Here is a 349,063-nt window from a genome sequence, read left to right on the forward strand (position 1 = left end):
CGGTGAGAACCTGGTTGAGCAGCTCGAAATGCGTCTCGACGCTCTGCTCGTTCGTTCGGCTATCGCTCGCACGACCGCACAGGCTCGTCAGATGATCGTTCACCGCCACATCTTGGTTGACGGCCAGCTCGTCGACCGTCCCTCGTTCCGCGTCAAGCCGGGACAGCTCATGCACGTCAAGGCTCGCAGCGAAGGCATGGAAATCTTCCAGGTCGCTGCAGCTGGCGGACACGTGGATGTTCTTCCGAAGACTCCTGGTTACCTCGAAGTTGAAATCGACAAGCTGCAGGCACGTCTCGTACGTCGCCCCAAGCGCGCCGAGGTTCCGGTGACCTGTGAAGTTCAGCTCGTTGTTGAGTACTACGCAGCACGCTAACTATTGAAAGAAAGGGCCGGAGCTTTTGCTCCGGCCCTTTCTTGGTTTGCAGCGGAGTTCGACACAATTGTCGAATACCGTGTACTTGTACCTTTTCTTCAGATTGACGGGAGTAACCATGACTGGTGGAGATATCGCAGGGCTCATTGCGGCCGGAGTGTTCGCAGTGCTGGTGGCATTGCTCGCTGTTCCTCTTCTCAAGCTGGGGAAGGTCTTTGACGAAACGAGCACCGCCATCCGTGGGGTGAGCGATAATCTCGATCCCATGCTGACGGAGGCCACAACAACGATTTCGGAAACCAACCGTCAAATCGCGCGCGTGGACGCCATCACTCGCAATGTGGAAGAAACGACGGGCAACATTTCTGCCCTCGTCGCCCTTGGCGCAGCCACCGTTGGCGGCCCGTTGATTAAAATCGCAGGTTTCAGCGCCGGAGTTCGGGCCGCGGTGCTGAGCCTTCGCCCTAAGCGCCGTCGCTGAGGCATCGAAACCGCCTAAGCTAATACGGTTCGTGTTACCCCCAATCTGAAGGAGAAATCATGAAAGGCGCAGTCCTTTTCGTCGTTGGAATTGCCGTTGGGTTCGTGGCAGCACACCAAGTCGCAAAAACGCCAGAGGGAAAGCAGTTCTTCTCCGACGTTGATAGCAAAGCTCGTGAGTTCACTAGCGCTGTTGTCGATGGCTATCGCGAACGTGAAGCAGAGCTTCGCGACGCTGTAGCAGATGTCGAAGAAGCAGTAGCTGACTTCTCTCAGCGTTCTAAGTAACATCATCAGGGCCCTTGGGCCGCATCATTGAGTTCCCGGGGATCCCCATGCAAACCGCAGAAATCCAGAAACGTTGGCTGACCTATTTTGGTGAGCGTGGCCACACGATCGTTCCTTCCGCCTCGCTTGTCAGTGACGATCCGACGCTGCTCTTCACCGTCGCCGGCATGGTTCCTTTCGTTCCGTATCTGACCGGTCTGGTTCCGGCTCCGTATGACCGTGCCACAAGCGTGCAGAAGTGCATCCGTACCCTCGACATCGAAGAGGTCGGCAAGACTCCCCGTCACGGCACGTTCTTTCAGATGAACGGAAACTTCTCGTTTGGCGACTACTTTAAAAAGGAAGCCATTCAATTTGCGTGGGAATTCCTGACACTGCCAGAGGATAAGGGCGGGCTCGGCTTTCGTCCCGACGACCTGTGGGTCACCGTGTACGAAGACGATGACGACGCTGTTGCGTTCTGGAAAGAGACCGCCGGACTGCCCGACGAGCGCATCCAGCGACTCGGTATGGACAGCAACTACTGGTCGACCGGGCAGCCAGGGCCAGCAGGCCCCTGTTCGGAGATCTTCTTCGACCGTGGCCCGGCTTACGGTGCAGATGGTGGCCCCGCCACTGATGACGACCGTTATGTCGAAATCTGGAACCTCGTCTTCATGCAGTACTTGCGTGGCGAGGGTAAGGGCAAAGAGTTCTCGATCCTCGGAGAGCTTCCGAAGCAGAACATCGACACCGGCATGGGGCTCGAGCGCGTTGCGTTCCTTAAGCAGGGCGTCGAAAACATGTATGAAATCGACCAGGTTCGTCCTGTGCTCGATAAGGCAGCGGAGCTAGCCGGTCGCACTTATGGTGCCGACCATGAGGCTGACGTTCGACTGCGTGTAGTCGCTGACCACGTGCGTTCGAGCCTCATGCTCATCTCGGATGGTGTGACACCCGGCAACGAAGGCCGCGGCTATGTGCTGCGCCGCCTGCTCCGTCGTACCGTGCGCGCTATGCGACTCTTGGGCGTAGAGGGCACCACCTTTGCCGAGCTGTTTCCGGCATCCCGCGATGCTATGAAAGCTGCCTACCCCGAGGTCGAAAAAGATTACGACCGCATCTCGCGAATCGTTCTCGCTGAAGAAGACGTCTTCATGCGCACCCTCGCGAGCGGCACCACAATTCTCGACACTGCAGTGGAGAACACGAAGAAGTCCGGCGCGACTGAGCTGCCAAGCGACACCGCATTCTTGTTGCACGACACCTTCGGCTTCCCGATCGACCTGACCCTTGAGATGGCGGCCGAAGCTGGCCTGAGCGTTAACCGCGAAGCCTTCGACACTCTGATGAAGCAGCAGCGCGACCGTGCGAAGGCTGATGCCGGGTCAAAGAAGCAGTTCTTGGCAGATCTTTCTGTTTACGGTGCGTTTCGGGCTCTCGGCGAAACGACGTTCACCGGCTACGACACCCTCGAAACCGAGTCGAGCGTGATCGGCATCATTGTCGACGGCGTCTCGGTGAATCGCGCCAAGACCGGGCAAACCGCCGAAGTGATTCTCGCGGAGACCTCGCTCTATGCGGAATCCGGTGGCCAAGAAGCGGATGCCGGTGCCATCGTCGGCGCGAATTTCCACCTCGAAGTTCTTGACGTGCAGCGCCCGGTTAAAGGCCTCATCAGTCACAAGGTCACCGTCACGGCCGGCGAGGTGGGAGTCGGAGATCCTGCTTCTGCGCTTGTTGACGCTGAATGGCGTCGGGGGGCGACTCAGGCTCACTCGGCGACCCACGTCATCCACGCGGCTCTCCGCCAAATTTTGGGCAGCGATGCTCATCAGTCTGGTTCCTACAACAAGGCCGGCTACATGCGCCTCGACTTCTCGTGGTCGCAAGCGCTCTCTGCTGAGACAAAGACCGAGATCGAAGAGGTCGCGAACACTGCTGTGCGCGACAATCTCGAGGTGTCTACGCGCATCATGGCACTCGACGATGCCAAGGATCTCGGTGCGATGGCGCTTTTCGGTGAGAAGTACGGCGACACCGTGCGGGTTGTGGAGATTGGCGGCCCATGGTCGCTCGAGCTCTGTGCAGGAACCCACGTGGCACGCTCATCCGAAATCGGTTTGATCTCGCTTGTGGGGGAGTCGTCTGTTGGTTCGGCTAACCGTCGAATCGAATCCCTCGTTGGTCTCAACGCTTTCCGTAACTTTGCGACCGAGCGGTCAATCGTGTCGGAGCTGACCACCAATCTGAAAACGCCACGCGAACAGCTTCCTGACCGCATCTCTGAGTTGCTGGCAAACCTGAAGGCTGCTGAGCGCAAGATTGCGCAGCTCGAGGCCGGTCAGCTTTCACAGCGCGTTCCTGCTCTAGTGGAGACGGCTCAAGTTGTGGGATCCGTCACGGCGGTCGTCGAGAACGTTGGGGAGTTGGCTTCTACCGATGACCTCCGCGGTCTCGTTCAGTCGGTGCGTGAACGGTTGGGCGCCGAAGCCGTGGTGGTCGCTCTTGCGGCAACCATCGGCGAGAAGCCGGCCGTGATCGTCGCAACCAATGACGCCTCTCGGGCCCACGGATTCAAGGCGGGCGATCTCGCCAAGGCTGCAGCCAGCGTGCTCGGCGGTGGCGGTGGTGGAAAGCCAGACATCGCTCAAGGTGGCGGTGCGAACCCCGCTGCCATTCCCGACGCGCTCGCTCTGATTCTGTCGAGACTGTTGGCGTAACGGATGCGTTCGGGAACCCGAATCGGCGTCGATGTCGGCAAGGTGCGCGTGGGTGTCGCTCGTAGCGACCCGCACGGGATGCTAGCAACACCGGTCGAGACTGTTCAGCGCGCCCATAAAAGTGTGAAGCGCATTCTCGCGCTTGCAGAGGAGTATGACGCCGTCGAGTTCGTTGTCGGGCTGCCGATTGCGCTCTCTGGTCGGGATACCGCGTCGACGGGGGATGCGCGACAGTTTGCTCAGCAGCTCGCCGATAAGTCACCGCTGCCCGTGCGACTGGTCGATGAACGCATGACGACAATGTCGGCGCAGTCTGCTTTGCGTGCATCCGGTCGCACTACGAAGAATTCACGGTCGGTGGTCGATCAGGTTGCCGCCGTTATAATTTTGCAACATGCCCTCGACTTCGAGCGCTCCGCGGCTCGTCCGCCCGGAGAGCTCGTGGACCCGACGCAAGGATCCTAAATTATGGCTGACGAACCGAACTGGGAAGACATTTTCGGCGAGCAACCCGCCGAGAGTGCGCCCAAGTCAGCCCGCGAAGCGGCCGCACACGGCACTGATCCCTCCGCAGACTCGGCGACACCTGCTGACGGTGCTGTTCCGGTCGATCCTTCACGCTCCCCTAACGTCGGAAGCACGCCCCAGCGAAGCGGTCAGCCCATGACCCGGCGCGAAGCACGGGCGGCGCAAGATTCTGCGGCTGCCAAACGGGGCGACGGCTCGCATCTTCCCGCGGTGACTCAGGCCGCTCGAGAAGCAGATGCTTTCGCAACTTTCGAAGAACTGACCGCCGGCACGACGCAGCCGGAGAGCAACGCGAGTGCGGCCGCAGCCGCTGGCACGCCCAACAGCAGCGACAGCAGCGGAGAGCCCCCTCGTAAGAAACGCCGCTGGGGACTCATCATCGGATTGCCGCTGTTGATTATTGCGCTCCTCGGCGCTGGCGTCGCGGCATACGCCTGGGTCAACTACGAGGACAAGATCCGCGAAGTTCTAGGCTGGGAGATTCCCAACGACTTCGAAGGCTCCGGCAACGGCGAAGAAGTTGTCATCACGGTCAACTCGGGTGATATTGGCTCCGACATCGCGCGCAGCCTGAATGTCGCCGGCGTCACCATGAGTTTCGACGCGTTCTATGATCTGCTCTTGGCCCAAGAAACCGATCCGGCCTTCTTTCCCGGAAACTACTCGCTGCAAAAGGAGATGAGCGCGCAATCTGCTCTCGATGCGCTCCTTGATCCCGAAAATATCGTGACTGACAGGCTTCTCATTACCGAGGGCACGACGCTGCCGAATGCGCTTGAGATTATTTCTGAAACGACCGGTATTACCCTGGCAGATTTGCAAGCGGCATCCGAAGACCTTGAGCACTTCGGGCTTCCTGCGGAAGCCGTGAGTCTCGAGGGATACCTATTCCCCGCGACGTATGAACTCGATGGCAGCCAGGATCCGTACGCCGTACTCGACCTGATGGTCAACACGATGTATGAGAAGTTGGATGCCGCGGGTGTTGCTGTGGAGGACCGCTACCGGATTCTGACGATGGCTGCGCTGGTACAACGCGAAGCCGGACCAAACACGGACGACTTTTACAAGATCGCACGCGTCTTTTACAACCGGCTCGACCAAGACATGCTCTTGCAATCCGATGCCACCGTCGCGTATGGCACCGGCAACTTGCATACGGTGTGGACGACGGATGCCGAACGTGCGGATGCGAGCAATCCCTACAACACGTACGCGAACCCCGGCTTGCCGGTCGGCCCCATCGGCTTGCCAGGCGAGCTGGCAATTGACGCGGCGATGAACCCCGCAGACGGTGACTGGCTCTTCTTCGTGCCGATCAACCTGGCTACGGGCGAGACAGTCTTCACGACCAACGTTGACGACCACGAAGCAGCGGCACAGCAATTGCGCGACTGGTGCGCAGCGAGCGACGAAAATGGAAGCTATTGCTAGAGAATTCTGAGACGTCGAACAAAAAGGACGATCGTTTCAAGCTCGCGGTTCTCGGTTCGCCGATTACCCATTCATTGAGTCCTGCTATCCATCGCGCTGCGTACCAGACGCTCGGTTTTGACTGGGAGTACGACGCGGTTGAACTAACGGGGGAGTCGCTTCCCGCATTTCTGGGTGCTCTCGACCGTCGTTGGCGGGGACTCTCGCTCACGATGCCGCTCAAACGTGACGTCGTGCCACTTCTTGATTGGGCAGACCCCCTTGTTGAGCTCGTCGGCGGAGCGAACACCGTCGTCGTGAGCGAGGGACACCTTCGCGGGTACAACACGGATGTCGAAGGCGCGCTGCGCAGCTTTCTTGACGCGGGCCTTTCGAACTTGGACTCCGTGTGGATTCTGGGTGCGGGGGCCACTGCAGCCTCACTTCTCGTGGCATCCATTCGAATGGGTGCTCAGAGTATTGAGATTTTTGCGCGCACTCCTTCGAAGGCTGCGCCGCTGAAGGAGCTTGGTGAGTCTCTTGGCGCCACCGTCACGCTGCGGCAATGGCGCGAAGCGACGACCGCGACGACCGCGCCGACTGTCATCATCACGACGGTTCCGGGAGGCGCAATGGATCTCCGTTTCGCTGAAGCCGTGCGCACTACCTCGGTGCTTTTTGATGTCGCCTACGATCCGTGGCCGAGCGAAATCGCGGCGAGCTGGTACGACGCCGGCGGCACCGTGATCTCTGGCCATGATCTCTTGATTAATCAGGCAATCGCGCAAGTGCGGATCTTTGCCGCAGGCACTGCCGACGTGCCGCTGCCTCATGAGGCAGACGCTATCGACGCGATGCGTGCTGCGATTGAGCAACCCGAGGGCCATAACCATTCGTAGCTGACGGCGCGAAAGTGTCACGCGCGCATGTGGGAGGATTGACGCATGCTTCGATGGTTAACGGCCGGTGAATCTCACGGCCCAGAATTGGTCGCGATCCTTGAGGGGATGCCGTCGGGCGTCCCCATTTCTCCTGAGCAGATTCAGGCGGATCTTGTGCGTCGCACGCTCGGCTACGGCCGCGGCGCGCGCATGAAGTTCGAGCAGGATGAACTCACGCTGAGCGGTGGAATCCGCTTTGGTGCCACGATGGGTAGCCCAATCGCGTTGCGAATCGGCAACACGGAGTGGCCGCGCTGGGTCGATGTAATGAGCCCCGTTCCTGTCGATCCTGAAACGCTGCCGAAGGGCCGCGGTGCCGCGCTTACACGCCCTCGCCCTGGCCACGCCGACCTCGTCGGTATGCAGAAATACGACTTTGCCGAGTCCCGCAATGTTCTCGAACGGGCCAGCGCCCGCGAGACTGCAGCTCGGGTGGCGCTCGGAGCGATCGCTCGCGCCTTCTTGGGTGGGCTCGGCATCCGTTTGGTCAGTCACACCTTGTCGATCGGCACCGTTCGTTCGCCCGAGGGAAGCCCGCTCCCTGCGCCGGACGACGTGGCCACGCTCGACGCTGATCTCTTGCGCTGCTTTGACCCCGCGACCTCTGAGCTCATGGTCGCCGAAGTCGATCAGGCTCACGAAGATGGCGACACCCTCGGCGGTGTAGTCGAGGTTCTCGCTTATGGTCTTCCGCCCGGGCTCGGCTCGTACACGCACTGGGATCGCCGACTCGACGCTCAACTCTCTGCCGCGCTCATGGGCATTCAAGCCATCAAGGGTGTCGAAGTCGGGGATGGCTTTGAGACCGCTGGTCGTCGCGGTTCTGTCGCTCATGACGAACTTGTGCAGGATGACGATGGCATCTCGCGCCTCAGCGACCGCGCCGGCGGCATCGAGGGTGGCATGACCACCGGCACCGTCTTGCGGGTGCGCGCCGCCATGAAGCCCATCTCAACTGTGCCCCGGGCATTGCGTACCGTCGATATCGCCACTGGTGAGGCTGCTGTCGCGCACCACCAACGCTCCGACGTGTGTGCCGTGCCCGCCGCTGGAGTGGTTGCCGAAGCCATGGTCGCCTTGACGCTCGCGAACTCAGTGCTCGAGAAGTTCGGAGGCGATTCGCTAGGCGAGACCAAACGCAACCTCGACTCGTACCTTGCCTCGATCCCAGAGCCGCTCAACACAACACGGGCGTCACGTGCTGAATGACGGTGGTGCGCTCGTAGTCATCATCGGTGCACCAGGTGCCGGAAAGACGCGCGCTGGCAAGAAACTGGCGAAGATTCTGGATGCTCCCCTGATCGATACTGACAAAGTGGTCGTCGCATCCCACGGGCCCATCCCGGAGTTGTTCGCCGAATTTGGCGAAGAGTATTTTCGGGATCGCGAGCGCGAAGCAGTCGCTAACGCTCTACTTGAACCCGCTGTTGTCACTCTGGGCGGGGGAGCAGTGCTCAATCTCGACACCCGGGCCGACCTCGAATCACACCGCGTTGTCCAATTAACAATGTCAAAGGCTGCCGCTCGACTTCGTATCGCTGGCAGCAAACGCCCTCTGGTGAAGAACGCTGACGAGTGGGAGAAGCTTGTCGAAGCTCGTCGCCCCATTTACGACGAGTTATCGTCGCTCACGATCGATACCTCACTGAAGCCAATGGAAAAAGTCGCGCGCGAAATCGCCGACTGGTTGGGAACCCAACAACAATGACCGAAACTACGATCATCCCGGTCGCCGGGACCAATCCTTACGACGTTCTCGTCGGCCGCGGTTTGTTGCCGAAACTTGCGGAACAGCTCGGACCGCGCGTCGCGAAAGTGCTCATCATCCACCCGGCGACGCTGGGCGCGCGAGCGAATGCCCTGCGCGACTCGCTGTCGGAAAACTACGAAGTGCTTCTCGCTGAGGTTCCGGATGCCGAAGATGCGAAGCGAATCGAAGTCGCCGCATTTTGCTGGCAGATCATGGGCCAGACCGACTTCACGCGCACGGATGCCGTCATCGGCTTCGGCGGCGGGGCATCAACTGACCTTGCAGGCTTTGTCGCGGCAACGTGGTTGCGCGGCGTGAAGCTCATTCAGTGCCCGACGAGTGTTGCGGGAATGGTGGATGCTGCCGTGGGTGGCAAGACGGGGATTAACACCGCTGAGGGCAAAAACCTCGTTGGTGCCTTCTACGCGCCGAGCGCGGTCGTGGCTGACCTCGATGTGCTTGATGACCTCCCTCGTAACGAGGTTTTGGCTGGCTTCGCCGAGATCGTGAAGTGCGGTTTTATCGGTGAGCCCGAGATCCTCGACCTGATCGAAGCCGACGTGGATGCGGTGACCGATCCGCATTCCGAGTCGTTCCGTCGTGTTGTTGAGCTCTCGATCGGGCTCAAGGCCCGCGTCGTTGGCGAAGACTTTATGGAGAAGGGCCTGCGCGAGACGCTGAATTACGGCCACACTCTTGGGCACGCGATCGAACATGCTGAACGCTACCGCTGGCGCCACGGTGCCGCAGTGTCGGTCGGAATGGTGTTTGCTGCCGAGCTCGCGCATCTCGCGGGTTCTTTGAGTTCAGACGTGGTTGATCGTCACCGTAGTATCCTGCAGTCGCTGAGTCTTCCCATTGATTACCCTCTCGGCCGCTGGAATACGTTGCTTGCCACGATGCAGCGCGATAAGAAGGCCCGTGCCGGCATGATCCGATTTGTCGTGCTCGATTCTGTCGGCCACACGTCGATGCTCAATGGACCAGACGAAGCCATGCTCTACTCCGCGTACCAAGAAGTCGGGGTCTAGCGGGGCTTCCTCGCTAGAGTGGAGCGGTGACTACAGTATTCGTGCTTAACGGCCCCAATCTCGGCCGTCTCGGCAGCAGAGAACCCGATGTCTATGGCGGAGGAACTCTCGTCGACTTGAGCGCTGAGCTCGAGGCTCACGTGCAGACGTTGCCCAACGCGGCATCCATTGTTCTCGATTTTCGTCAGACCGACAGCGAGACCGAACTGGTTTCATGGCTTCATGAAGCAGTGGATGCTGGTGCTCCCGTGATCATGAACCCGGCGGCCTTCACGCACTACTCCTACGCTCTTCGGGATGCCGCGGCTCAGGTATCGGGTGCGGGGTTGCCCTTGGTCGAAGTGCACATCACCAACCCGCACGCGCGGGAAGAATTCCGCCACACCAGCGTCATCTCGGGCGTTGCCACTGGCGTCATCGCTGGCTTCGGTTTCGACTCCTATATCCTTGCCCTCGACGCGGTTGCTCGACGACTCAGTTAGACTCGAATGTTGGTTTTTGTCGCTCGTCGACTTAATCGCGCTTTTACTCGTTAACAGAAACGGATTCACGCATGGCCTCTACCGCTGACATCAGGAACGGCGTCGTTCTCAACATGGACGGTGGCTTGTGGACCGTTATCGAGTTCCAACACGTCAAGCCCGGCAAGGGCGGTGCTTTTGTTCGCACCAAGGTCAAGAACGTGCGCTCGGGCAAAACCGTAGACCGCACCTTCAACGCTGGCGCCAAAATTGAAACCGAAACCGTTGATCGCTCGGAGTTCCAGTACCTGTATAAGGATCTCGAAAACTTCGTGTTCATGAACACGAGCGATTACGACCAGATCACTCTGAGCGAGACCGCTGTTGGCGATGCTGCAAACTTCATGCTCGAAAACCAGAACGTCGTTATCGCGTTGCACAACGGCGAGCCGCTCTATGTAGAGCTTCCGGCATCCGTTGTTCTCGAAATCACGTACACCGAGCCTGGCCTTCAGGGCGACCGTTCCACCGGTGGCAGCAAGCCCGCCACCGTGGAGACCGGTTACCAGATTCAGGTTCCGCTGTTCGTTGAGCAGGGCACCCGCGTCAAGGTCGATACTCGTGATGGTAGCTACCTCGGTCGCGTGAACGACTAAATGGGGGCTCGTAGCAAGGCGCGTAAGCGCGCGCTTGACGTCATGTACGGCGCGGATGTTCGCGGCGAGAGCATCAACGCAGCTCTCGCGGCCGAATCTTCCCGCGCGATGAGTGAACCCGCTCGCGCTACGGCGTGGGCGTACGCTCAAGACATCGTGGTCGGTATCACCGAACACGGCGAAGAAATCGATGAGCTCATCGAGACCTATTCTCAGGGCTGGCCTTTGAACCGCATGCCTGCGGTCGACCGCGCTCTGCTCCGCATCGGTCTCTGGGAAATCATGTACAACGATGAGGTTCCGACCGGAGTCGCAATCTCTGAAGCAGTCGAATCTGCCAAAGTGCACTCGACCGAAGACTCCGCCGGATTCATCAATGGTTTGCTCGGTCGCATCGCGGCCAGCACCGAATAGTTCGCCTTATGTGACGTAGCGTTACGCCCGTGCGTGACGCTACGTTACGACTGCGCTGGCCACGGCATCCCCGCGGTCCTAGCGTTCAGGGATGAGTTCTTCGACCCTTCGCTCCAGCACCCCAGCCGATGCGCTGTCTGTCTCCATTCGCGAGTTGTCGCGCCGCTTTGGTGACCGCGTTGTCTTGAACGAGCTCTCACTCGAGATCGCTGCCGGCGAGATTGTTGCGCTGATTGGGCCATCCGGCTGTGGCAAGTCGACGCTGCTGCGGCACATCGGTGGCTTGGACAGCCCTACCGATGGCTCCATCGCTATCGGTGGCCTTCCCGTTACTGGACTGGATGCTCGCTCCGCAATCGCGTTCCAAGAACCTCGCCTTCTGCCGTGGCGTTCGATCACCCGTAACGTCGAAGTCGGCCTGCCACGGGGAAAGCGCACCAGCGCTGACCGAGACCGCGTCGCCGAATTGCTGGAGCTGGTGAAGCTCTCGTCATCCGCCCATCTTCGTCCGCGAGAAATTTCTGGTGGCATGGCCCAGCGTGTGTCGCTCGCGCGAGCATTGGCTCGTCGACCCGGCGTTCTCCTGCTCGACGAACCATTTGGTGCGCTCGACGCTCTTACCCGCCTCTCGATGCAGGACCTGTTGCTCGATCTCCACACTGCAGAGCCCGCGACGATCGTCATCGTCACTCACGATGTCGATGAGGCCCTGTATCTCGCCGACCGCGTGATCCTGCTCGGCGCGATTGACCCCACGGAAAGCGCTGCGCACGCCAGCATCCGTTCCACCGTCGTCGTGCCGGGCCTACGCCCTCGTGACCGGGGAAGTGGAGATCTTGCCGAACTGCGCGCTGAGCTGCTCGAAGGGCTTGGCGTTCCCACCCACCATCTGTCAGCTCGCTAGTAACACTGAACTTTCCCCGTCATCCATTCTCATTTCTCTCTCTGAAGGAAACTATGTCTCCCCGTTTTCGTATCGCTTCGGTTGCCGCTGGTGTTCTTGTTCTCGCTCTTGGCGTCTCGGGCTGCGTCGAAGGTGAAGGCTCGTCGCTCTCACCCGATGCCCCTGACACCTCCGCTGGCTGGAGCAGTGACCACCTCACGGTTGACTTCGCGACGTACAACCCACTCAGCCTCATCATCAAAGAAGAGGGCTGGCTAGAAGAGACGCTCGGTGATGACGTTGAAGTCACCTGGATTCAGTCATCCGGCTCCGCTGCCGCGAACGACGCGCTTCGCTCCGGTTCGCTTGACGTGGGCTCGACGGCAGGTTCCGCAGCGCTTCTGGCCCGTGCCAATGGTTCGCCGATCAAGACGATCGATGTTTACTCGCAGCCCAACTGGTCAGCAATCGTCGTTGCCGCCGATTCAGACATTCAGTCGGCTGATGACCTTCGCGGTAAGAACATCGCAGCCAATGCGGGCACCGACCCTTACTTCTTCCTGCTCCAGACTCTCGCGGAAGCCGGTATAGGCCTTGACGAGGTCACGATCACTCAGCTTCAGCACGCTGACGGAAAGACTGCGCTCGAAGCGGGCACGGTTGATGCGTGGGCCGGGCTCGATCCACTCATGAGTGCATCGGTCGTGAACGCAGGTTCGCGAATCGTGTACGACAATCCAGATTTCAACAGCTATGGCTTCCTCAACGCCACGGAGAGTTTCCTCGAGACATCGCCTGACCTCGCGCAGCTTGTCGTTGATGCGTATGAGAAGGCGCGTCAGTGGGCCGCCGATAGCCCGGATGACGCCGCAGCGATCTTTGCGGATGTCGCCGGCATCGATCTCCCGATTGCCAACTCTGTGCTGCTGGAACGCACCAATCTGGCCATTGACCCTGCCCCAGGCCAGAAGCAGCTCGACGTGCTCAACGTGATTGGCCCGATCTTTGTTGACTCGGGTGCCGTTGCGGAGCAGTCGCAAATCGATGACGCTCTCGCGTCATTGTTCGAGACAACGTATGTCGACGCTGCGGACCCGAGTCGTGTCGCTGAATAGCGGAACGCCGGTGCTCGAGAGGCCTCTGGTGGGCGACGTGACGGGTGCCCCGGTGCCCGTCACGTCGGAGCCTCGCCCGCGGCGACGGTGGGTGCGAGCCACAGTCCTCGGTGGCGTGATTCCGATTGCTGTGATCGTTCTCTGGCAAGCGATTGCGACATCGGGGTTGGTGCCGAGCTATCGGCTCCCAACGCCGCTGAGCGTATGGGCCGCGGGAGTCGACCTCTACGAGCGCGGAGTGCTGTACCAACACATCGCGATCTCCACGCAGCGCGTACTGCTTGGGTTCGGAATTGGGGCGATTGTCGGACTGGCGCTTGCGTCGATTGTGGGTCTCTCGGCACGGGCATCCGAACTCTTCGCCCCGACTTTGGGCGCACTGCGCGCCGTGCCGTCTTTGGCGTGGGTGCCGCTACTCGGACTCTACCTCGGTCTCAATGAAGACTCGAAAGTCGCTCTCGTCGCGATTGGAGCGTTCTTTCCGGTTTATACGACCGTTGCCCCGGCCCTTCGGCATGTGGATGCTCATCTTGTGGAGCTGGGACGTAGCTACGGCTACTCCGGTCCGGCGTTGCTGAGCCTCGTGCAATTGCCAGCGGTAGTTCCCGCCGTGATCTCGTCTCTGCGGCTTGCACTGGCTCAGGCCTGGCTCTTCTTGGTCGCGGGGGAGTTGCTTGGAGCCTCGCTCGGTCTCGGCTTCTTACTCGTCGATTCGCAACAGAACGGCCGAATAGATCGACTGTTTCTCACGATCATCCTGCTCGGAATTCTGGGTAAGGGCACGGATAGTGCGGTCGGCCTACTCGAACGTTTCTTGCTAAAACGTTGGGGGTCGTAGCGCTGCCGCGAGCGCGGTATAGTCGGTGAAACAGATTTCCTTTAAATTCCGTCCAGAGAGGCGGGGAAGGAGGTCAGAATGTCTGTACGCACTGTGTTGCAGCATGCTGATATCACCCGAGCGTTGACTCGGATTTCCCATGAAATCCTGGAGTCCAATCGCGGTTCCGACGATCTCGTCATTCTCGGTATTCCTACGCGTGGGGTGACCCTCGCCAAGCGGATTGCGGCGATCATTCAATCGGTCGACCCCACACCCGTGACATCAGGGGTGCTCGACGTCACGATGTACCGCGATGATCTGGCGCAGAACCCCACTCGAGCAACTGGCCCGACCGACATCCCGGCCGGGGGTATCGATGGCAAGACGGTCGTGCTGGTCGACGACGTGTTGTACTCCGGGCGCACCATCCGTGCCGCACTCGATGCTCTCGGCGATCTCGGGCGCCCGCGCGCTGTGCGCCTCGCGGTGCTCGTCGACCGCGGTCACCGGGAATTTCCGATTCGGGCCGACTTTGTGGGTAAGAATCTTCCCAGCTCGATGGAGGAGCGTATTAACGTGCGCCTTGAAGAAATCGACGGATCGGATGAGGTGACGATCGGATGAGGCACCTACTGAGTACTCAAGGTTTGCCCCGCGATGAGGCCATCGCGATTCTGGACGTGGCGGAAGATATGGCCGCTGTCTCTGAGCGCGAAGTGAAGAAGCTTCCGACACTGCGCGGCAAGACCGTGATCAACCTCTTCTTTGAAGATTCCACGCGCACGCGCATTTCATTCGAAGCGGCGGCGAAGCGACTGAGCGCCGATGTCATCAACTTCGCAGCCAAGGGATCGAGCGTCTCCAAGGGGGAGAACCTCAAGGACACCGCTCAGACTCTCGCTGCCATGGGAGCCGACGCGGTCGTCGTCCGACACTGGGCATCTGGTGCCCCAAAGACGCTTGCCGATGCTGGCTGGATCGATGCCGGAATTGTGAACGCCGGTGACGGCACCCACGAACATCCGACTCAAGCGCTGCTCGATGCTTTCACGATTCGTCGTCGTCTTCATGGGGCTGCTGCTCGGGGCAAAGGGTTGGACGGTGTGACCGTCACGATCGTGGGAGACATCGTTCACTCTCGAGTGGCGCGCTCGAACGTCTGGCTGCTGACGACGCTCGGCGCCCACGTGACGCTGGTTGCCCCGGCGACTCTCCTTCCCGTGAACCTCAGTGGGTGGCCAGTCGAGACCTCCTACGACCTTGATGACGCGATCGCGCAGGGCCCCGACGTCATCATGATGCTGCGGGTTCAGGCCGAGCGAATGACGGCCGCATTCTTCCCCAACGCGCGTGAGTATTCACGCCAATGGGGGCTCAATGACGAACGGATGACCGCTCTGCCAACAAGTAGCATGGTCATGCACCCCGGGCCGATGAACCGCGGCCTGGAAATCTCGGCGGGAGCCGCGGATTCACCACAATCGACAGTGCTTGAGCAAGTGGCGAATGGCGTCTCGGTCAGGATGTCGGTGCTGTATCACTTGCTGTCCGGAGCTGTGGAGCGGTGAGCGCGGGAACCATGCCCGCCGCCCCTGAATGCGTACTAACCCAGAGAAGAGGACTCTCGTGAGTATCAGAATCGTCAACGCCACTCTGCCGAATGGCGAGCGCGCCGACTTCACGATTGAGCGCGGAGTCTTCACCGACGCGACAGCGGCTGATCGCACAATTGATGCCGCGGGCCTTCAGGCGTTGCCCGGTCTCGTCGATCTTCACACTCACTTGCGTGAACCTGGCTTCGAGCAGAGCGAAACGGTGCTCTCGGGCAGTCGTGCTGCAGCGATGGGCGGATTCACTGCTGTCTTCGCCATGGCCAACACCATGCCGGTTCAAGACACCGCTGGAGTTGTTGAGCAGGTTCAGTCGCTCGGCAACGACCACGGGTACGCGACCGTGCGGCCCATCGGTGCTGTCACCGAAGGGCTTGACGGCGTCACGCTTTCCGAGATCGGTGCGATGGCCAATTCGCGAGCCGGCGTGCGCGTTTTCTCCGATGATGGCAAGTGCGTTCATAACGCGTTGCTCATGCGTCGCGCGCTCGAATACGTGAAAACTTTTGATGGTGTGGTCGCCCAGCATGCTCAGGAGCCGACGCTCACTGTCGATGCGCAGATGAACGAGGGCGCAGTATCCAGTGAGCTTGGTCTTGCGGGCTGGCCTGCCGTCGCAGAAGAGTCGATCATCGCGCGCGACGTGCTACTCGCCGAACACGTGGGGGCACGCCTTCATATTTGTCACCTGTCAACCGCCGGGTCGGTTGACGTCATCCGCTGGGCTAAGGCTCGCGGAATTGCTGTGACGGCAGAGGTGACGCCTCACCACCTGCTCCTCACGGAAGAACTTGTGCGCGGCTACGACGCGCGCTTCAAGGTGAACCCGCCTCTGCGACGTGACGAAGACGTTCACGCACTTCGCGCCGCGCTGGCTGACGGCACCATTGACATCGTCGCGACCGATCACGCACCGCACCCGCCCGAGGCGAAAGAGTGCTCGTGGGCAGAAGCTGCGTTCGGAATGATCGGTCTTGAATCCGCTCTCAACGTCGTTCAGCAGGCTGTCGTCGATTCTGGTCAGTTGAACTGGACGGATGTCGCGCGCGTCCTTTCGCAGAAGCCAGCCGAAATCGGTCGCCTCGATGGGTACGCGACACCGTTCGCTCTCGGTTCAGCCGCGAACCTCGTGCTGGTCGACCCGAGCGCGCGGTCAACATTCTCTACCGAGTCGCTGCGGGGCAAGAGCACGAACTCGCCCTACCTTGGACGCGAACTTCCCGGCCGCGTGATGACCACCATCCACAACGGTTACGAAACCGTTCGAGATGGCGACGTCGTCGATGCGGCTGAGGTTGCTCAGCAGGCCAGACTGGCTGAAAGCGAGGCAGCGAATGTCTAAAGACGTCTCAGTGCTCATCGTGATCGGCATCCTGGTTATCTTGCTGGCGCTCATGGTTGCTGGCTGGTATTCACGAAAGCGACGACAGGCTCACATCGGGCTCCCGGTTGCGCCGCCGGCTGACCTCGCCGACACTGACCTGCGCTTTAGTGGCAAGTACGTATCGACCACTGTTGCCGGCGATCAGCTCAACCGTGTAAACGTGCACGGCCTGGGATTCCGGGCGAACTGTTTGCTCGAAGTGCATCCGGAAGGCATCGTCGTCTCGCGCGCGGGATCAGACGATCTCTGGCTCGCTCGTGACACGGTGCGCGGCATTTCCCGCGCCACCTGGACCATCGACCGCGTGGTCGAAAACAACGGGCTGCAGGTGATCGAGTGGACACTCGATGGCACTGCAGTCGATAGCTATTTCCGAATGGACGACCCCGAGACGTGTGAACGCGCTCTCGATACAGTCGTCGGCAATGAAAGGCAGTCCCTGTGACTTTTGAACCTGCAGTGCTCGTCCTTGAAGATGGCACGCGCTATCTCGGTCAGGCCTACGGCGCCCGCGGTCAGCGCCTCGGCGAAGTAGTCTTCGCCACCGGTATGACGGGCTACCAAGAGACGATCACCGACCCCAGTTACGCGGGACAGATCGTCGTCATGACGGCACCGCACATCGGCAACACCGGTGTGAATGATGAAGACCCTGAATCCTCACGAATTTGGGTCTCCGGCTTCGTTGTGCGTGATGCGAGCCGCGTGGTGTCGAACTACCGCGCCGATGGGTCACTGGACGACGAACTTGTCACCCAGAACATCGTGGGAATCAGCGGGGTCGATACTCGCGCGATCACCCGTCGCTTGCGCGACTCCGGCTCCATGCGTGGCGGAATCTTCTCCGGCGCGGATGCGGAACTCAGCAATGACGAGCAGCTTGCAGCAGTCACGGCCGCAGCCCAGATGAGCGGCCAGAGTCTGTCGTCTGAAGTGTCGACATCCGAGGCTTATGTTGTTGCCGCAGTGGGGGAGAGCATCGGCCGCTTGGCTGTTCTTGACCTCGGCGTGAAGACGTCAACGCTCAACTACCTCGCTGAGCGTGGCTTTGACGTTCACGTGCTGCCGCAGACCGTCACTTTCGACGAGCTGATGGCGATTGCGCCGGTCGCCGTCTTCTACTCGAATGGTCCAGGCGACCCGTCGGCCTCCGACGCTCACGTTGCACTCCTCACCGAGGTGCTCACGAAGGGACTGCCGTTCTTCGGTATCTGTTTCGGCAACCAGCTGCTCGGTCGTGCTCTCGGCTACGGCACCTACAAGTTGCCCTTCGGCCACCGCGGAATCAACCAGCCCGTCATCGATGTGCAGACCCAGCGCACCGAGATCACCGCGCACAATCACGGTTTTGCGGTTGACGCGCCTATCGGCGAAATCAGCCAGTCACCGGCGGGCTTTGGCCGCGTCGAGGTCAGCCATGTCAACCTCAACGACAACGTTGTTGAAGGTCTCCGCGCCCTCGACATCCCCGCTTTCTCCGTGCAGTACCACCCCGAGGCGGCCTCAGGCCCCCACGATGCCAACTATCTTTTCGACAGGTTCCGCGACCTTGTTCTCGAGAACGCAAAGGACAGCAAGTAATGCCCAAGAGACAAGACATTTCCTCGGTACTGGTTATCGGTTCCGGCCCGATCGTTATCGGTCAGGCAGCAGAGTTCGACTACTCCGGAACGCAAGCCTGCCGAGTGCTGCGTGAGGAGGGCATCCGCGTCATCTTGGTGAACTCGAACCCCGCCACGATCATGACCGACCCTGATTTCGCCGACGCAACCTATATCGAGCCCATCACGTGGGAAGTCATCGAGTCGATCATCGCCAAGGAGCGTCCGGATGCGCTGCTGCCCACATTGGGCGGTCAGACCGCTCTCAATGCAGCGATCGAGCTCGACGCTCACGGCATCCTCGACAAGTACAACGTCGAGCTGATCGGCGCGAACCTCGAAGCGATCAACCGTGGTGAAGACCGCCAGATCTTCAAGCAGCTCGTGATCGATTGTGGTGCCGAGGTCGCAAAGTCGTACATCGCGCGCACGGTTCCTGAGGCGGTTGAGTTTGCCGAGGATCTCGGATATCCACTCGTGATCCGCCCCTCCTTCACGATGGGCGGCCTCGGTTCTGGCTTCGCGTATTCACGCGAAGAACTGATCCGGATGGTCACTGACGGCTTGCACCAGAGCCCCACGACCGAGGTGCTGCTTGAAGAGAGCATCCTGGGCTGGAAAGAGTACGAGCTCGAGCTCATGCGCGACACGTCAGACAACACCGTTGTGGTGTGTTCGATTGAGAATGTTGACCCGGTCGGTGTGCACACCGGTGACTCGATCACTGTCGCGCCGGCGCTCACGCTGACCGACCGCGAGTACCAGAATCTCCGCGACATCGGCATCGACATCATCCGCGCCGTTGGCGTTGACACCGGCGGCTGCAATGTTCAGTTCGCGATCGATCCCGCCACCGGCCGTGTGATCGTCATTGAGATGAACCCCCGCGTTTCGCGGTCAAGCGCTCTGGCGTCGAAGGCAACGGGCTTTCCGATCGCCAAGATTGCGGCCAAACTCGCCATCGGGTACCGGCTCGATGAGATCCCCAATGACATCACGAAGGTCACTCCGGCGAGCTTTGAACCAACCCTTGACTACGTTGTGGTGAAGGTTCCGCGCTTTGCGTTTGAGAAGTTTCCTGCGGCAGACACCCGCCTCACGACCACGATGAAATCGGTCGGTGAGGCCATGGCAATCGGTCGCAACTATTCGACTGCGTTGCAGAAGGCGCTTCGTTCACTCGAAAAGCGCGATTCGAGCTTCCACTGGAAGGGCGAAGTCGGCGACAAGGCTGCACTGTTGGCTCTGTCGTCCATCGCCACCGACGGTCGTATCGTCACGGTGCAGCAGGCGATGCGCGCGGGCGCCACGACCGAAGAGGTCTTCGAAGCCACCAAGATTGACCCGTGGTTTGTTGATCAGATCGCTCTTATCAACGAGGTTGCGGTCGACATTGCGGATGCCGCGGAGCTGTCAGCCGCATTGCTCACGCACGCCAAGAACCATGGTTTCAGCGACGTGCAAATCGCGGAGCTTCGGGGGACCACTGAGGCTGAGGTTCGCGACCTGCGTTGGGGACTCGATGTGCGCCCCGTCTTCAAGACGGTTGACACCTGTGCTGGGGAATTCCCGGCTCTCACCCCGTACCACTACTCAAGCTACGACTCCGAGACTGAAGTTGCCCCGAGCGAGAAGACGAAGGTCATCATTCTTGGGTCTGGTCCGAACCGTATCGGTCAGGGCATTGAGTTTGACTACTCGTGTGTTCATGCCTCGTTTGCTCTCTCTGATGCGGGCTACGAGACCATCATGATCAACTGCAACCCCGAGACGGTTTCGACCGACTATGACACGAGTGACCGGCTCTACTTCGAGCCCCTCACGCTCGAAGATGTGCTCGAGATCATCCATGCCGAGAGCCAGAGCGGTGAACTCCTCGGGGTGATCGTGCAGCTTGGTGGACAGACAGCACTTGGTCTTGCTCAAGGGCTCAAGGATGCCGGCATCCCGATTCTGGGAACGACGCCGGAGGCAATCGACCTTGCCGAGGAACGTGGTTTGTTCTCCAAGATTCTCGACAACGCCGGGCTTCTCGCACCCAAGAACGGCACCGCCACTAACCAGTCCGAAGCGATCGAGATTGCCGAACACATCGGGTTCCCGGTTCTCGTTCGCCCCTCGCACGTGCTTGGCGGGCGTGGCATGGAGATCATCTATGACTCCGAAGCCCTCGCCGATTACTTCGAGCGGGTTCGCGATGTCGTGATCATTTCGCCGAGCTCACCGTTGCTCGTCGATCGGTTCCTCGATGACGCGATCGAGATCGATATCGACGCCATTTATGACGGGACCGAACTCTATGTCGGCGGCATCATGGAACACATCGAAGAAGCCGGCATCCACTCCGGCGACTCTGCCTGTACCCTGCCCTCGGTGACGCTCGGGCGTGACGTGCTTAATCGAGTACGCGAGGCTACCCTCGCCATCGCTGAAGGCGTCGGCGTGCGCGGGCTCCTGAACGTGCAGTTCGCAATCGGCCAGGGCATCCTCTACGTGCTCGAAGCTAATCCTCGTGCGAGCCGCACCGTTCCGTTCGTATCGAAGGCACTCGGGATTCCGCTGGCGAAGGCTGCTGCTCTCGTCATGGCTGGTTCAAGCATCCGTCAACTCGTCGACAGCGGTCTGCTGCCGATTCTTGATGGTTCGCAAGTGCCATCGACGTCGCCGGTCTCGGTGAAAGAAGCGGTTCTGCCGTTCCGACGCTTCCGCACGGTTGAGGGCCAAGTCGTTGACTCGGTTCTCGGCCCGGAGATGCGCTCCACCGGCGAAGTGATGGGAATCGACTCGAACTTCCCGAAGGCGTTCGCTAAGAGTCAGGAAGCGGCTTACGGCGGACTGCCTGACAGCGGCTCAGTCTTCGTCTCGGTCGCTGACCGCGACAAGCGTGCCGTCATCCTGCCGGTTCTGCGTCTCAGCCAACTGGGCTTCACGATTCTCGCCACCGAAGGAACTGCCGAGATCCTCGCGCGCAACGGCATCGAAGCTCAGGTGGTGCGCAAGTACTTCATGGGCCAGGAAGCAAATGCTGCTGAACCGTCGATCGTTGAAATGATCAACGACGGCAAGGTGGATGTCGTGATCAACACGCCGAGCGGCCGCAGTGCGCGTGCCGATGGCTACGAAATCCGCACCGCGACGGTCGCGGCCGACAAGCCGATTTTCACGACTATGGCCCAGCTTGCGGCCGCTGTCGCGTCATTTGAGGCCATCCGTGATGGCTTTGATGTGCGATCGCTTCAGGATTACGCTCTGGATCGTGCCGCCGAGCTCGAGAAGGTAGCCAACAATGCCTAGTTTCTCCTCACGGCTTGCGCAGACCTTCGAAGAGTTTGGGGGAGTGTGCATGGGAGTTGACCCTCATCCGTTCCTCCTCGAAAGCTGGGGGCTTTCCAACGACGCCCACGGCGTGCGCGAATTCGCTCTCCGCGCAGTGGACGCTGCAGCAGGCAACGTGGGAATGATCAAGCCGCAGGTTGCCTTCTTCGAACGCTTCGGATCCGCGGGCTACGCGATTCTCGAGGAGTCGTTCGCCTTGGCGCGCTCCGCTGGGCTGCTCGTGATTGCCGATGTGAAGCGCGGTGACCTGTCGTCGTCTGTCGATGCCTATGGACAAGCGTGGCTGACGCCCGGCTCACCCCTCGAGGCTGACGCAATGACTGCTGTGGCCTATCAGGGAGTGTCGGAGCTGTCTGGCCCATTTGAACTTGCTCGCTCAGCGGGCAAAGGCATTTTCGTTTTGGCAGCAACCTCTAATGCTTCGGCCCACTCCATCCAGTCGGCTCGCATCACCGAAGGTGAACACGAAGGGGCGACTGTCGCCGCTAGCGTTGTGCGCGATGTGGCGGCCCTCAACACCGAAAGCGGGCTTGGGTCATTTGGCGTCGTGATCGGTGCCACCGTCGAAGTTGCCGACTACGGCATTCGCAATGGCGAACTGGTTGATCTGCCGATTCTTGCCCCGGGTTTCGGAGCCCAAGGTGCTCAGGTTGAGCAGGCGCGCGAACTCTACGGTGATGCCGTGGCGAACACGATTGTGACCGTTTCCCGCAGCGTTCTGCAAGAGGGTGCAAGTCAGATCCCGGCAGAACTTCGATCGCTTCGGTCGCAACTTCGTGAGCAGGTTCGCTAATGGGACCTCGCCCGGAGCCACCCGCCGTTGACCGTGCAGCGGCCTCCCGCGCGGCTATTGCGGCGCGACGCGCCCGGGCGTCAGTCAAACGTGAAGTTGCTGAGCGTGCTCGAACCGCTCTCAGCGTGGCGCGCACAGCGTGGGATCAGCCCGACAGTGCAGAAGCTCGATTGCTCGTGCGCGAGCTGCTGATGAGTGTCCCCTCTCTCGGACCAACCCGGGTTGAATCGATCATGGCCGATCTGGCGATCGCCGATCGCAAACGGGTCGGCGGCCTCGGGCCGAAGCAGCGCGAACGCCTTGCGGCCTACCTTTCGCAGCGCCAAGGGCCAGAGCCAACGCGGCTCGTGGTCTTGGCCGGCCCGACTGCTGTGGGCAAGGGAACCGTCTCGAGCTTCATCCGTGACAACCACCCCGATGTGCTGCTGAGTGTGTCTGCGACTACGCGCAAGCCCCGTCCGGGCGAGATCGACGGCGTTCACTATTACTTCGTGAGCGATGACGAGTTCGACGCGATGATCTCCAAGAATGAGTTATTGGAGTGGGCAGTGGTGCATAACTCGTACCGCTACGGCACGCCACGCCCGCCAATCGATGTTGCCCTTTCTGAGGGAAGGCGCGTGATGCTCGAGATCGATCTGCAGGGCGCACGTTCCGTTCGCAACGTCATGCCCGAGGCTCTCTTGATTTTTCTTCTCCCGCCAACGTGGGAAGAATTGGTGCGCCGGCTGATCGGTCGCGGCACCGAAGATTCTGCCGAACAGGCCCGCCGTTTGGAGACCGCAAAGGTCGAATTGGCGGCTCAAGAAGAGTTCGATGTGAAGGTTGTGAACACAGAAGTAAGCCAAGCGGCTCAAGAAGTCGTAGAATTGATGGATGCGCCCGCTGGCGCGACCACTTCCGACTCCAAGGAGCACCCTCATGGCTGACAAGAACTCGGGCATCATTGATCCCCCCATCGACGAACTGCTGTCGAAGGTTGACTCCAAGTACCAGCTCGTTATCTTCGCTTCGAAGCGCGCTCGCCAGATCAACGACTACTACGCTGACCTCCACGAGGGCAGCCTGTTCGACAACGTCGGGCCGCTCGTAGATTCCACGATCGACGACAAGCCGCTCTCCGTTGCTCTCCACGAGATCAACGAGAACAAGCTCGAACTCAAGCGTCTCAGCAACGAATAGAACCTTTCGGTGGCCGCGCTCAACATTGTCGTCGGGATCTCCGGCGGAATAGCTGCCTATAAGGCGGTTTCCGTTGTGCGTGAGCTGGTGCTCGCGGGCCACGACGTCCATGTCGTGGCCACGAGCAACGCCCTCAAGTTCGTAGGGCTGCCTACTCTTGAAGCAATCAGCCGCAATCCCGTCCACACTGACCTCTACGAGGGCGTGGATGAGGTGCGGCACGTCTCTGTCGGCCAAGCCGCAGACGTCATCATCGTCGCTCCCGCTACTGCGAACACGATCGCTAAGATCGCTACCGGTGACGCGAGTGACTTCCTCGGCAACACCATCCTTGCCACTCGAGCGCCCGTGATTGTGGCGCCCGCGATGCACACCGAGATGTGGCAGAACCCGGCGACGGTCGCCAACATCGAGACGCTGCGTTCGCGTGGCATCCGCATCGTTGGGCCAGAATCCGGTCAGCTGACTGGTTCCGATAGTGGGCCCGGTCGGATGTCTGAGCCAAGCGACATCGTCGCCGCGGTTCTTGAGACGGTGGTCTCGTCGCGCGACCTCGTCGGTCGTTCGGTGCTGGTTACGGCTGGCGGCACTCGGGAACCCCTCGATCCGGTGCGCTTCATTGGCAATCGTTCAAGCGGCAAACAGGGCGTTGCTCTGGCTATGGCCGCAGCGGCGCGCGGCGCTGATGTCACCCTCATCGCCGCGAATCTTGAGGTTCCGCTTCCTGGCGGGGTTCGCTGCGTTCAGGTGTCTACGACTCTGGAATTGCAGTCAGCGGTGCAGGCTGAAGCGAAGTCGGCCGACGCCATCATTATGGCCGCGGCGGTTGCCGACTACCGTCCAGCGGAGACTGCGCAATCCAAAATTAAGAAGCGCAGCGATTCGAGCACCCTCGAGTTGCGTCTTGAAGAAAACCCCGACATTTTGCGTGGTCTGGCGGCAGAGAGCCCAGAGAACCAAATCGTCGTTGGCTTCGCTGCCGAGACCGAGCCGCACGACGCTGCGCTACTTGAGCTGGGCCGCGCAAAGATCGCGCGTAAGGGCTGTGATTTCTTGGTCATCAACCGCGTCGGGTGGACTGAAGGTTTCGCCTCAGACCGTAACACCGTGATCGTCATCGATAAGGTCGGCGATAGAGTGGGTGAGGCAAGCGGAAGCAAGTTGTCGGTGGCTCACCGCATTCTGGATCTTGTGTTCGCAGCCCGCTGACATCCATTCATCACTACCGGAGACGGCTTATGACTTCGCCCCTGCGCACCTTCACCTCGGAGTCTGTTACCGAGGGACACCCCGACAAGATCTGTGATCAGATCAGTGACAGCATTCTTGACGCTTTGCTCGAAGAAGACCCGAGTGCTCGGGTCGCTGTTGAGACTCTCGTGACAACGGGGCTCGTGCATGTCGCTGGTGAAGTGACGACAACCGGCTATGCCGACATCCCCGCCATCGTGCGCGATCGCATTTCTTCCATCGGTTACAACTCGTCTGATGTTGGCTTTGATGGTCGTTCGTGCGGCGTATCCGTCTCAATCGGCGCCCAGTCTCCCGACATCGCGCAGGGTGTTGATCGTGCGCTCGAAGCGCGTGAAGGCAATTCAACAGACTCGCTGGATGTCTTGGGTGCCGGCGACCAGGGTGTCATGTTCGGATACGCCACTAACGAGACTCCGCAGCTCATGCCTGCCCCTGTGTGGTTTGCTCACCGCATGGCCGAGCGTCTCGCGGCTGTGCGCAAGGAGGGCTTGGTCGACTATTTGCGTCCGGACGGCAAGACTCAGGTCACCGTCGGCTACGAGGGATCGGTGCCGCGCAGCATTGAGACCGTCGTGTTGTCGACGCAGCATTCGCCGTCTGTTTCAACCGCCCAGTTGCGTCGTGAGATCGAAGAACTCGTCGTGCGACCGATTGCAGAAAGCGCCGGCCTCGATCTGTCGAACCTGCAATCCATTGTGAACCCAAGCGGCCGTTTCGAAATTGGTGGCCCTCAGGGTGATGCCGGGGTTACCGGTCGCAAGGTCATTGTTGATACTTACGGTGGGGCATCCCGTCACGGTGGGGGAGCATTCAGCGGCAAAGACCCCTCGAAGGTTGACCGTTCAGCGACCTATGCCATGCGCTGGGTCGCGAAGAATGCGGTTGCCGCAGGTCTTGCTGATCGTCTCGAAGTGCAAATCGCCTACGCGATTGGCCGGGCAGCACCGGTCAGCCTGTACGTCGAAACCTTTGGTACCGGTCATGTTTCTGACGAGGCCATTCTGGGCGCGATCCATGAGGTATTCGATCTGCGCCCCGGCGCGATCATCCGCGATCTCGATCTCTTGCGCCCCATTTACGCGAAGACTGCAACCTACGGTCACTTCGGTCGTGAGCTTCCTGAGTTCACGTGGGAGCGTCTTGACCGCGTTGAGGCTCTTCGCGGGGCCGCCGGGCTGTAGAGATGAGTGAAGCATCCATCGCTCGGGTGCTCATTGATTCGCCGCTGCCTCAACTCGACAGACTCTTTGACTACGCGGTTCCCGAGAAGTTTCGTGCCGAGGCGCGCGCTGGCGTTCGCGTCAAGGTTCCGCTGCGCACGCTCGGCCGGCTCGTGGAGGGCTGGATTGTTGAACTCACCGATACTGTGGCCTACGCAGGCAAGCTCAGCGAGCTCGAAGCGGTAATCTCTCCGTTCCCCGTATTGTCTCCAGAGGTGTGGACTCTGGCGCGCACGGCGGCGGATCGAGCGGCCGGCAACGCAGCCGATGTGCTGCGGTTGGGCATCCCGAAACGTCACGCTCGGGCGGAGAAGTCACTTCCCGACCCCGCGACGGTCACCTACGACCCGCCCCCTGAAGGGCATGCATTGTCGTACTTCGATGCGGGTGCCATCGGCACTCTTATCGCCGAGCACAAGCGGGCCGCGCTGGCCGCGCCGACCGGCGTAGCGGAGGTCGCTCCTGGCGTGTGGGTTGGCCGTTGGGCTGTCACGATGGCCGAACTCGCCTCGCAGGCTCTTGCTCGCGGCACGACCGCGATTCTGGCGACCCCCGACTTTCGTGATCAGGAACAACTTGAGGCAGCCGTCGGTGCTCTGCTGCCCGCTGAACGCGTGTTGAGATTGGATGCTCGCCAGAGCGTTCAGAAACGCTACGGCAACTTTTTGCGCACCCACGAAGACACCCCGTTCGTCATCATCGGCAATCGCTCTGCAGTGTATGCGCCAGCGTCTAACCTCGGGTTGATCGTAGTGTGGGACGACGGCGACCCGCTCTACAGCGAAAATCTCACGCCGTATATCCACACTAGGGATGCCGCACTGCTCCGCCAAGAACAACAGCACTGTTCGCTGGTGTTCATGAGCCATTCGCGTAGCACTGAAGTGCAACGACTCGTTGAAGTGGGGTGGCTAGCGGCCATCAGCCCCGGCGGCATTCGACCGCCGAAGGTCATCCCCACTGCAAACCAGGAGAGCCAAGACCGCCTGGCGGCCCTTGCTCGTATTCCCTCATCAGCGTGGAAGGCGGCGCGCGCCGGGCTCGACGAAGGTCCCGTGCTCGTGCAGGTGGCGCGCCCCGGCTACGCGCCCCGCTTGGCGTGCGCCGAATGCTCGCAGACTGCCCGCTGCACCACGTGCGCCGGTCCGCTTGCGCAACGGTCGGCATCGGCGACTCCCAGCTGCGTCTGGTGTGGCGCCCTTGCCGTCAAGTGGCGCTGTCGTGAATGTGACGGCACCCGACTGCGCATGGTTGGATCGGGCACCGGCCGTACCGCTGACGAACTAGGACGCGCCTTCCCTGGCTATCGAGTGATCGTCGCCGATGGCGAGCATCAGATCCTCACGGTGGCCAACGAGCCATCGCTCATCATTGCGACTCGAGGTGCTGAGCCGATCGCAGAGGGCGGCTACCGCGCCGTCATCCTGCTTGACGGCGCCGGAATGTTGGCGCGAGAGAGTTTGCGTGTTGCCGAGGACTGTCTTCGAGCGTGGTCAAACGCGATTGCTCTCGGCGCGGACGGCGCCCCCTCGGTCGTTGTTGGGGTCGGCGGCTCACTCGCGACAGCACTTGTCACGTGGCGCCAAGAAGATTTCGCTCAAGCTGAACTCGCCGATCGCCGTGAGTTGCGGTTTCCGCCGGCAGTGCGAGTCGCAACTCTCACGGGAAAAATTCCGCTCGTTTCGGATGCGATTAGCCAGCTGCCGGTCGCTGCGCTCGATGTGCTCGGCCCCGTCGATCTGCCCGATGGGCTGGTTCGCACCATCATCCGTTTCGATTACAAAGACGGAGCAGCCGTCGCTGAGCAACTCAAAGCACTCGTGGTGGCGGCCACGACGGTCTCCCGCAGCAGCCGCAAACCGGGGGCTCCACGCTCCAGCCAGCCGGCGCCCGGGCTTCGCGTTCATCTCGACGATCTGGAACCGTTTGTCGACCTGTAGCCCCAGCGTGCACCCGTTCGCGCTATTTCACGAGACAATTGGGGGATGACTTCGTTGCGACTTCTTTTTGCCGGTAGCCCCGAGGTTGCTGTTCCCAGTCTCGACGCGCTTGTGAACTCCGAGCACGAGGTGGCTGGCGTCCTCACCCGCACCGACTCACTGCAGGGTCGCCGACGCGTCATGACACCGACGCCAGTGGCCGCACGCGCTGAAGAAGCCGGAATCAGCGTGATTCGAGCCAATCGGCTCGACGCCGCTGCGGCATCCGCGATTACTGACCTCACTGTTGATCTGGGTGTGATCGTGGCCTACGGCGGGCTTGTTCCGGCTTCGGTTCTCACGATTCCGCGGCTCGGCTGGATCAACCTGCATTTCTCCCTCTTGCCGCACTGGCGCGGGGCTGCACCGGTGCAGCGCGCGATCATGGCCGGCGATGCCGTTTCAGGCGCAGCCGTCTTTCAACTCGTCGAACAGCTCGATGCTGGCGATGTTTTCGCGACGATGACTGAACCGATTGGCGCCCAGCAAACAGCAGGTTCGCTCCTGCAGCAGCTGTCCTTCTCGGGCGCTGATTTGCTCAGGGGCGTGGTCGATTCCATTGGCGCAGGCACTGCCACCGCGGTTCCGCAGACCGGCGACGTGACTCTCGCGCCCAAGTTGTCGCTCGAAGATGGGCGCATCGACTGGACAGAGCCCGCTCAGACAGTGCACAACCGCATTCGTGGCGTGACTCCCGAACCCGGTGCCTCGACGACAATCGACGGAGCACGGCTCAAGGTTCTTGAGGCCGCGATCGCTCGCGACGTCCCGACTCTCGCGCCGGGGCACTTCGATTTCGTCGGCAAGAAGGTTCTGGTCGGTACCGCAACCGAACCGCTCGAGCTTCTCCGGGTTCATCCCGAGGGACGTAAAGCAATGGATGCCGCAGCCTGGTGGCGCGGCCTTAACTCAGAATCAGAGGTGGTGGCTTCGTGAGCTACGCACAGTCAGCCCGTCGGGTCGCGCTCGACGTCATCATGGCGGTGCGCGAGTCGGATGCGTACGCGAACCTCCTGCTTCCCGTGCATCTTGAGCGCGCGAAACTGTCGAGCGCGGATGCCGGGCTTGCTACCGAACTGACCTACGGCACCTTGCGTATGCAGGGCTACTACGACGCGGTAATCGCTCAGGCGGCTGGCCGCGATGTCTCCAAGATTGACCCGCCTGTGCTCGACGTGTTGCGACTCGCCACGCATCAGTTGCTGTCGATGCGCGTTCCCTCGCACGCGGCAGTGGATGAGTCGGTGCGCCTCGCAAAGACGATTGGCTCGCGTTCCGCGGTTGGGTTTGTCAACGCGGTGCTGCGCGCGATCACTAAGCACGATGCTGATACCTGGCGCGAGCGAGTGATTGGTGCTGCTAGCTCGGGGGAGCAAGCTCTTGCGGTGACGTATTCGCATCCGTTGTGGGTGACCCGGGCCTTTCGGCAGGTGTTGGTTGCCGAGGGTCGCGAAGCTGAGCTCGAAGGGTTGCTCGCAGCAGACAACGTTCCCGCCCGGGTTTCGGTCGCGGCGCTTCCTGGTTTTTCGGAGATCGCCGACATCGATGTCACGCCGGCAGAATATTCACCGGTGGGCGGAACCTTGCGCGAAGGAGACCCGTCGAAGAACTCGGCAATTGCGGCAGGGCGGGCTCGAGTGCAAGACGAAGGATCGCAGATCGCGGCACTCGCGCTCAGCCGCGTTCGGCCCATACTGGCGGGGGAGTCGTGGCTCGATATGTGTGCCGGCCCCGGCGGTAAAGCCGCTCTGCTGGCCGCGGAAGCTCTGGAGGGTGGTGCCGTGCTCACCGCCAACGAACTGATTCCGGCCCGCGCCAAGCTCGTTCGCAACGCCCTCGCGGTCTTCGACGCTCCGCCCGAGGTCTGGGAGAAAGACGGCATCGATATCGGCGAGGAGCATCCCGAGCAGTTCGATCGTATCCTTCTCGATGCGCCATGCACCGGCCTTGGCGCGCTTCGCCGCCGCCCTGAAGCTCGCTGGCGTAAACAACCCGGCGATGTCGCTCAGCTGGGCGCGATTCAGACGGCGTTGCTGCAATCAGCGCTGAAGGCGCTGAAACCGGGTGGAGTGTTGGCATATGTCACCTGCTCGCCCCATGCCGCTGAGACCAAGGCGATTGTCGGTTCTGTGCTGCGCAAGGCCGAGGGCATCACCAAGATGGATACGCCATCCGTGGTTCAGAGTTTCTCGAAAGCAGAACTCGACCTGCCGGAGGCAACTCATGTCCAGCTCTGGCCGCACCGTCATGGCACAGATGCCATGTTCATCCAACTCCTCGCCAAAGCAGACTCCTAGATAGGCTCTCGGTATGTCAGTGCGTATTAGCCCCAGTATTCTCGCCGCCGATTTCGTCAACCTTGAGCGCGATATCGCGAAAATTTCGAATGCGGATTTCGTCCACGTTGACATCATGGACAACCATTTTGTGCCCAACCTCACGTTCGGTCTTCAAATGACGGAGCGAATTCAGCAGGTCTCAGCAATCCCGCTCGATGTGCATCTGATGATCACCGATCCCGACCGCTGGGCCCCCGAGTACGCTGACCTCGGCGCCTATGGCGTCACTTTCCACGCCGAAGCGGCGGCGGATGCGGTGGCTCTCGCCCGCACGCTGCGGGCGAAGGGTGCGCGAGCGGGCATCGCGGTCAAGCCGGGCACCGCTATCGAGCCCTACCTCGAGTTGCTCGAGGAATTCGACCAGGTTCTCGTGATGACGGTCGAACCGGGTTTTGGCGGCCAAAGCTTTATGGAAGAGACAATGCCGAAGCTGCGACAGCTGCGGGAGCTGGTCGACAAGCGCGGTCTCGACGTGTGGCTCGAAGTTGATGGCGGTGTCGATGAGCGCACGATTGAGATTGCTGCCGCCGCGGGCGCTGACACTTTTGTCGCGGGTTCTTCGGTCTATCGCGGAGATGATCCTTCGTTGCGTGTCTCTGAGCTGCGTGAGCGCGCCAGCGCGCACCGCCACTAAACAGCCGCGCGCTCTCGTCCACACCGCCGAGAGCGAACATCTGCAGACAGGGCATCCGCTAGCGCTGATTCTGTCTGCTCTTCTGGTTGACTGGTCGCATGACCGATTCAGGAAAAACTAAGCCAGAGGTCGAGTTCTACGCGGGCGATGCCCCCACCGAACTCGTCATTATTGACATTGAAGAGGGAACCGGCGCAGAAGCAACTGCTGGTTCTACCGTCGACGTGCACTACTTGGGCGTCGACTTTGAGACTCTCGAAGAGTTTGACTCTTCCTGGAGCCGGGGTGAGTCCATCAACTTCCCCCTCATGGCTCTCATTAGCGGGTGGCAAGAAGGAATCCCCGGCATGAAGGTGGGCGGCCGTCGCCAGCTCATCTGCCCGCCGCACCTTGCGTACGGGCCTGCTGGCGGAGGGCATCAGCTCTCCGGACGCACGTTGACGTTCGTCATCGACCTGCTCGGCACGAACTAGTCACCACGCGTTAGTCGTCATGCGGCAAGGGACCGCCCTCCGGGGCGGTACCCTTGACGTGTGAAAGACTTTGATGCACTTTTTGCTGAACTCAGCCGCAAAGCGGTAGAACGCCCCGCCGACTCTGGTTCGGTTGCCCTCTGGGATGCTGGCGTGCATGCGATCGGCAAGAAGGTCGTAGAAGAGGCTGCCGAAGTGTGGATGGCAGCCGAATACCAGTCTGACGAAGAAACCGCGGACGAAATCTCCCAACTGATTTATCACCTTCAGGTTCTGATGGTTGCCAAGGGGCTCAGCCCTGAGGACGTCTGGCGACATCTCTAACGCCTCGACGCCCCCTTTTCGCACCAATTGACTGAGAGCTGACATGTTAAGAATTGCAGTGCCCAATAAGGGTTCACTGAGCGAGACCGCTTCCGAAATGCTCTACGAAGCGGGCTACGTTGGCCGTCGCGACCCGCGTGCACTCAATGTGCGCGATGAACGCAACGGCGTCGAATTTTTCTACCTTCGCCCACGCGATATCGCGACCTACGTGGGCTCTGGAGCCCTCGACGTAGGAATTACCGGCCGCGACCTCCTGTTGGATTCCGGATCCACCGCGACAGAGATCGCCAGCCTCAACTTTGGCGATTCCACCTTCCGCTTTGCGGGTGAGCCTGGTCGCTTCACTGAGCTTTCGGACCTCAACGGAGTTCGCGTTGCCACCAGCTATGCCGGCCTCGTGGGCGCCTTCCTGGAGCGTCACGGTGTGACAGCCGAGCTCGTCAGTCTAGATGGTGCTGTTGAGTCAGCGATCCGACTCGGAGTTGCGGATGCTGTGGCCGACGTCGTATCGACAGGTTCGACGCTGCGGGCACAGGGTCTCGAAATCTTCGGTCCCGTCATCCTCGATTCAACCGCTGTATTGATTAGCTCAGGCAACGAAGTTGACGGCAGCGCGACACTCCAGCGTCGCCTCCAGGGCGTGCTTGTCGCTCGCCAATATGTACTCATCGACTACGACGTTCCGGTTGCGCTCCTCGAGGCCGCAACGAAGGTAACGCCCGGTATCGAGAGTCCAACCGTTTCTCCGCTCCAAGACCCTGCGTGGGTTGCGGTGCGCTCAATGGTGCGTCGCGTCGATACCAATCAGGTCATGGACGAGCTTCACGCGGTTGGGGCGCGCGCGATCTTGGTCAGCGCGATTCACGCAGCGAGGATCTAAAGTGGCGGTCGCAGTTCGGGTTATTCCCTGTCTCGATGTCGCCGACGGTCGCGTCGTCAAAGGCGTCAACTTCAAAGACTTGCGAGACGCGGGCGATCCAGTTTCTCTCGCTCGGCTGTACTACGAGCAGGGCGCCGACGAAGTGACGTTTCTCGACGTGACAGCCACGGTCGAAGGTCGCGCGACGATGTACGAAGTCGTACGCTCCGCCGCCGAGCAAATCTTTATTCCCCTGACTGTCGGCGGGGGAGTGCGTGAGCCAGATGATGTCTCCAAACTCCTCGCCCACGGCGCAGACAAAGTCGGCGTCAATAGCGCTGCGCTTGCTCGCCCGCAGCTCATTGATGACATCGCTCACCGTTTTGGGGCACAGGTCCTCGTGCTGAGCCTCGACATCAAACGCCGCGGCGATGGCTGGATCGTCACTACTCACGGTGGCCGCACTGAAACTGACCGCGATGCGCTCGAATGGGCCCGTGAAGCCATGGAACGCGGTGCAGGGGAGTTGCTCGTCAATTCGATCGATGCGGATGGCACGAAAGAGGGCTTTGACCTCGAACTTGTGTCCGCGATCAGCGAGTTTGCGACCGTCCCGGTCATCGCCAGTGGTGGAGCGGGCAAAGTCGAACACTTCGCGCCGGCCATCGATGCCGGCGCTGATGCCGTGCTCGCAGCATCCGTTTTCCACAGTCGCCAGTTGACAGTAGGAGACGTTAAAGCTTCACTCAACAGTCATGGATTGGTTACACGATGAGCGATGAACTCACTCTGGAGACCGTCAGCGATGTGCTTGAACGCGCACAGTTCGCCGCCGATGGTTTGTTGCCGGCGATCATTCAGCAGTGGGACACCAAAGAGGTACTCATGCTTGGCTACATGAACGCTGAGGCGCTGACCCGAACGCTAACCGAGGGTCGCGTGACGTTTTATAGCCGTAGCCGCCAAGAGCTATGGCGCAAGGGTGACACGAGCGGACACCGCCAATACGTGCGCACCGCTGCCCTCGACTGCGACCGCGACGCACTGTTAGTCGGCGTCGAGCAGGTCGGTCCGGCATGCCACACCGGCGCACACTCGTGCTTCGAAGTAGATCCGCTCCTGCCGCACCAAGGGTTCTCCGATGAATAGCACGACGAGTCGCGAAGAATTTGAGTCGCTGGTCGCCAGCGGTCATCGTGTTGTGCCCGTCATCCGTCAGCTTTTTGCCGACGGTGAAACCCCCGTCGGCGTCTATCGCAAGCTCGCCAAGGCAAACCCGGGAACGTTTTTGCTTGAGTCGGCAGGTCAGGGAGGCATCTGGTCGCGATTCTCGTTCGTGGGCGTCGCCAGCTTCGGTGTTCTTACCCAACACGATCACAGCGTCGAGTGGATCGATTATGGGATGCCGCGCGAGCGCATCCTCGGCGACGATTGCCCGACGGCTCCTCTCGAAGCACTCGCGCATCTCAACGAGCGTTGGAAGACGCCCCGAGTTGAGGGCCACCCACCGCTCACCGGTGGTCTTGTCGGCTTCATCGGGTGGGAAGCCGTTCGCGAGCTGGAGAACCTTCCCGATGCGCCGCCCGCTGACTTCGAAGTTCCAAGCCAGGCGCTGAGCTTCGTTTCCGATCTCGTGGTGCTCGACCACCGTTTCGGCACGGTCATGCTCATCTCGACTGCGTTGAATGACGGGCACCAAGACCCGGAGGAGATGTGGACGGAAACCCAATCTCGACTCGACGTGCTCCAGTCTGGTCTTGCTCAACCCACGGATGCCTTTCTCGCTGATGTAGATATCGAGATCGATCCGGAGCCGACTTCGCGCTCCACGCCGGCAGAGTATGCCACGGCGATCGAGAAGTCGAAGGAGTTCATCCGCGATGGGGATGTCTTCCAAGTCGTGATCTCGCAGCGCTTCGACCACGAGGTTTCGGCGACGCCGCTCGACGTCTACCGCGTCTTGCGCACTCTTAACCCGTCGCCCTATATGTACTTACTGTCGCTTGTCGACATGGATGGTCGTCCGTATTCGATCGTCGGCGCGAGTCCTGAAGCACTCGTGAAGGTTTCCCAGAAGCGGGTGCACATGCATCCGATCGCGGGTTCGCGACCGCGTGGGGCTGACACCGAGCGCGACCTCGAACTTGCCGAAGAGCTACTGGCCGACACGAAAGAACGTGCCGAACATCTGATGCTTGTCGACCTCGCGCGCAATGACCTCTTGAAGGTCTGCACGCCGGGAACCGTCGCCGTCACCGAGTTCATGCAGGTTGAGCGCTTTAGCCACATCATGCACCTCGTATCATCCGTCGAAGGCGATCTGAGGCCTGAAGCCTCCGCGGTCGATGTATTTCGCGCTACATTTCCTGCTGGCACGCTCTCGGGCGCACCCAAGCCTCGCGCCCTCGAGATTATCGATGAACTCGAACCGGCTCAGCGCGGTGTGTACGGGGGAGTCGTTGGCTACTTCGACTTCGCCGGTGATGCTGATCTCGCGATTGCTATCCGCACAGTAACGATCGTGGATGGCGTTGCTCGCGTTCAAGCCGGGGCCGGCCTTGTCGCCGATTCAGATCCGGCCGCTGAGCACCAAGAGGCTCAGAACAAGGCTGCGGCGCCCCTTCGCGCTGTCGCGGTCGCTAATGCGATGACTCACCTCAGTTCATGAACTGGAAACGCTCACGTTCGATCGTGCTGAGCAGCCTGGTGCTGCTTGGCGCAGTGGTGATGCTCTCGTGGACGCAACGCTGGTTCACGATCACCCTCCAGAATGACGTGAGCGTTGAGGTTCTCGGCAGCGACGTTGCGGGAGCGCTGGCTGCGCTCGCGCTCTCAACGTTTGCTCTCGTCGCTGCCCTCGGTATCGCGTCGGTGTTCTTGCGCCGCGTTCTCGGCGTCATCGCCGCCATCGTCGGCGGGATTGTCGTTGCAGTCAGCCAGGCAACGTTGGCTGATCCGGCGCGAGCGGCATCCGAGTTGATTACCGAAGCGACCGGCATCAGCGGTATTGAGTCGATTCGGGCCTTAGTGGTTGGCATCGACGGCAGTGTGTGGTCGGTTACGGCGCTCATCGCTGGAATCCTCATCATGGTTGTCGGTGTTGCGGCCGCTGTTTCGGCGAAGCACTGGCCTACCGCGACCAAGAAATATGATCGAACTACCGCTGTCGTTGCCGATGATCCGGCATCGCAGTGGGATGCTCAAAGTCGAGGAATAGACCCGACTAAGGGCTGATTGGCAACGCCGAGCGGGTTACTCCCGCTACAATTTAGGATCAGCAAAGAATGGAGCCTGATGAGTACTGATACTGACCCCGGCCACGGAAATTCCCCGGCGGCATGGACCGCCGTAGTGATCATGTTGGTCGCGTTCACGATCGGAACCTTCGCTTTTTGGTTCAACCTTGCGTGGCTCGTATTCGCATCGGCTGGGCTGGTCGTCGTTGGTCTCATTGTTGGCCAGGTGCTGAAGAAGCTTGGCTATGGCGTGGGTGGAGACAAGCTCACCCCCAAGCCTCACAGTTAGAGTGCTCTCCGATTTAGTTGACGGCGCGCTCGAAGATGCCGCCGTCCGCCGTGAGTCCGTCAGCCTCGCTGATGTAGAACGTGCTGCTGCTGACGCGCTTCCGGCGTTGGATGCGCTTGAGGCATTGGCTCCGCGCGAGCAGGTGCACATCATTGCGGAGATCAAACGGTCAAGCCCGTCTCGCGGAGCGTTGGCCGAAATTAGCGATCCCGCTTCTCTTGCGACGTCGTACCAAACCGGCGGAGCAAGCGCAATTAGCGTTCTGACGGAACAGCGTCGCTTTGGCGGCTCTCTTGAAGACCTCGTGACAGTGAAATCGATCGTGCGACTTCCGGTGCTTCGCAAGGACTTCATCGCGGAGCCCTATCAGGTGTTCGAGGCGCGTGCCGCTGGTGCCGACCTCGTCTTGCTGATCGTGGCCGCTCTGGAACAGGAAAAGCTTCGCAGTCTCTATGACCTCATCGTCGAGCTGGGCATGACGCCGCTCGTCGAAACACACTCCGCAGACGAGGTCTCTCGTGCTCTCGATGTTGGCGCCAGCCTTGTCGGCGTCAACGCGCGCAACTTGAGCACCTTCGAACTCGATCAGAATCTCTTTGGTGAGCTTGCCGATCAGATTCCTAGCGGAGTCATCCGTATCGCAGAGTCAGCAGTCAAGACGGCTGCTGATGTCGCGCACTACCGCAACGCGGGCGCCGATGTCGTTCTGGTTGGCGAGGCTCTCGTCACTGGCGATCCGATCGCCACGTTGCAAGACTTTTTGGACTGCTAATGCTGAAAGATGAACTAGGCCCCTACTTTGGTGAGTTCGGTGGTCGATTCGTTCCCGAGTCGCTCATTGCTGCTCTCGACGAACTAGACGCGGCCTATAACGAAGCCAAGAACGACCCGGAGTTTGCCGCTGAGCTTGCTGAGCTGCACGCAAGCTACACCGGTCGCCCGTCGATCATCACCGAGATCCCGCGGTTTGCCGAGCACGCGGGCGGAGCCCGCATCATCCTCAAGCGTGAAGACCTCAACCACACGGGTTCGCACAAGATAAACAATGTGCTCGGTCAGGCGTTGCTTGCCCGTCGCTTGGGCAAGACCCGCCTCATTGCTGAGACCGGCGCCGGACAACACGGTGTGGCGACGGCCACCGCCGCTGCGCTCTTCGGCATGTCTTGCGTCGTTTACATGGGCGAGGTCGACACTGAGCGTCAAGCGCTCAATGTTGCCCGCATGCGCCTGCTCGGTGCCGAAGTTATTCCGGTCACCGCAGGGTCTCGCACGCTCAAAGACGCTATCAACGAGGGCTTGCGCGATTGGGTCGCCAACGTCGATGACAGCCACTACCTCATGGGTACCGTTGCCGGTCCGCATCCGTTCCCGGTGATGGTTCGTGATTTCCACCGCGTTATTGGTGATGAAGCTCGCGAACAGGTCCTGAAACTGACGGGCGCGCTACCGGATGCCGTCGTGGCGTGTGTTGGCGGTGGCAGCAATGCCATGGGTATCTTCCACGCCTTCCTCGACGACGCTGACGTTGCGCTCTATGGCTACGAGGCCGCTGGAGAGGGCCACCTGACGGAACGTCACGCGGCTACGCTCACCCGCGGTCGTCCCGGTGTTCTCCACGGCGCGCGCAGCTACATGCTGCAAGACGCTGAGGGCCAAACAATCGAGTCGCACTCCATCTCTGCCGGTCTCGACTACCCCGGAGTAGGTCCCGAGCATTCGTGGCTGAAAGACATCGGTCGAGCCAACTATGAGCCGATTACCGATGCTGAAGCCATGGAGGCTCTGCGCCTGCTCAGTCGTACCGAGGGAATCATTCCTGCGATCGAGTCGGCACATGCCCTCGCCGGCGCGATCAAGCTCGGCAAGGAACTCGGCCCGGATTCGGTCATCCTCGTAAACCTCAGCGGTCGCGGCGACAAAGACATGGAAACTGCGGCGGAATACTTCGATCTGATCGATTCGGCCGAGAAAGCTGCAGCGGCCGACAAGAAGGCGTCCGATAAAAAGGCGGCCGACGAGCAGAACGCTCCGGGGGAGAAGGCATGAGTGCTGTAGAAGAAGCAATCGCTCAGGCCAATCGTGACCGTGCGGGTGCCCTCATCGGCTATTTGCCTGTCGGTTTTCCCACCGTTGCTGAGAGCATCGAAGCTGCTGTGGCACTCGCCGAGAATGGCGTAGACGTCATTGAGCTTGGCCTGCCGTACTCAGACCCCGTCATGGACGGCCCTGCTATTCAGAAGGCCACCCAGCTCGCGCTTTCCAACGGCTTCCGTTTGCAAGACGGGTTCGACGCGGTCGCCGAGATCACGTCTCGAGTGTCGACTCCGGTGGTTCTGATGAGCTATTGGAATCCGATCATGCAGTACGGTGTCGACCGTTTTGCTGACGAACTCAAGGCTGCTGGCGGAGCGGGCATCATTACGCCTGACCTCGTGAGTGATGAAGCCACTGAGTGGATTGCCGCCTCCGAGCGTACGGGTCTTGACCGCATTTTCTTGGCCGCTCCGTCATCCAGTGACGAACGTCTCGTGCGCGCTGTTGAGGCCAGCACCGGTTTTGTCTACGCCGTATCGACCATGGGCATCACTGGAGCTCGTTCCGATGTTGATATCGCCGCCAAAACGCTCGTGGCACGCCTGCGTCAGGCAGGTTCCACGAGTGCATGTGTCGGGCTTGGCATCTCGACTGCTGAGCAGGTTCGCGAAGTTCTCACCTACGCGGATGGCGCCATCGTGGGGTCCGTTTTCGTTAGTGCGTTGTCTTCCGGTGGGGTGGATGCTGTCGCTAAAACGGCCGCGTCGCTTTCGACCGGTACTCTTGCTTAGTCGCAGTTCAGAAAGGTCACCGTTTTGTCACTAGTGCCGTTGAGCATTCCCAGTCCGCCTGATTCATGGGCGACGCTCGTTACCCTCCCGTTCGGCCAGTGGTTTAGCAACCTGGGCCTTAATTTCGGCAGCACGGTCGTGATTCACACCTACGCGATCTGCATTCTGATCGGCATTGTCGCGGCAACGTGGCTGACCTCGCGTCGATTGACTCGTCACGGTGCAGAGCCCGGGATCGTCATTGACATCATCATCTGGGCTGTCCCGCTTGGCCTGGTAGGCGCTCGTTTGTACCACGTGTTCACCCATCCTGGCGATTACTTCTACGAGGGCGCAGACCCGTGGGAGATCATTCGCATCTGGAACGGTGGCAACGCCATCTTCGGATCGCTGATCGGTGGCGCTGTCGGTGCCTACATCGGTGCTCGCCTGACAGGCATCCGTTTCTGGAGCTTTGCGGATGCACTTGCTCCCGCAATTCTGCTCGCTCAGGCCATTGGCCGCCTCGGCAACTACTTCAATCACGAACTCTTTGGTCAGCCGACGGCGTTGCCGTGGGGCCTCGAGATCGAGGCAGGCAACTCTGCGATTCCCGCGGGATTGCCGGTCGATACGCTATTCCACCCGACGTTCCTCTACGAAATGATCTGGAACGTTGTCGGTATTGTCTTCTTGCTCACGATGGAGCGCCAGTATGGCTTCGTGAAAAAGCACGTTCTCGGCCTCACCGTGCCCGTCTTCACCGCAGTGGGCCCCGTTCGCTTGCAGTGGGGAAAAGTGTGGGCGCTCTACATGATTTGGTATGGCATCGGCCGCTCATGGTTCGAGTCCATCCGGATTGACCCCAGTGAGGTCTACTTCGGTTTGCGCGTGAACGTCTGGGGAGCAATCTTCACAGTCGCGCTCGGCATCGTGCTTTACATCGTTCAGTCACGTCGTCATGTCGGCCGCGAAAAGAGCGCCTACGTTGACGGTCACGTCTGGAGTGCCGATGGTGTTGTAAACTCCGATGAAAGATATTCCGAGCATGACATTGTCGTCAGCGCTGCGGAGGAGTCCGCTCCTGTCGTAGATTCGAAATAGTCCGCCACAAGCGGCCACACCCCCTCAGGCCTGAATCAGGTACTGATTTTCTTTGGGCCATAGAAGTCCCTCTCCGCACCAGTAATACGTGAGGACGGTACGGCATGGCTGTTACCCCACCCTTTGAACGCTTTGGTTCCATTCCCGCAGCACAGGGAATGTATGACCCAGCTAATGAGAAAGATGCCTGTGGCCTTGCCATGGTGGCGACGCTTCGCGGCACGCCAGGGCATGACATTATTGCGACCGCTCTCGAGGCGCTTCGCAACCTCGAACACCGCGGGGCCGTAGGGTCCGATGCGGGCACCGGTGACGGTGCCGGCATCATGACGCAGATCCCGGATGCTTTCTTCCGTGACGTGGTTGATTTCGAGCTGCCTTCTGTAGGCCGCTACGCCGTCGGCATCGCGTTTTTGCCGCTCGACAGCGTGGCTCGTGATGACGTCAAGCGTGGCATCGAAGAGCTGGCAGAAGAGGAAGACCTCACCGTGTTGGGATGGCGCACCGTGCCGACCCAGCCGGGCGAGCTTGGTTCGCTCGCACGGGGCGCTATGCCGGCATTCGAGCAGTTGTTCCTGCAGTCAAAGCGGGTCGATCTCAAGGGCACGCTTCGCGGCATCCACCTTGATCGCCAGACCTACCGCTTGCGCAAGCGCGCGGAGCGGGATCTGCACGTCTACTTCCCGTCCCTGTCGTGCCGCACCATTACCTATAAGGGGATGGTCACGACGCTGCAGCTCGAGCCGTTCTATCCTGACCTGTCAGATGAACGCTTTGCCTCGAAGCTCGCTCTCGTGCACTCGCGGTATTCCACCAACACGTTCCCGTCATGGCCGCTCGCGCAGCCGTTCCGCATGGTCGCGCATAACGGTGAGATTAACACGGTGCAGGGTAACCGCAACTGGATGCGCGCGCGCCAGTCGCAGCTTGAATCTGCCGTTTTTGGCGACATCAAGGACATTCTGCCGGTCAACACGCCTGGCGCTAGCGACTCGGCGTCGTTCGATGAAGTTGTTGAGCTTCTTAACCTCGCTGGCCGTCCGCTGCCGCACGCCATGATGATGATGGTTCCGGAAGCGTATGAGAACCAGACCGACACCGATCCTCGTCGCCGTGCATTCTACGAATACCACTCGATGCTTATGGAGCCGTGGGATGGCCCCGCCGCCCTGGTCTTCACCGACGGTTCGCTCGTAGGCGCGACTCTCGACCGCAATGGACTCCGCCCCGGTCGCTACCTTGTTACCGACGACGGCCTTGTCGTGTTGGCGAGTGAGATTGGCGTCTTCGACATCGAGCCGACGAAGGTCGTGCGCAAGGGTCGGCTTCGTCCGGGCAAGATGTTCCTTGTCGATACGGCTGCCGGTCGTCTTATTGAAGATGATGAAATCAAGGCCGAGCTTGCTGCGTCGCGTCCCTGGGCTGAGTGGCTTGAGAGCGGTCGCATCGCTCTCGAAGAACTTCCCGAACGCGAACACATCGTGCACACGCCGGCGTCAGTTACGCGCCGCCAACGTACCTTCGGCTACACCGAGGAAGAAGTTCGCATTCTCATCGAGCCGATGTCGCGACTCGGTGCCGAACCGCTGGGTGCGATGGGCTCCGATACTCCTATTGCGGTGCTGTCTCAACGACCTCGCTTGTTGTTCGACTACTTCACGCAGCAGTTCGCTCAGGTGACGAATCCGCCGCTCGACTCGATCCGAGAGGCCGTCGTTACGTCGATGCGCCTCGGTGTTGGCCCGCAGCGCAACTTGCTCAGCGCAACTCAAGACCACGCAAGGCAAGTCGCGCTAGCGTTCCCGGTGATTGACAACGATGAGCTAGCGAAAATCCAGCACATCGAGCCTCATCCGGGCAGCCGCTTGGCTACCACGATCAAGGGTCTCTATCGAGTGGACGCTGGTCCGTCTGCGATGCAAAAGCGTCTTGATGAGATGTGCGCCGAAGCTGACGCCGCTATTGCCGACGGCGCAGAGTTCATCGTGCTCTCCGACCGCGATTCCAACAAGGACTTGGCACCGATTCCCTCGTTGCTCATGCTGGCAACGGTTCACCACCACCTCATCCGCCAAGAAGAGCGCATGAAGGTCGGCATGATCGTCGAAGCTGGCGACGTGCGTGAAGTTCACCATGTTGCGCTGCTAGTGGGTTATGGCGCTTCCGCCATCAACCCCTACCTCGCTATGGAGTCAGCTGAAGAGCTCGTGCGTAATGGCACGATCACCGACATCACTCCCGACAAGGCTGTTCGCAACCTGATCACCGCTCTCGGTAAGGGCGTTCTGAAGATCATGTCCAAAATGGGCATCTCTGTTGTCAGCTCCTACGCTGGCGCTCAGGCTTTCGAAGCTGTTGGTTTGTCGCAGGCCTTTGTCGACCAGTACTTCACCGGAACCACGAGCATCTTGGGGGGAGTCGGTCTCGACGCGATTGCCCGCGAGAACGCTGCCCGCCACGTAGCGGCGTACCCCGAAGACCGCGCGCCCACGGTTCACGAACGACTCAACACGGGTGGCGAGTACCAGTGGCGTCGCGAGGGCCCGCCCCATCTCTTCAATCCAGAGACAGTTTTCAAGCTGCAGCACTCGACTCGCACGCGCCGCTATGACATCTTCCGCGAGTACACCTCGAAGGTCGATGAGCAGGCCGAAGCGCTGATGACCCTCCGCGGGCTCTTTAAGTTCAACATGACGGACCGCACGCCGGTTCCGATTGACGAGGTTGAACCGATCTCGAGCATCGTCAAGCGCTTCAGCACCGGTGCGATGAGCTACGGATCGATTAGCAAGGAAGCGCACGAAACGCTCGCTATTGCTATGAACCAGCTCGGCGCGCGCTCGAACACTGGTGAGGGCGGGGAGGATGTCGATCGACTTCTTGATCCCACTCGCCGCAGTGCAATCAAGCAGGTGGCATCCGGTCGCTTTGGCGTCACGAGCATGTACTTGACGCACGCTGACGACATCCAGATCAAGATGGCTCAGGGAGCGAAGCCTGGTGAGGGCGGCCAGCTTCCTGCGGGCAAGGTTTACCCCTGGATTGCGCGCACTCGTCATGGCACTCCTGGCGTCGGCCTCATTTCGCCGCCTCCGCATCACGACATCTATTCGATCGAAGACCTTAAGCAATTGATCTTCGATCTCAAGCGTTCGAACCCTTCGGCGCGTGTGCACGTCAAGCTCGTAAGCCAAAAGGGCATTGGTGCTGTTGCTGCCGGTGTCACCAAGGCAAAGGCTGATGTCGTGCTGGTGTCTGGCCACGACGGCGGAACGGGTGCTAGCCCGCTCAACTCGCTTAAGCACGCCGGAACGCCGTGGGAAATCGGTCTCGCTGAGACGCAGCAGACGCTCATGCTCAATGGCATGCGCGATCGCGTTGTGGTGCAGGTAGACGGTCAGATGAAGACCGGTCGTGACGTCATCATTGGTGCGCTCCTTGGAGCCGAAGAATACGGTTTCGCCACCGCACCTCTGGTCGTTTCTGGGTGCATCCTCATGCGTGTGTGTCATCTCGACACGTGCCCGGTCGGTGTTGCCACGCAAAACCCCGAGCTTCGCGAGCGTTTCACCGGCAAGCCAGAGTTCGTCGTCAACTTCTTCGAGTTCTTGGCTCAAGAAGTTCGCGAATACCTCGCTGAGCTCGGTTTCCGCACTCTTGAGGAAGCCATTGGGCACAGCGAAATTCTCGACGTCAACCGCGCTATTTCACACTGGAAGACTGACGGTCTCGACCTGTCGCCTGTGTTCGATGGTCCGGAGTTCAGCGACACTGAGCCTCGCACGCACGGCGTCGAACAAGACCACGAGCTTGCTGAGCACTTTGACCAGCAGTTGATTGCCCTGAGCGAGGCTGCTCTTGAACGCAAAGAGCCGGTCTCGATTGATCTTCGCGTTCGCAACACTGACCGAGCGGTCGGCACGATGCTCGGTCACCATGTCACGTTGCGCCACGGTGAGCACGGCTTGCCTGCCGACACGATCTCGATCACTCTGCACGGTTCCGCTGGTCAGTCGTTGGCCGCCTTCGTGCCAGCCGGTATTTCGATCAAGCTTTATGGCGACAGCAATGACTACGTCGGAAAGGGGTTGTCTGGCGGTTCTGTCGTCGTACGCCCCGACCTCACGAGCACGTTTGCTGCGGAGACCAACGTGATCGCCGGAAACGTTATCGGTTATGGCGCTACGAGCGGCAGCATCTTCATTCGCGGCAAGGTCGGCGAACGATTCATGGTGCGCAACTCGGGAGCCACGGCCGTCGCGGAGGGCGTTGGTGACCATGCTTTGGAGTACATGACCGGTGGCCTCGTGCTCATTTTGGGTGCCACAGGCCGCAACCTCGGCGCTGGAATGTCAGGCGGAACCGCCTACATCCACCAGCTGCGTGAAGAGCGCGTCAACAGTGATTCGCTGAGCTCTGGTGAACTCCAGCTGAGCGGACTTGGCGGCGCCGATATTGAGATCGTCAAGGATCTCCTCGAACGTCATCTCGAAGAGACCGGGTCAGTGGTTGCCGAAGGCATGCTGGCCGATATGGATGCCACGGCAGCCCAGTTCACGAAGGTCACCCCACGTGATTACGCGGCTGTCATCCAGACTCGAGAGACTGCATTAGCCGAGGGACTCGACCCCGACGGGGACGTTACCTGGGCTCGAATTAGGGAGGTAACCGGTGGCTGATCCCAAGGGATTCCTCAAGGTTCAAGAGCGTGAATTGCCGAAGCGGCGCCCCGTCAGCCTGCGGCTGATGGATTACAAAGAGGTCTACGAGCAACAGGAGTCGGGCCAATTGGCTCGTCAGGCCGGTCGTTGCATGGATTGTGGTGTGCCGTTCTGTCATCAGGGTTGCCCACTCGGCAACCTGATTCCAGAGTGGAACGACCTGATGCGTCGTGGGGAGAGCGCTGAAGCAATTGAGCGCCTCCACGCGACCAATAACTTCCCGGAGTTCACGGGCCGGTTGTGTCCAGCACCGTGTGAGAGCTCGTGTGTGCTGGGAATCAACCAGCCTGCCGTCACGATCAAGCAGATCGAGGTATCGATCATTGATCAGGCGTTTGCTGATGGCAACGTCACGCCGCATCCTCCTGGACGGTTGACCGGCAAGACTGTAGCGGTCGTTGGCTCAGGACCTGCTGGTCTTGCCGCAGCCCAGCAACTGACGCGTGCAGGTCACACCGTCGCCGTCTTTGAACGTGAAGACCGCATCGGCGGACTGCTGCGCTATGGCATCCCCGATTTCAAGATGGAAAAACGCCACATCGAGTTGCGGTTAGCTCAGATGCAGGCAGAAGGAACTCGTTTCCGTGCCGGCGTCAACATCGGCGTCGACATTTCGTGGAGCGATCTTCGTACGCGCTATGACGCTGTCGTAGTCGCTACTGGCTCCACCGTTCCGCGCGACCTTCCCATTCCTGGCCGTGATGCACTTGGCGTTCATTTCGCCATGGAATATCTCGTTCAGTCGAACCGTGCCGTTGCCGGTGACACCGTGAGCGAGCAGGTCACCGCAGAAGGCAAGCACGTCGTCGTGCTCGGTGGTGGAGACACCGGTGCTGATTGCATCGGCACCGCGCACCGTCAGGGTGCACTGTCTGTCACAAACCTTGCGATCGGCGTGCAGCCTCCCTCGGAGCGTCCGGAACACCAGCCGTGGCCATTGACTCCGACGCTGTTCGAGGTGTCGAGTGCCCACGAAGAGGGCGGCGAGCGTGAATACCTTGCGTCGACGGTGGAGTTCTTGACAAACTCTGTCGGCGAAGTTCGCGCGATTCGTGTCGCTGAGACCGAGTTCCTCGACGGCCGTCGAGTTCCCAAGGCTGGAACCGAGCGGGAGATTCCTGCCGACCTGGTTCTTCTCGCACTGGGCTTCACCGGTCCGGAAACAGAGACGCTTTCTCGTCAACTTCCTCTTGAGGCGGATGCGCGAGGCAACTTGACTCGCGATGAAAGCTACGAGACCGCAACCCCCGGCGTATACGTTGTCGGAGATGCTGGCCGTGGGCAGTCGCTTATCGTCTGGGCGATCGCCGAAGGCCGGGCTGCGGCATCCGCTGTAGATCGCTATCTTGAAGGGGAGACGCTGTTGCCGTTCCCCGTCCGTCCGGACGATCGCGGTATGACCCTCTAGAAGCTCCACTACTACCACCACCACCACCACCACCACCACCACCACCACCACCACCACTAACCCGTCAAAGGAAGTTATGAGACGCGCAAAAATCGTCGCGACACTCGGCCCGGCTACGTCGAGCTACGAGAACATCAGGGCAATCATCGATGCAGGTGTCGATGTTGCTCGGATGAACCTCAGCCATGGAAGCTATGCCGTCCACGAAGAGGTGTACGCGAACGTTCGTCGCGCCGCTGAGGATGCTGGCAAGCCAGTAGCGGTGATGGTTGACCTTCAGGGTCCCAAGATTCGTCTCGGCAAGTTCGAGGACGGTCCGTACGACCTCGCGGTCGGCGATATCTTCAAGATCACGATCGACGACATCGTGGGTAACCGCGAGATCTGTGGCACGACGTTCAAGGGTCTTCCTCAGGACGTCGCCCCTGGTGATTTCCTGCTGATCGATGATGGCAAGGTCAAGGTCAAGGTCGTCAGCGCTACGGATACCGTCGTCACGACTGAGGTAGTCGTTGCCGGTGCTGTGTCCAACAACAAGGGCATCAACCTTCCCGGTGTTGCGGTCAATGTTCCCGCACTCTCTGAGAAGGATGAAGACGACCTGCGCTGGGGCCTCAAGCTCGGTGCAGACCTGATTGCACTCTCGTTCGTGCGCAACGCGGAAGACATCGTTCGCGTTCACGAGATCATGGATGAAGAAGGCCGTCGCATTCCCGTCATCGCGAAGATCGAGAAGCCGCAGGCTGTCGATCACCTCGAAGCCATTATCGATGCGTTTGACGCCATCATGGTCGCCCGCGGTGACCTCGGCGTAGAGCTTCCTCTCGAGGCCGTTCCGATCGTGCAGAAGCGCACCGTCGAACTTGCACGTCGTATGGCGAAGCCGGTCATTGTTGCTACTCAGATGCTCGAGTCCATGATTTCCAGCCCAGTGCCGACGCGCGCTGAGACTTCTGACGTTGCGAACGCCATCCTCGATGGTGCAGACGCCGTCATGCTCAGTGGCGAGACCAGCGTGGGGGAGTACCCCGTCATCACGGTTCAGACCATGGCAAAGATCGTCGCCTCTACGGAAGAGCACGGTCTTGACCGTATCCCCGAACTCGGCACGAAGCCGAAGACTCAGGGTGGCGCTATCACGCTCGCCGCGGCAGAGGTTGCGACGTTCGTCGAAGCCAAGTTCGTCTGTGTCTTCACCGAGTCCGGAGACTCGGCTCGCCGGATGTCGCGCTTGCGTTTCCGTATCCCCATGAAGGCGTTCACGCCGAGTCCTGAAATTCAGCGTCGAATGTCGCTGATTTGGGGCATCGAGTCCTTCATCGTTGACCGCGTAACCCACACCGATGAGATGTACCGCCAAGTAGACGAAATTCTGCTCGGCCAAGAACTCGCTCAGGTCGGCGACAAGGTCGTAGTGATTTCAGGGTCCCCTCCCGGAATCTCGGGTTCGACCAACGATTTGCGCGTGCACATCCTCGGTGATGCGATCAACGCTAAGGCTCCTGTATGGGCAGCTAAGTAGCTTTTCAGCCAGCTAAAACAACAACACCGGCGTCGGACCTTGAGGTCCGCGCCGGTGTTGTTGTTAACACTAGGAAGTTTCAAGGGTCGCCCCATGCGCAGCGACGGCCGCTCGGTTAACTAAAGAAACCGGGAGCAACTGAGTTGCGCCCGGTTTTTTTAGCAATTCGTTGTGCCGAATGTGGGACTCGAACCCACACGTCCTTTCGAACAAAGCATTTTGAGTGCTCCGCGTCTACCATTCCGCCAATTCGGCTGACTACAACGCTGAATAGAATACCGTAGGCTTGCACTTGTGACTGACCAAAACACCAATCAAAATGCTCCCCGCCGCGTTGTCGTTGCCGAAGATGAGTCGCTCATCCGCATGGACATTGTCGAAATCCTGCGGGATGCCGGCTACGAGGTTGTCGGAGAAGCGGGTGACGGCGAGACTGCTGTTGCGCTCGCTACCGAGCTTCGCCCGGATCTGGTCATCATGGATGTCAAGATGCCTCAACTCGACGGAATCTCAGCTGCGGAGCGCCTCAGCGCCAACCACATCGCGCCTGTCGTACTGCTGACTGCCTTTAGCCAGAAAGAACTCGTAGAGCGGGCTTCTGAGGCCGGAGCGCTGGCCTACGTGGTCAAGCCCTTCACTCCGAACGATCTTCTCCCGGCCATCGAGATCGCTCTCAGCCGCTACACGCAGATCCTCACTCTCGAGGCTGAAGTGAGCGACCTGGTTGAGCGTTTCGAGACCCGCAAGCTCGTTGACCGCGCTAAGGGACTGCTGAACGAGAAGATGGGGCTCAGCGAGCCTGACGCTTTCCGCTGGATTCAGAAGGCATCCATGGACCGTCGTTTGACGATGCACGATGTGTCGCAGGCGATCATCGATCAGCTCAGCGCCAAGAAGTAGCACCCGCTTAGGCGAGGGCCCAGAGACTCAGCGCAACGCTCTAATTGCCGTTGAGAAGTCTCAGCGGCACTTCGACACGCCAGCGGCTACGTTGCCGGGCGATCTTTCAGGATGTTCGTAATCCGGATCGTCGAGAGCCGACGCTCTTGTTCGTCACGGATCACGATTTCGTGGGTGGCCAGCGTGCGCCCTAGAGCAATCGCTGTGCAGGTTGCCGTCACGATGCCGGAGCGCACCGAGCGGCTGTGAGTCGCGTTGATTTCGATCCCCATGGCTACTCGGCCAGGGCCGGCATGAATGGCCGACGAGATTGATCCGAGGGATTCTCCGAGCACAACGTGTGCGCCTCCGTGCAGGATGCCGATTACTTGCGTATTGCCTTCAACCGGCATCGTTGCCACGGATCGTTCAGCGCCAAGTTCGAGAAACTCAATACCCATTTTGCGTGTGAGCGAACCGCCTCCCGACTCGACAAGTCGTGCAAATAGTTCGGGATCGAGGTCGTCGGGGTACTTCACAGAGGGTGTCCTTCGCGTTAGGCCGTTTCCGCTGTCGGCAGCCGCGGCTAGGCTGGCTGCGTGTCGGATTCCCAAAAGCCTACTCTTATGATCATTGACGGCCACTCGCTGGCCTTCCGAGCCTTTTATGCGCTCCCCGTCGACAGTTTTCAGAACCGCGATGGGCAGCACACCAATGCCATCCACGGTTTCTTGTCGATGCTGATTTCTCTGTTACAGAACGAGAAACCTACGCATTTGGCCGTTGCCTTCGATATTTCGCGGTATTCATTCCGCACCCGGGAGTATCCCGAGTACAAGGGAACGCGCGGCGAGACTCCTGTGGAATTCGTGGGGCAGATCCCGCTGCTTGAAGAAGCGCTCAAAGCCATGGGAATCCAAACTCTGAGCAAAGAAGACTACGAGGCTGACGACATCCTCGCCACGCTGGCACACGAGGGCTCAGAGAACGGCTTCCGCGTTCTCGTGGTCTCCGGTGACCGCGATGCCATTCAGATGGTCAACGACAACGTCACCCTGCTGTATCCGAATGCTCGCGGCGTCTCCGAACTCAAACGCTACGACCGTGACGCCGTTTTCGAGCGGTATGGCATTGAGCCTCACCAGTATCCGGATGTCGCAGCACTTGTTGGCGAAACCAGCGACAACCTCATCGGCGTCGACAAGGTGGGGGAGAAGACTGCAGTCAAGTGGATCAACCTTTACGGCTCTCTCGACGAGGTGTTGGCTCACGCCGAGGAGATCAAGGGCGTTGTAGGCCAGAACCTTCGCGATCAGATCGATCGTCCCGTTCGCAACCGCAAGCTCAACCACTTGCTCACCGATGTCGAGCTTCCGGTGAATGTCGGCGATCTCGATCGCCGCGCAATCGACGAGACTGCTGTACGTGAGGTGTTCGATCGTCTTCAGTTCAAGACGCTCTTGCAGCGCGTGATGAAGATTTCTGGTGCCGAAGCGGGCAGCGATGCTCCGTCGTCGTCGACCGCTACGGTTCTTGAGGATGCCGCCGCCATTCCCGCGGTGCGCACGATGGTCGACGAAGAGCTCGCTAAGTGGATCGCCACTAACAGCAACGGCAACACGACACCGTTGGGGCTTACGATCGCCAGCGTCGATGGCGTTGTCACCGGGCTAGGCCTCGCGACAGTCGCTGAGACGGCCTTCGTGCCGTGGGCAGCCGATCGCCCCGATTATGACGCGCTTACGAAGTGGCTCGCGAGCGACGCCCCCAAGTACATGCACTCCGCCAAGGTTCAGCTTAAGATCGCCGCCAACAGTGGCCTCACTGTTGCAGGCGTTGCGTTTGACACCACGCTCGCAGCGTGGCTCCTGAAGCCGGGTGGCAAGCCTGAAGAGCTCGAGACTCAGGTCTACAACTATCTTGGCGAAACGATCGAACAGGGCGATCCGAATCAACTTGTTCCGGAGACAGAAGAACTCAGCCCTGCGACCAAGTCGTGGTACGTCGTGCGTCTTGCGGCGTATCTTGCGGGGCGCTTGGATGAGGGCTCGCTAGGAGTGCTCACCGATATTGAAATGCCTCTTGTGCCGGTGTTTGCTCAGATGGAACGCACGGGCATTGCGGTCAATCGCCAGCTGTTGGCCGATCTCAGCAGTTCGCTCAGCACCACAGCCGCCGACGTCGCCCGTAACGCGTTTGAGGTCATCGGTCGCGAAATCAATCTGGGCAGCCCGAAGCAATTGCAAGAGGTTCTCTTCACGCAGCTCGAGATGCCGAAGACTCGTGCCAACAAGACAGGCTTTTCCACGGATGCCGCGAGCCTGGCTGACCTCCAAGAGCAAGCACCGCATCCTTTCCTCGACCTGCTATTGCAGCACCGCGATGCCACCAAGCTGGTGCAGATCATCACCGGTATCGAGAAAGCGATCGACGACTCCGGCCGAGTACACACCACCTACGAGCAGGCGGGATCGAGCACCGGGCGCATCGCCTCGAACGATCCCAACCTGCAAAACGTCCCGGTCAAGACCGCTACAGGGCGCCAGATTCGTGCGGCTTTCGAGGCTGGCGAAGGATATGACACGCTCCTCACCGCGGACTATTCGCAGATCGAGATGCGCATCATGGCGCACCTCTCGGGCGATGAAGGGCTCATCCAAGCCTTCAACGAGGGGGAGGACCTTCACCGGTTCGTCGGTTCGCGCATTTTCGGCGTTGAGCCAGCCGATGTCACTCCCGAGATGCGCACCAAGGTCAAGGCGATGTCCTATGGCTTGGCCTATGGTCTGAGTGCTTTTGGCCTCAGCAAGCAACTTCGCATTGAAACGAGCGAGGCAAAAGCACTCATGACGGACTACTTCGCCCGTTTCGGGGCCGTTCGCGATTACCTGCGTAACGTTGTCGAACAGGCGCGGGTAGATGGGTACACCACTACCATTTTCGGTCGTCGTCGGCCATTTGGAGATCTCACATCGAAGAACCGTGTGCTTCGGGATAACGCGGAACGCCAAGCGCTCAACTCGCCAATTCAAGGCTCGGCCGCAGACATCCTCAAGCGCGCGATGCTCCAGATCGATGGCGACATCCGCGATGAAGGTCTGAAGTCACGCATGCTGCTTCAGGTTCACGACGAATTGGTCTTCGAAATCGCTGGAGGCGAGCTCGACCGAATGACTACTATTGTTCATGAGCGAATGTCAGGGGCTGCGACCCTGTCGGTTCCGCTTGATGTGCAGATCGGCACCGGCCACAACTGGGATTCCGCCGCACATTAGGCTCGCACCGTTCGGCATCCACTCTCAGAGCACCCCATAAAGGAGCAGCGGTGAGTAGCACAACGGTAGTGATCGGTTCACGCGTCGGGCTGCACGCGCGTCCCGCTTCGGTGTTCGCTCATGCCGTCGCAGAGTGTGGGTTCACGGTGATGCTGACGGATGCCTCGGGCTCCACGATCAACGCTGGCAGCATCCTCGGCGTGCTCGCGATGGGCATCGGCTATCAGGATGTCATCACGCTCAGCTCCGACGATGAGGGGGCCGAGACCGTGCTGGCGTCTCTCGCCGAGTTGCTCGGCCGCGAACTCGATAATCCCTAGCGCGACCCCGGGGCGAATTCCCGCCCCATCAATTCCCGACAATCAATTCCCGACGATCAATTCCCGACGATCAATCAAGGAGCCAGACAACGATGTCCGATATGACGCCCTCTACTTCAGCTGCCGCACCCTCGGGGCGCCAGGCTACTCCGCTCGATGCGATTGCTGAGGAATGGGTCACCACTCTGGTTGAACTTGATCCAACCATCGGAACTTACATCGGTTCGCCGGGACAGCACTCGGGGTATGCCGACTATTCGCCCGAAGGGCATGCTCACGTTGTGGCGTCGACCAGGGAAATTCTTGCTCGGCTAGAAGCTGCGCCAGTCATGGACGACGTCGACCTCGTCACAAAGTCGGACATGGTTTCCACTCTGAAGCTAGATCTAGAGTCCGATGCCGCGCAATTGTGGAAGCGTGATCTCAATAATTTGGCGAGTCCCGCCCAGGAGATTCGTGGCGTTCTCGATCTCATGCCGACCGCATCCAGCGAAGACTGGTCTGTGATTGCGGAGCGCCTGCACAATATTCCGGAGGCGATCAATGGCTACATCGCGACTCTTCGTCACGGTATTGATGGGGCAGTGGTGCCTGCGCAGCGTCAGGTTGCGGAAGTTGTTGCGCAAGCCCGCCAAATCTCAGCACCCGGAGGATTCTTCGAGTCATTCATTGCGCAAGCTGAGGCTGTGGGCGGCGACAGCGCTCTCCAATCAGCCTTGGCTGACGGGGCTGCTCTTGCGGCATCCAGCTATCAGAAACTTGAGCGTTTTCTGAGTGACGAGCTTGCTCCGCGGGCGACGCCTCAGGATGCTTTTGGCCGCGAACTCTACGCGTTGCAGTCTCAGCGCTTCCTCGGTGCCACGGTCGACCTCGATGAAACCTATGAGTGGGGGATTGAGGAACTGGCGCGCATGACTGCCGAGCAAAAGCAGATCGCGAACGAGATCAAGCCGGGAGCATCCATCGCCGAAGCAATCGAGCTTCTTGACTCTGACCCTTCGCGAACGCTGCACGGCACCGATGCCCTGCAGAAATGGATGCAGAAGCTCAGCGACGAAGCCATCGAAGCGTTGGCTGGCACACACTTCGACATCGCGGAGCCGATGCGCGCGTTGGAGTGCATGATCGCACCCACGCACGACGGGATCATCTACTACACGGGCCCGAGTGACGACTTTTCGCGTCCTGGTCGCATGTGGTGGTCGGTGCCCGAGTCGGTCACGGAGTTCACGACGTGGCGTGAGGCAACGACCGTTTATCACGAGGGCGTCCCCGGGCATCACCTTCAGATCGCCCAAGCTGTCTATAACCGCGATCAGCTGAATACCTACCGTCGGCAACTGTCGGGCACGTCTGGACACGCCGAGGGCTGGGCGCTTTATGCTGAGCGCCTCATGGCTGATCTTGGTTTCCTCGATGACCCGGCAAATCGCCTTGGAATGCTTGATGGTCAGCGGATGCGCGCGGCCCGCGTCGTTCTCGACATCGGTGTTCATCTCGGCAAGCCCAAACTCACCGGTTCGGGTGTCTGGGATTGGGATTACGCTCTCGACTTCATGACCAATAACGTCACGCTGGATCCCGCCAACGTTCGCTTCGAAGTGAACCGTTATTTCGGTTGGCCGGGACAGGCACCGTCGTACAAGGTGGGGCAGCGCATCTGGGAGCAGTTGCGTGACGAATGCCGCGCTATCGAGGGTGCTGACTTCTCGCTTCGGGAGTTCCACCGCCGTGCGCTGAACGTGGGTGGGGTGGGGCTAGATACCTTGCGCTCGGCTCTTCTGGCTCCCTACGCCGCGAGCTAACGTTTGACAGGTCTCTAGCGTGTGATGGCGAGAGACCTCAACCCGCCGAAATACCGCGAAACACGGCGGATTAGTGGTTGGTTTTAGTGGCGTCGAAGCGCTAGGCTGGAGTGTCGCATTCGTGACTTCTTATTCGCCTGCCTACGGCGAGCACACAGATTCATTTCGCCGTCGGCCCAATTATGCGCTTTTCGAAGCGTGACCCATACCGGAGCAACTACTACATGACAATCGCAACGACTGACAAGGCACCCAAGCAGGTCGCCATCAATGACATCGGATCTGCTGAAGATTTCCTCGCCGCAGTCGAAAAGACGCTGAAGTTCTTCAACGATGGTGACCTTATCGAAGGTACCGTCGTCAAGATCGACCGTGACGAGGTTCTCCTCGACGTCGGTTACAAGACTGAGGGTGTTATCCCCTCTCGTGAACTTTCCATCAAGCACGACGTTGACCCCACTGAGGTTGTCAACGTTGGTGACACCGTTGAGGCCCTCGTTCTCCAGAAGGAAGACAAAGAAGGCCGTCTCATCCTGTCCAAGAAGCGCGCACAGTACGAGCGTGCTTGGGGCGACGTCGAGAAGATCAAGGAATCGGATGGCGTTGTCACCGGTTCGGTCATCGAGGTTGTCAAGGGTGGACTCATCGTCGACATCGGACTTCGTGGATTCCTCCCCGCATCGCTCATCGAGCTTCGCCGCGTTCGTGACCTCACGCCGTACCTCGGCCAGGAGATCGAAGCCAAGATCCTCGAGCTCGACAAGAACCGCAACAACGTTGTTCTGTCGCGCCGCGCACTCCTCGAGGAGACGCAGTCGGCTAGCCGCACTTCGTTCCTCAACAACCTCGCCAAGGGCCAGGTTCGCAAGGGTGTCGTGTCGTCGATCGTCAACTTCGGTGCATTCGTTGACCTTGGTGGCGTAGACGGCCTCGTCCACGTTTCTGAGCTCTCGTGGAAGCACATCGAGCACGCTTCAGAAGTTGTTGAAGTTGGCCAGGAAGTTACGGTTGAAATTCTTGAGGTTGACCTCGAGCGCGAGCGCGTGTCGCTGTCGCTCAAGGCAACGCAGGAAGACCCGTGGCAGGTATTCGCCCGCACCCACGCAATCGGTCAGGTTGCTCCCGGTAAGGTCACCAAGCTCGTTCCGTTCGGTGCGTTCGTTCGCGTCGCAGACGGCATCGAGGGCCTCGTGCACATCTCCGAGCTTTCGGGTAAGCACGTTGAACTCGCCGAGCAGGTCGTTTCGGTTGGCGACGAAGTATTCGTCAAGGTCATCGACATCGACCTCGAGCGTCGTCGCATCTCGCTTAGCCTCAAGCAGGCTAACGAGGGCGTTGACCCCGAGGGTACCGAGTTCGACCCGGCGCTCTACGGAATGCTCACCGAGTACGACGACCAGGGCAACTACAAGTACCCCGATGGTTTCGACCCCGAGACCAACGAGTGGAAAGACGGCTTCGAGTCACAGCGCGAGAAGTGGGAGCAGGACTACGCTGCAGCCCAGGCGCGTTGGGAACAGCACAAGAAGCAGGTTGCTGCTGCCGCGATTCAGGAAGAGTCAATCAGCAGTGCACCCGCCGGAGCATCGTCGTTCTCCAACGATGACGCTGCAGCTAGTGCAGGCGCGGGAACGCTCGCAGACGACGAGACTCTCGCCGCCCTGCGTGAGAAGCTCTCGAGCAACAACTAGTAACACTTAGCTGAACAGTGTGGCCAGCCTCCTTCGGGAGGCTGGCCACACTCAGTTAACAAGCCACGATCGTCGGATGAATCATCGCACCGCAAGCGGACGGGGCCTATCTCTGCTCAGCTGACGAGCCGGCGCCGGCGCCGGAGCTGGGGTTCCTGGTGCGTTGTGCCTAGGCTGGGCGTTTTGTGGTGCGTCGCGCTCGTCGAACTCGCAGAACGAGCCACGCGATGAGTCCGATGAGGGCAAGCGTTCCGATGACAGGAACAATAAGCGCCATCAGGCTGAGCAGAACGCTACTGATGTCCTCTGCGGCGCTCACAACCGGGGCAGCCGCGCCGGCGGTGGCGGCGTTCAGCACGGGTCGTGCAGCCATTTTGGTGGCGTGGGTTCCGAACGCGAGAATGATTCCGATGACGACGGGCACCCACGCATCTGACGTAAAGAATGATGCTGGATCAGTGACCACTGCTGTCTCAGAGGCGGAGCCCGTGCCGAAGGCAATGCCGCCTGCTGCGGGACGCACGATGGTCTGAATCCAATCGTTGACGGAATCCACGACGGGCACTTTGTCGGCGATGACTTCAAGCACGAGCAGCACACCGAGAACGGCGATCACCCACGGGTTTTCGAGCCAGGCCCATACGGCGGGCAGTTCTACAAAGTCGAAAACGCGACCGGCAAGGCCCAGTATGAGAAGCGGAATATAGGCGTTGAGGCCAGCCGCGACGGCGAGGCCGCTGCCGGTGAGTACTTCGAACATCCGCTCTCCCTTTCGACACGCTGAGGTTAGCATTGAGGAATGCACTTGATAGCGCTCACCGGTGGGATTGCTTCGGGAAAGTCGACTGTAGCTAAGCGGTGGGCCGAACACGGGGCTGTCGTCGTCGACGCGGATGCTCTCGCCCGCGAAGTAGTGGAGCCAGCCTCCCCGGCGTTGGCCGCGATCGTCGATCGTTTTGGCGTAGACGTCCTGCACGACGATGGATCTCTCAACCGCCAAGCTCTCGGCAGTATCGTTTTTGGTGACTCGGATGCCCGTCAGGCTCTAAACAGCATCACCCATCCGGCGATCAGTCGGCTCGCCCAGCGACGTTTCGCGGCCGCCTACGATCGTGACCCTGAGGCGCTGATTGTGTACGACATCCCCTTACTGGTGGAGTCAGGGCAACCCGTTGATAAGTTCTCGGCAGTAGTGACGGTTGAGGCTGATCCAGAAACTCGCATTCAGCGTTTGATCGAGCACCGCAATATGCCGCGTAGCGAGGCAGAAGGGCGCGTCGCGTCTCAAGCGTCGAGCGCCGATCGTAGAGCGGTGGCCGACTTCGTCGTGGATTCTGGAGCTGAGTTGGCGGATACAGAACGTCACGCTGACGCCGTGTGGCAGTTGCTTCGCGACCAAGTAGTGAGTTCGCGCTAAGCGTTGGCCTAGCGACTCCGTTTTCGGGTCGTTGTCAGTGCCGGTGCCTACACTTGAGGTATGGAACCAACTCGCTCAGTACGTCCTTTTGAGGTAATTAGCGAGTATTCACCTTCCGGAGATCAGCCTCAGGCTATTCGCGAACTAGCTCAGCGAATCAATGCTGGCGAGACAGATGTTGTGCTGCTCGGTGCCACAGGCACGGGAAAGTCGGCAACAACCGCGTGGCTAATCGAGCAGGTGCAGCGTCCAACCCTGATCATGTCCCATAACAAGACTCTTGCTGCTCAACTGGCGAACGAGTTCCGGGACCTGATGCCCAACAACGCCGTGGAATATTTCGTTTCCTATTACGACTATTACCAGCCAGAGGCCTACATTCCTCAGACAGACACCTTCATTGAGAAGGACTCGTCGGTCAACGCTGAAGTCGAGCGACTGCGACACTCCACTACCAACTCCTTGCTCAGCCGCCGCGACACCGTGGTGGTGTCCACCGTCTCGAGCATTTACGGGCTTGGTGCTGCTGAGTCCTACCTCGAAGCGATGATCGCCCTGCAGGTGGGAATGCGCATCGATCGTGAGACGCTCATCCGCAAGTTCGTGGGAATGCAGTATCAGCGCAACGACTACGACTTCTCGCGGGGAAACTTCCGCGTGCGCGGCGACACCATTGAAATCATTCCAGTGTATGAAGAACTTGCTATCCGAATCGAGATGTTCGGAGACGAGATCGAAGCGCTCTACTCGCTGCATCCGTTGACCGGCGACATCGTCAAAAAGATGGATTCGGTGTCGGTGTTCCCTGGCACCCACTATTCGGCAAGCCCCGAAACAATCAAAACCGCAATCGTGTCCATTCAGGAAGAGCTCGCCGACCGGCTTGGCGTGCTGGAGCGTCAGGGAAAGCTCCTCGAAGCGCAACGCTTGCGTATGCGCACGACCTTCGACATCGAAATGATGGAGCAGATCGGTTTCTGTAACGGCATTGAGAACTATTCTCTCCACATGGATGGCCGCCAACCGGGCGAACCACCAAGCTGTTTGCTCGACTACTTTCCGGATGACTTTCTCGTGGTGCTCGATGAGTCGCACGTTACGGTGCCTCAGATCGGCGCCATGTACGAGGGAGACGCCTCTCGAAAGCGCACTCTCGTGGAACACGGGTTCCGCCTCCCTAGTGCGCTCGACAATCGCCCGTTGAAATGGGAAGAGTTTCTTGAGCGTGCAGGCCAGAAGATCTACCTTTCTGCGACTCCGGGCAAATATGAGATGGGTATTACTGACTCCGTTGTTGAGCAGGTTATTCGCCCGACAGGACTCATCGACCCGCAAATCGTGGTCAAGCCATCTCAGGGTCAGATCGACGACCTTCTCGAACAGATCAGGCTTCGCGTCGAGAAGAACGAGCGAGTGCTCGTCACCACGCTCACGAAAAAGATGGCCGAGGAACTCACCGAATTCCTTTCGGAGAATGGCGTGCGGGTTCGTTATTTGCACTCCGACGTCGATACGCTCCGTCGCGTCGAGCTACTCACGGAACTTCGCCAGGGCGTCTATGACGTGCTGGTTGGCATCAACCTCCTTCGCGAGGGCCTTGACCTTCCCGAGGTATCGCTTGTGGCAATTCTGGATGCCGACAAAGAAGGCTTCTTGCGGTCATCGACGTCGCTCATCCAAACCATCGGACGAGCCGCTCGAAACGTTTCGGGCGAGGTGCACATGTACGCCGACGTCGTCACGCGCTCGATGGCGTTCGCGATTGAGGAGACCGATCGTCGCCGGGAGAAGCAGGTCGCCTATAACACTGAGCACGGTATCGACCCGCAGCCGCTGCGTAAGAAGATCGCAGATATCACTGACGCGCTTCTCCGTGAGGGCGCCGATACTGCAGAGCTGCTCGCGACTCGCAACCGTGACGGCAAAAAACGCACTCCGACGCCCAAACTGGCGCGGGAAGGAATCGCTGCCGCCGGCGGAAATGATCTTGAAAATATCATTGGCGATCTCAACGAACAGATGCTTCAAGCGGCATCCGAGTTGAAGTTTGAGCTTGCCGCTCGATTGCGGGACGAAGTTCAGGAGCTCAAGAAGGAACTGCGTCAGATGGAGCAGGCTGGCCATTTGAAATAGTCGCCAAGGTTTCGTGCAGCGAAATCATGCGACGCTCCTGCGCGAGGGAATCATGGGGGAGTGCGGTTTTTCTCGCGGCGCTTCTGCGCTCCTCTACCGGGATGTCAACGAGAACCCGGAGAGCGTGAGCGATGTGGGTGAGATCCGGAGCTACCGTTAGCCCACCTCCGTCCACAAACGCCAGGCGTTCATTGCACGCAGTAGTGAGAATTGTGGGCGTACCAGCCGCGAGCGATTCCAACGCGCTGGCGTGTCCCCACGATCCACTCGTTGTCACGATGGCTACGTCCGCCGTTGCAAAGACTTCTGCTCTCTCGATCAAGGTGAGATCGTGGGCGCTGAGAAACTGAACCGGCATCCCGAGTGCGCTTCGTTCGAGCCGCGCACGCAGCGGTCCGTCTCCTAACACCACCAAGTGAAGGTCCTCACCTTGAGAGACTCGCTCACGCACAACCTCGATCGCGACGGAGACGGAACCAGCGGCGGTGAGTGGTGCCGCACACACGACGATCAGATCGGCTCCGCTTGAATCGCGGAGCGTGCTGTTGTGCCGCAAAGGAGAAAAGACTTCGAGGTTCACTCCGGATGGCACGCTCAGCACACGATCGACAGCCCCGCGACTGTCGGAGGCAATCGCGGGAGAGTGTGCTTCTTCGGCCCCGCACGAACCGTGACGCTCCAAGTTCGCCGCACCGGTATGAACTATCTGGTCGAAACCTAGGGGAGTACGTCCGGTGGCCCACTCCGCTGCACCGTCCTCTATGAGCAGCACTGCGGGTACACGATTGCGCTGTGCCCAGGATCCCAATTCGCGTGCACTGAGACGGTCAGCGACCTCGATCTGATCAGGAGCGAGTGTGTCCACAGCGCGGCGCACAGCTTTGGCGATCGGCACGAATCCGCGAGTAAGCGCTCGTCCGCGCGCCGGAACGGTAACGACGGTTCCGTATTCGGTCCACGTTACCGATGAATCGACTCCAGGAATGATGATCGAGAACTCATGCCCGGCAGCTTGGTAGGCCAAGCCACGAGAACGCACCACGCTGGAGGGCAGTAGCGCTGGTGACGAGTAGAAGCTGGTGACGTGCGCAATGTGCATACGCCATTATCTCGGGTGATGAGCGCTCGGCGCTGGGCGTACGTTCAGACAATGTCAGTGGCCTCCGTAGAATAGGAAGTGTGACTACAGCACAGTCGATCCCTAATTCTCACCTCAGCGTCCGTGGCGCTCGGGTTCACAATCTCAAGAACGTTGACCTCGAGATTCCGCGCGACTCTCTTGTCGTTTTCACTGGTCTCTCTGGGTCAGGCAAATCGAGCCTCGCGTTTGACACTATTTTCGCAGAGGGCCAGCGACGCTATGTCGAATCGCTTTCGGCCTATGCGCGTCAGTTCCTTGGTCAGGTCGATCGGCCAGACGTCGACTTCATTGAGGGACTCAGCCCCGCAGTCTCGATTGACCAGAAGTCCACCAACCGAAACCCGCGGTCAACAGTCGGCACGATCACTGAGATCTACGACTACATGCGACTTTTGTGGGCGCGTATCGGCGTTCCGCACTGTGCTGTGTGTGGCGAGAAAATCGAACGTCAATCAGTCCAGCAGATCGCTGACCAGCTGATGAAGCTTGAGAGCGGCACACGCTATCAGATCGTCAGTCCGGTCGTCTCGCAGAAAAAGGGTGAGTTCGTCGATTTGTTCGCGGAGCTCGCCTCGAGCGGGTATTCCCGTGCCATCGTGGATGGCGATGTCATTCAGCTCAGTGACCCTCCCAAGCTGAAGAAGCAGTACAAACATGACATTTCGGTCGTCGTCGACCGGTTGGTGGCGAGCGATGACATCCTCACTCGCCTCACCGACTCGCTCGAGACGGCGCTGCGGCTCACTGACGGCACCGTCGCGATCAATTTCGTTGACGAAGAGGGGGATGCCGCATGGCGTTCGTTCTCCGAGAAGCTGTCCTGCCCCAACAATCACCCCATTCAGCTCACTGAAATCGAGCCACGCACCTTCTCGTTCAACGCCCCTTTCGGCGCGTGTCCGGAATGTTCCGGTCTCGGCACGCGCATGTCGATCGACGCAGAGCTCCTCATCGCCGACGACTCGGTCAGTCTCTCCGAAGGCGCCATCTTGCCGTGGACGAACTCGGGCAAGGGTCTTTACAACTACTTCGAGAAGTTGCTCGGCGGGCTCGCACTCGACCTCGATTTCTCCCTCGACACGCCCTGGGGCGACTTGCCCGAAGATGTCCGCGAAGCTGTGCTTCGCGGCAACGACTTCAAGGTGTCGGTCAAGTGGAAGAACCGCTATGGGCGCGAGATGAAGTACTCGACGGGGTTCGAGGGTGTGATTCCGTACATCGAGCGCAAGTACCTCGAAGCAGAGACTGATGTGCAACGTCAGCGTTACGCTGCGTATCTCCGCGAGATTCCCTGTCCCGTGTGTGATGGAAAGCGGTTGAAGCCGGAGGTCTTGGCAGTAACCGTTGCCGATAGCAGCATTTCTGACATCTGCGAGCTCAGCCTTATTGATGCTTACGGCTTTATGAATGAGTTGGTTCTCTCTGAGCGTGACGCGCGAATTGCTGCCCAGGTGCTCCGTGAGATTCGCTTGCGACTCGAGTTTCTGGTGGAAGTAGGCCTGAGCTACCTCAACTTGGCCCGCGCTGCCGCGACATTGAGCGGTGGAGAGGCGCAGCGCATCCGTTTGGCGACCCAGATCGGCTCCGGGCTTACTGGAGTGCTTTATGTGCTCGACGAGCCCAGCATCGGGCTGCACCAGCGCGACAACCGACGATTGATCGAGACACTCGTCAAACTCAAGAACCTCGGCAACACGCTCATTGTGGTTGAGCATGACGAAGACACTATTCGCACGGCCGACTGGGTCGTCGACATCGGGCCGGGCGCCGGCGAGCACGGTGGTGAGGTCGTTCACTCTGGGTCGTATGAAGACCTTCTTACAAATACAAATTCGATTACTGCTGATTACTTGTCGGGTCGCAAAGCCATCGAAACGCCGAAGAAGCGTCGCCCGATCGATAAAGCCCGTCAGATTGTCGTCGAGGGCGCGAAGGCGAACAACCTCAAGAACCTCACCGTCAAGTTCCCGTTGGGAACGTTTACGGCCGTCACCGGTGTCAGTGGCTCCGGAAAGTCGAGCCTCGTCAACGACATTCTCTACAAGGTTCTCGCTAACGAACTGAACGGTGCTCGCCAGATTCCCGGAAAGCACACGCGAGTCACCGGTCTCGAAAACCTGGACAAGGTCGTGCACGTCGACCAGAACCCGATCGGGCGCACTCCACGATCGAACCCTGCCACGTACACGGGTGTCTTCGATAAAATTCGCACTCTCTTTTCTGAGACCGCTGACGCGAAGGCGCGAGGTTACTTTCCCGGTCGGTTCAGTTTCAATGTGAAAGGCGGTCGTTGCGAGAACTGTTCCGGTGACGGCACGATCAAGATCGAGATGAACTTTTTGCCCGACGTCTATGTCGCGTGTGAAGTGTGTGGGGGAGCGCGTTACAACCGCGACACTCTCGCGGTGAAGTACAAAGCGAAGAATATCGCCGAGGTACTCGATATGCCGATCAGCGAAGCCGCTGACTTCTTCGAGGCCATCACAAGCATTCACCGGTACTTGAAGACGCTTGAAGAAGTTGGTCTTGGCTATGTTCGTCTCGGTCAGAGCGCAACGACGCTCTCGGGCGGCGAGGCTCAGCGAGTGAAGCTTGCTACCGAGCTTCAGCGTCGTTCGATGGGGCGAAGCGTTTATGTGCTTGACGAACCGACTACAGGCTTGCACTTCGAAGATGTTCGCAAGCTTCTGCTCGTGCTCAACGGGCTCGTCGATAAGGGCAACACAGTCATCGTCATCGAGCACAACCTCGACGTCATCAAGTCCGCCGATTGGCTCATCGACTTGGGCCCCGAGGGCGGTTCTGGAGGCGGCGAGTTGCTGTCCGTCGGAACCCCGGAAAAGGTCGCCAAGGTCGCTGGAAGCCACACTGGTCAGTTCTTGGCTGAAGTGCTGAGTGGCAATCGTGTCTAGGCCGCCAGGGGCTACTCGTGGCTAACACGGTTGCGTGGCGCCCGCGCGCAGGCGACATTCCAAATCAGCCCGGCGTTTATCGGTTTACCGACGACAACAAGCGCGTGCTCTACGTGGGCAAAGCGAAAAACTTGCGGGCTCGCCTGAGCAACTATTTCGCGCCGTTGACGACGCTTCACGAGCGCACTCGACGGATGGTGCTCACCGCAACCAACGTGGAGTGGACGATAGTTGGCAACGACTTCGAAGCGCTGCAGCTGGAATACACGTGGATCAAAGAGTTTGACCCGCCGTTTAACGTTCAGTACAAAGACGACAAGTCCTATCCCTATCTGGCAATCACAATGGGAGACCCTGTTCCGCGGGTGCTAGTGACTCGCAATCGCAACCTTCCCAACGCGCGATATTTCGGCCCGTATTCTCGGGCGTGGGCCATCCGCGACACGGTCGATGTGATGCTCAAAGCATTTCCTATGCGCAGTTGCTCCACGTCTGTCTACAAGCGCGCTCAGCAAACGGGTCGCCCCTGCTTGCTCGGTGACATCGGTAAGTGCGCGGCACCCTGTGTAGGGCGTGTGACTCTTGAGGAACACAAATCGATTGCCCTCGATTTTGCGTCCTTCATGGCGGGGAACGACTCCCGCATGCTCGACTCAATCCGAGTAAAGATGGCAGATTCTGCCGCTACGCAGGATTATGAAGCTGCCGCACGCTATCGCGATCAAATCGGGGCGATGGAGACAGCTCTCGCAAAGAATCAGATTGTGCTCTCTGAAGACGTGGATGCTGACTTCTTTGGCATTGCGCATGATGAACTTGCTGCTGCAGTCCAGCAGTTCATCGTGCGTGGCGGCCGAATCAGAGGTGTGCGGGGATGGGTAGTCGACAAAGAACTCGATGTCGATCTCGGGGGACTGGTCGAGTCGGTGTTGCAGAATGCCTACGACGACACCGTCCCACCGCGCGATGTCCTCGTGCCCGCATTGCCAGAGGACAGCACCGCGCTCGAAGAGTGGCTTGCGCAACGGCGCGGGCTTGGTGCACGTGTGCGACTACGGGTCGCCCAGCGCGGCGAGAAGGCGTCACTTGCTCAGACGGTGGAGACAAACGCTAAGAACGCGCTCATGCTCTACAAATCGAAGCGCAGCGGTGACTTCGTCGCTCGGTCTCAGGCTCTCGCCGATATCCAAGAGGCGCTCGGAATGCCAGAAGCTCCTCTTCGAATGGAGTGCTTCGACGTCTCGCACCTGTCGGGCACGAACGTGGTGGCGTCGATGGTCGTGTTCGAGGATGGTTTGCCCAAAAAGCAGCATTACCGACGCTTCAATATTGCTGAGACCACCGATGACACTGATTCTATCTATCAAGTGCTCAAGCGCCGCCTTGCCTATCTGGCCGCGGGAGACGCCGTTCCCACTGCCGCTGAAGCACAGACGTCGGCCGACGAGACGCTCAATGCTGAGCATCCGGGTGCCGCAGCTTCCGACTCCGCAGAGCCTACGACTGATGTCGTCGTTCCCTCGCACAAGTTTGCCTATCCACCTCAATTGCTCATTGTCGATGGTGGGCAACCCCAGGTATCGGCAGCAAAGCGGGCTCTCGAAGAATCTGGCGTTTCCGGCATCCAACTCGCTGGAATCGCTAAGCGTCTTGAAGAGATCTGGTTACCTGACTCCGACTATCCGGTGATCCTTCCGCGCAATAGCGATGCCCTGTTTTTGATTCAACGCATCAGGGATGAGGCGCATCGCTTTGCGATCACTCACCAGCGTCAACGACGCTCGAAAGACATTTCGTCGATTCTTTCCACGGTTCCCGGTCTCGGCCCATCTCGCATCAAGGCGCTCTTGCAGCACTTCGGTTCTGTTGCGAGGCTCAAGGCCGCGACGGCGGAACAGATCGTCGAAGTGCCGGGCGTGGGGGAGTCAACAGCGGCGGCGATCATCGAGAAGCTCGGTCAGCGCTAGCTCGGGTAGTCTGAAGCCACCATGAAACCCGTGACAGAGCAGCAAGAAGTTCTTATCGTGACTGGAATGTCGGGCGCCGGTCGTTCGACGGTCGGCAACGCGCTAGAAGATCTCGGCTGGTATGTCGTCGACAATTTGCCGCCTCAGATGCTTTTGCCTCTAGTCGACCTTGCTCACCGTGCCGGAGACTCGCTCCCACGTGTTGCAGCGGTAATCGATGTGCGCGGCGGCAAGCTTTTCTCGGATGCCCAGAATGCCATAGAAGCTCTCCGCGGTTCAACGTCGCTCCGTGTTCTGTTTCTTGATGCTGAAGATGCCGCGCTCGTTCGCCGGTTCGAGCAGGTTCGCAGGCCCCATCCGCTTCAAGATGAGGGCACCCCGCTTGATGGCATTGCGGCGGAGCGCACCCGCATGGCAGAGATTCGCTCCAGTAGCGACATCATCATCGACACCACAGACCTGAACATTCACCAATTGGCGATGACAATCATCGAGAAGTTCTCTGCGGAGAGCGACGCCGGTTTACGTATTACTATTGAGAGCTTCGGATTTAAGTACGGTCTCCCAGCAGACGCCGACATGGTGGCTGACTGCAGATTCTTGCCTAATCCATTTTGGGTTCCCGAGCTCAAAGCGCTAGACGGACTCGATGAACGAGTTCGTGCGTACGTGGTCGGGGCGCCCGGAGCACAGGAATTCGTCGCGGATTATGCACGAGCCCTCGAACCTGTTTTTGCCGGGTACCAACGCGAGAATAAACGACACGCAACGATCGCGATCGGCTGCACGGGTGGCAAACACCGGTCAGTCGCCATTGCCGAAGAACTGTCAGCTATTCTTAGTGGCCTGCCAGGTGTCGCCGTAAGCATTAAACATCGGGACCGCGGACGAGAATAGATTGCTCATCCAACGGAACCGTCATCATGGAAGGAAGGCCAGTTAGTGGCATTAACTGCTGAAGTCAAAGACGAACTGGCACGAATTCAGTTGGGCAAGACGACTGAGCGCGCTGCAGAGCTCGCGACAATTTTGCGATTCTCGGGCGGTCTTCATTTGATCTCTGGCCGTATCGCGGTCGAGTCGGAACTCGAAAGTGAGTTGCTCGCGCGCCGGGTGCGTCGCGACATTGCTGAGCTCTACGGCGTTCGTTCGGAGATTTCGCGCGTCGCGTCTTCCGGCGGCCGCCGCACGAACAATCTGCTTGTTCGCGTGCTTGATGGGGGAGAAACCCTCGCGCGACAGACTGGACTCTTGGATGCCCGCCGGCGCCCCATCCGTGGTCTCCCTAACCGTGTCACGACCGGAGGCCGCGGCGAATTGGCGGCTGTCTGGCGTGGTGCTTTCCTCGCCGCCGGTTCTCTCACTGACCCCGGCCGCTCCGCTGCTCTCGAAGTAACTTGCCCCGGCAACGAAGCTGCAATGGCATTGGTTGGCGCTGCAGGTCGACTCCGTGTCGCCGCAAAGGCACGCGAGGTTCGCGGTGTTCACCGTGTCGTTGTTCGCGATGGCGAGGCGATTAGCGCCATGCTCACGATCATGGGCGCTGAGACGACTGTCGTGAGCTGGAACGAACTTCGTCAACGTCGCGAAGTTCGTGCCACCGCCAACCGTCTAGTGAACTTCGACGATGCAAACCTTCGCCGTTCGGCGCAAGCTGCTGTTGCCGCGTGTGCCCGAGTCGAACGCGCTCTTGAGATCTTGGGGGATGACGTGCCGCAGCACCTGCGCTACGCGGGCGAGCTTCGTCTCAGCCACCGAGACTCAAGCCTGGACGAATTAGGCCACCACGCGGATCCGCCGATGACGAAGGACGCTGTTGCTGGCCGCATCCGTCGGCTGCTGGCTATGGCAGACAAGCGCGCAAGCGACCTGGGTGTGGCCGGTACTGAAGCAAACCTTCCCGCTGAGTTGGACGAGGCTTAGCGTTCCCTCCATACGGCACGTGCGTCGGATGGACGTGGTTAGACTGGATGTATCTCGCCTGACCGTGCTCGCCAGCCGGCGCAGGAATCACGATCCTAGGAGGACTTCCGATGGCTGATTACACGCTTCCCGAACTTTCGTACGACTACTCCGCGCTTGAACCAAGCATCAGCGCCATGATCATGGAGTTGCACCACAGCAAGCACCACCAGGCATATGTCACTGGTGCGAATGCTGCGATCGCGGGGCTTGCTGAAGCTCGCGATTCCGGAAATCTCGCCAATGTGAACAAGCTCGAGAAGGACCTCGCGTTCAACTTGGGCGGACACATCAACCACTCCATTTTCTGGACCAACATGTCGCCGAACGGTGGCGACAAGCCCACCGGAGATCTCGAGAGTGCAATCGACGACCACTTCGGTTCGTTCGATAAGTTCACGGCACACTTCACAGCAACCGCTATGGGCGTACAAGGTTCAGGCTGGGCAGTGTTGGCGTGGGACTCCATCGGAGAGCGCCTCATCATCGTCCAGTTCTTCGATCAGCAGGGCAACTTGCCCGCGGGCATCGTTCCCCTCCTCATGCTTGATGTGTGGGAGCACGCCTACTACCTCGACTACAAGAACGTGCGTGCTGACTATGTCAAGGCGTTCTGGAACATCGTTGACTGGGCTAACGTTCAGGACCGCTTCAGCGCAGCGCGCTCGAAGACAAACGGTCTGCTGCTACTCTCGTAGCGGCATCGTGGCCGGGTTAGGCCCCGGCTTTAGCCCAGTCTCCACCACAGCAACACCCCCACCACTACAGCACGACGCGTCCTAGACGCCTGATTTTCTGGAGCAACAGTGAGCGTAAAAATCGGTATTAATGGTTTCGGTCGCATCGGTCGCAACTTCTTTCGAGCGGCGATGGCCAAGGACAGCAACATCGAAATTGTTGCGGTCAACGACCTCACAGACAACAAGACCCTCGCTCATCTCCTCAAGTACGACACCATCACTGGTCGTCTAGACGCTGAGGTTACGTTTGATGACGAGCAAATCGTCGTCGATGGCAAGGCAATCAAGGTCTTCGCTGAGCGCGATCCCTCGAACCTCCCGTGGGGTGAGCTTGGTGTTGACATCGTCATTGAGTCGACCGGTCACTTCACCAAATCGGCGGATGCCGCGAAGCACATCGCTGCAGGCGCCAAGAAGGTCATCGTTTCGGCTCCGGCTTCTGGCGACGATGTTGCAACTCTGGTGCTTGGCGTCAACGAGGGTGTCTATGACCCCGCCGTCCACAACATCATCTCCAACGCATCGTGCACGACGAACTGCCTCGCGCCGTTGGCCAAGGTCTTCATGGACAACTTCGGAATTGACACCGGGTTCATGACCACTGTCCACGCGTACACCGCTGACCAGAACCTTCAGGACGGTCCGCACGGAGACCTGCGCCGCGCTCGTGCAGCAGCACAGAACGTCATCCCGACGTCGACGGGTGCTGCAAAGGCACTCGGCTTGGTCATTCCGGAGCTCGTAGGCAAGCTCGATGGTTATGCCCTTCGCGTTCCCGTCATCACTGGTTCGATCACTGACCTCACCATCACGACGTCGTCTGACGTTACGATCGAACAGGTCAACGCTGCATACAAGGCAGCGGCTGAAGGCCCCCTCAAGGGCATCCTCAAGTACACCGAGGACCCGATCGTTTCCACCGACATCGTTGGCGACCCGCACTCGTCGATCTTTGACGCTGGTCTGACAAAGGTCATCGGCAACCAGGTCAAGGTCGCTTCGTGGTACGACAACGAGTGGGGGTACTCGAACCGTCTCGTTGACGTTGCAGAATACGTCGGCGCCCGCCTCTAACATCCAACGATTATGAGCCTCAGAACTCTTTCGACGCTTCCCGACTTGCGCGGCAAGCGGGTAATCGTCCGCTGTGATCTGAACGTACCTCTCAAGGACGGTCAGATTACGGATGACGGCCGCATCCGTGCATCATTGCCCACGCTTAATGCACTCATCAATGAGGGTGCTCGCGTTGTCATCGTGTCTCACTTGGGTCGCCCCGGTGGTGAGCCCGATGCTCAGTACAGCCTTGAGCCAGTCGCGCAGCGTCTCTCGGAGCTGTTGGGCAAAGCCGTTGTGTTTGCGAAGGACACCGTCGGGCACGCCGCTGAACAAGCGGTTGCTGAGCTCGACGATTGCGGTGTAGCGCTGTTGGAGAATCTGCGGTTCAACTCCGGTGAAACCTCAAAGTCAGAGACGGAACGTGAAGAGTTTGCTGCCAAGCTCGCTCGCTTTGGCGACGCGTTCGTCTCTGACGGTTTCGGAGTAGTTCATCGCAAGCAGGCAAGCGTGTTCGAGTTGGCGAAAGCCCTCCCTAGCGCTGCCGGTTTGCTTATCGAAACTGAACTTGGCGTCCTCGAACGCCTTACGGTCACCCCAGAGCGTCCTTACACGGTCGTGCTGGGCGGATCCAAAGTTTCCGACAAGCTCGACGTCATCGGCGCGCTTCTTCCGCGCGTCGATACGCTGCTTGTTGGTGGTGGAATGCTCTTCACCTTCCTTGCCGCGCAGGGCTACAAGGTTGGAGCTAGCCTCCTCGAGAGCGACCAGCTCGAGACGGTGCGGGGATATATCACCCAGGCTCAAGAGCTGGGCGTCGAGATTGTTCTTCCGACAGACATTGCAGTCGCCGCTTCGTTCGGACCGGATGCCGCTCACACGGTAACGCCGGCTCATGCGATTGAAGACACCGAGTTCGGCGCTGCTGGTATTGGACTCGACATCGGGCCAGACACTGCGGCACGATTCGCGGAAGTGATTCGCGCGTCCAAGACTGTTTTCTGGAACGGCCCGATGGGCGTGTTCGAGTTCCCCGCATTTGCGGCAGGAACAAAAGCAGTCGCGCAAGCGCTCACTGAGACAGATGGATTCGGCGTTGTCGGTGGTGGCGATTCTGCTGCAGCCGTTCGCGCATTAGGTTTTGACGACGACCAGTTTGGTCACATTTCTACGGGTGGCGGTGCGAGCCTCGAGTTCCTCGAAGGCAAGCAGCTCCCCGGACTGGAGGTACTCGGATGGCAAAGGTAAAGCGCGTCCCACTTATCGCGGGAAACTGGAAGATGAATCTTGACCATCTTCAGTCGATCGCTTTCGTACAGAAGCTGGCATGGACGTTGAAAGACGCGAACCATGACTTTGGTGTTGAAGGGGCAGAGGTAGCGGTATTCCCGCCCTTCACGGATCTGCGATCGGTGCAGACCCTCGTCGCCGCCGACAAGCTTGAGGTATGTTTCGGTGGCCAAGATCTTTCGGAACACGATTCAGGCGCGTATACGGGAGAAATCTCGGGCGCATTCTTGGCCTCACTCGACTGCCGCTATGTACTGGTTGGACACTCCGAGCGTCGCACGATGCATGGCGAGACTGACGAGCAACTTGCTCGGAAGGTCGCCGCAGCTGTGAAGCACGGACTGGTGCCGGTATTGTGCGTCGGCGAGACGGCCGATGATCTTGAAGCTCACGGCCCTAGCGCCGTTCCCGTCGCTCAGCTGAAAGCTGGACTCGCTGAGGTATCGGGCACGCCGGAACTCGTCATTGCGTATGAGCCCGTCTGGGCCATCGGATCGGGCAAGGCCGCGACGCCGGAACAGGCCGAGCAAGTTGCAGCGCGACTGCGCGAAACGCTCGCCGAGGTGCTTGGCGACGATGTCGCTGCGGCCACACGAATCCTCTACGGCGGTTCCGTGAAGTCTGGCAACATTGCGAGTCTCATGCGCGAACCCAATATCGACGGCGCTCTTGTGGGCGGTGCAAGCCTTGATGTGGCGGAATTCGCCAGCATCTCGCGCTTCTCCAAGCACGTCGGCACCTAGCCGTTATACTGTTCGAGGCCGGAACGGCCTGTTCGAAAGGTTCTTTGTGGAAATTCTCCAAGTTGTGCTGCAGGTATTGCTCGGCATTACGAGCTTGCTGCTCACACTTCTCATCCTTCTTCACCGCGGGCGCGGTGGAGGTCTCTCCGACATGTTCGGCGGGGGAACCACGTCCAATCTTGGCGCATCGGGTGTTGCAGAACGCAACCTGAACCGCATCACGGTGATTCTGGGCGTCGTGTGGATCAGCTGCATCGTAGTTCTTGGTCTCATCACCAAATTCGACGGCGCCTAAGAACCTCCAGTTTTAGCAAACGAAGGAACACAGTGGCAGCAGGCGGAAGTGCAATTCGTGGGTCACGCGTTGGCTCGGGCCCCATGGGCGAACAAGATCGTGGTTTCCACGCTGAACGCGTGCAAATCTCCTACTGGGACGCTCTCGGAAACGAAACCGTAAGGTCTTTCTCTGCTAACGTCCCAGACGAAGAGATTCCCGAGACGATTGATTGCCCCTCGTCGGGTCTCCCTGCGGGGCGTGACAAGGAGAATCCGCCGTCGGCTTCGAAGCTGGAGCCCTATAAGACTCACCTTGCGTACGTCAAAGAGCGCCGCAGCGATGACGAAGCGACCGAACTCCTTGATGAGGCGTTGCTGCAGTTGCGTACTCGTCGTGGCACCGCCACTGCAGAGTAGCTATCTTTTCTTCGGTTTCCGCGCCTAAGGCCGCATGCTGAATGAACACAAGCCTCACGAGTAAAGGCCCCAACCGAAACGGTTGGGGCCTTTACCCGTTAAAGCGCGTTTGAGACTCAGTGCTCGTCAGTGGAGTCGGCGCTGGTCCAAAACTGTCCTGGATCAATCAGCGATGCAGGAACTTGGGCTGCAGCATCAGAGTCGACGAAGAAGAGTGTCTTGCGGCGACCTTCAAGACCCGCCGCAGGAACTTCGTTATAGCTTGCACCGGCAAGCGTCAGCCCAAGCGCGGAGGCTTTATCGCTGCCGGCCACAACGGCCCAGATACGCACTGAAGAATTGAGCACGGGAAGCGTGAGGCTGACACGTTCGTCCGGGGGCTTAGGGGAGTTACGAACGGCAATCACCGTTCGTTCCGTCTCACGGATTCCCTCGCGCTCAGGGAAGAGCGACGCGATATGACCGTCCGGGCCGACTCCGAGAAAAACAATGTCGAAGTTCGGGTACTTTCCATTTCGAGCGGAATGAGCTGCAAGGTCGTTCGCATAAGCCTGAGCCGCGTCATCCAGGGTGAGACCTGCGTCGGATGCCGCAACAGCGTGAACGCGCCGCGGGTCGACCGGAATGTGGTCAAGCAACGCTTCACGCGCCTGCACATCGTTGCGCTCAGGATCTCCCGCGGGGAGCCAGCGTTCATCGCCCCACCAGAAGTTAACGCGTGACCAGTCGACGGCATCCCGCTTAGCTGACTTGTTGATGGCTCTAAGAACTGCTTGCCCCATGGTTCCACCGGTAAGAACAACGGTTGCTTCATCAAACTCCGCGATGATGTGCGGTACTTTCGAAAGGAATCTGGCCGCGACCGCTTTCGCCAGCTTTGCTTTGTCGGTGTGAACTATCGCACGACGTTCATTACTCATTCGCTCTTCGCCTTCGTAGAGTTGTTGATCTGAACGCCCGTGATCTCGCTGACGCCGTGACGAACCACGTCACCGAAGAGGCTGTCGGGGTCAAGCCGACGAAGTTCTTCCGCGAGGCAGTCGCGAAGACTGCGACGCGGCAACGAGATGTCGTGAACGGGCTGATCGGGTTGTGTCAACGTCGCGATGTTGGCGATGTTGCGCTCGAGCGTTATCGTTCCTGACGCTCGTTCGAAAATCACAGCGTGGATACCGGTGGGTACGGGGGAGCCCTCGGCTACGTGCAGGGTGACCTTGACCTTGAGCTGCATCTGCAACCACGCGGCAAGCAGCATCGTCGATGCGGAATCTGCGGCACCGCTGACGGTAACCGCGGTGATTGATTCGTAGGGGGGCTGGTCGAGTACGGCAGCAAGCTGCGCGCGCCAGAGTGTGAGCCGCGTCCAGGCAAAGTCAGTGTCGCCGGGCACGTAGGTCTTGCACATGCGATGCATCGCATCGAGTGGGTTAGCGCTGGCAGCAGCATCCGTAATGCGACGCTGCGCGATGCGTCCCAGTGGCGACTGGGAGGCGCTTGCGGGGCCTTCGCCGGGCCACCAGGCGACGACGGGAGCATCGGGTAGCAGTAGACCGGTAACGAGGCTTTCTTGATCGAGAGCCGCGTCCCCATGCGCGGTAACTACGATTACCTCGCTTGCGCCGGCATCTCCACCGACACGAATCTGTGCATCGACGCGAGCTTCTTCATCGCGAGCGGATGACGCGCTACTCGTCGAGACGACCAGCACGCGCATCGGGTGCTCCCGGGATGCATCGTTAGCTGCTGCGATCGCTTCTTCTTCGTTACCGAACTCGGTAGCGATGATGAGCGTGAGCACGCGGCCGAGCGCGACGGCTCCACCATCTTCACGGATCCGTACAAGCGCTTTCGAGATCTTCGCGGTAGTGGTGTTGGGCAGATCAACAATCATGGTCGTCTCCAGACTCGTCCATCGCGTTCCATGAGGTCATCCGCGGACTTCGGGCCCCAGGTGCCAGGCCGGTATTGTTCCGGGGCACCCTGCGTGGCCCAGAACTCTTCAATGGGGTCGAGAATCTTCCAGCTGAGCTCGACCTCTTCATGACGGGGGAACAGCGGCGGATCGCCAAGCAATACGTCGAGGATGAGTCGTTCGTAAGCTTCAGGGCTGGCCTCGGTGAACGCGTGGCCGTAGCCGAAGTCCATGGTGACGTCGCGCACATGCATTTCGGCGCCGGGAACTTTCGACCCGAAGCGAATCGTGACTCCCTCATCGGGCTGCACGCGAATAACGAGAGCGTTTTGCCCGAGTGCCGACGTGCGGCTCTCTTCGAAGAGGTACTGCGGAGCACGCTTGAAAACCACGGCGATTTCGGTGACGCGTCGTCCGAGGCGCTTTCCAGCGCGCAGGTAGAACGGCACCCCAGACCAGCGGCGCGTACCAATATCGAGGCGGATCGCAGCGTAGGTTTCTGTTTCGGATTCGGGGTTCATCCCGTCTTCAGCCAAGAAGCCGGTAATCTTCTCGCCACCCTGCCAACCGCCGGCGTATTGACCGCGCGCGGTGTGCTCGCCAAGGTTATCAGGCAGACGTACAGCCGAGAGAACCTTTTCCTTCTCGGCGCGCAAGTCAGCGGCATCGAAAGAAACAGGTTCTTCCATCGCGGTCAGAGCGAGGAGCTGTAACAGGTGGTTTTGGATGACGTCGCGAGCGGCACCAATGCCGTCGTAGTAGCCGGCCCGGCCGCCAACTCCAATGTCTTCCGCCATCGTGATCTGAACATGATCAACGTGGTTGGAGTTCCAGATCGGCTCAAAAAGCTGATTCGCGAACCGCAACGCAAGAATGTTCTGAACAGTCTCTTTGCCCAAGTAGTGGTCGATACGGAACACGCTATCGGGCGGGAACACTGACTCCACCACGTCATTGAGCTCACGAGCAGTGGTGAGATCGCTACCGAATGGTTTTTCGATAACCACGCGGCTCCACTGGCCATCACGCTGTTCTGCGAGGCCTGAGTTGCGGAGTTGCTCCGTCACCTGTGGAAACGACTTCGGAGGAATCGAGAGGTAGAACGCATGATTTCCCATGGTTCCACGCTCACTGTCCAGGTCAGACAGGGTTGCCTTCAGCCGTTCAAAGGCCGCAGCATCGTCAAATTCGCCCTGCACAAAACGGATGCCTTGAGCGAGTTGTTTCCAGACGTCTTCATCAAAAGGAGTGCGCGCGTACTGCTTTACAGCATCGTGGACGACCTTTTCGAAGTCTTGATCTTCCCAATCTCGGCGGGCAAACCCGACAAGGGCGAAGCCTGGGGGAAGTAGCCCCCGATTGGCGAGGTCGTAGACAGCCGGCATCAATTTCTTGCGCGACAAATCGCCGGTTACGCCAAAAATGACCAAAGCGCTCGGACCAGCAATGCGATTGAGCCTGCGGTCAGAACTCAACCGCAGGGGATTGAACTCAGCACTGATGTCAACGGGGGACATACTTCTCCTCTATGTGCGGCACGTACGTGCTGCAGCTAGCCGATCGCGTCGAGAACCTGCGGCAACGACATCTTCGGGTTCGACACCGTGAGACTCAGGACAGGGCGGCCATGTTCGGCCAGAACGCTGGCGTCGCCGGCTGCCTGTGCCCGGATGAGCTGCCCAAACGTAAACGGACGGTCAGGGATCTGCAAATCAGTTTCTTCGACCACAATGATCTGAAGGAACACTCCGATTGCCGGGCCACCCTTGTGGAACTGGCCAGTGGAGTGCAGGAACCGTGGTCCCCAACCGAATGTCACCGGGCGCTTTGCGCGGGCTGCTGCCCGCTCACGAAGCTCGGCGAGTTCCGGGTAACCAGTGCGGTCGGCGTAGACCTGAATCGCGACATAACCGTCGTCATCCAGATACGACAGTAGCGACGAAACAACTCCAGCGAGGTCACTGCTGTCAGCCACCACGCCGTCCGTGCCGCGAACCTCAATATCGCCGACCGAGAAGGCCGGGGCCTGCGGGGGAGTCGGGTTATCAATGAGCTCGCGTGCGGCGTTTTTTGCAGCTTCAACGTCTGGCTGATCGAACGGGTTAATCCCGAGGATTCGACCAGCAACGACCGTGGCGTACTCCCAGAGCAACAACTGTCCGCCGAGCGAACCAGCAATTTCAATCTCGCCCTCTGCTACCTCTTTGGTGTCATCCCAATCGCCAACGAGACGAACGATCTGGAGGTCGTCCAAACCTTCCGCGAGCTCGGGGGAGTCGGTCTGCAGCACGACCGGAAGAAGTCCCTTGCCGAGCTTTCCCGTGGATTCAGCGATGAGCTGTTCTGCCCAGTCTCCGAAACCAAGGATGTGGGTGCCATCGGTCACAATGCCGAGTTTGTCCTTGAGGGGATCGGTTCCGGCAATCGCAGCGCCAAGCACGAGACCCGGGTTGCTCTCGTTGTCGACAGCAAGCTCGACCATTACAGCCTCGGCCTCGTCGAGAAGCTCGGCGAGGTCAACGCCGGCAAGTCCAGACGGAACGAGTCCGAAGGCGGTGAGCGCCGAGTAACGGCCGCCGACGTTGGGGTCAGCGTTGAACACGCGGTATCCCGCAGCGCGAGCCGCGACATCCATCGGCGAACCGGGATCAGTGACGATCACGATACGTTCCCGAGGGTCGATTCCGGCATCCGTGAAGAATTTTTCGTAAATGCGCTTCTGCGAATCGGTTTCGAGCGTCGAGCCCGATTTGGAGGAGATAACAACCGCGGTCGACTGAAGACGATCCGCGAGGGCAGCCTGCACCTGTGCGGGGTCTGTCGAGTCAAGTACTGTGAGCTCAACTCCGTACGTGCGAGTGATGACCTCAGGGGCAAGCGACGAACCGCCCATGCCGCCCAAGACAAAGTGATTCACGCCGTCGGCGCGCAGCTTGTCGCGCAGGGCGTAGATGTCTTCGATCATCGGACGACCGACCGAAACAGCCTCAACCCAGCCCAAGCGCTTGGCCGACTCTTCTTCAGCGGCGGGGCCCCAGAGCGTCGCGTCGCCGCCGGTGATGCGACTGGCAACGAGATCGTTGACCAGTTGCGGAACGATGCGGTCGACGGCCTCCGCCGCCGCGCCCGATACTGCGAGTTTTACACTCATTTTGCGGCCTCAAGAGCGGCTGACACGGTGTCGAGCAGCTCGTTCCAGGAGACGATGAACTTCTCAACGCCCTCTTTTTCGAGAAGCGCGGTCACCTCGTCGTAGGAAATACCCAGCGCCGTAAGCGCATCGAGGGTGAAGTTGGCTGCATCGTAGTTAGCGGTGACCTGCTCGCCTTCGATAACGCCGTGGTCGAAAGTCGCTTCGAGCGTCTTCTCGGGCATCGTGTTCACGGTCTCGCCAACGGCAAGCTCGGTGACGTACAGCGTGTCAGGCAAGGTCGGGTCCTTCACGCCGGTGGAAGCCCAGAGCGGACGCTGCTTGTTCGCACCAGCGGCGATGAGAGCCTGAGCGCGATCGGTAGCAAAAGCGTTCTCGTAAACCTCGTAGGCAAGTCGTGCGTTTGCGACGCCAGCTTTGCTCTTGAGAGCCTTGGCTTCATCCGTGCCGATCGCGTCAAGACGCTTGTCGATCTCGGTGTCCACTCGGGAGACGAAGAACGATGCGACCGAGTGAATCTTTGAAAGGTCATGGCCGGCAGCCTTAGCCTTCTCCAAGCCAGTGAGGTAGGCCTCGATAACTTCGCGGTGACGCGCCAAGCTGAAGATCAAGGTGACGTTGACGCTGATTCCGGCTGCGATCGTCGCAGTGATGGCCTCAAGGCCCTCAACGGTCGCGGGAATCTTGATCATCGCGTTCTCGCGAGCAACCTTCGCCCAGAGCTGCTGAGCCTGCGCAATCGTGCCGGCGGCATCATGGGCCAGTCCAGGTTCGACCTCGATAGAGACCCGGCCATCGCGGCCCTCAGTGGCGTCATAGACGGGGCGGAAAATATCGCTGGCAGCAGCAACATCGTCAGTCGTGATCTCGAACACAGCATCAGTGACGCTCGTGCCCTTGGCAGCCAAAGCTGCAACCTGCTCGTCATAGGCCTCACCCTTTGCCAAAGCGGTAGCAAAAATCGTGGGGTTGGTCGTGACGCCAACAACGTTGCGTGATGCAATGAGCGACTGGAGTCCGCCCGAGTTGATTCGCTCACGTGAGAGGTCATCAAGCCAGATGCTTACGCCGAGGCCCGAGAGCGCTGCGGTAGGTGTTTCGTTAGTCATTTCTTGTCTCCTTATCTGGGGCGCCTAGACGGCGTCCAGAGAATCGCGTGCAGCGGCCACAACGGCCTCGGTGGTGATTCCAAACTCACGGAACAGAGTCTTGTAGTCGGCGGATGCTCCGAAGTGATCGATCGAGATGCTGCGACCTGCGTCGCCAACGTACTCGCGCCATCCGGTGGATACTCCTGCTTCCACCGATACGCGTGCACGCACTGTAGAAGGCAAAACGGACTCGCGGTATTCCGCGGTCTGCTCTGCGAACCATTCAAGGCTAGGAGCGGATACGACGCGCGCGTTGATTCCGTCAGCCTTGAGCGTCTCGCGGGCTTCCACAGCGAGCTGCACTTCAGAACCGGTGGCAATCAGGATGACGTCCGGAGTCCCGTTCGGCGCTTCAGCGAGCACGTAGGCTCCCTTGGCTACATTCGCCGCGGAAGCGAAGGTCTCACCGGACGCGTCTGCATCCCCACGATCGAATGTGGGCACGTTTTGGCGGGTGAGGGCGATACCCGCTGGGCCGTTACGACGCTCAAGGATGGTCTTCCACGCCCACGCGGTCTCGTTGGCGTCGGCTGGCCGAACAACATCCATGCCAGGAATCATTCGCAAGCTGGCAAGCTGCTCGATCGGCTGGTGAGTAGGACCGTCTTCGCCGAGGGCGATCGAGTCGTGAGTCCATACGAAGATCGACGGCACACCCATGAGAGCGGCCAGTCGAACGGCAGGACGCATGTAGTCGCTGAAGATCAGGAACGTTCCGCCGAAAGCGCGAGTGTTTCCGTGAAGAACAATGCCATTGATGATTGCACCCATGGCGTGCTCACGGATACCGAAGTGAAGTACGCGACCGTACTCGTTTCCGCTCCATTCGCCGGTGGAGTGTTCGCTCGGAACGAACGACTTCGCTCCGGCAATGGTGGTGAGGTTCGACTCGGCGAGGTCAGCAGAACCGCCCCACAGCTCGGGCATGATGGCGCCGATTGCGCCGAGTACCTTGCCGCTTGCTGCACGAGTCGAGACATCTTTGCCTGCTTCGAACTGGGGGAGTGCTTCTTCGACGCCCTCAGGCAATGCACCAGAGAGGACACGGTCGAGCAGAGTCTTGCGCTCGGGGTTTGCCGCAGCCCACTTGTCGAAGGATTCTGTCCACTCAGCGCGCTGTTGCTTTCCACGGTCAATAGCTTGACGCGTGTGAGAGATAACGTCGTCGTCGACGACGAAGCTCTGCTCGGGGTCGAAGCCGAGAGCCTTCTTTGTGCCAGCAAGTTCTTCAGCGCCTAGGGCGGATCCGTGGATCTTTCCGGTGTTCTGCTTGCTGGGGGCTGGCCAACCGATGATGGTGCGGAGAATAATGAGCGACGGCTGGTCGGTGACGGCCTTGGCGTCTTCGATCGCGGCGTTGAGCGCCTCGACGTCTTCGACGTACTCGCCAGTCTTCTTCCAGTCAACGACCTGAACGTGCCAGTTGTAGGCCTCGTAGCGCATCTGCACATTTTCGGTGAAAGCGATGTTGGTGTCGTCTTCAATAGAGATCTGGTTGCTGTCGTAGATAGCAATGAGGTTGCCGAGCTTCTGGTGACCGGCAAGCGAGGAAGCTTCTGCCGACACGCCTTCTTGAAGGTCGCCATCGCCCGCGATGACATAGACGAAGTGGTCGAAGGGGCTCGTGCCTGCTTCGGCCTCGGGATCAAACAATCCACGCTCGTAGCGTGCCGCGTAAGCGAAGCCGACAGACGAGGCGATGCCTTGACCGAGAGGGCCGGTGGTGATTTCTACGCCCTTGGTGTGGCCGTACTCGGGGTGTCCCGGAGTGAGCGAACCCCACGTGCGTAGAGCCTTGAGGTCATCGAGTTCAAGCCCGTAACCGGCAAGGTACAACTGAACGTACTGAGTGAGCGAGCTGTGGCCCACCGAGAGGATGAACCGGTCACGGCCAATCCACTGATCGTCGCTTGGATCGCGACGCATCACCTTCTGAAAGAGCAAGTACGCTGCAGGCGCCAAACTCATCGCGGTACCGGGGTGACCGTTACCTACCTTCTCAACAGCATCTGCCGCCAGAATTCGAGCGGTGTCTACCGCTTTGTTGTCGATGTGATCCCATTGAAAAGCTGCCATGAGAATAATGACCCTTCTGCAAGCGAAGTGCCTAGCCAGAAATGGCTAGGGCACGTGAACGACCCGCCACACACCATCATTGGCTCGGTCAGTGGTTTTGCCGTAGTGCACTGGTGGTGCGCGCGAGCATGCCACCGACAGGCGGGCACCCCAAGTATAGGGAACCCGGTACATGATCGCTTCCTTACTACGGTGACGGTCAGCACATTTTGATATGCGGTTTAGAATCGTAGATATGGATGTCACTTTAGAAGCCCCCACGCAGCAGCAACGCATTGGCATCCTTCGCAAGATTCGCGCCTACGTTGCGCTCACGAAACCTCGGGTTATTGAGCTTCTGCTCGTCACCACGGTGCCTGTCATGGTGCTTGCCGCTGGCGGCATCCCTAATCTGTGGCTGGTATTGGCCACGTTGGTTGGCGGAATTCTCAGCGCATCCTCGGCTAATGCGTTCAACTGCTACATCGACCGCGACATCGATCGCATCATGGCCCGCACCAAGAACCGACCGCTCGTGACGGGCGAACTCAGCGACCGCGAAGCTCTTCTCTTTGCGTGGATCAGCGGGGTGGGCTCGGTTGTATGGCTTGGTGTGCTCACCAACTGGCTTGCAGCCGCACTGTCGCTGTTCGCGATCCTTTTCTACGTTTTCGTTTACACGCTCCTCTTGAAGCGTCGCACTCCACAGAACATCATCTGGGGCGGCATCGCTGGCTGCATGCCCGTACTTATCGGCTGGGCAGCCGTCACCAACGATCTTTCTTGGGCAGCCTGGATCTTGTTTGCTGTGGTCTTCTTGTGGACGCCGCCGCACTACTGGCCGCTGTCAATGAAATACCGTGCTGAATACCAATCGGTTGGCGTTCCCATGCTTGCCGTTGTTCGTGGCCGTGCGGCCGTCGGCCTTCAGGTAATCCTCTACGCGTGGGCAACCGTCGCGTGTTCACTGCTGCTGGTACCTGTCGCTGACATGGGTATCGTTTACACGCTCGTTGCGACCCTGAGCGGTGCGTGGTTCATCATCGAATCGCACCGGTTGTACTCGACGGCGATCCGCCACGGTGAGGTCAAGGCCATGCGTGTATTCCACAGTTCGATCAGCTACCTGACGTTGGTATTCCTTGCCGTCGGCATCGACCCCCTGCTGCCGTTCTAACGAACTCAGCACCAGCGAGTCACGCGCGACGAACTAGCGCGCGGCCACTGTTTTCTCTTCGGCGGCTGCCCGTTGATTGACGCTCGGGCGAAGCGAGAGCACTACTGCCGTCATAGCGGCAGCAATGGCACAGGCAAGAACCATGTGGCTGCCAACCAATAGGATCGGCAGCCCACTGCGCGACTGGATGATTCCGATCGTCGCTTGAATAACTTCAAGCACGAGCAGAATGAGAGCGAAGTCCATGATGCGGCGGTGGCCTGATCTGGCAAGCAGAATTACAAGCGCGAGGGTCGCAGCGAGTAGCGCGTAGCCAGGCCAGCTGTGTACATGCTGCAGGATGCCCGCATCCAAACCATTGCGCGCTGTGCCGTCGTCACCCGCGTGCGGTCCAGCACCGGTCGTCAGGATGCCGGCGATGATCGTGAGCGCAACAAACAGGCTGGTCACATGGGTCAGGATCATGATGGGGCGCGACACTTCAAGCGTGCTTCCGCGCAATCCGGTCCAGACTCGGTACACAAGTGCAGCACTCACCGCGACCAGGATTGCTGAGATGGCGTAATGCACGCCCACGATGCTGGGATCGAGCTGAACTCGCACGGAAAGGCCGCCGATGAGGCCCTGCAACACTGTGCCGCCGAGAATCACGAGCGCAAGCGCCATCAGGTCGCGACGTTCACGGCGGATTCGCAGCAGCATCAGAACCATGAGAATCGCGACGAATCCGACGATTATCGACAACAGCCGATTGCCAAACTCGATGGCGCCGTGCACCCCCATCTCCGGGGTTGCGATAAGAGAGGCGTCGGTGCAGAGCGGCCAGGTGGGGCATCCGAGCCCCGAACCGGTCAATCGAACGGCGCCGCCCGTCGCCACGATCAGTATTTGAATGACGAGCGTAGCCACCGCAAAAAATTTCACTCGAGCGTCTACAGATTGGGGCAATCGTGCGATGACGGCATTCACGGCCGTACCTCCTGTTATTTCGGGCTTCTGCCTGTAGAATGGATTGCGTTCAGGAACACAGCCCACGCCGGGAAGTCAATGTTGACAGCGGGATAATCTCTCGCTTGTCCTGTTTCAGTCTAAGTTCGCCCGCGCAGTGTTGTGACACAGCGCACGCGGCCCCACTAAATATTCCCGGCAAAGTGCTGTGCGAAGGAATGCCAACGCAGCCACCTTGGTTGATAGGGGCAGGAAAAGAGGTACCAATGTCCGACGTGCTGATCGATCGTCCGGAACTCAATGGCATGGGCCAGTATGAGTTTGGCTGGGCTGACTCCGACGTTGCGGGAGCCTCTGCGCGACGGGGCATCAACGAAGAGGTCGTTCGCGACATCTCTACGCTTAAGAATGAGCCCGAATCTATGCTCAAATTGCGTCTCAAGGGCCTCGAGCTCTTCGGTCGCAAACCGATGCCGAAGTGGGGCGCCGACTTGTCGGGCATCGACTTCGACAACATCAAATACTTTGTGCGCTCCACTGAAAAGCAGGCGCAGACGTGGGAAGACCTTCCCGCCGATATTCGCGATACTTACGAGAAGCTGGGTATTCCGGAGGCTGAGCGTAACCGTCTAGTTTCCGGCGTTGCTGCACAGTATGAGTCGGAGGTTGTTTTCCACTCGATCAACGCCGAGCTCGAAGCCAAGGGCGTCATCTTCATGGACACCGACACGGCGCTGCGCGAGCACCCCGAGTTCTTTGAGGAGTACTTCGGCACTGTGATTCCCGCCGGCGACAACAAGTTCGCTGCGCTGAACACCGCCGTGTGGTCGGGTGGTTCCTTCGTTTACGTGCCCAAGGGCGTCCACGTTGAGATCCCGCTTCAGGCCTACTTCCGTATCAACACGGAGAACATGGGCCAATTTGAACGCACTCTGATCATCGCTGATGAAGGTTCGTACGTTCACTACATCGAGGGCTGCACCGCTCCGATCTACAAGTCTGACTCCCTGCACTCTGCGGTTGTCGAAATTATCGTGAAGAAGGACGCTCGAGTTCGCTACACGACGATTCAAAACTGGTCGAACAACGTATACAACCTCGTCACCAAGCGTGCGATCGCTCACGAGGGCGCAACCATGGAGTGGATCGACGGAAACATCGGTTCCAAGGTCACGATGAAGTACCCGTCTATCTACCTCGTGGGGGAGCATGCCAAGGGCGAAACCCTTTCGGTTGCCTTCGCGGGCCCCGGTCAGCACCAAGACGCCGGAGCCAAGATGATCCACATGGCGCCATACACGACCTCATCGATCGTCTCGAAGTCTGTCGCCCGTGGTGGCGGGCGCGCTGGCTACCGTGGAGAAGTCCGCGTTGACGAGAAGGCCCATCACTCAGCAAACACTGTTCGCTGTGATGCTCTCTTGGTTGACACGATTTCGCGCTCTGATACGTATCCGTCGATCGACATCCGAGTGGATGACGTTCAGCTTGGTCACGAAGCAACTGTTTCCAAGGTCAGCGCTGAACAACTCTTCTACCTTCAGTCGCGCGGCATGGAAGAAGATGAGGCGATGGCGATGATCGTGCGTGGCTTCATCGAACCCATCGCGCGCGAACTGCCCATGGAGTACGCCTTCGAACTCAATAAGCTCATTGAACTGAGCATGGAAGGATCCGTCGGCTAAATGACCGTCGTTACACCAGAACAGCACGGACTCAAGGCTCATAGCGACGGCGGATGGGACGCAAGCGAAAAAGGCTTCGTTCCCGTTCAGACTCGCTCAGCACGCCCTCGGTCTTTCGAACACACCGATTTCGCTCCCGTCAATGGACTAGAAGCTGAGTGGAAGCTCACGCCAGTGAAGCTCATCAAACCGCTTCTTGACGACGCTCTTGACGGCGCTCCCTACGCGATCGACACCGATGCCCCTGAGGGCACCAGTGTGGAGTGGGTAGCGCGTGACGACGCGCGCATTGCGTCGGCAGGCGCGCCAGAAGAGCGTGCCTCCGCCAATGCTTGGACCAACTTCGAGCAGGCCCTCGCCATCACCATTTCGGGCGAAGAGCACTCAACAGTGCGAATCTCTCGCTCAGAGTTGGGCAACACAGCACGTGCCGGCCACATTGTGATTACCGCGCGCGCACATAGCAACGGCACCGTCATTGTGGAGTCATCTGGCTCCGCACTTCTTAGCGAGAACGTTGAGGTTGTTGTTGAAGAAGGCGCGACGCTGAATTTTGTCAGTGTTCAGGACTGGGCAGACGACGCCATCCACCTCGCGAGTCATTTCGTACAGGTCGGCCGCTCAGCCACCCTCAAGCACACGGTTGTGTCGCTTGGCGGCAAGGTTGTTCGCGTCAATCCATCTGTGCACTTGTCGGGTGAAGGCGCCGACGGCGAACTCTACGGTCTCTATTTTGCGGATGCGGGACAACACCTCGAGCAGCGTGTGTACCTTCACCACGAAGCAGCGCAGACTCGCGGTCGCGTGAACTACAAGGGTGCCCTTCAGGGTGGCGGAGCGCGCACGGTTTGGGTCGGAGATGTCCTGATCGGCCCGAACGCAGCCGGCACCGATAGCTACGAACAGAACCGTAACCTCGTCTTGACCGAGGGAACTCGCGCAGACTCGATCCCGAACCTTGAGATTGAGACTGGCGATATTCAGGGTGCTGGCCACGCGAGCGCTACTGGTCGCTTCGACGACGAGCAGCTGTTCTACCTGCAGGCTCGCGGTATTTCCGAAGCAGAAGCTCGACGTCTTGTCGTCATCGGCTTCCTCTCTGAGATTGTGCAGAAGGTCGGCGATGAGCAGCTCGAAGCTCGTCTCCACACCGCTATTGAAGCGGAGCTGGAAGGAACCATCTCGTGACCGCTCAGCGCGTCTGCGGTATCGATGAACTCGAGACCAACAAGGCATACCGGGTGGAATTAGGCGGCACCGCAATCTGTGTCGTCAAAGATTCTGCTGGCGATGTCCACGCAATCGGCGACACGTGCACGCACGGTGATATTTCGCTTGCGGAGGGTTTCGTTGAAGACGGCGCTATTGAGTGTTGGGCCCACGGCTCACTCTTCTCGCTCGACACCGGTAAGCCCTTAAGCTTGCCCGCCTATGAACCTGTACCGGTCTTTGTAGTGAAGATCGACGACGACGGAGGGGTTCACATCGACCCCGAGGACACCGTCGCCATCGAGAGCTAATCGCTCTCCATACGAGACCATTAAGGAAAGAAATAATGTCAGTACTGTCAGTCAAAGACCTGCACGTCAGCGTCGAAACCGAGCAGGGCACGAAGCAGATCCTCAAGGGAGTGGACCTTGAGATCAAGCAGGGTGAAACCCACGCCATCATGGGCCCCAATGGTTCGGGCAAGTCGACCCTTGCCTACACAATCGCGGGTCACCCCAAGTACCACGTCGAAAGCGGTTCGATCACGCTTGATGGCGCAGAAGTACTCGACATGAGCATCGACGAGCGCGCTCGCGCAGGTCTCTTCCTTGCCATGCAATACCCGGTTGAGATTCCCGGCGTTAAGGTTGCTGACTTCTTGCGCACCGCGAAGACCGCTCTGGCAGGAGAGGCCCCCGCGCTTCGTCCCTGGATCAAAGAGGTTAACGGTGCGATGAAGGCTCTTCGCATGGACAAGACTTTCTCCGACCGCAACGTCAACGAAGGTTTCTCCGGCGGAGAGAAGAAGCGCAACGAGATCCTTCAGCTGGAACTCCTCAAGCCTCGATTCGCAATTCTTGATGAGACCGACTCCGGCCTTGACGTCGATGCACTCAAGATCGTGTCAGAGGGTGTCAACCGTGCACAGGAATCGACAGGCCTCGGTCTGCTGCTGATCACCCACTACACGCGCATTCTTCGCTACATCACACCGGACTTCGTCCACGTCTTCGTTGACGGCCGCGTTGCAGAAGAGGGTGGCCCCGAGCTCGCAGATCGGCTTGAAAACGAAGGTTACGATCGATTTTTGACCGACACGAGCGTAGCGTAGGCGTATGTCTACCGTTTTGGCGCCCGCCCTTTTCGACGAGGTCGAAGAGGCTCTCAAAGATGTCGTTGACCCGGAGCTAGGGGTCAACATTGTTGACCTCGGGCTCATCTATGACCTCAGCTGGGATCCAGAGAACAACGCACTCATTATTAGCATGACGCTGACCTCAGCTGGTTGCCCGCTGACGGACGTTATCGAGGAGCAAATTGCTCAGTCTCTCGATAACGTCGTAGAAGCGTTCCGCATCAACTGGGTGTGGATGCCACCATGGGGTCCTGAGAAGATTACTGACGACGGTCGCGACATGATGCGGGCTCTCGGCTTCTCGATCTAGTCGGCTTCTCGATCTAGTCGGGGCCTGCGTCCCAGGTTGTCGGCTGTGGCTTAGCGCTGCTCTGCAGCCTGAGGATCGTGCTGTGCTGCCTTTTTCCAGGCGTAGGAAAGCAAAGTTGCGGCAACGATCACTTTGACTGCAGCGCCGACCAGAAACGGTGTAACGCCGATGTCGAGGAGACTCGTAGTGGTGTAGTCACGCCCCATCGAGGTTAGCGCTCGCGCCAGTCCAATCAGGCCCGCTGCGTAGATTGCCGCGGTTCCGATTGCTGCGGCCGCTACCGCTTTCCAGAATCTGCGATCCCAGTGTCGTTCGGCTAGCGCACCCATGATCCAAGCGCCGAGAATGTATCCGACGATGTACCCGCCTCCGGTTCCGGTCAGCACCTCTAGGCCACCACTGGAGTCGCTGAACACGGGGAGTCCGACTACGCCGAGGAGCGCGTAAAGCGTCATCGCCAGGGCGGCGCGCGTTGCGCCCAAAGACAGACCAACGATCATGACGGCCAGCGTTTGTCCAGTGATGGGCACCGGATAGAGCGGCACGACGAATTGCGCTGCGAGGGCAGTGAACCCTGCACCGGCGGCAACAAAGATCACGCTCGCAGCCCAACTTGGCCCAAAGATGAGATCAACAATCGTTGGTTTGATCAATCGAGTAGCGATGCTCACGGTGACAGCCTCTCGCTTCCCTATTCTCGGAACTGCACTGCGCAGTCGACGGTAGGAAGTAGACTAGTTGGTTGGTGCTGTCGCCCACTAACCCCAACCCCCAAGATTTGGATGTTTTGCCGTGCTTGCTGTGCATGATCTCGAGTTGCGCGTTGGCGCACGCATGCTGATGCAGGGCGTCAACTTCCGTGTCGATCGCGGAGACAAAATTGGGCTGGTTGGCCGCAACGGCGCTGGCAAGACCACGCTTACTAAGACGCTCGCCGGGGAACTCGAATCCACAGGCGGCAAGATTGAGCGCACCGGTGAGATCGGATATCTCCCGCAAGACCCCCGCTCTGGCAACCCCGAAGACCTTGCCCGGACGCGGATCCTCGATGCTCGCGGCCTCGGCAGCATCGTATTGAAGATGCGTCAGGCGCAGGATGAGATGGGCAGCAGCGATGCAGCGGTGAGCACCGCTGCCATGGATCGTTACGGCAAGCTCGACGATCAGTTCATGGCACTGGGCGGATACGCCGCCGAAGCTGAGGCAGCTTCCATCGCGAGCAATCTGAGCCTTCCCGACCGCATTCTCGACCAGCAGCTCTCGACGCTCTCCGGTGGTCAACGCCGCCGCATCGAACTTGCTCGAATCTTGTTCTCGGGAGCAGACACCATGCTCCTCGACGAGCCCACTAACCACCTCGATGCCGACTCTGTTGTCTGGCTGCGAGAATTTCTGAAGAACTTCAGCGGCGGCCTGATCGTGATTAGCCACGATGTTGAGCTAGTCGAAGACACTGTTAACAAGGTCTTCTACCTCGACGCGAACCGTCAGCTTATCGATCAGTACAACATGGGTTGGAAGCATTATTTGCGCCAGCGCCAATCGGATGAGGAACGCCGCAAGAAGGAACGTGCCAACGCCGAGAAGAAGGCATCGACCCTTCAGGCTCAAGCAGCTCGCTTCGGTGCCAAGGCATCCAAGGCGGCGTCTGCCCACCAGATGGTGGCTCGAGCCGAGAAACTGCTTGCTGGTCTTGACGACGTGCGGACCGCCGATCGCGTTGCCGCTCTGCGCTTCCCGGATCCTGCGCCCTGTGGTCGTACGCCGTTGATGGGCCACAACCTCAGCAAGAGCTACGGCTCGCTCGAAATCTTTGCGTCCGTCGACCTCGCGATCGACCGCGGTTCGAAGGTTGTCATCCTCGGCTTCAACGGTGCGGGAAAGACAACCCTGCTCCGAATGCTTGCCGGCGTCGATAAGCCAGACACCGGTGAAGTCGAAGCTGGTCACGGCCTGCGCATCGGTTACTACGCTCAAGAGCACGAAACCATCGACGTCAAGCGCTCTGTTCTTGAAAACATGGTCTCATCGTCGCCTAACATCACCGAGATGGAAGCGCGTCGGGTTCTCGGCTCGTTCCTTTTCAGCGGGGATGACGCGACGAAGCAAGCCGGCGTGCTTTCGGGTGGAGAGAAGACTCGTCTTGCTCTCGCAATGATCGTCGTGAGTGGCGCCAACGTGCTCCTCCTCGATGAGCCCACTAACAACCTTGACCCGGCCAGCCGTGAAGAGATTCTTGGTGCTCTCGCGAGCTACACGGGCGCTGTTGTACTTGTAAGCCACGATGAGGGCGCTGTCGAAGCTTTGAACCCTGAACGAGTTCTGATCTTGCCTGACGGCATCGAGGACCACTGGAACAAGGACTACGCCGACCTCATCAGCCTCGCGTAGCTAGGAGAGCGCGGCAACGACGCCGCATCCGGCTTATTTCGCGAGCGGAAGCGTTGGGCGCTGGTTAAGAATCGAGGAGTGCGTCTTCGATTTCTGCGTCAGTAGGACCGCGTTTCACTGCCTTGTCGCGACGCTTCTTAGCGCGCTCCCGTTCAGCCGGATCCTCTTCGTTGACGAGACGATACTCCTGACGCACAGCCCAGGCGAGCCCGATGAAAGCAAGCACGCCAAAAGCGACCCACTGGAAGGCGTAGGAGAGATGTGCGCCTTCATCGAGTAGCGGTTTCGGGTAAGCCAGCGGCATATCGGCGACCGCGGGGGACTCAGACGCCAACAGGCCATACGCGCCAACGTAGGTTGGTTCGCCCACAAGTTCCGCAACGGTCGGCAAGTGAATGGTTGCGATCTGTCCCTCGGGTGCTGAGCGGTTGTAGACCGTTGGTTCACTCGGCTTGAGTCGTAGAACGAGCTCGACCTGCCCCGTGGGAGCAGCGGGCACAAAATCGGGTTCATCTTGGCTGTTTCCCGAGGGAACCCATCCACGGTCAACAGCAATAATCTCGCCGCTGTCGAGCTTGAAAGGTACAAGCACTTCGAAGCCTGGCTGACCACCGTACGGCCGCCCGCGCACAAGGAGTTGCTCAGCAGTCAGGTACTCCCCGGTAACGGCCACAGACATCCACTTGTTGTCGACATCGAACTCGTCGAGCTCGGGCATCACACTCTCGAGGTCTTGGGGGGCTGCATCCCAGTTATCGCTAACGCGAGCGACCTCCGCGGCCGCTTCCGCGCGCCGGTCAAACTGCCAATGCGAGAGAAAAACGCAGCCAATTGCGAAGGCGATGACCAAGGCCAAATACCCAAACCACCGACGAGAAAATGCGAAACGCCACCGGTTCACGCGCCGCTCCCATCAGGAACCACTGAAACGTCATCCGCGAGGTCGCTGACCAGGACAGGGAAGTTGCGGGTCGTCAAGTATTCGCGCAAGTAGTCGACGTGGTCTGCGCAGGCCAACCACACCTTCACCCGCTCGAGCCCGTGGATACGCGGGTTTCGCCAGTTGACGTTCCACTGCGCGCGCGCTGTGCACCCTGCGCGCGAGCACTGTTGTGTGCTCGGGCCACTCTCACCGATCACCGAGCCGCCTCGTCCGTTCCGCGTGAAGCGAAGGAGTCACCCGATTTCAACGCGAATTGACCAGGCGTGGACACAACGCCGGCCCGCTGGATACTGACGTTGGCCAGCACGACGGCAACGTAAGGCAACACGACGGCGCCAAGCACGGGCAACACAAGCCACCACCCCCGCACGAAGACGCACAGCAACACGCACACAATTCGTATCCCCATAGCTATGGAGTAGTTGATGACGCGGCGACGGCGTTCAGCATCGGGCCGCTCAGGGAGCGACGTGATCGACTCAGGAGTGTTCATGGGCTTTCTTAGGTTGCCGAGGTGACTACACCTAAGCCTACGCCCGTGCTGGCGACTATATGCTGGGAACCATGAGCAGCACAGCAACTGAATCACGAATCGTTCTTGTCACCGGCGGCAATCGCGGCATTGGCCGGGCAATTGCCGAAGAGTTTGTGGCTCAGGGCTACCGAGTCGCCGTTACCGCCCGCTCGGGCACCGGCCCAGAAGGCACCCTCACGGTGACCGCGGACGTCACCGATCCCGCAAGTATCGACGCTGCGTTCAGCGAGGTAGAGTCCAAACTCGGTCCTGTCGAAATCGTTGTAGCGAACGCGGGAATCACCCGGGACATGCTCCTCATGCGTATGAGTGATGACGACTTCACCGATGTCATTGACACCAACCTCTCCGGAGCCTTCCGCGTCGTGAAGCGCGCCTCCAAAGGCATGATGAAGGCCCGTTTTGGCCGTGTCATCCTCGTTTCGAGTGTTGTTGGCCTTCTCGGTTCGGCTGGCCAGGTCAACTATTCCGCTTCCAAGAGCGGACTCATTGGACTCGCACGGTCTCTCACCCGCGAGCTCGGCAGCCGCGGAATCACCGCCAACGTAGTAGCTCCAGGGTTCATCGAGACCGATATGACCGCAGCGCTGCCAGTCGAGCAACAGGACGCGTATCTCAAGCAGATTCCTGCCAACCGTTTCGCACACCCGGCCGAGGTCGCGAAAGCGATCGCGTGGCTTGCGAGCGACGATGCGGGCTACATCTCAGGCGCGGTCATCCCGGTCGATGGTGGACTCGGAATGGGCCACTAGCAAGCTCGCGTTTGTGCGATTAGCCCCGAAGCCCCAGCAGCGCAAGCACCGAGCTGAGGTCACGGCTGTCGATGTGTACGTCAGCATTGGCGCGCACAATCGGCTTGGCTGTGATACCGATCGACAGTGCTGCGGCATCCATCATCAATAGATCGTTGGCGCCGTCACCAACCGCAATGGTGCGAGACAGGGGAGTGTCGGAGTCGGCCGCCCACTCCCGCAATGAGTCTGCTTTGGCTTGAGCGTCGATCACCGGGCCGAGGACGGCCCCCGTGACCACACGGTTCTTCACTTCAAGGCGGTTTGCTCGGGCGTAGCGCAAGCCGAGACGTGCCGCAAGAGGATCAAGAAGCTCATGGAAACCACCAGAAACTGCTGCCACGTGCCCGCCGGCTGCTTTAACACCAGCGATGAGCTCCTCAGCGCCGTTCGTGACGCGGATGTCGCGAGCACACTCGGCAATCACTGACTCGGGCAGCCCAGCCAGGGTTGCTACTCGCGCCCGAAGGCTCTCTTCGAAGTCGAGTTCCCCGTTCATCGCACGCGTAGTGATCTCTGTCACCTCTGGCTCGGAGCCTGCACGCGCAGCGAGTAATTCGATTACCTCGTTCTCAATCAACGTGGAGTCGACGTCAAAAACTACGAGAAATTGTGCCAAGGCGAGGACCCTTCAATCGACGGTTCACGTCGTCGGTCTCGAGAACCGCACGACTTCACTCGTCAGACTATCGGGATCACCCTCGTTGCCTCGCCCACGGGAGCCAGCAAGGCAATAGGATGATGACATCATGGCTAGCGTTCTCACCTTCTCCGACGTCACCGTCACTCGTAGTGGCAATACGATCCTCGACTCTGTTTCTTGGAGTGTGGAAGCTTCCGATCGGTGGGTGATTCTCGGCCCCAATGGGGCAGGCAAGACCACACTGTTGCAGCTGGCCGCGGCTCAGATTCATCCGAGCTCAGGCGAAGTCACCGTGCTCGACAGCACTCTTGGCGCGTCCGATGTTTTCGATGTGCGCCCGCGCATTGGTTTTGCCTCGACCGCTCTTGCCCGCCGGGTCCCCGGCAACGAGAGTGTTCTTGACGTTGTCTTGACCGCTGCGTACTCCGTAACGGGTCGCTGGAATGAAGAGTATGAGAATGTCGATGTGCGTCGTGCACGTCGTGTCCTCGCCGAGTGGAGTCTCTCGCACTTAGAGGAACGTCGCTTCGGCGATCTGAGCGATGGCGAACAAAAGCGCGTGCAGATTGCGCGCTCCGTGATGACCGACCCAGAACTGCTCTTGCTCGACGAACCTGCAGCGAGCCTCGACCTCGGCTCACGGGAAGAACTGGTTCAACTGCTGAGTGGATACGCTCAGGCAGATACCGCGCCAGCAATCGTAATGGTGACGCACCACGTGGAAGAGATTCCGCGAGGATTTACCCACGCGCTGGTTTTGTCCAAGGGTTCCGTGCACAGCGCGGGTAAGATCGATGACGTTGTTACGTCAGAGAACTTGAGTGCCGCTTTCGGTCTCGAACTCATCATCACAAAAGACTCCGGCCGCTACACCGCGCGTGCTGCCTAATCCTCTGATAGGCTTGTGTGTCGGTCCGCGTGACCGCCTACGTCTTTTATTTATTCAAGAACCCAGGGAAATCCAATGAAGTCCGAGACCCACCCCACATACATGCCCATCGTCTTTCGCGACCTCGCGTCTGGCTCCACGTTCCTCACTCGTTCAACTGTGACGAGCGAGAAGACGATCGAGTGGGAAGACGGAAACACCTACCCGGTCATCGACGTCGAAATCTCCTCCGAGTCGCACCCCTTCTACACGGGTAAGCAGCGCATCATGGACTCCGCAGGACGCGTTGAGAAGTTCAAGAACCGTTACAAGGGCTTCGGCAACTAGTAACACCCAGTTTTTTCTGAAGGCGACCGGTTATCCGGTCGCCTTCAGTCGTTAACGGCACGATCGCATTAATGCACCGTCGCCCTGCAACGTCACCATCACTGTGCACCGGTGTCGGCAACGGCACCGGCACCGGCAACAACAGAAAATGCGCAACGTTCCGTGGAACGTCGCGCATGCTGATCGAGGCTAGGGGGAGCGCTACTGCGGGAACGAGCGTACTGGCCACTCCAAGTTCGCCACGAAGCTCTCGTCGCCCTTAGACCTGCGAATGAACTCCTGAAAGCTTGCCGACTGCTCGGCGTACCAGCGCTGTTGCATCGCGTGCAATTCGCCAAAGGGAATGCTGAGCTGTTCCGTGTACTTCAGCAGGAGCGCTTGCGCGACTCGGGCAGCGGCGATCGCGTCGGCACCAGCATCATGGGCATCGTCTAAAGCGACACCGTACAGCGCCGAAGTCGCTTCAAGGGTGCGCTTGCCGCGGCGGTAACGATCAACGCCTTTGTCGATAACGAGGGGGTCGATGACGATGTAGGGCTCTGCGAGACCATCGACCGAGTGCCGGCGGCACTCACGGTCTAGCAGCGAGAGATCGTAGGGAGCGTTATAGACAACGAGAGGGATACCACGGGCACAGGTGTCTCTGAGCGTGTTGACAATTTCTGACACGACAAGGGCCGCGTCGCGCCCCTCAGCCCGTGCACGCTCGGTAGTAATTCCGTGAATCGCGGCAGCGCCATCCGGAATCTCAACCCCGGGGTCTGCAAGCCAATCCCACCGAGAAGTCACCGCTCCCGACCCGTCGATGAGGGCGATACAGGCGGAAACGATGCGACTAGTCTCTACGTCGACGCCGGTGGTTTCAAGATCGAAGGTGGCTAGGGTGCCGGAATTGCTCATGAACTCAGCGTAGGGCGAGACACTGACACCGGGAACTCGGCTCGCGGAGTTACGGCGTCGAACTGGAGCGGCAACGCATGTGAAACCAGAATGTCAGCAACGAGCGGCGCACTGCATAAGATTGTTCGAATGAGACCTGCATCGCCATATGGAGCACTGCTCGACGCCACCCCGGCGAGGCACTCCGTTGTCGATGTACTCGGCGCTGCAACCCACTACTGGGAATACGGCCCCGATGACGCCGAGACCGTTCTGGTTCTCGTGCATGGCTTTCGGGGCGACCATCACGGCCTCGAGGCCGTCTGCGCTCACCTTCGCGGCATCCGAATCATCAGTCCCGACATTCCGGGTTTTGGCGCCTCCGAGCCGCTCAACGGTCGGGCACACGACATCGAGGGGTATGCGCTCTGGCTTCAGAGCTTCGTCGAAGCACTCGGCCTCGACGGGCGCGCAATTATTCTCGGGCATTCCTTCGGATCGATTGTCGTCTCTGCCGCACTTGCCCGTGGCCTTGTCACGCCGCGGCTCATTCTCGTCAATCCCATCGCGGCGCCGGCGCTCTCGGGCCCGAATGGCGTGCTCAGCAAGATCACGCTCTGGTTTTACCAACTCGCCCGGGCTCTGCCGCATGCGATCGGTGCGCCGATGCTCAGCAACTGGCTCGTCGTGCGGGTGATGAGTCTTGCCATGGTGAAGACTCACGACCCCGAACTTCGGCGCTGGGTTCACCAACAGCACCATGCGCACTTCAGTAGTTATGCCAATCGCGACAGCCTCCTTGAAGCCTTCGAGGCATCGATCGGGTCGGATGTCAGCATGTTCGCGCCGCAGATAACCATTCCCACGCTCTTGATCGGGGCTCGCAATGACCCCATCAGCCCGGTTCCAGCACAGGAGCGACTGCACACCCTCTTCGCCGACTCACAGCTCGAAATTTTCGACGACGTTGGCCATCTCATCCACTATGAACGGCCGCGCGAAGCCGCCGAACTGATTGTTAGGTTCCTGAACGCGGGAACAGTTGCGGAGCCCCTCTCATGAAGATCGTTTTCGATTGTCGCTATACGCGCATCGGCCGCCACGATGGAATCAGTCGCTATGGCTCTCGCCTCGTCGAGGAGTTGAGCAAACTACACCCCGTGACCATGCTGGTTTCCGATAAGCGCCAGCTCGAGCTTTTGCCAGACCTGCCTTGGGAAATGGCGTCGTCACCCACCGGCATCCTGGAGCCCTTAGTTGCTCTTCAGGTCAACAAGCTGAAGCCGGATGTCGTGTTCACTCCCATGCAAACAATGGGCCCGTTCGGTCGCAAGTACGCTCTCGTCACGACAGTGCACGATCTCATCTACTACAAGCACCCCACTCCGCCTCACAACCTGCCGTGGGCAGTGCGTGTGATGTGGCGTGCGTATCATCTGACCTGGGCGTTCCAACGGGCACTTCTGAACAGGGCAGATGCCCACGTCTCCGATTCCCAGACGACGCGTGATCAGATGGTGGAGCACAACCTCACGCGCAATCCCATTGCCGTCGTAACGCTGGGAACCGATAGTCCAGCCGATTACGTGCCCCGGGCGGCACCGACGACACAGGAGCTCGTCTACATGGGCTCCTACATGCCCTACAAGAATGTGGGGCTCATTGCTCGGGCGCTCCACGATTTGCCCGGCTACACCCTTCATCTCATGAGCCGAGTCGACGAGAGGTCGAAGGCGGAGCTGACGGCACTCGCACCAGAGTCGAGCCTCATCTTCCACAACGGAGCAAGCGACGAGGTCTATTCGGAGACTCTGTCGCGGGCAACCGCTCTCGTAAGCGCATCCCGTGATGAAGGCTTCGGCCTACCTCAGGTTGAGGCGATGGTGCTCGGCACGCCGGTGCTCGTCAGCGATACTGCGATCTTCCGTGAGATTTCCGGCCCCGCTGGCGGATTCTTCAACCCAGACAAGCCTGCCGAGCTGGTTCGCGAAGTACACGCGCTCGAGGACCCCGCAACGTGGCAGGCGCGTTCGACTGCCGCTCGCGCGCGGTCGGCAGAGTTCACCTGGGAGAAGGGTGCCGCGACGCTCTACCAAGTGCTTCAGGATGCCGTTGCGGCCCGCCAAGCGAAGAAGAATCGCTAGCGGCGACCTACGCGCCGCTCTCGCGTCGGGCTAACGCGTTTTGCTCGTCGAAGTCGTCGCCGCCGTGGCGTTCTGATTCTTCTTCGATGGGATCATCGAAATCGATGAGTGTCAGGGTGCCTTCGTCATGACGGAAGCTATGAACGGAGCCGTTGGCGATTCGTCCGTGCGGATGCCCCGGAGCGACTGTCGCAAGCACGGTTGCAATGACGCCGCCGTGGGCCACCACAATGATCGACTCACCGTGATGCTGCTCGGCAAGGCTCACGAGGGCAGGAACGACACGCTGTGCGACAGCCTCGCGCGGTTCCCGGCCGGGAACGTCAACGTCAGCCGGATACAGCGCATCAATTTCGCTATCGGTGCAGCCTTCGGCGACGCCATAGTTTCGCTCCACAATCGCCGCTACGGGTTCAGGGGCGGCAAGCCCGACAATGCCCGCGATAATTTCTGCGGTTTCCATCGCCCGGGAGAGAGGGCTGGCAAAGATTCCGTTCCACTGCCGGCGGGCTAAGAGTTCTCCCGTGGTGCGTGCCTGCGCGCGACCGGTCTCGTTGAGGGGAATGTCAGTACTGCCCTGAATGCGACGTTCGAGATTCCAGTCAGTCTCTCCATGGCGCACGAGATAAATGAACACAACGCTCCGTTCACAACACAATGACCAGCACAGAACACTCGGGCGATCTGCGCTGCTAAGCAGCTAGGCGTTCGACAAGTTCACTAAGAACTGCGGAAGCGCCCCCATCGATCTTAACGTCGGCGCGTTTATCGGCTTTGGTCGTTCCACGATTAATGATGACGAGCGGGATCTGCTTGCGCATCGCTCGTTCAACAAGGCGGATGCCGGAATTGACGACGAGAGACGAACCGGCGACGATCATGGCATCCGACTGGTCAACGAGCGACGCGCCAAGTTGAAACTTTCGGGTCGGAACGAACTCGCCGAAGAACACGACATCCGGTTTCAGAACGCCACCGCAGACAGTGCAGTCGGGAATCACGAAGTCCTCAACGTTGTGCACGTCAGCATCGCCGTCGGGGTTGAGCGTGTGGGAGTCATCTGCTTCGAGCCACGGGTTCAGCGCAGAGATGCGGGCGGCTAGGGGAGTGCGAGCAAAGTACTGTCCGCACCGCAGGCACCGCGCACGGTCGATGCTGCCGTGGACGTCAACAACCCGTGTGGAGCCGGCGCGCAAGTGCAAGCCGTCGACGTTCTGAGTCACGATGCCGTTGCTGATGCCGCGGCGTTCGAACTCCGCGAGAGCGTCATGACCCTGGTTGGGAGTCGACGCGGCAAAACGTTTCCAGCCGAGATGGCTGCCTGCCCAATAGCGCTGACGAAATTCGGGCGAGCTTTGGAACTGTTGGAAGGTCATCGGATTGCGCACCGCGGCGCCTTCACCGCGATAATCGGGTATGCCTGAATCGGTGCTAATCCCAGCGCCGGTGAGTACGCTAATGAGCTTGCCCTGAAGAAGCTCGGCAGCACGATCAATGTCGTTGCTGATCGGGAGTGTGTTCACTCTCCAAGCGTAAGCACTTCGGGCTCATCCACTGCCATCTCAGATTCACCTGATGGCGAAACCGCACAGTTGGGAACACACCGTGAACGTCATCCGGGTCACCGATCTCTCCGATCCTCGCCTCAGCGACTTCGCCAACCTCACGGATGTCGCTCTGCGCCGCCGCACAGAACCAGCCGGCGGCCTCTACATTGCCGAATCATCCAAAGTGATTGCGCGCGCGCTGAGAGCCGGACACCAGCCGCGCGCAGTACTCGTGCTAGAACAGTGGCTCGATGACGTGGCGGAACTACTCGGGGATTCCCCAGTTCCTGTCTACGTGGGGGAGCCAGCGCTACTAGAACAACTCACCGGGTTCAATCTGCACCGCGGGGCTCTGGCATCCATCCACCGCCCGGTGCTTCCCAGCGTTGCTGAGCTGGTGGCGGATGCACGCCGCATCGTCATCTTGGAAGACATCGTTGATCACACTAACGTCGGTGCCATTTTTCGCTCGGCTGCAGCGCTCGGAGCGGATGCTGTGCTCATCACGCCACGCTGCGCCGACCCGCTCTACCGCCGCAGTGTGCGCGTCAGCATGGGAACAGTGCTGCAAGTGCCGTGGACCCGCCTCGAGAATTGGCCTGCCGACGCCGCGGATCTGAAGGCGGCGGGATTCCACTTGGCCGCTCTCGCTCTCAACGACGACTCGGTCGACCTCGATACCTTTGCGGCTAACGCCCCCGAGAAGGTCGCCCTGATCTTGGGAACTGAAGGAGATGGCCTCTCGCGCAGCACGATCGAGGCCGCCGACACCGTGGTCAAGATTCCGATGATGCACGGCGTTGATTCGCTCAATGTTGCTGCCGCTAGCGCGGTGGGGATGTACATGCTTCGAGCACGCTAGCCGCCACCATAGATTCACCTGTTAGCGTTATCCGGTGCCGCTGACTCAACGCCAAATTTTTCGCCGTCGCCGTATCGTCGTCTTCTCTGTTGCCGGTGTCGTGCTTGCGACAGCGTTCTACTTGCCACTGACACTTCTCGCGCCCCTTGACGAAGTTTCGGCCCAGGTTCTCGCGGTCGAAACCCCGGTAGCGGCTGAGCCCGAACTGACCTTGCCGAGCTACGGTGCGTCCGCGATTGGTGCACTCGACCGCCCCGGAGTGCTCGCGCAAGCCGGCAGCACTGACCCGATTCCCATCGCGTCGATCACGAAAATTATTACAGCCCTTGTCGTGCTCGACGCCAAACCGCTTGAGGTGGACGAAGCGGGCCCGACGATTACCTTCGGGCAAACAGACGTGGACTTCTACAACGCTCAGGTAGCGCAGTATGGGTCAGTGTCACCGGTGTATGACGGTCTCCAGCTCTCCCAACGCGATGCTATGACGGTTGTGCTGCTTCCTTCCGCAAATAACTACGCGCAATCTCTAGCGAACTGGGCTTTTGGCTCTGAAGACGCTTTTGTCGCGGCCGCTGCGGTGTGGCTTCAAGAACAGGGACTCGAGAACACGACTCTCACCGAGCCTTCCGGAATCCAAGATACGAATCGAAGCACGGCTGCCGACCTCACTGAACTGGCCAGACTGGCTATCGGAAACCCTGTCATCGCAGACATCGTTTCCACGTCGTCCGCAGAGATTCCGGGCATCGGAGCAGTGAGTAACAGCAACGCACTCCTCGGAATCGATGGCGTCGATGGGATCAAGACAGGAACCCTCGTCGTCGGCTGGTCGTGCCTGCTGTTCTCCGCTGACGTAACCGTCGGCGACGAAGTCATCACCCTCGTAGGCGCGGTCGTGGGTGGGCCAGACCATCCCACGATTAATGCCGCGATCCGCGAGCTGATTGCGGATGCCACTGCCGGGTTCTCCGAGGTAGAGGTTGCAACAGACGGCGAGGAGTTCGCTGACTATGACACGCCGTGGGGCGATGAGTCTGCCGCGGTGGCCGCCTCGACCGTCAAGATGGTCGTGTGGGGCGAAGATGAGATCTCTGTAACGGTCGAGGCTGTCCCTGTGCGCCTTGCGGAATCCGGGGAAAATGCGGGCGCGCTCCACGTGCAGATCGGGTCAGACACTTTCGAAATTCCTCTGGTATTCAGCGAGGAGATCGATGACCCGGGGGCGTGGTGGAGGCTCACCAACCCACAAAGTTTGTTTTAGTTATCGAATAGACACGGCACTCACAGGAGGCCGCGATAAGGTGGAGTGCATCTGGAGCACCTGCTCGATTGACAAATGGCTGGGAAGTCATTCAAAACATCTGAGGTCACGTGAGTAGTTCTCTCTCAGCCGATCCCACACGAATCATCAAGACTGGGCCCCGCGGAGTCGGTAGCCCGATGAGCGAATTCGCAGCATTGTTGCGCACCGTTCGCGAAGCAGGGTTGTTGCGCCGCAACAGACGCTTCTACATCATCACTTTTGCCGTGATTACCGTCGCTATGGCCGCCGCTTGGGTTGGTTTCGCGATGCTTGCCGGCACGTGGTACATCTTGTTGATCGCCGCGGCGATGGGCATCATCTTTACGCAATACGCATTTCTTACGCACGAACTGGCGCATCGCCAAGTTTTTCAGTCCAGCAAGCTCAATGACACGCTGGGGCGGCTCATGTCCGACCTCATCGTCGGAATTAGCTACGCCTGGTGGATGAACAAGCACTCGCGTCACCACGCGAACCCCAACACGGTCGACAAAGACCCTGATATCGAGACTGACTTCATTATTTTCCAGAAGGAAAAGACTGTCGGCCTCAAGGGGATTACTAAGTTCATGGCGAAACGCCAGGGCTACCTGTTCTTTCCCGCGCTCTTGCTTGAGGGCTTCAACCTTCATTCGCACGCCTTCCAAGAGGTCTTCAACTTCAAGAAGAAGGTCGACAAGCGCTGGCTCGAGATCACGCTTCTGCTCGTACGCAACATCGGCTACCTTGCCGTCGTGTTCAGCTTTCTCCCACTCGGCATGGCATTTGCCTTCTTGGGCGTTCAAATGGGAATCTTCGGGCTCTACATGGGCGCATCATTCGCTCCCAATCACAAGGGGATGCCAATCTTGCCTAAGGGCTCGAAGGTTGACTTCCTGCGCCGTCAAGTGCTGACAAGCCGCAACATTCGTAGTGGTGTCTTCATGAACCACTTCATGGGCGGTCTCAACTTCCAAATCGAGCACCACCTTTTCCCCACTATGCCGCGGCCGCATTTGCCTCTCGCTGCAGAAATGGTGAAGGAGTACTGCAAGACGAAGGACATCAAGTACACCGAGGTCGGACTCGTCACGTCGTACGGCATCGTGATTCGCCACCTCAACGAAGTCGGCCTCAGTGCCGATGGAGATCCTTTTGACTGCCCCGCAGCCGGTCGCACCGGTTACACCGGATAGTCAGCCGAGAAACGCGCGAAGAGGGCCCCTGCCGCATTGGCAGGGGCCCTCTTCGCGTATGTGAGCTGTGTCTAGCCTCAGCGCGGCCATGGTGCCACTGAGAGCGTTAGAAGCCGGGCCGTTTGGCTGTGACGTTGTCTCCGGACGACTGGTGGCGAACTCGACGCAAGACCCATGGCACCAAGTGCTCGCGAGCCCAGCCAATGTCTTCGACGCGCGCCTCGCGCCAGCGACGTGGAGGAAGCGGCTCAGGATTGAACGGCTCAAGTTCATTCGCCACGTTCAGGGACTCGAGCACCATGCGAGCGACTGTATGGTGACCGACAGGGGAGAAGTGAAGACGATCTCGCGACCACATCCGCGGGTCTGACAACTCGCGTAGGGACCACATGTCAGCGACAACAGCATCATGGCGCTGTGCGACAGCACGAATGTTCTCGTTGTAGATCGCCACCTTGCCACGCATGCGATTGAGCACGGGAGTCATTCCGATATCGGGTCCAGTGAAAAGCACCACGGTTGCGCCATCTCGTCGCAGTTGTGCCACGAGCGCGTCGACACGCTGGGCGACTTCGTCGGGATCAGAACCAGGCCGGATGATGTCGTTACCGCCGGCTGAGACAGTAATGAGATCTGCTTTGAGTTCCATCGCGGGCTCAAGCTGTTCATTCGATATTTGGTCAAGCAGTCGGCCTCGGATGGCTAAGTTCGCGTAGGCAAAGTCCGGTTTACGGTCTCCCAACACTTCCGCGACTCGGTCGGCCCAGCCTCGATTGCCGCCGGGGGAGTTGGGTTCGGGGTCGCCGATGCCCTCTGTGAAGGAATCACCGATAGCGACATATCTGCTCCACGGGTGTTGTTCTTGCATACGTCTAGCCTGTCTCACAATTTGCCTGTGCGATACCCGGGTGATTCCTGAGAGTGAACTGAATTGCTTTGACCCTCGGATAGGGCACGTGGTTATCTCTTCTCTGTTGGTTTTCACACCGAAGACCACTTAACCACCGTTTGGAGAACACACAATGGGAATCATCGGCTGGATCGTACTGGGACTCATCGCCGGAGCTATCGCTAAGGCAATCTTGCCCGGACGCCAAGGCGGCGGTTGGCTCGCAACACTCCTTCTCGGTGTTGTTGGAGCACTCGTCGGAGGATTCGTGGGAGGCGCCATCTTTGGCATTGGCCTCGAAGAGTTCTTCTCCATCGAAACGTGGCTGGTCGCCATTGGCGGCTCAGTGCTCGTGCTCTTCCTTTACGGGTTGATTACGCGCGGCTCACGTCGCTAAACACTCTTGGGTAAAAGGGGCGGTGCACTGCGGTGCACCGCCCCTTTTCTGTGTCCGGGGCTCTCTGCCGATCCCGCGTCCCGCGAGCGAGCGTCAGAGGCACCTGAGAGAATGGCACTATGGGCAAGCAAGACGGTCGAACGCGGCATGTAACCGCACCGGGCGTCGATGACAGCACCGCAACCATCCTGCACGTTGACATGGATGCCTTCTTCGCCTCCGTCGAACTCCTCGATCATCCTGAGCTCATTGGTAAGCCGGTCATCGTCGGGCACAATTCCGTTCGTTCCGTGGTCACCGCGGCTACCTACGAGGCCCGCAAGTATGGCGTGAACTCAGCGATGCCCATGGCCCTCGCCCTGCGCCGGTGTCCCAACGCCATTGTGCTTGAGCCACATTTCGAGCGCTATCAACACTTTTCTTCCATCGTTTTCGATATCTGCGACCAACTCACCCCCAAGGTAGAACGACTCGGCATTGACGAAGCGTTTCTGGATGTTGCAGGAGCGCGGGCCATCTACGGGTCACCCCTCGAGGTGGCGGCACTGCTGCGTCGTCGAGTCTTCGCCGAAACAGGGCTCGTCTGTTCTGTCGGCGCCGCGGCCTCGAAGTACGTGGCGAAAGTCGCATCGGGCCTCTCTAAGCCCGATGGACTGCTCGTCATCCCGGCCGACAAGACAATCGAATTCCTGCATCCGCTGCCCATCACCGCCCTCTGGGGCGTCGGTGGCAAGACGGCGGAATCACTGCAGCACCGCGGTTTCAGTACTATTGCCGATATTGCTCACGCAGATCGGGAAACCCTCACGCGCGCGGTCGGCGAAGCTGGCGCAGTAAAGCTGCACAACCTCTCCTGGGGCAACGATCCCCGCAACGTCGTCGAACGGGCCGCCGAGAAGAGCATCGGCCACGAGACCACCTTTGAATACAACGTGTTGGATGCCAACGAGATTCGCCGCGAATTGCTCCGGCTCTCCGGAAAGGTCGCCGCACGCTTGCGTGGCGCTGGTATGGAAGCGAGCACCGTGGTGCTGAAACTCCGGTTCGAAGACTTCAGCACCATTACTCGCTCGCGTAAGCTGCCCGACCCCACCGACCTCGGCCGCACCATCTACGAGACCGTCAGAGATGTCTATGCCGACTTTGCTCGCGAAGGTCGGCCGGTGCGCCTCGTTGGCGTGCGCGGAGAGCAACTCGTCGAGCCGGGCGGCGGGCAGCTGAGTTTGTGGGACACCACCGACGGCTGGCGCGACGCGGAACAAGCTATGGAGGCGGCATCCGCTCGCTTTGGAACCGGCGCGATAGGGCCAGCGCGCCTCTTGGGATCACAGCGCTCGGAACGGCCGCGCCTCGGTCAACGTGACTAGTCGTTCGCAAACTTTTTGCCCACACGACCAAAAAACAGCAGTCACGAACTCGGTTGTCAGTAGAGAACGGTAAAGTCTTATCAAGTGAGCACTCCATTGCCTGGCCCCACCGTGGGCACCTTCGCTGCGGAACATCTCTCACCGTCGTACCCCGAACGCGCCGCCCGAGGCACCGCATCCAAACTGCGTGCCTGGCAGGCAGAAGCCCTCGATCTTTACTTCGAAAGAGAACCTCGCGACTTTCTTGCCGCTGCCACACCTGGCGCCGGCAAAACCACCTTCGCTCTCCGTCTCGCTGTTGAGCTTTTTGCGCGCCGGGAGATCGATCGCGTCACCGTCGTTGCGCCAACCGATCACCTCAAACGCCAATGGGCGGATGCCGCCAACCGTGTCGGAATCCGGCTCAATCCGTCGTTCTCCAACGGCGATGCCTGGGGCGGACGACGTTTCCACGGTGTTGCTGTGACCTATGCGCAAGTGGCCATGAAGGCCTCGTTTCATCAAGAGATCACCGACTCTGCCCGCACGCTCGTGATTCTTGACGAAGTGCACCACGGCGGCGACGCTCTCAGCTGGGGCGACGCCATCCACACGGCTTTCGGTCGTGCCACTCGGCGACTCTCACTCACGGGTACACCGTTCCGCAGCGATACCGCCCCCATTCCCTTCGTGACCTATGCACCCAACCATGAAGGCATCCGCACTTCGGTCACCGACTACAGCTATGGCTATGGTCGTGCGCTCGAAGACGGGGTTGTCCGACCGGTTATCTTCATGGCCTACGCCGGCAAGATGCGCTGGCGCACCCGCATGGGCGATGAGATGGAGGCGCGCCTCGGTGAAGGCGACACCAAAGACGTCACCGCGCAGGCGTGGCGCACCGCTCTAGATCCCAAAGGCGAATGGATGCCGGCTGTGCTGCGGGCGGCGGATCGTCGCCTCAGCGAGGTGCGACATTCGGTTCCCGATGCCGGAGGACTCGTCATCGCGACCGATCAGCTCGCGGCTCGGGCCTACGCCAAGCTCATCAAGGACATCACAGGGGAGTCCGCCACGATCGTTCTCTCCGACGAGAAAGAGTCATCGTCGCGCATCGGAAAGTTTGCCGAAAGTGATAGTCGCTGGATGGTGGCTGTGCGCATGGTGTCTGAAGGTGTCGACGTTCCGCGACTTGCCGTCGGCGTGTATGCGACCTCGGCATCCACCCCCTTATATTTCGCCCAAGCAGTCGGTCGTTTCGTGCGCACTCGTCGCCGTGGCGAAACGGCATCAATTTTTTTGCCGAGCGTTCCCAACCTCATGAACCTCGCGGGAAAGCTCGAGAAGGAGCGTGACCACGCGCTCGATCGCAAAGAATCGCCTGATGATCTGCTCGATGACAGCCTCCTCGATGCGGAGAACCGTGAAGAGAAGACGAGCGATGAACTTGCTGATGAGTTCACGTGGGAAGCCATCGAGTCTGAAGCGAACTTCGATCGTGTGCTGTTTGACGGCGCAGAGTTTGGTTTCGCTGCCGAACCGGGCAGTGACGAAGAGCTCGACTTCATTGGGCTTCCCGGCATCTTGGAGCCAGAGCAAGTACGAGAACTATTGCTGCAGCGCCAAAAACGCCAGTCAAAGCGCGCAGAGAGTCGTCCCAAAGAAGAACAGCCGCCGCCGCTGTATCGCACGCTCAAAGAGCAGCGGACCCTGCTCAACAACCTCGTGGGCCGTAGAGCCAAGCTTTCTAATGAACCGCACGGATTGATCCACGCGGAGTTGCGTCGCGTCTGTGGCGGCCCTGCGGTCGCTCAGGCTACGGTGACGCAATTGCAGACCCGCATCGATTACTTGCGCAAGGGCATGCACTAGTCGCCAACAGCTGGGCCGTGCGCGCTTCATGATTCACCGTGCGAGGCACACAGCCTGACGGGTGCTGCACGCACGCATACCCCTAAGAGCGCAGCCGTGCATCCGTCTTTTAACAAGAAAACGCCCCCGGTATAGGACCGGGGGCGTTCTCATTACTGAACTATCAAGATCAGAGGGGGCGGATGTTCTCCGCCTGGGGACCCTTGGGTCCCTGTGTGATGTCAAACTCAACCTTTTGGTTCTCGTCGAGCGACTTGTAGCCATTTGTTGCGATGGCCGAGTAGTGGGCGAACACATCAGGACTTCCGTCCTCGGGGGCGATGAAGCCAAAGCCCTTTTCTGCGTTGAACCACTTGACGGTACCTAGTGCCATTTAAAACTCCTCCAGGAGCGTTCCTCAGGCCCCGACAGTCGAGGCCGCATTCATGCCTTTGTCTAGAACATGAACGATGGGATAAGGCTATAGCAGGAAAGCCCTGCATGTGTCATCTATTTCGAAAAAGACACATAACGGTAATGAAGTCGTCATTAGCGGAAATCTCGAGATCGGGTGCGGGGGAGCCCCGAAAGCGGTTCAAAGCGGTCTGCAACAACATTAATCACACCATCAACGGAGCGTTCAAGAACACCACGAACGATGAGCGCTGCACTGTCACGAGCCACTCGGCGGTAGCGCCCCCACACTCCAACACTGCAAATCACGTTGATGAGACCTGTCTCATCTTCAATGTTCATGAAGGTGATTCCACTGGCCGTTGCGGGACGTTGACGATGCGTCACAACACCCCCAATTTCGATACGACGCCCGGATTCAGCGGTCATCAGGTCGGTTGCGCTCAGGATTCCCCGCTTGCTCAGAGTCTCCCTGAGGTGGGCGACCGGGTGGCTTGCCGGCGAAATTCCCGTTGACCAGAGGTCGGCCATCAGATCATCCACCGGGCTCGACATTGAAAAGAGCGGCGGCTGAACGGTGACCACACTGTGGGGGAGATACTCCTCGCGATCCTGTGCCGCGTTACCCGCATTCCACATCGCTTCGCGACGAGTGAGTTCGAGAGAGTCGAAAGTTCCCGCTGCTGCCAGAGCCTCCAATTGTTTCGTCGTGAGACCTACCCGCCGCACCAGATCATTCATCGACACGAACTCGCCGGACTCCCGTGCGGCCACAATTTTCTCGGCAACCACTGTTCCGACGCCTTTTACTTCATCAAAACCCAGGCGCACGGCAAAGGCTCCATCGCGGCGGTGGTCGTCGGTATCGAAGGGTGCTGAACGATCGAACGGCCCTACAGGAGGCTGTTCAGCATCGAGGCAACGATCAGTGCCCGTAGCCGCGATTCCATCGCCCAATGCTTCCAATCCGGCGAAGACCCCCGAACGTTGGATGTCGGGACCAAGCACGACCACACCGTGACGGCGGGCATCCGCCACCAATGATTGCGGCGAATAGAAACCCATCGGTTGCGCCCGCATGAGCGCAGCCAAGAACGCCGCGGGGTAGTGGAGCCGAACCCACGCGCTGGCATACACGAGCAGCCCGAAGCTCAAGGCGTGGCTCTCAGCAAAGCCGAACCCGGCAAAGGCTTGGATACTTTCGTAAATTCGGTCGGCATCCGCGTCAACGATGCCGTTGCTGGCCATTCCCGCATAGAGCTTGGTGCGCAACTTGTCGATGCGTTCAATTCCTCGCTTCGAGCCCATTGCGCGCCGTAGAAGATCGGCGTCGTCAGCCGAACATCCGCCAACCGCAACCGCAATTTGCATGAGTTGCTCTTGAAAAATGGGAACGCCGAGGGTGCGCTCGAGAGGCTCCTTGAGATTGGGGTGCAGATAGGTGATCGGTTCGGCACCCATTTTGCGACGAACGTAGGGGTGCACGGCACCGCCCTGAATCGGGCCGGGGCGCACGAGCGCAATCTCGACAACGAGATGGTAAAACTCGCGTGGCTGAAGGCGCGGCAGCAACCCCATCTGAGCACGGCTCTCGACTTGGAAGACGCCGATGGCATCCGCTCGACACAGTTGGTCATAGACGCCCTGCTCTTCGGCAGGGATGGTCGCAAGATCCCACCGTTCGCCGAGGGCCTCATCAACGAGATCGAAACTGTATTGCATCGCCGACAGGATGCCGAGGCCCAACAGGTCGAACTTGACCAGCCCCATCCAGGCGCAGTCGTCTTTATCCCACTGCACCACAGTGCGTTTATCTTTGCGTGCGTGCTCAATCGGCACGACCTCGCCGACCGGCCGCTGGGTGAGCACCATGCCACCCGAGTGGATACCGAGGTGCCGCGGAAATTTCATCACCTGTTGGGCCAGATCCAACACAGAATCGGGGATGTCATGGTCAACTCCCGAAACGTCGGAACCCCAGCGCTCCATCTGTTTCGACCACGCATCTTGCTGCCCTGGGCTATGCCCGAGAGCTTTCGCCATATCGCGCACGGCAAACCGGGGACGGTACTGAATCACGTTCGCGACCTGCGCCGCATTCTCGCGCCCATACCGTTCGAATACGTATTGGATAACTTCTTCACGACGCTCGGAGTCGAAGTCGACATCGATGTCTGGCTCCTCTTCTCGCATCGCTGAGATGAAGCGCTCGAAAGGGAGCTTGTAACGCAGAGGGTCAACCGCCGTGATCTTGAGCAGGTAACAGACCACAGAGCTGGCGGCCGACCCGCGCCCTTGACAGAGAATGCCGCGCCCGCGCGCAAAGGCCACAATGTCGTGCACGATCAGAAAGTAGCCAGCAAAGTTTTTCTCTTCGATGACATCGAGTTCTCGCTGAATGCGCGCCCGGTTGGCTTCTGACAGTTCAATAGAGCGATCTTTCACTCCTGCCCACGTCAGCTCTCGCAACCAGCTCGCCGGGGTGTGCCCTTCGGGGACAGCCTGATCGGGAAGTGCCGGCTTCGCCTGCCTCAACTCGAACGCAGCCTCGTCCGCGATCTCGACGGTGTTAGCAACTGCTGCGGGATAGCGCGCAAAAAGCACAGCCATCTCAGCCCCCGAACGCAAATGGGCTGTGCCCGCAGCCGGAAGCCACCCGTCCATCTCGTCGAGACTGCGACGAGCACGCACCGCTGAGATCGCTGAATGCAAGTGATGCTGGCGAGGGGTCGCATAGTGAGCGTTGGACGTCGCGACCACCCGCAATCCGCGTTCGGCGGCAAGCAAGACAAGAGCATCGTTGAGAGCAGAGTCGAGCGGGTAACCATGGTCGAAGAGTTCAACGATCACCGCTTCCGCCCCGAACAGTTCACTGAGCCGATCAAGCTCTGCCCCTGCCGCACGCATGGATTCCGTCGTGGGAGCGCCATTACCCTCGGAGCCGCTGAGGGCGCGACGAACCGCTCCCTTGCGGCAGCCCGTGAGCACAAACCAGTGTCCGGAGGCCAGCTCAGCGAGTTCATCAAGGTCGTAACGCGGGCGACCTTTTTCGCCACCGGCTAATTGGGCTCGCGTAATAGCCAAGGCAAGACGGTGGTAGCCCTCCTCTTTTCGAGCAAGCACGAGAAGATGATCGCCTTCGGGATCGGCTATGCCGTTTTGCGGCCCGCTCAATCCGAGCGAGAGCTCGGCGCCAAACAGGGTGCGTAATCCCAACTCGGCGGCTGCTTCGGCCATGCGCACAATGCCATAGAGCCCGTCGTGATCGGTGAGGGCGAGGGCGCTCAGCCCCAGCCGCGCTGCTTCTTCTGCGAGCTTTTCGGGCATGCTCGCGCCATCGAGAAAGCTGAAACTCGAATGGGCGTGCAGCTCTGCATACGGCACGACCGTGGCGGCCAGGCTCGCTTCTGACGCCACGTCATTCGGCGGCGCGCTGGGAGCGATGTAGGGGGCGCGCTTGCTGGAGACGAGCGACATGGCTCGACCGTCACCGGCTTCACCAATCGGCGTGACGGTACCAAAACCCGACAGCGTACGCTCCAACTGCCGCCACGGGATGGGAGGGTTAGACCACGCCATTAGTCATACCTCGCTTCAGCCCACCAACCGCCGTCATCGAGCACCAACAGCCACGCGCATCCGGTGTCGTCAACAGCCTGAAAGCGCCACGAACGCCCGGGGGATTCTGCCTCCCACCATCGTTCGGCAAGTGGCCAAGGCCCTGCCCACGCAGTGAGAGTGCGTGAACGTGAATCGCTTGTCGAAAACTGGGCAGGCGGTGCAGCAACGTGGCCACGCGCATCCACCGACACTGTGGTGCCGTCCTCGGCAAACACGTGCACGGCGTGACGGCTGGAGAAGACTGTTCCCGGCAGCGGAGCGGGGAGAACGCCCGGCCAGGGGCGTTGTGGCGATCGCTCAGTGACGCTGCGGTCGCCCCACGCGGTGAACCGTTGACGGGACTGCAGAGTGCGCCCGCCCTCGATCGTCGGCACAAGAACACCACCGTGGCCAAGCATGCTTTGCACTCGAGAAAGCCCGTGATGGATGCGCGGCTCTAGCCCTGACCCCCAGAGCCCGGTTTCGTGATGGCCAATTTCGTCGACTGTTTCGGGCACAATGCGTACCCGAGAGATACCCGAGCTGAGCCCCGCATCGATGAGGTTAGAGCCCTGCACTTGCCAGCGCACGCGATCGACAACATCGCTGGCGCTAAACGACCGGGGATGCAGCCACACCCGTTCGGCAACCTCACCCGATTCCGAATCAAGTTCGATTCGAATCGCGGTCGCCACCAGTTGAGCCTGCACAAGACCGGCCACAAAATCGTCGGCCCGGCTGCGGATGCCGAAAGCAACCTGATCTACTCGATCAAGGGCGGGCTCAAAGTCGATCACGACGTCAAGGTCGAGCGGGGGAGTGCGCGCGACGAAAGCCTGCGGATCCCGACCGCTGGCGAGAGCGTGCAATCGGCCGCCGAGTTCCCCAAAACGAGTGCGGACATCGAGGCGGTCGAGGTGGGCAAACTCGCCAAGAGTGGAGATGCCGAGCTTCATCAGCAGAGTCACGATAGGCGGTTCCTCTAACACAGCGATCGGCAGTGGTGCCAGAAATTCGGCAGAGCTGCCAGCGGGCACCATCCGCACTCTTCCCCCTCGCGAACGAGGGTCTGCGGCACTAGTGCTGCGTGCAGCATGAACCGCAGTGAAGAGAGCATCAGCGATACCTACCCGAGCATCGGATGCCGCAATCTCGTTGACGCGATCAATAACAGTCAACGCTGCCGCTTTTTCTCCGCCGTAATACAGGGCAGCACCTCGCACACGAACGGCACACATGCCGGGTCGCAACACTTGCACTCCGGGAATCAATTCTTCGATCCCCGCGAGCACCGGTTCGAATGCTCGGCTGTCGAGGGCAGGATCGTAAGGTCGGTCGATGATCCCGGGGAACCGCGACTGCGCCTCCCGCAGCCGTAACCCGCGAGTGACGCCCTCAGCGCGAGCGGACGCTGCTGCCGCAAAGACAAGCCCTTTCTCCACGAGGACAAGCGGGGCATCCGCTGGAAGCTTTTCGTGTTGTCGCGCAGCAACCACGGGCCAATCTGGGGCCCAAAGGACCAGAACTCGGGGGAGTGACTCGGGAAGCGCTCCTGCATCTGCCCGTGACCCCTGCGACGACTCGGCTTTCATGCCGAGACCTTGTGAGGCAAAGCCGTCAGCGGCGCAGGAGCCATCTCCGCCGCACCATGAGCACGTATTTGTTCAGAAGAATCGGGTAGCCAGATGCGTGCACTGCGTGGTCGCCCCGCATTTTTGCTCGTCACCGTGACGGTCACTTCACGCGCAGCCAAATGCCCATGACCGTTGCCAATACCGTGCCACTGGCTCTCGCCCAGTGACACCATCGCTTCGCTCTGCGGCCACGACCCCACCATGAGCAGTGTTGATTTGCGTTGCCGGAGCCGCGACGCCAATCTGGCCACTGCAGAATCGGATGCCCGCGTGGGCGGGCGGGCGACGACAACATCTACGACATCAGCAATCGCTGCCGTCACCGCGAGCCATTGATCGCCCGGATGCGGCACCAGCACGAGTCGTTCAAGATCGACCCCGAACCGCTGGGCGGCTTCAATCCCGAACTCGGGCACTCCTACGACAGCGCACCACGATCCTGCCGCGGAGGGAGCAGCGAGGAGCGTCATAAGGAGCATCGCCGAGCTGTCAACCGAATAAACGCTGCCCTGCTGCAAACCGCCGCCCGGGAGCAATGAGGCAATGGCCGGATGTGTGGGGATGAGCGTAGAACTTAACGTGCGGGACTGCATTTGGCTGATGCGGGACTGCAGTTCAGCGACGCGTTCTGCAGCCGTCAGCGTTGCACCGCTAGAGGCCTCACGCCCAGCCGAAAACTCTTCAGCGGTCGCTGAAGCGGCAGAGGCAGATACAGGGGACACCTGTTCATATTCGAACATATGTTCGAGTGTGTCAATTGCGTACGACATCCATCGGCGTGTCTTTGCGATGTCGTTGCCATGTTCTAGCGTTACCCCGTGAGTTATATCGAAGCAGTAGATCTCAAGAAGACGTATACGCCTAAGGGTGCAGCCCCCGTGCATGCCCTCGACGGTCTCAATCTGGAGGTTCCGCAGGGCACAGTAACGGCTCTGCTTGGCCCGAATGGTGCGGGCAAGACGACCACTGTCAAGGTGCTGACTACCCTCATCCGCCCCGATTCAGGTTCAGCGACTATCAACGGTGTCGATGTCATCGCTTCCCCCGAGCGCATCCGCCCCATGATTGGTGTCTCCGGGCAGTATGCCGCTGTCGATGAGAACCTCACTGGTTTTGAGAATCTCGACATGGTCGGTCGGCTCTATCACCTCGGTGCCAAGCAATCTCGCGAGCGGGCACGCGAACTCATCACCCTCTTCGACCTCACCGAAGCGCAAAACCGTCCCGTCAAAGGGTTCTCCGGCGGCATGCGTCGCCGCATTGACCTTGCCGGTGCCCTTGTTATGCGCCCACCGGTGCTCTTTCTCGACGAGCCAACCACCGGTCTCGACCCGCGCAGCCGCATTGGCATGTGGGATGTCATTACAACGCTCGTGGGGGAGGGCACCACTGTGCTTCTCACCACCCAGTACCTCGAAGAGGCCGACCAGCTTGCCGACAGCATTTCGGTCATCGACGACGGCAAAGTCATTGCCCAGGGCACCTCCGATGAGCTCAAAGCATCCATCGGCGGTCAGCGAGTTGAAGTGAGCCTCGTGTCGAAGGATGATGCGGCCGCCGCCCACGAGATCCTCACTCGTTTCGGCAGCACCGAACCTGCCGTGAGTCTCGACGGCCGCGGCCTAACCGTAAACGCGGAAGATGCTCCCGCCGCGCTGCAGCTGATTCTCACGGAGTTCGCGAGCCGCGGCATCCAGCTCTACGACGCCGGAATGCGTCGTCCCACTCTCGATGACGTGTTCTTGAAGCTCACCGGCCACACGGCAAGCGCCGACGAAACCGACACTGATACGACGGATGCAGCACCAGCACAGAAGGCACAGAAATGACCGCCACAGCACCCACGACAGCCCCAACCCCGACCGCCACGTCATCGGTCATGAACTGGTTGAATGACGGTTGGATCACCACCCGTCGCAACCTCATCAAGATCAAACGCGTGCCCGACATCTTGGTCTTCACGACATTGCAGCCGATCATGTTTGTGCTGCTCTTCACCTATGTCTACGCCGGCGTGATCGATATTCCCGGCAGCACGTACAAAGAGTTCATCATGGCCGGCATTTTTGCTCAGACGGTGGTGTTCGGGTCAACCTATTCGGGCTCGGCGATGGCTCAAGACCTCAAAGACGGCATCATCGATCGCTTCCGCACTTTGCCGATGAGCCCCTCCGCGGTCTTAGTCGGTCGCACCAACGGTGATCTACTCATCAACTCGCTTTCGATGATCGTCATGATGGCAACAGGCCTGATCGTCGGATGGCGCATCAAGTCAAGTCCATTCGAAGCGATCGCTGCGATCGCTCTGCTCCTGCTCTTTGCTTACGCACTCTCCTGGGTGATGGCGTTTATTGGAATGAGCGTGCGCAGCCCAGAGGTCATTAACAACGTCTCGTTCTTGGTGCTCTTTCCACTGACATTCATCTCCAACGCCTTCGTCCCCGCCGAAACCCTTCCCGGACCACTGCGCACCTTCGCTGAGTTGAATCCCGTGTCAGCCCTCGTGCAGGCCGCCCGCGAGTTGTTCGGCAACACCCCCGCTGGGGCCGTGCAGTCCGATGTGTGGTCGCAGCAGCACCCCGTTCTTACGGTGCTGATCGGCATAGTGGTGATGCTCGCCATCTTCGTTCCGCTGGCGATACGCAAGTTCGCGAGCATCAGCACGCGCTGAGCGTGAGAGCGCGACCACTCGCGAATAACCTAGGAAGTGCGCTTCAACGGTGCTAAAGTGCCGATACCTAGAGAGGCCCCACCGCCGGGGTATTTGCGCCACGATTAACCTCCGGGGCGCACTCCGACATCGCCCGAAACGGAGTTCGAGATGTTCGCCAGCCTTGGACATGTCGTGATGAAATTTTTCATGCTCACGTGGGTCTACACGTCTCCTCATTCGTGGCGCGGACTGCCGAAACCTGAGGCGGGCCCACCCGTGCTCGCCGACGGTCCCGATGTCCAGAAGGCTCTGCTGTGCGGCTCGGGAATTGTCGTGGGGTACGGAGTTGCCTCCCACGAACTCGCGCTGGGTGGATCGCTCGCCCGCTCACTCGCCGCCCTGACAGGTCGCGGCATCGAAGTTGCGACGGTCACGGGTGCTCGACTGACAACACGCGAGGTGCAAGCAAAGATCGCAGTGAGCGACCTCGCCGACGTTAAAGCGGTCGTGTTGTCTTTCGGTGTCTTTGAGGCGCTTACTTTTACCCCGGCTCGCACGTGGGGACGCGACCTAGCACGGCTCGTCGATTTTCTATTAGAGAACTCCGCACCCGATGTTGGAGTGTTCATCTTGGGATGCGTGCCGCCCAAGATGTCACGCTTTCCCGCTAGCTATCAACGCCACATCCTTACGATGACCGAGCGCTACAACACCGAAATCGAGCGGACGGTGGCACACCGCGCGCATACCCACTATGTGCACTTCTCGCCACCCATCGATGACCCCGAGGCAATCGACGGTCGTCAAAGCTATCGGGCCTGGGCCGACGCTATGGCCCCGGACATCGCAGAATTCATTCTGCGCGACTCGATCAGCGAATAGCCGTTAGCCCTTGCGCGGTTGGGGACGGAAACTCTTCGCGCGTGCGGGGCGTTTCGCCGCACTCTTTCCGTTATGCGTGCGCCCCGATGAACGAGCACCGGAACCCTTCTTGTTTCCGCTTCCCGATTTTTGGGCTGTGCGGCTCGGGGGAGTGTCCTCGGCAGCATCGTTGGCGGCGGCGGTTCCGCGTGAGCTGCGGGCGGTGCGTCCTCGCACGATTCCGATGAACTCTTCTACGAGAGGGTCGACAGAACCATCGCGCCAGACCACCGCAACGCGCCATTCTGGGCCGTCATCGAGCATCCGAGCAACAACGTCTTTGCGCGTGAGCGCTCGAGCCACCGCTTGAGGCAATACAGCAACTCCCACATTGGCAGCGACGAGCTCAACCGCATCGCGCCAGTCACCGCGAATAACGTTCTCGGCTTCCAACCCTGAGAGAGCGAGCGAATCAAGCGCTTCGATGGCATGCCCCTTGGGAACAACAACGACGGCGCGCTCTGTATAGAGCGGAATAGCGGCGAGTGGCCGGTCGCTGTTCTCAGCGCGATCGACAGGAAGGCGCAGCAAGGCGACATCAGCGGTGCCCGCCCGCAGCATGTCGAGGGCGGCGTCCTGCTCGGCGGCAACAAGATCAAGCGACGTCTCGGGCAGGCGTTCATTCCAGACGCGAGCCCACTTACCGGGAGTCGCGCCGAGCACAAAAGCGACTGTGAATGGTGAAGACATGTCTTCAGGTTAGTCTTGGGGGGTGCCAGTCCAGACCATGAAGCCCGCAACCGTCGCCAAAAAGCTGGGGATTTACCTCCCCGCCGCCCCGGAAGAGTTCCGCGATTCCGAGATCAGCCGCGAACAGTTCGCAGAATTGCTTGCCACTCCGCCCGAGTGGCTAACGCAGTTGCGTGCAGAAGGACCGCACCCTCGCCAAGTAGTGGCGCAAAAGCTCGGCGTTTCGACCTCGGGACTTGCCCGCGCTGGCGCGCCCGATGTGATGACCTCGGAAGAGATCAAGGCGCTTCTTGTCGAAATGCCTGCGTGGCTCGTTGAGGAACGTGCGGTTCACGCCGCTGTCAACAACGAGAACGCGCGGATCAAGACGGAACGCGCGGCTAAGGCAGCTCGTAAATAATTTCTAGTTTTCCTCATTCCCGCTGGTATTGAATAGTTTTCAGATCTATACTCGGAAACTTGAGGGTGCCCGTGTCTGGGCGTTCGGGTGGGGAATTGATTGCTACGTAGCTATGCTGCGCTATTGGCGTGGCCAATAATCACACTGTGGCTTGCGGTGAAGCCACAACGCTGGCGTGCGCTCACTCTGCCCGTTGATGACCCCCGCGTCGAAGCGATTGGGCCCGATCCTGATCGCGTACTCCTTCTCGGTCCCGGCAAATCGTCGGGCTATGGCGTGCATACGCATGAGCTCGGACTCGGCGGTCATCTCGCTCGAGAACTGTCAGCCCTGACCCAGCGCGGCTGCAGCGTCGACATTGTTTCTGACCCCTCGATGTCTGCCGCTGATACCGGAGTCGTCATCCGTTGGGCAAACCTTGAACGATATGACGCCCTTGTGCTCACGCTCGGCGGGGGCGATGCCCTGCGTTTCCGGTCCCTTTTCGCTTGGCGAAGGGACATCACTGACCTGATGAACACGATCGAAGAGTGCGGTGGCGGCGCCATGCACACGTTCATTGTTGGCGTAGCTCCGCTCGATGAATTCGTGTCGCTTCCCGCTCCATTACTCCGCATCGTCAATCACAACGTCGCCAACCTCAACGCGATTAGCGAGCAGTTGTGCTCTACTCGCCCAGGAGCAACCTTCGTGCCTGCCACGGCATCCGCGGGAAACACTCGGGTGTTACTCGATAGCCCCACCTACGAGCACTGGGCACGCACGCTTGCCCCCGCCGTTGCGCGTTCTCTCACTGCCGTGGCTGTGCCTCCTGCTGAACGCCCCGGTTCGATCGTCGCTCCGGCAGCATTTGAGAGTTCAACACTCACCCGCAAGACGGTGTCGACATCGTTGGCCACAATCATGCATTCTGCGCGAGTTCTCTTTGGAACCGCCGGCGCCGCCATCACCTTCCATGATCAAGACGCCCACTGGTTCACGTCGATATCAGGCGTTGGCTCTATGCAACGCGATGAAGCGGGAGCATTCTGCAGTGCAGCTTTCACTGATCGTGGTCTTGTCGTTTTGGAAGACACCCTGAACGACGAACGATTTGCCGACCATCCATGGGTTGTTGAAGGTCCACGCATCAGGTTTTACGCTGGCTACCCGGTCGCAGCCCCCAACGGCGACATCGTCGGCGCCGTGTGTATCTTCGATACCGGACCGCGCCGCTTCGATCCCAGCTACGAAACACTGCTTCGCGAACTCGCTCATCGTGCAGAGACGGCGATACGCAGCCGATAATTGCCGTACCTTGGATACGGAGGTCATTTCTGAACTCCGAGAAAGGCTCCAATGTCTGGCACTGAGTGCATCCACGGCTTCGAAAACGGTCTCTGCGATTCCTGCTTTCCTAAGGCTGTCCCTGTCAAGCCGGTAACGCGTGCCACTACCTCTTCTCGCACTAAGCGAGTTCCCGGCACTCCGCGCGCGTCGAGCGCGAAGGTCCCGTCGTTGTCGGACCAACGTGTCTATCACGTCACGCACATCAGCAACTTGGAGAGCATCCTCCGCGAGGGTCAGCTTGTCGCTGCTGCGTCAATTGAGGATGCGATTCTCGACATCAGTTCGCCCTTGACCCGCGAGCTTCGCGGCGCAGCATCGCTCAGCACCGGCGAGCCCGTTGACCGCTACGTTCCGTTCAGCTTGGTGCCAGAGTCCGCAGCCTGGCGTGAACTGCGTGCCGGAGCATCGGAACCGCGCTGGTCAGACGCGGCCCGCACTGCAACACCCACAGATTTCGTGTTCCTCGTCAGCACCGTTCGCGCTCTCGGCGAGGATGCCGTTCTGGCCGATGGCGATGCCGCAGCAAGTCTGACTCGCTTTGCCACAGACGAAAAAGCCATCACTCGGATGCTCGGCAACCTGCGTGCCGATGAGCTCACCGACGACGCTGAGGTTCTTATTCACGGCTCCTTCGCTTTCGATGATGTGCAACTCGTCGGAGTCGCGAGCGATAAAGCTCGCGAGCGTGTGAAGTCGCTCCTCGATGGCGCCTCGTTTAAGACGAAGGTGGCTGTGTATCCACCATGGTTCATTCAGTAAAGTTCGCGGTACCGTTGGTGCATGACCAACGACTTTTCGCTTCACCCTGTTGATCCCACGTCGGCTGCTGCCCTCGCTGCAAGTGGATTGCGCTACGACTTAGTCGATACGTCGAACCGTGCTGCATTCGAGGCCTGGTTTCAAGCGGATTCCCGTGGTTTTCACGGTCCGGCCATGTCAAAAGAACAGGTCGATTCTAATTTTGCCGGCGTGACGTATCGCCGCACGATCGGTGTGTGGGATGACCACTTGGTCGCCCCGGAAATTCCTGTAGCGACAACAAGCTCCTGGACCGAGCAACTCACCGTTCCGGGCGGTCAGAGCATTGATGCGTGGGCTATCAGCTCCGTCACTGTCTCGCCGACGCATCGTCGCCGTGGCATCGCGCGTTCGCTTCTCGAAGGGGAATTGCGCTCGGCGGCTGCGATGGGGCTGCCGATGGCGATGCTCACCGTGTCGGAGTCGACGATCTACGGCCGTTTCGGATTCGGTCAAGCCGTGTTCGCTGCTGATCTTACGATCGATACGACTCGGGCTTCGCTCGTGGCTCATGAGCGCCGTGGCACTCTGCAGCACGTGGCACCCTCCGTCTTCGTCAGCGAAGCACCTGCGGTGTTTGAACGTGTCCGGCTGGCCACTCCAGGACAAATCGCCGTGTGGCCGCTGCGCTGGGAGCAGATCGCCGGCACTGCGCCCGGCGATGAGGAGTACACCAAGAACACCCGCGTGGTGCGATTCGATGACGAGAGCGGAACGCCGCGCGGATTCGTGGTATATCGCGTGAAGGATGGCGGAGCCGACTTCACTCACCACAAGCTCACGGTCGACTACCTGCTGGCTGAGACCCCCGAGGCCTACGAGGCCTTGTGGCGTTTTGTGCTTGAGGTCGACCTCGTGCGTGAGGTGAAAGCCGAGCTACGCTCCGTCGATGAACCGTTGCTGTGGCTTCTGTCCGACATGCGTGCCGCTCAGGTTTCCCCGATTGATCACTTGTGGTTGCGCATCCTTGATGTGCCCGCGTCGCTCACCGCCCGGACGTATTCGGGTGCCGCCGAGCTCGGTTTTGATGTCAACGATGACCTCGGCTTCGCCCACGGCCGCTTTGTGCTTTCGACAGATGAGGGTGGGATGCCGCAGGTGCGCGCGGTAGAAGAGCTTCCCGCCACGATTGCTTCAGTTTCGCTGTCGGTCAATGAACTCAGCTCGCTGTATCTCGGTGGAGTCACCGTGTCAGCGCTGGTTGCTGCCGGCCGCATTACGGAATTGACCGAAGGCGCTGCGGCGGTGGTGGAGCGTGTATTCCACGCGCCGACCACGCCGTGGTTGAGCATCTGGTTCTAGCCATCACTCGTGCGCTGCTGGGCGCTGCTCACGGCGAACAGTGCGAGAATGATTCCATGACTGCTGCTTTGAATCATGTCCACGATCTTGCCTCTTTTGTTTCCGCATCACCGTCGTCTTTTCACGCCGTAGCGGAGGCTGCGCGCCGCTTACGTGACGCCGGTTTCAGCGAATTGCACGAGGCTGATGACTGGAATGGGGCGCGCACTCGCAAGGCAGCGAAGTACTTCGTGATCCGCGACGGTGCGATTGCGGCATGGATTCAGCCAACGAAGGCTACCGGCACGACGCCGTTCCGCATCCTTGGGGCCCACACTGATTCGCCAAGCTTCAAGCTCAAGCCGAAGCCGACCACCGGCTCCGAAGGTGTTCTTCAAGCCGGTGTTGAGGTTTATGGTGGCCCGCTGCTCAACTCATGGCTCGACCGTGAGCTCGAGTTCGCTGGACGAGTGACCTTCCGTGATGGCAGCACCGAACTCGTGCGCACCGGCCCATTGCTGCGTTTTCCGCAGCTCGCCATCCACCTTGATCGCGGCGTCAACGACAAGCTCACTCTCAAGCGCCAAGCGCACATGAACCCGATGTTCGGCTTGGGCGAGCGCGATGATGCCGATGTTCTCGGTCATCTCGCCTCAATTCTGTCGTCGAAGGCAAAAGACCGTTCTGCGGAAGACATCGACGGGTATGACATCGTGGTCGCCGACACCGCGGCACCAGCGGTCTTCGGGCTCGACGACGCTCTCTTCGCCTCCGGTCGTCTCGACAATCTGTCGTCGGTGCACGCCGGTCTCGTCGCTCTGCTCGGGCTCGACACCAAGCTCGATCACATTCCGTTGTTTGTCGCGTTCGACCATGAAGAAATTGGTTCGGCATCCCGCTCTGGTGCTGGCGGGCCGTTCCTCGCCGACCTCATTGCCCGCATCAGCGCAGGTTTGGGCGGTACAGAAACAGACCGAATGCGCGCCGTCGCTGAATCCTGGTGCCTTTCCTCGGATGCCGGCCACGCCGCACACCCGAACTACCCTGAGCGTCACGATCCCGCTAACCGTCCGCGCCTTGGTGGGGGACCGTTGCTCAAGATCAACGCCAACCAGCGCTATGCCACCGATGCGCTTGGCGCTGCGGAGTGGGCTCGCGCGTGCCGTCAGGCTGGCGTTGAGTACCAAGAGTTCGTGTCGAACAACGACATGCCGTGTGGCTCCACCATCGGGCCCATTACGGCAACCCGCTTGGGTATCCGAACTATTGACGTTGGGCTGCCATTGCTTTCGATGCATTCCGCTCGCGAATTGTGCGGCGTCGCTGACCCGCTCGCGTTGAGCTCAGCAATCGCAGCGTTCTTCTCACCCGAGTAGTGCGCGCTGGGCGCCCCCAGCTCGACGGCACCGGCGCTAATCGCCAAGCTACTCAAGCGGCAGCCTGTTAGAACAGGGGAGCGATCTCGTCGCTTGCGCCCGGCAGGCTGGCGTCACTCGCGGTCGCTCCGGGGTAACCCGGGCCCGCGGGGCAGATCGAGCGACGCTGGAACGCCTCGGCGGCACCACGCGCTCGGACGTCCGCAGCTTCATTCAGCGGATGCCCCACGTGACCTCGAACCCATTCGAAGCGGTAGCGGCGGCCGGTGATGGCATCGTCGATCTGCTTGATGAGGTCGACGTTCATGACGGGCTTGCCGTCGCCTTTGCGCCAGCCCTTTTTCTTCCAGCCGGGCATCCATTTGGTGATGGAGTTGATGACGTATTGGCTGTCGCACAAAATCAACAGATCCTCGTCGACATGGGCCGTCGCGCGGAACAACTGCAGCACCGCCATGAGCTCGCCCTGGTTGTTGGTGGCGTGATCCCAGCCGCCAGCTGCCCAGGTGTTGTCGTCGACGTACCACGCCCATCCGGCTGGCCCTGGGTTGCCGAGCGCCGATCCGTCAGCAGCAGCAGTAATCGTCATAACAACCTTTCGAAGAACTCGCGGAGTGAGAGAACTGCCGCGTCCTATCGACTCTAGTAGCTGGTTATCACCACAGATTCTGCGGCGCACACCTCTCTGAGGACGAATCGGTTTTAGGGTAGTACCGTGCCCGAAAACCCCACTCTCGTTCCTGCGCTTGAAATAAGCGGACTTACCAAGCGTTTTGGTGAGAAACTCGCCGTCAATGCTGTCAATCTCACTGTTCCTCGTGGATCTTTTTTCGGCCTTGTCGGTCCCAACGGTGCTGGCAAGACCACGACGCTTTCGATGGCCACGGGCCTTCTCCGGCCCGATGCTGGCACGGTTTCGGTGCACGGGCTTGATGTGTGGAGCAACCTCGTCGAGGCGAAGAAACGCATCGGCGTCTTGAGCGATGGTGTTCGCCTCTTTGACCGGCTAACGGGCCTTCAACTGGTCACCTACGCGGGCCTCTTGAGTGGCATGGACCGTGCCGTGGTCGCCGAACGCGCCGCTGATCTTCTCGAGCTGTTCGACCTCGATGCCGTGAGCGGCACTCTCGTCGTCGATTACTCCGCCGGCATGACCAAGAAGATCGCTCTCGCCTGCGCACTGATCCACGCTCCGCAGTTGCTCGTACTCGATGAACCGTTTGAATCGGTTGACCCGGTTTCTGGTGCCAACATCCGAGATATCCTGCACGGCTTCGTCGAATCTGGTGGAACCGTCATCGTCTCCAGCCATGCCATGGATTTGGTCCAACGCATGTGCGACCATGTCGCCGTAATTGCCGATGGCCGGGTATTGGCATCCGGAACAACGGATGAAGTGCGGGGCTCCTCGACGCTCGAGGACCGCTTTGTGGAGCTCGTCGGCGGACGTCGTCATGGAAAGGGCCCCGAGTGGTTGCGCATCTCGTAAGGCTGCGATTCAGGCTGCTTGCCAACGCCCTCACGCGTAGTCCCTGGCAGGCGGTTGCCGTAGTGCTCGGCACGGTCTACGGCATGTTCATGCTGTTCCTCGTGGTCGTCGGCCTCCTCTTTCTCAGTTCTGCTCCCGACAGCCTTGGCCGCACTGTCAGCGTCGTTGGCGGCGCCATCCTGGTGTTGGGATGGACATTTCTTCCGCTGCTGAGTTCGGGCATCGACGAAACGGTAGACCCGGCACGGCTTGCGACTTTCCCTATCCCCATCACTACGTTGCTGCTGGCTCTCGCCGTCAGCGGTGTTCTTGGGGTCCCCGGAATCATCACCACCCTGGCCGCTCTTGCAACGAGTCTGGTGTGGTGGCAAACGCCCCTCGTCGCGATCGTCGCGCTGCTCTGTGCCGCCATCGGCGCCCTCACCTGCGTCGTAGGGTCACGGATGCTTGCCGCCCTGACGGTGCGAATCTCCTCGGGGCGTCGAGCTCGCGAAGCAAAAACAGTGCTTGTGTTGATCCCGCTCTTGCTGCTCGGCCCGGCGATTCTCGCGCTGTCCACACTTTTTCGTGAGCTTCGAACGGTGCTTCCTATCATCGCCGACGTGGTGGCATGGACGCCATTCGGGGCTATTTGGGCTGTTCCTGGCGATCTGGCTATCGGGCGGCCGGGCACAGCAGTGCTGCACGCCCTCATCGGCATCGGCACGCTCATCGCAGCGACCGCGGTGTGGCGCTGGGCGCTGGATCGCGCCCTCGAGCGCCCCGCAACCTCGACGTCCTTCAGTCACACCCAACGCGGACTCGGCTGGTTCGCCATCTTCTCCGGCACGCCAACGGGCGCGGTGGCCGCTCGCGCCCTCACCTATTGGGCGCGCGACCCGCGCTATGCCCAATCGCTCATTAGCGTGCCGCTGGTTCCCGCAATTGTCTTCTTTTATAGCGGCGCAAGCGGAGATCTCAGCGGTTTGCTCTTCGTCGGCCCTATCGTCGCGGTGCTGCTCGGGATGTCCATCTACACCGATGTCTCCTACGACAACACGGCATTCAGCCTCCACTTACAATCTGGTGTCAGCGGCCGCGCCGATCGATGGGGGAGAGTCATTGCCGTGAGCGTTTTCGCTCTGCCCACAACCATCATCCTGACGGTTGCGAGTGTGTGGGTCAGTGATAGTTGGGAACGATTGGTAGGGATGCTCGGCATCTCCCTCGGCCTCTTCATCACCGGCCTGGCACTGTCGTCACTTGTTTCCGGACGGTTCGCGTTCGCTGTGCCCGCTCCCGGAGACAATCCATTCAAGTCCCGCCCTGGCGGGGGATTCACCCTCATGCTCTCGATGTTCGCATCGTGGACCGCACTGGCGCTCCTGGCTCTTCCCGAAATGGTGCTCGCCATTATCGGCTTCGCAACGTTCAACCAGTCACTCGGCTGGATCTCTCTCGCCGTCGCAATCGTGCTGGGAGGCACACTGCTGATTATCGGGGTGCGCTGGGGCGGAAAGCTGCTCGATGACAACGGGCCAGAGATGCTCGTGCAACTTCAGCGTCAGAAGTAGCGGACCATCGCTCGGAGCGTCGGCGCCTCACGAGCGCCAGCACCTCACGAGCGCCAGCACCTCACGAGAATTGCCGGGCAGGCTAACGCGTCAGCAGCTCGGCCCGCTGGGGGTTCGCTTCGAACCAATCGGAAACGTACCAGCACATGGGCAGCACGCGCAGCGCTGAATTCACTTCGACATCATCGACCGCGAACTTCACAAGCTGGGCAGCGTAGCCCTTGCCGCGGTGGGCAGGCTGAGTATAGGTGTGGTTGAAAGAGATAGACGATCCGTTGGTGCGATAGTCCGCAACCGCGACGAGTGCGTCATCAACTTTCATGACGTAACGCGCAGCATCCTTCTCATGCAGAAACTCTGTAGCCATAACTCTCTACCCTAGGCCGGAAGTGCCGCTTCGATGGCACCAACGATGGCCGGGTCATCCGGAACCACCGTCGGGCGAAAACGAGTGACATCGTTGCCGGGCGTGACGAGAAACTTTTCGAAGTTCCACGCGACGCGGCCAGCTTTACCCGAACCATCCGCGGTCTTCTTGAGTTCGGCGTACAAGGGGTGAGCTGACTTACCGTTGAGCTTGACCTTCTCGAACATGGGGAACGTGACACCCCACGTTGTAGAGCAGTACTCCGCAATCGCTTCTTCAGAACTCAGCTCCTGCAAGAACTGGTTGCTGGGAAAGCCCAAGACAGTGAAACCACGATCGCCATATGTCTTCTGCAGTTGCTCCAACTGCGCGTACTGCGGCGACAAACCACAGCGCGATGCGACGTTAACGATGAGCACCACTTTGTCTTGATAATCCGCCAACGTTGTTTGGCTGCCGTCAATAGTGGTGAGGGGGATGTCTCTAAGTTCGGTCACTACTCAAAACTACGCCTGCAGCCTGAACGCGCGCCGACGACATTCCGAATGTTGCCAGCGAGGATCGGTAGAATGGGAGTTTCCCCACTTCCGCATTCGTGCGGTTCACCGAAAGTGAGTTCATGCCGGATAGTCCCCTGTCAGCAAGCGCGTACGAGGTGCTTGGTGTTGAGGCGTCGGCATCGGAGCCTGAGCTGAAGAAAGCATTTCGGCGGGCACTAAGGGAGACGCATCCCGACACCGGGGGTGACCCCACTCGTTTTGCTGCCGTTCAGGATGCCTGGGAGCGTGTCGGAACGCCAGAGAAGCGTCGAAGCTACGATGCCGGTTCTGCTTCGCACTCGCGCTCTGCTTCAGGGAATTCCTCATCGTTCTCGTCGCGCGGCTCAGCGCCATCCCGAGAGGACTCTCGCCCGCGCGCCCGCACCCACGGTCACCCAGGAGGCTGGCGCCGAGAACGCTTCCTCGCCGGCATGCGTGAATGGGCAGGCCGGGGCGTCTCACTTGATGACCCGTACGATCCCGCACTCGTGCGGAGCGCTCCGCGAGAGATTCGCCGAACTCTTGCCGATGCCCTTGCCGAAGAAGCCACCGCGCGAACGGTGAGTGCTCTCGGAATTGGCTTCACCATTTGGCACGATGTCTCGACCGGCCCACCCGAGCGCAAGATTGATCACGTTGTGCTTGGCCCGACCGGTCTCTACGCGATCCTCTCCGAAGACTTCGGTGGGCCGGTGAAAGTGCGGCGCGGTGAACTCATCGGGCCAGCCGTTCAGCCAGAGAAACCCATGCACGAACTTGCCTCGCGCGCGAAAACCCTCAGTCGGCAGCTGAAAGTGAATTTCACGTGCTTCGTGATCGTGGTGCCCGATGACGCACTCGCTCAGCCCCAAGAGTCACTCGGCACCGTCAAGGGGCAACCCGCTGTTGTCGTGCGTCAGAGTGTGCTCGCCCATCTGCTTCGCACGGGCCCCGAGTCCACCCGCGGGCGCCAAATTGGCGGCAACGAACTCTTTGACGTTCGTACTCGACTGTCGAACGGCATCCGCTTCGTCGAATAGCGAACTACTAGGTCAGTGTTTCACTGGCCGACACCGAGCGTTCACCCACCGCAGCAGTTGCACGCCGCTGACAGCATTCACCACGGGAGTAGGGTGAAGTTGTGAACACAAACGCCACGCTTGCTCGGCGATTGACCACAGCCGATGCGACGGTCATCGGTCTGGGCTCGATGATCGGCGCCGGTGTATTTGCTGCGTTTGTTCCCGCAGCTCAGGCAGCCGGTGCCGGGCTTCTGATCGGTCTGGGTATCGCAGCAATAGTCGCTTGGTTCAATGCGGCAGCAAGCGCGCAGCTGGCTGCCGTGTATCCCGTGGCTGGCGGCACCTACGTGTACGGGCGTGAGCGCCTTGGACCGTGGTGGGGTTACCTGGCGGGCTGGTCATTTCTTGTGGGAAAGACGGCCAGCTGTGCCGCTATGGCTCTCGTTTTCGCCGCCTACGTTGCCCCGGCTGGCTGGGAGAAGCCCGTCGCGGTTCTCGGCGTCGTCGCCCTCACTGCGGTGAACCTACTCGGTGTCACCCGCACCGCAGCGGCGACCAAGCTAATCGTGACCTTCGTGCTCGTGGTACTTGTGGGAGTACTGATCGCTGTCGCCGCCTCACCCGTGGTGCAGCCGGTGCAAATCTCGTTTGCTCACAGTATGGATGCGTACGGCATACTTCAGTCAGCCGGTATCCTCTTCTTTGCCTTCGCTGGCTACGCCCGAATTGCCACGCTCGGCGAAGAAGTCTCCAATCCGAGTCGCGCTATTCCGCAGGCCATCATGATCGCCTTGGCAATCACAGCAGGGCTTTACCTGATGTTGGCGATCACGATGCTGTCAGTGCTCGGTCCCAATTCTTTGGCGGCTTCTCAAGCGCCAATCGCAGATCTTCTTATCGCCTCCGGATGGGGGCGGGCCACCGGCCTCATCTCGCTCACCGCGGGTGTGGCCGCGTTAGGAGCCCTGCTCGCGTTGATGGCTGGGATCGGCCGCACTACCCTCGCGATGGCGCGCAACTCTGATCTTCCGCGGTGGCTCAACGCCGTGCATCCACGCTTCAGGGTGCCTCACCGGGCGGAGTTAGCTCTCTTGGGTGTGGTGATCGCTGTTGTGCTCGTCGCGGATCTTCGCGGCGCGATCGCCTTTTCGTCCTTCGGCGTTCTGCTCTACTACTTTGTGGCCAACCTCGCCGCATTTTCACAGCCTGGGATACAGCGTCGTATTCCGCGGGCTATCAATGTTCTTGGGGCACTCGCGTGCCTCGTTTTGGTCGTCACGGTTCCCGTTGCTGGTCTCGTGGTTGGAGTAATAGTCCTTATTATGGGGATTCCTGTACGTTTGCTCTCCAATCGCCAATCTCGCAGACTTTCTGACCATGACGCATAGGCTGGTTCTCTCTTAAGAAAGAGGTAAATAGGTTCGTGATTCGCGTAATTAGCTACAACCTTCGCAAGCACAAGGCCGCCATCGAACTTGATGCGCTCGCTCAAACCCCTGATCTCGATGTGCTGTGCCTTCAAGAGGTCATCTCTTCTCAGCTGCCCACCGAAATTGGGGGACTGCATTTAGCAGACTCCACCAAGAACAATCGGCTCGGCCTTGCTGTCTACTACCGCCGTGATCGCTACGAGCACCGCGCTAGCCAATCGTTCGAGCTCAAGAAATCGATGCACGACCGCATCTTTACTCCTACTACTGAGCGCCTAGTAGGCACTCACCTTGTCGATCGCAAGACGAACGAAGACATGATCGTGGCTTCGTTTCACGCGGCTCCGTTGACCGCGCTCAACTCACTTCGCCGCAACCAGATCAAGGCTGCGCACGAAATGCTTCACACCCTCGGGTCAGGCTCGCCCATCCTCATGGTCGGCGACTACAACTACCCGATGTTCAAAGACGGTCTCACACAGCGCGTCAAGCAGACAGGGTACGACCTGTCGTTGAGCGACCGCACCACGTACACGAACTATAAGTTTTTCCGCGGACACTTCGACTTCGTCACGTCGCAGGGGTTCACGATCGAGGGCGTTGAGACCCTGCGACGGGGAGTTTCCGATCACTTGCCCATCTTGGTCACCGCGTCATACGGCACCGAGAGTAAGCACCGGTCAACGATGTCGGCTGAGCCGCTCGCGAGCTAACCCGCTACACAAGCGGAGATACGATGAGGGCCCGTTACGCCATGGCGTAACGGGCCCTCATCGCACTCAGCGCGTTTTCGCTAGCCTTCTTCGCCGAAGTTCCCGGCGAGACGCTCGTGCATGTACTGGCTGGCCTCGTTCATACCGACAAGAACGACCCGCTTGTCCAGACGCTCGTACTTCGTCGTAATGGCATCCAGGGCCGCTACCGTCGAAGCATCCCAAATGTGGGAGTTTGACATGTCGATGATGATGCGGTCGGGGTCATCCGTGTACTCAAACTGCGTGGTCAGGTCGTTGCTCGACGCGAAGAAAAGCTCCCCGTTGACACGGTAGTAAGCGGTGGGCACTGCCTCATCTTCGGGCAGTGTGCGCTCCACCGTTGCGAAGTGCGCGACTCGACGCGCGAAGGCGACCATCGCGACGATCACGCCGACGAGCACACCGATCGCGAGGTTCTCGGTTCCGACAACAACTGCAACGGTGGCCACCATGACGGTGGTCTCGCTCTTGGGCATGCGCTTGAGCGTCGACCAGCGGATGCTGTGCCAGTTGAAGGTCGAGATCGCGACGATGATCATGACGGCCACGAGCGCGGCCATCGGGATGATCGCGACAACGTCGCCCAAAACCACGACGAGGATGAGCAGGAAGATTCCCGCGAGGAAGGTCGAGATTCGAGTGCGAGCGCCCGAGGCCTTCACGTTGATCATGGTCTGGCCGATCATTGCGCAGCCACCCATTCCGCCAAACAGTCCAGAGAGCACATTGGCAACGCCCTGACCCCAGGCTTCGCGTGTCTTGCGTGAGTGGGTGTCAGTGATGTCGTCGACGAGTTTCGCAGTGAGCAGCGACTCAAGGAGTCCGACGAGAGCCATGGCGATCGCGAACGGGCCAATAATCTGGAGAGTCTCCAGAGTCAGGGGAACGTTCGGGATGAAGAGCTCAGGAAGGCTGCGGGGGAGTTCGCCCTGATCGCCAACCGTGGGCACTGAAATCGCCATCGTGACGGTGATGACGGTCAGCAGCACGATAGCTACGAGAGGAGCGGGGATCACCTTAGTGAACCGCGGCATCAGCACCATGATGATTAGCCCGGCGCCTACCAGCGGGTAGACCATCCACGGCACGTGGAAGAGGTGCTCAAGTTGCGCCATGAAAATCAAGATCGCCAGCGAGTTCACGAAGCCGAGCATGACGCTGCGCGGAATAAAGCGCATGAGCTTGGCCACACCAATCACGCCGAGGAACACTTGCAGTAGCCCGCCAAGGATTACGGTCGCAATGAGGTAGTCCATGCCGTATTCACGGGCAACGGGGGCGATGACGAGTGCAATCGCTCCGGTAGCCGCCGTGATCATCGCGGGGCGCCCGCCGAGGAAGGCGATTGAGACTGCCATCACGAACGATGAGAAGAGCCCGACTCGCGGATCGACTCCGGCAATGATCGAGAACGAGATTGCCTCGGGGATCAATGCGAGAGCCACGACCAAGCCGGCCAAAACCTCTCTGGTGAGGATGCGCGGCGTGCGCAACGCCGTCATTACTGACGGTTCGGCGCGATACCGGTTTGATTTGGGGGCTTGGGCAATGGCGATGAGATTCTCCTGCGGACTGTGCCACGCGGCCGCGTGGCGGTGAAAAGAGTGAGGAGCCTGAGTGCATGTGTGCACGGCTCATAGCCTGCGACAGTGCTGGCAATAGACCAAAGATGATCTGGTCACACGAGAACGGACGACAGTAGGTGTGTCTGAGTCCTCGTCCACGATAGCCGATCATGCAGATTCATGGGCGACTCTCAGACTGCGTGGCGCCGTCGTGGCTCCGTCGTGGCTCCGTTAGAACAGTCGGTTGCGGTTCACCACGCCCGCAAACAACACGTGCACCAAGGGGAGTGCCGATCCGATGATAAGCACGAGGCCGATGGTCGGATCCGTGTCCCGCACCAGAATTCCCCCGACAAGCAGGGCCGTAAAGAGCACCGCGGAGATCAGGCGGCGCACCAGAAGTTCAATCATACGAAGGCGCTTATCTGCACCTGGCGTTTCGACAGCGAGCTGACCGCGTTGCATGAGAGTTGCAACGCTCTCGAGTTGCTGCGGAAGCCGCAGAATCAAGCCGGCGGATGACAGAGCTTGTTTTGCGAGCTCTTTCACGGTTCCGCCGCCTTCGTCGCGGGCTAGTCTCGCGGCAAAGGGCTCGATGGCAGTCCAGACGTTGTAGCTGGAATTCAAGTCGCTGGCGACTCCGGAGGTGACCGAGATGGCGCGGATAATCAGCAAAAAGTTTTCGGGCAGTTGAAACGGCATCGTGCGGACGACTTCACTGAACTCATTGCCAAAGGCGCGGAACTCCTGGGGGTCTACCTGTTGGAGTTCGCTGAAGCCCATACCGCCGAAGCGATCGAACAGTTCCCCCAAGGCGCGCTCGAGCGGCGCGCTTTCAGCGCTACGGAGCAGGATGCCCATATCCCGCACGCTCGCGACAAGGCCCGGAGCATCCCTCGCCGCTGCGGCAATGATGAGGCGCTGAAGACCACGGCTGAGATTTTCAGGAACGTCGCCCATCATCCCGAAGTCAATAAAGGTCAGTGTCCACTCGGGCGTGGATTGGTCGGCGCGGTCAGGATCCGCCGGCGTCACGAAGATGTTTCCCGGATGCGGGTCGGCGTGGAAGAACCGGTGCATGAAGAGCTGCTCAAACATCGCGCGCGACAACTCGTCGGCGACTTCGGCGGGGTCGATTCCGGCCGCGACCAGCTTCGCGTGGTCGTTGATCTTGATAGCGGTCGCGTCGGCAAGAGTCAGAATGCGGCGCGTCGAGCGCTCCCAGACGACCTCGGGAGCGTCTATGCGGGGGTCATCAGCGAAGTTTTCAGCGAAGCGTTCCGCGTTGCTTCCCTCGTTGAGGTAGTCGATCTCGCGCAGGCTAATGATTGCGAATTCTTCGAGAAGTGCCGGCAAGTCGACGCGTCGTGAGATGAAGCGAACCCGGTTAAGCCAACTCGCGACACGACGCAGAGCTGCGAGGTCGACGGTGATGATGTCGGCGATGCCTGGCCGCTGAACCTTCACAACAACAGCGGAGAATCCAACATCCACCGCATCATTGGCTGTCAGTCGTGCGCGGTGTACTTGACCGAAGGATGCCGCGGCAACGGGATTTGGGTCGAAGTACTCATACGCACGCTCAAGGGGCATGCCGAGTTCTCTCTCGACGCTTTCGCGAATGAGGGTGAAGTCGACTGCGGGCACCTCATCCTGCAGTCCTTCAAGTTCTCGAGTGATTTCGCTCGGCAGCACGTCAAGGCGGGACGACATGAATTGCCCAACCTTGATCATGAGCCCGCCAAGATCAACGGCAAGACCGTGAAAACTGCGAGCGATGCGCGCTGCTCGCACGAGCCGACGTCGAGCAGCAACACGTTCGAGCCCGAAGCGGGGCAGAACAAGTTCGAACCACCATTCGAGGACCATGTACCGGGCAGCAAAACGCAGGATCCGACGGTAGCGGGCGCGCAGCTGTCGAGTGTCGGTCATCAAATCTCCCTAGTGCCGACGTGGCCGGCTTGTCCGCTCAGTCTTGGGCGAGGATGACGTAAAGCTTACGACGCGCATCATCGATGACGCTGATGGCTTCCTCTACCTGTTCTGGGTTTCCGGTACGCATCAGCGGCACGACTGCTTCCGCCAGTTTTGCGGCAGCGTGGGGGAGCGCGGTCGGGCGTGACGAGTCTTTTGCTTCGGAATTCTCCCACGGTGCAGGGCGACCAGCTTTGGCTTCGTCGTGACCCTTTTCAGTGAGCGTGTAAGTTTTCTTGCCGTCGGCTTCGTGAGCTTCGATGAGCCCTTCGTCGGCGAGCAACTGAAGGGTGGGGTAAACGGAACCGGGGCTGGGCTTCCACGCGCCGTTACTGCGCTTGTCGATTTCTCGAATGATTTGGTAGCCGTGCATCGATTCCTCAGCGAGAAGGGAAAGGATGGCGACGCGAACGTCTCCGCGGCCCATACGGGGAACTACGCGACGTTCGAATTCTGAGCGCACGTTGTCGAGCGCATCCCAGAGACCTTTTCCTGCGTGGTCGAACGCGTCTGCGAACGGGCGTCGAGAATCTCGGCCACTTGTTCCGAATGAGTTATTCATGCTGATCCTCCAGTCGGTGGATGCGGGGCACGAGCGGCCTCGCCGATACTCAACGATACATCGTTAGAATCTTGTCGTCAGGAATTTCAGCTAACCCGCAGCAACCAGATCACCGCGCAACGACGAAGGAACCAGTTCGCTGTATTCGTGCAGACTGGGGGAGTTAACTGGGGTCATGGCAGCTACCGTCTCAGATCAACTCATCGGCCAACTACAACACGCAGGCGTCAGGCGCATTTACGGGATTGCGGGTGACAGCCTCAACCCCATCGTTGACGCCGTGAGACGCACCGGAGGATCCGCCAAAGGCGGCATCGACTGGATTCATGTGCGCAACGAAGAGGCCGCCGCGTTCGCCGCCAGCGCCGAAGCACAATTGACTGGTGAACTTGCAGTCTGCGCTGGCAGCTGTGGACCAGGCAACCTTCACCTCATTAATGGGCTTTTTGATGCGCACCGCAGCGGCGCCCCGGTGCTCGCCATCGCAAGCCAGATTCCCTCGACTGAAATCGGCAGCGAATACTTCCAAGAAACCCATCCCGATCGTCTCTTCGTTGAGTGCTCGAATTACCGCGAACTGATTTCCACCGCCGCACAAGCGCCCAGAGTCGTGAACTCCGCGCTTCGGCACTCGATCAGCCTGGGCGGAGTTTCCGTCATCACGCTTCCCGGAGACATTGCCGGGCTCGACGCTGTGGGCAACGCACCACAGTTGGCTCGCCCTGGGATTCCGGTCTTGGCCCCGGCAGCTACCGATGTGGCAGCCCTCGCTGAGGCCATCAACTCATCCGAACGGGTCGCGATCTTCGCCGGAGCAGGAGTGGAAGGTGCCCACGATGAGGTCGTTGCGTTCGCCGATCTGCTTGCCGCTCCGATCGGCCACACACTCCGCGGCAAAGAGTGGATTCAGTACGACAACCCGTTCGACGTCGGGATGACGGGGATGTTGGGCTACGGCGCCGCACACGATGGCATCCACGATGCCGATCTCCTCATCTTGCTCGGCACCGACTTCCCCTACGAACAATTCTTGCCAGACGGCTCACACGAAAGAATCGCCCAAATCGACACGAAGGCAGAGCGCTTAGGACGACGCACCAACGTTGAGATCCCTGTTCACGGCGACGTGGCAGCCACTATCGCCGCAGTGACACCGCTGATCACGAACCGCACCAACAGGAGCTTTCTGGAGAAGACTCTCAAACGTCATCACCGCCTGCTGAATAGCGTGGTTGACGCCTATGCCAAGAATGTCGACAAGAAAATCCCGATTCATCCTGAATTCGCCGCATCACTGCTTGACGATCTCGCTAGTGACAACGCGATCTTCACAGCTGACACGGGTATGTGCAACGTGTGGCAGGCCCGCTATATCAACCCCAATGGCCAGCGCCGCCTCATTGGCTCGTTTCTTCATGGCTCAATGGCTAACGCACTCCCACAGGCCATAGGCGCCCAAACGAGTCATCCTGACCGGCAGGTGATCGCCATGTGCGGCGACGGTGGACTGTCGATGTTGATGGGCGAATTGATCACCGTCGCCGCGAACAAGCTCCCCGTAAAAATCGTCGTCTTCAATAACTCAACCCTGGGCATGGTCAAGGTTGAGATGCTTGTTGACGGATTTCCCGACTTCGGGGTGGACGTTCCATCCGTTGACTTCGCGGCCGTAGCGAACGCGCTCGGAATCTTTGGGCAACGGGTAGACAAGCCCACCGACATCCACTCGGCGCTTGAAGCGGCGCTCGCCCACGATGGGCCAGCGCTTGTCGATCTCGTCACCGATCCGCTTGCGCTGTCACTACCGCCAACCATTACCGGAGAAATGGCCCGCGGTTTCGCACTCGCAATGTCAAAAGTGGTCATGAACGGGGGAGCAGGCGAAGCTGTAAAGCTTGCGAAAAGCAACATTCGGTTACTCCCGGGCGCCCTGTAGCGCGCAACCCAGAAGACGCCTGCGGGAGTTCACAAGGATTCCTGCAGGCGAGCGTTTTGGCCGCACTATCGGCCGAGGGTAAAAAAATAGCTCGGATCCATAAACATGGATCCGAGCTATTTCGATGTCTTACGACACCTCGCTGTGCGCGAAGGGGGACTTGAACCCCCACGCCCTTTCGGGCACTAGCACCTCAAGCTAGCGCGTCTACCAATTCCGCCATCCGCGCGCATCTGCGGCGCTACAAGAGCACCGCCGAGATAAGAGAATAGCATCCTTTTTGAGCACCACATGACGCATCAAACAACGGCCTTCCTGAGTCCGGTTTCGGGTATGCCGTGGCGTGCAGATATTTACTGGGGAGACGGCTAGCGTGGAGTTATGACTTCTGAGCCAGAACTCGAGCGCACAGCCCGCATTGCGCAAGATCTCATCCGTTTCGACACTTCCAACTATGGGGAGGGTCGATCGAACGGCGAGACTGATGCCGCCGAATATTTGGGTGCGTTGCTTGAAGAGATGGGCCTCACCACTCAATACTTCGATGCTGCCACCGGCCGCACGACGGTCATTGCCAAGGTGGAAGGTAGCTACGACACCGCGTCTTCTGCGCCGCACGCGAAAGAGCGCCCTGCACTGATTTTGCACGGCCACACGGATGTCGTACCTGCTGATCCCAAGAACTGGTCGGTAGATCCGTTCGGAGGAATCATTCGCGACGGCCTCCTGTGGGGCCGCGGCGCCGTGGACATGAAGAACATGGATGCCATGATCATCACCGCGCTCGGCGACATTCTGGGAGCCGGCAAGCGTCCCGCTCGCGACCTCACGATCGCCTTCTTCGCTGACGAAGAAAATGGCGGCGAATACGGTTCGCACTTCATGGTCAAGAAGCACCCCGAGATTTTTGCGGGAGCAACCGAAGCCATCAGCGAGGTTGGTGGCTACTCTGTGGATCTCCAGGGCCAACGCGCTTACCTTTTGCAGACGGGCGAAAAGGCTCTGATGTGGATCAAGCTCACCGCGCGCGGCATGGCCGCTCACGGCTCGCGTGTTATCAGCGACAACGCCGTCACCAAGCTCGCAGAAGCTATCGCGATCCTTGGCCGCCAAGAGTGGCCGGTGCATCTCACTGACACCACGAAGCTGCTCATCTCTGAGCTCTCTCGCATTCTCGACATCGATCCAGAAGAGGTCGGTCCCGATCAGTTGATTCTGGCTACCGGTACCGCATCCGGGTTTCTGCAGGCAACGTTGCGCACCACAAGCAACCCGACGCTGCTGAAGGCCGGCTACAAGCACAACGTTATTCCGGACGTCGCAGAAGCGCTCGTCGACATCCGCACTCTTCCCGGCGAAGAGGATGCGGTGCTCGCGCAAGTGCGTGCGCTCTTGCCCGATGAGATCGAGATCGAGATGATGCACCGCGACATCGGCCTCGAAACAAGTTTCGATGGTCCTCTGGTCGATGCGATGGTCGAAAGCCTCGGAGTCTTCGACCCCGGCGCGCCTGTTCTGCCGTACCTGATGTCGGGCGGCACCGACAACAAAGCGCTCAAGCTTCTCGACATCACCGGCTACGGTTTCGCCCCGCTGCAACTGCCGCCCGAGATCGACTTCCCGGGGATGTTCCATGGTGTTGACGAACGTGTGCCATTGGACGCATTAGTCTTTGGCAGGCAGGTCTTGGGAGACCTGCTTCTCAAGTACTAGTTCTTACCTAAACGGGAGCGTTCCATGGGGTTCATCGAGGCCATAATTCTCGGGCTTGTTCAGGGCCTCACGGAATTTCTTCCGATCTCTTCGAGTGCCCATTTGCGCATTATGGGTGAGTTTTTGCCCTCTGCGAGTGACCCCGGCGCCACATTCACGGCAATCACCCAGTTGGGCACTGAGCTCGCCGTCATTCTCTTTTTCCGCAAAGATATCGCTCGCATTCTGAGCCGCTGGTTTCAGCAATTCCGTAAGCCTCATGGCTCCCACGGCGAAAAGATCGATCGGAATCATCCGGATGTACGGCTCGGGTGGCTCGTCATCATCGGCACGATCCCCATCGTGCTCGTGGGCTATTTCGCGCAGGAGTACATCCGTTCGACGTTCCGTTCGCTCTGGTTAGTTGCAACCGTGCTGATCGTGTTCGGCATCATCTTGGGAATCGCTGACTACCTCGGCAAACGCACGCGCGCTCTCGAAGACATGAGCTACGGCCACGGCATCACGATCGGTCTCGCCCAAATGCTCGCTTTGGTACCCGGCGTCTCACGGTCGGGGTCGACAATGACAGCCGGCCTTGCGCTCGGGTACACGCGCCCTGCTGCGGCACGCTTCGGCTTTCTGCTGGCAATCCCTGCCGTCTTTGGCAGCGGACTCTATGAGCTCGTGCACAGCTTCGGCGAGCCCAACCAAGTGTTCACCTACGCCGAAACGGCCGTCGCCACGGTGATTGCATTTTTCGTGGGCTATGTCGTGATCGCAGCCCTCATGCGCTACATCGAAAAGCGTTCGTTCCTGCCGTTTGTCGTCTACCGCGTGGTCTTGGGCGTGACGCTGTACGTGCTGCTGTCGCTCAACGTGATTCAGCCGGTTTAGTCGTTTCTCGCGTTTTAGCCGTGTCAGGCGTTCACAGCGGCTGAAGCGTTCGCGCTGGCTAAAGCGACATCGCGATCACACCAGCGGTGCTGTGCTTAGTCCTTGCCACGCCACGGCTCGTCGCCGGCGGCACCCGGATCGGGCTTGTCGTCGCCGCTCCGCAAGTACTTCTCGAACTCTTGAGCAATTGCTTCACCGCTGGCCGAAGGAGAGTCGACCGTGTCGCGGGCTCGTTCGAGCTGCTCGATATACGACGACATGTCGTCGTCTTCGCCGGCGAGAGCGTCAATACCGGTTTCCCAGTCGGTTGCCTCAGTAACGAGATCGCCGCGGGGGATCACGACATCCACAATCTCTTCGAGCTTGTCGATCAGAGCGAGGGTCGCTTTCGGTGACGGGGCGTTGTGCACATAGTGTGGAACGGATGCCCAGATCGACATTGTCGTAATGCCGCTAGCTTCTGCTGCCTGACCGAGTACCGACAGGATGCCCACCGGGCCTTCGTAGCTGCTGCGCTCGATGTCCAATGCTGTGCGAACGGCGGAATTTTCGCTCGACGTGAAGACTGAAATGGGGCGAGTGTGGGGCACGTCGGCCAACATCGCTCCGAGGAACACGATCGAGGAGATGCCGTTGTCGACCACGGTCTCGAGAATGTCGCGGGTGAATGCTTTCCAGGAGCGCGAGGGCTCTGTGCCGAGCAGGAGGTAGATGTTCGACTGGTTGTTGGCACTCAACTGCAACTCGGCATCGGCGGCGATGCTTTCGGGGCGTTCGGCGTTGGGGCGCGACGGGCCGTATATCGTGACCGATGGCCACGTCATGACGCGGTTGCCGTCGTCGTCGTGTGAGAGAACTGGACGGTTGAACTGGTAGTCGAAGTATTCTTCGGGATCGACTTCTGAGATGGGATACACGTCGAGCTGCTCTTTGAGCGATCGCACTGCGCCGCTCGCTGCTTCACCGGCGTCGTTCCACCCCTCGAAGGCGACGACGAGGAGTCGTCCGTTCGCAAATGGGGTGTTAGTCACTGGTCTCCTTGTGGTGCGTGGCAGGAATGTTCTTCACCCAAGGATAGAACTACGATGGTGCGTTGTGACTCACTCCACTCCGGCGGCCGTCTTGTGGGACATGGACGGCACCCTCATCAACTCCGAACCGTACTGGATTTCTGCGGAAACCACGCTTATCGAATCGTTTGGCGGTGCTTGGACGCATGACGACGCGATGGAGTGCGTGGGCAAGGGATTGCTAGAGTCCGCCCGCGTGATGCAAACGAAGGGCGTCACCCTTGACGCGGTCACGATCGTGGACCGCCTGACAGACAGCGTGATGGCCCAGCTCAAGGAGTTTGGGATTCCCTGGCGCCCGGGTGCCCGGGAGCTTCTCCAAGAGCTCCGCAGCGCCGGTGTTCCCACCGCCGTCGTGACAATGTCGATCGGGCGGATGGCGCATCATGTCGTCGACAATCTCGGCTTCCATGGTTTTGACGCCGTCATTTCTGGTGACGATGTCGAGAACGCTAAGCCCCATCCTGAGGCCTACCTCGCGGGCGCGGCGGCACTCGGTGTCGAAATCACCGATTGCGTTGCTATCGAAGATTCCCCTCCCGGTGCCACCTCGGCGTTCGCCTCGGGTGCCACTGTCATCGGTGTTCCCTTCATGGTGGACATTCCCGAAGACAAGACCCACGCCCTGTGGCCGACACTCGACGGCCGCACCCTTAACCATCTCTCCGAACTGCACGCAAAGGTGACCACGCGATGAGCGACGTATTCCGACGACAGAGCGGCCCCTTCCGTGAAGGGGATCGTGTTCAACTCACCGGGCCGAAAGGGCGCCTCAACACGGTGACTCTTGAAGCGGGGGGAGCGTTCCACACTCACCGTGGCGTCCTCAGCCACGACGTCATCATCGGTCAGCCGGATGCCAGCGTTGTTACGAGCACCAACGAGATCGAATATTTGGCGATGCGCCCTCTGCTCACCGATTTCGTCATGTCGATGCCCCGGGGCGCCGCAATCATTTACCCGAAGGATGCCGCCCAGATCATCGGTCAAGCCGATATCTTCCCTGGCGCTCACGTTGTGGAAGCCGGTGTCGGCTCCGGTGCGCTCTCCTTGTGGCTGCTGCGCGCTATCGGCGCGAGTGGGCAGTTGAACTCCTTCGAGCGTCGTGAAGAGTTTTCCGAGATCGCTCAATCCAACGTTGAGACGTTCTTGGGCGCAAAACCCACGAACTGGACTGTCACGGTTGGTGACCTGCAGGAGCAGTTGCCCGCAACAGTTGAACCAGGTGCGGTAGACCGCATTGTGCTGGACATGCTCGCTCCCTGGGAGTGCATCGAAGAGTGTGCCGACGCCCTCACTCCCGGCGGAGTGCTGCTCTGCTACATCGCCACGGTCACCCAGCTGTCGCGTGTCGCCGAGGCGATCCGCGCTACTGGCCTCTTCACAGAACCCGATTCCAGCGAGACTATGGTGCGCGGCTGGCACGTTGAAGGGCTCGCCGTTCGTCCTGATCACCGCATGGTCGCCCACACTGGCTTCCTCATGACGGCCCGCCGCCTTGCACCAGGATCCGTGCTGCCCGAGCTCAAGCGCCGTGCCTCGAAAACTGACTTCAAGGACGAGGATGTCGAAGTATGGACTCCGGGAGCGCTCGGCGAACGTAGCGCCAGCGCTAAACGCCTGCGCAAAACGGCACGCGAAGCGAAGGCCGCGGCTGAGGCCGGGGCTTCTGACCGGTAGAGTGTTGGCGATGTCTGTGACGATGAAAAGAGTGTTTGTGCGCAAGCTTGCAGTGGTGGCCCTTAGTGCCGGAGTTGTTGTCTCGTTGGCCGGTTGTGCCAATGGTCCGTTGAGCTTGGCGGACTGCACTCCGGTTTATTCTTCTGGCTCCAATTCCGCGCTCGTGAGCGCTTCTGGCGCTCTCAGCACCGACCCCGAGGCCGAGTTCCCCACTCCGCTTATTTCAACGGATGTCGAGAACGAGCTCGCTATTGAGGGCGACGGCGATCAGGTGGGTGCTGGCGACATCACGACCCTCCAAATCACGATTTACAGCGGCGAGACCGGTGAACAGCTCATCTCCACAGGCCACGACACTGCGGGGTTGCGCGTCGCGGTCACCGAGGGTGCACCGCACTTCGGCGACATTGCACAGTGTGCAACCGTCGGTTCCCGCATCATCACTACCGGCACGGCAGGCGACATTCTGGGCGCAGAGAACATTGCTCAGAATCAGCTTCCGCTGGCCGATGAGGACACCATCGTGATGGTGAGCGACGTCGAAAACCGTTACCTCGGCAAGGCTGATGGAGCGGACAAGCTCGCTCCTGCCGGATTCCCGTCCGTGGTGCTGGCTCCGAATGGCCAGCCTGGTTTCACCTTCCCGTCCGGCGATGCACCGAGTGAGCTCATGTTCACTGCGCTGAAGGTAGGCTCCGGCGAGACTCTCGAAGAGGGTGATGCAGCCGTTATGCACGTGAGCGGAATCGAGTGGGGTGCCGAGAGCACATTCACCAATAGCTGGGCAGAATCTGGCGTTCCCGGAACCTTCCTCATGGAGAGCACCGAGACCTCCGATTCGGGCCTCCCTCCCGGGCTCACCGAAGCTCTCATCGGGCAGACTGTTGGCTCGCAGGTGCTCATCGTGTTGCCCGCGGATGTCGGCTTCGCCGCTGATGCACTGCCGACTGACGTCACGAGCGGTGCCACCCTCGTCTTCGTGTTCGACATCCTCGGAATTCAAGAGCAGTAACCGCAACCCACGACACGGCCGGGTGTCAGAGACATAGGATTTGACTCGTGCCAACACCGAAAGTTCCCAACGAAGAACGGCTCTTTAGCCTCGTTTTGGCGTTGCTCTCCACTGAAAATGGGCTCACAAAGAGTGAGATCCTGTCGACGGTGCAGGGCTATCGCCAACGCTTCGTACACTCGGGGGATAACGCGAACCTTGAGCGCCAGTTTGAGCGCGATAAGGACGACATTCGCGAGCTCGGGGTTCCGCTCGAAACCATCGAGCCTCCCGAGCAGGCGGGTAATAATCAGAATCTTCGCTACCGCATCCCTCGAGTCGATTACGAACTTCCCGAAGACATCAAGTTTTCGGCGGAGGAGTCAACTTTGCTCGGTCTCGCCGCAATGGTGTGGCGAGAGGGTTCCCTCTCTGAGGGTTCGCGTCGCGCCATGGTCAAACTCCGGTCCTTGGGCATCGAAACGGCGGAACCTGTTCTCAGCTACGCGCCACAGTTGCGGGTGCGCGACGAATCATTTGAGCCACTGCGCGAAGCAATGGATCGTCGCGTGCTGGTCAGCTTCGAATATTTGAAGCCGGGGGAGCAGTCCTCCACCACTCGACTGGTGGCACCGCTTGCGCTCGTGCAACACCAGGGCCGCTGGCACCTGTACGCCAAAGACCCGCACACGGAACAGTTCAAGACTTTCCTGTTGCGACGCATTGTGAGCGACATCCAGCGCACTAAAAAAACTTTTGACTACGTCACGGATGATGCTGCCGCTCAAGCCTTGTCAGGGCTTGAGAAGGTCTGGCAATCCAACGTCGCGATGTTGCGGGTGGAACCCGGCACCGACGCTGCAACGCGTCTGGGTAAGCGACGCGGAGCAGTAATGCATCCGGATTGCATGCTCGAGGTCAACTTCACTGACGTCAACATCATGGCTGACGAACTCGCGAGTTTTGGCCCGGAGGTCGTGGCGGTGTCTCCGCCCCATCTGCGGTCCGCAGTGATCGAGCGACTCACGAGAACGGTGGCAGACCATGGCTAAGAAGATCCCACCGCTGCGCGCTCAAGACAAGCTGGTCTTTTTGCTCGCTCTCGTGCCGTACCTCATGGACCGTGACCGCGTCAGCGTCGCCGAGACCGCCCATCACTTTGGCGTGCCCGAGCAACAGATTCGCGACGCTGTGCGGCTCATCGCCGTCTCGGGTATCCCTGGAGATACCGCCACGTATCAGGCGGGCGATCTTTTCGATATCGCATGGGATGACTTCGAAGACAACGATCAAATCGTGTTAACCCACCTCGTCGCCATCGATGACACACCGCGTTTTTCTGCGCGCGAAGCTTCTGCCCTTATCGCGGGTTTGCAATACCTCTCGAGCCTGCCTGAGCATGCTGACCGTGCAGCTATCGCGACTCTTACCTCGAAGCTGTCACGGGGCGCGTCTGCGCAACCAACGGCTGTCGCGGTGGAGTCGAACGCTCTCGATGAGACGCTTGCCCTCATCCGCGAGTCAGTTGCGGCGGGAACCCAAATCGAGTTCGACTATCGCAACTCACGAGGCGAGTCTGAACGTCGCCGGATTGACCCGCTCCGGGTTGAGTCGGTGGATGCGGACTGGTACGTGCGCGGCTGGTGCCATTCACGCGAGGATGTGCGCACGTTCCGCATGGACCGCATTTCCCACCCGGCCATGACAACAGAGGCCATCACGCACACCGCTGGTGACGTGAACCTGCCAGAAACACTGTTCGACGCCTCCGCCGAGGATATCGAGGTCACCGTTGAGGTGGCTCGGAGCGCCATCGGCTTGCTGGGCGACTATGTACCCGAACACGCGATTCTTGTTCCCGCGGATGATCGCGTTCGCACCGTGGTCCGTGTTCCTCATTTTCACGGCCTCAAGCGACTGATCGCGGGGCTTCCCGGAGTCGTGACTGTCGTGGCTCCCGACGAAGCACGCCGCGCAGTGGCCTGCTGGGCACAAGCCGGCGCCGATCTTTACGCAGAACCACGACAGGTGTTGTGATGATTGCATGGTGGGGTTGGGTGCTCATTTGGGTGGGTCTTGTACTCATCCTGATCGTCATGCTTGGCGTTATCGCCTGGGTGCTGTTCCGCAAGGCAATGGTGCTCATGAAGGATCTTTCGGACGTCGTCGACAAGACGTCAATGCTCGATGTCGAGGCGGCAAAACTCACTAAGCCCCAGATCGCGATCCTCACCGAGATGGCAGAGATTCGCGATCGCCACGAAGCGCAGAAACGCCATCGCTCTGAGCTGAAACTCGCACGGCATGAACGCCGAATCGCGCGGGGCAAGACGATCACCGCACGCGACGCTTCTGCGATGCAGTGGCCTCAGGAGTGGTCGTAGGTGGGGTGGGTTTTCGCTGTCGGCTTCATTCTGGTCGCATTGCTCTGGTTCGCCACTTGGTTGAGACGCAGAACTATCCGGGCCTATTTGCTTACGGCCGGCGCGCAGACAGCGGGTATCAGTAGCGAGTATCGACGCGGGCGGCGAGCTCCCCGCATTGCCGTGCGCTACACCGACAACGCGGGAACCGAGCGCGTTGCCGTGAAGTCCTTGGTGAGCGCAGGCGATGCCCAACTACTCGCAAAACCGGCGGTTGTGCTCTACCACCCTCAGCATCGCAGTCGCTCAGAATATGTGCTCGTGGGCTTTGGCAAGCAGCCTCAGCGGTGGTTTCCGGTCGAGTTTGCACCCCGCGATTTCTCAGCCCACTAACTGTTCCTTGTTCAGCGTATCTAGGCGAATCTAGGTATGATTAGCCCACGCAGCCTTCGATTCTTAAGGAAGTTCTCCATGCTCGGCAATCTCAGCGGTTGGCACCTCGTTATCCTCTTGGTCGTCATCCTCTTGCTCTTCGGTGCACCGAAACTTCCTGGGCTTGCGCGCAGTCTCGGCCAGTCAATGCGTATCTTCCGCAGCGAGGTCAAGACAATGAAGGACGAGAACAGTTCCGACTCTCCAGCCGACACTTCGGCGGATTCGAACAGCGACACTCCACCTAAGCCCTAACCCCTATGGCAGTTCGCGCCGAGAGGTGGCGTTCCAAGAGTGAAGAACGGATGTCACTCGGCGCGCACCTCATAGAGCTCAAGAAGCGGTTGTTCATTTCCGCGATCGCGATCCTCGTGACCGCTATTGCCGGATTCATCTTTGCGAATTTCTTTATCGACGCCTTGCGCGCGCCGATCACCAACATCGCCGATTCAACCGGTCGCGGTGCTGCCCTGAACTACGACGCGGTCACTCAAGCATTCGATATCCGTATGCAGATCGCGTTTACAGTGGCGATCGTTGCTGCAAGCCCGGTGTGGCTATACCAAGTCTGGGCATTTTTGGTTCCCGGCCTCGTACGCAAAGAAAAGCAGTACGCGATCGGTTTCTTAGCAACCGCTATTCCGCTATTTCTCGCGGGCTGTGCCGCCGGTTGGTACGTCATGCCCAACATCATCACTCTCATGTTGGGCTTCGCAGGCGATCAAGATCTCTCTAATCTGAACGCGAAGTACTACTACGACTTCATCGTGAAGCTGCTGCTTTCGGTCGGCATCGCTTTCGTGCTTCCCGTTTTCGTCGTGCTCCTTAATCTGGTCGGGGTGCTGTCAGCGAGTGCAATTCTCAAGGGCTGGCGCGTCGCCATTTTGACGATCTGCATCTTCACGGCCATCGCAACCCCTGCAGCAGACGTCATCTCAATGTTCCTGCTTGCCATTCCGATGATCATTCTTTACTTCATCGCCGCGTTGATCGCGTGGCTCCATGATCGGCGTGCGGCCAAGAAAGCTGCCGCCGTCGACGCCGAGTTGCGAGCAGAGGGCTAAGCAATCACCGTTTAGGCTGTAGTCAATGACTGAACTGTCTCCCGCCGAACGGTACGCCGCGGCAAAGAAGCGTCGGGGCTACCCGGTGCTCGAAGCTTTTCGCGCCGGCCAGCGTTTTGATCTCGACGATTTCCAGATCTCTGCCTGCCAGGTTGTCGAAGACGATAAGAGCGTTCTCGTCGCGGCACCCACCGGTGCTGGTAAGACGATAATTGCTGAGTTCGCTATCTACCGGGCCATGCAACTCGATGGGCCGAAGGTGTTTTATACCGCGCCCATGAAGGCTCTTAGCAATCAAAAATTTCAAGAGCTCGTCGCCGAGTACGGTCCTGAGAACGTAGGCCTGCTCACCGGTGATACAAACGTCAATGCCAGCGCGCGCATTGTGGTCATGACCACCGAAGTGCTGCGCAACATGCTGTATGCCAAGTCTGACTTGCTCAAAAATCTCAGCACGGTCGTGATGGATGAGGTGCACTTCCTCGGCGATCGCTTCCGCGGCGCTGTGTGGGAAGAAGTGATCATCCATTTACCCGAGGATGTTCACATGGTCTCGCTGAGCGCGACTGTGTCGAACGCTGAGGAGTTTGGCGACTGGCTACAGGCCGTTCGGGGCGATACGGAAGTAATCGTCTCAGAAGACCGCCCAGTGCCCTTGGAACAGCATGTGCTCGTGGGCACGAAGCTCATCGACCTCTTCGATTCGTCCGGCTTGGCCGCAACGAACCGTGTGAATCCAGAGCTCGCGCAGATGGCGCGTTTCGGTGGTCGAAGCCAGAGTGTCGGCAATCGCCGAAAGAGCAGTCGCCACGACTCTCGTGGCGGTCGCCCGGCACGATCTCGCATGGATCGCGCGGATGTCGTCGCAATGCTGTCGTCAAAGAATCTTGTGCCAGCCATTTTCTTCATTTTCAGTCGCATGGGCTGTGATCAGGCGGTGAATCAAGTTTTGCGCGCTGGCGTTCGCCTGACGACGTCCGAGGAGCGTGACGAGATTCGCGAGATCGTGGAAGCTCGCTGCCGCACGCTTCTCGATGAAGATCTGGCTGTTCTCGGCTATTGGGATTGGCTCAGCGGTCTCGAGCGTGGCGTTGCCGCCCATCACGCTGGCCTTCTTCCCGCCTTCAAAGAGGTTGTCGAAGAACTTTTCCAGAAGAAGCTTGTCAAGGCTGTTTTTGCGACAGAGACGCTCGCGCTCGGTATCAATATGCCGGCCCGCACCGTTGTGCTCGAAAAGCTTGAAAAGTTCAATGGTGAGGCTCGCGTTCCGATTACCCCGGGGGAGTACACCCAGCTCACTGGTCGTGCCGGCCGCCGCGGTATCGACATCGAGGGTCACTCGGTCATCCAGTGGGTGGACGGGCTAGACCCGCAGGCTGTGGCATCCCTCGCGTCACGCCGCACTTACCCGTTGAACTCGAGCTTCAAGCCGACCTACAACATGGCAGTGAACCTCATCGAGCTGTTCGGTCGCGAACACACTCGCGAGATTCTGGAATCGAGCTTCGCGCAATTCCAAGCCGACCGCGCTGTCGTTGATTTGGCTCGCAAGGTTCGTTCACAGAAGAACTCGCTCGACGGCTACGCCAAGTCAATGGAATGCCACTTGGGCGACTTTGGCGAGTACTCCCGCATCCGGCGCGAACTCAATGATCTTGAAAAGAAGTCGCAGCCCAAGAACGATGCCGCCCACCGCGCCGAGCGCGAACGTCGTCAGCGCAAGCTCGCGGACTTGCGTCGCCAGATGCGCAAACACGAGTGTCATGCGTGTCCGGAGCGCGAATCTCATGCGCGCTGGGCCGAACGCTGGTGGCGCCTGAAGCGCGAAACGGATCAGCTCACTCGCCAGATTCAGAACCGCACAGGAGCGGTAGCCAAGATCTTCGACCGCGTCACTGATGTGTTGACCAAGCTCGGCTATATCGAACCGGGAGCCAACGGTGAGATGACGATCAACTCCTACGGCCGCACGCTGCGACGCATCTATGGAGAACGCGATCTCCTCGTCGCCGAATCACTGCGACACGGGTTCTGGAACGACCTCGACGCCCCCTCCTTGGCCGCCATGGCCACGACGCTGGTATATGAGCCCCGTCGCGACGAAGGTGACCTCAGCGATCGTTACCTTCCGCGTGGTGCCTTCCGTGAAGCGTTCGATAAGACGACCACGCTGTGGGCAGAGCTCGACGATCTCGAGCGTGACAACCGCCTCCCTGGCAGCCAACCGCTCGCGGCCGGGCTCGCGCTCGCTATGTACCGCTGGGCGAATGGATCCAACCTTGACTCCGTTCTCGATCTAGCGGATATGGCTGCGGGTGACTTTGTACGCGTCACCAAGCAGACCATCGACCTTCTTGACCAGCTCTCGGTCGTCGCTGACGGCAATGTCGGCCCGACCGCGCGCAAGGCGCTCGACGCCATCCGTCGCGGAATCGTCGCCTACAGTTCTGTCGCTTAGGCTCGAACGCGTGATGCCCGATAAACCCGTTGCTGTGCTGCCCTTCTGGGCTGCAATTGTGGTTGCCGTGGCATCCGGTCCTATTCTGGATGCAGGATTCCCCGACAAGAGCGTCTGGCCGATGACCTTTGTCGGCATCGCGCTCGTGCTCATCGCCCTTCGCGGCCGGAGCTCCCGTGGGGCGTTTCTCGTCGGCTTCCTTGGCGGTTTCGCGTTCTACCTGACGCACATTTCTTGGGCATCTCTCTTTCTGGGCCCCGTGCCGATGCTGGCACTCTCGTTTCTGGAGTCGCTGTTCGTCGCACTCGGCGGGCTCGCAATCACGTTGGCCTATCGCTGGTTGCCGCTCGCGTTTGGAGCGGGATGGGGAGCAACGTTGGGCCTCGCCGTCGTCGTTTCGGGCCTCTGGACGGCGCGCGAAGCCTGGATGAGCGTGTGGCCCTATGGGGGCTTCTCCTGGGGCCGCGTGGCTCTCTCTCAGTCGGAGAGCCCATTTGCAGCCCTCTTCCCGTGGCTCGGCGTCTCCGGCGTCAGTTTCGTGATGGTCCTTGTTGTCGCGCTTTCTCTTGCCGCTGCCGAATACACCTGGCGCCACTACCGCGAACTTCCCTTGGATGCACGCGCTCAACACGTCTCACGGGCGCTGCGTACTGCTTTCGTGCCGGTCGCTGTTTTCGCGATCCTCGTGAACGCGCCCTCATGGCACGCGACTCTCGATGGAACACTCCGCGTCGGGGCCGTCCAGGGCAACGGAAAAGCTGCCTATTTCGACGAGCGCGACCGCGGTGATCTGCTTCAGGCGCAACTCACCGCCACCGAGCCGCTCTACGGCCAAGACCTCGATCTCGTGGTGTGGCCCGAGGGCGGCACTGATCTCTCGCCGCTGAGCAATAGTTACGCGGCAGCAGCCTTCGACTACGTCGTCGATAACGCCAACGCACCGCTGATTTCCGGCGACATCACCGAGCGTGACGGAAACATCTACAACAGTCAGTTGTTGTGGATGCCGGGGGAGGGCGTCGTCGATATTTACGACAAGCGCCATCCCGTTCCCTTTGGCGAATATGTCCCCAACCGCGAAATCTGGGAACAGTTTGCGCCCGATCTCATCGGACTCATTGGGCGCGACTATTCGATCGGCAGTACCGATATGGTCTTCGATGTAAATGGTGTCACTCTCGGCGTCAACATCTGTTTCGACATCGTCGACGACCAGATTCTTACGGAGTCCGTCGAAGAGGGCGCTCAGCTCATCATCGCGTCCTCCAACAACGCGGATTTCGGGCACACCGATGAGAGCGCCCAACAGCTGGCGATGGCCCGCATTCGCGCACTCGAACTCGGCCGTAGTGTCGTGAACATTTCGACCGTCGGGTTGAGCGCCATCATCGCCCCCGACGGAACCACAATTGCTGAAGTGCCGTGGTACACGGCGGCCACCATGGTTGAAGACGTGCCGCTCTCCACCAGCATCACTCCGGCGGTTGTCTGGGGTCGCGAGCTTGAGTGGCTCGTGTCAGGAATTGGACTCGGCGCACTCATCGTCGCAGCAGTTGCCGGTCGGAGAAAAAATGCCTAACGTCGTCGTGGTCGTCCCGACCTATAACGAGATCGAGAACATCTCCTCGATCGTTGGTCGGCTCCGGCAAGCAGTGCCACGAGCCCACGTGCTGGTGGTCGACGATTCCAGCCCCGATGGCACGGGGGAGCGGGCTGAAGAACTCGCCGCCGCCGATCCGGGCATCACTGTGCTGCACCGCGCCAAGAAAGAGGGGCTCGGCAAGGCCTACCTCGCCGGCTTTGCGCTGGCCCTTGAGCGCGGTTATGACTACATCGCGGAGATAGACGCCGATGGTTCCCATGACCCGTCTGACCTTCCGGCGATGATTGCTCTCGCCAAAGCAGGCAACGATCTTGTCATCGGTTCCCGCTGGGTACCCGGCGGTTCCGTCAAGAACTGGCCATGGTTTCGGCACACCATCTCGCAAATGGGAAACGCCTACGCCCGTACGGTGCTGCACTCCGACATCCGGGACATCACGGCAGGGTTCAGAGTGTTTCGCGCGAGCGCGCTGCGAGAGCTAGGCCTCGACGGCGTCTCGTCGCAGGGCTATTGCTTTCAAGTAGAAATGGCTTGGAACTTGGAACGTGCGGGCTACCGAGTGGCGGAGCATCCGATCACATTCGTTGAGCGCTCAACAGGCCGATCAAAAATGCATGCAGGAATTGTTGCAGAGGCACTGTTCAGGGTCACCGGCTGGGGAATAGCGGCGACCCTGAAAACAGTACGTCGTTAGTTAGGCGCCGATCTTTTGCTGGCCGCGACGGGCACGCAAGAAGTCGAGACGCTCTTGGAGAAGTTCTTCTAATTCGGGGCGGGTGCGACGTTCGAGAAGCATGTCCCAGTGGCTACGGGGAACCTTCACGTCGACCTCATCAAGTTCTACCAGCTCGCCGTTGTCATCGAGGAGTGTTCCTTCGTGACCCGTCTTGGCGTCAAGCCACTGCTGGGGAACTTCGGCGTCAGACGAAAACATCACTTCAAATGTGGTGCCGTCGGCCGCCTTGTATACGCTCTTTTTCCGCGGGGAAAACTCGACACCCTCTTCGCTCTGTAAGCTCTGGGTACCAAGTCTCATGCCGCGCAAGCTGCGATCTGCCATCGTGTGGCCTCCTTCAATTCGCGGTTTCTACAAGTAATAAACCCTCTTGCTGAACGTATGCTTCCAAGGGCGCACTGTTCACAGCGACTTGTCAGCATTTGCCAACATTTTCGCTGCCCAGAAATGGAGTGTGCGCTGCCTTGATCAGGCGCGCGATTTCACAACTTCGAGGGCGAGGTCTGCTCGGTCGGTGACGATTCCATCGACACCGAGGTCAAGCAGGTGACGCATTCGCTGCGGTTCATTGATCGTCCAGACGTGCATCTCGAGTCCGAGAGTGTGCACGCGGTCGATCATCCGCTGAGTGGTCACACGCAACCCTAGTGCCTTCTCGGGTACTTGGATGGCAACCAGTCCGCTGAGGGCACGGCGAACGGCGGGCGAAATTCCGGTCTTGGCGCTGAGTAGCGCCAGAATGAAACGTCGAGCGGATGCCGAACTCGCCACTCCTGGCAATTGTTCGGCTGTGGCGGCACGGCGGGCTTCATCGAATGAGGTCACGAGCACCCGATCAATCGCGTGAATGTCGCGGATCGCGCGCGCGGTGGGAAGCACAGCGCCTTTGTTCTTGACGTCGATATTGAAGCGAGTCTCCGGAAAGGCATCAAGAGCCTCTCCCAACGAGCAGAAGCCTTGGCCCTCGCCCAGATCAATTCGCCGCAACTCTGTCATCGTGAGCTGATCGACCATGATGTTCCGGCCGGCGACGCGAGTGAGACTCGGGTCGTGAGCGACCACCGCTACACCGTCGAGACTGACGTGAACATCCGTCTCGATGTATTGCGCACCCGCCGCGACAGCTTTCGCGAACGCGAGGAGCGTGTTCTCGGGTGCTTCCACCGCAAGCCCCCGGTGCGCAAGCACACGGGGACGTGCGGGGGAGAGGAACGACGAGCTGGCGCTAACGCGCGACTGGTCCTTTGCCACTAAAGAATCCTTCACCAATGCCCTTGAGCGCTTCCGTCAGTTCAGACGGGATAATCCACATCTTGTTGGAATCACCTTCTGCAATCTTAGGCAGCGTCTGGAGGTACTCGTACGCCAGCAACTTCGGATCTGGGTCGCCCTCATGAATCGCAGCGAAGACAGTCTTGATCGCAGCAGCTTCACCATCAGCACGGAGCACAGCAGCCTTAGCTTCACCCTCAGCCTCAAGGATCGCTGCTTGGCGCGAACCTTCCGCTTCGAGAATTGCGGCCTGCTTGGTGCCCTCGGCGGTCAGTATCTGCGCACGGCGGTCACGCTCGGCACGCATCTGCTTTTCCATCGAGTCTTGAATCGAGAGGGGCGGGTCAATGGCCTTGAGCTCGACGCGGCCCACGCGAATTCCCCACTTGCCTGTTGCTTCGTCGAGAACAACGCGCAGTTGCGAGTTGATGTTGTCGCGGCTCGTGAGTGCCTGTTCAAGGTTGAGGCCACCGACGACGTTTCGCAGCGTCGTGGTCGTCAACTGTTCGACAGCCCCGAGATAGTTGCCGATCTCGTAGGTGGCGGCACGGGCATCCGTTACTTGGAAGAAGACGACGGTGTCGATGGAGACGACGAGGTTGTCTTCGGTGATAACGGGCTGCGGTGGGAACGAGACGACCTGTTCACGCAGATCGATGAGGGGCAGCATCCGGTCGATAAAAGGAACAAGGATGTTGAGGCCAGGCAGCAAAGTCTTGCGGTACTTGCCCAGGCGTTCGACAACTCCGGCACGCGCCTGCGGAACAATGCGGATTGCACGGAACAACGTGACGATCACGAAGATCGCCAGAACGACGAGCAGAATAATCACAAAGATCTGGCCTATGAAGCCAGCGGGATCAGTCACTTTTCTTCCTTTCTCGGCGATTTTTTGGTCGCACGAGGTTGAGTGGAGCCGGGTTTGGCAGATTCAAGGACTATGACGGCGATGGCACCTTCGATATCGGTGACCGAAACACGTTTGCCGACGGGAACCGCTGACGGTGGCGAGCTGTCTCCAATGCGGGCAGTCCAGGTTTCGCCGTTGTCGAGTTTCACTTCGCCAATGCCATTAGCGAAGGGGCCGGTAACGCGACCGCCGAGCTCAAGGAGAGCGTCGAGGTTGCTCTTTGCGGGGTCGGCTCCCTTTTCAAGATTCATCAGCAACACCGGCCTGATAGTGAAGATCAGAAGGCCAGAGATCGCTGCTGCGAGAGCAATCTGGATGTACCACGGCCAGCCGAGAAGGTTGGAGCCGAGCCCACCGATGAGGGTGCCCGCGGAGATCATGAGGAACGTGAATTCGAGAGTCATGACTTCGATCACGATGAACAACACGACGAGGGCAAGCCAGAGAATCCAGAGGTACTGGGTCAGATCAATAAGCATTGTTCCGGCGCCCTTCATCGTTGCGCGGTTCGACAAATCTTCAGTCTCGACGCTAGCACTTACCTCACTGCACAGCACGGCATTGACCGCTAAAGTCGTAGGGTGAACAGCGATAATTCGAATCCTCTGGCAGCCCACTCGCTCGATGGCGCTCGCGCGCTCATCACTGGTTCTTCGCGGGGGATCGGCGCCGATACGGCCGCCTACTTCGCCGAAGCGGGCGCCCGCGTTGCCGTGAACTACCGCAACAAAGAGGCTCGCGCCCTCAAGCTTGTCGCTCAGCTCAACGAGACTGACGGTTCGGCGATTGCCATTGGCGCCGACCTCACTGACCCCGAGACTGTTTCCGCTCTGTTCGAGACGGTGAAAACTGAGTTCGGCGGGCTCGAGATTCTGGTGCTCAATGCCTCCGGCGGCATGGAGGGTGGCATGGCTGAGGACTACGCCATGCAGCTCAACCGCGACGCTCAAGTCAATTTCTTGAAGACCATGATGCCGCTGTTGCACGAAGGATCACGCGTCGTTTTCGTGACAAGCCACCAGGCGCACTTCATCCGCACCGTTGAGACGATGCCCGAGTACGTTCCGGTTGCTCTCAGCAAGCGTGCTGGCGAAGATGCGCTCCGCGAACTTATTCCCGAGCTTGAGGCTAAGGGCATTGGCTTCGTCGTTGTCTCGGGCGACATGATCGAGGGAACCATCACGGCGACGCTGCTGCAGCGCGCCAACCCTGGAGCGATCGAGGCTCGCAAAGAGGCTGCTGGCCGCCTGTACAACGTGAGCGAATTCGCCGCCGAGGTTGCCGCAGCCGCCGTTGAGCCTGTGCCGGAGAACAACACTCGCTACGTCGGCGACGTCTCAGACTTTCTCACCAAGTAACGAGCTGCGGATGCCGCTTAACCGAGCCACCAGTCGAGTGCTGCTGTTCGACCGGGAGCAACGCTTTTTGCTCTTTCTGACGAAAGCACCGGACACAAGCGGTGTCGCGCGCTGGCTGACGCCGGGTGGTGGCGTGGACCCGGGGGAGTCTCATCATGAGGCCGCGGTTCGCGAGCTCGAAGAAGAAACCGGGCTTGTTGTTGAAGATCTCGGTGCGCCCGTGTGGTCGCACGACTTCGCGGTGGAGTGGAATGACGCTGATCACGACACCGGCCACGCCGAGTTCTACCTCGCTCACACAGATACCTTCGAGCCGTCGCAAGAACAATGGACGGCCGAAGAACGCGTCGACGTTTTGGCGCACCGGTGGTGGACCATTGATGAGTTGGCCGCCACCTCCGATCGCTATGAACCCGCCGAGCTTGTCGGGGTCATTCGAACGCAACTCCAGGAGATGAATTGATGAGCCGTCCGCTGCCGCACTACTCGGTGCCTGATGTTGAGTACTTGAACGAGATTGAGTTCGACAACATCACCAATGATGATGCTGTGGCGCTGGGGCTGATTGCCGTGCAGGTCATTCAGGAATGGGATCTCAACCTCGCTGTAGAAATTGTTCTCCGCGGTGACGTTGTCTTCAAGGCGAAACTGAAGTCGACAAATGCAGATAACGACCCTTGGCTGGCGGGAAAAGCGGCAGTTGTAAACCATTTCGGCGAACCTTCGCTCTTGGTCAAGCTGCGTCACCTCGCTGCCGGTGCGCCGTTTGAGGAACGAACGGATGTCGACCACGACATGTACAAGGCTCACGGTGGCTCGATTCCGCTCTGGGTAGACGGCGCCATTATCGGCACAATGACCATGTCGGGGGAGCCTGACGCTATCGATCACGAAGCCGCTGCTGAGGCGCTGGCGAGGTTCGTTAGCAGCCGCAATCCGAGTTTCTAGGGTCATGACGACGTGAGTACAGGTGGGGGAGCGTCATGAGCGCTGTACGCAGCTGGCTTTACGTTATTTCTGCTGCGGCCACCATTGTGGCGATGCTGACCGGGTGCACCGGCGCCCCAGAGTCAGGCGTCGAAGTCGGAGTTCACACGCCGAGCCCCACAAACACGGCTAGAGATTCCGTTATGTCAGAAACTCCAGAATTGCTGGCATTCGAGGCTGAGGGCGAAGCTGTCTTGGCGACGAGCACCAATGCCGGCAGCTCTATCGATGTGTCGCCATTTATCCCCACCACCGGACGAATCGCAGTGTATTCAGATTGTGTCGGCTCTGGCCGCATGACAGTGTCGATCGGCGACGTTGCACAGTCTTCTCACGACTGTCGCGAAAACTCAGATGACGCAGTCCACACAGACGAGATGGACATCGATGCCAACGGCAGCTACTCAGTTGCGGTGACGACCGACAACCAACAGCCCTGGACCGTGACGGTCGTTGCGCTGCCGCCTGTGCAACTCTGACTCGTGTCGCCCCTCTCCGCGACGTATCGGGTACCCGATAATGCACATTATGTCAGCTTGCCTGAATTAGGAGCGCCACACGCTTGAGCGGCCCCCTCTTGCCACAACGCCCTGCCCTCGACGCCCAGCCAGACCTCTAGCCGCGGTGAAAGGTGATCGGCGGCTGATGTCTCGCCAGCGAGAACAGCGCACGAATGACCGCAACGGGCACGACGACCCACGCTCCGAGGATGGTCCCCATCTCGTACGTCACGCTACTTCCAGGATGTGGGCTTCCTTTCAGGCGTGCACGCAAGGAACTCAGAGGGATTCCGACGGCATTCCCCCACATCATCATTCGAGTAGCGCCGAGAACGCCGAGCGCCTCCTCGCGGCCGTAGAGCTGCACCAGCTGATCCCAGGCATCCTCATCGGGATGCCCCTCGGTATCCGCATAGTGTTGAGCAAACCCGATCCCAGCGAGCTCCCGGTCAGGCGCTCCTTGCGTGACGCCACCGAGAAGATCGCGAACTTCGCCCGGATCGATTCCAGCATCCAGTGCAAACTTCGCGTGTCCGTAAGCGCACAGCGCGCAACCATTGACTTCGGTGACCGCGAGCATGATTCGGGACGTCCGCTTCTCCCCCACAGCCTTTCGAAAGCTGCGGAAGTGTCGAAACGTCACAGCAGCATCGTGAGTGATCTGGTAAATATCGCGCAGTGAGAAACGTCGATTCGCGCGCATCGACCAGACGTCAAAGGGCGCTGCCGATCCCTGCAACTCGTTGGCGCTCGAGTGATGCATGCTCTCAGCCATCCTGTAGCCCTCTTTCGTAGTCCGACACGGCGTCGTCTTAACTGACGCTCCACACAGTATACCCCCTAGGGTATTTTGCCCGGGAAAAAGGGGAGCGGATGACGGTTCGCGCCACCCACTCCCCTGCCTATTTAGTACTTATATGACTGACCGCCATCGATGGGCAGAACGGTCGCGTTGACGTAACTCGCGTCATCGCTCAGCAGGAACGCCACGACTGCGGCGATCTCGGGAGCTTCACCGAAGCGTTTCGTAGGGTTGCCCTGGATGAACTGCTCGGCGGCTCCACGCGGGTTCTCAGCATCCAGCTGCTTCATCGAGTTTTCGACCATGGGCGTCCAGATGGCGCCTGGAGCAATGGCGTTGATCCGGATGCCGTGCTCAGCGTATTCAATACCCGAGTTGCGGGTGAGCCCCACAACGCCGTGCTTGGCCGCGGCGTAACCGGACTGGTTTCCGATTCCACGGATGCCGCCGACGCTGGCCGTGTTCACGACCATGCCGGATCCCTGTTCACGCATGATCTTAAGAACCTTCTCGAGACCCAAGAAAACGCCACGCAGGTTGATGGCAACGACCTTGTCGAACTCCTCTGCGGAGAAGTTCTCCGTGAGGTTCTGCTTGCCTTCGATGCCAGCGTTGTTGAAGAAGCCATCGATGCGCTCAAAGCGAGCGATCGTCTCTGCTACGTAGCGGTCGACATCCTCTTCCTTGGAAACGTCAGCAACGACTGTCAGCACCTCGGCGTCAGGAGCAGCTTCAGCCACTGCTTTCACCGAGTCAGCCAGGCCAGCCTCCGAGATGTCGACGAGCGACAGCTTCGCGCCTTCCGAAGCAAGACGAACGGCAGCGGCACGACCGAGGCCGGATCCCCCACCAGTGATGAGAATGACACGATCTGAGAAGCGATTCATGAGTAACCTTTCGAGTGGAGACTAATCTTTATGCAAGTTTGACTATACGGTTCGAAGCTGAGCGCGGGCTCAACGAATAACGATGATGCCGTGAGCAAAGCAGGGTCTGGACCTACGGCATCGTAATGACGATGGAGCCCGATGCGTGGCCGCTGCGGAGATCTGAAATCGCTGTGTCGACGTTCTCGAACGGATACGTAGTGACCGTCGGGCGGATCGCTAAGTTGTGGGCAAGAGTGAGGAAAGCTGCGCCATCGGCACGGGTATTGGCGGTCACCGTGCGCAAATCTCGCTCGTTAAAGAGGGCAGCCTGATAATTCATGGCAGGAATGTCAGTCATATGGATGCCCGCTAGCACCACCGTTCCGCCACGTTTCGTCGCGGCTAGCGCTACCGGCACGAACTCCCCCACCGGTGCAAACACAATTGCGGCATCCAGTTCGTCTGGCGGTTCTTCGGTTTCGTCGCCGACAAATGCCGAACCGATACTTCGCGCCAAGTTCTGGTTTGCCACACCACGGGTCATCGCGTAGATCGTCGCACCGGCGGCCTGAGCAATCTGAGCGGTGATATGGCCGCTCGAACCATAGCCATAAATTCCGAGCTTTCCGCCATCGGGCAATGCCGCTCGGGAGAGCGCCCGGTAGCCAATGATGCCGGCACAGAGCAACGGTGCGACCTCAATCGCATTGACGTTGGCAGGCAAGAGGTAGGCGAACGCTTCGGGAACAGTGACGTATTCGGCGAAACCACCATCAGCATCCCACCCGGTGTATTCGGAGTGCGGGCAGAGGTTCTCGCGCCCACTTCGGCACCACTCGCAGACACCGCACGTGCGTCGAAGCCAGGCGACTCCGACGGTGTCGCCGACATTCAGTTGTTTCACTTGGTTGCCAAGGGCAACCACCGTACCCACTATCTGGTGACCCGGCGTTATGTGAGACGCGTGGGGTTGAAGTTCTTGGTCGACCACATGAAGATCAGTGCGGCAGAGCCCGCACACGATCACTCGCACGACGACTTCATCGGGATGAGGGAGAGGTTTCGGCTTCGAACCGAGACTGATGGTTCCTGGCGACTCTCCTGTGCTCCACGCCTTCATCTGTTCCATTGGATGTTCCCACTTCGCAACTCAGAGCGGGACACGTGCACACGTGTTCCCACTCGCTTGACCGGATGGTCAGCCCACGGGGACCGGGGGCTGGCCATCCGAGGTAAGGGTTAGAACGCCGCGTTGATATCCACGACGTCGATGACCTTTTTGTTAACGAATTCTTGAATACCGAGGTTGGTCAGTTCGTGGCCGTAGCCAGAGTGCTTGACACCACCGAAGGGAATGTCGGCCTTCACCATTGTCGGGTGGTTGACGTAGACCATGCCCGTGTCGATCTTCCTGGCGACCTTTTCACCGTTAACGGTGTCCTTCGTGAAGACGGAACCTCCCAAACCAAAGGGTGAATCGTTGGCGACAGCGATCGCCTCGGCTTCATCCTTGACGCGGATGACGATGGATACCGGCCCGAAGAACTCTTGGTAGTAGCACGGGTTCTTCGAGTCCATCTCGGTGAGGATCGTCGGCTGGTAGAACGCTCCGGTCGATGGCACGGGGGCACCGAGGGTTTCGGCCTTCGCTCCCCCAGCGATCGCGTCCTTAACCTGACCTGCGAGCTTGTCGGCAGCAGCCTGAGATGACAACGGTGCAAGCGCCGTTGTCGGGTCCATCGGGTCGCCTGCCTTCAACGCTGCAACACCGGCACGATACTTCTCAAGGAACTCATCGAAGACCGCATCGACCACGATCATTCGCTTCGCCGAAACACAGACCTGACCGGCGTTCCAGTGGCGACCGAACACGGCCCACTCGACTGTCTTATCCATATCAGCGTCCTCAAGAACAACAAATGCGTCGGAGCCACCGAGCTCGAGGGTGCTCTTCTTGACTGCTTTCGCCGCGTAGGCGGCGATAATCGAGCCCGCTTCTTCGCTCCCCGTGAGCGCTACGCCGCGAACGCGCGGGTCAGCGATCACGTGCTCAGTGAGGTTGTGCGGAAGAAAAAGGTTCTTGAATCCGCCGGCAGGAAGTCCGGCGCGCGCAAACAGGTCATCGAACATCGCCGCCGACTGAGGAACGTTGCTCGCGTGCTTGAGCAAGATCGTGTTGCCTGCCACCAACTGCGGTGCCGCAACACGAACAACTTGGTAGTACGGGAAGTTCCAGGGCTCGACGGTAAGGAGAACGCCAAGCGGCTCATTCACAATCTCGACTTCACCTTCCGCGGCATACGCGACCGGAACCTTCTCCGTCTCGAGCAATGCGCCACCACGTTCCGCGTAGTACTCGAGGATATCGGCCGACAGATCCACCTCAGCCTCGGCCTCGGCGATTACCTTACCCATCTCCAAGGTGAGCAGCTCCGCGTAGCGACGCTTATCCGCGCGCAGCAGTTTCGCTGCTTTGGCGAGCACCTCCATCCGAGTTGAGTAAGGAGTTTCACGCCAAGACAGGAACGCTTGATGCGCCGCAGTGATGGCCTCGTCGACTTCCTGAACCGTTGCATCGGGGAACGTCGCGACTACTTCATTCGTATACGGGTTAATGGTTTGGTACGCCATTGTGGGGATCCTTTCGTGTGTTGTTTATTGCGGGGCGGGAACGCTGCGGCCAATCAGGTCGCGGGAACCAGCACGGGTGGAAACCGGAAGACGGCGCGCACGTCGCCGAACATCCCGACCAGTTCGGTCGGGACGAGAGCGGCCGCCGGCGCGGCGAGAAGGGACCGCGAATCAGCTTTCGCGGACTCTATACGAGGGCCTACGCGAAGCGCTAAAACTGGGGCGGCGAGTGTTGCGGTCATAACATTCCTCTGGCGATAGCGAAAGATATTCGCTGCCGAGGACTGGAGCAACAGAAACAACGCTACTCCTCACCGCCACCGACTTTTTCCAGTTTCGGTAAATTGCCAGAAAAAACGTGCTGAGGTTTCTCCGCGCCTTTACGGCGCCGCGAAAGGGCACAAAAAAAGACTCGGCGTGCCGAACCGGTTTCCCGGATACGGACTCACGTCGAGCCTGGCCGTACAGGGCGCTGTCCCACCCGTAGTTGCTTAGTGTGCTACCACTTCTCTTCTCAGTCGCGTGGCCCATCCTCCGAATTGAGTTCATGCTCGTCATACACCGGGGACACTTCGCGGAGCTCCGAGCCTTCGGGCGCTCCCTCCTTGGCGAAAGGAACTACTGGTTCGCCAGCGACGGCATCGTTGGTCACCAGCTCATCGGCATCGATTGCGTCATTCGGATACTCGAATCCGGAGTCGGTGGAATCTGAATTCATGGTGCGGCCTTCCTCAGTAAAGCGATTGCCCGCGAGTGACCTCGCGCGTCTGTGTCTATTGAACGCCGCCAGGGAGCCAGAAACAAGCGCGATTCTTTACCGGGACGAAACGCCCGCCTCGCGGCGACGGATCATGACCATCGCGAATCCAGCGATGAGGATCATCAACGGCAGCTGAATCGGTAGCGCTGACCCTGAACCGGTGAACGCGAGCGAACCAGGTTCCAGTGCAGTGATCGTGATATCGGCCCAACCGATCAACGAGCCATCTGTCGCGGTGACTACCAACCGGTGAGCACCGGGTGACAGCGCTAATGGAATGGTTGCTGAGACGGTGCCGGCGGCGCTGACTGTAGGCGATCCCAGCAGAGTCGGCGTGGAGTAGATCCACGTGTTCACGACAGTGCCAGCAGGTGACGCGCCCATAGCGATCGTGATCGTTTCGCCCGGCTTGGCCCGAGCCGGGGCTGTGATCGAGCCTCGGGCCGCCTCTACGAGGCTCGCGGCCGGCACTGCAACGGGAGTCGTCGGCGTGGTTGGGTCGGTCGGGTCGGTCGGGTCGGTTGTCACGGTGCAGTCGATGGTGCCTGACCGCAGCGCGATGCCGCCCGTGTTCGAGTCATCCGACCAGTAAACGTTCGTAGAACCGGATACACACTCCGAGTGGGGCACCACAGCGAAGCCCTCGTTGTTGAGGTTCGGCATGCCAGAGGGACGCTCAAAGACAGTGGCGACTTCGAACGAACCCTTGGCGGCACCATCCCGGGTGATCTCGAGGAGTGCGCTGCGTCCCTCACACGTGTCGTCGCAGACGGCCCAAAGCGCACCCAGCGCGGCATCGAACTCGAGCTCCATCACACCAACGAAACCACTCTCGATCGTCGCAACGCGCTGAAACGAGCCGGAGGTTTGGTCGAGGGCGTAGGCGTAGATCGCGCCGTTGGCTTCGAGACCAACGAAGAAGAGTCCGTCACCGTGATCTGCGTACGCAGCCGGGTCGTAAAGCGCGTTGGTGCTTTCGTCGACGAAACCCTCAGCCACGAGGTAGGTGTCGGGAATCCACGCAATACCCTCGAGCCCAGAGTTCGCCGCAATGACGGGAAGGTCGGTGGTGAGGTTCCATTCCTGGCTAGCAGTCAGCTCCGAGGCCGAACCCGAGACGTCGTAGCGAAGAATTGTCGGACGGCTGACACCACTGTTGGAGTTGTCGCGCTCGCTGGCGATGAAAACTCCCTCGGATGCTCCGGCCGCCGTCAACGCGACGCCTTCGGCATCCACGTCGCCGGAACCGCTGGCATAGTGAAGCAGCTTGCCGTCGCTCCACGAGTCGGACGTTTCGGGCACCCAATTTGTGCCATCGAAAACGAGCTTGTACAGATAGCCGGGACCATTCTTAGCAGCCCAGAGAACATCACCCGAAGTAGTGGCTTCAAACGCGAGCCCGCTCATATTGTCGCCGAACGCGTTTAGCTCGTTGACCGGGGTGATGGTTGAGCCGCCCGGCCACGGCGAGGTTTCGAGTTCGCCAACGCAACTGTTCGCAGCGCCCTTGGTCGAGGCCTTCGAAGTCTCGAAGTCGCCCGTTCCGTCGGGGCAGCGCGCGTAGGTCGTCGCGGCGTGCGAGGTCCACTCATAGCTATCCACGAGCGTGACACCGTCGGCGCTGAAAAGTCGTGCCGAGTCTCCCCCACCGAGCCCAAAGCCAGGCTCGACCACGAGATAGTCGCCCGCGGCGATCGTCGTGCCGGCAGCGAAAGTGTGGACATGGCCGTCGTCGTTGTCCTTGAGCGCGAAGCCCGAAACATCCACTGCATCAGAGCCGTTGTTCTTGAGCTCAACCCAGTCGCTCGAGTCACCCTTCGACTCAACTTCGTTGATGCGGATTGGCGCACTGCAGTCGTTCGCGAAACCCTTAGTGGAACTCGTCGTGTCGCCGAAATCAGAGCCGCACAGCCCGAGCGTCGTCGCGGAGTGGCCGTTCCAGCTGTGTGAATCGATGAGAGTGACACCGTCGGCAGCGAAGACTCGCACGGAGTCATTAGAACCAAGTCCGAAGCTCAAAGTGGGCTGGTCAACGACGTAGAACGCGCCCGCAGCAATCGAGGTGCCCGCGGGAATTGATGCGGCGTGGCTGTCATTGTCGTCCTGAATAATCCAGCCGGAGATGTCGACCGCGCTGCTGCCGCTGTTGACGAGTTCGACCCAGTCGGTCGCGTCACCGTTCGATTCGATTTCGTTAATGCGCACGCCCGGGAGTTCAGCCGCACCACAATCGTTAGCGGCACCCCGTGTCGTGCTGTTCGTCGTCGCGAACTCGCCGACACCGTCCGGGCAACGACCGTAGCTGCTGCTCGCGTGGGTGGCCCAGCTGTAGCTGTCAATCAGCGTCGTTCCGTCGACCTGGAAGACGCGCGCGGCATCCGAACCGCCTAAGCCGAACGATGGCTCGAACGCATAGAAGGCGCCGGGCTCGATCGTCGTTCCACTCGGAATCTGGTCGGTGCGACTGTCCTTATCGTCCTTGAGCACGAGGCCCGAGATATCAACAGCAAAGTCCGAAATGTTCGTGAGTTCGATCCAATCAGCAGCCTCACCGCTCGATTCGATCTCATTGATTCGCACCGCGGCATCCGCAGTGATCTCGCAAGCGTTCGCCGCGCCCTTGGTCGAAGCCACCGTGTCGCGGAACTCGCCGGTGCCGTCTGCGCAACGCCCATAGGTGACCGCAGCGTGTCCGTCCCAGGGGTACGAATCGACCAGAGTCACCCCGTCGACAAGAAAAACCCGCGCGGTGTCTGCCTTGCCGAGCCCAAAGTTATCTGGGTTAGCGTCGTCATTCACGTCGACCGCCAGGTACCCGCCAGCCAGAATCGAAGAGTCGGCAGGGAGCGTCAGTGTGCGGTCGTCTTTGTCATCCTTGAGGACCCACCCCGATACATCCACTGTTTCTGTTCCAGTGTTAATGAGCTCGACCCAGTCGAAGTTATCGCCGTTCGACTCGACTTCGTTGATGAGGATGCTCGGCACTGCCGCTGCGATAGCAGGCACCGGGGCTCCTACCGCCGGCAGAGCTACCAGCGGTACTGCCACAGCAAGGGAAGTGATTAGGGCGGCAAGGGGCCGTCTGCGCATGAGGGATGCCCTTCAAGGCTTCGTCGATAGATGCCCGTCCGGGTGGCGAGGCAAGCGCAGTCTTGAGGAACTGCGTAAACGGCGGGTGAACGCGAGCTAACGACGCGGTGCTCGAGCGTGCGTCTGGCGCAGCCGCGTTAGTCCCTCATCGCGTCGAGCAGCGACACAACAGTGGAACTACGGGGAGAATGCGGATTCCAGACTGCTTCGTAACTGATGAGCAACGGGGTTCCCTCCCGGAGCACCGGCTGGGATCGCGCATCCGGAGAGAACTGCGATCGCGGAAGCAAAACCCCTCCCAGCCCAAGCTCGCCCCACTTCTGCAGCGTGCGGTAGCTGTCAGCCTCCCCGGCGTAACGCGACAATGGGCGGTTCGACTCTGTGAATAGTGCCTCGGTGAATGTGGTGAGCCCACAGGCGTCACCGACCAAGACGAGCGCCTGAACGGCGAGCGTCGAGAACTCAATCGCCTCGCCATTGCCCCGAGTGGCGCCCGACGGCAAGTAGTGCAGGGCTTCGCTCTCGAGAACGCGGTTTGCGAATTGCCCGGCGGGTGCGACCGAGGGAATGAACAAGACGTCCAATTCTCGTTGCGCAAGGGCTTCTCGAAGTGGAATCATATTGTCTTCGCGAAGAACGAGAGCGCCCAGCTGTTCGCGACTGGCTGCCTCGAGCGCTCGACCAATGAGCGACGACGCGAGGAGTGGAGACACGCCAACGCGAAGCGGTGGAGCGCTATCGCGAACACTCGCAATCTCGTGCGCGATGCTTTCCACTGAGCCGAGCATCTGGAGAACGTGAGGCAGAATCGTGCGTCCCAGCGCGGTGACCGCCACCCCACTGGGTGAGCGATCGAAGAGCTGCGTTCCAATCGTGCGCTCGAGGGTCGCAATCCCCACCGACAATGCGGGCTGGGTAACGCCGAGCGAGGCTGCCGCCTGCGAGAAGGAACCGAAGTGAGCGGCGGCTCGAACATAAGCGAGCTGCACAACGGTAATCGATTCGCCATACATTTTCTTTATAGCCCCCATGATCAACTCGCGGGTTCACGCGAACCCGAATGCTCGTAATCATAGATTCTACGAGCCCGGCGCCCACATCCGGAGCCGACTGATCAAAGGAATTATTATGGCGCAGTTACAGATCACCCTCATTGTCTCTGACGAGAACCGGGCGGCCGCGGCAGCCGTGTATGCCAAGTACAAGCAAGAGTTTCTCGACGGTGCGGCGGGGGCAACATCGAAGCACCTCCTCATCCGCTCCGAAGACGTGCAAGTACTGCACGTCTTCGACACTGTCGAGAACGCCAATGCTTACCTCACGAGCGAGCTATTCACGAACGATGTTGTGCGCGAGCTAAGCCCGTTGCTCGACGCGGCTCCCGAAGTGCGTATCTACGACGAGGTGTAGCCCCGACGACCGGGAGACGTATTCGTGCAAACCTCATTTCTGTTACGCTTTCCAGATGGAAAGTGAATCTCACGACTCCCCTAGCGCCACCGACGCGGCGCTGGCACCGACCGGCATAGACGCTTCTCGATTGCTCACACAGCACGCGAACATGCGGGACTCAGTGCAGCGACGTGGCCCCTCGCGCGGCTTCGCGTGGTTCCAGCTTTGGGCCGGGCTGATGACTCCGATCTACATAGCGGTCTTCCTGTTCGCGTTCTCCGCGGATGCCGGCACAGCAGGCGACAATCACCCCGGTAATTTTTCTCAGACGTCGCTCCTCATCGTGCCTATCTTGGCGTTCAGCACTTTGACGACCGGCGCTCGCGAACGATTCGGCATCCGCACTTCGCTCCCGCGACTCATCTGGATTCCGTTAGTCGCGGCGCTTGTCGGCATGGCCGCTCTCTCAGGCCTTTCGGTGTTCGACATCCCTTACCCCCGCTGGCTCATCGTGCTGGTGGCCCTAACAGCGCTCATTCCGTTAGTTGTCCCTGCAGTGATTCGATTAGTGCGCACTCCTCGCCCCCATGATCAGGCGCCGGCAGCGTACGCGATGCTCAGCAGGCCCGTTCGATTTACGACTGCGATCATAGGGGCGGTTGCTGGGCTGCTGGTTACCTCCGGCACTAACGTGATCGTCGCGACGCTCGTGATGCTCGTAGCGTCCGTGGGCATCATGCTCTCGTTCGTTCTGAACGAGTCCCCCTGGACTCTGCCGCGAGCCGGCTACGAATGGGGCTGGATTCAGTGGACAGCATTCGCGCTGGCAACCAGCACGCTCTTCTTGTTCGCCGCGCTCAACCCGCTGTCGGTCACCGTCTCCCCTGCAGTTTCTGTCTTGTCAGGCATCGCAGTATTCGCGATCATGCTCGTGGCCGCCGCGCTCCCGGCACCCGTGATTGAAGAACCTGCCGATGCAGCGTCGCTCTCTGCAGTGCAGGCACCAGTGCCAGCGCCGGACGCGCCATGAAACATCCCCGCCATCAGCTAGATGACGCGTTCCTCACGCCCGTGAGGCTCTCCCTCATGGCAGCGCTCGGGCGCAGTAATGAGATCGACTTCGCCACGCTCAAGACGCTGCTGGAGGTTGAAGACTCTGCCCTCAGCAAAGCGATCAGCTACCTAGTGGATGCCGGCTATGCCAAAGCAATCAAAGGAACGGTCGGCAATCGTCCCCGCACCTGGGTAACGTCGACAGCAGCTGGCTACCGATCGTACGAGCGGCATTTACTGGCGTTGCGCGCCATTACAAACCTCGCTTAGACGCCGCGGCGACGCAATCTCAGCCAGCCAAGCAGCACCGCTCCAAGTGCCCACAACACAAGCATCGGCATGTCTTGTTCCGAGTAGAAGTGCATTCGGTTGTCTTCGTCAAAGACTTGGTAAGAGGAATTGAGGGAAAAAATCCATGCTGCCTCAACGGGATCCGGAAACAACTGCGAGATGTTGGCGAACCACACGAACGGTGTTCGCGCGGTCGGTTCCTGCAGCCAGCTCAACAGGTACGGGAAAACAATAAAGGTTGCCGCTATGGCGAGCAAGGTTCCTGCGGCTGAACGCACGACGATGCCTACTCCGCAGCCGATCACTGCGGTAAGAACAAGGCTCAGCGTGCCGCTGATGATCGACAACGCGACGATTGGCTCTGCCAGAGAAGGAATGTAGCCCTGCCGCTGCAAGATGACCACGACTAGCGGTGCAGCAACGATGAGCGATGTGGCCATCACGATCAGCGTCGCAGTGGCCGAAACGATCACTTTCGCGAGAACCAACCGACCCCGATGGGGCACGGCAGTCAGAGCCGGGCGGATTGTTCCGGTGGAAAAGTCAGCCGTCGCAATGATCGCTCCCACGCCAGCGATGAGGAGATGGCTCAAAGTAAGCCCCGCAGCGATGCTGAAGTTCACCTGACCGAAAGTGAGCAGCTCAAGGTCGCCAGAAATTAGAGGGCTGACCTGCTGCTGCTCTGGCGTAGAGGACCCCGCCCATTGGCAGGCCAACCAGACGTTCGCTACCCAGCTGAGCGCCAGCAGCCATCTCACCGCGGGCGTACTGAAAGCCTTGAGCGATTCTGAGCGCAGCACCCCCGCAAAGCTGGAACGAAGTGGACGCTCTCGCAGCCTTCGACGCTGAAGCAGCAGTTTCCGCACCCGTTCGGCCCCAATAACGCTGTGCAGGCGTCGTCGAGAGAAGATGACGATCGATAGCCCGAGCGCGAAAACCGAAGCCACGAGCAGCGACAGAAAGCCTTCGCCCGGCGTCAGCGAGGATGCCGGGGACATGTCCGTCGCGATTGCCTGGGCTGGCTCATGCGTGGTCATCGCTTGAAGGGCTGAGGCTGGCAACCAGTCAATGAGTCGCAGACCCGCCTCGCCCGCGACAACAAGGACTAGCCTCGGCAGCAAGAACACGGTGCCGAGCACGATCAGCACCGCAACCGCTGTGGACCGTGACACCGCAGCGGCAGCGATACCCAGAATCGCGAACAACACACTGCCCCCGGCGACACTCAGAATCACGACGGTCGTCTCACGCAGCGAAGCAGCAAGGTAGCCACGCGAATCGAGTGTGACGAACGCGATACACGCTGCGGCGGACGACCCGGTGATACTTGTGAGAAAAGCGAGCACCATTGCCGGAGCAACCTTGGCCACGATCAAAGCCCACCGTCGTGGCACAGCAGTCAACGAGCCGGAAAGTACATCAGCCGCATATTCGGAACTCATCGCAATGACGCCCAGAATGGCAGCAAGAAACGCCACCGGCAGGGCGCTCAATGCGATTGCTTCGAACAGTATGGGAGTGCCGTCGCGCTGGGCTAACTCATCCGTATAGACAGGGACAGGGAGCACTCGTACAGCCCCGAGAACGATGGGAAGCAGAACCAGCGCGGCCACAACGCCGCGCGTCGCGATCAGCGACCACAATTTTACTCCTTCGGACCGCATGAGTCTCCACGCCGCCCGCGGGACCGCGAATCCGCCCCGCGCCCGGTTAGCAGCAACCGCGCGCACCGCTACGAACCTGTCCGATATTCGACACTTGAGTCAGTGAGCTGCCGATAGGTGTCTTCGAGAGAGTCAATCTGAGTTCGCAATTCAGAGAGTGGGATGCCGAGACGAGCGACTACAGCTCCAACGTCAACTGCAGTCAGACCTTCGATAGTGAGCGCGTCTGCCTGCGCTTCTACGCGTGCGCCGAGGGTAGTAAGCGGCGCGATGAGCTCATTCGCGCGCCCAGAACGCAGCAAGACTCGTTCAGCGCCATGGAGACGAGCAAGTTCCGTGAGCGGAGAATCCGCGAGCACCTTCCCTCGTCCGACAATCACGACGTGGTCAGCAGTGAGCGCCACCTCGCTAATCAGATGGGAGGAGAGCAGCACTGTTCGGCCCTCCGCCGCGAAGCCCCTCACCAATTCTCGAAACCAGATCACGCCGTCGGGATCAAGACCGTTCACGGGCTCATCGAACACGTACACGGCAGGATCTCCCAGCATGGAAGCCGCGATGCCGAGGCGTTGCCGCATTCCGAGCGAATACCCACCGACGCGACGAGAGGCCACAGCGCTGAGCCCCACTTCCTCGAGCACAAATTCAACGCGTTCGTTAGGTATCCCATGGGTGAGGGCCAGCGCCCTGAGATGGTCGAAACCGGTGCGACCCGGATGCGCGTTGCGGGCATCCAGTAGAGCACCAACCTGAAATAGCGGGTCCTTGATGCGCCCGTAGGCCTCCCCTCCAACCAGAGCTTCGCCGGATGTCGCGGTTTCAAGGCCGAGCAAGATGCGCATCGTCGTGGTCTTACCAGAACCGTTCGGCCCCAGAAAACCGGTTACTCGTCCAGGCTCAGCGGTGAAACTCAGGTTGTCCAGCGCGAGCTTGCCGCCGAAACGCTTCGAAAGGTCGCGAAACTCAATCAACCGCGGCCCCTATCGTGACGGATCATCATCTTAGATTCCCACAGCGAGAACCGGAGCACTAGAGTCTCCGTGCAATCGCCTGAACACTCGCAATAATGGACACAAGCATCCGCGATATCGCAGTGCCGCGACATCCGCACCTCCAGGGAGGCACCCAAAAATGGCCAGCACGAGCACCCCCGACTCCCCCAGCGCCCACGCTGCAGATAGCCACGACCTCATTCGGGTGAGGGGTGCTCGCGAAAACAATCTCGCCGATGTGAGCGTCGACATCCCGAAACGCAGGCTCACGGTCTTCACAGGAGTCTCGGGCTCAGGCAAAAGCTCGCTCGTCTTTGGCACGATCGCGGCCGAGTCGCAGCGCATGATCAACGAGACCTACAGCGCGTTCCTGCAGGGATTTATGCCGTCACTGGCTCGGCCTGATGTCGATGTACTCGAGGGCCTCACGACGGCGATCATTGTCGACCAAGAGCGCATGGGCTCGAACGCCCGCTCCACTGTCGGCACCGCCACGGACGCCAATGCCATGCTGCGCATCGTGTTTAGCCGGCTCGGCGATCCGCATGTGGGATCACCGCAGGCGTTCTCATTCAACGTGGCGTCCATCTCCGGCGCCGGCGCGGTCACCTTCGAGAAGGGCGGCGTTACGACCAAAGAGCGGCGAGAGTTCAGCATCACCGGCGGTATGTGCCCCACATGTGAAGGTCGCGGCACCGTCAACGACATCGATCTCACGCAGCTCTACGACGACAGCAAATCGCTCGCCGAGGGCGCGCTCACCATCCCGAACTACACCGCCGATGGCTGGATGGTGCGCATCTTCACCGAATCAGGCTTCCTCGACCCCGACAAGCCCATCAAGAAGTACACCAAGACTGAGTTGCACGATTTTCTCTACAAAGAGCCGGTCAAGGTCAAGATGCAGGCGATCAACATGACCTACGAGGGTTTGATCCCGAAGATTCAGAAGTCGATGCTGTCGAAAGACCGCGAAGCGATGCAGCCGCACATCCGTGCCTTTGTCGATCGCGCCGTCACGTTCACGGCCTGCCCCGACTGCGGCGGCACCCGACTCAACGAGGGCGCTCGAGCATCCAAGATCGCCGGCATCAATATGGCGGATGCTTGCGCCCTGCAGATCAGCGATCTCGCCGAGTGGGTGCGTGGCCTGAAAGAGCCCTCCGTCGCGCCCCTGCTCGAAGCGCTACAGCAGACCCTCGACTCGTTCGTCGAGATCGGCCTCGGCTACCTCTCGCTCGACCGGCCCGCCGGCACGCTCTCGGGCGGTGAAGCCCAACGCACCAAAATGATCCGCCATCTCAGTTCGTCGCTCACCGACATCACCTACGTCTTCGATGAGCCAACCATTGGCCTCCACCCGCACGATATTCAGCGGATGAACGAGCTCCTGTTTCGCCTGCGCGACAAGGGCAACACCGTGCTCGTCGTTGAGCACAAGCCCGAAACGATCTCGATTGCCGACCACATCGTCGACCTCGGACCAGGTGCCGGCACTGAGGGCGGTCAGATCTGCTTCGAGGGTAGCTTCGCCGACTTGCGCCAGAGCGATACCGTCACCGGCCATCACATCGATGACCGGGTCTCGGTCAAGACTGAAGTGCGATCCCCCACCGGTGTGATGGAAATCCGCGGCGCCGACACCCACAATCTCAAGAATGTGGATGTTGATATCCCGCTCGGCACTCTGGTCGTAGTGACGGGCGTTGCAGGCTCCGGCAAGAGCTCCCTTATCCATGGGTCCGTCGTGCCCCGCGACGGCGTTGTTTCCGTCGATCAAGCTGCGATCAAGGGATCTCGTCGCAGCAATCCCGCGACTTACACCGGGCTCCTCGAACCCATCCGCAAAGCGTTCGCGAAGGCCAACGGGGTAAAACCTGCGCTGTTCAGCGCCAATTCCGAAGGCGCCTGCCCCAACTGCAATGGCGCCGGCGTAATTTACACCGACCTCGGCGTCATGGCCACTGTCTCCTCTCCGTGTGAGGTGTGTGAGGGCAGGCGCTTTCTAGCCTCGGTGCTGGACTACAAGCTCGGCGGGCGTGACATCAGTGAAGTGCTCGGGATGTCCGTTGCCGAGGCCGAAGCCTTCTTCGGCGAAGGCGAAGCCCGCACTCCCGCCGCCCACACCATCCTCGACCGACTCGTTGATGTCGGGTTAGGCTACCTGCGCCTCGGCCAGCCGCTCCCCACTCTCTCCGGCGGCGAACGGCAGCGCCTCAAGCTCGCGACCCAGATGGCCGACAAGGGCGATGTTTATGTTCTGGATGAACCGACCACCGGGCTGCACTTGGCCGATGTCGAGCGACTCCTCAGCCTGCTCGACCGGCTCGTCGATTCGGGAAAGTCCGTGATCGTCGTTGAACACCATCAGGCAGTAATGGCCCATGCAGATTGGATCATCGATCTCGGTCCCGGTGCCGGCCACGACGGCGGAAACATCGTGTTCGAAGGCACGCCAGCGGATCTCATCGCCGCGAAATCGACACTCACGGGTGAATACCTCTCGGCGTATGTGGGCGACCGCAGCTAGGGAAAACTTCGAGTTCACCACGCAAGCGGCAGAAAGCTACCAGCTATAGATTCTCGGAATGATGGCGTGCCGCACCGACTCGTCGGGGCCCGGAAAGACAACCATGACTGGCAGATGGTCGGGGTCACGGCCCTCAACGACTTCGAAGTCATCGAGTCGTTCGCGACGAACATGCACCGACTCACGTCGCAGAGCCTCTTCACAACGCTCGAATTCCTCCAAGCTTCCTGCGCTCCAAATGAGGTACTGGATGCCAACAGAGCCGAGAACGCGACTCGGTTGGGCATGCTTACCGCGAAGGTAGAGTTCGTAGTTCTCGGGGCCGACAAGCAGAGCCGCCGACTCGTCAAGAATTGAGCAGGTGAGTCCGAGGAGATCGCAGTAGAACGCGACCGATCGATCGAGATCCGAAACAAATGTGACGGCGGATGTGAGACGCACGCTAGCTCCTTGCCGAATAACCCTGAGCGTCGCCGGCTGGCGTGCTCGCTCTGGCGGTTGACGCGAACGCCAGCAAGTCATTCGTTATTCACGGTACGCTCACGACGCTTGAGCGGGGGCATTCTTCACCTTTTCCTCAGGAAGCGTCCAGATTGCGGCTCGAAGTAAAGCGCGATCACCCCCGAAAGCCGTACCCTTGAGTCACGCCACCTAACCGGGGAGAGATCGTGACATTCTTTGAGTCCATCGCCACCGTATTCCGCAAATACGCGGATTTCACCGGGGTTGCTAGTCGCCCTGAATATTGGTGGTTCGCGCTGTTCTCCTTTATTACGTCCGGAATCGCTGCGTCGCTCGACCCGAGCAGCGGCAACGATTTTGGCCACATGGGATCCAACTTCGGGTATTCGGTGGGGCTCAGCACCGCATGGTCGCTCGCGCTCCTTATTCCTCAGCTCGCCGTCACTGTGCGCCGCCTCCGCGACACTGGCCGCAATTGGACCAACATTTTCTGGCTCCTCGTGCCTATTGCTGGTGCCATCGTTCTGATCGTGTTCCTGACTCAGCCGAGTGTGACGCGATCGGGTGAGACGCAGCAGGCTGCTCCCGGGCATGTTCCTCCGCAGATCCCAGGAGTTTCATAAAGAATCCATAGAGTCTTCCGCCAGCATGGGCCTCCTCACGATCAGGAGAGACCATGAATCGACTTGTTAAAACCATCGCCACAGCTAGCGTGCTGGTTATGGCGCTCGCCGGTTGCACTACAGCCTCGAGCACTGCGATAGAAACCGCTGAAGCGAGCCCCGAAGCGACTGCCACAGCCGCTGAGACCGCCTCAACTGCCACTTTTGCGGCCTCCACGGGTGATTGCGACGCCATGGCCGCGACCTTCCGAGACGTCGAAAGCGCGAACGCTGACCTCGCGGATCCCGAACTCACGGCAGTCTGCGATGGTGACACCCTCACGATCAGCAGCAACAGCATCCCCGACTATCTCTACATCGCGACCACACCAGGATCGCCCAAAGTCTCCGAACTGACCATGACGATCCCGGTCACCCCCACCGAAGCAGACGAGCCAAGCGCTGTGCCCTATCTTGGTGCCCTCGGCGTCGCGGTCAACGGAGTACCGATCTACGGGCCTACAGAAGGCACCGGCGGAGATGTGCAGTCCCTCGAGGGTGCCCTTTCGGTCTGCGGCAGCCACAGCGGTCCAACCGACTTCCACATCCATTGGTTTGGCTACGCGGATGGTGTCGATTGTCTCTATGACGCTGACGAGGTAGAAACCGGCGAATCACTCGTCGTGGGCTGGGCCGCTGACGGCTACCCCATCATGTCCGGAATCGTGTGCTCGGATGACGAGTGCAGTGAAACGACTCAGCTCACGAGCAGTTGGGAACTCACCGACGAATCACAATTCGCCACCGACACCTGGGCCGCCCACAGCTATGTCGAAGGCTCTGGCGACCTCGACGAATGCAACGGACGTGTCGACAGCGACGGACAGTACCGTTACTACGCCACGACCACATTCCCCTACTTCCTCGGCTGCTACCACGGTGATGTTGCGGATGACGCTCTGAGCGGCAACAACGCCGCCGCTCCCGGTGGCGGCCCGGCATGATCACGGCGACAGAGCGTGCGCCAGGTGCGATGAACCCCGCCCGCCGCAGCTTTCTCGCGTTCGGGATACTCGCCGCAGCCGGCTCAGCGCTCGCCGCCTGTACGACCTCTACCGCTACCGTTACCGAGGGCGCAAGCGCCGCCGAAGAAACGCCCAGCGACACTGATATCGGCTTCTTTAAAGACATGGCGTTGCACCATGAGCAGGCCCTCGCCATGTGCCAGCGCGTGATCGGACGCAACAATGGCGACTCTGTTCAAGCACTGGCCGCCGACATCCTGCAAAATCAATCGTTCGAGCGAGGAGTGATGCACACCTGGCTTACCGTGTGGGGCGAGAGCACTGCGCCTCCCGAGACAGTGATGGCATGGATGGGGATGGAAATGCCGGCCGCCGATATGACCGGGCTCGCGACCGACGAACAAATGACCTCCCTTTCCACCACCACCGGGATGGCGCAGGGCCGACTGTTTCTGAACCTCATGCGCGCCCACCACGTCGGCGGCGTCCACATGGCCGCTTATGCGAACGAACACGCCGCCGTGAGCACTGTGCGAGCAACCGCTGAACGTATGAATGTCATCCAAACGTATGAAATCGGCATCATCGATCAGCTACTCTCAACCAGCTATCTTTAGCCGGGCGTTCTCTTTCGCGGTGATAAACTCTCACCCGGAAGGTAAGCACCTTCCGAACTCGTCCACACCCTGCCTGAGTTCTTGATTGAGTGACCATCTCGTTGAAGGCCATTATGCTTTCGAATCCAGAAGTTTCAGCAACACCGGCGCCAGCTGACGATTGCCTCTGCTCGCCTTTCGCAACGACGCTCAACGTCACCGGCGTGGCAATTTCAGTCATCGATGAATACGGAAACCAATTGACCGTCTGCGTCAATGGCCGCCTTGCTGCACGATTGGATGCTCTTCAATTTGAGCTTGGCGAAGGACCAGCGCGGCAAGCACTCTCTAGCCGCTCCCCCGTGTTGTGGCCTGATCTCGATCAGGACTCTGAAACAGGATGGCCCGTTTTCCAGAATGCCGCGCGCGAGCTCGGTGTCCGCGGAGTTTTCAGTTTTCCGCTCGTGCTCGGCAACGCCGTCGTCGGAGCAGTCAACTTGAGCACAACCACGCCTCACGAGGCCGACGCCGATTTCGTTTCGAATGCTCAAAGCATGGCAAATAATGTCGCGCTCACGGCCGTTGAACGGGCACTTCACGCTGCTCAACGACACAGTTCGCCAGAGACTGAACAAGCACCAGCCCTTCGGCGCGAAGTCCATCAGGCCACGGGCATCATTATTTCGCAGTTAGGTCTCTCCGCTCCGGATGCCTTTGCCCGGCTGCAAGCCCATGCATTCTCTACTGGGCGCCCCGTCGATGATGTAGCACGTGACCTAGTTACGCGCGTGCTTGAGTTCGATCCCGTCACCGAATAACCACCTCCCCCGCAGGAAAGAAGGATCAGATGGACGGCACAACCCGCGAGGCCCAGATCAGTGCAGCGTTCGTTACCGTTGCAGAAACGCTTACCGCCGAACACGACATGGTGGATGTTCTCCACACCTTTGTGGAACGGTGCGCAGAGATTGTGCGCATGGATGCCGGCGGCCTAGTGCTGGTCGATGATGCTGATGATCTCCAACTCATGACGTCGACAAGCGAAGCGGCGATGATGCTGGAGAGTATGCAGCTCGCTGACGCAGCAGGCCCATGCATCGAGTGTTTTCGCACAGGAGAAGCGGTCGCCATCAACGATATTTCTACGTCAGTGGCGTGGCCCGAATTTTGTGCTACTGCCGTTGATCAGGGGTTCAATTCGCTGTTGTCGATCCCAATGAAAGTTCACGGCAGGGTTATCGGCACGATGAACCTCTTTCGTGCGGCGAGTGAAGCGGTCAGTTCACGCGATGCGGCTGTGGCTCAGGCCCTCGCCGACGTTGCGACAATCGGAATCACTCACGAGCGAGCCCTTCACCAAGCGCAGGTCGTCGAAGAGCAGTTGCAGAACGCTTTGAACAGTCGAATTGCCATTGAGCAGGCCAAGGGAGTAATCGCGAATGGGCTATCGCTCAGCATGGATGACGCGTTCGTTCTCCTCCGCAAATACTCCCGGGACTGCAATCTCACGCTACGGGCGGCGTCAGAGATGGTGAGCCGACGCGAGATCACGGTGCAACACATTGTCGCCGCGGCGACCAGAGGCTAACCCTCTCAGCATCTATTCAGATTCGGGCGGCGAACCCGGGTGTACGCTTTAACTAGTTGCTCCAGACCTTGGCAGCGGAATTTGTTCCGTTTCGACCAAGGATGGCAATGGCCAACTCAGATACAAGCCTGACCATCGGGGTTCTCTCCGAAAAAACCTCGCGTGAGCACCGCGTCGCTCTCGACCCGAGCGCAACCAAGCAGCTCATTCAGGCAGGGTTCTCGGTGCTTATTGAAGCCGGGTGCGGTTCAGACGCGAGCTTTACCGATGAGAGCTACCTCTCCGCCGGGGCCACTCTCGCCGCGCGATCTGAGATTATCGCGTCGTGCGATGCACTCGCCGCCCTATCCCTCCCCGCGTCAGACGTCACTAACGCTCTTTCGTCGGGCAGCGCTGTCATTGGACTTCTTGACCCTCTCAATAACCTCGACCGGGTCTCTACGTTGGCGGCTCAAGGGCTCACGCTCGTGGCGCTCGAATTGCTTCCCCGAACTCTGAGTCGTGCCCAGCAGATGGATGCGCTCAGCTCTCAGTCGAGCGCGGCAGGATATCGAGCGGGCATCGTGGCCGCCGAAAAATTCGGTCGCTACTTGCCCATGATGATTACGGCATCCGGAACCGCGACTCCCGCGAAGGCGATCGTGATTGGAACAGGTGTTGCTGGGCTCCAGGCCATTGCCACGACCAAGCGCCTCGGTGCCGTGGTCACCGGCTACGACGTTCGCGCAGCCTCCCACACCGAAGTCGAATCGCTCGGCGCCAAGTTCCTCACGTCGTCCGTTGCGGCCGGCGCTGGTGAAGGCGGCTACGCCCGCGCAATGACCGCCGAAGAGCAAGCGATCCAACAGAAAGAACTTGCGGATGCTCTCGTCACCTTCGACATCATCATCACGACCGCAAAAGTGCCGGGCCGCACTCCCCCGCTGCTGGTCTCGCAAGACACTCTCGCCGAGTTGAAGCCCGGTACCGTCTGCGTCGACCTCGGTGCGAGCGACAAGGGTGGAAATGTCTTCGGCTCAATCGATGGGGAGACTTTCACGACGGCGAACGGTGTCGTCGTGGTCGGCGGTGGCAATCTCGCCGCTGATCTTCCTGCCTCGTCCTCGCTAATGTACGGCCGCAACATCACCGCTGTCGTCGAAGCACTCGCCCCCGCTGGCGCCATCGTGATCGATCCGGCCGACGAGGTGCACAAAGCCATCGTCGTTTGTCATTCGGGAGATGTGGCAAATGTGGCGGTACGCACAGCCCTCAACCTCGACCCCCTCGACTCCACCGAAACTGTGAAAGCTCAGGCCAACTGATGGAAACCTTGTACAGCAACCTCGCGATCTTCGTTCTCGCGCTTCTCGTGGGCGTCGAAGTGATCGGCAAGATTCCCTCGACGCTGCACACCCCGATGATGTCGGGCTCTAACGCCATCCACGGGGTCGTAATCGCTGGTGCCGTTGTCACGGCATCACTTGCTGACTCCCCTACCGGCTACATCCTGACCTTCATTGCGGGTGCCTTTGCTGCCGCGAACGTATTCGGAGGCTATGTCGTCACTGACCGGATTCTGAAAATGTTCACGCGGCCCACACCTCCTAAAACAGTCGACACCACCACAACGGAGGACGCATCGTGACCGGTTTCCAGTTCCTCGTCGGAATTCTCTATCTACTGTCGGCATCGCTCTTCGTCGTGGGGCTCCACATGATGCGGGCACCCGCGACTGCCCGAAACGGTAACCGCCTCTCTGCTGTCGGCATGGTTATTGCGGTCCTCGCGACGATTGTGCTTGCCCTCGTTGTCGATGGCGGCGAATGGATTGCGTGGGTTGCCCTCACCGCAGGCGTGCTCGTCGGTGCAGTGTTCGGGGTTTATCGTGCTCGCACCGTAAAGATGACCGATGTCCCTCAACTCGTGAGCGTGTTCAACGCCGTCGGAGGCAGCGCGGCTGCCGCAATTGCCTTCGCCACGTTCATTCTCGCGACGAGTGCCGATCCCCTTGAATTGACGGTCTCTATCCCCGTCGTGCTCGATGTCCTCATCGGCTCAATTACCTTCTCCGGCTCGCTGATCGCGGCCGGAAAGCTCCAGGGCATCATCCCGGGCAATCCCGTCACGTTCCCCGGTTCGCGTCTGCTCAATGCGCTGGTTGCAGCGATCGCGCTCGGTGCGAGTGTTGCGGCAGTGATGCTTCCCCACAACACGCTGTTGCTCTTGGTAGTGCTCGTGACCGCACTCATCCTCGGCATTCTTATGGTGCTGGCGATTGGTGGCGCCGATGCTCCCGTCGTCGTGTCGCTCCTCAACGCGCTGACCGGCCTCGCCGTGGCCATGGCTGGCTTTGCGATCGACAATCAGGCGCTCATCATCGCGGGTGCCTTGGTCGGCGCAGCGGGCACCATCCTGACGCTGCAAATGGCGCAAGCGATGAATCGCTCCGTGCTCTCGATCATCGTCGGAGGCTTCGGCACCGGCGAGACTACGGCGACGGCAGGACCCGCGGCTGAGGATCTCGCCAATGTGCGGAGCCTCACCTCCGATGATGTCGCCATTCAACTCGCCTATGCGCAACACGTGCTGATCGTGCCTGGCTACGGACTCGCCGCAGCCCAAGCCCAACACGAAGTCGCGGAGCTTGCTGCCCTGCTCATGGCGCATAACATCGACGTCAAGTACGCGATTCACCCGGTTGCCGGCCGTATGCCAGGCCACATGAATGTGCTGCTGGCCGAAGCCAACGTGCCCTACGAACAAATGCTCCAGCTCGACGAGGCAAATGCAGCGTTCGACAACTGCGATGTTGCTCTCGTAATCGGCGCCAACGACGTCTGCAACCCGGATGCTCGAAAGCCAGGCAATGCCGTCTCCGGGATGCCCATTCTCGACGCCGACCATGCCAAAGCCGTTGTCGTCATCAAGCGGTCGATGCGGCCTGGCTACGCGGGCATCACGAACCCGCTGTTCACCGATCCCAAGACGGGGATGCTCTTTGCGGACGCCAAGAAGGCGCTCAAGGACATCACCGTCGCTGTCAAAGAATATGTCTCGGCCTAAACCGAGCAGGAGCCGCCCGGCTTCGTTTTGTCTCCATCCGCTCTCCGTACAGAAAGAAGAAAACCATGAAGGCAGCACGTTTCCACGGTCGCAAAGACATCCGCATCGATGACATTCCGAAACCAGAGCTTCGCCCCGGCGCAGTCGCTATTGATGTCGCGTGGTGCGGCATCTGTGGCACAGACCTTCACGAATATCTCGAAGGCCCGATCTTCATCCCCGCAGCGGGGCATCCGCACCCGCTGACTCACGAAGAAGTACCCGTGACTATGGGTCACGAATTCTCAGGAACAATCACTGCACTTGGCGAAGGAGTCACCGATCTCACCGTCGGCGAGAACGTTGTCGTGGAGCCGTACTTTGTGTGCGGCGAGTGCGCCCCATGTCGCGCTGGCAACTACAACCTCTGCACCAAAATGGGCTTCATTGGGCTGGCTGGTGGGGGCGGTGGTTTGAGCGAAAAGATCGTCGTTGAACGTCGCTGGGTCCACCCCATCGGTGACATCCCCCTCGATCAGGCCGCGCTCATCGAACCCCTTGCTGTCGGCCATCACGCTTTCGTACGCAGTGGCGCGAAAGCCGGAGATGTCGCTTTCATCGGTGGCGGAGGCCCTATCGGTCTCCTCCTCGCTGCTGTGCTCTCTGCCGAAGGGATCACCGTCATTATGTCTGAGCCAGGCACGGCGCGGCGCGAAATGGCGCTCTCTACAGGGGTCGCCGATCACGTGATTGACCCCAGCATTGAGGATGCCGTAGCCAAGGTCATGGAATTGACCAACGGAGTCGGCGCCGACGTCGCATTCGAGTGCTCGAGCATCAACGCCGTACTGGACCAGCTTTTTGATGCGGTGAAGCCTACTGGCGTGATCGTCAACGTTTCCATCTGGGGACACCCGGCACAGCTGGACATGCAAAAACTGGTGCTCAAGGAAATCGATCTGCGCGGAACCATTGCCTACGCCCACGACCACCCTGCAACTATCGCGCTCGTTCAAGAAGGCAAGGTCAATCTGGCGCCGTTCATCACGGGTCGGATCCACCTCGACAAACTCATCGACGAGGGCTTCATGACGCTGATTGATCACAAAGAAACAGCCGTCAAGATCATCGTTCGTCCGGAGGTCAGCAATGTCTCATGACATGAGTGAAGCCGGCTGGTCCCCGCAGGGTCCTGTCATTGAGCTCTCCGATCAGGCAAGCCTGGATCTGCTTGCCAGCAAGAGCTTTGGTCATCTCGCTCTCAGCAATGAGGGGCGCCCAGACATCTTCCCGGTCAACTATTACTGCGACAAGAAAACAATTCTGTTTCGCACCGCATCGGGTTCAAAACTTCACGAACTCACCGAGAACATGCATGTTGCGTTCGAAGTTGATGTGAAGACTCCGGATGACGTGTGGAGCGTCGTAGTTCGAGGCCTGGCAACAGTGCTCGATGACGCCTCACAGGTATCAGCTCAAGCGCTCAAGACGTTGCCCGATTGGGTTCCCGTCGAGTCTTTCGTCTACATCCTGATTGAACCAGAATCCATCCGCGGCCGCCTGTTTGAGCGCCGCCTAGCGATAGGACATAGCTAATGGCAACAGAAATGCTCTTTTGCGTCGACCATAACGGCACGTGTGAGCTCACCACTCCCACGTCCGGCGACGGCGAGACCGACGAGAACGACTAAACGCACGGCACTCCACAACTAGTTACTCTGGGGGGATGAAAGCATGCCCCTGCCAGTCGTTGGAAACCTACGACGATTGCTGCGGCCGATTTCACCGTGGCGAGGCACTTGCTCCCACTGCTGAACGACTGATGCGGTCGCGCTACAGCGCCTACGTCCGTGGCGAGACCGACTATTTGCTGCAGACGTGGCATCCGTCTACTCGCCCGGCAACGCTCGAACTCGATGCGGATGTGCGCTGGTTTCGCCTCGAGATCGTCGCGCGCACCGGCGGCAGCATGTTTGATTCGCAGGGCACTGTCGAATTTCGTGCTCATTATCGCAACGACGGCAGCGCCGACCAACAACACGAAAACAGCAGTTTCGTGCGCGAAAATGGTGCGTGGCTCTATGTCGACGCTGTCTAGGTGACGTGGTTTTGGCAACACGGCTCAGGCAACGCGGTTTCGGCGCCGTAGAGCTCGACGGATAACTAAGGAGAACCGGTGAACTACATACTCTCGATCGATCAGGGCACCACCAGCACCCGCGCGATTATTTTTGACCACGACGGCAAGCCGGTCACTTCAGGTCAGCTCGAGCACGACCAGATCTTCCCCAAGGCGGGCTGGGTCGAACATGATCCGGCCGAAATCTGGCTCAATACCCGTGAAGTCATCGGCCAAGCTCTCTCGAAAGCAAACGTGACTCGCCACAGCATCGCCGCTGTCGGCATCACCAACCAGCGTGAAACCGCCATTATCTGGGACCGCGCGACCGGCGAACCCGTCTACAACGCGATCGTCTGGCAAGACACCCGCACGCAGGCCATCATCGACCGCATCGCCGAGGGTGACACCGACAAGTTCAAGAAAATCACCGGCCTTCCCCTCGCCACCTATTTTTCAGCATCCAAAATTGTGTGGATGCTCGACAACGTCGACGGAGTTCGCGAGCGTGCCGAGGCGGGCGAACTCGCCTTCGGAACCCCCGACTCGTGGGTGCTGTGGAATCTCACGGGCGGTCCCGACGGCGGAGTTCACGCCACCGATGTCACTAACGCGAGCCGCACGCTGTTGATGGATCTTGAAACGCTGACCTGGAGCGACGAGATTCTCGCTGAACTAGGCATTCCGGCGTCGCTCATGCCCGAGATCCGCAGCTCTTCCGGGGTTTTCGGCACTGTTTCCAGCGCAAGCCTGCTGCGCGAAGTGCCTGTTGCCGGCATTCTGGGCGACCAGCAAGCAGCCACCTTTGGCCAAGCCGCTTTTGACGCGGGCGAGTCCAAAAACACTTATGGCACCGGCAATTTCTTGCTGACCAACACGGGCACTGACATCGTGCGTTCACAGAACGGTCTCATCACGACTCTTGCCTATCAACTGGGCGACGAGGCTCCTCGCTATGCGATTGAAGGATCGATCGCGGTGACGGGCTCACTGATCCAGTGGCTGCGCGACAACCTCGGCATTATTTCGCGTTCCGAGGAGGTTGAAACGCTCGCCGCATCCGTCGACGACAACGGCGGCGTCTACTTTGTGCCCGCGTTTTCAGGACTTTTTGCACCCCATTGGCGTCCGGATGCCCGGGGAGCGATTCTCGGACTCACCCGTTTTGTGAACAAGGGCCACATTGCGCGTGCCGCACTCGAGGCCACAGCGTTCCAAACCAGCGACGTCATCGAGGCGGCCAACGCGGATGCTGATGTTGCGATGACGGAACTGCGAGTGGACGGTGGAATGGTGGCCAATTCCGCGCTTATGCAGTTTCAGGCCGACATCCTCAACATGCCGGTCATCCGCCCCCAGGTCGCAGAGACAACAGCCTTGGGCGCGGCCTATGCTGCGGGACTCGCAGTTGACTACTGGAGCGGCCTCGATGAACTGCGCGATCGCTGGAGCGAGGGCGAGCGTTGGGAGCCCCAGATGGATGACGCCGAGCGACAGCGCCTCATTCGCAACTGGAAAAAGGCCATCTCCAAGACCCTTGACTGGGTCGACGAAGATACCGACTAGCGGTTCGTGGCCGCGACCCACTCATCGAGTTTTGTGGCGGCCAAGCCTGAATCGACGACGTGCTCGGCGCGCTCAAGCTGCTCTTTCAACCGTGCGAGCAATGGGCGCTGACTTTGTTCGGGATCTTTCGCCAGCTCAAACGAGGCGAATCCGGCCGCAGCGTTCAGCAGCACGACGTCGCGCGCTGGCGACCTCTCCCCCGCCAAAATTGAGCGAATGACCTGGGCGTTGTACTCAGGATCCTTGCCCAACAACGCTTCGATCGGCGCCCGCGGGATGCCCAATTCCAGAGGATCAAGGTCGTGTTCGGTCACGAATCCCCGCGACACTTCCCAGACGTGACTGTGGCCGGTGGTCGTTAGTTTGTCGATTCCGTCGTCGCCGCGGTACACCAGCGCCGTCGCACCGCGTGTCTGGAACACGCCCACGAGAAGACTCACGCGTTCGCGACTACCGACACCAACAGCCGAGGCCTGCGGGCGGGCGGGGTTACAGAGCGGTCCAAGAATGTTGAACAGCGTGGGGATCCCAAGTTCGCGACGCGTCGGCCCAGCATGCGCGAAACCGGGGTGAAATAGGGCGGCGTAGACAAAGGTAATGCCGACTTCGTTGAGCACTTCGGCTACCCGCTCCGGGGTGAGGTCGAGGTTGAGCCCCAGAGCACTCAGCACATCGGATGCACCGCTCTTGCTGCTCGCGGCACGATTGCCATGCTTAATCACGGGCACGTCCCCCGCTGCCGCAATAATCGAGGCGACGGAAGAGATATTCAGCACGGCACCGTAGGGGTCTCCACCGGTGCCGACGATGTCCAAAGCCATGGGATCTACGGGCAGCGGCACGGCACTCGCCAAAGCAGCATCCCGAAAACCAACAATCTCGTCGACTGTCTCACCCTTGATCCTCAAAGCGATCAACATCGCTGCTAATTGAGCGGATGTTGCTTCTCCGTTCATAACGGATTTCATCGCCCACTCAGCTTGGCTGATTGACAAATCAGTGCCGGAAACAAGGGTTGTAAGGATTTCTGGCCAAGTTGGGGATGCAGACATGAGTGAAATCCTACCGATCCTGAGCCGACAGGCCGGAGATTGAAAAACTTACGCCCAGTTATCAGCCATAATAGATACGTGACCACAGCTGCCCTCAACCGCTCTCTTGGAGCCCAGTCTGTCCAGCGACCGAACACTGTTGCGGTCGGTACCATCGTTTGGCTTGGTAGCGAGGTGATGTTCTTCGCCGGCCTTTTCGCCATCTACTTCACTCTGAAGTCGACGTCCCCCGAATTGTGGGCGGAGCAGACTGCCAAGCTCAATGTGCCATTTGCGACCCTGATCACGATCATCCTCGTGCTCTCATCGGTCACGTGCCAGTTTGGCGTCTTCGCCGCTGAGCGCATGCAAGTGCGTCGCACAGGCAAGCTCTTCGACATGCGTAAGTGGGGAATGACGGAATGGTTCTTCCTTACCTACTCCATGGGCGCAGTCTTCGTCACCGGTCAGGTCTTCGAGTACGCCACGCTGGTTTCTGAACACGTGAGCCTCTCGAGCGACTCCTACGGCTCGGCGTTCTACATCACCACCGGGTTCCACGGACTTCACGTCGCCGGTGGCCTCATCGCCTTCTTGCTGGTTCTCGGTCGCGGATTCGCAGTCAAGAACTTCGGACACAAAGAGGCAACAAGCGCAATTGTTGTTTCCTACTACTGGCACTTTGTCGACGTAGTGTGGATCGGCCTCTTCCTCATCATCTACGTGCTCAAATAAGAACGGAATAGACGTAATGGCCACCAAGGCAGCTCGCGCGTCACGCAGGTCACAACCTGTCGGTCGACGCCATCCTCTTGCGACTGTAGCCCTCCTGCTCGTTGGTTTACTGGGAACGGGCGGCGCATACGCGCTGTTCACCTCGAGTGCAACGGCAGAGACCAGCGCATCCGCCGAAGCACTTGTTGAAGAAGGCGGAAAGCTTTTCGCCGCTAACTGTGCAACGTGTCACGGTCTGGACCTCGAAGGCACCACCCAAGCCCCTACGCTGATCGGCGTTGGCGCTGCAGCGACCGACTTCCAAGTGGGTACTGGCCGCATGCCACTAGCCATTTCGGGCCCGCAAGCAGAACAGAAGCCCGTTCAGTTCACTGAAGAGCAGATTCAGGCTCTCGCGGTCTATGTTGCTTCCCAGGGCCCCGGCCCAGCGATTCCCGCTGACATGTACCTCACCGGGGAAGGCTATGACGTCTCCAACGGTGCCGAACTGTTCCGCATCAACTGCGCAATGTGCCACAACGTTGCCGGTGCTGGTGGCGCGCTTACCGAGGGCAAGTTCGCTCCAGCGCTCGCTGACGTGACTGCCAAGCACGCCTACGAGGCAATGCTGACGGGCCCGCAGAACATGCCCGTGTTCAACGACACGAATCTCACGCCTGAAGAAAAGGCCGACATCATCACGTACCTCAAGTACCTCGATGAGACGCCCTCTGTTGGTGGATTCACGCTTGGATCACTTGGCCCCGTTTCTGAGGGTCTGTTCATCTGGATCTTCGGCCTTGGCGCGATCGTGGCAATCACGGTCTGGCTCACGGCTAAATCAAACTAGTTAGCGACCGCTGTACAGCGGACGGTTGAAGGGATAAGAATGGCAGACGACCACGGCGATACCGCCGGCAGCACCGCTGCGGGTAAGGACGTCGAGCAGCACGGGGCTCCTGCGCACAGCGCAGGTACCGCCGTCGTCGCAACCGACGAGGTACCCAACCCGGGGTTCCCCCCGCATCGCCCACGCGTAACGGATCTCGACCCCAAGGTTGACAAGCAACAGGAACGCCGCGTTTCGACGATGTTCCTCCTCTCCATTGTGGGAAGTGTGCTTGCTGTTGTCGCTTACTTCGTGTTCCCGATTGAGCCCGGAAACATGCAGTCGGTGCGTAACAACACCCTGTTCCTGGGTCTCGGCATCACGCTGGGTCTACTCGGCATCGGCATCGGTGCCGTTCACTGGTCCAAGGCACTCATGCAGGGTCACGACCTTGTGGAGCAGCGCCACGGAACTCGAGGCAGCGAAGAAACTCGCGCCAAGGCCGTCGAGGTATTCACTCTCGGCAACAAAGACTCCGGGTTTGGCCGTCGCACACTGTTGCGTCGCTCGCTCATCGGTGCCCTCGTTGTCACCCCGCTTCCCGCAATCGTGTTGTTCCGTGATCTCGCTCCGGCCGACAACCCGGTCACGCTTCTCAAGCACACCTTCTGGGAAGAAGGCATGCGGTTGACGCGCGACCCGAGCGGAACCCCCATCAAAGCATCGGACCTCACCATTGGTTCAGCCTTCCAAGTCATCCCTGAAGGCCTCAACGACTCTGAGCACCGCATCGAGGAGAAGGCGAAAGCCTCAGTTCTCCTCGTGCGCCTCAAGCCAGAAGATCTTGAGGTATCGGAGGGTCGCGAAGACTGGAACTACGACGGCATCGTTGCTTACTCCAAGATTTGCACTCACGTTGGATGCCCGGTTGCACTTTACGAACAGCAAACGCACCACCTGCTGTGCCCGTGCCACCAATCACAGTTCGACATCAAGCGCGAAGCAGCCGTTATCTTCGGCCCAGCGAAGCGTCCACTTCCGCAATTGCCGATCACGGTCGACTCAGAGGGCTACCTCATCGCTAAGAGCGACTTCACTGAGCCCATCGGTCCAAGCTTCTGGGAGCGCAAGCTATGACAACCACCCCCGCCCAGGACGTACAGCCCAAGACTCGCGGACAGCGTTTCACGGGAGCTGCTGCCAACTACATTGACGAGCGCACCAGCATCTCTGGCCTCGTCAAAGAGGTAGGTCGCAAGATCTTCCCCGACCACTGGTCGTTCATGCTCGGAGAGGTTGCTCTCTACAGCTTCATCGTCATTCTTTTGTCGGGAACGTTCCTCACGTTCTTCTTCGAAGCCTCGATGGTTGAAGTCCACTACGAAGGCTCCTACGCGCCGCTCAAGGGCATCGAAATGTCGGCCGCTATGGCATCGACGCTCGATATCTCCTTCGACATCCGCGGCGGACTCCTGATGCGCCAGATCCACCACTGGGCAGCTCTGCTGTTCGTGGCATCCATCGGTCTGCACATGCTCCGCGTGTACTTCACCGGTGCATTCCGCAAGCCCCGTGAGATCAACTGGTTCATCGGCTTCGTACTCTTCGTACTCGCGATGGCCGAGGGCTTCACCGGCTACTCGCTCCCCGATGACCTGCTCTCCGGTAACGGTCTGCGCATCATCGATGGAATGGTCAAGGGAATTCCGGTCATCGGTACGTGGATCTCTTACCTGCTGTTTGGTGGAGAGTTCCCCGGCGTCGACATCGTCAGCCGCCTGTACATCCTGCACATCATGCTGCTGCCGGCGATCATCATCGCTGCAATCGGTATTCACATGCTGCTGCTCGTGATCAACAAGCACACCCAGTTCGCTGGCCCCGGTCGCACCAACGACAACGTCGTCGGCTCCCCCGTCATGCCTGGCTTCGCTGCGAAGGCTGGTGGATTCTTCTTCATCATCTTCGGTGTCATTACGCTGATCGCTTCGACGTTCTCGATCAACCCGGTGTGGGTCTACGGCCCCTACGACCCCTCCCCTGTTTCGGCAGGTACCCAGCCTGACTGGTACATCGGATTCGCCGACGGCGCACTCCGACTCGTTCCGCCAGGGTGGGAAACCGAGTGGTTCGGCTTCACGTGGTCGTTCAACATCATCGCTCCATTGGTGATCTTGGGCCTCTTCATTGCGATCGTTGCCTTCTACCCCTTCATTGAGGCGTGGATCACCGGCGATAAGCGTGAACACCACATTGCTGACCGTCCTCGCAACGCTCCGACCCGTACCGCAATCGGTGCTGCTGGCGTCACGTTCTACGCAGTCCTCTGGGCCGCCGCGAGCTCTGACCTCTTGGCTACGCACTTCAAGTTATCCATCGAAGGAGTGATCCACTCCTGTCAGGCGCTGCTCATCTTCGGACCGATCATTGCCTACTTCATTACGAAGCGCGTGTGCTTGGGTCTGCAGAAGAAGGATCGCGAGATCGCTCTTCACGGCTACGAATCGGGTCGCATCGTGCGCCTGCCGCACGGTGAATACATTGAGGTGCACGAGCAGCTCGACGACTACGAACTGTGGAAGCTCGTCAGCTACGAGGACTACAAGCCGCTCATGGTGCGTCCGGACGCTCAGGGCCGCATCACCGTCGGACAACGCTTCCGGGCATCCGTCTCGCGCTGGTTCTTCGAAGACCGCATCGCGCCGGTGTCGCAGAAAGAAATCGAACAGTCCAAAGACGAGCACCACTAAAGCCGCTCCCCCTGAATGACTGTTGTGGGCCTTACCGAACTAGTTTCGGTAAGGCCCACACTCGTTTAACCAGGCGCGCATATTCGATGCCGAGGCTGGTCGGGCACCAAGTCTTCTTCATCGATCACACTCAGAGTGACGGCGCAAGAGCTAGCCGGCGAAGGGAACTCATAAGTTAAGTTAGATTAACTTTATGAGTGATGTGCGTGCTGAGTGGGTTCCTGAGCCGTCGCTCCCCCAGCCATCGGCCCATAGTCCTCGGCCAGAAAAACGACTTCTCTTTCTCCTCGGCCCCGCGTTTGTCGCCGCAATCGCCTATGTCGACCCTGGCAATGTTGCAGCCAACTTGACCGCGGGCGCCAAATACGGCTACCTGCTCGTCTGGGTGCTTGTCGTCGCCAACGTGATGGCGGTCCTGATCCAATACCTCTCCGCAAAACTGGGCTTAGTCACAGGCAAAAGCCTGCCCGAACTGCTCGGCGAGCGGTTACCTCGGAGCGGACGCTTACTTTTTTGGGTACAAGCGGAAGCTATTGCCGCTGCCACCGATCTCGCCGAGGTAATTGGTGGAGCGATTGCCCTTCACATTCTCTTCGGGCTCCCCCTGCCACTCGGGGGATTGATTATGGGCGTTGTCTCCACAGCTTTGCTTTCGGTGCAATCACGACGGGGGCAGCGACCATTCGAATTCGTGATCATCGGCCTTCTTGCCGTTGTCACCGTGGGGTTCGTTGCAGGCCTCTTCGTCAGCCCACTCTCCCTCAGCGAACTCGTTGGCGGCCTCGTACCTCGATTCCAAGGAACTGAGACTGTTCTCCTGGCCGCGAGCATGCTGGGTGCGACGGTGATGCCACACGCAATCTATCTTCACTCCGGACTCGCACGCGACAGACACGGCGCAAGCGTCGACGCTACGCGCATTACTCATCTTCTTCGGGCAACTCGCTGGGATGTACTGATCGCGCTCGTCATCGCTGGCTCGGTCAACATCGCCATGCTGCTTCTCGCAGCTTCGAGCCTTCGCGGCGTCGAGGGGACCGACAGCATCGAGGGAGCTCACGCTGCGATTGTGGCGGCACTGGGACCCGTTGTCGGCATCGTTTTCGGCATCGGGCTGCTTGCTTCCGGACTAGCCTCCACGTCAGTAGGCTCCTACGCAGGGTCACAGATCATGGCCGGCCTCCTCCACCTCAGAGTGCCACTGCTACTACGACGCGTCGTCACTCTGATTCCCGCCCTCATCGTGCTTGCGATCGGCTTCGACCCCACTAGCGCTCTGGTGCTCAGTCAGGTTTTCTTGAGCATTGGAATCCCTTTCGCCTTGATTCCACTCGTCGCGTACACCCAGAACAGAAAACTCATGGGCGAGTTTACGAACCCCCGTGTTGTCACTTGGCTCGCGTGGATAGTGACCGCGCTCATCGTGCTGCTCAACGTAATTCTGATTGCGCTGATTATCGTGGGTGAATCATGAGTGGGGCGATCCCGAACGAGCAGCCCACCGATGTCGACGCCATAAGTTTTGTTGCACAGGACTACCTGAAGGCGATCTGGAGCGCCACTGAATGGGGCGATCCGCCGATCACCACGAAAGCACTCGCTGCCCGCTTCGGAACCAGCCCCGCCAATGTCACCGACACTCTGCACCGCCTCGCAGCGCAGCAGCTCGTCGACTATCGGCCCTATAAGCCTGTCCAGCTTACGAAGACGGGCGCGCGTCTTGCGATAGCAATGGTGCGACGACACCGCATCATCGAAACGTTCTTAGTCACAACTCTCGACTACGGGTGGGATGAAGTCCACGACGAAGCGGAACGACTCGAGCACGCCGCGACAAACACGCTGATAGACCGGATGGACGCCTTGCTCGGGTTCCCCACGAGCGACCCGCACGGTGACCCCATACCCACCGCAGAAGGCCACACGAACACTGCACGGGGCGCCATCCGTCTCGCTAGCGCTGCACCGGGACGTTACCGGGTGCAGAGAATTTCCGATGCGGAGGCCGCCAACCTCGAAATAGCCGTCACGCTTCAGGTTGCACCGGGGAGAGTCGTCGATACGCACAGCGCCGATGGAGAGTGCTACCTCACGACGGCCGACGGTTCGCAGGCGGTCCCTGCGACCTTCGCAGGTGCAGTATGGGTCACGCGGATCGATCCGTCAGCACCATAACCTTCAGCGAACCAACATTCGACACAGTCAACGTTGTGAACCGACACACGAATCGTGGCTTTAGTCGAAAACGCGCTTGAGAAAGTCAGCAGTCGACATGTACCCGATACGCTCAAAGAAGTCAGCGGAGCCACGACTGGGCACAGTGAGCTGGCGTACGCCGCGTTCGAGGCATACGGCCTCGACGGCTTCTACTAACCGTGTGCCAATACCGGTGCTCTGAACGGTGCCATCAACAACGAGTTCCTGAAGCTGTGCGGAACTGCCGTTGGTGTGCAGCAGATGTGCGATCGTCGCGAACGCGTAGCCGACAACAATGCCGTCCGTCTGTTCGGCGACCAATAGGAGCGTTGTCGCGCGATCCTCGACTGCGTGCACGAAGGCGGAGTCGAACGCAGCCCGGTCGGGTGCGTACTCAGTTCCCAGTTGTTTCAGCAACTCGAAGACTGAGGCAGCGTCGTTCGCGGTGGCAGGGCGAATCTGCACCGCCTTAGCGGGCGAAGTATCCGCGGTAGTACTCATACGTCCACCCTACGAGGCTAACGACGAGGATACCTCCGCCGATGAATGCAATCCAGGCTCCAATGGCAACACCCAGGAACACGAGCGAAGCTGCGCCGGCGAGAACGATCGGCCACCAGCTCCACGGGCTGTAGTGCCCTTGCTCGGCGTCGCCATCTTCGATGTTGGCGTCGAGGCGATCCTCAGCGAGTTCGCCGCCCTGAGCTGCGTGCACCTTGCTCAAGTAGAAACCGATGAGAAGGAACAGCAGCCCGCTCAGCAGGAGGGCAATCGTGCCCACCCACTCGACGCGCTGATGGCTTGCGTCCAGTAGCGACCACACCGTGTACAGCCCTGAGAGGAGAAGGAAGAAGACGGTCAGAATCCAGTAGAGCTTGACGTTTGCATTCATCGGTTACTTCACCTTCTCGTCTGCGAGGTCGTAGACCGGTGCGTCAGGCGCATCCTTGCCTGGACCGATGCCAACAGGGATACCCGCTTCGGGGTGGTTGAGGTCGAATGCCGGAGATTCTGAACGAATTCGTGGGATCGACGTGAAGTTGTGTCGCGGAGGCGGGCAGCTCGTAGCCCACTCGAGCGAGCGTCCGTAGCCCCACGGGTCGTTGACAGTGACCTTAGGCGCCTTGCGCGTGGTCATGTACACGTTGAAGAGGAACGGAATCATCGACACTGCGAGGATGAACGCACCGATGGTTGACACCTGGTTCATCCACGTAACGCCATCTTCAGCAAGGTAGGTGCGGTAACGACGCGGAAGCGCGACTACACCGGCCCAGTGCTGGATGAGGAACGTCATGTGGAAGCCGATGAAGAGCAACCAGAAGTGAATCTTGCCGAGACGCTCGTTGAGCATCTTGCCGGTCCACTTGGGCCACCAGAAGTAGAAACCGCTGAACATGGCGAACACGACGGTTCCAAATACGACGTAGTGGAAGTGAGCCACAACGAAGTACGTGTCAGAGACGTGGAAGTCGAGCGGCGGGCTAGCGAGGATAACACCGGTGAGTCCACCGAAAGTGAAGGTCACGAGGAAGCCAATAGCCCAGAGCATTGGCGTTTCAAACGTGATGGAGCCCCGCCACATTGTGCCAACCCAGTTGAAGATCTTCACCCCTGTAGGCACTGCGATAAGCATTGTCATCAGAGAGAAGAACGGGAGCAACACAGAGCCCGTGACGTACATGTGGTGAGCCCACACCGTTACGGACAGCGCAGCAATCGAGATTGTTGCGTAGACCAGAGTGGTGTATCCGAAGATCGGCTTGCGGCTGAAGACCGGGAATACTTCAGAGACGATTCCGAAGAACGGAAGCGCAATGATGTACACCTCGGGGTGGCCGAAGAACCAGAAGAGATGCTGCCACAACAGAACTCCACCATTGGCGGGGTCATAGATATGAGCGTCGAACACACGGTCAGCACCGAGACCAAACATGGCCGCGGCCAGAACGGGGAACGCCATGAGGATCAGCAGCGACGTCACGAGGGTGTTCCAGGTGAAGATCGGCATGCGGAACATCGTCATGCCGGGAGCGCGCATCGTGATGATTGTCGTGATGAAGTTCACGCCACCCAAGATGGTACCGAAACCGCTCATCGCGAGACCGAATACCCAGAGGTTTCCACCGATTCCCGGGGAGAACGTGGTGCTGGAAAGCGGTGCGTAGGCGAACCAACCGAAGGATGCCGCACCCTGCGGGGTGAGGAATCCAGCGACAGCAATCAGCGAACCGAAGCTGTAGAGCCAGTAGGCGAATGCGTTCAGTCGCGGGAAGGCAACGTCGGGAGCACCGATCTGAAGCGGCATGAGTACGTTCGCGAACCCAGCAAACAACGGGGTAGCAAACATCAGCAACATGATCGTGCCGTGCATGGTGAACAACTGGTTGTACTGCTCACCCGTTGCCACGATCGACAGTCCCGGCTCAAAGAGCTGGGCGCGGATGACAAGCGCCATCACCCCGCCGAGAAGGAAGTAGAAGAAAGAAGTGATCAGGTACATGTACCCGATTGTTTTGTGGTCGGTCGAGGTGATCCAGTTCACCAAGACGTTGCCCTTACGTTCGACGCTCATGAGCCCTATTCCTCGTCGCTGCTGCCGTTGCCGGGCAAGTTCTGGTTGACGTTGTAATCGAGACCGAGTTGACCCTCGAAGCCAGCAGCACGCTGGGCGTCAATGTAGTCCTCGTACTCAGCCTCGGAGACGACCTTCACAGTGAAGAGCATGAGCGAGTGGTATTCACCACACAGCTCAGCGCACTTGCCCTGATAGGTGCCTTCCTTGGTGGGGATGAAGTACATGTAGTTGGTCTTGCCTGGCAGCATGTCCTTCTTGTACAAGAAGTCCACGACCCAGAACGAGTGAGCGACGTCGCGCGCCTCAACCTTGATCTCGACCTTCTTGTCGACAGGGAGAACCAGTTGGGGCAACGAGTCAACGTTGATGGTGCCATCCGGGTTGAAGTCTGCTTGAACACCGGGGCTGTAGACGTTTTCGTCAATGTAGTTGAAGTCCCACGCCCAGCGCTTTCCAATGACCTCAATCTGAACATCCGGGTTGACTTCAACAGCTTCAATAGCCGCCTGGTCACGCGCGGTGAAGGCGAAGAAGCCCAGAACCAAGATGAGCGGTACAACCGTGTAGAAGATCTCAATCGGCATGTTGTAACGGAGCTGGACCGGAAGACCGGTCTGTCCGCGACGACGGCGGTACACAACCGCTGCCCAGATGATGAGGCCCCAGGTGATGACACCAACGACCAGCAGAACGATCCACGATGTGACCCAGAGGCCAATCACGCTACTCGTGTGGTTGGTGGTGTCTGGACTTCCTGGCAAATATCCCTGCAACTGGTCCTGAGTACAGCCGGTCAGGACCAACATCGTAACCAGAGCGAGTGGAATCGCTGCCAATCGAATTCGGCGGTTAGAGCGCACCTGTGACCTCTCGAAGAACACGGACTAATACCTTTCCAGTGTATATGCAGCGAGAGGGGGTAGTGATTACCGGCTCGCCCCGCACAAGCGAAAAGGTGCACCGAATCGGCGCACCTTCTCAAAAAATTGCTATGAAATTAGTGGAAACTGTCGCCACAGGCACAACTGCCCTCGGCGTTGGGGTTGTCAATAGTGAACCCCTGCTTCTCGATGGTGTCTTCAAAATCGATGCTCGCACCTTCGAGGTACGGAACACTCATTTTGTCGACGACTACCTCGACACCCTCACCGAAGTCACGACTCACGTCGCCGTCGAGGAAGCGCTCGTCGAAGTAGAGCTGATAGATGAGTCCCGAGCATCCGCCCGGCTGAACGGCAAGCCGAAGACGCAAGTCATCGCGCCCCTCTTGCGACATGAGGCTACGAACCTTGTTCGAGGCAGCCTCAGTCAGTGCAACACCGTGGGTGTCAGTTTCAACAGCGGAATCAGTCATGACGTAATTCTACGCCCGACGTTCCAACTTTGCGAGCAGCAGCGCCTCCGTGAGGATAGCCCGCTTGAAAACGCCAAGGTGAAGCGACTCGTTGGGGCTGTGCGCCCGCGACTCGGGATCTTCGACTCCAGTCACAAGAATCTGGGCTTCAGGAAAAACTTCGACAAGATCCGAAATGAACGGAATAGAGCCGCCAATTCCAGTCTCAAGCGGTTCATTTCCCCACGCCTCGCGCATGGCTGACTTCACGACGCCTACAGCCCACCCGCTCGTATCGACGAGGAAAGGGCTACCCGTGTCGACGTCGGAAATTTCGAGATGCGCACCGAAGGGCGCATGGGATTCGAGGTGGCTTCGAAGCGCTTCGAACGCGTCATCCGCATCCTGTCCAGGGGCAATTCGTGCACTCACCTTGACTGTGACAGTGGGCGCCAACGTGTTTGACGCGTTCTGGACGCTAGGCGCATCGATCCCGGTAACAGTGATTGCCGGCTTGTCCCACAGCCTGCTCAGCACGCTTCCCGAACCCACTGAGGTGACGCCCTCGAGCAACCCTGCCTCGTGACGAAGTTTTTCTTCACTGAACTCCGGAGTCTCGGATTCACGACTCGTCAACCCCTGAACAGCGACAGCACCGTTCTCGTCGTGCAGGGTCGCCAGCAGTTTGATGGTCGCAAGCATCGCATCCGGAACCGCTCCCCCGAACATTCCCGAGTGAGAGGCGTGCGCCAACGTGGACACCTTCAGCTTGAAGGTCACGTTGCCACGGAGGCCGACCGTGAGCGACGGTGTGTTCACATCCCAATTGTCCGAGTCGGCAACCACGATCACATCAGCCGCGAGCTTGTCGCGGTTCTCAACGATGAAGTTGGCGAATGATCGTGAACCGAACTCTTCTTCGCCCTCGAAGAAAGCAACAAGGCCAAGATCAAAGTCGGGCCCGACGGTGTCGACGAAAGCGCGGATCGCCGCAACATGCGCCATGATCCCCGCCTTGTCATCAGCCGCGCCGCGACCGTAGAGACGATCACCGCGCACTGTCGGCTCGAAGGGAGGTGAATCCCAATCGGCATCCTGACCGGGAGGCTGCACATCGTGGTGCGCATACAACAGAATGGTGGGCTTTCCGTTCTTCGCCTTGCGCGTGGCAAGCACCGCCGGATGCCCGAGTGTGTCGCCATGAATCGGGGCCTGAGCCAGCTCAACGGTATCGAAAACTCCAATACCGTCGATCAACGCTCGCGCAGCTTCAGCACTGCGAGCGACCTGATGTGCATCGAAGCCATCCCACGACACCGAAGGGATTCGAACCAGAGTTGACAGCTCCGCAATCGTGGCCGGCAAAGCGCCGTCAACAGCCTCAGTAAGAGCAACGAGCAAAGGATCGGGAGTCGTCGACGCTGACGTCGGCTGCGGCGTGTGAGTCATACGAGTAATCTTAGATCGACACCAACGCAAGGAACCCCGTGGCAAAAGCATCTTCGACCGAAAACACCCCCAATCCTGAGAACTCCGACGCGAACGAGAGCGTCAGTTCCGGCAAAGGACGTCCCACCCCCACGCGCAAAGAACGTGAGGCCGCAAACCTTCGCCCGCTGGTCTCCAACGACCGCAAAGAAGCTAAGCGTACGGCTCGGGCCCAAATGCAGGTCGAACGCGAACGAGCTCGCGTAGGTATGGCGAACGGTGAAGAAAAATACCTGCCGATCCGCGACCGCGGTCCGCAGAAGCGTTTCGTGCGCGACTACGTTGACGCACGTTTCAACGTGGGCGAGTTGCTTGTCCCCGTGATGTTCGCCGTGATTATCCTCACGTTCATCAACGACCCCACGATTCAAGCCCTCGGCTTGCTCTTTCTGTGGGGCTTCTTCATCATCGCCGCAATCGACGCCGTTCTACTCGGATTGCGCTTGCGCAAACTGATCAACGCCAAATTTGGTGAGTCTCGCGCCGAGCGCGTGCGCTGGTACGCCGCGATGCGTTCGCTTCAGCTGCGCATCATGCGTTTGCCGAAGCCTCAGGTGAAGCGCGGCCAGTTCCCGAGCTAGTCGCACGGCCGGCCGGTTCCTGAGGGAATCGACTATGCGGGGTTCTCTGCGCGAAATAGTTTCGACAGACCGCGATTGATTGAGCGCGCCCAGAACGGGCCGCGATAGATGAAGCCTGTGTAGCCCTGAACGAGCGTCGCTCCTTCGCGGAGACGCTCAGCGACATCCGCAGCCGTTTCGACTCCGCCCACGGAAATTACGCAAAAATCAGCAGGAACAACACTGCGGATGATGCGCAATAGTTCGAGCGAGCGAGCAGCGACAGGCTTGCCAGACACTCCCCCGGCTCCGGCTGCCTCAACGACGTCGGCAGGGGTCGCAAGGCCCTCCCGCGACAGTGTTGTGTTGGTGGCGATGATGCCGTCGAGTTCGTCGACCGCAAGCTGAGCGATCGCCCGAGCCTCGCCATCCGTAATATCAGGGGCAATCTTGACCAGCACGGGCGTCTGGCCGGCAGCCGACTTCACCGCAACCAACAACGGCTTGAGCTTGTCAATCTCTTGGAGACCGCGCAGCCCCGGGGTGTTGGGCGAACTCACGTTCACTACCAAGTAGTCCGCAAGCGGCGCGAGTGCTCGGGTGCTCGTGAGATAGTCCGCGACGGCATCCTCGACGGCGACAACGCGCGACTTGCCGATATTGATACCAATGATGGGACGCCCGGCACGATGGCGCGCTCGCTCGATCACCATTGAAGCCTTGGACGCTCCCGCGTTATTGAAGCCCATACGGTTGATGACGCCACGATCGGCGACAAGCCGGAATAACCGCGGCTTGGGATTGCCCGGCTGAGGAAGGGCCGTAATCGTGCCTACCTCAACATGGCTGAAGCCCAGTTGCCCGAGACCCTGGATGCCAGCGCCCGACTTGTCAAAGCCTGCAGCCACACCGAACGGTGAACTAAACGTGAGCCCCAGAGTCTTAACCTCGAGCGCGGGATCAGCCGGACCTTGCACAATCTTTCCCACACCGATGACCGGAAGCGCCTTGATCACCGAAAAGGCGAGCGAATGCGCAAACTCGGGATCAAGCCGCTTAAGAACAGTGCGGAAAAAGAAGTCGTACATAGCGAACGGTGCTCTCAGCGATAGAAGGCGGGAAACAGCGAAACCGGATGGTTCAGTTAGGAGGCGGTGCCGTGATCCAACCGCAACTGGCTGATCGCGGCATCGAAATCGTCGAGCGAATCAAACGCCTGATACACGCTGGCGAAGCGCAAATAGGCGACCTCGTCGAGATCGCGTAGCGGCGAAAGAATCGCTAGGCCGATCTCGTTGGCGTCGATCTGAGCGGCGCCGGTCGCACGAATGGCTTCTTCAACCTTCTGTGCGAGAACAGCGAGGTCGGTGTCTGTGACAGGTCGTCCCTGGCACGCCTTGCGCACGCCACTCACAATTTTCTCGCGGCTGAAAGATTCCACAACACCGTTGCGCTTGATGACATTCAACGACGCGGTTTCGGTGGTCGAGAAACGACGACCACACTCGGGGCACTGCCGGCGGCGACGGATCGAAAGACCATCATCGCTGGTGCGCGAATCAACAACCCTGCTGTCAGGATGCCTACAAAAAGGGCAATACATAGTGCCTCAAGAGTACCCGGTTAGCGGTCGCGGAACCGTTCACTCACAGCGGAGCCGTGGGCAGGAAGATCTTCAGCAGAGCTCAACGCCACAATGTGCGGTTCGAGCTCGCGAAGAGCGTCGTGGCTGTAGCGAATGATCTGCTGTGGGCGAAGGAAGGTGTATGCCCCCAGCCCTGAAGAGAAGCGTGACTGACCGCCGGTGGGGAGCACGTGATTCGAGCCAGCGAGGTAGTCCCCCAAGCTCACGGGTGACTGGTCACCCAAGAAAATTGCCCCGGCGTTATCGATCATGTCGAGCACAGCGCCAGACTCTTCCGTCTGAATCTCGAGGTGCTCCGGGCCATACGCATTGCTGAGCGCGGCAGCGGCCGCCATATCGCTTACCAAGACGATCGCAGACTGCTGACCGGCGAGAGCAACGCTCGCGCGCTGAGAGTGTGGTGTCACGGCCAGTTGCTCGGCCAAGTGCGTGCGCACAGCATCCGCAAGTTCTTCGGAATCTGTGACGAGCACGGCAGCGGCAAGTTCATCGTGCTCGGCCTGACTGAGCAAGTCGGCAGCAACAAGCCGAGGATCAGCCGAAGCATCGGCAATGATCAGGATCTCGGTGGGACCAGCTTCGGAATCGATACCCACCACGCCACGCACGGCACGCTTGGCCGCGGCAACGTAGACGTTTCCCGGACCAGTGATGATGTCGACAGGGTCGAGCCCCAATTCTTGGACACCATAGGCAAACGCGCCGATCGCACCGGCGCCGCCCATCGCATAAACCTCATCAACGCCAAGCAGACCGGCTGCACCAAGGATCGTCGGGTGGACTGCTCCACCGAACGCGCGTTGCGGCGGAGAAGCAAGCGCCACCGACGAGACACCAGCTACTTGCGCCGGAACGACATTCATGATCACGCTCGACGGGTACACAGCTTTACCACCGGGAACATACAGACCCACACGGTTGACGGGCTGCCAGCGCTGAATAATTTCAGCACCGTCTCCCAGCTGAGTCATCATCGCCGGAGGTACTTGCGCTTTGCTCGCGGTGCGCACGCGATCGATGGCAAGTTCGAGAGCCTCACGCACGGCAGGTTCGAGCGCCCGCGTGGCGCGCGTGATCTCATCCGCATGAATGCGAACGCGCTCAGGAAGAACGCCATCGAGACGCTCGGCCTGGTCGAGCAATGCTTGCTCGCCATGTTCACGCACATCCTCAATGAGTTGGATGGCTGCAGCGGACGCGACAGACACGTCCATCTCAGCGCGCGGGATGACACGAGAAAGTTCCGCACGGCTGAGAGCGGTGGACCGAAGATCAATAGTATTCAGTGACATGGCTCAACCATGCTAGTTCGTTATCTGCAAGGAATTCGCCCAAGCCAATTAGGGTTGTAGTAAGCACATGGAAAATTCAGAAGCAGCAGACGGAATCGACGCCTTCAAAGGTGCCTTCAGACGACACGCGGCCGGCGTCGCCGTGATCACATCGCTGGCACCCGACGGGCATCCCGTTGGCTTTACCGCCACGTCTCTCGCCTCACTTGCTGCGGTGCCACCGCTTGCTACGTTCAACATGGCGCAAGTCTCCAGCTCGTGGCCAGCCATCACCGTTGGCAACATGGTCGCCATCCATATGCTGGGCCCCCGTAGCCGTCACCTTGCCGAGAAGATGGCAGCCGATCACGAGCTGCGATTCGTGGGCGATCACTGGCACGCCGGCGAGAAGGGCCTGCCGTTGCTTGAGGAAGCGACCGCTATCGCGATCGGACACATCGTTGACGTTCATCCCGTGCACAACAACGCTGTCGTCGTCGTCGAGATTGACCACGGCACGCTTGGAGCGGAAGACGAAGCGCTGCTCTACCACGAGCGCACCTATATGCGCGCAGTCGAGCTAACGGACGACGAGAACTAACTCGCCACGCACGCCTCTAACCGAGGCAGCCTGGTCCGAGCAACGACTTCAGCTCTCCATAAAGATCCGCTGAGACCTTCACCCGGTACGGCAATTCAAAGACCCGAGCGACATCGTCACGCACTAGTCGTAGTCGCACCTCGATAGTGCCGGAATGACGGATGAGAACCTCACCCAGTCCCGAGACGACGTCTGTCGTGGCTCGCTGTTCCTTCAGCGTCAGAACGATCGGACCTGATCCCAAACTCGCGCCAAGGTCGGGTGAGAACATGCTCACAGCATGCAAGTTCATTCCGTCGTCTCGAGCACTAGCTCGACCACGAACCACCACAATGGAGTCGTTGACTAGCCCCGGCGCAAACTCTTGGTACGTCTTGCCCAAGAACATGACATCGATCTCACCGGCAAAGTCTTCGACGGTGACAATTCCGTACTGGTTGCCACTATTGCGAGCGACCCGGTGTTGCACACTCGTCACTAGTCCAGCGATCGAGACATGCTCGCCATCCGACACCACATCGCCCGAAAGCACTTCGGTGATCGTAAAGTCTTGATGTTTTGCCAGCTGGATCTCAAGGCCCGACAGCGGATGGTCAGAAACGTAGAGACCCAACATTTCGCGCTCGAAGGCAAGCTTGTCGCGCTTTGACCACTCGGGCCGTTCCGGAACGCCATCTTCGTCTTCGTTGAAGTCGAAAATGCCACCAAAGAGGTCAACCTGACCGTTGGCTTCGTTGCGTTTGAGGCTGACGGCGGAATCACACGCGTCTTCGTGGATCTCCAATAGACCGCGACGCGTCGCTCCGAGCGAGTCGAAGGCGCCAGATTTAATCAGTGACTCGACGGTTCGCTTATTCGCGACTTGGATCGACACCTTCCGCAGGAAGTCGTGGAACGACTCGAAACGTCCTTTATCGGTGCGCGCGCGAACGATTTGCTCCACGACGGCAGCACCGACGTTCCGTACGGCGCCAAGGCCGAAACGAATGTCGCCGGCCACAGCGGTGAAGTTGACAGTCGACTCGTTAACATCGGGGGCAAGAACCTTGATACCCATGCGACGGCACTCGCTCAGATACATCCCGAGCTTGTCTTTGGAGTCACCCACGCTGGTCAGCAGCGCTGCCATGTATTCGGCCGGATAGTTTGCTTTGAGATACGCCGTCCAGTAGCTGAGCACGCCATATCCGGCGCTGTGCGCCTTGTTGAAGGCGTAATCAGCAAAGGGCATCAGGGTTTCCCAGAGGACCTTTACAGCCTCTTTGCTGAAGCCGTTGTCGAGCATTCCGGTCTCGAAGCCGAGGAACTGCTTGTCGAGTTCTTCCTTCTTCTTCTTACCCATCGCTCGACGCAAAACGTCGGCTTGTCCGAGGGTGAAGCCTGCGACCTTCTGAGCCACCGACATCACTTGCTCTTGGTACACGATGAGGCCGAAGGTCGTGCCGAGAATATCCTTCAGCGGCTCTTCGAGTTCGGCGTGGATCGCGTCGATCTCTTCCAAGCCGTTCTTGCGCAGCGCGTACTTGGTGTGCGAGTTCATTCCCATGGGCCCCGGGCGGTACAGGGCAATCACGGCCGAAATATCTTCGAAGTTGGTGGGCTTCAGTTGCTTGAGCAGCGCACGCATGGGGCCACCGTCGAGCTGGAATACCCCAAGAGTGTCACCTCGCGCCAGCAGATCGTACGTCTTCTGGTCGGCATCGAGATCGAGGTCTTCAATGATCAGGGGTGAGCCAGTATTGGCTTCGATCATTTTGAGCGCGTCTTCGATCACCGTGAGGTTTCGAAGACCCAAGAAGTCCATCTTGATCAGGCCCAGGCTCTCCAACGGCGGCTGATCGAACTGGGTAATGATCGCGCCGTCATCTTCGCGGCGCATGATGGGCAACACATCGAGCAAGGGTTCAGCGGACAGCACGACGCCGGCAGCGTGAACGCCCCACTGCCGTTTCAGTCCTTCAAGACCAACCGCGGTTTCAAAGACTTTCGCAGCTTCGTGATCGGTGTCCAAGATGCCGCGGATGTCGGCGGCTTCTTTGTAGCGTGCCGCATCTTTGTTGCGCACATCTCCGAGGGAAATGTCTTTTCCCATGATGGCTGGGGGCATCGCCTTCGTCAGCTTCTCGCCGACCGAGTACGGCATTCCGAGCACGCGAGCCGAGTCTTTGAGAGCTTGCTTAGCTTTGATCGTTCCGTAGGTGACGATCTGGGCCACGCGGTCGTCACCGTACTTGTCGGTGACATAACGGATGACTTCACCACGGCGCCGGTCGTCAAAGTCGACGTCGACGTCGGGCATCGATACGCGCTCAGGGTTGAGGAAGCGCTCGAAAATAAGTCCGTGGGCAAGAGGGTCCAGCTCCGTGATTCCCACGGCATAGGACGCCATCGACCCAGCAGCAGATCCACGCCCCGGTCCTACGCGAATGCCCTGCGACTTAGCCCATTCAATGAAGTCTGCGACCACCAAGAAGTAGCCGGGGAACCCCATCTGCTGAATGACATCGACCTCGTACTTGGCTTGTGCAAGGTGCGCGTCGGACGGTGCGTTATTGAACCGTTTGTTCATGCCACGGGCGACTTCTTTTTCGAACCAGGTCGCTTCGGTCTCCCCCTCGGGAACGGGGAAGCGAGGCATGAGGTCGCGGCCCTCGAAGCTGATTTCACTGCGCTCGGCGATGAGCAGAGTGTTGTCGCAGGCTTCAGGATGCTCGCGGAACAGTGACCGCATCTCCGCAGCAGTTTTGAGATAGAACTCATTCGAGTCGAACTTGAACCGGTTGGGGTCGTCGAGCGTTGATGCTGATTGCACGCACAGGAGCGCGGCGTGCGCCGTGGCATCGTGAGCGTGCGTGTAATGCAAGTCGTTCGTTGCCAGCAGAGGCATATCGAGCTCTTTAGCGAGCTTCAGAAGATCGAGCATTGTGCGGCGCTCGATATCGATGCCGTGATCCATGATCTCGGCGAAAAAGTTTTCTTTGCCGAAAATGTCTTGGAACTCAGCCGCGGCGATTTTCGCCTCGTCGTACAGTCCCAGGCGGAGCTTCGTCTGGACCTCGCCACCGACACAGCCGGTTGTGGCGGTTATGCCCTTGGAGTACTCGCTCAGAAGCTCGCGGTCCATTCGAGGCTTGAAATAAAAACCTTCAATAGATGCTCGTGACGACAGCCGAAAGAGGTTGTGCATGCCTTCGTTGTTCTGGGCGAGCAACGTCATGTGGGTGTAAGCACCACTACCACCGACGTCATCACGAGTCTGGTGGCTACCGCCCCAACGCACCCGCGTCTTATCTCTTCGCGACGTGCCAGGGGTGACGTATGCCTCTGTGCCGATAATGGGCTTGATACCGCGTGCTGTCGCCTGTTTCCAGAAGTCGTAAGCGCCGAACATGTTGCCATGGTCGGTGATAGCGATCGCGGGCATGCCCTGCTCTACAGCGGCATCCAGCAGCGGACCGACGCGAGCCGCTCCGTCGAGCATCGAGTACTCACTATGAACGTGCAAATGCACAAACGAGTCGTTATTGGCAGCCAAAGACACTCCGAATTCTTTCGAAATCCAGCCTAAGCCAGCGAGCCGACGAGACTATAACTGACGCGCCCTAGTCGGCTCGAAGCACCTCAAGTGCTGCCTGAAGGTCAGCCGGATACGGCGACTCGAACGAGACTTGTTCGCCCGTTGCAGGATGCGCGAAACCGAGCTTGTGGGCATGCAGCCACTGGCGGGTTAGCCCCAGCCGCGACGAAATCGTGGGGTCTGCGCCGTACATGGTGTCCCCAACACAGGGATGCCGTTGCGCGGCCATATGAACACGGATCTGATGCGTGCGCCCTGTCTCAAGGTGCACCTCAACCAGAGCAGCAGACGGGAACGCTTCTAAGGTTTCGTAGTGGGTAATCGAATCTTTGCCGCCCGAGACCACTGCAAACTTCCAGCTGGAGCCCGGATGACGCCCGATCGGCGCATCGATGGTGCCGGCGAGCGGGTCAGGGTGCCCCTGCACGACAGAGTGATAGATCTTGCTGACCTCACGGTCATGGAATGCACGCTTGAGTTCGGTGTAGGCGAGCTCAGACTTCGCGACAACCATCAGACCACTTGTTCCAGCATCCAGACGGTGAACGACTCCGGCACGCTCCGCAGCGCCCGAGGTCGAAATGCGGTAGCCCGCACCGGCTAGTGCGCCAAGCACCGTAACGCCATCCCAGCCAATTGACGGGTGGGCGGCCACTCCCGCTGGCTTATCGACAACAACAATGTGCTCGTCGTCGTAGATGATGCCAAGAGAGTCAAGAACTACGGGAACGATCTGGGGCTCGGTTTTGGAAACCCACGATACTTCGAGCCAGGAACCATCAACAAGGCGGTCAGACTTACCGACGGCAACACCATCCATCGTCACCCCGCCGCCTGCGGCTACCTCAGCGGCGAAGGTGCGAGAGAAACCCAGCAGTTTGGCGAGAGCTGCGTCGACGCGCTGCCCCGCAAGGCCCTCAGGAACCGGCAAGCTTCGGGTTTCCATGATGCTCCTTGATAGTGATGCGCTTAAACGGACGTGTCGCACTCCCCCAGCATGGCTGGGTTAGGTGCGAACACAGCAAAAGCCGCCAGCGGCGGCGGAGCCGAAGCTCTCACCGACCGACTGACGGCCATTGCAGAAAAACTAGCTACCGGAGAATCCCGAGAAGCTGGCGGGAGGCTGCTGTGCCGACTGGGGCGCAGAGAAATCTTCCGGAGTCAAGTGACCAGAAGGCTGCGACGCCGGAGCCTGGCCCTGCTGAGCTGCGGAACCACCAGCGGTGACGAGACTCGAAGAATCGAGTTCGTGAAGCTGGCCCTCAATGTAGCTCTTGAGCTTCTCACGGTACTCACGCTCGAAGCTGCGGAGGGACTCGATGCGCCCCTCAAGAGCTTCACGTTCGCGTTCGAGAGTGCCGATCTGCTCGCGCTGCTGCGCTTCAGCCTCAGCAACGAGTTCTGCGGCTGTGGCCTTGCTGGCAGCGACGACCTCGGCGGCAGATGCCTTGCCCTCAGCGAGGATTTCAGCAGCGGATGCCTGACCCTCAGCAATAAGAGCGTCACGCTTCTGAACGCCCTCACGGACGTGCTCTTCGTGCAGGCGTCGTGCGAGCTGAAGAAGATTATTGGTGCTGCTCGCGTCGTCTAGAACCGACGAGGCCGGCTCTATCGCAGCGGGTGCAGCAGGAGCTGGCGCGCTTTCGATGGCGGCGGGTGCCGGAGCGGCAATCGCTGCGGGAGCAGCAGCAGCGGGAGCGCTGCTCGCGTTCTGCTGAAGTTCAGTTGCACGAGCCTCTGCTGCGCTCAAGCGCTGACGAAGCTCGTCGTTCTCTTGGTTAAGACGGCGCAACTCAACAACAACCTCGTCGAGGAAGTCATCGACATCATCTTGGTCGTATCCCTCACGGAATTTTGTTGATTCAAACCGCTTGTTGACCACGTCTTCTGGAGTCAAAGCCATTTCCGCCACCTCTAACACTTTCTTTCAACGTATACACAACGTTCAACGTTCGCATCACATCGTAGTAACGAAACCTGATTAGTTGCCGCATGCTCTCCGATAAGACTACATCTGTAGCGGCTAGTTCTAAAAGCCCCGCAAAATGGAGGTAAGGATGATGCATACGAGCATGACCAGCATCCACGATAAATCGAGCGCTCCGTTGCCGATTCGAATCATCGGGACAACTTTGCGGACCGCTTTGATCGGAGGATCAGTGATCGTGTACACAAGCTCAGAAAGAACCAGCCCAACGCCGCTCGGGCGCCATCCTCGAGCGAAGACGACTACGAGGTCGAGAATGAACCGAGCCCACATCGCGAACATGAACAAAGTGATGGCGTAATAAGCCACCAGGGCGATAACAGAAACGGGATTCACCCCTCTAGATTAGCGGGCTTCACATTGCCCGCCGTGCAGTGCGGCTACTGAACGAAGAAGGAAGCGTCAACGTCAGACTCAACTTCAGCCTGTTCGCCGCTCACGGCAACGTGTGCCGGAGAGAGCAAGAAGACCTTGCTGGTGACGCGCTCGATCTTGCCGTAGAGACCCTGCGAGAGTCCACTGGCGAAGTCCACGAGACGGCGAGCATCCGGCTCGCTCATCTGTGACAGGTTGATGATTACCGGGATACCCTCGCGGAAGTTCTCAGCGATGAGCTGGGCATCCTTGTACTGGCGCGGGTGCACCGTCAAAATCTCGTTCATCTCTGCCTCCGCAGTGCTGGGTGCAGCGCGACGCAACGGCGTAACCGGGGCACGGTTAGAACTCGCTGGTGCGGGTGCTGCTGCAACAGGGGCAACCGGCGCGGCTGGTCCCTGCTCGTACTCGTAGTCCTCATCGGCGAGGCCGAGGTAGACCATTGTCTTGCGCAGTGGGTTGGCCATGATAATCCTCCGAATGGTGAAGCTTCTGCTTCGAGATTAACCATGGTCGGGTCGTTTTCCCGTGATTGCCGTGCCAATTCGTAGGTGTGTCGCGCCTTCGGCAATAGCCTCGGCGAAGTCTCCCGACATGCCCATAGACAGCGCTGCGGCCGCTGGATGGTTCAGCTGTACGCGCTCGGACAGCCCCCGCAGAGCGGCGAAGGCAGGCTTCGGGTCGCCGTCTAGTGGCGCGACACCCATGAGGCCACGGAGCCGCAACCCGGGCGCCGCCGCTACTCGGTCCGCAAAGCCTTCAAGTTCGGCTGGCACTACTCCACCGCGACCGGAATCGTCCGTGAGGTTGACCTGGACAAAAACGTCGAGCGCGCTTTCTGCGTGGTCACTGGCCAGCGCGGTGATCAAGGAATCGCGATCCACAGAATGCACCGCTTGGCAGTACGCGCGCACTTGACGTGCTTTCTTGCTCTGCAATTGACCGACAAAGCTCCAGCGCAAATCAAGGTCAGCCAACTCGGCCGCTTTGGGCTGCGCTTCCTGGTGACGATTCTCACCGACGTCGCGAACGCCCAATCCGTGCAGCTCTCGAACGAGGCTCGCCGGATGGAACTTGGTGATCACGATGCGCGTAATCGACGACAGGTCGCGGGATGCCGAGCGTGCGGCATCCGCGATCCTGTCGTCGACCTCTGCGAGTCGTTCGCCTAACGGGGTCAGGTCGACCATCGCGCCTATTTCAGGAAGTCAGGAACGTCGAGATCGTTGTCGTTCTCGTCGTCGTCATCGAAACTGCGGTCGATCGGTGTTGCGGGAACTGCGCTCGGCTGCGACTTCCAATCGGTGTCTTTGCTCGGCGTCTTTTCCTCTGCTGCGATGTGCTCAGCCGGCGGCTCAGGAACAACGTAGTTGGTGCGGCGACCCTCAACAGGCTTGGCGGAAGGTTCCCCACCGTCGAAGCCAGCAGCGATCACTGTGACACGAACCTCGTCGCCCAGAGTGTCGTCAATCACGGCACCGAAGATGATGTTGGCCTCGCGGTGAACAGCTTCTTGAACGAGGCGAGCGGCGTCGTTGATCTCGAAGATACCGAGGTTTGATCCACCCTGGATCGACAACAGCACTCCGTGCGCGCCATCGATGCTGGCTTCAAGCAGCGGTGATGCCACAGCAAGTTCTGCCGCTTTTATGGCCCGGTCGGCCCCGCGTGATGAGCCAATACCCATCAGTGCGGAACCGGCACCCTGCATGACCGACTTGACGTCGGCGAAGTCGAGGTTGATCAGACCAGGGGTCGTAATGAGGTCTGTGATGCCTTGAACGCCGGCAAGAAGAACCTGGTCGGCGGTCGAGAACGCTTCGAGCATGCTGATGCCGCGATCGCTGATCTCGAGAAGGCGGTCATTGGGAACAACGATGAGGGTGTCGACCTCATTCTTGAGAGTCTCCACTCCGATCTCTGCCTGAGACGAACGGCGTTTGCCCTCGAAGCCGAAGGGCTTCGTGACAACACCAATCGTAAGTGCGCCAATCGACTTAGCGATGCGGGCGACGACGGGAGCACCACCGGTGCCCGTTCCACCACCCTCACCAGCGGTAACAAAGACCATGTCGGCGCCGGCAAGCGCCTCTTCGATCTCTTCAGCGTGATCTTCGGCAGCACGACGGCCAACCTCAGGATCGGCGCCGGCTCCAAGTCCGCGCGTGAGTTCGCGACCGACGTCAAGCTTGACGTCTGCATCGCTCATGAGCAGCGCCTGGGCGTCGGTATTGATCGCAATAAACTCGACGCCTCGCAGGCCGAGCTCGATCATCCGGTTGACAGCGTTCACGCCACCGCCACCGATGCCGACTACCTTGATGACTGCGAGGTAGTTCTGGTTTGATGTCACTTTTCGGCCTCCACTGGAAACTATCAACCTCGACTTGAGGTTTAAAGTTATGCTCAGTATGTATTTCTTTTGTTGAGAGTATGCGGACAGCACCCCACACGGATGCACAACAGGCCGCGTGTCGGAAAGTGTTCTGGCAATTAGCGGCCTTGCCGCACGCTCAGCGCTCGCGAAGAGCTAGCTGGGACGGAAAATGCCATTGCTGGGAGCCGACACGTCGAACTCGCCCGCTTCGTCCGACGATCGAGTAGAGATAAGTGCTTCGAGCAAAGCTGCCTTTTCGTCCGAATCGCTAGCGCTGCCCCACACCACACGCTGACCGACTCCAGTCAACACAAAGGACACGTCATCCTTGGTAGTCGCAGAAACGCTTTCGACCCGCGCTCGAAGCTCCGTTGGCAGAGATAACAAAACCTCCGTCGCCGCGGTAAAGGCGGAACTCGAGACATCCGCTCCCCCGATATCGATCAGCGGCACTCCGGGAATCCGTTCTGCTGATTCCTGAATGGTGATGCCAGCGGGATCGACCAACGTGAAGACTCCGTCGATCTTTACTGACCCGATCGGTTCACGTTCAACGATGTGCACGAGCAGAGTATCGGGCGGCACAATTTCGGTGACATAGCTGCGGATCAACGGAAAGACCGACAGTTCTTCGTTGATGGCGTCGAAGTCCAGGAGCGCGAGCGGCGTTCCCTGTTGGGTTTCGACGGCAGCTTGAACCTCAGCGGGATCGATGCGGTCCGTGCCGTCAACCACTACCGTGCGCAGCGCCAGAATCGGCGAAAACACAGCGACCGCAATCAGAGCGAGCAACACCACGACGAGCCCCGAAATGGAGAGCCACACAAACTTGCGAGTACGAGCGCGGCGCGTGAAACGGCGAAGCTCCGCTTTCTCCGCACGCTTGCGAGCTCGCGCAGCACGACGAAGCTGTCGCTTTGCGTGAGCTTCAGGATTGGGTTCTTTGCGCTGCTTTGTGGGGCGCGGACGCGCCTCGGCCGTGGGCTTCGGCGCTGCGGTGGGCTTCGCTTCGGGGTTCGCTACGGACGGACCGGGCTTCAGCACGCGGGCGGATGTGTTGTCTTTCTCAGGCTGCGGTGAACGCTTCCAGCGAGACTTCGCCGGAAGCGGATCCGGCTGAGCAGCAGACTTATCGAACCCTTCAGGCCTCTTCACTCGGCACCTGATCTGCGACCGTCTCGGATGCCGTGACAACAGGATAACGATCGATCGCTGCGACAAGCTGCGGGATGATGCGGTAAACATCACCACAGCTCAGAGTCATGACAATGTCACCCTCCCGAGCAATCTCAGCGACGCGTTGCGCCGCCAACTCCCAGTCGGGCTGGTAGTCAACCCGCGAAGGATCGACAAAACCAGATGAGACGAGTTCTCCGGTGACACCGGGAATTGGGTCCTCACGCGCACCGAACACTCCGAGAACAACGGTGTGGTCTGCCAAGCGTTCGTAAACCTCGGCAAATTCGGGCGCCATGTCACGAGTGCGGCTGAAGAGATGCGGTTGGTGCACAGCGATCAGCCGGCCGTTGCCCAACACACTGCGGGCGCCGCTGAGGGCTGCTTCGACTTCGGTGGGGTGATGAGCGTAGTCGTCGTACACGCTCACTCCATCGACAACAGCATGCAACTCGAAACGGCGCTGCGTCCCCGCAAAAGTGGAAACCGCGTCAATAGCGGCTCCCAGTTCGTGACCAAGACCGATCAGCACCGCAATCGCGCCTGCAGCGTTGAGAGCGTTGTGGTGCCCAGGGACAGCGAGTTGCACCCGCTCTTCGCGACCGTCAACCACAACAGTGAATGCCACAGGGCCGAGAGACGTGACGGAATGGATGCGCACGGTGGCGTCATCCGCTTCACCAAACGTCACCACATTGTCGTGCGTGAGTCGCTTGGTCACACGAATCGCGCCAGCATCATCGCTGGACACGACGACGGCTTCAGTAGCACGCGAAGCAAAATCGACAAAAGCATCATCGAAGGCCGCGTGGGAGCCGTAGTGGTCGAGGTGATCTGCATCAACATTGGTGATCAACGCTACTGCTGTGGCGTAAAGCAAAAATGAACCATCGGACTCATCGGCTTCAACCACGAACAGATCATCGGTCCCTGAGCCCGAACTGGTGCCAAGACCCTGAATCACTCCGCCATTCACAAAGCTCGGCGACGTGCCAAGCTCGCGCAGCGCAGTGATAATCATCCCGGTCGAAGTTGTCTTGCCATGAGCACCCGCAACGGCGACCAAGCGGGTCGATCCCACTAACCAAGCAAGGGCTTGAGAACGGTGCAAGACAGGGATGCCACGCTCAACCGCAGCGAGGTACTCGGGATTATCGGGCCAGAGCGCGCCCGTGTACACCAGAGCTTCCGCATCTCCGAGGTGAGCGGCGTCATGGCCGATCGAGATCGTTGCACCCGCTGCGTTCAGCGATGCGGTGTTTGCGTTCGCCGCCTTGTCGGAGCCGGTTACCGTGATTCCGGCATCCAAGAACATGCGCGCGATTCCGCTCATGCCTGCGCCACCGACACCAACGAAGTGCGCCGAACGCAGTGGTCCGGGCAACGGCATAGACAAGTCAGGAAAGATCATGATGTCAATGGTAGATCGCGGTCGAGGGCCAGATGGACGAGCTCGAGCATGCGGTCAGTTCCATCGAGTGAACCAACGCTGGAGGCGCGGGCGGCCATGTCTGCGATCAAGGCCCGCTTGCGCAACATCGGAACGAGGTTGGAACTGACCCATTCAGGCACAAAGTCGGAATCCATGACAAGAATTGCGGCACCAGCCTCTACAGCCGTTCGAGCGTTGAACTTCTGCTCACCATTACCAACAGGGTAGGGAACATAAATAGCGGGAACGCCGAGCCCCGTTAGTTCGGCGACAGTCGATGTGCCCGCCCGCGCAATCGCGAGGTCGGCCGCCGCGAGGGCGAGCTCCATGCGGTCGCAGTACTTGACGACTACATAGCCGGAGAGCTGCTGATCATCCACAGCGTCCCGATACTCCCCCGTGATGTGCAGCACTTGCCAGCCCGCGCCCAAAATGCGCGTGATCGAAGCAGAAATGGTGTCGTTGATGCGCTTGGCTCCCGAAGAACCGCCGGTCACGAGAAGCGTCGGCTTCTTAGGATCAAGACCGAAAAAGCTGTCGGCCTCGGTGCGTGCCGCAAACCGATCGAGCTTCTCGATTTCGGCCCGCAGCGGCATCCCCACGACAACACCGCCACGAATTGGCGTGCGATCGAAAGCGGTGCCGACAAACTTCGTAAAAAAGGAACCAAGACGGTTCGCGATTCCCGGGCGGCTATTGGCCTCATGAATGACAAGGGGAACTCCCGCCTTGCGCGCACCCAAATATGCCGGAGCCGCAACGTAGCCACCAAAGCCGACGACAACATCCACGCCGCGCTCGGCAATGATCGCGACAACCTCGTCGACAGTGGAGCGCAGTCGCGCCGGAAACTTCAACGCCGCCCGGTTCGGGCGACGCGGAAATGGAAGCTTCGCAATCGTCAGCAATTCAAAGCCGCGGGCAGGGACCAACCGTGCCTCTAACCCTTCCTCCGTGCCCAAAATCAGCACTTCGGCTTCGGGCTCACTCCAGCGAATACGTTCGGCTACGGCGAGTAGCGGATTCACGTGGCCAGCGGTTCCTCCGCCGGCAAGAAGGTAAGTAGTCATCGGCGTCCTCGTGCTCGATTTGCCGCCAGCATGCGGGAGCGATCTGCTGCAGTCTGAACGGGTGCCGCTGTCGGCACCGCCGTTGGGGCGGATGTTGGTTGAGCTGCGGGCCCAGAGGGTCGGGGCTTCGACTGTGCGGCCTTGTGGTCCGATCTCGCGAACGACAACACGATCCCGATAGCCAACAGGGTCGCGATGAGCGCAGATCCGCCCGTTGATATCAGCGGTAACGGCACACCAAGCACGGGAAGAACTCCCAGCACCACCGCAAAATTTACGAACGCCTGGCCGACCGTCCACACCATGACACCAGCGGTCGCGATGCGAACGAAGCTGTCGTTAGTGGTGCGGATGATGCGGATAAAAGCGATTGCCAAGACAACGAACAACAGCAGAACAACGATCGCGCCGATCAGACCGAGTTCCTCACCGATGATCGCGAAAATATAGTCGTTGTCAGCGTGAGGCAACCAGCCGCGCTTGGCGACCGAGTTGCCAAGACCGCGACCAAAGAGACCGCCGCCGGCGAGAGCCCAATACGCGTGATCGATTTGCCAGCACGAGTCCTGATAGTCGAGCTCGGTGCATCCGTTCAACCAGATATCAATTCGCGAGGTACGAGAAGCACTAGTGGTGGCGAACAGCAGCGCCCCGACAACGACGGCAAGGAGACCGATCGACAGGAACTTCAACCGCACGCCGGCGAAGAAAAGGCACGCGAAGACGATGAGAAGCATGATGGATGCTGTTCCCAAGTCATTGCCGATAAGCACAAATCCGATAGCCGCACCGGCAACGGGCACGACGGGCAGTACGACTTGGCGCCAGTCACTAAGGACGTCTTGCTTGGTGGACAGTACCGCGGCCACCCAAATGATGATGGCGACCTTCACGAACTCAGATGGTTGTGCGCTGAACGATCCGATTTGAATCCAGTTTTGGTTACCTCCGTACTCCAAACCGATACCGGGAACGAAAACGAGAAGCTGCAAGATCGCGCCAAGCACAAGCCCCGGGAACGCCCACCGCTTCCAGAATCTTGTCGGTGCGCGTGACGCGATGAGCATCAGCGGGATGCCCAAAAGCGCGAACAATCCCTGACGCAAGAAGCTACCAAAGAAGCCTTGGTCTGCGGCGTATGACTCGACCGATGACGATGAGAGCACCATCACAAGCCCAAAAATCACCAGGAAGAGCGTTGTTCCCAAGAGCAGAAAAAAGTTGCTCGATTCCCCCGAAAAAATGCGCTTGACCGGGACGCGTGCGGCAACAGGCTCCTTCGACTTTGATGCGGAGCCAGCGGCGGCCACAGCAGGCTGTGAAGGCTGAGGATCGTCGTTGGACCCGCTACTCGGCCGCTGGGGTCGGTGTGGTCGCTGAGGAGGCGTCATCGTCGTTCCCTCCTACTCGTTCGAGCACTGCTGCTGCGAACTTGTCTCCGCGATCTGCGTAACTTGTGAATTGATCCATGGATGCTGCCGCTGGCGCTAACAAGACGGTGTCGCCTTCGGTAGCGATTCCGTGCGCCATCTCGACGGCACGGGACATCACGTGATTAGTGTCAGTCGCGTCAACCTCGAAGACCGGAATCTGCGGCGCGTGTCGCTGGAATGCGGCCTGTATTGCCAGCCTGTCGTTACCAATTACGATTGCAGCTTTGAGCCTCGGAGCGTGTTTTTCGATCAAGGGCGCGACATCGATTCCCTTGAGCAGGCCACCCAGAATCCACACCACAGGGTCGGCTGCAGAAAGCGAAGCACTCGCCGCGTGCGAATTAGTGGCCTTGGAATCGTTGATCCACGTCACTCCCCCACTGACGAGCACGACCTGATTACGGTGGCCATCGATTTCGAAACTAGCTACACCCTCACGCACTGCTTCGATACTCACCCCGGCGGCTCGAGTGAGTGCACTCGCCGCAAGAATGTTGGCGACCATGTGCGGCGCCGCGAGGTTGCGCTGGCGCAGCTCGTCAAGCGTGAAAAGTTCGAGGGCAGCGTTGTGGCGGTCATCGCCGAACGCGCGGTCAGCTAGCAGGTCGCTGACAATACCGAAGTCGCTGGGACCCGGCGTATCGAGTCCGAAACCGATTGCACGGCATCCGTCGACCACTTCAGCATTTTCCACCATGGCCAGCGTCTCGGGCACCGCGCGATTGTAAACCGCGGCAATCTTCGTGTTGGCGTACACGGTCGCTTTTGCGTGCGCGTATGCCTCACGGGAACCGTGCCAATCGAGATGGTCGTCGGCAAAATTGAGACAGACGCTCGCGAGCGGTGAGATCGCACCAGCGCCCTCGCGCGGCATTCCGTGAAGTTGAAAACTCGAGAGTTCAACGACGAGAAAGTCAAAGCCATCGGGGTATCGAATCGCGTCGAGCACTGGAATACCGATGTTGCCGACGGCCCCAGCCCGGAAACCGGCCGTTGTCAGAATGTGGGCGGTCAGCTGCGCCGTGGTCGTTTTGCCGTTGGTGCCGGTGATAGCAATCCATTCGGCAGGGGTACCCGTTTTGTCGCGCAGGCGCCAGGCGAGTTCAATCTCAGTCCACATCGGAACAGTGTTCGTGCGGCACCACTCCACGAGGACATGATCAAGCGGATAGCCAGGCGAGACGATGACGACGTCTGGGGCATGCGCGGTGATCGCAGCGAGCTGGTCGTCAGTGCTGCCGCCGATCGCCAGCTCGGCACCGATGACCTTCGCCATTTCAACGCGGTTGTCGGATGCCGCATCCGCGATCACGAGAACCCGAGCCTTGAGTTCGGTGAGGGTGTCGGCCGCCGAGAAGCCAGTCGCCCCCAGCCCGAGGACTGCGACGCTCAGTTCGCTCCAGGCCGAGTTCCAGCTGGTGAATGAGTTGAAATCGCGCACGACTACTGATTGATCCATTCCAGATAGAAGGTTCCGACGCCGGCCGCGACGAAGAGCGCAGCAATAAGCCAGAAACGCACCACAACAGTCACTTCTGCCCAACCTTTGAGCTCGAAGTGATGATGCAGGGGACTCATGAGGAAAATACGTTTACCGCCGGTGATCTTGAAGTAAGCACGTTGCAGAATCACGGAACCGGTAACGATAAGGAAGAGTCCACCGATCAGGATAAGCAACAGCTCGGTGCGGCTCATGATCGCGAGAGCAGCGAGGGCGCCTCCGAGACTAAGCGAACCTGTGTCGCCCATGAAGACCTGTGCCGGCGAGGTATTCCACCAGAGGAAGCCGATAAGCGCGCCGACGATCGCTGCGGCGATGATGGCGAGGTCAAGCGGGTCGCGTACCTCGTAGCACTTGTAGAGCACTTCACGATCGATGCTGGGGTTGCTGCACGACTGATTGGCTTGCCAAAACCCGATGACGATGTAGGACGCGATCGCGAAGATCGCTGACCCGGTCGCGAGGCCGTCAAGACCGTCGGCAACGTTCACACCGTTCGACGTGCTGACGATGATCAACGTCACCCAGATGGCGAACAAAATAGCACCGATAACTACGCCGAAAGTGGCGAGGTCGAGCCAATTGATGTCCCGCAATCCCGAAATCTTTGAGGATGCTGGCGTGAGTCCGCCAGGATCAGGGAAGTTGAGGGCGAGGGCCGCGAAACCCGCGGCGACGATGACCTGGCCAGCAACCTTTGACCAACCGCCAAGGCCTAGGCTTCGCTGTTTACGAGTCTTCATGAAGTCATCGATGAAGCCGATGACGCCGAGACCCACCATGAGGTAGATCACGAGAAGCCCGGAAAGAGTTACGGGCTCACTAGCAACCCAGTGTCCGACGAAATAACCGATCGTCGAGCCCAAAATGAAGACGATTCCGCCCATCGTGGGAGTGCCACGCTTGGTGTGATGGCTCTCGGGACCATCGTCACGAATGAACTGGCCCCACTTCAAGCGCACAAAGAGCTTGATGAACAGCGGGGTAAGCAGCAGCGTAAAGAAGAGCGAGAAGCCAGCAGCGACAAGGAGCGCGATCATGCGGTCACCCCGGCGATCCGGTCGCCCAAGTGTCGCAAGCCAGCAGAGTTCGACGATTTCACCAACACGACGTCGCCCTCTCGCAGTTCTTCACGCAGCACAGCGTATGCCTCTTCGACGCTATCCACGAGGACCGACTCTCCATCCCACGAACCTTCGAGGCCTGCAGCATTATGGATATGACGCGCTGCGTGACCGACCACAATGAGCTTCTGCACGTTCAGTCGCACGATCAACCGACCGATACGGTCATGCTCGTCATTCGCATAATCTCCGAGTTCAGCAAGCTCCCCCAACACCGCAACGGAGCGATTTTCGGGGCCAACGATCTGAACGAGCGTCTTGAGCGCGGCCGCCATCGAGTCAGGGCTCGCGTTGTAGGCGTCATTGATGACTGTGATGCCACCGGGCGCCTCCAACAGTTCCATTCGCCAACGTTCCGCGCGGTCGATGGACTCCAACGCCTCAACCGCGCGAGCAGGGTCTACCCCCACAGCGCGTGCTGCCGAAATCGCGGCCAACGCGTTGGTGACGTGGTGTTCGCCGAGAATACGCAACTGCACCGGAATCGTCTCGCCGCCGATGTGTAGCCCAAAAGCGGTGCCGTGAGCAGTCGCCTGAATATCGTCAGCCCACACCGCAGCACTCGAATCGAGGCCGAAGAGGACGACCTTAGCCTGCGTCTGCTGTGCCATAGCCTTCACGCGACCGTCATCACCGTTCAATACCGCAGTCGCGGTCGACGGCAAATGGGAAACCATCTCAGACTTTGCTCGGGCCGTGACTGCGGCATCCCCAAATTTGCCGATGTGAGCCAAGCCGACCATCAGGACAATACCGACATCGGGCACGACGATCGACTGAAGGCGCGTGATGTCGCCGAGACCGTCTGCCCCCATCTCGACAACAAGAAACTTCGTGGAATCGGTGACGTTGAGCATCGTGATGGGCGCACCGACGTCATTATTGAACGAGCCCTCAGGGGCAACCGTTTCGCCTTGGCGCTCCAAAATCGCGCGCAACATGTTCTTCGTCGTCGTCTTGCCGTTTGAACCGGTTACCGCGACAACTTGAAGATCACCTTTGCTTCGCACAGACGCAACGACAGTGCGTGCGAGAGCGTGGAGAGCCTCTACCCCATCCGCCACAATGATCTGCGGAACATCGAGCTCGAGCGGTCGTTCAGCGATCACGAGCGCTGCGCCATTTTCCACTGCTTTGGCAGCAAAGAGATGACCATCAGTGCTTTCGCCCCGCAGAGCAAAGAAAATGGAGCCCGGAGTATTGAGACGCGAATCAGTCTGCACGCTGCTCGCAGGGAGGCGTTGCTGACCGTCACTGCCATCACGGAGTTCTCCGTTGACGGCGGTGGCAATCTCGGCAATGCTCAGTTCGATCACGTGATGTGCTCCAGGGGTAGTTGACGCGGGGGGAAGCTCACCAACGCAACGGCAGATCCGGTCCCGCGGTGTTTGACGGGGTTACACGGTAAGTGGTGAGCGTTTGGGCCATAATGTCGCGGAACGTCGAGGCAATGGCGCCGGAATATATGCTATCCGGGATCCCGGCTGTCGCGATCACAATGTACTCAGGGTCGTCTGCTGGGGCGAGGCCGGCGTAGGAAATTACTACGTCGCCGCCGTAGGCACCGTTTTCGGCGACCTGGGCCGTTCCACTCTTCACCGCGACCCGGTAACCGGGAATCTGAAGATTCGGAGCCGAACCACTAGAGCTGTACACCATCTCCATCATTTGGAGAGTCTGATCAGCAGCCGTCTCGGAAATAACCCGAGTGCCTTCGGTGGACGGAGTATCGGTGACCGTGCCGTCAGGCCATTCGCATCCCTCCACGAGCACGGGGGGAAGGCGAACGCCATCGTTACCGAGAGCTTGGTAGGCGCTCGCCATCTGAATGGATGTCGTGCTCAGTCCCTGCCCGAATTGAACCGCGTAGTTGGTGCGCGCGTCCCAATCCTTGGCTTCATAGAGCGTGCCGCTCGATTCACCGTTGAAATCGATCCCAGTCTCTTCGCCAAGCCCGAAGGCCTGCAGGTAATCGTGGCGAGACGCCGCGTCAAGTAGGTCCGTGTATTGCGCGATCGCCGTGTTCGATGACTCAACGAGAGCGCCCGCAAGGGTCAGCCGCTGGTCTTCGTGATAGAAGGAATCGCTGATCGTTCCGCCACCGTTTGTCAGTTCAAGCGCATACGGCGAGACAACTTGCGTTTGCTGGTTGGCAACTCCAGCGTCGATCAACGAGGCAGCAGTCAACGCCTTCACCGTCGACCCAGGCTCATAAGGCGTGCTAAATGCTCGCGAACCCAAAGCGCCACGATCAGCGAGGTCGACATTGTTGGGGTCCACGGTCGGCCAGTCGCTAACCGCAAGAAGGTGAGCATCGCTGACGCGCATCACGACACCCGTTGCCCACGTAGCGCCGAGCGACTCCGCGGTCTGCGCCATCCGCTGCTGAACGTAGAACTGAAGATCTCGGTCGATCGTCAGCGTGAGCGTGCCACCGTCCTGCGGTTCGATCGATTCCACCGAGCTTCCGGGCAACGCGACGCCATCTTCACCGCGCGCGTAACTCGCTTCAACGTCTTGGCCTGCGAGGCACTCATCGCCCGTCAGCTCGACGCCAGCCTGAGGGCCGTCTGTACCGATGAATCCCACAAGGTTACCGGCGATTTCGCCGTTCGGATAGCTGCGTTCTGGGCTCAGCTCGTAGTAAAGCCACGTGATGTCTAACTCGCCAACGGCCTGATACTGCTCGAGAGTGATGCCCTTCGCCAAGTACTCGAAGTCGGATTCCGGGTTGTCCAGAATCATGGCGAGAAGTTCATCGGGATCTCCCCCAATGATGTCCGTGATCTTCGTCAAGTCCTCAAGCACCACCACAGAAGCATTCTCACGCAGAAGAGTCACCCGTGGCGAGATGACGACATCGAAACGCTCAACGCTGTCAGCGAGCACTGCACCATTCGTATCGACGATGTCGCCGCGAGTTCCGTAGGTCACCTGGGTCAGCGTTCGCTTGGTGTCCGCCTCCGCATTGAGCGTTTCGGCCTGGACGATCTGCAGGTCAACAAGACGAACAACAAAAATGCCGGTCAAGACGACGATTGTGAGGATGACAAAGGCCACTCGCGCGCGAGTTGAGCGTGGTTTCATCGAGTCTCCCCCAGAAGGTTCATCTCAATCATCGCGTGACAGGAGCAGGAATAGCGTTATTCGCAGGCTCTGGCGCGGCGGTAGCCGACTCCGTCGCAGCAGCTCCCGAGGCAGTAGCAGTAGCCGTCGTCGCGGCGGACGCCGCAGCAGTCTTTGCCGCCGCAGCGGCAGCCGCCGTCTCCGCGCTCACGAGCGGAACGTCGGTAAGAAGAGTGTTGCCGACAAGGCCACAGCTGCCACCGCATCCGGTCGGATCTGCGCTTCCAGGAAGTCGGAAGACAGAACCGTCAGAAATGTTCAACGAATACGGTGTCGCGTTGGGCACCATGCCAAACCCAGCCGCCTGAGCAGCAAGATTTTGAGATGACGACTGCAATGAAAGGGACTCGAGCAAGCTCTGCTCCGTGCGGATGAGCACCTTCTGCTCATACTGCAAAGAGTCAATTTGGTACGCACCCTGAGTCACCACAATGCTGAGCAGGAGTTGCGCAGCAAGGATCACGAAAAAGCTTGCGACCGTAACCACCGCGTACAGCATGCGCGGTCGAGCTTTGCGCTGAGCTTTCGTCGTAACGATCTCGATGTGAGACGGACGCGCGGTCGGCTGGTGAAGCGGCAGTGGCTGAGCGTGAGCGAGGTTAGTGCTCATGAGATGACTCGCATTCGTTCTATCGCTCGCAGTCGAACGGGCTTTGCTCGGGGGTTAAGGGCTTGTTCTGCTTCGCTGGCTTGCTCTGATCCGCGAACAAGCAGCTTGAGTTCCGGCTTGTGCTCGGGAAGCTCAACGGGAAGTCCGGCCGGAGCGGTGGACTTGGCGCGTCGTTGTAGCTCGCGCTTGACGATGCGGTCTTCCAGCGACTGATACGCCAACACGACCATCCGTCCGCCGAGGGTGAGGGAGTCGACAGCGGCGGGAATCGCCCGTTCGAGAACCGACAGCTCTTGGTTCACTTCGATGCGCAACGCCTGAAACACACGCTTGGCAGGATGTCCCGCACGCTGGGCCGCCGCGGGAGTGGCGGCAATGACGAGCTCCACCAATTGAGCGGATGTCGTCAGCGGCTGCTGTTCGCGGAACTGCACGATGCGACTAGCAAATCGCGGCGCAAGTTTTTCGTCGCCGTAGGCGTAGAAGATGCGACGGAGTTCGAGCTCGCTGTACGTGGCGAGGATGTGCTCGGCGGTGACCGGCGTCGAGGCATCCATGCGCATATCTAGCGGAGCATCTTGAGAATAGGAGAATCCGCGCTCAACACGGTCGAGTTGAAGGGATGAGACTCCGAGGTCGAAAAAGATGCCTTCGACTGACGTGATTCCCAACGAATCGAGTGCCTGCGGAATTTCGTCGTAGACAGCATGAACAAAGTGCGTGCGGCTAGCGAAAGGCTCAAGCCGACGTCGAGCGATAGCAAGAGCGTCCTCGTCTCTGTCAATGCCCACGAGTGTGAGGTCGGGGAACCGCTGGAGGAATGCCTCTGCGTGCCCTGCCATTCCGAGGGTTCCGTCGACGAGAACTGCTCCCGGTGCGTTCAGCGCTGGAGCGAGCAACTCAATCGAGCGCTCAAGGAGTACTGGGGTGTGAATGGTGTTGTCAGCCATGGTGTTAGGGCTAGTTCTCAGATGCTGATCCCCATCCGACTCGACCTGATATCGGGGAAGAAAATCAGGGCGTTCGGCTGGGAGTCAGCGTCGAAGAGCTAGAAGAGTCCCGGAATCACCTCCTCGGTGGTATTGACGAAATCGGCCTCGGTGGCCTCGTAGTAGTTGTTCCAGGCCTCGGTGTCCCAGATTTCAGCGCGGTTACCCGCGCCAATCACAGTCAGATCGCGCCCCAGCCCGGCGTACTCGCGTAGCCCAGCGGGGATCGTTACCCGGTGCTGCTTGTCAGGCGTCTCTTGGTTAGCGCCAGACAGAAAGAGACGCAAAAAATCGCGACCCTGCTTGCTCGTGACCGGCGCCTTGCGAATCGCTTCGTGCATTACTTCAAACTCGCGCTGGCTGAACACGTAGAGGCAGCGCTCTTGGCCACGAGTGACCACAACGCCCGATGCGAGTTCCTCGCGAAACTTCGCCGGCAGGATGATGCGGCCCTTGTCGTCGAGCTTGGGGGCGTAGGTGCCTAGAAACACGGCGCCCTCCCCTCAATCTCCGGCCCGGATTCTGGTTGCCTCCACTTTACTCCACTTTCAACCACATATCTAAGGTTTTTCGGCAAACTGCGTAAAAGTTATCCACAGAGCCCAGCAATTACAAGGAATTTTGGGGTGGAGGAAAATGGAGCAAAAATGACCGATTGTTGGTCGTCAACCCCAATCAGGGCACAAAAAAAGGACCAGCCCGAAGGCTGGTCCTTGAAAGTGGAGGGAGTGGGAGTTAGCTATTGCCGTCCTGACGGCGATCCCAACGCTGGTTGATCGTGTCCATAAACGAGGTGCCGCGCTTAGCCGAGCGGCCAGACGAGGCAGATGACGGTTCAGGTATTTCGTCGGCGTCTCCGGCACGGGGTGGCGCTACGAAAAGCAAAACACCAACAAACATGACGACGAACCCAAGCACGCCGACAAGAGGCTGCTGGATGATGACACCCGTCAGTAACGCAATGATTCCGGCGACCCCGACAAGCACGCCGACAACCATCATTCGATAGTTGGGCTTACCTTTGCGGGGGCTGACTGCGCTGACGAAGTCGGCATCGTTTTGATAGAGGCTGCGCTCCATCTCGTCGAGGGCCCGCTGCTCTTGCTCTGAAAGCGGCATTCCGTTCCCCTCTCTCTGGGATTCACGGCTAGATCTCTATAGTACGCCCCCATTCACTAGGTAGGCTAGACGGGTGCCTGAGAGTAACCAGTTAGTTGACCTTGTCCAGCTGAAAATCGACGAATTTCTCACCGAGAAGCGCGATGAACTTAATGCGATCGCTCCCGAATTGACAGCCCTCACCGACGTCGGTGGTGGGCTTCTCTCGGGCGGCAAGCGTTTTCGGGCGCTGTTCTGTTACTGGGGATGGCAATCAGTCGCCGGTCTCTCCTCTTCTGACGACCCATTCGCTGAGAACTCCGCGAGTAAAGACCTCACGGGTGTGTTGCTTTCGGCATCCGCCCTCGAGCTCTTCCACGCGGCAGCACTCGTGCACGACGACATTATGGATCGCTCCGACACCCGCCGCGGTGCGCCTTCCGCTCATCGCCGCTTCGAAAAAATGCACATCGACGGCGGATGGAGTGGCAATGCCGAAGCATACGGAGAATCATCCGCACTCCTGCTCGGAGATTTGCTCTTGGGCTGGAGCGACGAGCTCTTAGGGCGCGGTATCGCTACGCTCCCCCGCCCCTCAGCTCTGGCGGCGCGCAAAGAATTCATGACGATGCGCACAGAAGTCATGGCTGGGCAGTTTTTAGACATCCACGATGAAAGCGCGTGGGCAAGCTACCCCGAGTCAGAAGCCCTCGACCGTGCGCAGCGTGTCTTAATCTACAAGTCTGCGAAGTACAGCGTTGAGGCCCCGCTCGCGCTCGGCGCCAGTTTGGGTGCCGGCACCGACGAGCAAATGGCTGCGCTCCGCAGCTTCGGGCTTCCCCTTGGCGTTGCGTTCCAATTGCGCGATGACGTGCTCGGCATTTTCGGAGATCCCGAAGTGACGGGCAAGCCCGCCGGCGACGACCTGCGCGAAGGCAAGCGCACAGCAATCATTGCGATCGCTCGCGAAAAACTCTCGACCAGCGCCAACGCCATCCTGGACGAGCTGCTTGGCGACCCCGATCTCAGCGATGAGCAAGTGAACATGATTCGTTCAACGCTCGAAGAGTCTGGTGCTGTCGCAAAGGTAGAGAAGGTTATCGCCCGCAACCTTGAACGCGCGTGTGAGGCAATCGAGACAGCAAACCTCGCGCCGACAGCGCGTGCCCGCCTCCTAGAATTGGCCGAAGCCGCTACAACGCGATCGTTCTAGGGCGCTAGTGAGCTCGAGCGATTACAGAGCTGGCTGCCACAGAGTGTGGCCGCCCGTGCACTAGTGCGCTGCCGCGCTGAGCGTGCTTAGAAACCGAGGGCCTGAGCGACACGGCGAACTTCAGCCTTGCGACCAGCTCTGAGAGCCTCAACGGGCGCGACGCCCAAACTCGGCTCGCTAGTGAGCAACCAGTTCATTGATTCATCGGACGAGAATCCGGCGTCCGAAAGAACGATCACGGTTCCCCTCAGTTCGCGCAGCGGCGATCCGTCGACGATGAATACGTCGGGAACCTGCCACACCCCATCGATTTTGCTCGCGAGGAGGGCGCCTTCCTCAATGAGGCGACGCACTTGGCTCACCTTGAGTCCGAGGAGCTCGGTGAGGTCTGGAACAGTAAGCCAGTTGATGGTGGGTGATTCAGTCACACGTTAAGACTGCCACGACACAGGTGTTAAATCTGACAGTTAGCACGGCATACCCAGAATATTCACTAGTGAACTTAGGTAACACCAGTCACATCAGTCACGCTAGCCACAATGGTTGACACTAATAAGCTTCTGTGACAGCGTTGAGCCGGTGATCTCAGTGATCACATGTACCTTCTCGGGGCCGGGAGCAGGAAGAACGCCATGACACATTTTACAATTGACGACACAGACAACATTGCTTCGACCGTTTTTGCTGGGCTAGTGCCCGCAGCATCCGTCGAATCACCTGATCGAGCTCGACGCATCGCTCAACAGCGCGCCCGCGTCAACCGTGGCGTCATGAATACCGTTCCCGTTCTCTTGGTCGGGTCACTCGCCGCTGCGACGTTCAACCTCACCGGGCCAGTAGAACCTGTCAACGCTAAAACGCCTGACGATCCCCGACTTTCGACGGAACGCGCCGCCAAGCCGACTCGGGTAGCGACTACGACGATCAGCGAAGCGTCAACCACAATCATCGGGCCCGCTCCGGCGAGCTACCGCGTTGCTGAAGGCGATACTGTCAGCGACATCGCCTCGCGCTATGGACTCTCCACCGCATCCGTCTTGGCATTGAACGGGCTGAGCTGGTCATCGATGATCTTCCCCGGACAAGAGCTCAAGCTGACGAAGGACGTCGTCAACACCGTCCCCAGCGTGAACCACGTCAAAACCACCAACGGTCAGTACACGATCGTCGCTGGTGACACGATCAGCGGCATCGCCCACAAATTTGGCGTCTCAACGATTTCAGTGATGTCGGCAAACGGTCTCGGCTGGTCGAGCATCATCTACCCGGGGCAGCTGCTGATAATTCCCGGCAACTTGAGCTCCCCCAGCCAGGAAACCGAAGAGTACGATTTCACCGCCGATAACGACGACGCCCCCAGCGAGAACGCGTCATCAATCGTCACCGAGGATGCCGCAGCGGATGTCGTCGAGACTCCCGCCGAAGTCGAGGTTGAGGTCGAAGCCCCAGCCCCCGTCGTGGAACCAGAGTCCGAACCAGCGCCTATCGCTGAAACGGCCCCGACTCCTGTCGAGGGAAGCACCTACCTAGTCGTTTCTGGTGACACCGCCTCCTCCATCGCATCGCGCGCCGGAATCTCCACTCAAGCGCTACTCGACGCAAACGGCCTAACCTCGTCAACCGTGATCTTCATCGGCGACAAACTGACGATCCCCTCGTCAAGCTCTGTACTCGCCAGCACCGGCGGAAGTGTCACCTACCTCAACTCCGAAATGCAGGCGAACGCCCAAGTGATCATTCAAGTCGGCCGCGATCTTGGCGTCTCCGACTACGGCATCACAATTGCGCTCGCCACCGCCATGCAAGAGTCGAGCTTGCGCAACCTCACCTGGGGTGACCGCGACTCTGTCGGCCTCTTCCAACAGCGCCCAAGCTCAGGCTGGGGAACTGTCAGCCAACTCACCACACCGTCTTATGCTGCGCGGCTGTTCTACGGCGGATCGAGCAACCCCAACAAGGGAATCACGCGCGGACTGTTGGAAATCTCGGGCTGGCAGAACATGAGCCTGACCCAAGCAGCACAGGCCGTTCAAATCTCAGCACACCCTGATGCATACGCAAAATGGGAGACATCCGCCCGATCTTGGCTAGAACAGCTCGGCTAAGCGCCAGAATAGCCGTGTCTAGCGGCACTCTCGAAGCTCAGAACTTTAGACTCTGAAGGTGAATGCGAACTCTACTGATCCGATGATCGGCCGTCTGCTCGACGGTCGGTATCAGATTCGTTCGCGCATCGCGCGTGGCGGCATGGCAACCGTGTACCTTGCCACCGACCAACGGCTCGAACGCAAAGTCGCTATCAAGGTAATGCACGGCCACCTTGCCGACGACAGCAAGTTCAAGGAACGCTTCGTTCAAGAGGCTCGATCCTCAGCACGGTTGGCCCACCCCAACGTCGTCAATGTCTTCGACCAAGGTCAAGACAGCGACATGGCCTACTTGGTAATGGAATACCTGCCCGGCATCACTCTGCGCGATCTACTGCTCGAACACCGCATCCTCACAACCGAGCAGACACTCGACATCATGGAAGCCGTGCTCGCCGGCCTCGCCGCCGCCCACAAAGCTGGCATCGTTCACCGCGACCTCAAACCAGAGAACGTCTTACTCGCCGACGACGGCCGCATCAAGATCGCCGACTTCGGACTCGCCCGTGCCGCTAGCGCCAACACTGCTACCGGCGCCTCACTGCTCGGGACAATCGCGTATCTCTCCCCCGAACTTGTGACTCGTGGACTGGCTGACACCCGTAGCGACATCTACGCCGTCGGCATCATGATGTACGAAATGCTCGTGGGCGAGCAACCCTTCAAGGGTGAGCAACCCATGCAGATTGCTTATCAGCACGCCAATGACGCCGTGCCGAGCCCCAGCTCACGCAACCACCTCGTTCCCGCAGAACTAGACGACCTCGTGCTCTGGGCGACCGCGCGCGAGCCGGATGACCGCCCCAAAGACGCACGAGTGCTGCTCGACCAGCTGTACCAAACGCACAGTTCGCTCATGACCGCGCTGCCGCCCACGGCATCCACTGCAGTTCAGCGAACGATGGTGCTTCCGAGCGCTCCGGCGGAAGAACCACAGAACTCGACGGCAGACACCCAGGTATTCGGCGCAGAGCTTCAGCAGGTTGCCGCTCCGGCTCCGACCCAAGTGTCCGAGAACACCACCACGCTGTCGACCCGCGCGACGAAACGAAAGTCACGCGGCTGGTGGCTGCTCGTCCTCATCGTTCTGCTCGTCGGTGGGGCAGCCGGTGCTGGCTGGTACTTCGGGGCTGGCCCCGGCTCACAAGTGACGATTCCTGACAGCATCCGCAATGCTACGCCCGAAGAAGCCCAAGCAATCTTGGAAGACCTTGGGCTCGTCGTCAGCGATGAACTCGGCGAAACCTATGACCCAGTGGTCGCGGTCGACCTTGTGGCGAACTCCGCTCCAGAAGTGGGTGCGAGCGTGCCGAACGGCTCTCCCGTGCAGCTACTGATCTCGCAGGGTCCACGCCCACTCGCTGTGCCTGACTTCTCTGGAATGACGGAAGAAGAAGCGCGCGCTGCTATCGAAGCAGCCCCCTTCACTCTCGTCGAGCCCATCATCAAACAGTTCGACAGCGATATCGCGGCGGGTCTCGTCGTTGATGTACTTGGTGCAGACTCCGCATCAATTCTCGGAGCCGAAAACTACGGCGAGCTTCAAGACGTAACCCTCGTTATCTCCGCAAGCGCGCTGCCCGATGTCACGTGCTCTACCGTCGACGAAGCAACGCAAACCCTTGCCGGAGTCGGGCTGAACGCCGAGACCGGCATCCAAGTATTCAGCGACTGCCAAGAAGGTACCGTGGTTGCCATCGACTCCGAAAAGAATGCGGATGGGGTTGCACGCACATTCCGCGAAGGCGATACGGCGACCCTGATCATCTCGAAGGGCCCGGACCTCGTGCAGGTACCCGACGTTTCCGGAGAGACGATCAATGGGGCCATCGCAGAGCTCGAGGAACTCGACTTCATCGTCAACGTCGAGACCGACCTGCCGCAGGGATTCTGGGGTTCCGGCCTCGCCATAGTTTCCGGCACCGACCCGTCAGCGGGCGAGGCGATCAAGCGCGGCTCTGAAGTCACCGTTTACGGTCCGCAGATCTAGCTTCGGTTCTCGCCCACAGCGCCAAGTGGGCTGTGGCTCGCTACACCGCGAAAAACGCCCGGCACCCGTGACGCTCTCCTGAGAGAGTGCGGGGATGGCGGGCGTTTTCAGTGGCGCTAGAAAGCGCGAAGCTCCTCGGCTACCAAGAAAGCGAGTTCAAGCGACTGCATGTGGTTGAGTCGCGGGTCACACAGCGACTCGTAGCGAGTCGCGAGAGTAGCCTCATCGATCTGCTCTGAACCGCCCAGGCACTCCGTGACATCGTCACCAGTGAGCTCAATGTGGATACCACCGGGGTAGGTTCCCGCGGCGCGGTGCGATTCGAAGAAGCCCTTGACCTCATCAACAACATCGTCGAAACGACGCGTCTTGTAGCCAGTGGGTGTGGTGAGCCCGTTGCCGTGCATCGGGTCGGTGATCCACAGCGGCGTCGCGTCCATCTCCTTGATGGCCTCAAGCAGCGGCGGGAGCGCGTCGCGAACCTTGCCAGCACCCATGCGGGTGATGAAGGTCAGACGGCCAGGCTCGCGCTCAGGGTCAAGCTTGTCGATGAGCTGCTTCATAGTCTCGGGCGTCGTAGTCGGACCGAGCTTGACGCCGATCGGGTTACGCAGTCGCGAGAAGTAGTCGATGTGAGCACCATCGAGGTCGCGCGTGCGCTCCCCGATCCACAAGAAGTGGGCGCTCGTGTTGTACGGCGTGCCGGTGCGCGAATCAATGCGCGTCATCGGACGCTCGTAGTCCATGAGCAGACCCTCGTGGCTCGAGTAGAACTCGGTACGCTTGAGTTCGTCGAAGTCGGCTCCTGCTGCTTCCATGAAGCGCACTGCCTTGTCGATCTCTTTAGCAAGGCTCTCGTACTGGCGATTCGCCGGGTTGGCAGCGAAGCCCCTGTTCCACGAATGAACCTGGCGAAGGTCGGCGAAGCCACCCTGCGTGAACGCACGGATGAGATTCAGGGTCGAGGCTGCCGTGTGGTAGCCCTCAACCAGACGAGCAGGATCAGCAGTGCGGGACTCCGGCGTGAAGTCGTAACCATTGACGATGTCGCCGCGGTAGGCCGGCAGCGTGACGTCGCCGCGTGTCTCAGTGTCGCTCGACCGAGGCTTAGCGAACTGGCCAGCCATGCGGCCCATCTTCACGATCGGCTTCGACGCGCCGTACGTGAGCACAACAGCCATCTGCAGGATTGTCTTGACACGATCGCTGATCTGCTGCGCAGTCGCGCCCGCAAAAGTCTCGGCACAGTCACCGCCCTGCAAGAGGAACGCTTCGCCCTGAGCCGCACGCGCGAGACGAGTGCGCAGACGATCTACTTCGCCCGCGAAAACCAGGGGCGGCAGCGACGCAATCTTGCTGGATGCTTCTCCAACGGCGTCGGCATCCGGCCACTGTGGCTGCTGTTTGATGGGGAGCGTGCGCCAGTTGTCTAGACCCGCAATCACGGCGGGATCAGCAAGTACGACTGGTTCTGACGGGTCGACCACGAGGAGTTTCCTTCATACAATTACAGCGAAAATGAACGGGTTTGTGACCCACTATGAGCCTACCGGCACAAGTGGGTGCTGAGTGTCACCGTTACAGCACTGCTGCACGGCGAGACGCTTCGGTGAATAGCCCGCCGTTACTAACGACGTGCGGCGCGGTCCTTCACCGAGGTGGCATAGACATCCACATACTCCTGACCGCTGATGCGGTTGAGCTCGTACATGATCTCGTCAGTGATCGAGCGAAGGATGAACCGGTCACCCTCCATGCCCTCGAAACGGCTGAAGTCGAGCGGCTCACCGAACACGATTCCGATACGGCCCATGCGAGGAATCTTCGTGCCGATGGGCATGACCTTTTCAGTGTCGATCATTGCGACAGGAACAACGGGCACATGGCCTTCAAGAATCATGCGTGCGACTCCGGTACGGCCGCGATACATCTTGCCGTCGGGGCTGCGCGTTCCCTCGGGATAGATGCCGAGCACCTCTCCACGAGCCAAAACCGCTAGGCCGGTGTTGAGCGATGCCTCTGAAGCTTTGCCGCCGGAACGGTCAATCGGCAGCATCCCCGTGCCGTTGAAGAACGCCCGCGAGAGCCAGCCCTTAATGCCACGCCCAGTGAAATAGTCACTCTTGGCGAGAAAGAAGATGCGGCGGTCCATGATGAGTGGCAGGAACACCGAGTCGATGAACGACAAGTGATTGCTCGCCAAGATGACGCCGCCCTTGCGAGGAACGTTCTCAAGACCGGAAACCCACGGACGGAAGACGGTCTTCAAGATGGGACCGGCAACCAGATTCTTCATAAACCAATAGAACATGGCACCTCAATTCCTCGTCGCGGGACTCCCCACTCTACCGTTTGCCGGAACGTACCCCACAAACGGGTGCAAATTTTCTCACGCGCCAATGCGCACGTGGTTAGGCGAGCCTGACCTCGCTAGAGTGGAGTAGACCACCTACCGGTGCCAAAGGAGTTGCCGTGAAACAGTTTGATGTACCAGCCCTAGTTGAGGCTGACCCGGAAGCAAACGCTACCGATCTATTGATGGATCGCGTTGCGGCCACACCCAATAACGCGTTGTTCTCGCTCCCCACCGCCAATGGTGGCTGGAGCGATGTGACTTCGTCAGAATTTCTTACCCAAGTGAAAGCCCTCGCCAAGGGACTCGTCGCTGCTGGCATTGAGCCCGGCGACAAAATTGGCCTCATGTGCAAGACCCGCTATGAGTGGACGCTCATTGACTTCGCGACTTGGTTTGCGGGCGCAGTGCTCGTGCCAATTTACGAGACCAGCTCGCCCAGCCAGATTCTGTGGAACATCACGGACTCCGGCGCGACCGGGATGATCACAGAAACACCCGATCACTTCGCGCGCTTCGACGAGATTCGCGCCGACGTGCCCGGCATCGCCAATCTGTGGCAGATCGATTTGGGAGACCTCGACAAACTCGCCAAGTCGGGCACCGACGTCACCGACGAAGAAATCGAACGTCGCCGTAATCTGGCCAAGGGCTCCGATCTCGCGACGCTCATCTACACCTCGGGAACCACCGGAAAGCCCAAGGGCTGCATCATCACTCACTCCAACTTTGTTGAGCTGTGCCGCAACTCGCAAAAGGCGATCCCCGAGGTCGTCAACCCCGATTCGAGCACGCTGCTCTTCATTACGACAGCGCACATTTTCGCTCGTTTCATTTCGATCCTGTGCGTTCATGGCGGGGTGAAGGTCGGACACCAGCCTGACACCAAGATGCTCTTGCCATCGATGGCGTCATTCAAGCCGACGTTCCTCTTGGCTGTGCCACGGGTATTCGAGAAGGTCTACAACTCCTCGGAGCAGAAGGCTGAAGCTGGCGGCAAGGGCAAGATCTTCCGCAAGGCTGCCGACGTTGCGATCGCACATTCGAAGGCTCTCGATGAAGGACACGTTCCGCTGGGACTCAAGATCCAGTTCGCCGTCTTCGACCGTCTCGTGCTCTCCAAGATTCGGGCAGCACTCGGTGGTCGCGTGAAGTACGCGGTCTCCGGATCAGCTCCGCTCGGACTGCGTCTCGGTCACTTCTACCGCAGCCTCGGCCTCACGATCCTTGAGGGGTACGGCCTCACCGAGACAACCGCCCCCATCTCGGTCAACAAGCCGTCGAACTTCAAGATCGGCAAGGTCGGCCCGCCACTTCCTGGAGTATCGGTGCGCATCGCCGACGACGGCGAAATCCAAGCCAAGGGCGTGTGCGTCTTCGACGGGTACTGGAACAACCAGGCTGCCACCGACGACGTTTTTGAAGACGGTTGGTTCAAGACCGGAGATATCGGTCAGTTCGACGAAGATGGCTACCTCGAGATCACCGGTCGCAAGAAGGAAATCATTGTGACCGCCGGCGGCAAGAATGTTGCTCCCGCGGCACTCGAAGACCCCATCCGCGCTAACCCGATCATCGGCCAAGTAATCGTCGTAGGTGAACAGCGTCCGTTCATTTCGGCCCTCGTCACGCTCGATGAAGAAATGCTGCCCGTGTGGCTCGCCAACAACGGGCTCGACGCAACCTGGACACTAGAGCAGGCGGCGAAAAATCCTGCAGTACTCGCCGAAGTCCAGCGCGCGATTGACGTGGGAAACTCTCAAGTCTCCCGTGCCGAGTCAATCCGTAAGTTCCACATCCTCGATGCGGACCTCACCGAAGAGAGCGGTCACTTGACGCCCAAGATGAGCATCAAGCGCAATGTGATTCTGGCTGACTTTGCCGATGTAATCGACTCACTGTACTCAAACTCACCGGCGACAGAAGGTATCTCGCTGAAGTAACACTACAAAAGCTGAAGGCCCCGTCATACGCAAGTATGGCGGGGCCTTCAGCGTGTGATCCCCCGCAGACGTTCGCTAACGGGCGCACTCAATCACACGCGATCTCTCGAAGCGAGAGGGGCGTGATGTGGCTGAGGTTTAGTACCAGGGCGCCTGACGGATCGCGCGCATCGCTTCGCGCTTAGCCTCAGGCTCGAGGCCCTCGATATACAAATGGCCATCGAGATGATCGGTCTCGTGCTGCAACGCCTGAGCCATGAGCCCTTCGCCGCTGAGCTCGACGGGCTCGCCCGCGAGGTCTACTCCTGTGACGCGGGCGAAAGGATAGCGACGGCGCAAGAAATAGAAGCCGGGCACAGACAAGCAGCCCTCGTCCACCAGTTCCGACTCCCCCGACACTTCCTCAAGCACCGGGTTGATGATGTAGCCGATATCGCCGTCAATGTTGTAGCTGAATGCGCGCAAGCCGACACCGATTTGGTTAGCGGCGAGGCCGGCGCGGCCAGGCAGCTTGACCGTCTCAATAAGGTCGTCGATGAGGGCAGCAGCACGGGGATCGCCTATGACAATGGGATCGCATGCTGAGCGAAGGACGGGATCGCCAAAAAGGCGAATCTCACGAACAGCCATAGTGTCAGTTAGCCCGAACTGCGGGAAGACCATCCATGACAACCGCCGCGAGTTCGCGAGCAGCAGCCTTGGTCAACCTGTTGAGGTCGCGGTAATGCACAACGGACCCCGTAGCCAGGCTGGGGTCGTAGGGCACGCGAACGATCTCACGCACGCGCGACCTGAAATGAGCCTCGATCTCCTCAAGCTTCACCAAGTTGGTGCCCTGAGTGGCGGTGTTGATAGCCACGACAGCGTTCTTGACGAGATCTTCGTGCCCGTTGGATTCGAGCCACGTAAGAGTCTCTGATGCGAGACGCGCTTCGTCTACGCTGCCGCCGGAAACGATGACAATGGAGTCAGCTCGCTGCAGCGTTGCCCGCATAACCGAGTGAACAATTCCCGTGCCACAGTCAGTGATAGCGACCGAATAGAAACGCTCGGCCATGTCGGCGACAACGTTGTAGTCGTTTTCGTCGAACGCTTCTGACACATGCGGGTCAGTATCGGATGCCAAAACGTCGAGGCGAGTCTCGTCACGAGACACAACGGTTTGGAATTCGCTAAACGTGTGGAGCGACTCCGCACGCATCACGACATCGCGAACCGTTGCACGAGTTTGCTTGTCGATTCGCTCGGCAAGCGTTCCGCGGTCGGGGTTGGCATCGATCGCAATAATGCGGTCCTCGCGGGTATCTGCCAAGGCCATCCCCAGAAGAGCTGTGATCGTGGTCTTGCCCACCCCACCCTTGCGCGTGAGAACAGGAACGAAACGCGTTCCACCGACAAAAGTCTTGGTAACACGAGCCTCAAGAGCCTTGCGCTCTTTCACGCGGTACGAATCGCCGAGGTTCACGAGATGGAACGTCGCAGCGTAAACGAGTTCTTGGAAAAATCCCTCGGGCGCCGCGGTGCGGTTCTTCTTGCCAGGGTTGATGAGGCGCTCAGCCGTCAGCATCGTCGCCGTCTCTGGCGTCGTGGTGCGCACCTCGGTGCGCTGGCGACCGCGACGGGTCGTCGGACGGTCTGTTGGTGGCAGCTCCGGAATAACAGCCACTTCAGGCACGGACTCGGGCGGGATAGTCACAACCGACTCCGGCGCGAACGTGATTGTGGTGGTTGCCATGGATGCGACATCGACATGATGAGCGTTGACAGCAACATCGTCAATCGCTACGGCAGCTTCATGCTCAGGAGTCTCGCGAACAGCGACCGGCAGCGAGAGCGTGAAGGTCACGTTGTCGGTGTTCGGGGCCTGCTCGACCGTCGACTCCTTCGCATCGTGATCGGTCGACGTATCGTGCGCGTCGACGGACGGCTGCACATCAGGTTCATTGCGCTTCGTAGTCACGTATCGATCCCCTCCAGAAAGCAAACACACCACTTTACCGCGTTAACGAGCGAGACGTGACCGATGTGGTTACAACGATCACGTCCCTACCCTACAAACTTCTGCGGTTTAGCTGGGTTCTATTTCCACAAGCAAGTCGCCGCCGTCTACCTGCTGCGTCTTCGGAATGGCCAATCGCTTGACCGTTCCGGCAACGGATGCCGTGATTGCGGCTTCCATCTTCATCGCTTCGATCGAAGCTACAGCGTCGCCGACTGCAACAGTTGTGCCCTCTTCTACCTGCAGCGTGACAACACCGGAGAACGGCGCCGCTACGTGTCCAGGCTTCGACGGATCAGCCTTCTCAGCCGCAGTCGAATCGACCTTGATGCTCTGATCGCGAATGAACACCGGCCGCAACTGCCCGTTCAGGGTCGCCATGACGGTGCGCATTCCCTTCTCGTCAGCCTCGCCGATCGCTTCGAGACCGACGAACAATTGCACGCCCTTCTCGATCTCAACGACGTGCTCGTGACCCTGCTGGATGCCGTAGAGGTAATCCTTGCTATCGAGGGCCGACAAGTCTCCATAGGTTTCGCGAGCCGTCTCAAAGATCTGGGTGGGGCCAGCGAACAGCAACCGGTTGAGCGCTGAACGGCGCTCCTGCGGCTCACCGTCGAGAGCAGCCTGATCTTCAGCGCTGATTTCCTCAATGCCGATCTTGACGTTGCGCCCCTTCAGCACCTTCGAGCGGAAGGGCTCCGGCCAGCCACCGGGCAGTTCGCCCAACTCACCAGCCATGAAGCCAATCACTGAATCGGGGATGTCGTACTTGTCGGGGTTCTCTTCGAAGTCGGCAGGGTCTGCGTGCGCTGCAGCAAGAGCTAGCGCCAGATCGCCAACGACCTTCGAGGACGGGGTGACCTTCGGCGGACGGCCGAGCATCTTGTTTGCCGCAGCGTAAAGGTTCTCAATCGTCTCGAACTGGTCAGCGAGACCCAGCGCAATCGCCTGCTGGCGCAGGTTCGACAACTGTCCACCAGGGATTTCGTGGTGGTAGACCCGCCCCGTCGGACCGGGCAGGCCCGATTCGAATGGCGCGTAGGCGTGACGCACAGCTTCCCAGTACGGTTCGAGATCGGAGACCGCGTCGAGCGAGATGCCCGTGTCGCGTTCGGTGTGGGCGAGAGCCGCAACCAAAGCCGACATGGATGGCTGACTTGTCGTTCCTGCCATGGGAGCGCTCGCGACATCCACTGCGTCCGCACCGGCACGGGAGGCCGCCAGCAGAGTAGCCAGCTGGCCGCCTGCCGTGTCGTGAGTGTGAACGTGCACCGGAGCATCGAAACGCTCACGTAGGGCCGTCACAAGCTTCTCAGCGGCTTCCGCACGCAATAGACCAGCCATGTCCTTGATCGCGAGCACATGGGCGCCGCTTTCCATGATCTGATCGGCAAGCTTGAGGTAGTAGTCGAGCGTGTAGAGATCCTCATTCGGGTCAAGCAAGTCACCCGTGTAGCAGAGGGCAACTTCAGCAACGGCAGTGCCCGTGTTCAGCACAGCATCGATAGCCGGTCGCATCTGCGAAACATCGTTGAGCGCGTCAAAGATGCGGAAGATATCGACACCGGTATCAGCCGCCTCGCGCACGAAGGCATCCGTAACTTCGGTCGGATACGGCGTGTAGCCAACCGTGTTACGACCACGCAAGAGCATTTGAATCGCGATGTTCGGCAGGGCTTCGCGCATGGACGCGAGACGCTCCCACGGGTCTTCGGCTAGGAACCGCAGAGCAACGTCGTACGTTGCCCCGCCCCAGGCCTCGACCGAAAGCAACTCTGGCGTCATGCGAGCCACGTGCGGCATTACCGCGACAAGGTCGCGAGTGCGCACTCGAGTGGCAAGCAACGACTGATGGGCATCGCGGAAAGTTGTTTCGGTCACGGCAAGGGACCTCTGCTGGCGCAGAGCCGAGGCGAACCCGGCCGGGCCGAGCTCCAACAAACGCTGACGCGACCCGGCCGGAGCTTCGGCCGAAAGATCGATTGCAGGCAACTTCAATTGCGGGCTGATGATGCCAGCACCGTCGCCATTGGGTTGGTTGACGGTGACATCGGCCAGCCACGTGAGGATCTTTGTTCCGCGGTCCTTGGAACGATGCGAGTTGACGAGCCACGGGCGCTCATCAATGAACGCGGTGCTCAAATCTCCGGCAATAAACTCGGGGTCATCGAGCACTCCCTGAAGGAACGGGATGTTCGTCGTGACACCGCGAAGACGGAACTCAGCGAGTCCACGACGGGCGCGACGCACAGCGGACGCGAAGTCGCGGCCACGGCACGTCATCTTCACGAGCATGGAGTCGAAGTGCGGGGAAATCTGCGAACCAGCAGAGACCGTTCCACCATCCAGACGGATGCCGGCGCCACCAGGTGAGCGGTACGTCGTGATCTTGCCTGTGTCGGGGCGGAAACCGCTAGCGGGATCTTCGGTCGTGATGCGGCACTGCAGAGCCGCTCCACGCAGCTTCAGTTCGTCTTGACGCAGGCCCAAATCTTCTAACGACTCACCAAAGGCAATTCGCATTTGAGATTGCACGAGGTCAACATCGGTGACTTCTTCTGTCACCGTGTGCTCGACCTGGATACGCGGGTTCATCTCGATGAAGACGTGTTCGCCCTTACGCTCCCCCGCCGTGTCGAGCAGGAACTCGACCGTGCCGGCGTTGACGTAGTCAATCGACTTCGCAAAAGCGATCGCGTCGCGGTACATCGCTTGACGCGTGTCTTCGTCGAGGTTCGGGGCCGGTGCGATCTCGACAACCTTCTGGTGACGTCGCTGCACCGAGCAGTCACGCTCGAACAAGTGGATGACGCCGCCATGGGCGTCGGCCAAGATTTGGACTTCGATGTGGCGAGGACGAACGACGGCCTGCTCAACAAACATCGTGGGATCACCGAACGCGCTGTCGGCTTCACGCATTGCCTCTTCTAGAGCACCGCGCAAATCTTCTTTTTTCTCGACGCGACGCATACCGCGCCCGCCACCACCGGCAACAGCCTTGGCGAAGACCGGGAAGCCGATCTCCTCGGCACCCGCAATGAGTTCCTCAAGATCCGTGCTGGCAGGAGTCGACTTGAGAACGGGAACTCCCGCTGCGATCGCGTGCTCCTTTGCCGTCACCTTGTTTCCAGCCATTTCGAGCACCTTGGTGGGTGGGCCGATGAAAGCGATACCGGCATCCGCTGCAGCATGCGCGAGCTCAGGATTCTCAGAAAGGAAGCCATAGCCCGGGTAGATCGCGTCAGCGCCAGATTCTTTGGCGACACGGATAATCTCGGAAACATCGAGATAGGCGCGGACAGGATGCCCCTCTTCACCAATCTGGTAAGCCTCATCAGCTTTCAGACGATGCACCGAATTTCGGTCTTCGTAAGGGAAAACGGCCACAGTTCTTGCCCCGAGTTCGACAGCCGCACGCATTGCGCGGATAGCAATCTCACCTCGGTTGGCAACGAGAATCTTCTTAAACATTCGGTCCTTCCTGACAAAAACCAAGCCTAGAGTGATTGAACTCTGGCAGTTTCCTCAAGGGTGCGCAAAAGTTGGCGGTGTTTTAGGTTTCTTAACAGTAGTGAAGGTATCGTCGTTACTCGTGCACGTACTTAGCGTTAGTTCCCTCAAGGGGGGCGTCGGAAAGACGACTGTCACGCTTGGGCTCGCTTCGGCGGCTTTTGCTCGCGGTCTTCGAACTCTCGTCGTCGACCTTGATCCCCAGTCCGATGTGTCGACCGGAATGGACATTGATGTCGCCGGCCACCTGAACGTGGCTGACGTACTCGCCTCTCCCAAAGAGAAGATCGTGCGTGCTGCGATCGCGCCGAGTGGCTGGACAAAGGGCCGCCCCGGCAAAGTGGACGTTCTGATTGGTTCGCCTTCGGCTATCAATTTCGATGGACCGCACCCGAGCATCCGCGATATCTGGAAGCTTGAAGAAGCCCTCGCTAATGTCGAAGCTGACTACGATCTCGTGCTCATTGACTGCGCACCATCGCTCAATGCCCTCACACGCACCGCGTGGGCAGCCAGCGATCGTGTAGCTATTGTCACCGAACCTGGCCTTTTCTCGGTCGCCGCCGCTGACCGCGCTCTGCGCGCGATCGAAGAGATCCGTCGCGGCCTCTCCCCCCGTCTTCAGCCGCTCGGCCTCATCGTGAACCGCCTGCGGTCACAATCGCTTGAGCACCAATTCCGCATCAAAGAACTGCGGGACATGTTTGGCCCGCTCGTGCTTTCGCCACAGCTTCCCGAGCGCACGTCGCTCCAGCAAGCTCAAGGTGCCGCGAAGCCCCTGCACGTATGGCCCGGTGAGAGCGCGCAAGAAATGGCGCGTTACTTCGACCAGCTACTCGACCGCGTCATGCGTGCGGCACGCATGGGCGAATACAGCAACGGCTAGCAACGAACCTCCGGCCTGCGCTGGGGTGCTGAAGCACGTCATTGTTAGGGCGAGCGCTGTCTGGCTAAGCGGTGTTGTCGCGACCGAGCACAGCAAGTATCTGGCGTGAGCGCGCCAAAAAATTCAGCGCAGCGACTGTGCGCCAGAAAGAAGAAATGCCGGAAGCGGCGCCCAGCAGGGGTTGCTTAGGAGGCGCGGGATGCGCGGCGCTTCGCCAGCTCATCCATGGGATCTTCACCCTTGACCGTGTCGAGGTCGATGAGGCTTGTTTCGACCTCACGAAGAACCTTGCCTACGGCGATGCCAAAGACTCCCTGGCCGCGGCTAACGAGGTCAATAACTTCGTCGTTGGATGTGCACAAATAGACACCGGCACCATCACTCATCAGAGTGGTCTGAGCGAGGTCGTGAATGCCGGACTCACGAAGTTGGTTGACAGCGATACGGATCTGCTGAAGCGAGATTCCCGTGTCGAGAAGGCGCTTAACAAGCTTGAGCACCAAGATGTCGCGAAAGCCATAGAGTCGCTGCGAACCTGACCCTGCCGCGCTGCGGACAGTGGGTTCAACAAGCTGGGTGCGAGCCCAGTAGTCGAGCTGACGATAGCTAATGCCTGCTGCGCGCGCGGCGACGGCGCCACGGTAGCCGGAGGTGTGGTCGAGGTCTGGCATTCCGTCGGTAAAGAGGAGGCCGAGGTCGTAGCGTGACTCTTCGCTACGGTTAACTTCACTCATGGCTTTGCCCCTTTAGTTCTGATTGACCAGCACGAAAACAACGAACCTTCATGTTGAAGTTGACGCTTAGTGTTTCGTGTTACCCCACGGTAGTCACGCCCACCGCCTCTATCAACGACATTCGCAAAAAGTCAGCGGCGTGTCGGAATCAGTCGGATAAAACTGGGCCAACCTCGCGGAACCGCGTTCAGCGCGAGCCAGAAAACGGTCAACAGATCGACCGTACTACGAATCCATCCGACTGAGGGCGGATCGGATAAGACTGCTGCGAACAATCTCCAACTGGCCCGCAATTTCGCGCGCCATCTCCGCAGCACGTGCTCGACTTGACGCGTCCTTGCGACGGGCAACCGGCATTAGGGCGCTCTCAATGAGCCCCAGTTCCCGCTCAGCCGCCGCGCGGAAGCCGCGAAGGTGTCGTGGTTCGATACCGCTGCGTTGAAGCTCCACAAGCGATTTGAGAACAGCAAGCGCATCTTCACCAAAAACATCGGAGGCAACAATGAGAGACGACGAAATAGCATCGCCCAACAGCATCGGGCTGGCACCAGCCTCGCGGATCAACTCGTCGCGAGTGAGCTTGCGCTCGGCCGACAGCATGGATGCTGCAGCAACGGCGCCACCAGGAAGCTCAGGCGTGCGCCCGGCATCCATCTCTTCCAAATAGCCACGAATGACCTTCAGCGGAAGGTAGTGGTCACGCTGCATCGTGAGAACGAAGCGCAAGCGCTCCATATCTGCCGACGAAAACTTGCGGTAACCCGAGGCTGTGCGCGCCGGCGAGACCAGTTTGCGCTCCTCGAGAAAGCGCAGCTTCGATGGAGTTAGATCAGGAAACTCTGGGCTGAGCTTGGCAAGAACCTGCCCAATGCTCAGAAGCGCTGGTGCCGGAGTCGAACGCGTCTGACGCGCTACCCCAGCCACTAATTACCAACCGCCGACGCAAGATCGCGACGCGACGGGTAGAACGTGAGCTTGTACTTGCCGATTTGAACCTCAGCACGATCGCGAAGGACAGCAGTGGACTCAATGCGATCGCCGCCAAGATAGGTGCCATTGAGCGACCCCAAATCTTTGACGTCAAATGCTGTGCCTGAACGCAAGAACTCGACATGACGGCGAGACACCGTGACGTCATCGAGAAAAATATCAGCCTCAGGATGACGCCCCACCGTAGTGATGTCAGCATCCAAAAGAAAACGCGCCCCCACGTTTGGGCCGCGGCGAACGATCAACAACGCAGATCCCGAAGGCAATGCGGCGATCGCTTCCTGCTCATCGACGGAAACGTCTACCCCCATAGCGGCGACCTGAGCCGCAAACTCGTGACTGTACGTGGCAGTGGTGTCGATCCGCTCGACAATAGGCTGCGCGGACGTCTCATTTGCCGACTCTACGTCGGCGCCGTGACCATTATTCATTGACTCAACCATCGCAAACCTCCCTGACTGACCAGCGTATCGGATCGGAGCACAACTCAGACCCTCGGGAGGCGAGAAATACGGACGGATTGCGCAACATAGATGAAGCCAGCCCACCAATACAAGAACGCACCCCAGAGCGCGAACGCCCACCCGATTGGATCAGTAACCCCTGCAATTGCCGGGAATGCTTGGCCCAGCATCAAAATGGGCAACGCATAGAACAGTGCAGCCGTGGCAACTTTGCCCAAATGGTGCACCGGTAGCGGGCCAAAACCGAAGTTCGCCGAGATAATTCCCAAAATCACCAGCATGATGTCGCGCCCGACAATGACCAAGAACAACCACCAAGGGATGACGTCGCGCGCGGCGAGACCAATCAGCGCGGCAAAAATAAACAGGCGGTCAGCCGCCGGATCAAGTAACTGGCCGAGCCTCGTGATTTGGTTGAAACGACGAGCAATCACGCCATCGGCATAGTCGCTCAGGCTGGAGAACACGAGAACGATCAGAGCCAGCGCATCTTGGGCCGAGATGATCAAATAGAGGAAGACCGGAACCAACGCGAGCCGGATGAAGCTCAAGACATTGGGCACAGTCCATACACGATCGCTGATCTCGGGTGAACTGCGTGTGGCCACCCTCCAAGTCTAGCGATCATCCGCGCGCAAAATGCCGAGAAAGCAACTCAATCTTCTCTGGACGCAGGCGTACCCTTGAACGCATGTCATGCATCCGCTTCAACACTCCAGCCCAGCGGGAACAAATGCGGGCAATGGCCCCGTCGATGCTCACTGCCGCGGAAGCCGCGGAACTCCACCCCGCCCCCGAGGTAACCGCCAGCAAAATCGCGAGGATCCGCATCCTGGCGGCCGACCCCAATCCGAAAATTCGCGAAAGTGCCGCGAGTAACCACAACACGCCCATCGACGTGTTCGAAACGCTCGCCCGCGATACTGACGACGGGGTGCGCGCCTGTGTGGCTCGCAACGAATACGCTCCCTGCGACGTTCTCCGGATGCTCGCCGACGACCCCTCGGAGACCGTGCGCGGTTTCTTGGCGATCAACTTCTTTGTTCCCGAAGACACCATGCTCACACTCGCCGCGGACACCAGCGCCACAGTGCAGCGACTCGTGCAGTGGAAAACTGAACTCGCCTCCGCCTAATGGCTGCCGGAGCAGTTCGCGTCGATAGCTGGTTGTGGGCGGTGCGCGTCTACAAGACCCGCTCTCAAGCGACTACGGCGTGCCGTGCCGGCCACGTGAAAGTCGGCGGCACGAGTGTTAAAGCAGCACAGGCAGTAAAAATCGGCGACCAAGTGCGGGTTCGAATTGCCGGATTCGACCGCATCCTGGTCGTTAGGCAGACGATTGTGAAACGGGTTTCAGCGGTAACGGCAGCCGAGAGCTACATCGACGAGACTCCCCCGCCGCCTTCTCGCGAAGAACGTGCCTTCGCGCCGATGCGTGATCGTGGCGCCGGTCGTCCCACCAAACGTGAGCGACGAGAACTTGAGAAACTGCGCGGCAGAGACAACACGGACTCCGGCGACGAATGGATGACCGAGCTTTAGCGTTCAGGCGCTTCAGTTTGTTCAGGCGCTTGCAGGAGTGCTTTGGCCCGGGCCTGACGCGACACCAGCCACACAACGACGCCGGCAGAAGCAGAAGCCGCGACTACCCCGAGCAAGAACACAACGTTGTTGATGCTCGCGCCCGTTGTCGCGGCCCATGACTCTGCACGGTACTGAGCGGTGATCGGGACGAAACCGCCCAGCGACGCGGTTCCGTCGCTGACCAACAGAAGGATGCCGATCCCGATCGTGAGCGCGCCAGAAATGATCATGGTCCACGAATTCGACCAGCTGCGGATCGTGAGCGTGCGCGGACGCAGCCATGACCGACCACGCGCCCCCACGCGCTTCCACACCGCAGCAAGCACGAGCAGAGGGACCGTGAGCCCGAGCGCATAGAGCGTAAGCATGATGGCACCGTAGGTAGCGTTTCCGCTCAGAGCCGCAACCGCGAGCACCGACCCGAGGATGGGGCCAGCGCAGACACCGGCGACCGCGTAAACCATGCCGAGGGCGAACACGGAAACTGCCGAGGTTCGATCCGTCGCGGCATCCGCGTTTTCGGTTCGGCTGAAACCGGGAATCGGGATGCCGAACAGCTGAATCGCGCCGGCGACGATCACCACGATTGCTGCGCCAACCACGAGAGCACCGCGATGCTCATTAACGAGTGACCCCAGCGTGGCCGAAAACACTCCCAACGGAACCAACGTGGTCACCAAGCCGCCAAAGAACAATCCTGTTCGCGCAAAAAGCTTTGCCGCTGAACCAAACGCATAGGCGAAAAACGCCGGCAACAGCATGACTGAGCATGGGCTCAATAGCGCAAACAATCCGCCGATGAATGCCCCGGCGTAACCGATGTCCACCGTTACTGGCCGGCCAATCGGAGCTGCTCATCGATGACGTCGCGGAAGACCTGAAGTGGCTGAGCACCCGCGATCGGCACATCGTCGATCACAATGGACGGCACACTCGTGACACCAATTTGCTGCGCTTCGGAGACGTTCGCTTGAACCCGAGCGATCAGAGCCGGACTACGGAGATCTGCCTCAAATTGAGCAAGGTCGGGCACCCCAATGTCGCGAGCGTACGCAAGAAGCTTTTCTTGGTCGATCTCGAGATGTCCCGTTTCGGGCGCCGATTCATAGACCGCTGTGTTGTATTCCCAAAAGAGACCTTGCTCGCCCGCCGCGTGGGCTGCAACAGCCGCTAGCACCGAGGTTTCACCAAAAATGGGGTAATCGCGCCATTCGATGCGCAGCTGTCCCGAGTCGACGTATTCGCTGATCAGCTCAGGAAGCGTCTCGCGCGACAACACACCACAGAAAGGACAGCGATAGTCCGCATACTCGACGAGTACGACGGGAGCATCAATCGCCCCAATCGCCGTGGGGTCTCCATCGATTCGACGCGCTAAGTCAATCGCGGGCTGGCTGCCCTCCTCGGCAGAGACCGACGGCGATGAGTGAGGCGTTGCTGATCCAGAGTTTGCCTGGGCACCGGCTACGAACGCGACGGCGAGCAGCGCCAGCGCGCCTAGACCGCCGAGTAGCATGACGAGCTGCTTGCGGGAATACTTGCGGCCGCCTCGTGGAGCTCGGTTCGACTGTGGCTGGCCGCTGTTTCTCACGCTACAGATCCTCTCGGGGCACTCAACTACCCTGCTTCTCGACCCCAAGAAGAGTCACTCCTTCACCCTACCCAGTGTCGGCACACCCCAGCGCCAGCGCACTGCCCGCCACCACGCTCACATCGCGCGGTTAGTCTGGTTTGCTCGCGGCACCGTCAAGCCACAGCGTGTCTGACTCGTCGCGATGCGTCCCCGAAATGCCGACATGCTTGGAGTCGATACGCGCACCCTTCGTGATGACGTGAACAATTGCCATGCCGTGTCCACGGCCCAGCTGGTAATCGCTCGCGAGCCACTCAAGAATCTCTCCCGCTTTCGCCGAGTCATCGACGAAACCCTTCGCTGCCGCTTTCGCGATCAATTGCCACGGCGTGAGCCCTGTCTTCTTCTCGACCGCATCGAGATACGCCTGAAATGACAAGAGCAGCCCCTCTTAGTCTTCGGAGAGCAGTGCGTCGATTTGGCCGATAGCCTCTCGCATGCCTTCTTCCATGCCCATCTTCACCATTTCTTCGAGCTGCTCTGCAGAGGCGAAGCCCGACAGGATCGTCAGCCGGGTGCCGCCGTCGATGGGCTCGAACGTCAGAAGAGCGGTCGTGACACCGATATCCCCCGATGGTTCGCCGTGATCATCCGCAAATTCATCTTCGATGGAGACTTCACGCGGCTCGGTGATCGACAAGATGCGCCACATACCGTGCATCCGCTCACCATCAGGACCTTGCATGAAGTAATGAGCGCGCCCACCGGGAACGAACTCGTAACGCACGAAGGTTGCCGGCCACTCTGGCGGGCCCCACCAGCGCTCGAGCTGGCGCGGATCGCTCACCAACCGCCAGGCGCGCTCAAGAGACGCGGCAAGTTCGGTGGTGGTCGTCAGGGTGAGTGCTTCAGGATCAGTGTGAGTCGTGACGTTCATTGCTTCACCATTTCTCTAGTCGTGAGGGATATCGACCCGAGCCCCTGAGCTCGCGGGGTTCGGTGGCGCCTCAGTGGTTGCGTCATCCCGCAACACCTCAGCCATTTGCAGTGCACGCTGCTTCCACACCGTTTCGAAGTGAGAAAGAAGCTTTTGGATGTGATGAATGGACGCGAGATTGCCGCTGACAATCTGCTCGCGACCGCGTCGGGACTTTGTCACCAACCCAGCTGCCTGCAGGACGGCCACGTGCTTTTGCACTGCGGCGAAACTCATGTCGTAGCGCTCGGCGAGACGCGATACTGAAGCATTTTCGTGCAGCACGCGATTGACGATGTCACGTCGGGTGGCATCGGCGAGGGCGCGGAACATCGCGTCAACTTCGGAGTCTGTCAATTCATATACAACCATTTGGTTGTATATTATGGCAGCGAGAAAATCAGCGCAAGAGGTAGTGAGAAAACTTTCTCCGCAGTCTCGCGCCGGGGAAAGCTAGACCTTGCGTAGCGTCAAGATTTGCTCGGCGCGACCGAACGGCCCCCGCTCGTCGTGGAGCACCGTGGAGGTCAGGCCAATGCCATCCGAGCCAAAGTTCACCGCATTCTCGAGACCAAGCCACTCACCAGCCGGCAAGCGGTACAAGTGCACTTGCAGGTCGACATTGGGAAACGCATATCCGCCCACTCCCGGCTTCACGCGAGTTGCGATGCCGTTGCTGGTGTCCACAAGGCCAGTCAGCCGAGCAAAGTCACTCACCGGCTCATTAGCGAGCAAGGGATACGGCGTGCGCAACCACACCCGGCCACTGCCCGACGCGTGCTCGGGAAGCGCCCGCGCCTCAATCGATTGGATGTAGCCGCCGGGCCACTCGGAAAGGTTCACTGGCTCCCCCGCGAGCTCACGGCCGGGCATCCGTTGATCGACGATCCCCTCAACCTCTGAGGTATCCGAAATCTGGAGGCGCCACGCCGTCGCGCGCACGGCAACGCGGCCACCCGCGGTGAGCTCCGCTTGCACGAGTTCAATCGTGCGGCCAGGACGAACGACTGACGTCACAATGTCGAATTCGCCCGCGGGGATGAGACCCAAGATCTCGTAACTAATGCGAGCGATGCGGAGGCCTTCGCGTGGTTCGAACCCTTCAAGGACGTGGGCGAGAATGCCAGCAACCGGGGCCATGTGCTGCTCGTGGGGATTCCACGCGCCCTGCGCATGAATCGTCGATTCGAAATGGGTGGCATCGTGCCGGAGATAGTAAGACTCTGCTGGTGTGGTCACTCCCCCAGACTAGTTAGCTCGCCGCTCGCCGTCATCGTTTCGACGCCTGCAGCCTTTCGATGCCCTGCACGGTTGTTAGTGCGAGCGAAGCAACTCGATCACTTCGGATTTCGTGAGCGGCGAATAGCCGTGGAGGCCCAGCTCTCGAGCCCGCTTCTTGAGGTCTGCAACGGTCCAGTCCTCATACGAACCGGCTGCTCCCCCGCGATGGCCAACCTCAGAACGCCCATCCCGTGCGGCGGCGTTAGAAATACGGGCCGCTTTCTCCTCTGAGGCGCCATCCTCTCTCAACGACTCATACAGTTCGGGATCCTTGAGGCGTGAATTCTTATTCTTAGGCAACCGCCTTCACCTTTCTGACGTCGTCGAGCACGGCTGTGCTCGTTCAGCGAAACAGTACGCACAGCAGCCGGCGTTCTTGGCGATTGTGCGAAAACGCTCAGTGAGCGCGGACCGGATACCCAGCAAGACGGCGACGACGGCGACAGCGAGACCAACGAAGACAGCGCTAGAAGAGAGTCGGTTGCGGCATTGCACGCGCCGCCAGCTCGGGCGGCATTTCCTCGGCGATGAGCGAACGACCGACTAGACCGGAATGTACCGGAGTACGAGCGCGGGATCCCACGATGCCCGTCGCCGGATCGAGCAGCGTTCTCTCTAAGCCATGACGCCGGATGATCGGCTTCAGCTTGGCTGCCAGCCACTGTCGATACTCCTTGGGGGCATAGTTGCCTCGCGAATACATCGAACGATACTTGCCCAGCAATTCCGGATGCGCCTGCTCCAGCCACCCGAGGTACCACTCCTTCGTTCCCTGCTTCAAGTGCAACGCCGAGTACGTAATGGAGGTTGCCCCTGCCTCTTTAGCCTGAGAAACGGCGCGCTCGAGATGATCCCGTGTATCAGTCAAGAACGGAAGAATCGGCATCAAGAAGACCGCGCAATCGAGTCCAGCATCACGCACAGCGCTCACCGTGGCCAAACGAGCCTTGGCGGTGGGTGTGCCCGGCTCGACGGACTGCTGAAGCTCGTCGTCGTAAATCGCGATCGACATGCCCACGTCGACGGGAACGTGCTGGCTTGCCTCTGACAAGAGGGCAAGATCGCGCCGCAACAACGTGCCTTTCGTCAAGATTGACAGAGGCGTTCCGGATGCCGCGAGGGCGGCAATGATGCCGGGCATGAGCCGATAACGCCCCTCAGCGCGCTGGTAGGGATCCGTATTCGTGCCGAGCGCGACCGGATGCCGCCCCCAACTGGGTTTGCTCAGCTCCCTAGCCAACACCTCAGCGACATTCACCTTGACGATGATCTGCGTGTCAAAGTCTTTGCCCGCGTCGAGGTCAAGGAACTCGTGGGTGGGACGAGCGAAGCAGTACGTGCACTGGTGGAGACATCCACGCATGGGATTGATGGTCCAGCCGAATGGCATATCACTGGCGGTGGGCACCTTGTTGAGCGCACTCTTGGCGGCGACTTCGTAAAACGTGACGCCGTCGAATTCAGGGGTTCGCACTGTGCGCACCAGGTTGTTGAGCTTGGCGAGACCGGGCAGCGCGTCGGGAGCCTCACTGCCAATTTGTTGCCCACTCCATCGCATTACACTATTCGAACATACGTTCGAATCATGCGCAAGCCAACGAACCCACGGCTAGCCCCCTGACACCAGCTCCCGTGCGAACTGTGCAACATCGCGAACCTGGGCCGAATCTCTCGTGAGCTTCGCCGTCGTGAGCGCTCCGTCGTAGAGAACAATGAGCCGCGTGATCACGCCCTCGGCCGCATCTGGTCCGATGATGTGGGTCACGTGAGTGCGAAGCACCCGGCGGTAGCGGGCAATTGATGACTGCACGTCAGCCATATCGGGGCACTCGATGGCCGCATTGGTGAAGGGGCAGCCGTAAAAAGTGCCCTCATCGACTTGATCGGCGACTGCAGTGAAGAGACGCGCGACGCGTTCGGCGGTCGAGGCGTGCTCGTCGTCAAACTCCGTTACCCGGTCTAGCCAGGCATCCGCCTCTTCATCGAGGTAGGCCGCAATGAGAGCTTCTTTGCTCGGGAAGTGGTGGTACATGCTGCCTTTCGCCACCCCCGCCTTGGCGATCACCGTATCGATTCCCGTCGCATTGATGCCGTGCGCATAGAAAAGGTCCGCCGCGGTAGCGAGAAGTTTCATGCGCGAAGTAACGCGGATCTGCGAGGTTTCTGAAGCCATGTTGCAATTCTAGACGAACCCGTCTATATTTTCTAGACGGATCCGTCTAGAAGTGCTGGATGGCCAATACAAGGAGTTTTCAATGTCAGATCTCAAGATCGCCGTAGTCATCCTCGAGACCCTCGAGAACAACAGCGCTCGCGTCTACCGCGGCCTCAAGACCGCCCTGGAATTCAAGGCTGCTGGCGACGACGTAATCGTCATGTTCGACGGTTCAGGCGTTGAGACCCTCGCGAAGATTGCTGACGCTGGAAACCCCATGCACGGCCTCGTGACGGCACTCGGCGACACCATCATCGGCGCCTGCGAATTTTGCGCCAAGTCGCACAAGGTCTACGAGCCTCTTCGGGATGGCGGATTCCCGCTGCTCTCCGATAACGGCGGCGAAGCCAGCGTTCGCAAGCTCGTTGTCGACGGCTACCAGATCATGAACTACTAGCGCCAACTCCCCCGAGCAGCGCAACGGCCCGGCGTGACCCACCTCACCGGTGGGCACCCGGACTGCGCACACTGCGCACACTGATTCAGGGTCGCGAAGCGGGAACTCACGGTGGCTAGGAATGACGCCAGTTTGCTGCACACTTGAGCACCGCTGGCTCGCGGGCAGTGGTAGCGCTGCTATCGTCGTGGGAGTGTTTTCTAAAGTGACTGTTCCCACAACTCTCCAGACGCGAGACGGCGAAATGATTCTTCGCTACTCCGCTCTTGGCGACATCGACACTATTCTTCAACTGCTCGCGGACGACGCAATCAGCGCGCTGCGAGGCGACACTGCGCGGCCAGAAGACCGCCCCGCTTACGAAAAAGCGTTTCACGCGATCGCCACGACTCCCGCCAACGCGCTCCTCGTAGTGGAAGCCCCCTCCGGGGATGTTGTTGCCACGATGCAGCTCACCGCCATTCCCGGAATGGCCCGCCGTGGTTCGCACCGCCTCCAAGTTGAAGCAGTGCGCGTAGCCGCGAGCCAGCGTTCGAGCGGAATCGGCGGCGCCATGATGCGGTGGGTTATCGACACCGCAGCGCCCACGCTTGGCGCCTCCCTCATCCAACTGACTTCTGACGAAGCCCGCACTGACGCCCACCGGTTCTACACGAAGCTCGGCTTCGAAGCGTCGCACATCGGTTTCAAGTACGCCGTCGACCTGCACCGCGAAACCCCCGCAGAGTAGACGCTGGTTCGCGGTGCACCAGTGACGGCGGGCGCCCCCTAGCGCCGATAGCGTGCGCCGGCATGCTCCGCTGGGAGCCTGTTGCCACGCCCATGTAGCTTGTGTCGGAGCGTGCCTTCCGCGTATTCCTCGGGATAAGACCCGCGCGCCCGAAGCACCGGGATGACGTGCTCGACCACATCCTCAAACGTGCCCGGCGTGATCGCGTAAGCAAGGTTGAAGCCATCGACATCGGTCTCTGCGACCCACGCTTCGAGTTCATCCGCAATCTCCTCGCCAGAGCCGATAATGAACGGCCCCAGGCCACCAATCGCCCCGAGCCGCGCGATGTCGCGAACCTTCCATTCGCTGCCGTCGTCATTGGCCTGCTGAAAGTTCGCCACCGTTGACTGGATTGCGTTGCTCTTGACATTGCCGATGGGCTCATCGAGGTCGTACTGCGAGAGGTCGATGCCCATCCATCCCGACATGAAGACCAGCGCACCTTCTTCGCTGGCGTAGCTCAAGTAGTCGGCATACTTCGCGTGAGCTTTCTCCGTTGTCTCATCGGTGATGATCGTCAGAAGCGTGTAGATGCGCGCTGAGTATCGATCACGCCCGGCCGCTTCGAGAGCATCCCGGATGCGACCCACCGTTGCCTTGAGCCCTGCCTTGGTCGATGCCGCCACAAAGATCGCTTCAGCGTTTCCTGCGGCGAACTGAATACCCCGAGGCGAAGCACCGGCTTGGTAAATGACCGGTGTTCGCTGCACAGATGGCTCCGAAAGATGGATGCCGGGAACCGTGAAGTGTTTGCCCTTGTGCTCGATGTCGTGAACCTTGCTGGGGTCAGTGAACACACCGGACTCCCGGTCACGAATAACCGCATCGTCTTCCCAAGAGCCCTCCCACAACTTGTAAAGCACCTCAAGATATTCGTCAGCGTGGTCATAGCGGTCGTCGTGCTCGAGCTGATCGTCGTTGCCCATGTTGCGGGCCGCCGAGGGCAGGTAGCCGGTCACGACATTCCAGCCGATCCGACCCTGCGTGAGGTGATCAAGCGTCGACATCCGGCGAGCGAAAGGGTAGGGATGCTCGTAGGCGGTTCCGGCCGTGATACCGAATCCGAGGTTCTCGGTGACATGCGCCATAGCCGAGACGAGCAACAGCGGATCGTTCACCGGAACCTGGGCACCGTGGCGAATGGCGGCCTCATTCGAGCCGGCGTAGACGTCATAGGTGCCGAGGACATCCGCAATGAAGATGCCGTCAAAGGTTCCTTTTTCGAGCAGCTTTGCGAGCTCGGTCCAGTAATTGAGGTCTTTGTAGCGCCACGATTGGTCGTCGGGATGGCGCCACATTCCGGAGGACTGGTGAGCGACGCAGTTCATATCAAAGGCGTTGAAGCGAATTTGTCTAGGCATGCCTTTATGGTGCGCCGCAGCATCCGATAACGCACCTGAGGACGAAACAATCGGCGAAACAGAAGGACACATATCGACATATTCTCGCTTCGTCGCGTACCCGGGTGCACGCTTGTTCGCATCCCCGAAACATTGGATGGACGAATGCAGACAATCACCGAAAAACCACCGGCCGCCGCTAGCCAGAGCCCTGCCCACGAGGTCGAGGTAGAGGTAGAGGAGACGATGTCGGGAATAAGCGCCGCGGAATTCTCGAGCGCATTTCGCCACTACCCCGGTGGAGTCGCCGTTGTCACAGCGCAGTCACCGCTCGGGCCAGTCGCGCTGACGGTGACGTCGGTCGTTTCGGTGAGTGCCGAGCCGCCGTTGCTCGCGTTCTCGATCGGACACCGCGCATCTACTGCGCCTGGAATCCGGGCGGCTGAATCGTACGTCATCCACTTTCTCGGGAGCGAACAACTTGACCTTGCGCAACTGTGCGCGACAAGCGGGGTTGACCGGTTCGCCGACCGTGGACTGTGGGCACGGCTGCCCACGGGAGAGCCCTATTTTCCGAGCGCACCTGCACGAATTGTCGGCAAACGTATCGACCAGCTCGATACCGAATCCGCATCGCTCATTCTCGTGCTCGCCCAAGACGCCCACATCACCCCGGAGGCCGATTTCGCTCCCCCTCTGGTTCACCACAATCGGGCGTGGCACCGCTTAGGAGAGCATTCTCACCTCAACTGAGGCGTCGCTAGCCGGCGTGTGACTCGGCGATAGCTTCGTCGTCGTCCCAGCTCTCCACAAGAGTGACCCGACCGCGTGAATCCTTCACCGCAAGCACCAACGCAATAATGGCCGTCGCTAGACCAACAACTCCCAGCGGGTTCGCGATACCGATCGCAATACCGAGAGCGGGCTCATTGGGGCCGCTGATGATGGTCTGCAGACCGATCGGCGTGGAATCAGGAATCGTCAACCCGAGCAGAAAGGCACAAACGCCGGATGCGATGAGCATCGTGTGCGTGAGAGCCCGCGTCTCAAAACCACGGAGTTCGGTGCGCCGCATCGCTAGCCCAATGAGGACCAGCAGCACGCCGAAAAGAACACCCAATGTCGTCGCGTAGATGATGGTGAGATCGCCGCCAATACCAAAAAGGTGGCGTCCGAACGAAACCCAACCCGCCACCGCGACACCACACACGATCGCGGCAACTCCCGCTCGACCAGAACCAGGTGTACTCGGAGTCGCGCGAACTCGAATAGCGCTATACGTCACGTGAGGTTCCCTACTCTTACTGTGTTCTCCTCTAATGCTACCGAGCGAAAGTGCGCGAGGTTTTCCACCGATCACCCCGGAAAAGGGGATTGTCATGAGCGAGGCTCACGATAAGACTGAGAGTAACTTTCCCGAGGAGACCACATGGCAACCGCCACCGAAGGCCGCGTGGCCGTGTACATCGATTTCGACAACATCGTGATCTCGCGATACAACCAAATACATGGCAACGGGCAGTTTCAAAAAGACAAGGCTCGGTTTCACAATTCGAATCGCATGACTACGAGCGTGATTGGCAACAAACTCATCGAAGCCACTGTGGATGTCGAAGCTATCCTCGACTACGCCTCTTCGTTTGGAACGGTGGCTTTCAGTCGCGCCTACGCCGACTGGTCGGTGCCGGTGAATTCTAGCTACCAGAAGCAGCTCATCAATCGCGCAGTGGAGCTCGTGCAGCTCTTTCCCCTTACCGCGCAGATGAAAAACGGTGCCGACATACGGCTCTCAGTCGACGCGATGGAAGACATGTTCCGACTGCCCGACATCACGCATGTTGTTATTGTCGCTGGGGATTCGGACTATGTGGCACTTGCCCAACGCGCCAAGACGCTCGGCCGGTACGTCATCGGCATCGGCGTTGCCGGAGGCACTAGCGATGCGCTCACTTCATCCTGTGACAAGTTCGCGGACTACGATTCGCTTCCCGGTGTCGAGTTCGGCACGCCACCATCGCTTCAACAGACCGCCGCAACCACAAAGCCGACCTCGGTAACAGACACACCGAAATCGGCAGCTGCACCTGCAGCAGCCGCTACGCCTGCGCCGGCACCGAAGCTCACGACGATTGTGGCTTCAAAAACGTCCACGGCCGCAGGGCCCAAGAAGTCGCCGGCGACCCCACAAACCAACGCGATGAAAGCGGGATCGGCAAAGAATACCGCTGCGGTCGCCAAGCAAACCACTCAGTCAGATAAAGACTCTCCTGCGAACGGAATGCGACCCTTCAAGATGCTGGTGAGGGCTATGCGACTCGTTCAGCAAAAAGAAGATTCAGAGTGGCTCAACAGCTCGGGAGTGAAGAATCAGATGTTGAGAATTGACCCGTCGTTCAACGAAGCCGCACTGAAGTTTAAGACCTTCAGCGAGTTTGTCTCGTCTCATAGTTCGCACATCGAAGTGCGCGAACGCGACGGTGTGCGCGAGCTGAAGTTGCGTGCGAATGCATCTCAAATTAAATAGCCGCGCGAACACGACAGATGCCCCGCGTCGTAGCGCGAATTACGCGAGCAACTGCTCCGCAAGCAGTTCGAGCGCGCGCACTCGCACGGGCGAGGTGTTCGCCGCGTCCGCATTGTGAGCCGACAGCCCAGGCACGACCATGACCTCGTCAACGCCGAAGCGTGTGGCGAGCGAGCGAATGCGTTGCGCTGCAGCCACTGGTTCGTCGATAACCCACCGTTCGGCCATGTCATCCACCATTTGTTGTTGCGGCGCGGCGAGCTCTGTCGCGGCAGCGTCTTCGATGGTCGAGAGCGGGCCGAGCGGCATACCGCTGAGCAGGCGCGCCATTTGCTGAAGTTGGGGCAGGGCTGCGGCACGCGCATCCGCCGCCGTTTCGGCGACAGCCACGTTCAGGGTCAGGAATGTCTTGGGGGCCTTCAGCAAGTCTGACGGCACAAAGTTGTCGCGGTAGAGGCCAAGAATGCGCGCGGTTCCTTCGCCCGAGAAGTGGTGGGCAAAAACGTACGGCATGCCCTGCGCTGCGGCCAGACGTGCCGAATAGTCACTTGAGCCGAGCAACCAAAGATCAGCAACGGATGCCGCATTCGGCGTCGCCGTGAGTTCGTAGGTGCGCCCCTGCTGCAGTTGCAACGTGGCGCCGTCGGGATTCATGAGGCTGCGGATGTCGGCCACGTTGCGCGGGAACGCGTCGACATCGCTAGTGGTGCCGGTCATCCGCAAATACGAAGTGATCACAGGGTCGCTGCCGGGAGCGCGGCCGATGCCGAGGTCGATGCGGCCGGGGAACGCGGCCTCGAGGATCGCGAACTGCTCAGCAACGACGAGAGGCGCGTGGTTGGGCAGCATCACTCCCCCAGAACCGAGGCGAATGTTCTTGGTCTGCGCCGCCAAAATGCCAATCAGCACAGCCGGGTTCGTCGACGCCACGGCCTTCATGTTGTGGTGCTCAGCCACCCAGTAGCGCGAGAAACCAAGGTCATCGGCGCGTTGCGCGAGCGCGGTTGTCGCCGCCAGGGCGTCAGAAGAAGTCTGGTTGCTGCGAACAGGAATGAGATCAAGAACAGAAAGGCGAAGTGGTGTAGTCATCACTAGTATTCAACTCCTTACCAGCGTGGATATTCCTGAATGAGAGAGTTAGCGGGCCCGCGGCACGAAGCGACCACGATTCTCAGGTCGCCCTTCAGTGCGCGCGCGACTTGCCACTCCCTAGACTGGGGCGATGCACGCTGCTGATTCCTCTCCCGCTGATCCGACCGAGTCGATTGCGCCAGCGCAGCCAACATCATCGAACTCAACTCCCGGTCCTCAGCGAACTCGACGCGTCGCGCGCACGATTTTCATCGCACTCGCCGCAATCGTTGTTCTGCTCGTGGCCGGAATGCTCGTGTGGGCGAATGTGGGAGTGATGCAGGCAGAACCCGACGCGCTGGAGAGCGTGCAAACAAACCCGGCCGTGCACATCACCGAAAATCAAAACTCCTTCGTTCTCACCCCCACCGGCGACGCTTCAGGCGAAGGCTTTGTGTTCATCCCCGGAGCAAAGGTCAGCGCGGATGCCTACCTCTATAAGCTCTCCGGAGCGGTGGCCGAATCGGGGCTCACGGTTGTCGTGACGAAGCCCATCCTGAATCTGGCATTTTTCGACCAACGATCGCTCGATACCTTCACGGATGCGGCGCCCGACGTTGATGACTGGATTGTCGGCGGACATTCCCTGGGTGGCGTGCGCGCGTGCCAATACGCCGAGCAGCCCGACGTCAGCGGCCTCGTGCTTTTCGGCAGCTACTGCGCCAACGATCTTTCCGAAGTCGACATTCGCGTCTTGAGCCTCAGCGGAAGCAATGACCTCCTGAGCACACCCGAGAAGATCATGAATGCGGCCCACCTGTTGCCGACATCCACCACCTTCTTTCCCATCGATGGCGCCAATCACGCCAGCTTCGGAGACTACGGAGTGCAGGCCGGAGACGGTATCGCGACCCTCGACACCTCAGTGGTGCGAGACGTGATCGCCGCCGAAGTGAACAGTTTTGTGAACAATGGATAGCACCGAAGAAGCTATGGAAGCTGCCAACTGGGGTATCGTGCTCATCCCAATTTTGGCTGTCATGGCACCGTTGCTGGCACGCGCACTCTCTCCGCTGGTCCGCATCTCGATCGTCGTTTTCGAGCTGCTTCTCGGCATTCTGATTGGGCCAAGTGTTCTTGGCTGGGTTGGCGAATCCGAGTTCGTCGAACAGCTCTCCGACTTCGGCTTGGCCATGCTGTTCTTTATGGCCGGAAATGAAATCCGACTGAGCGCTATTCGCGGCCGGAATGGTCGACGCGCATCACTCGGGTGGCTCGTTGGGCTAGTCGCAGGAGTGGCGATTGGTTATCTCATCGAGCCAGGATTTGGCGCCGTCGTTATCGGGATCGCGCTTTGTTCGACGGCACTCGGAGTAATCATGCCCCTCCTGCGTGACGCCGGGGAACTGCCCACCCGCTTTGGCAATTCCGCAGTCGCACTCGGCGCCGTCGGCGAATTTGGGCCGCTCATTGCCATCTCCATTTTTCTCGGAGCCAGCTCACTCGGAGTCTCCACGATCGTGTTGGGTATATTCATCCTGATTGCGATGACGCTGCTGTTCCTCGCGGCCCGCATCGAACACAACTCGCTCCACCGCCTCGTGACAGCAACCCTGCACACCTCAGGCCAGTTCGCGATCCGACTGGTTATCTTCATTGTTGCCGCACTGGTCGTGCTGAGCATCGTTCTCGACCTAGATATGCTCCTCGGTGCATTCGTCGCCGGATTGCTCTGGCAGGTCATGATGCGCCAGGCGCCCGAACGCGACCGCGCGATGGTCGACTCCAAGTTGGATGCGATCGCCTTCGGATTCCTTGTTCCGATCTTTTACATCAACACGGGAGTGTCGTTCGAACTCGGCGCCCTCACTTCCGACTTGAGCGTGGCGGCTCTCGTGCCCGTGTTCCTCGTGCTTCTGCTCGTCGTGCGCGGTGTACCCTCGATGTTCGCCGCACGGAAAGGCGCGAGCACCCGCGAACGCGCCGCGCTCGGCCTTCTCGGCGCCACAGGATTGCCCATCATCGTCGCCGTCACCGCAATTGGCGTCGATAGCGAATATATCGACTCTGGTATCGCCGCCGCTCTCGTCGGAGCCGGTTTGCTATCCGTGCTGATCTTCCCGGTCATCGCAATGGCGTTGCGCGGAGACGCTGCCCAGTTGCACGCCAGCGGCACGGGAGATGAGGCCCAAAACCTTCCCGGCGAACCACACATCACCGAAGAGGCCTAAGCGTCGCGACGAGCGGATCGCTGAAGCCGTCGCGACGTCACCAATGCTCTAGGCGAGCACCACCCCGCTAAGCGAGAATCGGGATCGTGCCTGTCGCCGTGTAACCCGCAGAGTGTGGCAATGGCTCGCCCAGAACATCCGACGTGTCGTGCGCGACAACGGCCGCTTCGACGGGAGGCTCGGCGTGGGAGTGAATGATCGGAATGGACTCGGTGAGAGCCACTAAGCCGTCGCTGATGGTGACGAGCGGATCGGCATCCGTGCTCGAGAAAATCGGGAATGAACGCCCCTCATCGGGCAAGCGGCGACCACGGCGAATGACCACGATCGTGGCGGCGGCAAGCGGGATCGCGACAGCGCTGGGAGCGGCAACCCAGAACGACGAACTCATCAGACCGTAAGCGCCCCAGACGGTGTAACCAAAGACCAACAGCCACTGCGTGGTCTCCGAAATACCGGCAAGACGCACGGCGTCGTTGCGGCTCTGCCAGGTGATACGGGCCTGAGGAACCCACATTAGGAAGGAGAAAACGGTGCCCGCGAATCCGAGTGCGTTAATAGCGATTTCGGTGATGTTCATACCGGTTGATCTGATCTTTCTGACGGCCTAGGGAAGAACTCCCGAATGGGCACAATTGCCGGGCATCAACGCGATGTCACGCTCATTCTAAGCACAAAATACGTCGTGCACCATCACCCCATGGGAGGTACTTTTTTGCTGGCCGTCAGCATCAAAAATAGCGTCCAAATACGACTGTCAGCACTGCGCTGAGCGCGTCACGACCGGTTCCACTTCCAGTCGGCCACTTCGGGCATATCCTCGCCGTGTTCTCGCGTGTATTGACGCGCGTGCAATCGGGTGTCATGCAGTTCCTGCCAGAAGGCCGCATGCCGCGAGGTGAGGCCCGGAACCCGCTCAAGCACGTCGATGACCAGGTGGTAGCGGTCAAGATCGTTGAGCATCACCATGTCGAACGGTGTCGTCGTCGTGCCCTCGTCTTTGTACCCGCGCACATGCAGGTTTGCGTGCCCCGCGCGCTTATAGGTGAGGCGGTGAATCAGCCACGGATAACCGTGGTGGGCGAAAATCACTGGCTTGTCTGTTGTGAAGATCGCGTCGTACTCGGCATCGCTGAGACCGTGCGGATGCTCCGATTCGCTGTGCAGGCGCATCAAGTCGATGACGTTGACGACCCGCACGCGCAGCTCAGGGATCCGCTCGCGCAAGATTTGCGCGGCCGCCAAGGTTTCTAGGGTCGGAACGTCGCCGGCACAGGCGAGGACGACATCCGGTTCCTGGCCGACAACTTCGGTGCCAGCCCACTCAAACAGCCCGATGCCGCGCGTGCAGTGTTCAATCGCCGCGGGCATGGCGAGCCAGTTGTTCTCCGGGTGTTTGCCAGCGATGACGACGTTGATCTTGTTGACGGATCGCAAGCAGTGGTCGTAGGTGGCGATCAACGTGTTGGCATCGCACGGGAGGTAGGCCCGCACGACATCGGGCTTCTTGTTCATGACCAGATCAAGAAAGCCGGGGTCCTGATGCGAAGCGCCGTTGTGATCTTGACGCCAGACATGCGAGCTCAGCAGATAGTTGAGCGACGCCACTGGGCGACGCCACGGAATCGCGATTGCACCCTCGAGCCACTTGGCGTGCTGATTGAACATCGAATCGACGATATGAATGAACGCCTCGTAGGAGTTAAACATGCCGTGCCGACCCGTGAGTAGGTATCCCTCGAGCCAGCCCTGACACTGGTGCTCGCTGAGCATCTCCATGACCCGCCCCGCGCGCGCGAGGTGGTTGTCGGAATCGATGGGGAGGTAGTCGGCATCCCACTGTTTATCGGTGGTGTCGAAGACAGCACTCAGACGATTGGATGCCGTGACATCGGCCCCAAAGATACGGAAGTTCTCGGGGTTGTCGCGAATCACATCGCGCAGCCACTCCCCGAGCGCGCCCGTCGCCGAGCTCGTAGTTTCGCCCGGATTCGGTACGTCGACGGCGTACTCCCGAAAGTCAGGGAGGCGCAGCGGCGCACGGAGCAGTCCACCGTTAGCGACGGGATTGGCGCTCATACGGCGATCCCCCGAAGGAGCAAGTGCGATCGTCAATTCGCGCGGCGCCCCGCTCTCGTCGAAGAGTTCCTCTGGGTGGTACGAGGCCATCCATTCCTCAAGCTGCTGCAAATGTTCCTCGGTGTCGCGCACGCTCGCGAGCGGCACCTGGTGCGAACGCCAGTTGTTTTCAACTGGGTGCCCGTCGACCACTTTCGGGCCCGTCCAGCCCTTGGGCGTGCGCAGAATGAGCATCGGCCAGGCCGGGCGTCCCTCGAGCGTTCCTGCCGCGGCATCCGCTTTGATCCGAGCGATGTGATCGACAATGTCGTCAAGCGTCGCCGCCATGCGCTCATGCACAGCACGAGGATCTTCGCTGTCGAACCCACCAGAGACGACGTAGGGCGTGTGCCCGTACCCGCGCATCAGATCACACAGTTCGTCTTCGGGAATGCGGGCCAGCACTGTCGGGTTCGCAATTTTGTAGCCATTGAGGTGCAGGATCGGCAAGACCACGCCATCTCGCTCCGGGTCAATGAACTTGTTCGAATGCCAGCTGGTCGCGAGCGGCCCCGTTTCGGCTTCACCATCGCCGACGACCGCGGCGACAAGCAGGTTGGGGTTGTCGAAGACGGCGCCGTAGGCATGCGACAGGGCATAGCCCAGCTCGCCACCCTCGTGGATGGAGCCCGGCGTTTCGGGAGCGGCATGGCTCGGAATACCACCCGGGAACGAAAACTGTCTGAACAACTTGCGGATGCCATCCGCACTCTTATCAATATCGCCGTACGTCTCGCTGTAAGTGCCATCGAGGTACGCACTCGCGACAACGGCAGGACCTCCATGACCCGGCCCAGCCACGAAAATGGTGTCGGTGTCGCGTTCCTGAATGATGCGATTCAGATGGGCCCACACAAAGTTCAGGCCGGGCGTCGTGCCCCAGTGCCCCAAGAGTCGAGGCTTGGTGTGCTCGCGGCGGAGAGGTTCACGCAGCAGCGGATTGTCGAGGAGATAGATCTGGCCGACAGCGAGATAGTTGGCTGCGCGCCACCATGCGTCTAGCTGATCGAGCGTGTGCGGTTGCACTTCGGCGGGGCGAGGGCCACACCACGGCTGGCGGGCGACGGGTTCTTGAACAGGCACGAGATTCTCTCTTCTCTTCACGATGATGTGGTCGAGGTCATCCGTTCGATCACGACCCCCTTCTTGCTGAGGGCGCCCCGCCAGTTTAGGAGCAGACCTCAGCTCTGTGGGGCGAATTCAGCGAGTCTGAGGGTACGCCGATACCGCACACAGCGGCTCGGGCAGTTACCCTCAATACATGGGTTCGCGAAGCGCACGACAGCAGGGTGCGTTGGCGTCATGGAACGACGAACGTGGCTTCGGGTTCATCACCGTTGACGACCCACGCGGCACCAACGGCGCTGGCAGCAGCAACGGCAACGGCGAAAGCAACGGCGAAAGCGTCTTTGCCCACATCTCTGCCTTCCCACGCCGTGACACCCGCCCGACTCCCGGTGAACGGGTGAGTTTTGTGGTCGAGCACACGAACGAAGGTAAGGTTCGGGCTCACACAATCCGTTACCTCTCCGCCTCCGGTCGACCGCTGCGCACGAAACGGCGCAAGCCCGGCACCATGAGCTATGTCGTTCTGGCTACCTTCGTCGTCGCGATCGGTATTCTCACCGCGATCGGTGCCCTCCCCTGGCTATTTGCAGCGTTGTACCTCGTGATGAGCATCATCACGTATGCCCTGTATGCCAGCGACAAGAAGGCTGCGCAGTCCAGACAGTGGCGCGTAACTGAAAGCGCTCTTCTGGGGCTCGGATTGTTCGGCGGCTGGCCGGGAGCGATTCTTGCCCAACAGCGACTGCGGCACAAAACCCAGAAACCTCTCTTCCGCCAAGCATTCTGGGGCACTGTAGTACTCAATATTCTGGTTTTTGCGATCTTGACGACAGCCCTCCGGGAACCGATGCTCAACCTCGTGCGCCTCATTCTCGACGTTACTTCCCCGTAGACCTGCCGAGTTCATCGCCCGCGTTCTAGGGTGGAGCCATGGAGTCTTCAGCCAAGTTCCGCACTGTCCGTCGCTCTCGCACAGCGCCCGCGATTGTGGCGCTGCTTGCTGTCTCTGTTGCTGTGTCTGGATGCACGGCAGCGGCATCCGGTGGTCTTGAGGTCATTGAGGGCGACTCCCCAGCCTCTGATGTCATCGCGCTGAGTGCGGGCAGCAGCGACGTGGCCGTGGTGCGAGCGGTCGACGCTGCGGTCGAACAACTTCCTGAGTTGGCCGCAATCGCGATGGATGAGACCGGCACCCCCGGCCTGGCGATCGCTGTCGTACACAACGGCGAGATGATCTATGCCGACGGTTTCGGAGTGCGCGAAGCAGGAACCGCTGACAGGGTGGATGCCGACACGGTGTTTCAAATAGCGTCAGTGTCGAAATCCCTCTCTGCCACGGTCGTCGCCCGCGCCATTACCCAAGACGCAGTGGAATGGGACACTCCCGTGCGCACGCTGCTGTCTGATTTCTCTCTTGCGGACTCGTACGTCACGCAGAACGCAACGATTGGCGACTACTTCAGCCACCGCACCGGGCTCGCGACCGGGGCTGGCGATGATCTGGAATATGTGGGCTACGAGCGCGACTACATCCTCGACCACCTTCGGTATCAGCCTCTCGACGATTTCCGCAGTAGCTACCACTATTCGAACTACGGCATCACGGTAGGAGCGGAGGCGACTGCTGCAGCACTCGGCATGGACTGGAACGATGCCATCCGTGAACTCGTTTACGAACCGTTGGGAATGACTGCCACAAGCTCGAGCTACGCGGATTTTGTGGCGCAGCCCAATCGAGCACGCCTCCACACCCTGATCGACGGCACCTTTCAGCCGCTCTTTGAGAGAAACCCCGACCCTCAATCCCCCGCAGGAGGAGTGTCGTCGACCGTCAGCGACCTATCGAAATGGATGACGATGATCCTGTCCGGTGGTGAACATGACGGCCAGCCGTTCGTCACCCCCGAATCGCTCGTGCCTGCCATCACAGCCCAGAGCATAAGCTCACAGGCCTCTGCCCCCGACCAGCGCACCGGAAGTTACGGCTATGGGTTCAACGTGGGCAGCCAAGCGGGGGGCCGCACGACGGTGAGCCATTCGGGCGGCTTCGTGTTGGGGGCCGGAACGAACTATCACCTCGTGCCCAGTCTCGATTTGGGCATCGTAACCCTGACCAATGCTGCGCCCATCGGCACCGCCGAAGCCATCAATGCCCAGTTTCTCGATCTGGTTCAATACGGGGAGGTGCAAAGAGACTGGCTCGGCGACTACTCCGGTGCCCTTTCCGCACTCAACGCCCCGGCAGGAGATCTCGTCGGAGAGACCAAGCCCGGTACTGCGGGGGCTTCCCTCTATCTCAGTGACCACGAAGGCACGTACCGCAACGACTACTTCGGCGATCTTGTCGTGACCGAAGTCGACGGAGCGCTGCAGGCAGCCCTCGGGCCGCGCGGCAACTACCTTCTCGAACTAGAAGCGTGGGATGCGGACACTTTTGCCTTCACTCCCACGGGCGAGAATGCGCCCCACGGCTCTCTCTCGTCGGCCACATTTTCGCGGTCAGGCGGAGCCGTCACCGGGGTGACGCTGGAGTTTTTTGACGCGCAGGGACTCGGAGAATGGCGCCGCTAACCGGCACTCGCTTCACCCGTGCGGTAGCTGTCACGCTAGCGAAAGGAAGAGCTTCTCGATCTCTTCTGACTGGGGCGATCCTTCCGCATCCGGGTTGATCAAGCACTCTTTCATAGCTTCGGAGATCACAAGGAAGCCTGCGCGATCAAGGGCTTTCGACACCGCGGCAAGTTGATGCACGACGTCACGGCAGCCGGCGCCCGTTTCCACGGTGGCGATCAGGGCACCCAACTGTCCTTGAGCGCGGCGCAATCTGTTCACAATTTTCTTTTGCGCGTCTGAATCGGCATTCGGTAGCGATCCGGCGATCTCGGCAACCATAGGTCTCTCGTCTCTCTCAGGTGAGTTGACAGTCTCGATACCCCATAGGGTATAGTTCAAGCATACCCCCTAGGGTATTTAGAAATGGTCAGTCAACGAAAGCAGAGTTATGTGCAGAGCAGTTACGTGTCGTACATGCGGCAAAACTACGTGGGCAGGATGCGGACAACACATCCAGTCCGTCAAGCGCAGCGTGCCCGCATCCAACTGGTGCAACGGCAAGCACTCGCAGTCTGAGATTGACGCCGCAAAATCCGCTCAGGGCGGCTTCTTTGCCCGCCTCTTCGGTCGTTAGGAGACCACATGTGCGCACAAGTTATTTGTCAAAAGTGCAGTAAACCCACTTGGGCTGGCTGCGGAGAACACATCGAGGATGCCCTCGCCAACGTCGCTGAACGCGACCGTTGCCACTGCTAACGAGCAACTACTACTCACCCGCAGCCACCGCTAACCACGCACCGTCGTTAGCGTCTTCCCTCCCCCGGACATAGCGAACACTCACTGGAGTAAAAATGCTTCTCGAACGCATCTATGACACCGACCTCGCTCAGGCTAGCTACTTCATCGGTTGCCAAGCCAAAGGCGAAGCGATCGTTGTTGACCCCCGCCGCGACCTCGACGTTTATCTTGAGATCGCCGCCAAGAACGGGATGACCATCACGGCCGTCACCGAAACCCACATTCACGCCGACTACCTTTCCGGCACCCGCGAGCTTGCCGCTCGCACCGGTGCGGAGATTCTGGTGTCTGACGAAGGTGGCCCCGACTGGACCTACGGAAGCGCCTTCGACGGTGCTGTACGTATGAAAGACGGCCACATCATTACCCTCGGCAACATCACGCTGAAGGCCGTCCACACTCCCGGGCACACTCCCGAGCACTTCTCCTTCTTGGTCACCGATGGCGCGCAGGCTGACGCTCCCGGTTTCATGCTCAGCGGAGACTTTGTCTTCGTCGGAGACCTCGGACGCCCCGACCTTCTCGACGAAGCTGCCGGCGGCGTTGACACCCGTTTCGGCGGAGCGAAAGACATTTTCGCCAGCCTGCGCGACCGCTTCCTCACCCTTCCCGACTATGTGCAGGTGTTGCCCGCCCACGGTGCCGGTAGCGCCTGCGGCAAAGCTCTCGGCGCAATTCCGACGACCACTGTCGGGTACGAACGCGCGTTCGCGTGGTGGAGCCACTACGTCGAAAACAACGACGAACAAGGCTTTATCGACGAACTGCTCAACGGTCAACCGGATGCGCACGCCTACTTTGGCCGCATGAAGGTGCAGAACCGACAGGGCCCGAACGTCATGGGCACCGTAACCCCGCTGCGCGAGTACACGACCGAGGAAGTCGCGACAGCGCTCGACGCCGACAGCGCGATCCTCATCGACACTCGCAACAATGCCGAAGTTCACCGTGGCACTGTGCCGCGCTCGCTCAACGTTCCCGGACCAGAGAAAGCAGCAAGCTACGGCGCTTGGGTCTACAACCCCGAGACAGAAACACGCCCCGTCATCCTTCTGGCTGACGATCTTGAACACGCCGAAGAGTTGCGTGACCACCTCGTGCGCGTGGGCATCGACACTGTTTCGGGCTTCGTGACGACCCTCGATGGACTCACCCTCGTTGTGCCCGAACTTGTCGATCCTGCCACGCTCGAAGACGTTGATCGTGTGCTTCTGCTCGACGTGCGCAACAAAACCGAGTTTGCCGAGGGACACATCCCCGGTGCCGAGCAATTGAGCGGTGGCCGCGTCATGTGGGCGCTCGACCAGCTCCCCCGCGAAGGAACCATCGTGACGTACTGCCAAAGCGGAGTGCGCAACAGCGTGGCCGCGAGTGCCCTGCGCCGTGCTGGCTACGACGTAGCCGAACTGGATGGCTCGTACCTTGGTTGGCTCGCAACTCCTGGTGCAGTCCCCGCGGTCTAACGCGCCCTCATGGAACCTAATCTGATCATCGCGCTGGCCCTTGCCGTGCTCGTGGGAGTTTCCCTCGGCATGCTCGGCGGGGGCGGCTCGATCCTCACGGTGCCGATCCTCACCTACGTTGCCGGCTTTGAGCCGCAGCAGGCGATTTCAGCTTCGCTGTTTATCGTGGGCGTCACGAGCGCAGTGAGCGTTTTTCATCACGCTCGGGTCGGACGCGTGCGCTGGCGAACCGGATTGATTTTTGGTGTTTCAGGAATGGCGGGCGCTTTTGCCGGAGGCATCGTCGGCGGGTTCATCCCGGGCACGATTCTCATGGTTCTCTTCGCTGCCATGATGGTGGCTACTGCGACCGCCATGATCCGCGGCCGCAAGAAAGTACCCGCCGGTTCACTTCACGAGCCCGCGAAACTCCCCGTCCTCCGCATTATTCGTGACGGGTTCTTCGTCGGTATTGCCGCAGGGCTTGTTGGTGCCGGCGGCGGATTCCTTATCGTTCCCGCGCTCACCCTTCTTGGCGGTCTTCCGGTCGCGGTGGCAGTAGGAACCTCGCTGCTCGTCATTGCGATGCAGTCGTCCGCCGGCCTCGTCGCTCACCTCTTTACCGTCGACCTACCCTGGCCGACGATCCTTGCCTTCACCGGTATCGCCGTTGCGGGATCGTTTGTGGGAGCGGCTCTCGCCGGGCGCATCCCCGAAACGGCCCTCCGCAAGGGCTTTGGAATCTTTGTTCTCGTGATCGGCGCGTTCGTGCTCGTGCAAGAAATCCCGCAATTGATCCCTCTCCTGACAGGAGCGTGACCGTTGCCCACGACAGAACCAGCAACGGCGGCAGCAACACCAGCGCCAGCACCGAGCCCGCCGAAAGTGCCCACCGTGGGTTCTCTCATTGAGGGCTACGACATTCCGGTGGTCAACGAGCGCGCTGTTCGCGTGGCGGCAGGCATTCTCTTTAGTGCCGGAGCCATCTCGATCACGCTTGCTGTCATCCAGCATTCGGCCGTTCCGCTTCGCCCTTTCGGTGTCTTTTTCATGATGGATATGCTCATTCGGGTCACCGTCGGTGATCGTTGGTCGCCGACCCTCGCACTGGGCCGTCTCATTGTTCGACGACAGCCGCCGAGCTGGGTAGGTGCCCCGCAGAAAGAGTTCGCTTGGTGGCTTGGTTATGGCCTTGCCCTCCTCTCGTGCGCGGGAATGGGCGTGCTGGGCGCGCCCCTCGAGGCCACACTGGCGCTGTGCGGTTTGTGCCTTTCTCTGTTGTTCTTAGAAGCCGCCTTCGGTATTTGCGTTGGCTGTGCTCTTCAGCGCGTGCTCACAAAAACACCACCCCAATACTGCCCGGGCGATTCGTGCCGGGTTCCCGAATAACCACTCGTTTACAAGGAGAAAAAATGTTCCGTCCCCTCGCCGCTCTCGCTGGCTCTCTCGTCGTGCTGGCATCGATCGCTGGATGCTCGGCCGCGGGCGATTCTGTTGAACTCAGCGCTGACACCATCCTCATCGACGTTCGCACCCCCGCGGAATACGACGCCGGACACCTCGAGGGCGCTACGCTGCTCGACCTCAACGGTGGCGAATTTGCTGCTGCGCTTCCGACTCTCGACCCCGAGGCCGAGTACGCCGTCTACTGCAAGTCGGGCAACCGTTCCGGTCAAGCTGTCGCCCTCATGGAAGAAGCTGGATTCGAGAACGTGATCGACCTCGGCTCCATTGGTGAGGCAGAAGCCTCCACCCAGATCGAGGTTGTGCAGTAGCGCACTTCCCTGCGACCCCAAACCGCAGCGAGCACGGCTCCGAACCACAGTGGTGAATACGACGCCAGCCTCCAGCACGCACTACAGCGCCGAGAACCGGTTTGACCGCGCGACCGCGGGCTTCACGCGCGTCGTCGTTCCGACCGATCTCGGCGATGTCGTGGCACACGTCGATCCGAATGCTGCTGCGCTGTCCGATTCAGCGACCCTTCTCCTCCACGGGGCCGCCGGTTCGTGGACGACCTGGTTACCGTTGATTCGGGCTTCACATGCGACGGACAGCCCTCTGCAGAACGTTGTCGCCCTCGACCTCCCCGGTTGGGGAGAAAGCGGCAGTATTTCTGCCACTGCGACGGTCGAAGACCTCGCGGATGCCGTAGCCCACGTCACGAGAACGCTCGGCTACGCGAAGTGGAACATCTTCGGCCACTCGCTGGGCGGACACCTCGGGCTCACGATTGCGGCCAGACACCCGGTGCGCACCGCGAGCGTAACGGCGATCTCAGCGACCGGGCCCGGCGCACTATCAGTGCTGCGGCATCCGGTTCGTCGTTTTGGCACCCTACCGCTGCTCGCTGGCATGCTCGGAGCTATGCGCTTCCTGAGCACCCTTGGCCCCGCCGGCACCGGCCTCGTTCGTATTCTTCATCGCCTTCGCGTGCTTGGCCCACTCAGCTCTCCCCTGTTCGCCGACCGTCGCGCTCTCGACCGTTCGGTGATCGATTCGCTCGCGACAGAGATTCGGCCGACCGCGTTCGCGCGCGGAGCTGCCGCAGCTGCTCGCTACGACGAAGCTCAGTGGGCCAGCATCCAGTGCCCCGTCACGCTCGTGCGCGGTGATCAGGATGTCTTCGTCAGTTCGACTGACGACGACTGGTTTGCCCGCATTATTCCGCACGCCCGCCAGCAGGTGTCGCCGCGTGCCGGACACTTCGCCCACATTGAGTCGTTCGAAACGGCAGCCTCGACGCGCAACGGGCACTCGATCGCCGCCTAGCCGCCGAGCATCGCTGTCGCTTGGCCGTTCGGCCGCTGCATATTTCGCTCGTGACCTGTCTCACGAGTTCGCCATGTGACTAAGCCGCCACCGCAGCTAGCACTAGCGCGTCCGGCAGGTAGCCTACCTAGATGCCTGATTCCTCTAGCGATGTGCACTCCGACGCACACCACCCCCGGCTCAATGAGGCCAGCTCCGACGCACCGATTAGTTCGGCGAACCCGCAGCCATCGGGCTATCGGCCCAGAATCAATCGTTGGGATGTCGTCCTCGCCGTGGGCATGCTGGTCGGCACCCTGCTGAGCACAGTTCTCACTCGCATCGCCGGAATCTACGATGAGCCGGCTGATTCCGTTGTCACGCTACTCTGGGCCGCCGGAATCACGCTGCCGCTTCTGTTCCGTCGCCAGCAGCCCCTCGCGGTCGTGATCGTGATCAGTGTCGTATTCATGGTCGGAGCGACCCTCCACGTGCCCGAAGTGACATTCTGCAATATCGCTCTCTTCATCGCGCTGTACTCGGTGGGAGTGTGGGAAAGCAGACGCCGTATCGCCACGATCACCCGCATCGTAATCATCATCGCGATGTTCGTGTGGTTATCGATTTCAATCGCCCAAACTACGACTGACCCTGATGCGCTGAGCGGCCTCTCTCGCGCCGGGGCGTTCTCTCCCCTTTTGGCGTACCTCGTCATCCAGTTCATGACGAACGTGCTGTACTTCGGCGGGGCTTACTACTTCGGCGAACGAGCTTTCCGCTCGCGGGTACAGCAGGATGCTCTGCACGAACGCTCGGTCGAGCTGGTGCGCGAGCGAGAGCTATTGGCGGCACAAGCTGTAACGATCGAACGACTGCGCATTGCGCGCGAGCTGCATGACGTCGTTGCCCACCATGTGTCGATCATGGGAGTGCAGGCTGCGGCAGCGCGCACCGTGCTGACGCAGGATCCGCCGGCGGCATCCCAGGCCCTTCACGCTGTTGAGTCAGGGTCGCGCGCTGCGATCGACGAAATGCACCGGCTCCTCGGCACACTGCGGGATGCGGATAGTCGCGAGACAGCGACCGCCGCAGCGTCGACGCTCGGCGTTCACAGCATCGATGAGCTGATCGACACGACCCGAACAGCGGGAATGCCCACACGATTCGAACAACTGGGTGAACCGCGAGCCCTCAGCGCATCGACCTCCGTAACGCTCTATCGCGTCACCCAAGAGGCCCTCACCAATGCCCGCAAACACGCCGGACCAGCCGGAGAGGCGGATGTTCGCCTTCGATGGAGCGCCTCCTCAGTCGAGATTGAGATCGGCAATTCCGGTCGCGCACCGAGCAAACGGCCATCCACCGGTCTCGGTTTGATCGGCATGGCGGAGCGAGTGAACGCCGTCGGGGGAACGCTTGAGTTGCGCCCGCGCTCTCGGGGCGGGTTTCTCGTTCGGGCGGAACTGCCCCTCCACGCCGACGCTACTGAGGGTCGCGCATGACCCCCGCACCGATTCGCATCCTGCTGGCCGATGACCACGAACTGGTTCGCACGGGCTTTCGCATCATCCTCGGTGCTCAACCAGACTTTGAGGTTGTCGGCGAGGCCCGAAACGGTCGTGAAGCCGTCGAACTAGCGGCCGAGTTGGCACCCGATGTGATTTGCATGGACATCCAGATGCCCGAAGTTGACGGCATCGAGGCCACCCGCCAGATCGTTGCGGACGCCGAGAGCACCGCGGCCGTTCTCGTGCTCACTACTTTCGACAACGAGTCGCAGCTGTTCGATGCCCTCGATGCGGGCGCAAGCGGTTTCTTGCTCAAGAATTCGTCACCCGACGATCTTGCGGATGCCGTGCGCACCTTGGCGAGCGGCGACGCGCTGCTGTCGCCCGCCGTGACCCGTCGCGTGCTGGAACGTCTCACGCGCGCCGGCACGCAACTCCCCCACACGGCGGAGCCCACTATCCCCGCCGAGTTGACCGCTCGCGAACACGAAGTACTCGTGCTCGTGGCGGAGGGACTCTCGAATGCGGAGATTGCTGCGGCGCTGTTCTTGGGCGAAGCGACAGTGAAGACCCACGTTTCCAAGGTGCTGCAGAAGCTTCAGTTGCGTGACCGCATCCAAGCCATCGTGTACGCCTACGACAACGGAGTCGTCGTTCCCGGCACCCACCACGATCGACCCGCCGCGCACTAATAGCGCTCGGCCTGCAGCTCACTCCACCTCCCGCACCCTCCGCCTCCCCCTTCCGGCGGAGACCAGAACCCACCTACAGACTGATCCCTAAGCCATCCGTCGCTCGTAACCTTGAGAACAGAAAGATTTTCTGCGAACGAAGGCGGTATTCGTGCTCCAACTCGACAACATCTCTAAGACTTTCGGGACGCGTCCAGCGCTCGACGGTGTGAGCTTTAGCGTGCGCGACGGCCGCATGACAGGTTTCGTCGGCGGTAACGGCGCCGGCAAGACCACGACCATGCGCATCCTGCTCGGAGTTCTCGAATCGGATGCCGGCAACATTCAGCTTGATGGCAAGCCACTGGATGCCGAGCAGCGTCGCCACTTCGGCTACATGCCCGAAGAACGCGGCCTGTACCCCAAGATGAAGGTTCGCGAGCAGCTCGTCTATCTCGCTCGCCTGCACGGCTACACGCAGGCCGCCGCTGGCCGCAATGCCGACAGCTTGCTCGAAGAACTTGGCCTCGGAGAGCGCCGCGACTCCACCCTCGAGAGCCTTTCTCTCGGCAACCAGCAGCGTGCTCAGATCGCGGCGTCACTCGTTCATGATCCCGCGGTGCTCGTGCTCGATGAACCATTTTCTGGCCTCGACCCGCTCGCTGTCGACACCGTTGTTGAGGTACTGAAGCAGCGTGCCGCGGGCGGAGCCGCCGTCCTGTTCTCGTCTCACCAACTCGAGATCGTCGAGCGGTTGTGCGACGACCTCGTCATCATAGCCGAGGGAAGCATCCGCGCCGCTGGCGAACGCGAAGCCCTGCGAGCACAGCACTCTGCCCCTCGCTACACCATCGTCACCTCGGGCGACCTCGGTTGGCTGCGCGACGAACCCGGCATCTCCGTCTTGGAATTCGATGGCGGCCACGCGACGTTCGATGCCGCAGAAGCTTCCGCGTCACAGCGCGTCCTTCGTCGCGCTGTCGCCGAGGGCGACGTCACTTCTTTTGCTCCGCAACGGGCATCCCTCGCCCAAATCTTCCGAGAGGTTATCTAATGAACTCCGCTACCGCTGGCCGCCCGTCGCCTCGCTTTTCCCAGTCCGTCGCGCTCGTCGCCGAGCGCGAAATCACCACCCGCCTTCGTTCGAAGAGTTTTCTCATCACGACCGGCATCCTGCTGCTGCTTGTTCTCGGTGGGGTAATCGCCGGCGGAATCTTCTCGAAGAGCATCAGCACCACAACGGTCGCGACGGTCGGATCGCTCTCCTCCGAGCTGTCGAACGTACCTGGCGTCGAGGTGACGACAGTCGAGGACCGCACCGAGGCTGAAGCGCTCGTGAGCGAGGAAACAGTGGATGCCGCAGTGCTGCCCTCCGAGAAAGGCGCTGTTTCACCCGTCCTCATCATCGCCAATTCAGAGGCACCCTCGCTGCTCGTGCAGTGGTTGAGCGTAAGCCCCGAAGTCATCTTGCTCGACCCCGAGAACCAGAGCAGCCCGCTCAGTTATATCGCGGCGTTGGGATTCGGAATCATCTTCTTCATCTCGGGCATGACCTTTGGCCCGATGATTGCGCAGAGCGTTGTTGAAGAGAAGCAGACTCGCATCGTGGAGATCCTCATGTCGGCGGTGCCCGTATCCGCTCTCATGGCCGGCAAGGTCATTGGAAACTCGCTCCTCGCCTTCGCCCAGATCATTGCGATCGCGGCTCTCGCGGTGGTTGGGTTGTCGGTTACCGGCCAGGCCGAGGTACTGTCTCTTCTCGGCGCTCCGCTGCTCTGGTTCGTCGGCTTCTTCATCATCGGCTTCGTGCTGCTCGCCGCGCTCTTCGCCGGTGTCGGAGCGATGGTCTCACGTCAAGAAGATCTGGGCTCAGCCATGACTCCCGTCACGATGCTGATCATGCTCCCGTACTTCGCAATCATTTTCTTCAATGACAACGCCACCGTGCTGACCGTGATGTCGTACATTCCGTTCTCCGCGCCCGTCGGGATGCCGATGCGACTGTTCCTCGGAACCGCTGAATGGTGGGAGCCGCTCATCTCCCTCGTGCTTCTGCTCGTGACCACGGGCCTCGCCGTGCTCCTCGGCGCCCGCATCTACAACAACTCGCTGCTGAAGGTGGGCAGCCGAGTTAGCTGGTCCGAAGCCATCAAGGGCTAGCCGGCTGCGGCAGAGTTATAGCGCGGTGAGGTGCTCATTGTCAGCGGGCATCGCGAGCCGCTCATCCGGTTCGTCGTTGATGGTCACACCGGAGAAGAGCATGGGCACTCCGTGACCGGTCCAAGCGGATGCCCGGTCCATCAGCTGAGCGTGCACGTGGGGCTCACTGGAGTTGCCGGAGTTTCCGCAGGCGGCGATCGGTTGCCCCGCGACGACCAGGTCGCCAGCTTTAACTAGCGCCGAGTGCTGCTTCACGTGAGCAACGAGCGCGTAGATACCGTCGTTGCCCCGGATGGTGATGTGGTTGCCGACGATGAGGCGTGGCCCGCCGATCTCGCGAATCGTGCCTTCGATCATCATGTACATGAAGCCAAGCACCGAAGAGCGAGCCCGGTGGTCGCGCTGGGAATCGCTGGCGCGGACCACGACGCCATCGACCATGGCCCGCACAGGCTGGCCGAATGCGGGATATTCGCTCGGATAGCGCAGCACGATTCCGGTATCGAAGGCTGGTCGAGTACCTCCGAGCGGGTCGAAAACGAGATCGACTGCATGAGCCTGGCCATAGGCGCGAACGCCGTGGCTAGGCACACGTGTCGCGGGGCTGTTGAGCGCGAGCCAACGACCACCGACGGGTGAGGCTACGGTCACAGGCTCGCGGTGCGGCAACAGCTTCACGCCCGGCCGCAACACAACGAGCACGAGGAGTATCCCGATGATGCCAAGCAACGGCAGCAGCTGGAACACCGATCGCACGACAACTGCGGAGATTACTTGCGCCCCAATGGTGCCGGCGAAGATCGTCACCACTGACGCGTACAGGATGATGACGCGAGCACGATAAAGGCCCGCGATCACGCTCCTCATGCTGCAGCCACGCGAGAGACAACCACGAAATGCTCGAGCACCACAATGGTCTCGTCATTCACGGTGAACAACGGGTCGTCAAGAAAGCCGCGCATGTCGTCACTCTGCCAATACGATTCGTGACCGGCACGCCACTGCGCGACCGATTCGTACCCCTCGCCTTCGTCACGAGCGTGCTCCCACGGCACATCAGCCAGCCGAAGCTGTTGAACGTCGGTTACTTCAAGCACCGCTACTCGCTTCTCGTCCGAGTCCACAAGGGCGTAGCGCTCACCAACAACCGGCAGCGGCTCGTTCTCAACTCCGTATTCGACAAGCGTGGATGACGTCGAAGTCTTCTCCCCCTCCATGATCGCCGCCACGAGGGTGTCGCGAAGCGCTCCCGGAAACCCGAACTCTGTCACCGGGAGATCATCGATCTCTGCCACGTCTAGTCTTCGACGATCGGCTCGGGAGGCAGCTTGCGCACCTTTGCGCGGCGGCGGCGGCGAGCCGGGATCATGGCCCGCATTTCTTCGAGCTTGCCGAAGCAGAGCAGGCGATCGTTCGCTTCGAGAACCGTGCTGCGGCGAGGGTTGGGCACAACGTTGGAGCCGCGGTGCAGAGTGAGCACCGTGATGTCCTTCTCCCCCAAGCCAGATTCGCCGAGCTGCTTGCCCACGAATTCCGCATCGCTTCCGACAACGATCTCGGCAACGCCGTACCCCGTCGAGACGCTCAGGCGTTGGCGAACATCGATCTCGGGGAACGCCACCTGGTTGGCGATGTAGTCAATGATCGCGCCCGCGACATCCAACTCGGTGGCTCGCTCGATGCCTTCGAGACCGGGCGACGAGTTGACCTCCATCACGAGCGGGCCATCTTTGCCCTCCAGCATGTCGACGCCGGCAACGCGCAGACCCATGATCTGGGCGGCCTTCACCGCTGCACGGTGGTACTCGGGCGTGAGCTCAACGGCTTCAACGTTGCCACCGCGGTGCACGTTCGAGCGGAACTCGTCTCCCACAGCGACGCGTCGCATCGCGGCAACCACGCGATCCCCCACCACGAGGGCGCGGATGTCGCGGCCCTTGCTCTCGGAGATGAAGCTCTGAATCAGCACGTTCTGTTTCGTTGAATGCAGGGTCTCGATGATCGCCTTCGCGACCTGCGTGTCCGGAGCGAGGATCACGCCAATCCCCTGGGTGCCTTCGAGCAGCTTGATCACGACAGGCGCACCACCGACGCGCTCGATCGCCATCTCGACATCCGCCCGGTTGTGCACAAAAGTGGTCGCGGGCATCGCGATGTCGTGGCGAGAAAGAATCTGGGTGGCTCGCAGCTTGTCGCGCGAGTTCGTGATGCCGCTCGAGGTGTTGGGTGTGTAGACATCCATCTGCTCGAACTGGCGAACCACGGCCGTGCCGAAGTAAGTGATCGAGTTGCCGATGCGAGGCAGGATGGCGTCGTAGTCCGAGAGCAGCTTGCCGCGATACTGCAGGTCGGGTTCCTCACCCGTGAGGTCGATCGCGAAGCGCAAAGTGTTGAGAACCTTCACCGTATGACCACGTTGCTCAGCGGCGGCCCGAAGTCGCACTGTGGAATACGCCTGCGGCGCACGGGAGAGGATAGCGAGTTTCATCGAATGACCTGCCAAGATAAGAGGGTGATAGAGCCCACCCATTCAAACACGATCGCAGGCTGGCGTGAGTGGGTTTCCTTGCCCGATCTTGGCGTGCCGTGGATTAAAGCCAAACTCGATACCGGCGCGCAGAGTTCTGCGCTTCACGCCGACGACATCGAAGAATTTGTGCGCCCCGACGGCAGCGAGTGGGTGCGCTTTCGCGTGTGCCCCTGGCAGCGGTCCGCTAAAGATGACGCTGTGGTGGAGTGCGCCATCCACGATCGGCGAACCGTTCGCAGCTCCTCGGGGCACAGCGAAGATCGCATCGTCGTACTCATCGATGTGGTGCTGTGCGGGCACACCGTCACCGCTGAAACGACGCTCACCAATCGCGATGAAATGGGCTTTCGGATGCTCGTGGGCCGCGAAGCACTGAGCAAAGAGTTTCTCGTTGACTCGGGTAAGTCATTTCTCGGTGGTCGCCCGCCCCGTGTTACGCGACGTCGCAACCAAGGGCAGGGCTAGGTCCAGCACCGCCCGCTGGTTCCTGGACTCTGACACGAGCGTTATAGCTTGAACTTGCTCATGATCCCGGTAGAGAACTTGTTGCTCGCGCCACGCACGGCCGTGTTATTTGCACCGGACATCCGACGGTTGCTCAGGCCCTTTCGAGCTTTCACGAACTCGTCGTGTTCCTGCATATTTACCATCGTCGCCTCCGTCTCAGACTCGTGGCCGTGTCGCTTATCTGAGTTGCGGTAGCGAAAATAGATTGCGGAGTAGAAGACAAACCCCGAGAGCAAGAAAACAAGACCAAGCCCTCCCGAGTCATCATCCGAGGATCCCGCAGCGAGTATCTGACCGCTCTCAGCAGCCCACAGTGTGAGGTTCAGCATCAGATTCCCACCGCCACAAGTACGAGACCAATTACGGTACCGACGAGTTGCACGATGCCCGAGACAATCAACAACTTGCTCTGGTGCAACGGAATGCTTCCCATGGTCTCTCCCGTGCGCGCGTTCACCGCGACGTAGTGCAGAAATGTCTTACCGTTCGACTTGCGCTGCTGATAGCTATAGAGCCACACGGGCAAGTAGGCCGAAACCCAGCGCTGACCGCGCACATCCACTTCTTCAGCAGCCCAACGCACGCCGCGATCGTAGAACTTCAAGGTGTCGTTGACACGATGGCGAGTGATGTCCTCCGCCTGCGTGTGCGCGAGGGGCGCGAGCTGATCGAGATTGCTGTCGCGACGTTCTGAGGTGAATCCAGCAAGATAGTTGGAGTCGTACCGAACAGAATTCTCGACATCGAACGGCATAATCGTATTGATGATGTTGTTCGAGTTCACGGCCGTGTTTTGGTCGAGACGATCGCTAGAAGATTCCACGGTCAAATCGTTCACGTGAATGTCGAATTCACGCGCCACATTGTAGAGATCTGCGTCATAGCGTTGCTGCGTTGAGTCCCCCACCTTGACGGTGTACGAACGTGTTTGATGTTCGCCTTGCCCGCTCAACTTGGCGTGAGCATTGATATCCACGACCATGTACGGCAAATAGACGCCCATCACGTTCTCGGCGTTGAACTCCGCTCTAAAGGTCGGATGCGCGAAGAACTTCCGCTTACCTACGAAGTGGGCGATCTTCTCTACAGCCGTCGACTTCTCGACCTTAAAGGGCAGAATCATGTCCGGAACGGCGCCGTTGGGCACCTGTTGGTTCATGGAGAGAGTGTTGCGGCACCAGTGGCAGCGAGCTTGCGTGCTCGTGTTGGTATCGATCACCACTTCTGCACCGCATGCGCTGCACTTGAAGGTCAGAATCTCGTCGGTCGAGGGCACAATGTCGCTCGAACCCGAGCCGACGAGAAGCCCCGTCAGCTTGCTGATATCACCGTTGAGGTTGAATGCCTCAATGGCGTTATCGGTAGACCACTCGAAGCGGCAAAATCCACACCGCAAGTGGCCCGTGGCTACGTTGAGCGAGATCTCGGTGGCACCACACCGAGCACACTTCGCGAGTCCATCCTTTGCACCGTCGTCGGTGTTGATGACGCGAGGTGCGTCGTCGGTGGTGGCCGGCGGCGGGGTCTCGGGCTCCACAGCATCCATCGGCATAACCGACTACAACCCGAGGACTTTAGCTTTAGCCGCTTCGTAGTCGGCTTCAGTGATGAGTCCCTGATCGAGCATCGTCTTGAACTGCTGCAGCTTGGCCATGGGATCCTCGGCGGCGGGAGCTGCCGGCGCGGCGGCGGGTGCTGCCTGCTGTGGCGGTGCGGCGTTGGGCTGCTGGAATCCACCAGCCGCGCCGCCAGCCGCGTTCATTCCCATACCGAGGAAGGCCATACCGGCTCCGCCTCCGCCGCTGCCTTCGTTTGATCCAGCCGCTTCGAAGCCGCGAGCTGCCGCCTGCTGCATGAAGGAGTTACCGCGGGCGCCGCCGAGAGCATCCGCCTTCTTGACGTCGCTGAGCAGAGCACGAGTATCTTCGTCGTACTCAATGGACTGAAGCGCGACCTTTTCGATGGTGATTCCGCGGTCAGTGGTCCACTGGTACGCGTCATCGACAGCAGCACTCAACGACTGCGCGAATCCGATAGCGTCGCCCTGGATCTTGGCGATGCGGTTTCCCTTGCTGGGGTCGTTTGTGTAATACGAGAATGCGGCGGCGAGCGATCCGACAACTTCGTTGAAGAGCTGACTGGCAGCATCGTTGTCGAGGTCAGAGAAATCGAAAACCTTCGGTGACTGGCCGAGGTAGGTGAGGGGAACAAAGTTCTTCACCAACAGGATCGGGTCAACAATTTTGAGGGAGTAGCTACCCCGCGTGATGGCTCCCACTTGCGCGTTGAGATAGGCGTCATCCCAGTAGATTTCAGACTGAGTACCGAACTTGTTATTCGGGATCTCTTTGAGGTTCACATAGAAGGCAAGCTGCTGCGAGCCGGGCTGGCCGCCGAACTTGAAGCGCTCCCACGATGTCTTCACCGTGGAGCTGATGATGCCGTCGCCGGCAAAGAACGACTCAGCGTTCTGATCTTCCGACGTGAAAATGAAGCCGCCAGGCTCGCCGACAAAGCCGGTCAGTTGCCCATCTTGGAAGGTCACGAGACCATACCCCTCAGGAACGACGATGCGACTACCATTCGTGATGATGTGCTCGGAGCCCTGGGTGTTAGACCCGCGACCGGCATTGGTGCCCTGCGCCACGGCCGGGAAAATCGCCGCCGTGGGAGCCAAGTGAGCTGGCGGGGTGAGGAAGTCTTTCCACTGGTCAGCGAACGTTCCGCCAATAGCCCCTGCGAACGCCTTAATGAAGCCCATCTGTGTATCCCGTCGACTCGTTGTGCGGATCGACCGCCGATAGAGAAGGCTTCGTCAGTGCAGTGTGTTGCGCGAGGACGAAAAACATCGGCGAGCGACAATCTCTCAGCATGGTAGCGGGTGTGGGCATCCGCTGTCTCGTGTTCTCGCAATTGGTTCTGCCACCGTCAATGGCGACTACCATCTCCCCATGCTCTCTTTCGCTTCTGTTTTAGCGCACGCGGTCGCGGTCGCGTGCCGGTGAGTCGACTCCGCACGCGAGTGATCGCCGCAGTGCTCGCGGCCGCGCTAGTGATCGCGGCCGTCTTCGGCATCATTGCCGCAATTCAGTACTCCGCGTTCGCAGCCACCTTTGTGCGCGCAAACGGCACTGAGCTGGTGTTCCAGGGCGAACCGTTCGAGTTCGCCGGTGCCAACAATTACTATCTCGGGCACAAGTCAGAGAGCACAGTGGTTGCCCTGCTTGACGATGCCGAGCAAGCCGGTCTCACCGTCATCCGCACGTGGGGTTTTCAAGACTACGGAGACACCAACGGCTCGGGAGTCGCACCGGACGACTTTGAAGGCGTCTGGTACCAAGTGTGGGATGACGCGATCGGCGCCCCCATCGCGAACACCGGCGCGACTGGACTGGAGAAACTCGATTTTGTAGTCGCCGAAGCAGCCGCGCGCGACATCAAACTCGTGATTCCGTTCACGAACAACTGGAATGCCTACGGCGGCATGGATCAGTACGTTCAGTGGGCTGGCCTCGACGAGCACGCTGATTTCTATACGGACGAGCGCATTCGCGACTGGTACAAGGATTGGGTATCAACGCTCCTGAACCGCACGAACACGATTACGGGCATCCAGTACAAAGACGACCCCACGATCCTCGCTTGGGAGCTTGCGAACGAGCCCAGCTGCACCGGCTCGGGAACTTTTGCAGATGGCGAGTGTGACACCACAACCATCACCGAGTGGGTAGATGAGATGAGCCGTCACGTGAAATCAATCGACCGCATTCATCTGCTTGGCGTCGGTGATGAAGGCTTTTTCTGTGGAGATGAAGACACTTGGACGCTCACGCAAGAGTTCGGCGCTTCCGGATATGGGGCTGGCTTCGGCGAGAACTGCTCCAACGGCGTCGACACTGTGGCGCTGGCGTCGCTGCGCAGCATTGACATCATGTCGATGCACCTCTACCCCGACCATTGGCAGACCTCGACGGCGTGGGGCACCGGTTGGATCGAGAAACACGCAGAAGCTGCCGCAGACATCGGCAAGCCGGTGTTTCTTGGCGAGTTCGGTGTGATGGACGAGTCATCGCGCGCCGACACCTACGCATCGTGGTTGACGACCGTACGCGATACGGGCGTCGACGGGGCGCTGTTCTGGATGCTGGCATCCGATCAAGAAGACGGAACCCCATACCCGGACTTCGACGGCTTCACTGTCTACTGTCCAAGTGATGCATGCTCGGTTGCCACTGATCATGCCGCGTTGATTCCGGGTGAAGAGTAACCGTTTCGCGCACGCTCTCTGTAAGCTAACCGCACTGACCTGATTGCGCTCCCAGTCGTTCTGAGTATCGTGACCCCATGAGCATCGACATCCCCTCTCATGAAGACCTAGTAGCACTTTCCCAGCAGCGAAACATCGCCAGCGTTTCGCTGTATGTCTCGCCAGGATCGACCGATGGCGGGCCCCCTATCGGCCGCGACACTGAGGCGGCGCGACTCGCTCTCCGCTCGGCAGCGACAGAAGCGCTGGCAGAGCTCGGCGTGCTTGGCGTAGAGAAAGCTGAGTTGGACGCGATCGGTCAGGCGCTGGGAGCGCTGGATCACGACACCGAATTTTGGGCGTCTTCTGCGCGTTCAGTCGCCGTTTTTGTCTCGCCAGAGATCACTCAGTCGTTCCGCCTGCGCAATGAACTGCCCACGCTCGTTGCCATTGGTGATCGATTCGACCTCGGTCCGCTGCTACGCGCCACCACGTTCGGCCACTCCGGCTATGTGCTCGCCGTGACGCTGGGCAGCGTGAGGCTTCTCTCCCTCAACGCCGATGATTCGAGCGACGAAATCGCGTTGCCTGACCTCTCCGAGGACCTCGGCAGAACGCTGGAAACCGCCGACAACCACGGCAAGGCAGACACTCCTCGAGCGGATGGCGCCCTGGGTTCGAAAGTGGAACTTCGACGCTACTGCTCCCAGATTCAGGAGGCGGTGCTCCCCATCATTGGTAACTCGGGATTGCCTTTGGTACTCGCTGCATCCTCAGACTTACAGCCCGCGTACCGTGAAATTTCCACCTATCGCGGACTTCTCTCATCCGCCATCGATGCGAATCCCAGTTCGCTGTCGATCGACGATCTCGAGGATCGCGGTCGTGCACTTCTGGCCGAAAGACACACCGACGAGCTCGCGTCATGGTGTGCGACGTTCGGCAACAAACAGAGCAATGGACTCGCTAGTTCGCAACTGAGCGACGTTTCTCACGCCGCCGCCGCTGGACTCGTCGACACGCTTTTGTTCGATTTGGCTTCGACCGACGAGGGCAGCATCGACGAATACGGCCAAATTGTGTTCGCCAGCGAGCCTGGCCCGAGCACGTACGGCCTCGTTGACGAAATCGCCGCGCGCGTCTTGCGTACGGGTGGCACGGTCAAAGCAGTTCGAAGCGATGACCTCCCCGACGACTCGCCCGTCGCCGCAACATTCCGCGGGCCGCTGTAAGTCTCGAAAATTGAAGGGCGCTGCAGCGGAGGTTTGGCCTCGGCTGCAGCGCCCTTTGGCGTGTGTGGCGCGCAGTGCGCGCGTTAGGCTCACCGGTCCATCGCAACGGATGCGCCGGTGCACGCCCCTTCGATAGTTACTGGTGGGCGCCGCCGTCGATACGAATCTCGGTGCCGGTGACAAATGCGCCATCTTCACTAGCGAGCATGGCGACGACTCCGGCAACTGCTTCGGGCCCCGCGTACCCTTCCTTGATCGCTGGGCTCATCTTCATGAACAGCGAGTAGTCGGCGTCTTCAGGAATACCAGGCCCAATGCTCTGCTTGCTCTCGCCGATTCCTTCGGTCATCCCCGAAGAGATCGAGCCGGGCTGAACGGCAGTGAACCGGATTCCCTGCTTCGCGTACTCAGCGGCAAGCGCGTGCGTCATGGATTGAACTCCCCCCTTACTCGCGGCGTACGCGGACATGTAGGGGTGACCAAAAGCCGCCGAGGTCGAGCTGAAATTTACGACCGCGGATCCGTTGCCCTCGAGCAGTGCGGGAATGGCCTCCCGAATCATGAGGAAGGTACCGACCAAGTTGACGTTGAGTACCTGCTGAAAGAGTTCAAGGGACGTCGAGTGGGTGTGCGACGAGCGCAGGATGCCAGCAGCGTTGACGAGAACATCGAGTCCACCCAGCGTGCCTAGAGCAGTTGTGACAGCGGATTTCACCGACTCTTCGTCGGCAATGTTCACTACGACGGTGGAAAGGCGCGCTCCAGCTTCGCCCGCTTTGCTGACCGTGTCGGCCAATCCTGCTTCGCTCACGTCGGCGGCAACGACGTCGCCGCCCTCGGCGAGGAGTCGAAGCACGGTGGCTTGGCCGATGCCTGAGCCTGCGCCGGTGACAATGGCGCGACGTCCGGAGAACCTGTTCATTGGGTGCCTTTCTAGGTGGGTGTTGGCCCCACGGTACGGCAAAGTGGCACAATGTGCCATAGTGACAGTTGATGCAGTTCACCATTCAGCGCGTACGCTCCTCTATATGAATGCAGAACCTCTCAGCCTTACGGAGCGTCGCAAGCGCGACACTCAGCTTGAGATAGCCCGCACAGCCGCGCGACTCTTCTCCGACCGCGGCGCAGCCGCAGTGACCGCCGAAGAGATCGCCCAGCAATCCGGTGTTGCCGTTCGCACTTTTTACCGGTATTTCAGCAGCAAGGAAGATGCCGTAGCTCCTCTTTTGACGATCGGCGCCGACCAATGGCACGCGCTCGTCGCCGCAGCCGACCCTGACGAAAATGTGCTCGCCGCCCTCGAACACACGATCTCCGCCGTACTCACCCCTCGCAATGCCGAGGAAATCGAGGGGCTGCGCTGGACACTTGGTCTGCTTCACGCCGCCACCAGCGACGCCGCTTTGCAACACGTGTGGCACCGCGTGAACTCCGATTCAGAGGTGCAACTCAGGTCGGTCCTTGCCCCCGCAATGCCGACGGAGACAACCCCGTTGACTCTGCGCTTGCTCGCCGCAGCAGCCACGAGCGCTCTGCGCATAGCCCTCGAAGCCAGCGCTGAAATCGATCGCACCCTGAAGGATCCCAGCGTGCTCGCCCCGCACGCGTTGGACGCGTTCAGGCAGCTGACCAGCGGGCTAGATCTCGCACCGGCCCCGAGCGCTAGTTAGCCACACCGCTCTCGCCCCAGCAGCAGATTCTGCTGCTACCAGCCCATCGTGCCCGGCGCGCCCTTGAACGGCCCGACGAGGTTCTTGGTGATCCAGCCACCGTAGAAATCTCCCTCCTGAGAGGTCACTAGCTCGCCGTCGATCTCGCACGAGTCCATCTGGCCAGGGTAGAGCGCGACACGCGTAGCAAGCTGCTCGAACCCGTGCGTGGGCTCTGGGTAAACCCACCCCGCACGCTCGGCCACGACTCCCCCGGCAACCACGTCAAAGTAGTGCGCTTCGCCCTTGAACTCGCAGAAGCTTGTGCCACGAACGGGCACAAGCACACCTTCCGGGAAGGCCGCGATCGGTACGTAGTAGACGGGCGGATGACTCGTCTCGAGCACGCGCACGGCATCCGTCGTGTCCACAATCACGTGCCCGCCGAGCCGCACGACAACGCGCTGAGGCATGTGTTCGACGCGAGGCGGCCGCGGGTAATCCCACACTGACTCTTGCCCCACTTTCGGCGTGACCGGCTTGGGGCGGGGAAGGCGGCGAGGTGCGGGTGCGGGTGTCATCTATCCATCCTGCATTCGCCTGCTGGGATGCGGCTGCAAGGCCGGCATCCGTTCACAGAATTCATTTACACTGGCCTCCATGAATGATGCCTCAGCTTCAGATGCCGCTCGCAGCGCGAAAAACAGCACCGCACTGCAAGTTCTCGCCCGCCTCGGTTTTGCCGTAAACGGACTCGTGCACCTCCTCATTGGAGCACTCGCGATCGGCATCGCGACGGGTGGCGGCCAAACCGATGCTGACCAGTCCGGAGCGTTCCGGCAGTTGGCCTCGACTCCGGGCGGTGTATTTCTGCTCTGGGCCGTCGTCATTGGTATGTTCGCCCTCGGTCTTTGGTTGCTGATTTCGGCATTCCTCATGCAGCCTCAGGATTCGAAACGCAAATGGGCTCGTCGCGGCGCGGAAGCAGCCAAAGGCATCACGTACTTTGCGCTGGGCTCTACGGCTCTGACATTCGCGCTCGGCGGCTCGTCAGACTCATCGAGCAGCACGAGCAGTCTGACGGGTGAGCTCCTGGGGAACCCCATCGGCATCGCGGTGCTCGTCATTGCGGGCCTCGCGGTCATGGGCGTCGGCGGCTTCTTTATCTACAAGGGCGCGACCCAAAAGTTTACGGAGGACATCTCTGTGCCCGGAGGTACTCTGCGCACCGCAGTTCTCGGACTCGGCGTTGCGGGCTATATCGCTAAGGGTGTTGCGATTGGGGTTGCGGGCATCCTTGTCGTCGTTGCTGCGTTCACTCACGACCCCGAAAAGTCGTCGGGTTTGGATGCTGCGCTCACGAGCCTCACCGATCTGCCTTTCGGAGTGGTGGTGCTGATTGTGATCGCCGTCGGGCTCATTGCCTATGGCGTGTATTGCTTCATCCGGGCTCGCTTCGCCCGGTTGTAGAGGGCAGCTAGGCCAGGAAGCTGGCGGCGCTAGCTCGCTTCGTTCGACGCTGCCTCATCCAGCTGTTCAGCCTGCTCCAGTCGGGTGTTCAGCGCCGCGAGGATGCGTGCGATGTCCATGGAAATTGCGGCTGATGCACCCATCGTGGTTGCATTTGCGGTGTCTTTATTAGCATCCAGTTCCGCGGTTAGCGCTGCAAGAGCGTCCGTAGCGAGGTCGTGTGCCTCGTGGCGCTCCTCCACGGAGTCCCAGCTGCTCAGCGCGGTCGCGACAGCAGCGAGTGCAGCGCTGAGTGCAGGCCTCAATTCGGGCCTCAATTGCACCTTTATCGGGATGCCCCACACTGCCCCGGTGAGCACATCGGTGATGTCCCGCACATGAAAAGTCACATTTTCGAGAGCCGCAAGATCGTCGTAATCTGCTTTCAGGTCGCGACGATAGCGACGTGCTCGCGGGTTGACTTTCCGGCTTTCGTCGGCGAGCAGCACCGCCTCACGCACTTGACCAGATACGACTACAAGCGAGTCTTTGCCCGAAGCCCAGCCGTCTTTTTCGGGCGGCCAGCTTTCAGCGAGAGCTTCTGCGATCTCCGCGAGGTGGCTAGAAAGCACTGCGCGAAAGTTTGCCAACTGTTGATCGACGGCGTTGTGGGTGAGTGCCGGAAAGATCAGCAGGTTCACGAGGAGCCCGACGACGATGCCCAGGGTGGCTTGCTCGAGGTAGCCGATTGAGTAGGAATCGGCATCCGGCCCACCAATAATGAGCACGAAAAGCACTGTCACGGGGATGTACTCACGGTTGGCACCAAACCAGCCTGTCGCGGCGATGAGAGCACCGACACCGACAGCTAGAGACGTCGTGATGACGCTCGGTGAACTGAAGATAATCACGGCGCCCGCCAGCACGATGGCCACCGCCAGACTGCCGATTGTTTGCGCCGCATTCTTCATCGAGCCCATGAGCGTGGGGTACATCGCGACAATAGCGCCGAGGGGAGCGTAATACGGATAGTTATCCGCGACGCCCGGAAGATAGGGCGCAAGTTTCCAGGCGATGGCGACCGCTACCGCAGTTTTGGCGGCCTGCAGCATGCGCGCCCGGGTGAGATCTGACCGCATCCGGCCAGCAGTTTTCTTGACGGGCTCTAGCGAGGGCGCGGGTACGATGGGTCGTTTCATGCCTGCGGAGCGAGTTCGCTGCCACCCGGGGCAGGTTCCGGATGGTCGACTCGAACCCGATCGGGGCGAAACCCGTGTTCGATTCCCCACAGCACCGCGTTGGTGCGGCTCGTAGCACCAATGTTTCGATAGCAACTACGAATGTAGGTCTTGATGGAGTTGATCGAGAGGTGCGTTCGCTCGGCAATTTCGGCGTTGCTGAGCCCCTGGGTGATGAGCGCCAAGACTTCGGCTTCCCGCTCGGTGAGACCTTCTTCACGCCCCGGCCAGTCGCCCGCCATCACGGTCGGTGTGCTTTTGCCGCCGAGGTGAATGCGGTCGCCACCGCGACTAATTGCTTCGAGAGCCGCAACAAACATGGATGCCGGCAAGCCTTTAGAGATGTAGCCGGCGGCCCCATTACCGAGCACCGCCGCGATGTGGGTCGGATCGAGGTTCCACGAATACACGACGACGGCGCTGACGGCAGGGTTGGCGGCGAGGGCTTTCACGGCGACGCGATCTCCTTGCGTTCCCGCGAACGTGTCGTAGAGCGCGATATCGACCGATTCGTCGACTTGTCTGTTGAGATCGAGTTCGACCACTTGAATGCGATTCTGGTAGGAGCGCAGCATCCCCACAACGCCGCGCGCGACGACCTCATAGTCGTTAACTAGAGCAATACGTACGGCGGTCATGGCTCAACGATAAGCGGCGGCAGAAACAAATGGGGAAAGTTCACCCCTAGGGGTGAAGCCTCACACCCGCTACCCAGATTATTCTCAGCCGGTGGCGTGCCTGTCGCCCTCCGCCAGTGCAGACGGGCACGCCACGCCAATTCACTCCCCCCGAGAAAAAGGAGCTCCATAATGAGCGCTTCAGACAAGATCGAAAACGCCGCAGAAGACCTCACCGGTAAGGCTAAAGAAGCCGCCGGTAAGGCGACTAACAACGAGGAACTCGAAGCTGAGGGCAACGCCGACCAGGCGAAGGCCAGCTTGAAGAAGGCCGGCGAGAACGTGAAGGATGCCGTCTCCGAGTAGCGGTCACCGCAACTCTCTCACTCCCCCACAACACGCTTACTCCCCCACAACTCCTTTCGAAAGGTATCCCTCTATGAATACTCTCCTCATCATCGTCGCCGTAATCGCCATCGCCCTGCTGCTCACGGGTGGCCTCGTGCAGTCGCTCAACTTCCTCCTCTGGGTGGGAGTCGTTCTGGCTGTGCTTGCAGTGATCGCGTTCCTGTTCCGCACCATTTCTGGACGCAAGGCCTAAAGAACCTCGCGTTCCGCGCGCGAAAGCCCACGACTCCAAGGATGCAGTCGTGGGCTTTCGTGTTGTTCAGGCGGCGTCTGGGGTGCCTGCGATCAGGGCGCTACCGTGACGCCATCCGCTAGATGCTGTTGTGATCCTTTACAGCCGCTTCCATGTCGGCAAGGCCATCGGCCATCGCGGCGTCGACAGCGAGTGGATCGGAATGGTTGAGTTCCTGCATGCTGCGCGCGCGTTCGTGCGTTGCGTTGATTTCGTACTCGTCGTTGCTGAGACCGGAGATCACGCGATCGACGACGCCAGAGACGGGGCCGCGCTTCCAGTCAGCGTTCTGGCTGCTCATCATCTCCGTGTCTGTGGCGCCCGGGTAGACGGTCGAGACGTGCACTCCGGTGCCGTGAAGTTCGCGGCGCATCGCTTCACCGAATGCCGCAAGACCAGACTTGGTTGCGGCATAGACGGCGTAGAACGGCATCGCGACGAGAGCGATCTCGCTGGAAATGTTGACGATGAGGCTTCCCCCTGCGGCTCCGCTGGTGCGCAGGCGCGGCAACAGCGCCTGAGTCAGGAGGATGGGGGCGGTGAGGTTGAGGTCGATCATCGCGGTGGCCTCGGCTGCGGTGGCATCCTCGAGTCGCCCCGCGCGCACGTTACCGGCGTTGTTGACGAGAAGGTCGAGGGTGTCCCACGACTTCACGGCCTCAGCGACGTGGGCTGCGGCATCCGCTTGGCCCAGGTCTTGGACGAGGATTTCGGATGTTCCGCCGGCTTCTTTTACGAGTTCTGCGGTCTTCTGCAGCGTCTCTTCTGTGCGGCCGACGAGCAGCAAGTGTGCGCCCTTTGCGGCAAAATCGAGGGCGAGGGCCTGCCCGATTCCTTGGCCTGCTCCGGTGATGATTCCATGACGGTTCGTAAGATCCATTGTGGGGATCCTTTCTGTTCTAGGGACAGGGCTGAATAGAGCCCCGGGAACAATTCCTCGTTCTCTCCGGACGCTAGCACGGCGAACTGGGGTTTACTACCGAACGGTTCCAAATTGAGGTTTCACACAGGAAGCCGCGGGTGCACTGACGCTTGAGTCGCGCGCTACTCGCCCCGCATCGCGACGTACACCGTGTTAGATGACACGCCACCGGTGAGCGCATTATCGAAGTCGACCGCGTGCGCGATCGGGCTCTCGAAGACCTGGCCGAGGCGCTCCATGAATTCAGCGTCGGACGGGTCATCCGACCACAATGCGAAGACGCCGCCCTCAGTGAGATGCGCTCGCACACGACGAAGACCGTCGACGGTGTAGAGGTCGGCGTGGCTGGGGTCGAGCTGGTGCCGGGGTGAGTGGTCGACATCTAGAAGGATCACGTCGTAGGGCACCGTCGGCTCGGCGCGCATGACGGCGAAGAAGTCGGCATGGGTGAGAGTGGTGCGGCTATCACCGGTGAGCTCGGCAGACACCGGCAGCAAGCCACGATTGTGCCAATCAATCACAGCCGGCAGAGCATCGATCACTTCGAGCGAAGCCACGCGCGGATCGGCGAGAGCGGCAACGGCCGTGTAACCAAGGCCGAGCCCGCCGTTGACAACGCGCAGTGCATCCCCGGTAGCCGCCGCAAGCCCAAGATCGGAAAGCGCGATTTCGGCCACAGTGAAGAGGCTCGACATGAGGTATTCCTCACCGAGCTTGACCTCATAAACGTCAACATCGAGCGTTGGCTCGCGTCGGCGTCGCAGGGTGAGCTCCCCCATCGGGGTCTCTTGAAAGTCGAGCTCTTCGAAGCGGGAGATAGCCATGGGTCGAGCCTACGTGTCGACAACCGCCGCCGACACCGCGCGGGTCTGGGCAGCCCTAGGCCGCGGCACCGGCAGCTGTTGCCTCCGGCACTTCGATGAGCTGCCCCGTGGCGACGTCGTAGAGATAGCCATAGACCGGAATACCGCTCGGAACCAGAGGGTGAGCCTTGATTCGGGTGACGTCTTCGAGCACGCTCTCCGCCTGGTCGGCGATGGTGAGCCAGTCAATATATTTGGCTTCGGCCGAGCCAGGACCGGTGCCCACGTCTTCGAATCCGGCCTCGCCCAAAGCAGCGGCCTCAAGGCTGTTGGCCAAGAGCCCGCGCATGACGTCGTCGGTGAAGAACTGCATCCCGCAGTTGGTGTGATGAATCACGAACCACTCCTTCGTGCCGAGGAGTTTGTACGAAATCACGAGCGATCGAATGGCGTCGTCGGATGCGCGTCCTCCCGCATTGCGGATGACGTGCGCGTCACCCTCACTCAGTCCGGCGTATTGTGCAGGGTCGAGGCGCGCATCCATGCACGTAAGGATCGCGAAGCCACGAGCCGGCGGCAAAGCGAGTTCGGATTTGTCGCCAAAGTTTTCGGCATAGGCGGCGTTGGCGGAGAGAACTTCGTCGAGCACTGACATGGTGCGCTCCTTCGTGGGTTCGGGGTTGGTGACGGATGTCGTTGACACGTCGCGAGCATAATCACCGATCCCGGGTAGCAGCCCATTATGTCGCCACGCTGCAGAGCGGCGGCTCACCGCCAGCTTTCTGTGGAGGCGCGCGAACATCCGAATTCGCCGTGATCCGTGGCTCTACTCTGGCCGACACCGCGACTGCTCCGTATGCTGAGGAAATGACAACACTTGCGTGGGATGGCTATATCAATGCTCGAGATTTGGGCGGCTTTCCCACGGCGTTATCACGCAGCGGAGTGACAGCAGCGGGTCGAATTGCTCGCGGACCGCGCCGGGAGCGGTTGACCGCGGCCGGGTGGGATGATGCCCGGGCCTGGGGTTTGGCATCCGTTGTTGATCTCCGCTGCGAGCACGAGGTCGGCCCTGGTGAGGGCGATCACGTGATTTCTGACGCGGCACTCGATGGCATCACAATCGTCAACGCCCCCACTGAAGATCAGAACGATTCTGAGTTCTGGGAGACCTGCGCCCCCATCCTCGACTCCCCCGAATACTGGCAGCACAACTGGCGGTTGCAACCCCAACTAGTGCTTGGCGCCCTCGAAGCAATTGCGTCGTCACAACCGGGAACACTGGTGCATTGCAGCGCGGGGCGCGATCGCACCGGGATGATCAGCGCGCTCCTTCTGGGCAATGCGGGGGTTGATCCCGCCGCCGTCGCCGCCGACTATGCAACCTCCGTGCACGCGATGGCCGTCGTCGAGCAGCTTGCTCCCGGCGCCGAGCCAGAAGAGATTCGCTCACCCGCTGAGGTGGACGAGTGGATGCGCGACAAACTTCCCATTGTTCGTGACACTGCCACGCGAACCCACGAGGTCTTCGACCTGCTCGGTGTCTCGATCGCGACGCGTTCGGCACTGCGCAGGCTGCTGATCGCCGAGCAGCCCACGCACTAGGCCGGCGGTCGCTGTTTAGGGCGTCTCCGGAACTTCCGGCGGTGCGGCCGGTGCGGGTGCCGGTACATTTCGGTGCCGACCGGGTTGCGGTTTCTGGTGTCCCATTTCGCCTCCGATGCGGCCGCCAAACGGCCGACCGTGGTCGGCGTATTCTTCGCGGAAGAACCCGAGGCGCCACTCACCCATTTCCATTCGCGCGCCCGTTCTCAGCGTGCGTGCGCCGGGATCCTGCCCTGTGAGCGGGCGCGATCCGCCACCGACGGCACCGATGGCGTGGAGCACGTACTCATCGTCGTCATCGTGGCGGATTTCGGCGTGGATTGGCTCCAGGCCGGGAAGCTGCAGGTCCGCGGCAGAAGACGATCCAATAGTGGTGACTTCTGATCGCAGCTCGAACTCTCGCGGCATCTGGCCGTTCCAGTTTTCGGAGCCCACGACAAAGAACAGTCGAGGTCGCCCCGCGCCCGCCGTGTAGTGCGTCGTGGTGATCTGTTTGCGCACAAACCGATCGAACGTCGGCACCAGCGGCAGCAGCGTGCTTGGCGGAAACTGCATTTCGGATGCCGTCGCCGCGCCGGCATCACGACGCCGCAGCAGCGGCGCAATCGCCGCGCGACTCCCCAGCGAAATGTACGGAGAGCCAGTGAGCACTCGTTGCGCGACCGAAGGCTTGATCGCCCCGACACGAGCGATGAGACCGAGCGGCCCTGAGAGCGCGACGGTAAGCCCGCGGTCAGCCAAGACTTTGGCCACGCTACGCACGTCTTTGAGCTTCACCGTTCGCGCTTGAAGGAACAGCTCCGGCTTGCTTGAAAATACTTCGATGTCCATTCCGCTGGCAGTGATGGTCCCCGTCATCTTCTCGGTCTCGAGCGGCGCGGCTCCAGGCTCACCGCTGCCTGATGACGCGTCATCCGCATCGTCACGTATCGGTTCGATGAGAGAGAACGCTAGATCGATGTCGAGCCTCGTTGGAGTACTCGTCGTTGAAGTACTCATCGTTACGGGGCGGTCGGTTCGGAGCCGGATCCTTCACTGGTGGTCACTCTCAGAGTGCCGTTGAGTTTCCACGTTGCGCGAGGCGCATCCTGGCCAACGTCGCGGGGAACTTCGACCGTCATGTCGATGAAGTTGTAGTCGATGACAGCACTGCGGCCGGTGAGATACGACCACATCTCTTTGCCAAGATCTGTCCAGTCTTGGATGTTGTGGGCGTCGGGGCCGGCAGCGTTGTCGGAGGCGGCGGGGCTAGTGAGATCAGACATGGTTTCTTCCTTTTCGCTCGCGTGTGAGGAATCGGGCAGCCATCGTGTTCGGTGGCTGCCCACTGTAATGTCACGATAATCGTGTACCCCAGACGGGGGAAGAGTTGCGGCTCAGGTCACGGCATACTCACTGGGAAGGTCGGCGTGCCGCGCTGACGAATTAGGCGAGCTGGCGCGGAGCAGCCGCAGGAATAAGCAGGCGGGCTGTGACGACGATGAAGACGATCAGCAGTACGAAAGTGCTGCCGTCTGCTGCGATGTAGAAGTAGTGCCAGAGTGAACCGCCGACATCGGTGCCGGCGACCACGGCATCAGTGCGGGCATTGAGCGGCGGGCGGATCACCAGTATTTGAGTGAGCAGCACCGCCCACAAACCAGCGAGCAGTCCCCACTGTAGGCGCGTCGCACGCGGTCGGATCATGGCGAGAGTCAGCAACGCAGCGAGAACCAGCGCGGTGGTGTTCATCGCGTAGAACACGAGACGCCCAATGCCGAGCCCGAGCTCAAGAGTGATTCCGGGCGCCTGAAACTTGAGCGGCGTCTCGAGGAACGAAATGCCGATGATCAGGCCAAGCCAGATGGCGGGGATGACAAGACGGAGGGTGAGGCTCGTGCGGTGCATGCTTCCAATTTATCGGAGGTGTGCACGCCAGTGTCGTGCCTGCGAGGAGAAGCTGACGCGGTACGCCGTTACGTGGGTGCGTGGGCGCGCCTCTACGCTGCGGAGCGGTTGCTCCCGCGTCCGACCAGCCCGGCGCGCACGAGCAGCATGTAGAGCTGGCAGCCAAGGCAGTAGTCGAACACCGAGTTGAGAAACGCCGCGATGAACGCGAATGCCGCGGCAACGACGAGAGCGTAGGGCACGGCGGCGAGGTGCAGCACAACACCGATGACCGTGACGAACAGGCCGACGCCCTGCGAGAACGTGGGCGGGGCTGGGTTTTCGAAGTGACTCGGTGCGCTCAAGCGCGGACGAATCGCCGCCTTGAAGAACAGACCGTAGGGGTGACGCTGGATGCCCGCGAAAGCGCCCAAAGCAAACAGCGCCGTGATGGCGCTCAGGAGAAGGAACGCGGTCTGGGTGGCGCGCTCGGCGAGTGTTGCCGGAAGCGCTGCGGCACCATCGAGGCCCAGGCCGATCACCGCGAGCAGCAGCACAGCGGTGATCGCAGCGCCGAAACGAGGACCACGTGGATCGATGCCGGCCTGGCCGGGCTTCGCCGCGAGGGCAGCTTTCGACGCGGAGAGCTCAGCCGCTCCGGCGGCGTTCGTGTGGGGCGTAGTCATAGGAGTTGCTCTCTGTGCGGGCGAGGCGGGGGCTGGCGTGCGGTGGAAGGGTGCGGTAACTCGTCGTTAGACGAGCGCGGGGGTGAGCATCCGGCCCAGTTCCGCACGGAGGTCGTTGATCTTGGGGGCTCCGCCGATGCGGGCGTGCAGTTCGTCGTTGCCGTCGAGGATGAACGTGGTTGGCGACTGCAACAGATTGAAGCGGCTGGCGAGCTCGGGACGTGAAGTGACGTCGACCTCGACGTGAACGACTGAGCCAGTTCCATCATCGAGTTCAGCGGCCAGGGCGCTCAGCTGGGTGTGGACCGTGGGGCAGATCGCGCAGGCTGCGGTGGAGAACTGAAGCAGGGTGACGCGGCTGCCGAATGGGGCAACACCGTCGATCACGATGCGATGTTCTTCGGATGCGACGGTCTCGCTTGTGGTGGGCGTGCGTTTGATTCGTCCAGTGCGGGCGCGCCAGACCAGCCCTAACACGGTAGACAAAACCACCAAGCTGACAAGCACGGATGCGGTTTCCACAGTATTCACCTCGTTATCGTATTTTCGGGCTGATCACACCGCCGATTTGTGACGGCTCATTACGCGTAATCATTGCTCGAAAAGTGCGGCGACCCTTCGCAACCATTCGGCATTGAGCGGATGTCGCAATAGACGCCAGTGTGGTGTGTAACCGTGTTATCGAACCCGATATTCCATCGCGGCTCGCTGAATTTCCCGGTGCTGTTTACCATTCCCTTCAGCTCGAACCCACAAGGGCCGCGAGCGAGATGCTCACGGCCCGAAAGGTGCACTGTTAGAGTCCGCGCTTGGACCCTCCATCAATCACTATATTTGTGCCGTTGACGTAAGAAGCTGCGGGGGAAACCATAAATGTTGCGACTTTGGCAAACTCTTCTGTTGTGCCCAATCGGCCCGCCGGTATCGCGGCGTTGCGCTTCCGCGACACCTCAGGGTTGGCGGCATCGAGCTCAAGCGTTCGCGACGTCTCGATTCGTCCGGGTACGAGTCCGACGGTACGCACCCCTGTTCCGCTGAGCTCGTCAGAAAGAGTCTTCAACGCCATCGCAAGGCCAGGCCGGAATCCGTTGGAAAGCGCGATCCCTGGAATCGGAGAGTACACGCTGCCCGACAGCACAATTCCGATGCAGCTTCCGCTCGTCATCACTCCGGCTGCTTCCCGAGCCAGTCGCAAGGGGCCGAGGAATACGCTCTCGAAGGCAGCCCTCCACTGGTCATCATCCGCAGCACGAACGCCACCGGAGGGCGGACCGCCGCCGCTGAGAATCAACCCGTCGAGGGAACCCCACTCATCCATCGCCGCTGCAATGAGGCGGGACGCTGAATCCGCGTCAGTGAGGTCAGCAGCCACCCCGATCACGCGACCCGGGTGATCTGCGCCAAACTTCGCCACGGCAGCATCCACGCGTGACTGGTCGCGCGAAGAGATGACCACTTTCGCGCCCTCTGTTAGGAGCTGCGTCGCGCATGCCTCCCCCAGCCCGCTCGTCGAGCCTGTCGTTATATATACTCGCCCTGAAAGCCCTAAATCCACGTCTTTACTCCTTCTTGTTGTCTGGCGCTCATCGCCAATTCAGTTCACGCCGGAACGGCTGCTGCGTCGCGAACCGCGAATGAAACGACCGCCACCGATGGACTGAGCGTTGCCTTCGCTTACGACGAGCTCCCCGCGCCGGAATACCTGCTCAATCTGGCCGCTGAGCGATCGCCCTTCATAAGGCGTGTATCCAGCGGCGTCGTGAAAAAGTCCGGAACTCAATGATTGCGTCGCCATGGGATCAATCGCGATGATGTCCGCGTCGTAGCCGACTCCGATCGATCCTTTGCCGTCAAGGCCGAAAATTCGTGCTGCAGAGCTCGACAACATCTCCACGGCCCGGTGTCGCGGGAGCCAGGCGTCGGGGCCGATTGCCGCGTCAATGATGAGCGGCACCATAGCTTCCAGCCCGGGCAGTCCCGCCTTCGCACCCGCGATCGAATCCACCGGCTTTGACCGTGGGCCATGCCCACAGTGGTCGCTACCCAAGGTATCGACAGAACCCGCTACTGCGGCGCTGCGCATGAAGTCACGGTCCTGCCGCGGACGAAGCGGCGGCAGGACGAATCCTTGTCCTCCGGGCGGCGCCTGATCTACATCGAGGAATAGATAGTGAGGGCACGTCTCAACGTAAAGCTCGGTGCCGTTCTCGCGAGCAGCTGTCCCCGCACGCATGCTGGCCTCACACGAGGTGTGCACAATATAGAGGGGCGATTCGACAGCGCGGGAGACCACCGCGGCAGCATTCACTGCAGCGGCTTCGATCGCGGGCGATCTCCACTGGTTAATCTCGGAGGCAGAGCCTTGTGATCCGAATCCAGCTGCGAACAATTCGTCAACAACGTCGCCGAGTTCAGCGTGCACTAGCGTTAGCAGCCCAGCCGCTTTCGCCTGCGACAGCGCGGTCGCTAGCTCCCCCAAACTGCTCTGTATCGATTTGTCGGGGTGAGCCAGGAACACCTTAATCGACACAGCCCCGGCCGCCGCTGCAGCCGCAATATCACTCGTCGAACGAGCACGGTCCCAGCGAACGTGTGCCGCGAAGTCTGCGGTTCCCCCCTCGCTTTCGCGAATCATCCGAGCGATCGCGTCGGGGGTGGATTCATCAGCATTCGGATACAGCTGATTCGCGATGGTCGTCACCCCGCCGTGGACGGCAGCTTGCGCGACCGTGGCAAATGTTTCGTCGTGAATGGGATGCACGTGGGAATCAATGCATCCAGGCATTAGCTCGAGCCCGTCAAGATCGATGACATTCCCCGTCGTGGCGGAGCCTGCAGCCGCGATATCTACGATCACGCCGTCACTCACGGTGATGTCTAACGCGCCCGCTGTCGGATCGGTGAACAGTCGCGCCCCTCTTAGCACATCAGGCATTCTGCGCCCGCAGACCGAGAACATCCACAAGCTCGCCGAGCTCCTTCACCGTAATCTGATCGATCGGTCGGGACGGCTTGCGGGCGAGCGGGGTGGAGATTACCCCGCGCTCGAAGAAGAGCTGCTTGCGGATCGCCACTCCACCGACGCCGAGCTGAGCCTCGAATCGGATGATCGGGAGATACTCGTGGAATAGGCTCCGTGCGCCATCATGATCGCCGCTGTCGTAGCGTTCACAGATCTGCACAAGAAGTTCGGGGAACGCAAAGCCAGTCATGATTCCCACAGCCCCACGACCAAGCTCCTCGTAGAGGCTGATTCCGCCTAGTCCGCCAAAACAGAGCATGTCAGGGGCGTTCTCGCGCACCACGGTGACCTTGGGTGGGCTCGGTGCTTCCTCGATCTTCGCCGCAAAAATGCCGTCGACTTGTGCGACCTCACCAAAGAACCAACCGGGCATTTTGACCCCCGTGGTCACTGGCTCGTCTTGCACGACAACGGGAAGTCCGGTGGCTGCCACTGCTCGATAGTGCTCAACTAGAGAAGCGTCGACCGCGCTGTTGCGGGGCGGAGCCATCATCGCCGCGTTCGCGCCAGCGGCGATCGCCGCGTTCGCTCGCTCACGCGCCACCACGGTCGATTCCGAGGTGATACCGGCGACAACGTTGAGCCGGTCGCTCGCTGCCGATACATAGGCTCGAAGTACCTGATCGCGTTCCGTATCGAGAAGCTTGTGGGACTCCCCCATGATTCCTAGCGGTACGACGGCACTGCAGCCGGCGGCCACGGCGGCCTCCACGATGTTGTCGATTCCGGCGAAGTCAACCTGCTCTTCAGCGTCGAAGGGAGTCAACGCGATGTGCGCGACCCCGGTGAGTTCAAAAATGTCTTGTCTCATAGCGTTCTCCTTGTGAGTCTTTTCGAATCGTCAACGGCCGACGACGAGTGTTTAGAGTGAAGTGTCTACGCCTGTGGTGGACACGATGTTTCCCGCGTGAACGACGAGCTTGCGATCGGGGCGTCGTGCGATGGCATCGCCAGTGTTGACAGCATCAACGAGGAAGAAGTTGGCCATCGCTCCGACGGCGACACCCACCGGCCCCTCTTCGCCAAGCAAACGGAGACCATTATTGGATGCGATCTCGAGTGCCAGCGCCAGTTCGGAATCGGTACGCAGATCGCCACGCATCGCAAAGATCCACGCGCGCTCCAGCATGTCGCCGGTGCCGAGCGACGACCAGGTGTTTCGGATGCTGTCGTTTCCGCCAGACAGCAGAACTCCCGCTTCGACAATCCGTTTCATAGGTAACGGCGGGTTGTTATGCACGACGCATGTCGTTAACGAGATTCCAGCGTCAGCGAGGTTGTCGATAATTTTTCCCTGCCGAGCGTCTCCGACCTGGGCAAGTGCGATGGCATGGCTGATGTTTACCTTGCCTGCCATCGACTCGACTCGGGTTCTCTCGCAAATCAACTCCAATTCCCACGCCCCCAACTCGCCAGCATCGTGCAGATGAAGATCGATTCCACAGCCGGTGTCGTGGGCCAAGGCGAAAACACGGTCGAGATGCTCGACCGGGTCGTTCTCCGCGCCTGCGGGATCCAACCCGCCGATGACCGTGGCGCCAAGCTCAATCGCGTCGCGAAGTAAACGATCTATTCCCGGTTCACGCAGCATTCCTGATTGCGGGAAAGCAACCTGTTGGATAGTAATTGCTCCTTCGAACTTCTTCGCCACTTCGGCAACAGCTTCGACGCCGGCAATCCCAACCTCGCTGTCGATCTCGGTGTGAGTGCGAGCACCCGTGGTTCCGTTGGCGATCATCTGAGCCACCAGGGCGCTCGTGTTCTGCACGCTGGGCATGCCGAGTCCGCGCCGAAGCGAATGATCGATTCGGACGCGATCCGCCACCCCGGAGCCCGAGACGTGCGAGTGCCACGGTTGACCGACGAGGGTCTTGTCGAGGTGACAGTGCGCATCGACGAGTCCTGGCAACACAAGCGCGCCGCGGGCGGGCTCAACTTGAACGCCGGGCTGCGCGTCGATGTGATCACTGATCTGGGAAATCCGCGAGCCCTCTATCAAGATGTCGCTGGTGCGGTCGCCCGAATTCGGTAGGCGCGCTCCCCTAATAAGTAGTCGTGCGTCTGAAGACATGAAGTTCTCCTTTGTATGGTCCCCGGTGAAAGTCAATTTGTCACCCGAAAAGCGCTAGGTAACTTTGCGAAGGAAGTCCTGCGTTCGCAGCTCGCGTGGGTCATCGAAGATTTGGGCGGGTGGGCCCTGTTCAACGACTTGACCGCGATCAAACATGATTACGTTGTCGGCGATTTCTCGGGCGAAACGCATCTCATGGGTTACAAATAGCATCGTGATGTTCGTATTGAATGCGAGGTCGCGGATGACCTCCAAGACTTCGCCCACCAGTTCGGGGTCCAGCGCAGATGTCACTTCGTCGAAGAGAAGAACGCGCGGTTTCAACGCGATTGCGCGAGCGATCGCTACGCGCTGCTGTTGGCCACCCGAAAGCTGCCAGGTGTGGTCCGAGGCGCGGTGGCGAAGACCGACTCGATCAAGGTTCGCCAGTGCTTCCTCTTCGGCCTGATCCTTCGACATCCCTTGGACTCGAATGAGGCCCTCGGTTACGTTTCGAAGAACAGTCATGTGCGGGAAAAGGTTGAACTGCTGGAATACCATTCCCAACGAGTTACGCATCTCCCGCAGGTGCTTGTCATTGGCATCGACAAGTTGGCCGCCTTTTTCCATCGTCCAGAGAGGAGTGCCGTCAATAAGCACCTGTCCCTCTTCGGGGCGAACAAGAGTCATCAGGATTCGGAGAATGGTGGTCTTTCCAGATCCGCTCGGACCAATGATGACCGACTTGTCTCCCTTTCCGACAACGAGGTCCAGATTGTCGAGAACCGTCTGGTCGTATCGCTTGACCACGTTTCGGAACTCCACCATCGGCTGATCGGAACGAACATCGTCCTTTGTCGCCACGGGGTTCTCTCTTTCCATTAGTTGTCGTTCCCGTCTGTGAACTTCGCGCGGGTCATAGTGTCGTCATTTCAGGGCGAGTGCGCTGCATCCGCTTCTCCAATTGGCGAAGCGATACCGTGACTGCGACGCTGACGGCCAGGTACATCAAGCCCACCAGAGTGAATGGCTCAAGATAGCGGTAGGACTTTTCGCCCAGACGAAGGGCTGTGCCGAAGAGCTCGATCGTGCCGATCACGGCGACATACGCGCTCAGCTTGAACGCGAGATTCGCATAGTTGCCGAGCATCGGAATGATTGGTGGAATCGCCTGAGGCAGAACCACGCGCATCCAGGTGTGGAATTTGGACATGTTTATCGCTGTGCAGGCCTCCCACTGTCCACTCGGCACTGAAGCGATACCGGCGCGAAATACTTCAGCCATGTACGCGGAGATGAACAGCCCAAGGCCGAGCACCCCGCTCACTTCAGAGGAGAGAACAATTCCAAATTCTGGAAGAGCAAAGTAGATCAGGTAAAGCTGCACCAAGAATGGTGTGTTGCGAAAGATCACCACGTACGCGCCGGCGATGCGAGAAAGCACGGGGTTCGCCATGGATCCAAGGATGCCTAGCCCAAGGCCCCCTACCAGTCCAAAGCTGGTCGCGATGAATGTGACGATGAGGGTCACCCATAGCCCGTCCAAGAGCGCCGGGATAATGCTGATGGAATATGCCCAGTCCCAGCTCATTTGATACCTCCTCCTATGAAGAAGTTGCGAAGCCTTATCGCTTGTTTAGGTGTTGTGCCGCGTTTAGGCTCGACGCGCATCTTTCTCTCCAGCCAGCTCGTGCCCTGAGTTAGTAGGTAGGCAAGCAGTAGGTACACGATTCCGATGGATACGAATATCTCCATCGAATGGCCAAGATGGGTCCTGAGCTCGTTACCTCGAAACGTGAGATCAGCTAGTCCGATGAGCGATACCACAGCGGTCTCCTTCAGCGTGTTAACGAGCTGGTTTGCGTAGGGAGGGAGCGCGATCGGCAATGCCTGCGGGAACACGATGTTTCGGAAGCGGTCCCATGCGCTCAAGTTAATGGCAATACTCGCCTCAATTTGCCCCCGGGGAACCGCTTGGATTCCCGCGCGCACGATCTCGGCAATGAATGCACTCTGGTTGAGACCGATCACAACCCACGCTGTGGTTAACGGGGACATCGTGATCCCCAGCAACGGGAATACAAAGAACACCCAGAAGATAAGCACGAGTACCGATACTCCACGGAAGAACTCAACGTGCACCCAAGCGATTCCTCGCAGAACTGAAAATTTGGATAGTCGCAACGCGGCCACGCCGATTCCCAGCACGGTCGCAATCACAATTCCACCGATGAACACCAACAATGTCATCAGGGTGCCTTCGGCGAGAGGTCTGGCGATCTCATCCCAGAAAGTAGGCATCTAGAGTCTTCTCCTTCTCAACGTGGCGAACATGCATAAGCCGATGGTCTGGCCGGGTGCGACCGCAGCCGCCCCGACCAGACCGAGGGTTAGAGAATCACTAGCAGGTAGCCAGTTCGGGCGACGACAGAAGATCGAAGTCGAAACCGTATTCATCCGAGATCTCTTCGACCCAGCCCTCTTCTACGAGCTCGTCAAAGTACTTGTTATAGAGCTCGACGAAGTCAGCATTCTCGCTAGTGACAACGCTGGACTGCGCAAGGATAGGCAGATCAGGAACATAGCCTTCTGCAATTTCGAATGCTCCGGGGTTGGTCTCTAGAAGCTGAACCAGCGTCTGGTATGGAGCAACGAAAGCGTCAACGCGATCCGTGCGCAGTGCGTCAATTCCGCTCTGTCGATCAGGAAGGATAACGATGTTCTCGTCGCCACCGAACACCTCAATCGCAATGGTCTCCTGGGTGGTCGCTCCCTGAGTGCCCAATTTCGAATCTGTGTCCTTGAGGTCTTGAAGGCTGAGGAGACCCTTCGGATTTCCTGGCTGGACGGCGAACGCGTAAGTCAACACGTGAGATGGCTTGGTGAATGCCATTACGGGACAACGCTCCTCATTCGGAGTGAGGCCACCAATCCGGATATCCGAGCGGCCCGATACGAGTCCCGAGATTGAGCTGGGAAAGTCGGTTACGAGGGTGTTGAACTCTGTGATTCCCATGCGCCCGAGTACTTCCATTGTCACGAGGCTTGCATAGCCACCCGGTGTGCCATCTGCCTCCACGAGCGTCGTCGGCGGCGAGTCTGTCATACCGAAGATGATGCCGTTCTCTTTGGCCGCGGTGAGGAGCGCCGGCTCGCTGGCCACGGGCGCGTCTTCCGCCGGCTCACTCGCCGGTGCACATGACACTAAGCCTGCGGCGAGAAGCACCGTTCCGAATGCGGCGGTGATCGCCGTGCGGGTCTTGCGGGTAAAGGGGCTGCTTTTCATTGCGTGTCTTCCAATCCTGAAATGTGTTGGTTCAAACAGGTCACTGGGACTACCCGTGGTGCTTAGGGTGAATCGCATTCCGATCAAAATATATTATTTGATCTACGCGTGTCAACCCTGTTGCGCGAAGAAAATTGCCGAGATTGCCGGGCTTTGTCCAGCTTGTTTCACGCACGTTAAATTCATATTTTGCGTATATTATTAGGAACGGGCGGGCCTTTCGGGCGATCCAGCAAACCGGCCAGCAGTTTGCCGGTAAACTTCCACACTTAGATATAGATGGAGAGAAATTCTCATGCACTCCCCTGACGGGCGCCGACGATCAAAAAAAAATGGTGATCCCGCTTCTGTGGTATCGGTCGTTGACACCGTGCACGCGAAACTACGAAATGAGATCTTGCAAGGTCAGCAACGGCCGGGCTCGCCGCTCTCTGTTTCGAGCACGGCCGCACGGCTCGAAGTGAGCGCTGTCCCGGTTCGAGAAGCATTGCGACGGCTCGAGGGCGAACGGCTCGTCAAGTTCGAAGCAAACGTGGGAGCGATCGTTGCGCCGATCTCTTTCGAAGATCTCCGTGATGTTTACGAAACTCGAAAAATCGTCGAAGCTGCTGCAGTCAAGATTGCTGTTGAAACCAACGCAATTTCGCACTCACGCCTCCGCGGCGTGATCGCCCGCATGTCGGAGGCATACATCCAGCTAGACCACGATGCCGCCTACTTGTTGCATCGGGAATTTCACCACCTCATCGTCGACATTCAGGCGCAACCGCGACTTCACGCGATGGCGCTGTCGCTTCTTGAAGCGTCGGATCGCTATCTTCGTCTCGCCCCCGGCCTCCCGGATGAAGCAAGCGTGCTCGTTGAATTACATACCGCGATCTCCGACGCCATTCTCGCCTCGGATGCTCAGGCGGCCCACGATGCCGTTGTGCGCAACATGAACTACTCGCTAGACCGACTCGAATTCCGCAACTTCACGCACAACTTTCCGTCGGTGCCCTAGCGGATCGCGCACCTTCGAACTGAAATAACGAGCGACTACTCCGCGAGAGTAAACGAGCGTCTTTCGTCGATCACCAGAGCGGGCATCGCCCCAATCAATACAGGCTCACACGCAGTCATTCGTTCATCCCGGCTTTCGAATCACGTCGGATCTCGAAGCATTCCCACCCAGCAGCGCGGGCACGAGAAATCGTTCTACCGCGGCGTGCGCGACCGCTTCAGCGCCAACATCGCCGCACGGTCGAAGCCGAAGGTGCGGCGCGCGACGAAGCCACCGATGGTTGTTCCCGCCGCAAGGCCGAGGCCCGTGGCCAGCGCCATCACCATGGAAGGCAACGCTTCGGTGACGCCGAATTCGGAATCCATCAGGGCGTAGATGCCGCGGTAGAGGGCGAGACCGGGCAGCAGCGCGATGATGCCAACCATGTTGGTCGCGCCTTCGGGCACTTTCAGCCAGCGGTAGAGAAGGTAGCTGATGACGCCGGCGGCGGTTCCAGCGATGGCAGGCGCGAGTCCCGGCGAAGTCGCGAAAGGCAGCACGAACCAGTAGACGGCGAACACGAGGGCGGCGCCGATCGCCATGATGGGGAGCAAGCGCATCCGAACATACGAGGCGAGGGCGAAGCCGACGGCGATGATGGCCGAGCCGAGCATCCCGGAGATGACGCTGCGGTTGTCGCCGAGGGAGTCACCGATCGCGACAGGGATGCCCAGGCGCAGCGACACACTCAGCACGATCGAAATGCCCACTGCCAGGCCGATGGTCATCATCATCACCTCGAGGCCGCGGGCGGTGGCGGTGACGTAGTAGCCACCGATCGCGTCGCTGGCGGCCGAGGTGAGGCCCACGCCGGAGAGCAGCATGATGATGCCCGAAATCACAATGACGGTGGGGCTGTTGGAGCCAGGAATGTCGATCCCGATCGACCGCAGCCAAAACATGAAGACGGCAATCACGGTAATAACGCCGGCCGCCGCAATCTGGGCGAAGAAGGCGGGAACCGACAGTCGCTCGAGCCGCTTAGTCAGAATGTCTGAGATAGCGGCGGATGCTGCCGCCACGAGCACGAGCACAAAGCTCACGTCGAACATCACGACGACACCTGCGGCGAGCAGCGCCTTGCCGGCGGTCACCATCCATCGCCGGTACGGGTGGGGTGTGGTCAGGATGGTACTGAGTTGTTCGCGCGCTTCATCCACGTCGCCGGGGCCGTCAGGGCTGGTGAGCTCGTCGATGAGCCAGTACACGTTTTGCAGGCGCGTGTAGTCAATAGTGCGCACCTTCACGATGCGCATGATCGACATCGGGTCTTCGTTCATCCCCCGGTGAATGGACACGGTAAGAGAGGTGAAGGTGATGTCGACGTGCATCCCGCTGACGCCATACGCGTTGCTGATGCGCAGCACGGTAGCGACAACGTCGGCAGCGGAGGCGCCGGTCGCGAGCATCGCTTCACCGGCACGCAGGCAGAGGTCAATGACCGAGCGCGCGTGACGCTGCGAAAGTTGCGGTTCGTGCCCGGGCATAGAGAGCAGTTGGGTGGGCGCATTATTGGTGCGCAGGGCTCCCCCGGCCATCGCGACGAGAGATCGCCCCAGTCGTTGTCGATATGCCCGCATGCGGGAGCCGTTGCCCTTACTCACCCCTCAAGGGTAGGGGCTATCGGCTGGTGTTTTGCCCACGCTGCAGCCCCCAGTTGTGGCCGTTTACACTAGACCGACTGACCTGCGCCGAGCCAGCGAATTTCGACCAGAAAAAGAGCACGCAATGAGCCGAGTACACCCCGTCATCCGCACCGTCGGCGATGCCTTGCGCGGCATGCTGATCGGCTTCGCGGAGATCGTTCCCGGCGTCAGCGGCGGCACCATCGCGCTGCTCGTCGGCGTCTACGATTCCCTCATTGACGGAGCCGGGCACCTCGCTCGCGGTGTGGCGCTCACGGTTGCGGACGGCATCCGGGGTCGCGGCCTGTCGCGCGCCGCCGCCCACTTTCGTTCGGTGCGCTGGAACGTCGTGCTGCCCATCGGTATCGGGATGCTGCTCGCCATCGTTCTGGGCGCCGCCCTCCTTGCGCCCCTCATCGAGCAGTTCCCCACCGGAACCCGCGCGGTCTCCGCCGGCCTCATCGCAGCGTCGCTCATCGTGCCGGCACGCATGGTCGGAGGGCGTTGGACGTTCCGCGAAATCCTCATCGGCCTCCTCGCCGCCGGCGTTGCCGTCGCCCTCACGAGCTTGCCGCAGGCTGGAGATGCCGACCCTGCGCTAATCATCGTCTCTCTCGCAGCCGCATTGGCGGTCTGCGCTCTCGTGCTGCCCGGAGTATCCGGCTCCTACCTGCTGCTGATCCTCGGCATGTACGCCCCGACCCTCGCCGCCGTCAATGACCGCAACCTTGGCTACCTCGGAGCCTTCGCCATCGGCGCCATCATCGGCCTCGGCCTCTTCGTCTCCGCCCTGCAATGGCTGCTCAAGAACCGCCGCCGCGTCACCCTCGTCATTATGACCGGCCTCATGCTCGGCTCGCTGCGCGCCCTCTGGCCCTGGCAAACCGAGTCGGGCGAGGTTCTGGCTCCTGAAGCCGACTTCGGAATCGTGTTGCTGCTTATCGCCCTCGGGGCAGTGGTTGTGCTGGGTATTCTGGCGGCAGAAGCTGCGCTTGTGAAGCGGCGGATGCTGTCGCCGGACATCGCGGCCGACCCTGAGCCTGACGCAGAACTCCTCCGCTAGCAGCCCGGGTTTCGTGGCGCTACGAACGCACCGAAGGCCTTAGTGGTCTGAGACGCGAATCCACTCAGGAAAAGGATCAACGAACGTCGCCCAGCGGCTCGGGCCCGCCGCGAATTCTTCGTCGGTGAGCGCGGCTTCATCGAGTGCTGCGATGAGCGCGTCATGATCTAAGTCGAGCCCGATAAAGGCCAGCTCTTGACCACACGCAAGTAGCTCGTCATCGTCACCATCGATGGCATCAGTGGCGATCGGGTTGAGGGAGATTACCTTCCCTACGTGTTCCCACTGCGCGACAATTTGGGTGCGGGTGGCGAGCCGACAAAACCGCCCGACCTTACTATCCCGCGTTGAGACGCGCTCGACTCTAAACCGTCAGCTCTTGGTCGATCCGTCGCAGGCGGCTGCGCGCAGACGCTTGCCTACGCTGCGTTCCGGTTCGCCCCGACCGAGCTCCCCCACTCCCTGGGCGCAATTGCCAATTCTGATCACCGGGCACAAGCTGGCGAGACGAAACTGCAAAATGTCAACGGTTGCTTGTTCGGACGAGTAAGCAAATAGGCAAGCAGGACATTCCGTCTCGCACCGGGAACGAGTTTTCGAATTGGGTCGAACGCTCCCACAACGACACTCGATTTTCCTCTCAAAACCGTTCGAATCAGAATACGATCAAGGCATGACAGTCGACCCCGCGCTCTCCGCTCTAGCCAAACCCATTGAATCCGGACAGCCATGGCCTCGGCCTGCTTGTCCTAAATGTCAAGCTGGATATATAACTTTCGCGCCACCTGTTGAAGACGAAAGTCACAGTTCGGCTTCGGCGCGAGGCCACGATGCCTTCGAGCCGGAGTGGATCACCGGTACCTTTGTTATACGTGGCCAATGTGAAAATCCAGAGTGTCAGCAAGCCGTGCATGGCACAGGCGACTACGAAGTCGGCGTCTCTCGGCTCTCTGGCGAGGACCACGACTACGACTACAGCTACGGCCCTCCTTATTCTTCTTACCTAACAGTCACGCATCTTCACCCTCCGATGTTGATGATGCCGATTCCTAAATCGGCGCCCGACGAAGTGCGCGAGGGCGTAATGCGAGCATCTCGTGTTCTGTTCGCTGATCCGGGCCTAGCCGCAACCGCGTTGCGCGCCACTGTGGAGCGATTTTTGACCTCCGCGGGGATCTCGGCGACACAACCAACGGGACAGTTTCGGACAGCTCACGAACGGATCAATGAATGGCGAGATGCCGATCTCACCCGCCCGCCTATCGCGGATCTTTTTTTCGCCGTCAAGTGGCTAGGAAACGCCGGAACCCACGAAGATTCGGATCTAACCACTATCGAAGTTTTGGACGGTGCCAGAGTTCTTGATGAGGCATTCCACCGACTTTTCTTGGGTCCAGATATCGACGCGCACGCGAAAACTATCAATGCAGCCAAGGGTCCCTCAAGGCTGCCTTAGCCTGCCCGCCTGCTGACGAGAAACGCGGGCGTAGATGTCGTCTAGCACCAGAAGGAGTGCTTTCTGCCGATCATTACTCGCTCAAGTAGATTCACCCCGCGATCTTAAATAAAACGTGCGCACGACCGGATCCTCGCGCCGCCGCCGCTACTGGCGCGAGCTCGCGGAGTGATCCGACCCGCCCAAGACGCGTTAGCGATGCTTCGAACAACGTAGGCCCCCTGCCTAATGCTCACTTGCTGTCACAGTGTGCCGGCAAGCGCGACAGCGACGACGGGAAAGAGTGCTCTGAACTGAGCCGGAACCCGTTCAAACCACCAAGATAATGATCGATGGGACTTGCTGAGTCAAAATAAGATCGCGGACGCAACGACACGGGCAATCTGAATCCCAATGGAGAAATTCATAACGACAAACGATCAAGATGCTCCACAAACCGATACCATTGCTGACCTGCCCGTACAAGCAAAGCGAGGACTCTTGAGCGGAAACAACTCGCGTAGCGACCGAAAGCTCCGAAAGCTACTCGCGACCATAAAAACGAACTTCATTGTCGCTGTCGTGTCGGTCGTGGCTATCGTTCTCGGTTCCACAATCGTCCTCGCAGCGACGGGGTTCCAGGGATGGAATTCAGTTGGCATCGCAGTTGGATCGAGTTTCATATCTGTCGCCGCGTTGGCGCTGATTGGTGAAATTGTTTTGCGTCGCAGGCTAATCGATGAGGTACTTGCTGCGGTCGATGTGCGCGAGGAAATAGCGGTTGCGGGAATCTCGCATTTCCTGAGTGGAACTAAGGAATTTCGAGGGGGTTTCACTGACGCGCTCGCAACCGCGTCAGAAGTCGACATTATGTTTATTAGCTCCAGCCGTTGGTTGGAAGACCATCGGTCAGGTCTCATCGGGGTACTGAAACGGGGAGGGCGGGTGAGAGTTCTGATTCCGGCCTCAGACGACAGCGAACTCTTGAAGCAGCTTATCTCGAGGTTCGATTACGGCACCCTTGATGAGTTGACAACCGACATCAAATTCACTTTTCAGAAGGCGAAAGAACTCCGTGATAAGTATCCAATAAAGGTGAATGACACTATTTCTTCGACGGCTGAAGCGGCTCTAAAGCCGAAAGCCAGCACCGTTGAGAGTGCACGCGGCGAGGCAAGTGGCGGGGTAAGCATTCGTCGCTTGTCGGTTGTTCCGACGTACTCCCTTTATCGCATGGATCGCATTGCCGTCATGCGGGTGCATGAGGTGAGAAAGGAACAGGCCGACGAAACACCAGTCATGGTCTTCGGCAGCAAGGGAAGCCTTTGGCGATTTGCGATGACCGACTTCACGACATTGTTCGACGCTGCAGACGAGCTGGTCGAAAAATCTCAATGAACTCGAGCAATTCGGAGCCGCCGCTGAATTTTGGAGATATTTACATCGTCGCTTTCCCCTTAACCAATGGCACTGAAGCCAAGACGCGCCCTGCAGTTGCAGTGGCAAGTGAGGACTGGCGGTCTCCGGACGCTCTTGTCATATTTGCCAGTGTGTCGGGCTCGGCTGCTAGAGCTTCTGACAAGGGTGCCGTCGTGGTCGAAAATTGGGCGGATGTGGGCCTGGACCGTCCAAGCGTTGTCCAAACTCATCGGTTGTTTAGCTCGCAGTTACGGTACGCGGGAAAAAAACTGGGCAGGCTACATGCTGTGGACCGCGAATCGTTGAAATCCGCAATATCCGACCTGTTTGCGAACTAGGTCGCTATCGAAGTCATTAAAAACGAAACGCCGGACTTTAATCCGGCGTTTCGACAATAAACCGGGACTTGGTCCCGTGCAACTAAGTCATCAGTATAGGTGCAATTTCTGTAAATACGAATCACGAAACGCCCCATTTCGCCAGCTGTTCCGATAACTTCGGCTCCTTTGCCACAACGTCCTAGAGTTTCGGAAGGCATTCGGCGAGGGGTGTTCCGCTTAGCTTGGGTCGATAGAACCGTCTCGAATCACGCTAAGCGTTTGTAGCCGAAAATCCCGGTACCGCTTTTGAGTCAGGCGAATATGCAGTTCTAGTGCTGTGGGCTATGTCCAACTCGCTGGCGGGCGACATCACATAGCGAAAGTCGCGCGCGGCCAACACCATGGCATTGAAGGATGCACTGTCGCAATCGATGACTTCGCGCACAGCATCCAAAACATCCGCAAATTCGAGAGGCGGGTGCTCAGTGAGTCGGCCGGCAACTCGAAGGACCGCTTGCGCGTCAGAATCGCTCAGTCCCATGCTCCACTACCCTACCCGCGCGCCTACGCCGAAAGACGTATTGCACAATCGCCCTGCAGGCGAGGAACCTTGATGCCATGACTACTGCGCGTTCATCCCTCATGCCCTCCTCTTCGCACTGGGCGCGCAAAGCACTTGTGGCCGCGATCGTGCTCGCCGTCAGCGCGACACTCGCCGCCTGCTCCCCCGCCGCCGACGAGCCCGCAGATTCAAGCACGACAGAAGAGACCGCGACGACGGATGAGACCACCGGCGGCCTCAGCACCGACGATGTCGGCAACGCCACGCTGCGCATCAACGGCGTCGAGTTTCCAGACTTCACCGGGGACTGCGAGATCAACCGCGGGAACGGCAGCGAAGACGTGGGAGACCTCAACGACGGCGACATCGTCACGATCATTGGCATCGACAACGTCGACGCTCACGAAGACATGCTGATGAACTACATCGCTCTCAACGAGGAAAGCTTCCGGTTCCGTGATCAAGAAGCGGCTGCCGGAGTCGGCAATAATGCCGACGGCACCATCTCGAGATTGTCGGAGATCAGCGCGCGAACAGCCGATGGCAGCCGCGACATCGTCGAAGTGCGCTTTGCCGGTGCCTTCGAAGACGGCACTCCGATCGAAGCTGATGTCGTCTGCGAGCTGCAGAACGCCTTCTAGACGGCCGCCGCTCACGCCCCACCGCCGGGCCAGAAGGCAAGGCTCAGCCAACTGGCATAAACTAGGCCTCTTGATTACTGAGCCCGCGGGGCTCTCTCGACGGAGGTTCCGTGGCCGGAAATGCCAATACTCGCTTTGCCAACGTTTCACTGCTGTCTGTGGCGAGCACCTTACCTAGCCGCGTAACAACATCCGGCGACCTTGAAACGCGCCTAGCGCCGGCGTTCGAGCGCCTTGCGCTGCCCAGCAGACTGCTGCAACGAGTAGCCGGGGTACTGGAGCGTCGCAATTGGGCTGCCGGCGAAACCTCCGACGATGCCACCGTCTCAGCAGGCCAACGTGCGCTTGCTGAAGCGGGAGTGGATGCCTCCGAAGTCGGACTCCTCATAAACACGTCCGTCAGCCGCAAGCACCTTGAGCCGTCCGTTGCCGTGCGCCTGCACCACGGGCTCGGGCTGCCCAGCTCCGCCATCAACTTCGACGTTGCCAACGCCTGCCTCGGCTTCGTCAGCGGGATGAATCTTGCCGCCAACATGATCGAATCGGGCCAGATTCGGTACGCGATCATCGTCAATGGTGAAGACGCCGACGACATCCAAACCAACACCATCGACCGCCTCCTCAAACAAGACGGCGACCGCGAGGGCTTCATGAGCGAATTCGCCTCCCTCACGCTCGGCTCCGGAGCTGCGGCTGCGGTGCTCGGACGCACCGACGAACATCCGGCCGGTCATCCGATTCTCGGCGGCGTCACCCGCGCCGCAACCCAGTTTCACGAACTGTGTGTCGGCAGTGTGGACGGAATGTTCACCGACGCGAAAGCCCTCCTGAAGGGTGGCCTCGACCTCGTCGTCTCGGCGTGGAAAGAAGCTTCCACCGAATGGGACTGGTCGAAGATGGACATGTACGTCACCCACCAGGTGTCATCCGTGCACACCAACGCCATCGTCAAAGCCGCGAAGCTCGACCGTGACCGCGTGCCGACCACCTTCCCCCTGTATGGCAACGTCGGCCCGGCCTCGATCCCCATCACCCTCGTTGAAGCGCAAGATTCGCTCAAAAAGGGCGACCGCGTGCTGCTCATGGGCGTCGGCTCCGGCCTCAACACCGCCATGATGGAGCTCGCATGGTGACCGCGCCCGCCGCGACCCCACCGCTCAATCTTCCCGGGCTCGACCCGCGCTTCAGCCACATCATTGCCGTTGCCGGCAGTGGGGCGGATGCTGGGCTCACCCGCGACTGGCACTACCTCGACACCGGCGCTGAACTCGCTCGCCTCGGCGTGCCCGTCATCGGCACCATCCTTGCCGTGCACGGCAACCCAACCTGGTCGTACTACTGGCGCGACCTGCTCAACCAATCACTCGCCGCTGCCGGAGCAGGAGCGCCCGCGTGGCGCATCATCGCCGTCGACCAACTCGACATGGGCTTTTCGGAGCGCACCGGCATCCACCGCCCGCTCGCCCAACGGGTCAGCGACCTCTCGGCCTTCACCGACACCCTCGACCTCACCGGGCCCGTCATCTCGCTCGGTCACGACTGGGGCGGCGTCGTCTCCCTCGGCTGGGCCGTTGATCACCCGGCGCAACTCACCGGCGTCATGCTGCTCAACACCGCCGTGCATCACGAAGCCGGCAAGCCGATCCCCGCACCGTTGCGGCTGGCCCGGGCGCGCGGGATGCTTGCCTCCTCCACTGTGCGCACCCCCGCGTTCCTCGAAACCACGTTGGCGCTCACCACTGATCCGCTCGACGCAGCTGTGAAAGATGCGTACCGCGCGCCGTATCGCACCGCTGCCCGTCGCGGAGGAATCGGCGGCTTCGTTGCCGACATCCCCGCCGACGCCAGTCACGAAAGCTTCCCCGAACTCGAACGTATCGCCGCCGGAGTCGCTGCGCTCGACCTGCCGACGCTCATGCTGTGGGGCCCACGCGACCCCATCTTCAGCGACTACTACCTCGACGACCTCATCGAGCGCCTCCCCCACGCCAACGTGCACCGCTTCGAAGGCGCCGGCCACATGCTCGCCGAAGACGCGCCCTACGCCGAATCGGTGTTGACGTGGCTGGGCGACAATGCTGCCAGCCTTACCGATCCCGGTTCGTCCGCGCTGTCGCCTCGCGAGGCGTTCGCTGCGGCGGCCGGCTCTGTCGCGACTGGCTCCGAAGTTGCTGGCTCTGAAGCTTCTGGCGCTGAAGCTGCTGGCTCAGCAGCGACCGACACCGGCGCGGATGCCGCACCCTTCGTCCCGCTCTGGCACAACCTCGACGCCCGCCGTGACGACACCGCGACCGCCGTCATCGACATGTCGACGCGCGGAAGCCGCGGCCCGCAGCAGGTCAGCTGGAAGCAGCTCGCCGACCGCGTCAGCGAAATCGCCGCCGGTCTCACCGCCATCGGCGTTCGCAAAGGCCAGCGGGTCTCGCTGCTGGTCCCACCCGGGCCGACCCTCACCGCTGTCGTCTACGCGTGCCTGCGCATCGGCGCCATCATCGTTGTTGCGGATGCCGGCCTCGGCGTCAAGGGACTCACCCGTGCCGTACGCGGATCCTGGCCCGACTACGTGATCGGCGAAGCTCCCGGCCTCGCCGCCGCCCGCACGCTCGGCTGGCCCGGAGTGCGCATCTCGACCGCGCGCCTGCCCAAGGTTTCCGCCGCCGCGCTCGGAGTCTCGTACAGCCTGCGTGACCTCATCACGCTCGGCGCCAGCACGCCCATCCCGGCACCGCCGCGCGCAGAAGACGACGCCGCGATTCTCTTCACCTCGGGATCGACCGGCCCCGCCAAGGGCGTCGTCTACCGCCACGGTCAGCTCTCCGCCCTGCGCGATGTGCTCGCACAACACTTCGAAGTGACCGTCGACACCGGCCTCGTGACTGGCTTCGCGCCCTTCGCGCTGCTCGGTCCGGCACTCGGCACGCGATCCGTGACACCCGAGATGGATGTCTCGGCTCCCCGCACGCTCACCGCTCATGCTGTCGCCGCCGCGGTGGAGGCATCCGGCGCGGGCATGGTGTTCCTCTCCCCCGCAGCGATTCTCAACGTCGTCGCGACCGCGGGAGATCTGACCGCGCACGACCGCACGGAGCTCGAGCGTGTGCGCACCTTCCTCTCCACCGGTGCACCCATCAGCGCGGAACTACTCTCCGCCGCCGGCACCGTCATGCCCAACGCGATTGCGCACTCGCCCTACGGCATGACCGAATGCCTGCTCGTAACCGACCTCACCCTCGACGGCATCCGCGCCGCCGCCGGTGATGCCAACACGGGCGTCTGCGTCGGAACGCCGATCGGCGATAACCTCGTGCGCATCAGCGCCCTCGACTCCGACGGTGTCGCCACGGGAGTGCCGAGCACGGAACCCGGCATTCTCGGCGAGATCATTGTCTCGGCGCCGCATCTCAAAGATCACTACGACCGGTTGTGGCTGACCGATCGTGCCGCTGTGCGGGAGACCGGGATCGGGGCGGATGCTGCGACTCCGGATGCCGGCGACGCCAGCGACGCCAGCGACACGACCAACGCGGCGGCGAACCAGCCCACGCGCTGGCACCGCACGGGCGACGTCGGACACCTCGACGAACTCGGACGCCTCTGGGTCGAAGGTCGCCTCCCGCACGTCATCGTGAGCTCGACAGGGCCGATCGCTCCCGTCGGCGCGGAACAAGACGTTGAAGGTGTCGAGGCTGTGCGCCGTGCCGCTGTCGTTGGCGTCGGTCCGCACGGATTGCGCCAGGCCGTCGCCGTGGTCGAAACGATTCCGACAGCCAAGCGCCCTGGGCTCGCAAGCCCCGAGCTAACCGCAGCCGTGCGCGCGAGCACCACGCTTCCTCTGGTTGCCGTGCTGGTCGTTCCGCAGCTGCCGACTGACATCCGCCACAACTCCAAGATTGACCGCTCGCGGCTTTCTGAGTGGGCCGAGGGTATTCTCGCGGGTGGAAAGCCGACCGCACCATGATCGTGCTCGTCACCGGAGCATCCGGCTTCCTCGGTCGCGCCGTCGCCGCTGAGTTAGTGGCCGCTGGACACGAGGTTCGCACGCTGCAGCGCCGACCATCCGGCGTGGATGGCGTCACCGACTTTCTCGGCTCGATCAATGACCCTGAGCACGTTGCGCGCGCGGCTGACGGCGCCGAAGGCGTCATCCACCTCGCCGCCAAAGTCTCGCTAGCTGGCGACCCCGGTGCATTCCAGACGGTCAACGTCGAGGGAACTCGCACTGTGCTCTCCGCCGCCGAGACTGCGGGTGTTTCACGCTTCGTTCAGGTATCGTCACCGTCGGTCGCGCACGCTGGCTCTGCCTTGGCGGGAGTCGGGGCCGAACCTGCCACGCCCGAGCACGCCCGAGGCGACTACGCCCGCACCAAGGCCGAGGCCGAACTGCTGGCGCTCTCCCGCGACTCCGACGCCATGAACGTGATCGCCATCCGCCCGCACATCGTCTGGGGTCCCGGTGACACTCAGCTTGTAGACCGCATCGTCGAGCGCGCACGCAGCGGCCGCCTGCCACTGCTCAACGGCGGCACTGCCCTCATCGATACGACCTACGTCGACAACGCCGCATCCGGAATCGTCGCTGCACTGCACCACGCCGACACAGCGCACGGCACCGCCTACGTGCTCACTAACGGTGAACCGCGCCCCGTCGGTGACATCCTCGCCGCTATCTGCATCGCCGCCGGCGTTCAACCGCCACGCTGGAGCATCCCGGCCGCCCTCGGTCGCACTGCAGGCTCTGCCGTCGAGCGAGTGTGGGCTGTGCGCCCCGGAGCGGATGAGCCGCCCATGACGCGTTTTCTGGCCGAACAGCTCTCGACGGCGCACTGGTTCGATCAGCGCGACATCCGGGACGCTCTGGATTGGGCTCCCGCGGTCAGCATCGACGAGGGATTGCGCCGGCTCGCGGCACACTACTCCGAAACTGCCGGGCCGGTCGTCTGACGCGCTCGGCTAACCTCCCAGCAACCCGGCATATCGTCGAAGGATGGGAAGATTTTCTGACTCCTGGCGCTCACACCTCCTGACGACGTTCTCCGGCGAAAGCTCGGGGCGTCCCGGGTGGGTTGCTCGCATCGAGCAGGGTGACGACGCCGGATTCTTTGGCCCCGAATCCGCCTCGTGGGTGGTGCACGGCGGCATGGGCACCCTCGTCGCCGGCATCCGCGCGCTGCTTATGCAGACCCTGCACCCCGGAGCAATGGCGGGCGTTCATGATTGGTCGCGCTACAAAGAAGATCCGCTGGGGCGACTCTCGGGCACGATCCAGTGGCTCATCACAGTCACCTTTGCCAGCACTGAACAGTCGAAGCTCGAGTCAGCCCGCGTCGGCAAGTACCACACCCGGGTCGCGGGCACCTATCTGGATGTCAACGGCGTCGAGCGCCCCTACACCGCGGGCGACCAAGAGTTGCTGTCGTGGGTGCACGCCGTTTTCACCGACGCGTTTCTCGGCAGCCATGAGCTGTGGGGAAAGCCCATCCCCGGCGGGGCCGACCAGTACGTGCGGGAGTGGGCAACCGCGGGTGAGCTGGTGGGAGTAGAGCAGCCACCGCGATCCCGTGCTGAGTTGAAAGCTCAGATCGATGGATTCCGCCCCGTGCTCAAAAGCGACGAGCGCGTTCTCGAAGCGGTGCGCTTCATTCGCAATCCCCCGCTTCGCCGCTCAATGATGCCCGCCTACAGGGTGCTGTTCGCAGGAGCCGTCGCGTCCTTGCCCGAGGAACACCGCAAACTGCTCGGTCTTCGCCGATCACCGCTGCCGGTGATCTGGGCGACCGGCATCGTGCTGCGCTCAGTGGGCAAAATTCTCGGCACCTCATCCTCGAGCGAAGATGCGGCCCGCGTTCGACTAGCCCGCCTTGAGCATGAGCGGGATTCGGTCTGACTCACACGGCGCACACAACGCATAGCGCCGCAGGCGGGGTACGCTCAGGGAACGAGCCACTCGGCTCACAGGAGGATAACGTCATGGCCGATAAATCACCCAAGAAATCCAGCGGCAAGACTGTAGCCAGCAAGTCTCTCAAAGAGAAGCGCGCCGACAAGAAAGACAAGGCCGCCAGCAAGCGCAAGGACTAGAGCTTCGATTATCGGCGCGGGGAATTCTTAGACCATTGCTCACGCAATCATTCCCCGTGCCTACCGAGGTGCTGCGCCAACGGGCGCCGAGCCTCTGCACTTACTGCTGAATCATCCACGAAGATTCAGTGGCGAGCCCGATGGGCAGCTGAACGAACTGCACCGTGGTCAGACGACTCAGGAATCGACACTCTCCGGGCCGGGTTCTGAAGGTTCGACAGCCGCGTTCCCGCCGCTCTTCCGTTTCCAGATCGCCCCGATAGCGCCGGTAACGTTGGAGGCCGCGCCTTTGACTGCGTCGCCGGCGGTCTCTGCTGCTGTCAGTGCGCGTGGCTTGTCTGGGATTCCGTCCCCGTCCAGATCTACTGATCGAAAAACTCCTGTGGCGCGATCGAAAGTCTCTGCGCCAACGCGACCCGCGACTGCGACTCCCTCTGAAGCCGACGCTAGAGCCTTATCCCGCACCTCTACGGCGGCCTGCCGCCAGCGCTTGGGCACATTCTCTCCGTGCTCGGAATCAATCCCAAGCCGGCCTCTGAAGGCAAGAACGCCTACAGCGACTTTGTCGCTGGATTTCACTGCTGCGGGCGCATCGAAGGGGTTGAAAAGCACGGACTTGTTGGCCCGCTGAACGGTATCTGCCATTTGAGCGAGGATCCCTGCAGTGCATCCAGCAATTACCTCGACCCGATTCTGCCGGGCATGGGTCAAGCCGACTCTGTGGCTTTCTAAGTCCTCCGGCGCTGCATCGAGCACTCGATCTAGCTCGAGGATCGACAATCCATCCTGAAGTTGGATCGTGCGAGCCAGGACAGAGAGCCATTCATGAACCTTGGGCTCCGCTTCTTTGGTTACCTTGACGATCTCTCCGAGATCCGCCTTCTTTCCCAGTTTCGACGCAATGCTGTCGAGTTGCCGGAGGGCGTAGCCCTGAGTGCGAGCGAGAAGCAGCCCACACGCCTGAACCTTCGACCATGTGACATCAGAGACTCGCCCAACTCGATTCCGAACAGCGAGGGCATCTTCGATGATTAGATCCACTCCGATCACGTCTGCGATAACAGCATCCTTCTGGTTGCGCAGGATGTCATCGACCTTCTCGTTGATTTCTTCGAGGTAGTCGATGATTGTGTCCATCTGCTCCTGAATCACGCGCTGCTGCATCATTGTGGCGAGGGCGGTGATCGCAAAAGGTCCGCTTAGTAGAGCGGTCGGGGCTTGCGCAATTTGAAGCCACTGCTTTATATCGCCGGGATCGCCGATCATCGCGTGACTGATTCCGGGCGATTTCGTCGCCATCAGGCCAAATTCTTTTACCGCAGCGGCTGAATCGGCAGTCAGTTTCACCCACTGACCAGAATTCGCGGCGATATCCGCGCCGATCTTCGCAGCTTCCGCGCCGGTGTTAGAGAAAGAGCGCAATCGTTGAAGGTCGATTTCGTGCGAGGGGGCTTTATCTAATCCTGCAGCGAGGAAGAAGCGCTCAATGTCTGCCGAGGAGCCAATAGCTACAAGACTGTCGCCATCGCTAACCAATTCAATTTCGCTGCCCATCGTCGCCCCTGTCTTCAGTGTTCTTCTTCTTCTTACCCTAGGACCCTCGCCAACTGTGTTGGGGCACGACTGCCCCGCAATCTTCGCGAGTCTTGCCAATTCTGCTCACCGAGGATTGGCGGAACGACGAAACGAGCGCGCTGACGTTAGGTACTCAAAGCTACGTCTCCACGCGATGAGGAAAGTTAGGTCAACTCGCGCAACCGCAGCACTACAGCAGCACGACTCGTCACCTCAAGCACCCGGAAGATTCCCTCCAGATGCTTCTTTACCGTCGACTCTGACATCCCCAGTTCTCGCGCAAGCTCGTTGTTCGAACCACCCGTGCGCGCAAGCGCAATCACGACGTCAGCTTGGCGGCGCGTGAGACCAGTTGCCAGAAGCGCAGCCGTATCTGCTGCGACATCCTGTTGCCGTCGCAAGAAGATCACCGTCGGCCCAAGCCGCACCGGATGCACGATGCAGTGCCATCGCTGCGTGCCGATCATCACGTCATGTTGAGCTTCTTCGCCGGGTGTCGAGTCGGCAGCAGCGACGATCGCTGCGAGCTCGTCCGGAACTCGATCCCCCACGTTCAGCACGTGCGACGACGAAGCTTCAACCACCCCATCCGACCGCACCGACACCACTGCCCAGGCGTGACGATCCATCTCTGCGTTCACGAGCAGGGCGCGCTCGGCATCGAGCGCTGCGCGATGGTGCATCGCAAGGTGACCGCTGAGGGCGTTCATGACGGCAACGTCGCGATCGCTAAACTCCCCCATCCGCTCGCTGCGGTTGAGGGCGTAGCCGACCACGACATCCGGCGGTGATGGCAGCTCGACGACGAGCTGAAAGCGCACATCGAACGGCGCATAAAAGTGGCGGTATAGCTCGGTTGCCGTGAAGTTGGCGCCGCCCTCAACGTCGCTGAAGCGGATCGCACCGAGCCCGCGCCCCGCGCTTGCTGCTGCAATCAGCGGATGCTGGTGAAAGTACTTGTCGTACTCCGGCTTCAACCGGGTGGCGACGGCGATCTCAGTGAGGGGCACAATCACGTAGCGAAAGTCGCGCGCGGCCAGCACCATGTCATTGAAGGATGCGCTCTCGCAGTCGATGACTTCGCGCACCGCTTCGAGCACATCCGCGAAATCGAGGGGCGGATGCGCGGTCAGCCGCCCGGCGACCCGAAGGACCGCTTGTGCGTCAGCATCGCTCAGCCCCATGCTCCAACACATTACCCGCGCGCGTACGCCTAAAGACGTATTGCGGATGCTGGCTGCCGGTCGGCACGCTTAATCCCATGACTATGCCGCGCACGCCTTTCGCCCTCACTCCCCTCTCTGCAGTGCGAAGGGTTCGGGTTGCGGCGATGGTCCTCGCCCTCACGGCGACGCTCGCGGCCTGCTCGACGTCGACCGACGACGAGTCGATCGACACTGGCACAACGGATGACTCGAGCACCGCTGAGGAGACCACGGAAGACGAAACGACACCAGACGAGGCTGACGCGGGCGGATTCACGTCCGACGATGTTGGAAACGCCACCGTCACCATTAACGGGGTCGAGTTCCCGGACTTCACCGGCGACTGCGAGATCAGCCGTCTAGCAGGGAAGGAGGATGTCGGAGACCTCAGCATCCCCGGCATCTTCACGATCGTCGGGATCGACAACGTGAAAGCGCACGAAGATGAGGCGATGAACTTCGTCGCGATCAATGAATCTCAGTTTCGATTCAACGACCTCGTCGGAGCAGCCGGCGTAGAAACACCGGCACGCGGCGATATCGCTTCGCTCACAGAACTCGGCCCTCGAACCGCCGACGGAAGCCGCGACCTCGTCGAAGTGCGCTTCGCTGGCACGTTCGAAGACGGCACCCCCATAGAGGTGGACATCGTCTGCGAGCTGCAGAACAAGTTCTAGGAGCGCGAAACTCGCGGAGTCGCCGGAGAACGCGACTGGAAAACACTTGAGACCAATGCGCTTATCCGTCTCGTCAGTTCGCAAAGAGGTGATTTCTCCGAAAGAATCGTGAGACTGATGCCCTGCGATTGAGCCGATCGAGCCGTGAGTCGATACTCCGCGCTAAGGTTCAAGAAGAAACCGACAAGGGAGTGATGCATGGGGGTTTTGGACGACCTTAACAAGTTGAACTCGCAATTGAACACGATCAGCGCGAGTTCGAATGCGGCTGCCGCGAATTCGCACCTAGAGCAGGCGCGGAAGACGAATGGCGCTGAACAGACAGAAAACGTGATTAAGGCACTAGAGGCACTCGCAGCCGCTGTGACAGCGCTCGCTCAAAAGTGAGCCGGTAGAGCCCAAGCCAGAACCATCTCGTGAGCAGCCCGCGCCACTAGAGTCCAGCAGGCAATCAGTGCTTCTTCACTCAACAAAGTGTGCTGCCGAAGCGGCTCGCAGTGCTCTATTCCGTTTGTCCGCCGCGACGCCGGTGACCTGCGGCAATCGACTGATGCTCCATCCAGCAGGCGCAAGACTCGATGTTGGAATGCGCTAAACGATCTTGGCGGAGTGGGCACAACATGACAGGCACTTCTCCGAACGGAGGGATCAGGCCTGACGACGACCGCACTTAGCACCAATCCCGGATGCGGTCCCATCCCGCCAGACGAACAACTACGGCGCGGCAGCAAACCTCTGGCGCGCGAGGTGATCAGCTACTTCTTATCGAAGACGCTCTCCTGTGAAAAGCGGTTCGTTCGCCCATCGGCCCAGCATCGAAAAACTCAAATATCCGGACTTCACTAGAGCTCCAGCCTCTGCAAGAACTTGTCTGAATGTTTCCGGAAGTGGGGCGTTCGGTTGCGCCCTGAAACGCTCCTGGAAAAGGTGCACCCAGTTTGGACACCCAATCTTCGGCATCGGATTTCGGCCCGTGGAAATGTGCTTGCCGTTTCCAGGGGCGGGCCTATAACGGGGCGGGCGACGTGGCGTGGCGTGGCGTGAAGAACCGTCTCGCGGTCAAGTCAAATCCGGTTCGATGTTAGAGCGAAGTGCGGAGCTGGCAGCGCGCGTGTGCGGTCAACTCTAAAATCACTGCATGATCTCCCGGTTCTCGTCGAATTCTTCACCAAAATCGGCATCATCCGTTTCGCTGTAAAGCTCAATACCTTCCATCGCAGCTTGAAGGTCGATTGCATGCTTCCCCACGAAACGGATTCGACTATCTTTACCGGCGAGCTGCACTTCGACAGTCGCGCTGCCGCTCATTCCAATCGTCTGGGTGAGCAGGTCCTCGCGCAACGTTTCTGTCTGAGTCGACCGCGCATGTTGATACTTTGCGGCGCAGATGGGGCACAACGCGAGGCGATTCTCTTGGAAGTCTCGATTTGCATCACTATCAAATTGGACAGCCACAAAGTAATACTGATCGTCCACCTTGAACGGCATTTCCTCGCCACAAATCTGGCACACCAAGACTCCGTCGTCATTCGAATACAACTCTGACAGGTAGGCCTTAGCTGTGCTGCGAAGCCCCGGTTCCTGGACACGCACGCTTCGAAGCCGAGTCGCATAGCGGCGCTCCGGAGACTCGGTGGCTCGGTCACGGACGCGACTCGCCCGCCGCTCTGGCGCCGGAGAGGAAGCTTCAGGCAGCCTGGGAGCCTTTCTTGAGCGCTCCCATTCTTGGAACCCTTCGGGATCTTCATTAATTGACCGGGCGATTTCTTGGGCCCGCTCGACAGAGCCGAATCCCCACGCCGTTGCGTGCACTTCACCGCCGCGTGCTCGCAGCGCTGCCATGTTCGCGACGTGACCGAAAAGCATTCGGTCAAGAAGCGGAGCCCTTGACGGAAGTGTCATACCCTCCGCGAGGTCGCTCACCGTCATTTCGGCGGGGATTCGAAGATTCCCGTCACAGTCGAGGATCCACGCCGTGTCTCTGAGCATCTGCACGAGTTGAGAGTCGATTCGGTGCACGTTGCTGGAGGCATTGGCTCGATACACGGCTTCGCCGACCGAACCTTCAGCGCGCGTGACCAACGCCCACAGTCCCCGCAGAAGGTTCTCATCGCCGGTCTCGACGATCGCTAGGAAGTGTGGGATAGTCCAATCTTGCGAAATGCAATTCTGATTCTGCCGAGCAGAACGCCACCGGTTTTCGAATAATGAATTGCCCCAAATTGTCGTCTTCTTAGCCACTACGCCCTTAGTTGCGCCGAGGCGAATCGCAAGTTCGGCAACATCGAAGGTGCACCCGCTATATACGTTGGAAAGTGGGAGCAAAACTGTGCCATTGAATGCGTCCGATTCGTACAGCGCGCCAAGTCCTGACGACAGGAAAGGCTCGTCGAGGAAGAGTTGAGTTGCAGATACCCAGCGCAGGCTAGAACCGTCATCGGCAAGAAAAATCGCGAGCTGAGAAAAACTTCGTTCAGCTGCAGTCTTCTGGTCAAGCAGCGCGTTGAGCGTGACCAAATCATCGATGTGTGCCTGACTAACCGCGGTCATGGCGGGGGAATACGAACGGAACCTAGCTGTTAGCTGAGCAGCAGCGTCCCAAGGTTTTACGTCTGCATGGGTGAAGAATTCTGCAAGGGCATCTTTGTCGGCTGACGGCGCGCTCGTCTCGCTCTCATCAAACGAAACGAGCGAGTCCAAAACTAGACTCTCGGCTCGCAATCCGGAGGCTGCCGGAAGGAATGCGTCGACCCCGCGGACGTGTTCGACCCCGCTAACGGCCTGGACGCGAATAAGGGGCACGGCTGAGAGGCTTTCCGGATACGGATCGCTGTAGAGACGAAAGCGGTAATCGAGACGCGTGAAAGGATTGTGGTTTTGCTTCGACAGGCGGCCGAGCATAGCGTAAAAGTTCCGGAGCCAGTCGTTCCCCTTGGCAGATAACCACCCCATCCAGCGCCTATACACTTCGATTTCGATCGAATCCAGGTACTGATCAGCCTCGTCGCCCCATCGCGCGAGGTCATTGTGGGTCTCACCGAGGCGTTCGAACGCCTCGGCCAGCTCGACAGAGCCGAATTCAATCGCCGACAACGACGAAAGAAAATCGCGTGCCCGATCCTCGCTGCGCGGTAGCCAACCGGCTGCGGGCTCAATCGGTTCGGTGTCGGACAATTGCCGAAAGAAATCTACATCCGCTGGGAGCATCGCAACTCGGATTGGCACTTCCGCCCGGATCAGACTGGAAGATTGTGCATGTCCGCCACCTCGAATCGGCGTGACCGGCTGCTGTTCAAACGCTTGGATCAGTTTCTGGCGAATGGGTTCATACCGCTCAGGCAAATCATCCGACTCATTGGGGAGAGCGCTGAGGAGGCCTTGAGCGACTAGTCCCGCATCGCGCATGGCAGGTAATGCTGCGGCGATGAGTTGAGCTATGCCCTCGATTAGCACGTCGTTGCCGTCGTCATCGCGGACGCTGTCACGAGCGACCGTGGAGGCGAACGGTGCGTGAATGTGGAACTTTAAGCGAGAGGTCTCCTTCACCGCAGGAAAATAGATAAAAACCTCGCCGTCGATGGGTGCTACTGCATATTTGACAAGTTGCGCTCCGCCGCGTGCGCCCGGGAGCCCCGTGCTCTTAGATCCCTCTCCCGTCTCCACTAGTGAAAACGCGGCCGCTACCGGGAACCGAGCCCCACCAAGCTCTACATCACCCGAAATCCGATACCAAAAAGTGGGACCCGTGTCTTCGTGGACACTGTCAATTTCGATCACACCATTGGTCGAACTGCCACGTTCGATGAGGCGCACTTCCGAGTCCGGGAATTTGCATTCAACCGAGCGAATATTGTTGAGAAAAAGCAATGTACTTCGGGAGAGCTCGCGGAGCGCGCGTTCGACTTCGATGCAAGCTTGTTCCGACGGCTTCCCCGGGCGATTGAAAGGAAACCAGAACGAGGTTGACCCTTCGGGTCGATCCACCTGCTCTGCCGGCGTGGGCACGAACATATCGTGAATTGTGAACGAGTGTTCTCCAGATTGAACGTGCGGCGTTTCGGTATAGGCGAATACTGCCTTGAAACCGACGCCGAACTTCCCGATAGTCGTTGCATCATCTGATTTTTTGGTCGACTGGCCGATCCCCGTAATCGACTCGATATCGTTCACGTCGAATGATCGTTTCCCGTTGTGCTCAAAGCGAAGTCCGTCGGGACGGAGCTCGAAGGAAACCTCCTGAGCTCCGGCATCCTCAGCGTTCTGCAGCAGTTCATAAATGAAGTGAGCGTTGTCGGGATAAAGGTCGGCGAGTAGTTTCCGCAGCCCCTCTTCAAAGCCGTTTTCACGTGCAGCGTCGACGTAGTCGCGGCGCTTCTTTGCAAGCGCGTCTAATCCACTCATGGGGCCACCACCTCAATCAACACGTTCGCTATGTGCCTTGTCGTCAGGTCAGTGCGGGCGACCCCCCTTTCCTGCGCACCGAGCAGTCGATCAAATGACTCCTCTGCTCCGCGCATTTCGCCCGCCTTCATAATCTGAATATCAGAGTGGACAGCGGAGTCCCGCTGTCGCTGGATAGCGGCTAGGCGACGAGACTTCTGAGATCGAAGTGCCGCCAGCCGGCGCTCTGCTGAAGCAACTTGCCGTTGCTGGTTGGTATGCCTTGCCTCAACCCAGAGCTTCGCGTGTCGCTTATCCAGTTCGAGGCTCTCTTGTTCGGTCATCTCTCTGATGTCAGCAGAGCCGGCGGCCGACAGGAGCTCAACCGCGCAGCTTTCCACCGCCGCATCGACTGAGATCGTTCGGACGGCGAGCGAATCGGTGCTGCCGCGTCGGGTCCACGCATAGATGCCAATCGGATACGCGCCGGGCGCAACACGATCTGACACCACCCTTAAAGTACTAGAAAGGGGCACATCGAACGCACTGCGCTTCGCTGCAAGGAGCACCAACGGATGGGTCGGTCCCAGAAGCTCTATTTCCCCCTCGTCTTCATCTTCGGCAAGATCTAAATCAGTCGTCAGGCGAAGCACAATTCTCTCCCCGCGAAGTCGGCGCTTGAGTCGGTGGGCCTCGATTCCTTGATCATCGAGGTCCTCTGAGATTTGAGTCGCGACATCCGCAGAAACCGGAACACGGGCGACCCGCCCGGGCCGTATTGCAATCGAACGCCCGGGCTGGATGCCTTCGAAGTACTGTCGAACGAGCGCGGCAATTTTGATGTCGCTAAGCCACTCGCTTGATGCTTCCGCCACGTCCTGCTCGAAGGTCTCGCCCGAATAGCCGAGCAAATCTGGCTGCTGATCTTCCAGCCCCTGCTCTTCCTCAACGCGCGATAGTTCGTTGTCAGCCAGTTGCCGGAGGGCGGCAGCACGCTCAATGCGGGTTAGCCGAAGATCAGTCGCAATATCGACAATCGCAGCAGTTATCTCGCCCAAGATCTGTTCGCTGCCACCGAGCGCATGATTGAACACGCCAATACGAGAAAGGCAACGGTCGTAAATCTCGGCTTCAATCGTGCCCTTGGTGAGGATGTTTACAATCGCGACCGTCTCGCTCTTCTGTCCGCGACGATCAATGCGCCCAATTCGTTGTTCGATCCGCATCGGGTTCCATGGAATGTCGTAATTCACGATGGTGTTGCAGAACTGATAATCGAGGCCCTCTGTACCTACTTCCGAACACAGCATCACATCCACGGCGTCCAACGAGGAGCGATCGAGTTTGAATCGGTGTCGAATCGACTGTCGATCTTGATCGGCGACCCCTCCATGCATGACTCCCACTCGGATATCCATTCGGCGGCACTCTGCTTCGAGGTACTGGATGGTGTGGCGAAAAGTTGAAAAAACAAGCACCTTATTGTTCGAATCGGCGGACTTGTCTTTAATCACCTGCCGGAGCAGCTCGACCTTGGGATCGGCCTCCCCGATGAGGCCCTCCGCGAGGGATTGAATTTCGCGAGCTTCTGCCCGAAACTCCGTTATTTGCTCGGAACTTAGTGCGTATTCTTCGTATTCGGCAGACATTTCCGAGCTGCGAAGTCGATTTTCGAAGATGTCCTGAATAAGGGGCGCAAGCCCCGAGATCGAACTCGCAGCCTGACGATAAAGCGTCGATAACAAGAACTTGACCGAAATCTCGGGAGAACGAGCCGCTGCAATACGCTCGCCGAGAGCCAGCACTGCGGAATACACTCGCTCTTGCTCGGCCGTGAACTCTACGACGGGCGCCGAGGGCTTTCGCGTGGTGAACTCCCCGATATCTCTACGTCGCGTTCGTGTCACTATCTCCGAAAAGGTGTTGAGTTTCTCAATGAGCCTGACTGCGCGAACGCGATCCCTGTCGTCGGTGTCTGAACCATTCAGCAGGGCCAGCAACTCCGCAACGCGCGGATCAACGGTCAATACGTCTTGGCCCCATCTGGTCTTGATCGCGAGGCTTAGATGCCGGGCGGCTTGAAGGGCCCAGTCTCTGTCGCCGCTACGTGCAGAAACGGACGCGTTGTATAGGTGCTCATTTGGCTCCAGCATGACGAGGAAGTCATCCTGATCCGTCACGAGATCATCTCGCAACAGATTTACGATCGTGAAAAGGTCCTGACTGCGTGTCTGGATCGGCGTGGCCGACATCATCACCACGGCGTCGGATGCATCAACGAAGCGCTGAACGCATTGGTACGCCTTGGTCTCACGATTCCGGATGTGATGGGCCTCGTCAACGATTAGCAAGTCGAACTTGAGCTCGCCCGCTAGATCATCGAGGGAAGCTGTACCTAATTTCTTGCCATTGCGGCGACCCGTTAGAAGCGTCTCGTCGAGCAGCGAGTAAGGCAGGATCGCCTTTCGGTAACGGGTCGGCCAAGCACCATCGCGGAGGGTCTCTTCCAAACACCACCGCAACGTTTTGCTGTCGAGATGCACAAAATCCTCATCAAACCGTTTGAGTTCATTGCGCCACTTTTCGTCGACTACGAGGGGCCTAGGACAAATCACGAGAACCGATTCCGCACGCTTGCGTGCTTCAAGCTCCTTGATGATGAGGCACGCTTCGATTGTCTTTCCCACGCCAACGTCGTCCGCGATAAGAATGCGCGGCCGATCAGACTGCACGAGCTTAAGCACCGGTCGATACTGGTAGGGCTCAAAGTCGACGCGACCCGCGTTGCGGGAACGAAGATAGTCGCTGTTCGGGTCGAGCAGCAATACCGCCGAGAGCGCCGCATGGAGTTCTCTGGCAGAGACTGCGCGACCGTTTTGTGCATTTTCGATCCGTTCGACCTGCGCCGCAAGATATTGATGAATAGCTCCGTCGTGGAAGACACTATGTCGGAGTTCACCTCCAACCTCGTCTGAGCCCACTACAGCGCCGCTAACCTCGCGTCGAGCTACTAGCCGCACTACGGTGCCAGGCGCCAGCGGTTCGGGTCCGTCAACAACCATATTTCGAGTTCTTCCCTGCAAGTTGAGATGAGCGCCATCGAGTCCGAGAGCAATCGCCACACACGGCTTCCTTTCGTCGAACATAGCCCGTGCCGAGTCCGTGGCGCGGTAGGCGCGGTTCTCGAGAGAATTCCGAGATAAAGCAACAAGTCAGCGGTCCCTCAGCACCCTTCCACTTGCGTCGTCTTATCTATCTGTTCAACCCAGCGGCTACTCGTAGATTTCGATAAAACTGGGATCATACAACTCGATTTGGGCAACGCCTTCGAAAAGCGTGATGCGACCCGAGGTGCAAAGAGTCAGTCCACCTGCGATCGATTCGAGTGAACCTACATCCCACACCACAATTTGGAAACGAGCGGGGTCCGGATAGTCGCGACCGAGGTTCAGGAATACGTCGTCGTAGGAATTTCCACCCCCGGCAAGCGGGCCGCACACACGTTGAACGGTCCCGGCATGGGCGGCCGCTTCATTCCACGCGATGCCGCCACCCGGTTGCTGAACAGCTTCCGCGGGCGCAACACCCACTTCGCAAAGCCCGTCTGCTCGAAGAAGCTCAATAGCTCGCGGCCCGAATCGGTCAGAGAGCGATTCGCATGTATCGACTCCAAACTGCTCCGCTGCGCCTTTCCCGGAGGCGTAATCTACAAAAACGTTGTACTCGCTCGAACAATTACTACTCAACCAGTCCAGCTCCGCGTTTATCGCCCCGGCAGTGTCGTCGGTCTTCACTCGGTGCAACACAGTCGAAAGGGTGTCGGTGCAGCTCGCTGCGGGCTCAGCTCGAACTTGATCGGATCCGTAGCTCGTGCACCCAGCGAGTAACGCTAGAAGAGCTATGACCGCTACTTGTTTCAGCCCCGCCCATTTTTTCATCCCCATAGTTGATGACCCTTGCAGATCACACTGCTGGCGGTCAATGATCTCGCGAAGTGGTTCGCCCGCAACACATGCAACGGCTCTCAATCCGTCGGGAAGCTATCGGCAGTATCGAAGCGAGCTCTCCGAAGTCGCCGCCGCTGAAGAACAAACGGACTTGCGCAGTCAGTCGAGACCAAGCGAATTCCCGACTCAAAGTGTTGGATTTGTGTTGGATTGCACGGCAGCGTTCAAAAATCCCATAGAAAAGCTCCGGACTTCGTGAGAAATCCGGGGCACATTGTGGGCTGTTCCAAGAACTCACACAGCCCTTGAATCACAGGTCCGTTCGCGACGCCTGAAACGCGTTTTCCTCCACGCCCCTCCGGATTTTCCTCTTTTGGCGCGGGGCTGTGCTGAGTCGGGGCGCCGAAGGGGGCACGCTCGGTGTTTGGCGCCCGAGGGGTGGCACACTGGAGGCGCTCCGAAGCGGCGATAGTGTCGCCGCAGGCGCTCGTCCATTCGTCTACGCCTCTAAAACTACCAACGCGAAGGCAAGCGAATCCCCTGACAATGTCGGCATTCCGTCGACAGCGTTCGAGCGTCACGGTGGACATCGCTCTCGCTATGGTTCGGTGCGCGTCGGATCTCGGCCGTCTCAATGTCGGCAGGGCGCGCCAGACTCGGCAAGTTCCTGCTTAAGTATATGGTTCGAGGGAACTTGGTGCTGCGATGTGTTGCGGCCGTTCCATACCGCGGGATTTCGAGGACGTTTCGACGTCGAACAAAACTGGAGACTGAATCGTCATGACCTTCCTCAAAGCAAGGGTTCTGCTCTGGCCTCTCCTACTGGTCATTGTGCTGGTGGTCGCGGGAATGGGCGCAGGTTTCGCGTTTGGTGGACTCAACGCGCTCGCTCTCGGTTCGCTGTTCACCAGTAGCTCGAACGAACGAGATTCGCAGGTTATTAAGTTCGACACACCCATGCAAGAGGTCGCCTTACTCAGCCTTCATATCGAGGGTATCGCGAGGGACGAAGGCAAAGGAGAGATTCTCGGCTTCGCCGTACCCGCGAGCGAGAAAACGACGTTGATCCAGTACAAGTTCGACGCAAAACTAGGCATCGATGGGTCACAGGTGAAGATCGAACCAACCGGGCCAGGGTCGTTTCGGGTGACTATCCCTGAATTCATTAGCATCGGCTTCGACGATCCCGTGTTCGAGGACCCCATCGAGACCAACAACGTGCTCAGCTGGCTGGCGCCGCCAGCGGCTCAAAATCGCATGATCAACAACATTCTCAGCGACGAGAACAAGCAGAAGTACATCACCCAAAGCGAAGCAGCGCTGAAAGCGCAAGCCCAAGTTTTCTACTCCGGAATCATCAAAAGCGTCGATCCTACGATCACCATCGACTTTGAGTTCGCAGGGTAGATGCCCATAGTGCCCCATCTCGCCCTCTGTTGCCGCGCAGCCCGGGAAACCGGACGGGCCACCTAAGCAACCCATCCGCAGGAGAGACGCAGGCGCCGTGAACATCTTCAGCATGGTCACCGGGTTCGAGACCGAAGACCCCGAAGATCACCGGGTGACGAACGTCATGATCGACTACACCCCAGTCCCGATGGTGTTCATCGAACCGTTCGACCCAGTACAACCTGCGCACTATCGCCACGTTCCTGAAGGAGCGAGTCATTGCCGAACAGCTCGTCAAACCGGACTGGCCACCTACGCGACCCGTCAGTCGGCGAGATGCTGGCGCCGTGAACCCATACACGAAAACGCTTCCACGCGACCCTCTCCTGGCGCGGTGGGCAAAATGAACTGTCCCGGGTTTCTTGCCGCTTTCTTTCTGGTGAAAGGATGCAGTTATACCCAAGTCTTATCCAAGCGAGGTTCGTGAGCGCGCCGTCAGGATGGCCCTCGATCGTCTAGCTGATTACCCGTCGATGGCGGCTGCGTGTCGTGATCTTGCGCCGAAGCTCGATGTCGGCATCGAGACGCTGCGGAAGTGGATCATGCAAGCTCAGGCCGATGCCGGGAACCGGGTCGGCCCGACGAGTGTCGAGCTAGAGGAGATTCGGCGGCCCAAGAAAGAGAACAGGGAGCTTAGGGAGATCAACGATGTTCTGAAGGCGGCGACGTCTTTCTTCGCGAGGGAACTCGACCCTCGCACCCGCCCATAGTCGCGTCCATCATTCGGATGAAGGAAGACGGCCACGGAGTCGAGTTGACTTGCAGGGTCCTGCGCGAGCAGGGTATCCAGGTCACTTCGCGGTCATATCGGGCATAGAGAACACAGGCGGCATCTGCGCGCACGCGCAGCGGCAGCAACGCCAATGCGAGTCGCGTCGAGTCGCGTCTTAGTCAAATACGAGGACATCGGGAAGAATCTATTGGGCAACGCAAATATAACCATCTGAGTAACCGCGCTCACAGACCGCTAGTTGAGAAGTCAGTGCGTTCCATGGCAAAGCGCGTGCTAAGTGCGTCCAGTGCTGTGAGCATCATGACGCTCGACCTATCGTTCCTTGAGGTTTCGTTACGACCAGCAGGAATTGTCGAGCGACCAGTGAATGTGTACGACATCCTCCGTGAGGGATGGAGGGAGACCCGTGTCGACATGACCCTTCAGTTCTTCCTTGACCCGACAGAGCGCCGTGGTCTCGGCACCCTTGTCATAGACGCCCTCCTTCGCCTCCTCGATGGAGCCCCGAGCATAGGACTTAATGGTCGAACCAGTAAGCATCTAAACGCGCAAGACGCGGAAGGCTCTGACGCGTGGGAAGTTGCTACTCAGGTCGACTTCATCGACGTGTTTGCGTCGAACCAGGATTTGGACGTTGCGCTTGTGCTAGAGAACAAGATCGGCCACGTGCTCGATAACCCGCTGAGGAAGTATGTCGAGTACGCCCGCAACAAGGGATTCGACACCGTAATCGTGGCTGTACTCGCGCCCGAGACGCGAGATCACCCCGACCCAGTGCAGAAGAACTTCCTATCCAGAGCCATCACATACGCCGAGTTGAGCGCTGAGATCAAGAGCGCACCAGAGTTGGTCGAGTTCCTGATGAGCCCCGGGGATCAAGACCAGCGCCGCAGCCTCGATCTCCTACAGCAGTTCATCGAAGCCCGACACGGAAAGACAGAAATGACAGACCTTGAAGACCAAGCGCACCGGCTCAACGAATGGCGGGGCATTCTCGAAGAACACAGAGGAGCCATCACCGCCTTCGAGGAAGCGAGGAGCAGCATCGGCCGTCTTATACGCGATCGAAGAAAACGCCTTGAACCCCTAATCGCCGATCGTCTCGAAGCACTAGCGCTAGAGACAGGATGGCAAGCGCACGGCGGCGGTAAAGAGGAGACGTGGAATGCTTATCATTTCCCAACAGCAGGCTGGTCCGTCGAACTCAAATTCTCAGCTGATCCGACCCGCCCGATGATCTTCGTCTACGACCGACGTGGACTCACCTACAAGGATTCCACTATCGAACCGCTCGGCCTCACATGGACCAACACCGACGAGAAAATCGCCGACGCTTTCATCGAACGCGTTGTTCATATTCTCGGCGAGGTGAAGGCGGGTACCCGGCTCCCCGCGGGCGGGCGCGAAACGGTGTAGCAGCCTCCAGACGCTGATCGCGCTCGTGCTGCACGACTCAAGCACCGCCGACGCTGTACAACTCGATCCAACGCCACGACGGTGCGTCGGCTTCGCGAAGTGTAGGGACACCGCGGCATGAGGTTCGTCAGTCTCTATGCTCTTCGCACCAGAGACTCGAAGGCGACGCTTGCTGCGATAGGCCCTGTGGGACCGAATAACGATCGAGTGCTCGCCCATTGCGCCGGCACTTTCGTTGCGGGCAGGGCGCCAATCCACACCCAGCGTGTGTGGCCGAGGCGTTGGCGTTGCTGCCGCGACTTCATTCCTTCGGCAAGCGAAAAAAGGACATATCCGGCATCCGCTCGATGTACGCGCCGATGCGTCGCTGATCGAATGGCTACCGCAATTCCATGGACGAGGTCGAGTTCTAGAAATCCACCCCGCACCACGGCCGCGTGCATCGAAGTAACCGTTGATAAGACCGCGCTCGTCGGACGACTACAACCACATTCCTTATGAACCGAGAGAGTAAGACATCTCGCAGATCAGAGCCCACACATCGCACTAATTAAATGGGCTTTCGATGCTCCGGAGTTCAAAGTGTTGGGAAAACGTTGGATCGGGGTTCTGAACCCAAACGCTCCATAGAAAAAGCCCCGGATTTCGTGAGAAATCCGGGGCACATTGTCGGGCTGACAGGATTTGAACCTGCGACCCCCTGACCCCCAGTCAGGTGCGCTACCAAGCTGCGCTACAGCCCGCGACAACTCCACTATCCTAACGCGGAATTTGAGGGCCCGTGTTCACATTGGGGTCAAATGCGGCACTAACGCAAAATCAGTTCGAGCTGACCCCGCACGCGGCAGCGAAGAACTCGCGTTCGTGCTCCGTCGAGGCCACGAAAGCCGTAAGCATCGCATCCCGAACTGGCGGCGCGGCATCTGCGGCGAGCGCCGTCACTATCGTGATGGCCTGCTCCGTGGCATCCGTGAAGGCGTCATCGGCATAGGTGGTCAACCAGTCGGCGTAGGGGTGCTCGGCGTGCGCGAGCGGGTGCAGGCGCGATCCGACGTCGTGGTACACCCAGAAGCAGGGCAGTAGAGCGGCAGCGAGCACGGCGTAGTCACCACGGGCAGCAGTTGCCAGCAGGTGGTTGAGGTACCCGGTGGTGGTGGCACTGGGCGAAGCAGCAAATACCTCACCGGAAGGAGACCACGACTCGTGCAATTGCAGCTCCGTCACGATGCAGCCCTCAGCGCTCGACGCCCAGAAGGCTTGTTCCGCAGCGGTGGGTGCCAGTCGGGCGGCTTCGGCGAGCGCCCGCGCATAATCGCGCAGGTAGAGCGCATCCTGAGCCAGGTACCAGACGAAGTCGCCTCGCTCGAGGGATCCATCCCCCAGCGCCCGCACAAACTCGCCGTTGTCGATCTGAGCGCGGATGTCCGCAATCTCAGCCCACCAGTGCTCCCGCACCTCTGCCGCCGTTGGCGCCGTCTCTCCGCCCCCACGAGCCCACAGCCCCGCAAAGTGGTTGATGGGCCCATGCCCGCGCCCTACCTGCAGCGCTGCACCGGCACGAATGCTCTCGCTCAACCACCGCTTCGACTCCCCCACAGCGGAGGCCCAATCCCCGGTCGCCGCAATGCGTGTAGCCAGCGCACTCGACAGCGAACAGCCCGTTCCGTGCGTGTTCGTCGTCTCTAGGCGGATGCCGGCAAACTCAGTCACGACCGGTACGTTCCCGAAACGAGCATCCACGAGCGCATCCGGAGCCTCAGCCCCACTCAAGTGGCCGCCCTTGGCTAGTACGCGCACCCCGTAGGAGGCAGAGACTCGCCCCGCCTGCGCCAGCACCTCGTCCCAGGTCTCGGCAGCAGGCTCTCCCGCGATGATCGCGAGCTCAGGGATGTTCGGTGTCACCAGATCGCTGACCCGTACGAGTTCGCGCAGTGCCAGCTCGGCTTCGGTATCCAGCAGGCGATCCCCACTCGTGGCGACCATCACCGGGTCGAGCACCACGAGCGGCGGCTTCACCCGCGCCAGCCACTCCTGCACGACAGCCACGACCTCGGGAGTGCCGAGCATCCCAATCTTCACCGCGTCAATCGTGACGTCGTCGCTGACGGTATCCAACTGTTGTTTCAGAAACGAGGCCGGCGGCACATGCACACCGCTCACGCCCTGCGTGTTCTGCGCGGTCAGCGCCGTAATGGCCGCCATGCCGTAGCCGCCATTGGCCGCAATCGACTTGAGGTCAGCTTGGATGCCGGCCCCACCCGAGGGGTCGCTCCCGGCGATGCTCAGTACCCGCGGCACGCGCACCCTGCTCACGCCAGCACCAGCACTGGTACTCGCACCCGCACTCGTCCCAACGCCTGAACTCACACTCACGTTCTCTCCCTTACCCGTAACTTCACTCACGCCGTCTCCCCCGATCGAACTCCAGCCCACGCTGCGGCGAGCGCCCGTGCCGCTTCTCGCGGGTCAGCAGCTCCACAGATAGCGGACACCACAGCAGCACCGTCCGCGCCGGCTGCCCGCAACAACGGAAGATCCTCAAGCCCAATACCGCCAATAGCAACAGTCGGCAGCTTGCTGACTGCGATGAGTTCAGCCATGCTGGCGTGCCCCAGAGCATCCGGAGCATCCTGTTTGGTCGTCGTGGGGTTCAGCGCGCCGATACCGACGTAGTCGACCCCGGCAGAGCGCACCCCCGCCGCAAACAGCTGATCCTCGGTAGAGGCGCTCAACCCGACAATGGCATCCGGCCCGACAAGAGCTCGAACGGATGACACCGGCAAGTCGTTCTGCCCCACATGCACTCCGGCCACTTTGGCGCCCATTTCGCGGGCCGCCAGGTACACGTCGACGCGGTCATTAACGAGCACGGGCACTTTTCGGGCCACAGCGGTGGAGACCCGCAAGACGATGTCGAGAAATTCGTGGGCGGGAGTGTCCTTCTCGCGAATCTGAACGACAGTGACTCCCCCGGCGACGGCCTCATAGACGAGGTCGACAAGGTCGTGTCCGGCCGCGCGAGCCTGAGCCGAGTCCGTCACGAGATAGGTGGAGAGGTCGAAGTCGTTCCGCACGCCGCTCACGCGATCACCGCCCGTTCTGCAATATCGTCCACCGAGACTTCGTTCAGGGCATCCAACAGCGCTACCGCGAAGCTTCCCGGCAGTGCCGAACGCTCCGCAGCGAGATCGGCCGCTACCGTGTACACGCTTGTCGCTGCGACCGCCGCCGTCAACGCATCCGGAGTCACCGCCGCAAACGCCGCCATGATTGCACCCAGTGCACAGCCACCACCGGTGACCTTCGTCAGCACCGGATGCCCGTTCGTCAGTCGCACAACGCTCACGCCATCGGTCACAAGGTCGGTCGCTCCCGAGACTGCGACGGCACCGCCAGTCACCCGCGCCAGCATCTGAGCGGCAGTGAGTGCGGCATCCACGGTGCTCGTACTATCGACACCACGGCCGCCAGCACCGAGCTCGGCGAGCGCCAGAATCTCTGAGGCGTTGCCCCGCACGATGGAGGGCCCGAGGTCACGCAGGCGATACGCGAGCGGTGTGCGCACTGGCAGAGCCCCGATAGCGACCGGGTCGAGCACCCACGGCGTTCCGGCAGCGTTGGCGGCCGGCGCAGCTTCAAGGGCTGCAGCGCGCTGCTCCTCTCGACAGGTCCCCAGGTTGATCAGCACCCCAGAGGCAACCCCGGCAAATATGCCCGCTTCGTCCGGGATATCCACCATGGCCGGCGCAGCTCCCACGGCAAGCAGCGCATTGGCGGTGAAGCCCACCACCACACTATTGGTGATGCACTGCACGAGAGGCGACGTCGATCTCACCGCCTCGAGCGCGTCTTGAGTGGCGGTCAAAAAGTTTGGTGGCGTACGCGACATGCACGACATCCCTTCGCTAGTTCTAACTAGATCAGGTTCGACGGGTGTGTTCTCAGCCCCGCAGGGCACCCCGTGTCACAAGTTGTGCCTCCAACATAGCGCTTCCCGCAGCTGCTCGGGCAGTCGTCGTGCGGCCCACCCTTGTGGACCACTTCTCGCTCGCGCAGGGCCTGCTCGTACCCCACTTCTCCCCCACCGCGAGCCGGTTTGCCGCCGACTCCGAGCAATCGGGATTATTTTGCTGTCGGATGTCGTTGCACTGAGCAACAATAAAGACGACGACTGATTTGTGCGCCCATAGTTATCCCGGCTGCTGCTTCGTCCTACCGCTTCACACACGACAGGATTTTCATGACTAGCACCGCGCCGATTACCGGCAGCATTCCCCTCGCTCCCCCCGGAGCGAGCCTGTCAGCGGGCGAGGTCGACAACAGCGGCCGCAACCGTCTCGTTATCGCGCTCATGCTCGCGGCAACCTTCGTGGTCTTCCTCAACGAGACATCGCTTGTCGTGGCTATCCCCCGCATCATGGAAGACCTCAACATCGAGCCAAGCACTGCTCAGTGGTTGTCGACGTCGTTCATGCTCACGATGGCGGTAGTGATTCCGATTACCGGATTCCTCATCCAACGCTTCACGACCCGCAGCATCTTCATCGCCGCGATGTCCCTCTTCACCGCCGGCACTCTGTTGGGAGCTATTGCGCCGACGTTCTTCATCCTCATTGTCGGACGCGTCATCCAGGCCTCCGGTACCGCGATCATGCTGCCGCTGCTCATGACCACCGTCATGACTCTCGTGCCCCCGGCTACCCGCGGTAAAACGATGGGTAACGTGTCCATCGTCATGTCGATGGCTCCCGCCGTCGGCCCCACGGTCGCCGGCCTTGTCCTCGCCGTCTTCGACTGGCGCTGGGTGTTCATCGTCATGATCCCCATCTCAGTCACCGCGCTCATGCTCGGCATCACCAAGGTGCGCAACGTCACCGAGCCCCGCAAGGTCTCGATCGACGTACTCTCGGTCATCCTCTCGGCCGTCGCCTTTGCCGGTCTTATCTACGGCCTCTCGAGCCTCGGCGAATCAGCCAGCGGCGAAGTACTCGTCGCGCCAGCCATCCCGATCATTGCGGGAGCCGTCAGCCTCGCGCTATTCATCCTGCGCCAACTGAAGCTGCAGAAGACCGACAGCGCCCTACTCGACCTCCGCACCTTCGTTGCCTCCGGCTTCGCGATTTCGATCGGTCTCATGATGGTCATGATGGCGGCCCTCTTCGGCACCATCATCCTGCTGCCGATGTTCACGCAGGACGTTCTCGGCCTCGAACCCATCCAGAGCGGACTGCTCGTGCTGCCGGGTAGCCTCATCATGGGCCTTCTCGGGCCGATCGTGGGTCGTCTGTACGACAAGGTCGGACCGCGCCCCCTCATGATCCCCGGCGCCATCGTCGTGAGCGCGTCACTCTGGAGCTTCACGATGCTCTCGGAGAACAGTTCAGCGCTCATGGTCGTTGCGATTCACGTGCCCATGAGCATCGGACTCGCCTTCATGTTCACGCCGCTGTTCACCTCGGCACTCGGGACGCTCAAGCCGCACCTGTACTCGCACGGCAGCGCCACCATCGGCACCGTGCAGCAACTCGCTGGCGCCGCCGGCACCGCGCTGTTCATTGCGTTGCTCACCGTGCAGTCCGTCGCGCTGGCCGCCGAAGGCGCGCCCAATACCGAGGCTCTCGCCGGTGGCGTGCGCCTCGCGTTCATGGCGGGTGGCGTCATCTCACTCTTCGCGGTCGTCGCCACGTTCTTCGTGAAGCGCAACGACGCCGAGATTGACGCGGATGCGGATGCCGACGCGAACGTCGCACCGGTCGGTCACTAACGCTGGAGCGTGAGCGGCCGCCCTCGGCATCCGCTCACGCCGCCCTTAACGCCACACGGCGAGTCACTCTCCTGAGAGAATGACTCGCCGTTTAGTCGTTAAGCCGAAGTTACAGTGCCGAAGCCTGTGACCTCGAGAACCTACTTGCGCTTGCGCTTCTCACGCACACGCATGTTGACCTGGATGGGGCTGCCATCGAAGCCGAAGATCTCGCGCAGTCGACGCGTAATGAATCGACGGTACTGCGGGTCCAAGAACCCGGTCGTGAAGAGCACGAACGTTGGCGGGCGGCTCGATGCCTGCGTACCAAAGAGGATGCGCGGCTGCTTGCCGCCACGAAGCGGGTGAGGGTGCTCCTGCGTAAGTTCGGCCAGAAGCGCGTTGAACTTACCGGTCGGAATGCGGGTATCCCACGACGCCAACGCCAGCTCGAGAGCCGGAACCAGCTTCTCCATGTGACGACCGGTCTTAGCCGAGATGTTCACGCGAGGAGCCCAAGCGACGTGCGCGAGGTCCTTGTCGATCTCACGCTCGAGCAGATCGCGACGTTCGTCGTCGAGAAGGTCCCACTTGTTGAAGGCCAGAACGAGCGCACGGCCCGATTCGAGCACGAGGTCAACGATCTTGAGGTCTTGAACGCTGAGCGGCTGGCTGACATCGAAGATGACAACGGCAACTTCAGCCTTTTCCAGTGCAGCGCTCGTGCGCAGCGTTGCATAGAAGTCAGCGCCCTGCGCCAAAGCAACACGACGGCGGATGCCGGCGGTGTCAACGAAGCGCCAGAACTTGCCGCCGAGCTCAATCTGCTCGTCAACCGGGTCGCGAGTCGTGCCGGCGAGGTCGTTGACAACAACGCGCTCTTCGCCAGCGGTCTTGTTGAGCAAGCTCGACTTGCCGACGTTCGGGCGACCGAGGATAGCAACGCGGCGCGGGCCACCCACTTCTTCCTTGGCCACAGTCGAAATCTCCGGCAGCACCGTGAGCACGTGGTCGAGCAGGTCAGCAACACCACGGCCGTGAACGGCGGATGACGGCCACGGCTGACCGAGGCCGAGGCTCCAGAGCGCAGCGGCATCCGATTCCTGATGGATGTCGTCAACCTTGTTGGCGACCAAAATTACGGGCTTCTTGGTGGCGCGAAGCATGCGCACGACGTGCTCGTCGGTGGAGGTGGGACCAACCGTGGCATCCACAACAAAGAGCACAGCGTCGGCGAGGTCGATTGCGATCTCAGCCTGAGCAGCGACAGAGGCGTCGATGCCCTTAGCGTCGGGCTCCCAGCCGCCGGTGTCGACGATGGTGAAGTGACGGTTGTTCCACTCGGCCTTGTAGTTGACGCGGTCGCGGGTAACACCGGGGGTGTCCTCCACAACAGCTTCACGACGACCGATGATGCGGTTCACGAGTGCTGACTTGCCAACGTTCGGGCGACCAACGATCGCGAGAACCGGCAGGGCAGGCAGGTAGTAGATGGCATCCGGGTCATCGGATGCGGAGTCGAGAACCGCGAGGTCGTCGTCTTCGAGGTCGTAGTCGCTCAGGCCGGCGCGGAGCGCTGACGTGCGCTGAGCAGCCTCTTCTTCGTTCATTCCCGAAAGACGCTCAACCAGATCTGGGTTCAGTTCGGGAAAGTCGTCTTCGGCGGGCGAATGATCGGCCATGGGTAGTCCTTTGTTTACATGCTGGAGCGAACAAAACTCGCGACGGCCGTCACGGTTTGATCGAAGTCAAGATTGGTGGAATCAATGGTGATGACTCCATCGGCGGCGTTCATGAAGTCCACGACTTTGGAGTCCTGCGCATCTCGATAACTGAGTTGTTGCGCGGTTGTCGTGCTCGATTCTCCGGAGAGTTCGGCCGCACGTCTTCCCATCCTAGCTTCTTCACTGGCTGTGAGCAGAATTCGAGCCTGAGCGTCCGGTGCAACCACGGTTGTGATGTCGCGTCCTTCGACCACAATTCCGGGTTTTTCGCTTCCCGCGATGATGCTGCGGAACAGATCGACCATGTACTGCCGCACTTCGGGCACGCGCGCGATGTTCGACACGACGCCCGTGATGCGGGGTTCGCGGATGTCGTCGGTCACGATCTCCGAGTCGACCTTCACAAAGTAATTGTCAGGGTCGATACCGATGGAGTACTCGAACCGCGGGAGCGTCTCGATCACGTCGCCGGGCCCGAGGGTGTCTACGCCGCGCTCGAGGCAGTGCAGCGCGAAACCGCGGTAGGCAGCTCCGGTGTCGAGGTAGTCGAAGCCGAGTTCGCGAGCGGTCGCTTTCGACACACTCGACTTTCCACTGCCGGCCGGGCCATCAACGGCCACCACAACAAACGACGGGTTCTTGTTCACGCGAAAGTCTCTGCAATCTTCCAACCACGAGCTTCGAGCTCGCTTATCAATACGGCTTCCTTTTCGGGCAGCACCGAGATTTCGGCCAAACCGAATTGGGCACCCGGTGAATGCTCAAGGCGCAAGTCTTCCATGTTCACGTCGGCTTCGCCGATTTCGGTGAGCAGTCGGGCGAGCTCACCTGGCTTGTCATCGACCATGACGACCAGTTGGCTGAAGTGCTTGCTCGTTCCGTGCTTGCCGGGAATACGCGCGACTCCCGCGTTGCCGCCGGCCAGAACTTCGGCGAGGGCACGACGGGCACCCGGAGCATCCGGAGTCTCGAGCGCCTCAATCGCCACACCGAGTTCGGCCTGCAGCTCACGCAAAATCTCCGCAACGGGGCCCGAGTTGGCACCCAAAATCTGCACCCACAGTTCGGGGGCACTCGAGGCAATGCGGGTCGTATCGCGCAGCCCTTGACCAGCAAGAGCCACAGCGGCATCGGATGCTCCCGCCAACCGGTGCGCGAGCAAACTCGCCACCACTTGGGGAACGTGCGAAATCAGAGCCACCGCGTTGTCGTGATCGGAGGCTGACATTGCGACGGGAATAGCACCCATCTCGATGACAACATCTTCGACCGCGCGACGACGGAAGGGCTCTCCCCTGCCAATGACCCACGGCCGACCGATAAACAGGTCCGCGCGGGCAGCAATGGCGCCGCCGCGTTCGCGTCCGGCGAGAGGATGTGAGCCAACGTAGCGATCAAGATCGGCACCCAGCGCAATGAGTTCCTCGAGCACGCCCACCTTCACGCTCGCGACATCCGTCACCGTGGCACGCGGCCAGGCGATGAGTTCGCGAGCGACAACCTCGGCCGTGACATCCGGCGGAACCGCCACAATCACGAGCGTCGGCTTATCGTCGGCCTGCGGCGCACGACCAGCGCCATAGTCGATCGCGAGAGTTGCGTTCGAGCGCGACGCATCGTGCAAAATAACATCGACGCCCTTGGCCCGCAGGCCGTGACCAATGCTGGCACCGAGCAACCCCGCACCCACGATGCGTACTTGCCCGGTGATGCGGCCTAGGTTCACGACTGTTCCTCGGCCTCGCGGGCAATCGTCAGTACTGCACCCAACTCCACCTTCGTGAGGTTGCGAGTCTTTCCCAGCCCAAGGCTTCCGAGATTAAGCGGACCAAACTGGCGACGAACGAGTTCGATTACCGGGTGGCCAACTTCTTCCATCATCCGGCGCACAATGCGGTTGCGGCCCGAGTGCAGAGTGAGCTCCACCATTGTTTGGTCGTTGGATGCTCGGCCGAGCGATCGCGCCTTGTCGACGGCAATTGGGCCGTCCTCCAGCTCGATGCCCTTCATGAGCTGCGAAATGGTTTGAGCGGTCACGGTGCCTTCGACCTTGGCGATGTAGGTCTTCATCACGCCGAAGGAGGGGTGGGCAAGCACGTGGGCGAGTTCGCCATCGTTAGTGAGCACGAGCAGGCCAGAGGTCTGCACGTCGAGACGGCCGACGTTGAAGAGTCGTTCGTCGTAGTTGCCGGTGTACTGCAGCAGGTCGGGGCGACCGCTCTCGTCGGACATCGAGCTCACCACGCCGACGGGCTTGTTGAGCATGACGTAGCGCTTGGTGGTGTCGAGCTGGATTGCACTACCGTCCACCGTGACGCGGTCCGTCGGCTTCACGCGTCGGCCAGCTTCTTCAACAACCTTGCCATTGACCGCAACGCGGCCTTGGTAGATCAGGTCTTCCGACACACGACGCGATGCCACACCGGCAGCGGCCATTACTTTTTGAAGGCGTTCGCCCTCAGGATTGCTGGGGCCTGAGCCATTAGCGTTGTTCATCAAAACCGTCCGTACCATCAGATAAAAGTGGCGAGATGGGAGGCAGCTCGGCAATGGAATTGATCCCCAATTGCACGAGCATGAGCTCCGTTGTTTCGTAGTGGATGGCGCCCGTCTCGTTGTCGGTAAACGCTTCCGTAATAAGTCCTCGACTCAGTAGCGTACGCACTACTGAGTCAACATTCACTGCACGCACGGCAGCAATGGCTCCCCGACTGATCGGTTGCTTGTACGCAATGACCGCGAGCGTCTCCAGCGCGGCCTGGCTCAACCGCGACGGGTTTTGCGTATAAACGAAGTCGCGCACGGCCGAGTCGTAGTCTTCGCGCACATAAATTCGCCAGCCACCACCGACTTCGCGGAGTTCAAAACCGCGTCGCGGGCCTTCGCCTTCACCGTCGAAATCGGCGCACAGTGCAGTGATTGTCTTGCGGATTGCCGCCACGGGTGCGTTAAGGGCCGTTGCGAGGCTCACGAGGCTCTGCGGCTGGTCGGCAACCATGAAGATCGCCTCAAGCCCGCGGGCGAGGTCGACAACGGGGGTGGCTATACGTTCGTCAGTTTCCATAATCTGCTCCCAGATTAGCGAGGCTATCGTCTGACCAGTGTTCTGCAGTCCAACGCACGGTCAGTTCGCCCAAGGGTTCAATCTGTTCGAAGGCAACATTGCCGCCGCGATAGAGCTCTAGCACCGCCAAGAAGCGGGCCACAACAACGCCCTTCAACTCGGCGCCCGCGATCAATTGTCGGAACGTCTTCGGCTCTCCTGCCCGCAACAGCGCGACTACATGCGCAGCCTGTTCGCGGATGCTGATGAGCGGTGCGTGCAAATGGTCGAGCCCAACGCTCGGAATCTCTCGCGGTGTGAACGCCAGGGTCGCGAGTGCAGCGAAATCGTCGAGGCTGAGCGTCCACACGAGTTCGGGAGTTTGAGTGCGGTATTTCTCTTCCAAGCGCACCGACCGCACGGTGCGCGTCGCTTCCGCCTCGAAGTGCGAACCGAACCAATCGCTCGCCTGTTTGAACGCGCGGTATTGCAGCAGACGCGCAAAGAGCAGGTCGCGTGCTTCGAGCAGCGCGACATCTTCGGCATCCACGAGCTCACCCTGCGGAAGGAGTCCGGCTACCTTGAGGTCGAGCAGCGTGGCAGCAACGACCAAAAATTCGCTGGCCTGATCGAGTTCGTCGATGTCATCTGATCCATTGGCGGACTCGAAGTGACGCAAGTACGCAATGAACTCATCCGTGATGCGCGACAGCGACACCTCAGTGATGTCGAGCTCATGCTTGGTGATGAGCGACAGCAGCAGGTCGAACGGCCCGTTGAAGTTGTTGAGAGAGACCGAGAATCCTGGTGCGGATACCTCGGTCTCGTCCACGTCGCTAGGCGACGGCGCCACGGGCGATCAGCTCTCGCGCCACCTGGCGGTAGGAGTGCGCCGCAGAGTGGTCGGGGGCGAAGGTCGTGATGGGGGCACCGGCCACGCTGGCATCCGGGAACTTCACGGTGCGACCGATGACGGTCTCGAGAACGTCGTCTCCAAAGTTCTCAACAACGCGCTCGAGCACTTCACGCGAGTGCAGCGTGCGCGCGTCAAACATTGTCGCGAGGATGCCGTCGAGTTTGATCGCGGGGTTCAGGCGATCCTGAACCTTCTCGATTGTCTCCACGAGCAGGGCAACACCGCGCAGAGCGAAGAACTCGCATTCGAGCGGGATGAGCACGCCGTGGGCTGCCGTCAACGCGTTCACAGTGAGCAAACCGAGCGAGGGCTGGCAGTCGATGAGGATGACGTCGTACTGGTCGCTGACCTTGCGCAGTACGCGCGCCAGAATCGTTTCGCGAGCGACCTCGTTGACGAGGTGCACTTCAGCGGCCGAGAGGTCGATGTTGGCTGGGATGACATCAAGGCCGGGAACGTTGGTGTGAACAATCGCTTCTGCGGGGTTCTTGATCGTGCCGAGCAGCAGGTCATAGATCGTGGGCACATCGTGCGTGGGAACACCGAGACCGGCCGAGAGCGCACCCTGCGGGTCGAAGTCGATGGCCAGCACTCGGCGGCCATATTCAGCGAACGATGCACCGAGGTTAATCGTGGTGGTCGTTTTGCCGACGCCACCCTTTTGGTTGCACAGCGAAATGATGCGTGCCGGGCCGTGGCCCGTGAGGGGTGGGGGTTCTGGAAAAACCGTAAGCGGCCGGCCGGTTGGGCCCATTGCCTGAACATCCAACCCCGCCAGCGTCGAATCGTTCTCGCGCTGTGTCGTCATGACAAAAGTTTACGTCGCGCTTACCTCGCAGCCTGCGCTCCCACGCGCGGACACGGCAGGGTCGCCTCTACCAAAGGTTGAAGGTTTGGCAGCGCGACACGCGGGTCAGCGGAGCCGCCGATCAGCCAGCCACGGCATCCGATCGCTCCCCCGGTGCGCTTTACCGTGCGCGCGGATGCGCCGTCGTGTACATGTCGCGCAGCGTGTCAGCGGTGACCAAGGTATAAATCTGGGTCGTTGCCACCGATGAGTGTCCAAGCAGTTCCTGCACCACGCGAACGTCGGCACCGCCCGAAAGAAGGTGCGTCGCGAACGAGTGCCGAAAGGTATGCGGCGAGATATCGATCCCGAGTTCTGCACGCTCGGCAGCGGCTTGGATGATCAGCCACACGTTTTGACGAGACAGCCGAGCCCCACGCGCCCCCAGAAACAGTGCCGGGGTCGCCGCGCCCTTCGCCGAGAGCACAGGACGTGCGCGCACAAGGTACTTCTCGATCGCTGCCTGCGCAAAGCTACCGACCGGCACGATGCGTTGTTTGTTGCCCTTGCCGAGCAGGCGCACAATGTCGCCGTCGATCATGTCATCGACGTTGAGCGCCGTCACCTCAGAGACGCGCGCGCCCGTGGCATAGAGAAGCTCAAGTAGCGCAGTATTGCGAAGCGAAATGACCTCATCGCCCGGAAAGGATGCCAGAACGGTAGCCATCTGCTCGATAGAGATGGCCTTCGGCAGCCGCATCGGCTGCTTCGGGATAGCGACGGCATGCGCGACGTCCTCAACCGCGAGCGATTCGTCGACGAAAAACGTGTGCAGCCCCCGCACTGTCGAGAGCATGCGCGCGACCGAGGAGGCCGCGAGCGGGCGCTCGGTGTCGGCTCGCAAGCTGTGCGCAAATGCGGTCACGTCGTCCGCTGTCACCGCGGCGGGTGTGCTGAGATCGCGCGTGCCAAGAAACGACAGATAGGCATCGAGATCGCGGCGATACGCAGCGAGGGTGTTCGCCGAAAGACCGCGTTCGATCCCCAGATGCCGCAGATAGCGTTCTGCGGCGATGGCAATCGCACTTTTCGCTACGGGACGCACCGGCTCGGTCATATCGCTCAACCTACCGCGAGGGGCTATTCAGCGTAGTTTCGCGGATGCCGTGGCCACGGTGCGTCGGGTTCGCCGAGTGTATTCCAGCCACGGTCGCGTCCGAGCTGCGCCGCCAAGAGTCCGAGGCACAGGATCGAGTTCTGCACGCGCCGCTCGAGAACCGCCTCAACGGCATCCTCCAACGGAACCCAGCGCAGCTCAATACCGGCTTCTTCCGCATAGCGGTCAAACACTTCCCCGGTCGCGCTCACGCCACGGGCCAAGTAAATGCGCACGGCTTCGTTGCTCCCGCCGGGCGAAGTCAGCATTTCGCTGAGCACATGCCACGACTCGGCTTGCAGGTCAGTTTCTTCGGCCAATTCGCGCTGAGCCGCCAACAGCGGCGACTCATTCACGACATCGAGCAAGCCAGCCGGCAGCTCCCAATCACGCAACCGCACCGGATGCCGGTACTGCTTGATCAGGAGCACTCGGTCACGCTCATCCATGGCCAGCACCGCAACGGCGCCGGTGTGGTTCACAAATTCGCGGGTGATCGCAGAACCGTCGAGCTGAAAACGCTCGCGGTCTACGTTCCACACGTGGCCAGCGAACACCGTTTCGGTGCTCAGCAGCTCCGGTGAGACGCGGTCGTCGCTGAGTTCGTTATGCATCATCCTGCTCAGTCACCTCAAAGAGGCGGCTGGACTTTTGGCGCTCAATTGCAGCAGCGACCAGTCCGCGGAACAGCGGGTGAGCACGGTTGGGGCGAGAGAGCAGCTCGGGGTGAGCCTGCGTTCCCACGTAGTAGGGGTGCACCTCGCGCGGCAACTCGACGAATTCGACGAGGGTGCGGTCGGGCGAGATTCCGGAGAACTTGAGTCCGGCATCCGCGATCTGCTGGCGGTATTCGTTGTTGACTTCGTAGCGGTGACGGTGACGCTCGGCGGCCGTCGGCGCTCCGTAGATCTCTTCAACGATGGAGCCGGGCTCGAGGTTGGCGTTGTAGAGACCGAGACGCATCGTGCCGCCCATGTCTCCGCCCGCGATGATGTCGACTTGCTCTGCCATCGTCGCGATAACCGGGTACTTGCTGTCGGCATCGAATTCCGTTGAGGATGCGCCCTCGAGGCCCGCCATATCGCGAGCGTATTCGATGACCATGCACTGCAGGCCAAGGCAAATGCCGAGGGCGGGGATGCCATTCTCACGAACGAACTTCAGAGCGCCGAGCTTGCCTTCGATACCGCGAACACCGAACCCACCGGGAACGATGATTCCGTCGAGATCGGATAGCTGTTTGGCCGCGCCTTCGGGAGTTTCGCACTCGTCAGAGGGAACCCACCGGATGTTTACCTTGGCGCTGTTGGCGAACCCACCGGCGCGCAGTGCTTCGGTGACCGAGAGGTACGCATCGGGCAGGTCGATGTACTTGCCCACGAGGCCGATCGAGACCTCGTTTTTGGGGTTGTGCACGGCTTCGAGCAGTTCGCTCCAGCCATCCCAGTTCACTGACTTCGCTTCGAGCCCGAGCTGGTTGATGATGTAGGCGTCGAGGCCCTGGCTGTGCAGCATTTCGGGGATGTCGTAGATGCTGGAAGCGTCGGTAGCGTTGACGACGGCGTCCTCTTCAACGTCACACATGAGCGCGATCTTGCGCTTGTTGGACTCAGAGACGGGGCGGTCGCTGCGCAGCACGAGAGCATCGGGCTGGATGCCGATCGAACGCAGTGCGGCAACGGAGTGCTGCGTGGGCTTGGTCTTCTGTTCGCCCGAAGCAGCCATGAAGGGCACGAGCGAGACGTGGACGAAGAAGACGTTTTTGCGGCCGAGTTCGTGACGAACCTGGCGAGCAGACTCGATGAACGGCAGGCTCTCGATGTCGCCAACGGTTCCACCGATTTCGGTGATGATGACATCGGGCTGGGGGTTCTCGTCGTCGAAGGGGCCGGCGGCTTGAAGTCGCATGCGGCGCTTGATTTCGTCGGTGATGTGCGGGATGACCTGCACGGTGTCGCCGAGGTATTCGCCGCGACGCTCTTTGGCAATCACTTCGGAGTAGATCTGCCCGGTAGTGACGTTGGCTGCCTGATTGAGCTTGATGTCGAGGAAGCGCTCGTAGTGCCCGATGTCGAGGTCAGTTTCGGCACCGTCATCGGTGACAAAAACTTCACCATGCTGGAAGGGGTTCATGGTGCCGGGATCCACGTTCAGATAGGGATCCAGCTTCTGCATGACGACGCGGAGCCCGCGTGCTGTCAGCAGGTTTCCGAGACTCGCCGCCGTGAGGCCTTTACCGAGAGAAGAGACGACTCCTCCGGTGACGAAGATGTGCTTTGTTACGACCGCGTTTTTATTGTCCACCACGGGGTTCCATCCTATGCCTCGTTGAGCAGTTTTGTCGCCGCGCAGGGGTGTTTCGTTATCGGCTTAACAGCTAAGGCCGGCAGTGAGGCTTTCCGTTGGGCCGACAGTTAGCGACCGAGAGCAGCAATTTCAAGGTCGTGCGCGGTCTGAATCAATTCGCGAGCGTGAGCAAGGCCAGACTCCGAGTCGGGCAATCCCGAGAGCAGTCGCGCCATTTCTGCGATGCGCGCCTCCCCCTCCAACTTGTGAACGCTGGATGCCGTGACCGATCCATCGTCGCCCTTGATGACGCTGAGGTGGTTGTCGGCAAACGCGGCCACTTGCGCCAGGTGCGTGACAACAATCACTTGGGCGGTGCGGCTCAGCAGAGCAAGCCGCTTGCCGATTTCGATCGCAGCGGCACCACCGACACCGGCATCCACTTCATCGAAGATAAAGGTCGGAACCGGGTCGTTGCCCGCAATGACGACTTCGATCGCGAGCATCACCCGCGAGAGCTCTCCTCCAGAGGCACCCTTGCCAAGCGGACGCGGCGGAGCGCCGGGGTGCGGCTGCAACAGGATCGCCACTTCGTCTTTGCCACTCAACGAATAGTCGCTGCGGTCTTCGACCGTAACAACGATTTCAGCGTTGGCCATCGCGAGGTGGGTGAGCTCGTCGGTGACCGCGGCAGCAAGTCGTGCAGCGCTGCGAGACCGAACGTCGCTGACCTTGGCTGCGAGCTCGATCAGTTCTGACTGATCTGCTTCGACCTGAGCCCGCAGCTCATCGATGCGCGTGGAGTCGTTATCGAGTTCCAGCAAGCGTTGGCTGCCGGTGTCGAGCACATCGACGACATCGTCGAGGCTCACGCCATGCTTGCGCACGAGAGCGGCGAGTTGGCCGCGACGTTCTTCAACCCGTTCGAGTTCGCGGCTGCCATCGGAATCCAGCCCGGCGAGGTAGCCAGAAAGATCAGTGGAAATTTCTCCCAACGTGATGGATGCTGCCGCTAACGCCTCAGCGATTGCGGCAAGTTGCGCGTCATGCTCGGCGACCCGCTCAAGCCCTCGCTGGGCGCTGGCGAGCAAGGCCACCACATCGGAGCCTTCATCCGCGGCATCCGCCGACAGCACCGCGTGGGCGCCCTCAGCGGCAAGCCTCAGACCTTCGAGGTTCGCCAGACGATCGGCTCGTTCTGTCAGTTCGACGTCTTCGCCGCGACGCACGTCAGCGGCTTCAATCTCATCGATCGCGACGCGGAGTTCGTCGGCCTCGCGACTGCGAAGATCGCTCTCCGCAACGAGTACATCGAGTTCGCCCTGGGCCGCTTGCCAGCGACGGAACACAGTTTGATACTGCCCGAGCACGGTCGCAAGTTCGGCTCCCGCATAGCGATCGAGCGCGTTGCGTTGAGCCGTCGACGACTTGAGGCGGATCTGTTCAGACTGGCCGTGCACAACGACGAGCTGGTCGCCTAGCTCGGTGAGCACACCGACCGGAGCACTACGACCGCCAACTACAGCACGACTGCGCCCTTCACGCGCAACAGTGCGCACCAGAAGAAGCTCTCCGTCGTCGAGGTCACCGCCGGCGTCGCGCACGCGCTCAGCGACCGCAGACATGGGGTCAATGACCCAACGGCCCTCCACGGAGGCTTGATCGCTATCGGCACGGATCGCAGCGGCATCGGCCCGCTCGCCGAGCAGCAACCCCAGGGCGGTAACGACCATCGTCTTTCCGGCGCCCGTCTCGCCCGTGAGCGCGGTAAACCCGGGGCTCAGCGGAAGTCGTGCTGAAGCGATAACGCCGAGGTCGCGAATGGAGATCTCTTCGATCACGAGTCGGTTCCCCCCTCCGATGCTGGCCCACGCCATCCGTTGACCGGCAAATTGAATTTCTTGACAAGGCGATCGGTGAACGGTCCTTGAGACAGTCTGGCTAGTCGCACCGGCACCGGCGAACGTCGCACGATCACGCGGGCACCGCGCGGAAGATCGAAAGCGCGTCGGCCGTCGCACCACAACACACCAATACCCATATTGCGATCGAGTACTTCAACGGCGAGGGCCGAGTCAGGCCCGACGACAATGGGGCGCGCAAACAATGCGTGAGCGCTCAGCGGAACAAGCAAGAGAGCGTCGAGGCTCGGCCAGACCACCGGGCCACCGGCGGAAAACGCATAGGCGGTGGATCCGGTCGGTGTGGACATGACAACGCCGTCGCAACCGAAGGATGAGAGCGGCCGGCCGTCGACTTCGATGACCACTTCAAGCATGCGCTCGCGACTCGCCTTTTCGACGGTCGCTTCGTTCAACGCCCAAGTTTCGTAGACAACCTCGGAGTCAACCTTCACCCGCACCGACAGCGTCATGCGCTCTTCGACGAGGTAGTCGCGGGCAAGCGCGCGTTCGACAGTGGATGTGAGTTCTTCGCGTTCGCTTTCGGCCAAGAAACCGACGTGACCCAAATTGACACCCAGTAGTGGCGCGCTGCAGCCTCGCGTGAGTTCCGCAGCGCGGAGGATGGTTCCATCACCACCCAGGACGATCACCAGCTCGAGCTCTCCGGTTTCAACCTCGTTGCCGAGTCGCGAGACTGGCGCGAGATCAGGTTCAGCCTGCAAAATCGTTTCGTAGCTATCGGGAGCCAACACCGGAACGATTCCCGCGCTGATGAGTTGACGGCACACCGAGATAGCGGCAGTAAGGGACTCCGCGCGGCCGGTGTGAGCGATAACTAGGATGTGGCGATTAGAAGCATGAGAGTTCTCGGACTGCACCGTGCCCCTCTCATTCGTAGTGATTGTGTGATCCGACGCCACCAAGCGGTCAGCTCTAGGCGATCGCAGAAACCTGCGTTAACCATTCTGTCGGATTGCTGCCTGACCGTGCGCTCAACCAGACAAGATACTCACGGTTTCCTGCGTTACCGGCAATTGGTGAGGAGATGACACCGGCCGTGCCGAGCCCTAGATCCCACGCTGCCCACAACACGCCCGTGATGGCTTCGTCGCGCAGGGCCGCGCCGTGCACGATTCCTTCACGAATGTTCGTGCGACCAACCTCGAACTGTGGCTTTACCAGCAGCACGTAGTCAGCGCTCTCCCCAACCGCCGCATAAAAAGCAGGCAGCACGGTACGAAGCGAGATGAACGACAGATCAGAGACCACAAGAGTGGGAGTCTCGGATGTCCCGCTCAACTCCGCCAGCGATTCAGCGGTGAGATAGCGGGCATTCTCTCGCTCGATAACGCGCACTCGGGCATCCGACCGGATCAGGTCGACGAGTTGCCCGTGGCCGACGTCGAGCGCGATAACTTCGCGAGCACCTCGTTCGAGCAAAACTTGAGTGAAGCCGCCGGTCGACGCGCCAACATCCAGCGCGAGCTTGTCAGTCGCGTCGATGCCGAAGGCGTCGAGACCCGCCACAAGTTTGTGGGCGGCCCGGCTTACGTAATGATCGGTCTCAGCGACCTCGATGACGTGGTCGTCGCTCACCGGAGTTGACGCTTTCGGAATCGCGATTCCTGACACCGTGACGAGACCGTCGGCAATCAGTTTGGCGGCGTGGGTGCGAGAACGCGCCAGACCGCGAGCAGCGAGAGCTGCGTCGAGCCGCACGTTAGCCATTGCGCGAAAACGCGTCCTTGCCCTCGAGCTGCTGCTGCAGTTCGTCGTGAATCTGGGTGAAGGCAGCGGCTCGAGTTTCGAGTGGCTGGTCTTCGATCAGGCTCAATCGTGACATCAGTCCGTCGACGGGTGATTCATCGCTCATGCTCATGAATATAGCTCCGCTGGCACTTCGAGGGCGTAAATGGCGCTCCCCGAGTTCCAAATTGCTGCGGCGCCAGCGCGCAATCGGTCGATGGATGTTCCGGCCGTAGTCACGGTCAGTCGCTGCCCTTCGAGGCGCACTGTCGCCGTTCCCACCGTCGTCACGACGACGGCGGCGCCGTCGTGGGTAACTTGCGTTTCTGGATAGGGCTCATGCAGCCCGCGCAAATCATCAACGATCATCGTCGGTCGCTCATCCGGGATACACGCCAGCACTTGCTTTGCTTGATCAATGCCTGTCAGAACGAGAAGCGACGGGATGCCGGCTCGGTTGGCCCCGAGAATGTCAGTGTCGAGGCGGTCGCCGATCATCAACGCTTCGCGTGACTCGTAACGAGCAAACGCCTCTTCGAAGATGGCCACTTCTGGCTTGCCGGCGACGATCGGCAAACGGCCAACGGCGGAATGCACCGCTGACACAAGAGTGCCGTTACCGGGCGCTGTGCCGCGAGCCTGGGGAATCGTCCAGTCAGTGTTGGTGGCGATCCAAGGGATTCCGGAGTCTCCGCCCTTGAGCGCGAACGAGGCTTCTGCGAGATCCTTCCAGCCCACGTGCGGAGCGAAGCCCTGCACGACGGCCGCTGGCGAATCATCAGCCGACCGGGTCACCACAAAACCTGACTTTTCAAGCTCGTTCGTCAGGCCGTCGCCGCCAACAACCATGATGGTCGAACCGGCAGGAACGATATCGCGCAACAATCCCATGGCCGCTTGCGGCGAGGTCACCACGTCGCGCGGTTCCACCGTCAGCCCGAGCTCGCTCAAGTGCTCAGCAACGGATGCATCGGTGCGCGACGCATTATTCGTAATGTAAGCAACGTGTGGGCCATCAATCGCGTTCATGCTCTCAACGGCATGCGGAATCGCATCCGGTCCGCGATAGATCACTCCATCGAGGTCCGCGAGTACGAGTGCGACGCCCGTGAGGGGTGTCTTAGCTGACACGCTCGCCCGTCTCGTCATCGTTTCCGGCCGCTTCGTCAGCGACTTCCAGAGGCCCATTGGCATCCTCAATTTCTACTGCACCGTCATCGGACGCGTCGAATTCAAGCTCTTCTTCAACAACTTCGATCATGTCGTCTTCGTCATCGCCGAGTGCTGCTTCTGCAACATCGGCGCGAGAGAACCAGATGGCCGCTTCATCGTCGCGACCGAGCTCTTCGAGCACGGTTCCGTAGGCACCAAACAACGCCGGGCTGTACGAGAACGCCTTGTCGGGGTCGAGCTGCGGAATCTGCAACTCCACGAGCGCTTCTTCCGCGTGACCGAGGTCGAGGCGCGCGCCAGACATCGCAATAGCCAACTCAACTTGAACGGCTGAAGACAGCGTGCTGCGCTTCACTGAACGCCCGAGTTCAAGGGCCCGCTCAGGGCGCTCGAGTCCACGTTCGCTGTCGACCATCATGGGCAGCTGATCGTCACGACCAGTGATACGACGGTAGGTGCGCAATTCGCGCAACGCCAAAGCGTAGTCAGCGGTCGCATACGCTGTAATGGCGAGAGTTTCGCGAACGACTCCAATGCGGCCTGCACGACGAGCAGCCGAAATGGCGTGCTGGTGGGCAAGTTCAGGGTCTTCCTCGATGAGGCGCGACACCATCACCAAGTGCAGGGCAACGCCTTCTGCATTCTCCTTGCTGAGGGTCTTCAACTCATTTGAGGCAACCCGATCAAGCATTTTGGGCGTAACACCCTCCGGAATCTCGGGAGCCTGGTGGTACGCACGAACCGAGCGGATGCCGAAAGGATCGCGATCCTCTTCAGGCTCACGTTCGCTAGCGTCGCGGTCTCCGCGCGCTGGCGCACCGCCCTTGGTCCACAGCCGTTTCTCGTCGGGACCACCGCGGCGATCAGATCCACGGTCGGGACGTCCGCCGCGCTCGGGGCGCCCTGAGCCATCGGAACGGAACGGGCGTGCCGGCCGGTCTCCCCTATCGGGGCGATCGCCGGAGCGTGGGGGGCGGCTATCGCGGTCACCAGAACGAGGAGGTCGCGAGTCTCGGTCGCCGGAGCGCTGCGGGCGACCATCACGGTCTCCAGCGGCATCACGGCGGGGGCGACGGTCGTCGCCAGCGGAGGAATCTCGACGCGGCGCACGATCGCTGCCATCAGCGTCGCGTCGCGGACGACGGTCAGCACCGGCACTATCGCCATCGCGGCGTGGACGGCGGTCATCGCCCTCGGGCTTGTTACGCCACGGACGGTCCGAGCCGGATGCTGGCTTGCCGCGGGCTGGTCCACCTGCGGCGTTGTCGCGGCGTGGCCTTCCATCGCTTGGTCGTCCCTCACCGGGACGCCCACCAGTGGGACGTCCACCAGATCGGGGCGCGCCAGAGCGGTTCCCGTGGGGTCGGCTGTCGTGCCGGCCGTCATTTTCTGAGGAATCGCTCATTCGTTGCTCCTGATTTTGGGGTGGGGACTTAACGCAAAATAGCCACCAGCTGTGTTTATCAAACACAGTGGTGGCTATTTTACAATTGAAGTCCGGCGGTGTCCTACTCTCCCACAAGGTCCCCCTTGCAGTACCATCGGCGCAGAGAGTCTTAGCTTCCGGGTTCGGAATGTAACCGGGCGTTTCCCTCT

The 349,063-nt window shown here is 60.0% G+C and carries 334 protein-coding genes, 3 tRNA genes, 1 rRNA gene, 1 pseudogene and 1 riboswitch (1 of these 340 only partly in view); of the genes and pseudogenes, 185 read left to right on the plus strand and 154 right to left on the minus strand.

Annotation, left to right across the window (positions count from 1 at the left end):
* The 46 genes from rpsD to pyk form a co-directional block, all read left to right on the plus strand.
* Positions 1 to 376 carry the 3' portion of a 30S ribosomal protein S4 gene (gene rpsD / locus I6E60_RS08190; protein ID WP_010202678.1) on the plus strand. Its footprint begins 254 nt before the window's first position, so only the last 376 of its 630 coding nucleotides appear in the window; its start codon lies beyond the left edge, outside the window; it ends in the stop codon at positions 374 to 376.
* A 118-nt stretch (positions 377 to 494) separates the two neighbouring features.
* On the plus strand, positions 495 to 857 hold the full coding sequence (locus tag I6E60_RS08195; protein ID WP_197105708.1) for a DUF948 domain-containing protein: 363 nt from the start codon (positions 495 to 497) through the stop codon (positions 855 to 857).
* A 59-nt stretch (positions 858 to 916) separates the two neighbouring features.
* Entirely contained in the window at positions 917 to 1,144 is a 228-nt protein-coding gene (locus tag I6E60_RS08200; protein ID WP_197105707.1) for a hypothetical protein, read from the plus strand.
* Between the two features lie 47 nt (positions 1,145 to 1,191).
* Complete coding sequence (gene alaS, locus I6E60_RS08205) at positions 1,192 to 3,846, plus strand: alanine--tRNA ligase (RefSeq protein WP_197179650.1); 2,655 nt, start codon at positions 1,192 to 1,194, stop codon at positions 3,844 to 3,846.
* Between the two features lie 3 nt (positions 3,847 to 3,849).
* Positions 3,850 to 4,311 carry a Holliday junction resolvase RuvX gene (ruvX, locus tag I6E60_RS08210; RefSeq protein ID WP_197179652.1) on the plus strand — a complete coding sequence of 154 codons (462 nt, stop codon included), beginning with the start codon at positions 3,850 to 3,852 and terminating at the stop codon, positions 4,309 to 4,311.
* Positions 4,312 to 4,314: 3 nt separating this feature from the next.
* Positions 4,315 to 5,808: an endolytic transglycosylase MltG gene (mltG, locus tag I6E60_RS08215; RefSeq protein ID WP_197179654.1), complete on the plus strand. Its 1,494-nt coding sequence runs from the start codon at positions 4,315 to 4,317 to the stop codon at positions 5,806 to 5,808.
* Complete coding sequence (locus I6E60_RS08220; protein ID WP_197179656.1) at positions 5,802 to 6,686, plus strand: shikimate dehydrogenase; 885 nt, start codon at positions 5,802 to 5,804, stop codon at positions 6,684 to 6,686. Before mltG ends, I6E60_RS08220 begins: the two co-directional genes overlap by 7 nt.
* A gap of 45 nt (positions 6,687 to 6,731) precedes the next feature.
* The gene (gene aroC / locus I6E60_RS08225) at positions 6,732 to 7,937 is read left to right on the plus strand and encodes a chorismate synthase (protein WP_197179658.1); all 1,206 of its coding nucleotides are present in this window, start codon (positions 6,732 to 6,734) and stop codon (positions 7,935 to 7,937) included.
* Positions 7,927 to 8,436, plus strand: a complete 510-nt coding sequence (locus I6E60_RS08230; RefSeq protein WP_197179660.1) for a shikimate kinase — start codon at positions 7,927 to 7,929, stop codon at positions 8,434 to 8,436. The genes aroC and I6E60_RS08230 overlap by 11 nt, the downstream gene beginning before the upstream one ends.
* Positions 8,433 to 9,509 (plus strand): 3-dehydroquinate synthase, encoded by a 1,077-nt coding sequence (gene aroB / locus I6E60_RS08235; protein ID WP_197124590.1) that lies wholly within the window; start codon positions 8,433 to 8,435, stop codon positions 9,507 to 9,509. The genes I6E60_RS08230 and aroB overlap by 4 nt, the downstream gene beginning before the upstream one ends.
* A gap of 26 nt (positions 9,510 to 9,535) precedes the next feature.
* A complete protein-coding gene (locus I6E60_RS08240; RefSeq protein WP_197124592.1) occupies positions 9,536 to 9,991 on the plus strand; it encodes a type II 3-dehydroquinate dehydratase in 456 nt (151 codons plus the stop codon).
* 71 nt (positions 9,992 to 10,062) lie between these two features.
* Positions 10,063 to 10,626 (plus strand): elongation factor P, encoded by a 564-nt coding sequence (gene efp / locus I6E60_RS08245; RefSeq protein ID WP_197105699.1) that lies wholly within the window; start codon positions 10,063 to 10,065, stop codon positions 10,624 to 10,626.
* On the plus strand, positions 10,627 to 11,040 hold the full coding sequence (gene nusB / locus I6E60_RS08250; protein ID WP_197105698.1) for a transcription antitermination factor NusB: 414 nt from the start codon (positions 10,627 to 10,629) through the stop codon (positions 11,038 to 11,040).
* Positions 11,041 to 11,131: 91 nt separating this feature from the next.
* On the plus strand, positions 11,132 to 11,944 hold the full coding sequence (locus I6E60_RS08255) for an ABC transporter ATP-binding protein (RefSeq protein ID WP_197124594.1): 813 nt from the start codon (positions 11,132 to 11,134) through the stop codon (positions 11,942 to 11,944).
* A gap of 53 nt (positions 11,945 to 11,997) precedes the next feature.
* Positions 11,998 to 13,038 (plus strand): aliphatic sulfonate ABC transporter substrate-binding protein, encoded by a 1,041-nt coding sequence (locus I6E60_RS08260; protein ID WP_197124595.1) that lies wholly within the window; start codon positions 11,998 to 12,000, stop codon positions 13,036 to 13,038.
* Positions 13,031 to 13,876 carry an ABC transporter permease gene (locus I6E60_RS08265; protein ID WP_231601424.1) on the plus strand — a complete coding sequence of 282 codons (846 nt, stop codon included), beginning with the start codon at positions 13,031 to 13,033 and terminating at the stop codon, positions 13,874 to 13,876. The genes I6E60_RS08260 and I6E60_RS08265 overlap by 8 nt, the downstream gene beginning before the upstream one ends.
* A gap of 78 nt (positions 13,877 to 13,954) precedes the next feature.
* Complete coding sequence (gene pyrR, locus I6E60_RS08270; protein ID WP_197124597.1) at positions 13,955 to 14,482, plus strand: bifunctional pyr operon transcriptional regulator/uracil phosphoribosyltransferase PyrR; 528 nt, start codon at positions 13,955 to 13,957, stop codon at positions 14,480 to 14,482.
* Positions 14,479 to 15,426, plus strand: coding sequence for an aspartate carbamoyltransferase catalytic subunit (locus I6E60_RS08275; protein WP_197124598.1), 948 nt, complete (start codon positions 14,479 to 14,481; stop codon positions 15,424 to 15,426). The genes pyrR and I6E60_RS08275 overlap by 4 nt, the downstream gene beginning before the upstream one ends.
* 28 nt (positions 15,427 to 15,454) lie before the next feature.
* Positions 15,455 to 16,810, plus strand: a complete 1,356-nt coding sequence (locus I6E60_RS08280; RefSeq protein WP_197124599.1) for a dihydroorotase — start codon at positions 15,455 to 15,457, stop codon at positions 16,808 to 16,810.
* Complete coding sequence (locus tag I6E60_RS08285) at positions 16,803 to 17,297, plus strand: hypothetical protein (RefSeq protein WP_197124600.1); 495 nt, start codon at positions 16,803 to 16,805, stop codon at positions 17,295 to 17,297. The genes I6E60_RS08280 and I6E60_RS08285 overlap by 8 nt, the downstream gene beginning before the upstream one ends.
* Positions 17,294 to 18,433, plus strand: a complete 1,140-nt coding sequence (gene carA, locus I6E60_RS08290) for a glutamine-hydrolyzing carbamoyl-phosphate synthase small subunit (RefSeq protein WP_197179664.1) — start codon at positions 17,294 to 17,296, stop codon at positions 18,431 to 18,433. The genes I6E60_RS08285 and carA overlap by 4 nt, the downstream gene beginning before the upstream one ends.
* Positions 18,433 to 21,747 (plus strand): carbamoyl-phosphate synthase large subunit, encoded by a 3,315-nt coding sequence (gene carB / locus I6E60_RS08295; protein WP_197124604.1) that lies wholly within the window; start codon positions 18,433 to 18,435, stop codon positions 21,745 to 21,747. Before carA ends, carB begins: the two co-directional genes overlap by 1 nt.
* The gene (gene pyrF, locus I6E60_RS08300; RefSeq protein WP_197179667.1) at positions 21,740 to 22,582 is read left to right on the plus strand and encodes an orotidine-5'-phosphate decarboxylase; all 843 of its coding nucleotides are present in this window, start codon (positions 21,740 to 21,742) and stop codon (positions 22,580 to 22,582) included. The genes carB and pyrF overlap by 8 nt, the downstream gene beginning before the upstream one ends.
* Positions 22,582 to 23,511 carry a guanylate kinase gene (gene gmk, locus I6E60_RS08305; RefSeq protein ID WP_197179669.1) on the plus strand — a complete coding sequence of 310 codons (930 nt, stop codon included), beginning with the start codon at positions 22,582 to 22,584 and terminating at the stop codon, positions 23,509 to 23,511. The genes pyrF and gmk overlap by 1 nt, the downstream gene beginning before the upstream one ends.
* Positions 23,504 to 23,764 carry a DNA-directed RNA polymerase subunit omega gene (gene rpoZ, locus I6E60_RS08310; protein WP_197105687.1) on the plus strand — a complete coding sequence of 87 codons (261 nt, stop codon included), beginning with the start codon at positions 23,504 to 23,506 and terminating at the stop codon, positions 23,762 to 23,764. Before gmk ends, rpoZ begins: the two co-directional genes overlap by 8 nt.
* A gap of 9 nt (positions 23,765 to 23,773) precedes the next feature.
* Complete coding sequence (gene coaBC / locus I6E60_RS08315; protein WP_197179671.1) at positions 23,774 to 24,973, plus strand: bifunctional phosphopantothenoylcysteine decarboxylase/phosphopantothenate--cysteine ligase CoaBC; 1,200 nt, start codon at positions 23,774 to 23,776, stop codon at positions 24,971 to 24,973.
* A 29-nt stretch (positions 24,974 to 25,002) separates the two neighbouring features.
* Complete coding sequence (gene metK, locus I6E60_RS08320) at positions 25,003 to 26,199, plus strand: methionine adenosyltransferase (protein WP_197124611.1); 1,197 nt, start codon at positions 25,003 to 25,005, stop codon at positions 26,197 to 26,199.
* 2 nt (positions 26,200 to 26,201) lie between these two features.
* The gene (locus I6E60_RS08325) at positions 26,202 to 28,178 is read left to right on the plus strand and encodes a primosomal protein N' (RefSeq protein ID WP_197179673.1); all 1,977 of its coding nucleotides are present in this window, start codon (positions 26,202 to 26,204) and stop codon (positions 28,176 to 28,178) included.
* Positions 28,179 to 28,232: 54 nt separating this feature from the next.
* Positions 28,233 to 29,153 (plus strand): methionyl-tRNA formyltransferase, encoded by a 921-nt coding sequence (fmt, locus tag I6E60_RS08330; RefSeq protein WP_197180060.1) that lies wholly within the window; start codon positions 28,233 to 28,235, stop codon positions 29,151 to 29,153.
* Entirely contained in the window at positions 29,150 to 30,514 is a 1,365-nt protein-coding gene (locus tag I6E60_RS08335) for an RsmB/NOP family class I SAM-dependent RNA methyltransferase (RefSeq protein ID WP_197179675.1), read from the plus strand. The genes fmt and I6E60_RS08335 overlap by 4 nt, the downstream gene beginning before the upstream one ends.
* Before the next feature lie 13 nt (positions 30,515 to 30,527).
* Positions 30,528 to 31,190, plus strand: coding sequence for a ribulose-phosphate 3-epimerase (rpe, locus tag I6E60_RS08340; protein WP_197179677.1), 663 nt, complete (start codon positions 30,528 to 30,530; stop codon positions 31,188 to 31,190).
* A 98-nt stretch (positions 31,191 to 31,288) separates the two neighbouring features.
* Positions 31,289 to 31,663 (plus strand): FKBP-type peptidyl-prolyl cis-trans isomerase, encoded by a 375-nt coding sequence (locus I6E60_RS08345; RefSeq protein WP_197105681.1) that lies wholly within the window; start codon positions 31,289 to 31,291, stop codon positions 31,661 to 31,663.
* A 60-nt stretch (positions 31,664 to 31,723) separates the two neighbouring features.
* Positions 31,724 to 31,987, plus strand: coding sequence for a phosphoribosyl-ATP diphosphatase (locus I6E60_RS08350; RefSeq protein ID WP_197124619.1), 264 nt, complete (start codon positions 31,724 to 31,726; stop codon positions 31,985 to 31,987).
* A gap of 43 nt (positions 31,988 to 32,030) precedes the next feature.
* Positions 32,031 to 32,870: an ATP phosphoribosyltransferase gene (gene hisG, locus I6E60_RS08355; RefSeq protein ID WP_197179680.1), complete on the plus strand. Its 840-nt coding sequence runs from the start codon at positions 32,031 to 32,033 to the stop codon at positions 32,868 to 32,870.
* A 1-nt stretch (position 32,871) separates the two neighbouring features.
* On the plus strand, positions 32,872 to 33,624 hold the full coding sequence (gene hisF / locus I6E60_RS08360; protein ID WP_197124622.1) for an imidazole glycerol phosphate synthase subunit HisF: 753 nt from the start codon (positions 32,872 to 32,874) through the stop codon (positions 33,622 to 33,624).
* Positions 33,621 to 33,998 (plus strand): phosphoribosyl-AMP cyclohydrolase, encoded by a 378-nt coding sequence (gene hisI / locus I6E60_RS08365; protein ID WP_197124624.1) that lies wholly within the window; start codon positions 33,621 to 33,623, stop codon positions 33,996 to 33,998. The genes hisF and hisI overlap by 4 nt, the downstream gene beginning before the upstream one ends.
* A complete protein-coding gene (locus I6E60_RS08370) occupies positions 33,991 to 35,517 on the plus strand; it encodes an anthranilate synthase component I (protein WP_197179682.1) in 1,527 nt (508 codons plus the stop codon). Before hisI ends, I6E60_RS08370 begins: the two co-directional genes overlap by 8 nt.
* The gene (locus I6E60_RS08375) at positions 35,514 to 36,083 is read left to right on the plus strand and encodes a Trp biosynthesis-associated membrane protein (RefSeq protein WP_197179684.1); all 570 of its coding nucleotides are present in this window, start codon (positions 35,514 to 35,516) and stop codon (positions 36,081 to 36,083) included. The genes I6E60_RS08370 and I6E60_RS08375 overlap by 4 nt, the downstream gene beginning before the upstream one ends.
* A gap of 60 nt (positions 36,084 to 36,143) precedes the next feature.
* Entirely contained in the window at positions 36,144 to 36,374 is a 231-nt protein-coding gene (locus I6E60_RS08380) for a DUF6704 family protein (protein ID WP_197124630.1), read from the plus strand.
* Position 36,375: 1 nt separating this feature from the next.
* A complete protein-coding gene (trpC, locus tag I6E60_RS08385) occupies positions 36,376 to 37,146 on the plus strand; it encodes an indole-3-glycerol phosphate synthase TrpC (protein WP_197124632.1) in 771 nt (256 codons plus the stop codon).
* On the plus strand, positions 37,146 to 38,420 hold the full coding sequence (gene trpB, locus I6E60_RS08390; RefSeq protein WP_197124634.1) for a tryptophan synthase subunit beta: 1,275 nt from the start codon (positions 37,146 to 37,148) through the stop codon (positions 38,418 to 38,420). Before trpC ends, trpB begins: the two co-directional genes overlap by 1 nt.
* Positions 38,417 to 39,199 carry a tryptophan synthase subunit alpha gene (gene trpA, locus I6E60_RS08395; RefSeq protein ID WP_197124636.1) on the plus strand — a complete coding sequence of 261 codons (783 nt, stop codon included), beginning with the start codon at positions 38,417 to 38,419 and terminating at the stop codon, positions 39,197 to 39,199. The genes trpB and trpA overlap by 4 nt, the downstream gene beginning before the upstream one ends.
* 24 nt (positions 39,200 to 39,223) lie before the next feature.
* Positions 39,224 to 40,282, plus strand: a complete 1,059-nt coding sequence (gene lgt, locus I6E60_RS08400) for a prolipoprotein diacylglyceryl transferase (RefSeq protein ID WP_231601168.1) — start codon at positions 39,224 to 39,226, stop codon at positions 40,280 to 40,282.
* 104 nt (positions 40,283 to 40,386) lie between these two features.
* Positions 40,387 to 44,961 (plus strand): glutamate synthase large subunit, encoded by a 4,575-nt coding sequence (gene gltB / locus I6E60_RS08405; RefSeq protein ID WP_197179686.1) that lies wholly within the window; start codon positions 40,387 to 40,389, stop codon positions 44,959 to 44,961.
* Entirely contained in the window at positions 44,954 to 46,411 is a 1,458-nt protein-coding gene (locus I6E60_RS08410) for a glutamate synthase subunit beta (RefSeq protein ID WP_197154378.1), read from the plus strand. The genes gltB and I6E60_RS08410 overlap by 8 nt, the downstream gene beginning before the upstream one ends.
* A 76-nt stretch (positions 46,412 to 46,487) precedes the next feature.
* Complete coding sequence (gene pyk / locus I6E60_RS08415) at positions 46,488 to 47,933, plus strand: pyruvate kinase (RefSeq protein WP_197154377.1); 1,446 nt, start codon at positions 46,488 to 46,490, stop codon at positions 47,931 to 47,933.
* Positions 47,934 to 48,105: 172 nt separating this feature from the next.
* Here the strand turns inward: pyk and I6E60_RS08420 are convergent.
* Positions 48,106 to 48,188 (minus strand) — tRNA-Leu (locus tag I6E60_RS08420).
* A gap of 39 nt (positions 48,189 to 48,227) precedes the next feature.
* On the opposite strand from I6E60_RS08420, the gene I6E60_RS08425 reads away from it, so the two are divergent.
* A complete protein-coding gene (locus I6E60_RS08425; RefSeq protein WP_197124658.1) occupies positions 48,228 to 48,833 on the plus strand; it encodes an ANTAR domain-containing response regulator in 606 nt (201 codons plus the stop codon).
* Between the two features lie 86 nt (positions 48,834 to 48,919).
* Here the strand turns inward: I6E60_RS08425 and I6E60_RS08430 are convergent, their stop codons facing one another.
* Complete coding sequence (locus I6E60_RS08430) at positions 48,920 to 49,351, minus strand: PaaI family thioesterase (RefSeq protein WP_197124660.1); 432 nt, start codon at positions 49,349 to 49,351, stop codon at positions 48,920 to 48,922.
* A gap of 87 nt (positions 49,352 to 49,438) precedes the next feature.
* On the opposite strand from I6E60_RS08430, the gene polA reads away from it, so the two are divergent.
* The 4 genes from polA (at position 49,439) to rpsA (ending at position 55,903) form a co-directional block, all read left to right on the plus strand.
* On the plus strand, positions 49,439 to 52,087 hold the full coding sequence (gene polA / locus I6E60_RS08435; RefSeq protein WP_231601169.1) for a DNA polymerase I: 2,649 nt from the start codon (positions 49,439 to 49,441) through the stop codon (positions 52,085 to 52,087).
* A 50-nt stretch (positions 52,088 to 52,137) separates the two neighbouring features.
* Positions 52,138 to 52,407, plus strand: a complete 270-nt coding sequence (locus I6E60_RS08440; RefSeq protein ID WP_197179689.1) for an HPr family phosphocarrier protein — start codon at positions 52,138 to 52,140, stop codon at positions 52,405 to 52,407.
* Positions 52,408 to 52,499: 92 nt separating this feature from the next.
* Positions 52,500 to 54,212 (plus strand): DUF885 domain-containing protein, encoded by a 1,713-nt coding sequence (locus tag I6E60_RS08445; RefSeq protein ID WP_197179691.1) that lies wholly within the window; start codon positions 52,500 to 52,502, stop codon positions 54,210 to 54,212.
* A gap of 224 nt (positions 54,213 to 54,436) precedes the next feature.
* A complete protein-coding gene (gene rpsA / locus I6E60_RS08450; protein ID WP_197124668.1) occupies positions 54,437 to 55,903 on the plus strand; it encodes a 30S ribosomal protein S1 in 1,467 nt (488 codons plus the stop codon).
* 169 nt (positions 55,904 to 56,072) lie between these two features.
* Here the strand turns inward: rpsA and I6E60_RS08455 are convergent, their stop codons facing one another.
* Positions 56,073 to 56,663 carry a DUF4126 domain-containing protein gene (locus I6E60_RS08455; protein WP_197179693.1) on the minus strand — a complete coding sequence of 197 codons (591 nt, stop codon included), beginning with the start codon at positions 56,661 to 56,663 and terminating at the stop codon, positions 56,073 to 56,075.
* A gap of 39 nt (positions 56,664 to 56,702) precedes the next feature.
* Between I6E60_RS08455 and coaE the strand changes: the two genes are divergently transcribed.
* Positions 56,703 to 57,320: a dephospho-CoA kinase gene (gene coaE, locus I6E60_RS08460; RefSeq protein WP_197179695.1), complete on the plus strand. Its 618-nt coding sequence runs from the start codon at positions 56,703 to 56,705 to the stop codon at positions 57,318 to 57,320.
* Between the two features lie 60 nt (positions 57,321 to 57,380).
* Positions 57,381 to 59,453, plus strand: coding sequence for an excinuclease ABC subunit UvrB (uvrB, locus tag I6E60_RS08465; RefSeq protein ID WP_197124674.1), 2,073 nt, complete (start codon positions 57,381 to 57,383; stop codon positions 59,451 to 59,453).
* On the opposite strand, the gene I6E60_RS08470 is transcribed toward uvrB, so the two are convergent.
* Positions 59,407 to 60,552, minus strand: coding sequence for a glycosyltransferase (locus I6E60_RS08470; protein ID WP_197179697.1), 1,146 nt, complete (start codon positions 60,550 to 60,552; stop codon positions 59,407 to 59,409). The genes uvrB and I6E60_RS08470 overlap by 47 nt on opposite strands.
* A gap of 80 nt (positions 60,553 to 60,632) precedes the next feature.
* Between I6E60_RS08470 and uvrA the strand changes: the two genes are divergently transcribed.
* The 10 genes from uvrA to I6E60_RS08520 all read left to right on the plus strand — a co-directional run bounded on the left by uvrA (position 60,633) and on the right by I6E60_RS08520 (position 71,957).
* Positions 60,633 to 63,506 carry an excinuclease ABC subunit UvrA gene (gene uvrA, locus I6E60_RS08475; RefSeq protein ID WP_197179698.1) on the plus strand — a complete coding sequence of 958 codons (2,874 nt, stop codon included), beginning with the start codon at positions 60,633 to 60,635 and terminating at the stop codon, positions 63,504 to 63,506.
* A gap of 17 nt (positions 63,507 to 63,523) precedes the next feature.
* The gene (gene uvrC, locus I6E60_RS08480) at positions 63,524 to 65,473 is read left to right on the plus strand and encodes an excinuclease ABC subunit UvrC (protein WP_197179699.1); all 1,950 of its coding nucleotides are present in this window, start codon (positions 63,524 to 63,526) and stop codon (positions 65,471 to 65,473) included.
* A 21-nt stretch (positions 65,474 to 65,494) separates the two neighbouring features.
* Positions 65,495 to 66,370 carry an RNase adapter RapZ gene (rapZ, locus tag I6E60_RS08485; RefSeq protein ID WP_197124682.1) on the plus strand — a complete coding sequence of 292 codons (876 nt, stop codon included), beginning with the start codon at positions 65,495 to 65,497 and terminating at the stop codon, positions 66,368 to 66,370.
* Between the two features lie 45 nt (positions 66,371 to 66,415).
* Positions 66,416 to 67,396 carry a DNA-binding protein WhiA gene (gene whiA / locus I6E60_RS08490; RefSeq protein WP_197105653.1) on the plus strand — a complete coding sequence of 327 codons (981 nt, stop codon included), beginning with the start codon at positions 66,416 to 66,418 and terminating at the stop codon, positions 67,394 to 67,396.
* A 110-nt stretch (positions 67,397 to 67,506) separates the two neighbouring features.
* A complete protein-coding gene (locus I6E60_RS08495) occupies positions 67,507 to 68,133 on the plus strand; it encodes a superoxide dismutase (protein ID WP_197105652.1) in 627 nt (208 codons plus the stop codon).
* Between the two features lie 108 nt (positions 68,134 to 68,241).
* Complete coding sequence (gene gap, locus I6E60_RS08500) at positions 68,242 to 69,249, plus strand: type I glyceraldehyde-3-phosphate dehydrogenase (RefSeq protein WP_197179700.1); 1,008 nt, start codon at positions 68,242 to 68,244, stop codon at positions 69,247 to 69,249.
* 12 nt (positions 69,250 to 69,261) lie between these two features.
* On the plus strand, positions 69,262 to 70,479 hold the full coding sequence (gene pgk, locus I6E60_RS08505) for a phosphoglycerate kinase (protein ID WP_197179701.1): 1,218 nt from the start codon (positions 69,262 to 69,264) through the stop codon (positions 70,477 to 70,479).
* Complete coding sequence (gene tpiA, locus I6E60_RS08510; protein WP_197179702.1) at positions 70,467 to 71,264, plus strand: triose-phosphate isomerase; 798 nt, start codon at positions 70,467 to 70,469, stop codon at positions 71,262 to 71,264. Before pgk ends, tpiA begins: the two co-directional genes overlap by 13 nt.
* Before the next feature lie 46 nt (positions 71,265 to 71,310).
* A complete protein-coding gene (gene secG / locus I6E60_RS08515) occupies positions 71,311 to 71,559 on the plus strand; it encodes a preprotein translocase subunit SecG (protein ID WP_197124689.1) in 249 nt (82 codons plus the stop codon).
* A 32-nt stretch (positions 71,560 to 71,591) separates the two neighbouring features.
* Complete coding sequence (locus tag I6E60_RS08520) at positions 71,592 to 71,957, plus strand: RNA polymerase-binding protein RbpA (RefSeq protein WP_197124691.1); 366 nt, start codon at positions 71,592 to 71,594, stop codon at positions 71,955 to 71,957.
* Positions 71,958 to 72,073: 116 nt separating this feature from the next.
* Here I6E60_RS08520 and pgl read toward each other — a convergent pair whose 3' ends face one another.
* The 6 genes from pgl to tkt are packed head-to-tail and all read right to left on the minus strand — an operon-like array spanning position 72,074 to position 80,247.
* Positions 72,074 to 72,877, minus strand: a complete 804-nt coding sequence (gene pgl, locus I6E60_RS08525; RefSeq protein ID WP_197179704.1) for a 6-phosphogluconolactonase — start codon at positions 72,875 to 72,877, stop codon at positions 72,074 to 72,076.
* Positions 72,874 to 73,848: a glucose-6-phosphate dehydrogenase assembly protein OpcA gene (locus I6E60_RS08530; RefSeq protein WP_197124695.1), complete on the minus strand. Its 975-nt coding sequence runs from the start codon at positions 73,846 to 73,848 to the stop codon at positions 72,874 to 72,876. The genes pgl and I6E60_RS08530 overlap by 4 nt, the downstream gene beginning before the upstream one ends.
* The gene (gene zwf / locus I6E60_RS08535) at positions 73,845 to 75,386 is read right to left on the minus strand and encodes a glucose-6-phosphate dehydrogenase (RefSeq protein WP_197179707.1); all 1,542 of its coding nucleotides are present in this window, start codon (positions 75,384 to 75,386) and stop codon (positions 73,845 to 73,847) included. The genes I6E60_RS08530 and zwf overlap by 4 nt, the downstream gene beginning before the upstream one ends.
* Before the next feature lie 35 nt (positions 75,387 to 75,421).
* Complete coding sequence (locus tag I6E60_RS08540; RefSeq protein WP_197179709.1) at positions 75,422 to 77,020, minus strand: glucose-6-phosphate isomerase; 1,599 nt, start codon at positions 77,018 to 77,020, stop codon at positions 75,422 to 75,424.
* Positions 77,017 to 78,129, minus strand: a complete 1,113-nt coding sequence (tal, locus tag I6E60_RS08545) for a transaldolase (protein WP_197179711.1) — start codon at positions 78,127 to 78,129, stop codon at positions 77,017 to 77,019. Before tal ends, I6E60_RS08540 begins: the two co-directional genes overlap by 4 nt.
* Before the next feature lie 24 nt (positions 78,130 to 78,153).
* Positions 78,154 to 80,247, minus strand: coding sequence for a transketolase (gene tkt / locus I6E60_RS08550; RefSeq protein ID WP_197124702.1), 2,094 nt, complete (start codon positions 80,245 to 80,247; stop codon positions 78,154 to 78,156).
* Between the two features lie 235 nt (positions 80,248 to 80,482).
* Here tkt and I6E60_RS08555 point away from each other — a divergent pair, with 235 nt between their 5' ends.
* A complete protein-coding gene (locus I6E60_RS08555; RefSeq protein WP_197124704.1) occupies positions 80,483 to 81,403 on the plus strand; it encodes a heme o synthase in 921 nt (306 codons plus the stop codon).
* A 33-nt stretch (positions 81,404 to 81,436) separates the two neighbouring features.
* Here the strand turns inward: I6E60_RS08555 and I6E60_RS08560 are convergent, their stop codons facing one another.
* Entirely contained in the window at positions 81,437 to 82,372 is a 936-nt protein-coding gene (locus tag I6E60_RS08560) for a heme A synthase (RefSeq protein ID WP_197179712.1), read from the minus strand.
* A 245-nt stretch (positions 82,373 to 82,617) separates the two neighbouring features.
* On the opposite strand from I6E60_RS08560, the gene sufB reads away from it, so the two are divergent.
* The 5 genes from sufB to I6E60_RS08585 are packed head-to-tail and all read left to right on the plus strand — an operon-like array spanning position 82,618 to position 86,690.
* Positions 82,618 to 84,036, plus strand: a complete 1,419-nt coding sequence (gene sufB / locus I6E60_RS08565; protein ID WP_197124707.1) for a Fe-S cluster assembly protein SufB — start codon at positions 82,618 to 82,620, stop codon at positions 84,034 to 84,036.
* Positions 84,037 to 85,224 carry a Fe-S cluster assembly protein SufD gene (gene sufD, locus I6E60_RS08570; protein ID WP_197179713.1) on the plus strand — a complete coding sequence of 396 codons (1,188 nt, stop codon included), beginning with the start codon at positions 84,037 to 84,039 and terminating at the stop codon, positions 85,222 to 85,224.
* Complete coding sequence (locus I6E60_RS08575) at positions 85,221 to 85,556, plus strand: non-heme iron oxygenase ferredoxin subunit (protein WP_197179714.1); 336 nt, start codon at positions 85,221 to 85,223, stop codon at positions 85,554 to 85,556. The genes sufD and I6E60_RS08575 overlap by 4 nt, the downstream gene beginning before the upstream one ends.
* A gap of 35 nt (positions 85,557 to 85,591) precedes the next feature.
* Entirely contained in the window at positions 85,592 to 86,356 is a 765-nt protein-coding gene (sufC, locus tag I6E60_RS08580; protein WP_197124713.1) for a Fe-S cluster assembly ATPase SufC, read from the plus strand.
* A gap of 4 nt (positions 86,357 to 86,360) precedes the next feature.
* Positions 86,361 to 86,690, plus strand: a complete 330-nt coding sequence (locus I6E60_RS08585; RefSeq protein WP_100388990.1) for a metal-sulfur cluster assembly factor — start codon at positions 86,361 to 86,363, stop codon at positions 86,688 to 86,690.
* A 50-nt stretch (positions 86,691 to 86,740) separates the two neighbouring features.
* On the opposite strand, the gene I6E60_RS08590 is transcribed toward I6E60_RS08585, so the two are convergent.
* Positions 86,741 to 87,361: a biotin transporter BioY gene (locus I6E60_RS08590; RefSeq protein WP_197179715.1), complete on the minus strand. Its 621-nt coding sequence runs from the start codon at positions 87,359 to 87,361 to the stop codon at positions 86,741 to 86,743.
* A 121-nt stretch (positions 87,362 to 87,482) separates the two neighbouring features.
* Here I6E60_RS08590 and I6E60_RS08595 point away from each other — a divergent pair, with 121 nt between their 5' ends.
* The gene (locus tag I6E60_RS08595) at positions 87,483 to 89,081 is read left to right on the plus strand and encodes an ABC-F family ATP-binding cassette domain-containing protein (protein ID WP_197179716.1); all 1,599 of its coding nucleotides are present in this window, start codon (positions 87,483 to 87,485) and stop codon (positions 89,079 to 89,081) included.
* A 64-nt stretch (positions 89,082 to 89,145) separates the two neighbouring features.
* On the opposite strand, the gene I6E60_RS08600 is transcribed toward I6E60_RS08595, so the two are convergent.
* Both I6E60_RS08600 and I6E60_RS08605 read right to left on the minus strand, forming a co-directional pair.
* Positions 89,146 to 89,982, minus strand: a complete 837-nt coding sequence (locus I6E60_RS08600; protein ID WP_197124717.1) for an SURF1 family protein — start codon at positions 89,980 to 89,982, stop codon at positions 89,146 to 89,148.
* 235 nt (positions 89,983 to 90,217) lie between these two features.
* Complete coding sequence (locus I6E60_RS08605) at positions 90,218 to 90,517, minus strand: DUF3099 domain-containing protein (RefSeq protein WP_197179717.1); 300 nt, start codon at positions 90,515 to 90,517, stop codon at positions 90,218 to 90,220.
* Between the two features lie 71 nt (positions 90,518 to 90,588).
* On the opposite strand from I6E60_RS08605, the gene I6E60_RS08610 reads away from it, so the two are divergent.
* Positions 90,589 to 91,311, plus strand: a complete 723-nt coding sequence (locus I6E60_RS08610) for a beta-ketoacyl-ACP reductase (protein ID WP_197124721.1) — start codon at positions 90,589 to 90,591, stop codon at positions 91,309 to 91,311.
* A gap of 19 nt (positions 91,312 to 91,330) precedes the next feature.
* Here I6E60_RS08610 and serB read toward each other — a convergent pair whose 3' ends face one another.
* Positions 91,331 to 91,969: a phosphoserine phosphatase SerB gene (gene serB, locus I6E60_RS08615; protein ID WP_197124723.1), complete on the minus strand. Its 639-nt coding sequence runs from the start codon at positions 91,967 to 91,969 to the stop codon at positions 91,331 to 91,333.
* A 130-nt stretch (positions 91,970 to 92,099) separates the two neighbouring features.
* On the opposite strand from serB, the gene I6E60_RS08620 reads away from it, so the two are divergent.
* Entirely contained in the window at positions 92,100 to 92,882 is a 783-nt protein-coding gene (locus I6E60_RS08620) for an ABC transporter ATP-binding protein (RefSeq protein ID WP_197124725.1), read from the plus strand.
* Positions 92,883 to 92,957: 75 nt separating this feature from the next.
* Positions 92,958 to 93,209: a type B 50S ribosomal protein L31 gene (locus I6E60_RS08625; RefSeq protein WP_197105627.1), complete on the plus strand. Its 252-nt coding sequence runs from the start codon at positions 92,958 to 92,960 to the stop codon at positions 93,207 to 93,209.
* Between the two features lie 201 nt (positions 93,210 to 93,410).
* On the opposite strand, the gene I6E60_RS08630 is transcribed toward I6E60_RS08625, so the two are convergent.
* Positions 93,411 to 94,109, minus strand: a complete 699-nt coding sequence (locus I6E60_RS08630) for an exonuclease domain-containing protein (RefSeq protein ID WP_197179719.1) — start codon at positions 94,107 to 94,109, stop codon at positions 93,411 to 93,413.
* A gap of 129 nt (positions 94,110 to 94,238) precedes the next feature.
* Between I6E60_RS08630 and I6E60_RS08635 the strand changes: the two genes are divergently transcribed.
* Positions 94,239 to 95,150 (plus strand): alpha/beta fold hydrolase, encoded by a 912-nt coding sequence (locus I6E60_RS08635; protein WP_197179721.1) that lies wholly within the window; start codon positions 94,239 to 94,241, stop codon positions 95,148 to 95,150.
* The gene (locus I6E60_RS08640; protein WP_197179724.1) at positions 95,147 to 96,232 is read left to right on the plus strand and encodes a glycosyltransferase family 1 protein; all 1,086 of its coding nucleotides are present in this window, start codon (positions 95,147 to 95,149) and stop codon (positions 96,230 to 96,232) included. The genes I6E60_RS08635 and I6E60_RS08640 overlap by 4 nt, the downstream gene beginning before the upstream one ends.
* A gap of 7 nt (positions 96,233 to 96,239) precedes the next feature.
* Here the strand turns inward: I6E60_RS08640 and I6E60_RS08645 are convergent, their stop codons facing one another.
* Together I6E60_RS08645 and I6E60_RS08650 are read right to left on the minus strand one after the other, a co-directional pair.
* Positions 96,240 to 96,869 (minus strand): histidine phosphatase family protein, encoded by a 630-nt coding sequence (locus I6E60_RS08645; protein ID WP_197124733.1) that lies wholly within the window; start codon positions 96,867 to 96,869, stop codon positions 96,240 to 96,242.
* 55 nt (positions 96,870 to 96,924) lie between these two features.
* Positions 96,925 to 97,755 carry a Sir2 family NAD-dependent protein deacetylase gene (locus I6E60_RS08650; RefSeq protein ID WP_197179726.1) on the minus strand — a complete coding sequence of 277 codons (831 nt, stop codon included), beginning with the start codon at positions 97,753 to 97,755 and terminating at the stop codon, positions 96,925 to 96,927.
* A gap of 52 nt (positions 97,756 to 97,807) precedes the next feature.
* On the opposite strand from I6E60_RS08650, the gene I6E60_RS08655 reads away from it, so the two are divergent.
* The 3 genes from I6E60_RS08655 to I6E60_RS08665 all read left to right on the plus strand — a co-directional run bounded on the left by I6E60_RS08655 (position 97,808) and on the right by I6E60_RS08665 (position 101,119).
* Positions 97,808 to 98,641, plus strand: a complete 834-nt coding sequence (locus tag I6E60_RS08655) for an RNA methyltransferase (RefSeq protein WP_231601171.1) — start codon at positions 97,808 to 97,810, stop codon at positions 98,639 to 98,641.
* A 34-nt stretch (positions 98,642 to 98,675) separates the two neighbouring features.
* On the plus strand, positions 98,676 to 99,902 hold the full coding sequence (locus tag I6E60_RS08660) for a D-alanyl-D-alanine carboxypeptidase (RefSeq protein WP_307841800.1): 1,227 nt from the start codon (positions 98,676 to 98,678) through the stop codon (positions 99,900 to 99,902).
* A 110-nt stretch (positions 99,903 to 100,012) separates the two neighbouring features.
* Positions 100,013 to 101,119: an acyl-CoA desaturase gene (locus I6E60_RS08665; RefSeq protein WP_197124737.1), complete on the plus strand. Its 1,107-nt coding sequence runs from the start codon at positions 100,013 to 100,015 to the stop codon at positions 101,117 to 101,119.
* Positions 101,120 to 101,225: 106 nt separating this feature from the next.
* Here I6E60_RS08665 and I6E60_RS08670 read toward each other — a convergent pair whose 3' ends face one another.
* On the minus strand, positions 101,226 to 101,987 hold the full coding sequence (locus I6E60_RS08670) for an SGNH/GDSL hydrolase family protein (RefSeq protein WP_197124739.1): 762 nt from the start codon (positions 101,985 to 101,987) through the stop codon (positions 101,226 to 101,228).
* Between the two features lie 154 nt (positions 101,988 to 102,141).
* Here I6E60_RS08670 and I6E60_RS08675 point away from each other — a divergent pair, with 154 nt between their 5' ends.
* The 3 genes from I6E60_RS08675 (at position 102,142) to I6E60_RS08685 (ending at position 105,623) form a co-directional block, all read left to right on the plus strand.
* Positions 102,142 to 102,405, plus strand: coding sequence for a GlsB/YeaQ/YmgE family stress response membrane protein (locus I6E60_RS08675; protein WP_197105618.1), 264 nt, complete (start codon positions 102,142 to 102,144; stop codon positions 102,403 to 102,405).
* A 119-nt stretch (positions 102,406 to 102,524) separates the two neighbouring features.
* The gene (gene dinB, locus I6E60_RS08680; RefSeq protein ID WP_197124741.1) at positions 102,525 to 103,772 is read left to right on the plus strand and encodes a DNA polymerase IV; all 1,248 of its coding nucleotides are present in this window, start codon (positions 102,525 to 102,527) and stop codon (positions 103,770 to 103,772) included.
* Between the two features lie 84 nt (positions 103,773 to 103,856).
* A complete protein-coding gene (locus tag I6E60_RS08685; protein WP_197179728.1) occupies positions 103,857 to 105,623 on the plus strand; it encodes a DEAD/DEAH box helicase in 1,767 nt (588 codons plus the stop codon).
* Between the two features lie 169 nt (positions 105,624 to 105,792).
* On the opposite strand, the gene I6E60_RS08690 is transcribed toward I6E60_RS08685, so the two are convergent.
* From I6E60_RS08690 to I6E60_RS08705, 4 genes are all read right to left on the minus strand, one after another.
* Positions 105,793 to 105,996, minus strand: a complete 204-nt coding sequence (locus tag I6E60_RS08690) for a cold-shock protein (protein ID WP_100389010.1) — start codon at positions 105,994 to 105,996, stop codon at positions 105,793 to 105,795.
* Positions 105,997 to 106,151: 155 nt separating this feature from the next.
* The gene (locus I6E60_RS08695) at positions 106,152 to 109,595 is read right to left on the minus strand and encodes an error-prone DNA polymerase (RefSeq protein WP_197179730.1); all 3,444 of its coding nucleotides are present in this window, start codon (positions 109,593 to 109,595) and stop codon (positions 106,152 to 106,154) included.
* A complete protein-coding gene (locus I6E60_RS08700; RefSeq protein WP_197179732.1) occupies positions 109,595 to 111,208 on the minus strand; it encodes a DNA polymerase Y family protein in 1,614 nt (537 codons plus the stop codon). The genes I6E60_RS08695 and I6E60_RS08700 overlap by 1 nt, the downstream gene beginning before the upstream one ends.
* The gene (locus I6E60_RS08705) at positions 111,205 to 111,972 is read right to left on the minus strand and encodes a hypothetical protein (RefSeq protein ID WP_307784431.1); all 768 of its coding nucleotides are present in this window, start codon (positions 111,970 to 111,972) and stop codon (positions 111,205 to 111,207) included. Before I6E60_RS08705 ends, I6E60_RS08700 begins: the two co-directional genes overlap by 4 nt.
* A gap of 96 nt (positions 111,973 to 112,068) precedes the next feature.
* Here I6E60_RS08705 and I6E60_RS08710 point away from each other — a divergent pair, with 96 nt between their 5' ends.
* The 3 genes from I6E60_RS08710 (at position 112,069) to I6E60_RS08720 (ending at position 114,785) form a co-directional block, all read left to right on the plus strand.
* Complete coding sequence (locus I6E60_RS08710; RefSeq protein ID WP_197124751.1) at positions 112,069 to 113,079, plus strand: ATP-binding cassette domain-containing protein; 1,011 nt, start codon at positions 112,069 to 112,071, stop codon at positions 113,077 to 113,079.
* Complete coding sequence (locus tag I6E60_RS08715; RefSeq protein ID WP_197124753.1) at positions 113,076 to 113,921, plus strand: ABC transporter permease; 846 nt, start codon at positions 113,076 to 113,078, stop codon at positions 113,919 to 113,921. The genes I6E60_RS08710 and I6E60_RS08715 overlap by 4 nt, the downstream gene beginning before the upstream one ends.
* A gap of 177 nt (positions 113,922 to 114,098) precedes the next feature.
* On the plus strand, positions 114,099 to 114,785 hold the full coding sequence (locus tag I6E60_RS08720; RefSeq protein WP_231601446.1) for a GDSL-type esterase/lipase family protein: 687 nt from the start codon (positions 114,099 to 114,101) through the stop codon (positions 114,783 to 114,785).
* A 3-nt stretch (positions 114,786 to 114,788) separates the two neighbouring features.
* On the opposite strand, the gene I6E60_RS08725 is transcribed toward I6E60_RS08720, so the two are convergent.
* Positions 114,789 to 115,514, minus strand: a complete 726-nt coding sequence (locus tag I6E60_RS08725) for a LysR substrate-binding domain-containing protein (RefSeq protein WP_197179736.1) — start codon at positions 115,512 to 115,514, stop codon at positions 114,789 to 114,791.
* Between the two features lie 37 nt (positions 115,515 to 115,551).
* On the opposite strand from I6E60_RS08725, the gene I6E60_RS08730 reads away from it, so the two are divergent.
* The 5 genes from I6E60_RS08730 (at position 115,552) to I6E60_RS08750 (ending at position 120,698) form a co-directional block, all read left to right on the plus strand.
* On the plus strand, positions 115,552 to 115,914 hold the full coding sequence (locus I6E60_RS08730) for a DUF5997 family protein (protein ID WP_197125257.1): 363 nt from the start codon (positions 115,552 to 115,554) through the stop codon (positions 115,912 to 115,914).
* 123 nt (positions 115,915 to 116,037) lie between these two features.
* A complete protein-coding gene (locus I6E60_RS08735) occupies positions 116,038 to 117,201 on the plus strand; it encodes a GAF domain-containing protein (RefSeq protein ID WP_231601172.1) in 1,164 nt (387 codons plus the stop codon).
* Between the two features lie 210 nt (positions 117,202 to 117,411).
* Complete coding sequence (locus I6E60_RS08740) at positions 117,412 to 118,002, plus strand: DarT ssDNA thymidine ADP-ribosyltransferase family protein (RefSeq protein WP_231601173.1); 591 nt, start codon at positions 117,412 to 117,414, stop codon at positions 118,000 to 118,002.
* A 21-nt stretch (positions 118,003 to 118,023) separates the two neighbouring features.
* Positions 118,024 to 119,343 carry a GNAT family N-acetyltransferase gene (locus I6E60_RS08745; RefSeq protein WP_197124761.1) on the plus strand — a complete coding sequence of 440 codons (1,320 nt, stop codon included), beginning with the start codon at positions 118,024 to 118,026 and terminating at the stop codon, positions 119,341 to 119,343.
* Positions 119,344 to 119,399: 56 nt separating this feature from the next.
* Complete coding sequence (locus tag I6E60_RS08750) at positions 119,400 to 120,698, plus strand: M18 family aminopeptidase (protein ID WP_197124763.1); 1,299 nt, start codon at positions 119,400 to 119,402, stop codon at positions 120,696 to 120,698.
* Between the two features lie 67 nt (positions 120,699 to 120,765).
* Here the strand turns inward: I6E60_RS08750 and I6E60_RS08755 are convergent, their stop codons facing one another.
* Positions 120,766 to 121,287 carry an RNase H family protein gene (locus I6E60_RS08755; RefSeq protein WP_197179739.1) on the minus strand — a complete coding sequence of 174 codons (522 nt, stop codon included), beginning with the start codon at positions 121,285 to 121,287 and terminating at the stop codon, positions 120,766 to 120,768.
* Between the two features lie 126 nt (positions 121,288 to 121,413).
* Here I6E60_RS08755 and I6E60_RS08760 point away from each other — a divergent pair, with 126 nt between their 5' ends.
* Together I6E60_RS08760 and I6E60_RS08765 are read left to right on the plus strand one after the other, a co-directional pair.
* Positions 121,414 to 122,187 carry an ABC transporter ATP-binding protein gene (locus I6E60_RS08760; protein ID WP_197124767.1) on the plus strand — a complete coding sequence of 258 codons (774 nt, stop codon included), beginning with the start codon at positions 121,414 to 121,416 and terminating at the stop codon, positions 122,185 to 122,187.
* Positions 122,169 to 123,740: a transporter gene (locus I6E60_RS08765; RefSeq protein ID WP_197179741.1), complete on the plus strand. Its 1,572-nt coding sequence runs from the start codon at positions 122,169 to 122,171 to the stop codon at positions 123,738 to 123,740. The genes I6E60_RS08760 and I6E60_RS08765 overlap by 19 nt, the downstream gene beginning before the upstream one ends.
* A gap of 82 nt (positions 123,741 to 123,822) precedes the next feature.
* On the opposite strand, the gene I6E60_RS08770 is transcribed toward I6E60_RS08765, so the two are convergent.
* Together I6E60_RS08770 and I6E60_RS08775 are read right to left on the minus strand one after the other, a co-directional pair.
* A complete protein-coding gene (locus tag I6E60_RS08770; RefSeq protein ID WP_197124771.1) occupies positions 123,823 to 124,107 on the minus strand; it encodes a GNAT family N-acetyltransferase in 285 nt (94 codons plus the stop codon).
* An 11-nt stretch (positions 124,108 to 124,118) separates the two neighbouring features.
* On the minus strand, positions 124,119 to 124,604 hold the full coding sequence (locus I6E60_RS08775; RefSeq protein WP_197124773.1) for a glutathione peroxidase: 486 nt from the start codon (positions 124,602 to 124,604) through the stop codon (positions 124,119 to 124,121).
* A gap of 122 nt (positions 124,605 to 124,726) precedes the next feature.
* Between I6E60_RS08775 and I6E60_RS08780 the strand changes: the two genes are divergently transcribed.
* From I6E60_RS08780 to I6E60_RS08790, 3 genes are all read left to right on the plus strand, one after another.
* A complete protein-coding gene (locus I6E60_RS08780; RefSeq protein WP_197179743.1) occupies positions 124,727 to 125,665 on the plus strand; it encodes a DnaJ domain-containing protein in 939 nt (312 codons plus the stop codon).
* Between the two features lie 101 nt (positions 125,666 to 125,766).
* Positions 125,767 to 127,035: an APC family permease gene (locus tag I6E60_RS08785; RefSeq protein WP_197179746.1), complete on the plus strand. Its 1,269-nt coding sequence runs from the start codon at positions 125,767 to 125,769 to the stop codon at positions 127,033 to 127,035.
* A gap of 38 nt (positions 127,036 to 127,073) precedes the next feature.
* Complete coding sequence (locus I6E60_RS08790) at positions 127,074 to 127,790, plus strand: endonuclease/exonuclease/phosphatase family protein (RefSeq protein ID WP_197125261.1); 717 nt, start codon at positions 127,074 to 127,076, stop codon at positions 127,788 to 127,790.
* An 80-nt stretch (positions 127,791 to 127,870) separates the two neighbouring features.
* Here I6E60_RS08790 and I6E60_RS08795 read toward each other — a convergent pair whose 3' ends face one another.
* The 3 genes from I6E60_RS08795 to I6E60_RS08805 form a co-directional block, all read right to left on the minus strand.
* Positions 127,871 to 129,334 carry a SulP family inorganic anion transporter gene (locus I6E60_RS08795; RefSeq protein WP_197124779.1) on the minus strand — a complete coding sequence of 488 codons (1,464 nt, stop codon included), beginning with the start codon at positions 129,332 to 129,334 and terminating at the stop codon, positions 127,871 to 127,873.
* A 294-nt stretch (positions 129,335 to 129,628) separates the two neighbouring features.
* A complete protein-coding gene (locus I6E60_RS08800; RefSeq protein ID WP_197179748.1) occupies positions 129,629 to 131,329 on the minus strand; it encodes an AarF/ABC1/UbiB kinase family protein in 1,701 nt (566 codons plus the stop codon).
* A gap of 37 nt (positions 131,330 to 131,366) precedes the next feature.
* A complete protein-coding gene (locus I6E60_RS08805) occupies positions 131,367 to 131,933 on the minus strand; it encodes a PadR family transcriptional regulator (protein ID WP_197179750.1) in 567 nt (188 codons plus the stop codon).
* A gap of 175 nt (positions 131,934 to 132,108) precedes the next feature.
* Here I6E60_RS08805 and I6E60_RS08810 point away from each other — a divergent pair, with 175 nt between their 5' ends.
* Complete coding sequence (locus I6E60_RS08810; protein ID WP_197179752.1) at positions 132,109 to 133,869, plus strand: pyruvate dehydrogenase; 1,761 nt, start codon at positions 132,109 to 132,111, stop codon at positions 133,867 to 133,869.
* A gap of 145 nt (positions 133,870 to 134,014) precedes the next feature.
* Here I6E60_RS08810 and I6E60_RS08815 read toward each other — a convergent pair.
* A tRNA-Leu gene (locus I6E60_RS08815) sits at positions 134,015 to 134,098 on the minus strand.
* Between the two features lie 152 nt (positions 134,099 to 134,250).
* Here I6E60_RS08815 and I6E60_RS08820 point away from each other — a divergent pair.
* Both I6E60_RS08820 and I6E60_RS08825 read left to right on the plus strand, forming a co-directional pair.
* Positions 134,251 to 135,582: a M20/M25/M40 family metallo-hydrolase gene (locus I6E60_RS08820; protein ID WP_197179754.1), complete on the plus strand. Its 1,332-nt coding sequence runs from the start codon at positions 134,251 to 134,253 to the stop codon at positions 135,580 to 135,582.
* Positions 135,583 to 135,606: 24 nt separating this feature from the next.
* Positions 135,607 to 136,458 (plus strand): undecaprenyl-diphosphate phosphatase, encoded by an 852-nt coding sequence (locus tag I6E60_RS08825; RefSeq protein WP_197124788.1) that lies wholly within the window; start codon positions 135,607 to 135,609, stop codon positions 136,456 to 136,458.
* Positions 136,459 to 136,553: 95 nt separating this feature from the next.
* Here the strand turns inward: I6E60_RS08825 and I6E60_RS08830 are convergent, their stop codons facing one another.
* The gene (locus I6E60_RS08830; RefSeq protein ID WP_197179757.1) at positions 136,554 to 137,489 is read right to left on the minus strand and encodes a proteasome assembly chaperone family protein; all 936 of its coding nucleotides are present in this window, start codon (positions 137,487 to 137,489) and stop codon (positions 136,554 to 136,556) included.
* A gap of 64 nt (positions 137,490 to 137,553) precedes the next feature.
* On the opposite strand from I6E60_RS08830, the gene I6E60_RS08835 reads away from it, so the two are divergent.
* The 12 genes from I6E60_RS08835 to I6E60_RS08890 all read left to right on the plus strand — a co-directional run bounded on the left by I6E60_RS08835 (position 137,554) and on the right by I6E60_RS08890 (position 148,813).
* Positions 137,554 to 138,225 (plus strand): HAD family phosphatase, encoded by a 672-nt coding sequence (locus tag I6E60_RS08835; protein ID WP_307841801.1) that lies wholly within the window; start codon positions 137,554 to 137,556, stop codon positions 138,223 to 138,225.
* Positions 138,222 to 139,208, plus strand: a complete 987-nt coding sequence (locus I6E60_RS08840) for a tRNA (adenine-N1)-methyltransferase (RefSeq protein WP_197124790.1) — start codon at positions 138,222 to 138,224, stop codon at positions 139,206 to 139,208. The genes I6E60_RS08835 and I6E60_RS08840 overlap by 4 nt, the downstream gene beginning before the upstream one ends.
* A 10-nt stretch (positions 139,209 to 139,218) precedes the next feature.
* Positions 139,219 to 140,220 (plus strand): FKBP-type peptidyl-prolyl cis-trans isomerase, encoded by a 1,002-nt coding sequence (locus I6E60_RS08845; protein WP_231601174.1) that lies wholly within the window; start codon positions 139,219 to 139,221, stop codon positions 140,218 to 140,220.
* Between the two features lie 47 nt (positions 140,221 to 140,267).
* Positions 140,268 to 141,251 (plus strand): YafY family protein, encoded by a 984-nt coding sequence (locus I6E60_RS08850; RefSeq protein WP_197179759.1) that lies wholly within the window; start codon positions 140,268 to 140,270, stop codon positions 141,249 to 141,251.
* Positions 141,244 to 142,236: a YafY family protein gene (locus I6E60_RS08855; RefSeq protein ID WP_197179761.1), complete on the plus strand. Its 993-nt coding sequence runs from the start codon at positions 141,244 to 141,246 to the stop codon at positions 142,234 to 142,236. The genes I6E60_RS08850 and I6E60_RS08855 overlap by 8 nt, the downstream gene beginning before the upstream one ends.
* Positions 142,236 to 142,583, plus strand: coding sequence for a hypothetical protein (locus tag I6E60_RS08860; RefSeq protein WP_197179763.1), 348 nt, complete (start codon positions 142,236 to 142,238; stop codon positions 142,581 to 142,583). The genes I6E60_RS08855 and I6E60_RS08860 overlap by 1 nt, the downstream gene beginning before the upstream one ends.
* Positions 142,584 to 142,955, plus strand: a complete 372-nt coding sequence (locus I6E60_RS08865) for a hypothetical protein (RefSeq protein ID WP_197124799.1) — start codon at positions 142,584 to 142,586, stop codon at positions 142,953 to 142,955.
* A 78-nt stretch (positions 142,956 to 143,033) separates the two neighbouring features.
* Positions 143,034 to 143,249 (plus strand): Sec-independent protein translocase subunit TatA, encoded by a 216-nt coding sequence (gene tatA / locus I6E60_RS08870; RefSeq protein WP_197124801.1) that lies wholly within the window; start codon positions 143,034 to 143,036, stop codon positions 143,247 to 143,249.
* Positions 143,250 to 143,299: 50 nt separating this feature from the next.
* Entirely contained in the window at positions 143,300 to 144,058 is a 759-nt protein-coding gene (gene tatC, locus I6E60_RS08875; protein ID WP_197124803.1) for a twin-arginine translocase subunit TatC, read from the plus strand.
* 25 nt (positions 144,059 to 144,083) lie between these two features.
* Positions 144,084 to 146,516 carry an RNA helicase gene (locus I6E60_RS08880; RefSeq protein ID WP_197124805.1) on the plus strand — a complete coding sequence of 811 codons (2,433 nt, stop codon included), beginning with the start codon at positions 144,084 to 144,086 and terminating at the stop codon, positions 146,514 to 146,516.
* 13 nt (positions 146,517 to 146,529) lie between these two features.
* The gene (lnt, locus tag I6E60_RS08885; RefSeq protein WP_197179765.1) at positions 146,530 to 148,095 is read left to right on the plus strand and encodes an apolipoprotein N-acyltransferase; all 1,566 of its coding nucleotides are present in this window, start codon (positions 146,530 to 146,532) and stop codon (positions 148,093 to 148,095) included.
* Positions 148,088 to 148,813, plus strand: a complete 726-nt coding sequence (locus tag I6E60_RS08890; RefSeq protein WP_197124808.1) for a polyprenol monophosphomannose synthase — start codon at positions 148,088 to 148,090, stop codon at positions 148,811 to 148,813. The genes lnt and I6E60_RS08890 overlap by 8 nt, the downstream gene beginning before the upstream one ends.
* Here the strand turns inward: I6E60_RS08890 and I6E60_RS08895 are convergent, their stop codons facing one another.
* From I6E60_RS08895 to I6E60_RS08910, 4 genes are all read right to left on the minus strand, one after another.
* A complete protein-coding gene (locus I6E60_RS08895; protein ID WP_197105583.1) occupies positions 148,814 to 149,179 on the minus strand; it encodes an RNA polymerase-binding protein RbpA in 366 nt (121 codons plus the stop codon). It abuts the gene before it with no gap.
* A 144-nt stretch (positions 149,180 to 149,323) separates the two neighbouring features.
* Complete coding sequence (locus I6E60_RS08900) at positions 149,324 to 150,106, minus strand: glycerophosphodiester phosphodiesterase family protein (RefSeq protein ID WP_197179766.1); 783 nt, start codon at positions 150,104 to 150,106, stop codon at positions 149,324 to 149,326.
* Entirely contained in the window at positions 150,081 to 150,995 is a 915-nt protein-coding gene (locus I6E60_RS08905; RefSeq protein ID WP_197105581.1) for an SPFH domain-containing protein, read from the minus strand. Before I6E60_RS08905 ends, I6E60_RS08900 begins: the two co-directional genes overlap by 26 nt.
* Positions 150,992 to 151,552 carry an NfeD family protein gene (locus I6E60_RS08910; protein WP_231601176.1) on the minus strand — a complete coding sequence of 187 codons (561 nt, stop codon included), beginning with the start codon at positions 151,550 to 151,552 and terminating at the stop codon, positions 150,992 to 150,994. The genes I6E60_RS08905 and I6E60_RS08910 overlap by 4 nt, the downstream gene beginning before the upstream one ends.
* A gap of 66 nt (positions 151,553 to 151,618) precedes the next feature.
* Here I6E60_RS08910 and I6E60_RS08915 point away from each other — a divergent pair, with 66 nt between their 5' ends.
* The 4 genes from I6E60_RS08915 to I6E60_RS08930 are packed head-to-tail and all read left to right on the plus strand — an operon-like array spanning position 151,619 to position 153,861.
* On the plus strand, positions 151,619 to 152,395 hold the full coding sequence (locus I6E60_RS08915) for an SDR family oxidoreductase (protein ID WP_197124812.1): 777 nt from the start codon (positions 151,619 to 151,621) through the stop codon (positions 152,393 to 152,395).
* Between the two features lie 10 nt (positions 152,396 to 152,405).
* Positions 152,406 to 152,858, plus strand: coding sequence for an NUDIX hydrolase (locus I6E60_RS08920; protein WP_197124814.1), 453 nt, complete (start codon positions 152,406 to 152,408; stop codon positions 152,856 to 152,858).
* Positions 152,858 to 153,343: a heme-binding protein gene (locus I6E60_RS08925; RefSeq protein WP_197179768.1), complete on the plus strand. Its 486-nt coding sequence runs from the start codon at positions 152,858 to 152,860 to the stop codon at positions 153,341 to 153,343. The genes I6E60_RS08920 and I6E60_RS08925 overlap by 1 nt, the downstream gene beginning before the upstream one ends.
* A 35-nt stretch (positions 153,344 to 153,378) precedes the next feature.
* Positions 153,379 to 153,861: a hypothetical protein gene (locus I6E60_RS08930; RefSeq protein ID WP_197179769.1), complete on the plus strand. Its 483-nt coding sequence runs from the start codon at positions 153,379 to 153,381 to the stop codon at positions 153,859 to 153,861.
* A 136-nt stretch (positions 153,862 to 153,997) separates the two neighbouring features.
* On the opposite strand, the gene I6E60_RS08935 is transcribed toward I6E60_RS08930, so the two are convergent.
* The 7 genes from I6E60_RS08935 to I6E60_RS08965 all read right to left on the minus strand — a co-directional run bounded on the left by I6E60_RS08935 (position 153,998) and on the right by I6E60_RS08965 (position 163,047).
* Complete coding sequence (locus tag I6E60_RS08935; RefSeq protein WP_197179770.1) at positions 153,998 to 154,657, minus strand: carboxymuconolactone decarboxylase family protein; 660 nt, start codon at positions 154,655 to 154,657, stop codon at positions 153,998 to 154,000.
* 131 nt (positions 154,658 to 154,788) lie between these two features.
* Complete coding sequence (locus I6E60_RS08940; protein ID WP_197124822.1) at positions 154,789 to 155,571, minus strand: SDR family oxidoreductase; 783 nt, start codon at positions 155,569 to 155,571, stop codon at positions 154,789 to 154,791.
* A gap of 112 nt (positions 155,572 to 155,683) precedes the next feature.
* Complete coding sequence (locus I6E60_RS08945; RefSeq protein ID WP_307841802.1) at positions 155,684 to 156,682, minus strand: zinc-dependent alcohol dehydrogenase family protein; 999 nt, start codon at positions 156,680 to 156,682, stop codon at positions 155,684 to 155,686.
* 110 nt (positions 156,683 to 156,792) lie between these two features.
* Positions 156,793 to 158,184, minus strand: coding sequence for an NAD-dependent succinate-semialdehyde dehydrogenase (locus I6E60_RS08950; protein WP_197179771.1), 1,392 nt, complete (start codon positions 158,182 to 158,184; stop codon positions 156,793 to 156,795).
* 514 nt (positions 158,185 to 158,698) lie between these two features.
* The gene (locus I6E60_RS08955) at positions 158,699 to 158,902 is read right to left on the minus strand and encodes a hypothetical protein (protein WP_197124826.1); all 204 of its coding nucleotides are present in this window, start codon (positions 158,900 to 158,902) and stop codon (positions 158,699 to 158,701) included.
* A 96-nt stretch (positions 158,903 to 158,998) separates the two neighbouring features.
* Positions 158,999 to 161,950 (minus strand): lamin tail domain-containing protein, encoded by a 2,952-nt coding sequence (locus I6E60_RS08960; RefSeq protein WP_197179772.1) that lies wholly within the window; start codon positions 161,948 to 161,950, stop codon positions 158,999 to 159,001.
* Positions 161,951 to 162,171: 221 nt separating this feature from the next.
* Positions 162,172 to 163,047, minus strand: a complete 876-nt coding sequence (locus I6E60_RS08965; RefSeq protein ID WP_197179773.1) for a LysR family transcriptional regulator — start codon at positions 163,045 to 163,047, stop codon at positions 162,172 to 162,174.
* Positions 163,048 to 163,162: 115 nt separating this feature from the next.
* Here I6E60_RS08965 and I6E60_RS08970 point away from each other — a divergent pair, with 115 nt between their 5' ends.
* The 3 genes from I6E60_RS08970 to I6E60_RS08980 are packed head-to-tail and all read left to right on the plus strand — an operon-like array spanning position 163,163 to position 164,749.
* Positions 163,163 to 163,444 carry a hypothetical protein gene (locus tag I6E60_RS08970; RefSeq protein WP_197179774.1) on the plus strand — a complete coding sequence of 94 codons (282 nt, stop codon included), beginning with the start codon at positions 163,163 to 163,165 and terminating at the stop codon, positions 163,442 to 163,444.
* Between the two features lie 55 nt (positions 163,445 to 163,499).
* Positions 163,500 to 164,456 (plus strand): hypothetical protein, encoded by a 957-nt coding sequence (locus I6E60_RS08975; protein WP_197179775.1) that lies wholly within the window; start codon positions 163,500 to 163,502, stop codon positions 164,454 to 164,456.
* Complete coding sequence (locus tag I6E60_RS08980) at positions 164,453 to 164,749, plus strand: transcriptional regulator (protein WP_197179777.1); 297 nt, start codon at positions 164,453 to 164,455, stop codon at positions 164,747 to 164,749. The genes I6E60_RS08975 and I6E60_RS08980 overlap by 4 nt, the downstream gene beginning before the upstream one ends.
* On the opposite strand, the gene I6E60_RS08985 is transcribed toward I6E60_RS08980, so the two are convergent.
* Positions 164,746 to 166,434 (minus strand): hypothetical protein, encoded by a 1,689-nt coding sequence (locus tag I6E60_RS08985; protein WP_197179779.1) that lies wholly within the window; start codon positions 166,432 to 166,434, stop codon positions 164,746 to 164,748. The two genes, I6E60_RS08980 and I6E60_RS08985, sit on opposite strands and share 4 nt — an antisense overlap.
* A 68-nt stretch (positions 166,435 to 166,502) precedes the next feature.
* A complete protein-coding gene (locus I6E60_RS08990; protein ID WP_197179781.1) occupies positions 166,503 to 167,405 on the minus strand; it encodes an ATP-binding cassette domain-containing protein in 903 nt (300 codons plus the stop codon).
* A gap of 160 nt (positions 167,406 to 167,565) precedes the next feature.
* Between I6E60_RS08990 and I6E60_RS08995 the strand changes: the two genes are divergently transcribed.
* Positions 167,566 to 169,956, plus strand: coding sequence for an excinuclease ABC subunit UvrA (locus I6E60_RS08995; protein ID WP_197179783.1), 2,391 nt, complete (start codon positions 167,566 to 167,568; stop codon positions 169,954 to 169,956).
* A gap of 36 nt (positions 169,957 to 169,992) precedes the next feature.
* Here the strand turns inward: I6E60_RS08995 and I6E60_RS09000 are convergent, their stop codons facing one another.
* Positions 169,993 to 170,397 carry a VOC family protein gene (locus tag I6E60_RS09000; protein ID WP_197179785.1) on the minus strand — a complete coding sequence of 135 codons (405 nt, stop codon included), beginning with the start codon at positions 170,395 to 170,397 and terminating at the stop codon, positions 169,993 to 169,995.
* Positions 170,398 to 170,624: 227 nt separating this feature from the next.
* On the opposite strand from I6E60_RS09000, the gene I6E60_RS09005 reads away from it, so the two are divergent.
* From I6E60_RS09005 to glpK, 12 genes are all read left to right on the plus strand, one after another.
* Positions 170,625 to 171,041, plus strand: coding sequence for a DUF805 domain-containing protein (locus I6E60_RS09005; RefSeq protein WP_197179787.1), 417 nt, complete (start codon positions 170,625 to 170,627; stop codon positions 171,039 to 171,041).
* 53 nt (positions 171,042 to 171,094) lie between these two features.
* Positions 171,095 to 172,024 (plus strand): YHYH protein, encoded by a 930-nt coding sequence (locus I6E60_RS09010; protein ID WP_197179789.1) that lies wholly within the window; start codon positions 171,095 to 171,097, stop codon positions 172,022 to 172,024.
* Complete coding sequence (locus I6E60_RS09015; RefSeq protein ID WP_197124847.1) at positions 172,021 to 172,662, plus strand: DUF305 domain-containing protein; 642 nt, start codon at positions 172,021 to 172,023, stop codon at positions 172,660 to 172,662. The genes I6E60_RS09010 and I6E60_RS09015 overlap by 4 nt, the downstream gene beginning before the upstream one ends.
* Positions 172,663 to 172,775: 113 nt before the next feature.
* On the plus strand, positions 172,776 to 173,459 hold the full coding sequence (locus I6E60_RS09020) for a GAF and ANTAR domain-containing protein (RefSeq protein WP_231601178.1): 684 nt from the start codon (positions 172,776 to 172,778) through the stop codon (positions 173,457 to 173,459).
* A 29-nt stretch (positions 173,460 to 173,488) separates the two neighbouring features.
* Positions 173,489 to 174,229: a GAF and ANTAR domain-containing protein gene (locus tag I6E60_RS09025; protein WP_197124851.1), complete on the plus strand. Its 741-nt coding sequence runs from the start codon at positions 173,489 to 173,491 to the stop codon at positions 174,227 to 174,229.
* A 107-nt stretch (positions 174,230 to 174,336) separates the two neighbouring features.
* Positions 174,337 to 175,533, plus strand: a complete 1,197-nt coding sequence (locus tag I6E60_RS09030) for an NAD(P)(+) transhydrogenase (Re/Si-specific) subunit alpha (protein WP_197179791.1) — start codon at positions 174,337 to 174,339, stop codon at positions 175,531 to 175,533.
* Positions 175,533 to 175,856, plus strand: a complete 324-nt coding sequence (locus I6E60_RS09035) for an NAD(P) transhydrogenase subunit alpha (protein WP_231595187.1) — start codon at positions 175,533 to 175,535, stop codon at positions 175,854 to 175,856. Before I6E60_RS09030 ends, I6E60_RS09035 begins: the two co-directional genes overlap by 1 nt.
* The gene (locus tag I6E60_RS09040; RefSeq protein WP_307841803.1) at positions 175,853 to 177,274 is read left to right on the plus strand and encodes an NAD(P)(+) transhydrogenase (Re/Si-specific) subunit beta; all 1,422 of its coding nucleotides are present in this window, start codon (positions 175,853 to 175,855) and stop codon (positions 177,272 to 177,274) included. The genes I6E60_RS09035 and I6E60_RS09040 overlap by 4 nt, the downstream gene beginning before the upstream one ends.
* Positions 177,275 to 177,339: 65 nt before the next feature.
* On the plus strand, positions 177,340 to 178,413 hold the full coding sequence (locus tag I6E60_RS09045) for a 2,3-butanediol dehydrogenase (protein ID WP_197179793.1): 1,074 nt from the start codon (positions 177,340 to 177,342) through the stop codon (positions 178,411 to 178,413).
* The gene (locus I6E60_RS09050) at positions 178,403 to 178,849 is read left to right on the plus strand and encodes a pyridoxamine 5'-phosphate oxidase family protein (protein WP_197179795.1); all 447 of its coding nucleotides are present in this window, start codon (positions 178,403 to 178,405) and stop codon (positions 178,847 to 178,849) included. Before I6E60_RS09045 ends, I6E60_RS09050 begins: the two co-directional genes overlap by 11 nt.
* 130 nt (positions 178,850 to 178,979) lie before the next feature.
* The gene (locus tag I6E60_RS09055) at positions 178,980 to 179,351 is read left to right on the plus strand and encodes a YchJ family protein (RefSeq protein WP_197124863.1); all 372 of its coding nucleotides are present in this window, start codon (positions 178,980 to 178,982) and stop codon (positions 179,349 to 179,351) included.
* A 78-nt stretch (positions 179,352 to 179,429) separates the two neighbouring features.
* Positions 179,430 to 180,938 (plus strand): glycerol kinase GlpK, encoded by a 1,509-nt coding sequence (glpK, locus tag I6E60_RS09060; RefSeq protein ID WP_197179797.1) that lies wholly within the window; start codon positions 179,430 to 179,432, stop codon positions 180,936 to 180,938.
* Here glpK and trpD read toward each other — a convergent pair.
* Entirely contained in the window at positions 180,935 to 181,990 is a 1,056-nt protein-coding gene (trpD, locus tag I6E60_RS09065) for an anthranilate phosphoribosyltransferase (RefSeq protein WP_197179799.1), read from the minus strand. The genes glpK and trpD overlap by 4 nt on opposite strands.
* Before the next feature lie 78 nt (positions 181,991 to 182,068).
* On the opposite strand from trpD, the gene I6E60_RS09070 reads away from it, so the two are divergent.
* The 6 genes from I6E60_RS09070 to I6E60_RS09095 all read left to right on the plus strand — a co-directional run bounded on the left by I6E60_RS09070 (position 182,069) and on the right by I6E60_RS09095 (position 188,437).
* On the plus strand, positions 182,069 to 182,704 hold the full coding sequence (locus tag I6E60_RS09070; RefSeq protein ID WP_197124659.1) for a heme-copper oxidase subunit III: 636 nt from the start codon (positions 182,069 to 182,071) through the stop codon (positions 182,702 to 182,704).
* Positions 182,705 to 182,720: 16 nt separating this feature from the next.
* Entirely contained in the window at positions 182,721 to 183,533 is an 813-nt protein-coding gene (locus I6E60_RS09075) for a c-type cytochrome (RefSeq protein ID WP_197124661.1), read from the plus strand.
* Between the two features lie 39 nt (positions 183,534 to 183,572).
* Positions 183,573 to 184,649, plus strand: coding sequence for a ubiquinol-cytochrome c reductase iron-sulfur subunit (locus I6E60_RS09080; RefSeq protein WP_197124870.1), 1,077 nt, complete (start codon positions 183,573 to 183,575; stop codon positions 184,647 to 184,649).
* Entirely contained in the window at positions 184,646 to 186,262 is a 1,617-nt protein-coding gene (locus tag I6E60_RS09085) for a ubiquinol-cytochrome c reductase cytochrome b subunit (protein WP_197124872.1), read from the plus strand. Before I6E60_RS09080 ends, I6E60_RS09085 begins: the two co-directional genes overlap by 4 nt.
* A gap of 193 nt (positions 186,263 to 186,455) precedes the next feature.
* Positions 186,456 to 187,736, plus strand: coding sequence for an Nramp family divalent metal transporter (locus tag I6E60_RS09090; protein WP_197179801.1), 1,281 nt, complete (start codon positions 186,456 to 186,458; stop codon positions 187,734 to 187,736).
* Complete coding sequence (locus tag I6E60_RS09095; protein WP_197179803.1) at positions 187,733 to 188,437, plus strand: metal-dependent transcriptional regulator; 705 nt, start codon at positions 187,733 to 187,735, stop codon at positions 188,435 to 188,437. The genes I6E60_RS09090 and I6E60_RS09095 overlap by 4 nt, the downstream gene beginning before the upstream one ends.
* A gap of 60 nt (positions 188,438 to 188,497) precedes the next feature.
* On the opposite strand, the gene I6E60_RS09100 is transcribed toward I6E60_RS09095, so the two are convergent.
* The 6 genes from I6E60_RS09100 to I6E60_RS09125 form a co-directional block, all read right to left on the minus strand.
* Positions 188,498 to 188,959, minus strand: coding sequence for a GNAT family N-acetyltransferase (locus tag I6E60_RS09100; protein WP_231601179.1), 462 nt, complete (start codon positions 188,957 to 188,959; stop codon positions 188,498 to 188,500).
* On the minus strand, positions 188,928 to 189,350 hold the full coding sequence (locus I6E60_RS09105; RefSeq protein WP_197124669.1) for a cytochrome c oxidase subunit 4: 423 nt from the start codon (positions 189,348 to 189,350) through the stop codon (positions 188,928 to 188,930). The genes I6E60_RS09100 and I6E60_RS09105 overlap by 32 nt, the downstream gene beginning before the upstream one ends.
* 3 nt (positions 189,351 to 189,353) lie before the next feature.
* Positions 189,354 to 191,033, minus strand: coding sequence for a cytochrome c oxidase subunit I (ctaD, locus tag I6E60_RS09110; protein WP_197105541.1), 1,680 nt, complete (start codon positions 191,031 to 191,033; stop codon positions 189,354 to 189,356).
* A 5-nt stretch (positions 191,034 to 191,038) separates the two neighbouring features.
* Positions 191,039 to 191,917 carry a cytochrome c oxidase subunit II gene (gene coxB, locus I6E60_RS09115; RefSeq protein ID WP_197105540.1) on the minus strand — a complete coding sequence of 293 codons (879 nt, stop codon included), beginning with the start codon at positions 191,915 to 191,917 and terminating at the stop codon, positions 191,039 to 191,041.
* Positions 191,918 to 192,033: 116 nt separating this feature from the next.
* Entirely contained in the window at positions 192,034 to 192,390 is a 357-nt protein-coding gene (locus I6E60_RS09120; RefSeq protein ID WP_197124671.1) for an iron-sulfur cluster assembly accessory protein, read from the minus strand.
* A 9-nt stretch (positions 192,391 to 192,399) separates the two neighbouring features.
* Positions 192,400 to 193,818 (minus strand): dipeptidase, encoded by a 1,419-nt coding sequence (locus I6E60_RS09125; protein WP_197179805.1) that lies wholly within the window; start codon positions 193,816 to 193,818, stop codon positions 192,400 to 192,402.
* Positions 193,819 to 193,856: 38 nt separating this feature from the next.
* Between I6E60_RS09125 and I6E60_RS09130 the strand changes: the two genes are divergently transcribed.
* Positions 193,857 to 194,438, plus strand: coding sequence for a DUF3043 domain-containing protein (locus I6E60_RS09130; protein ID WP_197179807.1), 582 nt, complete (start codon positions 193,857 to 193,859; stop codon positions 194,436 to 194,438).
* A gap of 32 nt (positions 194,439 to 194,470) precedes the next feature.
* Here I6E60_RS09130 and I6E60_RS09135 read toward each other — a convergent pair whose 3' ends face one another.
* The 3 genes from I6E60_RS09135 to hisD are packed head-to-tail and all read right to left on the minus strand — an operon-like array spanning position 194,471 to position 197,354.
* Positions 194,471 to 195,505 carry a quinone-dependent dihydroorotate dehydrogenase gene (locus tag I6E60_RS09135; protein WP_197179809.1) on the minus strand — a complete coding sequence of 345 codons (1,035 nt, stop codon included), beginning with the start codon at positions 195,503 to 195,505 and terminating at the stop codon, positions 194,471 to 194,473.
* A 56-nt stretch (positions 195,506 to 195,561) separates the two neighbouring features.
* Positions 195,562 to 196,020, minus strand: a complete 459-nt coding sequence (gene nrdR / locus I6E60_RS09140) for a transcriptional regulator NrdR (protein ID WP_197124677.1) — start codon at positions 196,018 to 196,020, stop codon at positions 195,562 to 195,564.
* A 20-nt stretch (positions 196,021 to 196,040) separates the two neighbouring features.
* Positions 196,041 to 197,354: a histidinol dehydrogenase gene (gene hisD / locus I6E60_RS09145; protein WP_197124889.1), complete on the minus strand. Its 1,314-nt coding sequence runs from the start codon at positions 197,352 to 197,354 to the stop codon at positions 196,041 to 196,043.
* Between the two features lie 67 nt (positions 197,355 to 197,421).
* Between hisD and I6E60_RS09150 the strand changes: the two genes are divergently transcribed.
* Entirely contained in the window at positions 197,422 to 197,934 is a 513-nt protein-coding gene (locus I6E60_RS09150; RefSeq protein ID WP_197179811.1) for a flavin reductase family protein, read from the plus strand.
* A 16-nt stretch (positions 197,935 to 197,950) separates the two neighbouring features.
* Here the strand turns inward: I6E60_RS09150 and dnaE are convergent, their stop codons facing one another.
* From dnaE to I6E60_RS09245, 19 genes are all read right to left on the minus strand, one after another.
* On the minus strand, positions 197,951 to 201,469 hold the full coding sequence (gene dnaE / locus I6E60_RS09155) for a DNA polymerase III subunit alpha (protein ID WP_197124891.1): 3,519 nt from the start codon (positions 201,467 to 201,469) through the stop codon (positions 197,951 to 197,953).
* A 67-nt stretch (positions 201,470 to 201,536) separates the two neighbouring features.
* Entirely contained in the window at positions 201,537 to 202,457 is a 921-nt protein-coding gene (locus I6E60_RS09160) for an RluA family pseudouridine synthase (protein WP_197124892.1), read from the minus strand.
* Positions 202,458 to 202,598: 141 nt separating this feature from the next.
* Complete coding sequence (locus I6E60_RS09165) at positions 202,599 to 203,414, minus strand: DivIVA domain-containing protein (protein ID WP_197124893.1); 816 nt, start codon at positions 203,412 to 203,414, stop codon at positions 202,599 to 202,601.
* A 126-nt stretch (positions 203,415 to 203,540) separates the two neighbouring features.
* A complete protein-coding gene (locus I6E60_RS09170) occupies positions 203,541 to 203,834 on the minus strand; it encodes a YggT family protein (protein ID WP_197124895.1) in 294 nt (97 codons plus the stop codon).
* Between the two features lie 44 nt (positions 203,835 to 203,878).
* Positions 203,879 to 204,340: a cell division protein SepF gene (locus I6E60_RS09175; protein ID WP_197179814.1), complete on the minus strand. Its 462-nt coding sequence runs from the start codon at positions 204,338 to 204,340 to the stop codon at positions 203,879 to 203,881.
* 36 nt (positions 204,341 to 204,376) lie between these two features.
* Positions 204,377 to 205,063 (minus strand): YggS family pyridoxal phosphate-dependent enzyme, encoded by a 687-nt coding sequence (locus I6E60_RS09180; protein WP_197124899.1) that lies wholly within the window; start codon positions 205,061 to 205,063, stop codon positions 204,377 to 204,379.
* Between the two features lie 5 nt (positions 205,064 to 205,068).
* A complete protein-coding gene (ftsZ, locus tag I6E60_RS09185) occupies positions 205,069 to 206,226 on the minus strand; it encodes a cell division protein FtsZ (protein ID WP_197124901.1) in 1,158 nt (385 codons plus the stop codon).
* Between the two features lie 177 nt (positions 206,227 to 206,403).
* Complete coding sequence (locus tag I6E60_RS09190; protein ID WP_307841804.1) at positions 206,404 to 207,405, minus strand: FtsQ-type POTRA domain-containing protein; 1,002 nt, start codon at positions 207,403 to 207,405, stop codon at positions 206,404 to 206,406.
* Positions 207,392 to 208,837 (minus strand): UDP-N-acetylmuramate--L-alanine ligase, encoded by a 1,446-nt coding sequence (gene murC / locus I6E60_RS09195; RefSeq protein WP_197179818.1) that lies wholly within the window; start codon positions 208,835 to 208,837, stop codon positions 207,392 to 207,394. The genes I6E60_RS09190 and murC overlap by 14 nt, the downstream gene beginning before the upstream one ends.
* The gene (locus tag I6E60_RS09200) at positions 208,834 to 209,928 is read right to left on the minus strand and encodes a glycosyltransferase (RefSeq protein WP_197179819.1); all 1,095 of its coding nucleotides are present in this window, start codon (positions 209,926 to 209,928) and stop codon (positions 208,834 to 208,836) included. The genes murC and I6E60_RS09200 overlap by 4 nt, the downstream gene beginning before the upstream one ends.
* Entirely contained in the window at positions 209,925 to 211,238 is a 1,314-nt protein-coding gene (gene ftsW / locus I6E60_RS09205; protein WP_307784438.1) for a putative lipid II flippase FtsW, read from the minus strand. Before ftsW ends, I6E60_RS09200 begins: the two co-directional genes overlap by 4 nt.
* Before the next feature lie 37 nt (positions 211,239 to 211,275).
* Positions 211,276 to 212,820: a UDP-N-acetylmuramoyl-L-alanine--D-glutamate ligase gene (gene murD / locus I6E60_RS09210; RefSeq protein ID WP_197124911.1), complete on the minus strand. Its 1,545-nt coding sequence runs from the start codon at positions 212,818 to 212,820 to the stop codon at positions 211,276 to 211,278.
* Positions 212,805 to 213,902: a phospho-N-acetylmuramoyl-pentapeptide-transferase gene (gene mraY / locus I6E60_RS09215; protein ID WP_197124913.1), complete on the minus strand. Its 1,098-nt coding sequence runs from the start codon at positions 213,900 to 213,902 to the stop codon at positions 212,805 to 212,807. The genes murD and mraY overlap by 16 nt, the downstream gene beginning before the upstream one ends.
* A complete protein-coding gene (gene murF, locus I6E60_RS09220) occupies positions 213,899 to 215,302 on the minus strand; it encodes a UDP-N-acetylmuramoyl-tripeptide--D-alanyl-D-alanine ligase (RefSeq protein ID WP_197179822.1) in 1,404 nt (467 codons plus the stop codon). Before murF ends, mraY begins: the two co-directional genes overlap by 4 nt.
* 37 nt (positions 215,303 to 215,339) lie before the next feature.
* Positions 215,340 to 217,073, minus strand: a complete 1,734-nt coding sequence (locus I6E60_RS09225) for a penicillin-binding protein 2 (RefSeq protein WP_197179824.1) — start codon at positions 217,071 to 217,073, stop codon at positions 215,340 to 215,342.
* A gap of 28 nt (positions 217,074 to 217,101) precedes the next feature.
* Positions 217,102 to 217,722 (minus strand): hypothetical protein, encoded by a 621-nt coding sequence (locus I6E60_RS09230; RefSeq protein ID WP_197124919.1) that lies wholly within the window; start codon positions 217,720 to 217,722, stop codon positions 217,102 to 217,104.
* On the minus strand, positions 217,719 to 218,672 hold the full coding sequence (rsmH, locus tag I6E60_RS09235) for a 16S rRNA (cytosine(1402)-N(4))-methyltransferase RsmH (RefSeq protein ID WP_197179826.1): 954 nt from the start codon (positions 218,670 to 218,672) through the stop codon (positions 217,719 to 217,721). Before rsmH ends, I6E60_RS09230 begins: the two co-directional genes overlap by 4 nt.
* A 98-nt stretch (positions 218,673 to 218,770) precedes the next feature.
* Positions 218,771 to 219,202, minus strand: coding sequence for a division/cell wall cluster transcriptional repressor MraZ (gene mraZ / locus I6E60_RS09240; protein WP_129071303.1), 432 nt, complete (start codon positions 219,200 to 219,202; stop codon positions 218,771 to 218,773).
* Between the two features lie 244 nt (positions 219,203 to 219,446).
* On the minus strand, positions 219,447 to 219,830 hold the full coding sequence (locus tag I6E60_RS09245; protein WP_197124923.1) for a DUF3040 domain-containing protein: 384 nt from the start codon (positions 219,828 to 219,830) through the stop codon (positions 219,447 to 219,449).
* A 73-nt stretch (positions 219,831 to 219,903) separates the two neighbouring features.
* Between I6E60_RS09245 and I6E60_RS09250 the strand changes: the two genes are divergently transcribed.
* Positions 219,904 to 221,022: a polyprenyl synthetase family protein gene (locus tag I6E60_RS09250; protein WP_197124925.1), complete on the plus strand. Its 1,119-nt coding sequence runs from the start codon at positions 219,904 to 219,906 to the stop codon at positions 221,020 to 221,022.
* An 86-nt stretch (positions 221,023 to 221,108) separates the two neighbouring features.
* On the opposite strand, the gene I6E60_RS09255 is transcribed toward I6E60_RS09250, so the two are convergent.
* The gene (locus I6E60_RS09255; protein WP_197124927.1) at positions 221,109 to 221,450 is read right to left on the minus strand and encodes an Rv2175c family DNA-binding protein; all 342 of its coding nucleotides are present in this window, start codon (positions 221,448 to 221,450) and stop codon (positions 221,109 to 221,111) included.
* Positions 221,451 to 221,654: 204 nt separating this feature from the next.
* On the opposite strand from I6E60_RS09255, the gene I6E60_RS14390 reads away from it, so the two are divergent.
* Positions 221,655 to 223,127: a LysM peptidoglycan-binding domain-containing protein gene (locus I6E60_RS14390; RefSeq protein ID WP_231601180.1), complete on the plus strand. Its 1,473-nt coding sequence runs from the start codon at positions 221,655 to 221,657 to the stop codon at positions 223,125 to 223,127.
* Positions 223,128 to 223,185: 58 nt separating this feature from the next.
* Positions 223,186 to 225,159 carry a Stk1 family PASTA domain-containing Ser/Thr kinase gene (gene pknB, locus I6E60_RS09270; protein WP_197179827.1) on the plus strand — a complete coding sequence of 658 codons (1,974 nt, stop codon included), beginning with the start codon at positions 223,186 to 223,188 and terminating at the stop codon, positions 225,157 to 225,159.
* Between the two features lie 116 nt (positions 225,160 to 225,275).
* Here pknB and I6E60_RS09275 read toward each other — a convergent pair whose 3' ends face one another.
* Entirely contained in the window at positions 225,276 to 226,646 is a 1,371-nt protein-coding gene (locus I6E60_RS09275) for a class II 3-deoxy-7-phosphoheptulonate synthase (RefSeq protein ID WP_307784439.1), read from the minus strand.
* Positions 226,647 to 226,786: 140 nt separating this feature from the next.
* Positions 226,787 to 227,470, minus strand: a complete 684-nt coding sequence (locus I6E60_RS09280) for a 1-acyl-sn-glycerol-3-phosphate acyltransferase (protein ID WP_197105512.1) — start codon at positions 227,468 to 227,470, stop codon at positions 226,787 to 226,789.
* 161 nt (positions 227,471 to 227,631) lie between these two features.
* Here I6E60_RS09280 and I6E60_RS09285 point away from each other — a divergent pair, with 161 nt between their 5' ends.
* A complete protein-coding gene (locus I6E60_RS09285) occupies positions 227,632 to 229,455 on the plus strand; it encodes a long-chain fatty acid--CoA ligase (RefSeq protein ID WP_197124931.1) in 1,824 nt (607 codons plus the stop codon).
* Positions 229,456 to 229,593: 138 nt separating this feature from the next.
* Here I6E60_RS09285 and I6E60_RS09290 read toward each other — a convergent pair whose 3' ends face one another.
* The 3 genes from I6E60_RS09290 to I6E60_RS09300 all read right to left on the minus strand — a co-directional run bounded on the left by I6E60_RS09290 (position 229,594) and on the right by I6E60_RS09300 (position 234,928).
* Positions 229,594 to 230,085 (minus strand): peptide deformylase, encoded by a 492-nt coding sequence (locus I6E60_RS09290; protein ID WP_197124932.1) that lies wholly within the window; start codon positions 230,083 to 230,085, stop codon positions 229,594 to 229,596.
* A gap of 4 nt (positions 230,086 to 230,089) precedes the next feature.
* Positions 230,090 to 231,415 (minus strand): MinD/ParA family protein, encoded by a 1,326-nt coding sequence (locus I6E60_RS09295; RefSeq protein ID WP_197124935.1) that lies wholly within the window; start codon positions 231,413 to 231,415, stop codon positions 230,090 to 230,092.
* A 108-nt stretch (positions 231,416 to 231,523) separates the two neighbouring features.
* Positions 231,524 to 234,928: a pyruvate carboxylase gene (locus I6E60_RS09300; protein ID WP_197179829.1), complete on the minus strand. Its 3,405-nt coding sequence runs from the start codon at positions 234,926 to 234,928 to the stop codon at positions 231,524 to 231,526.
* 121 nt (positions 234,929 to 235,049) lie between these two features.
* On the opposite strand from I6E60_RS09300, the gene I6E60_RS09305 reads away from it, so the two are divergent.
* Positions 235,050 to 235,853 (plus strand): ParA family protein, encoded by an 804-nt coding sequence (locus I6E60_RS09305; RefSeq protein WP_197124939.1) that lies wholly within the window; start codon positions 235,050 to 235,052, stop codon positions 235,851 to 235,853.
* Positions 235,854 to 236,038: 185 nt separating this feature from the next.
* On the opposite strand, the gene I6E60_RS09310 is transcribed toward I6E60_RS09305, so the two are convergent.
* From I6E60_RS09310 to I6E60_RS09325, 4 genes are all read right to left on the minus strand, one after another.
* A complete protein-coding gene (locus I6E60_RS09310; RefSeq protein ID WP_197124941.1) occupies positions 236,039 to 236,587 on the minus strand; it encodes a MerR family transcriptional regulator in 549 nt (182 codons plus the stop codon).
* A 225-nt stretch (positions 236,588 to 236,812) separates the two neighbouring features.
* The gene (locus I6E60_RS09315; RefSeq protein ID WP_197124943.1) at positions 236,813 to 237,511 is read right to left on the minus strand and encodes a MerR family transcriptional regulator; all 699 of its coding nucleotides are present in this window, start codon (positions 237,509 to 237,511) and stop codon (positions 236,813 to 236,815) included.
* On the minus strand, positions 237,511 to 238,020 hold the full coding sequence (locus tag I6E60_RS09320) for an FHA domain-containing protein (protein WP_197124945.1): 510 nt from the start codon (positions 238,018 to 238,020) through the stop codon (positions 237,511 to 237,513). Before I6E60_RS09320 ends, I6E60_RS09315 begins: the two co-directional genes overlap by 1 nt.
* A 44-nt stretch (positions 238,021 to 238,064) precedes the next feature.
* A complete protein-coding gene (locus I6E60_RS09325) occupies positions 238,065 to 238,649 on the minus strand; it encodes a CDP-alcohol phosphatidyltransferase family protein (RefSeq protein WP_197179831.1) in 585 nt (194 codons plus the stop codon).
* An 83-nt stretch (positions 238,650 to 238,732) separates the two neighbouring features.
* Between I6E60_RS09325 and I6E60_RS09330 the strand changes: the two genes are divergently transcribed.
* Both I6E60_RS09330 and I6E60_RS09335 read left to right on the plus strand, forming a co-directional pair.
* Complete coding sequence (locus I6E60_RS09330; protein WP_197179833.1) at positions 238,733 to 239,176, plus strand: hypothetical protein; 444 nt, start codon at positions 238,733 to 238,735, stop codon at positions 239,174 to 239,176.
* On the plus strand, positions 239,176 to 239,583 hold the full coding sequence (locus tag I6E60_RS09335; protein WP_197124950.1) for an RNA-binding S4 domain-containing protein: 408 nt from the start codon (positions 239,176 to 239,178) through the stop codon (positions 239,581 to 239,583). The genes I6E60_RS09330 and I6E60_RS09335 overlap by 1 nt, the downstream gene beginning before the upstream one ends.
* Here the strand turns inward: I6E60_RS09335 and I6E60_RS09340 are convergent.
* The 9 genes from I6E60_RS09340 to I6E60_RS09380 form a co-directional block, all read right to left on the minus strand.
* Positions 239,580 to 240,452, minus strand: a complete 873-nt coding sequence (locus I6E60_RS09340) for a cytochrome c biogenesis CcdA family protein (RefSeq protein WP_197179835.1) — start codon at positions 240,450 to 240,452, stop codon at positions 239,580 to 239,582. The genes I6E60_RS09335 and I6E60_RS09340 overlap by 4 nt on opposite strands.
* A 2-nt stretch (positions 240,453 to 240,454) precedes the next feature.
* A complete protein-coding gene (locus tag I6E60_RS09345) occupies positions 240,455 to 241,216 on the minus strand; it encodes a thioredoxin domain-containing protein (protein WP_197124955.1) in 762 nt (253 codons plus the stop codon).
* 130 nt (positions 241,217 to 241,346) lie between these two features.
* Entirely contained in the window at positions 241,347 to 241,637 is a 291-nt protein-coding gene (locus I6E60_RS09350) for a DUF4287 domain-containing protein (protein WP_197179837.1), read from the minus strand.
* Between the two features lie 12 nt (positions 241,638 to 241,649).
* The gene (locus tag I6E60_RS09355; protein ID WP_197179839.1) at positions 241,650 to 242,135 is read right to left on the minus strand and encodes an SRPBCC domain-containing protein; all 486 of its coding nucleotides are present in this window, start codon (positions 242,133 to 242,135) and stop codon (positions 241,650 to 241,652) included.
* A 15-nt stretch (positions 242,136 to 242,150) separates the two neighbouring features.
* A complete protein-coding gene (locus tag I6E60_RS09360; protein ID WP_197124961.1) occupies positions 242,151 to 242,546 on the minus strand; it encodes a helix-turn-helix transcriptional regulator in 396 nt (131 codons plus the stop codon).
* Positions 242,547 to 242,627: 81 nt separating this feature from the next.
* Positions 242,628 to 243,413, minus strand: a complete 786-nt coding sequence (locus I6E60_RS09365; protein WP_197179841.1) for a thioesterase family protein — start codon at positions 243,411 to 243,413, stop codon at positions 242,628 to 242,630.
* 75 nt (positions 243,414 to 243,488) lie between these two features.
* Entirely contained in the window at positions 243,489 to 243,755 is a 267-nt protein-coding gene (locus I6E60_RS09370; protein ID WP_197124965.1) for a Rho termination factor, read from the minus strand.
* 166 nt (positions 243,756 to 243,921) lie between these two features.
* The gene (locus I6E60_RS09375; protein WP_197124967.1) at positions 243,922 to 245,013 is read right to left on the minus strand and encodes an Rv2578c family radical SAM protein; all 1,092 of its coding nucleotides are present in this window, start codon (positions 245,011 to 245,013) and stop codon (positions 243,922 to 243,924) included.
* A gap of 51 nt (positions 245,014 to 245,064) precedes the next feature.
* Positions 245,065 to 245,628: a TetR/AcrR family transcriptional regulator gene (locus I6E60_RS09380; RefSeq protein WP_197179843.1), complete on the minus strand. Its 564-nt coding sequence runs from the start codon at positions 245,626 to 245,628 to the stop codon at positions 245,065 to 245,067.
* Between the two features lie 82 nt (positions 245,629 to 245,710).
* Here I6E60_RS09380 and I6E60_RS09385 point away from each other — a divergent pair, with 82 nt between their 5' ends.
* Positions 245,711 to 246,067 carry a DsrE family protein gene (locus I6E60_RS09385; RefSeq protein ID WP_197124971.1) on the plus strand — a complete coding sequence of 119 codons (357 nt, stop codon included), beginning with the start codon at positions 245,711 to 245,713 and terminating at the stop codon, positions 246,065 to 246,067.
* A gap of 244 nt (positions 246,068 to 246,311) precedes the next feature.
* A complete protein-coding gene (locus I6E60_RS09390; RefSeq protein ID WP_197125293.1) occupies positions 246,312 to 246,797 on the plus strand; it encodes a GNAT family N-acetyltransferase in 486 nt (161 codons plus the stop codon).
* Between the two features lie 38 nt (positions 246,798 to 246,835).
* Here the strand turns inward: I6E60_RS09390 and I6E60_RS09395 are convergent, their stop codons facing one another.
* Positions 246,836 to 248,200, minus strand: coding sequence for an LLM class flavin-dependent oxidoreductase (locus I6E60_RS09395; RefSeq protein ID WP_197124972.1), 1,365 nt, complete (start codon positions 248,198 to 248,200; stop codon positions 246,836 to 246,838).
* Positions 248,201 to 248,344: 144 nt separating this feature from the next.
* Between I6E60_RS09395 and I6E60_RS09400 the strand changes: the two genes are divergently transcribed.
* Positions 248,345 to 248,932, plus strand: a complete 588-nt coding sequence (locus I6E60_RS09400) for a flavin reductase family protein (protein ID WP_231601181.1) — start codon at positions 248,345 to 248,347, stop codon at positions 248,930 to 248,932.
* A 7-nt stretch (positions 248,933 to 248,939) separates the two neighbouring features.
* Here the strand turns inward: I6E60_RS09400 and I6E60_RS09405 are convergent, their stop codons facing one another.
* Positions 248,940 to 249,464 carry a hypothetical protein gene (locus I6E60_RS09405; protein ID WP_197179845.1) on the minus strand — a complete coding sequence of 175 codons (525 nt, stop codon included), beginning with the start codon at positions 249,462 to 249,464 and terminating at the stop codon, positions 248,940 to 248,942.
* 144 nt (positions 249,465 to 249,608) lie between these two features.
* Between I6E60_RS09405 and I6E60_RS09410 the strand changes: the two genes are divergently transcribed.
* Positions 249,609 to 250,703: an NYN domain-containing protein gene (locus I6E60_RS09410; RefSeq protein ID WP_197179847.1), complete on the plus strand. Its 1,095-nt coding sequence runs from the start codon at positions 249,609 to 249,611 to the stop codon at positions 250,701 to 250,703.
* A gap of 39 nt (positions 250,704 to 250,742) precedes the next feature.
* Here the strand turns inward: I6E60_RS09410 and I6E60_RS09415 are convergent, their stop codons facing one another.
* Positions 250,743 to 251,792 carry an MsnO8 family LLM class oxidoreductase gene (locus I6E60_RS09415; protein WP_197179849.1) on the minus strand — a complete coding sequence of 350 codons (1,050 nt, stop codon included), beginning with the start codon at positions 251,790 to 251,792 and terminating at the stop codon, positions 250,743 to 250,745.
* 133 nt (positions 251,793 to 251,925) lie between these two features.
* Between I6E60_RS09415 and I6E60_RS09420 the strand changes: the two genes are divergently transcribed.
* Positions 251,926 to 252,753, plus strand: a complete 828-nt coding sequence (locus tag I6E60_RS09420; protein WP_197179851.1) for an alpha/beta hydrolase — start codon at positions 251,926 to 251,928, stop codon at positions 252,751 to 252,753.
* Positions 252,746 to 254,005 carry a cation:proton antiporter gene (locus I6E60_RS09425; RefSeq protein WP_231601182.1) on the plus strand — a complete coding sequence of 420 codons (1,260 nt, stop codon included), beginning with the start codon at positions 252,746 to 252,748 and terminating at the stop codon, positions 254,003 to 254,005. Before I6E60_RS09420 ends, I6E60_RS09425 begins: the two co-directional genes overlap by 8 nt.
* Positions 254,006 to 254,072: 67 nt before the next feature.
* Here the strand turns inward: I6E60_RS09425 and I6E60_RS09430 are convergent, their stop codons facing one another.
* Both I6E60_RS09430 and I6E60_RS09435 read right to left on the minus strand, forming a co-directional pair.
* Complete coding sequence (locus I6E60_RS09430; RefSeq protein WP_197179853.1) at positions 254,073 to 254,585, minus strand: hypothetical protein; 513 nt, start codon at positions 254,583 to 254,585, stop codon at positions 254,073 to 254,075.
* Between the two features lie 197 nt (positions 254,586 to 254,782).
* A complete protein-coding gene (locus tag I6E60_RS09435) occupies positions 254,783 to 257,149 on the minus strand; it encodes a phosphoketolase (protein WP_197180078.1) in 2,367 nt (788 codons plus the stop codon).
* Between the two features lie 235 nt (positions 257,150 to 257,384).
* On the opposite strand from I6E60_RS09435, the gene I6E60_RS09440 reads away from it, so the two are divergent.
* The gene (locus I6E60_RS09440; RefSeq protein WP_197179855.1) at positions 257,385 to 258,083 is read left to right on the plus strand and encodes a DUF1294 domain-containing protein; all 699 of its coding nucleotides are present in this window, start codon (positions 257,385 to 257,387) and stop codon (positions 258,081 to 258,083) included.
* A 38-nt stretch (positions 258,084 to 258,121) separates the two neighbouring features.
* Complete coding sequence (locus I6E60_RS09445) at positions 258,122 to 259,762, plus strand: serine hydrolase (protein ID WP_197179857.1); 1,641 nt, start codon at positions 258,122 to 258,124, stop codon at positions 259,760 to 259,762.
* 30 nt (positions 259,763 to 259,792) lie between these two features.
* Here I6E60_RS09445 and I6E60_RS09450 read toward each other — a convergent pair whose 3' ends face one another.
* Entirely contained in the window at positions 259,793 to 260,083 is a 291-nt protein-coding gene (locus I6E60_RS09450; protein WP_197179859.1) for a metal-sensitive transcriptional regulator, read from the minus strand.
* Between the two features lie 109 nt (positions 260,084 to 260,192).
* On the opposite strand from I6E60_RS09450, the gene I6E60_RS14395 reads away from it, so the two are divergent.
* The 10 genes from I6E60_RS14395 (at position 260,193) to I6E60_RS09495 (ending at position 269,074) form a co-directional block, all read left to right on the plus strand.
* Complete coding sequence (locus I6E60_RS14395; RefSeq protein WP_231601183.1) at positions 260,193 to 260,378, plus strand: hypothetical protein; 186 nt, start codon at positions 260,193 to 260,195, stop codon at positions 260,376 to 260,378.
* Positions 260,379 to 260,595: 217 nt separating this feature from the next.
* On the plus strand, positions 260,596 to 262,005 hold the full coding sequence (locus I6E60_RS09455; protein WP_197179861.1) for a rhodanese-like domain-containing protein: 1,410 nt from the start codon (positions 260,596 to 260,598) through the stop codon (positions 262,003 to 262,005).
* 9 nt (positions 262,006 to 262,014) lie between these two features.
* Positions 262,015 to 262,803, plus strand: a complete 789-nt coding sequence (locus I6E60_RS09460) for a sulfite exporter TauE/SafE family protein (protein ID WP_197179863.1) — start codon at positions 262,015 to 262,017, stop codon at positions 262,801 to 262,803.
* Positions 262,804 to 262,878: 75 nt separating this feature from the next.
* Positions 262,879 to 263,373, plus strand: a complete 495-nt coding sequence (locus I6E60_RS09465) for a DUF4395 domain-containing protein (protein WP_307841805.1) — start codon at positions 262,879 to 262,881, stop codon at positions 263,371 to 263,373.
* Positions 263,374 to 263,396: 23 nt separating this feature from the next.
* On the plus strand, positions 263,397 to 263,759 hold the full coding sequence (locus I6E60_RS09470) for a rhodanese-like domain-containing protein (RefSeq protein WP_197179865.1): 363 nt from the start codon (positions 263,397 to 263,399) through the stop codon (positions 263,757 to 263,759).
* Between the two features lie 52 nt (positions 263,760 to 263,811).
* Positions 263,812 to 264,756: an alpha/beta fold hydrolase gene (locus I6E60_RS09475; RefSeq protein WP_197179867.1), complete on the plus strand. Its 945-nt coding sequence runs from the start codon at positions 263,812 to 263,814 to the stop codon at positions 264,754 to 264,756.
* Between the two features lie 131 nt (positions 264,757 to 264,887).
* Complete coding sequence (locus I6E60_RS09480) at positions 264,888 to 266,237, plus strand: sensor histidine kinase (RefSeq protein ID WP_197179869.1); 1,350 nt, start codon at positions 264,888 to 264,890, stop codon at positions 266,235 to 266,237.
* On the plus strand, positions 266,234 to 266,935 hold the full coding sequence (locus tag I6E60_RS09485) for a response regulator transcription factor (RefSeq protein ID WP_197179871.1): 702 nt from the start codon (positions 266,234 to 266,236) through the stop codon (positions 266,933 to 266,935). Before I6E60_RS09480 ends, I6E60_RS09485 begins: the two co-directional genes overlap by 4 nt.
* Before the next feature lie 151 nt (positions 266,936 to 267,086).
* Positions 267,087 to 267,968 (plus strand): ABC transporter ATP-binding protein, encoded by an 882-nt coding sequence (locus I6E60_RS09490; RefSeq protein ID WP_197179873.1) that lies wholly within the window; start codon positions 267,087 to 267,089, stop codon positions 267,966 to 267,968.
* Positions 267,968 to 269,074: an ABC transporter permease gene (locus I6E60_RS09495; RefSeq protein ID WP_197179874.1), complete on the plus strand. Its 1,107-nt coding sequence runs from the start codon at positions 267,968 to 267,970 to the stop codon at positions 269,072 to 269,074. The genes I6E60_RS09490 and I6E60_RS09495 overlap by 1 nt, the downstream gene beginning before the upstream one ends.
* A 15-nt stretch (positions 269,075 to 269,089) precedes the next feature.
* On the opposite strand, the gene I6E60_RS09500 is transcribed toward I6E60_RS09495, so the two are convergent.
* The 3 genes from I6E60_RS09500 to I6E60_RS09510 are packed head-to-tail and all read right to left on the minus strand — an operon-like array spanning position 269,090 to position 271,562.
* Positions 269,090 to 269,941: a M23 family metallopeptidase gene (locus tag I6E60_RS09500; RefSeq protein ID WP_197179876.1), complete on the minus strand. Its 852-nt coding sequence runs from the start codon at positions 269,939 to 269,941 to the stop codon at positions 269,090 to 269,092.
* On the minus strand, positions 269,938 to 270,369 hold the full coding sequence (locus I6E60_RS09505; RefSeq protein ID WP_307841806.1) for an ASCH domain-containing protein: 432 nt from the start codon (positions 270,367 to 270,369) through the stop codon (positions 269,938 to 269,940). Before I6E60_RS09505 ends, I6E60_RS09500 begins: the two co-directional genes overlap by 4 nt.
* A 2-nt stretch (positions 270,370 to 270,371) precedes the next feature.
* A complete protein-coding gene (locus tag I6E60_RS09510) occupies positions 270,372 to 271,562 on the minus strand; it encodes a RimK family alpha-L-glutamate ligase (RefSeq protein WP_197125004.1) in 1,191 nt (396 codons plus the stop codon).
* A 3-nt stretch (positions 271,563 to 271,565) separates the two neighbouring features.
* Between I6E60_RS09510 and I6E60_RS09515 the strand changes: the two genes are divergently transcribed.
* A complete protein-coding gene (locus I6E60_RS09515; RefSeq protein ID WP_197179878.1) occupies positions 271,566 to 272,069 on the plus strand; it encodes a RimK/LysX family protein in 504 nt (167 codons plus the stop codon).
* Positions 272,070 to 272,110: 41 nt separating this feature from the next.
* On the opposite strand, the gene I6E60_RS09520 is transcribed toward I6E60_RS09515, so the two are convergent.
* Genes I6E60_RS09520 through I6E60_RS09530 form a run of 3 tightly spaced genes read right to left on the minus strand, consistent with a single transcriptional unit; the run spans position 272,111 to position 274,872 of the window.
* Positions 272,111 to 272,440, minus strand: a complete 330-nt coding sequence (locus I6E60_RS09520; RefSeq protein WP_197125008.1) for a hypothetical protein — start codon at positions 272,438 to 272,440, stop codon at positions 272,111 to 272,113.
* On the minus strand, positions 272,440 to 273,663 hold the full coding sequence (locus tag I6E60_RS09525) for a TFIIB-type zinc ribbon-containing protein (protein WP_231601185.1): 1,224 nt from the start codon (positions 273,661 to 273,663) through the stop codon (positions 272,440 to 272,442). The genes I6E60_RS09520 and I6E60_RS09525 overlap by 1 nt, the downstream gene beginning before the upstream one ends.
* A gap of 6 nt (positions 273,664 to 273,669) precedes the next feature.
* Positions 273,670 to 274,872: an SHOCT domain-containing protein gene (locus I6E60_RS09530; protein WP_197179880.1), complete on the minus strand. Its 1,203-nt coding sequence runs from the start codon at positions 274,870 to 274,872 to the stop codon at positions 273,670 to 273,672.
* Between the two features lie 240 nt (positions 274,873 to 275,112).
* On the opposite strand from I6E60_RS09530, the gene I6E60_RS09535 reads away from it, so the two are divergent.
* Both I6E60_RS09535 and I6E60_RS09540 read left to right on the plus strand, forming a co-directional pair.
* On the plus strand, positions 275,113 to 276,378 hold the full coding sequence (locus tag I6E60_RS09535) for a cellulase family glycosylhydrolase (RefSeq protein ID WP_197179882.1): 1,266 nt from the start codon (positions 275,113 to 275,115) through the stop codon (positions 276,376 to 276,378).
* Positions 276,379 to 276,455: 77 nt separating this feature from the next.
* The gene (locus I6E60_RS09540; RefSeq protein WP_197179884.1) at positions 276,456 to 277,589 is read left to right on the plus strand and encodes a hypothetical protein; all 1,134 of its coding nucleotides are present in this window, start codon (positions 276,456 to 276,458) and stop codon (positions 277,587 to 277,589) included.
* Positions 277,590 to 277,725: 136 nt separating this feature from the next.
* On the opposite strand, the gene I6E60_RS09545 is transcribed toward I6E60_RS09540, so the two are convergent.
* Positions 277,726 to 278,511: an SDR family NAD(P)-dependent oxidoreductase gene (locus tag I6E60_RS09545; RefSeq protein ID WP_197179886.1), complete on the minus strand. Its 786-nt coding sequence runs from the start codon at positions 278,509 to 278,511 to the stop codon at positions 277,726 to 277,728.
* 106 nt (positions 278,512 to 278,617) lie between these two features.
* Between I6E60_RS09545 and I6E60_RS09550 the strand changes: the two genes are divergently transcribed.
* Positions 278,618 to 279,259, plus strand: a complete 642-nt coding sequence (locus I6E60_RS09550; protein WP_197179888.1) for a TetR/AcrR family transcriptional regulator — start codon at positions 278,618 to 278,620, stop codon at positions 279,257 to 279,259.
* A 35-nt stretch (positions 279,260 to 279,294) separates the two neighbouring features.
* On the opposite strand, the gene I6E60_RS09555 is transcribed toward I6E60_RS09550, so the two are convergent.
* On the minus strand, positions 279,295 to 279,819 hold the full coding sequence (locus I6E60_RS09555) for a DUF427 domain-containing protein (protein WP_197179890.1): 525 nt from the start codon (positions 279,817 to 279,819) through the stop codon (positions 279,295 to 279,297).
* 79 nt (positions 279,820 to 279,898) lie between these two features.
* On the opposite strand from I6E60_RS09555, the gene I6E60_RS09560 reads away from it, so the two are divergent.
* On the plus strand, positions 279,899 to 280,708 hold the full coding sequence (locus I6E60_RS09560) for a DUF1206 domain-containing protein (RefSeq protein ID WP_197179892.1): 810 nt from the start codon (positions 279,899 to 279,901) through the stop codon (positions 280,706 to 280,708).
* Between the two features lie 29 nt (positions 280,709 to 280,737).
* Here the strand turns inward: I6E60_RS09560 and I6E60_RS09565 are convergent, their stop codons facing one another.
* Together I6E60_RS09565 and I6E60_RS09570 are read right to left on the minus strand one after the other, a co-directional pair.
* A complete protein-coding gene (locus I6E60_RS09565; RefSeq protein ID WP_231601186.1) occupies positions 280,738 to 281,886 on the minus strand; it encodes an aromatic acid exporter family protein in 1,149 nt (382 codons plus the stop codon).
* On the minus strand, positions 281,883 to 282,563 hold the full coding sequence (locus I6E60_RS09570; protein WP_197125023.1) for a response regulator transcription factor: 681 nt from the start codon (positions 282,561 to 282,563) through the stop codon (positions 281,883 to 281,885). Before I6E60_RS09570 ends, I6E60_RS09565 begins: the two co-directional genes overlap by 4 nt.
* Positions 282,564 to 282,734: 171 nt before the next feature.
* On the opposite strand from I6E60_RS09570, the gene I6E60_RS09575 reads away from it, so the two are divergent.
* Together I6E60_RS09575 and I6E60_RS09580 are read left to right on the plus strand one after the other, a co-directional pair.
* Positions 282,735 to 282,908 carry a CsbD family protein gene (locus tag I6E60_RS09575; RefSeq protein ID WP_197125025.1) on the plus strand — a complete coding sequence of 58 codons (174 nt, stop codon included), beginning with the start codon at positions 282,735 to 282,737 and terminating at the stop codon, positions 282,906 to 282,908.
* Positions 282,909 to 282,981: 73 nt separating this feature from the next.
* Entirely contained in the window at positions 282,982 to 283,143 is a 162-nt protein-coding gene (locus I6E60_RS09580; protein WP_197125027.1) for a hypothetical protein, read from the plus strand.
* A gap of 118 nt (positions 283,144 to 283,261) precedes the next feature.
* Here I6E60_RS09580 and I6E60_RS09585 read toward each other — a convergent pair whose 3' ends face one another.
* The 3 genes from I6E60_RS09585 to I6E60_RS09595 all read right to left on the minus strand — a co-directional run bounded on the left by I6E60_RS09585 (position 283,262) and on the right by I6E60_RS09595 (position 285,610).
* Positions 283,262 to 284,062 (minus strand): SDR family oxidoreductase, encoded by an 801-nt coding sequence (locus I6E60_RS09585; RefSeq protein ID WP_197179893.1) that lies wholly within the window; start codon positions 284,060 to 284,062, stop codon positions 283,262 to 283,264.
* Positions 284,063 to 284,226: 164 nt separating this feature from the next.
* A complete protein-coding gene (locus I6E60_RS09590) occupies positions 284,227 to 284,928 on the minus strand; it encodes a spermidine synthase (protein ID WP_197179895.1) in 702 nt (233 codons plus the stop codon).
* A gap of 55 nt (positions 284,929 to 284,983) precedes the next feature.
* Positions 284,984 to 285,610 (minus strand): carbonic anhydrase, encoded by a 627-nt coding sequence (locus tag I6E60_RS09595; protein WP_307841808.1) that lies wholly within the window; start codon positions 285,608 to 285,610, stop codon positions 284,984 to 284,986.
* A gap of 164 nt (positions 285,611 to 285,774) precedes the next feature.
* Between I6E60_RS09595 and I6E60_RS09600 the strand changes: the two genes are divergently transcribed.
* On the plus strand, positions 285,775 to 286,512 hold the full coding sequence (locus I6E60_RS09600; RefSeq protein WP_197179897.1) for a tyrosine-protein phosphatase: 738 nt from the start codon (positions 285,775 to 285,777) through the stop codon (positions 286,510 to 286,512).
* A 15-nt stretch (positions 286,513 to 286,527) separates the two neighbouring features.
* Here I6E60_RS09600 and I6E60_RS09605 read toward each other — a convergent pair whose 3' ends face one another.
* The 13 genes from I6E60_RS09605 to I6E60_RS09665 form a co-directional block, all read right to left on the minus strand.
* Positions 286,528 to 287,511 (minus strand): hypothetical protein, encoded by a 984-nt coding sequence (locus I6E60_RS09605; protein WP_197179899.1) that lies wholly within the window; start codon positions 287,509 to 287,511, stop codon positions 286,528 to 286,530.
* A gap of 2 nt (positions 287,512 to 287,513) precedes the next feature.
* Complete coding sequence (locus I6E60_RS09610; protein WP_197179901.1) at positions 287,514 to 287,777, minus strand: hypothetical protein; 264 nt, start codon at positions 287,775 to 287,777, stop codon at positions 287,514 to 287,516.
* A gap of 160 nt (positions 287,778 to 287,937) precedes the next feature.
* Positions 287,938 to 288,399, minus strand: a complete 462-nt coding sequence (locus I6E60_RS09615) for a hypothetical protein (protein ID WP_197125038.1) — start codon at positions 288,397 to 288,399, stop codon at positions 287,938 to 287,940.
* A gap of 92 nt (positions 288,400 to 288,491) precedes the next feature.
* The gene (locus I6E60_RS09620) at positions 288,492 to 289,064 is read right to left on the minus strand and encodes a DUF4395 domain-containing protein (RefSeq protein WP_197179903.1); all 573 of its coding nucleotides are present in this window, start codon (positions 289,062 to 289,064) and stop codon (positions 288,492 to 288,494) included.
* 66 nt (positions 289,065 to 289,130) lie between these two features.
* Entirely contained in the window at positions 289,131 to 289,595 is a 465-nt protein-coding gene (locus I6E60_RS09625; RefSeq protein ID WP_307841809.1) for a thioredoxin family protein, read from the minus strand.
* A gap of 265 nt (positions 289,596 to 289,860) precedes the next feature.
* On the minus strand, positions 289,861 to 290,619 hold the full coding sequence (locus tag I6E60_RS09630; protein ID WP_197179905.1) for an SDR family oxidoreductase: 759 nt from the start codon (positions 290,617 to 290,619) through the stop codon (positions 289,861 to 289,863).
* A gap of 39 nt (positions 290,620 to 290,658) precedes the next feature.
* Complete coding sequence (locus I6E60_RS09635; RefSeq protein WP_197179907.1) at positions 290,659 to 291,999, minus strand: dihydroorotase family protein; 1,341 nt, start codon at positions 291,997 to 291,999, stop codon at positions 290,659 to 290,661.
* The gene (locus I6E60_RS09640) at positions 291,992 to 292,897 is read right to left on the minus strand and encodes a dihydrodipicolinate synthase family protein (protein ID WP_197179909.1); all 906 of its coding nucleotides are present in this window, start codon (positions 292,895 to 292,897) and stop codon (positions 291,992 to 291,994) included. Before I6E60_RS09640 ends, I6E60_RS09635 begins: the two co-directional genes overlap by 8 nt.
* Positions 292,898 to 292,948: 51 nt before the next feature.
* Positions 292,949 to 294,157 carry an amidohydrolase gene (locus I6E60_RS09645; protein ID WP_197179912.1) on the minus strand — a complete coding sequence of 403 codons (1,209 nt, stop codon included), beginning with the start codon at positions 294,155 to 294,157 and terminating at the stop codon, positions 292,949 to 292,951.
* A 54-nt stretch (positions 294,158 to 294,211) separates the two neighbouring features.
* Complete coding sequence (ehuA, locus tag I6E60_RS09650; RefSeq protein ID WP_231601187.1) at positions 294,212 to 295,018, minus strand: ectoine/hydroxyectoine ABC transporter ATP-binding protein EhuA; 807 nt, start codon at positions 295,016 to 295,018, stop codon at positions 294,212 to 294,214.
* A gap of 34 nt (positions 295,019 to 295,052) precedes the next feature.
* Positions 295,053 to 295,727 (minus strand): ectoine/hydroxyectoine ABC transporter permease subunit EhuD, encoded by a 675-nt coding sequence (ehuD, locus tag I6E60_RS09655; RefSeq protein ID WP_197179914.1) that lies wholly within the window; start codon positions 295,725 to 295,727, stop codon positions 295,053 to 295,055.
* On the minus strand, positions 295,724 to 296,437 hold the full coding sequence (locus tag I6E60_RS09660) for an amino acid ABC transporter permease (protein WP_197179917.1): 714 nt from the start codon (positions 296,435 to 296,437) through the stop codon (positions 295,724 to 295,726). Before I6E60_RS09660 ends, ehuD begins: the two co-directional genes overlap by 4 nt.
* A gap of 100 nt (positions 296,438 to 296,537) precedes the next feature.
* Entirely contained in the window at positions 296,538 to 297,422 is an 885-nt protein-coding gene (locus I6E60_RS09665; RefSeq protein WP_197179919.1) for a transporter substrate-binding domain-containing protein, read from the minus strand.
* A gap of 295 nt (positions 297,423 to 297,717) precedes the next feature.
* Here I6E60_RS09665 and I6E60_RS09670 point away from each other — a divergent pair, with 295 nt between their 5' ends.
* Positions 297,718 to 298,425, plus strand: coding sequence for a GntR family transcriptional regulator (locus I6E60_RS09670; protein WP_231601188.1), 708 nt, complete (start codon positions 297,718 to 297,720; stop codon positions 298,423 to 298,425).
* Positions 298,426 to 298,619: 194 nt separating this feature from the next.
* On the opposite strand, the gene I6E60_RS09675 is transcribed toward I6E60_RS09670, so the two are convergent.
* Positions 298,620 to 300,068: a threonine/serine exporter family protein gene (locus I6E60_RS09675; protein WP_307841810.1), complete on the minus strand. Its 1,449-nt coding sequence runs from the start codon at positions 300,066 to 300,068 to the stop codon at positions 298,620 to 298,622.
* A 124-nt stretch (positions 300,069 to 300,192) separates the two neighbouring features.
* Here I6E60_RS09675 and I6E60_RS09680 point away from each other — a divergent pair, with 124 nt between their 5' ends.
* The gene (locus I6E60_RS09680; protein ID WP_197179922.1) at positions 300,193 to 301,152 is read left to right on the plus strand and encodes a DUF368 domain-containing protein; all 960 of its coding nucleotides are present in this window, start codon (positions 300,193 to 300,195) and stop codon (positions 301,150 to 301,152) included.
* Between the two features lie 39 nt (positions 301,153 to 301,191).
* Here I6E60_RS09680 and I6E60_RS09685 read toward each other — a convergent pair.
* A pseudogene (locus I6E60_RS09685) lies at positions 301,192 to 301,464 on the minus strand (GTP-binding protein); the annotation flags it as partial.
* A gap of 361 nt (positions 301,465 to 301,825) precedes the next feature.
* On the opposite strand from I6E60_RS09685, the gene I6E60_RS09690 reads away from it, so the two are divergent.
* From I6E60_RS09690 to I6E60_RS09725, 8 genes are all read left to right on the plus strand, one after another.
* Entirely contained in the window at positions 301,826 to 302,608 is a 783-nt protein-coding gene (locus I6E60_RS09690; protein ID WP_197179924.1) for a DUF4145 domain-containing protein, read from the plus strand.
* A gap of 393 nt (positions 302,609 to 303,001) precedes the next feature.
* The gene (locus tag I6E60_RS09695) at positions 303,002 to 303,985 is read left to right on the plus strand and encodes a hypothetical protein (protein ID WP_197179926.1); all 984 of its coding nucleotides are present in this window, start codon (positions 303,002 to 303,004) and stop codon (positions 303,983 to 303,985) included.
* Positions 303,982 to 304,344, plus strand: a complete 363-nt coding sequence (locus I6E60_RS14725) for a type II toxin-antitoxin system PemK/MazF family toxin (RefSeq protein ID WP_197179928.1) — start codon at positions 303,982 to 303,984, stop codon at positions 304,342 to 304,344. Before I6E60_RS09695 ends, I6E60_RS14725 begins: the two co-directional genes overlap by 4 nt.
* 600 nt (positions 304,345 to 304,944) lie before the next feature.
* Entirely contained in the window at positions 304,945 to 305,529 is a 585-nt protein-coding gene (locus I6E60_RS09705; RefSeq protein ID WP_197179930.1) for a hypothetical protein, read from the plus strand.
* Between the two features lie 110 nt (positions 305,530 to 305,639).
* Entirely contained in the window at positions 305,640 to 306,662 is a 1,023-nt protein-coding gene (locus tag I6E60_RS09710; RefSeq protein WP_197179932.1) for a 3-oxoacyl-ACP synthase III, read from the plus strand.
* The gene (locus I6E60_RS09715; RefSeq protein ID WP_197179934.1) at positions 306,656 to 309,487 is read left to right on the plus strand and encodes an alpha/beta fold hydrolase; all 2,832 of its coding nucleotides are present in this window, start codon (positions 306,656 to 306,658) and stop codon (positions 309,485 to 309,487) included. The genes I6E60_RS09710 and I6E60_RS09715 overlap by 7 nt, the downstream gene beginning before the upstream one ends.
* Positions 309,484 to 310,470: an NAD(P)-dependent oxidoreductase gene (locus I6E60_RS09720; protein ID WP_197180096.1), complete on the plus strand. Its 987-nt coding sequence runs from the start codon at positions 309,484 to 309,486 to the stop codon at positions 310,468 to 310,470. Before I6E60_RS09715 ends, I6E60_RS09720 begins: the two co-directional genes overlap by 4 nt.
* 43 nt (positions 310,471 to 310,513) lie before the next feature.
* Complete coding sequence (locus tag I6E60_RS09725) at positions 310,514 to 311,413, plus strand: oxygenase MpaB family protein (RefSeq protein WP_197179936.1); 900 nt, start codon at positions 310,514 to 310,516, stop codon at positions 311,411 to 311,413.
* A gap of 371 nt (positions 311,414 to 311,784) precedes the next feature.
* Here the strand turns inward: I6E60_RS09725 and I6E60_RS09730 are convergent, their stop codons facing one another.
* Positions 311,785 to 313,161: a hypothetical protein gene (locus tag I6E60_RS09730; protein ID WP_197179937.1), complete on the minus strand. Its 1,377-nt coding sequence runs from the start codon at positions 313,159 to 313,161 to the stop codon at positions 311,785 to 311,787.
* Between the two features lie 185 nt (positions 313,162 to 313,346).
* Positions 313,347 to 314,366 (minus strand): LuxR C-terminal-related transcriptional regulator, encoded by a 1,020-nt coding sequence (locus tag I6E60_RS09735; protein ID WP_197179938.1) that lies wholly within the window; start codon positions 314,364 to 314,366, stop codon positions 313,347 to 313,349.
* 77 nt (positions 314,367 to 314,443) lie between these two features.
* Between I6E60_RS09735 and I6E60_RS09740 the strand changes: the two genes are divergently transcribed.
* Positions 314,444 to 315,064: a hypothetical protein gene (locus I6E60_RS09740; protein WP_197179939.1), complete on the plus strand. Its 621-nt coding sequence runs from the start codon at positions 314,444 to 314,446 to the stop codon at positions 315,062 to 315,064.
* A gap of 1,131 nt (positions 315,065 to 316,195) precedes the next feature.
* On the opposite strand, the gene I6E60_RS09745 is transcribed toward I6E60_RS09740, so the two are convergent.
* The 3 genes from I6E60_RS09745 to I6E60_RS09755 all read right to left on the minus strand — a co-directional run bounded on the left by I6E60_RS09745 (position 316,196) and on the right by I6E60_RS09755 (position 323,238).
* Positions 316,196 to 319,465 carry a sacsin N-terminal ATP-binding-like domain-containing protein gene (locus I6E60_RS09745; protein WP_197179940.1) on the minus strand — a complete coding sequence of 1,090 codons (3,270 nt, stop codon included), beginning with the start codon at positions 319,463 to 319,465 and terminating at the stop codon, positions 316,196 to 316,198.
* Positions 319,462 to 322,566, minus strand: coding sequence for a DEAD/DEAH box helicase (locus I6E60_RS09750; protein WP_197179941.1), 3,105 nt, complete (start codon positions 322,564 to 322,566; stop codon positions 319,462 to 319,464). Before I6E60_RS09750 ends, I6E60_RS09745 begins: the two co-directional genes overlap by 4 nt.
* A 150-nt stretch (positions 322,567 to 322,716) precedes the next feature.
* On the minus strand, positions 322,717 to 323,238 hold the full coding sequence (locus I6E60_RS09755) for a hypothetical protein (RefSeq protein WP_197179942.1): 522 nt from the start codon (positions 323,236 to 323,238) through the stop codon (positions 322,717 to 322,719).
* Positions 323,239 to 324,171: 933 nt separating this feature from the next.
* On the opposite strand from I6E60_RS09755, the gene I6E60_RS09760 reads away from it, so the two are divergent.
* The 3 genes from I6E60_RS09760 (at position 324,172) to I6E60_RS09775 (ending at position 326,989) form a co-directional block, all read left to right on the plus strand.
* The gene (locus tag I6E60_RS09760) at positions 324,172 to 324,798 is read left to right on the plus strand and encodes a hypothetical protein (RefSeq protein ID WP_197179944.1); all 627 of its coding nucleotides are present in this window, start codon (positions 324,172 to 324,174) and stop codon (positions 324,796 to 324,798) included.
* A gap of 437 nt (positions 324,799 to 325,235) precedes the next feature.
* On the plus strand, positions 325,236 to 325,550 hold the full coding sequence (locus tag I6E60_RS09770; protein ID WP_307841815.1) for a transposase: 315 nt from the start codon (positions 325,236 to 325,238) through the stop codon (positions 325,548 to 325,550).
* Between the two features lie 281 nt (positions 325,551 to 325,831).
* Positions 325,832 to 326,989: a PD-(D/E)XK nuclease family protein gene (locus I6E60_RS09775; RefSeq protein WP_231601189.1), complete on the plus strand. Its 1,158-nt coding sequence runs from the start codon at positions 325,832 to 325,834 to the stop codon at positions 326,987 to 326,989.
* A 669-nt stretch (positions 326,990 to 327,658) separates the two neighbouring features.
* On the opposite strand, the gene I6E60_RS09780 is transcribed toward I6E60_RS09775, so the two are convergent.
* The 4 genes from I6E60_RS09780 to thiM form a co-directional block, all read right to left on the minus strand.
* Positions 327,659 to 327,732, minus strand: a tRNA-Pro gene (locus tag I6E60_RS09780).
* Positions 327,733 to 327,808: 76 nt separating this feature from the next.
* Entirely contained in the window at positions 327,809 to 329,356 is a 1,548-nt protein-coding gene (locus tag I6E60_RS09785) for a bifunctional hydroxymethylpyrimidine kinase/phosphomethylpyrimidine kinase (RefSeq protein WP_307841811.1), read from the minus strand.
* Positions 329,357 to 329,388: 32 nt separating this feature from the next.
* The gene (thiE, locus tag I6E60_RS09790; RefSeq protein ID WP_197179954.1) at positions 329,389 to 330,072 is read right to left on the minus strand and encodes a thiamine phosphate synthase; all 684 of its coding nucleotides are present in this window, start codon (positions 330,070 to 330,072) and stop codon (positions 329,389 to 329,391) included.
* Entirely contained in the window at positions 330,069 to 330,878 is an 810-nt protein-coding gene (thiM, locus tag I6E60_RS09795) for a hydroxyethylthiazole kinase (RefSeq protein WP_197179957.1), read from the minus strand. Before thiM ends, thiE begins: the two co-directional genes overlap by 4 nt.
* A riboswitch (TPP riboswitch) is annotated at positions 330,870 to 330,961 on the minus strand. (Overlaps the previous gene by 9 nt.)
* Before the next feature lie 268 nt (positions 330,962 to 331,229).
* Between thiM and I6E60_RS09800 the strand changes: the two genes are divergently transcribed.
* On the plus strand, positions 331,230 to 332,753 hold the full coding sequence (locus I6E60_RS09800; RefSeq protein WP_197179960.1) for a DHA2 family efflux MFS transporter permease subunit: 1,524 nt from the start codon (positions 331,230 to 331,232) through the stop codon (positions 332,751 to 332,753).
* A 140-nt stretch (positions 332,754 to 332,893) separates the two neighbouring features.
* Here I6E60_RS09800 and der read toward each other — a convergent pair whose 3' ends face one another.
* From der to rrf, 17 genes are all read right to left on the minus strand, one after another.
* Entirely contained in the window at positions 332,894 to 334,414 is a 1,521-nt protein-coding gene (gene der / locus I6E60_RS09805) for a ribosome biogenesis GTPase Der (RefSeq protein ID WP_197125087.1), read from the minus strand.
* Between the two features lie 14 nt (positions 334,415 to 334,428).
* Entirely contained in the window at positions 334,429 to 335,103 is a 675-nt protein-coding gene (gene cmk, locus I6E60_RS09810) for a (d)CMP kinase (RefSeq protein WP_197105409.1), read from the minus strand.
* Positions 335,100 to 336,182 carry a prephenate dehydrogenase gene (locus tag I6E60_RS09815; RefSeq protein ID WP_197125088.1) on the minus strand — a complete coding sequence of 361 codons (1,083 nt, stop codon included), beginning with the start codon at positions 336,180 to 336,182 and terminating at the stop codon, positions 335,100 to 335,102. The genes cmk and I6E60_RS09815 overlap by 4 nt, the downstream gene beginning before the upstream one ends.
* On the minus strand, positions 336,179 to 336,952 hold the full coding sequence (locus I6E60_RS09820) for a pseudouridine synthase (protein ID WP_197125089.1): 774 nt from the start codon (positions 336,950 to 336,952) through the stop codon (positions 336,179 to 336,181). The genes I6E60_RS09815 and I6E60_RS09820 overlap by 4 nt, the downstream gene beginning before the upstream one ends.
* The gene (locus I6E60_RS09825; protein ID WP_197125090.1) at positions 336,939 to 337,520 is read right to left on the minus strand and encodes an SMC-Scp complex subunit ScpB; all 582 of its coding nucleotides are present in this window, start codon (positions 337,518 to 337,520) and stop codon (positions 336,939 to 336,941) included. Before I6E60_RS09825 ends, I6E60_RS09820 begins: the two co-directional genes overlap by 14 nt.
* Entirely contained in the window at positions 337,510 to 338,352 is an 843-nt protein-coding gene (locus tag I6E60_RS09830) for a ScpA family protein (RefSeq protein WP_197125091.1), read from the minus strand. The genes I6E60_RS09825 and I6E60_RS09830 overlap by 11 nt, the downstream gene beginning before the upstream one ends.
* The gene (locus tag I6E60_RS09835) at positions 338,336 to 339,223 is read right to left on the minus strand and encodes a ParA family protein (protein ID WP_197135326.1); all 888 of its coding nucleotides are present in this window, start codon (positions 339,221 to 339,223) and stop codon (positions 338,336 to 338,338) included. The genes I6E60_RS09830 and I6E60_RS09835 overlap by 17 nt, the downstream gene beginning before the upstream one ends.
* Positions 339,224 to 339,383: 160 nt before the next feature.
* Positions 339,384 to 340,319, minus strand: a complete 936-nt coding sequence (locus tag I6E60_RS09840; protein ID WP_197179963.1) for a site-specific tyrosine recombinase XerD — start codon at positions 340,317 to 340,319, stop codon at positions 339,384 to 339,386.
* A 23-nt stretch (positions 340,320 to 340,342) separates the two neighbouring features.
* Positions 340,343 to 340,975 carry an NUDIX hydrolase gene (locus tag I6E60_RS09845; protein WP_197179965.1) on the minus strand — a complete coding sequence of 211 codons (633 nt, stop codon included), beginning with the start codon at positions 340,973 to 340,975 and terminating at the stop codon, positions 340,343 to 340,345.
* Complete coding sequence (locus I6E60_RS09850; protein WP_197125098.1) at positions 340,965 to 342,665, minus strand: CTP synthase; 1,701 nt, start codon at positions 342,663 to 342,665, stop codon at positions 340,965 to 340,967. Before I6E60_RS09850 ends, I6E60_RS09845 begins: the two co-directional genes overlap by 11 nt.
* 107 nt (positions 342,666 to 342,772) lie before the next feature.
* The gene (gene recN / locus I6E60_RS09855; RefSeq protein WP_197179967.1) at positions 342,773 to 344,485 is read right to left on the minus strand and encodes a DNA repair protein RecN; all 1,713 of its coding nucleotides are present in this window, start codon (positions 344,483 to 344,485) and stop codon (positions 342,773 to 342,775) included.
* Positions 344,482 to 345,426: an NAD kinase gene (locus tag I6E60_RS09860; protein WP_197125102.1), complete on the minus strand. Its 945-nt coding sequence runs from the start codon at positions 345,424 to 345,426 to the stop codon at positions 344,482 to 344,484. Before I6E60_RS09860 ends, recN begins: the two co-directional genes overlap by 4 nt.
* Before the next feature lie 55 nt (positions 345,427 to 345,481).
* Entirely contained in the window at positions 345,482 to 346,276 is a 795-nt protein-coding gene (locus I6E60_RS09865) for a TlyA family RNA methyltransferase (RefSeq protein ID WP_197179969.1), read from the minus strand.
* Complete coding sequence (locus tag I6E60_RS09870; protein WP_197125323.1) at positions 346,269 to 346,421, minus strand: hypothetical protein; 153 nt, start codon at positions 346,419 to 346,421, stop codon at positions 346,269 to 346,271. Before I6E60_RS09870 ends, I6E60_RS09865 begins: the two co-directional genes overlap by 8 nt.
* Positions 346,422 to 346,423: 2 nt before the next feature.
* Positions 346,424 to 347,443: an HAD-IIA family hydrolase gene (locus I6E60_RS09875; RefSeq protein ID WP_197180098.1), complete on the minus strand. Its 1,020-nt coding sequence runs from the start codon at positions 347,441 to 347,443 to the stop codon at positions 346,424 to 346,426.
* Complete coding sequence (locus I6E60_RS14400) at positions 347,415 to 348,872, minus strand: primosomal protein (RefSeq protein WP_231601190.1); 1,458 nt, start codon at positions 348,870 to 348,872, stop codon at positions 347,415 to 347,417. Before I6E60_RS14400 ends, I6E60_RS09875 begins: the two co-directional genes overlap by 29 nt.
* Positions 348,873 to 348,962: 90 nt before the next feature.
* Positions 348,963 to 349,063, minus strand: a 5S ribosomal RNA gene (gene rrf, locus I6E60_RS09885); the annotation flags it as partial.

The organism is Salinibacterium sp. SWN167 (genome assembly GCF_015864665.1).
Taxonomy (GTDB): Bacteria; Actinomycetota; Actinomycetes; order Actinomycetales; family Microbacteriaceae; genus Rhodoglobus.

Excerpts from the sequence above, each read along its gene's own strand:
- I6E60_RS09870 (WP_197125323.1), bottom strand. The coding sequence starts at position 346,421 with ATGAGCGATGAATCACCCGTCGACGGACTGATGTCACGATTGAGCCTG.
- I6E60_RS09555 (WP_197179890.1), bottom strand. The coding sequence starts at position 279,819 with ATGACACCCGCACCCGCACCTCGCCGCCTTCCCCGCCCCAAGCCGGTC.
- I6E60_RS09165 (WP_197124893.1), bottom strand. The coding sequence starts at position 203,414 with ATGGCTTTGACTCCAGAAGACGTGGTCAACAAGCGGTTTGAATCAACA.
- efp (WP_197105699.1), top strand. The coding sequence starts at position 10,063 with ATGGCCTCTACCGCTGACATCAGGAACGGCGTCGTTCTCAACATGGAC.
- I6E60_RS08585 (WP_100388990.1), top strand. The coding sequence starts at position 86,361 with ATGTCTACCGTTTTGGCGCCCGCCCTTTTCGACGAGGTCGAAGAGGCT.
- I6E60_RS09575 (WP_197125025.1), top strand. The coding sequence starts at position 282,735 with ATGAGCGCTTCAGACAAGATCGAAAACGCCGCAGAAGACCTCACCGGT.
- mraY (WP_197124913.1), bottom strand. The coding sequence starts at position 213,902 with ATGATCGCGCTCCTTGTCGCTGCTGGCTTCTCGCTCTTCTTTACGCTG.
- I6E60_RS09820 (WP_197125089.1), bottom strand. The coding sequence starts at position 336,952 with ATGAACAACGCTAATGGCTCAGGCCCCAGCAATCCTGAGGGCGAACGC.
- I6E60_RS08965 (WP_197179773.1), bottom strand. The coding sequence starts at position 163,047 with ATGTATGGCGAATCGATTACCGTTGTGCAGCTCGCTTATGTTCGAGCC.
- I6E60_RS09835 (WP_197135326.1), bottom strand. The coding sequence starts at position 339,223 with ATGACGACACAGCGCGAGAACGATTCGACGCTGGCGGGGTTGGATGTT.
- I6E60_RS09480 (WP_197179869.1), top strand. The coding sequence starts at position 264,888 with ATGCCTGATTCCTCTAGCGATGTGCACTCCGACGCACACCACCCCCGG.
- I6E60_RS08730 (WP_197125257.1), top strand. The coding sequence starts at position 115,552 with ATGAAGCCCGCAACCGTCGCCAAAAAGCTGGGGATTTACCTCCCCGCC.
- hisD (WP_197124889.1), bottom strand. The coding sequence starts at position 197,354 with ATGTCACTGAATACTATTGATCTTCGGTCCACCGCTCTCAGCCGTGCG.
- I6E60_RS09470 (WP_197179865.1), top strand. The coding sequence starts at position 263,397 with ATGTTCCGTCCCCTCGCCGCTCTCGCTGGCTCTCTCGTCGTGCTGGCA.
- I6E60_RS09420 (WP_197179851.1), top strand. The coding sequence starts at position 251,926 with ATGCACGCTGCTGATTCCTCTCCCGCTGATCCGACCGAGTCGATTGCG.
- I6E60_RS09035 (WP_231595187.1), top strand. The coding sequence starts at position 175,533 with ATGGAAACCTTGTACAGCAACCTCGCGATCTTCGTTCTCGCGCTTCTC.
- I6E60_RS09430 (WP_197179853.1), bottom strand. The coding sequence starts at position 254,585 with ATGAACATCACCGAAATCGCTATTAACGCACTCGGATTCGCGGGCACC.
- I6E60_RS09460 (WP_197179863.1), top strand. The coding sequence starts at position 262,015 with ATGGAACCTAATCTGATCATCGCGCTGGCCCTTGCCGTGCTCGTGGGA.
- I6E60_RS09015 (WP_197124847.1), top strand. The coding sequence starts at position 172,021 with ATGATCACGGCGACAGAGCGTGCGCCAGGTGCGATGAACCCCGCCCGC.
- I6E60_RS09300 (WP_197179829.1), bottom strand. The coding sequence starts at position 234,928 with ATGTTTAAGAAGATTCTCGTTGCCAACCGAGGTGAGATTGCTATCCGC.
- I6E60_RS09800 (WP_197179960.1), top strand. The coding sequence starts at position 331,230 with ATGACTAGCACCGCGCCGATTACCGGCAGCATTCCCCTCGCTCCCCCC.
- I6E60_RS09135 (WP_197179809.1), bottom strand. The coding sequence starts at position 195,505 with ATGTACGACTTCTTTTTCCGCACTGTTCTTAAGCGGCTTGATCCCGAG.
- I6E60_RS09355 (WP_197179839.1), bottom strand. The coding sequence starts at position 242,135 with ATGAACGTCACGACTCACACTGATCCTGAAGCACTCACCCTGACGACC.
- I6E60_RS09075 (WP_197124661.1), top strand. The coding sequence starts at position 182,721 with ATGGCCACCAAGGCAGCTCGCGCGTCACGCAGGTCACAACCTGTCGGT.
- trpD (WP_197179799.1), bottom strand. The coding sequence starts at position 181,990 with ATGTCTGCATCCCCAACTTGGCCAGAAATCCTTACAACCCTTGTTTCC.
- I6E60_RS09875 (WP_197180098.1), bottom strand. The coding sequence starts at position 347,443 with ATGACGAGACGGGCGAGCGTGTCAGCTAAGACACCCCTCACGGGCGTC.
- I6E60_RS08285 (WP_197124600.1), top strand. The coding sequence starts at position 16,803 with ATGTCTAAAGACGTCTCAGTGCTCATCGTGATCGGCATCCTGGTTATC.
- I6E60_RS08795 (WP_197124779.1), bottom strand. The coding sequence starts at position 129,334 with ATGACGGCGTTGCGCACGCCGCGCATCCTCACCAGAGAGGTTTTGGCC.
- trpB (WP_197124634.1), top strand. The coding sequence starts at position 37,146 with ATGCTGAAAGATGAACTAGGCCCCTACTTTGGTGAGTTCGGTGGTCGA.
- I6E60_RS08610 (WP_197124721.1), top strand. The coding sequence starts at position 90,589 with ATGAGCAGCACAGCAACTGAATCACGAATCGTTCTTGTCACCGGCGGC.
- tkt (WP_197124702.1), bottom strand. The coding sequence starts at position 80,247 with ATGGCAGCTTTTCAATGGGATCACATCGACAACAAAGCGGTAGACACC.
- I6E60_RS09020 (WP_231601178.1), top strand. The coding sequence starts at position 172,776 with ATGCTTTCGAATCCAGAAGTTTCAGCAACACCGGCGCCAGCTGACGAT.
- I6E60_RS08780 (WP_197179743.1), top strand. The coding sequence starts at position 124,727 with ATGCCGGATAGTCCCCTGTCAGCAAGCGCGTACGAGGTGCTTGGTGTT.
- I6E60_RS09580 (WP_197125027.1), top strand. The coding sequence starts at position 282,982 with ATGAATACTCTCCTCATCATCGTCGCCGTAATCGCCATCGCCCTGCTG.
- I6E60_RS08280 (WP_197124599.1), top strand. The coding sequence starts at position 15,455 with ATGCGTACTAACCCAGAGAAGAGGACTCTCGTGAGTATCAGAATCGTC.
- I6E60_RS09180 (WP_197124899.1), bottom strand. The coding sequence starts at position 205,063 with ATGGTCGACCTGACCCCGTTAGGCGAACGACTCGCAGAGGTCGACGAC.
- I6E60_RS09415 (WP_197179849.1), bottom strand. The coding sequence starts at position 251,792 with ATGACTACACCACTTCGCCTTTCTGTTCTTGATCTCATTCCTGTTCGC.
- tatC (WP_197124803.1), top strand. The coding sequence starts at position 143,300 with ATGTCACTCGGCGCGCACCTCATAGAGCTCAAGAAGCGGTTGTTCATT.
- I6E60_RS09775 (WP_231601189.1), top strand. The coding sequence starts at position 325,832 with ATGGCAAAGCGCGTGCTAAGTGCGTCCAGTGCTGTGAGCATCATGACG.
- I6E60_RS08670 (WP_197124739.1), bottom strand. The coding sequence starts at position 101,987 with ATGCAAGAACAACACCCGTGGAGCAGATATGTCGCTATCGGTGATTCC.
- I6E60_RS09375 (WP_197124967.1), bottom strand. The coding sequence starts at position 245,013 with ATGCGATGGAGTGGGCAACAAATTGGCAGTGAGGCTCCCGACGCGCTG.
- I6E60_RS09500 (WP_197179876.1), bottom strand. The coding sequence starts at position 269,941 with ATGAGGAGCGTGATCGCGGGCCTTTATCGTGCTCGCGTCATCATCCTG.
- I6E60_RS08945 (WP_307841802.1), bottom strand. The coding sequence starts at position 156,682 with ATGGAACAGATGAAGGCGTGGAGCACAGGAGAGTCGCCAGGAACCATC.
- I6E60_RS09645 (WP_197179912.1), bottom strand. The coding sequence starts at position 294,157 with ATGTCTTCAGACGCACGACTACTTATTAGGGGAGCGCGCCTACCGAAT.
- I6E60_RS08975 (WP_197179775.1), top strand. The coding sequence starts at position 163,500 with ATGGAAAGTGAATCTCACGACTCCCCTAGCGCCACCGACGCGGCGCTG.
- I6E60_RS08700 (WP_197179732.1), bottom strand. The coding sequence starts at position 111,208 with ATGAAAGCCGAGTCGTCGCAGGGGTCACGGGCAGATGCAGGAGCGCTT.
- I6E60_RS08825 (WP_197124788.1), top strand. The coding sequence starts at position 135,607 with ATGGGGTTCATCGAGGCCATAATTCTCGGGCTTGTTCAGGGCCTCACG.
- rsmH (WP_197179826.1), bottom strand. The coding sequence starts at position 218,672 with ATGGCTGACAACACCATTCACACCCCAGTACTCCTTGAGCGCTCGATT.
- I6E60_RS09200 (WP_197179819.1), bottom strand. The coding sequence starts at position 209,928 with ATGACTACTTACCTTCTTGCCGGCGGAGGAACCGCTGGCCACGTGAAT.
- I6E60_RS09440 (WP_197179855.1), top strand. The coding sequence starts at position 257,385 with ATGGGTTCGCGAAGCGCACGACAGCAGGGTGCGTTGGCGTCATGGAAC.
- I6E60_RS09450 (WP_197179859.1), bottom strand. The coding sequence starts at position 260,083 with ATGGTTGCCGAGATCGCCGGATCGCTACCGAATGCCGATTCAGACGCG.
- I6E60_RS14390 (WP_231601180.1), top strand. The coding sequence starts at position 221,655 with ATGACACATTTTACAATTGACGACACAGACAACATTGCTTCGACCGTT.
- I6E60_RS08920 (WP_197124814.1), top strand. The coding sequence starts at position 152,406 with ATGCCGCTTAACCGAGCCACCAGTCGAGTGCTGCTGTTCGACCGGGAG.
- I6E60_RS09605 (WP_197179899.1), bottom strand. The coding sequence starts at position 287,511 with ATGAGTACTTCAACGACGAGTACTCCAACGAGGCTCGACATCGATCTA.
- I6E60_RS09635 (WP_197179907.1), bottom strand. The coding sequence starts at position 291,999 with ATGCCTGATGTGCTAAGAGGGGCGCGACTGTTCACCGATCCGACAGCG.
- pyk (WP_197154377.1), top strand. The coding sequence starts at position 46,488 with ATGAGACGCGCAAAAATCGTCGCGACACTCGGCCCGGCTACGTCGAGC.
- I6E60_RS08620 (WP_197124725.1), top strand. The coding sequence starts at position 92,100 with ATGGCTAGCGTTCTCACCTTCTCCGACGTCACCGTCACTCGTAGTGGC.
- I6E60_RS09290 (WP_197124932.1), bottom strand. The coding sequence starts at position 230,085 with ATGGCTGTTCGTGAGATTCGCCTTTTTGGCGATCCCGTCCTTCGCTCA.
- I6E60_RS09730 (WP_197179937.1), bottom strand. The coding sequence starts at position 313,161 with ATGGGCAGCGAAATTGAATTGGTTAGCGATGGCGACAGTCTTGTAGCT.
- I6E60_RS08970 (WP_197179774.1), top strand. The coding sequence starts at position 163,163 with ATGGCGCAGTTACAGATCACCCTCATTGTCTCTGACGAGAACCGGGCG.
- I6E60_RS08445 (WP_197179691.1), top strand. The coding sequence starts at position 52,500 with ATGTCCGATATGACGCCCTCTACTTCAGCTGCCGCACCCTCGGGGCGC.
- I6E60_RS08690 (WP_100389010.1), bottom strand. The coding sequence starts at position 105,996 with ATGGCACTAGGTACCGTCAAGTGGTTCAACGCAGAAAAGGGCTTTGGC.
- I6E60_RS09485 (WP_197179871.1), top strand. The coding sequence starts at position 266,234 with ATGACCCCCGCACCGATTCGCATCCTGCTGGCCGATGACCACGAACTG.
- I6E60_RS08745 (WP_197124761.1), top strand. The coding sequence starts at position 118,024 with ATGACCAACGACTTTTCGCTTCACCCTGTTGATCCCACGTCGGCTGCT.
- I6E60_RS08810 (WP_197179752.1), top strand. The coding sequence starts at position 132,109 with ATGGCAGCTACCGTCTCAGATCAACTCATCGGCCAACTACAACACGCA.
- I6E60_RS09495 (WP_197179874.1), top strand. The coding sequence starts at position 267,968 with ATGAACTCCGCTACCGCTGGCCGCCCGTCGCCTCGCTTTTCCCAGTCC.
- nusB (WP_197105698.1), top strand. The coding sequence starts at position 10,627 with ATGGGGGCTCGTAGCAAGGCGCGTAAGCGCGCGCTTGACGTCATGTAC.
- I6E60_RS09320 (WP_197124945.1), bottom strand. The coding sequence starts at position 238,020 with ATGGTTGAGTCAATGAATAATGGTCACGGCGCCGACGTAGAGTCGGCA.
- I6E60_RS09565 (WP_231601186.1), bottom strand. The coding sequence starts at position 281,886 with ATGAAACGACCCATCGTACCCGCGCCCTCGCTAGAGCCCGTCAAGAAA.
- metK (WP_197124611.1), top strand. The coding sequence starts at position 25,003 with ATGACTTCGCCCCTGCGCACCTTCACCTCGGAGTCTGTTACCGAGGGA.
- I6E60_RS08380 (WP_197124630.1), top strand. The coding sequence starts at position 36,144 with ATGAGTACTGATACTGACCCCGGCCACGGAAATTCCCCGGCGGCATGG.
- dinB (WP_197124741.1), top strand. The coding sequence starts at position 102,525 with ATGGGCAAGCAAGACGGTCGAACGCGGCATGTAACCGCACCGGGCGTC.
- I6E60_RS09380 (WP_197179843.1), bottom strand. The coding sequence starts at position 245,628 with ATGGCTTCAGAAACCTCGCAGATCCGCGTTACTTCGCGCATGAAACTT.
- sufC (WP_197124713.1), top strand. The coding sequence starts at position 85,592 with ATGTCAGTACTGTCAGTCAAAGACCTGCACGTCAGCGTCGAAACCGAG.
- I6E60_RS08325 (WP_197179673.1), top strand. The coding sequence starts at position 26,202 with ATGAGTGAAGCATCCATCGCTCGGGTGCTCATTGATTCGCCGCTGCCT.
- I6E60_RS09620 (WP_197179903.1), bottom strand. The coding sequence starts at position 289,064 with ATGACTACGCCCCACACGAACGCCGCCGGAGCGGCTGAGCTCTCCGCG.
- I6E60_RS08260 (WP_197124595.1), top strand. The coding sequence starts at position 11,998 with ATGTCTCCCCGTTTTCGTATCGCTTCGGTTGCCGCTGGTGTTCTTGTT.
- I6E60_RS09690 (WP_197179924.1), top strand. The coding sequence starts at position 301,826 with ATGACAGTCGACCCCGCGCTCTCCGCTCTAGCCAAACCCATTGAATCC.
- rpe (WP_197179677.1), top strand. The coding sequence starts at position 30,528 with ATGTCAGTGCGTATTAGCCCCAGTATTCTCGCCGCCGATTTCGTCAAC.
- pgk (WP_197179701.1), top strand. The coding sequence starts at position 69,262 with ATGAGCCTCAGAACTCTTTCGACGCTTCCCGACTTGCGCGGCAAGCGG.
- I6E60_RS08955 (WP_197124826.1), bottom strand. The coding sequence starts at position 158,902 with ATGAATTCAGATTCCACCGACTCCGGATTCGAGTATCCGAATGACGCA.
- I6E60_RS08950 (WP_197179771.1), bottom strand. The coding sequence starts at position 158,184 with ATGGCGTACCAAACCATTAACCCGTATACGAATGAAGTAGTCGCGACG.
- I6E60_RS08855 (WP_197179761.1), top strand. The coding sequence starts at position 141,244 with ATGGCTAAGAAGATCCCACCGCTGCGCGCTCAAGACAAGCTGGTCTTT.
- I6E60_RS09515 (WP_197179878.1), top strand. The coding sequence starts at position 271,566 with ATGACCTGCCAAGATAAGAGGGTGATAGAGCCCACCCATTCAAACACG.
- I6E60_RS09025 (WP_197124851.1), top strand. The coding sequence starts at position 173,489 with ATGGACGGCACAACCCGCGAGGCCCAGATCAGTGCAGCGTTCGTTACC.
- I6E60_RS09840 (WP_197179963.1), bottom strand. The coding sequence starts at position 340,319 with ATGACCGAGCCGGTGCGTCCCGTAGCGAAAAGTGCGATTGCCATCGCC.
- I6E60_RS09095 (WP_197179803.1), top strand. The coding sequence starts at position 187,733 with ATGAGTGGGGCGATCCCGAACGAGCAGCCCACCGATGTCGACGCCATA.
- I6E60_RS08805 (WP_197179750.1), bottom strand. The coding sequence starts at position 131,933 with ATGAATAACTCATTCGGAACAAGTGGCCGAGATTCTCGACGCCCGTTC.
- ctaD (WP_197105541.1), bottom strand. The coding sequence starts at position 191,033 with ATGAGCGTCGAACGTAAGGGCAACGTCTTGGTGAACTGGATCACCTCG.
- I6E60_RS09615 (WP_197125038.1), bottom strand. The coding sequence starts at position 288,399 with ATGCACCGCACGAGCCTCACCCTCCGTCTTGTCATCCCCGCCATCTGG.
- I6E60_RS09445 (WP_197179857.1), top strand. The coding sequence starts at position 258,122 with ATGGAGTCTTCAGCCAAGTTCCGCACTGTCCGTCGCTCTCGCACAGCG.
- I6E60_RS08555 (WP_197124704.1), top strand. The coding sequence starts at position 80,483 with ATGGATGTCACTTTAGAAGCCCCCACGCAGCAGCAACGCATTGGCATC.
- alaS (WP_197179650.1), top strand. The coding sequence starts at position 1,192 with ATGCAAACCGCAGAAATCCAGAAACGTTGGCTGACCTATTTTGGTGAG.
- I6E60_RS09245 (WP_197124923.1), bottom strand. The coding sequence starts at position 219,830 with ATGCCGCTTTCAGAGCAAGAGCAGCGGGCCCTCGACGAGATGGAGCGC.
- I6E60_RS09310 (WP_197124941.1), bottom strand. The coding sequence starts at position 236,587 with ATGAGTGAAGTTAACCGTAGCGAAGAGTCACGCTACGACCTCGGCCTC.
- I6E60_RS09390 (WP_197125293.1), top strand. The coding sequence starts at position 246,312 with ATGATTCTTCGCTACTCCGCTCTTGGCGACATCGACACTATTCTTCAA.
- I6E60_RS09600 (WP_197179897.1), top strand. The coding sequence starts at position 285,775 with ATGACAACACTTGCGTGGGATGGCTATATCAATGCTCGAGATTTGGGC.
- I6E60_RS09540 (WP_197179884.1), top strand. The coding sequence starts at position 276,456 with ATGAGCATCGACATCCCCTCTCATGAAGACCTAGTAGCACTTTCCCAG.
- I6E60_RS08630 (WP_197179719.1), bottom strand. The coding sequence starts at position 94,109 with ATGAGCAATTCCGGCACCCTAGCCACCTTCGATCTTGAAACCACCGGC.
- I6E60_RS08725 (WP_197179736.1), bottom strand. The coding sequence starts at position 115,514 with ATGTCTTCACCATTCACAGTCGCTTTTGTGCTCGGCGCGACTCCCGGT.
- I6E60_RS09360 (WP_197124961.1), bottom strand. The coding sequence starts at position 242,546 with ATGGTTGTATATGAATTGACAGACTCCGAAGTTGACGCGATGTTCCGC.
- I6E60_RS09825 (WP_197125090.1), bottom strand. The coding sequence starts at position 337,520 with ATGGAAACTGACGAACGTATAGCCACCCCCGTTGTCGACCTCGCCCGC.
- murC (WP_197179818.1), bottom strand. The coding sequence starts at position 208,837 with ATGATCTTTCCTGACTTGTCTATGCCGTTGCCCGGACCACTGCGTTCG.
- I6E60_RS08925 (WP_197179768.1), top strand. The coding sequence starts at position 152,858 with ATGAGCCGTCCGCTGCCGCACTACTCGGTGCCTGATGTTGAGTACTTG.
- I6E60_RS09745 (WP_197179940.1), bottom strand. The coding sequence starts at position 319,465 with ATGAGTGGATTAGACGCGCTTGCAAAGAAGCGCCGCGACTACGTCGAC.
- trpA (WP_197124636.1), top strand. The coding sequence starts at position 38,417 with ATGAGTGCTGTAGAAGAAGCAATCGCTCAGGCCAATCGTGACCGTGCG.
- I6E60_RS09280 (WP_197105512.1), bottom strand. The coding sequence starts at position 227,470 with ATGTTCTATTGGTTTATGAAGAATCTGGTTGCCGGTCCCATCTTGAAG.
- hisG (WP_197179680.1), top strand. The coding sequence starts at position 32,031 with ATGTTAAGAATTGCAGTGCCCAATAAGGGTTCACTGAGCGAGACCGCT.
- I6E60_RS09680 (WP_197179922.1), top strand. The coding sequence starts at position 300,193 with ATGAGCCGAGTACACCCCGTCATCCGCACCGTCGGCGATGCCTTGCGC.
- ruvX (WP_197179652.1), top strand. The coding sequence starts at position 3,850 with ATGCGTTCGGGAACCCGAATCGGCGTCGATGTCGGCAAGGTGCGCGTG.
- I6E60_RS08495 (WP_197105652.1), top strand. The coding sequence starts at position 67,507 with ATGGCTGATTACACGCTTCCCGAACTTTCGTACGACTACTCCGCGCTT.
- polA (WP_231601169.1), top strand. The coding sequence starts at position 49,439 with ATGATCATTGACGGCCACTCGCTGGCCTTCCGAGCCTTTTATGCGCTC.
- I6E60_RS09400 (WP_231601181.1), top strand. The coding sequence starts at position 248,345 with ATGCAGACAATCACCGAAAAACCACCGGCCGCCGCTAGCCAGAGCCCT.
- I6E60_RS08895 (WP_197105583.1), bottom strand. The coding sequence starts at position 149,179 with ATGGCAGATCGCAGCTTGCGCGGCATGAGACTTGGTACCCAGAGCTTA.
- uvrB (WP_197124674.1), top strand. The coding sequence starts at position 57,381 with ATGGAACCAACTCGCTCAGTACGTCCTTTTGAGGTAATTAGCGAGTAT.
- I6E60_RS09760 (WP_197179944.1), top strand. The coding sequence starts at position 324,172 with ATGACCTTCCTCAAAGCAAGGGTTCTGCTCTGGCCTCTCCTACTGGTC.
- I6E60_RS08470 (WP_197179697.1), bottom strand. The coding sequence starts at position 60,552 with ATGCACATTGCGCACGTCACCAGCTTCTACTCGTCACCAGCGCTACTG.
- I6E60_RS09560 (WP_197179892.1), top strand. The coding sequence starts at position 279,899 with ATGAATGATGCCTCAGCTTCAGATGCCGCTCGCAGCGCGAAAAACAGC.
- I6E60_RS08605 (WP_197179717.1), bottom strand. The coding sequence starts at position 90,517 with ATGAACACTCCTGAGTCGATCACGTCGCTCCCTGAGCGGCCCGATGCT.
- I6E60_RS09385 (WP_197124971.1), top strand. The coding sequence starts at position 245,711 with ATGTCAGATCTCAAGATCGCCGTAGTCATCCTCGAGACCCTCGAGAAC.
- hisI (WP_197124624.1), top strand. The coding sequence starts at position 33,621 with ATGAGCGATGAACTCACTCTGGAGACCGTCAGCGATGTGCTTGAACGC.
- I6E60_RS09410 (WP_197179847.1), top strand. The coding sequence starts at position 249,609 with ATGGCAACCGCCACCGAAGGCCGCGTGGCCGTGTACATCGATTTCGAC.
- coaE (WP_197179695.1), top strand. The coding sequence starts at position 56,703 with ATGCACTTGATAGCGCTCACCGGTGGGATTGCTTCGGGAAAGTCGACT.
- I6E60_RS09050 (WP_197179795.1), top strand. The coding sequence starts at position 178,403 with ATGTCTCATGACATGAGTGAAGCCGGCTGGTCCCCGCAGGGTCCTGTC.
- I6E60_RS08625 (WP_197105627.1), top strand. The coding sequence starts at position 92,958 with ATGAAGTCCGAGACCCACCCCACATACATGCCCATCGTCTTTCGCGAC.
- sufB (WP_197124707.1), top strand. The coding sequence starts at position 82,618 with ATGTCCGACGTGCTGATCGATCGTCCGGAACTCAATGGCATGGGCCAG.
- I6E60_RS08655 (WP_231601171.1), top strand. The coding sequence starts at position 97,808 with ATGGCGAAACCGCACAGTTGGGAACACACCGTGAACGTCATCCGGGTC.
- sufD (WP_197179713.1), top strand. The coding sequence starts at position 84,037 with ATGACCGTCGTTACACCAGAACAGCACGGACTCAAGGCTCATAGCGAC.
- I6E60_RS08200 (WP_197105707.1), top strand. The coding sequence starts at position 917 with ATGAAAGGCGCAGTCCTTTTCGTCGTTGGAATTGCCGTTGGGTTCGTG.
- I6E60_RS09720 (WP_197180096.1), top strand. The coding sequence starts at position 309,484 with ATGATCGTGCTCGTCACCGGAGCATCCGGCTTCCTCGGTCGCGCCGTC.
- I6E60_RS09080 (WP_197124870.1), top strand. The coding sequence starts at position 183,573 with ATGGCAGACGACCACGGCGATACCGCCGGCAGCACCGCTGCGGGTAAG.
- pyrR (WP_197124597.1), top strand. The coding sequence starts at position 13,955 with ATGTCTGTACGCACTGTGTTGCAGCATGCTGATATCACCCGAGCGTTG.
- I6E60_RS09530 (WP_197179880.1), bottom strand. The coding sequence starts at position 274,872 with ATGGGCTTCATTAAGGCGTTCGCAGGGGCTATTGGCGGAACGTTCGCT.
- I6E60_RS09150 (WP_197179811.1), top strand. The coding sequence starts at position 197,422 with ATGGAAAATTCAGAAGCAGCAGACGGAATCGACGCCTTCAAAGGTGCC.
- I6E60_RS09160 (WP_197124892.1), bottom strand. The coding sequence starts at position 202,457 with ATGGAAACCCGAAGCTTGCCGGTTCCTGAGGGCCTTGCGGGGCAGCGC.
- I6E60_RS09590 (WP_197179895.1), bottom strand. The coding sequence starts at position 284,928 with ATGGCTATCTCCCGCTTCGAAGAGCTCGACTTTCAAGAGACCCCGATG.
- I6E60_RS09705 (WP_197179930.1), top strand. The coding sequence starts at position 304,945 with ATGACTACTGCGCGTTCATCCCTCATGCCCTCCTCTTCGCACTGGGCG.
- I6E60_RS09030 (WP_197179791.1), top strand. The coding sequence starts at position 174,337 with ATGGCCAACTCAGATACAAGCCTGACCATCGGGGTTCTCTCCGAAAAA.
- I6E60_RS09175 (WP_197179814.1), bottom strand. The coding sequence starts at position 204,340 with ATGGCCAACCCACTGCGCAAGACAATGGTCTACCTCGGCCTCGCCGAT.
- I6E60_RS08635 (WP_197179721.1), top strand. The coding sequence starts at position 94,239 with ATGAGACCTGCATCGCCATATGGAGCACTGCTCGACGCCACCCCGGCG.
- I6E60_RS09695 (WP_197179926.1), top strand. The coding sequence starts at position 303,002 with ATGGAGAAATTCATAACGACAAACGATCAAGATGCTCCACAAACCGAT.
- rpsA (WP_197124668.1), top strand. The coding sequence starts at position 54,437 with ATGACAATCGCAACGACTGACAAGGCACCCAAGCAGGTCGCCATCAAT.
- thiM (WP_197179957.1), bottom strand. The coding sequence starts at position 330,878 with ATGTCGCGTACGCCACCAAACTTTTTGACCGCCACTCAAGACGCGCTC.
- nrdR (WP_197124677.1), bottom strand. The coding sequence starts at position 196,020 with ATGTATTGCCCTTTTTGTAGGCATCCTGACAGCAGGGTTGTTGATTCG.
- I6E60_RS09865 (WP_197179969.1), bottom strand. The coding sequence starts at position 346,276 with ATGGCTAACGTGCGGCTCGACGCAGCTCTCGCTGCTCGCGGTCTGGCG.
- I6E60_RS09335 (WP_197124950.1), top strand. The coding sequence starts at position 239,176 with ATGGCTGCCGGAGCAGTTCGCGTCGATAGCTGGTTGTGGGCGGTGCGC.
- I6E60_RS08345 (WP_197105681.1), top strand. The coding sequence starts at position 31,289 with ATGACCGATTCAGGAAAAACTAAGCCAGAGGTCGAGTTCTACGCGGGC.
- I6E60_RS09660 (WP_197179917.1), bottom strand. The coding sequence starts at position 296,437 with ATGCCTACTTTCTGGGATGAGATCGCCAGACCTCTCGCCGAAGGCACC.
- I6E60_RS08455 (WP_197179693.1), bottom strand. The coding sequence starts at position 56,663 with ATGTTCGAAGTACTCACCGGCAGCGGCCTCGCCGTCGCGGCTGGCCTC.
- tal (WP_197179711.1), bottom strand. The coding sequence starts at position 78,129 with ATGACTAACGAAACACCTACCGCAGCGCTCTCGGGCCTCGGCGTAAGC.
- I6E60_RS09090 (WP_197179801.1), top strand. The coding sequence starts at position 186,456 with ATGAGTGATGTGCGTGCTGAGTGGGTTCCTGAGCCGTCGCTCCCCCAG.
- I6E60_RS08840 (WP_197124790.1), top strand. The coding sequence starts at position 138,222 with ATGAGCGACGTATTCCGACGACAGAGCGGCCCCTTCCGTGAAGGGGAT.
- lnt (WP_197179765.1), top strand. The coding sequence starts at position 146,530 with ATGCCCGATAAACCCGTTGCTGTGCTGCCCTTCTGGGCTGCAATTGTG.
- I6E60_RS08890 (WP_197124808.1), top strand. The coding sequence starts at position 148,088 with ATGCCTAACGTCGTCGTGGTCGTCCCGACCTATAACGAGATCGAGAAC.
- I6E60_RS08985 (WP_197179779.1), bottom strand. The coding sequence starts at position 166,434 with ATGCGGTCCGAAGGAGTAAAATTGTGGTCGCTGATCGCGACGCGCGGC.
- I6E60_RS09455 (WP_197179861.1), top strand. The coding sequence starts at position 260,596 with ATGCTTCTCGAACGCATCTATGACACCGACCTCGCTCAGGCTAGCTAC.
- I6E60_RS09055 (WP_197124863.1), top strand. The coding sequence starts at position 178,980 with ATGAAAGCATGCCCCTGCCAGTCGTTGGAAACCTACGACGATTGCTGC.
- I6E60_RS09425 (WP_231601182.1), top strand. The coding sequence starts at position 252,746 with ATGGATAGCACCGAAGAAGCTATGGAAGCTGCCAACTGGGGTATCGTG.
- I6E60_RS08695 (WP_197179730.1), bottom strand. The coding sequence starts at position 109,595 with ATGGCGTGGTCTAACCCTCCCATCCCGTGGCGGCAGTTGGAGCGTACG.
- I6E60_RS08720 (WP_231601446.1), top strand. The coding sequence starts at position 114,099 with ATGAAATTTTTCATGCTCACGTGGGTCTACACGTCTCCTCATTCGTGG.
- I6E60_RS09395 (WP_197124972.1), bottom strand. The coding sequence starts at position 248,200 with ATGCCTAGACAAATTCGCTTCAACGCCTTTGATATGAACTGCGTCGCT.
- I6E60_RS14725 (WP_197179928.1), top strand. The coding sequence starts at position 303,982 with ATGAACTCGAGCAATTCGGAGCCGCCGCTGAATTTTGGAGATATTTAC.
- der (WP_197125087.1), bottom strand. The coding sequence starts at position 334,414 with ATGGCCGATCATTCGCCCGCCGAAGACGACTTTCCCGAACTGAACCCA.
- tpiA (WP_197179702.1), top strand. The coding sequence starts at position 70,467 with ATGGCAAAGGTAAAGCGCGTCCCACTTATCGCGGGAAACTGGAAGATG.
- I6E60_RS08275 (WP_197124598.1), top strand. The coding sequence starts at position 14,479 with ATGAGGCACCTACTGAGTACTCAAGGTTTGCCCCGCGATGAGGCCATC.
- I6E60_RS08640 (WP_197179724.1), top strand. The coding sequence starts at position 95,147 with ATGAAGATCGTTTTCGATTGTCGCTATACGCGCATCGGCCGCCACGAT.
- rpoZ (WP_197105687.1), top strand. The coding sequence starts at position 23,504 with ATGGCTGACAAGAACTCGGGCATCATTGATCCCCCCATCGACGAACTG.
- I6E60_RS08675 (WP_197105618.1), top strand. The coding sequence starts at position 102,142 with ATGGGAATCATCGGCTGGATCGTACTGGGACTCATCGCCGGAGCTATC.
- pgl (WP_197179704.1), bottom strand. The coding sequence starts at position 72,877 with ATGAGTAATGAACGTCGTGCGATAGTTCACACCGACAAAGCAAAGCTG.
- carB (WP_197124604.1), top strand. The coding sequence starts at position 18,433 with ATGCCCAAGAGACAAGACATTTCCTCGGTACTGGTTATCGGTTCCGGC.
- I6E60_RS09715 (WP_197179934.1), top strand. The coding sequence starts at position 306,656 with ATGGTGACCGCGCCCGCCGCGACCCCACCGCTCAATCTTCCCGGGCTC.
- ehuD (WP_197179914.1), bottom strand. The coding sequence starts at position 295,727 with ATGAGCTGGGACTGGGCATATTCCATCAGCATTATCCCGGCGCTCTTG.
- I6E60_RS09845 (WP_197179965.1), bottom strand. The coding sequence starts at position 340,975 with ATGATGCATAACGAACTCAGCGACGACCGCGTCTCACCGGAGCTGCTG.
- I6E60_RS08715 (WP_197124753.1), top strand. The coding sequence starts at position 113,076 with ATGACCGCCACAGCACCCACGACAGCCCCAACCCCGACCGCCACGTCA.
- I6E60_RS09740 (WP_197179939.1), top strand. The coding sequence starts at position 314,444 with ATGACTATGCCGCGCACGCCTTTCGCCCTCACTCCCCTCTCTGCAGTG.
- I6E60_RS08770 (WP_197124771.1), bottom strand. The coding sequence starts at position 124,107 with ATGGCTACAGAGTTTCTGCATGAGAAGGATGCTGCGCGTTACGTCATG.
- rapZ (WP_197124682.1), top strand. The coding sequence starts at position 65,495 with ATGAAACCCGTGACAGAGCAGCAAGAAGTTCTTATCGTGACTGGAATG.
- I6E60_RS09230 (WP_197124919.1), bottom strand. The coding sequence starts at position 217,722 with ATGAGCACTAACCTCGCTCACGCTCAGCCACTGCCGCTTCACCAGCCG.
- I6E60_RS08255 (WP_197124594.1), top strand. The coding sequence starts at position 11,132 with ATGAGTTCTTCGACCCTTCGCTCCAGCACCCCAGCCGATGCGCTGTCT.
- I6E60_RS09010 (WP_197179789.1), top strand. The coding sequence starts at position 171,095 with ATGAATCGACTTGTTAAAACCATCGCCACAGCTAGCGTGCTGGTTATG.
- I6E60_RS08800 (WP_197179748.1), bottom strand. The coding sequence starts at position 131,329 with ATGACCGACACTCGACAGCTGCGCGCCCGCTACCGTCGGATCCTGCGT.
- I6E60_RS09105 (WP_197124669.1), bottom strand. The coding sequence starts at position 189,350 with ATGAATGCAAACGTCAAGCTCTACTGGATTCTGACCGTCTTCTTCCTT.
- gltB (WP_197179686.1), top strand. The coding sequence starts at position 40,387 with ATGGCTGTTACCCCACCCTTTGAACGCTTTGGTTCCATTCCCGCAGCA.
- I6E60_RS08195 (WP_197105708.1), top strand. The coding sequence starts at position 495 with ATGACTGGTGGAGATATCGCAGGGCTCATTGCGGCCGGAGTGTTCGCA.
- I6E60_RS09045 (WP_197179793.1), top strand. The coding sequence starts at position 177,340 with ATGAAGGCAGCACGTTTCCACGGTCGCAAAGACATCCGCATCGATGAC.
- I6E60_RS08820 (WP_197179754.1), top strand. The coding sequence starts at position 134,251 with ATGACTTCTGAGCCAGAACTCGAGCGCACAGCCCGCATTGCGCAAGAT.
- I6E60_RS08755 (WP_197179739.1), bottom strand. The coding sequence starts at position 121,287 with ATGACGATTACTGCTGCTGCTGACGGATCGGCGCTCGGCAACCCAGGG.
- I6E60_RS09640 (WP_197179909.1), bottom strand. The coding sequence starts at position 292,897 with ATGAGACAAGACATTTTTGAACTCACCGGGGTCGCGCACATCGCGTTG.
- I6E60_RS09725 (WP_197179936.1), top strand. The coding sequence starts at position 310,514 with ATGGGAAGATTTTCTGACTCCTGGCGCTCACACCTCCTGACGACGTTC.
- I6E60_RS09665 (WP_197179919.1), bottom strand. The coding sequence starts at position 297,422 with ATGAAAAGCAGCCCCTTTACCCGCAAGACCCGCACGGCGATCACCGCC.
- I6E60_RS08375 (WP_197179684.1), top strand. The coding sequence starts at position 35,514 with ATGAACTGGAAACGCTCACGTTCGATCGTGCTGAGCAGCCTGGTGCTG.
- I6E60_RS08860 (WP_197179763.1), top strand. The coding sequence starts at position 142,236 with ATGATTGCATGGTGGGGTTGGGTGCTCATTTGGGTGGGTCTTGTACTC.
- I6E60_RS09330 (WP_197179833.1), top strand. The coding sequence starts at position 238,733 with ATGTCATGCATCCGCTTCAACACTCCAGCCCAGCGGGAACAAATGCGG.
- I6E60_RS09545 (WP_197179886.1), bottom strand. The coding sequence starts at position 278,511 with ATGAACAGGTTCTCCGGACGTCGCGCCATTGTCACCGGCGCAGGCTCA.
- I6E60_RS09510 (WP_197125004.1), bottom strand. The coding sequence starts at position 271,562 with ATGAAACTCGCTATCCTCTCCCGTGCGCCGCAGGCGTATTCCACAGTG.
- I6E60_RS09225 (WP_197179824.1), bottom strand. The coding sequence starts at position 217,073 with ATGAAACCACGCTCAACTCGCGCGCGAGTGGCCTTTGTCATCCTCACA.
- I6E60_RS09670 (WP_231601188.1), top strand. The coding sequence starts at position 297,718 with ATGCACTCCCCTGACGGGCGCCGACGATCAAAAAAAAATGGTGATCCC.
- I6E60_RS14395 (WP_231601183.1), top strand. The coding sequence starts at position 260,193 with ATGTGCAGAGCAGTTACGTGTCGTACATGCGGCAAAACTACGTGGGCA.
- I6E60_RS08935 (WP_197179770.1), bottom strand. The coding sequence starts at position 154,657 with ATGGCTGAGAGCATGCATCACTCGAGCGCCAACGAGTTGCAGGGATCG.
- I6E60_RS08930 (WP_197179769.1), top strand. The coding sequence starts at position 153,379 with ATGAGCGCTGTACGCAGCTGGCTTTACGTTATTTCTGCTGCGGCCACC.
- aroC (WP_197179658.1), top strand. The coding sequence starts at position 6,732 with ATGCTTCGATGGTTAACGGCCGGTGAATCTCACGGCCCAGAATTGGTC.
- zwf (WP_197179707.1), bottom strand. The coding sequence starts at position 75,386 with ATGTCCCCCGTTGACATCAGTGCTGAGTTCAATCCCCTGCGGTTGAGT.
- I6E60_RS09570 (WP_197125023.1), bottom strand. The coding sequence starts at position 282,563 with ATGACCGCCGTACGTATTGCTCTAGTTAACGACTATGAGGTCGTCGCG.
- I6E60_RS08540 (WP_197179709.1), bottom strand. The coding sequence starts at position 77,020 with ATGAGTGTAAAACTCGCAGTATCGGGCGCGGCGGCGGAGGCCGTCGAC.
- I6E60_RS09085 (WP_197124872.1), top strand. The coding sequence starts at position 184,646 with ATGACAACCACCCCCGCCCAGGACGTACAGCCCAAGACTCGCGGACAG.
- I6E60_RS14400 (WP_231601190.1), bottom strand. The coding sequence starts at position 348,872 with ATGAGCGATTCCTCAGAAAATGACGGCCGGCACGACAGCCGACCCCAC.
- aroB (WP_197124590.1), top strand. The coding sequence starts at position 8,433 with ATGACCGAAACTACGATCATCCCGGTCGCCGGGACCAATCCTTACGAC.
- murD (WP_197124911.1), bottom strand. The coding sequence starts at position 212,820 with ATGGATCAATCAGTAGTCGTGCGCGATTTCAACTCATTCACCAGCTGG.
- I6E60_RS09120 (WP_197124671.1), bottom strand. The coding sequence starts at position 192,390 with ATGACTGATTCCGCTGTTGAAACTGACACCCACGGTGTTGCACTGACT.
- I6E60_RS09610 (WP_197179901.1), bottom strand. The coding sequence starts at position 287,777 with ATGTCTGATCTCACTAGCCCCGCCGCCTCCGACAACGCTGCCGGCCCC.
- I6E60_RS09550 (WP_197179888.1), top strand. The coding sequence starts at position 278,618 with ATGAATGCAGAACCTCTCAGCCTTACGGAGCGTCGCAAGCGCGACACT.
- gmk (WP_197179669.1), top strand. The coding sequence starts at position 22,582 with ATGGGACCTCGCCCGGAGCCACCCGCCGTTGACCGTGCAGCGGCCTCC.
- I6E60_RS08750 (WP_197124763.1), top strand. The coding sequence starts at position 119,400 with ATGACTGCTGCTTTGAATCATGTCCACGATCTTGCCTCTTTTGTTTCC.
- tatA (WP_197124801.1), top strand. The coding sequence starts at position 143,034 with ATGCTCGGCAATCTCAGCGGTTGGCACCTCGTTATCCTCTTGGTCGTC.
- I6E60_RS09735 (WP_197179938.1), bottom strand. The coding sequence starts at position 314,366 with ATGGGGCTGAGCGATGCTGACGCACAAGCGGTCCTTCGGGTCGCCGGG.
- I6E60_RS09525 (WP_231601185.1), bottom strand. The coding sequence starts at position 273,663 with ATGCCGATGGATGCTGTGGAGCCCGAGACCCCGCCGCCGGCCACCACC.
- I6E60_RS08980 (WP_197179777.1), top strand. The coding sequence starts at position 164,453 with ATGAAACATCCCCGCCATCAGCTAGATGACGCGTTCCTCACGCCCGTG.
- I6E60_RS09100 (WP_231601179.1), bottom strand. The coding sequence starts at position 188,959 with ATGAGTACTACCGCGGATACTTCGCCCGCTAAGGCGGTGCAGATTCGC.
- I6E60_RS09520 (WP_197125008.1), bottom strand. The coding sequence starts at position 272,440 with ATGCTGAACCTCACACTGTGGGCTGCTGAGAGCGGTCAGATACTCGCT.
- I6E60_RS08530 (WP_197124695.1), bottom strand. The coding sequence starts at position 73,848 with ATGATTGTTGATCTGCCCAACACCACTACCGCGAAGATCTCGAAAGCG.
- I6E60_RS08940 (WP_197124822.1), bottom strand. The coding sequence starts at position 155,571 with ATGAATCGCTTCTCAGATCGTGTCATTCTCATCACTGGTGGGGGATCC.
- pyrF (WP_197179667.1), top strand. The coding sequence starts at position 21,740 with ATGCCTAGTTTCTCCTCACGGCTTGCGCAGACCTTCGAAGAGTTTGGG.
- I6E60_RS08370 (WP_197179682.1), top strand. The coding sequence starts at position 33,991 with ATGAATAGCACGACGAGTCGCGAAGAATTTGAGTCGCTGGTCGCCAGC.
- I6E60_RS09125 (WP_197179805.1), bottom strand. The coding sequence starts at position 193,818 with ATGACTCACACGCCGCAGCCGACGTCAGCGTCGACGACTCCCGATCCT.
- I6E60_RS08995 (WP_197179783.1), top strand. The coding sequence starts at position 167,566 with ATGGCCAGCACGAGCACCCCCGACTCCCCCAGCGCCCACGCTGCAGAT.
- ehuA (WP_231601187.1), bottom strand. The coding sequence starts at position 295,018 with ATGGAAAGAGAGAACCCCGTGGCGACAAAGGACGATGTTCGTTCCGAT.
- I6E60_RS08845 (WP_231601174.1), top strand. The coding sequence starts at position 139,219 with ATGTCTGTGACGATGAAAAGAGTGTTTGTGCGCAAGCTTGCAGTGGTG.
- mltG (WP_197179654.1), top strand. The coding sequence starts at position 4,315 with ATGGCTGACGAACCGAACTGGGAAGACATTTTCGGCGAGCAACCCGCC.
- I6E60_RS08880 (WP_197124805.1), top strand. The coding sequence starts at position 144,084 with ATGACTGAACTGTCTCCCGCCGAACGGTACGCCGCGGCAAAGAAGCGT.
- I6E60_RS09585 (WP_197179893.1), bottom strand. The coding sequence starts at position 284,062 with ATGGATCTTACGAACCGTCATGGAATCATCACCGGAGCAGGCCAAGGA.